The sequence below is a fragment of the Acuticoccus sp. I52.16.1 genome (genome assembly GCF_022865125.1).
In the GTDB taxonomy this organism is placed as follows: domain Bacteria; phylum Pseudomonadota; class Alphaproteobacteria; order Rhizobiales; family Amorphaceae; genus Acuticoccus.
Genome location: NZ_CP094828.1, coordinates 3243479 through 3701491, shown reverse-complemented (window position 1 = coordinate 3701491; position 458013 = coordinate 3243479). Strand labels below are relative to the sequence as shown.

At 70.0% G+C, this 458013-nt stretch carries 399 protein-coding genes, 3 tRNA genes and 2 pseudogenes (1 of these 404 running past the window's edge); 204 read left to right on the top strand and 200 right to left on the bottom strand.

Annotated features, from left to right (window positions below):
• Window positions 1-22: 22 nt before the first annotated feature.
• Genes aroQ through MRB58_RS16690 form a run of 5 tightly spaced genes read left to right on the top strand, consistent with a single transcriptional unit; the run spans window position 23 to window position 3866 of the window.
• The gene (gene aroQ, locus MRB58_RS16710) at window positions 23-475 is read left to right on the top strand and encodes a type II 3-dehydroquinate dehydratase (RefSeq protein WP_244778241.1); all 453 of its coding nucleotides are present in this window, start codon (window positions 23-25) and stop codon (window positions 473-475) included.
• Window positions 472-1518, top strand: a complete 1047-nt coding sequence (locus tag MRB58_RS16705; RefSeq protein ID WP_244778240.1) for a Gfo/Idh/MocA family protein — start codon at window positions 472-474, stop codon at window positions 1516-1518. The genes aroQ and MRB58_RS16705 overlap by 4 nt, the downstream gene beginning before the upstream one ends.
• A gap of 5 nt (window positions 1519-1523) precedes the next feature.
• Complete coding sequence (locus MRB58_RS16700; protein WP_244782021.1) at window positions 1524-2357, top strand: shikimate dehydrogenase; 834 nt, start codon at window positions 1524-1526, stop codon at window positions 2355-2357.
• 8 nt (window positions 2358-2365) lie between these two features.
• The gene (locus MRB58_RS16695; RefSeq protein WP_244778239.1) at window positions 2366-3133 is read left to right on the top strand and encodes an HpcH/HpaI aldolase/citrate lyase family protein; all 768 of its coding nucleotides are present in this window, start codon (window positions 2366-2368) and stop codon (window positions 3131-3133) included.
• Between the two features lie 25 nt (window positions 3134-3158).
• Window positions 3159-3866, top strand: coding sequence for a transporter substrate-binding domain-containing protein (locus MRB58_RS16690; RefSeq protein ID WP_244778238.1), 708 nt, complete (start codon window positions 3159-3161; stop codon window positions 3864-3866).
• On the opposite strand, the gene MRB58_RS16685 is transcribed toward MRB58_RS16690, so the two are convergent.
• A complete protein-coding gene (locus MRB58_RS16685; RefSeq protein WP_244778237.1) occupies window positions 3850-4740 on the bottom strand; it encodes a LysR family transcriptional regulator in 891 nt (296 codons plus the stop codon). The two genes, MRB58_RS16690 and MRB58_RS16685, sit on opposite strands and share 17 nt — an antisense overlap.
• Window positions 4741-4853: 113 nt before the next feature.
• Between MRB58_RS16685 and MRB58_RS16680 the strand changes: the two genes are divergently transcribed.
• Entirely contained in the window at window positions 4854-6353 is a 1500-nt protein-coding gene (locus tag MRB58_RS16680; RefSeq protein ID WP_244778236.1) for a CoA-acylating methylmalonate-semialdehyde dehydrogenase, read from the top strand.
• Window positions 6354-6427: 74 nt separating this feature from the next.
• Here MRB58_RS16680 and ubiB read toward each other — a convergent pair whose 3' ends face one another.
• Window positions 6428-7999 carry a 2-polyprenylphenol 6-hydroxylase gene (gene ubiB / locus MRB58_RS16675; protein WP_244778235.1) on the bottom strand — a complete coding sequence of 524 codons (1572 nt, stop codon included), beginning with the start codon at window positions 7997-7999 and terminating at the stop codon, window positions 6428-6430.
• A complete protein-coding gene (ubiE, locus tag MRB58_RS16670; protein WP_244778234.1) occupies window positions 7999-8811 on the bottom strand; it encodes a bifunctional demethylmenaquinone methyltransferase/2-methoxy-6-polyprenyl-1,4-benzoquinol methylase UbiE in 813 nt (270 codons plus the stop codon). Before ubiE ends, ubiB begins: the two co-directional genes overlap by 1 nt.
• Before the next feature lie 15 nt (window positions 8812-8826).
• Here ubiE and mutM point away from each other — a divergent pair, with 15 nt between their 5' ends.
• Window positions 8827-9696 carry a bifunctional DNA-formamidopyrimidine glycosylase/DNA-(apurinic or apyrimidinic site) lyase gene (mutM, locus tag MRB58_RS16665; RefSeq protein WP_244778233.1) on the top strand — a complete coding sequence of 290 codons (870 nt, stop codon included), beginning with the start codon at window positions 8827-8829 and terminating at the stop codon, window positions 9694-9696.
• Window positions 9697-9796: 100 nt separating this feature from the next.
• Complete coding sequence (locus tag MRB58_RS16660) at window positions 9797-11959, top strand: esterase-like activity of phytase family protein (protein ID WP_244778232.1); 2163 nt, start codon at window positions 9797-9799, stop codon at window positions 11957-11959.
• 49 nt (window positions 11960-12008) lie between these two features.
• Here MRB58_RS16660 and MRB58_RS16655 read toward each other — a convergent pair whose 3' ends face one another.
• Window positions 12009-14591: an ABC transporter permease gene (locus MRB58_RS16655; RefSeq protein WP_371747193.1), complete on the bottom strand. Its 2583-nt coding sequence runs from the start codon at window positions 14589-14591 to the stop codon at window positions 12009-12011.
• Window positions 14588-15289, bottom strand: a complete 702-nt coding sequence (locus MRB58_RS16650) for an ABC transporter ATP-binding protein (RefSeq protein WP_244778231.1) — start codon at window positions 15287-15289, stop codon at window positions 14588-14590. The genes MRB58_RS16655 and MRB58_RS16650 overlap by 4 nt, the downstream gene beginning before the upstream one ends.
• Before the next feature lie 338 nt (window positions 15290-15627).
• Here MRB58_RS16650 and MRB58_RS16645 point away from each other — a divergent pair, with 338 nt between their 5' ends.
• Complete coding sequence (locus MRB58_RS16645) at window positions 15628-16128, top strand: hypothetical protein (RefSeq protein ID WP_244778230.1); 501 nt, start codon at window positions 15628-15630, stop codon at window positions 16126-16128.
• Between the two features lie 108 nt (window positions 16129-16236).
• On the opposite strand, the gene MRB58_RS16640 is transcribed toward MRB58_RS16645, so the two are convergent.
• The 7 genes from MRB58_RS16640 to rpmH all read right to left on the bottom strand — a co-directional run bounded on the left by MRB58_RS16640 (window position 16237) and on the right by rpmH (window position 21582).
• Window positions 16237-17244, bottom strand: coding sequence for a dienelactone hydrolase family protein (locus MRB58_RS16640; protein ID WP_244778229.1), 1008 nt, complete (start codon window positions 17242-17244; stop codon window positions 16237-16239).
• A 59-nt stretch (window positions 17245-17303) separates the two neighbouring features.
• Window positions 17304-17756, bottom strand: a complete 453-nt coding sequence (locus tag MRB58_RS16635) for a hypothetical protein (protein WP_244778228.1) — start codon at window positions 17754-17756, stop codon at window positions 17304-17306.
• A gap of 201 nt (window positions 17757-17957) precedes the next feature.
• Window positions 17958-18371: a hypothetical protein gene (locus MRB58_RS16630; RefSeq protein WP_244778227.1), complete on the bottom strand. Its 414-nt coding sequence runs from the start codon at window positions 18369-18371 to the stop codon at window positions 17958-17960.
• Between the two features lie 70 nt (window positions 18372-18441).
• Window positions 18442-19140: a ribosome biogenesis GTP-binding protein YihA/YsxC gene (gene yihA / locus MRB58_RS16625; RefSeq protein WP_244778226.1), complete on the bottom strand. Its 699-nt coding sequence runs from the start codon at window positions 19138-19140 to the stop codon at window positions 18442-18444.
• An 86-nt stretch (window positions 19141-19226) separates the two neighbouring features.
• Window positions 19227-21074, bottom strand: coding sequence for a membrane protein insertase YidC (gene yidC, locus MRB58_RS16620; RefSeq protein ID WP_244778225.1), 1848 nt, complete (start codon window positions 21072-21074; stop codon window positions 19227-19229).
• Window positions 21074-21430, bottom strand: a complete 357-nt coding sequence (gene rnpA, locus MRB58_RS16615) for a ribonuclease P protein component (protein WP_244778224.1) — start codon at window positions 21428-21430, stop codon at window positions 21074-21076. The genes yidC and rnpA overlap by 1 nt, the downstream gene beginning before the upstream one ends.
• Window positions 21431-21444: 14 nt before the next feature.
• Window positions 21445-21582 (bottom strand): 50S ribosomal protein L34, encoded by a 138-nt coding sequence (rpmH, locus tag MRB58_RS16610; protein ID WP_244778223.1) that lies wholly within the window; start codon window positions 21580-21582, stop codon window positions 21445-21447.
• 267 nt (window positions 21583-21849) lie between these two features.
• Between rpmH and MRB58_RS16605 the strand changes: the two genes are divergently transcribed.
• The 6 genes from MRB58_RS16605 (at window position 21850) to ychF (ending at window position 28450) form a co-directional block, all read left to right on the top strand.
• Window positions 21850-22692, top strand: a complete 843-nt coding sequence (locus MRB58_RS16605) for a TVP38/TMEM64 family protein (protein ID WP_244778222.1) — start codon at window positions 21850-21852, stop codon at window positions 22690-22692.
• Window positions 22692-24095, top strand: a complete 1404-nt coding sequence (locus MRB58_RS16600; protein WP_244778221.1) for an NAD(P)/FAD-dependent oxidoreductase — start codon at window positions 22692-22694, stop codon at window positions 24093-24095. Before MRB58_RS16605 ends, MRB58_RS16600 begins: the two co-directional genes overlap by 1 nt.
• Before the next feature lie 115 nt (window positions 24096-24210).
• Window positions 24211-25653, top strand: coding sequence for a HAMP domain-containing sensor histidine kinase (locus MRB58_RS16595; RefSeq protein ID WP_244778220.1), 1443 nt, complete (start codon window positions 24211-24213; stop codon window positions 25651-25653).
• Window positions 25654-25861: 208 nt separating this feature from the next.
• Window positions 25862-26542 (top strand): 50S ribosomal protein L25/general stress protein Ctc, encoded by a 681-nt coding sequence (locus tag MRB58_RS16590; protein WP_244778219.1) that lies wholly within the window; start codon window positions 25862-25864, stop codon window positions 26540-26542.
• 18 nt (window positions 26543-26560) lie between these two features.
• Window positions 26561-27349, top strand: a complete 789-nt coding sequence (pth, locus tag MRB58_RS16585) for an aminoacyl-tRNA hydrolase (protein ID WP_244778218.1) — start codon at window positions 26561-26563, stop codon at window positions 27347-27349.
• Between the two features lie 3 nt (window positions 27350-27352).
• A complete protein-coding gene (gene ychF, locus MRB58_RS16580) occupies window positions 27353-28450 on the top strand; it encodes a redox-regulated ATPase YchF (RefSeq protein WP_244778217.1) in 1098 nt (365 codons plus the stop codon).
• Between the two features lie 43 nt (window positions 28451-28493).
• Here ychF and ruvX read toward each other — a convergent pair whose 3' ends face one another.
• Genes ruvX through MRB58_RS16550 form a run of 6 tightly spaced genes read right to left on the bottom strand, consistent with a single transcriptional unit; the run spans window position 28494 to window position 34329 of the window.
• On the bottom strand, window positions 28494-28973 hold the full coding sequence (ruvX, locus tag MRB58_RS16575) for a Holliday junction resolvase RuvX (protein ID WP_244778216.1): 480 nt from the start codon (window positions 28971-28973) through the stop codon (window positions 28494-28496).
• Entirely contained in the window at window positions 28970-29680 is a 711-nt protein-coding gene (locus tag MRB58_RS16570; protein ID WP_244778215.1) for a hypothetical protein, read from the bottom strand. Before MRB58_RS16570 ends, ruvX begins: the two co-directional genes overlap by 4 nt.
• On the bottom strand, window positions 29668-30804 hold the full coding sequence (locus MRB58_RS16565; protein ID WP_244778214.1) for a glycosyltransferase family protein: 1137 nt from the start codon (window positions 30802-30804) through the stop codon (window positions 29668-29670). The genes MRB58_RS16570 and MRB58_RS16565 overlap by 13 nt, the downstream gene beginning before the upstream one ends.
• Window positions 30801-31868, bottom strand: a complete 1068-nt coding sequence (locus MRB58_RS16560; protein WP_244778213.1) for a glycosyltransferase family 4 protein — start codon at window positions 31866-31868, stop codon at window positions 30801-30803. The genes MRB58_RS16565 and MRB58_RS16560 overlap by 4 nt, the downstream gene beginning before the upstream one ends.
• Entirely contained in the window at window positions 31868-33058 is a 1191-nt protein-coding gene (locus MRB58_RS16555; RefSeq protein WP_244778212.1) for a glycosyltransferase, read from the bottom strand. Before MRB58_RS16555 ends, MRB58_RS16560 begins: the two co-directional genes overlap by 1 nt.
• A gap of 50 nt (window positions 33059-33108) precedes the next feature.
• On the bottom strand, window positions 33109-34329 hold the full coding sequence (locus MRB58_RS16550; RefSeq protein WP_244778211.1) for a glycosyltransferase family protein: 1221 nt from the start codon (window positions 34327-34329) through the stop codon (window positions 33109-33111).
• Between the two features lie 207 nt (window positions 34330-34536).
• On the opposite strand from MRB58_RS16550, the gene MRB58_RS16545 reads away from it, so the two are divergent.
• The 6 genes from MRB58_RS16545 (at window position 34537) to MRB58_RS16520 (ending at window position 41435) form a co-directional block, all read left to right on the top strand.
• Window positions 34537-37158 (top strand): ABC transporter ATP-binding protein/permease, encoded by a 2622-nt coding sequence (locus MRB58_RS16545; protein WP_244778210.1) that lies wholly within the window; start codon window positions 34537-34539, stop codon window positions 37156-37158.
• Window positions 37155-37613, top strand: a complete 459-nt coding sequence (locus MRB58_RS16540) for a cyclic nucleotide-binding domain-containing protein (protein WP_244778209.1) — start codon at window positions 37155-37157, stop codon at window positions 37611-37613. The genes MRB58_RS16545 and MRB58_RS16540 overlap by 4 nt, the downstream gene beginning before the upstream one ends.
• Entirely contained in the window at window positions 37610-38485 is an 876-nt protein-coding gene (locus MRB58_RS16535; protein WP_244778208.1) for an MBL fold metallo-hydrolase, read from the top strand. The genes MRB58_RS16540 and MRB58_RS16535 overlap by 4 nt, the downstream gene beginning before the upstream one ends.
• A gap of 106 nt (window positions 38486-38591) precedes the next feature.
• The gene (locus tag MRB58_RS16530) at window positions 38592-39353 is read left to right on the top strand and encodes an SDR family NAD(P)-dependent oxidoreductase (protein ID WP_244778207.1); all 762 of its coding nucleotides are present in this window, start codon (window positions 38592-38594) and stop codon (window positions 39351-39353) included.
• 50 nt (window positions 39354-39403) lie between these two features.
• A complete protein-coding gene (locus tag MRB58_RS16525) occupies window positions 39404-40552 on the top strand; it encodes an acyl-CoA dehydrogenase family protein (RefSeq protein WP_244778206.1) in 1149 nt (382 codons plus the stop codon).
• A 223-nt stretch (window positions 40553-40775) separates the two neighbouring features.
• The gene (locus MRB58_RS16520) at window positions 40776-41435 is read left to right on the top strand and encodes a L,D-transpeptidase (RefSeq protein WP_371747299.1); all 660 of its coding nucleotides are present in this window, start codon (window positions 40776-40778) and stop codon (window positions 41433-41435) included.
• Between the two features lie 36 nt (window positions 41436-41471).
• Here the strand turns inward: MRB58_RS16520 and MRB58_RS16515 are convergent, their stop codons facing one another.
• Window positions 41472-41825 (bottom strand): hypothetical protein, encoded by a 354-nt coding sequence (locus MRB58_RS16515; RefSeq protein WP_244782089.1) that lies wholly within the window; start codon window positions 41823-41825, stop codon window positions 41472-41474.
• A 55-nt stretch (window positions 41826-41880) separates the two neighbouring features.
• On the opposite strand from MRB58_RS16515, the gene MRB58_RS16510 reads away from it, so the two are divergent.
• The 3 genes from MRB58_RS16510 (at window position 41881) to MRB58_RS16500 (ending at window position 45343) form a co-directional block, all read left to right on the top strand.
• Window positions 41881-42816 (top strand): RluA family pseudouridine synthase, encoded by a 936-nt coding sequence (locus MRB58_RS16510; protein WP_244782019.1) that lies wholly within the window; start codon window positions 41881-41883, stop codon window positions 42814-42816.
• Between the two features lie 86 nt (window positions 42817-42902).
• Window positions 42903-44405 (top strand): phytoene desaturase, encoded by a 1503-nt coding sequence (locus MRB58_RS16505; RefSeq protein WP_244778204.1) that lies wholly within the window; start codon window positions 42903-42905, stop codon window positions 44403-44405.
• Entirely contained in the window at window positions 44402-45343 is a 942-nt protein-coding gene (locus tag MRB58_RS16500; RefSeq protein WP_244778203.1) for a phytoene/squalene synthase family protein, read from the top strand. The genes MRB58_RS16505 and MRB58_RS16500 overlap by 4 nt, the downstream gene beginning before the upstream one ends.
• 37 nt (window positions 45344-45380) lie before the next feature.
• Here MRB58_RS16500 and recF read toward each other — a convergent pair whose 3' ends face one another.
• The 6 genes from recF to MRB58_RS16470 form a co-directional block, all read right to left on the bottom strand.
• Complete coding sequence (gene recF, locus MRB58_RS16495) at window positions 45381-46502, bottom strand: DNA replication/repair protein RecF (protein WP_244778202.1); 1122 nt, start codon at window positions 46500-46502, stop codon at window positions 45381-45383.
• 16 nt (window positions 46503-46518) lie between these two features.
• Entirely contained in the window at window positions 46519-47637 is a 1119-nt protein-coding gene (gene dnaN, locus MRB58_RS16490) for a DNA polymerase III subunit beta (RefSeq protein ID WP_244778201.1), read from the bottom strand.
• A 250-nt stretch (window positions 47638-47887) separates the two neighbouring features.
• On the bottom strand, window positions 47888-49345 hold the full coding sequence (gene dnaA / locus MRB58_RS16485; RefSeq protein ID WP_244778200.1) for a chromosomal replication initiator protein DnaA: 1458 nt from the start codon (window positions 49343-49345) through the stop codon (window positions 47888-47890).
• 136 nt (window positions 49346-49481) lie between these two features.
• Window positions 49482-49916, bottom strand: a complete 435-nt coding sequence (locus MRB58_RS16480) for a rhodanese-like domain-containing protein (protein WP_244782018.1) — start codon at window positions 49914-49916, stop codon at window positions 49482-49484.
• 1085 nt (window positions 49917-51001) lie between these two features.
• Window positions 51002-51265 carry a 30S ribosomal protein S20 gene (gene rpsT / locus MRB58_RS16475; RefSeq protein ID WP_244778199.1) on the bottom strand — a complete coding sequence of 88 codons (264 nt, stop codon included), beginning with the start codon at window positions 51263-51265 and terminating at the stop codon, window positions 51002-51004.
• 129 nt (window positions 51266-51394) lie between these two features.
• Entirely contained in the window at window positions 51395-52171 is a 777-nt protein-coding gene (locus tag MRB58_RS16470; protein ID WP_244778198.1) for an enoyl-CoA hydratase, read from the bottom strand.
• 138 nt (window positions 52172-52309) lie between these two features.
• Here MRB58_RS16470 and zapE point away from each other — a divergent pair, with 138 nt between their 5' ends.
• The 5 genes from zapE to sucC all read left to right on the top strand — a co-directional run bounded on the left by zapE (window position 52310) and on the right by sucC (window position 57275).
• The gene (zapE, locus tag MRB58_RS16465; RefSeq protein WP_244778197.1) at window positions 52310-53431 is read left to right on the top strand and encodes a cell division protein ZapE; all 1122 of its coding nucleotides are present in this window, start codon (window positions 52310-52312) and stop codon (window positions 53429-53431) included.
• Between the two features lie 151 nt (window positions 53432-53582).
• Entirely contained in the window at window positions 53583-54545 is a 963-nt protein-coding gene (gene mdh, locus MRB58_RS16460) for a malate dehydrogenase (protein ID WP_244778196.1), read from the top strand.
• Complete coding sequence (locus tag MRB58_RS16455) at window positions 54511-55005, top strand: hypothetical protein (RefSeq protein WP_244778195.1); 495 nt, start codon at window positions 54511-54513, stop codon at window positions 55003-55005. Before mdh ends, MRB58_RS16455 begins: the two co-directional genes overlap by 35 nt.
• 247 nt (window positions 55006-55252) lie before the next feature.
• Window positions 55253-55825, top strand: coding sequence for a hypothetical protein (locus MRB58_RS16450; protein ID WP_244778194.1), 573 nt, complete (start codon window positions 55253-55255; stop codon window positions 55823-55825).
• Window positions 55826-56081: 256 nt separating this feature from the next.
• Window positions 56082-57275: an ADP-forming succinate--CoA ligase subunit beta gene (gene sucC, locus MRB58_RS16445; protein WP_244778193.1), complete on the top strand. Its 1194-nt coding sequence runs from the start codon at window positions 56082-56084 to the stop codon at window positions 57273-57275.
• A gap of 318 nt (window positions 57276-57593) precedes the next feature.
• Here the strand turns inward: sucC and MRB58_RS16440 are convergent, their stop codons facing one another.
• Both MRB58_RS16440 and MRB58_RS16435 read right to left on the bottom strand, forming a co-directional pair.
• Window positions 57594-58472: a glutamine amidotransferase gene (locus MRB58_RS16440; RefSeq protein WP_244778192.1), complete on the bottom strand. Its 879-nt coding sequence runs from the start codon at window positions 58470-58472 to the stop codon at window positions 57594-57596.
• 32 nt (window positions 58473-58504) lie between these two features.
• Window positions 58505-58972 carry a TerB family tellurite resistance protein gene (locus tag MRB58_RS16435; protein ID WP_244778191.1) on the bottom strand — a complete coding sequence of 156 codons (468 nt, stop codon included), beginning with the start codon at window positions 58970-58972 and terminating at the stop codon, window positions 58505-58507.
• 212 nt (window positions 58973-59184) lie between these two features.
• On the opposite strand from MRB58_RS16435, the gene MRB58_RS16430 reads away from it, so the two are divergent.
• The gene (locus MRB58_RS16430) at window positions 59185-59697 is read left to right on the top strand and encodes a YHS domain-containing (seleno)protein (protein WP_244778190.1); all 513 of its coding nucleotides are present in this window, start codon (window positions 59185-59187) and stop codon (window positions 59695-59697) included.
• A gap of 16 nt (window positions 59698-59713) precedes the next feature.
• Here the strand turns inward: MRB58_RS16430 and MRB58_RS16425 are convergent, their stop codons facing one another.
• Window positions 59714-60373 carry a bifunctional 2-polyprenyl-6-hydroxyphenol methylase/3-demethylubiquinol 3-O-methyltransferase UbiG gene (locus MRB58_RS16425; protein WP_244778189.1) on the bottom strand — a complete coding sequence of 220 codons (660 nt, stop codon included), beginning with the start codon at window positions 60371-60373 and terminating at the stop codon, window positions 59714-59716.
• Window positions 60374-60472: 99 nt separating this feature from the next.
• Between MRB58_RS16425 and MRB58_RS16420 the strand changes: the two genes are divergently transcribed.
• Entirely contained in the window at window positions 60473-61273 is an 801-nt protein-coding gene (locus tag MRB58_RS16420; RefSeq protein ID WP_256461678.1) for a CoxG family protein, read from the top strand.
• 99 nt (window positions 61274-61372) lie between these two features.
• Window positions 61373-61864 (top strand): pyridoxamine 5'-phosphate oxidase family protein, encoded by a 492-nt coding sequence (locus MRB58_RS16415; protein ID WP_244778187.1) that lies wholly within the window; start codon window positions 61373-61375, stop codon window positions 61862-61864.
• Between the two features lie 74 nt (window positions 61865-61938).
• On the opposite strand, the gene MRB58_RS16410 is transcribed toward MRB58_RS16415, so the two are convergent.
• The gene (locus MRB58_RS16410; protein WP_371747192.1) at window positions 61939-62337 is read right to left on the bottom strand and encodes a cupin domain-containing protein; all 399 of its coding nucleotides are present in this window, start codon (window positions 62335-62337) and stop codon (window positions 61939-61941) included.
• A gap of 133 nt (window positions 62338-62470) precedes the next feature.
• Window positions 62471-65239: an aconitate hydratase AcnA gene (gene acnA, locus MRB58_RS16405; RefSeq protein ID WP_244778186.1), complete on the bottom strand. Its 2769-nt coding sequence runs from the start codon at window positions 65237-65239 to the stop codon at window positions 62471-62473.
• Window positions 65240-65341: 102 nt separating this feature from the next.
• Here acnA and ccmA point away from each other — a divergent pair, with 102 nt between their 5' ends.
• From ccmA to MRB58_RS16370, 7 genes are all read left to right on the top strand, one after another.
• Window positions 65342-65977 carry a heme ABC exporter ATP-binding protein CcmA gene (gene ccmA / locus MRB58_RS16400; protein ID WP_256461677.1) on the top strand — a complete coding sequence of 212 codons (636 nt, stop codon included), beginning with the start codon at window positions 65342-65344 and terminating at the stop codon, window positions 65975-65977.
• The gene (ccmB, locus tag MRB58_RS16395) at window positions 65977-66633 is read left to right on the top strand and encodes a heme exporter protein CcmB (protein ID WP_244782017.1); all 657 of its coding nucleotides are present in this window, start codon (window positions 65977-65979) and stop codon (window positions 66631-66633) included. Before ccmA ends, ccmB begins: the two co-directional genes overlap by 1 nt.
• Before the next feature lie 101 nt (window positions 66634-66734).
• Window positions 66735-67490, top strand: coding sequence for a heme ABC transporter permease CcmC (gene ccmC, locus MRB58_RS16390; protein ID WP_244778184.1), 756 nt, complete (start codon window positions 66735-66737; stop codon window positions 67488-67490).
• 12 nt (window positions 67491-67502) lie between these two features.
• Complete coding sequence (gene ccmD, locus MRB58_RS16385; RefSeq protein ID WP_244778183.1) at window positions 67503-67658, top strand: heme exporter protein CcmD; 156 nt, start codon at window positions 67503-67505, stop codon at window positions 67656-67658.
• Window positions 67648-68214, top strand: a complete 567-nt coding sequence (locus MRB58_RS16380) for a DsbE family thiol:disulfide interchange protein (RefSeq protein ID WP_244778182.1) — start codon at window positions 67648-67650, stop codon at window positions 68212-68214. Before ccmD ends, MRB58_RS16380 begins: the two co-directional genes overlap by 11 nt.
• Window positions 68211-68726 carry an NUDIX domain-containing protein gene (locus MRB58_RS16375; protein ID WP_244778181.1) on the top strand — a complete coding sequence of 172 codons (516 nt, stop codon included), beginning with the start codon at window positions 68211-68213 and terminating at the stop codon, window positions 68724-68726. The genes MRB58_RS16380 and MRB58_RS16375 overlap by 4 nt, the downstream gene beginning before the upstream one ends.
• 180 nt (window positions 68727-68906) lie before the next feature.
• Window positions 68907-69716, top strand: coding sequence for a thioredoxin family protein (locus tag MRB58_RS16370; protein ID WP_244778180.1), 810 nt, complete (start codon window positions 68907-68909; stop codon window positions 69714-69716).
• Window positions 69717-69732: 16 nt separating this feature from the next.
• Here MRB58_RS16370 and MRB58_RS16365 read toward each other — a convergent pair whose 3' ends face one another.
• Entirely contained in the window at window positions 69733-70176 is a 444-nt protein-coding gene (locus tag MRB58_RS16365; RefSeq protein ID WP_244778179.1) for a DUF6789 family protein, read from the bottom strand.
• 194 nt (window positions 70177-70370) lie between these two features.
• Between MRB58_RS16365 and MRB58_RS16360 the strand changes: the two genes are divergently transcribed.
• Window positions 70371-71087 (top strand): Crp/Fnr family transcriptional regulator, encoded by a 717-nt coding sequence (locus tag MRB58_RS16360; RefSeq protein ID WP_244778178.1) that lies wholly within the window; start codon window positions 70371-70373, stop codon window positions 71085-71087.
• Between the two features lie 46 nt (window positions 71088-71133).
• Window positions 71134-72366: a glycosyltransferase gene (locus MRB58_RS16355; protein WP_244778177.1), complete on the top strand. Its 1233-nt coding sequence runs from the start codon at window positions 71134-71136 to the stop codon at window positions 72364-72366.
• On the opposite strand, the gene crtY is transcribed toward MRB58_RS16355, so the two are convergent.
• Complete coding sequence (gene crtY / locus MRB58_RS16350) at window positions 72347-73525, bottom strand: lycopene beta-cyclase CrtY (protein WP_244778176.1); 1179 nt, start codon at window positions 73523-73525, stop codon at window positions 72347-72349. The two genes, MRB58_RS16355 and crtY, sit on opposite strands and share 20 nt — an antisense overlap.
• A gap of 41 nt (window positions 73526-73566) precedes the next feature.
• Between crtY and MRB58_RS16345 the strand changes: the two genes are divergently transcribed.
• The 8 genes from MRB58_RS16345 to lpdA (MRB58_RS16310) all read left to right on the top strand — a co-directional run bounded on the left by MRB58_RS16345 (window position 73567) and on the right by lpdA (MRB58_RS16310) (window position 83670).
• Window positions 73567-74361, top strand: coding sequence for a fatty acid desaturase (locus MRB58_RS16345; protein ID WP_244778175.1), 795 nt, complete (start codon window positions 73567-73569; stop codon window positions 74359-74361).
• Between the two features lie 7 nt (window positions 74362-74368).
• The gene (locus MRB58_RS16340) at window positions 74369-74881 is read left to right on the top strand and encodes a sterol desaturase family protein (RefSeq protein ID WP_244778174.1); all 513 of its coding nucleotides are present in this window, start codon (window positions 74369-74371) and stop codon (window positions 74879-74881) included.
• A 296-nt stretch (window positions 74882-75177) separates the two neighbouring features.
• The gene (gene sucD, locus MRB58_RS16335; RefSeq protein ID WP_244778173.1) at window positions 75178-76080 is read left to right on the top strand and encodes a succinate--CoA ligase subunit alpha; all 903 of its coding nucleotides are present in this window, start codon (window positions 75178-75180) and stop codon (window positions 76078-76080) included.
• 145 nt (window positions 76081-76225) lie between these two features.
• Entirely contained in the window at window positions 76226-76702 is a 477-nt protein-coding gene (locus tag MRB58_RS16330) for a DUF1810 domain-containing protein (RefSeq protein WP_244778172.1), read from the top strand.
• Between the two features lie 206 nt (window positions 76703-76908).
• Window positions 76909-79857, top strand: coding sequence for a 2-oxoglutarate dehydrogenase E1 component (locus MRB58_RS16325; protein ID WP_244778171.1), 2949 nt, complete (start codon window positions 76909-76911; stop codon window positions 79855-79857).
• 150 nt (window positions 79858-80007) lie between these two features.
• Window positions 80008-81582 carry a 2-oxoglutarate dehydrogenase complex dihydrolipoyllysine-residue succinyltransferase gene (odhB, locus tag MRB58_RS16320; protein ID WP_244778170.1) on the top strand — a complete coding sequence of 525 codons (1575 nt, stop codon included), beginning with the start codon at window positions 80008-80010 and terminating at the stop codon, window positions 81580-81582.
• A 211-nt stretch (window positions 81583-81793) separates the two neighbouring features.
• The gene (locus tag MRB58_RS16315; RefSeq protein ID WP_244778169.1) at window positions 81794-82198 is read left to right on the top strand and encodes an MAPEG family protein; all 405 of its coding nucleotides are present in this window, start codon (window positions 81794-81796) and stop codon (window positions 82196-82198) included.
• 71 nt (window positions 82199-82269) lie between these two features.
• A complete protein-coding gene (lpdA, locus tag MRB58_RS16310; protein WP_244778168.1) occupies window positions 82270-83670 on the top strand; it encodes a dihydrolipoyl dehydrogenase in 1401 nt (466 codons plus the stop codon).
• A 102-nt stretch (window positions 83671-83772) separates the two neighbouring features.
• Here the strand turns inward: lpdA (MRB58_RS16310) and MRB58_RS16305 are convergent, their stop codons facing one another.
• The 14 genes from MRB58_RS16305 to fabA form a co-directional block, all read right to left on the bottom strand.
• Window positions 83773-84084, bottom strand: a complete 312-nt coding sequence (locus tag MRB58_RS16305; RefSeq protein ID WP_244778167.1) for a DUF1049 domain-containing protein — start codon at window positions 84082-84084, stop codon at window positions 83773-83775.
• 6 nt (window positions 84085-84090) lie between these two features.
• On the bottom strand, window positions 84091-84438 hold the full coding sequence (locus MRB58_RS16300; protein ID WP_244778166.1) for an integration host factor subunit beta: 348 nt from the start codon (window positions 84436-84438) through the stop codon (window positions 84091-84093).
• Window positions 84431-85399: a signal peptide peptidase SppA gene (sppA, locus tag MRB58_RS16295; RefSeq protein WP_244778165.1), complete on the bottom strand. Its 969-nt coding sequence runs from the start codon at window positions 85397-85399 to the stop codon at window positions 84431-84433. The genes MRB58_RS16300 and sppA overlap by 8 nt, the downstream gene beginning before the upstream one ends.
• Before the next feature lie 42 nt (window positions 85400-85441).
• On the bottom strand, window positions 85442-86761 hold the full coding sequence (locus tag MRB58_RS16290) for a folylpolyglutamate synthase/dihydrofolate synthase family protein (protein ID WP_244778164.1): 1320 nt from the start codon (window positions 86759-86761) through the stop codon (window positions 85442-85444).
• 5 nt (window positions 86762-86766) lie between these two features.
• Window positions 86767-87777: an acetyl-CoA carboxylase, carboxyltransferase subunit beta gene (gene accD / locus MRB58_RS16285; RefSeq protein WP_244778163.1), complete on the bottom strand. Its 1011-nt coding sequence runs from the start codon at window positions 87775-87777 to the stop codon at window positions 86767-86769.
• Window positions 87774-88592, bottom strand: coding sequence for a tryptophan synthase subunit alpha (trpA, locus tag MRB58_RS16280; protein ID WP_244782016.1), 819 nt, complete (start codon window positions 88590-88592; stop codon window positions 87774-87776). The genes accD and trpA overlap by 4 nt, the downstream gene beginning before the upstream one ends.
• Window positions 88589-88903 carry a hypothetical protein gene (locus MRB58_RS16275; RefSeq protein ID WP_244778162.1) on the bottom strand — a complete coding sequence of 105 codons (315 nt, stop codon included), beginning with the start codon at window positions 88901-88903 and terminating at the stop codon, window positions 88589-88591. Before MRB58_RS16275 ends, trpA begins: the two co-directional genes overlap by 4 nt.
• The gene (gene trpB, locus MRB58_RS16270; RefSeq protein ID WP_244778161.1) at window positions 88904-90130 is read right to left on the bottom strand and encodes a tryptophan synthase subunit beta; all 1227 of its coding nucleotides are present in this window, start codon (window positions 90128-90130) and stop codon (window positions 88904-88906) included. It abuts the gene before it with no gap.
• Window positions 90131-90262: 132 nt separating this feature from the next.
• Entirely contained in the window at window positions 90263-91297 is a 1035-nt protein-coding gene (locus MRB58_RS16265) for a glycosyl transferase family 90 (RefSeq protein WP_244778160.1), read from the bottom strand.
• Window positions 91298-91319: 22 nt separating this feature from the next.
• Window positions 91320-92399, bottom strand: a complete 1080-nt coding sequence (locus MRB58_RS16260; RefSeq protein ID WP_244778159.1) for a glycosyl transferase family 90 — start codon at window positions 92397-92399, stop codon at window positions 91320-91322.
• Between the two features lie 75 nt (window positions 92400-92474).
• Window positions 92475-93194: a phosphoribosylanthranilate isomerase gene (locus tag MRB58_RS16255; RefSeq protein WP_244778158.1), complete on the bottom strand. Its 720-nt coding sequence runs from the start codon at window positions 93192-93194 to the stop codon at window positions 92475-92477.
• Window positions 93191-94063 (bottom strand): enoyl-ACP reductase FabI, encoded by an 873-nt coding sequence (gene fabI / locus MRB58_RS16250; RefSeq protein ID WP_244778157.1) that lies wholly within the window; start codon window positions 94061-94063, stop codon window positions 93191-93193. Before fabI ends, MRB58_RS16255 begins: the two co-directional genes overlap by 4 nt.
• Window positions 94056-95276 (bottom strand): beta-ketoacyl-ACP synthase I, encoded by a 1221-nt coding sequence (gene fabB, locus MRB58_RS16245; RefSeq protein WP_244778156.1) that lies wholly within the window; start codon window positions 95274-95276, stop codon window positions 94056-94058. Before fabB ends, fabI begins: the two co-directional genes overlap by 8 nt.
• A 41-nt stretch (window positions 95277-95317) precedes the next feature.
• Window positions 95318-95845, bottom strand: a complete 528-nt coding sequence (gene fabA / locus MRB58_RS16240; RefSeq protein ID WP_244778155.1) for a 3-hydroxyacyl-[acyl-carrier-protein] dehydratase FabA — start codon at window positions 95843-95845, stop codon at window positions 95318-95320.
• A gap of 271 nt (window positions 95846-96116) precedes the next feature.
• Here fabA and irrA point away from each other — a divergent pair, with 271 nt between their 5' ends.
• Window positions 96117-96548 carry an iron response transcriptional regulator IrrA gene (irrA, locus tag MRB58_RS16235; protein ID WP_244782015.1) on the top strand — a complete coding sequence of 144 codons (432 nt, stop codon included), beginning with the start codon at window positions 96117-96119 and terminating at the stop codon, window positions 96546-96548.
• Window positions 96549-96649: 101 nt separating this feature from the next.
• On the opposite strand, the gene thpR is transcribed toward irrA, so the two are convergent.
• Complete coding sequence (gene thpR / locus MRB58_RS16230) at window positions 96650-97201, bottom strand: RNA 2',3'-cyclic phosphodiesterase (RefSeq protein ID WP_244778154.1); 552 nt, start codon at window positions 97199-97201, stop codon at window positions 96650-96652.
• A gap of 229 nt (window positions 97202-97430) precedes the next feature.
• Between thpR and uraH the strand changes: the two genes are divergently transcribed.
• From uraH to MRB58_RS16215, 3 genes are all read left to right on the top strand, one after another.
• A complete protein-coding gene (uraH, locus tag MRB58_RS16225; protein WP_244778153.1) occupies window positions 97431-97778 on the top strand; it encodes a hydroxyisourate hydrolase in 348 nt (115 codons plus the stop codon).
• A 3-nt stretch (window positions 97779-97781) separates the two neighbouring features.
• A complete protein-coding gene (gene xdhA / locus MRB58_RS16220) occupies window positions 97782-99200 on the top strand; it encodes a xanthine dehydrogenase small subunit (RefSeq protein WP_244778152.1) in 1419 nt (472 codons plus the stop codon).
• A 243-nt stretch (window positions 99201-99443) separates the two neighbouring features.
• A complete protein-coding gene (locus tag MRB58_RS16215) occupies window positions 99444-99761 on the top strand; it encodes a transposase (RefSeq protein ID WP_371747298.1) in 318 nt (105 codons plus the stop codon).
• An 85-nt stretch (window positions 99762-99846) separates the two neighbouring features.
• Here MRB58_RS16215 and MRB58_RS16210 read toward each other — a convergent pair whose 3' ends face one another.
• The gene (locus MRB58_RS16210; protein ID WP_244778151.1) at window positions 99847-100863 is read right to left on the bottom strand and encodes an AraC family transcriptional regulator; all 1017 of its coding nucleotides are present in this window, start codon (window positions 100861-100863) and stop codon (window positions 99847-99849) included.
• A 362-nt stretch (window positions 100864-101225) separates the two neighbouring features.
• On the opposite strand from MRB58_RS16210, the gene MRB58_RS16205 reads away from it, so the two are divergent.
• Window positions 101226-107138, top strand: a complete 5913-nt coding sequence (locus MRB58_RS16205; RefSeq protein ID WP_244778150.1) for an autotransporter outer membrane beta-barrel domain-containing protein — start codon at window positions 101226-101228, stop codon at window positions 107136-107138.
• Between the two features lie 106 nt (window positions 107139-107244).
• Here MRB58_RS16205 and MRB58_RS16200 read toward each other — a convergent pair whose 3' ends face one another.
• Window positions 107245-107955 (bottom strand): DUF2927 domain-containing protein, encoded by a 711-nt coding sequence (locus MRB58_RS16200; RefSeq protein WP_244778149.1) that lies wholly within the window; start codon window positions 107953-107955, stop codon window positions 107245-107247.
• 104 nt (window positions 107956-108059) lie between these two features.
• On the opposite strand from MRB58_RS16200, the gene MRB58_RS16195 reads away from it, so the two are divergent.
• Window positions 108060-108737: a DNA-3-methyladenine glycosylase I gene (locus MRB58_RS16195; RefSeq protein WP_371747191.1), complete on the top strand. Its 678-nt coding sequence runs from the start codon at window positions 108060-108062 to the stop codon at window positions 108735-108737.
• 13 nt (window positions 108738-108750) lie between these two features.
• Here MRB58_RS16195 and ilvN read toward each other — a convergent pair whose 3' ends face one another.
• Complete coding sequence (gene ilvN, locus MRB58_RS16190) at window positions 108751-109296, bottom strand: acetolactate synthase small subunit (RefSeq protein WP_244778147.1); 546 nt, start codon at window positions 109294-109296, stop codon at window positions 108751-108753.
• A gap of 239 nt (window positions 109297-109535) precedes the next feature.
• Here ilvN and MRB58_RS16185 point away from each other — a divergent pair, with 239 nt between their 5' ends.
• On the top strand, window positions 109536-110108 hold the full coding sequence (locus MRB58_RS16185; RefSeq protein ID WP_244778146.1) for a hypothetical protein: 573 nt from the start codon (window positions 109536-109538) through the stop codon (window positions 110106-110108).
• A 104-nt stretch (window positions 110109-110212) separates the two neighbouring features.
• On the opposite strand, the gene MRB58_RS16180 is transcribed toward MRB58_RS16185, so the two are convergent.
• From MRB58_RS16180 to miaA, 3 genes are all read right to left on the bottom strand, one after another.
• Entirely contained in the window at window positions 110213-110527 is a 315-nt protein-coding gene (locus tag MRB58_RS16180; RefSeq protein WP_244778145.1) for a DUF167 family protein, read from the bottom strand.
• 25 nt (window positions 110528-110552) lie between these two features.
• Window positions 110553-112334 carry an acetolactate synthase 3 large subunit gene (locus MRB58_RS16175; RefSeq protein WP_244778144.1) on the bottom strand — a complete coding sequence of 594 codons (1782 nt, stop codon included), beginning with the start codon at window positions 112332-112334 and terminating at the stop codon, window positions 110553-110555.
• A gap of 351 nt (window positions 112335-112685) precedes the next feature.
• On the bottom strand, window positions 112686-113585 hold the full coding sequence (gene miaA / locus MRB58_RS16170) for a tRNA (adenosine(37)-N6)-dimethylallyltransferase MiaA (protein ID WP_371747190.1): 900 nt from the start codon (window positions 113583-113585) through the stop codon (window positions 112686-112688).
• Between miaA and serB the strand changes: the two genes are divergently transcribed.
• A complete protein-coding gene (serB, locus tag MRB58_RS16165) occupies window positions 113572-114456 on the top strand; it encodes a phosphoserine phosphatase SerB (RefSeq protein ID WP_244778143.1) in 885 nt (294 codons plus the stop codon). The genes miaA and serB overlap by 14 nt on opposite strands.
• Window positions 114457-114855: 399 nt before the next feature.
• Window positions 114856-116658, top strand: a complete 1803-nt coding sequence (locus MRB58_RS16160; protein ID WP_244778142.1) for an ABC transporter ATP-binding protein — start codon at window positions 114856-114858, stop codon at window positions 116656-116658.
• Between the two features lie 68 nt (window positions 116659-116726).
• On the opposite strand, the gene MRB58_RS16155 is transcribed toward MRB58_RS16160, so the two are convergent.
• Entirely contained in the window at window positions 116727-119432 is a 2706-nt protein-coding gene (locus MRB58_RS16155; RefSeq protein WP_244778141.1) for a hypothetical protein, read from the bottom strand.
• A gap of 244 nt (window positions 119433-119676) precedes the next feature.
• Window positions 119677-120432, bottom strand: a complete 756-nt coding sequence (locus tag MRB58_RS16150; protein ID WP_244778140.1) for a carboxylesterase — start codon at window positions 120430-120432, stop codon at window positions 119677-119679.
• 69 nt (window positions 120433-120501) lie between these two features.
• Between MRB58_RS16150 and MRB58_RS16145 the strand changes: the two genes are divergently transcribed.
• From MRB58_RS16145 to MRB58_RS16135, 3 genes are all read left to right on the top strand, one after another.
• A complete protein-coding gene (locus MRB58_RS16145; RefSeq protein WP_244778139.1) occupies window positions 120502-121683 on the top strand; it encodes a glycosyltransferase family 4 protein in 1182 nt (393 codons plus the stop codon).
• 75 nt (window positions 121684-121758) lie between these two features.
• A complete protein-coding gene (gene infC, locus MRB58_RS16140) occupies window positions 121759-122307 on the top strand; it encodes a translation initiation factor IF-3 (RefSeq protein WP_244782013.1) in 549 nt (182 codons plus the stop codon).
• Between the two features lie 233 nt (window positions 122308-122540).
• Window positions 122541-123029, top strand: a complete 489-nt coding sequence (locus tag MRB58_RS16135; RefSeq protein ID WP_244778138.1) for a hypothetical protein — start codon at window positions 122541-122543, stop codon at window positions 123027-123029.
• Window positions 123030-123043: 14 nt separating this feature from the next.
• Here MRB58_RS16135 and MRB58_RS16130 read toward each other — a convergent pair whose 3' ends face one another.
• The 7 genes from MRB58_RS16130 to MRB58_RS16100 form a co-directional block, all read right to left on the bottom strand.
• Window positions 123044-123331, bottom strand: a complete 288-nt coding sequence (locus tag MRB58_RS16130) for a DUF6460 domain-containing protein (RefSeq protein WP_244778137.1) — start codon at window positions 123329-123331, stop codon at window positions 123044-123046.
• Window positions 123332-123612: 281 nt separating this feature from the next.
• A complete protein-coding gene (locus MRB58_RS16125) occupies window positions 123613-125259 on the bottom strand; it encodes a thiamine pyrophosphate-binding protein (protein ID WP_244778136.1) in 1647 nt (548 codons plus the stop codon).
• Between the two features lie 3 nt (window positions 125260-125262).
• Window positions 125263-128100 carry an EAL domain-containing protein gene (locus MRB58_RS16120; protein ID WP_244778135.1) on the bottom strand — a complete coding sequence of 946 codons (2838 nt, stop codon included), beginning with the start codon at window positions 128098-128100 and terminating at the stop codon, window positions 125263-125265.
• Window positions 128097-128723, bottom strand: coding sequence for a GNAT family N-acetyltransferase (locus MRB58_RS16115; RefSeq protein WP_244778134.1), 627 nt, complete (start codon window positions 128721-128723; stop codon window positions 128097-128099). The genes MRB58_RS16120 and MRB58_RS16115 overlap by 4 nt, the downstream gene beginning before the upstream one ends.
• A complete protein-coding gene (locus MRB58_RS16110) occupies window positions 128720-129988 on the bottom strand; it encodes a pitrilysin family protein (protein ID WP_244778133.1) in 1269 nt (422 codons plus the stop codon). Before MRB58_RS16110 ends, MRB58_RS16115 begins: the two co-directional genes overlap by 4 nt.
• Complete coding sequence (gene thrC / locus MRB58_RS16105; RefSeq protein WP_244778132.1) at window positions 129985-131382, bottom strand: threonine synthase; 1398 nt, start codon at window positions 131380-131382, stop codon at window positions 129985-129987. The genes MRB58_RS16110 and thrC overlap by 4 nt, the downstream gene beginning before the upstream one ends.
• Window positions 131383-131471: 89 nt before the next feature.
• Complete coding sequence (locus MRB58_RS16100; protein ID WP_244778131.1) at window positions 131472-132062, bottom strand: YqgE/AlgH family protein; 591 nt, start codon at window positions 132060-132062, stop codon at window positions 131472-131474.
• A 138-nt stretch (window positions 132063-132200) separates the two neighbouring features.
• On the opposite strand from MRB58_RS16100, the gene MRB58_RS16095 reads away from it, so the two are divergent.
• The 12 genes from MRB58_RS16095 (at window position 132201) to MRB58_RS16040 (ending at window position 143876) form a co-directional block, all read left to right on the top strand.
• Window positions 132201-132686 (top strand): peroxiredoxin, encoded by a 486-nt coding sequence (locus tag MRB58_RS16095; protein ID WP_244778130.1) that lies wholly within the window; start codon window positions 132201-132203, stop codon window positions 132684-132686.
• Window positions 132683-133318: a class I SAM-dependent methyltransferase gene (locus tag MRB58_RS16090; RefSeq protein ID WP_244778129.1), complete on the top strand. Its 636-nt coding sequence runs from the start codon at window positions 132683-132685 to the stop codon at window positions 133316-133318. The genes MRB58_RS16095 and MRB58_RS16090 overlap by 4 nt, the downstream gene beginning before the upstream one ends.
• Window positions 133319-133504: 186 nt before the next feature.
• On the top strand, window positions 133505-136579 hold the full coding sequence (gene ileS / locus MRB58_RS16085) for an isoleucine--tRNA ligase (RefSeq protein WP_244778128.1): 3075 nt from the start codon (window positions 133505-133507) through the stop codon (window positions 136577-136579).
• Between the two features lie 11 nt (window positions 136580-136590).
• Window positions 136591-137094, top strand: coding sequence for a signal peptidase II (lspA, locus tag MRB58_RS16080; protein ID WP_244782012.1), 504 nt, complete (start codon window positions 136591-136593; stop codon window positions 137092-137094).
• Window positions 137095-137225: 131 nt separating this feature from the next.
• On the top strand, window positions 137226-137921 hold the full coding sequence (locus tag MRB58_RS16075) for a hypothetical protein (protein ID WP_244778127.1): 696 nt from the start codon (window positions 137226-137228) through the stop codon (window positions 137919-137921).
• Between the two features lie 81 nt (window positions 137922-138002).
• A complete protein-coding gene (locus tag MRB58_RS16070; RefSeq protein ID WP_244778126.1) occupies window positions 138003-139427 on the top strand; it encodes a pitrilysin family protein in 1425 nt (474 codons plus the stop codon).
• 12 nt (window positions 139428-139439) lie between these two features.
• Window positions 139440-140744 carry a pitrilysin family protein gene (locus tag MRB58_RS16065; protein ID WP_244778125.1) on the top strand — a complete coding sequence of 435 codons (1305 nt, stop codon included), beginning with the start codon at window positions 139440-139442 and terminating at the stop codon, window positions 140742-140744.
• Window positions 140745-140805: 61 nt separating this feature from the next.
• Entirely contained in the window at window positions 140806-141012 is a 207-nt protein-coding gene (locus MRB58_RS16060) for a YdcH family protein (RefSeq protein WP_244778124.1), read from the top strand.
• 44 nt (window positions 141013-141056) lie between these two features.
• Window positions 141057-141521: a 5-(carboxyamino)imidazole ribonucleotide mutase gene (gene purE, locus MRB58_RS16055; RefSeq protein ID WP_244782011.1), complete on the top strand. Its 465-nt coding sequence runs from the start codon at window positions 141057-141059 to the stop codon at window positions 141519-141521.
• Window positions 141518-142606 carry a 5-(carboxyamino)imidazole ribonucleotide synthase gene (locus tag MRB58_RS16050; protein WP_371747189.1) on the top strand — a complete coding sequence of 363 codons (1089 nt, stop codon included), beginning with the start codon at window positions 141518-141520 and terminating at the stop codon, window positions 142604-142606. Before purE ends, MRB58_RS16050 begins: the two co-directional genes overlap by 4 nt.
• 150 nt (window positions 142607-142756) lie before the next feature.
• Complete coding sequence (gene rpsU, locus MRB58_RS16045; protein ID WP_075219855.1) at window positions 142757-142981, top strand: 30S ribosomal protein S21; 225 nt, start codon at window positions 142757-142759, stop codon at window positions 142979-142981.
• A 70-nt stretch (window positions 142982-143051) separates the two neighbouring features.
• Window positions 143052-143876, top strand: a complete 825-nt coding sequence (locus MRB58_RS16040; RefSeq protein ID WP_244778123.1) for a tetratricopeptide repeat protein — start codon at window positions 143052-143054, stop codon at window positions 143874-143876.
• Window positions 143877-143943: 67 nt separating this feature from the next.
• Here the strand turns inward: MRB58_RS16040 and MRB58_RS16035 are convergent, their stop codons facing one another.
• Both MRB58_RS16035 and MRB58_RS16030 read right to left on the bottom strand, forming a co-directional pair.
• On the bottom strand, window positions 143944-144753 hold the full coding sequence (locus tag MRB58_RS16035; protein ID WP_244778122.1) for a DUF2189 domain-containing protein: 810 nt from the start codon (window positions 144751-144753) through the stop codon (window positions 143944-143946).
• A 116-nt stretch (window positions 144754-144869) separates the two neighbouring features.
• On the bottom strand, window positions 144870-145766 hold the full coding sequence (locus tag MRB58_RS16030) for a branched-chain amino acid aminotransferase (protein ID WP_244778121.1): 897 nt from the start codon (window positions 145764-145766) through the stop codon (window positions 144870-144872).
• A 136-nt stretch (window positions 145767-145902) separates the two neighbouring features.
• Between MRB58_RS16030 and MRB58_RS16025 the strand changes: the two genes are divergently transcribed.
• The 3 genes from MRB58_RS16025 to MRB58_RS16015 are packed head-to-tail and all read left to right on the top strand — an operon-like array spanning window position 145903 to window position 148500.
• Complete coding sequence (locus MRB58_RS16025; protein WP_244778120.1) at window positions 145903-146409, top strand: MarR family winged helix-turn-helix transcriptional regulator; 507 nt, start codon at window positions 145903-145905, stop codon at window positions 146407-146409.
• Between the two features lies 1 nt (window position 146410).
• Entirely contained in the window at window positions 146411-147133 is a 723-nt protein-coding gene (locus MRB58_RS16020) for a response regulator (protein WP_244778119.1), read from the top strand.
• The gene (locus MRB58_RS16015; protein ID WP_244778118.1) at window positions 147130-148500 is read left to right on the top strand and encodes an ATP-binding protein; all 1371 of its coding nucleotides are present in this window, start codon (window positions 147130-147132) and stop codon (window positions 148498-148500) included. The genes MRB58_RS16020 and MRB58_RS16015 overlap by 4 nt, the downstream gene beginning before the upstream one ends.
• Before the next feature lie 6 nt (window positions 148501-148506).
• Here MRB58_RS16015 and MRB58_RS16010 read toward each other — a convergent pair whose 3' ends face one another.
• Window positions 148507-150123 (bottom strand): peptidoglycan-binding protein, encoded by a 1617-nt coding sequence (locus MRB58_RS16010; RefSeq protein WP_244778117.1) that lies wholly within the window; start codon window positions 150121-150123, stop codon window positions 148507-148509.
• 316 nt (window positions 150124-150439) lie between these two features.
• Window positions 150440-150859 carry a L,D-transpeptidase gene (locus MRB58_RS16005; RefSeq protein WP_244778116.1) on the bottom strand — a complete coding sequence of 140 codons (420 nt, stop codon included), beginning with the start codon at window positions 150857-150859 and terminating at the stop codon, window positions 150440-150442.
• 135 nt (window positions 150860-150994) lie between these two features.
• On the opposite strand from MRB58_RS16005, the gene MRB58_RS16000 reads away from it, so the two are divergent.
• Genes MRB58_RS16000 through MRB58_RS15990 form a run of 3 tightly spaced genes read left to right on the top strand, consistent with a single transcriptional unit; the run spans window position 150995 to window position 153876 of the window.
• Entirely contained in the window at window positions 150995-151591 is a 597-nt protein-coding gene (locus MRB58_RS16000; protein WP_244778115.1) for an NnrU family protein, read from the top strand.
• Window positions 151592-151612: 21 nt separating this feature from the next.
• Complete coding sequence (locus tag MRB58_RS15995; RefSeq protein WP_244778114.1) at window positions 151613-152569, top strand: tetratricopeptide repeat protein; 957 nt, start codon at window positions 151613-151615, stop codon at window positions 152567-152569.
• A complete protein-coding gene (locus MRB58_RS15990; protein ID WP_244778113.1) occupies window positions 152569-153876 on the top strand; it encodes a PQQ-binding-like beta-propeller repeat protein in 1308 nt (435 codons plus the stop codon). The genes MRB58_RS15995 and MRB58_RS15990 overlap by 1 nt, the downstream gene beginning before the upstream one ends.
• 45 nt (window positions 153877-153921) lie before the next feature.
• Here the strand turns inward: MRB58_RS15990 and MRB58_RS15985 are convergent, their stop codons facing one another.
• Complete coding sequence (locus tag MRB58_RS15985) at window positions 153922-155493, bottom strand: methyl-accepting chemotaxis protein (protein ID WP_244778112.1); 1572 nt, start codon at window positions 155491-155493, stop codon at window positions 153922-153924.
• A 96-nt stretch (window positions 155494-155589) separates the two neighbouring features.
• On the opposite strand from MRB58_RS15985, the gene der reads away from it, so the two are divergent.
• On the top strand, window positions 155590-156924 hold the full coding sequence (der, locus tag MRB58_RS15980; protein ID WP_244778111.1) for a ribosome biogenesis GTPase Der: 1335 nt from the start codon (window positions 155590-155592) through the stop codon (window positions 156922-156924).
• 60 nt (window positions 156925-156984) lie between these two features.
• Here der and MRB58_RS15975 read toward each other — a convergent pair whose 3' ends face one another.
• From MRB58_RS15975 to MRB58_RS15960, 4 genes are read right to left on the bottom strand one after another with little or no spacing between them, the layout of a single operon-like run.
• Complete coding sequence (locus tag MRB58_RS15975) at window positions 156985-159630, bottom strand: ATP-binding protein (RefSeq protein ID WP_244778110.1); 2646 nt, start codon at window positions 159628-159630, stop codon at window positions 156985-156987.
• Window positions 159627-159917: a hypothetical protein gene (locus MRB58_RS15970; RefSeq protein WP_244778109.1), complete on the bottom strand. Its 291-nt coding sequence runs from the start codon at window positions 159915-159917 to the stop codon at window positions 159627-159629. The genes MRB58_RS15975 and MRB58_RS15970 overlap by 4 nt, the downstream gene beginning before the upstream one ends.
• A complete protein-coding gene (locus tag MRB58_RS15965; protein WP_244778108.1) occupies window positions 159914-160264 on the bottom strand; it encodes a response regulator transcription factor in 351 nt (116 codons plus the stop codon). The genes MRB58_RS15970 and MRB58_RS15965 overlap by 4 nt, the downstream gene beginning before the upstream one ends.
• Before the next feature lies 1 nt (window position 160265).
• Entirely contained in the window at window positions 160266-161663 is a 1398-nt protein-coding gene (locus tag MRB58_RS15960) for a helix-turn-helix domain-containing protein (RefSeq protein WP_244778107.1), read from the bottom strand.
• A gap of 378 nt (window positions 161664-162041) precedes the next feature.
• Here MRB58_RS15960 and MRB58_RS15955 point away from each other — a divergent pair, with 378 nt between their 5' ends.
• The 5 genes from MRB58_RS15955 to MRB58_RS15935 all read left to right on the top strand — a co-directional run bounded on the left by MRB58_RS15955 (window position 162042) and on the right by MRB58_RS15935 (window position 167491).
• Window positions 162042-163394, top strand: a complete 1353-nt coding sequence (locus MRB58_RS15955; protein WP_244778106.1) for a substrate-binding protein — start codon at window positions 162042-162044, stop codon at window positions 163392-163394.
• Window positions 163395-163726: 332 nt separating this feature from the next.
• A complete protein-coding gene (locus tag MRB58_RS15950; RefSeq protein ID WP_244778105.1) occupies window positions 163727-164743 on the top strand; it encodes a branched-chain amino acid ABC transporter permease in 1017 nt (338 codons plus the stop codon).
• Window positions 164744-164869: 126 nt separating this feature from the next.
• A complete protein-coding gene (locus MRB58_RS15945) occupies window positions 164870-165976 on the top strand; it encodes a branched-chain amino acid ABC transporter permease (RefSeq protein ID WP_371747296.1) in 1107 nt (368 codons plus the stop codon).
• A 1-nt stretch (window position 165977) separates the two neighbouring features.
• Window positions 165978-166739 (top strand): ABC transporter ATP-binding protein, encoded by a 762-nt coding sequence (locus MRB58_RS15940; protein WP_244778104.1) that lies wholly within the window; start codon window positions 165978-165980, stop codon window positions 166737-166739.
• Complete coding sequence (locus tag MRB58_RS15935; protein WP_244778103.1) at window positions 166739-167491, top strand: ABC transporter ATP-binding protein; 753 nt, start codon at window positions 166739-166741, stop codon at window positions 167489-167491. Before MRB58_RS15940 ends, MRB58_RS15935 begins: the two co-directional genes overlap by 1 nt.
• Before the next feature lie 42 nt (window positions 167492-167533).
• Here MRB58_RS15935 and MRB58_RS15930 read toward each other — a convergent pair whose 3' ends face one another.
• On the bottom strand, window positions 167534-168460 hold the full coding sequence (locus MRB58_RS15930; RefSeq protein ID WP_244778102.1) for a homocysteine S-methyltransferase family protein: 927 nt from the start codon (window positions 168458-168460) through the stop codon (window positions 167534-167536).
• Between the two features lie 156 nt (window positions 168461-168616).
• Here MRB58_RS15930 and MRB58_RS15925 point away from each other — a divergent pair, with 156 nt between their 5' ends.
• Window positions 168617-169090 carry a cupin domain-containing protein gene (locus tag MRB58_RS15925; RefSeq protein ID WP_244778101.1) on the top strand — a complete coding sequence of 158 codons (474 nt, stop codon included), beginning with the start codon at window positions 168617-168619 and terminating at the stop codon, window positions 169088-169090.
• Window positions 169091-169199: 109 nt separating this feature from the next.
• On the opposite strand, the gene MRB58_RS15920 is transcribed toward MRB58_RS15925, so the two are convergent.
• From MRB58_RS15920 to MRB58_RS15900, 5 genes are all read right to left on the bottom strand, one after another.
• The gene (locus MRB58_RS15920) at window positions 169200-170537 is read right to left on the bottom strand and encodes a S41 family peptidase (RefSeq protein ID WP_244778100.1); all 1338 of its coding nucleotides are present in this window, start codon (window positions 170535-170537) and stop codon (window positions 169200-169202) included.
• Window positions 170534-171742, bottom strand: coding sequence for a murein hydrolase activator EnvC (locus MRB58_RS15915; protein WP_244782008.1), 1209 nt, complete (start codon window positions 171740-171742; stop codon window positions 170534-170536). Before MRB58_RS15915 ends, MRB58_RS15920 begins: the two co-directional genes overlap by 4 nt.
• A gap of 32 nt (window positions 171743-171774) precedes the next feature.
• Window positions 171775-172284: a 23S rRNA (pseudouridine(1915)-N(3))-methyltransferase RlmH gene (locus MRB58_RS15910; RefSeq protein ID WP_244778099.1), complete on the bottom strand. Its 510-nt coding sequence runs from the start codon at window positions 172282-172284 to the stop codon at window positions 171775-171777.
• On the bottom strand, window positions 172242-172640 hold the full coding sequence (rsfS, locus tag MRB58_RS15905; RefSeq protein ID WP_244778098.1) for a ribosome silencing factor: 399 nt from the start codon (window positions 172638-172640) through the stop codon (window positions 172242-172244). The genes MRB58_RS15910 and rsfS overlap by 43 nt, the downstream gene beginning before the upstream one ends.
• A gap of 349 nt (window positions 172641-172989) precedes the next feature.
• Window positions 172990-174756 carry an acyl-CoA dehydrogenase gene (locus MRB58_RS15900; protein WP_244778097.1) on the bottom strand — a complete coding sequence of 589 codons (1767 nt, stop codon included), beginning with the start codon at window positions 174754-174756 and terminating at the stop codon, window positions 172990-172992.
• 88 nt (window positions 174757-174844) lie between these two features.
• On the opposite strand from MRB58_RS15900, the gene MRB58_RS15895 reads away from it, so the two are divergent.
• The 4 genes and pseudogenes from MRB58_RS15895 to MRB58_RS15880 all read left to right on the top strand — a co-directional run bounded on the left by MRB58_RS15895 (window position 174845) and on the right by MRB58_RS15880 (window position 178840).
• Complete coding sequence (locus tag MRB58_RS15895; RefSeq protein WP_244778096.1) at window positions 174845-175864, top strand: L-threonylcarbamoyladenylate synthase; 1020 nt, start codon at window positions 174845-174847, stop codon at window positions 175862-175864.
• Entirely contained in the window at window positions 175861-176784 is a 924-nt protein-coding gene (locus MRB58_RS15890; protein ID WP_244778095.1) for a histone deacetylase family protein, read from the top strand. The genes MRB58_RS15895 and MRB58_RS15890 overlap by 4 nt, the downstream gene beginning before the upstream one ends.
• A gap of 12 nt (window positions 176785-176796) precedes the next feature.
• Window positions 176797-177039 (top strand): annotated as a pseudogene (locus MRB58_RS15885) (exodeoxyribonuclease VII small subunit); the annotation flags it as partial.
• A 316-nt stretch (window positions 177040-177355) separates the two neighbouring features.
• The gene (locus tag MRB58_RS15880) at window positions 177356-178840 is read left to right on the top strand and encodes an MFS transporter (protein ID WP_244778094.1); all 1485 of its coding nucleotides are present in this window, start codon (window positions 177356-177358) and stop codon (window positions 178838-178840) included.
• A gap of 333 nt (window positions 178841-179173) precedes the next feature.
• Here MRB58_RS15880 and MRB58_RS15875 read toward each other — a convergent pair.
• Window positions 179174-179250: transfer RNA gene (locus MRB58_RS15875), tRNA-Pro, on the bottom strand.
• A gap of 159 nt (window positions 179251-179409) precedes the next feature.
• On the opposite strand from MRB58_RS15875, the gene MRB58_RS15870 reads away from it, so the two are divergent.
• Window positions 179410-179988, top strand: coding sequence for a hypothetical protein (locus MRB58_RS15870; RefSeq protein ID WP_244778093.1), 579 nt, complete (start codon window positions 179410-179412; stop codon window positions 179986-179988).
• On the opposite strand, the gene MRB58_RS15865 is transcribed toward MRB58_RS15870, so the two are convergent.
• Complete coding sequence (locus MRB58_RS15865) at window positions 179966-180166, bottom strand: DUF2842 domain-containing protein (protein WP_244778092.1); 201 nt, start codon at window positions 180164-180166, stop codon at window positions 179966-179968. The genes MRB58_RS15870 and MRB58_RS15865 overlap by 23 nt on opposite strands.
• A gap of 118 nt (window positions 180167-180284) precedes the next feature.
• Between MRB58_RS15865 and MRB58_RS15860 the strand changes: the two genes are divergently transcribed.
• Window positions 180285-181316, top strand: a complete 1032-nt coding sequence (locus MRB58_RS15860) for a COX15/CtaA family protein (protein WP_244778091.1) — start codon at window positions 180285-180287, stop codon at window positions 181314-181316.
• An 88-nt stretch (window positions 181317-181404) separates the two neighbouring features.
• Here the strand turns inward: MRB58_RS15860 and MRB58_RS15855 are convergent, their stop codons facing one another.
• From MRB58_RS15855 to MRB58_RS15785, 16 genes are all read right to left on the bottom strand, one after another.
• A complete protein-coding gene (locus tag MRB58_RS15855) occupies window positions 181405-182685 on the bottom strand; it encodes an O-acetylhomoserine aminocarboxypropyltransferase (RefSeq protein ID WP_244778090.1) in 1281 nt (426 codons plus the stop codon).
• A 76-nt stretch (window positions 182686-182761) separates the two neighbouring features.
• On the bottom strand, window positions 182762-183142 hold the full coding sequence (locus MRB58_RS15850) for a hypothetical protein (protein ID WP_244778089.1): 381 nt from the start codon (window positions 183140-183142) through the stop codon (window positions 182762-182764).
• 74 nt (window positions 183143-183216) lie between these two features.
• Entirely contained in the window at window positions 183217-184281 is a 1065-nt protein-coding gene (locus tag MRB58_RS15845; RefSeq protein ID WP_244778088.1) for a class I SAM-dependent methyltransferase, read from the bottom strand.
• A 4-nt stretch (window positions 184282-184285) separates the two neighbouring features.
• Window positions 184286-185371, bottom strand: coding sequence for a class I SAM-dependent RNA methyltransferase (locus MRB58_RS15840; RefSeq protein ID WP_244778087.1), 1086 nt, complete (start codon window positions 185369-185371; stop codon window positions 184286-184288).
• On the bottom strand, window positions 185368-186105 hold the full coding sequence (locus MRB58_RS15835) for a TlyA family RNA methyltransferase (protein WP_244778086.1): 738 nt from the start codon (window positions 186103-186105) through the stop codon (window positions 185368-185370). The genes MRB58_RS15840 and MRB58_RS15835 overlap by 4 nt, the downstream gene beginning before the upstream one ends.
• A 260-nt stretch (window positions 186106-186365) precedes the next feature.
• The gene (locus MRB58_RS24830) at window positions 186366-186497 is read right to left on the bottom strand and encodes a hypothetical protein (RefSeq protein WP_256461676.1); all 132 of its coding nucleotides are present in this window, start codon (window positions 186495-186497) and stop codon (window positions 186366-186368) included.
• Complete coding sequence (locus MRB58_RS15830; protein ID WP_244778085.1) at window positions 186494-187159, bottom strand: SCO family protein; 666 nt, start codon at window positions 187157-187159, stop codon at window positions 186494-186496. The genes MRB58_RS24830 and MRB58_RS15830 overlap by 4 nt, the downstream gene beginning before the upstream one ends.
• A 193-nt stretch (window positions 187160-187352) precedes the next feature.
• Window positions 187353-188249 carry a DUF1402 family protein gene (locus MRB58_RS15825; RefSeq protein WP_244778084.1) on the bottom strand — a complete coding sequence of 299 codons (897 nt, stop codon included), beginning with the start codon at window positions 188247-188249 and terminating at the stop codon, window positions 187353-187355.
• 172 nt (window positions 188250-188421) lie between these two features.
• Window positions 188422-189003 (bottom strand): HD family hydrolase, encoded by a 582-nt coding sequence (locus MRB58_RS15820; RefSeq protein WP_244778083.1) that lies wholly within the window; start codon window positions 189001-189003, stop codon window positions 188422-188424.
• Window positions 189004-189084: 81 nt separating this feature from the next.
• The gene (gene modA, locus MRB58_RS15815) at window positions 189085-189903 is read right to left on the bottom strand and encodes a molybdate ABC transporter substrate-binding protein (RefSeq protein WP_244778082.1); all 819 of its coding nucleotides are present in this window, start codon (window positions 189901-189903) and stop codon (window positions 189085-189087) included.
• 67 nt (window positions 189904-189970) lie between these two features.
• Window positions 189971-190339, bottom strand: coding sequence for a winged helix-turn-helix domain-containing protein (locus MRB58_RS15810; RefSeq protein ID WP_244778081.1), 369 nt, complete (start codon window positions 190337-190339; stop codon window positions 189971-189973).
• 61 nt (window positions 190340-190400) lie between these two features.
• Complete coding sequence (gene lpdA / locus MRB58_RS15805; RefSeq protein WP_244778080.1) at window positions 190401-191780, bottom strand: dihydrolipoyl dehydrogenase; 1380 nt, start codon at window positions 191778-191780, stop codon at window positions 190401-190403.
• A gap of 9 nt (window positions 191781-191789) precedes the next feature.
• Window positions 191790-193139: a dihydrolipoamide acetyltransferase family protein gene (locus MRB58_RS15800; protein WP_244778079.1), complete on the bottom strand. Its 1350-nt coding sequence runs from the start codon at window positions 193137-193139 to the stop codon at window positions 191790-191792.
• A gap of 3 nt (window positions 193140-193142) precedes the next feature.
• Window positions 193143-194156 (bottom strand): alpha-ketoacid dehydrogenase subunit beta, encoded by a 1014-nt coding sequence (locus tag MRB58_RS15795; protein ID WP_244778078.1) that lies wholly within the window; start codon window positions 194154-194156, stop codon window positions 193143-193145.
• Window position 194157: 1 nt separating this feature from the next.
• A complete protein-coding gene (locus MRB58_RS15790) occupies window positions 194158-195390 on the bottom strand; it encodes a thiamine pyrophosphate-dependent enzyme (protein WP_244778077.1) in 1233 nt (410 codons plus the stop codon).
• Window positions 195383-195604 (bottom strand): hypothetical protein, encoded by a 222-nt coding sequence (locus MRB58_RS15785; protein WP_244778076.1) that lies wholly within the window; start codon window positions 195602-195604, stop codon window positions 195383-195385. The genes MRB58_RS15790 and MRB58_RS15785 overlap by 8 nt, the downstream gene beginning before the upstream one ends.
• A gap of 129 nt (window positions 195605-195733) precedes the next feature.
• Between MRB58_RS15785 and MRB58_RS15780 the strand changes: the two genes are divergently transcribed.
• The 6 genes from MRB58_RS15780 (at window position 195734) to MRB58_RS15755 (ending at window position 202588) form a co-directional block, all read left to right on the top strand.
• The gene (locus MRB58_RS15780) at window positions 195734-196225 is read left to right on the top strand and encodes an Lrp/AsnC family transcriptional regulator (RefSeq protein WP_244778075.1); all 492 of its coding nucleotides are present in this window, start codon (window positions 195734-195736) and stop codon (window positions 196223-196225) included.
• Between the two features lie 74 nt (window positions 196226-196299).
• Window positions 196300-197457, top strand: coding sequence for an acyl-CoA dehydrogenase family protein (locus MRB58_RS15775; RefSeq protein WP_244778074.1), 1158 nt, complete (start codon window positions 196300-196302; stop codon window positions 197455-197457).
• A gap of 8 nt (window positions 197458-197465) precedes the next feature.
• On the top strand, window positions 197466-198659 hold the full coding sequence (locus MRB58_RS15770) for a CaiB/BaiF CoA-transferase family protein (protein WP_244778073.1): 1194 nt from the start codon (window positions 197466-197468) through the stop codon (window positions 198657-198659).
• Between the two features lie 23 nt (window positions 198660-198682).
• Window positions 198683-200101 (top strand): MmgE/PrpD family protein, encoded by a 1419-nt coding sequence (locus MRB58_RS15765; RefSeq protein WP_244778072.1) that lies wholly within the window; start codon window positions 198683-198685, stop codon window positions 200099-200101.
• Window positions 200098-200886 carry an enoyl-CoA hydratase/isomerase family protein gene (locus tag MRB58_RS15760; protein WP_244778071.1) on the top strand — a complete coding sequence of 263 codons (789 nt, stop codon included), beginning with the start codon at window positions 200098-200100 and terminating at the stop codon, window positions 200884-200886. The genes MRB58_RS15765 and MRB58_RS15760 overlap by 4 nt, the downstream gene beginning before the upstream one ends.
• Window positions 200887-200956: 70 nt before the next feature.
• Entirely contained in the window at window positions 200957-202588 is a 1632-nt protein-coding gene (locus MRB58_RS15755; protein WP_244778070.1) for a GMC family oxidoreductase, read from the top strand.
• On the opposite strand, the gene MRB58_RS15750 is transcribed toward MRB58_RS15755, so the two are convergent.
• Window positions 202589-203314 carry a GntR family transcriptional regulator gene (locus MRB58_RS15750; RefSeq protein WP_244778069.1) on the bottom strand — a complete coding sequence of 242 codons (726 nt, stop codon included), beginning with the start codon at window positions 203312-203314 and terminating at the stop codon, window positions 202589-202591.
• Between the two features lie 208 nt (window positions 203315-203522).
• On the opposite strand from MRB58_RS15750, the gene dctP (MRB58_RS15745) reads away from it, so the two are divergent.
• The 3 genes from dctP (MRB58_RS15745) to MRB58_RS15735 all read left to right on the top strand — a co-directional run bounded on the left by dctP (MRB58_RS15745) (window position 203523) and on the right by MRB58_RS15735 (window position 206509).
• Window positions 203523-204629: a TRAP transporter substrate-binding protein DctP gene (dctP, locus tag MRB58_RS15745; protein ID WP_244778068.1), complete on the top strand. Its 1107-nt coding sequence runs from the start codon at window positions 203523-203525 to the stop codon at window positions 204627-204629.
• 61 nt (window positions 204630-204690) lie between these two features.
• Entirely contained in the window at window positions 204691-205998 is a 1308-nt protein-coding gene (locus MRB58_RS15740) for a TRAP transporter large permease subunit (RefSeq protein WP_244778067.1), read from the top strand.
• Window positions 205999-206008: 10 nt separating this feature from the next.
• The gene (locus MRB58_RS15735; RefSeq protein ID WP_244778066.1) at window positions 206009-206509 is read left to right on the top strand and encodes a TRAP transporter small permease; all 501 of its coding nucleotides are present in this window, start codon (window positions 206009-206011) and stop codon (window positions 206507-206509) included.
• 37 nt (window positions 206510-206546) lie between these two features.
• Here the strand turns inward: MRB58_RS15735 and MRB58_RS15730 are convergent, their stop codons facing one another.
• Together MRB58_RS15730 and MRB58_RS15725 are read right to left on the bottom strand one after the other, a co-directional pair.
• Window positions 206547-207521, bottom strand: coding sequence for a quinone oxidoreductase (locus MRB58_RS15730; protein WP_244778065.1), 975 nt, complete (start codon window positions 207519-207521; stop codon window positions 206547-206549).
• A 76-nt stretch (window positions 207522-207597) separates the two neighbouring features.
• Window positions 207598-208182 carry an HAD-IA family hydrolase gene (locus tag MRB58_RS15725; RefSeq protein WP_244778064.1) on the bottom strand — a complete coding sequence of 195 codons (585 nt, stop codon included), beginning with the start codon at window positions 208180-208182 and terminating at the stop codon, window positions 207598-207600.
• Between the two features lie 233 nt (window positions 208183-208415).
• On the opposite strand from MRB58_RS15725, the gene MRB58_RS15720 reads away from it, so the two are divergent.
• Together MRB58_RS15720 and MRB58_RS15715 are read left to right on the top strand one after the other, a co-directional pair.
• Window positions 208416-210761 carry an EAL domain-containing protein gene (locus MRB58_RS15720; protein WP_244778063.1) on the top strand — a complete coding sequence of 782 codons (2346 nt, stop codon included), beginning with the start codon at window positions 208416-208418 and terminating at the stop codon, window positions 210759-210761.
• Between the two features lie 139 nt (window positions 210762-210900).
• A complete protein-coding gene (locus MRB58_RS15715; RefSeq protein ID WP_244778062.1) occupies window positions 210901-211662 on the top strand; it encodes an IclR family transcriptional regulator in 762 nt (253 codons plus the stop codon).
• A 1-nt stretch (window position 211663) separates the two neighbouring features.
• On the opposite strand, the gene MRB58_RS15710 is transcribed toward MRB58_RS15715, so the two are convergent.
• The 7 genes from MRB58_RS15710 to MRB58_RS15680 all read right to left on the bottom strand — a co-directional run bounded on the left by MRB58_RS15710 (window position 211664) and on the right by MRB58_RS15680 (window position 221527).
• Entirely contained in the window at window positions 211664-213247 is a 1584-nt protein-coding gene (locus MRB58_RS15710; RefSeq protein WP_244778061.1) for a hydantoinase B/oxoprolinase family protein, read from the bottom strand.
• A complete protein-coding gene (locus tag MRB58_RS15705) occupies window positions 213247-215253 on the bottom strand; it encodes a hydantoinase/oxoprolinase family protein (RefSeq protein ID WP_244778060.1) in 2007 nt (668 codons plus the stop codon). Before MRB58_RS15705 ends, MRB58_RS15710 begins: the two co-directional genes overlap by 1 nt.
• Window positions 215254-215329: 76 nt before the next feature.
• Window positions 215330-216643 (bottom strand): TRAP transporter large permease subunit, encoded by a 1314-nt coding sequence (locus MRB58_RS15700; RefSeq protein ID WP_244778059.1) that lies wholly within the window; start codon window positions 216641-216643, stop codon window positions 215330-215332.
• A complete protein-coding gene (locus MRB58_RS15695; protein ID WP_244778058.1) occupies window positions 216640-217167 on the bottom strand; it encodes a TRAP transporter small permease subunit in 528 nt (175 codons plus the stop codon). The genes MRB58_RS15700 and MRB58_RS15695 overlap by 4 nt, the downstream gene beginning before the upstream one ends.
• Window positions 217168-217240: 73 nt before the next feature.
• Window positions 217241-218260, bottom strand: coding sequence for a TRAP transporter substrate-binding protein DctP (gene dctP / locus MRB58_RS15690; RefSeq protein WP_244778057.1), 1020 nt, complete (start codon window positions 218258-218260; stop codon window positions 217241-217243).
• Window positions 218261-218517: 257 nt separating this feature from the next.
• The gene (locus MRB58_RS15685; RefSeq protein ID WP_244778056.1) at window positions 218518-220200 is read right to left on the bottom strand and encodes a gamma-glutamyltransferase family protein; all 1683 of its coding nucleotides are present in this window, start codon (window positions 220198-220200) and stop codon (window positions 218518-218520) included.
• 124 nt (window positions 220201-220324) lie between these two features.
• Window positions 220325-221527, bottom strand: coding sequence for a M20/M25/M40 family metallo-hydrolase (locus tag MRB58_RS15680; protein WP_244778055.1), 1203 nt, complete (start codon window positions 221525-221527; stop codon window positions 220325-220327).
• A 589-nt stretch (window positions 221528-222116) separates the two neighbouring features.
• Between MRB58_RS15680 and mprF the strand changes: the two genes are divergently transcribed.
• The gene (gene mprF / locus MRB58_RS15675) at window positions 222117-224723 is read left to right on the top strand and encodes a bifunctional lysylphosphatidylglycerol flippase/synthetase MprF (protein ID WP_244778054.1); all 2607 of its coding nucleotides are present in this window, start codon (window positions 222117-222119) and stop codon (window positions 224721-224723) included.
• Window positions 224724-225124: 401 nt separating this feature from the next.
• Here mprF and MRB58_RS15670 read toward each other — a convergent pair whose 3' ends face one another.
• From MRB58_RS15670 to MRB58_RS15615, 12 genes are all read right to left on the bottom strand, one after another.
• Window positions 225125-227146 (bottom strand): methyl-accepting chemotaxis protein, encoded by a 2022-nt coding sequence (locus tag MRB58_RS15670; RefSeq protein WP_244778053.1) that lies wholly within the window; start codon window positions 227144-227146, stop codon window positions 225125-225127.
• Window positions 227147-227302: 156 nt separating this feature from the next.
• The gene (gene speB, locus MRB58_RS15665) at window positions 227303-228280 is read right to left on the bottom strand and encodes an agmatinase (protein WP_244778052.1); all 978 of its coding nucleotides are present in this window, start codon (window positions 228278-228280) and stop codon (window positions 227303-227305) included.
• A 167-nt stretch (window positions 228281-228447) separates the two neighbouring features.
• Entirely contained in the window at window positions 228448-229887 is a 1440-nt protein-coding gene (locus MRB58_RS15660) for a CHAD domain-containing protein (protein ID WP_244778051.1), read from the bottom strand.
• Between the two features lie 113 nt (window positions 229888-230000).
• Window positions 230001-230840, bottom strand: coding sequence for a metal ABC transporter permease (locus MRB58_RS15655; RefSeq protein WP_244782007.1), 840 nt, complete (start codon window positions 230838-230840; stop codon window positions 230001-230003).
• 17 nt (window positions 230841-230857) lie between these two features.
• Entirely contained in the window at window positions 230858-231769 is a 912-nt protein-coding gene (locus tag MRB58_RS15650; protein WP_244778050.1) for a metal ABC transporter permease, read from the bottom strand.
• Window positions 231769-232656, bottom strand: a complete 888-nt coding sequence (locus MRB58_RS15645) for a manganese/iron ABC transporter ATP-binding protein (protein ID WP_244782006.1) — start codon at window positions 232654-232656, stop codon at window positions 231769-231771. The genes MRB58_RS15650 and MRB58_RS15645 overlap by 1 nt, the downstream gene beginning before the upstream one ends.
• A gap of 118 nt (window positions 232657-232774) precedes the next feature.
• Entirely contained in the window at window positions 232775-233674 is a 900-nt protein-coding gene (locus MRB58_RS15640; RefSeq protein ID WP_244782005.1) for a metal ABC transporter substrate-binding protein, read from the bottom strand.
• 190 nt (window positions 233675-233864) lie between these two features.
• The gene (locus MRB58_RS15635; RefSeq protein ID WP_244778049.1) at window positions 233865-234602 is read right to left on the bottom strand and encodes a sulfite exporter TauE/SafE family protein; all 738 of its coding nucleotides are present in this window, start codon (window positions 234600-234602) and stop codon (window positions 233865-233867) included.
• Between the two features lie 84 nt (window positions 234603-234686).
• On the bottom strand, window positions 234687-234995 hold the full coding sequence (locus tag MRB58_RS15630; RefSeq protein ID WP_244778048.1) for a hypothetical protein: 309 nt from the start codon (window positions 234993-234995) through the stop codon (window positions 234687-234689).
• 248 nt (window positions 234996-235243) lie between these two features.
• A complete protein-coding gene (locus MRB58_RS15625) occupies window positions 235244-237538 on the bottom strand; it encodes a xanthine dehydrogenase family protein molybdopterin-binding subunit (RefSeq protein WP_244778047.1) in 2295 nt (764 codons plus the stop codon).
• Window positions 237539-237593: 55 nt separating this feature from the next.
• Window positions 237594-238370 (bottom strand): SDR family oxidoreductase, encoded by a 777-nt coding sequence (locus MRB58_RS15620; RefSeq protein WP_244778046.1) that lies wholly within the window; start codon window positions 238368-238370, stop codon window positions 237594-237596.
• Window positions 238371-238394: 24 nt separating this feature from the next.
• A complete protein-coding gene (locus tag MRB58_RS15615; protein ID WP_244778045.1) occupies window positions 238395-239096 on the bottom strand; it encodes a GntR family transcriptional regulator in 702 nt (233 codons plus the stop codon).
• Window positions 239097-239216: 120 nt separating this feature from the next.
• Here MRB58_RS15615 and MRB58_RS15610 point away from each other — a divergent pair, with 120 nt between their 5' ends.
• On the top strand, window positions 239217-240140 hold the full coding sequence (locus tag MRB58_RS15610; RefSeq protein ID WP_244778044.1) for a 3-hydroxyacyl-CoA dehydrogenase: 924 nt from the start codon (window positions 239217-239219) through the stop codon (window positions 240138-240140).
• An 8-nt stretch (window positions 240141-240148) separates the two neighbouring features.
• On the top strand, window positions 240149-241075 hold the full coding sequence (locus tag MRB58_RS15605; RefSeq protein ID WP_244778043.1) for a 3-keto-5-aminohexanoate cleavage protein: 927 nt from the start codon (window positions 240149-240151) through the stop codon (window positions 241073-241075).
• A gap of 192 nt (window positions 241076-241267) precedes the next feature.
• On the opposite strand, the gene MRB58_RS15600 is transcribed toward MRB58_RS15605, so the two are convergent.
• The 5 genes from MRB58_RS15600 to MRB58_RS15580 form a co-directional block, all read right to left on the bottom strand.
• Window positions 241268-242788, bottom strand: a complete 1521-nt coding sequence (locus tag MRB58_RS15600; protein WP_244778042.1) for a tripartite tricarboxylate transporter permease — start codon at window positions 242786-242788, stop codon at window positions 241268-241270.
• A gap of 4 nt (window positions 242789-242792) precedes the next feature.
• On the bottom strand, window positions 242793-243239 hold the full coding sequence (locus MRB58_RS15595) for a tripartite tricarboxylate transporter TctB family protein (RefSeq protein WP_244778041.1): 447 nt from the start codon (window positions 243237-243239) through the stop codon (window positions 242793-242795).
• A gap of 49 nt (window positions 243240-243288) precedes the next feature.
• Complete coding sequence (locus tag MRB58_RS15590) at window positions 243289-244260, bottom strand: tripartite tricarboxylate transporter substrate binding protein (RefSeq protein WP_244778040.1); 972 nt, start codon at window positions 244258-244260, stop codon at window positions 243289-243291.
• A gap of 107 nt (window positions 244261-244367) precedes the next feature.
• The gene (locus MRB58_RS15585; protein ID WP_244778039.1) at window positions 244368-244730 is read right to left on the bottom strand and encodes a hypothetical protein; all 363 of its coding nucleotides are present in this window, start codon (window positions 244728-244730) and stop codon (window positions 244368-244370) included.
• A gap of 7 nt (window positions 244731-244737) precedes the next feature.
• Entirely contained in the window at window positions 244738-246081 is a 1344-nt protein-coding gene (locus tag MRB58_RS15580; RefSeq protein WP_244778038.1) for an acyclic terpene utilization AtuA family protein, read from the bottom strand.
• A gap of 149 nt (window positions 246082-246230) precedes the next feature.
• Between MRB58_RS15580 and MRB58_RS15575 the strand changes: the two genes are divergently transcribed.
• Window positions 246231-246926, top strand: a complete 696-nt coding sequence (locus MRB58_RS15575; RefSeq protein WP_244778037.1) for a GntR family transcriptional regulator — start codon at window positions 246231-246233, stop codon at window positions 246924-246926.
• Here the strand turns inward: MRB58_RS15575 and MRB58_RS15570 are convergent.
• The 3 genes and pseudogenes from MRB58_RS15570 to MRB58_RS15560 form a co-directional block, all read right to left on the bottom strand.
• Window positions 246923-247665, bottom strand: a pseudogene (locus tag MRB58_RS15570) (IS5 family transposase). The gene MRB58_RS15575 and the pseudogene MRB58_RS15570 sit on opposite strands and share 4 nt — an antisense overlap.
• Window positions 247666-247801: 136 nt before the next feature.
• On the bottom strand, window positions 247802-248962 hold the full coding sequence (locus tag MRB58_RS15565; RefSeq protein WP_244778036.1) for an HPP family protein: 1161 nt from the start codon (window positions 248960-248962) through the stop codon (window positions 247802-247804).
• 231 nt (window positions 248963-249193) lie between these two features.
• Window positions 249194-250750 (bottom strand): catalase, encoded by a 1557-nt coding sequence (locus MRB58_RS15560; protein WP_244778035.1) that lies wholly within the window; start codon window positions 250748-250750, stop codon window positions 249194-249196.
• 336 nt (window positions 250751-251086) lie between these two features.
• Here MRB58_RS15560 and MRB58_RS15555 point away from each other — a divergent pair, with 336 nt between their 5' ends.
• Window positions 251087-252427, top strand: coding sequence for a calcium-binding protein (locus tag MRB58_RS15555; protein WP_244778034.1), 1341 nt, complete (start codon window positions 251087-251089; stop codon window positions 252425-252427).
• Window positions 252428-252460: 33 nt separating this feature from the next.
• On the opposite strand, the gene ppc is transcribed toward MRB58_RS15555, so the two are convergent.
• Window positions 252461-255187: a phosphoenolpyruvate carboxylase gene (ppc, locus tag MRB58_RS15550; protein WP_244778033.1), complete on the bottom strand. Its 2727-nt coding sequence runs from the start codon at window positions 255185-255187 to the stop codon at window positions 252461-252463.
• A gap of 302 nt (window positions 255188-255489) precedes the next feature.
• Between ppc and MRB58_RS15545 the strand changes: the two genes are divergently transcribed.
• The 4 genes from MRB58_RS15545 (at window position 255490) to MRB58_RS15530 (ending at window position 258321) form a co-directional block, all read left to right on the top strand.
• On the top strand, window positions 255490-255981 hold the full coding sequence (locus tag MRB58_RS15545) for a MaoC family dehydratase (protein WP_244778032.1): 492 nt from the start codon (window positions 255490-255492) through the stop codon (window positions 255979-255981).
• 302 nt (window positions 255982-256283) lie between these two features.
• Entirely contained in the window at window positions 256284-256910 is a 627-nt protein-coding gene (locus MRB58_RS15540; RefSeq protein WP_244778031.1) for a glutathione S-transferase family protein, read from the top strand.
• Window positions 256907-257509, top strand: coding sequence for a GNAT family N-acetyltransferase (locus MRB58_RS15535; RefSeq protein WP_244778030.1), 603 nt, complete (start codon window positions 256907-256909; stop codon window positions 257507-257509). Before MRB58_RS15540 ends, MRB58_RS15535 begins: the two co-directional genes overlap by 4 nt.
• A gap of 92 nt (window positions 257510-257601) precedes the next feature.
• Window positions 257602-258321 (top strand): ceramidase domain-containing protein, encoded by a 720-nt coding sequence (locus MRB58_RS15530; RefSeq protein ID WP_244778029.1) that lies wholly within the window; start codon window positions 257602-257604, stop codon window positions 258319-258321.
• Here the strand turns inward: MRB58_RS15530 and tpiA are convergent.
• Window positions 258269-259009 (bottom strand): triose-phosphate isomerase, encoded by a 741-nt coding sequence (gene tpiA, locus MRB58_RS15525; RefSeq protein ID WP_244778028.1) that lies wholly within the window; start codon window positions 259007-259009, stop codon window positions 258269-258271. The genes MRB58_RS15530 and tpiA overlap by 53 nt on opposite strands.
• A 108-nt stretch (window positions 259010-259117) precedes the next feature.
• Here tpiA and MRB58_RS15520 point away from each other — a divergent pair, with 108 nt between their 5' ends.
• The 5 genes from MRB58_RS15520 to lexA all read left to right on the top strand — a co-directional run bounded on the left by MRB58_RS15520 (window position 259118) and on the right by lexA (window position 265367).
• Window positions 259118-260998, top strand: coding sequence for a peptidylprolyl isomerase (locus MRB58_RS15520; protein WP_244778027.1), 1881 nt, complete (start codon window positions 259118-259120; stop codon window positions 260996-260998).
• A 36-nt stretch (window positions 260999-261034) separates the two neighbouring features.
• A complete protein-coding gene (trpD, locus tag MRB58_RS15515) occupies window positions 261035-262075 on the top strand; it encodes an anthranilate phosphoribosyltransferase (protein ID WP_244778026.1) in 1041 nt (346 codons plus the stop codon).
• A gap of 5 nt (window positions 262076-262080) precedes the next feature.
• On the top strand, window positions 262081-263349 hold the full coding sequence (gene trpC, locus MRB58_RS24980) for an indole-3-glycerol phosphate synthase TrpC (RefSeq protein ID WP_371747188.1): 1269 nt from the start codon (window positions 262081-262083) through the stop codon (window positions 263347-263349).
• Window positions 263346-264512 carry a gephyrin-like molybdotransferase Glp gene (gene glp, locus MRB58_RS15500; RefSeq protein WP_244778025.1) on the top strand — a complete coding sequence of 389 codons (1167 nt, stop codon included), beginning with the start codon at window positions 263346-263348 and terminating at the stop codon, window positions 264510-264512. The genes trpC and glp overlap by 4 nt, the downstream gene beginning before the upstream one ends.
• Window positions 264513-264635: 123 nt before the next feature.
• Window positions 264636-265367 carry a transcriptional repressor LexA gene (gene lexA, locus MRB58_RS15495; protein WP_244778024.1) on the top strand — a complete coding sequence of 244 codons (732 nt, stop codon included), beginning with the start codon at window positions 264636-264638 and terminating at the stop codon, window positions 265365-265367.
• A gap of 255 nt (window positions 265368-265622) precedes the next feature.
• Here lexA and MRB58_RS15490 read toward each other — a convergent pair whose 3' ends face one another.
• The 4 genes from MRB58_RS15490 to MRB58_RS15475 form a co-directional block, all read right to left on the bottom strand.
• On the bottom strand, window positions 265623-266384 hold the full coding sequence (locus MRB58_RS15490) for an SDR family NAD(P)-dependent oxidoreductase (RefSeq protein ID WP_244778023.1): 762 nt from the start codon (window positions 266382-266384) through the stop codon (window positions 265623-265625).
• A 46-nt stretch (window positions 266385-266430) separates the two neighbouring features.
• Window positions 266431-266844, bottom strand: a complete 414-nt coding sequence (locus MRB58_RS15485; RefSeq protein ID WP_244778022.1) for a PaaI family thioesterase — start codon at window positions 266842-266844, stop codon at window positions 266431-266433.
• A 61-nt stretch (window positions 266845-266905) separates the two neighbouring features.
• Window positions 266906-267847: an alpha/beta fold hydrolase gene (locus MRB58_RS15480; protein WP_244778021.1), complete on the bottom strand. Its 942-nt coding sequence runs from the start codon at window positions 267845-267847 to the stop codon at window positions 266906-266908.
• Between the two features lie 135 nt (window positions 267848-267982).
• Entirely contained in the window at window positions 267983-268363 is a 381-nt protein-coding gene (locus tag MRB58_RS15475) for a gamma-butyrobetaine hydroxylase-like domain-containing protein (RefSeq protein ID WP_244778020.1), read from the bottom strand.
• A gap of 79 nt (window positions 268364-268442) precedes the next feature.
• Between MRB58_RS15475 and moaA the strand changes: the two genes are divergently transcribed.
• Both moaA and MRB58_RS15465 read left to right on the top strand, forming a co-directional pair.
• Entirely contained in the window at window positions 268443-269444 is a 1002-nt protein-coding gene (gene moaA, locus MRB58_RS15470; RefSeq protein WP_244778019.1) for a GTP 3',8-cyclase MoaA, read from the top strand.
• Between the two features lie 198 nt (window positions 269445-269642).
• Window positions 269643-270848 carry a multidrug effflux MFS transporter gene (locus tag MRB58_RS15465; RefSeq protein ID WP_244778018.1) on the top strand — a complete coding sequence of 402 codons (1206 nt, stop codon included), beginning with the start codon at window positions 269643-269645 and terminating at the stop codon, window positions 270846-270848.
• A gap of 2 nt (window positions 270849-270850) precedes the next feature.
• On the opposite strand, the gene MRB58_RS15460 is transcribed toward MRB58_RS15465, so the two are convergent.
• Window positions 270851-272047: an Mrp/NBP35 family ATP-binding protein gene (locus MRB58_RS15460; RefSeq protein ID WP_244778017.1), complete on the bottom strand. Its 1197-nt coding sequence runs from the start codon at window positions 272045-272047 to the stop codon at window positions 270851-270853.
• Between the two features lie 175 nt (window positions 272048-272222).
• Between MRB58_RS15460 and MRB58_RS15455 the strand changes: the two genes are divergently transcribed.
• Entirely contained in the window at window positions 272223-272996 is a 774-nt protein-coding gene (locus MRB58_RS15455) for an NAD kinase (protein WP_244778016.1), read from the top strand.
• Here the strand turns inward: MRB58_RS15455 and MRB58_RS15450 are convergent.
• On the bottom strand, window positions 272986-273972 hold the full coding sequence (locus MRB58_RS15450) for a LysR family transcriptional regulator (RefSeq protein ID WP_244778015.1): 987 nt from the start codon (window positions 273970-273972) through the stop codon (window positions 272986-272988). The two genes, MRB58_RS15455 and MRB58_RS15450, sit on opposite strands and share 11 nt — an antisense overlap.
• An 89-nt stretch (window positions 273973-274061) precedes the next feature.
• Between MRB58_RS15450 and rhmD the strand changes: the two genes are divergently transcribed.
• The 6 genes from rhmD (at window position 274062) to MRB58_RS15420 (ending at window position 279787) form a co-directional block, all read left to right on the top strand.
• Entirely contained in the window at window positions 274062-275246 is a 1185-nt protein-coding gene (rhmD, locus tag MRB58_RS15445; protein WP_244778014.1) for an L-rhamnonate dehydratase, read from the top strand.
• A 91-nt stretch (window positions 275247-275337) separates the two neighbouring features.
• On the top strand, window positions 275338-276330 hold the full coding sequence (locus tag MRB58_RS15440) for a TRAP transporter substrate-binding protein (RefSeq protein WP_244778013.1): 993 nt from the start codon (window positions 275338-275340) through the stop codon (window positions 276328-276330).
• Between the two features lie 44 nt (window positions 276331-276374).
• Complete coding sequence (locus MRB58_RS15435; protein WP_244778012.1) at window positions 276375-276863, top strand: TRAP transporter small permease; 489 nt, start codon at window positions 276375-276377, stop codon at window positions 276861-276863.
• Entirely contained in the window at window positions 276860-278146 is a 1287-nt protein-coding gene (locus MRB58_RS15430) for a TRAP transporter large permease (RefSeq protein WP_244778011.1), read from the top strand. Before MRB58_RS15435 ends, MRB58_RS15430 begins: the two co-directional genes overlap by 4 nt.
• 49 nt (window positions 278147-278195) lie before the next feature.
• Window positions 278196-278936: an SDR family NAD(P)-dependent oxidoreductase gene (locus MRB58_RS15425; protein ID WP_244778010.1), complete on the top strand. Its 741-nt coding sequence runs from the start codon at window positions 278196-278198 to the stop codon at window positions 278934-278936.
• A gap of 14 nt (window positions 278937-278950) precedes the next feature.
• Window positions 278951-279787: a fumarylacetoacetate hydrolase family protein gene (locus tag MRB58_RS15420; RefSeq protein WP_244778009.1), complete on the top strand. Its 837-nt coding sequence runs from the start codon at window positions 278951-278953 to the stop codon at window positions 279785-279787.
• 246 nt (window positions 279788-280033) lie between these two features.
• Here MRB58_RS15420 and cysG read toward each other — a convergent pair whose 3' ends face one another.
• The 10 genes from cysG to MRB58_RS15370 form a co-directional block, all read right to left on the bottom strand.
• Window positions 280034-281515, bottom strand: coding sequence for a siroheme synthase CysG (gene cysG / locus MRB58_RS15415; RefSeq protein WP_371747187.1), 1482 nt, complete (start codon window positions 281513-281515; stop codon window positions 280034-280036).
• Window positions 281469-284153, bottom strand: a complete 2685-nt coding sequence (locus tag MRB58_RS15410; protein WP_244778008.1) for a nitrate reductase — start codon at window positions 284151-284153, stop codon at window positions 281469-281471. The genes cysG and MRB58_RS15410 overlap by 47 nt, the downstream gene beginning before the upstream one ends.
• Window positions 284153-284479: a nitrite reductase small subunit NirD gene (nirD, locus tag MRB58_RS15405; protein WP_244778007.1), complete on the bottom strand. Its 327-nt coding sequence runs from the start codon at window positions 284477-284479 to the stop codon at window positions 284153-284155. Before nirD ends, MRB58_RS15410 begins: the two co-directional genes overlap by 1 nt.
• Window positions 284476-286959, bottom strand: coding sequence for a nitrite reductase large subunit NirB (gene nirB, locus MRB58_RS15400; RefSeq protein WP_244778006.1), 2484 nt, complete (start codon window positions 286957-286959; stop codon window positions 284476-284478). Before nirB ends, nirD begins: the two co-directional genes overlap by 4 nt.
• 52 nt (window positions 286960-287011) lie before the next feature.
• Window positions 287012-287983, bottom strand: a complete 972-nt coding sequence (locus MRB58_RS15395; RefSeq protein WP_244778005.1) for a GAF domain-containing protein — start codon at window positions 287981-287983, stop codon at window positions 287012-287014.
• Window positions 287984-287988: 5 nt separating this feature from the next.
• On the bottom strand, window positions 287989-289749 hold the full coding sequence (locus tag MRB58_RS15390) for an ABC transporter ATP-binding protein (protein WP_244778004.1): 1761 nt from the start codon (window positions 289747-289749) through the stop codon (window positions 287989-287991).
• 9 nt (window positions 289750-289758) lie between these two features.
• On the bottom strand, window positions 289759-290847 hold the full coding sequence (locus tag MRB58_RS15385) for an ABC transporter permease (protein WP_244778003.1): 1089 nt from the start codon (window positions 290845-290847) through the stop codon (window positions 289759-289761).
• A gap of 103 nt (window positions 290848-290950) precedes the next feature.
• Window positions 290951-292348 carry a CmpA/NrtA family ABC transporter substrate-binding protein gene (locus tag MRB58_RS15380; RefSeq protein ID WP_244778002.1) on the bottom strand — a complete coding sequence of 466 codons (1398 nt, stop codon included), beginning with the start codon at window positions 292346-292348 and terminating at the stop codon, window positions 290951-290953.
• 314 nt (window positions 292349-292662) lie between these two features.
• Entirely contained in the window at window positions 292663-293922 is a 1260-nt protein-coding gene (locus MRB58_RS15375) for a CmpA/NrtA family ABC transporter substrate-binding protein (RefSeq protein WP_244778001.1), read from the bottom strand.
• Window positions 293919-294515 carry an ANTAR domain-containing response regulator gene (locus tag MRB58_RS15370; RefSeq protein ID WP_244778000.1) on the bottom strand — a complete coding sequence of 199 codons (597 nt, stop codon included), beginning with the start codon at window positions 294513-294515 and terminating at the stop codon, window positions 293919-293921. The genes MRB58_RS15375 and MRB58_RS15370 overlap by 4 nt, the downstream gene beginning before the upstream one ends.
• Window positions 294516-294841: 326 nt before the next feature.
• On the opposite strand from MRB58_RS15370, the gene MRB58_RS15365 reads away from it, so the two are divergent.
• The 6 genes from MRB58_RS15365 to MRB58_RS15340 all read left to right on the top strand — a co-directional run bounded on the left by MRB58_RS15365 (window position 294842) and on the right by MRB58_RS15340 (window position 301447).
• Window positions 294842-295246 (top strand): Fur family transcriptional regulator, encoded by a 405-nt coding sequence (locus MRB58_RS15365; RefSeq protein WP_244777999.1) that lies wholly within the window; start codon window positions 294842-294844, stop codon window positions 295244-295246.
• Window positions 295247-295341: 95 nt separating this feature from the next.
• Window positions 295342-296088 carry a zinc ABC transporter ATP-binding protein AztA gene (gene aztA, locus MRB58_RS15360; protein WP_244777998.1) on the top strand — a complete coding sequence of 249 codons (747 nt, stop codon included), beginning with the start codon at window positions 295342-295344 and terminating at the stop codon, window positions 296086-296088.
• Window positions 296088-296951, top strand: a complete 864-nt coding sequence (locus MRB58_RS15355) for a metal ABC transporter permease (RefSeq protein WP_244777997.1) — start codon at window positions 296088-296090, stop codon at window positions 296949-296951. The genes aztA and MRB58_RS15355 overlap by 1 nt, the downstream gene beginning before the upstream one ends.
• Before the next feature lie 4 nt (window positions 296952-296955).
• On the top strand, window positions 296956-297921 hold the full coding sequence (locus MRB58_RS15350; RefSeq protein WP_244777996.1) for a metal ABC transporter solute-binding protein, Zn/Mn family: 966 nt from the start codon (window positions 296956-296958) through the stop codon (window positions 297919-297921).
• A gap of 112 nt (window positions 297922-298033) precedes the next feature.
• A complete protein-coding gene (locus MRB58_RS15345; protein ID WP_244777995.1) occupies window positions 298034-299026 on the top strand; it encodes a nickel/cobalt transporter in 993 nt (330 codons plus the stop codon).
• 72 nt (window positions 299027-299098) lie between these two features.
• Complete coding sequence (locus MRB58_RS15340) at window positions 299099-301447, top strand: transketolase (RefSeq protein ID WP_244777994.1); 2349 nt, start codon at window positions 299099-299101, stop codon at window positions 301445-301447.
• A gap of 115 nt (window positions 301448-301562) precedes the next feature.
• On the opposite strand, the gene MRB58_RS15335 is transcribed toward MRB58_RS15340, so the two are convergent.
• Entirely contained in the window at window positions 301563-302567 is a 1005-nt protein-coding gene (locus tag MRB58_RS15335) for a DUF6473 family protein (RefSeq protein ID WP_244777993.1), read from the bottom strand.
• A gap of 220 nt (window positions 302568-302787) precedes the next feature.
• Between MRB58_RS15335 and MRB58_RS15330 the strand changes: the two genes are divergently transcribed.
• The 4 genes from MRB58_RS15330 to MRB58_RS15315 all read left to right on the top strand — a co-directional run bounded on the left by MRB58_RS15330 (window position 302788) and on the right by MRB58_RS15315 (window position 308155).
• Complete coding sequence (locus MRB58_RS15330; protein WP_244777992.1) at window positions 302788-305049, top strand: penicillin acylase family protein; 2262 nt, start codon at window positions 302788-302790, stop codon at window positions 305047-305049.
• Window positions 305042-306550, top strand: coding sequence for a GH3 auxin-responsive promoter family protein (locus tag MRB58_RS15325; RefSeq protein WP_244777991.1), 1509 nt, complete (start codon window positions 305042-305044; stop codon window positions 306548-306550). Before MRB58_RS15330 ends, MRB58_RS15325 begins: the two co-directional genes overlap by 8 nt.
• Before the next feature lie 82 nt (window positions 306551-306632).
• Window positions 306633-307583, top strand: coding sequence for a dienelactone hydrolase family protein (locus MRB58_RS15320; protein ID WP_244777990.1), 951 nt, complete (start codon window positions 306633-306635; stop codon window positions 307581-307583).
• Window positions 307584-307687: 104 nt separating this feature from the next.
• Window positions 307688-308155 (top strand): thioesterase family protein, encoded by a 468-nt coding sequence (locus MRB58_RS15315; RefSeq protein ID WP_244777989.1) that lies wholly within the window; start codon window positions 307688-307690, stop codon window positions 308153-308155.
• A 3-nt stretch (window positions 308156-308158) separates the two neighbouring features.
• On the opposite strand, the gene MRB58_RS15310 is transcribed toward MRB58_RS15315, so the two are convergent.
• Window positions 308159-309313 (bottom strand): acyl-CoA dehydrogenase family protein, encoded by a 1155-nt coding sequence (locus tag MRB58_RS15310; protein ID WP_244777988.1) that lies wholly within the window; start codon window positions 309311-309313, stop codon window positions 308159-308161.
• Between the two features lie 3 nt (window positions 309314-309316).
• Window positions 309317-310375, bottom strand: a complete 1059-nt coding sequence (locus tag MRB58_RS15305; RefSeq protein WP_244777987.1) for an acyl-CoA dehydrogenase family protein — start codon at window positions 310373-310375, stop codon at window positions 309317-309319.
• Window positions 310376-310569: 194 nt separating this feature from the next.
• On the opposite strand from MRB58_RS15305, the gene MRB58_RS15300 reads away from it, so the two are divergent.
• Together MRB58_RS15300 and MRB58_RS15295 are read left to right on the top strand one after the other, a co-directional pair.
• Complete coding sequence (locus MRB58_RS15300; protein ID WP_244777986.1) at window positions 310570-311037, top strand: MarR family winged helix-turn-helix transcriptional regulator; 468 nt, start codon at window positions 310570-310572, stop codon at window positions 311035-311037.
• Window positions 311038-311049: 12 nt separating this feature from the next.
• Window positions 311050-312501 carry a hypothetical protein gene (locus MRB58_RS15295; protein ID WP_244777985.1) on the top strand — a complete coding sequence of 484 codons (1452 nt, stop codon included), beginning with the start codon at window positions 311050-311052 and terminating at the stop codon, window positions 312499-312501.
• Between the two features lie 373 nt (window positions 312502-312874).
• Here the strand turns inward: MRB58_RS15295 and MRB58_RS15290 are convergent, their stop codons facing one another.
• Genes MRB58_RS15290 through MRB58_RS15275 form a run of 4 tightly spaced genes read right to left on the bottom strand, consistent with a single transcriptional unit; the run spans window position 312875 to window position 315866 of the window.
• Window positions 312875-313657: an oxepin-CoA hydrolase, alternative type gene (locus MRB58_RS15290; RefSeq protein ID WP_244777984.1), complete on the bottom strand. Its 783-nt coding sequence runs from the start codon at window positions 313655-313657 to the stop codon at window positions 312875-312877.
• 34 nt (window positions 313658-313691) lie between these two features.
• Window positions 313692-314837, bottom strand: coding sequence for a thiolase (locus MRB58_RS15285; RefSeq protein ID WP_244777983.1), 1146 nt, complete (start codon window positions 314835-314837; stop codon window positions 313692-313694).
• Entirely contained in the window at window positions 314834-315247 is a 414-nt protein-coding gene (locus MRB58_RS15280) for a Zn-ribbon domain-containing OB-fold protein (protein WP_244777982.1), read from the bottom strand. The genes MRB58_RS15285 and MRB58_RS15280 overlap by 4 nt, the downstream gene beginning before the upstream one ends.
• A 10-nt stretch (window positions 315248-315257) precedes the next feature.
• Window positions 315258-315866 carry an SDR family oxidoreductase gene (locus MRB58_RS15275; RefSeq protein ID WP_244777981.1) on the bottom strand — a complete coding sequence of 203 codons (609 nt, stop codon included), beginning with the start codon at window positions 315864-315866 and terminating at the stop codon, window positions 315258-315260.
• A gap of 176 nt (window positions 315867-316042) precedes the next feature.
• Here MRB58_RS15275 and MRB58_RS15270 point away from each other — a divergent pair, with 176 nt between their 5' ends.
• Window positions 316043-316717: a nitroreductase gene (locus MRB58_RS15270; protein WP_244777980.1), complete on the top strand. Its 675-nt coding sequence runs from the start codon at window positions 316043-316045 to the stop codon at window positions 316715-316717.
• 30 nt (window positions 316718-316747) lie between these two features.
• On the opposite strand, the gene MRB58_RS15265 is transcribed toward MRB58_RS15270, so the two are convergent.
• The 3 genes from MRB58_RS15265 to secA all read right to left on the bottom strand — a co-directional run bounded on the left by MRB58_RS15265 (window position 316748) and on the right by secA (window position 322192).
• Window positions 316748-317965, bottom strand: coding sequence for an adenylate/guanylate cyclase domain-containing protein (locus MRB58_RS15265; protein ID WP_244777979.1), 1218 nt, complete (start codon window positions 317963-317965; stop codon window positions 316748-316750).
• On the bottom strand, window positions 317956-319173 hold the full coding sequence (locus tag MRB58_RS15260; RefSeq protein ID WP_244777978.1) for an adenylate/guanylate cyclase domain-containing protein: 1218 nt from the start codon (window positions 319171-319173) through the stop codon (window positions 317956-317958). Before MRB58_RS15260 ends, MRB58_RS15265 begins: the two co-directional genes overlap by 10 nt.
• A gap of 178 nt (window positions 319174-319351) precedes the next feature.
• On the bottom strand, window positions 319352-322192 hold the full coding sequence (secA, locus tag MRB58_RS15255; RefSeq protein WP_244777977.1) for a preprotein translocase subunit SecA: 2841 nt from the start codon (window positions 322190-322192) through the stop codon (window positions 319352-319354).
• Window positions 322193-322349: 157 nt separating this feature from the next.
• Between secA and MRB58_RS15250 the strand changes: the two genes are divergently transcribed.
• From MRB58_RS15250 to mdoH, 5 genes are all read left to right on the top strand, one after another.
• Window positions 322350-323249: a peptidylprolyl isomerase gene (locus MRB58_RS15250; protein WP_244777976.1), complete on the top strand. Its 900-nt coding sequence runs from the start codon at window positions 322350-322352 to the stop codon at window positions 323247-323249.
• A 174-nt stretch (window positions 323250-323423) separates the two neighbouring features.
• Window positions 323424-324638 (top strand): bifunctional glutamate N-acetyltransferase/amino-acid acetyltransferase ArgJ, encoded by a 1215-nt coding sequence (argJ, locus tag MRB58_RS15245; RefSeq protein WP_244777975.1) that lies wholly within the window; start codon window positions 323424-323426, stop codon window positions 324636-324638.
• Window positions 324638-325054, top strand: coding sequence for a (deoxy)nucleoside triphosphate pyrophosphohydrolase (locus tag MRB58_RS15240; RefSeq protein WP_244777974.1), 417 nt, complete (start codon window positions 324638-324640; stop codon window positions 325052-325054). Before argJ ends, MRB58_RS15240 begins: the two co-directional genes overlap by 1 nt.
• A gap of 104 nt (window positions 325055-325158) precedes the next feature.
• Window positions 325159-326727: a glucan biosynthesis protein gene (locus MRB58_RS15235; protein WP_244777973.1), complete on the top strand. Its 1569-nt coding sequence runs from the start codon at window positions 325159-325161 to the stop codon at window positions 326725-326727.
• Window positions 326703-328835 carry a glucans biosynthesis glucosyltransferase MdoH gene (gene mdoH, locus MRB58_RS15230; protein ID WP_371747186.1) on the top strand — a complete coding sequence of 711 codons (2133 nt, stop codon included), beginning with the start codon at window positions 326703-326705 and terminating at the stop codon, window positions 328833-328835. The genes MRB58_RS15235 and mdoH overlap by 25 nt, the downstream gene beginning before the upstream one ends.
• An 80-nt stretch (window positions 328836-328915) precedes the next feature.
• Here the strand turns inward: mdoH and MRB58_RS15225 are convergent, their stop codons facing one another.
• On the bottom strand, window positions 328916-329353 hold the full coding sequence (locus MRB58_RS15225) for a helix-turn-helix domain-containing protein (RefSeq protein ID WP_244777971.1): 438 nt from the start codon (window positions 329351-329353) through the stop codon (window positions 328916-328918).
• A gap of 82 nt (window positions 329354-329435) precedes the next feature.
• Here MRB58_RS15225 and MRB58_RS15220 point away from each other — a divergent pair, with 82 nt between their 5' ends.
• The 5 genes from MRB58_RS15220 (at window position 329436) to MRB58_RS15200 (ending at window position 337497) form a co-directional block, all read left to right on the top strand.
• The gene (locus MRB58_RS15220) at window positions 329436-330002 is read left to right on the top strand and encodes an NADPH-dependent FMN reductase (protein ID WP_244777970.1); all 567 of its coding nucleotides are present in this window, start codon (window positions 329436-329438) and stop codon (window positions 330000-330002) included.
• 168 nt (window positions 330003-330170) lie between these two features.
• Window positions 330171-333509, top strand: coding sequence for a DUF2126 domain-containing protein (locus tag MRB58_RS15215; protein ID WP_244777969.1), 3339 nt, complete (start codon window positions 330171-330173; stop codon window positions 333507-333509).
• Window positions 333510-333512: 3 nt separating this feature from the next.
• On the top strand, window positions 333513-335936 hold the full coding sequence (locus MRB58_RS15210; RefSeq protein ID WP_244777968.1) for a circularly permuted type 2 ATP-grasp protein: 2424 nt from the start codon (window positions 333513-333515) through the stop codon (window positions 335934-335936).
• A gap of 3 nt (window positions 335937-335939) precedes the next feature.
• Window positions 335940-336860: a transglutaminase family protein gene (locus MRB58_RS15205; RefSeq protein WP_244777967.1), complete on the top strand. Its 921-nt coding sequence runs from the start codon at window positions 335940-335942 to the stop codon at window positions 336858-336860.
• Window positions 336861-336936: 76 nt separating this feature from the next.
• A complete protein-coding gene (locus MRB58_RS15200; protein ID WP_244777966.1) occupies window positions 336937-337497 on the top strand; it encodes a type 1 glutamine amidotransferase domain-containing protein in 561 nt (186 codons plus the stop codon).
• A gap of 122 nt (window positions 337498-337619) precedes the next feature.
• Here the strand turns inward: MRB58_RS15200 and MRB58_RS15195 are convergent, their stop codons facing one another.
• The 3 genes from MRB58_RS15195 to MRB58_RS15185 form a co-directional block, all read right to left on the bottom strand.
• On the bottom strand, window positions 337620-338051 hold the full coding sequence (locus MRB58_RS15195) for an OsmC family protein (RefSeq protein ID WP_244777965.1): 432 nt from the start codon (window positions 338049-338051) through the stop codon (window positions 337620-337622).
• A gap of 27 nt (window positions 338052-338078) precedes the next feature.
• Window positions 338079-339170: an alkene reductase gene (locus tag MRB58_RS15190; RefSeq protein WP_244777964.1), complete on the bottom strand. Its 1092-nt coding sequence runs from the start codon at window positions 339168-339170 to the stop codon at window positions 338079-338081.
• Between the two features lie 131 nt (window positions 339171-339301).
• Window positions 339302-339994 carry a GntR family transcriptional regulator gene (locus MRB58_RS15185; RefSeq protein WP_256461736.1) on the bottom strand — a complete coding sequence of 231 codons (693 nt, stop codon included), beginning with the start codon at window positions 339992-339994 and terminating at the stop codon, window positions 339302-339304.
• A 435-nt stretch (window positions 339995-340429) separates the two neighbouring features.
• Here MRB58_RS15185 and araD point away from each other — a divergent pair, with 435 nt between their 5' ends.
• Complete coding sequence (gene araD / locus MRB58_RS15180; protein ID WP_244777962.1) at window positions 340430-342169, top strand: L-arabinonate dehydratase; 1740 nt, start codon at window positions 340430-340432, stop codon at window positions 342167-342169.
• Here the strand turns inward: araD and MRB58_RS15175 are convergent.
• Window positions 342166-342546, bottom strand: a complete 381-nt coding sequence (locus MRB58_RS15175) for a DUF1127 domain-containing protein (protein WP_244777961.1) — start codon at window positions 342544-342546, stop codon at window positions 342166-342168. The two genes, araD and MRB58_RS15175, sit on opposite strands and share 4 nt — an antisense overlap.
• Window positions 342547-342712: 166 nt before the next feature.
• Here MRB58_RS15175 and MRB58_RS15170 point away from each other — a divergent pair, with 166 nt between their 5' ends.
• Window positions 342713-343666: a LysR substrate-binding domain-containing protein gene (locus MRB58_RS15170; protein ID WP_244777960.1), complete on the top strand. Its 954-nt coding sequence runs from the start codon at window positions 342713-342715 to the stop codon at window positions 343664-343666.
• A gap of 17 nt (window positions 343667-343683) precedes the next feature.
• Here MRB58_RS15170 and MRB58_RS15165 read toward each other — a convergent pair whose 3' ends face one another.
• On the bottom strand, window positions 343684-344157 hold the full coding sequence (locus tag MRB58_RS15165; RefSeq protein WP_244777959.1) for a DUF817 family protein: 474 nt from the start codon (window positions 344155-344157) through the stop codon (window positions 343684-343686).
• A gap of 68 nt (window positions 344158-344225) precedes the next feature.
• Here MRB58_RS15165 and MRB58_RS15160 point away from each other — a divergent pair, with 68 nt between their 5' ends.
• The 3 genes from MRB58_RS15160 to MRB58_RS15150 all read left to right on the top strand — a co-directional run bounded on the left by MRB58_RS15160 (window position 344226) and on the right by MRB58_RS15150 (window position 346937).
• The gene (locus tag MRB58_RS15160) at window positions 344226-344957 is read left to right on the top strand and encodes a ribonuclease activity regulator RraA (protein WP_244777958.1); all 732 of its coding nucleotides are present in this window, start codon (window positions 344226-344228) and stop codon (window positions 344955-344957) included.
• A complete protein-coding gene (locus MRB58_RS15155) occupies window positions 344957-345262 on the top strand; it encodes a hypothetical protein (protein ID WP_244782088.1) in 306 nt (101 codons plus the stop codon). Before MRB58_RS15160 ends, MRB58_RS15155 begins: the two co-directional genes overlap by 1 nt.
• Before the next feature lie 121 nt (window positions 345263-345383).
• Window positions 345384-346937: a UxaA family hydrolase gene (locus tag MRB58_RS15150; protein ID WP_244777957.1), complete on the top strand. Its 1554-nt coding sequence runs from the start codon at window positions 345384-345386 to the stop codon at window positions 346935-346937.
• Between the two features lie 99 nt (window positions 346938-347036).
• Here MRB58_RS15150 and MRB58_RS15145 read toward each other — a convergent pair whose 3' ends face one another.
• Complete coding sequence (locus MRB58_RS15145) at window positions 347037-348074, bottom strand: hypothetical protein (protein WP_244777956.1); 1038 nt, start codon at window positions 348072-348074, stop codon at window positions 347037-347039.
• 150 nt (window positions 348075-348224) lie between these two features.
• Between MRB58_RS15145 and MRB58_RS15140 the strand changes: the two genes are divergently transcribed.
• The 9 genes from MRB58_RS15140 (at window position 348225) to MRB58_RS15100 (ending at window position 357805) form a co-directional block, all read left to right on the top strand.
• Window positions 348225-349721, top strand: coding sequence for an AMP-binding protein (locus MRB58_RS15140; protein WP_244777955.1), 1497 nt, complete (start codon window positions 348225-348227; stop codon window positions 349719-349721).
• Between the two features lie 138 nt (window positions 349722-349859).
• Window positions 349860-352181, top strand: a complete 2322-nt coding sequence (locus MRB58_RS15135) for a hypothetical protein (RefSeq protein ID WP_244777954.1) — start codon at window positions 349860-349862, stop codon at window positions 352179-352181.
• A gap of 161 nt (window positions 352182-352342) precedes the next feature.
• Complete coding sequence (locus tag MRB58_RS15130) at window positions 352343-352678, top strand: hypothetical protein (protein WP_244777953.1); 336 nt, start codon at window positions 352343-352345, stop codon at window positions 352676-352678.
• Between the two features lie 129 nt (window positions 352679-352807).
• Entirely contained in the window at window positions 352808-353713 is a 906-nt protein-coding gene (gene argB, locus MRB58_RS15125; protein ID WP_244777952.1) for an acetylglutamate kinase, read from the top strand.
• A 159-nt stretch (window positions 353714-353872) separates the two neighbouring features.
• Entirely contained in the window at window positions 353873-354628 is a 756-nt protein-coding gene (locus tag MRB58_RS15120) for a pyrimidine 5'-nucleotidase (RefSeq protein ID WP_244777951.1), read from the top strand.
• Between the two features lie 164 nt (window positions 354629-354792).
• The gene (dapD, locus tag MRB58_RS15115; protein ID WP_244777950.1) at window positions 354793-355644 is read left to right on the top strand and encodes a 2,3,4,5-tetrahydropyridine-2,6-dicarboxylate N-succinyltransferase; all 852 of its coding nucleotides are present in this window, start codon (window positions 354793-354795) and stop codon (window positions 355642-355644) included.
• A 3-nt stretch (window positions 355645-355647) separates the two neighbouring features.
• Entirely contained in the window at window positions 355648-356061 is a 414-nt protein-coding gene (locus MRB58_RS15110) for a DUF805 domain-containing protein (protein WP_244777949.1), read from the top strand.
• Window positions 356062-357216: a succinyl-diaminopimelate desuccinylase gene (gene dapE, locus MRB58_RS15105; protein ID WP_244777948.1), complete on the top strand. Its 1155-nt coding sequence runs from the start codon at window positions 356062-356064 to the stop codon at window positions 357214-357216.
• Window positions 357217-357244: 28 nt separating this feature from the next.
• Window positions 357245-357805 (top strand): hypothetical protein, encoded by a 561-nt coding sequence (locus tag MRB58_RS15100; RefSeq protein WP_244777947.1) that lies wholly within the window; start codon window positions 357245-357247, stop codon window positions 357803-357805.
• A gap of 10 nt (window positions 357806-357815) precedes the next feature.
• Here MRB58_RS15100 and phnN read toward each other — a convergent pair whose 3' ends face one another.
• The 4 genes from phnN to petA form a co-directional block, all read right to left on the bottom strand.
• Entirely contained in the window at window positions 357816-359891 is a 2076-nt protein-coding gene (gene phnN / locus MRB58_RS15095) for a phosphonate metabolism protein/1,5-bisphosphokinase (PRPP-forming) PhnN (RefSeq protein WP_244777946.1), read from the bottom strand.
• Window positions 359892-360572: 681 nt separating this feature from the next.
• Window positions 360573-361466: a cytochrome c1 gene (locus MRB58_RS15090; protein ID WP_371747185.1), complete on the bottom strand. Its 894-nt coding sequence runs from the start codon at window positions 361464-361466 to the stop codon at window positions 360573-360575.
• A 3-nt stretch (window positions 361467-361469) separates the two neighbouring features.
• Window positions 361470-362798 carry a cytochrome b/b6 gene (locus MRB58_RS15085; protein WP_244777945.1) on the bottom strand — a complete coding sequence of 443 codons (1329 nt, stop codon included), beginning with the start codon at window positions 362796-362798 and terminating at the stop codon, window positions 361470-361472.
• 16 nt (window positions 362799-362814) lie between these two features.
• Window positions 362815-363393 carry a ubiquinol-cytochrome c reductase iron-sulfur subunit gene (gene petA, locus MRB58_RS15080; protein WP_244777944.1) on the bottom strand — a complete coding sequence of 193 codons (579 nt, stop codon included), beginning with the start codon at window positions 363391-363393 and terminating at the stop codon, window positions 362815-362817.
• 185 nt (window positions 363394-363578) lie between these two features.
• Here petA and MRB58_RS15075 point away from each other — a divergent pair, with 185 nt between their 5' ends.
• Together MRB58_RS15075 and hemF are read left to right on the top strand one after the other, a co-directional pair.
• Entirely contained in the window at window positions 363579-364040 is a 462-nt protein-coding gene (locus tag MRB58_RS15075; protein ID WP_244777943.1) for a tRNA (cytidine(34)-2'-O)-methyltransferase, read from the top strand.
• Entirely contained in the window at window positions 364037-364939 is a 903-nt protein-coding gene (gene hemF / locus MRB58_RS15070) for an oxygen-dependent coproporphyrinogen oxidase (protein WP_244777942.1), read from the top strand. Before MRB58_RS15075 ends, hemF begins: the two co-directional genes overlap by 4 nt.
• A 15-nt stretch (window positions 364940-364954) precedes the next feature.
• Here the strand turns inward: hemF and MRB58_RS15065 are convergent, their stop codons facing one another.
• Window positions 364955-365410, bottom strand: coding sequence for a MarR family winged helix-turn-helix transcriptional regulator (locus MRB58_RS15065; RefSeq protein ID WP_244777941.1), 456 nt, complete (start codon window positions 365408-365410; stop codon window positions 364955-364957).
• A gap of 195 nt (window positions 365411-365605) precedes the next feature.
• Here MRB58_RS15065 and MRB58_RS15060 point away from each other — a divergent pair, with 195 nt between their 5' ends.
• Window positions 365606-366718 (top strand): S-(hydroxymethyl)glutathione dehydrogenase/class III alcohol dehydrogenase, encoded by a 1113-nt coding sequence (locus tag MRB58_RS15060; RefSeq protein ID WP_244777940.1) that lies wholly within the window; start codon window positions 365606-365608, stop codon window positions 366716-366718.
• A gap of 267 nt (window positions 366719-366985) precedes the next feature.
• Window positions 366986-367816 (top strand): S-formylglutathione hydrolase, encoded by an 831-nt coding sequence (gene fghA, locus MRB58_RS15055; protein WP_244777939.1) that lies wholly within the window; start codon window positions 366986-366988, stop codon window positions 367814-367816.
• Window positions 367817-367880: 64 nt separating this feature from the next.
• Here the strand turns inward: fghA and larB are convergent, their stop codons facing one another.
• The 12 genes from larB to MRB58_RS14995 all read right to left on the bottom strand — a co-directional run bounded on the left by larB (window position 367881) and on the right by MRB58_RS14995 (window position 382350).
• Entirely contained in the window at window positions 367881-368537 is a 657-nt protein-coding gene (gene larB, locus MRB58_RS15050; RefSeq protein ID WP_244782001.1) for a nickel pincer cofactor biosynthesis protein LarB, read from the bottom strand.
• Between the two features lie 20 nt (window positions 368538-368557).
• A complete protein-coding gene (locus tag MRB58_RS15045) occupies window positions 368558-369376 on the bottom strand; it encodes an adenine nucleotide alpha hydrolase (RefSeq protein ID WP_244777938.1) in 819 nt (272 codons plus the stop codon).
• Window positions 369373-370533, bottom strand: a complete 1161-nt coding sequence (locus MRB58_RS15040) for a LarC family nickel insertion protein (protein WP_244777937.1) — start codon at window positions 370531-370533, stop codon at window positions 369373-369375. Before MRB58_RS15040 ends, MRB58_RS15045 begins: the two co-directional genes overlap by 4 nt.
• A 1-nt stretch (window position 370534) precedes the next feature.
• Window positions 370535-371821 (bottom strand): lactate racemase domain-containing protein, encoded by a 1287-nt coding sequence (locus MRB58_RS15035; protein WP_244777936.1) that lies wholly within the window; start codon window positions 371819-371821, stop codon window positions 370535-370537.
• A gap of 64 nt (window positions 371822-371885) precedes the next feature.
• Window positions 371886-375368 carry a YhaN family protein gene (locus MRB58_RS15030; protein WP_244777935.1) on the bottom strand — a complete coding sequence of 1161 codons (3483 nt, stop codon included), beginning with the start codon at window positions 375366-375368 and terminating at the stop codon, window positions 371886-371888.
• Entirely contained in the window at window positions 375335-376561 is a 1227-nt protein-coding gene (locus MRB58_RS15025) for a DNA repair exonuclease (protein ID WP_244777934.1), read from the bottom strand. Before MRB58_RS15025 ends, MRB58_RS15030 begins: the two co-directional genes overlap by 34 nt.
• A 104-nt stretch (window positions 376562-376665) precedes the next feature.
• On the bottom strand, window positions 376666-377625 hold the full coding sequence (locus MRB58_RS15020) for an NAD-dependent epimerase/dehydratase family protein (RefSeq protein WP_244777933.1): 960 nt from the start codon (window positions 377623-377625) through the stop codon (window positions 376666-376668).
• Window positions 377626-377628: 3 nt separating this feature from the next.
• A complete protein-coding gene (locus tag MRB58_RS15015) occupies window positions 377629-378660 on the bottom strand; it encodes a branched-chain amino acid ABC transporter permease (RefSeq protein ID WP_244782000.1) in 1032 nt (343 codons plus the stop codon).
• On the bottom strand, window positions 378660-379583 hold the full coding sequence (locus tag MRB58_RS15010) for a branched-chain amino acid ABC transporter permease (protein WP_371747184.1): 924 nt from the start codon (window positions 379581-379583) through the stop codon (window positions 378660-378662). Before MRB58_RS15010 ends, MRB58_RS15015 begins: the two co-directional genes overlap by 1 nt.
• A 67-nt stretch (window positions 379584-379650) precedes the next feature.
• Window positions 379651-380862 carry an ABC transporter substrate-binding protein gene (locus MRB58_RS15005; RefSeq protein ID WP_244777932.1) on the bottom strand — a complete coding sequence of 404 codons (1212 nt, stop codon included), beginning with the start codon at window positions 380860-380862 and terminating at the stop codon, window positions 379651-379653.
• 37 nt (window positions 380863-380899) lie between these two features.
• Window positions 380900-381604 carry an ABC transporter ATP-binding protein gene (locus MRB58_RS15000; RefSeq protein ID WP_244777931.1) on the bottom strand — a complete coding sequence of 235 codons (705 nt, stop codon included), beginning with the start codon at window positions 381602-381604 and terminating at the stop codon, window positions 380900-380902.
• On the bottom strand, window positions 381601-382350 hold the full coding sequence (locus tag MRB58_RS14995; RefSeq protein WP_244777930.1) for an ABC transporter ATP-binding protein: 750 nt from the start codon (window positions 382348-382350) through the stop codon (window positions 381601-381603). Before MRB58_RS14995 ends, MRB58_RS15000 begins: the two co-directional genes overlap by 4 nt.
• 378 nt (window positions 382351-382728) lie before the next feature.
• Here MRB58_RS14995 and alaS point away from each other — a divergent pair, with 378 nt between their 5' ends.
• The 3 genes from alaS to MRB58_RS14980 all read left to right on the top strand — a co-directional run bounded on the left by alaS (window position 382729) and on the right by MRB58_RS14980 (window position 386549).
• Window positions 382729-385377 (top strand): alanine--tRNA ligase, encoded by a 2649-nt coding sequence (gene alaS / locus MRB58_RS14990; protein ID WP_244777929.1) that lies wholly within the window; start codon window positions 382729-382731, stop codon window positions 385375-385377.
• Between the two features lie 198 nt (window positions 385378-385575).
• Entirely contained in the window at window positions 385576-385851 is a 276-nt protein-coding gene (locus MRB58_RS14985) for a cysteine rich repeat-containing protein (RefSeq protein ID WP_244777928.1), read from the top strand.
• On the top strand, window positions 385848-386549 hold the full coding sequence (locus MRB58_RS14980) for an SH3 domain-containing protein (protein ID WP_244777927.1): 702 nt from the start codon (window positions 385848-385850) through the stop codon (window positions 386547-386549). The genes MRB58_RS14985 and MRB58_RS14980 overlap by 4 nt, the downstream gene beginning before the upstream one ends.
• Before the next feature lie 58 nt (window positions 386550-386607).
• Here MRB58_RS14980 and MRB58_RS14975 read toward each other — a convergent pair whose 3' ends face one another.
• Window positions 386608-387000 (bottom strand): DUF4112 domain-containing protein, encoded by a 393-nt coding sequence (locus MRB58_RS14975; RefSeq protein WP_244777926.1) that lies wholly within the window; start codon window positions 386998-387000, stop codon window positions 386608-386610.
• A gap of 150 nt (window positions 387001-387150) precedes the next feature.
• On the opposite strand from MRB58_RS14975, the gene MRB58_RS14970 reads away from it, so the two are divergent.
• On the top strand, window positions 387151-387966 hold the full coding sequence (locus tag MRB58_RS14970) for a CoA transferase subunit A (protein ID WP_244777925.1): 816 nt from the start codon (window positions 387151-387153) through the stop codon (window positions 387964-387966).
• A complete protein-coding gene (locus MRB58_RS14965) occupies window positions 387963-388718 on the top strand; it encodes a CoA transferase (RefSeq protein WP_244777924.1) in 756 nt (251 codons plus the stop codon). Before MRB58_RS14970 ends, MRB58_RS14965 begins: the two co-directional genes overlap by 4 nt.
• Before the next feature lie 134 nt (window positions 388719-388852).
• On the opposite strand, the gene recA is transcribed toward MRB58_RS14965, so the two are convergent.
• The 3 genes from recA to dksA all read right to left on the bottom strand — a co-directional run bounded on the left by recA (window position 388853) and on the right by dksA (window position 392660).
• Window positions 388853-389965, bottom strand: coding sequence for a recombinase RecA (gene recA, locus MRB58_RS14960; protein ID WP_244777923.1), 1113 nt, complete (start codon window positions 389963-389965; stop codon window positions 388853-388855).
• Window positions 389966-390188: 223 nt separating this feature from the next.
• A complete protein-coding gene (locus tag MRB58_RS14955; protein WP_244777922.1) occupies window positions 390189-392207 on the bottom strand; it encodes an ATP-binding protein in 2019 nt (672 codons plus the stop codon).
• Between the two features lie 87 nt (window positions 392208-392294).
• Window positions 392295-392660, bottom strand: coding sequence for an RNA polymerase-binding protein DksA (gene dksA / locus MRB58_RS14950; RefSeq protein ID WP_244781998.1), 366 nt, complete (start codon window positions 392658-392660; stop codon window positions 392295-392297).
• 368 nt (window positions 392661-393028) lie between these two features.
• Between dksA and MRB58_RS14945 the strand changes: the two genes are divergently transcribed.
• Both MRB58_RS14945 and MRB58_RS14940 read left to right on the top strand, forming a co-directional pair.
• Window positions 393029-393871, top strand: coding sequence for a MoxR family ATPase (locus MRB58_RS14945; RefSeq protein ID WP_244777921.1), 843 nt, complete (start codon window positions 393029-393031; stop codon window positions 393869-393871).
• Complete coding sequence (locus MRB58_RS14940; RefSeq protein ID WP_244777920.1) at window positions 393871-394335, top strand: histidine phosphatase family protein; 465 nt, start codon at window positions 393871-393873, stop codon at window positions 394333-394335. The genes MRB58_RS14945 and MRB58_RS14940 overlap by 1 nt, the downstream gene beginning before the upstream one ends.
• Before the next feature lie 6 nt (window positions 394336-394341).
• On the opposite strand, the gene MRB58_RS14935 is transcribed toward MRB58_RS14940, so the two are convergent.
• A complete protein-coding gene (locus MRB58_RS14935; RefSeq protein ID WP_244777919.1) occupies window positions 394342-395784 on the bottom strand; it encodes a DUF3754 domain-containing protein in 1443 nt (480 codons plus the stop codon).
• A gap of 10 nt (window positions 395785-395794) precedes the next feature.
• Complete coding sequence (locus MRB58_RS14930; RefSeq protein ID WP_244777918.1) at window positions 395795-396979, bottom strand: VWA domain-containing protein; 1185 nt, start codon at window positions 396977-396979, stop codon at window positions 395795-395797.
• Window positions 396980-397189: 210 nt separating this feature from the next.
• Here MRB58_RS14930 and MRB58_RS14925 point away from each other — a divergent pair, with 210 nt between their 5' ends.
• From MRB58_RS14925 to recQ, 3 genes are read left to right on the top strand one after another with little or no spacing between them, the layout of a single operon-like run.
• The gene (locus MRB58_RS14925) at window positions 397190-398263 is read left to right on the top strand and encodes a 2'-deoxycytidine 5'-triphosphate deaminase (RefSeq protein ID WP_244777917.1); all 1074 of its coding nucleotides are present in this window, start codon (window positions 397190-397192) and stop codon (window positions 398261-398263) included.
• Window positions 398260-398706, top strand: a complete 447-nt coding sequence (locus MRB58_RS14920) for a hypothetical protein (protein WP_244777916.1) — start codon at window positions 398260-398262, stop codon at window positions 398704-398706. The genes MRB58_RS14925 and MRB58_RS14920 overlap by 4 nt, the downstream gene beginning before the upstream one ends.
• A gap of 25 nt (window positions 398707-398731) precedes the next feature.
• On the top strand, window positions 398732-400597 hold the full coding sequence (gene recQ / locus MRB58_RS14915) for a DNA helicase RecQ (RefSeq protein WP_244777915.1): 1866 nt from the start codon (window positions 398732-398734) through the stop codon (window positions 400595-400597).
• Between the two features lie 67 nt (window positions 400598-400664).
• Here the strand turns inward: recQ and MRB58_RS14910 are convergent.
• A tRNA-Thr gene (locus tag MRB58_RS14910) sits at window positions 400665-400740 on the bottom strand.
• Between the two features lie 471 nt (window positions 400741-401211).
• Here MRB58_RS14910 and MRB58_RS14905 point away from each other — a divergent pair.
• From MRB58_RS14905 to MRB58_RS14895, 3 genes are read left to right on the top strand one after another with little or no spacing between them, the layout of a single operon-like run.
• Window positions 401212-402216: a DctP family TRAP transporter solute-binding subunit gene (locus MRB58_RS14905; RefSeq protein ID WP_244777914.1), complete on the top strand. Its 1005-nt coding sequence runs from the start codon at window positions 401212-401214 to the stop codon at window positions 402214-402216.
• A 60-nt stretch (window positions 402217-402276) separates the two neighbouring features.
• Entirely contained in the window at window positions 402277-402966 is a 690-nt protein-coding gene (locus tag MRB58_RS14900; RefSeq protein ID WP_371747183.1) for a TRAP transporter small permease, read from the top strand.
• Window positions 402966-404579, top strand: a complete 1614-nt coding sequence (locus tag MRB58_RS14895; protein WP_244777913.1) for a TRAP transporter large permease — start codon at window positions 402966-402968, stop codon at window positions 404577-404579. The genes MRB58_RS14900 and MRB58_RS14895 overlap by 1 nt, the downstream gene beginning before the upstream one ends.
• Window positions 404580-404651: 72 nt before the next feature.
• Here the strand turns inward: MRB58_RS14895 and MRB58_RS14890 are convergent, their stop codons facing one another.
• The 3 genes from MRB58_RS14890 to MRB58_RS14880 form a co-directional block, all read right to left on the bottom strand.
• Complete coding sequence (locus MRB58_RS14890) at window positions 404652-405833, bottom strand: PRC-barrel domain-containing protein (protein WP_244777912.1); 1182 nt, start codon at window positions 405831-405833, stop codon at window positions 404652-404654.
• A 211-nt stretch (window positions 405834-406044) separates the two neighbouring features.
• Entirely contained in the window at window positions 406045-407466 is a 1422-nt protein-coding gene (locus MRB58_RS14885) for a PRC-barrel domain-containing protein (protein ID WP_244777911.1), read from the bottom strand.
• Between the two features lie 127 nt (window positions 407467-407593).
• The gene (locus tag MRB58_RS14880; RefSeq protein ID WP_244777910.1) at window positions 407594-408826 is read right to left on the bottom strand and encodes a PRC-barrel domain-containing protein; all 1233 of its coding nucleotides are present in this window, start codon (window positions 408824-408826) and stop codon (window positions 407594-407596) included.
• A gap of 251 nt (window positions 408827-409077) precedes the next feature.
• Here MRB58_RS14880 and MRB58_RS14875 point away from each other — a divergent pair, with 251 nt between their 5' ends.
• Entirely contained in the window at window positions 409078-410046 is a 969-nt protein-coding gene (locus MRB58_RS14875; protein ID WP_244777909.1) for a TAXI family TRAP transporter solute-binding subunit, read from the top strand.
• A 93-nt stretch (window positions 410047-410139) separates the two neighbouring features.
• Here the strand turns inward: MRB58_RS14875 and MRB58_RS14870 are convergent, their stop codons facing one another.
• Complete coding sequence (locus MRB58_RS14870) at window positions 410140-410682, bottom strand: carboxymuconolactone decarboxylase family protein (protein WP_244777908.1); 543 nt, start codon at window positions 410680-410682, stop codon at window positions 410140-410142.
• Between the two features lie 182 nt (window positions 410683-410864).
• On the opposite strand from MRB58_RS14870, the gene MRB58_RS14865 reads away from it, so the two are divergent.
• From MRB58_RS14865 to MRB58_RS14855, 3 genes are read left to right on the top strand one after another with little or no spacing between them, the layout of a single operon-like run.
• Window positions 410865-412406 (top strand): ABC transporter ATP-binding protein, encoded by a 1542-nt coding sequence (locus MRB58_RS14865; RefSeq protein ID WP_244777907.1) that lies wholly within the window; start codon window positions 410865-410867, stop codon window positions 412404-412406.
• Window positions 412396-413487, top strand: coding sequence for an ABC transporter permease (locus MRB58_RS14860; protein WP_244777906.1), 1092 nt, complete (start codon window positions 412396-412398; stop codon window positions 413485-413487). The genes MRB58_RS14865 and MRB58_RS14860 overlap by 11 nt, the downstream gene beginning before the upstream one ends.
• Window positions 413484-414398, top strand: coding sequence for an ABC transporter permease (locus MRB58_RS14855; protein ID WP_244777905.1), 915 nt, complete (start codon window positions 413484-413486; stop codon window positions 414396-414398). The genes MRB58_RS14860 and MRB58_RS14855 overlap by 4 nt, the downstream gene beginning before the upstream one ends.
• Window positions 414399-414750: 352 nt before the next feature.
• Here the strand turns inward: MRB58_RS14855 and MRB58_RS14850 are convergent, their stop codons facing one another.
• The gene (locus MRB58_RS14850; RefSeq protein ID WP_244777904.1) at window positions 414751-421524 is read right to left on the bottom strand and encodes a hypothetical protein; all 6774 of its coding nucleotides are present in this window, start codon (window positions 421522-421524) and stop codon (window positions 414751-414753) included.
• 352 nt (window positions 421525-421876) lie between these two features.
• Between MRB58_RS14850 and MRB58_RS14845 the strand changes: the two genes are divergently transcribed.
• From MRB58_RS14845 to MRB58_RS14830, 4 genes are all read left to right on the top strand, one after another.
• On the top strand, window positions 421877-422197 hold the full coding sequence (locus MRB58_RS14845) for a 2Fe-2S iron-sulfur cluster-binding protein (RefSeq protein WP_244777903.1): 321 nt from the start codon (window positions 421877-421879) through the stop codon (window positions 422195-422197).
• A complete protein-coding gene (locus MRB58_RS14840; RefSeq protein WP_244777902.1) occupies window positions 422197-422952 on the top strand; it encodes an alpha/beta fold hydrolase in 756 nt (251 codons plus the stop codon). Before MRB58_RS14845 ends, MRB58_RS14840 begins: the two co-directional genes overlap by 1 nt.
• A 209-nt stretch (window positions 422953-423161) precedes the next feature.
• Window positions 423162-423983 (top strand): serine O-acetyltransferase, encoded by an 822-nt coding sequence (gene cysE, locus MRB58_RS14835; RefSeq protein WP_371747182.1) that lies wholly within the window; start codon window positions 423162-423164, stop codon window positions 423981-423983.
• Window positions 423984-424296: 313 nt separating this feature from the next.
• Window positions 424297-424902 carry a biotin transporter BioY gene (locus tag MRB58_RS14830; protein ID WP_244777900.1) on the top strand — a complete coding sequence of 202 codons (606 nt, stop codon included), beginning with the start codon at window positions 424297-424299 and terminating at the stop codon, window positions 424900-424902.
• Between the two features lie 320 nt (window positions 424903-425222).
• On the opposite strand, the gene MRB58_RS14825 is transcribed toward MRB58_RS14830, so the two are convergent.
• The gene (locus MRB58_RS14825) at window positions 425223-426497 is read right to left on the bottom strand and encodes an acyl-CoA dehydrogenase family protein (RefSeq protein WP_244777899.1); all 1275 of its coding nucleotides are present in this window, start codon (window positions 426495-426497) and stop codon (window positions 425223-425225) included.
• Window positions 426498-426642: 145 nt separating this feature from the next.
• On the opposite strand from MRB58_RS14825, the gene MRB58_RS14820 reads away from it, so the two are divergent.
• Both MRB58_RS14820 and MRB58_RS14815 read left to right on the top strand, forming a co-directional pair.
• Window positions 426643-427347 (top strand): GntR family transcriptional regulator, encoded by a 705-nt coding sequence (locus tag MRB58_RS14820; protein WP_244777898.1) that lies wholly within the window; start codon window positions 426643-426645, stop codon window positions 427345-427347.
• A 128-nt stretch (window positions 427348-427475) separates the two neighbouring features.
• Window positions 427476-428498 (top strand): MBL fold metallo-hydrolase, encoded by a 1023-nt coding sequence (locus MRB58_RS14815; RefSeq protein ID WP_244777897.1) that lies wholly within the window; start codon window positions 427476-427478, stop codon window positions 428496-428498.
• Between the two features lie 9 nt (window positions 428499-428507).
• Here MRB58_RS14815 and MRB58_RS14810 read toward each other — a convergent pair whose 3' ends face one another.
• Both MRB58_RS14810 and MRB58_RS14805 read right to left on the bottom strand, forming a co-directional pair.
• Window positions 428508-430328 (bottom strand): acyl-CoA dehydrogenase, encoded by a 1821-nt coding sequence (locus MRB58_RS14810; protein WP_244777896.1) that lies wholly within the window; start codon window positions 430326-430328, stop codon window positions 428508-428510.
• Between the two features lie 105 nt (window positions 430329-430433).
• Window positions 430434-431336, bottom strand: a complete 903-nt coding sequence (locus MRB58_RS14805) for a LysR family transcriptional regulator (RefSeq protein ID WP_244777895.1) — start codon at window positions 431334-431336, stop codon at window positions 430434-430436.
• A gap of 172 nt (window positions 431337-431508) precedes the next feature.
• Between MRB58_RS14805 and MRB58_RS14800 the strand changes: the two genes are divergently transcribed.
• The 4 genes from MRB58_RS14800 to MRB58_RS14785 are packed head-to-tail and all read left to right on the top strand — an operon-like array spanning window position 431509 to window position 435426.
• A complete protein-coding gene (locus tag MRB58_RS14800) occupies window positions 431509-432195 on the top strand; it encodes a cysteine hydrolase family protein (RefSeq protein ID WP_244777894.1) in 687 nt (228 codons plus the stop codon).
• Between the two features lie 14 nt (window positions 432196-432209).
• A complete protein-coding gene (locus MRB58_RS14795) occupies window positions 432210-433790 on the top strand; it encodes a regulator (protein ID WP_244777893.1) in 1581 nt (526 codons plus the stop codon).
• Window positions 433787-434026 carry an AtzG-like protein gene (locus MRB58_RS14790; protein ID WP_244777892.1) on the top strand — a complete coding sequence of 80 codons (240 nt, stop codon included), beginning with the start codon at window positions 433787-433789 and terminating at the stop codon, window positions 434024-434026. Before MRB58_RS14795 ends, MRB58_RS14790 begins: the two co-directional genes overlap by 4 nt.
• The gene (locus MRB58_RS14785) at window positions 434023-435426 is read left to right on the top strand and encodes an AtzE family amidohydrolase (RefSeq protein ID WP_244777891.1); all 1404 of its coding nucleotides are present in this window, start codon (window positions 434023-434025) and stop codon (window positions 435424-435426) included. The genes MRB58_RS14790 and MRB58_RS14785 overlap by 4 nt, the downstream gene beginning before the upstream one ends.
• 68 nt (window positions 435427-435494) lie before the next feature.
• Here MRB58_RS14785 and MRB58_RS14780 read toward each other — a convergent pair whose 3' ends face one another.
• A complete protein-coding gene (locus MRB58_RS14780) occupies window positions 435495-436427 on the bottom strand; it encodes a LysR family transcriptional regulator (protein WP_244777890.1) in 933 nt (310 codons plus the stop codon).
• Window positions 436428-436554: 127 nt separating this feature from the next.
• On the opposite strand from MRB58_RS14780, the gene MRB58_RS14775 reads away from it, so the two are divergent.
• The 5 genes from MRB58_RS14775 to atzF are packed head-to-tail and all read left to right on the top strand — an operon-like array spanning window position 436555 to window position 443515.
• Window positions 436555-438171, top strand: a complete 1617-nt coding sequence (locus tag MRB58_RS14775) for an ABC transporter substrate-binding protein (protein WP_244777889.1) — start codon at window positions 436555-436557, stop codon at window positions 438169-438171.
• A 10-nt stretch (window positions 438172-438181) separates the two neighbouring features.
• Window positions 438182-439204: an ABC transporter permease gene (locus tag MRB58_RS14770; RefSeq protein ID WP_244777888.1), complete on the top strand. Its 1023-nt coding sequence runs from the start codon at window positions 438182-438184 to the stop codon at window positions 439202-439204.
• Window positions 439201-440079 (top strand): ABC transporter permease, encoded by an 879-nt coding sequence (locus MRB58_RS14765; protein ID WP_244777887.1) that lies wholly within the window; start codon window positions 439201-439203, stop codon window positions 440077-440079. Before MRB58_RS14770 ends, MRB58_RS14765 begins: the two co-directional genes overlap by 4 nt.
• Window positions 440080-440083: 4 nt before the next feature.
• Complete coding sequence (locus tag MRB58_RS14760; RefSeq protein ID WP_244777886.1) at window positions 440084-441715, top strand: ABC transporter ATP-binding protein; 1632 nt, start codon at window positions 440084-440086, stop codon at window positions 441713-441715.
• Between the two features lie 3 nt (window positions 441716-441718).
• Window positions 441719-443515, top strand: a complete 1797-nt coding sequence (gene atzF, locus MRB58_RS14755) for an allophanate hydrolase (RefSeq protein WP_244777885.1) — start codon at window positions 441719-441721, stop codon at window positions 443513-443515.
• Window positions 443516-443531: 16 nt separating this feature from the next.
• Here the strand turns inward: atzF and MRB58_RS14750 are convergent, their stop codons facing one another.
• The gene (locus MRB58_RS14750) at window positions 443532-446507 is read right to left on the bottom strand and encodes an EAL domain-containing protein (RefSeq protein WP_244777884.1); all 2976 of its coding nucleotides are present in this window, start codon (window positions 446505-446507) and stop codon (window positions 443532-443534) included.
• A 46-nt stretch (window positions 446508-446553) separates the two neighbouring features.
• Window positions 446554-446802, bottom strand: a complete 249-nt coding sequence (locus MRB58_RS14745; RefSeq protein ID WP_244777883.1) for a hypothetical protein — start codon at window positions 446800-446802, stop codon at window positions 446554-446556.
• Between the two features lie 175 nt (window positions 446803-446977).
• On the opposite strand from MRB58_RS14745, the gene MRB58_RS14740 reads away from it, so the two are divergent.
• Window positions 446978-447053: transfer RNA gene (locus tag MRB58_RS14740), tRNA-Ile, on the top strand.
• Between the two features lie 241 nt (window positions 447054-447294).
• Window positions 447295-448911, top strand: a complete 1617-nt coding sequence (locus MRB58_RS14735) for a sensor domain-containing diguanylate cyclase (RefSeq protein ID WP_244777882.1) — start codon at window positions 447295-447297, stop codon at window positions 448909-448911.
• 12 nt (window positions 448912-448923) lie between these two features.
• Here MRB58_RS14735 and MRB58_RS14730 read toward each other — a convergent pair whose 3' ends face one another.
• Complete coding sequence (locus MRB58_RS14730) at window positions 448924-450276, bottom strand: formimidoylglutamate deiminase (RefSeq protein WP_244777881.1); 1353 nt, start codon at window positions 450274-450276, stop codon at window positions 448924-448926.
• Window positions 450277-450375: 99 nt separating this feature from the next.
• On the opposite strand from MRB58_RS14730, the gene hutI reads away from it, so the two are divergent.
• From hutI to hutU, 3 genes are all read left to right on the top strand, one after another.
• Complete coding sequence (gene hutI, locus MRB58_RS14725; RefSeq protein ID WP_244777880.1) at window positions 450376-451614, top strand: imidazolonepropionase; 1239 nt, start codon at window positions 450376-450378, stop codon at window positions 451612-451614.
• Window positions 451611-453149, top strand: a complete 1539-nt coding sequence (gene hutH, locus MRB58_RS14720) for a histidine ammonia-lyase (protein ID WP_244777879.1) — start codon at window positions 451611-451613, stop codon at window positions 453147-453149. Before hutI ends, hutH begins: the two co-directional genes overlap by 4 nt.
• Before the next feature lie 165 nt (window positions 453150-453314).
• Window positions 453315-454988, top strand: coding sequence for a urocanate hydratase (hutU, locus tag MRB58_RS14715; RefSeq protein WP_244777878.1), 1674 nt, complete (start codon window positions 453315-453317; stop codon window positions 454986-454988).
• A gap of 106 nt (window positions 454989-455094) precedes the next feature.
• Here hutU and MRB58_RS14710 read toward each other — a convergent pair whose 3' ends face one another.
• The 4 genes in view from MRB58_RS14710 to MRB58_RS14695 are tightly spaced (at most 12 nt apart) and all read right to left on the bottom strand, a layout consistent with a single transcriptional unit that may run on beyond the window.
• Window positions 455095-456117 carry a C-terminal binding protein gene (locus MRB58_RS14710; RefSeq protein ID WP_244777877.1) on the bottom strand — a complete coding sequence of 341 codons (1023 nt, stop codon included), beginning with the start codon at window positions 456115-456117 and terminating at the stop codon, window positions 455095-455097.
• A 12-nt stretch (window positions 456118-456129) separates the two neighbouring features.
• Complete coding sequence (locus tag MRB58_RS14705; protein WP_244777876.1) at window positions 456130-456909, bottom strand: amino acid ABC transporter ATP-binding protein; 780 nt, start codon at window positions 456907-456909, stop codon at window positions 456130-456132.
• On the bottom strand, window positions 456909-457580 hold the full coding sequence (locus MRB58_RS14700; protein WP_244777875.1) for an amino acid ABC transporter permease: 672 nt from the start codon (window positions 457578-457580) through the stop codon (window positions 456909-456911). The genes MRB58_RS14705 and MRB58_RS14700 overlap by 1 nt, the downstream gene beginning before the upstream one ends.
• A gap of 1 nt (window position 457581) precedes the next feature.
• On the bottom strand, window positions 457582-458013 hold the 3' portion of the coding sequence (locus MRB58_RS14695; RefSeq protein ID WP_244777874.1) for an amino acid ABC transporter permease. 222 nt of this gene lie beyond the right edge of the window; 432 of the gene's 654 nt are visible here — the last part of the coding sequence; the start codon falls outside the window, past its right edge; the stop codon is at window positions 457582-457584.

The window sequence follows — 458013 nt, the reverse complement described above, 5'->3', positions numbered from 1 at the left end:
CCTCACGCCACCCGAGCCTGCCATGAGCCGCCTGATCACCATCCTGAACGGCCCCAACCTCAACCTACTCGGCAAGCGCCAGCCGCACATCTACGGGCACGACACGCTCGAGACCGTGGAGGCCAACTGCCGCGCCGCCTGCCCCGCGGGGTTCGAGGTCCGCCTCCTGCAATCCAACCACGAGGGACAGCTCGTCGACTGGATCCACGAGGCGCGCGGCACCTCGTGCGGCATCGCCATCAACGCCGGCGCCTACACGCACACCTCCGTCGCGATCCTCGATGCGCTCAACACCTTCGAGGGCACCGTCATCGAGGTTCACATCTCCAACGTCCACAAGCGCGAGAGCTTCCGCCATCACTCCTACATCTCGCTGCGGGCCGACGGCGTGATCGTCGGCTTCGGGATCGAGGGCTACGAGGCCGCGGTGCGCCGCATCGCCAACCTCGCCGCCGCGGCAGAGGCGTCGGCGTGACGCCGGCTCGCCTCGGTGTCGCGGGGGCGGGCCTCATCGGCTCGCGCCATGCCGACGCGATCGCCATCGCCGAAGGCGTGGTGCTGACGGCGATCGCCGACCCGGCCGAGGCGATCGGCCGCCCGGTCGCCGACAAGCACGGCGTTCCCTGGACGGCATCGCTCGGCGAGCTGATCGCGCGCGACGACGTCGACGGGATCGTCCTCGCCACCCCCAACCAGGTCCATGTCGAGGGTGGGCTGGCGTGCATAGCGGCGGGCAAGCCGGTGCTGGTCGAGAAGCCGCTGGCGAGCGACCTTTCCGAGGCGCGGCGCCTGGTGGAGACGGCGGAGGCGGCGGGCGTGCCGCTCGCCGCCGGCCACCACCGCCGCCACAACCCGCTGATGGACAAGGCGAAAGAGCTGGTCGACGAGGGCCGCCTCGGCACCATCGCCAGCGTCCAGGCGACCACCTGGTTCATGAAGCCGGACGACTATTTCGAGACGCCCTGGCGCCGCATGAAGGGCGCCGGGCCGGTCTACCTCAACCTCGCCCACGACATCGACCTGTTGCACATGCTGGTCGGCCCGGTGGTCAGCGTCATGGCGATGGAATCCAACGCGGTGCGCGGCAACGAGGTGGAGGAGACCGCGGTCGTCCTCCTCAAGTTCGCCTCCGGCACCCTCGGCACCGTCAACATCTGCGACACCGCCGTCACCCCGTGGTCGTGGGAGCTGACCGCGAGCGAGAACCCGGTCTACCCGGCGACCTCCGAGGATTGCTACTGGCTCGCCGGCACCCACGCCTCCCTGGCGATCCCCAGCCTCTCGCTCTGGACCAACCCGGCGAAGCGCTCCTGGTGGGAGCCGATCGCCGCGACCCGCTTCCCCTACCCCTTCGCCGACCCGCTGGTGGTCCAGATGGAGCAGTTCGGCGCCGTGGTGCGCGGCGAGGCGCCGCCGAAGGTGACGGGGCGCGACGGCCTCGCGGCGCTCGAGGTCATCGAAGCCGTCAAGACATCGGCCGCGACCGGCGCGCCGGTCCACCTGGAGGGACGGGGATGACGCGGCTGATCTCGGGCCACACCAAGCTGATCGCGCACCTCGGCGTGCCGACCGAGAGCTTCAAGGCGCCGATGATCTACAACCCCTACTTCGCCGACCGCGACATCGACGTCTGCGTCATGCCGATGGGGTGCGAGGCGGCGGATTTCCCCGCCTTCCTGCCGCTCGTCTTCCGCCTCACCAACATCGCCGGCGCGCTGATCACCATGCCCCACAAGGTGAGCGTGGTGGACCTCCTCGACGAGGTGTCGACCACCGTCAAAGTCTGCGGTGCCTGCAACGCGGTGAAGCGGGACGCCGGGGGCCGCCTGATCGGCGACATGTTCGACGGCGAGGGCTTCGTGCGCGGGGTAGAGCACAAGGGCCGCTCGTTCGCCGGTGCGTCGGTGATCGTCGTCGGCGCCGGCGGGGTCGGCTCGGCGATCGCCGCCTCGGCCGCCAAGGCCGGAGCCACCCGCCTCGCCGTCACCGACGCGCGCGCCGCCTCCGCCGAGCGGCTGGCGACCAACCTCAAGGCGCACTACCCCACCCTCACCGTCGAGACCGAAACCCGCGACCCGGCCGGGTTCGACATCGCCGTCAACGCCACCCCGATGGGCATGACCCCCGGCGACCCGTTGCCGATGGATCTGACCCACGTCGATCGCTCCACATTCATCGGCGAAGTGGTTATGAAAGCGGAGGAGACGCCCTTCCTCGCCGCCGCGCGGGCGAAGGGCTGCTCCACGCAGATCGGCACGGATATGTTGTTCGAACAAATACCGGCCTATCTCGAATTCTTCGACCTCCCCTCGACGACGCCCGACGACCTGCGCCGGCTCGCCAAGATAAAATACTGAGGAACCCCATGGACCTGCGCAGAAACAAGTTCAAAGCCGCCATCCAACGCGGCGAGCGGCAGATCGGCCTGTGGTGCTCGATGTCCGACTCCAGCGTCGCCGAGATGCTGGCCGGCTGCGGCTACGACTGGCTCCTGTTCGACACCGAACACGCCGCGCTCGACCCGATCTCGGTGCTGCCGCTCCTCCAGGCGGTCGCCTCCTATCCGGTGACGCCGATCGTGCGGCCGACCTCGCTCAACGTCGCCGAGATCAAGAAGCTGCTCGACTGCGGGGCGCAGACCCTGCTGGTGCCGCAGATCCAGAACGCCGAAGAGGCCAAGCTCGCCGCCGCCTCCGTCGCCTACCCGCCGCACGGTATCCGCGGCGTCGCCGGTCTCACCCGCGCCACCGGCTTCGGCGCGATCGAGGGCTACGCGGCGGCCGCCCGTGACGACATCTGCCTCCTCCTCCAGGTCGAGACCAAGAGCGCCCTCGACGAGCTGGACGCGATCTGCGCGGTGGACGGTGTCGACGGCATCTTCATCGGCCCGGCCGACCTCGCCGCCAGCCTCGGACACCCCGAGAACCCGCAGCATCCCGAGGTGAAGGCCGCCGTGTTGGACGCGGTGAAGCGCATCAAGGCCGCCGGCAAGCCCGCCGGCTTCCTGTCGCTCAGCCAGGAATGGAACCGCGAGATCGACGAGGCCGGCAGCCTGTTCACCGCCGTCGACGTCGACATCGCGATCCTGCGCCAGGGGGCCCTCGCCCGCGCCAAGGAGTGGAAGGGCGCGTGAGCCGGTGCCGAACGGGCGCTCGCGCATGAGAGATCTTCGGGGCGTGCTCGCGCCGTCCGGCCGCCTGCGCGCGGCGATCAATACCGGCAACAAGGCGCTGGTGCAGGAGGACGGCGGGCGCCTCCGCGGCGTCGGCCCGGCGCTCGCCGGTCGGCTCGCGGAGGAGATCGGCGTGCCGCTGGAGCCGGTCCTCTACCCCGGCGCCGGCAAGGTGGTGGACGCCGCCGCCGGCGGCGCGTGGTCGGTCGCATTCCTCGCGGTCGACCCGGCGCGTGCCGACCGCGTCGCCTTCTCCCGCCCGTACGTGACGATCGACACCACCTACGCCGTGCGGCCCGGCGGCCCGGCGACGCCCGCCTTCGTCGACGCGCCAGGGATGACGATCCTGTCGGCCGCCGGGTCGGCCTACGACCTCCACCTCGACAAGACGATCCGCCATGCCACCGTGGTGCGGGCCGACAGCCCCGGCGCCTCGATGGACCGCTTCGCCGCCGGCGAGGGCGACGCGGTCGCGGGCGTGCGCGCAACGCTGACGGCCCGCTTCGGCGGCTCCGAGGACGCCGTCGTCCTCGCCGAGGCTCTGGCGAGTGCCCACCAGGCGATGGCCGTCCCCGCCGCCCTCGCCGAGATCGTCCCGGACCTCGACGGGTTCCTCACGCGCGCCCGCGTCGATGGCTTCATCCATCAGGCGATCGCGGCGAGCGGCGCCCGCGGCCTCACGATCCCGGACTGAAGAGCGCCCGCTCGCGCTTCATCTGCTCGGCGAGAAAGTCGACCACCGCCGACAGACGCCGCGAGCCGGCGAGGTTCTCGTGCCAGACGGCGACGTAGCTGCGCACCGGCTTGCGGTCCGCCAGCAGCGGCACGAAGCGCGGATCCGCCGCCACCATGAAGTCGTGCAACAGGCCGATGGCGGCGCCCGAGGCGACCACCTCGCGCTGGCCGATCGCGGTCGCCACCTCGAACGCCGAGGTCCAGCCGCGCCACACCTCCTCGGCATAATTCAGCTCGGCCGTCGGAATCAGGTCGTCGACATAGCCGACGAGGCGGTGGCGGGCGAGGTCCTCGACCCGCTGCGGCGTCCCGTGTGCGGCGAGGTAGTCGCGTGTCGCGTAGAGGCCCAGCGTGTAGTCCGCCAGGCGCCGCGCCCGCAGCCGGCCCTTCTGCGGCCGGCCGATCATGATGGCGACGTCCGCCTCGCGCTGCGACAGCGAGAAGCTGCGCGTCAGCGGCACGAGTTGCACCCTGAGCGCCGGATAGCGCGCCCCGAGGAGCCCCAGCCGCGGCGCCAGGTAGGCGCTACCCAGCCCGTCCGGCGCGCCGATCCGCACGGTCCCGCCCGGCGCCGCCTCGACCGCCTTCAGCCGCTCGGCGGCAGCCAGCATCTCCGCCTCGACCCGCTCGGCCGTCTCCAGGAAGAGACGGCCCGCGTCGGTCAGCGCGGCGCCGCGGGTGGACCGCGCGAAGAGGCGCGCGCCGACCGCCTCCTCGAGCGCGGCGATGCGGCGCGACAGCGTCGCCTGACTGATGCCGAGTCGGCCGGCCGCGGCGAGCACCTGCCCCTCGCGCGCCACGGCGAGGAAGTGCTTGGCATCGTTCCAGTCCATCGCGCGCCCTCCCCACTTATGGCAATCTACGTATAACGGAGCGCCAGATCTGGCCCTTTATATTCAGTTTTGAGCGTCCCAATAAGAGGCGGAAACACCCTCGGAGGATTCTGATGAGCGAGATCGCACACTATATCGGCGGCAGCCGCGTCGCCGGCACCTCGGGCCGCAGCCAGCCGGTCTGGAACCCCGCCACGGGCGAGAGCGAGAAGACGGTGGCGCTCGCCTCGACGGCCGAGGTGGGCGCCGTGATCGCCGACGCCAAGGCGGCGTGGCCGGCCTGGGCCGCGACGCCGCCGCTGCGCCGCGCGCGCATCCTCGACCGCTTCAAGTCCATCCTGTGGGACCGCGGCGACCAGCTCGCCGAGGCGATCTCCGCCGAGCACGGCAAGACGCACGAGGACGCGCTGGGCGAAGTCACCCGCGGCCTCGAGGTGGTCGAGTTCGCGGTCGGCATCCCGACCCACCTGCAGGGCGACTTCTCGGCCAACGTCGGCACGGGCGTCGACTCGTTCTCTGTGCGCCAGCCGCTCGGCGTCGTCGCCGGCATCACCCCGTTCAACTTCCCGGCGATGGTGCCGATGTGGATGTTCCCGGTGGCCCTCGCCTGCGGCAACTGCTTCATCCTGAAGCCGTCCGAACGCGACCCCTCCGCCTCGCTCCTGATCGCCGAATGGCTGACCGAGGCCGGCCTCCCCGCCGGCGTCTTCAACGTCGTGCAGGGTGACAAGGAGGCGGTGGACGCCATCCTAGAGAGCCCGGACGTGAAGGCCGTCTCGTTCGTCGGCTCGACGCCGATCGCCTCCTACATCCACAAGACCGCGACGGCGAACGGCAAGCGCTGCCAGGCGCTGGGCGGGGCGAAGAACCACATGGTGGTGATGCCCGACGCCGACCTCGACATGGCGGTCGGCGCGCTGATGGGCGCGGCCTACGGCTCCGCCGGCGAGCGCTGCATGGCGGTCTCGGTCGCGGTCCCGGTGACGGACCAGGTGGCCGACGCGCTGATCGAGAAGCTGGTGCCGAAGATCGAGGCGCTGAAGGTCGGCCCGGCGAGCGACAAGACGTCCGAGATGGGCCCGGTCGTCACCAAGGCCGCGCAGGAGAAGATCCTCGGCTACATCGAGAAGGGCGAGGCGGAAGGGGCCAAGATCGTCGTCGACGGCCGCACCTTCACCCCGCCGCAGGGCTACGAGAACGGCTACTATGTCGGCCCGACGCTGATCGACGGCGTCACCCCCGACATGACGATCTGGCAGGAGGAGATCTTCGGCCCGGTCCTCTCCGTGGTGCGGCGCAATTCGTATCAGGACGCGGTCGACCTCATCCACGGCCACCACTTCGCCAACGGGACGGCGGTGTTCACGCGCGACGGCGACGTGGCGCGGTCGTTCGCGCAGGACATCGAGGTCGGCATGGTGGGCATCAACGTGCCGATCCCGGTGCCGATGGCCTTCCACTCGTTCGGCGGCTGGAAGGACTCCATCTTCGGCGACCATGCGATGCACGGCATGGAGGGTGTGCGGTTCTACACCCGCATCAAGACGACGACGATGCGCTGGCCCACCGGCATGCGCGCCGACGCCCAGTTCTCGATGCCGACGCTGGGCTGACGCCTACCACACCCTCGAAGGCACGGGCGCGCGTCGCACCACGGCGCGCGCCCGGCCGACGCGGCGCGGCGCGGTCAGAACGAGTTCCAGGCCAGCACCGCGAGGCTGACGGCGCCGAGCCACAGGGCACCGACGCGCACGAAGGAGCGGGCGAAGGCGTAACGGCCCAGCTCTTCGATGGAGCGATCGGAGATCGGCAGGCCCTTCTCCAGCGCCACCTCGAAGTCCTTCGACAGACGCTCCATCCGCTCGGCGAGCTGGGGGGCGGCGAGCGCCGCGCGGGTGATCGCCGAGAACGAATCCTGCGCCTTGCGCACCGTGGCGCCCGGCCCCAGCTCGGCGACCATCCAGTCGCGCACGACGGGCTCGGCGGTGTGCCAGATGTTGAGTTGCGGGTCGAGCGAGCGGGCGACACCTTCGACCACCACCATCGTCTTCTGCAGCATGATGAGCTGCGGCTGGGTGGTCATCTGGAAGAGTTCGGTCGTCTCGAAGAGCTGGGCCAGCAGGCGGCTCATCGAAAGCTCGGCGGCGGTGGCGTCGCGGATCGGCTCGCCCACCGCGCGCAGGGCCTGGGCGAAGAGGTCGACGTCCTGCGTCATCGGCACGTAGCCGGCGCGGAAGTGAACCTCGGCGACGCGGTGATAGTCCCGCTCGATGAAGCCGTAGAGGATCTCGGCCAGGAAGCCCCGCTCCTCGCGTGTGAGGCGGCCGGTGATGCCGAGGTCGACCGCGACGAGCGTCCCGTCCGCCTCGGCGAAGAGGTTCCCCTGGTGCATGTCGGCGTGAAAGAAGCCGTCGCGCACGGCGTGGCGCAGGAAGGTCTGCAACACGTTGCGGCCGAGGTCCGGCAGGTCGTGTCCCGCCTCGCGCAACTCGCCGACGCGCGACAGCTTGATGCCGTCGATCCACTCCATCGTCAGCACGGTGCGGGCGGTGCGGGCCCACTCGACGCGCGGCACGCGGAAGAGCTCGTCCTCGACGATGTTCTCCGCCATCTCGGACATGGCGGCCGCTTCCAGGCGCAGGTCCATCTCGAACCGGACGGAGGCGGCCAGCGTGTCGACGACGGCGACGGGCCGCAGCCGCCGCGCGCTCGGCATGAAGCGCTCCACGAAGCGGGCGGCGGTATAGTAGGCCTCGAGGTCCTTCTCGAAGCGGCGCGCCACGCCCGGCCGCAGCACCTTCACCGCCACCTCGCGCTCGCCCCGCACGTCCGTCAGCTTGGCGCGGTAGACCTGGGCGATCGACGCCGCGGCGATGCACTCGCCGAACTCGGAGAAGATGGTGTCGATCGGCGCGCCGAGGCCGGACTCGATCGCGGCACGCGCCGCTTCGTCGGGCACCGGCGGCACCTGATCCTGCAGGAGCGCCAGCTCGCCGGCGACCTCCTCGCCGACGACGTCGGCGCGGGTGGCGAGGAACTGGCCCAGCTTGATGTAGGACGGCCCCAGCCGGTCGAACGCCTGGCTGAGGCGGGCGGCCATGTCGCGCCGGCGGGCGGACGGGCGCTCGATGATGCGGATCAGCCGGATGGCGAACTTCGCCGAGGCGGGCGCGTCGTCCAGCGGCACGATGGCGAACACGCCCTCGCGCGCCAGGACGAAGCCGGCCCTCAGGAAGCGCCAGTAGGGCAGCAGTGCCATCAGATCTTGAACGCCGAGTGGATCGCCGCGACGCCGCCGGTGAACTTGCGCACCTGCACCTGCGAGAAGCCCGCCTTCTCGATCTCCGCCGCGAAGCGCCCCGGATTGGGGAAGGTGCGGATCGATTCCACGAGATAGCGGTAGGGCTCGCCGTCGCCGGCGATGAGCTGGCCCATGCGGGGGATCATGGCGAAGGAGTAGCGATCGTAGATCTTGTCCATCACCGGAATGTCGACATGGCTGAACTCCAGGCACATGAAGCGCCCGCCACGCTTCAGAACCCGGAACGCCTCGTCCAGCGCCTTCTGCCGGCGCGTCACGTTCCGGATGCCGAAGGCGATGGTGTAGACGTCCTGCGAGCCGGTCGGCAGCGGCATCTCCTCGGCATTGGCGGTGACGAAGCGGCACGGCGTCGTCGGCCGGATGCGCTTGGCGTCGCGCTTGGTGCCCTCGATCAGCATCTCGGTGTTGATGTCGCACACGGTGATGGCGCCGTTCTGCTCGATCCCGCGGGCGATACGGAAGGCGATGTCGCCCGTACCGCCGGCGACGTCGACCACGTTGAACGGCCGGGCCGGACGGCGGGGCGCGCCGAGCCAGGAGACCATGGCGTCTTTCCACACCCTGTGGAGCCCGCCCGACATCGCGTCGTTCATCACGTCGTAGCGGCTTGCGACGGTGTCGAATACGCGGTTGACGAGTCCCTGCTTCTCCTCGACCGGGACGGTGCGGAAGCCGAAGGACGTTTCCATGTGGGTCGCCTTTCCAATCAGTCGGCGGAACACATAGCGGCCTCGGCCCCGCGGGGCCATGGAAAGGTGCAACGAATGCCTGAGCTTCCCGAGGTGGAGACGGTTCGCCGCGGTCTGGCGCCGGTGATGGAGGGCCGGCGGATCGAGGCGGTCCGCCTGGCGCGGGCGGATCTGCGCTTCCCCTTTCCGCCCGGCTTCGCGGCACGGCTCACCGGTCGGCGCGTCGAGCGGCTGGGCCGGCGGGCCAAGTACCTGCTCGCCGGGCTCGACGACGGGACGACCCTGATCGCCCATCTCGGCATGTCGGGCGCCTTCCGTGTGGAGGGGCTGCTGCCGCCGGGGCAATTCGTCTACCCCAAGGGCAAGATCGCCGCGCACGATCACGTGACGCTCGAACTCGACGGGGCGACGATCATCTACAACGACCCGCGCCGTTTCGGCTTCATGACGCTGGCCGACACCGCCCTCCTCGACCAGCACCCCTACTTCGCCCACCTCGGGGCCGAGCCGGTGGCGGGGGGCGTCACCGCCGGGAGCCTCGCCAAGGCGCTGGCGGGCAAGAAGACGCCGCTGAAGGCCGCGCTGCTGGACCAGCGGGTGATCGCCGGCCTCGGCAACATCTACGTCTGCGAGGCGCTGTGGCGCGCGAAGCTGTCGCCGCGCAGGCTGGCGGGAACGCTGGTCCGCCAGGACGGGCGGCCGGGCGCGGCGCTGGTGCGCCTGACGGCGGCGATCGTCACCGTCATCGAGGAGGCGATCGCCGCCGGCGGCTCGTCGCTGCGGGACTATGTGGCGGCGGACGGCTCGCTGGGGCGCTTCCAGCACACGTTCGCCGTCTACGGGCGCGAGGAGGACCCCTGCCCGCGCCCCGCCTGCGACGGCACGGTGGCGCGCATCGTCCAGGGCGGCCGCTCCACCTTCTTCTGCCCGCAATGCCAACGCTGAGCGGGCCGCGCCCGGTCGTTTCGCGTGACGACACAGGACCGTCATAAACGTATCACCAATCGGCCCTAACACGTCGCGCAGACGAAATAAGGGGATCGCGATGAAGACGACGTCTCTTGTGACTGCGGCGCTGTTGTGCGCCGTGGCGGGTCAGGCGCAGGCGGAGGCGTTCAATCGCATCGCCGCCTTCGAGGTGCCGCTGAACCTGCCCGAGGGCGCCGACCCGGCGACCGAGACCTCGGCCGAGATCATCGCCGCCACCGCCGACGGGATGACGGTGGTCTATTCCGACAGCCCCCTCGGCGCCCTCGGCATCGTCGACATCACCGACCCCGCGAACCCGGCGCCGGGCGGCTCGGTCGACCTCGGCGGCGAGCCGACGTCGGTCGCGGTCGTCGGCGGCAAGGCGATTGCCGCGGTCAACACGTCAGAGAGCTACACGGCCCCGTCCGGCCTCCTCAAGGTGATCGACCTCGCCACCAAGGAGGTCACCGCGTCCTGCGCTCTCGGCGGGCAGCCCGATTCCATCGCCGTCGCGCCGGACGGCCGCTTCCTCGCCGTCGCCATCGAGAACGAGCGCGACGAGGACCTCGATGACGGCGTCATCCCGCAGATGCCCGCCGGCAGTCTCGTCATCGTTCCGCTCGCCAACGCGGGGCCCGACTGTGCCGGACTGAAGACGGTCGACATGACCGGCCTCGCGGAGATCGCGCCGGAGGACCCGGAACCGGAGTTCGTCTCCATCAACGCCGCCGGCGACATCGCGGTGACGCTTCAGGAGAACAACCACATCGTCATCGTCGGCGCCGACGGGACGATCCTGTCGCACTTCTCCGCCGGGTCGGTCAGGCTCGACGGGGTGGACGTCGCCGAAGAGGGCGCGCTTTCCTTCACCGGGTCGATCAGCGCCAAGCGCGAGCCGGACGCGGTGGTGTGGATCGACGAGAACCACATCGCCGTCGCCAACGAGGGCGACTACGAGGGGGGCAGCCGCACGGTCTCCATCTTCGACCGCGAGGGCAACGTCGTCTGGGATTCGGGCACCGAGATCGAGTATGCGCTCGCCCGCACCGGCCACTACCCGGAGAAGCGCTCCGAGAACAAAGGCGGCGAGCCGGAGGGCCTCGCGTTCGCCGTGTTCGACGAGACGGCCTACCTCTTCGCCCTCTCCGAGCGCGGCTCGGCGGTCGCGGTGTTCGACCTTTCGGCCGACACGCCGACCCTCGTCGGCCTGCTCCCCTCGGGCATCGCGCCGGAGGGCGCGGTGGCGATCCCGGCCCGCGGCCTTCTCGTCACGGCCAACGAGGCGGACCTCGGCGAGGACGGCGGCGCGCGCTCGCACGTCATGATCTACCGCCTCGAGGACGCCGCGCCGACCTACCCGACGATCATGTCGGACGCCGAGGCGACGCCGCCGATCGGCTGGGGCGCCCTCTCCGGCCTCGCCACCGACCCGGACGCGCCGGGCACGCTCTACGCGGTGAACGATTCCTTCTACGCCACGCAGCCGACGATCTTCACCATCGACGCGACGCAGACCCCCGCGATCATCACCGACGCGCTCCCCGTCACCCGCGACGGCGCGCCGGCCGAGAAGCTCGACCTCGAGGGCATCACGCTCGACGGCGAGGGCGGCTTCTGGCTCGCCTCCGAGGGCAACACCGACAAGGACGTGCCGCACCAGCTCCTCCACGTGGACGCCGGCGGCGCCATCGTCGCGGCGGTGCCGTTCCCGCCGGTGCTCCTCGAAGGCGAGAAGCGCTTCGGCGCCGAGGGTGTCGCGATGGTCGACGGCACGCTGTGGGTGACGATCCAGCGCGAGTGGGGCGACGACCCGAAGGGCATGGTCAAGCTCGTCGCCTATACGCCGGCGACCGGCGCATGGGGCGGCGTCCACTACCCGCTCGACGACGCCGAGACCGGCTGGATGGGCCTCTCCGACATCGCCGTCCACGGCGACCTCGCCTACATCCTGGAGCGCGACAACCAGATCGGCTCGGCCGCCGAGGTGAAGCGCATCTACTCGGTGCCGCTCGCCGCGCTGAAGCCGGCGTCCCTGGAAGGCGAGCTGCCGGAGGTCGACAAGACCCTCGTGCGTGACCTCCTGCCCGACATGGCAGCCTTCCACGGCTACATCGTCGACAAGGTGGAGGGCCTCGCGATCGGTGCCGACGGCACCGGCTACCTCGTCACCGACAACGACGGCGTGGACGATTCCTCGGGCGAGACCTTCTTCTGGTCGGTCCCGCACCTCGCCGACTGAGCGCCGGGAGCGCAGCCCACGGCGCTCCCAACCTCCCCCGGCCGGCGCGCTACAGGGTGCGCAGCACGGTGGCGGGCCGCTCGCCCAGCGCCCGCCACGTGCCCAGGAGGCCGAGGCCGACCGTCACCACGATCGCCAGCAAGACGGCCGCCAGCGCCGCGCCGGGCATGAAGACGAAGTCGATCTCCATGAGGTCGGCCACGATGAACCAGCCCGCGAGCGAGCCGGCGACGACCGAGAACACCGCCGCCGCCGCGCCCAGAAGCACATATTCGAGCCCGTAGGCCAGCAGCAGCGTCCGCCGCCGTGCGCCCAGCGTCTTGAGGATCACGGCATCGTAGATCCGGCTTCGGTGGCTCGCAGCCAGCGTCCCCGCCAGCACCAGGATCGACGAGAACAAGGTGATCGACGCGGCGACGCGCACCGCCAGGACGAGGTCGGCGACGATCCCGTTCACCGCCGCCAACGCATCCTTCACGCGAATGCTGGTGACCGTCGGAAAGGCATCGGTGATCCGGCGCAGGATGTCGAGCTCGGTGGTCTCGTCTCCGCCGCCGGGCAATGCGAGGGTCGCGAGATGCGCGTGCGGCGCGCCGGCGAACACGTTCGGCGAGAAGATCATCACGAAGTTGATGGTCAGCGAATCCCAATCCACCGTGCGCAGGTTGGTGATCTCGGCGTCCATTTCCCGGCCGAGCACGTTGACCCGCAACGTATCGCCGACGCCCACACCCAGCTCCTCGGCAAGGTTCGCCGCGAAGGAGACCTCCTTGCGCGTGGTGTCGGCGTCCCACCACCGCCCGTCCACCAGTTCGCTGCCCTCGGGCAGTTGCGCGGCATAGGTGATCCCGCGGTCGCCCTTCAGCACCCAGGCCGCCTCCGTCTCCGGCCAGTCCTCGGATGAGACGCCGTCGATCGAGACGATCCGCCCCCGCAGCATCGGCTGCGCCCGGACCGTCGCCTCCGGCGCGATCGCGTCCAGCTCGGCCAGGAAGGCGTCGCGCTGGCCGCTCTGAATGTCGACGAAGAAGAAGCTCGGCGCCTGGTCCGGGAGGGTCGAGGTCAGGGTCTGGCGCAGGTTGCCGTCGATCTGCGACAGCGCCACCAGCAGCGTCAGGCTGAGGCCGAGCGAGAGCGTGACCGTCGGCGTCAGCGCCCCGCGCCGGTGCATGTTGGCGATCGCCATGCGAACGGTGGTGCGCCGGCTGCGCGGCACCCGTGCCGCGATCGCCATGATGACCACGGACACGCCGCGGAACATGCCGAAGACCGCGATCGCGCCGACCACGTAGTAGAGCGCGAGCCAGCGGTCGTAGGCGGTGAGGATGACGAGGGCCGCCAACAGCACGCCGGAGCCGAGCGCGGCCACCGCGAACCCCGCCGGGGTGCCGACGGCGTGGTCGGCATCGCCGCGCAAGAGCACGATCGGCCGGATGCGGTCGGCCCGCGCCAGCGGCAGCAGTGCGAAGGTCAGCGCCGTCAGCGCGCCGAACAGGGCCGCCAGCGCCAGCGCGCCCGGAAACACGGTGTTCAACGCCGACACGGGCAGGATGCCGGCGAGGAAAATCGCCGCGATCGGCGGCGCCGCGGCTCCCAGGAGGACGCCGATCGCGATCCCGATCGCCGCCAGGATGGCGATCTGCAGCAGATAGAGCGTCGTGACGAACCGCCGCGTGGCGCCCAGCGCGCGGAAGGTGGCGATCTGCATCCGCTTGCGGCCCAGATAGGCGCGCACCGAATTCGCCACGCCGACCCCACCCACGGCCAGCGACGTGAGCCCGACGATCGTCAGGAATTGCGCGAACCGCTCGATCGATTCGCGCAGGCGCGGCGCCGCGTCGAGACGGGTCTCGACCCGCCACCCGGCAAGGGGGAAGTCCGCCCGCGCGCTCTCGACGAGGCGGTCGAGGGTCTTGTCGGAGAACGGCGCGTCCTCGCCACGGATCCGATAGTGCCAGCGGACCAGGCTGCCGGTGGTCACCAGCCCGGTCGTCTCCAGCCCCGCGAGCGGCATGATCACGCGAGGGCCGAACGCCAACCCGCCCGACAGGCGGTCCGGCTCGCGCTCGATCACGCCCACGATGCGCGCCGTCGCCCGCCCGATCTCGACGTCTTCGCCGACGGCGACGTCGGCCGTGGTCAGCAGCGTCGCGTCGACGAGGATCGGCACCCGGCCCGGCGGCGCCGCCGCGAACGCCTCGGCGGCGGTGCGGCCGTCATCGAGCCGCAGGTCGCCGTAGAGCGGATAGGCGCCGTCGACCGCCTTCAACTCGACCAGCATCTGCCGGCCGCTCGCCGGACGGGCCATCGCGCGCAGCGTCGCCACGGTCGACAGCCGGCCGTTCTCGGCGAAGAAGGCCGCCTCCTCCGGTCGCGCCTGGCGATGCATCAGCGAAAAGCTGACGTCGCCGCCCAGCAGCGACTGCCCCTCCGCCGTGATACCCTGGACCAGCCCGTGCGACAGCGAATTGACGGCCGCGATCGTCGCCGTGCCGAGCGCGATGCAGGCGAGGAAGACGTAGAACCCCCGCAGGCCGCCCCGCATTTCCCGCAGCGCGTAACGCCAGGCGAGGTGAACCGGCAACCGCCCGCCCGCACGTCGCGCCGGGAGCGACAAGGCGGCCTCGCTCACGCGCCGACCTCGAGCGCCGGCGCGGCGGGTTCGAGCCGGCCGAGGTGTACGCGGACCGTCCGGTCGCAGCGCTGCGCGAGGCGGGCGTCGTGGGTGACGAGGATCAGCGTCTGCCCGCGGTCGGCCTGGGCGGCGAACATGAGGTCGATGATGCCCTGCCCGGTGGCCTCGTCGAGGTTGCCGGTGGGCTCGTCGGCGAGGAGGACGGCAGGCGACGGCGCCAGCGCCCGCGCGACCGCCACACGCTGCTGCTCGCCGCCGGAAAGCTCCGCCGGGTAGTGCTGCGCCCGCTCCGCCAGCCCGACGCGACGCAGCTCGGCCAGCGCCCGGTCCCGCGCATCCACCACCCCACTCAGCTCCAGCGGCACGGCGACGTTCTCCCACGCGGTCATGGTCGGTATCAGGTGGAAGGACTGGAACACGATGCCGATCTCGCGGCCCCGGAACACCGTCAGCTCATCCTCCGACAGGGCCGTCAGCTCGCGGCCGCTCACGCTCACGGTGCCACGGTCCGGGCGCTCCAGCCCGGCGAGGATCATCAACAGGGTCGACTTGCCCGAGCCGGACGGGCCGACGATGGCGAGCGACTGGCCCGTCGCCACCGTCAGTTCGACGCCGCGCAGGACCTCGACCGCGGACGTGCCGCGGCCCAGCGTCAACGCGACGTCTCGCGCCTCGATCACGGCATGGGAAGACATGGAGCATCCTTTCGCGATCGTGGCGGCAGCGGTCTCGGACTTAGGTATGATGCAGATGGCGCAAGGCAAATGCCGACGGCAGCACTCCGCGGCGACAAAAGCGACGCAGTCCGGCCCCGCGCGGCGCCCGCCCCTGTGCGCGCCTGTCCGCGGGTGCCCTCACGGCGGGCGCCCGACGCCGGGATCGAGCCGGGATATGGGGCAGGCGGGGCGATGCTGTGGCGCACCAGACACGCCTCCCGCCCGAGCGCGCGTCTGGCCCCCGTGATTCTTTCGCGCGTGTTGAAAAACGGCGTGCGCTCGGTCAGACACATCGAAGTGTGTGAAGGGGAATGGCCATGGTTCGATTCGCCGCGGCGCTTATAGCCGCCGTCCTGGTGTGCCAGGCGCCGGTGGTCCAGGCCGCCGATCTCGCCGCCGAGCCGGTGCAAAAGGCCAAGCGTTGCAACATCTTCAACAACTACTTCATTTGGGGCGACCCGACTGATTGCCCGAATGACGAAGACGTTCCGGCCTGCACGTCGAAGACGGTCGTGAGCGCGGCGCTGCGCTTCAGCAACCGCGCCAGCCCCGCCTACCGCGTCCCGCGCGTGAAGACGTTCACCGCCATCGGCGAGCTTCCCCAGAGCGTCTACAATCCCAGCCCGCTGGTGCGGCGCTACTGCGAGGGCTCAGTCCAGCTCGACAACGGCGACCATGCCCGCGCCTACTATTTCGTCGAGGAAGACTCCGGTTTCGTCGGCATCTCCTGGAACGTCTACGTCTGCATCGACGGGTACGACCGCTGGCGCGTCTACGACGGGCGCTGCCGCGTGGCGATCCCCGCCCCGCCGCGCTGACCGGCGGCACCCGGCACCCATCGATGACGCCGGACTCCCCGCCTCGCTCCCCCCACCGACATCACGCCCGCGGGAAGACCCTCGCGGGCGTTTTTCGTCGGGGTGCCGTCAGTCCGGCGCGTGCGGGAACAGGACCGGGTTGAGGAAGGCCGCGAGGTCGGCGTTGGAGCGCCGGCGCACCGCCTCGTCGCCGCCGATCAGGTAGCCGTCGCGGCTGGCGCACAGCGAGAGGATCGTCGCGCGGGTCGCAGCGTCGGTCATCGTCAGCGTCGAGTATGTGTCGCGCACGGTGTTGTCGGCGTCGACGGTGAAGCGGCAGCCGGCGATGTGCACCGGCGCCTTCCATTGCCGCTGCGACCCGTCCCAGCGATGACGCGCATCGTAGTGGCGCACGGTCACCGCGGAACCGCCGCGCCGCAGGTCGTCCGCCAGGAGGCGACACTGGGCGGGGTCGACGATGGCGTCGCGGTCGCCCCACAGCATGAGGACCGGGGCGCCCGTGGTGGTGACGTCCTCGAACCGGGCGATGCAGGGGCCGTAGAAGGCGACATGCGCGGCGAAGGCCAGCGGCGGATCGTAGGTTTCGGCCACCTGGCGATAGGACGCGTAGACCGACGACATCGCCCCGTAGGAGAAGCCGATCAGCGCCGTGCGTGCGGCATCGACCTCGGGCCGGGCGTCGAGCCAGGCGAGGGTCGCGAAGGCGTCGGCGAGGGCCATCGCCTCCGTCGTCGTCATCAGGCGCTCGATGAAATCGCCGGTGTCGCGCGGGCCGAACACGTCGACCACGGCGACGGCGACCCCCTGCCCGGCCAGCTCGCGCGCGTAGCGGCCCTCCCGGCTGCGGCTCACCCCGCCGGCGCCGTGCAGCAGGATCACAGCGGGCGCGGGCATCGCGGCGCTGGCACCGATGGCGGGGAAATACCGCACCGAGGCGGCCTGCGCCGGGGCATCGCCGCGCGCGGCGTCGGCGAGGCCGAACGGACTGGTGCTCATCACCGGCGCGTCGACCGGGGCGACGGCCGCCTCGTGCCAGTCGCCGTCGGCGGCGAGGTCGGCGGCGACGGGTGTGCTCAGCACGAGGAGAGCGGCGGCGAAGAGGAAACATTGGCGCATGCGCGCAATGTCGGGCGAAGGGGGCCGCGGGATCAAGCGAGCGCCTTGCCGCAGCCGGCTCAGAGCCGAGACAGCGCTTCCAGCTCGGGAAACGGCTGATAAACGGCGCCTTTGCCGTGCATCTCGGTGCATTGCGGGTGGGCCTCGGACGCCGATCGGACGCTGCGGCCTCCGAGATCGAACTGCACGATGCGCCGGCCGACATATCCGCCGAATCCGTTCCGCGCGTTGAGCTGGACGCAGACGATGGTGCGCGCCGGCGACGCGCCGTCCGCCTGGACCGCGGAGGAGGAGATTTCCGCGTCCCGGATCGAGTAGGGGTCGCGAAACGCGCCGCGGACGTAGCCGACGATGGCGTCCTTCTGCCAAGCCGCCGGCGGCCCCTCCACGATGACCGGCACCTCGACGTCGACGATCTCGGGCGCCTTCGTCTTGAAGACGTCGAGGTTGGCGCTGCATGCCGCGGCCGAAAGGGCCGCGGCCGCCGAGACGAAGACGCGAAGACTCAGCATGGCTTCTCACCGAGCGCTCATTCGTCGTTAGATTGAAATGAAGCGCCAGCAAACACAACCGAAGACTGCGGCGCACTTCCCCCTAGGCCACCGCCGGAACGCGGGTTGTGACGGTTCGGTCACGACTTCGGCGTCATATGCCCTGCCCACCGCCGGGCGGTGGGGCGGTCCTGCGCGCCGCTCGCCTCGCCGCTGCGGCCGTCAGGGACACTCGCTGTGGTCGACCCAGCGGCGTTTCAGCCAGCCGGCGATCGTCTGGTCGCCACCGTAGAGGCGCACGGGGCACCAGCGCGCTCCGAGCGGCACGTCGCCGGGAGTGCAGGTCGCCAGTTCCTCGCGGTGCACCTCGAAGAGGTCGGCCTGGGCGAGGCCCTGCGCGTCGATCGCGATGATGTAGGGGCTGTCCCAATCGATCGTGGCGACGACGGGGGCGGCGGACGAGGGCTCGGCCCGCACGTTGAGCGGATCGCCGGGACCGGCGTTGGCGCGGTAGCAGCCCCAGCCGGACGTCGCGGCGGCCGGAGATACGCCGATCAGCGCCACGGCGATCGAGGTCAACGTCACGAGGGCCGGGGCAATTAGGGCCGAGGGGCGGGCGGCGATGGCGATGCGCATGGCGGGGTCCTCCGCGAGGGCGGCAGGCCGACGCCATCGCCGCCCAGCGTCAACCGCGGCCCGGCCGGGCTCAGCCGCGTTGGGCTGCGAGGGTGGCGATGGCGGCGCGCAGCTCGGCGATGCCCTCGCCCTTGGCCGCGGAGGTCATGAGCACCTGCGGGTGCGCGGCCGGGCGCCGGCGCAGCGCCTCTTCGGTGGCGGCGATCGCGGCGGCTTGGGCCGAGCCGGCCTTGTCGCACTTCGTCAATACGGCCTGGTAGGAGATGGCCGCCTCGTCCATCACCCCCATCGCCTCGACGTCGACCGGCTTGGGGCCGTGTCGCGCGTCGATCAGGAGATAGACGCGGGCGAGGTTCGGGCGACCTCGCAGGTAGTCGAACACCAGGGCCGTCCATGCCGCGACCTCGACCTTGGGGGCCTTGGCGTAGCCGTAGCCGGGCATGTCCACCACGACGGGGCCGACCCCGTCGGACCGGGCGAAGAGGTTGAGCGCGCGCGTCCGGCCGGGAGTGTTGGACGACCGGGCGAGCTGCTTCTGCCCCACCAGCGCGTTGAGGAGCGACGACTTGCCGACATTCGAGCGGCCGGCGAACGCGACCTCCACCGGCCCCGAATCGGGCAGCTGGTTGATGGCGTGGCAGGCGCGGGTGAATACCCATTCGCCGGCGAACAGCATGCGGCCGGCCTCGAGCGCGGCGTCGGCCTCGGCCTCGCCCGCTGCGTCGTGAGACGGCCCGCCGGACGGAACGGCCGCAGCGTCCGCGGTCATGGCGCCGGACGCGCCGGAACCCGGCGCGGAGGCACCGGGCTCCGACGGGGCGGTCGGCCCGCCCCGCTTGGGATTGGATGCGCCGGTCAGGTGGCGCTCTTTTTCTTGTCGCCGCGTTTGAACAGGCCCGAAATGTTGCCCCACAGCTCCACCTTCACGCCGTGCCGGCGCATGATGACGTACTGCTGCAACACCGACAGCGAGTTGTTCCACGCCCAGTAGATCACCAGACCCGCCGGGAAGGAGGCGAGGAGGAAGGTGAAGAAGATGGGCATGATGTTGAAGATCATGGCCTGCGTCGGATCGGGCGGCGACGGGTTCATCTTCATCTGCAGCCACATGGTCACGCCCATGATGAGCGGCCACACGCCGATGTGCAGGAAGCTGCCGATCATCGGCACCGCCATCGGGTCGAACGGCAGCAGGCCGAACAGGTTGAAGACCGTGGTCGGATCCGGTGCGGAGAGGTCGTGGATCCAGCCGAAGAACGGCGCGTGCCGCATCTCGATGGAGACGAACAGCGTCTTGTACAGCGAGAAGAAGACCGGGATCTGGATGACGATCGGGATACAACCGGCGAGCGGGTTCACCTTCTCCTTCTTGTACAGCTCCATCATCGCCTGTTGCTGCTTCACGCGGTCGTCTTTGTACCGCTCCTGCATCTGCTTGATCTTGGGTTGCAGAGCCTTCATCTTCGCCATCGACGTGTAGGCACGCTGGGCGAGCGGGAAGAACAGGAGCTTGACGAGGACCGTCGCGATCAGAATGGCGACGCCGAAGTTGCCGACGATGCCCTGGATGAAGTCCAGGAGATAGAACATCGGCTTGGTGATGAAGTAGAACCAACCCCAGTCGATCAGCAGGTTGAAGCGATCGATGCTGAGGGAGTCCTCGTAGGACTGGATCAGCTTGGTCTTCTTCGCCCCGGCGAACACACGGTTGTTGACGGCGGTCGACTCGCCCGGCGCGATGGTCAGCGCGTCGGCCAGATAGTCGGCCTGGTAGGCGGGGACGCCGTTGGGCGTGCGGTAGAGGAAGCGCGGCGTGAAGGTCGTGCCCGGGTCCGGGATGACCGTCGTCGCCCAGTACTTGTCCGTGATGCCGAGCCAGCCGGATCCGGAGTGGGCGAGCGCCTGCGTGCCGTCCTCGGCGACGTTCTTGTAGCTCTCCTGGACGAGGCCTTCTTCACCCAGGACGCCGATGAAACCCTCGTGCAGGATGAAGTAGCCGAGCGTCTCGATCTGCCCCTCGCGGCGCACGCGGCTGTAGGGGTGCAGCGCGATCGGCTCTTCGGTGTTGTTGGTGACCGTCTGCTCGACGGTGAACATGTAGTGGTCGTCGACCGAGATGGTCCGGTTGAAGACGACGCCGGCGCCGTTGTCCCACGACAGGGTGATCGGCGTGTCGGGCGTGAGCCGCTCGCCGGTGGTCAGCTCCCACACGGTCGCGGACGTCGGCACGGCGATGTCCTGGCCGGTGGCGGGGACCCAGCCGGTCTCGACGAAATAGGGCTCGGCGGTGCCGGCGGGGGCCAGCAGCACGACCTCGTCGGACGATTTGTCGGGCGTGACGTGGTAATTCTTGAGCTTCAGATCGTCGAGCCGGCCGCCGGCGAGGTTGATCGACCCGTCCACGCTGGGGGTCTCGATCGGGACGCGCGGGGCGGTGGTGGCGGCGGTCAGGTCGCCACCGGGGGTCTGTGCCTGCGGAGTGTCGCTGCCCTCGGCGCGGGGGGCGGACGGAATGTCGCTCCCCGGCGCGGCGGCGTTGGGGCTCGCCGCGTCGACCGCATCGGTCTGCTGATTGAGGACCTGCTGTTGCTGCTCCACCTGCCGCTGCGCATCCAGCTGCGGCTCGATGAAGAAGAACTGCCATAGGACAATCACCGCCAGCGACAGGCCGATGGCGAGGAACATGTTGCGATTGTCGCCCATTACGCTCTCTTTCGGACCACTGGTCGGTCGAGTTTCGCGCCCGCTGCGCCGAGCGCCTGTCGTAGCTCGTCGCCGAGACGGGCATACGGCGCGCCGAGCGTCTCCCGGCGGGCCACGATCACATAATCCGTGGCGCCGTCGAATTCACGCTGAAATTCGGACGCAATTGCACGCAGGCGCCGTTTGATACGGTTGCGCACCACCGCATTGCCGACCTTCTTCGTCACCGTGAAGCCGACACGCGGACCGGGAATCACCGGCTCGCCCACCTCGCGGCGGCGCGCCTGGAGCGTGAATTCCGGCCTATGTACACGAATGCCTTTAGCGACGGCCTTGAACTCGGACCGCCGCTTCAATCTCGCTGGACCGGTCAGGCCGACAGCTTCTTGCGGCCCTTGGCGCGGCGGGCGTTGATCACCAGGCGGCCACCCTTGGTGGCCATGCGGGAGCGGAACCCGTGGCGACGCTTGCGCACGAGCTTGGAGGGTTGATAGGTGCGTTTCGTCATGACCGCCTCGCCTGAACGACGGTGGCCCGCGCATCGCGCGCTCTGAAGCGCGGCCGCATCCCTCCCGTCGGAACAATGAAAAAGGGAGCGCTCGGCCCCCTGACTCCCGTTTCTATATGAATGCGCACCGCCAGTGTCAACGCGCCGCCGTTCGAGAACGGGGACCAAAGCGCGGTCACGCAACCTTGAGGACCGCGCGATCTCGCAACGGAGGAGCGCGATTGCTACGTCTTCCTATCTTCCAGGCGTGAAAGGATCGGAACGCTGATGGCGCGCACCGAGCAGCGAGACCGGCATGTTCCCCTCGGGGCCTCGCCCCCAAGCCGGAACCCCGCCCCCCTCGCCGCGGACGACGGGGCGCCGCGGCGCCGGCTGTCGCTGCGGCGGCTGTGGCCGTTGGCGGTGATCGCGGCGGCGATGGTGCTGTTCTATGCGCTCGGCCTCCAGGACCGCCTGTCGTTGGAGAGCATCATCCGCCACAACGAGCGGCTGCGCGACGTCGTCGACGCCCACTTCGTCGCGACCATGGGGGCCTATCTCGCCCTCTATGCGTTCGCGGTGGCGGTATCCTTTCCGGGGGCGAGCCTGATCACCATCGTCGGCGGCTTTCTCTTCGGCGCGGTGCTCGGCACGTCGCTCACCGTCGTCGCGGCGACGGCGGGGGCGGTGGCGATCTTCATCGCCGCGCGCTCCTCGCTGGGCGGCGTGCTGCGCGAGAAGGCCGGCCCGCTCGCCAAGCGCTTCGCCGACGGCTTCACCGAGAACGCGTTTCACTACCTGTTATTCCTGCGCCTCGTGCCGCTCTTCCCGTTCTGGCTCGTCAACGTCGCGCCGGCGCTGTTCGAGGTGCCGGTGCGGACCTACGTGCTGGCGACCGCGATCGGCATCATCCCCGGCACCCTGGCCTACACGCTGGTCGGCAACGGCCTGGGCGGGTTGATCGCGGCGCAGGAGCGCGCCAACCCCGGCTGCGTCGAGGCCGGCACCTGCCGGATCGAGCTGAGCGCCCTCCTCACCCCCGGCCTGCTGGCGGCGATCGTCGCGCTGTCGGCCGCGGCGCTGATCCCGGTGGCGGTGAAGCGCTGGCGCCGAGCGAAGGCGGCCGCCTGATGTCCGACACACTCTATGATATCTGCGTCGTCGGCGCCGGCTCGGCGGGGCTCACCGTCGCGGCCGCGGCGGCGACCTTCGGCCAGCGCGTGGTCCTGGTGGAGCGCGGCAAGATGGGGGGCGACTGCCTCAACTACGGCTGCGTCCCCTCCAAGGCGCTGATCGCGGCGGCCGCGCACGCGCACGCCGCCCGCGCCGGCGCCCCGTTCGGCGTCCACGCCACGCCGCAGGTCGACTATGCGGCCGTCCATGCCCACGTGCACGGCGTCATCGCCGGCATCGCGCCGCACGATTCGGTGGAGCGGTTCGAGGGGCTGGGCGTCACCGTGATCCAGGCGGACGCGCGCTTTACCGGGCCTGACGTGTTGGAGGCGGGCGGACGCACCATCCGTGCGCGTCGCTTCGTCATCGCGACCGGGTCGAGCCCCGTGGTGCCGCCGATCGAGGGGCTCGCCGCCTGCGACCCGCTCACCAACGAGACCCTGTTCGATCTCACCGCCCTGCCGGCGCGTCTGGCGATCATCGGCGGCGGGCCGATCGGCTGCGAGATGGCGCAGGCGCTGCAGCGGCTGGGCGCGGCGGTGACGGTGGTGGAAGGCGCCGCCCTGCTCGGCCGCGAGGATCCGGACGCCGCCGCCGTCGTGCGCGAGGCGCTGAGCGCGGAGGGCGTCCGCCTCATCGAGGGCACCGGGGTCGCGCGTGCCAGTCGCGAGGGCGAGGAGAAGACCCTCCACCTCGCCGACGGGCGAACCGTGACGGCGGATGCCGTCCTCGTCGCCGTCGGCCGCCGGCCGAACCTCGATCTCGGCCTCGAGGCGGCGGGCGTCGCGGCGACGGCGAAGGGCATCACGGTCGACAAGCGCCTCACCACAAGCAACCGGCGCATCTTCGCCATCGGCGACGTCACCGGCGGGTTGCAGTTCACCCACGTCGCGGGTCACCAGGCGAGCCTCGCGGTGAAGGCGATCGTCTTCCGCCTCCCCGTCACCTACGACCCGGCGCTGATGCCGCGCTGCACCTACACCAGCCCCGAGGTCGCCCAGGTCGGCCTCACCGAGGCGGAGGCGCGGGCCGCGGACCCGAAGGCGAGCGTCTGGACCGCCCCCCTGTCCGGCAACGACCGCGCGCGGGCCGAGGGCGCGACGGCCGGCTTCGTCAAACTCGTCCTGTCGGGCCGCGGCAAGTTGATGGGCGCGACGGTGGTGGCGCCGACGGCGGGCGACATCATCGCCACCTACGCGCTGGCGCTGGCGGCCAAGGTGAAGCCGGCGACCATCGCCTCCTTCACGCCCGCCTATCCGACGCTCTCCGAGGCGGGCAAGCGCGCCGCGACCAGCTACTTCGGCGAGAAGCTGGACAAACCCTGGGTGCGCAAGGTGCTGGGCGTCCTCAAACGCCTCTGAACGGGGCCGCCTTCCCGCCATGGTGCGACCTCCCCGCCACGCTCGGGGGCGGCGTTTACGAATCGCCAACTCTCTTGTGCCGCCTTCGCCCGTCGTGGGCTAAGGTGCGAACATCATGGCGATCGTGACGCAAACGGAGCGTGTGTCGGCACGCGCATCGCTCGGGACGAAGCTGCTCGTCCTGACGATCGTGTTCGTCATGGTGTCGGAAATTTTCATCTTCGTGCCGTCGATCGCCAACTACCGCGACAATTGGCTGAACGATGCGCATCGCAACGCCTCCGTCGCCGCGGCGATCATCGCCGAAACTCCGAACGTGCCCGAAGGTCTGAAGCTGCGCCTGCTGACGGCGACGAACACCATCGCCATCTCGCACCGCGAGGGCAACCGGCGGCGCCTGCTGGCGATGGCGATGCCGCCCACCAGCGTCGATCGGCACATCGAGCTCGGCAACGAGACGATCCTGCAATCCATCGTCTCCGCGTTCGACACGCTGTTCGCGCCCAATGGACGGATCATCCGCGTCACCGCGATGCCGGAGGGCCTCGACGAAGAGGTCGACATCATCCTCTCCGAAACGCCGCTGCGTCAGGCCATGCTCGCCTATTCGTGGAACATCCTGGCGTTGTCGCTGATGATCTCGATCGTGACGGCGATCCTCGTCTACATGTCGCTGCGGTGGCTCTTCGTGCGCCCGGTGCGGCGGCTGGCGGACGCGATGATTGACTTCGCGCAGGATCCCGAGGACGCCAGCCGCACGATCATACCCTCCGGCCGGACCGACGAACTGGGCGAGGCCGAGCGCAGCCTGGCCGCCATGCAGCACCAACTCGCCGACACGATGACCGAGCGGCGACGGCTCGCCGAGCTCGGCCTCGCGGTCTCCAAGATCAACCACGACCTCAGAAACCTCCTCGCCTCGGCGCAGCTCTTCTCGGATCGCCTCGCCATGGTGCAGGATCCGACCGTGCAGCGCTTCGTGCCGAAGCTGGTGCGCGCGCTCGACCGGGCGGTCGGCTACACGTCGGGCGTGCTCGCCTACGGCCGCGCCGGCGAGGCCCCGCCCAGCCGCCGCCTGGTGGACCTTCACCACCTCGCCGCGGACGTGGGCGAGATCCTCGGCCTCGACACGCACCCCCACATCGATTTCCGCATCATCATCGAGGACGAGATCGAGATCGACGCGGACCCGGACCAGCTCTATCGCGTGCTGATGAACCTGTGCCGCAACGCCCTGGAGGCGTTGGAATCCAACACGCACGACAGCGTGGTGCGGCGTCTCGCCATCGCGGCGGAGCGCACCGGCTCGGTGGTGCGGATCGTCGTGTCCGACACCGGCCCCGGCATCCCGGCGAAAGTGCGGCAGAACCTCTTCCAGCCGTTCAAGGGCAACGGCCGGCGCGGCGGCACGGGCCTCGGCCTCGCCATCTCGGCCGAGCTGGTGCGCGCGCACGGCGGCAGCCTCGTCCTGATCGACGCGCCGGCCGGCGCCAGCTTCGAAATCACGATCCCCGACCGGCCGATCGACCTCTCGGTCCGTCGTGCCGCCATCGCCTGACGCCTCGCCTCCTCGCCGGGCCGCGCACGCCGACCCGCCCGCATCGGCGCGCGGACGCCGGGCGGGCCCGCCCGTCACCCCTTGCGCTCGTTCCCTCGGACCCTTATAGCACCCTCGCCCGCACCCCTGGAGGCGGGACGCGCCGCTGTGCGCGGATGCCGGCGCCCACGAGGCCTCCGGCATCAGTTTTACACCGAAGGAGAGTACGATGGCTGAAGGCTTCGAGCTGAAGGCCGACGTGCGCGAACGGACGGGCAAGGGGGCCGCGCGCGCACTGAGGCGAACCGAAATGATTCCCGCCGTGATCTACGGCAACAACGAGCCCCCGCTCGCGATCGCGATCCCGTGGAAGCAGACCACGCTGGCGCTCTACGCCGGTGGCTTCAAGACCCACGTCTGGAGCATCGACGTCGGCGGCAAGACGATTCAGGCCCTGGCCCGCGACTACCAGCGCGACCCGGTCAAGGAGCGCCTGCTCCACGTCGACTTCCTGCGCGTCACCGCCCGCTCGCGCGTCACCGTGGACGTCCCCGTGTCGTTCGTCAGCGAGGACGAGTGCCCCGGCATCTCGCAGCAGGACGGCGTCCTCAACGTCGTCGCGCACTCGGTCTCCGTTGAGGCCGGCGCCACCACGATCCCCGAGCACATCGAGGTCTCCCTCGCCGGGCTCGAGATCGGCGCGACCATCATGTCCGACCAGGTCACCCTCCCCTCCGGCGTGACCTTCACGCACGAGGAGGCGTTCACGATCGCCACGATCACCGCCCCGGTGGAAGAGGTCGTCGAGGACGAGGCCGAGGAGCACACCGAGGTTCCGACCACCGGTGACGACGCCGAGGCCGGCGAAGACGGCGCGGACACCACCGAGTCCGACGGCGAGAACCAGTAACCGACCCGGGGTCCCCCCATGCTGAAGCTCATCGTCGGCCTCGGGAACCCCGGCAAGGAGTACGCCATGAACCGCCACAATGTGGGGTTCATGGCGCTCGACCGCCTGCACGACCGCTGGAGCGGCACGCCCTGGCGGACCAAGTTCCAGAGCGAGATCGCGGAGGCCACCATCGACGGCACCCGCGTCCTCCTCGTGAAGCCGATGACGTTCATGAACGTCTCCGGCCACGCCGTCGCCGAGGCGGCGCGCTTCTATAAAGTCGACCTCGACGACATTATCGTCGTCCACGACGAGATCGACCTGCCCCCCGGCAAGTTCAAGATGAAGACCGGTGGCGGCACCGGCGGCCACAACGGCCTCAAGTCCATCTCCGGCCTCATGAAGGACGGCTATCGGCGGCTGCGCGTCGGTGTCGGCCATCCGGGCCGTAAGGAGCTGGTCCCCGGCTACGTCCTGAAGGACTTCCCCAAGGCCGACGGCGAGTGGCTGGACCCGCTACTGACCGCGATCGCCGAGGAGGCGGGGCTGCTCGCCAAGGGCGACGACGCCAAGTTCGCCTCGAAGGTGCACCTGCGCCTGGGCGACGGGGCCAAGTCGACCGGGGCGGCCCGCCGCGCGGCGCGCTCCGCCGCCCGCGCCGAGGCCGAGGCCAACCCCGAGGCCAACTCCGGTGCCGGTGCCTCCGATCCGACGCCGCGACCGGCGGAACCGAAGACCATCAAGCTCGCGCCCCTCGCGCCCGAGCGGAAAGACACATCCGCGTCCGGCCCCTTCGCCGCGCTCGCAAACCTCCTCAGGAAGTAAGCCATGGGTTTCAAATGCGGCATCGTCGGCCTGCCGAACGTCGGCAAGTCGACGCTGTTCAACGCGTTGACGAAGACCGCGGCGGCGCAGGCGGCCAACTATCCGTTCTGCACCATCGAGCCGAACACCGGTGACGTCGCCGTCCCCGATCCGCGCCTGACCAAGCTCGCCGCCATCGCCAAGTCCGCCAGCATCGTGCCGACGCGGCTGACCTTCGTCGACATCGCCGGCCTCGTGCGCGGTGCCTCCAAAGGCGAGGGCCTCGGCAACCAGTTCCTCGCCAACATCCGCGAGGTGGACGCCATTGCCCACGTTCTGCGCTGCTTCGAGGACGACGACATCACCCACGTCGCCGGCGCCATCGACCCCGTCGCCGACGCGGAGACGGTCGAGACCGAGCTGATGCTGGCCGACCTCGAGAGCCTGGAGCGCCGCGCCACCAACCTGCGCAAGCGCGCGACCGGCGGCGACAAGGACGCCAAGGCCGAGGTGGAGCTGATGGACCGCGCCATCGCGCTGCTGCAGGACGGCCGTCCGGCGCGCGAGCTGGAGCTGACGCCCGAAGAGCGCCGCCCGTTCAAGATGCTGAACCTCCTGACCGGCAAGCCGCTCCTCTACGTCCTCAACGTGGAGGAGGCGTCCGCGGCGAGCGGCAACGCCATCTCGGCCCGCGCCGAGGCGATGGCGAAGTCCCAGGGTGCCGCCTCCGTCGTCATCTCGGCGGCGATCGAGGCCGAGGTGGCCCAGCTCGCCCCGGAGGAGCAGGCCGAGTTCCTGGAGACGCTCGGGCTCGAGGAGCCGGGGCTCGACCGGCTGATCCGCGCCGGCTACGGCCTCCTCGACCTCATCACCTACTTCACCGCCGGCCCCAAGGAGGCCCGCGCCTGGACGATCCGCGACGGCACCCTCGCCCCGCAGGCCGCCGGTGTGATCCACACCGACTTCGAGAAGGGCTTCATCCGCGCCCAGACGATCGGGTTCGACGACTACGTCACTCTCGGCGGCGAGAACGCGGCCAAGGACGCCGGCAAGGCCCGCGACGAAGGCAAGGACTACCGCGTCCACGACGGCGACGTGATCCTCTTCAAGTTCAACCGCTGAGCGGCCCCCGCCGTGGCGGCGCCGTCACCCTCGCCGGACCGGCTCAGCCCTTGAGCGGGTAGTCCAGCGCTCGCAGGCGGTCCAGGGCGCCTTGCAGGATGATCGTCGCGGCCATCTTGTCGATGCTCTCGCGGCGCTTGGCGCGCGAGGTGTCGGTCTCGATCAGGGCGCGCTCGGCGGCGACGGTGGACCAGCGCTCGTCCCAGGCGATCATCGGGCGTTCGGAGAGCTTGGCCATGTTGCGCGCGAAATCGCGCGTCGACTGCGCCCGCGGGCCGGACGTTCCGTCCATGTTGAGCGGCAGGCCGACCACGAAGGCGGCCACGTTGTAGCGCGTCGCCAGCGCCAGCAGCGCCTCCGAATCGGCCTTGAACTTGGTGCGACGGATCGTCTGCAGCGGCGTCGCGATGCGCCACCCTTCGTCCGACACCGCGATGCCGATGGTCTTGGTGCCGAAATCGAGGCCGAACAGCGCGCCCTCGAGGTGGCCCATCTCCTCGATCGGCAGGAACGGGCCGGTCATTGCGGAAAGAGCCGTGCGGCGTCGGTCCACGTCGCGCCGGGGTGGCGGGCCACCAGGACCGCGAACCGTCTCACGAACTCACTCACCGTATCCGTCTCCACCGCATGGTGCGTCAACAGGCCGATCGGCCCGCCCGCAGCAAGACCCCGCCGCACCATCCGCGTCAACGCCTCATCCGAGGCGAGGCCGCGATCGCCGCGCCAGGCGACCGGATCGATGTGCGTGTCGACCCGCCGGATCGGCGTATCCGCCGCGCCGGCGCCGAACTGCGAGACGCCGCGGTAGCCGGCATCCTCCAGCGCCGCGGCGAGGTCGGGCCGCATGCGGTTCCACGGCGGCACCATCACCGGCACGAACCCGGGCACCGCGAGACGGCCCCGCAGGAGGACCAGCTCGTCGATGATCTCGCCGACGCCGCGCGCGTCGCCCAGTTCGGCGCTCTTGCCGCTGGTCTGGTGGTTGTCGTGCGCGGCGCCGTGCTGGAGGACGTGGGTGCGCCCGTCGCACCAGGCGAGCAGGCGCACGTCGACCATCGCCGGGATCACCGCCAGCGCCACCGACGCGCCGCACCGCTCCGCCAGCCCCACCGTCCGCTCGAGACGCGGACCGATGGCGACGGCGTCGTCGTCGCGCCACCAGACCTCGACCCGCCGGCCCGCCTCGGCCGCGGCGTCGAAGGCCTGTTCGAGGAGCGTCAGCGCCTGCATCGGGCAACCTCCATGAGGATCGCGGCGGCATGGTCTGCACCGTCGAGGTCGATATCGGGGCGGTCGGGCGGCGGTGCGGCCTTGGCGGCGGCGACCATCGCGGCGAGGCGCCCCGGCGTCAGGTCCGCCTCGGCGATCACCGCGGCGAGGTCCCGCGCGGCGAGAGCGCGGGCGCGGTCGGTCTGCTCGGTCTCGTCATGCGCGGCGAAGGGCACGAAAATCGCCCGCACGCCGGCCGCCAGCACGTCGAGCGCCGTATTGTAGCCGGCCTGGCTGACCGAGAGCGCAGCCCGGCCCAGCAACACGCGAAAGTCGGGCCGGTTCGGCTCCAGCAATACGTTCCCCCCCGCCGCCGCCCGCCACGCGGGAAGGTGCGCCGCGAGGCCCTGGGGCACGAGGATGCGCCACGCCGTCGCCGTGTCGTACGCGGCGGCGCCGATCGCGGCCTCCACCAGAGCCTGCCCCACCGCGCCGCCACCGCAAGAGACGATCGTCTCGCCCGTCCCCTCACCCGGCCCCGCGTCCGCGCTCGGCGCCGCGGCGGCGCCGTGGACGAAGCCGGTGTAGCGGATCCGGTCCTCGATCAGGTTCGCCGCCGGGAAACTGTCCGCAAGGGTGACGAAGCGCGGGTCGGCGTGGACGAGCACCAGGTCGGCCGTCCTCCGCGCCAGCTCCGCCATCTCGGCGGCCTTCACCGGCGATTTGCGCACCAGCACGTCGCGAACCGAGGTGGCGACGACCGGGCGCGGCGCAGGGAGGGCTCGCAGCACGGGGTCGATCTCGGCGCGGAAGGCCCGGCGACCGAGGGGGAAGGTCTCCAGGAGCAGCACGTCAGGCGCCGCCCGCGCCACGGCGGCGGCGAAGGCCGCGGCGCGTTCGCCGGCAACGTCGGCGTAGCTGCGCCCGTCCGCGGTGCGCAGAGTGGTGAACGTCGCGTCGGTGGCGAGCACCGGTTCGAGCTGCACCGTCCGAAGGCCGTCGAGCGTCAGGGTCGGCGGTGGCACGGCCCCGAGGACCAGCGTCACCTCCGCACCGCGCGCGGCGAGGGCACGGCCGATGGCGGCGGCCCGCACCGTGTGTCCGGTCCCCAGGAGGTGCTGCACCCAGATGACGACGCGGGTCACGCCGGCGCACCCGCGTGGGCCAGCAGCGCGTCGAGGCGGGCGCGGCCGGCGATGAGGTCGTTGGCCGCCGCGAAAGCCGTGGCGTTGGCGGACATGGCGGCGAGGCGCTCCGGGTCGTCGAGGAGGGTGAGGACGGCGTGGGCGAAGGCGGCGGGGTCGCCCGGCGGGACGAGGAGCCCGGTCTCCCCGTCGCGCACCACGTCGATCACCCCGCGCGCGCGGCCGCCGACCACCGGCAGCCCCGCCGCCTGCGCTTCGAGGAAGGTAAAGCCGAACGGCTCGTCGATCGCCGGCCAGACGAAGAGCGCGGCGCGGGCGTAGAGTTCGGCGAGGGCGTCGTGCGTGAGGAGGCCGGCGAACGTGCCGGCGGGAAAGAGCGCGGCCAGCGCGTCCCGCTCGGGACCGTCGCCGGCGAGGGTCAGCGTCACGTCCGGCCGCGCGGCGCGCACGCGGCGGAACGCGTCGGCGAGGACGCGCACACTGTGCGCCTTGCGGCCCGGGCGCAGCATCGCCGCACACACCAGCGCCCGCGGGTCGCGGGCCGCCGTCCGGCAAAACGGCGCGACGTCGACGAAGGGCGCGAGCGGGACGACCTTGCCGGACGCGTGGTCGACGAGCGCGGCGCGGTCGTTCGCGGTGACGGCCCCGAGCGCGCCGGCGGCGTCGAGCGCCGCATCGGCCAGCGCGAAGCCGCGCGCCCATTCGCCCGTCGCCCGGCGCGGCGCCCGGCTGGGCTCGACGATCGCGTACGGCCGGGCGAAGCGGCGCGCCAGCGGCGGCCCCAGGAGATCAGGGGCCTTGTGGTAGTTGTGGTAGGTGAGGATCGCGCCGGGCGCACCGCCGGCCCGCCACGCGGTGGCGATCCGCTCGACCTCGAGCGCGGCCTCGGCCTCGACGGCGGGCAGATCGTGCGGGGTGCGGCACCACGTGCGCAGGGCGGAGGGGAGCGTCACCTCGTGTCCGCCCGAGACCAGCGCGGCGCGGATGAGGCGGGCGAAGGTGCGGTCCCCGGACGGCACCGGGTGGTCCGGCGGTTTCATCGGCGTCAGCAGAGCGATCCGCATCACGCCGCCTGGCGCGACGACATCGTCTCGGTGAGGCGGGCGGCGATGTGGTCGATCCCGGGGTCGGGCGAGAAGTGCGCCGCGACCCGTGCCGCCCCCGCACGGCCGAGGCGCACCCGGTCCCCCGGCGCCTCGGCGAGACGCGACAGTGCGGCGGCCAGAGCGGCGGGGTCGCGCGGCGGCACCAGGATGCCGGTCTCCTCGGTGACGATCTCCGGAACGGCCGACACCTCGGTCGAGACCACCGGCAGCCCCATCGCCATCGCCTCCATGATGACGTTGGGGAGACCGTCGCGGTCGCCGTTGCGGGCGATGCGGCTCGCCAAGACGAAGACGTCGGCACGGCGGTAGGCCTCGACCACCTCGCCCCGCGGCGCGGCGCCGAGGAAGGCGACGCGCTCGGCGATCCCCAGCCGCTCCGCCTGCGCCTTCAACTTCGGCACCAGGGCGCCGCCGCCGATGTGCTCGAACCGCCAGTCACCGGGGAGTTTGGCGAGCGCGCGCAGCACGTCGTCGAGGCCCTTCTTCTCCACCGCGCGGCAGACCGACAGGAGCCGCAACGGCCCCTCCCCCTTGCCGGCGACCGGTGCGAACGGCGACAGGTCCAGCCCGTGGTAGACGAGATCGACCGGACGGCGCCCCGGCACCAGCGCGTTGAGAACGTCGCGATTGGTGGCGGTGCAGGTGGTACCCCAGGCGGCCTCGGCGAGCTTTTGGGAGAGGTCCCACTCGGGCGTCGTGTAGATGTCCTTGGCGTGCGCCGAGAAGGCGAAGGGCAGCCCCGTCATGATCGAGGCGTAGCGCGCCACCGATGCGGGCGTGTGCAGGAAGTGCACGTAGATCATGCCGACGTCGGCCGGCATCTCGGCCGCCAGCACCGCGGCCTGGCCCCAACGGCGGCGCCGGCTGGCATTGGGCTCGCGCTTCAGGTCGGCGCGGTAGGCGGCCTCAGCGGCGGCGTATCCGGGCAGGTTCGCAGCCACGCCGCGGGCGGCGGCGACCCGCTTCGGGTCGTCCTTCAGGTACTCGGGAAGATAGAGCACCGGGGCGTCGATCTCGCGGTGGACGTCGTGAACGACGCGCTCGGTCGGATGGCGCAGCGAGACGATCGTCAGGTCGAGCCCGCGCCGTTGCAGGCCGAGGATCTCCTGCGCGACAAACGTCTCCGACAGGCGCGGATAGCCTTTCACCACGACCGCGACGCGACCGCCCGGCCGCCCGCTCCCTCCCCATCGCGGCATCAGCGCACGACGGTGAGACGGCCGTACGCCGGGCGCCGCACCCGCCCCGACAGGATCGTCTCGGTGCGCGCATTGATCGTCTCGAGGCCGCACAGCAGCTCCTCGAAGCCGGCGGCGGACGGCGGCGCACGCTCCGGCAACTCGGCCAGCGCGTCGACCATCATCTCGACGTTCGGATAGTCGTCGATCGGCAGGCAGGTGACGAGACCGGCGCTCTCGGCCTTGGCCGCACGGATCGCCTGCTCGCGGCGCGGCACGACGCGGGGGACCAGCAGCGTCGGTTTGTCGAACGACAGGATCTCGCAGAAGATGTTGTAGCCGCCCATGCCGACGATCGCGGTCGCCTCCATCATCAGCCGCTCGATCACCGGGGTGAAGCGGATGATGTGGACGTCGCGCAGGGTTTCGGAGCGGGCCTTGAACTCGGCCTGCTTCTCGGCCGGCATGAAGGGGCCGAGGACGATGAGCGCCGGGAACAACGGCCGCTCGCGCGCCTCGTAGGCCCGCAACACCCAGTCGACCAGTTCCATCCCATCGCCACCGCCGCCGGGGGTGACGAGGATGAAGGGCTCGTCGTCGAACGGGTTCAGCTCGGCGGTACCGTCGCCGTTGGGCACGTCCCGCTTCAGGTAGCCGGTATAGAGGATCTTCTCGTAGACGTTGGTGGAGACGCCGATGCCCTCCAGCGGGTCGTGCACCTCGGCTTTGCCGTACACCCAGATCTCGTCGTAGAGGTCCTCCAGCGCGCTGACGGCGTGCTTGCGCTCCCATTCGTCGGCGAGGCTGGCGGGGTCGTCCATCACGTCGCGCAGGCCCAGCACCAGGCGCGTGCCCCGCTCCTTCAGCATTTCCAGCGTCGGTTGCACCTCGCCCCTGAGGCCGAGCGGCTCCTTGTCGACGATCATCACGTCCGGATCGAAGACGTCGGCCGTGTGCTCGATGATCGAAGCGCGCAGCCGCAGCATCTCCTCGATGCCGATGGAGAGCGAGTGCGACGAGTAGGCCCCGTCGCGCAGCTTGATGACGCCCGGCACGCGCACGAAATCGACGCGCGGGCGAAAATCGAAGCTGCCGATAATCGGCGAGCCGGATAGGATGATGACGGAGAGTCGGTCCATGGCACCCACCATGGAGTGGGCGATCGCACGGCAGCGACGCAGGTGCCCCAACCCGAAGGAGTCGTGCGAGTAGATCAGAATGCGGGGATGATCGTTCGGCATGGGACCCTCGACCCGGACCGCGGCCGATGGTCGGCAACCGTCTGATTAAGGAAGCTATGCGTCAGCAGACGCAAGGACGCAATATCGCGGTACAAGGATGGTGCCACTCGCGCGCGGGCTCGCGCGCCGCGGGCGGTTGGATCGCTGTGCAATCGAGGCCTTTTTGCGATTGCGGCAGTTGGGGACAATGGTAATCTAAAGGGCATAATGGAACGAGATCTCTTCGGCTTTATTTGGCGCTACTCCAAGCGCCAGCAGATCGTCATCCTCGCGCTGACGGTATGCTCGTTCCCCATCCTCTACATGACGCTCGAGCTTCCCAAGTGGATCGTCAACGAGGCGATCTCGGGGACAGATTTCCCGAAGGATATCCTAGGGGTCGAGCTGAACCAGATCCAGTATCTGGTGGCGCTGTGTACCGGCTTTCTGGCGCTCGTCGTGGCCAACAACGGCGTCAAGTATGTCCTGAACATCTATAAGGGCGTCGCGGGCGAGCGCATGCTGCGCCGCCTGCGCTACATGCTCTACAACTCGATCCTGCGGTTCCGCCTGCCACGCTTTCGCCGCGTGTCGGGCGGCGAGCTGATCCCGATGATCACCGCCGAGGTCGAGGACGTCGGCGTCTTCATCGGCGAGGCGATCGCCACGCCCGCCTTCCAGGGGGGAACGCTGCTGGTCTACATCGTCTTCATCTTCGCGCAGGACCCGTTCCTCGGCGCGGCGGCGGTGTCGCTCTACCCGCTGCAGGCGTACATCATCCCGAAGCTGCAGAAGAAGGTCATCCGCCTCTCGCGCGAGCGGATCATCAACATCCGCTCCATCTCCGAGCGGATCAACGAGACCGTCAGCGCCGCGGCCGACATCCACGCCAACGATACCTCACGCTACCACATGGCGGATCTGTCAGATCGGCTGTTCCTGAACTACCGGATCCGCCTGGCGATCTTCCGGCGCAAGTTCATGATCAAGTTCCTCAATAACTTCATGAACCAATTGCCGCCCTTCTTCTTCTATTCGGTCGGCGGTTACCTCGTCATTCGCGGCAACCTCTCCTTCGGTGCGCTCGTCGCGGTGCTGGCCGCCTACAAGGACCTCGCCTCGCCCTGGAAGGAGCTGCTCGACTGGTACCAGACGCTGGCCGGCGTGAAGGTGAAGTACGAGACCGTCGTCGAGAACTTCGACGTCGACGACGCGATGCCGCCGGAGCGGATCGCCGGCGAGGCCAACGGCGAGATCGAGCTGCCGAACGCCTGCGTCGCGCTGCATTCGGTCACCGCGAGCGGCGGCGGCAGCGGCCAGGAGGTCCTGGACGTCACGCTGGAGATCAACGAGGGCGACCGCCTCGCCATCTACGGCGCCGACGGCTCGGGCCGGACCGAGCTGGTGATGACCGCGGCCGGTCTCCTCAGCCCCGTCGCCGGCCGCAGCACCATCGGCGGCCGCCGGTTCGACGAGCTGCCCCACCAGTCGATCGCGCGGCGCATCTCGTACGTCGGCTCCGATCCCTACCTCTTCAACGAGACGATCCGCGCCAACATCGTCTACGGCCTCAAGACCGACCCGGTGGACGAGGACAGCGACCACCTCTCGGACCTGCGCCACGTGGAGGCGAGCCTCACCGGCAACTCGCTGCACGACGTCACCGCCACGTGGGAGGACCACACCCGCGCCGGCGTCGACGCGGCCGAGAAGCTGGACGACATGCTGATCGACCTCGTCCAGCTCGTCGGCTTGGAGGGCGACCTCTACCGCCTCGGCCTCGCCTCCTACTCGTTCGAGCATCGCGACCCGGACTTCGACGAGAAGATCCTCAAGGCGCGCGCCGACGTCGTGCGCCAGGTGCACGAGGACAAGAGCTGGAAGGGCCTCGTCGCGCTGTGGGAGAACGAGCGCTTCAATCACTCGGCGACGATCGGCGAGAACGTCCTCTACGGCGTCCCCAGCACGGTCGGGACGCCGGTCTGGTCGGCCGCCTCGGACCCGGCGGTGATGGGCGCGCTCGTCACCGCGGGCGTCGCCGACCGGCTGGTCGCGATGGGCGCCGAAGTCGCCGAGACGATGATCGAGCTCTTCTCCGACACCGGCGCCGACGCCTCGCTGATCGGCGACTACTCGTTCCTGTCGACCGAGGAGATCCCGCAGTTCGCCGACCGGCTGCGCCAGCACAAGTCCGGCGCCGACCTCTCCAAGGCCGACCGCGCCGCCTTCGTCGGCCTCGCCTTCCGCCTGATCCCCGGCCGTCACCGCATCGTCACCCTTTCCGAGAAGGATGAGGCCGAGCTGGTCGCCGCGCGGCGCGTGGTCCACGACGCGTTGAAGGACGACCCGAGCTATGCCCTGTTCGAAGCCGACCGCGTGATCGCGCCGCTGTCCATCGAGGAGAATATCCTCTTCGGCAAGCCGCGAGTGGACCGGCGAGGCGCCTCGGACAAGATCGATGCGCTATTGCGCGATACGACGCGGGCACTGGGCCTGCGCGAGCCGATCGCCCGCGCGGGGCTGAACTTCAACGTCGGGATCGCCGGTGGCCGGCTGTCGGCGGGGCAACGGCGACGCGTGGGACTCATTCGCGCCCTGGTCAAGCAGCCGCAGGTCCTCGTCATCGACGGTATTTTCGATGGGGACCGGCAGCTTCTGGCACGCGTTATGGAGACGTGCAAATCAAGCACGATGGTGGTCGGAACCACCGATCCGAAGGTCGCCGAGGCGATGGAATCGGTCGCGGTCATGCGTGATGGCAGGTTGGTTGCACGGGGTGGATGGGATAGCGTGAAGAATATCGCTGTATATGGCGAGGATGACGAAGCTCGGGAGAAGGAGGCGTCATGAGCATCGACACGGACGCCGCCGCGCTCCGCAAGATCCCGCTGTTCCGCGGGATCGAAGACCAGAAGCTGCGCCTCCTGGCCTTCATGTCCGAGCGCGTCCGGTTCGAGGCGGGCGAGAACCTCGTCGAGGAAGGCGACTTCGGCGACGTCGCCTACATCATCCTCTCGGGCGAGGCCGACGTCCTGGTCGCCTCCCCCAGCGGTGAGCAGCTCGTCGCCACCGTCAAGGAAAACGACTTCGTCGGCGAGATCGCGCTGCTGATCGACGTGCCGCGGACCGCCACCGTCCGCGCCACGTCCGAGATCATGGCGCTGGCGGTCACCAAGGAGCACTTCTTCAAGCTCCTGGGCAACTTCCCCGACATGGCGCTCGAGGTCATGCGGGCCCTCGCCCACCGCCTCGAACGGACGACCCGTGAATTCGGCCGACTGCGGGCCGCGGTTGCCAACACGTGACGATCCGCCATCCCGACACACTGTCTCTCACCATTTGGGGCGCACGCGGCTCGATCCCGGCGCCCGGCCCCCACACGCTCCGCTACGGCGGAGAAACGACCTGCCTGGAGATCCGAGCCGGCCCGCACCTCCTCCTGATCGACTGCGGCTCGGGCGCCCGCCGCTGCGGCGCCGCCTTCGCCGAGGAGGGCATCGAACAGCTCGACGTCCTCTTCACCCACACGCACATGGATCACCTGTGCGGCCTGCCCTTCTTCTGCTCGGCCTACGATCCGAGGGTCGCGGTGAGCTTGTGGGCCGGCCACATCCCGCCCGGCGGCACCCTGGAAGAGATCGTCGAGCGGATGATGAGCCCGCCGATCTTCCCGGTGGCGACTTCCGCGCTGCGCAACACCGAATTCCGCTCCTTCAAGGCGCGCGACACCTTCAAGCTCGATTCGGGCCTCACCGTCTCCTCGACACGGCTCAACCACCCCGGCAACGGCTGCGGCTACCGGATCGAGTGGGCCGGATCCTCGATCGCCATCATCACCGACCATGAGCATGGCGACGACATGCTGGACGACGCCATCGCCGAGTTCGTCACCGGCGCCGACCTGATGATCTACGACGCGATGTACCTGGAGGACGAGTACCCCAAGTACGTCGGCTGGGGCCACTCGACACCGACCCAGGCGCTGGATCTCGCGGCCCGCTCCGGCGTCTCCATCCCGATGATCTTCCACCACGACCCCTCCCGCGGCGACGATGCGCTCGACACCCTCGCCCGCGAGGTGAACAGCCAGCTCCCCGGCGCGATGATCGCCAAGGAGGGGCAGACCATCCATCTCACCAACGGCGAGATCGAGATCGGCACCAGCCGCGCCGCCTGACGCTCCGTCAGCCTCCTCATCCGACAAGATCGTCAGACGAACGCTTGCGGCGGACCCGCGAGGTCGGGCACACACGGGCGCATGAGACAACGGGAAGGAGCGTTCCATGAAGCTCACTGAAGCCCCCGCGGCGATCGTCACCGGCGGCGCCTCCGGATTGGGCGCGGCGACCGCGCGCCGCCTCGCGGCCGAGGGCGCCAAGGTCGCGCTCTTCGACCTCGCCGACGGGACCGCCGTCGCCGAGGAGATCGGCGGGATCTGGGTCGAGGCCGACGTCACCTCCGAGGACAGCCTGCGCGCCGCCTTCGCCGCGGCCCGTGCCGCCCACGGGCAGGAGCGCATCCTCGTCAATTGCGCCGGGATCGCCCCCGCCGCGAAGACCATCTCGCGCGGCGAGCTGCACTCCTTCGCGCTCTATGCCAAGACGATCGACATCAACCTGATCGGCACCTTCCGCGCCTCGGCGATGGCCGCGCTCGGGATGAGCGAGTTGGACCCGATCACCGCCGACGGCGAGCGCGGGGTCATCATCATGACCGCCTCCGTCGCGGCCTATGACGGGCAGATCGGACAGGTCGCCTACGCCGCGTCCAAAGGCGGCGTCGCGGCGCTGACGCTGCCGCTGGCGCGCGAGATGAGCCAGTTCGGCATCCGCGTCGCGACCATCGCGCCCGGCATCTTCGAGACGCCGATGCTGGCGGGGCTGCCGGAGAAGGCGCAGGCCTCGCTCGGCGAGCAGGTCCCCTTCCCCAAGCGCCTCGGCAAGCCCGACGAGTACGCCGACCTCGCCAAATATATCGTCGAGAGCCCCATCCTGAACGGCGAGGTGATCCGCCTCGACGGCGCGATCCGCATGGCCCCACGATAGGACGACGGACGGGCGCGACGACGGATGGACGGATAGGGGGAGGACGCACGATGCTGCTCACCGAGGATCAGGAGTTGATCGCGGACGCCGCGCGGCGGATCGCGCAGGAGCACCTGGCGCCCAACGCCGCGGCGCTCGACCGTGGCGAGCCGGCCGCTCGCGAGGCCTTCCTCGCCAACCTCGAGCGGCTCGCCGCCAACGGCTTCATGGCGGTCGATGCACCGGCCGAATACGGCGGCACGGAGGCCGGAACGACCGCCTTCGCGCTCACCGTCGAGGCGGTCGGCAACGCCTGCGCGGCGACGGGCGTGACCGTCTCGGTCACCAACATGGTGGGCGAGGTGATCGCCTCGGTGGGAAGTGAGGAGCAGAAGCGCACCCACCTCCCCCGCCTCGCCGACGGCACCTACAAGGCCGGCGCCTTCTGCCTCACCGAGGCGTCCGCCGGCTCCGACCCCGCGGCACTGACGACGCGCGCGGTCATGTCCGGCAACGAGTGGGTGCTGAACGGCTCGAAGCTCTACATCACCTCCGCCGCCTACGCGGGCCTCTTCGTGGTGTGGGCGGTGACCGACCCGGACGCGCCCAAGGGCAAGGGCATCTCCGCCTTCCTCGTCGAGGCTGGGACGCCCGGGCTCGTCGTCGGGCGCGAGGAGGACAAGCTCGGCCAGCGCGGCTCGGCCACCAACGCGGTGCACTTCGAGGATTGCCGCATCCCGGCGGACGCGCTGCTGGGGCCGCTGCACGGCGGCTTCCGCATCGCCGCGGGCGAACTGGCGGGCGGGCGCATCGGCATCGCGGCACTGGCGCTGGGCATCGCGCGGGCGGCCGTGGACGCGGCGATCGCGCACATCAAGGAGCGCGAGCAGTTCGGCCGGCCGATCGCCGCGATGCAGGGCCCGCAGTGGATGATCGCCGACACCGAGACCGAACTCGAGGCCGCGCGGCTCCTCATCCTCCAGGCGGCGGCGCTGAAGGAGGCGGGGCGCCCCTTCGGCAAGGCGGCGTCGATGGCCAAGCTCTATGCGAGCGAGGCGGCGCAGCGGGCCACTTACACGGCGCTGCAGCTCTTCGGCGGGGCGGGCTATATCCGCGACCACCCGGTCGAACGGTATGCCCGCGACGTGCGAATCACCACGATCTACGAAGGCACCAGCGAGATCCAGCGGCTGATCATCGCCCGCGACACGCTCGCCTGACGCCGCCGCGGCTGCGACATGGTGTACGCGTGATTGCGTGCACCGTTGCAACCACACCACACAGCCGGACCGGAGTGCTCTCCGAGCGCTCACGAGAACTTGAGGTCCGGCGACCGAGCCTTGAGATCGGGCGTTAATTCCGCATCAACAGGATGTTGGCCGGCGTGCGATGCCGCGCATGCCGGCTCCCCGCAAAAGGAAACGGATGATGCCGAGTAACTTCATGAACCGCAGGACGTTCTGCATCCTGGGGGCGACCAGTGCGGCCGCGACGCTCTCGGGCTGCGTCAACGGTGGCACCTTCCAGAGTGCGACACTCGGCTATCGTCCGGTTCCGCAGCTCGGCACGCCCGAGCGCGAGGCCTTCCCGCTGCCGCGGGTCGACTACAACACGATCCCTGTCGAGTTCCGCCGGCAATATGTGTCCCACTCGGGTCGCTACAAGCCCGGAACGGTGGTGGTCGACACCTCCAGCCGCCACCTCTACCTGATCGAGGACGGAACGACCGCGATCCGCTACGGCATCGGCGTCGGCCGCGACGGCTTCTCGTGGGGGGGCAGCGCCAAAATCGGCCGCAAGGCGCAGTGGCCGACGTGGACGCCGCCGTCCAACATGATCAAGCGCCAGCCCGAGCTGCGCAAATGGGCCAGCGGCATGCCCGGCGGCCCGGCCAATCCGCTCGGCGCGCGCGCCATGTACCTCTACAAAGGCGGCCGCGACACGCTCTACCGCCTGCACGGCACCAACGATCCGTCCTCGATCGGCAAGGCGATGTCGTCGGGCTGCATCCGTATGCTGAACGTCGACTCGATCGACCTCTACGAGCGCGTCAAGATCGGCACCCCGGTGGTGGTCGTCCAGAACGCGACGGCCCAAGTCTGAGCCGTCCCACCGCCTGAGGGGTGCCGCGGGGCGCCCCTACTCGGGGGCCGCCGCCGGCGCCCCGGTGAGATCGAAGCGACGCATCAGCACGCCGTCGTCCATCCGGCGAACCTCGATCCGCGGTGTGGCGCCGCCGATGGTGATCACCAGCATCCCGTCGTCGGCCGTCACCGCACGCACTTCCTCTGCGGCGACGTCTAACGCGACAGGGGTGCCGTCCGGCCGCGCGCCGCTCTCGGAAATGCGATAGAACACCGCGATCGCCACCGCCGCGAAGCCCAGCAGCATCACGCTGGACGACACCAACAGGAGACGCACCAGCTTGCGACGAACCCGCTCCACCGCCGGATCGAGCGGTTCTTCCTCTTCCTGGACCTCTGATGAGGACACCGAGCCTCCTGCCACGTCGGGCGATTGCGAGATGGGGTCGGGCGAGACCTTCGTGATGACACGCGCCGGGCGCGCCGATGCGCTCCTCGCCGCCGCCTCCGGTCTCAGCCGCACCCGCGTCCAGGCGCTGATACGGTCCGGCGCCACAAAACTCAACGGTGAACCGCTGAGCGATCCCGCCGCACGCCTCACGGTGGACGACGCGGTGACCCTGGTGGTCCCCCCGCCCGAGCCCGCCGAGCCCGCCGCCGAAGCGATCCCCCTCGACGTCCTCTACGAGGACGACGCCGTGCTGGTGCTCGACAAACCGGCCGGCATGGTGGTCCACCCGGCGGCCGGCCATGCGTCCGGAACGCTCGTCAACGCGCTGCTGGCGCACTGCGCGGGGTCGTTGTCGGGCATCGGCGGAGTGCTGCGGCCGGGCATCGTCCACCGGCTCGACAAGGACACGTCCGGCGTGATGGTCGTCGCCAAGTCGGATGCGGCGCACCAGTCGCTGGCGGCGCAGTTCGCCGACCATGGCCGCACCGGGCCATTGCGCCGGCGCTATCACGCCTTCGCCTGGGGCGCGCCCGAGCCGCAGAAGGGCGTGATCGACAAGCCGCTCGGCCGCCACCCGACGGACCGCCAACGCTTCGCCGTGCGCGCCGACGGCAGGCAGGCCATCACGCATTACCGCCTGGTGCGGCGCGTCGGCCCCGTTTCCGAGATCGCGCTGGAGCTGGAGACTGGACGCACCCACCAGATCCGCGTGCACCTGACCGCCATCGGCACGCCGCTGGTGGGCGACCCGGTCTACGGCACGGGCTTCGCCACCAAGGCCAACCTGCTGCCGCCCGCCGCCAAGGATGCCGCCAAGACCCTCGGCCGCCAAGCACTGCACGCCGCACACCTCACGTTCGAGCACCCCATCACCGGCGAAGTGATGGCGTTCGACGCGCCCCTCCCCGCCGACCTCGCCGCCTTCGCCGCCGCGCTCGACGCCGGCTGAGCGGCGAAAGGCAGCACTTGCCCGCTCGGGCGGTGGCGGCGGCGCGGTCCTCCCCTAACTCCTTTGACCTCGAGGAGGACGGCACAATGCAGCGGGCGATCGTAATCGGAGCCGGATTCGGGGGAATCGCGCTCGCCATCCGGCTCCAGTCCGCCGGGATCGCGACCACGATCGTCGAGGGGCGCGACAAGCCCGGCGGGCGCGCCTACGTCTACGAGGACGACGGCTTCGTGTTCGATGCCGGCCCCACCGTCATCACCGATCCGACGTGCCTGGAGGAGCTGTTCACACTCGCCGGCCGCACGCTGGACGACTACGTGACGCTGCTGCCGGTCTCGCCCTTCTACCAATTGCGCTGGGACGACGGGACGGTGTTCGACTACGTCAACGACCAGGCCGAGCTCGACCGGCAGATCGACGCGATCAACCCCCGCGACGTCGACGGCTATGCCCGCTTCCTCGCCTACTCCAAGGCGCTGCTGGAGGAAGGTTACGTCAAGCTGGGCACCGCGCCGTTCCTGTCGGTCGGTTCGATGTTGCGCGTGGCGCCGCAGCTGGTGCGCCTGCAGAGCTACCGCACCCTCTACGCCAAGGTCGCGAGCTTCATCGAGGACGAGCATCTGCGCCAGGCGTTCTCGTTCCACACGCTGCTGGTCGGCGGCAACCCGTTCGCCACCAGCGCGATCTACGGGCTGATCCACGCGCTGGAACGCCGCTGGGGCGTGTGGTTCGCGCAGGGCGGCACCGGGGCGCTGGTGGCCGGCATGGTCCGCCTCTTCGAGGAGCTGGGCGGGCAGGTGCGCCTCGCCTCCCCCGTCGCGGCGATCGAGACGGACGGCGACCGTGCGACGGGCGTCCGCCTCGCCACGGGCGAGCGGCTGGCGGCCGACATCGTCGCCTCCAACGCGGACGTGATGCACACCTACGCCTCGCTCCTCGGCGGTACCGCGCGCGGCGAGGCGCAGGCGCGGCGACTGGCGAAGAAGCGCTATTCGAACTCCCTCTTCGTCGTCTACTTCGGCCTCGACCGGGACGTGCCGGGCGACCTGGAGCATCACACCGTGCTCTTCGGACCGCGGTACCGCGAGCTGATCGGCGAGATCTTCGCCGGGCCGGAGCTGCCGGAGGACTTCTCGCTCTACCTGCACGCACCGTCGAAGACGGACCCGTCGATGGCACCGGAGGGGCGGAGCGCCTACTACGTGCTCGCCCCGGTGCCGCACCTGGGTGCCGCGTCGATCGACTGGGATGCGGCCGGACCGGCCTACCGCGACCTCATCCTCGCCGAGCTGGAGCGCCGCGCGATCCCGCGGCTGCGCGAGACGCTGGTCACCTGCCGCACCTTCACCCCGGCCGACTTCTCGCGCGAGCTGAACGCGCACCTCGGCTCGGCGTTCTCGCTGGAGCCGATCCTGACGCAGTCGGCCTTCTTCCGCTGTCACAACCGGGACGACACCATCGCCAACCTCTACTTCGTCGGTGCGGGCACGCATCCGGGCGCGGGGGTGCCGGGGGTGGTCGGCTCGGCGAAGGCGACGGCGCAGCTCATCGTGGGCGAGCGGGTGGCCCCGTCGCCGACGGACCGATGAACGAGGCGGCGGCCGCCCGCGCCACGCTCGCCCGCGGTTCGAAGAGTTTCGCGGCCGCCTCGACGCTGCTGCCGCCGGCGCTGCGCGACGACGTCGCCCGCCTCTATGCCTGGTGCCGGCACGCGGACGACGTGATCGACGGGCAGGATCTCGGCCACGGGGAGCGCGTGGTGCCGGACCCGGCCGCCCGGCTCGCCGAGCTGCGCCGCCAGACCGACACGGCCCTCGCGGGGGCGTCAGTGGCGCCGGTGTTCGCCGGGTTCGCGGCGGTGGCGCGGCGACACGGGATCTCCCGGTCGCTGGCGCACGACCACCTGGACGGGTTCGCGATGGACGTCGACGGTCGCACCTACGCCACGATCGACGAGCTGGCGGCCTACTGCTACGGCGTCGCCGGCGCGGTGGGCGTGATGATGGCGCTCGTGATGGGTGTCGCGCCGGAGGAGGCGGACACGCTGGACCGCGCCTGCGACCTCGGCCTCGCCTTCCAGATGACCAACATCGCGCGCGACGTGGTGGCGGACGCGGCGGTCGGCCGCCTGTACCTCCCCACGACGTGGCTCGCCGAAGCCGGCGTCCCCCCATATCCCGACGCCGTCCGCGCCCCGGCGCACGCCCCTGCCGTGCACACGGTCGCGGTGCGCCTGGTGCATGAGGCCGAGCCCTACTACCGCTCGGCGCGTGTGGGTCTGGCGCGCTTGCCGCTGCGGGCGCGATGGGCGGTCGCCTCGGCGAGCGCGGTGTACCGGGAGATCGGCGTGCGTCGGCAGGCCGCGGGGCCGGCGGGCCTGGCCGAGCGGGTCGGCACCACCAAGGCGGAGAAGTTGCGCCTCATCGCCGGCGCCCTCGGCCCCACCCTCTCCCGCCCGCGCGCCACGCCCTCGCGCGGCGGCCTCTGGACGCGGCCGCGCCATGCCGGGGACGGGACGCGACCGTAGCGCGTCCCCACACGCCGCCACCACCGCGAGCGGGCGTCTATTGCGGGGTGATGGTCCCGGCCTCGACGCGGAAGCGGTCGGCACGCTCGCCCAACGCGGTGAAGAGGCTCTCGTCGGTTCCCGTCATGAAGGTCTGAGCGCCGAGGGCGTCGAGGGTGTCGTAGAGCGCGGCGCGGCGCGCCGGGTCGAGGTGGGCGGCGACCTCGTCGAGAAGGAGGATCGGCGTCTCGCCGGTGACACGGGCGACCAGCGCCGCGTGGCCGAGGACGATGCCGATGAGGAGGGCCTTCTGCTCGCCGGTGGAGGCGAGGCCGGCGGGCATGTCCTTCTCCACGTGCGTCACCTTGAGGTCGACGCGGTGCGGCCCGCCGAGCGCCCGCCCCGCCGCGCGGTCGCGCCCGCGCCCTTCGCGCAGGCGGCGGGCAAAACCGGGTCCGTCGGCGTCGCCCTCGTCGCCGGCGAGGGCGAGCACGGCTTGCGGGAAGTCCCCCCCGTCCAGCGCACGCACGGCCTGGGCGGCGTTCAGCTTCACGATCAGCTCGACGCGGGCAGCCGCCATCGCGGCGCCGTGCTCGGCCATCTCGCGCTCGACCGCCTCGTACCAGCGCGCGTCGGACACGCCGTCTTCGAACATCTTGTTGCGCTGGCGCATCGCACGCTCGTAGGCGTTGGCGCGGCGGCCGTGCTGCGGGAACAACGCCAGCGCCAGCCGGTCCAGAAAGCGGCGCCGGTCGGATGTGCCGCCGGTGAAGAGCCCGTCCATCGCCGGTGTGAGCCAGAGGACGCGAGCGACGCGGGTCAGGTCGTCGGGCCGCGCGTCGGCGCCGTCGACACGCACGATGCGGCTCCCCTCGCCTTGCAGGCCGGTGCCGACCGCGCTTTCCTCGCCCCCCTTGTCCACCCGCGCCGAGACCGCCCAGCCGGTTTCGGCCGGGGCCCCCTGCCGGATCATCTCGGCATAGGTCGCGCGCCGCAGGCCCCGACCGGGCGACAGCAGCGAGATCGCCTCCAGCACGTTGGTCTTGCCCGAGCCGTTGGGGCCGGCGAGCACGACGTGATCACGCGCCGCGCAGAGGCGCGCCTCGGTATAGTTGCGGAACTGGGAGAGGCCGAGACGCGTCAGGCGGACGCGCGTGGGCGCTGGCTCGGAGGGCGGCACGCGGGCATGCCCGCGGTCACACGCGCATCGGCATGAGGACGTAGAGCGTCTTCTCCGCGTCGCCGTCGTGGATGAGGGTGGGCGAGCCGGGGTCGGCGAGGGCGAATGTGGCGTTCTCGGAGCCGAGCTGGCTGGTGATGTCGAGCAGGTATTTTGAGTTGAAGCCGATGTCGAGCGGCTCGGAGTCGAAGTCGACGACCAGCTCGTCGGTGGCGGTGCCGGAGTCCGGGTTGATGACGGAGAGGGTCAGCGACCCGTCGGTCAGGGAGAGTTTCACCGCACGGCCGCGCTCGGACGAGACCGTGGAGACGCGGTCGACGGCGGCGGCGAAGTCGATCCGGTCGACGTGCATGATCTTGGTGTTGTTCTTCGGGATCACGCGGTCGTAGTCGGGGAAGGTGCCGTCGATCAGCTTGGACGTCAGCACCACGTTGGCGAAGGTGACGCGGATCTTCGTGTCGCTGAGCTCGATGGTGAGTTCGGCCTCGGGGTTCTCCATCAGACGCTGCAATTCGCCGACGGTCTTGCGCGGCACGATGATGCCGGGCATCCCGGCCGCGCCCTCCGGCGCCTCCACCTGCGCCTGGGCGAGGCGGTGGCCGTCGGTCGCCACGGCGCGGAACATGGCCCCGCCCGGCGCGTCGACGGCGTGGAAGTAGATGCCGTTGAGGTAGTAGCGGGTCTCCTCGGTGGAGATCGCGAACTGCGTCCGGTCGATCAGCCACTTGAAGTCGGCGGCCTTAAGCTTGAACGCGTGGGTGAACTCGCCGCCGGTGATGTCCGGATAGTCGCTCTCGGGCAGCATCTGCAGGGCGAAGCGCGACCGGCCGGCGGTCAGCGTCATGGTCGACCCGTCGGGGTTGGTCTCCAGCGCGATGCGGGCGCCCTCGGGAATCTTGCGGACGATGTCGTGCAGCATGTGGGCCGGCACCGTGATCGCGCCGGGCTGCTCGACACCGGCCTCGACGGTCTCGATCAGCTCGAGGTCGAGGTCGGTCGCCTTGAGGGTGAGGCTCGCCCCGTCGGCCCGGATCAGCACGTTCGACAGAATCGGGATCGTATTGCGGCGTTCAACGACCCGCTGGACGTGACTGAGGGGCTTCAGGAGATGGGCCCGTTCGAGGGTCGCACGCATACGGGAGTCCGTCCGAAAGGCGCGGGGGTACCGCTGGGAGGCTACGTTGAACAGATGGTAGCCGTGGATTCAAGATCTGGAAGCAAGCAACGCGCGTGCCGCGCCATACGTCCACATATTGCCGGCCGTTTCCGGCCATTTTTTGCCCGGACGGCGCAACGGCCGTCCGCGCCGGGCCCGTGCGCGGGGATGCGGGCACAAAAAAGGCCCGGGTCGCCCCGGGCCGATCGCGTCGTGTCGCAGGTGGCCGTTATTGGTCGAGGAGGCGCTTCAGCGTCTCGATGTCCTCTGCCATCTGCGTGTCCTTGGTGATCAGGTCCTCGACCTTTCGCACCGCGTGCAGGACGGTGGTGTGGTCGCGGTTGCCGAACCGGCGGCCGATCTCGGGGAGCGAGCGCGGCGTCAGCGTCTTGGACAGGTACATCGCGATCTGCCGCGGACGCACGATCACCTTGGTGCGGCGGGCGGAGACCAGGTCCTGGCGCGACACGTTGAAGTGCTGCGACGTGACCCGCTGGATGTCCTCGATCTTCGGCTTCTTGCTCTCGCGAGCGCGAAGCAGATCGCGCAGCGCGTTCTCGGCCATTTTCAGGTCGATCGGCGCGGAGGTCAGCTGGTTGTGGGCGACGAGGCGGTTGACCGCACCGTCGAGGTCGCGCCCGTTGGTGGTGATCGACCGGGCCACGAAGTCGACCACTTCCTCGGGGAAGACGAGATCCTCGAACATCTCGTGCTGGACCGAGATGCGCTGCTCGAGGATCGCCTTGCGCATGGCGTAGTCCGGCGGCGTCAGTTCCACGAGGAGACCGCCGCTGAGGCGCGAGCGGACCCGCGCATCGAGGCCTTCCAGATCGGCAGGAGCACGATCGGCGGCGATCACCACCTGGCGCTGGCTGTCGACGAGGGTCGTCAGGGTATGCCCGAACTCCTCCTGCACCTTGGCGCCATTCAGGAACTGGATGTCGTCGATGAGCAGGACGTCGATGTCACGCAGGATGTCTTTGAACGAGATCGTCGTGCGGTTCATCACCGCGGAGACGAACCGGTACATGAAGTGCTCCGCCGTCAGGTAGAGCGTGCGGCGGGCTGGGTTGGCGGCGCCGGCGATGGCCTGCAGCAGGTGCGTCTTGCCGAGGCCGACGGCCCCGGTGACGAACAGCGGGTTGTACGCCGCCCGCTCACCGGGTTGGGCGAAGGCCACCTTCTTGGCGACCGCGACCGCGAGCTGGTTCGACGGGCCTTCTACGAGGCTCGCGAACGAGTGGCGTGCATCCAATGCCGATCCCTCGAGGCCGCCGGCCGAATTCGGCGGAACGGGAGGGCCGTCGATCTGACGGCGCGGGGCGGCCGACCCGTTGGTCTGATCGACGGTGTTGGGGGCACCCGCGGCGGGACCGCTGCGGACGGGCCGGGTCTTGGGACGGAGCGAGGAACGCACCTTGAAGCGCACCTCGCCGATATCGGGGCGCACAGCGCGCCAGCGCTGGACGATGTCGGTCGCGTAGTGGGTCTGCACCCAGTGCCGGATAAACGACGTCGGCGTGGACAGGTCGACGACGGTATTCGAAACGGATTCGAACTCGATGCGCTCGAACCACGACGTATAGATATCCTCGCCGTGGGCAGAGCGAAGTTCTAACTTAATCTGAGACCAGGTTTCGCTATCTTTGCTTTCAGTCGTTCCGGCCGATGCTTGGGTTGGCTCCATCGTTCGCACTACTCCTGAAGGTCCCGTGTTTGAATTGTCATTGCCCGGATAGCGATGCACTTGGCACAAACCCTCCCGATCGGGCGCCCGGGTGCACCCGATGGGATTCGACGAAATACGCGTGGGTCTCGGTTCGCTAAGTCTGCCGCCAGGGGAGACCGGATGCTTTCCACCCGGCGACAGTGCCACGGTGCCCTGCGCCGTCCGGCGGCCCTTCGAAGCCGTCGGTGACGTTGAAGCACCTCTCGTAGCCGAGAGCGCCCATCAACCTTGCGGCGGCGAGGCTGCGGGCCCCGCTGCGGCAGATGAAATAGAGCGCTGTCGACGGATCCGGGCAGGCGCTCTGGAGCGACTGGCCAAAGTCGTCGGCGACGGCCATCGTCGGGAACACCTGCCACTCGAGGAGGACAGGCTCGCCGGACGGAGCCGCGGTGAGATCGGGCAGGCCTACGTAGGCCCACTCGGCTTTGGTGCGCACATCGACGAGGCGAGCGGACGGGTCGTTCATCAGCTCGTTGTAGGCCTCGTCGGGCGTGACCTCTGAAATGGGTGGATTGCCGGTTTGCATCATGGACAATATCCCTCCTCCGGGCGATCGATTGCCCGGCCTTGGTTTCCGGTAGCCTCTATTAACGGGGTCGCAGGGTTCTGCGAACCGTGACTAAGCCGGAGCGGTGACGCAAAAAGCAGATGCGATCGAGCAACCTGAAATTGCAATCACCGACATGCCATGACCCTCTTCGACGGAAACCGCCCGGCTTCGCGAACGAGCTGGGCTTGTCTATTGTGTGAACGGTTCGTTACCCCGATCAACGATTAACCCTTCGCACGCCGGGCTACCGAGGGCAAGCGCCAAGGCGAAGCAGATTCGGCCGATTTGTTTAGCAAATCCGCACATTCTGGCGCTTTTTCACAATCGGGTGCGAAAATCGTGTTGTCGGCGAGGGGGTTCGCACTCAGCCGTGAATTTCATCTCTATCGGAAATTTTTTTCTTGACCGACCAGGAGAATCGGCGGGTGCGGTCACAGCTTTCGCTGGCTAAGCATCGAACCGGCGTTCAACAAATGCACACCCGCCATACCCGGCGATTCAGTCTAAGGTTGCATTCTGTCCAGCCGGCTCGATCTGTCGCAGATGAGAATAATCCCATCCCGCCGGAACCGCAGGACACCCCTCCGCTCCGATGAAGCTGGAATTTACATGACGGACGCGTGACATGTTGTCAGGCCCCTCACGGCGCGCGGGGAAAGGTTGTCCCCAACTGCGGGCGGTGTGGGCTTTGCTCTTTAGCCGGCTCATGGATTGCCGGCTAACCAACCGAAGGCAGCAATGGCGGCCCTCGAGGTGGTTCATAAATTGATCGATCGCATCTCGCCCCAGCAATTTTTCGAATAGCCGGGGCATTGCACCGCGTCGACGCGATGAGAGCCCCCGTGTCGCTGGAGGGCCGGCGCGCGAGGCTCTCGGGCCGATTCGTCGATGCTCAGATTTGATGCAGGGCCGCGGGAGAGCGGGCGCAAAAAATTTCGCCGGCGAAGCGAAATCGCTTCATCCGGCGGAAAGGTCGTCCTGATCGGGCGGCGCGGGGCCGCAGTTCCGGCCGCTTCGGGCGACACCCGGATGGTGTCGCCGCGCGGCCGGCCGAACGGGTGGGCTCAGCCGAGCGCCTTCACGCGGCTCGCCAGGCGCGAGACTTTGCGCGAGGCGGTGTTCTTGTGAAGGATCCCCTTCTGGGCGGCGCGCATGATCTCGGGCTGGGCGTGGTTGAACGCCTCCTGCGCGGCGCTCTTGTCGCCGGAGCGGAGCGCATCTTCGAGCTTGCGCACGAAGGTGCGCATGCGCGAGCGGCGCGCACCGTTGATCGCAGTCCGCTTGTTCAGCTTGCGGACCATCTTCTGGGCGGACTTTGTATTGGCCATGTACTCTTCCGATGACGACGAGCGGGCACGGCGGGGCGCGATCCCGCACCACATCCGCTCACTCGCATGACAAGATTGAAGCGCGCGCCTATCGGTTCAAGAGGCGCTCGTCAAGTCTTTAGCCCTTTTTTAGCGGTTCTGGAACACCGGTTTGCGCTTCTCCAGGAAGGCCGCCATCCCCTCTTTCTGGTCCTCGGTGGCGAACAGGCTATGGAAGATTCGCCGCTCGAAACGGTTGCCTTCGGCGAGCGGTGCCTCGAACGCCCGGTTCACCGCCTCCTTGGCGGCGTGGACCGACGGGCGGCCCTTGGAGGCGATCGTCGCCGCCGCCTTGCGCGCCTCCGCCATCAGCTCCGCCGCCGGGACCACGCGCGACACCAGGCCCGAGCGCTCCGCCTCGGCGGCGTCCATCATCCGACCGGTCAGCACCAGGTCCATCGCCTTCGCCTTGCCGATCGCGTGCGTCAGCCGCTGGGTGCCGCCGACGCCGGGGATGACACCGAGGTTGATCTCCGGCTGGCCGAAGCGCGCGGTGTCGGCGGCGATGACGATGTCGCACATCATTGCCACCTCGCAGCCACCGCCGAGGGCGAAGCCGGCGACCGCCGCGATGACCGGCTTCCGCATCGTCGCGACGCGGTCCCAGCGTGACAGGAAGTCCTCGCCGTAGGCGTCGGCGAAGGACTTGCCGGCCATCTCGGTGATGTCGGCGCCGGCGGCGAACGCCTTCTCGGACCCGGTGATGATCATGCAGCCGATCGCGTCGTCGGCGTCGAAGGCGCGCAACGCGTCGACCAGCTCGTCGATGAGCTCGACGTTCAGCGCGTTGAGCGCCTTCGGCCGATTGAGCGTCACGATGCCGACGGCACCGTCCGTCTCGGTCAGGATGGTTTTGTAGTCGGCCACATCGTCCTCCCGGTTTGGCGTTTGCCGAGGCGTAGCATCCCCCGGCGCCGGGGCAAGACTTTTGGGCGCGGCCATTCTCTGGCAAGAGAGGCGACCCACCCACTCCGATCCTCAGACAATCACGGACGACGCAGCCTGATGAGCAACAGCGTGACCAAGCGCTACGAGGCGCTGGTGGCCGCGGGCGAAGTGCAGCACGACCCCGCACAGCTCGCCGTCGCCGCGGCGCTGGACGACGTGGCGAGCGACCTCACCGCCCAGGTCGCCGCCGACGAGCGCGGTGTCGGCGGCTTCTTTCGTCGCCGGCTCGGCCGCACGCCGCGGGCGGTGAAGGGGCTCTACGTCTGGGGCGAGGTGGGGCGCGGCAAGACCATGCTGATGGACCTCTTCTACGAGACCATCGACGTGGAGCGGAAACGCCGCCTCCACTTCAACGACTTCATGGCCGACGCCCACGCCAGGATCGCCGCGCTGCGCAAGAGCAAGGTCGACGATGCCGTGGTCCAGGCCGCCGACGACCTCGCCGAGGAGGCGCGCGTCCTGTGCTTCGACGAGTTCGCCGTGACCGACATCGCCGACGCGATGATCCTCGCGCGGCTCTTCCGCCAGCTCTTCGCCCGCGGCGTCACGCTGGTGGCGACTTCGAACGTGGCGCCGAACGATCTCTATAAAGAGGGTCTCAACCGCCAGCTCTTCGTCCCCTTCATCCACGCCCTTCGCGAATATGTCGACGTCGTCCGGCTCGATGCCGACGTCGACTACCGGCTCGACCGGCTGAAGGACTTCCGTGTCTGGTTCGCGCCCGGCGACGAGGGGTTCGAGCGGCTCTGGGCGACGCTGCTGGGCGAGCGGGCCGCCGCGCCGACCACCGTCAAGGTCGCCTCGCGCAGCCTCGACGTGCCGCGGGCGGCGGGGGGCCTGGCCCGCTTCGGGTTCTCCGAGCTGGTCGAACAGCCGCGCAGCGCCAACGACTTCATCGCCCTCGCCAAGCGGTTCCACACCATCTTCCTGGAGGACATCCCCGTCCTCACGCCGGACCGGCGCGAGACCACGCGCCGCTTCATCAACCTCGTCGACGTGCTCTACGATCAGAAGGTCCGCCTCGTCGCGACTGCGGCCGCCGAGCCCGACGCGCTCTTCGACCCCGGCGAGAACGGCGGCCGCTACGAGGGTTTCGCCTTCGCACGCACCGCCTCGCGCCTGCACGAGATGCGCTCGGCGAGCTACCTGTCGGACCTCGAATCCACGCCGATGACCTGAGGCTGGCGCGGCCTAGCCTGGGCGCAGCGGCGCCGGCATTCACCCCGCGGGGCAGGCCTCTGGCTTGCGACTGCTGCTTAAACTTGCTTGCGGGGGCGGGGTTATCGCGCTAGCCCGTCGCCGATACGTACACTTTCCCTCGGAAATGCACATGGCACGCTCGAAAATCGCGCTCATCGGCTCTGGCCAGATCGGCGGCACGCTGGCTCACCTCGCGGGCCTCAAGGAGCTGGGTGACGTCGTCCTGTTCGACATCGCGGAAGGCACGCCGCAGGGCAAGGCGCTCGACCTCTATCAGTCCTCGCCCATCGACGGCTTCGACTCCAAACTCGAAGGCGCCAACGACTACAGCGCCCTCGCCGGGGCCGACGTCGTCATCGTCACGGCGGGGGTGCCGCGCAAGCCCGGCATGAGCCGCGACGACCTCCTCGGCATCAATCTCAAGGTGATGAGCCAGGTCGGCGAGGGCATCAAGACCAACTGCCCCGACGCCTTCGTCATCTGCATCACCAACCCGCTCGACGCGATGGTGTGGGCGCTGCAGAAGTTCTCCGGCCTGCCGCAGAACAAGGTCGTCGGCATGGCCGGCGTGCTCGACTCGGCCCGCTTCCGCACCTTCCTCGCCATGGAATTCGACGTTTCGGTCGAGGACGTGACCGCGTTCGTGCTGGGCGGCCACGGCGACACGATGGTGCCGCTGACCCGCTACTCCACCGTCGCCGGCGTGCCCCTGCCGGACCTCGTCAAGATGGGCTGGACCAGCCAGGAGAAGCTCGACTCCATCGTCCAGCGCACCCGTGACGGCGGTGCCGAGATCGTCGGCCTCCTGAAGACCGGCTCGGCCTTCTACGCCCCGGCCGCGGCGGCCATCTCGATGGCCGAGTCCTACCTGAAGGACAAGAAGCGCGTCCTTCCCTGCGCGGCCTACCTCTCCGGCCAGTTCGGCGTCGACGACCTCTACGTGGGCGTGCCGGTCGTGCTGGGTGCCGGCGGTGTCGAGCGGGTCGTCGAGATCGAGCTGCAGGGCGACGAGAAGGCCCAGTTCGACAGCTCGGTGAACGCCGTCAAGGGTCTCCTCGATGCCTGCAAGAAGATCGATACGTCGCTGGCGTAGTCGATCGGGCCTCGTCACGGCCGTCAGCGCGGCGCTGGCCCTGCCCAGCGTCGCCGAAGAGCCGGTCTGGTTCCTGAAGGAGGATCCGGCCGGCTCCGTCGCGCTGTGGGGCGTGCCCGACACGGACGCGGTCGGGTTCGTCGTCACTTGCGGTGATCGCGAGATGGTGATCCTCAGCCCCGCCCTGTTCGCGATGACCGAGCCGCAGACCGAGCAGAAGCTCCGCTTCACCGTCGACGGAGACACCTTCGTGCGCGACGCCCGTCTCGTCTTCAGCGAGCGGGATGCCGCGTGGCAGGCGTCCGCCGCCGTCGCCACCGACGATGCGCTGCTCGCCGCGCTCAAGCGCGGCCATGCCATCACCTACGACTTCGCCCCGCCCCTGCGGCCCGGTGACGCCTTCACGGTGTCCCTGAAAGGCTCGGCCGATGCGCTGGGCGACGTGATCGAGGCCTGCTGAGCGGCGATATCCGCCGCTCCACGCCGCGCCGCCCGCCCCGCGCCATCGCAGCCCGTGGCGGCTATCACCATTTTGTTTGCCGCCGAATGTGCGTGCACTGTTGCAATCCTGCCGCACATTGGTCCACTAGAAGCTGTGCTCGGCTCACGGGAACGCGGGCCTGTAGCCCCGGGCCGCCCGCTCGCGAAGCAGGCCCCATCCCGACTGAGCGTTCAGAACCGAATGGATCGGATCCATGTGCCATGCGTTGCGTAAGGCAGCCGCGGTCCTCGTGATCGCTGCCGCGTCCGTCGCCCCCCCGGCCCTCGCGGCCGACACCTGGGACGTCACGCCCGAGACCGACAAAGAGCCGGCCGCCTTCATCCGCGTGCCCGGCCAGGAAGAGTGGCCCGAGCCCGGCGTGCACGCGGTGGACGACGGGCAGCGCCGCGCCGCCTTCCCCAAACCGACGCCCCCGCCCCCCGAAGAAATCAAACTGGTCGTGACCTGCAACGAGGGGCAGACGCTGACGATCCATGTCACCGGCATCGGCTATGCCGAGCCGCGCATCATCGGCGGCCTGCGTTTCGAGGTCGACGGGCGCGCCTTCACCCGCATCGCCGATCTGCGCTACTCCGAGCCGGACGAGGCCTGGTTCCCCACTACCGAGGTCACCCGCGAGGACGACCTGATCGAGCGGTTGCGCAAGGGCTTCAACCTCAAGGCCTCGGTAGTCGGCAACGCGGCGGACGGGCGCGTCGTCGCCGTGCCGCTGGCCGGCTCGCACGCCGCGATCGACAAGACCCTCGCCGAGTGTGATGCCGGCGACGCCGGGGCCTGACCGGGCGCCGCACCGCCTCGCTTCACTCGGGCTATCTCCTCGGCAACGACGCCTCGGGCCACGTGCTCGGCGAATTGGGCTTTCGCGCCGTCGCTCGGTCCCGAAAATTCAATGTCGCCCTCGCAAGCGAGTGTGAGCACATCGACCTGTGCCTCAATGCGCCAAACGCGCCTTGAGCGTGGACGAGGCCGGAAAGTCTGTTATCAGGGTGACCGGCACGCAGCGCCATCGTTGTCGACGCGACCCCGAGGATCCCATGAACATTCACGAATATCAGGCCAAACAGCTGTTGAAGACCTTCGGCGCGCCCGTCGCCGAAGGTGTCGCGATCACCAGCGCCGACGAAGCCGCCGCCGCTGCCGCGAAGCTGCCCGGCCCGCTCTACGTGGTGAAGAGCCAGATCCACGCCGGCGGCCGCGGCAAGGGCAAGTTCAAGGAGCTGGGCCCCGACGCCAAGGGCGGCGTCCGCCTCGCCAAGACGATCGACGAGGTCGTCGCCAACGCCCAGGACATGCTCGGCAACACCCTCGTGACCAAGCAGACCGGCCCGGCGGGCAAGCAGGTCAACCGCCTCTACATCGAGGACGGTGCCGACATCGCCCGCGAGCTCTACCTCTCCATCCTGGTCGACCGGACCGTCGGCCAGGTCGCCTTCGTCGTCTCCACCGAGGGCGGCATGGACATCGAGGCCGTCGCCGAAGAGACGCCGGACAAGATCGTCACCGTCCCGATCGACCCCGTCGCCGGCGTGACCGACACCGACATCATGAAGCTGTCCGACGCGCTGGCCCTCGAGGAGCCGGCCCGCGGCGAGATGGGCACCCTCGCGCGCCAGCTCTACCAGGCGTTCACCGAGAAGGACATGAGCCTCCTCGAAGTGAACCCGCTGATCGTCATGGAGAACGGGCACCTGCGCGTCCTCGACGCCAAGGTCGGCTTCGACGGCAACTCCCTCTTCCGCCACCCCGACATTCAGGAGCTGCGCGACCTCTCCGAAGAGGACGCCAAGGAGATCGAGGCGTCCAAGTACGACCTCGCCTATGTCGCCCTCGAGGGCACCATCGGCTGCATGGTCAACGGCGCCGGCCTCGCCATGGCGACGATGGACATCATCAAGCTCTACGGCGAGGAGCCGGCCAACTTCCTCGACGTCGGCGGCGGCGCCTCCAAGGAGAAAGTGACGGCAGCGTTCAAGATCATCACCGCCGATCCGAACGTGCAGGGCATCCTGGTCAACATCTTCGGCGGCATCATGCGCTGCGACGTCATTGCCGAAGGCGTCATCGCCGCGGTGAAGGAAGTCGGCCTCCAGGTCCCGCTGGTGGTCCGCCTCGAAGGCACGAACGTCGCCCAGGGCAAGGCCCTGCTCGACGGCTCGGGCCTCGCCATCACCTCCGCCGACGACCTCGACGACGCCGCGCAGAAGATCGTCGCCGCCGTCAAGAAGTAGGGCGCGACAGAGAATCCGGACGAGAACGGCGGCTCTTGGGCCGCCGTTTTCATTTGCGCACGGCGCCGATCCGCCGGAGCTGACGTGGTGCCGGGTGGAAAGGCCGAGCGAGGGGAGTTCCCCCCTCGCGCTCCCCCCGTCTCGGGGACGGCCAGCCGTTCATATCAGCTGGCTGAAGACGCCAGCTGGCATGAACGACTGCTGCGAGCCTGAGGAGGGCTCCGACGGCGTCAAGCCCCCGTCCTCGCCATGCTCGCTGCGCTGCGCGTGGCTGCGGGCGAGGGCTTGACCCCGCCGAAACCCTCCGCGAAACCGCGATCAGGCGACGGCGCGTGGGCGGGTGTCGAGGCCGGGGACCGCGTCGGACGGGGTCTTCGTCTCGTCGAGGTGGCGCGTCGAGGGCCGGCCGCAGGCGAGCCACAGGTCGAGGAAGTTCTGCAGCCATGCGCGGACCGGGCCGTCATAGACCGCACGGCCGGCGAAGTGGTCCCGCCGCTGGCGCGCGCCGGGGAGCTTCATCCGCTCGTGCGCCCGTGTCGTCCAACGGTGCATCATCGCCAGCGTCAGCTCCGGGTGGAACTGGATGCCGTAGGCCGTGGTGCCGACGCGGAAGGCCTGCTCCTCGTAGTGGTCGCCGGAGGCGAGGAGATCGGTCCCCGCCGGCGTGCGGAACCCCTCGCGGTGCCACTGGTAGACCTTGCGCGGCCACTCCATCAGCGCCTCGCCGGACGCGGTGGGGGCGATGTCGTAATAGCCGATCTCGACCTGCCCCTCGGGGTGGGGGGCGACGCTGCCGCCGATGGTCTTGGCGAGCATCTGCCCGCCCAGGCAGATGCCCAGGAACGGGGTCCCTTCGCGCAGCGGCACGTTGATGAAGTCGATCTCTTTCTTGATGAACGCGTCGGTGTCGTTCGCGCTCATCGGCCCGCCAAAGATGACCACGCCGTCGTGGCCCACGGTCGTCTCCGGCAGGGTGTCGCCCAGGGCGGGGCGCCGGATGTCGAGCGTGTAGCCGCGTGCCACCAGGGCCTGGCCCACCCGGCCGGGGGTCGACTGGGCCTGGTGCAGGATGGTGAGGACGGGCTTTCTGGCCGGCGACGAACTCTCGCTCGGCGCGGTGTCTTCATTCGACCCGGTGTCTTCGTTCGGCTCGATGTCCGGGGCGGACGCAGTGTCTTGCGAGTGTTCAGACGCCATGACTCGATGCTACCAGACCTAAACCGCGGGCGCTACTGGCCTTTCGCCTGCCGCTCCTCGATCTCCTTGCGCAGCGTGACCCGGTCGCGAGACGACACGCCGATCAATTCGGCCACGCGCCAGACGATGTTGTCCTCGAACTCGGAGACGACGCCGTCCGCATAGACCATCTCCCACATCATCAGCACCACCTGGCGCCGGCCCTCCTCGTCCAGCTCGCGCTTGAGGATCGAGGTGAAGCTGTAGAGGTCCACCGCCTCGTCGTCGCGCCGCTCGGCCTCGGCGATGAGGTCCTTCGTCTCGGCCTCGGACAGGCCGTAATGCTCGCGCAGGACGGTGTTGAGGCCGGCCTTCTCCTCCTCGGTGACGATCCCGTCGACGGCGATGATATGCACGAGGATCGCCGCGACCGACAGGCGCGGGTCGGCGACGGAAAAGCCCTCCTCCGGCTGCCCCGCCTCGGTCAGGCGCCCCAGCCAATCGGTCAATGTGCGAAGCATGCTGTCCTCATCCGTCTGTCGTGTCGCGCCGCGCTCGGTTCGCCGCAGCCTCGTCGGCGACGACAAACACTAACGCACGCGGTTTTCAAATGTTCGTTGGATTCGCGCGAGGAACGCCCGATCCGATTTTCGCACAACTATCTCGGAGATGCCGGCGCGTCACACAACAACGAAACCGCGCCCGGCGATGACATCAACGCGAGGAGACACCGATGAAGCGTTTCGCGCTGGCGGCCCTGGTGGCGGTCGCAACGGTCCCGGCTATGGCCGGCGAGCAATATGTGAACAGCACCGGCTACGCCAACTCCGGATACGACGTCGTCGCCTACTTCGAGCTGGAGCAGGCGCCCGTCGGTGGCGAGCAGCCGCCCGCGGTGCCCGGATCGTCCGAGTTCACCGCCACCTACAACGGCGCCACCTTCGCCTTCGCCGACGCGCAGAACCTCGCCCGCTTCGAGGCCGATCCGCAAAAGTATGCGCCGCAATATGACGGGCACTGCGCCTACGGCGTCACCAAGGGCGGCAAGGTGCCCGGCAACCCCAACCTGTGGCGGATCGTGGACGGCAAGCTCTACCTCAACATCACGCCCAACGTGGTGTCGTTCTGGGAGGAGGACGTGCCCGGCAACCTCGCCGTTTCCGAGGAAAAGTGGCCCGCAATCGAGAGCGGAGCCGCTTCGACGATGGCGATCCCGAAGTTCACCCCCGCCGCGCCCAACACCTGACGCGCCGGAAACGGCCTCAGAGCGCCGGCGTCTCGGCGAAGGCGTCGAACACGTCGAGGCCGGCGGCCTGCAGGGCGCTGCGCAGCGGGACGAGCCTGGCCGGGGCGCGCGAGAGGATCGTCGCGCGGTCCGGCTCGGCGGTGACCGGGTCGTGGGCGACGACGCCCAGGCCCTGCCAGTCCGGCACCGCGCGGCGCCAGCGCTCCACGATGTCGGGCCCGTAGAGGCGCCAGTGGCCGTATTTGTCGGCCCTCGGGTAGCCGTATTCCTTGGTGCGGCGCACCCGCAGGAGGTCCGGCACCGAGAGGAAGACCAGCCCCTCCGGCCCCGCCACCCGCGCCATCTCGGTCAGCGCCGCGATGTCGTCCTCGACATGCTCGAGGACGTGGTTGGCGATGACGAGGTCGTAGGCCGCGTCCGGTCGGTCGATGGCGGCCATGTCGAGGTGGTTCGGCCCGTCGTACTCGGACACCTCGAACGTGGCGAACGGCTCGCGCGGGGCGCAGGGGTCGGGACTGAACTGGAGCACGCCGAGGCCGCGCAGCACCGGGGCGACAGCGTCGAACACGGTGCGGAAGGCGCGGTGACGCTCCAGCGCGCCGCACGAGGCGCACCGCGGCGGCATCCCGTTGGGCGAGAGGCGGCCGTTGGGGCCCAGCGTTAACGACGTGCCCAAACAAATCGGACAGGGGGCCGGGACGGGACTTGCAGATTTTGACGCCATGGTGGCCAATCTCTACCTATTGGGCACGAGAGTGTCGACTGGGGTTTGGCTGTGGAATTCTCTGGAGAAAAGGTCATCAGCGCGTCGCAGGAGCGCGTGTACGACGCCTTGCACGATCCGGTCGTGCTGCGTCAGGCCCTGCCCGGGATCCAGAGCCTCAATAAGGTCGAGGACGACAAGTACGACCTGTCCGCGACGCTGAAGATCGGCGCCTTCCGCCCGACCTTCCACGGTGTGGTGGAACTCTACAACCAGGACCGCCCGTCCGGCTACTCGCTGCGCGGCCGGGCCGACAGCGCCAACGGCATCGCGCTCGGCAGCGCCCATGTCGCGCTGGCGGCGATCGACGCGGACACCACCAACCTCGCCTACCACATCTCGGTCGAGCTGGATGGCCAGCTCGGCAACGTCGAGGTGCTGCGCCTGGAGACCACCGCGCGCACGCTGACGGGCGAGTTCTTCTCGCGCCTGCAGATGATCCTGGACGGCGAGAGCGTGCCGCGGAAAGACGAGATCCCGGCCGATCCGGAGCCCGTCGCACCGCCCGAGCACCTCGCCGACGCGGTGAAGACCGTGACGCCCACCTACGCCTCGACCGATGCCACGGGCGGCTACGTGCTGGCCCCGCAACCGTCGGCGCCGGCGGGGTACGAGCACCTCTCCACCCCCTCGACCAGCATGGAGACGCACAGCGGCCCCACCGCTGCGGCGCTGGAGACCGACGGGTTCGCCGGCCTGCCGCGGCGCAACCGGCCGGTGGAGACGACCAACTCGGAAGGCGGCATCGGGCGTTGGATCGCGGTGATCATCGGCCTGGTGCTGATCGCGGCGCTGCTCAACAACAACTTCTAGCGCCGGCGGGCGTAAGGCCCCTCCCCCTGCGACGAAATTGCAGCCACGCAACTCTCGCTGCCGTGCCCGCGTTTCTCCACCCAAGCAGGAGAGACGACAATGAGCGACGCACAGGACCTGAAAGACAAATTCTGGGACACGCTGGACGACAGCCCGTTCGTCATGCTGGGCCTCGCGGGCGTCGACGAGGCGCACACGCAGCCGATGACGGCGCAGTTCGACGACGACCTGCCCGACCGCGTCTATTTCTACACCAACCGGCAGAACCGTCTGGTCAAGGCGCTGACGGCGACGCATGCGGGCGTCTTGAACTTTTCGGCTAAGGGACACGACCTCTTCGCCTGCATCCACGGCACCCTCGCCATCGACAACGACCGCGCGGTGATCGAGAAGTTCTGGTCGCCGGTGGTGTCCGCCTGGTTCGAGAAGGGCAAGGACGACCCCGACCTGACGCTGCTGCGCTTCGACCTCGGCAAGGCGCAGATCTGGAAAGCCGGCACGGGCGAGTTCCTGCACTACATGACCGCCGCCCTCCTCGGCCGCAATGCCGACGAAGCCGCCAAGGGCGACGTGGTCGAAACCACCTTCTGACGCCCCGCGCGGAGTGTCACACGCGCCGCAAAGGCCCGGCGATCCCAGGCGGATCGCCGGGCCTTTTCATGTGATCAGGCGAGCTCGGTGTCGAAATCGGCCGGCAGCACCACCTCGAGCAGCTCGCAATCGTCGGAGTAGTCGACCAGGCGGTGACGGATGTTCGGCGGCTGCATCCAGGCCGATCCGACGGTCATCTTCTCGGGGGCGTGGCCTTCCATCTCGGCGACGACCCAGCCTTTCAGCACGTAGACCATCTGAAACTCGATGTCGTGCGTGTGCCAGATGCGCACGTCGTCGGTGCAGGGCGGGTGGAAGCGGATGACGTGGGCCGTGGCGCGCCCGTTGGTGCCCTTGGCCATGCCGAGGTCACGATACGAGGCATAGGGGCGCAGCCCGGTCTTGAAGCTGGTCGTGCTCTCGTGACTGTAGGTGAAGGTCTGCTCGTCGCCAGGGGCGTCGGTCACGGCCATGGGTATCCTCCTTATAAGTATTTGGCGTGAACTATAAGGCGCCGGTCGGCGCGACGCACGCACGAAAAAAGGCGGCCGAAGCCGCCTTTCGGGAGGGCGGCGGACCGCCCTCCGGTCGGATGGGTGCCGGGCCTTACGCCGCGGCGCCCTCCTTGGCGAGGCCGCGCAGCACGTAGTGCAGGATGCCGCCGTTGTTGTAGTAGGCCAGCTCGTCCGCGGTATCGATGCGCACCAGCAGCTCGATCTCCTTCGTGGCGCCCCCCTCGTAGGTGATCGTCGCCATGAGGTTCTGGCGCGGCTTCAGGTCCGCCAGACCCGCGATCGAGACCTGCTCCTTGCCGGTGATCCCCAGCGTGTCCCACGTGTCGCCCCCGGTGAAGACCAGCGGCAGCACGCCCATCCCGACGAGGTTGGAGCGGTGGATGCGCTCGAAGCTCTCGGCGATGACGGCGCGCACGCCCAGCAGGCGCGTGCCCTTCGCGGCCCAGTCGCGCGAGGATCCGGTGCCGTATTCCTTGCCGGCGAAGACCACGAGGTCGACGCCCTCCTCCTGGTACTTCATCGCCGCGTCGTAGATCGGCATCTCGGCGCCGTCCGGCTGGTGATAGGTGACCCCGCCTTCCACGCCCGCGACCATCTGGTTCTTGATGCGGATGTTGGCGAAGGTGCCGCGCATCATCACCTCGTGGTTGCCGCGGCGGGCACCGTAGGAGTTGAAGTCCTTCACGCCGACCTGATGCTCGGAGAGGTAGGTGCCGGCAGGCGAGGACGGCTTGATCGAGCCGGCCGGGGAGATGTGATCGGTCGTGATCGAGTCCTGGAAGAGGGCCAGGATGCGCGCGTCGGCGATATCCTCGACCGGCTCCGGCTCCATGCCCATGCCCTCGAAGTAAGGCGGGTTGCGCACGTAGGTCGACGACAGCGGCCAGTCGTAGGTGAGGCCGCCGGAGACCTCGACCGCCTGCCAGTGCGCGTCACCCTTGAAGACGTCGGAATAGCGGGTGTCGAACATCTCGCGGGTGATGGCGGTCCGGACCATCTCGGCGACTTCCTGCGAGGTCGGCCACACGTCCTTCAGGAAGACGTCCTGCCCGTCCTTGCCCTGGCCGAGCGGCTCGGTGGTGATGTCCTTGGTCATCGTGCCGAGCAGCGCGTAGGCGACCACCAGCGGCGGCGAGGCGAGGTAGTTGGCCCGCACGTCCGGGTTCACGCGGCCCTCGAAGTTGCGGTTGCCGGAGAGCACCGAGCAGGCGACGAGGTCCTTCTCGTTGATGACCTTGGAGATCTTCTCCGGCAGCGGCCCCGAGTTGCCGATGCAGGTGGTGCAGCCGTAGCCGACGAGGTCGAAGCCCATGGCGTCGAGGTGTTCGGTCAGGCCGACCTTGGCGAGGTAGTCGGTCACCACCTGGGAGCCCGGCGCCAGCGAGGTCTTCACCCACGGCTTAACCTGGAGCCCCAGCTCGTGCGCCTTCTTGGCGACGAGGCCGGCGGCGATCAGCACCGACGGGTTGGAGGTGTTGGTGCAGGAGGTGATGGCGGCGATGACGACGTCACCGTCCGACAGGGTGTACTCCTCGCCCTCGACGACGTGGCCCGGATAGGCCGACTGGTCGCGCTGGGCGCCCTCGGCCATGTACTTGGCGTCGTCGCCCGCCGCGGCCGTCTCCGGCGCCTTGGACTTGGTCCCGCCCTTGATGGTCTTGACGGCCTCGGCGAACGCGGTCGCCGCGTCGATCAGCGCGACGCGATCCTGCGGACGCTTGGGGCCGGCGAGCGAGGGGACGACGGTGGAGAGGTCGAGCTCCAGCGTGTCGGTGAAGACGGGGTCCTCGGTCTCGTCGGTGCGGTACATGCCCTGGAGCTTGGAGTACGCCTTGACGAGGTTGATGCGGTGCTCCTCGCGCCCCGTGGAGGTGAGGTAGCGGATCGTGTCGTCGTCGACTGGGAAGAAGCCGCAGGTGGCGCCGTATTCGGGGGCCATGTTGGCGATGGTGGCGCAGTCTTCCAGCGACAGCGCGGAGAGGCCGGCGCCGTAGAACTCGACGAACTTGCCGACGACGCCCTTCTTGCGCAGCATCTGCGTCACGGTCAGGACGAGGTCGGTCGCGGTGGTGCCTTCGGGCAGCTTGCCGTGCAGCTTGAAGCCGATGACCTCGGGGATCAGCATCGAGATCGGCTGGCCGAGCATGGCCGCCTCCGCCTCGATCCCGCCAACGCCCCAGCCGAGCACCGCGAGGCCGTTGACCATCGTGGTGTGCGAATCGGTGCCGACCAGCGTGTCGGGGAAGGCCTGCAACTCGCCGTCGACCTCACGCGTCCAGACGGTCTGGGCGAGGTACTCGAGGTTCACCTGGTGGCAGATGCCGGTGCCGGGGGGCACGACGCGGAAGTTGTTGAAGGCGGACTGGCCCCAGCGCAGGAACTGATAGCGCTCACCGTTGCGCGCATACTCGAGGTCGACGTTCTGCTTGAACGCGGAGGGGGTGCCGAAGTGGTCCACCATCACCGAGTGGTCGATCACGAGGTCGACTTCGACGAGCGGGTTGATCTTCTGCGGGTCGGCGCCGAGCGAGGCGGTGGCGTCGCGCATCGCCGCGAGGTCCACCACGGCCGGAACGCCCGTGAAATCCTGCATCAGGACGCGGGCGGGGCGGTAGGCGATCTCGCGGTCGGAGCGCTTGTCCTCGACCCATTTTGCAATGGCTTTAATGTCATCCGCGGTGACGGTATTGCCGTCTTCATAGCGCAGGAGGTTCTCGAGCAGGACCTTCAGCGACATCGGCAGGCGGGAGACTCCGGGAAGTCCGTTGCGCTCGGCGGCCTTGAGGTCGAAGATAGTGTAGGTCTTGCCATCGACCTCGAGTTCGGTACGGCATTTGAAGCTGTCGAGCGAGCGGGTCACACGCGGCCCCCTTCATTGGAACGATTTGCAACTTGCCGCTACAAACGCCCAATCGACGCAAGGATCAAGCGGCAGCGGCCACGTCGATACAATTAGCGCGCCATGCTGTCTCTAGAAGTTGACTCGTTGAGCGTCGAACGCGGCGGCCGGCGGGTGTTCACCGATCTCGCGTTCCGCTTGGCCGAGGCTGGGGCGATGGCGGTCGTCGGTGCCAACGGGGCCGGCAAGTCGACCCTGCTGCGCACCGTCGCCGGACTGATTCGCCCCGCCTGCGGGACCGTGCGCCTCGACGGATACGACGCGCCGGCGGCGACCGCCATGCACCTCGTCGCGCACCAGAACGCCATCAAGCTGCCGCTCGGCGCCGAGGCGAACGTGCGCTACTGGATGCGCACCCTCGGCGCGGCGGACCGCGACGACGCAGCGGTGGAGGCCGCGCTCGATCGGGTCGGCCTGCTGGGGCTGATCGAGACGCCGGCGCAACTCTTCAGCCAGGGGCAGCGGCGGCGCCTGGCGTTGGCGCGGCTGATGGCGGTGCCGCGGCCGCTCTGGCTGCTCGACGAGCCGACCGCGGGGCTCGACGCCGCGTCGCGCGCCGCCTTCGCCGCGATGATGGGCGAGCACCTCGCCGGCGGCGGCATGATCCTCGCCGCCACCCACGAGCCGCTCGGGATCGACACCGCGACGCTCGACCTCTCCGCCGCCGCGGCGCGGGCACGGGCGCAGGAGGCCGCGTGATGCTCGCCGCGATCTACCTGCGCGACGTGCGGCTGGCGTGGTCGGCGGGGGGCGGCGGCGGCGTGGGGGTCATCTTCTTCCTCGCGGTGACGGCGGTGGCGCCGTTCGCGTTGGGGCCGGACCTGCCGCTGCTGGCCCGCATCGGTCCGGCACTCTTGTGGATCGCGATGCTGCTGGCCCTCCTCCTGGGCCTGGAGCGGCTCTTCCAGGCCGATCATGAGGACGGCACGCTCGACCAGCTGCGCCTCGCCGACACGCCGCTGGTGACGGTGGTGCTCGCCAAGGCCGCCGCGCACTGGACCGCCGCGGCGCTGCCTCTGATCGCCGCGACGCCGCTGGCGGGCATCCTCCTCAACCTCTCGCCGCGGCTCCTGCTGGTGACGCTGGCGAGCCTCGTCGTCGGCACGCCGGCGCTGGCGTTGATCGGGGCCGTGGGCGCGGCGCTGGCGGTGACCTTGCGCCGCGCCGGGGTGCTGATCGCGGTGCTGGTGCTGCCGCTGTCGATCCCCGTCGTCATCTTCGGCGTCGGCGCGGTGGAGGCGGCGAGCGCGGGGCGGGCGATCGGCCCCCCGTTCGCCCTGCTCGGCGCCACCACGCTCGTCTTCGCCGTCGTCGGCCCGCTCGCGGCCGCCGCGGCGCTGCGCGAGGCGGACTGACGCCCGGCACGGCGGACGCGGCCGTGTGGCGCGGCCTATGCTGTTGGTCGCACTTTGAAAGCCGAGTTGGAGCAATTACGATCGGCGCCACAGGAGTGGACATGTCCGTCACCAGCGACACGGCCGGCAAGCGGCCATCGATCATCAACCCCGGCCGCTTCGCCGGGATCGCCGACCGTGCGGTGCCGATCCTCGCGGCGCTGACGGCCGTCACGCTGTGCTTCGGCCTCTACCTGGCGCTATGGGCCTCGCCCGAGGACTACCAGCAGGGGTCCACCGTGCGGATCATGTATATCCATGCCCCTTCCGCCTACATCGCGCTGATGGCCTACGTGGTGATGACCTCGGCCGCCCTCGGCACGCTCGTCTGGCGCCACCCGCTGGCCGACGTCGCCGCCCGCGCCGCGGCACCGATCGGCGCCGCCTTCACCCTCGCGACGCTCGCCTCCGGCGCGATCTGGGGCAAGCCGATGTGGGGCGCCTGGTGGGTGTGGGACGCGCGGCTGACGTCGATGCTGATCCTCTTCTTCATGTATCTCGGCCTCATCGCGCTCTCCCGCGCGATCGAGGAGCCGGCCCGCGCGGCGCGCATCACCGCCATCGCCACGCTGATCGGCTTCATCAACATCCCGATCATCAAGTTCTCGGTGGACTGGTGGAATACGCTGCACCAGGGCGCCAGCGTCATGCGGCTCGACGGACCGTCGATGCCCGCCTCGATGTTGACGCCGCTCCTGGTGATGGCGCTCGCCTTCACCCTCCTCTTCATGACGCTGCACCTCGCCGAGATGCGCACCGAGCTGCTCCGCCGTCGCGCCCGCACGCTGCGGCTGCGCGCGGCCCGCAACGCCGGCTGACGGGAGAACGCGATGGGTGACTATGCAGCCTACGTGATATCGGCCTACGCGATCGTCTTCGGCGCCGTCGCCGGGCTGGTCGGCTGGGCGGTGGTGGGGCGGATCGCCGCGCGCCGCGACCTGGCGCGCGCCGAGCGGTCGGCCGAGAGGATCGGCCGTGCGCGCTAACCGCCTCCTCCTCGCCGTGCCGCTGGTGCTGTTCGCGGCGCTGGCGGGCGTGTTCGCGGTGCGCGTCGGCGACGGGCAGGATCGCGCCGTCATCCCTTCCGCGCTCATCGGCCGCGGTGCGCCGGCGACCGTGTTCGCCGCGCTGGAGCCCGCCCTCCCCGGCGTCGACCCCGCGGCGTTCGCCGGCAAGGTGACGCTCGTCAACATCTTCGCCTCGTGGTGCGGGCCGTGCCGGATCGAGCATCCGCTCCTGGTCGAGCTCGCCCGGACACCGGGGCTGACCGTCGTCGGCATCGACTACAAGGACAAGCCCGAGGACGCGGTGCGCTTCCTCTCCGAGCTGGGCAATCCCTACGCCGCCGTCGGCGTGGATCCGGACGGACGCGGCGCCATCGAATGGGGCCTGACGGGGGTGCCTGAGAGCTTCCTCGTCGGGCCGGAGGGGCGGGTGCGGGCCAAGCACGTCGGCCCGCTGAGCGAGGAGGCGCTGGCCGGCTCGTTCGGCACCATGATGACGCGCCTGCTGGCCGAACGCGGCGAGGCCGCCGGCTCGTGACGCCCACGTTCACGCGCCGGGTGCCGGACGGCGACACGCTCGCACGCGACATCTGCGACCAATGCGGCTTCATCGCCTACGACAATCCGAAGATCGTCGCCGGGGCGGTGGTGCGATACGGCTCGCGCATCCTCCTGTGCAAGCGCAACATCGAGCCGGGGCGCGGGCGCTGGACGTTGCCTGCAGGCTACCTCGAGAATGGCGAGGCTCCCCCCGAGGGGGCCATGCGCGAGGCCTTCGAGGAGGCGAGCGCGTCCATCGTCATCGACTCGCTGCTGGCGGTCTACACGATCCGCAGATTGTCGCAGGTGCAGCTCATCTACCGCGCCCACCTCGAAGCGCCGGTGTTCGCTCCGGGCCCGGAGAGCCTCGCCGTCGCGCTCTTCGAACCGCACGAAATTCCCTATCAGGACCTCGCCTTCACCACCGTACGCTGGGCCCTCGCCCACGCCGACACGCCGGGCGGCCCCTTCGCCAATCCCGATATCGTCGATCCGAAGGGCCCCGAATAAGTCGCAATTCACGCCTTCGTGCCCACGCTGTCACCTTGCGTTGATTGGAAAGACGCGGTCCCTCGTTCTAAAAAGACCGGACGGGTGTCAGACGGACGCTGCGCCCGGGATCAATGTCCGGACGAACTGCACGCATATGCTTGTAGTGGCATGCATGTCGGCGGACCATGGAGTGATCGGATGCAGCGCATGCCCTCTCGGATGCTGGCCGCCGCCGCGGCCATTCTGAGCCTTTCGACGCTCGCGTCGATCACGGCACGGGCCGACGAAACCCGCCCCAAGGCAGTGCTGGAGCTGTTCACGAGCCAGGGATGCTCGTCCTGCCCCTCGGCGGACCGGCTGATCTCCGGGTTCGACGGGCGCAAGGACGTGCTGGCGGTGACGCTGCCGGTGAAGCTGTGGGACTATCTGGGGTGGTCGGACACCCTCGCCACCGAGATCAACACCAAGCGGCAGATGGCCTATTCCGTCGCGCGCGGCGACCGGGACGTCTACACGCCGCAGCTCGTGGTCAACGGCGAAGAGGCGATGCTGGGGAGCGACGAGGCGGCGATCGAGCGGGCCATCAAGGGCGCCTCGCTTGACCTTCCGATCGACCTGTCCTTGCGTGCCGGCGTCCTGACCATCCGCCTCGGCGACGCCGACATCGACGTCGAGAACGCGACGGTGTGGCTGATGGTGGTGGACGACGAGGTCCACGTGCCCGTCGCAGAGGGCGAGAACCGCGGCCGCAAGCTGAACTATTACAACGTGGTGCGCGACATGCGCCCGGTCGGCATTTGGAAGGGCCGACCGGTGACGCTGGAGCTTCCCCTGTCGGATCTCGACAAGTCGGCCACGTCGGGCTGCGTGGTGATCGCCCAGGCGGACACCTTCAAGGGGCCGGGCCGTATCGTTGGCGCGGCGGCGCTGGACGAGATCTTCCCGGCGCGCACCGTCGGCGCGATGGAGGCGACGCTGCCTGCGAGCGCCGACACCGGCATCCGCTGAGGCGGCGGCGGGCGCCTCAGGCTTCGGCCGCGTCCCCGGCCCCGCCCGCGGCGGCGAAGGCGATGCCGAGCGCCGCGCCGTAGACGAGGTTGAAGACCAGCGACAGTGCGATCAAGACCGGGTCGAGGTCGCGCATGAAGAGTTCATGCCCGGTGAGCGGGGCGAAGACGACCATCATCGCCAGCCAGGTGATGAAGCCGAAGACCAACCCTTCGCCGAGCCCCCGGCCGGGCAGGATCGGCTGGATCAGCGCGAAGATCACGCCGTAGACGAGGATACCGAGGATCGCGTGCGCGGCCCAGGCGGCGAGGTCGGAGGCCGGCATGCCGATGCGCGCGTTGAAGGTCTGGATCTCGGCCAGCAGGGGGAACGGCGGCAGGGCGGCCATCTGCCCGTTCAGGTAGATCAAGCCGGCCGCGACCAGGGTCGCGATCACTGCTGCGAAAATTGCGCGTGCCATGGACGGTCCACCTCGACTGTTTCCGCTGTCCCTTATCGCTGATCGCGCACCGGACCATCAATGTCCAGCGGGGAGGCGGATTGCACCGTCGACGGTTGCATATGTTGCCCGACTGCCTCCATACACAGGGTACGCAAGTCGGCGCCGTTGCGGTCCGCGACAGAGGAAGATGATAAACAGTGGTCGATAGCTGTTTGGTCGCGAAGCTAGGCCGGTTCGCCGCCCTGGCCGAGTCCGACAAGACAATGCTCGCCGCATTGGAAAAAGACGAACGCGAGTATCGCAAGGACGAGGTCATCGTTCAGTGCGGCGAAACGGTCAAGGAACTCTTCGTCGTCAAGTCGGGGTGGCTGGCGTCTTATTCGTTGTTGGACGACGGCCGCCGCCAGCTTCTGCGCTTGTTTTATCCAGGCGATATCGTCGACCTGTCGGAGATCGCGCTGTTGCGCTGCCGGCACGATATCAAGTGCCTGACGGCGGCGGTGCTTTGCCCATTTCCAAAATCCGGCCTGGAGCCGTTGTTCACACATTCCCCGCGGCTGACGGCGCTCCTGTTCTCGATGACGGTGCGCGAGAACTCGACGTTGCTCGACCGCATCCGTGCCATCGGCCGGTTCAGCGCCTATGAGCGGGTGTGCTACCTCCTCCTGGAGATGGCGCTGCGGCTCCACGCGATCGACGGTCTGCAGGCGGACGGCGCCTTCCGCCTGCCGCTGACGCAGAGCGACATCGCCGACCTCCTGGGCCTTACCAACGTCTACGTGTCGAAGACGATGTCACGCATCGAGGCGGACGGGCTGATCGCGCGTGACGGCAATCGGGTGAAGATCCTGAAACCGCAGGCGATGGCGGAGCTGTGCAACTTCAACGGCGACCCGACGATCGATTCGAGCTGGTTCCCGGTCCACTGAGCCGGCCGGACGTGCGCGCGGAAACGCGGCGATCGGGGCGACAGGCGTGAAGGTCGTCTTCGCCAGCCACGGCTCGCTGGGCGACCTGGTGCCGTTCCTCGAGATCGGCAAGGTGCTCGCCGCGCGGGGCGTCACGGTGACGGTGGCGACCCATGCCGCGCATCGGCGCGCGGTCGCCGCGGCGGGGCTCGGTTTTGCGCCGATGCGTCCGGACCGGCCGGGAGACGCGGGCTTTCATGCGCGCTTCATGCACCCGCGCCGCGGCCCCGCCTTCACCTACACCCGCTACCTGGGACCGGCGATCGGCGACAGCGACGCCGACCTTTCCGCCGCCGCGTCGGGGGCGGACGTCCTCGTCAGCGTCACCCTGGCGCTGGCGGCGCCTCTGGTCGCGGCGCGGACCGGGGTGGCGTGGCTGTCGGCCGCGTTCCAGCCGGCGATGCTCTACAGCGCGCTGGATCCGCCGAAGCTGGCGATGCTGCCGCTGGTGCGCGGCTGGCCGGCGTGGAACCGGCGCGTGCTGCATTATGCCGAACAGGGCGTCGCATCATGGGCGGCGCCGCTGGCCGCCTACCGCGAGGCCGAGGGGCTCGGCGCCTATCCGGCCCACCCCGCCTTCCGCGGCCAGCATGCGCCGGGCGGCGTCCTGGCGCTCTATTCGCCGCTCTTCGGCCCGGTGCCGGGCGACGCGCCGGCCCGAACGCGGCAGACCGGCCAAGTGCTGCAGAGCGGCGGCGCGCCGCTGGATCCGGCGATCGCCGCCTTCCTCGCCGCCGGCGAGCGACCGGTGGTGTTCACGCTCGGGTCGGCCTCGGCACACGTGGCGCGACGCTTCTTCGTCGACAGTGCGCGCGCCGCGGCGCGGCTGGGCGTGCGTGCGCTCCTGCTGGTGGGACGCGAGGCGGGGCTCGCGGAGATCCCCGCGCGCCCGGGCCTGATGGTGGCGCAGAGCGCGCCCTATCACGCCGTCTTCCCCCACGCGGCCGCGGTGGTGCACCAGGGCGGCATCGGCACCATCGCGCTCGCCATGGCGGCGGGGGTGCCGATGGTGCTGGTGCCGTTCGCGCACGACCAGCCGGACAATGCCGCGCGGGCCGTGCGGGCGGGCGTGGCGCGCATCGTGCCGCGCTGGCGCTACCGGGTCTCGGCCGCGCCGATCCTCGCCCAGGTCCTCGGCGACGCGTCGATGCAAGCAACGGCCGCGGCGCTCGCCCCCCGGATCCTCGCCGAGCGCGGCGCGGAGCGGGCGGCGGACGCGATCATGGCCGCGGCACGCTGACGCCGGCCGCGGGGCGCGCCCGGATCGCCCGCAGCGCACCGCCGATCGGCACCGGGGGCCGGCCCATCAGGATGCGCGCCTGGTCGGCGCGGCGCAGGCGGCCGGCATAGAACCGCTCGATCAGCGGCTGCGGCAGGCGGTGGAAGCGCTCGAGGATGCGGTGCCGATCCTGCGGCGGCCCTGCGAGAAAGAGCATGCGGTTGAGGAGCCGCTCGAACGAGGTCGCCGCGAAGTGGCGCCGCACCAGCGCCTGCACCTCGCCGCGCAGCCGCTGCGTCGTCAGCGGCCCGGCGAGGCGCGACAGTGCGACCGCCGTGCGGGCCGCCAGCGGCAGCGAGTAGCTCGTCACCGGATGAAAGAGGCCGGCGCGCAGGCCGATCGGGACGGCCCCGCCGGCGGGTGCCGCGGCCGCCCACATCGCCGCCCCGTCGCCCGACAGCACCAGCGGCAGCGCCCCCCTCTCCTCGCCTCGCACCTCGGCGATCCGCCAGCCGCGCGTCTCGGCATAGGCGGCGATGCGCGCCGCGACGGTGTCGCGGTCGAGGACGGGGGTCTCGGTATAGTAGGTGTCCTCGACGAGGAGCGTCGTCGGCGAGTAGGGCAGCAGGTAGACGAAGCGGTAGCCGCCGAGCTGGTCGACGGTGGCGTCCATGATCGTCGGCTGTCGCAGGCCGTGCGGCGCGGCGAGGGCCACCTCCTGTCCCACGAACGACTGATAGGCGAGCGCCAGGCCGGCCAACCCGGTGGGACCGCGCGCGTCCAGCACGGCGTCGGCCGGGAGGCGGGTGCCGTCGGCGAGCGTGGCGCCGGCCGCGTCGAGCGCGGCGACGGGCGCCTCGAGGAGGACGCGCTCGCCGAGCCGCTCGCGCGCCGCGCGGTCGAGCGAGGCGGCGGTGATCGTGCGGTAGGGCGTCGTCAACGCGCGTGCGAGGCCGGCGAAGCGCACGTCGTACCCGGACCAGCGGTGTGCGACCAACGGGCCGACGAGGCGGGTGGCCGCGGCGTCGAGGTCGCTGGCATAGAAGCTCCAAGTGTGCGCGCCGCCGAGCCTGTCGGCCGCCTCCAGCAGCGTCACCGCGACGTCGCCCCGCTCGGCGAAGGCCATCGCGGCGAGGACACCCGACAGGCCGCCGCCTGCGATGATCAGTCGTTGCACCATGGCCTCGCTTCGCATCCCCGTCGCTGCTATGTCATCCCTTTATGACGATCAGCGCACTTTCGTCCGCAGCGTCGCCGCGCGCCCGCCGGGTCGACGCCGTGATCGGCATCGCACTGGCGGTGGCGATCGTCGGCGGCTGGGCGGCGGTCCACGTCCTCGCGGTCTTCGCCGTCGACTGGGCGGTGGCGCCGCCGTGGCTCGCAGCCGCGCTGATCGCGGTGCAGACGTGGCTGTGCGTCGGCCTCTTCATCGTCGCGCACGACTGCATGCACGGGTCGCTGGCGCCGGGGCGGCCGGCGGTGAACCGTACGTTCGGGCGCCTGGCGCTGGGGCTCTACGCGGCGTTCTCCTACGATCGGCTGCTCCCCAAGCACCACCTGCACCACCGCCGCTCCGGCACCGCCGAGGATCCCGACTTCTGCCCCGACGCGCCGGACGCCTTCGCGCCCTGGTTCCTGCGCTTCTTCCTGCAATATTACGGCTGGCGCGAGTTCGGCGTGATGGCCGCGGCGATGACGCTCTACATCCTCGTCACCGGCGCCGCGGTGGGGGCGATCCTCGCTTTCTACGCGCTGCCGGCGGTGCTCTCGGCCGTTCAGCTCTTCTACTTCGGCACCTACCGGCCGCACCGGATCGCGGACGCGGCCCCGTTCGCCGACCGTCACAATGCCCGCAGCGATGCGTTTCCCCCGCTGATCTCGCTCTTCACCTGTTTCCACTTCGGTTATCATCACGAGCACCACATCGCCCCCGCGACCCCGTGGTGGCGCCTGCCGGCCGCGCACCGCGCGCTGCGGCGCCAGAGCGCCGCCGCCCACCCCGCCGAAGCGACGTGAGCCGCCCATGATGCTCGCCCTCGACACCCTGATCGTCCTCGCCACCGTCGCCGCGATGGAGGCCGTCGCCTACCTCACCCACCGCTACGTGATGCACGGGCCGCTGGGCTGGGGGTGGCACCGGTCGCACCACGAGGACACCGACGGCCTGTTCGAGACGAACGACCTCTACGCCGTGGTCTTCACCGTTCTGTCGGGCGCCTTGATCACGTTCGGGATCGCCGGGGTGTGGCCGCTGCGCCAGCTCGGCATCGGGCTGATGGTCTACGGGATCCTCTACTTCCTCGTGCACGACGGGATGGTCCATCAGCGCTGGCCCTTCCGCTACGTGCCGCGGCGCGGCTACCTGAAGCGCCTCGTGCAGGCGCACCGCATGCACCACGCCGTCGACGGGCGGGACGGATGCGTCTCGTTCGGCTTCCTCTACGCCCCGCCGGTCGGCGAGCTGAAGCGGCGGCTGGGGCGCACGGGCGCACTCCCCCCCCGGCGCGACGGCAGCGAGGCCTCGCCGACGCGCTAACTCTGCCCTATCGTTGCGACAATCGCCGCGCGGCACAGCCGCGCACAGCCCCTCCGGGCCGCCGCAGCGAGGCTGGAGCGGGGCTCGAGCGGGGGTGGTTACGCCGCGCCTCAACTAAACCATCACGCAATCGAAAGTCGCCGGAGGGGATATACCGCACGTTTTGCGTGTTCGATGCGCTTTTCGATCGCTTCGCGCGTCGAAACGCGCGGCAAACGGTTGCGGTCCCCCCTCCGCTGGTCTAGCCAACAATCGCGTTTGAGACGCCCTGCCGGAAGCCGGAGACAACTGACCTTATGTCCATCCTCGTCGACAAGAATACCAAAGTCATCGTGCAGGGCCTGACCGGCAAGACCGGCTCGTTCCATACCGAGCAGGCGCTCGCCTACCACGACACGAAGATGGTCGCGGGCGTGCACCCCAAGAAGGGTGGCGAGACCTGGACGAGCGAGAGCGGCAAGAGCCTGCCGATCTACACCACCGCGGGCGAGGCCCGCGAGGCGACCGGCGCCGACGCGTCGGTGATCTACGTGCCGCCCGCGGGCGCCGGCGCCGCGATCCTGGAAGCGATCGAGGCCGAGATCCCGCTGATCATCTGCATCACCGAGGGCATCCCGGTGATGGACATGGTGAAGGTCAAGGCCGCGCTGGACCGTTCCTCCTCGCGCCTCATCGGCCCCAACTGCCCGGGCGTGCTGACCCCGAACGAGTGCAAGATCGGCATCATGCCGGGCTCGATCTTCCGTGACGGGTCGGTCGGCATCGTGTCGCGCTCCGGCACGCTGACCTACGAGGCGGTGTTCCAGACCTCCGCCGAGGGCCTCGGCCAGACGACCGCGGTCGGCATCGGCGGCGACCCGGTGAAGGGCACCGAGTTCATCGACATGCTGGAGATGTTCCTCGCCGACGACGAGACCGAGTCGATCATCATGATCGGCGAGATCGGCGGCTCGGCCGAAGAGGATGCCGCCCAGTTCATCGCCGACGAGGCGAAGAAGGGCCGCAAGAAGCCGATGGCGGGCTTCATCGCCGGCCGCACCGCGCCTCCGGGCCGCACCATGGGCCACGCCGGCGCGGTGATCTCCGGCGGCAAGGGCGGCGCCGAAGACAAGATCGCGGCGATGGAAGCGGCCGGCATCAAGGTGTCTCCCTCCCCGGCGCAGCTCGGCAAGACGCTGGTCGAGGTGCTCAAGGGCTGAGCCCCACGGCCGGTTTGCGGCCGAGGCGACCGCCGCGCGCCGTCGGCGGCGCCGGCGGCGACGGGCTCTCCCGCCGCCGCCCACGCCTGGCGATCGTGGCAGGACGACGAGGCACCGCGCCGCGAGACGCACACGAGGGGATCGGATGGCGCATCCACTGGCGACGAACAGCGATCCGTTCGCACTGCGACGCTTCGTCGACGCGCAGCGGCACGACTACGCGACCGCGCTGCGCGAATTGCAGAACGGCGCCAAACGAACGCACTGGATCTGGTACGTCTTCCCGCAGCACGCCGCACTCGGCGTCTCGCTCAACGCGCGCCGCTACGGCATCGTCTCACTGGGCGAGGCGCGCGCCTACCTCGCCCATCCCGTCCTCGGCCCCCGCCTGATCGAGGCGTGCGAGGCCGCCCTCGCATCCGGCGTCGGCGACGCGCACCGTCTGTTCGGCAGCCCGGACGACATGAAGGTGCGCTCCAGCCTCACCCTCTTCCTCGCCGCCGACCCGACCCTCGACGCGCCGCAGCGCGCACTGAGGACGTTCTACGGCGGCCAGTCCGACGAAAAGACGCTCGCCCTCCTCGCCGACGAGATGCCGCGCGCGCACGCCGGCCGGTCATGAGCCGGGTCGCCGCACGCGGCCATCGAGGCGGCGCCGGCGCACGGGGCAGCGACAGCCGGCCGCGCCCCATGCGCGCCTCATGACGGCCGTTTCCAAGCCCGGTGCAAGGAAGTGACTTGACTGTGGCTCACTCGCGGCGCCTAGACGGTTCAGATTCCGCCCGAAAGCCCCTATGTTGACGGGGCATCAAACTCACGGACCCTGCCATGGCTCGCCAAGACGCGAACGCCGCGTTCCTCAACTCCTCTTTTCTCTACGGCGGCAACGCTGAGTACCTCGAGCAGCTCTACGCCAGGTACCAGGTCGACCCCACCTCGGTCGACGCGGGCTGGCAGACCTTCTTCGCCGAGATGAAAGACGACGGCCACGCCGTCGAAGTCCAGGCCAACGGGCCGCGCTGGGCCCGGTCGGACTGGCCGGTGCCGCTCAACGGCGAGCTGGTCTCCGCGCTCGACGGCGACTGGGGCGAGATCGAGACGCGCGTCACCGAGAAGGTCGCGCAGAAGGCGCAGAAGACCGGCGCCGACGTCTCGCAGTCGGACCTGAGGCGCGCCGCGCGCGACTCGGTGCGCGCCATCATGATGATCCGCGCCTACCGCATGCGCGGGCACTACCACGCCAACCTCGACCCGCTCGGCATCACCGGCATGCGCGACGAGGAGCTGCGCGCCCAGGCCTACGGCTTCACCGAGGCCGACCTCGACCGCCCGATCTTCCTCGACAACGTGCTCGGCCTCGAGTTCGCGACCGTGCGCCAGATGATCGACATCCTGGAGCGCACTTACTGTCAGACGATGGGCGTGGAGTTCATGCACATCTCCGACGGTTACGAGAAGGGCTGGCTGCAGGAGCGCATCGAGGGGCCGGACAAGGGCATCGCCTTCACGCTGGAGGGCCGCAAGGCGATCCTCAACAAGCTGGTCGAGGCGGAAGGGTTCGAGAAGTTCCTCGGCGTCAAGTACACCGGTACCAAGCGCTTCGGCCTCGACGGCGGCGAGGCGGTGATCCCGGCGCTGGAGCAGATCATCAAGCGCGGCGGCAACCTCGGCGTGCGCGACATCGCCATCGGCATGGCCCACCGCGGCCGCCTCAACGTGCTCGCCCAGGTGATGGGCAAGCCGCTGCGCGCCATCTTCCACGAGTTCAAGGGCGGCTCGTTCAAGCCCGACGAGGTCGAGGGTTCGGGCGACGTGAAGTACCACCTCGGTGCCTCGTCCGACCGCGAGTTCGACGGCAACTCGGTCCACCTGTCGCTGACCGCCAACCCCTCGCACCTCGAAATCGTCGACCCCGTCGTGCTCGGCAAGGTCCGAGCGAAGCAGGACCAGTTCGACGATACCGAGCGGACGCAGGCGATGGCGCTCCTGCTGCACGGTGACGCGGCCTTCGCCGGCCAGGGCGTCGTCGCGGAGTGCTTCGGCCTGTCGGGCCTCAAGGGGCACCGTACCGGCGGCTCGATCCACGTCATCGTCAACAACCAGATCGGCTTCACGACGAACCCGCACTTCTCGCGCTCGTCGCCCTACCCGTCCGACGTCGCCAAGATGATCGAGGCGCCGATCTTCCATGTGAACGGCGACGATCCGGAAGCGGTCGTCTACGCCGCCAAGATCGCAACCGAGTTCCGGCAGAAGTTCCACAAGCCGGTCGTGATCGACATGTTCTGCTACCGCCGGTTCGGCCACAACGAGAGCGACGAGCCCTCGTTCACCCAGCCGATCATGTACAAGAAGATCCGCCAGCACCCCTCCACGCTGGAGATCTACGGCAAGCGTCTCGTCGACGAGGGCGTCGTCTCCGCCGACGAAGTCGACAAGATGAAGAACGATTGGCGCGAGCATCTCGACGCCGAGTTCGAGGCCGGCCAGTCGTTCCTGCCCAACAAGGCCGATTGGCTGGACGGGCGCTGGAAGGCGATCAAGCCGGGCGAGGACGCCGAGGACCCGCGCCGCGGCAACACCGGCGTCGACATGGACGAGTTGAAGTCGATCGGCGAGGCGCTGGCCGCCGTGCCGGAGGGCTTCCACATCCATCGCACCGTCGGCCGCTTCATGGACAACCGGCGCAAGATGATCGAGACCGGCGAGGGCGTCGACTGGGCGACCGCGGAGGCGCTGGCCTTCGGCACCCTCCTCAAGGAAGGCTACCCGGTCCGCCTGTCCGGCCAGGACTGCGAGCGCGGCACGTTCTCGCAGCGCCACTCGGTTCTCTACGACCAGGAGACCGAGGACCGGTACATCCCGCTCAACAACCTGGGCGGCGAGCAGAAGCGCTACGAGGTCATCAATTCGATGCTCTCCGAGGAGGCGGTGCTCGGCTTCGAGTACGGCTATTCGCTGGCCGAGCCGGATTGCCTGACCCTGTGGGAGGCCCAGTTCGGCGACTTCGCCAACGGTGCGCAGGTGGTGTTCGACCAGTTCATCTCGTCGGGCGAGCGCAAGTGGCTGCGCATGACGGGCCTCGTTTGCCTGCTGCCGCACGGCTACGAGGGCCAGGGGCCGGAGCACTCCTCCGCCCGCCTGGAGCGCTGGCTGCAGATGTGCGCCGAGGACAACATGCAGGTCGCCAACTGCTCGACCCCGGCGAACTACTTCCACATCCTGCGCCGGCAGCTGAAGCGCGACGTGCGCAAGCCGCTGATCCTGATGACGCCGAAGTCGCTGCTGCGCCACAAGCGCGCGGTCTCCAGCCTCGACGAGCTGGGCCCGGATTCGACCTTCCACCGCGTCCTGCCGGACGATGCGCAGGTGGGCCGCACCGGCGACTTCAAGCTCGCCAAGGACGAGGAGATCCGCCGCGTCGTGCTGTGCTCCGGCAAGGTCTACTACGACCTCCTGGAGGCCCGCGAGGAGCGTGAGCAGAACGACGTCTACCTGCTGCGGGTCGAGCAGCTCTACCCGTTCCCGGCCAAGTCGGTGATCACCGAGCTGCGGCGTTTCCCCAATGCGGAGCTGGTGTGGTGTCAGGAGGAGCCGGCCAACATGGGCTCCTGGTCCTTCGTGCAACCCTACCTCGACTGGTGCCTGGGGCAGACCAAGATGGCCAACGACCGTCCGCGCTATGCCGGCCGGCCCGCGGCGGCCTCCCCGGCGACGGGTCTCGCCCGGCGCCACCAGCAGCAGCTCGAAGCGTTCCTGGACCAGGTCTACGGTTAAACGTAGGCCTTTACGAAGACGGGCCGATAACTTGGCGTTGCGCTTGCTTCGCGAAGTCGATCGGTCCACAACGCCACGGCTCGGTGCGGGTTTTGCGGCCGCCGCACCGACCTGATGAATCGCCGCCGCGACAGATGCGACAAGAGCGCCATGACCGAAATTCGCGTCCCGACTCTGGGTGAGTCCGTCACCGAAGCCACGATCGCCAAGTGGTTCAAGGCCGAGGGGGACTCGGTCGCGGCGGATGAGCCGCTGCTCGAGCTCGAAACCGACAAGGTCTCGGTCGAGGTTCCCGCCCCAGCCGCCGGCACGCTGTCGGAAATCACCGCCAAGGACGGCGAGACGGTCGAGGTCGGCGCACTGCTCGGCCAGATCGCCGAGGGCGCCGGCGGGGCCAAGCCCGCCCCGAAGGCCGGCGCCAAAGCCGACGCCCCGGCAGCGAACGCCAAATCCGAAGCGCCCAAATCCGAGGCGCCGAAGTCCGAGGCGCCCGCCGGCAACGGCGCCGCGCCGTCCGGCGGCGGCACCGAAGTGCGCGTCCCCAGCCTCGGCGAAAGCGTGACCGAGGCGACGGTCGCCCGCATCATCAAGGGCGAAGGCGAGAGCGTCGGCGCCGACGAGCCGCTCGTCGAGCTCGAGACCGACAAGGTCAGCGTCGAAGTCCCCGCGCCGACCGGCGGCACGATCGTCAGCCTGGCGGTCAAGGAAGGCGACACGGTCGAGGTCGGCGGCCTGATCGGCACGATCAGCGGCTCGGGCGCCGCGGCGGGTGCCAAGCCCGCCCCGGCCAAGGCGGCCGAGGCTCCCAAGACCTCCGCGTCCTCCAGCGAAATGCCCCCCGCCCCCTCCGCCAAGAAGGCGATGGCCGAGGCGGGCCTGTCGCCCGACCAGGTGCAGGGCACCGGCAAGCGCGGCCAGATCCTGAAGGGCGACGTGCTCGGCGCCATCGAGGGCGGGGCCACCGCGCCCGCCGCCAAGGCCGCCCCGGCGCAACAGTCCCGCGCGCCCTCCCCGGCCGGGGATGCGGACCGCGAGGAGCGCGTGCCGATGACGCGCCTGCGCCGCACCATCGCCAAGCGGCTGAAGGACGCGCAGGACACCGCCGCGATGCTGACGACGTTCAACGACGTCGACATGTCCGCGGTGATGGATCTGAGGAAGCAGTACAAGGACGTCTTCGAGAAGAAGCACAGCGTCAAGCTCGGCTTCATGGCCTTCTTCGCCAAGGCCTGCGTGCACGCGCTGAAGGAAGTCCCGGCCGTCAACGCCGAGATCGACGGCAACGACCTCGTCTACAAGAACTATTACCACATGGGCATCGCCGTCGGCACGCCGAAGGGCCTCGTCGTCCCGGTGGTGAAGGACTGCGATCAGCTCGGTTTCGCCGACATCGAGAAGACCATCGCCGACTTCGGCAAGCGCGCCCGCGACGGCCAGCTCAAGCTGGACGAGATGCAGGGCGGCACCTTCACGATCACCAACGGCGGCATCTACGGCTCGCTGATGTCGACGCCGATCCTCAACGCGCCGCAGTCGGGCATCCTCGGCATGCACCGCATCGAGCAGCGCCCGGTCGCCGTCGGGAACGAGATCAAGCTGCGCCCGATGATGTATCTGGCCCTCTCCTACGACCACCGCATCGTCGACGGCAAAGAAGCCGTCACCTTCCTGGTGCGCGTCAAGGAAGCCATCGAGGACCCGCAGCGCCTGCTGCTGGACCTCTGACGCCCCCACACGGGCACTCGCGAGGAAGCGCACGGCCGGCGGTTGCGAGAGCAGCCGCCGGCCGTCGCGTTTTCGCCCCACGGACGAGGCCCCGCCAGCCTCGACCCGTCCGCCCATTGCCCCCGCCGCCGCGTGCGCCAGCTTCGCCGGGCGCCGCACAATCTCGGCCCGTGCCACCACGCACGCCAAGCCATCAGGAGCAGGAGCCCGCATGCAAGTCGAACTCACCGCCCTCGCACTGAGCGCGGTCCTCGTCGTCGCCTACATCCTGGCGCCCGCCTTCCGCCGCCTCACGCTGTCGCGCGAGTGGGCGGCCGGCAACCGCGACGGGACCCCGCCCGACACCGGAATCCGCGGCCAACGGGCCGACCGCGCGGTGAAGAACATCCTCGAGACCTACCCGGTCTTCGTCGCGGTCACGCTCGGCGTCGTCGTCGCCGGCGGTGCCGGCACGCTCTCGGCGATCGGCGCGGTCCTCTACGTGGCGGCGCGGGTCTTCTATTGGCCGGCCTACGTCTATGGCCTCGGCCCGGTGCGCTCGGTGTTCTACGGGCTGGCCATGCTCGGCATCGTTCTGGAGCTCATCGCCCTCTTCGGTGCCGCCATGTCAGCCTGAAGCGCGGTAGACCCTTGACCCGCCGCGCGGAAGCGGCGAGGTGATGGCCGGCAATTGGCAAGGAGCGGACAATGGCAGCCTATGACGTCACGGTGATCGGCTCGGGTCCGGGCGGGTACGTCGCAGCCATCCGCTGCGCGCAGCTCGGGCTGAAGACGGCGGTCGTGGAGAAGTGGTCCACCTTCGGCGGCACCTGCCTCAACGTCGGCTGCATCCCGTCCAAGGCACTGCTGCACGCGTCCGAGCTGTTCGAGGAGGCCAACCACGGCTTCGCCGACATGGGCATCGCGGTCGACCCCAAGCTCGACGTCGCCAAGATGCTGGCCTTCAAGGACGACGGCGTCGCCGGCAACGTGAAGGGCGTCGAGTACCTCTTCAAGAAGAACAAGATCGACACGTTCCAGGGCACCGGCGCCCTCGCCGGCCCCGGCAAGGTCAAGGTGACGGCCGAGGACGGTTCCACCCAGGAGATCGAGACCAAGAACACCATCATCGCCTCCGGTTCCGACATCGCCCGCCTGCCCGGCGTGGAGATCGACGAGACGCGCGTGGTCTCCTCCACCGGCGCGCTGACGCTGGACAAGGTGCCGGGCAAGATGGTCGTCATCGGCGGGGGTGTGATCGGCCTGGAGTTGGGGTCGGTCTGGCGCCGCCTCGGCTCCGAGGTGACGGTCGTCGAGTTCCTCGACAAGATCCTGCCGCCGGAGGATGGCGAGGTGTCCAAGCAGTTCCAGCGGATCCTGGGCAAGCAGGGCTTCAAGTTCAAGCTGTCCAGCAAGGTGACCGGGGTCGACGCCTCGGGCAAGACGCTGAAGGTCTCCGTCGAGCCCGCCAAGGGCGGCGACACGGAGACGATCGAGGCGGACGTCGTCCTCGTCGCCATCGGCCGCGTGCCCTACACCGAAGGGCTCGGCCTCAAGGAAGCCGGCGTCGAGATGGACGAGCGCGGGCGCATCAAGACGGACGCGCACTTCGCCACCAACGTGAAGGGCGTCTACGCCATCGGCGACGTCATCACCGGACCGATGCTGGCCCACAAGGCCGAGGACGAGGGCGTCGCCTGCGCCGAGATCATCGCCGGCCAGGCGGGCCACGTGAACTACGAGGCGATCCCGTCCGTGGTGTACACCTACCCCGAGGTCGCCTCCGTGGGCCGGACCGAGGAGCAGCTGAAGAAGGACGGCGTGGAGTACAATGTCGGCAAGTTCCCCTTCACCGCCAACGGTCGGGCCAAGGTGAACCGCACGACGGACGGCTTCGTGAAGATCCTGGCCGACAAGAAGACCGACCGGGTGCTGGGCGTCCATATGGTCGGCCCCGACGCCGGCACGATGATCGCCGAGGTGACGCTGGGCATGGAGTTCGGCGCCGCGGCGGAGGACATCGCCCGCACCTGCCACGCCCATCCGACCTTGTCCGAGGCCGTCAAGGAAGCCGCCCTCGCGGTCGACAAGCGCGCGATCCATATGTGATAGCATCGGCCGCTCGCAGCCGAGCGGCCACCGCCGCCGGGGCGCCCTGCCCCGGTCGGTCTCCCCATATGGGGCCGCGCCACCCGCCCGGACCGGTGGACCTCAAGCTTTCGTCAGCAGTCGCCGGTCCGCCTTGCGATGCCCCAGCCGCGGCGTCTCCGGGTGGCCAGGGAGCCCCGCACGGGCGCGCAGGCGCAATGCGCGGCGACGGCCCGCGAGCCCGGCCGCGACGCCTCCCAGAACGACGCCGAGCGCCATTGCGGCCAGAAGCGCCGCATAGACCGGCACTTCCACCGAACGCCCGCTGTCCCGCAGCGGGTCGAGATACAGCACCACCGTGTGCCGGTTCGCCACCGCCGCCCCGACCAAAACGGCCGAGACGATCAGCGTGACGACGCCGACGGCACGGCGCACGCGGGATTATTCCGCGGCGCGGCTGTAGCTGTCCTCCGCGTCGTCGTCCGGACCTGCCCCTGTCCGTTCCTGCGCCGCCGAATTGATCCGGTCGCGCATCTCCTTGCCGGTCCGAAAGAATGGTGCAGCCTTCTGCTCCACCTTCACGGGTTCCCCGGTGCGTGGGTTGCGTCCCGTCCGTGCCTCCCGAACACGGACGGAGAAGGCGCCGAAGCCCCTCAGCTCCACGCGGTTTCCGTCCTTCATCGCATTCGCGATCTCGTCGACGAATGCATTCATCACGCCTTCCACGTCGCGCTGGAGCAGATGTGGGTTCTGCAACTGAAGACGCGTGACTAGCTCGGACTTAATCATTGTTTTTCACCTTAGTGTCCGAAGAAATTGAAGCGTGCCAAAGGGACATTAGACCGTCAACCGAGCCGATCGGCACAATTGTCGGGAATTTGATCCCCACGGATGAAAAAACACGATCCACAACAAGATTCGCCATGTGAGCGGTCAAGGAAAAATCCCGCTCGGCCTTGGGCTTATACGTTCGTACGGGGGTACTGAGTGCAATGCCGCGCTCGCGGGCGAGCCAGTCCTTGGCCTGCTCCTCGCCGCCGATCTCGTCGATCAGGTTCGCCGCCAGCGCCTGGTTGCCGGTATAGATGCGACCGTCGGCCAGACGGCGCGCCTCCGGTTCGGGGATGCCGCGTCGGGCCACCACCAGCGAGAGGAACCACTCGTAGCTGTCGTCCACGACGCCCTGCAAAACGGCAACCGCGGCCGGATCCGCGGACTTGAAGGGGCTCGGCTCGGCCTTCAGCGGTGCCGAGGCCACCTTGTCGACGTTGACGCCAATGTGATCGAGCAGCCGTTCGATCTGCCCGTACTGGATGAGGACGCCGATGGAGCCGGTGAGGCTGGTGCGGTGGGCGACGATGTGGTCCGCCGCCATCGCGGTCATATAGGCGGCGGAGGCGCCCAGTGTGTTGATGTGGGCCACCACCGGCTTGTCGATCGAGGCCTTCCGCAACGCCTCGTAGAGCCGCTCACCGCCGACGGAGGTGCCGCCGGGCGAGTCGATCGACAACATGATCGCCGAGACGTTCTCATTCTCGCGCAGTTCCTCGATCAGCCGCATCAGCGGCCGGTCGGAGACGATGGCGCCATTGATCTCGAGCCGGGCGATGTGCGGTTCGCCGGGCTTGGCCCAGAGCGTGACCGCCACGCCGATCGCCCCGGCGACCAGGAGAAAGACGAGCCCGCGCCAGAACGCGATCCGCCGTGCCTGACGGCGGCGGTCGAGAAGGGCGTCGACTTCCAGTGTCATGGCGTCCATCCGCGTTGACGAACGCCTCTTTTAACACGCGATTCAGGTCGGTGGAGTGCCGTTCTGCGCCAAAACATCGCCGACAAGATAGAGTGACCCGCAGATCACGATGCGCGGCGGCGGCTCGTAGCGCCAGTTCTCGGCCAGAAGCCGCAACGCGGTGCGCACCGAGGTCACCGGTTCGGCCGAAAGCCCCGCCGCGACGGCCGCCTCGGCGAGCGCCGCCGGGGCGATCGAGGCGTCGCTCGTCGGCACGCCGACGGTGAAGACGTGGCGCGCCAGGCCCGCGAAGTGCTGGAAGTAGCCGGCGGGGTCCTTCGTCGTCAGCATACCGGCGATGAGGAACAGGGGCCGCGACACGCGATCCTCCAGGTCCGCCAGCGCCGCCGCGACCACCTCTCCGGCGTCGGCGTTGTGACCCCCGTCGAGCCAGATGTCGGCGTCCGCGGGCGCCCAGTCGACGATGCGGCCGCGCGTCAGACGGTGCATGCGGCCCGGCCAGTCGACCGTGGTCATGCCCGCTTCCAGCGAGGCGGGACGGTCGATGATGCCGGTCGTGCGCGCGGTGGCGATGGCGACGCCGGCGTTGACCGTCTGGTGCCGGCCCGGCAGGCGCGGCAGCGGCAGGTCCACCAGGCCGTTCTCGTCCTGATAGACGAGGCGGCCGTTCTCTTGTGCCACCGTCCAGTCCATGCCGCCGAGATGCAGCGGCGCACGCACGATGCCGGCCTGCCGCTCGACGACCGCCGTCACTTCGTCTTTCTGCGGGGCGCAGATCACCGGCACGCCCGGCTTGATGATGCCGGCCTTCTCCATGGTGATCTCGCCCAAAGTGGGGCCGAGGAAGCCCACATGGTCGATCCCGATGGTGGTCAGCACCGAGGCGATCGGCCGTTCGACCATGTTGGTCGCGTCCAGCCGGCCGCCGAGGCCGGTCTCCAGCACCAGCGCGTCGGCCGGCATCTCCGCGAAGAGCAGGAAGGCGGCGGCGGTGGTGATCTCGAAGAAGGTGATCGGCTCACCGCCGTTGGCGGCCTCGGCACGCTCCAGGGCGTCGGTCAGCACGTCGTCGCCGACGAGGCGGCCGCCCCCCTCCGCGCCGAGGCGGATGCGCTCATTGAAGCTGACGAGGTGCGGCGAGGTGTAGACGTGGACGCGCTTGCCGTCCGCCTCCAGCATGGCGCGCAGCATCGCCGAGACGGAGCCCTTGCCGTTGGTGCCGGCGATGTGGATCACCGGCGGCAGGCGCGCCTCGGGGTTGCCGAGACGCTCGAGCAGGCGCTCCAGGCGACCGAGCGAGAGGTCGATCCGCTTGGGGTGCAGCGCCGAGATCCGCTCCAGCAGTGGACTGGTGGCGTCCATCGTCGTCACGACGCGACCGGCGCCGTCTCCTCGTCCGGGGTCTCCGGCGGGGTGGAGACGGTCTCGGCAGGCGCGGCGCCGTTGGTGACGGCCACCGGTGCGCCGGCGCCGTTGGCGGCGGAGTCGGCCTCGTGGTCCGGCGCCGGCAGCGCGCCCATGGCGAGCGCGGGGCGGTGCAGCAGCACGCGCAGGAGGCGGCCCAGCGTCGCCTTCATCTCGTGGCGATGGACGACCATGTCGACCATCCCGTGGTCGAGCAGGTACTCGGCGCGCTGGAAGCCCTCGGGCAGCTTTTCGCGGATGGTCTGCTCGATCACGCGCGGCCCGGCGAAGCCGATCAGCGCGCCCGGCTCGGCGATGTGGACATCGCCCAGCATCGCGTAGGACGCCGTCACGCCGCCGGTCGTCGGATTGGTGAGGACGACGACGTATGGCAGCCCCGCCTCACGCAGCGCGATCAACGCGGCCGTGGTGCGCGGCATCTGCATGAGCGAGAGGATCCCCTCCTGCATGCGCGCGCCCCCGGACGCCGCGAACAGGATGTAGGGCGTCTTGTCGGCGAGCGCGGTCTGCGCGCCGAGCACGATCGCCTCGCCGGCGGCCATGCCGAGCGAGCCGCCCATGAAGGCGAAGTCCTGCACCGCGACGGTGACCGGGATCGTCTCCAGCGTGCCCTTGGCGAGCGTGACGGCGTCGTCGCGTCCGGTCTTGGCGCGGGCATCGCGCAGGCGGTCCTGGTAGCGGCGCTCGTCGCGGAACTTCAGCGGGTCGTGCGGAACCGCCGGCAGCGCCATCGTCTCGTAGGCACCGGCATCGAAGATCGAGGCCAGACGGTCGAGGAGCGGCATGCGCATGTGGAAGCCGGAGCCCGGCACGACCCAGCCGTTCTGCTCGAGATCCCGGTGGAACACCATCTCGCCCGTCTCCGGGCACTTGATCCACAGGTTCTTCGGCGTGTCCCGCTTCGTCCAGAACGACGAGATCTTCGGACGAACGACGGACGATATCCAGTTCATGCAGCAACCTTCCGGGCGTCCCTGACGCCCTTGGCAAGCGCGGCGACGAAAGTCTTGGCCGCGGTGGCCGCCTCTCCGGGCGCGGCCTTGGCGATGGTGTCGACGATGGCCGAGCCGACCACGACGGCATCGGCGACGCGCGCGATGGACGCGGCCTGCTGCGGCGTCTTCACACCGAAGCCGACGGCGACCGGCAGGTCCGTCGCCCCCTTCAGCCGCGTCACGGCGCGGGTGATGTCGGTCGCGGCGGCGCTCGCGGTGCCGGTGATCCCGGCGATGGCGACGTAATAGAGGAAGCCCGACGTGTTGGCGAGAACGGCCGGCAGGCGCGCATCGTCCGTCGTCGGCGTGGCGAGGCGGATGAAGTCGAGGCCCGCGCCGCGCGCCGGCAGGCACAGTTCGTCGTCTTCCTCCGGCGGCAGGTCGACGACGATGAGCCCGTCGACCCCGGCCTCCTTCGCCTCGGCGAGGAAGGTGTCGACGCCGCGATGGTAGATCGGGTTGTAATACCCCATCAGGACGATGGGCGTGTCGCTGTTTCCGGCGCGGAAGCGGCGGACCAGATCCAGCGTGACGGTCAGCGATCCGCCGGCCTTCAGCGCGCGCAGCGAGGCGGCCTGGATCGCCGGACCGTCGGCCATCGGGTCGGTGAACGGCATGCCGAGCTCGATCACGTCCGCGCCCGCCTCGGCGAGCGCGTCGAGGATGGCGGCGGAGGTCTCGATATCGGGGTCGGCCGCGGTCACGAACGTGACGAGGCCGGCGCGACCCTCGCGCGACAGGGCCTCGAAGCGGGCGGCGATGCGGCTCATCAGTGCCCCCTGTGCTTGGTCTGGATGCCGAACAGGGCGCCGATGTCGGAGTTGTGCGAGATGGCGAACACCTCGATGCTCTCCAGCGCGTTGACGAACCAGTCGATCGAGCGCAGCCGCTCGACGTTCTGGTAGATCGAGGCCAGCGCATCCTCGCCGGAGAAGACGAAGAAGCGGCCGTGCCACCAGTCGCCGCCATGGGTGAGCAGCACCTCGGCGACCTGCCGGTCGGCCCAGGTCTCGGGATCGACCTCGGACGCCGGCATCGCGCGCTGAACCGTGGTCATGTCGAGCATGTAAACGAGAGCGTACAACTAATTGGCCTTCTGTGCGCGGGCATCGAGAGCGGCGGCGACGGTGTGGACGTCCTTGTCCCCGCGCCCGCACAAATTCATCAGCACGATTTGGTCACGCCCCATCGTCGGCGCAACCTTCGCCACATGGGCGAGCGCGTGAGATGGCTCCAGCGCCGGCAGGATGCCCTCGGTCCGGGCCAGGAGCTGGAAGGCGCCGAGCGCCTCCTCGTCGCCGATCGGTACGTAGGAGACGCGCCCGCTCTCCTTCAGCCACGAGTGCTCGGGGCCGATGCCGGGATAGTCGAGCCCGGCGGAGATGGAGTGGCCCTCCAGGATCTGCCCGTCGTCGTCCTGCAGGAGGTAGGTGCGGTTGCCGTGCAGCACGCCCGGCGCGCCGGCGGTCAGCGAGGCGCAGTGCTTGTCGCCGTCGAGCCCCTCCCCGCCCGCTTCGACACCGGTGATGGCGACGGACGCATCGTCGAGGAACGGATGGAAGAGGCCGATGGCGTTGGAGCCGCCGCCGACGGCCGCCACGATCAGGTCCGGCAGCCGGCCGGCCATCTCCAGGATCTGCGTGCGCGCCTCGGTGCCGATGACGGACTGGAAGTCGCGCACCATCGCCGGGTACGGGTGCGGCCCCGCGGCGGTGCCGATGAGGTAGTAGGTGTTCTCGACGTTGGCGACCCAGTCGCGCAGCGCCTCGTTCATGGCGTCCTTCAGCGTGCCCGCGCCGCTCGTCACCGGCACCACCTCGGCGCCCAGGAGCCGCATGCGGAAGACGTTCGGCGCCTGCCGCTCGATGTCCTTGGCACCCATGTAGACCACGCACGGCAGGCCGAAGCGGGCGCAAACCGTGGCGGTCGCGACACCGTGCTGGCCGGCGCCCGTCTCGGCGATGATGCGCGTCTTGCCCATGCGCCGAGCCAGCAGAATCTGGCCGATGCAGTTGTTGATCTTGTGGCTGCCGGTGTGGTTCAGCTCGTCACGCTTGAGGTAGACGCGCGCGCCGCCCAGCTCCTCGGACAGCCGCTCGGCATAATAAAGCGGGGACGGGCGGCCGATATAATGCGTGCCGAGGGACGAGATCTCGGCCGCGAATGCCGGATCGTCGCGCGCCGCGTCCCAGGCCTTCTCCAGCTCCAGGATCAGCGGCATCAGCGTCTCGGCGACGAAGCGGCCGCCGAAGATCCCGAAGCGCCCGCGCTCGTCGGGTCCATTGCGGAAGGAATTGGGGCGTTCGCTCACCGTCGGGCCTCGCAGAATTGGCGGAGAGGCGGCGGACAAAAAGGTCGGCGCGCCGCCGGTCACACAGCATGACTGGTTCGGTGCGGTCAAGGACCGCGGCGGGTCAAGGCGCGCAGGCGCACGCTTCCCACGCTATCGTGCCACCTCGCCCGTCACCAGATTGTGCGGGTCGACGAGGCGGACACGGCGATGGTACTCGCGCACCACCTCGTCGAACAGGGTCGCTTCCTGCGCCTTGTCGCGGAAACCGCGCATGAACCGCTTCCCGTTCTCGGCCATCTCACGGCACGCCCGCGGGTTCGCCTCGCACCAGGCATAGGCCTCTTCGAGATCGGCAAGATCGTGCCGGATCTCGACGTAGTGGACGCCGGGGACGAGACGGCTCTCGCAGGCCCACGACTCGTTCGTCGGCCGAGGCATGATGACGAGCGAGTTGGACGCCAGCATCCACTTCAGCCCCGAGGCCACGTCGTTGCCCTCCAGCGCGAGGAGATACTTGGCCTGCAACTGCTGCGCGAGGGTGAGGCGCGGCCTGGCGCACCGCTCGATGTCCCCGTGCGCGGCCGCGAACCCCTTAGAGAGCTGCACGATCGGCGAAAAGCCGAGGTCGAGGCCGGCATTCGCCTCGAACCGGTCCCAATGGCGATAGAGGTGATAGCGGCTGCCGTGGGGCCGGGCGCGGAAGTAGCCCGTCGTCGCCCCCCGCCACACCACGCGCCCCTGCTTCTCGTCGAAGGGGACGTCGCTCGCCTCGACGGTATGGATCGGCTCGAAATGCCGGCGCTCGTTGAGGGGCAGCAGGACCGAGGCGCCGCCGTCCTCGATGCGCCGCGCCTTGTGGTAGGTCGGCGTGGTGTTCGCCGTCAGATCGTCGCCGATGACGAGTTGAAAGCGGCGGTCGAGGCCGAGGCGCCGATAGGCGGCGACCACCGGGTCGACGTAGAGTTCCTGGAGCCGCGCCAGCACGACCGGATCGTCGCGAAACGACTTGTCCGCCAGATAATCGCGCGACCGCTCCAGCGAGAACGCGAATGATTTTCGTGGGTTGACAAGGAGCGCGGCGTCCGCCGTGGTGGGGAAGCGCTGGCGCGCGTGCGCTGCGAGGGGCGCGAGGTAGAGCGCCAACCGCTCGTCGGCCGAGAGCGCGAGCCGGGGTTCGGGCACCACCGGCGCGGTGTCTGCGCGCGGCCTAATCCGTGGCCTCCGCGGCCTCGGCGTCATCGGCCTCGGCGTCGGGATTGTAGAGCCGGATCAGGCGGTGGTAGCGGCGCACGACGGTGTCGAACAGCTCGGTCTCGAGATCCTCGTCGTAGAACGGCTTCATGAAGCTCTTGCCGTTCTGCGCGATCTCCTCGCACTGCCGCGGATGCGCCTCGCACCAGGCGAACACCGCCTCCAGATCCGACAGGTCCGGCTTCACCTCGACGTAGTGGACACCGGGGCGCAGCAGGCTCTCGCAGGCCCACGAGACCATCGTCGGCCGCGGCATCAGCACCAGCGAGTTGGATGACAGCATCCACTTGAGCCCGCTCGCGACGTCGTTGCCCTCGAGGCAGAGCAGGTATTTGTAGTGGAGCTGCTCCTCCACGCCCATGCGCGGCCGCTCGCACGTGTCGATGTCGACCCCGCCTTTGTAGTTCGCCTTGTTGGGGGTGAGGTTGGTGAAACCGAAGTCGAAGTCCGGGTTCGCCTCCCAACGCTCCCAGCCCAGGTAGAGGTCGAACCGCGCGATCGGCTGACGCAGGGTGAAGTCGCCGGTGGTCGCGCCGCGCCACAGCACCTTGCCGGTCTTCTCGCCGAACGGCCGGTCGAACTTGGCCGAGTGGCGCAGCAGCGCGAAATGGCGCGGCCGGTTGAGCGGGGCCAACACGTCGAGCCCACTGCCCTCGATCTTGCGGGCCTTGTGGAAGGTGGGCGAGCGGGAGGGCGTGGTGTTGTCGCCCAGGACGAGCTGGAACCGGCGCTTCACACCCACCCGGCGGTGCGCCAGCACCATCGGTCGCCAATATCCCTCGACGAAGAGGTTGCGCATCGTCTCGTTGGTGGCGAGGCCGAAGCGGCGGATATATGGCTCGGAGCGCTTGCAGGCATGCTCGAACGAGCGGTTGCCGGCGGCGATCAGCGTCTTCTCCGGGTCGAGCGGGAAGCGCTTGTCCTCGAGGTCGAGCAGCGGCGCGAGATAGGTCTTCAACCGGTCCGCCTTGGACGGCGTGATGACCACATCGGACTGGTCCGGCGAACCCGTCTCCACCCTAGACACCTCGTTCATTGGGATACTCCGGCCCCGGAGGCGTACCGTGCCCGCTCCGGCGCCGGGCCTATAGGCATGCCGCGTCCGGCAGCGTCAAGCCGGATGCACCGCGTCAGCGCCGCGCCGCGCCGCGCCGCCGCCACGCGCGGCGGCGACGAAGGCGGCCATCTTGGCGGGGTCCTTGATCCGGTCGGTCTCGACGCCGGAGGAGACGTCGAGCGCGTAGGGGCCGACGGTGGCGAGCGCCGCGCCCACGGTCTCCGGCGAAAGGCCGCCGGAGAGCATGTACGGCGTATCGGCGGGCATGGCGGAGAGCAGCGACCAGTCGAACGCGGCGCCGTGGCCGCCGGGGCGGTCCGCCCCCTTCGGCGGCTTGGCGTCGAGCACGATCAGCGCGCCGGCATAGTCGCCCACCGCGGCGAGATCGGCGCGCGTCGCGACTCCCACCGCCTTGGCGACGGCGACATCGTGGCGGGCGCCGACCGCCGCCACATGCGCCGGCCGCTCCTTGCCGTGGAACTGGATCGCGTCGGGTCGAACGGTGCGGGCCAACGCGTCCAGCGTCGCATCGTCGGCATCGACGGTGAGGGCGACGAGCGTCACCCGGCCGCGCACGTGGTCGGCGATGGCGCGTGCCTCGTCGAGCGTCAGGTGGCGGGGGCTGGGGGCGAAGTGGACGAGGCCGATCATGTCGGCACCGGCGGCGATCGCGGCATCGGCGAGGTCCGGCCGGGTGATGCCGCAGATCTTGACCCGCGGCACCCGGGACGGCGCCGGCCAGCGGCGATCGATCCGCAGGCCGGCGTCGATCACGATTCTTCGGCGAGGATGCCGGGCGCTTCCGCCTCGACCTTCTCCTCGATGATTTCGCGGCGCTCTTCGGCGCGCAACTCGTCGAGCTTGGGCATCGACATGATGTTGTAGCCCGAATCCACATAATGGATCTCGCCCGTCACCCCGGTCGAATAATCCGACAGGAGGTAGGCGGAGGAGCGGCCGATCTCGTCGATCGTCACCGTCCGCGCCAACGGCGAGTGCTTGCGCTGGTAGTTGAACATCAGCCGCGCATCGGTGACGCCGGCGCCCGCCAGGGTGCGCACCGGACCCGCCGAGATGGCATTGACGCGGATACCCGCGCTGCCGAAGTCCGCCGCCAGGTAGCGCACCGACGATTCCAGCGCCGCCTTGGCCACGCCCATGACGTTGTAGTTCGGCATCACCTTGACCGAGCCGCCATAGGTCAGCGTCAGCATCGATCCGCCGCCCGTCATCAGGGCCGCGGCGCGCTTGGCCGCCTCGGTGAAGGAGAAGCACGAGATCACCATCGTGCGCATGAAGTTCTCGCGCGTGGTGTCGGCGTAGTGGCCCTTCAGCTCGTTCTTGTCGGAGAAGGCGACGGCGTGGACGAAGAAGTCGATCGACCCCCAGGTCTTGGCCGCCGTGTCGAACAGGCGGTCGACGGAGGCGAGATCCTCCACGTCGCACTGCTCGAGGAACGCGGCCTCCACCTTGTCGGCCAGGGGGCGCACGCGGCGGCCGAACTGGTCGTTCTGGTAGGTCAGGCCGATCTCGGCGCCCTCGGCCGCCAGCGACTGGGTGATGCCCCACGCGATCGAGTGATTGTTGGCAACGCCCATCACGACGCCGCGCTTGCCCGCCATCAGGCCCATGCGCTCACCCATCGTAGCGCGCCAGGACCAGCGAGGCGTTGGTGCCGCCGAAGCCGAAGCCGTTGGAGAGCACCGTGTTCAGCTCCACGTTGTCGCGCCGCTGGCGCACGATCGGCACGTCCTCGAACGCGGGGTCCAGCTCGTCGATGTTGGCGGAGGCGGCGATGAAGCCGGACCGCATCATCAGCAGCGAGTAGATCGCCTCGTGGACGCCGGCCGCGCCCTGGGCATGGCCCGACAGCGACTTGGTGCCGGAGATCGGCGGGATGTCCTTGCCGAAGACGGCGCGGATCGCCTCGACCTCGCTGGCGTCGCCGATCGGCGTCGCCGTGGCGTGCGGATTGATATAATCGATCTTGCGGTCCCCCGCTTCCTTCAGTGCCATCCGCATGGCCCGCGCACCGCCCTCGCCGGACGGGGCGACCATGTCATGGCCGTCGGAGGTCGCGGCATAGCCGACGATCTCGGCGATGATCGGCGCGCCGCGCGCCTTGGCGTGCTCCAGCTCCTCGAGCACGAGGACGCCGCCGCCCCCCGCGATGACGAAGCCGTCGCGGTTGACGTCGAACGGGCGCGAGGCGACCGCCGGCGTGTCGTTGTAATGGGTCGACATGGCGCCCATGGCGTCGAACAGGACCGAGAGAGTCCAGTCCAGCTCCTCGCAGCCGCCGGCGAAGACGATGTCCTGCTTGCCGAGGCGGATCTGCTCGGACGCGTGGCCGATGCAGATGTTGGTCGTCGCGCACGCCGCGGAGATCGAATAGTTGATCCCCTTGATCTTGAAGTGCGTCGACAGCGTCGCCGACGCGGTCGAGCTCATCGCCTTGGGCACAGCGAAGGGGCCGATCCGCTTGGGACCCTTGGTGCGCGCGATGTCCGCCGCCTCGACGATGGTGCGCGTCGACGGACCGCCCGAGCCCATCACGATGCCCGTGCGCTCGTTGGAGATCTCGGAGGGCTCGAGGCCCGCCTCGCGGATCGCCTGGTCCATCGCGACGTGATTCCACGCCGTGCCGCCGCCGTGAAAGCGCATGGCCCGCCGGTCCACGGACTCGGAGGGATCGAGGGTGGGGGCACCGTGCACCTGGCAACGGAACCCGTGTTCTGCATAGGCGTCGGCCCGGACGATGCCGGACCGGCCTTCCTGCAACGATGCGGTCACCTCCTGCGTCGACCCGCCCAATGGCGAGACGATGCCCATCCCGGTGACGACGACGCGTCTCATAGTGCTCCTCTTGCGGGGCCCCGTGCAGCGACCGACACCGGTCAGCTCCCTGCGGGTTCCGCCCCGTCCTTGAACAGGCCGACTTTCAGATCCTCGGCCTTGTAGATGGCCTCACCGTCCGCCTTCAACCAGCCGTCGCCGATGCCCAGCGTCAGCTTCGAACGCATGACCCGCTTCAGGTCGATGCCGTACTCGATCAGCTTGACCTTGGGCGTGACCATGCCCGTGAACTTCACACCGCCGACGGCGAGTGCGCGGCCGCGCCCCTGCCCGCCGACCCAGCCCAGAAAGAAGCCGAGCATCTGCCACAGCGCGTCGAGGCCGAGGCAGCCCGGCATCACCGGATCGCCTTTGAAGTGGCACGCGAAGAACCACAGATCCTCGCGCACTTCCAGCTCGGCGCGAATCTCGCCCTTGCCGTGGGCACCGCCGGTGTCGGAGATGTGGCTGATCCGGTCGAACATCAGCATGGGCGGCAGCGGCAGCTGCGGGTTCCCGGGGCCGAACATCTCCCCCCGGCCGCACGCCAGCAGATCTTCATATTCGAACCGCGACCTTGTCATCGTCATCGCCAAACGCTCGTTCTCCCGATCGGCCGCCCGTCCCTCACCTAAGACGCGCACGGCCGCGCTGCAAACCGTTGCCGGCCACGCATTCTCTTTCCTGCGTGCCCGATATCGCCCAATTGGTCGGCGTGGCAAGCGTTTCCAACGCCCGCACTACATTGATCTCGTACGAACGAACGGTTATATCGAGGCTGCGTGCTCAGATCGTACGCAGAAATTTTTTCCTCGTGGCTCTTGGGACGTGGTGATGGCAGTTTTCTTCTCGCGGGAAACAATGGATGGCGCCAAGGATGTGCGCTCGCCGACGATTGATGTCCGCGACATGCTGAAAACCTCCGGTCTGCGGCCGACTCGCCAGCGCGTCGCGCTGGGTGATCTCCTGTTTGCCCGCGGCCATCGTCACATCTCCGCCGAAGGACTGCACGAAGAGGCGATCACCGCCCGCGTCCCGGTGTCGCTGGCGACAGTGTACAACACGCTGCACCAGTTCACAGAGGTCGGCCTCCTGCGCGAGATCGCGGTCGACGGCACCAAGACCTACTTCGACACCAACACCGACGATCACCACCACTTCTTCGACGAGACCACCGGCGAAGTGAGCGATATTCCGGGCGATTCCCTCTCGCTCAGCCGCGTGCCGGAAGCGCCGGACGGAATGGAGATCCACCGGGTCGACGTCGTCGTGCGGATCCGTCCGCTCCCCTGAACGCCCCTTTCGCGGCCCGGCGCCGCTTTGGATCACGTCAAAAGCCCCGGTGCCGCAGCGCCGGGGCTTTTTTCTCGTCGCCTCCTCGCCGAGGACCGCGGTCAGGCGGCGCGCGCCAGGCCCAGCGGATAGACGTCTTCCGTCACATAGGGACCGCCGCCGACCGATGCGCGGGAGGACAGCAGCGCAAACGTCTCCGCCACGAAGGGCGGCGCGCTGAAGCCGCCGTGCAGCGTCAGCCAGTCGGCGACGTCGCGGGCGGTGGCGCCCTTGCAGCGCGCGATGGTGACGTGCGGGGTGAACCGGCGCGCCTCGGCCGACAGGCCGATGCGTTGCAGCGCCCGCTCCTGGTCGGCCTGCAGCTCCATCAGTTCCGACGTCGGCTCGACGCGGGCCCACACCGCATGCGGCTGCTTCTTGTTGCCGAACGAGCCCAGGCCGCAGAGCCGCACCGTCACCGGAGCGCGCCGGATCCGCGACAATGCGTCCACCACATCGTCGGCCGTCGGCTCGTCGATGTCGCCGATGAAACGCAGGGTGACGTGGTAGTTTTCCGCGTCGATAAAGCGCGCCCCGCGCAGACCGCCGCGAAGGCCGGTCATCCACATTCGGACATCCTCGGGGAGCGTGAGGGCGGTGAACAGGCGCGGCATGACGACCTCCGTTCATTCCTCGGCGCGCCACAGCCGGCTCGCCGTGCACTCGGTGAGCCGAGTGTCCGCGACTCGATCCGGAGTTGGCAAGGCCCGGCGCGCTCGCTCGCCCGCGCCGGTGCAGGATCCGGGCCGCGCTGAACGCGGTGCAGGCAGCGAACGCCCCAAGATCAGGCTGGTGAGCGCGCCGGGCTGCGTGTAGCGTTTCGCGAATTGGACTGAGGACAATATGGCAGGACGGCTCACCACGCACGTGCTCGACACCGTTCACGGCACCCCCGCCAGCGGCGTCGCCATCGCACTCTACGACGACGAGGGCGCGGCGATCGCCACCGGCACCACCAATGCCGACGGCCGGCTCGAGGCGCCGCTTTTGTCCGGCGAGGCCTTCCGCCCCGGCCGCTACACGCTGGAGTTCGAGGCCGGCAACTACTTCCGCCGCATCGGCCTGGAGCTGCCCGAGCCCGCCTTCCTCGACACGGTCGTCATCGCCTTCGGCATCGCCGAGCCGACCGCGCACTACCATGTGCCGCTCCTCATCTCCCCTTACGCCTACTCGACCTATCGCGGGTCCTGACCCTTGCCCGCGTCGACCGCCATCGCCTTCACGCTGAACGGTGCCGCACACACCGTCTGCGACCTCGCCCCGACCACGACGCTGCTCGAGTATCTGCGCGGGCGCGGGCTGACCGGCACCAAAGAGGGCTGCGCCGAGGGCGACTGCGGCAGTTGCACCGTCGCCGTGCGCGACTCGAGCGGGACGATGCGCGCCATCAACGCCTGCATCATGCTGCTCCCGATGGCGCACGGAACCGCGATCACGACCGTCGAAGGGGTCGAGAACCACCCGATCCAGCGCCAGATGGCCGACCGGCACGCCTCGCAATGCGGCTTCTGCACGCCGGGGTTCGTGATGTCGCTCTGGGCGCGGCAGCCGGGCGAGCCGGCGGACCGACAGGCGACGACCGACCGGCTCGCCGGCAACCTCTGCCGCTGCACCGGGTACGGTCCGATCCTGGACGCCGCCGAGGCCGCCGCCGCCGAGGTCGACGGTCGGCCGGTGCCGGCGTCCCCACCACCGCCCGCCCCCGGCGCGCTCGACTACACTGCCGGCGGGCGCCGCTACATCGCCCCTACCACCGAGGCCGCCCTCGCCGAGGCGATCGCCGCCCACCCGGACGCGACAGTGCTCTCCGGCGCCACCGACGTCGGTCTGTGGGTGACGAAGCAGCTCTTCGACCCGCCCACCATCGTCTCCACCCGCAACGTCGCCGATCTCTCCGGGATCGAGACCCGCGGCGACACGCTCGTCGTCGGCGCGGGAGTGCGGCTGGCAGCGTTCGCGCGGCATGTCGCAGAGACGAAGGGGATCGCCGAGCTGATGCGCCGCTTCGGCGGGCTGCAGGTGCGCAACGCCGGTACCGTCGGCGGCAACATCGCCAACGGCTCTCCGATCGGCGATCTGCCACCGGCGCTGATCGCCGCCGGCGCGACCCTGGAACTCGGCCACCCCGGCGGCCGCCGGACGCTGCCGCTGGAGGATTACTTCATCGCCTACGGCAAGCAGGACCGCCGGCCGGGCGAATATGTGCGCGCGGTCCACGTGCCGCTGCCGGGTCTCGCCCGCCTCGCCTGCCACAAGGTCAGCAAGCGCTTCGATTCCGACATCACCGCGGTCCTCGGCTGCTTCGCGCTGACGCTGGAGGGCGACACCGTGGTCGACGCCCGCCTCGCCTTTGGCGGCATGGCGGCCACCCCCAAGCGCGCCCGCGCGGCCGAGGCGGCGCTGACCGGCGCGCCTTACACGGCCGAGACGGTGGCTCGGGCCGCCGCCGCGCTGGGGGACGACTTCGCCCCCCTCTCCGATCAGCGCGCCTCGGCGGCCTACCGGCTCGCGGTCGCCCGCAATCTTCTCACACGTGATTTCCTGGAGCGTACGGCGCCGGGCGTCGCCACCCGCCTCGCCCGCGCCGCCGACGTCCTCGAAGGTGAACCATGACAACATGCCGGCACTTTGTTCTCGCGCCCCGCCGGCGCTGGAAGACCACGTAAGATCGTTCTTCGACGAAGGCGCTCGCCCGCTTCGCGCACGGTAGCGCCGATCGGGCGAAGTCGGGGAAATCTTGCAGGACCTGCCGATCACCGAGCACGAGGCCCGATCTCGTCGGCTACGCAGTGTCCCCATAAACGATCGGGCAAAATTTCTCCGCTTTGATTCTATTTCGTTGACGGAGGGCACGAGCTGGACCGGCACGATCTGACCGATGCGGAATGGGCAATCATCCAGCCGCTACTTCCGACGAAGGTGCGTGGCGTGCCTCGGGTCGACGACCGCCGGGTGATCAACGGCATCCTGTGGCGGTTCCGGACCCGCTCGCCATGGCGCAACATTCCGAGCGCTACGGTCCGCGCACGACGCTCTAACCGCTTCGTCCGATGGCGGGCGAAGGGGATTTGGGACAGCATTCTGGCTGCTGTGTTTGATGCTTACGACGGGGATATCGTGATGATCGACTCGTCGTGCGTGCGCGTCCACCAGCACGGTGTAGGCGATCGCTGAAATACGAGTACGTCGATCTCGGCGCATTCGAAACCGGCTCCAAGGCGGCGATGCGAGGCCATCACCACAATGGCTTTGCGCGAACTCAGCGTTGCATTCTCACAGCCTCTCGGTAGGTACGCGGCGGCACCCCGGCCATTCTGCGGAAGGCGCGGGTGAAGTGCGCCCCGTCGGCATAGCCGAGGCGGAAGGCGATCTCCGTGATCGGGACGCTCGAGGCAAGGAGCGCCTTCGCTTCGGTGACCCGCACCGCGTCGAGGCGCTCGCGAAACACCGTCCCCTCGACGCCGAGACGGCGCTGCAATGTGCGCGGCGACAGGCCGAAGCGGCGCGCCACCATCGTGAGGTCGGCGCCGCCGTGCGGCAGCATCGCGCCAACAATCGCCTCTACGGCGCCCGACACCGTGTCGGGCGGCTTCTGGCGCACGATGGCGCGCATCTCCCCGAAGCCGAGCGGCGAATCGACCACCGGCACGATGCGCCGCGCTTCGAGGGCGTCGACGGCGAACACGATGGCCGGTGAGGCGCCAGCTGCACGGATCGGCGCGCCGAGCGCCAACGATACCGATTCGAGGCGCGGCTCGTACGGGTAGTCGACTTCGATCGTATCGGGGGCCCATTCGGGGCCGAGATAAAGGCGGAACGTATCGAGGAGCGCCGGCAGGGTGTGCTCGGCATGCTGAGCGCGCGTCCGCGCTTCGCCGAGCGCCACGTGATAGGAGAGCCGCGCGCGGGGGCCGTCGCGGCGCAGCGCGAGCCGGCCGCCACTCTGGTGGTAGGCGAGCCCGCGCATCAGCCGTGCGAGGCATTCGCCGAGCGTCTCGGCGGCGCGCGCATAGACCGTCCACAAGCCGAAATCGGCACGCATCTCCTGGCCCGCCTCGATGCCGATCAACGCATCGCCGGTGACCTGGGCGGCGGCGTCATAGAGCGTCACCATATCGGCGAGCGGGATCATCAGATCGGTGCGGCCGAGCATTGCCGTCGACATGCCGACGCGGGCAAGCACCTTGTCGAGCGCCCGCTCACCCGCACGCTCCTCGATCAGCGCCGGCAGCGGTCCAAGACCGCGGATCGAGGTCATCGCGAAAGGTGCACTCACAATCGGCGCCATCCTCGGTCCTCGGGGTCGGCGCGCTTTCTCACGGCCGGCGGGCAAATAGCCCCTTCGAGTCGCGGCGTTCAGCGTAGCCGCCTCGTCCAATTCGATAGTTTAGCCAATTTCCAGGAGGCAGGAAGGCTCGATATGCGTTGAAACTGTTGTCGACCAGTCACACGCACCAACCTTTGCAGTGCCGCGCGACACTTGGCGCGGATTGGTAAGTCCCTTCCCAAATCACTCGCTAAACCAGCGCTCTCGGCGCGGTCGCTTCACCATATCGGGCGGCTGGCCGGACCGCGTCAGGGCGGTGTGACGTGGCGGCGGGACGAGACTCCTTGGCCGGCATTAGAGGAGTGGAGCGGATGACGAAGATTGCATTGCGCTGCGGCGGGTTCACCATCGGCGCCTGTGCGCTCAATGCGCTTTTCGCCGCCGTGCCTGCAGCCGCCGGCTGCCAGCTCGTCCCGATCAGCATCGACACCGTTCGGGTCGACTGCACCGGCAGCTTCGACAACTACACGCAGAACAGCCCCCCGGCGGATGTGACGAGCTATCAATTCGACAGCCTCACCAAGACGATCGAGGGCAAGCCATCCTCGACCCCGGTTTATGGCGTGTTCGAAAATCCGTCGGTCGCCATCATCAATCCGAAGTCCTCACTGGCCGCCTCGCTCTATCTCTACTTTGCCGGCGGCTCGTACGGCACCGACGCAATGGGCCATTCCCTCGGCCTCGTCAATCGCGGCAGGGACGGCGCGGACGGCGAACCGGGCAACAAGGGCGAAGCCGGCGGCGCGGGGGAGCGCAGCGGCGGCGTCACGGTCGGCGTCTCGAGCGGCCCGATCCGCTCTACATTCGCAATCGACGACGCGACAGAGGGCACGGCGATCCGCGCCGCGGTGATCGCCGAGAGCCGCGGCGGCGACGGCGGCGATGGTGGCGACGGCACATACTCCTCATTCAGTCAGTCGCACGGCGGCGCCGGCGGCGCCGGGGCGACCGGCAACGGCGTCAGCATGGAGCTCTCGAGCGGCGTCTCGGTGGCCTCGAAGAATGGCCTCGGCGTCTCGGTCCAGTCGATCGGCGGCGATGGTGGCGACGGCGGCGACGCGAGTTCCGGTCTCGCCGCGTCGACGGGCGGCAACGGAGGCAAGGGCGGTCATGGCGGCAGCATCAGCGTCAGGAGCGACGCGGCGATCACCGCCAGCGAGATCGGCATCTCGGCGCGCAGCCTCGGCGGCGCCGGCGGTCAGGGCGGCGAGGGCAGCGGCGTCGGTCGCGCCAACGGCGGCTCCGGTGCGGGGTCCGGCGACGGCGGCGGCATCAACGTCACGCTGGGCGGCAGCATCGCAACCGGCGAGGACGGCGGCATGGGTGTCGCCGCGCAGTCGATCGGCGGTTTCGCCGGCGCCGGCGGCAATGGCGGCGGCTTCGTCGGGTATGGTGCGAGCTCGGAAAGCGCCGGGCGGGGTGGGCGCGTGCGCTTCACCATGAAGGACGGCACCACCGTCACCACCGAGGGGACGGACGCTGGCGGCGTCGTGCTCGAGAGCACGGGGGGTGGCGGCGGCATCGGCGGAAAGGGCGCCGGCCTCGGCGGCCTCGGGGCGGAAGGGGCGGCCGGGGGCGATGGCGGCGAAGTCATCGCCACGCTGAACGGCGGCGCAATCACCACCAAGGGCGACAACGCCGCGGCGCTGATCGCCGCCAGCGCCGGCGACGGCGGCGGCATCGCCGGTGAGAGCCGCGGCGTCGTCGCGCTCGGCGGCAGCGGCGGCCTCGGTGGCGACGGCGGCAAGGTTACCGTAACTAACGAGGCCACCCTCACCACCTCGGGCCTCGAGTCGGACGCCATCAACGCCACCAGCGTCGGCGGTGGTGGCGGCCTCGCGCTGACGACGGGCGCCCTCGCCGCGTTCGGCGGCGACGGCGGCAAGGGCGGCAACGGCGACGCGGTGACGGTGGCAAATGCCGGCGCCATCGAGACCTCGGGCGACAACTCCACCGGCATCCTGATGCAGAGCATCGGCGGCGGCGGCGGCAACGGCTCGTCGAGCTTTTCGACCGCACCAGGCCTTTCGATCGCCTACGGCGGCAACGGCGGCGAGGGCGGCCACGGCGGCGACGTGACCTATGGCGACGTCGATGGCAAAGGCGGCGGCAGCATCCTGACGACGGGCGATCAGTCGGACGGCATCTTCGCTCAGAGCGCCGGCGAAGGCGGCGGTTCCGGCGGCGCGGCCGTCGCCGCCACCGGCGGGCTGCCGCTCTCCATGGCGATCGGTGCCAGCGGTGGCGGCTCGACCGGCGGCAATGGCGGCAAGGTGGTGCTCGAGACCAGCACCGACATCGAAACGCGCGGCGACCAGGCGGCCGGCATCGTGGCGCAATCGCAGGGCGGCGGCGGCGGCGATTCAGGCGCCATCATCGACCCGGCACTCTCCCCCTATTCGGTCTCGGTGTCGATCGGCGGCTCGGCCGGCCCCGGCGGTAACGGCGGCACGTCACGCGTCGATGCGACCGGCGACATCACCACCCTCGGCGACCTGTCCGACGGCATCTTCGCCCAGTCGGTGGGTGGGGGCGGCGGCAGCGCCCTCGCCTCCTCGGGCGGCAGCCTCGGCGCCGGCAAGTTCGCCGGTTTCGGCCTCAGCCTCGGCGTCAGCGGCGGCAAGGGTGGCACCGGCGGCGCCGTGTCGGTGATCTCGGCTGGGGACATCGCCACCAAAGGCGACGGCTCGCGCGCAATCTTTGCCCAGTCGATCGGCGGCGGCGGCGGCAATGGCAGCAACGCCGCCACCTTCTCTGTCGCGAGCGCCGCCTCCGTCAACATCGCCATCGGTGGCAACGGCGGCAAGGGCGGCACGTCGAGCGCCGTCACCGTCAACGCGTCCGGCAATCTTTCGACCGAAGGTCAGCTCGCGAACGCCCTCCTCGCGCAATCGGTGGGTGGTGGTGGCGGCGCCGGCGGCAACGCCACCCGCCGCGGCGCCTTCAATGTCCTCGACATCGATCTCGGCTTCGGCGGCACCGGCGGGAGCGGCAACAAGGGCGCGGCGGTGACGACCACCACCACCGGCTCGATCCTGACGAAGGGCGACCTTTCGAACGGCATCGTCGCGCAATCGGTGGGTGGCGGCGGCGGCATCGGCGGCAACGCTACCGCGGTCGGCGGCATCGAATTCTTCAACGCAGGCGTCTCGATGGGCGGCAAGGGCGGGACCGGCAGCCATGGCAGCACCGTGAACGTCGACCAGGACGGCAACGTCACGACCGAAGGCGTCGGCTCAGCCGCTATCATCGCCCAGTCGATCGGCGCGGGCGGTGGTGTCGGCGGCGTGGCTGGCAACCTGATCATCGCCCCGCAAATCAATCTCAGGCTCGGCGGCTCGGCGGGCGCAGCCGGCGACGGCGGTGCGATCGACGCCGATCTCGGCAAGGGCGGCAGCCTCACCACGTTCGGCGACGCCTCTCCCGGCCTCCTCGCCCAGTCTGTCGGCGGCGGCGGTGGCCTCGTCTCACTCGGCCTCGAGGATGGCTCCATCGAGGATCTCGACATCATCCTCGGCGGCAATGGCGCGGCCGGCAACGGCGGCGTCGTCGAGATCGACAACGCCAACACCATCCACACCGAGGGCGATGAGAGCCACGCCATCCTTGCCCAGTCGATCGGCGGCGGCGGCGGCGTCGTGTTTCTCGATCAGGGCGGCATCGACAGCAATATCGGCATCGGCGGCACCGGCAGCCGCTCCGGCAACGGCGCCAACGTGACCCTCGTCAACACCGCCAAGATCACCACGGCGGGCGACGAGGCGGCCGGCATCATCGCCCAGTCGATCGGTGGCGGCGGCGGGCTCGGCGCCAATGCGATGCTGGCCTTCGGCGGCACAGCGGACGCGCTCAATCTCGGCGCCGCCGTCGGTGGGCGGCAGAACGGCTTCGCGCCCATCGTCAACGGCGGCGCGTCGGAGAGCGGCTTCGTCAGGGTGACGTCGAAGGGGGACATCACCACCACCGGCAAAGCCGCGCACGGCATCATTGCCCAATCGGTGGCGGGTTCCGGCGGCATCGGCGTCGTCGTCGACGACAACGGCGAGACCATCGCGACGATGGCCGGCACCGCCGGCGGGGCGGCGGGCGATGCCGGCAATGTCAGCGTGCGCGTCTCCGGCAACGTCGATGTGTCGGGCGAAGAGGCGCATGGCATCATCGCCCAGTCGGCCGGCAGCAGCAAAGGCCGTAACACCCTCGTCAACGTCACCGGCTCGGTGACCGCCACCGGCAAGAACGGTCGCGGCATCCTCGCCCAGTCGGGTGGCGGCAGCCGCGACGGCAACCTGACCATCGAGGTCGGCGCCAACGGCCGCGTCACCGCAGGAGCCAAGGCGCGCGCGGCGATCCTGATGCTGCAAGACACCGGCGGGCGCGACGATGCGATGGTGATCGACAACGCCGGCATCATCGAAAAGCGCGGCAGCTTCGAGGACGGGAGCGACGAGAATTACGCGATCCAGGTCGGCAGCGGGAAGCTGACCGTCAACAATACGGGCCTCATCAGCGGCAACATTTATGGCGGCGTCACCGGCAGCATCCCCAACGGGGTGACGGTCAACAACAAGCTCGGCGCCGTGCTCGAACTCGGCCGCGAGACCTATCTCGGCGCCGGCAAGATTTCGGGCGGTGGCACCATCACCGCCGGCGAGCGCGGCGTGATTCGCGAATCGACGGTCTACGGCTCGGGCGGCATCTCACAGGGCCTCGACGGCACCCTCCATTTCGACCATCAGCTCGGCGATGGCATCGCAGCCGAGGCGACCGCCGACAAGATCGACATCAAGGGCGTCGCCCGCTTCAATGGGCGCGTGACCACCGAGATCGTCGGCACCAATCTCGTCGAAACCGGCGATACCGGCGAGGTCGAGGTGCTGCAGCTCAGCAAGAACGGCAGCAACAAGGTTGAGGTCCAGGTCGAGGACACTGCGACCGTCGATTATCGGCTGGTCGAGGAGGCCAACGATCTCGGCACGCTCTACAGCCTCGCCTACACGGTGGACTACACGCCGTGGCAGGATCACGGGATCGCCGGCACGCAGTCCGCGAGCACCGCGCGCAACGGCATCGACGAGGACGACAATCTCGGCAACGCGACGCGCTTCGGCTTCTATCTCGACAGCCTCGTCGACGAGCGCCTGAAAGAGCGCGCCGCGATCGCCACCGGAACGCTCGACCCTTCCGCCTCCAAATACGAGTGGGTCGAGGACATGATGGCCTATATTCTGGACATCCCAGACGTCGGCTCGCTGCTGACGAACTACGAATTGATGATCCCGAACGTCCACAGCGCACCGCTCGATGCGACGCTCTTGTCGGGGATCGACTTCGCCGATGCGCTCCTCTCCTGCTCGGGCGGCACGCTCGGTGAAGGCGTCGCGACGATGGCGGACGAGGTGTCGTGCGCCTGGGCTCGAATGCAGGCCAACGACCTCCACCGCGGCGCCACCTCGACGACGCTCGGCTATGACGAGACCTCGTTCGGCATCTCCGTCGGTTTGCAGGCCGAGATCGCCGAAGGCCTCTCGGCCGGCATGGGCCTCTCCTACGAGACGGCGAGCCTCGATGCCGACTATCTGCGCGACGGCAGCGGCGACCGCCTGCAAGCCGGTGTCCTCCTCGAAAAGCGCTGGGACGGGCTGACCATCGGCGCCGGGCTCACCGGCGGCTTCGGCGCCTACGCGGTCGACCGGCTGACGCGCACCCCGACCGGGCTCGCGAGCGCGAAGAGCGATTCCACCATCGGCTTCCTCTCGGCCCATTTGCGCATCGCCCGCGCGTTCGATTTCGATGCCTTCACGCTGACCCCGAAGTTCGACGCGGGTCTTCACCACCAGTGGCGCCCCGGCTTCACCGAGACCGGCGCCGGCGTCTATGGCGTGCGGATCGACGACTATGAGGAGACCGCCTTCACCTTGAGCCCCGAGATCGAGATCGGCAGTGAGATCGGCTTCGCCGGCATCGACGCGCACGTCTTCGCCCGCGCTGGCGTCCTCGGTTTGATCGCCGACGACCGGGTGATGCAGGCGACCTTCACCGGCGTTGCCGATGACGGCCCGACGCTGTCGGTGAAGGACGACCCAGACCGGATCTTCGGCAAACTCGCCGTCGGCATCGACGCGGCGATCAACCAGGATTGGAGCGTCAAGGTCGTCGGCAAATCGCTGATCGGCGCCGACCAGCAGGCCTATTCCGGCTCGGCGCGGCTGGAGTTCCGGTTTTAGCCGCCGCTCGCCGCGTCGACACGCTTCACAAGCGGTCCGGTTCGACGAGGCCGTTGCGGAACTTCGCGCTGACCATCCGCCGGATCGCCGAGCTGGCAGCCGCTGCTCAGTGCGAGAGGCCGAGGTCGGCGAAGACCTGGGGCAGCGTGCGGAACGCCTCCGAGTCGGTCATGCCGGGGCGGATCATCGGGTGGTAGAGAACGTTCATCAGCGCCTGATCGAACTTGGTGAACGTAGCGTGCTGCGACTGATCGTTGAAGACGCTCTCGGTCAGGCTGTCGTCGTCGTTCATCGGCCCCAGGCCCTGCAGCACTTCCTCCACCAGGCAGCGCGAGAACAGGAAGTCGTCGTCCGCCACGATCACCGCGGTCGACTGCTGGATGCGCCCGTTGAGCGTCGTGACGCCGACCAGGCAGCGGGCGTTCATGGCGATCGAGTCGGCCCGCAGTTCGGAGGCGACCACGGCGGCGAAATCCTTGTCGCGCACCAGGACGACGTTGAAGTTGGCACGCGAGCGCCGGTCCACGACCTCGGCCCGCAGGTGGCCGATGTGCCGCGGCAGGCGATTGAGAAAGCGCCGCGCCTCCAGCGCCCGGCCGACGCCGGAACGGTCGTCGACGAAGAAGCGCACCGGCCCCTCGAACCGCTTCACCCGGAAGGCGTCGGCGTGGCCGCCATATTCGAGGCCGAACACGGTCTTGAAGAACGCATCCTTCAGCGCCCGAGGGTCCACCACTTCCTCACCCGCCGAAGGGCCGGTGAGGGTCGTGAACGTCGCCACGACCGAGAGGCATAGAACCGTTAACAGTTTGTGCATGGATCCCATCCGCGCCGACGCCGTGATGGTGCTGCAACACCGGATAGGGCACAACCGTTTTGGTTAGCGAAAGAGTAATAAAGGTTAACGCTTCGCGGCATGGGATGGCCGAGGCGGAAGCGCGGCGGAAGCGGAGCGGACGTGGGGGCAAGGCTGTGGATTTAGCGCCCGGACTGATCGACCTGCCGGACGGGCAGCCGCGCTGTTTCTGGCACCAGGGGCTCGCCGACTACGTCGTCTATCACGACACCGAGTGGGGCATGCCGGTCGGCGACGACACGCGCCTCTTCGAGAAGCTGTGCCTGGAGGGCTTCCAGTCCGGCCTGTCCTGGCTGACGATCCTGCGCAAGCGGGAGAATTTCCGCGCCGCCTTCGAGGGGTTCGACATCCCCACCGTCGCCCGGTTCGGCGAGGCGGACGTCGCGCGGCTGCTGCAGGATGCGGGGATCGTGCGCCACCGCGGCAAGATCGAGGCGGCGATCAACAACGCCCGCTGCGCCGAGACGCTGCTGGAGCGCGAGGGCTCGCTGGCGGCCTACCTGTGGCGCCACGAGCCGGACGACGCCGACGCGCTGACCTACGAGGTCCTGCGCACGCGCACCATCCTGCCGGAGGCGGCCGCCCTCTCCAAGGCGATGCGCAAGGCCGGCTGGCGCTTCGTCGGCCCGACGACGGTGACGGCGACCTTCCAGGCGGCCGGCCTGGTGAACGACCACCTCGAAGGTTGCATCTGCCGCGAGGCGGTGAGCGCCGCGCGCGCCGCCTTCCGCCGGCCGACCTAAGGTCCCGCGCGGATCAGGTCGCGTCGGGGCCGCGGGTGATGGCGGCGATGCCGGTGCGCGACACCTCGACGAGCCCCACCGAGGCCATCAGCTTCACGAAGCGCTCGATCTCGGCAGTGGCGCCGGTGATCTCGAACACGAACGAAGTCAGCGTCGCGTCGATGGTGCGGGCGTCGAACGCCTGTGCCAGGCGCAGCGCCTCCAGCCGCTGCTCGCCGCGGCCGGACACCTTCACCAGCGCCAGCTCGCGCTCCACCGCGTCGCGCATGTCGGCCGTCAGGTCGGCCACGCGATGCACCGGCACCAGGCGGGCGAGCTGGTTCTTGATCTGCTCGATCACCATCGGCGTGCCGGTGGTGACGATGGTGATGCGCGACAGCCCCCGCTCGTGCTCGGTCTCCGAGACGGTGAGCGAGTCGATGTTGTAGCCGCGGCCGGAGAAGAGGCCGATGACGCGGGCGAGCACGCCCGGCTCGTTGTCGACGAGGACGGTGATGGTGTGCGTTTCCTTCGCCTCCTCCGGTCGCAGCGCCGGCGCGATTCCGATCGGTTGGTTCATGGTCCCTTCCCTCAGCTCATCATTCTGGCGAGCCCAGCGGCTCGTATGACACATCTGGCGTTTCGCACCACCACGACCGATCCGCCGCGGCAGACCCGGCCCTGCGGCGGGGGGTGCGACACCTCATCCCGGCAATTTTCATCATTCGACCGCAACACATCCGCGGCCGACACGTTTGTCTTCGTGAAATCACTCACCGGCGTGGGTCGCCGGATGAGTAATCGAGTGAGGAGTCCCCAATGATCCGCACAGCTACTTTGACCGCTGCCACCGTTTTTCTCGCGATCACCGGCGCGAATGCGCAAACACCTGTGGTGCAGAGCGACATCAACACCGCGACGCCCATGAACGGTGACCGCGTTGCCCCCAACGCCGCGGCCCCCGCCGGCACGATGATCGATCCGACCACCGGCATGCCGATGAACGGCGACCGCGTCGCCCCGAACGCCGCCGCCGCGGATACCGGCATGGCCGAGCCGGCGATGGCCGCCAACAGCGAAGAGCCCATCAACGAGGGCGACGCCATCACCCGCGTCAACGACGAGCGCGTCTCGCCGGACGAGGCGGTCGCGGGCCGCCGCATCGTCGACCCGGCGACCGGGATGCCGATGAACGGCGACCGCGTCGCCCCGAACGCTGCCGCCGAGGTCACCGTCCCCGGTACCACCGTCGTCAGCGACGGCATGCAGCCGCGCATGAACGACGACCGTGTCGCGCCCAATGCCGCCGCCGACATCACGGCGCCGGGCGGCACCGTCGCCAGCGACGAGGCCACGACCCGCATGAACGGCAACCGCGTCGTGCCGAACTAAGCGGTCCGTCCCCCGCATCCCTCGCCCCCTCCCGGCGAGGGCCGAGTTCCACGAAAGGCCGGGTGCTTCGCGCCCGGCCTTTTGCCTTGCGCGGGCCTCCATCGTCAGGCCTCGCCCCCCAGTGCCGCCAGCACGTCGCGCGGCGCGCGATCGACCCTGAACCGCTTCAGCCGCGCGGTGCCGCCGGAGACCAGCGCGACGCCGCTCTTGCGCACACCGAGCGCCCTGGCGATCGTCGCCGCCACCGCCGCGTTGGCCGCCCCCTTGTCGGGCGCGGCCCGCACGCGAACCGCCAGCCACGTCGCCCCGTCGGCCATCGTCACCGGCCCGTCGACCGCGTCGGCCGCCGCCTTGGGCGTCACGCGCACGGCGAGGATCGCGCCCTCGCCATCCGCCCGCAGCCAGCCCGGCAGCGTCACGCCGGCGTGTCCCGGACCCGCGGCCTCAGACCAGCGCGCGGCCGACGTCCTCCAGCGCCTCCTCGACCTCCTCGGCCTCCACGTCGTCGCGGGAGGCGAGCAGGATCTCGTTGTGCGCCTTGCCCGACGGGATCATCGGGAAGCAGTTGGTGAGGTTGGCGACGCGGCAGTCCATCAGCACCGGCCCCGGATGGGCGATCATCTCCTCGATCGCCCCGTCCAGCTCGCGCGGATCCTGCACCGCCATCCCCTTCCAGCCGTAGGCCTTGGCCAGCATCTCGAAGTCGGGCAGCGCATCGGAGTAGGAGTGCGACAGGCGGTTGCCGTGGTTGAGCTGCTGCCACTGGCGCACCATGCCCATGTGCTGGTTGTTCAGGATGAACACCTTCACCGGCAGGTCGTACTGCGTCGCCGTCCCCAGTTCCTGGATGTTCATCTGGATCGACGCGTCGCCGACGATCGCCATCACCAGCGAATCCGGGTGCGCGATCTGCGCGCCGATCGCCGCCGGCAGTCCGTAGCCCATCGTGCCGAGGCCGCCGGACGTCATCCAGCGGTTCGGCTGCTCGAAGCCGTAGAACTGCGCCGCCCACATCTGGTGCTGGCCGACGTCGGTGGTGACGTAGGAGTCGCGGTCCTTGGTCAGCTCGTAGAGGCGCTCGATCGCCTCCTGCGGCATGATCACCTCGGAGCGCGTCTGGTAGGCGAGCGACTTCTTGGCCCGCCAACCGGCGATATCGTCCCACCAGGGCTTCAGCCGCGACTTGTCGTGGGTGCCGGTCTCGGACCACACGCGGACCATGTCCTCCAGCGCGTGCGCCGCGTCGCCGATGATCGGCAGATCCACCTTGATGTTCTTGTTGATCGACGAGGGGTCGATGTCGATGTGGATCTTGCGGCTGCCGGGCGAGAACGCGTCGATCCGGCCGGTGATCCGGTCGTCGAAGCGCGCGCCGATGCAGATCATCAGGTCGCACCCGTGCATGGCGAGGTTCGCCTCGTAGGTGCCGTGCATGCCCAGCATGCCGAGCCACTGCGGGTGGCTCGCCGGCATCGCCCCGAGGCCCATCAGCGTCGACGTGACAGGGAAGCCGGTCGTGTCGGCCAGCTCGCGCAGGAGGTGCGAGGCGGCGGGGCCGGCGTTGATGAGGCCGCCGCCGGTATAGAAGATCGGCCGGCTGGCCGCCTTCATCAGCGCGATCGCCTGGCGGATGCCGACCATCTCCGGCCGCAGCTTGGGCTGGTAGGTCTTGTGCGAGGCGGCGCGCGGCGGATTGTAGGCACCGGTCGCGATCTGCACGTCCTTCGGGATGTCGATCACGACGGGGCCGGGGCGGCCGGAGGTCGCGACGTAGAACGCCTCGGACAGGATCCGCGGCAGATCCTCGACCCGGCGCACGAGGTAGTTGTGCTTGGTGCACGGCCGCGTGATGCCGACCGTGTCGCACTCCTGGAAGGCGTCCGAGCCGATGAGGTGCGTCGGCACCTGGCCGGTGATGCAGACCATCGGGATGGAATCCAGCATCGCGTCGGTCAGCGCGGTGACGACGTTGGTGGCGCCCGGCCCGGACGTCACGAGCACGACGCCGGGACGACCGGTCGAGCGGGCATAGCCCTCGGCCATGTGGCCGGCGCCCTGCTCGTGACGCACGAGGATGTGGCGGACGTCCTCCTGCTGGAAGATCTCGTCGTAGATCGGCAGGACCGCCCCGCCCGGGTAGCCGAAGATGGTATCGACGCCGTGATCCTTCAGCGCCTCGATGACCATTTGCGCGCCGCTCATGCGGCCTTGATTGCGCTCGTCCATTTCAGTCTCCGCTCCGCCGTGCCGGCGCTCGTCGGGCCCGCTCGGTCTGGTGGTGGAGAGCGGGCAATAAAAAAAGGCCCCTGGAGGGACCTTGAACCGCGCACCACCGTTCCCGAGCCTTGGTCAGACTCTGGTGGTGCGCCCCGCTACGATAAGGATGAGGGTGGTGGCCATGCCGTTCCCCGTTGATCGTGGCCGTTGCCCTATCACGCGTCACGCTGCCGCGCAATGCTGCTTTGGCGTGTTTCGATCGGGCGCCAAGCCAAGGGCAAGGCCGGCACCTGCCGCTGCCCGCGGTCGCGCCATGCCGCCTTTTGCGGCAGGGAACCGAAAATTGCCCCCCCGGCAATGCTAAAACGTAGGGACGTCGCCCGGTGCGAGGCGCTCCCAGTCGGCGAAGCGGTTGCGGAACCAGGTGTCCTGGCGCTTGGCGTATTGGCGCGTCCGGGTGACCGCATCGGCCACCGCCTCCCCCCGGCCGACGAGGCCCATGGCGTAGGCGGAGAGCTGGGCGACGCCGATCGCCTTCATCGCCGGCAGCGCGGGATCGAGCCGGCGCGCGGTGAGGCCGACGGCCTCTTCCACCGCGCCGGCCTCCATCATCGCCTCGAACCGCTGCGCGATGCGCTCCCGCAGGAGATCGCGCGGCGGAGCGAGGACGTAGGCCGCGACGCCCGGCCCTCGCGGCAGCACCGGCGGGGTTCGCTCGGCCTGCCAGGCGGAGAGAGAGCGGCCGGTCGCCTCGACCACCTCCAGCGCGCGCACGATGCGCTGCGGGTCGGTCGGGCGCAGCCGGGCGGCGGCGGCCGGGTCGCGCTCGGCCAGGATCGCGTGCAGCACCTGCGGCGGCTCGTGCGCCTGGGCCTGGCGCCAATGCCGGCGCACGGCGTCGGGGATCCGGGGCATCGGCGAGAGGCCCTCGGTCAGCGCCGCCAGGTAGAGCCCCGTGCCGCCGACGACGATCGGCACCCGCCCCGCGTGCCGCGCCGCCTCGATCGCCGTTGCCGCGTCGCCGAGCCAGCGCGCCACGGAGGCGGGCTCGGCAGCGTCGAGCGTGCCGTAGACGTGATGGGGCGCCCGTGCCTCGTCGGCGACGCCCGGGCGCGCGGTGAGGACGCGCAGGTCGCGGTAGACCTGCATCGAATCGGCATTCACCACCGCGCCGCCGAGCCGTTCGGCGAGCGTGAGCGCCAGTTGAGACTTGCCCGAGGCCGTCGGACCGGCGATGAGGACGGCCATGATAGTCGTCACGCTCGTCGCCCCCGGCCCTCTCTCACCCCAATTCGCGGCATCGCTGGTGCACGCCCTCGGCGCCCACCGCGCCGACCGGCTCGACGCCCACGCCACCGACATCTACGTCGACGGGGAGCGCGGCGCCGTCCGCGCGCGCACCTTCGCCCACCTCGCCGCCGCGGGCGAGGCGGTGGACGCGATCGTGCAGCCGGTCGAGGAGCGTAGCAAGCGCCTTCTGATCTGCGACATGGACTCCACCCTGATCGGCCAGGAGTGCATCGACGAGCTGGCCGCCGTGCACGGCCTGAAGGACCGCGTCGGCGCGATCACCGAGCGGGCGATGCGCGGCGAACTCGATTTCGCCGCGGCGCTGACGGAGCGCGTGGCCCTGCTGAAAGGCATCCCCGAAGCCTCGATCGACGACCTTCTCACGCGGGTCATCACCCCCAATCCGGGCGCTGCGGAGCTGATCGCGGTGTCGCGGGCCAACGGGATCCGCACCGTTCTGGTGTCCGGCGGGTTCACACACTTCGCCGAGCCGGTGGCTGCCCGGCTGGGGATCGACGCCGCCTTCGCCAACCGGCTGATCGCGGTGGACGGCGTGCTGTCGGGCACGGTGGCGGACCCCATTCTCGGCTCGGACGAGAAGCGGCTCAGGCTGCTGGCGGAGTGCGAGGCGCTGTCGATCGCGCCGTCGGCCGCGGTCGCGCTGGGCGACGGCGCGAACGATCTGGCGATGGTGGAGACGGCCGGCTTGGGGATCGCCTACCGGCCGAAACCCGTTCTCGCGAAGGCAGCGGACGGGTGCCTCGCCCACTGCGATCTGACGGCGGCGCTGTATGCGATGGGAATTGCGCCGAATACCGACGCCGCCGCGTCCGGTGTTTAAAGTAGTCCGAAAACGACTGCGATGACGAACGCCATCGCCGCGGTCATAGACAAGATGCTAGTGCTGCGGCTCGAAAGAGCCAGGGCGCGCAACTTCGACATGTCCACTCCCCAGATGTTCTTCGTGACATTCTTTTGACGTGGGCCGTGAAGATAGGCAGGGGTGCCTAAGCTTGCAACAGGAAAGTGACATGGCCGGCTCAGGCGCCGATCTTTCCAGGGAAATTCCGGCCGCACCGTCCATGGCGCCTCCTCCCGCGCGGCGCCCGCGGCGCCTCTCCCGCCCGCGTCCGCGATTCCCCGCCCGCCCCGCGCGAGCCGCCGCGCCGGCGCGGCGGGCACCTCTGCGCCCCCGCATGCGCCGGAAACCCACCCGAACCGCTGACGGATTGCCTCGACCATGACCCTACTCCACCGTCTCGGCACGCGGCTCGGCACCGGCGGCAAGGCCTCAAGCGCGGCGATCACCGCGCCCAACTGGCCGCTCGCGGAGCGGCTGTGGCGCGAGCACATCCGGGAGCACCGGGCCAAGCTGCTGCTGGCGCTGGTGGCCGTCGCGTTCGTCGCGGCGAGCACCAGCCTCTACCCCGTGCTTATCAATTGGGCATTCCAGGCGCTCGATCAGCGCAGTTCGTGGGCCATCTCCACCCTGCCCTGGCTGGTGCTCGTCGCCTCGGCGGTGCGCGGCGCGTCGACCTACTCGCAGGTCGCGCTGACCCAGCAGGCCGTGACCCAGGTCGAGGCCGACATGCAGGCCCGCCTCTACCGCCATCTCGTCGACGCCGACCTCACCACCATCACCGAGCACAGCCCCGCGGCCTGGACGCAGCGCTTCACCACCGACCTCGTCTTCGTGCGCAACGCCTTGACGCGGCTGGCCAACATCCTGATCCGCGAGGGGATCACCATCATCGCCCTGTTCGCGACGATGATCTATCTCGACTGGGTCCTGTCGCTGGTGGTGTTCGTCATCCTGCCCTTCGCGCTGGTGCCGATCAGCCAGATCGGCAAGCGCCTGCGCCGCGTCTCGCGCCGCACACAGGAGCGCACCGGCGACATGGCCAGCCTGACGGTGGAAACCTTCGGCGCCGCCCGCGTCGTCAAGACCTACCGCCTGGAGGCCTACCTCGGCGCGCGCGCCGACGAATCGTTCGGCCTCCTGAAGAAGCTGCGCTACAAGTCGATGGTGCAGAAGGCGCGCATCGAACCGCTGATGGAGTGCCTGGGCGGAATCGCGGTGGCGCTGGTGCTGACCTTCGTGGGCTGGCGGATCATGTCCGGCCAATCGTCGGTCGGCGAGTTCTCGGGCTTCCTGGGCGCGCTGCTGATCGCCTCGCAGCCGCTGCGTGCGCTCGGCAACCTGAGCACGATCGTGCAGGAGGGCATGGCGGCGCTGCAGCGCTATTATGCCGTGATCGACGAGCCGGTCACCGTGCGCGACCGTCCGGCCGCCACCCCGGCGCACTTCGGCGCCGACGCCGTGCGGCTCGAACGGGTCAGCTTCTCCTACGGCGACAGCGCCCCCGCCCTCTTCGACGTCTCGTTCGAGGCCGCGGCCGGCGAGACGACGGCGATCGTCGGCCGCAGCGGCGCCGGCAAGTCGACCGTCTTCAACCTCATCCCGCGGCTCTACGACCCGTCCGCCGGCCGCGTCGTCATCGGCGGCGAGGACATCGCCGGGCTCACGCTGGCCTCGCTGCGGGATCGGATCGCGATCGTGTCGCAGGACGTCGTCGTCTTCAACGACACGGTCGGCGCCAACATCGCGCTGGGGCGACCGGGTGCGCCGGCGAGCGCCATCGAGGAGGCCGCGCGGCTGGCGGGCGCCCACGATTTCATCATGCGCGATCCACTCGGCTACGACGCACCGGCCGGTGAGCGGGGCGCCAACTTCTCCGGTGGCGAGCGGCAACGCATCGCGCTGGCGCGGGCGTTCCTGAAGAACGCGCCGATCCTCCTCCTGGACGAGGCGACGTCGGCGCTGGACGCCGAATCCGAGCAGATCGTGCGCGACGCCCTCGCCCGGTTGACCGAGGGGCGCACCACGCTCGTCATCGCCCACCGCCTGGCGACGGTGCGCGCGGCGGAAAAGATCGTCGTGATGGACGCCGGGCGCGTCGCCGAGGTCGGCACGCACGACGCGCTCGTCGCCGCGGGCGGCCTCTACGCCAAGTTCCACAAGCTCCAGCTCGCGGCCGACTGAGGCGCCGCAAACGAAAACGGCCGGCGCTCTTCAGCGCCGGCCGTCGATTCGAGCCTCGGTTCAGGACGTCAGAAGATGTCCACGCCGATGATGAGGTCGATGGTTTCGATCCCCTCGACCACGAGGAAGAGCTCGCCGTCGACATAGAGCGAATCGCCGCCGTACTCGATGTCGTCGGGCGAGATGTCGGTCAGGAAGATCGCGTCGGCGCCGAAGGTGAAGTCGGTGATGACATCGTAGCCGTTGTCGAACGCGCCGACCTCGAAGTCGTCGAAGCCCGAGCCGCCGGTCAGCGTGTCGAACCCGTTTCCACCGGACAGGATGTCGTTGCCGGCACCGCCGAAGAGGTTGTCCCAGCCGTTCTCGCCGTGGATGTCGTCGTCGCCCTGGCCGCCGCGGATCAGGTCGTCGCCGTTCCAGCCGAGCAGCGTGTCGTCGCCGCCCGCGCCGACCACGGAGTCCGCCCCGTTGCCGCCGTCGACGATGTCGTCGCCCTGCCCGCCGATCAGCGTGTCCTCGCCGGCCGCACCGGCGATCTCGTCGTCGCCGCCACCACCGTCGGCGAGGTCGTCGCCCTGGGAGACGTTGATCGTGTCGTCGCCGCCGCCGCCGAGCGCGGTGTCGTTGCCGGCCGCGCCGAGGATCTCGTCGTCGCCCGAGCCGCCGAGCATGCTGTCGTCGCCCGCCGCGCCGAGGAGCTGATCGTCACCGGAGCCGCCCAGCAGCGTGTCGGCACCCGCACGGCCGACCACCTTGTCGTCGCCGGAACCACCGTCGACGTAGTCGTCGCCCCGGCCACCGTCGACGACGTCGTTGTCGAGCCGGCCTTCGATCGTGTCGTTGCCGTCGCCGCCGTACAGCGAGTCGTTGCCGGTGAAGCCCAGCAGGCTGTCGTCGCCGTCGTTGCCCAGGATCTGGTTGGGCGAGCTGTCACCCTGGAGGGTATCGTCGCCCGAGCCACCGGGGACATCGGCCTCGCCGATGGTGTTGGTGACGAAGGTGACCGATCCCGGATCGGTCGGCGTGTCGCCGCTAATACCGAGGGCGTCGCCGTCCGGCGAGTCGTTCTCGGCGAAGACGGTGTTGGCGATCGTGGCCATCCCGCCGTCGACGATGTGGTAGGCGCCGCCCGACACACCGGCGTCGTTGCGCACGAAGGTGCTGTCGGAGACGTCGGCCTCGACGTCGGCGGAGGTCCACAGGGCACCGCCCTCGGCCGCGGCGAAGTTGGCCTCGAAGAGCGCACCGGAGACGGTCAGCAGCGTGCCCATGCCGGCCGCATGGATGCCGCCGCCGTTCCCCGGAGCGGCCGATGCGAAGTTACCGGTGAAGGTCGTGCTCCCGCCGACCGTGTTGGTGCCGCCGGTCAGCTCGGCGCCGCCGCCGGCCCGGCTCGCCGTGTTGCCGGAGAAGCTGGATTGGGTCACGTCGACACTGCCGCCGGTCGAGTGGAGACCGCCGCCCGAGCCGGACGCGCCGTCCGCCGTGTTGCCGTTGATGGTGGTGTTCGCGATGCCGAGGGCGCCGCCGTTGTTGAAGATGCCGCCGCCGCCGTTGTCGGCCGCGTCACCGGAGGCGACGTTGTCGCGGATGGTCGAGTCGGTGACCGTCATGGTCGACCCGGCCTGGTTCCACAGGCCGCCACCCTCGGAGGCGGCGGTGTTCCCCTCCACGAGCGTGCTCGTCACCTCGAAGTCGCTGGCGCCGGAGATGTGAAGGCCGCCGCCGTTGCCGGGAGCCGCGTTCGGGCTGCCGGCGCTGTTGTTGCTGAGCTGGCTGAAGCTGAGCGTATAGGTCCCGTCGACGACCTCAATGCCGCCGCCGGCGCGGTTGGCGGTGTTGCCGCCGAGGATCGAACCGGTGATCGTCACGTTGCCGTCGGTGGAGAAGACGGCGCCGCCGGAGCCCGCGTCGCCCGTCGCCGCGTTGCCGAACAGGTTGGCCCCGCGCACGAACATGTCGCCGCCGTTGTTGAAGATGGCGCCGCCGCCGTTGTCGGCCGCGTCGCCCTCGGCGGTGTTGGAGCCGAAGAGGCCGCCGAACACGTTCATCGTCGACCCGGCGTCGTTCCAGACCGCGCCGCCCTCGCTCGAGGCCGTGTTGCCGGTGAAGCTCGTGCTGCCGATCGTGGTGGTGGTTCCGGCGCCGGTGACATGGATCGCGCCGCCGTTGCCGGGCGCGGCGTCGGCGCCGCCCGCCTCGTTGAGTGACAGGTTGGAGGACGCGATGTCGAGCGAGGCGAGGCCGTTGGTCTCGATGGCGCCGCCGGCGCGCTGGGCGGAGTTGTCGACCATGGTCGTCGACGCGACGACGAGGCTTTCGCCGGAGGAGAACACCGCGCCGCCCGAGCCTTCGCCCGCGCCGCCGTCGCCGGTCGCGGTGTTGCCGCTCAGCGTCATGCCGTCGAGGACGAGGTTGCCCATCGTGTGGCTGATGGCGCCGCCGTTGCCGTCGACCGCGGTGCCGCCCTCGAGCGTGAAGGACGACAGGGTGACGTCGTCCGCGGCGACGCTGAAGAGCCGGTCCATCGTCGATGTCGTGACCGTGATGCGGTCGTCCGCGTCGACCCCGCCGAAGATGCCGACCGAATCGGTGACGGCGATCTCGCCCAGCGTCAGCGTGATGGTGTCGCCGGAGATGCCGTCGGCGAAGGTGATGTTGTCCGCACCGGCGTTGGCGTTGGCGAGCTCGACCGCTTCACGCAGCGACAGGTCGCCCGCCATGAAGTCGCCGTCGGATTCGTCTGTGGTTGTCGAGACGACGAATGTAGCCATCGATAGTCCTCCCAGTTCCGTACCGTTGTTGCGCCTAATTTTTACGCAACCTCATACGCTATACGGTTGCCGACGCCATTTGGTTTTAGACAAAGTCGATCAATTTTTGGAGGCCGCCCTTAAATGACTGAGTGATCGAGCCCTTCGCCATAGAGCGCGCGGGCTATTCGTCCAGACATCGCGCAGTATCGTGCCGTCGCATTTCATAAAGCAACGAAATCAGGACGGTGGGAGTGCTTCGCGATTAGGCCATAATGCCTTCGACTGCGGCAATCAAACGCACCAGATCCTCGTCCCGCGACAGGCGGTGGTCCCCGTCCTTGACGAGGGTCACGACGACGTCGTCGTGGGCCAGGCGGTCGACCAGCTCGAGGGCGTGGCCGTAGGGCACGTCCGGGTCGGCGACACCTTGGAGGATGTGGACCGGACAGCCGGTCTCGATCGGCGCATCGGTGTAGAGGAGATGCTGCCGGCCGTCCTGGAACAGCCGGCGGGTGATCGGCGTCGGCTCGCCGTAGGGCGACGGGAGATGGGCGACGCCGTCCCGCTCCACCGCCTCCTTCAGCGTGTCCGGCAGCGAGGGCCACATCAGCCGCTCGGTGAAGTCCGCGGCGGGCGCCAGCAGGACGAGACCGGTGAGCGGCCGGCCCGCGGCCCGGCGGATCCGCGCCAGCAGGAGCGCGATCCAGCCCCCCATCGACGAGCCGACCGCGATGGTGGGTCCGGGGCAGAACTCGTCCGCGACGCGCTGCGCATCGGCGAGCCAGTCGGACAGGACGAAATTCTCGAACCTGCCGGAGGAGGCGCCGTGGCCGCGATAGTCGAACCGCACGACGCGCTGGCCGGTGCGCCGGCCCCACTGGGCGAGGTGCACCGCCTTGCTCCCGGTCATGTCGGAGCGGAAGCCGCTCAGCCACAGGACGGTCGGGTCCTTGCCCTCGGTGATGTCCACAGCCAGCTCGTCCGTGCCGGTGGAGATCCGTGTCGCCTTGTCAATCATTAGGTGGGGCTTCTTTGTTAATAGGGGACATGGCGGCCGGCTGACGGCCGCCGCGACGAGAGTGAGTTCATGACTGCGCGGCCAATGACGATCCTGCAAGTGGTGCCACAGCTGGAGACGGGGGGCGCGGAACGCACGACGCTCGACGTCGCCGCGGCGCTGGTGGCCGACGGGGATCGGGCCATCGTCGTCTCCGAAGGCGGGCGGATGCTGCCCGAGCTGGAGGCGATGGGGGCCGAGCACGTCACGATGCCGGTGGCGTCCAAGAACCCGCTGACGATGCGGCGCAACGCAGCCCGGCTCGCGGCGATCATGGAGGCCGAGGCCGTCGACATCATCCATGCCCGCTCGCGCGCGCCGGCCTGGTCGGCGCTCTGGGCCGCGTCGTGGACCTATCGGCCGCTGGTGACGACCTATCACGGCGCCTACAACGAGGCCTCGTTCCTCAAGAACTACTACAATTCGGTGATGGCGCGGGGCGACGTGGTGATCGCCAACTCGGCCTTTACGGCGGGGCTGGTGGCGGCGCGCCACCCCTTCGCGCGCGACCGGATCGTGACGATCCACCGGGGGATCGACCTGTCGGCCTTCGATGCCCCGGCTTCGGAGCGCGCCGAGGCGCTGCGGCGGTCGTGGAACGTCGACCGGCGCGACCGGGTGATCCTCAACCTCGCCCGCCTCACGCCCTGGAAGGGCCAGCTCGTCCTGATCGATGCGTTGGCGCAGGTGCGCGAGAAGCTGCCGACGGGCTGGGTGTGCGTGCTGGCGGGGGACGACCAGGGGCGGACCGACTACCACCGCGAGCTGGAGGATCGCATCCGCTTCCTGGGTCTCGAGAAGCGGGTGCGCCTGGTGGGCCACGTCAGCGACGTGCCGGCGGCGCTGGCGGGCGCGTCGATCGCGGTGCAGCCGTCGATCGAGCCGGAGGCGTTCGGCCGGGCCGCGGTGGAGGCGCAGGCCGCGGGGGTGCCGGTGATCGTCTCCGACCTCGGCGCGGTGCGCGAGACGGTGCTGTCGCCGCCGGACGTGGCGCGGGACGTGCGGACGGGCTGGCGCGTGGCGGCGGGCGAGGTGGCGCCGCTGGCGGACGCCCTCTTCCAGGCGCTCCTGTCCTCCGGAGAGACGCTGCGGGAGATCGGCGAACGGGGCAAAGCGCACGCGTTCACCCACTTTTCATTGCTGTCGATGACCCAAAAGACGCTCGCGGTGTACGATGACCTTTTGGAGAATGCGAAAACCACGCTATATTAGGGGTCGACGTTCGCATCCGGGAACTTTATCGGCTCCTGAGACGTCACTCGAACAACGATTTTTGGAGACACCACCATTCGTCGACCGCACCGCGCCCCCGCTCCGGTACTGAAGCAAGGTCCGAGGACCAATCGTGACATTCGCGTGCCCCGCGTCCAGCTGGTGGACGATGAAGGTACGAACCGCGGCATACTGACAATCGACGATGCGATTAAGCTCGCCGAGGATGCCGGGCTCGACCTCGTCGAGGTCGCGCCGAACGCCGACCCGCCGGTCTGCAAAATTCTCGACTACGGCCGCTTCAAGTTCCAGACCCAGAAGAAAGCGGCCGAGGCGCGCAAAAAGCAAAAGACCTTCGAGGTCAAAGAGATCAAGATGCGCCCCAACATCGACACGCACGACTACGACGTGAAGATGAAAGCCATCAAGAAGTTCTTTGACGAAGGCGACAAGGTGAAGGTCACCCTGCGCTTCCGGGGCCGCGAAATGGCGCACCAGAACCTTGGCATGGAGCTTCTCAACAAGGTGAAGGTCGATACGTCCGACATCGCCAAGGTGGAAGCCGAGCCGAAGCTCGAGGGCCGTCAGATGGTGATGGTCCTGGCGCCCACCGCCCCGCGCTGACGCCGCCCCGCGCGCTGCGCCCGCCCCCTGGGGCGTGACGCGGCGCCGCACGGTCGTCGACCGTGCCTCATGAAACGGCCGCATGCCCCGCATGCGGCCGTTTTCCGTGCGGCTGCCGCCGCCTTTCGGGCCGGAATGCGGCACCGCAATGTCGTGCATACCTGATTTCTATACTTCAGGTTGTGTCATTCGGCGAGTTCGCGTACATTTCCTCAACCAGAGGAGGCATCTTAATGTCCGCAGCCGTTCCCATCACGCTTCATCTCGACCCGACCCTGATCGTCGGCATGACCAACAGCGCTGGCGACCTGGGCCTCGGGCTCGACCTCTACCTCACTGAATTGATTGCGCAGCACGAACGCCCCGTGCGCGGCATCGAGGCCGACCATACCGACCTGATCGCCTCGTTCGTCCTCCTGGCCCTGCGGGTGCGTGACGAAGGCCGGTTCGACGAAGACTTTACGTTGAGCGTCTTCCGCACCGCCGTGTCCGCCCCGCGCATGCGCGCCGCATACGAACGCGCCATCGGCGGCGACGCCTACGCGCCCCACCTGCCGGGCAAGTTTCTTCTGAACATGTCGCTGAGCTGGCACATCCGCAATGCCGTCGGCGCGGCCCCCAAGCGCGACGCCAACGGCAACGAGATCCGCCGCCACGTCACCGGCGAGGTGATCGAGGCCTATACCCTGCTGGAAACGGCCCGCCTGCAGATCGCAGCCTGAGGCGGGCCGCCGTCCTATTTGGACAGGATCTTGATCACCCGGGCGAACAGCCAGATCGGGACGACGATCACCGCGCCGACGACCATCACGTTGAAGAACTGCGCGATGGATTCGAAGCCGAGATTCGTCAGCGCGCGGAACCGCTGGTCGAACCAGTTGATGATATCGTTGGGATTGATGTCGAGCATCGTCAGGATGAGCCCGACGACGAACGACATCACGACGAGCCGGATCAACACGCCCATCGGCGAGCCGCCCAACACCCGCTCCGTGGCACCATAGCGCCGCTCAAGTGAACTCATTCAACCCTCCGTTTGTCCCGATATAGGCGTGAACACCCCGGCCGCCACCGCCTTGAAAATCACCGGACAGGACATGTTCGTCCAACAGAGGAAAGAATCCGCTCCGACTTAACCCAGGTTCATCGACCGCTGCCGCACTCGCCGCGCTCGGGACGGCCGCACCCGTCCGGGCGACCGCCCCGGCGCCGCTGCGGACGGATCGGCGGCGCCATGCGCAGATCGGCAGCGCTTCGTCACAGCGCCACCGCCGGTGTGCGGGACTGGCGCTGTGGCTCCGGAGGTCAGGCCGTCGCGAAGGAGGACAGGCGCAGGCCGGTGGAGAGGGCCTCGGGGTCGGTGTGGAGGTGGATGATCGAGGGGAGGCCCGAGGCGACGGCGGCGGCGAAGGCGTCGGGGAACTCGGAGGTCTCGCGCACCGTGGCACCGAAGCCGCCGTAACTCTCGGCGAGCTTGGCGAAGTCGGGGTTGACCAGCCTCGTTCCCGACGGGCGGCCGGGATAGTGCCGCTCCTGGTGCATGCGGATCGTGCCGTACATGCCGTTGTCGGAGACGATGGTGACGAGCCCGGCACCATACTGCGCCGCGGTGCCGAACTCCTGGCACGTCATCTGGAAGCATCCGTCGCCGGCGAAGCAGACCACCGTCTCGTCGGGATGGCGCAGCTTCGCCGCCACCGCGGCCGGCAGGCCGTAGCCCATCGACCCGGAGGTCGGCGCCAGCTGCGTGCGCCAGCCGCGGAAGCGGTAGTAACGGTGCACCCAGCCGGAATAATTGCCGGCGCCGTTGGTGATGATCGCGTTGTCGCCCAGCGTCTTGGAGAGGTGCGACACGACCTCCTCCATCTTCACCGCGCCGGGGGTCTCCTTCGGCGTCGTCCATGCCTCGAACGCGGCGCGCGCGTCCTGGCGCCATGTCGCCCACGGCTCGGGGCCGCCTTTCGGCCAGCCCGCGGCCAGCGCCTCGAAGAACGGCGTCGGCGTGGAGACGATGCCGAGATCGGGGCGATAGACGCGGCCGATCTCGTCCCCCGTCGGGTAGACGTGGATGAGCGTCTGGCTGGGCTCGGGCACCTCGAACAGGGTGTAACCCTGGGTCGTCATCTCGCCGAGGCGCGCGCCGACGACGAGGACGACGTCCGCCTCGGTAACGACCTTCTTGAGGCCCGGCGCGATGGCGACGCCCATATCCCCCACCGCCTGCGGGCAGCGGGTATCGAGATAGTCCTGGCAGCGCAGCGAGACGGCGACCGGGATGTCGGACGCTTCGGCGAAGGCGCGCAGCGCGTCGCATGTCTGGGACGACCAGCCCGGCCCGCCGACGATGACGAGCGGCCGCTCGGCGCCCTTCAGCATCTCGATCGTGCGGGCGACCATGCCGGGGCTCGCCTCGGGAAAGGCGGGGTTGGACGCGGGCACCGAGGGGGCCGACGTCTCGGCGGAGATCATCGTCTCGGGGAGCGCCAGCACCACCGGGCCGGGGCGGCCGGACATCGCGGTGTGGAAGGCGTGGGAGACGTATTCGGGGATGCGGTCGGGCGTGTCGATCTGCGCGGCCCACTTGGCGAGGGGGCCGAACATCTGCCGGTAGTCGACCTCCTGGAAGGCCTCGCGGTCGACCATGTCGGCGCCGACCTGGCCGATGAAGAGGATCATCGGCGTCGAATCCTGCATGGCGACGTGGACGCCCGAGGAGCCGTTGGTGGCGCCGGGACCGCGGGTCACGAAGGCGATGCCGGGGCGGCCGGTGAGCTTGCCGTCGGCCTCGGCCATCATCGTGGCGCCACCCTCCTGGCGGCAGCCGATGACGTCGACGCCCGACTCGTGCAGGCCGTCCAGCGCGGCGAGGAAGCTTTCTCCCGGAACCTGGAAGACGCGGTCGACGCCCTCGGTCTTGAGCTGTTCGACCAGAACCTGTCCGCCGTGCCGCATAGTTTATTCCGCTGCTTGTTGTGTCTGGAGTTTCTTGGATTTGCCGAGCGACGTGACCGGCCGCCCGAACACCGGGCCGACGCCGTAGTCCGCGCCCAGGCTCTTCAGCTTAGCCGCCTGCGCCTCGGTCTCCACCCCCGCGACCATGACTTTGGCATCGAGCGCCCCTGCGACCTGGAACATCGCCTCGATCAGCTTCTCCGAACGGGGTTGGTCGCCGACGCGGGTGAGCCCCTCGTCGAAGCGCACACCGTCGATGGCGAGGCGCGAGAGAATGGTGGGCGCGCTGGTGCGGCGCGCGAAGTCGACCAGCCAGACCGAGACGCCGACGTCCCTGAGGCGGGAGATCAGCTGGACGCAGAACTCCGGATTGTCGGAGACGATGCGCTCGGGGATGCCGATCTGCAGCGTGCCGGGCTCGACGCGGGCGCGGGCGATGATGGTCTTCATGTCGCCGACGAGCTCGGAGCGGAAGGCCTCGGCGATGGGGAGCGTGACCATCAGGTTCAGCGGGTTGCCGCCCGAGCGCCACTCGCCGAGCGTCTGGCCGCAGCGGTCGAGCGTCGCCAGCGCCATCTGCAGCGCCATGTTCTCGTGCGAGGCGACGTCGAGCAGTTCGCCCCAGGAGAGCGGCCCCTGCAACGGGTGCTGCCAGGAGGGGACGGCCTCGTAGCCGGTGATCTTGCCGGTCTCGAAGTCCATCACCGGGCGGAACTGCAGCTTGACCTTGTCCTCGGCGATGGCGCGCTTCAGGTCGCGGGCGAGGGAGCGGCCGGACATGTTGAGGCGGCGCATCAGCGGATCGAACACCTCGGCCCGGTCGCCGCCCTGGCGCTTGGCCCGCCGCAGCGCCAGCTCGGCGTTGTCGAGGATCTCCGAGGCGTTCTCGGCCTTGAGGTCGATCCCGGCGATGCCGAGCGAGCAGATGACGACGATCTCCTCCTCCGCGAACGGGATCGGCGTCCCCATCGCGCCGCGCACCCGCTCGGCGAGATCGTCCAGCTTGTTGGGGTCGGAGTAGACCAAGAGTCCGAAGGAATCGCCGGAGAGGCGGGCGACACTGTCGTGCCGGCGCAGGATACGGCCGAGGCGGCGGGCCATCGTCAGAAGCACCGAATCGCCGACCGACTGGCCGTACTGGTCGTTGATCTCCGAGAAGTTGTCCGGATTGACGACGACCACGAAGAGACGCTGCGCGGTCTGCTCATTGGACCAGGCGCGCGCCATCTCGATCCGATCGAGGAACAGCGCCTGATTGGGCAGGCCCGTCAGATTGTCGTAGACGCTGTCGTGCAGCAGCCGCTCCTCGACGGTCTTGGCCTCCGTCACGTCGGTCAGCGTGCCGACGCAACGGATGATCTCGCCGTCGGTGCCGATGACCGGGCGGGCGCGCAGGCGGAACCAGCGGAAGTGCCCGTCGACGCCACGGAAGCGGAAGATGTCGTTGATGCGGCCGCGGCGGCGCTCGGTGGTGGCGTCGAGCACGGCGCGGAAGCGGTCGCGGTCCTGCGGGTGGAGCGCGGGGAACCAGTCCTGCGGCGGCCCTTGCAGGGCGCCCTTGTCCATGCCGAGCCGGCTCTCGACCTCGGCGCCGCAGGTGATGTGGTCGCGCTGCAGGTCCCAGTCCCAGACGATGTCGCCGGCCCCGGCCAGCGCCAGCACGTCCCGCTCGACGTTCTTGGCGAGCGCGGGGGCGATGGTGGTGCCCGCGAAGGCGTGCTGCATCACCGTGAATCCGATCAACAGGACGAGCAGCACCAGCCCGCCATTGAGCGCGGGCTGGACGAAGTCGTTTTCGACCCCGCCGGTGACGGTCATGCCCGCGGCGACGATCCAGGCGATCAGCAGCACCCACGTCGGCAGGATCATCACCGCACGCTCGTTGCCGCGGATCGCCGAGACGATGATCGAGACGAGGCCGAGCAAGGCCACCACCGGCAGCGCCTGGCGCGACAGCTGGGCGACGAGGGTCGGCGTCTGGAAGGCGAGCCAGCCGGCGACGGCGGCCAGGGGCAGGAAGGCGATCAGGAGGCTGGTGTTGCGCAGCCGCCAGCGGGTGATCTGCAGGTAGGACAGGACGAACGCCGCCAGCGCGATGACGAGCACCGCCTCGCTGAAGGCGCGCAGCGCCGTCTCCGACGCGAGGCGCGTGGCGATGATGTCGGCGAGGAACGAGAAGTCGATCAGCACGTAGCCGAAGGCGACCCAGGCGAGCACCGCCGAGGCGGCGAACATCATCGTGCCCTTGATGACGAACATCGCCAGGAAGAACAGCGCCATCAGCCCGGCGATGCCGACGATGATGCCCTTGAAGAGGGTGTAGGCGTTCTGGCTGTCGCGGTAGGCGTTGGGGTCCCACAGACGCAGCATCGGCAGGTTCTCGTCGCCCAGTTCGAGCACGAAGGTCACCGTCGCACCGGGATCCAGCGTGATGAGGAAGACGTCGGCGTCGGTCGAGGGGACGCGCTGCGGCGGGAACCCTTCCGACGGTGTGATGCCGACGATGCGAACCGAGCCGAGGTCCGGGTTGACGATGCCCGAGCCGCCGAGGCGATGGTGCTGCGCCACCAGCAGGCGGTCGAGCTGCTCGTCACCGGGGTTCTGCAGGCCGATGACCGCCCAGTGCCGCGTCCCCTCGTGGGTCGGCGTCACCTCGATCCGCTGCACCACGCCGTTGATGTCCGGCGCGGTGGAAACCTGCAAGCGCTCCGGCTCGTCCAGGTAGATCTCGGCGAGCGGACGCAGGTCGACCACCGGCGTGTTGCCGACGGGCACGGCCTCGACGGCCATCGCGTTCACGCTCGTCAGGGCCATCAGTGCGGCCAGAAGCCAGCGCATCATGAGGGGGTATCTCGCGTGGGGTCGATGGTGTCCCCGTTGACCAGGCCGAACAGGATGTGATCGCGCCAGGCGCCGTTGATGCACAGGAAGCGCCGCGCGTACCCCTCCTCGGTGAAGCCGACGCGCTTCAGAAGACGGATCGAGCGCTCGTTGTGCGGCAGGGTGGCGGCCTCGATACGGTTGAGGCCGAGGGTCTCGAAGCAGAAGGGGACGATGGCACGCACGGCGTCGCCCATGAGCCCCTGCCCGGCGAACCGCTCGCCCATCCAATAGCCGAGCGAGCAGGACTGTGTCACGCCGCGCTTGACGTGCGCCAGGGTGATCCCGCCGGCGAGCGCCCCGCTGTCGGCCTCGTAGACGAAGACGGCGTAGCCCTCGTCGGCACGGATCTCGCGGTGGTAGCGGCGCAGGCGGCGGCGGAAGGCCATCCGGGTCAGGTCGTCGCGGGGCCAGGTCGGCTCCCAGGGCTTGAGGAAGTGCCGGCTCTCGGCCCGCAGCTTGCTCCAGTCGGTATAGTCGTTGGCGACCGGCATCTTCAGCCGGGTGCGGATGCCGCTGATCACCGTGCTCTCGTTCAGGGCGGCAGTGCCGCGCACGGGACCAGAACGCGGCAGCGCACTCATAGGGCGGCGACCTTCGCCCCGAACCGGGCGCTGATGGCGGCGGCGTCCATGGCGTCGGTCGCACCGATGGTGACGACGGTCGGCACCGAGCGTGAGACCTCGCCCAGGATGCGGCGCACGTCCGCGTCGCTCACCTGCTCGATCTCGGCGACGCGCTCGTCCTTGGTGACCGGTCGGCCGAAGACGATCGCCTGCCGGGCGGCCTGACCCATGCGCGCATTGCAGCTCTCGCGGCTCATCAGGAGCCCCGCCTTGAGCTGCGCCTTGGCCCGGTTCAGCTCCTCGGCGGTGATGGTGGCGATGGCGCTCTCCAGCTCGTCGAGGACGACGGCGCGCGCCTCGGCGACATCGCCCGGAGAGGTGGCGAGGTGGATGGCGAAGACGCCCGAATCGGAGAACGCCCAGTGGAAGGCGGACGTGTCGTAGACGAGGCCGCGCTCTTCGCGCAGAGCCTGGAAGAGGCGCGAGGACAGCCCCCCGCCGAGCACCATCGCGGCGAGCTGCGCGGCGACGGCGTCGTCATGGAGTGCGGCGCGCCCCTCGAAGCCGAAGATGAGCTGACACTCGGACGCGTCGTCGCTCTCGGCCGCGGCGCCGCCGGTATAGTTGGCGGCGGGGGCGGCGCGGGCGGGACGCGTCGGCACCCGCTCGAAGGCGCGGGCGACCTCGTCGACGAAGCGGGCGTGCTCCACCTGTCCGGCGGCGACGACGGTCATCGCCGGGGCGGTGTAGTTGGCGGCGAAGAAGTCGCGCAGCGCATCCGGCGAGACGGCGCCGACCGAGGCTCTGGTCCCGAGGATGCGCCGGCCGAGCGGCTGGCCGACGAAGGCCGCCTCGGGGAGCGCGTCGAAGGCGCGGTCCTCGGGGATGTCCTCCGCGGCGCCGATCTCCTGCAGGATGACGTGGCGCTCGCGCTCGACGTCGGCCGGATCGAAGGCGGGGACGGTGAGGATGTCCGAGAAGATGCCGAGCGCGAGGGAGAGATCCTCGGTCAGCATCCGCGCGTGGTAGGCCGTGGTCTCGACGCTGGTGGCGGCGTTGATCTCGCCGCCGACGCTCTCGATCGCCTCGGAGATGGCACGGGCGGACCGGTTGGCCGTGCCCTTGAAGGCCATGTGCTCCATGAAGTGGGCGATGCCGTGCTCGCCCTCAAGCTCGGAGCGGGTGCCGGTCTCGACCCAAACGCCGACGGCGACACTGTCGACATGGGCCATCGTGTCGGAGACGACGGTGAGGCCGGACGGGAGTTTGGTCAGCTCGGTCATGCCGCCACCGCGCGCGAACGGTCGACGACGATATCGGCCACGGCCTTCACGTCGGCCGGGACGGTGGTGGAGCGCTCGGGGTCGCTCATCACCGCGGCGAGGCGCTCCGGCCGCTCGGGGCGGCGGCCGCAGCCGGCCTCCACCGCGTCGGGGAACTTGGCCGGGTGCGCCGTCGACAAGGTCACGACCGGGGTGCCGGCGGGCACCCTCGCCTCACGCGCGGCCTTGAGGCCCACGGCGGTGTGCGGGTCCACGACGAGGCCCGTCTCGGCGTAGACCTCGCCGATGATCCGGCGGGTGTCCTCGTCGTCGGCGCGGCCGGAGGTGAAGAGGGTCTTCATCCGGCCGAGTTCGGCGTCGCTCAGCGCGAAGCCGTCCGACAGGTCCGCCATGCGGCCCTTCACGGACGCGGCGTCGCGGCCGGACAGGTCGAACACCAGGCGCTCGAAGTTCGAGGATACCTGGATGTCCATCGACGGCGAGGTCGACGGGGCGACGCGGCCGGGCATGTAGCGGCCGGTCTTCAGCGTGCGGTCGAGAATGTCGTTCTGGTTGGTGGCGATGATCAGCTCGGCCACCGGCAGGCCCATCTCGTGGGCGACGTAGCCGGCGAGGATATCGCCGAAGTTGCCGGTCGGCACCGAGAAGGCGATCTTGCGGTGCGGCGCGCCCAACGCCAGCGCGGCGAACAGATAATAGGTGATCTGCGCCGCGACGCGGGCCCAGTTGATCGAGTTCACGCCCGACATGGCGACGCGCTCGTTGAACGCGCGGTCGACGAAGAGCGCTTTGACGATGCGCTGGCAGTCGTCGAAGTCGCCCTCGACGGCGAGGGTGTGGACGTTGTCGTCGGCGATCGTGGTCATCTGCCGGCGCTGCACCTCCGAGACCCGGCCGTGCGGATAGAGGATGAAGAGGTCGATCGCGGAGCGGCCGCGGAAGGCGTCGGCGGCGGCGGCGCCGGTGTCGCCGGACGTCGCGGTGACGATGGTCGCCCGGCGGCCGCGCTGCGACAAAATGCGGTCCATCAGCCGCGCCAGGGTCTGCATCGCGACGTCCTTGAACGCCAGCGTGGGGCCGTGGAACAGCTCGAGGATGAAGTGGCTGGGGCCGATCTGCACCAAGGGGGTGCGCGCGGTGTGGGCGAAGGTGCCCATCGCGGCATCGATGTCGGCCTTCAGGTCGGCGTCGGTCAGCTCACCGCCGGTGAAGCGGGAGAGCACGGTGTGGGCCATCGTCTCGAACGGGGCGCCGACGAGAGACGAGAGAGTCGCTGTGTCGAGAGTGGGGTAGCGCTCGGGCACGAACAGGCCGCCGTCCGGGGCGAGGCCCGTCAGCGTCGCATCGCAAAAGCCCAGCGGCTCGGCGCCGCCTCTCGTGGAGATGTACTGCACCCGGAACCAATCCTCCCGCCAAGGCCGTTTTCAGAAGCCCGTAAGGCGGCGCTCTGTCAACACAATCCCGTCATCGGGACGGCGCCGGGTCAGGCGTGACCGGCGGCCGAGGAGAGCACCTGCGGCGCGAAGCCGAGCTTCTTCACGGCCCGTTCGTACTTGCTCCCGACGTCCATGTCGAACAGGAGGTCGTGATCGGCGGCGCAGTGGAGCCATCCGTTGCCGGCGATCTCCGCCTCGAGCTGGCCGGGCGCCCACCCGGCATAGCCGAGCGCCAGGAGCGCCTGGCTGGGGCCCGACCCGTGCGCGATCGCGCGCAGGATCTCCACCGTCGCCGTGAGGCAGACGTCGTCGCCGGCGACCAGCGTCGCCTCCTTCAGCATGAAGTCGGAGGTGTGGAGGACGAAGCCGCGGCCGGTCTCCACCGGGCCGCCGTTGTGGACTGCGACGTTTCGCGCGGTGTCCGGCAGGCGGATGGCGCTGTCCTCCTCGACGACGCCCAGCTGGGTCAGGAGGTCGACGAACGAGACGTTCTTGGCCGGCTTGTTGACGATGATGCCCATGGCGCCCTCCTCCGAGTGGGCGCAGAGGAAGACGACCGCACGGTCGAACCGCTCGTCGCCCATCTGCGGCATCGCAATAAGGCACTGACCTTCCAGATACCCTTCCGTCCTATCCATGGGCCGCCTCCCAGAGCCACGCCACCACCAACGTAGCACACCAATTCGAGGCGTGTAGGCACGGTTCGTGCCGGGGGTGTCGTTTGCCGCAGCGGACACCTATACATCTGCGCAAACGCATCACGAGGAGACACCCTGATGACGATCGATGTCGGCTCCAACCTTCCCGAAGCGACTTTCAAGACGATGACCACGGACGGCCCGTCCGACGTGACGACCGAGGAGCTGACCAAAGGCCGGCGCGTGGTGATCTTCGGCGTGCCGGGTGCCTTCACGCCGACCTGCCACAACAACCACCTCCCCGGCTTCCTCACCGCCTACGACGACATCAAGGCCAAGGGGATCGACGAGATCGCCGTCGTCGCGGTCAACGACGTCTTCGTGATGAACGCCTGGTCGAAGTCGACCGAGGCGGGCACCAAGATCACCTTCCTCGCCGACGGTTCGGCCAACTTCACCCGCGCCGCCGGTCTCGACATCGACGCCTCGGGCTTCGGCATGGGCATTCGCTCCAAGCGCTACGCGATGCTCGTCGAGGACGGCGTGGTGAAGGTGCTCAACATCGAGGACGCGCCGGGCAAGGCCGTTGCCTCCAGCGCCGACGCGCTGCTGCCGAACCTTTGAGCCGGCGCCCCGCACCTCCCGGCACGTTGCAGGCGGTCTACGGCCCCGCCTCATCCGCCGAGACACGCGACTACTACGAGACCTGGGCGGCGGACTACGAGATCGACACCGTCGGCCAGGGCATTCGCATCCCGTACCTGGCGAGCGCTTTCCTCGCCCGGTACGCCGCGCCGGACGCGGGGCCAGTGCTCGACGCGGCGTGCGGCACCGGCGTCGTCGGCGATGCGTTGGCGCTCCTGGGCTACGGCCCGCTGACGGGGGTCGACCTGTCGCCTGCGATGCTGGCGCACGCCGAGGCGCGGGGGATCTACGCGGCGTTGACGGAGGGTGATCTCACCGCCCTCCCCTTCGCCGACGCCGACTTCGCCAACACCGCCTGCGTCGGCGCCTTCGGCCCCGGCCATGCGCCGCCCGAGAGCCTTGCCGAGCTGGTGCGGGTGACGGCGCCGGGCGGCTACGTCGTCTTCAACCTGCGGGCCGACACGTTCGAGGAGCAGGGCTTCCCCGCCGCGATCACGGCGCTGGCCGACGCCGGGCGCTGGCGGCAGGTGGCGCGGTCCGAGCCGTTCCGCGTCTATCTCCTCAACGACCTCGACCTGTCGGCGATCGTCTTCGTGTTCCAGGTCCTGTAGCGGCCCCACCTCACCGGTGGGGCGCGGCGGCGGCGGGCCGGGCGCCGACGCGGGCTTGACAGCGGCCGGCCTGGGCTTGACACGAGCGGGCAAATTCCCGTTCTGCCAACGATCCGGGTGCGATACGCCCCGCTCGTCCGCCAACCGTGGCGCGGATCTGCCGCGCCCGTCCAGAAAGCGCCCGAAATGTCCGATTCTGCCGCCGTGACCCGCGACTATTCCAAGACGCTGTTCCTGCCGCAGACCGACTTTCCCATGCGCGCGGGCCTTCCCAAGAAGGAGCCCGAGTGGCTGGCGAAGTGGAAGGAGATGGACCTCTACAAGCGCCTGCGCGAGGTGTCGGCCGGGCGCGAGAAGTTCATCCTGCACGACGGCCCGCCCTACGCCAACGGCAACATCCACATCGGCACGGCGCTCAACAAGATCCTCAAGGACTTCGTCGTCCGCTCGCACCAGATGCTGGGCTACGACGCCAACTACGTCCCCGGCTGGGACTGCCACGGCCTGCCGATCGAGTGGAAGGTCGAGGAGCAGTACCGCGCCAAGGGAAAGAACAAGGACGACGTGCCGATCGTCGACTTCCGGTCCGAGTGCCGCGACTATGCGCGCCACTGGGTCGGCGTGCAGCGCGAGGAGTTCGAGCGGCTGGGCGTGGTGGGCGACTTCCCGGTCGACTGGGACGACAACTTCTCCGCCGGGGTGCCGCTGTCGGGCCCGTACCTGACGATGAGCTACGCCGCCGAGGCGCAGATCGCCCGCGAGTTGATGACGTTCGCCTCCTCCGGCCAGCTCTACCGCGGCTCCAAGCCGGTGATGTGGTCGGTCGTGGAGCGCACCGCGCTCGCCGAGGCCGAGGTCGAGTATCACGACTACCAGTCCGACACGATCACCGTGGCGTTCCCGCTGACGCGGATCGAAACGGCCGACGTCAACGAGCCGTCGAGCCCGGTGTGCTTCGCGCCAGAGGTCGAAGGCGGCATGATCTCGCACGAGATGCCGATGGACGTCACCCACGCCGAGGCGCATTCCGCCGGCGGCCTGGAGGGGGCCTCGGTCGTCATCTGGACGACGACGCCCTGGACGATCCCCGGCAATCGCGCGGTCGCCTACGGCCCCGGCATCGCCTACGGGCTCTACACGGTGACCGAGGCGCCCGAGGAGAACTGGCTGAAGGCCGGAGCGCGGCTGGTGCTGGCCGACACGCTCGCCGACGAGGTGCTGACGTCCACCCGCGTCACCGCCTGGGAGCGGGTGCGCGACGTCACCGGCGCCGAGCTGTCCGGTTACCGCGCCGCCCACCCGCTCGCCGGGCACGAGAGCGGCGGCTATCGCTTCCCCGTCCCGATGCTGCCGGGCGACCATGTGACCGACGATGCCGGCACCGGCTTCGTCCACACCGCGCCGGGCCACGGCGTGGAGGACTTCGAGGTGTGGACCGCGCACAAGCGCGACCTCGACGCGGCGGGCATCCCGTCCGGCATCCCCTACACGGTGGGCGCCGACGGCCTCTACACCAAGGACGCGCCGGGGTTCGAGGGGCTCGCCGTGATCACCGACAAGGGTGACAAGGGCAAGGCCAACCAGGCGGTGATCGACGCGCTGGTCGCCGCCGGCGCCTTGATCGCCCGCGGGCGGCTGAAGCACCAGTACCCGCATTCCTGGCGCTCCAAGAAGCCGGTCATCTTCCGCAACACGCCGCAGTGGTTCATCGCCATGGACCAGGAGATCCCGGCGACCGAGCACGCGCCCGCCGGCGGCACCCTGCGCGAGCGCGCCGTGAGCGCGATCGACGCGACCCGCTTCGTGCCGCCCGCCGGCCGCAACCGCCTGCGCGGCATGATCGAGAACCGGCCCGACTGGGTGGTCTCGCGCCAGCGCGCCTGGGGCGTGCCGATCACCGTCTTCGTCCACGCCGAGACGGGCGAGATCCTGCGTGACGACGCGGTCGACGCCGCCATCGCGGAGGCCTTCGAGGCCGAGGGCGCCGACGCCTGGTTCGCCGAGGGCGCCAAGGAGCGCTTCCTCGCCGGCCACCGGGCGGACGAGTGGGAGATGGTGACCGACATCCTCGACGTCTGGTTCGATTCCGGCTCCACCCACGCCTTCTGCCTCGCCAAGCGCCCTGACCTGAAGTGGCCGGCCGACGTCTACCTCGAAGGCTCCGACCAGCACCGCGGCTGGTTCCACTCCTCGCTCCTGGAATCGTGCGGCACCCGCGGCCGCGCTCCCTACGAGACGGTCGTCACCCACGGCTTCACCATGGCCGAGGACGGGCGCAAGATGTCCAAGTCGCTGGGCAACACCATCGCCCCGCAGGACATCATCAAGCAGTACGGCGCCGACATCCTGCGCCTGTGGGTCGCCTCGCAGGACTATGCCGACGACCAGCGCATCGGCGCCGAGATCATGAAGGGCGTCGCCGACGCCTACCGCAAGCTGCGCAACTCCATCCGCTGGATGCTGGGAACGCTGGCGCACGACGACGGCGCCCCGGTCGACCTCACCACCGCGCCGGAGTTGGAGCGGCTGATGCTGCACCGCCTCGCCGTGCTCGACGGCGAAGTGAAGGACGCCTACCGCAACTTCGACTACGGCCACGTCGCCCACACGCTGATGACCTTCGCCAACGTCGAGCTGTCGGCCTTCTACTTCGACATCCGCAAGGACGCGCTCTACTGCGACGCGCCCTCCTCCGCCCGCCGGCGCGCCGCGCTCGCCGTCGTCGCCAAGCTGTTCGACGCGCTGGTGACGTGGCTGGCGCCGATCCTGCCGTTCACCATGGAGGAATCCTGGATGGCCCGCGGGCACAATGGCTCGGTGCACCTGGAAGGCTACTTCCAGGCCGACCCCGAGTGGCGCAACGACGCACTCGCCGCCCGCTGGGAGAAGGTGCGCCAGGTCCGCCGCGTCGTCACCGGCGCGCTGGAGGTGGAGCGGCGCGAGAAGCGGATCGGCTCCTCGCTGGAGGCCCACCCCGTCGTCACCATCGCGGACGACACGCTGCGCGCCGCGGTCGAGGCCGTGCACTTCGCGGACGTCGTCATCGCCTCCGCGGTGACGATCCGTGGCGGCGCACCGGAGGCGGACGCCTTCACGCTGCCCGAGGTTCCGGGCGTGTCGGTCAAGGTCGGGCTCGCCGAAGGGCGGCGCTGCGCCCGCTCGTGGAAGGTGCTGCCCGAGGTCGGCTCCGACCCTCGCTACCCGGACCTCTCGCCCCGCGACGCCGAGGCGATGGCCGAGATCGACGCCGCCGCCACGTGAGCGAGCCGCACATCGCGCCGCCGGCCGCCGGCGCCGCCTCGCCCGGTCCCGGCCGCGGCCGTCTCGCCGCGATCGTCCTCGCCCTCGCGGTGCTGATCGCCGACCAGGCGACCAAGCTCCTGGTCCTGGGGGTGGACTTCGCCGCCGGGCCGATCCGCGTCGCCCCCTTCGCCGACATCACCCTCGTGATGAACCGCGGCATCAGCTACGGTCTCTTCCAGCAGGACGGCATGGGGCGCTGGCTGCTGGTGGCGTTCACGATCGTCGCCAGCCTCGCGTTGGCGCTGTGGCTCTGGCGCGCCCGCCGGACCGTCACGCGGATCGCGATCGCGCTGATCCTGGGCGGCGCCGTCGGCAACCTGATCGACCGTGTGGTCTACGGCGCCGTGGTCGACTTCGTGCACCTGCACTGGGGCGACTGGTCGTGGTACATCTTCAACATCGCGGACGCCGCGATCGTCGTCGGCGTGGCGGTGCTCATCCTGGAAAGCCTCGTCCCCCGCGCTGACGGGTAGTTAACATTCACCTGACAGTGTTGCTGCAAAGCCTCAGACCGGGGCCGGCAGTGCGTGGGCGGTTGACTTGCGCGTATAGCTTCGCGATGGCTTTGGGTTGGTGGTGTATCCACCAGAATGTGGAGAGTCCCATGGTTCGTACCGCCCTCATCGCGGCAGCGCTCGCGGTCGGCCTGTCCGGCTGCAACACCGCCTACAACTACTTTGAGGAAGAGCCGGAGCAGAAGGGTCAGGTCCAGAACTCCACCGCGTTCGGCGCGCTCTTGACCATGGGCGGCATCACGCAGCAGACGGCCAGCGGGCGAGATTATACCCCCCGCGCCCCGTTGGCGATGCCGGGCACGAGCGACCTCCCCGCGCCGACCAAAGGCTCGGCCGCCGAGGACGCCGTCAATTTCCCCGAGGACCACGACGTCCGCAAATATCGCGAGGAGCAGGAGCTCTATGCCCGCGGCGCCGCGCTCGATGCCGCGGCCGAACAGCGCGGCGGCCGCTTCCTGCCCGGTGAGATCACCGACGGTCCGCAAGCCAAGCGCGCCTCCGGGACCGACGGTCTCTCTCTCGAGCGCGAGGCCGGCAACCGCCTCTCGCGCGAGGAGCTGAAGAACAGCCACAAGGGCCGCTCCAAGCCCCGCGGCATGTTGACCGAGGACGGCGCCGCCGCGCCGCGCATGTCGCTGGTGCATCCGCCGTCCGACTACCGCACCCCGGCCGAGACCGCGGCGCTGCCGGACAAGAAGGAAATCGAGAATTCCGAGTGGCTGACCGAGCAGCTCTACAAGACCCACGCGAAGGGACAGCCGTCGGACCGCATCGCGCCGCAGTGATCCGCCTTACCAAATCTTCAGTGGCGGTCGCGCCGCGGGGAGGATACCTCCCTGTCATGTTTGATGACAGGGTAGCCCCGCATGACGCTTCGTACGACCGTCGCCGCCCTCGCCGCCGCGACGCTGTTGTCGCTTCCAGCCAGGGCTGAACCGGTGGATCTCGGCAACGTCGCCATCGCGCCGGACACGTCGACCTTCACGCTCGACAACGGCCTCCAGGTCGTCGTGATCCCCGACCGCCGCGCCCCCATCGTGACGCACATGATCTGGTATCGGATCGGTTCGGCGGACGAGGCGCCCGGCAAGTCCGGCATCGCCCACTACCTCGAACACCTGATGTTCAAGGGGACCGAGGCGCACCCCGGCAACGCCTTCTCGTCCACGGTGTCGCGCCTGGGCGGGCGCGAGAACGCGTTTACCTCCAACGACTATACCGCCTACTTCCAGCAGGTCGCCAAGGAGCACCTGCCGCAGATGATGGCGTTCGAGGCCGACCGGATGCGCGGCCTGCAGCTGACCGAGGAGGTCTCCGCCCCCGAGCTTCAGGTGGTGCTGGAGGAGCGGCGCATGCGCGTCGACACGCAGCCCTCGGCAGAGCTGGGCGAGGCGGTCGATGCGGCGCTCTACGTGAACCACCCCTACGGCGATCCGGTGATCGGCTGGGCCGACGAGGTCGCGAACCTCACCTTCGAGGACGCGATCAACTTCTACCACGATTTCTACCGCCCCGGCGCCGCCGTCCTGGTGATCGCCGGTGACGTGACGGAGGACGAGATCCGCCGGCTCGCGGCCGACACCTACGGCGCGATCGCCGACGATGCCGGCCCGTTCGTGCGCTCGCGCCCCCCGGTGCAGAAGCTGCGCGCCGACCGTCTGGTCGAGCTGCGCGACCCGCGGGTCACGCAGGAGACGACGCAGGTCTCCTGGGTGGTCCCCAGCTACAACACCGCCGAACCCGGCGAGGCCGAGGCGCTCGACGTCCTGGCCGAAGTGCTGGGCGGCAACAACACCAGCCGCCTCTACACCGCACTGGTGCGCAACGAGGGGCTCGCGACCTCCGCCGGCTCCTGGTACCAGTCCAGCGCCTACGACGACACGCGCTTCGTCGTCTACGCGACGCCGACCGACGGGTCCGACCTCGCCGCCATCGAGGACCGCGCCAAGGCGATCGTCGCCGACATCGCGCGGGACGGCATCTCCGAGGAGGAGCTGTCGCGGGCGAAGACCAACCTGCTCTCCTCGGTGATCTTCGCGCAGGACAACCAGTCCTCGCTGGCCCGCATCTTCGGCGCCGCGATCACCACCGGGTCCACCGTGGACGACATCAAGGCCTGGCCCTCGCACATCTCCAAGGTGACCGCGGCCGACGTGCAGAAGGCCGCGCAGACCTACATCGACGGTAAGGCCGCCGTGACCGGCCGCCTCCTGGAGGCGCCGGACGAGGAGGCCTCGCAAAAGGCCGAAGCCACCACCGCCGTCCCCGCCGACGCCGCCGTCGTGCAGTAAGGAAACGATCCGATGCGTATCCTGACCAGCACCCTCGCGGCCATCGGCCTCCTGACAGCGACCATTGGGAGCGCGAGCGCCATCGATATTCAAGAAGTGACCAGCCCTGGTGGCATCAAAGCCTGGCTCGTCTCCGACGATACGGTGCCGCTCGTCGCCGTCGACTTCGCCTTCGCCGGCGCCGGCAGCGCGCAGGACCCGGAGGACAAGACCGGCCGCGCCAGCCTCCTGTCGTCGATGCTCGACGAAGGCGCCGCCGACTACGACAGCGTCGCCTTCCAGACCGCCCTGCGCGACAGCGCCGTGCGCATCTCGTTCGATCCCAGCCGCGACCACTTCTACGGCGACATGCAGGTGATCTCGGCCAACCTGGAGCGCGGCTTCGACCTCCTGTCGCTCGCCGTGACCCAGCCGCGGTTCGACGAGGAGGCGCTCGGCCGCATGAAGGCGGCGCTGATCGCCAACCTGCGCCGCGAGCTGAACGACCCCGACACCATCGCCGGCCGCCTCTGGGCCGAGACCGCCTTCCCCGGCCACCCCTACGGCCGCCCGGCCAACGGCACGCCCGAGAGCCTCGGCACCATGACGCGGGACGATCTCGTCGCCGCGCAGCAGACCTTCGGCAAGGACAACCTGATGGTCGCCGTCGTCGGCGACATCGACGCCGCGACGCTCGGCCCGCTGCTCGACCGCGCCTTCGGCGACCTGCCCGACACCGCCGCCATCACCCCGGTGGCCGACATCGAGGCCGCGACCGGCCAGACCGCCAACGTCGCGATCCCGACGCCGCAGACCTCGATCCGCTTCGGCGGCCCCGGCATTCCCCGGCACGACGACGACTTCGTCCCCGCCTACGTGATGAACCACATCCTCGGCGGCGGCGCGTTCTCGTCCTGGCTGTTCGAGGAGGTGCGCGAGAAGCGCGGTCTCGCCTACTCGGTCTATTCCTACGTGGTTCCGTTCGACCATGCCGCGGTCTTCGGCGGCGGCACGGCGACGCGCAACGAGAAGGCGATGGAGGCCGTCGAGGTCATCCTGCAGCAGCTCGAGCGCATGGCCGAGGACGGCCCCACCGAGGCCGAGCTCGACGACGCGAAGGCCTACCTCACCGGCTCCTACGCGCTGCGTTTCGGCTCCTCCAACTCCACCGCGCGCCAGCTCCTGGCGATCCAGCTCGAGTTCCTCGGCCTCGACTACATCGACACCCGCAACGCGATGATCGAGGCGGTGACACTGCAGGACGTGCGGCGGGCGGCCGGGCGGATCCTGGGCGAGGGCAAGCCCACGGTCGCCGTCGTCGGCGCCCCGGCCGGCTAAAGGTCTCGACAGCGTTCCGCGGGTTGACCTATTGAAAGATCGGCCCGCGGTGCGAACACCCATGGATGACGAAGACCAAACCGAACTCCTGGCAAGACTGCAGATGCTGAGAGAGCAGCATCGCGACCTCGACTCTGCGGTCGAGGCGTTGGAGGCTGCCGGCTCCACCGACCTCTTGCAGATCAAGCGCCTGAAGAAGCGCAAGCTCCAGTTGAAGGACGAGATCCGCCACGTGGCCGACAAGATCCTCCCGGACATCATCGCGTGACCGATCGGTCGGCCACCGCCCGCGCGGCGCCGGTCGCCGTCATCATGGGCTCCCAGTCGGACTGGGTGACCATGCGCGGCGCCGCCTCGACGCTGGGCGAACTGGGGATCGACCACGACGCGCTGATCGTCTCCGCCCACCGCACCCCCAAGCGCCTCTACGATTTCGCCGAGACGGCGGCGGCGCGCGGCGTGCGTGTCGTCATCGCCGGCGCGGGCGGGGCGGCGCATCTGCCGGGCATGGTCGCGGCGATCACACCGCTTCCGGTGTTCGGCGTGCCGGTTGAGAGCAAGGCGCTGTCGGGCTGGGACAGCCTGCTGTCGATCGTGCAGATGCCCGCCGGCATCCCGGTCGGCACCCTGGCGATCGGCCGCGCGGGGGCGATCAACGCCGCCCTCCTCGCCGCGTCCGTCCTCGCTCTCGACGACCCGGCGCTGGCCGAGCGGCTGACCGCCTGGCGCGCCGCCCGCACCGCCTCGGTCGCCGAGCATCCGGCGGACGACGCGTGATCCTCACCCCCGGCGCCACGATCGGCGTTCTCGGCGGCGGGCAGCTGGGGCGCATGCTCGCCACCGCCGCCGCCGAACTCGGCTTCACGGTCCATATCTTCTGCCCCGACGCGGACCCGCCCGCGGCCGCCGTCGCCGCCGCGACCACCATCGCCGCCTGGGAGGACGAGGCCGCGCTCGCCGCCTTCGCCGCCGCGGTCGACGTCGTCACCTACGAGTTCGAGAATGTCCCCGTCGCGGCCGTCCGCCCCCTCGGCGACAAGGTCCGCCCCGGTCCGCTCGCGCTCGAGGTCGCGCAGGACCGCCTCGCCGAAAAAGCCTTCCTGGCCGAATGCGGCCTGCCCGTCGCCCCCCACCGCGACGTGGCATCTCCCGGTGACATCGCCGCCGCGCTGGAGGCGCTCGGGGGGCACGCCATCCTGAAGACGCGGCGCATGGGCTACGACGGCAAGGGTCAGGTCCGCCTGACGCCCGGCGCGGACGTCGCGGCCGCGTTCACCGCCATCGGCGAGGTGCCCGCGATCGTCGAGGCGCTGGTGCCGTTCCAGGCCGAGACGTCGACCGTCTTGGCCCGCGGCGCCGATGGCGGCATCGCCGCGTACGCCGCCCCCGCCAACGAGCACGCCGAGGGGATCCTGCGCCGCTCCACCGTCCCCGGCCCGCTGGCGGCGGGGCTGGAGGCGGAGGCGCAGCGCCTGACCGCGGACGTCGCCGCCGCGCTCGGCTATGTCGGCGTGATGGCGATCGAGTGGTTCGTGACCGGCGAGACGGCCCGCCCGCTGATCGCCAACGAGATGGCCCCCCGCGTCCACAACACCGGCCACTGGACGCAGGACGCCGCGCTGACGAGCCAGTTCGAGAATCATATCCGCGCCATCGCCGGTTGGCCGCTGGGTGCGACCACGCGCACCGCCGACGCCACGATGGTCAATCTGATCGGCCATGATGCGGATGATTGGCGCGCCCATCTGGACATGGAGGGGGCCAAGCTCCACCTCTATGGCAAGCGAGACACACGGCCCGGTCGCAAGATGGGGCACGTGAACGTGGTGCGCCGCGGTGTAGACTTTCGCCTCGGCGGCTGATATCGGACAGCCTTCGCGCGTGATGCTGGGTTGGTGGCTCTCCTGGGGGAGCGACCCGGCTATCTGCGCGCTTTGGCGTTGGGAGAGGCCTCATCGCCCGGCACGACGGTGCAGCCGAAATGCGCCGTGCAACAGAAGGAAGACGGCCAAGTGCAGGTTCTGGTTCGGGACAACAACGTCGATCAGGCGCTGAAGGCGCTGAAGAAGAAGATGCAGCGTGAAGGCATCTTCCGTGAAATGAAGATGCGCAATCATTACGAGAAGCCCTCCGAGCGCAAGGCGCGCGAGAAGGCCGAGGCGGTCCGCCGCGCCCGTAAGCTTGCACGCAAGCGCGCACAGCGCGAAGGTCTCCTCCCGGGCAAGAAGCGCAGCTGAGTTCGGCCCAGCCGCGCGATTCGGCGTGTGGTGGAGTAGTATGGCGCGTATAGTTTCCCGAACGATCCCGTTGGCACCGGTCGCCTCCGTCATGGTGGCTGCCTTCCTGGGCGGCTGCGTCATCGACGACGCCATGACGACACCGGGCCGGCTGATCGACCCGGCCTCCGGCTCGCCGACGAACATCGCGTCGCTGACGGCCGTGGTCGAATCGAACCCGGGCGACGCCAGCGCCTACAACATGCGCGGGACGGCCTTCGGGCGCGGCAACAAGCTGCGCGAGGCCCTCGAGGATTTCGATCGCGCGATCGAGATCAATCCGCAGTATTACCAGGCCTACGCCAACCGGGCCCTGGTGTACCGCCGCATGGACAACCTGAACGCCGCGCTGAACGATTACAATTCCGCGCTGCGCATCAACCCGACCTACGACACGGCGCTCGTCGGTCGCGGCAACATCTATCGCCTGCAGAACCAGAGCGATCGCGCGTTGGAAGACTACAATGCCGCGATCCGGGCCAACTCGGGCGATCCGCGCGCGTACCACAACCGCGCGCTGGTCTATCAGTCGCAGGACCTGCACGCCTTCGCGGTCGAAGACTTCGGTATCGCCATCGGCCTCGATCCGCAGGCGCCCGAGCCGTACAACGGCCGCGGCGTGTCGTACCTGGCGACCGGCGACGTCGAGGCGGCGTTGCAGGACTTCAACCAGGCGCTCCAGATCGACAAGCAATACGCCGACGCTTGGAGCAACCGCGGCCTGGCGCTGGAGTACCAGGGCGACAGCAACAAGGCCCGCGCCGCGTACAATCGCGCGCTGCAGCTGCGCCCCAACTACGCGCCGGCCAAGGAAGGCATGGCCCGCATCGACGCCGGGCAGCCCCCCGTCCGCTGAGCGGCGCCGCACGCCCCAGCGCCGCCGACCACCTGTTTTCCCCCGGGAGCCTCGCGCTCTCGGCGCGTCAGCCCGGCACGAGGCGACGGTAGAGGTGCCATGTCGCATGCCCGAAGAGCGGCAGCGCGACGAGGAAGCCCAGGAAGGCCGGCGCCGCGGCGAGCGCCATCACGATGCCGATGAGTGCCGCCCAGGACAGCATCACCACCGGACGCCCCAGCACCGCCTTGAACGAGGTGATGATGGCGGTCGCGATGTCGGCGTCGTGGTCGAGCAGGAACGGGAACGACAGCGCCGAAAGGCAATAGGCGACGAGGCCGAACCCCGCCCCCACCACATGCCCCCAGAACAGGAAGAGAAGCCCGCGCTCGGTGGTGACGAGCTCGGGCAGCATTTCCAGGAACGGCGGCGCGTCGAAACCGTAGTAGATGGCGTAGATGAAGACCGCGGCGCGGCTCCAGACGCCGAGCCACAGGACCAGCACCAGGCCGAGGATCATGAGCGAGCGGCGCGCCGTGCCGGCGACGATGGCGGCCGCGTTGACGAGGTCGAACGGGAGCCCCAGGCTGCGGCGGCGGCTGATCTCGTAAAGGATGGTGGCGGCGAAGGGGGCGACCATGACGAAGCCGCCCAGCAGCGGAAAGGTCAGCCCGTCGAGCGTGGCGGAGTCGGCGACGGCGACCAGCGCCCAGCCGAACGCGGCATAGACGATCCCGACGCCGAGGCCGAAGAGTGGCGCCGCGAGGAAGTCGCCCCACCCAGCCGCGAGCGCGGCGCGCAGGTCGGCGAAGGTCGCGGCGCGGACGGCCGGCACCCCTCGCGCCTCACGCCACGGGCCGCTGTCCGCGCCCGGCCCCGCGCCGGTCGTCTCGTTCATCGTCGCAGCCCCCGCCTCGCCTCGCTCCGACCGATATTCCGTTCAGTCGGCACCGAGAGGCAAGCGGCGGGTGACGCCGAAGGGCGAGGGCCGCGACGCCGCGGCCCCCGCCGGTGTCAGGCGACGTCGCGCAGGGCGACGTGCGGCGGCTGCACAGCCTTGGCATAATCCTCGATCAGCGCCTTGGTGATCGCGCCGGGGACGAACCGGTAGGGCCCGATCTCGCCGACCGGCGTGACCTCGGCGGCCGTGCCGGTGAGGAAGCACTCCTCGAAGCCCTCCAGCTCCTCCGGCATGATCGTGCGCTGGTTCACCTCGATGCCGCGCTCGCGGGCGAGGCGGATCACGGTGCGGCGGGTGATACCGTCGAGGAAGCAGTCCGGCGTCGGCGTGTGGATCGCCCCGTCCTTGACGAAGAAGATGTTGGCGCCGGTCGCCTCGGCGACGTGGCCGCGCCAGTCGAACATCAGCGCGTCGGCATAGCCCTTCGACTCGGCCGCATGCTTGGACAGCGTGCAGATCATGTAGAGGCCGGCCGCCTTGGCGTGGCACGGGATGGTGCGCGGATCGGGCCGGCGCCAGTCCGAGATGTCGAGGCGGATGCCCTTCTCGCGGGCGGCGGGGTCGAAGTAGGACGGCCAGGCCCAGCAGGCGATCGCCATGTGGATGGTGTTCTTCTGCGCTGAGACGCCCATCATCTCCGAGCCGCGCCACGCGATCGGGCGCAGGTAGGCGTCGGTCAGGCCCATGCGGGCGAGCGTTTCACGTTTGGCCGCGTTAATGGCTTCCTTGCTAAATGGAAGGACCATGCCCATGGCGTCGGCGGACGTGAAGAGACGGTTGGTATGCGCCTCGCACTCGAAAATCTCGCCACCGTAGGCGCGTTCCCCCTCGAATACGGCGCTCGCGTAGTGCAGACCGTGCGAAAGGACATGCAGCTTTGCGTCTTGCCAGGGCACGAACGCGCCATCCAGCCAGATGTCACCTTCATGCTGATCGAAAGGAACTGCCATTTTTTTATCTCCGATGGCGCATGTTTCGCCTGTTGCAGCGCGGGCGCATGAAACAACCCGTCCGCGCAATATTATTTCTCAAACCCTTATCTCCACGACAGATTAGCGCGCTTGAGAGAGCCGCTAGGTATGCGAAGTGTCGCAAAACGTCAATATGGTTGACCTGAAAAAACTCGAGCAAACCGACCCCGACCTCGCGCTTGCCCTGATCGAAGGCATGTTCTTCGGCTATCGGGACTTCGTCGGGATCGCCGACGAGCGCCTCGCGCAGATGGGGTACGGCCGTGCCCACCACCGGGTGCTGCACTTCGTCGACCGGCATCCGGACCTCACCGTCGGCGAGCTCTTGGCGATCCTCAAGGTCACCAAGCAGGGGGTCTCGCGCGTGCTGAAGCAGCTCGTCGATGACGGGCTGATCGAGGTGCGCCCCGGTCGGCACGACCGCCGCGAGAAGCGCCTGACGACGACGGCGGCCGGTCACGCGCTCGCGCGCGAGGTGGTGGACATCCAGTCGGCCCGGATCCGCCATGCGATCGACGCGGCGGGGCCGGGCGCGACGAAGACGGTCTTTGCGTTTCTGGCCGCTCTCGTGGACGATGACGACCGGGCGGCGGTGATGCGCCGGATCGAAGGCGGACGGTAGGATGGCGATAGGGGCCCATTCGCTGGCGGGCGAGCCGCGGCAGGACGACGATGCACCGCACGTGCTGGTGGTCGACGACGACCAGCGCATCCGCACGCTCCTGGAGCGCTTCCTGCGCAAGGAAGGCTTCCGCGTGACGGCGACGGCGGATGCGACGGAGGCGCGACGCATCCTCTCGGGCCTCGTGTTCGACGCCGCGGTGGTGGACGTCATGATGCCCGGTGAGGACGGTCTGTCGCTGCTGGCGCACATGAAGGCGACCGGCGAGATGCCCGTCCTGATGCTCACCGCGCTGGCCGAGGCGGAGCACCGGGTGCAGGGCCTCACGCAGGGTGCGGACGACTATCTCGGCAAACCGTTCGAGCCGCAGGAGCTTTCGCTGCGGCTGAAGAACATGCTGCGGCGGCGGCCGGAGGTGGCCCGCGTGGTGCGCTTCGGCGCCTTCCGGTTCGACCTGAAGCGCGAGGAGCTGACCGACGACGGGACCCTCGTGCGGCTCACCGAGCGGGAGCGGCGGCTGTTGCGCATGCTCGCCTCGCGGCCCGGCGCCACGGTGCCGCGCCAGGACCTCGTCGCCGACGAGCAGCTCGGCGACCGGGCGATCGACGTGCAGATGAACCGCCTGCGCCGCAAGCTGGAGGACAACCCGGCCGACCCGCGCTACCTCCAGACGGTGCGCGGCCTCGGCTACCGCCTGGTCGCGGACATCGCGGACGGGCCGTGAGCCTCACCACGCCCTACCGGCGCCCGTTGTGGCGGCGGATCCTGCGGTGGGCCGGCCTGCCGCCGCCGATCGAGCGGTGGTTGCGGCGTCGCCTCCCCCGCCGTCTCTTCCCGCGCTCGATCCTCATCATCGTCCTGCCGATGATCCTGCTGCAATCGGTGGTCGCCTTCGTCTTCCTCGACCGGCACTGGGAGAACATGACCGTGCGCCTCTCGGAGGCGACGGCCGAGGCGGTCGCCGTGACGGTGCAGATGCTGGAGGCGGCGACGCCCGAGGAGCGCCCCAAGGTGCTGCGGATCGCCCGCAACACACTGTTCCAGCGCGTGCGGATGACGGACGAGACGAGCCTGCCGCAAAACCGCCCCGCCGGATTCTTCAACCTTCTCGAATATACCCTCTCGCGACATCTGCGGCGCGAGGTGGGGCGCCCCTTCGCGATCGACACGTTCGACAATGGCCGCTTCGTCGAAATCCGGGTGCTGACGAAGGTGGGGACGCTGGTCGTCGTCACGCGCCGGTCGAGCACCTACGCCTCCAACGCGCACATCACGCTGGTGTGGATGGCGGGCACGTCGCTGGTGCTGATCTTCGTCGCCGTGCTCTTCCTGCGCGGGCAGGTGCGGCCGATCCAGGAGCTGGCGGCGGCGGCGCAGAAGTTCGGTCGCGGGCGTCCGGTGGGCCGGCTTCGCCCGCACGGTGCGACCGAGGTGCGCCAGGCGACCGGCGCCTTCCTGGAGATGAAGCACCGCATCGAGTTGCAGATCGAGCAGCGCACGTCGATGCTGGCGGGCGTCAGCCACGACCTGCGCACCATGCTCACCCGCTTCCGCCTGGAGCTGGCGCTGCTGGAGCAGACCGAGGACGTCGCAGCCCTGGTGACCGACGTCGACCAGATGCAGGCGATGCTGGAGGACTACCTGCAGTTCGCCCGCACCGATACCGACGAGCCGACCGAGAACGTCTCCATCGCCGATCTGGTGGAGGACGCGGCGCGCGGGCTGGAGGTGGAGGCGACCATTCCCCCCGGCCTGACGGCGACGGTCCGCCCCACCGCCTCGCTGCGGATGATCGCCAACCTCCTCGCCAACGCGGCCGCCCATGCCGAGACGATCCGCCTGACGGCGCACCGCGAGGGCGGCTGGCTGATCATCCAGGTCGACGACGACGGGCCGGGGATCCCGCCGGACAAGCGCGCGGTCGTCTTCCAACCCTTCTTCCGGCTGGACACGGCGCGCAACCAGGACCGTTCCGGCACCGGGCTCGGCCTCACCATCGCGCGGGACGTCGCCCGGCGGCAGGGCGGCGACATCACGCTGGGTGACAGCCCGCTGGGGGGCCTGCGCGCCCGGATCCGCCTGCCGATCTGAGGCGCGTCAGTCGGCGGCCGGCGGCGTGGGCCCGTCCCCGCCTCGATCACCGGCACCGGAACCCGCATTGGCACTGGCATTGGCGCCGAGGCGGCACACACGCCGCGCGATCGGGTCGTCGCCCGGATCCTCGCACAGCGCGGTGAGCTCGGCCGGCGACACGTCGAGGAGCCGCGCGAGCTGCGGCAGGTCGCTCGGCGCCGCCTCCGCGCTGTTGTCGGGCGTAGGTGCGTCGGCGGGAGCGATCCCCGGGTCGGCCTCGAAGGGGGCCATCGTGTCGGCCTTGGCCGCCAAGACGCGCAGCAGGCGCGAGCGGAGGCGCGCATCGTCGCCGGTGACGGTGTCCGCGCCGTCGAGCAGGGCCTCGGCGGTCCAGTCGTACCACTGCGCGGCGGCGTCCGGATCCGGCGCGACGCCGGTGCCCAGGCCGTGCTGCGCGGCGATCAGCTCGCCGTACCCCGTGTCGCCCATCGCCACCGCATAGAGCGCGTAGAACCGGGCCGTGCCGGGGTCGTCGTGGCGGAACGCGAGGCCGATGCAGGTTTTGGCGACATCGCGGGCGGAGGCCAACTCGTCCCGCGCTTCGGGAATGCGGGAGGAAAAGGCCGGCGCCACGTCGTCCGGGCCGAGGGCTGCGGCCTGCGCGGCGCCCAGGCCGGTGCGATCCGCCCAGGCGGCGCACGTCGCGAGGTCGGCGCGCCCGTCGTCGGCGCCCAGCGTGTCGGGGTCGACGATGTCGACGACATAGGCGCGCACGCCGCAATAGGCGCTGCGCATCGCCGCGTCGGGCCGCAGCGTGGCGAGCTCGGCGGCGTCGACGTCGGTCTCGACGTCGCGGCAGACGGCCGCCTCGACGATCTCCCGTGATGCGGGTTCCGGCGCATCGGCCTGCGGCGAGGTGGCATCCTCGCCGGGTCCGTCCGCGGCGGCGGTCTCGCCGGGTCCGTCCTCGGCGGTGGCCGGCGGTGGCGGCGCATCGCCGGACGGCGCGGCGGCGTCGGCGACCTGCGCCGCCGCGGCGACCGTGGCAGGCGCGGCCGCCGCGGCGACGTTCCGCAGGAAGACCGGGTCGCCGCCGGCGGGCATGGCGATGTTCTGGGCGAGTGCCTCGTCCTCGGCGCGCATCAGCAACGTGCGCTCCGTGACCGACAAGGTGCCGGTCGCCTTGTGATCGATCGCCCGCTGGAAGTCGCGGATGCCGTCGCGCGTCTTGCGCCCCAGCAACCCGTCGGCGCGGCCGACCGCAAAGCCCAGCGTGTTCAACGCGGTCTGCACCGCCGGGTCGATGCGCGTCAGCTGCGCGCCGGACGATTTCAGCCGCGGCGAACTGCTGCGCCCCGGCCGCACGCGGCTCGGGCTCACCGGCGCCGGGGCGATTCGGCCGGTGTCGACCGCGGCGCTGCCCGCGGCCCGGCGGCGACGCTCGATCCGCCGGCGGATGATCGCGCCGCGCACGCACCCGGCGACGCCCGGCACCACGACGCAGTAGGCCTCGGCGCGGCCGCTGCCGAGGCCCGCACGCTGCGGGCCGGCCAGCAGGACACCGAGCGCGAGCAACCCGGCGCCAGCCCAGCGGACGGCGCGGCGGATGGATCGGCGGCGAGGACTGGCGCTGCGGCTCATGAGGACACCTCCTAGCGGCATGGATCGGCGAGCTGGCACCCGGTCCGCCGCGCCGAGGCACGGGCCACCGGCCCCAGCGCCCGCGTCCGGAGCCGCCCGCCGAGCCGTAATCGATCGACTGTCCGCGGTGCGCGCGGTGAAAGTCGTTCCGAGTGCACCGCAAGGGGGCCAATTAACCGAACCTCACCGGCCCCGCAATGCGTCGATCCCGCACCCGCCGGCCGGCGCCACCTGCGGTGTGACGCGCTGTCGCGCCTCGGCGCGGCGGCGGTCCGCGGCGGTCCGCGACGCGCGGCAGACTCTCAGCGGCGGAAGCTCAGCGGCGGACGGTGATCGCCGTATTCTCCGGCCCGACCGTCACCACCAGATCGAAGAGCTTCTGCGCGTCGGCCGGGTGCAGCCGCACGCAGCCGTGCGAGGCGGGGCGGCCGAGGCTGCGCGTCTCGTACGAGCCGTGGATGGCATAGCCGCGGTCGTAGAAGATCGCGTTGGGCATCGGCGCATCGTCGTACTGGCGGGAGAAGTACTCCCGGTGCATGCGCATCGGGCGGAAGGTCCCGGTCGGCGTACGGAACCCGGCGCGACCGGTCGACACCTTCCACTGCGCGAGCGGCTGCCCCTTATATATAACAGTTAAAATCTGGTCCGAGAGATCCACCTCCGCGACCAGCGTCTTCGCCGCGGCGGGGACCATGGTCATCAGGACGAGAGCGAAGGCAACGGCCGTGCGGATCATCGTAAGCTTCTCCCAACGAGACGGGCGCCGCACCCCGCCTCCCCGGCGTATGCGACGGCAACGCATTCGAACCGATCTAAGCACGACGTTAGCAAACAACCCCTCAACACGACGACACAGTAAAGCGAGACCGACATGACCTTGTTGTTCGTGGGCCTGGCCCTCTTCCTCGGCGCCCACTCCCTGAAGATCGTGCCCGGTCCGCGGGCCCGCCTCGTCGGCGCGTTGGGCGAGACCGGGTACAAGGGCGTCTACAGTGTGGTCTCGCTCGTCGGGCTGGTGCTGATGGTGCGCGGCTATGGCGCATGGCGGCTGGAGGGGCCGCCGCTCCTGTACGCGCCGCCGGCCGGCCTGTCGCACCTGGCGCTGCTGCTCATGGCGTTGGCCTTCGTCGCCCTGCCGGCCGCCTACCTCCCCGGCCACATCAAGAAAACACTGAAGCATCCGATGCTCGTGGCGGTGAAGACGTGGGCGGTGGCACACCTCCTGGTCAACGGCGATCTGGCCTCGGTGGTCCTCTTCGGCGCCATCCTGGCGTGGGCCGTCGTGGACCGGATCTCGGTCAAGAAGCGCGAGCGGGCCGGGCTGACGGCACCCGCCGCGTTCACCCCGCACTGGCAGGCGGACGTGGCGGCTGTGGCGATCGGCCTAGTCGTTTACGGATTGTTTGTTTGGAAGCTGCATTTGTGGCTGATAGGGGTGTCGCCGCTGGCCATGGCGTCAGCGGTGTGAGTGAACCCTGCCGGGACGACAATGACCGATATTTTCGACGAAGTTGAAGAGGACCTGCGACGCGAGCGGCTCGCCAAAGTATGGGACCGCTACGGCATCTATGTCATCACCGTCGCCGTCCTCGTCGTCGTCGTGACCGCGGGCTGGCGCGGCTACGAGTGGTGGCGCGTCAACTCCGAGCGGAGCGCGGGCGAGGAATACGCCGCCCTGCTCGCCGACGTGGACGCGCAGGGCCCGGCGGCCGACACCGCGGCGCTGGCCAAGTTCGCCGAGGACGCGCCCTCGGGCTTCTCCGTCCTCGCCCGGTTCCGCAAGGCGACCGCCGAGGTGGCCGCGGGCGAGCCGGCCGCCGCCACCGAGACGCTGCGTGCCATCTCCGGCGACAGCGGCGTGCCGAACCTCTACCGCGACCTGGCCCGCGTGCGCGAAGGCCAGATCCTGATCGACACCGGCGACACCGCCGGGGCGCAAGAGGTCCTCGTCGGCCTCGCGGAGAACATCTCCAACCCGTTCAACCGCTCCGCCACCGAGCTGATGGGCCTCGCAGCCTATGCCGAGGACGACCTCGAGGACGCCAAGCGCTGGTTCACGGAGCTGAGCACGAGCGCCACCGTCGGCCAGGGGATGCGCCAGCGGGCGACGACCATGCTGAGCCTCATCGAGCGCGTGAGCGCGCAGGAGGCCGCGGTCGCCGCGCGGGACGCCGCCGCCGATGCCGCGGACGCCGCCGCCCGGAGCGCCGCCTCCGAGGCGGGTGACGGCGCACCGGCCTTCCCGATGCCCGGCGCCGACGCCACGGGGACCACCTTCCCGAAACCTGGCACGCCGAGCGCCGGCGGGGCCGACACTTCGGCCGCGACCGGGGATTCCGGCGCGGGCGAGACTGCCGCGCAGGATGCCGCCGCGGGCGCCGCGCCGGGCGAGGCCGCGACGCCGGCCGCCCCTGCGATAGAGGATGCCACAGAGGAAACCGACTGATGCGCTGGATCGCCTTCGCCCTGGCCGCAGCCCTCGGTGGCTGCGGGTCCCTCGATTCCCTCAACGTCTTCGGACCGAAGGACGAGCATCTCCTCGGCGAACGCACCACCGTCTTCACCAGCGCGCCCGAGGTGGCGGAAGGTGAGTCCAAGCCGGCCTCCTTCGGCCCCGCCCGCTCCAATTCCGATTGGCCCCAGCCCGGCGGCAACGCGCAGAACGACCCCGGCCACGTCGCCTTCTCCGGCGGTGGCGCACGGGCCTGGCGGACATCGATCAGCGGTGTCGGCAAGTCCGCCATGCGCGGTACGCTGCGGCTGACCGCACGGCCGATCGTCTCCGGCGACCGGGTGTTCGTCTATTCGCCCGACGGCTCGGTCACCGCGCTGTCGGCGGCGGGCGGCGGGCGCGTATGGTCGACCTCGCTGCGGCCGGAAGGCGAGCGCGATTCCGCTGCCGGCGGCGGTGTGACGGCGGAAGGCGGCCGCGTCTACGCCGCCACCGGTTACGGCCAGGTGGTCGCCCTCAACGCCGCCGACGGCAGCGTCATCTGGACGTCCGAGTTCGACACCCCGCTGCGCGGTGCGCCGACGGCCGGCAGCGGCAAGGTGTTCGTCGTGTCGCAGAAGAACCAGGTGTTCGCCGTCAACCAGGAGGACGGCTCCCAGGCGTTCGAGTACGACGGAATTCCCGAGCAGTCGGGCCTGTTGGCGGCCGCGTCGCCGGCGGTGTCGGGCGACAAGGTCGTCATTCCGTACTCTTCCGGCGAGGTGATGGCCTTCTCCGTCGCCTCCGGCGAGCCTGTTTGGCAGAACTTCGTCACCCGCCCCAGCCGCTCGCTGGCGGTCGCCGGCCTGAACGACGTATCCGGCAGCCCGGTGATCGACGGCAGCGTCGTCTACGCCACCGGCGTGGCCGGCAAGACCATCGCGGTCGGCCTGTCGGACGGCAACGAGGTGTGGAGCGCCAACATCGGCTCGGCGCATACGCCGGTGGTGTCCGGCAGCTCGATCTTCCTGGTCGACATCGCCGGGCGCATGGTGGCGCTCGACAAGTCGAACGGGCAGCTCCTGTGGGCCCGGCCGCTGCCGCGCGAGAAGAAGCGCGATGCGGCTTATGCTGGCCCGGTGCTGGCCGGTGGCGCGCTGTGGGCCATCTCCAACGACGGGCGGATGATCACGGTGGACCCCAAGTCGGGCCAGATCACCGCCGACCGCAAGATCGGCGGCAAGGCCTACACCGCGCCCATCGTCGCCGGCGGGCAGATGATCTTCGTGTCCGATACCGGCGAGATCACCGCCCTGCGCTGATCGCCCGCCGCCTTCGGCGGCGTGGGGCGCGCCGGGTCAGCCGGGTCAGCCGGCGCGCATCATCTTCAGCAGATCGTCCGAATTCTTCGACAGGTTGTCGTTGGCGAGGGCGATCTCCTCCGCCCGGCCGTTCAGCACCTGCGTCGCGTCGAGGTTCTGCGCGGCGAGGCCCTCCACCTCGCTCAGCGTTTTCGCCGCGTTGCTGACGCCGTTGGCCGCGTCATGCGCGCTCGCCGAGATCGACTGTGTCGCCGCCTGCTGCTCGCGCACCGCCGAGGCCACCTGCTCGAACGCCTCGCGAATGTCGCCGATCACCTTGGTGACCTCGCCCACGCCCTTCGCCACCTCGATGATGAGCCGGCGCACCGCCTCGGTTTCCTCGGACACCTGATCGGTCGCCTTGGCGGTCTGGTCGGCCAGCATCTTCACCTCGTGCGCGACGACGGCGAAACCCTTGCCGGCGGGGCCGGCGCTCGCCGCCTCGATGGTGGCGTTGAGGGCGAGGAGGTTGGTCTTGTAGGCGATGCCGGAGATCGCCCCCATCACCTCGCCGATCCGGTCGCTGGCGGCCAGCAGATCCTCCGCCCGCTTGGCGACGGTCTTGGTCTCGCTCGCCGCGTTGGAGGCCCGCTGGGTCGAGAAGGAGATGCGGTCGTTGATCTCGGCGATCGTGGCGGTCAGCTCCTCGGCCGCGCTCGCCACCATCTGCACGTTGGCCGTCGCCTCGCTGACGGCCGTGGCCCCGCTCGACAGCATCGTCTGCGTCGACGCGGTGGCGCTGGCGATACCGCCGACACGCTGGCGCATGTCCACGAACGAACTCTTGATCTGCTCCACCGCGGACTTGACGTTCATCTCGAACGTATCGGCCGAGCGGACGTGGCCGGTGATGATCTTCCAGGTGAGGACGGCGGCGACGTAGTTGCCGTCCTCGTCGTAGGAGGCGCCGATGTGGAGGTCGAGGTTCTCCTTGCCGGCGAGCACGATCTTGGAGCGGAACGGCAGCCGCTTCGGATCGCTGAGAACCCGGCGGATCCGCGCCGGCCCGGCATGGAAGGCGTCGATCGACTGCCCCATGATCTCGCTGGCGCGCACCGGCAGGTGGTCCTCCAGCGCGCCGAGCTCCTTCTCGGTCTCGCGGTTCATGTAGGTGACGCGGAATTCGTCGTGCGGGTCGGCGATCATCACCGGCACCGGGATATCGTCGAGAACCGCCTTGTAGGCGCGTCCGTCGGCGACGTGACCGGCGATCAGAGCGAGGTCGGTCCAGATCGCCCCCAGCGTGTCCGAGGCGTTCTCGGGCCGGATGGCGACGGGCTTGCGCGCCGCGATCGCCGCCACTGCGGCCCGCAGCGCCCCCATGCCGCGCCGCTGGAACACCGCGAGCGCCCCGCCCAGCGCCGCGACGACGACGGCGAGGACCACCGCGGTCGCGAGGCGGGACGACTGCGCCGCGGCCAGGGCGTCTCGCACCGCGGCGTCGGTGGTTGCAGGAAGGCTCGGCGCACCCGACATGACGACCACAATCGGACCGAGAGCGGCGAACGCCGTGAAGCCGATCAGCTTTGCGGCGAAGCCGAGGTCATTGACGATCCCGGGCCGGCGTCCGTACTGCATGAAATTCTCCGTGGTCGTATGGACCGCAAGTTATGCTAAGTCCCGCGCCTTGCTCAGCGCTGGGCCGATCCAGCCGTTGAAAGAAGTGAGACTAGGATGAAGGTCGCCATTGCTGGCCGCGCGAACGTCGGGAAGTCGACGCTGTTCAATCGTCTCGTCGGCAAGCGCCTCGCCATCGTCGACGATACGCCCGGCGTCACGCGCGACCGCCGCGAGGCGGAGGCGCGGCTGCAGGACCTGACGTTCACGCTGGTCGATACCGCCGGCTTCGAGGGGGCCGATCCCGGCACGCTCGAAGACCGCATGTGGCAGCAGATGAACCGCGCGATGGACGAGGCGGACGTCTACCTCTTCGTCGTCGACGCGCGCGCCGGCGTCACCCCGCTGGACGAGCAGCTCGCCAACGACGTGCGCCGCCGCGGCAAGCCGGTGGTGCTGATCGCCAACAAGGCCGAGGGCCGCGCCGGCGACATGATGAGCCTCGAGGCCTACAGCCTGGGTCTGGGCGACCCCATCGCCTTTTCCGCCGAGCACGGCGAGGGGATGAGCGACCTGCGCCACGCCCTGGTGGACGCTTTCGCCGAGGTCGCGACCCCGCTCCCCGAGGCCGAGGAGGACGACCACGACCGGCCGATCAGCGTGGCCATCCTGGGCCGGCCGAACGTCGGCAAGTCGACGCTGCTCAACAAGATCATCGGCGAAGACCGGATGCTGACAGGCCCCGAGGCGGGGCTGACGCGCGATTCCATCACCGTCGAGTTCAGCCACGGCGACCGGCACTTCCGTCTGGTCGATACCGCGGGTCTGCGCCGCCGCGCCCGCGTCGTCGAGGCGCTGGAGCGCGCCTCCACCGGCGACACCATCCGCGCCATGAAGTACGCCGAGGCGGCGATCGTCGTCCTCGACGCGACGATGCCGTTCGAGAAGCAGGACCTGACCATCCTCGACCTCGTCGCCCGCGAGGGGCGGGCGCTGGTGATCGCGTTCAACAAATGGGACCTCGTGCCGACGCCGGACGAGTCGATCCGCGCCGCCCGCGAGGCGGCCTCCCGGCTCATCCCGCAGGCGGCGGGGATCCGCGTCGTGCCCGTCTCCGCCCTCTCCGGCCGTGGCATCGACCGGCTGATGGACACCGTCACCGAGGCGGTGGACCGCTGGTCGACCCGAATCTCCACCGGGCGCCTCAACCGCTGGCTGGAGATGGCCACCCAGCGTCACGCGCCGCCCGCCGTCTCCGGACGGCGCATCAAGATCCGCTACATGACGCAGGCCAAGAGCCGGCCGCCGACGTTCATCGCCTTCTGCTCCCGGCCCGACGCGCTGCCCGACGCCTACAAGCGCTATCTCATCAACAGCCTGCGCGAGCAGTTCGAGATGCCGGGCGTGCCGATCCGCCTTCTCCTGCGCAAGGGCGACAATCCGTACGCGTGAGGCGGTACCGCGAGGGAGCGGACTTCACGTGCGAGTCCGACGCGGCGGCGGCGCGTGCGCTCAACCGGCGAGGCGGGCGCGAGGCTCGACCGCGACCGGCAGGCGGGCGGCGAAGATCGAGCCGGTCGGCCCGGTGACCTCGAGAGTGAGCGAACCGCCCAGCCCCCGCATGATCTGACGCGAGATGGCGAGGCCCAGGCCCGCGCCGCGGATGCCGTGCGGCGCCGCCCCGCTGATGAACTTGCCGAAGAGGCGCGGCTGCACGTCCGCCGGGATCCCCGGCCCTTGGTCGCGCACCCGCATGACCACCGTGTTCTGCTCGGTGGTGACGCTGATCAGCACCGGACCGCCGCCGCAGAACTTGATCGCGTTGGAGAGGAGGTTCACCAGCACCTGCTTCAGCCGGTCCGCGTCCGCCCGCACGAAGATCGGACCGTTCGCCTCCACCCGGATCGAGGCGCCCTGACGCTGCGCGAACCCGTCCATCACCGCCGCGGCTTCGGCGATCGCGGCCGCGGCGTCGATGCGGTCCATCCGGATCGGCGCCACCCCCGCCTCCAGTCGCGACAGGTCGAGGATGTCGTCCAGCAGGCGGCTGAGGCGGCGGCTCTCCTCCAGGATGATGTCGACGAAGCGCGCGGCGCGGTCCGGGTCGAGGGCACCTTCCCGCAACAGTTCGGCGAACGAGCGCACCGCGGTCACGGGTGTGCGCATCTCGTGGCTGACGCGGCTGAGGAAGTCGTCCTTCTCGGCCAGGAGGGCCTTGAGGGAGGCGTTGGTGGTGGCGAGTTCCGCGGTCGAGCGTTCCAGCTCGACCGAGCGGATGTCCAGCGCGCGGGCGGCCTCGATCGCCTCCTGGGTTTCCTGCAGGAGCATGATCGCGGCGTCCACCGCCAGCGGCTCGCCGATCGCGATCTGCGTGACCAGCGTGTGCGCCGAGGAGGTGCCGACGGCGAAGGCCAGTTCGCGCTCGACTTGGGCGATCAGGGTGGAGTCGGCCTCCTCGGCGGTGGTGGTGCGCATCGCGGCGAAGACCTCGTCGGCACGCTGGGACCCGAGGATGCGGCGCGCGAGGCGCATCAGCTCGCGCCGGCTGGCCGAGCGGCGCAAGGTCGGCTCCGAGCCGCCGCGGCGCAACGCGTCGACGAAGACGGTGGCCTGCAGTTCGTCGACCACGCTGCCGGAGGTGGCGAGCGAGGTGAGAACGTAGACGATGACGTTGGTCGCGATCGAGACCACGACGCCGAACACCAGCGGGTCGACCGCTCCGGCGCCGAAGAGTTGCTCCGGCGGCAGGAGGATCGCGCGCACCTCGTAGACCAGGCCCTGGCCGACGCCGAAGCTCGGCAACAACAGGAGCGCCACCCACAGCGCCGCCCCGGTGGCGAGGCCCGCCGTGGCGCCGAACCGGTTGGCCCGGCGCCAGAACAGCCCGGCCAGCAGCGCGGGCGCGAACTGCGCCACCCCCGCGAAGGCGATGAGGCCGATGGAGGCGAGCCCCCCGCCCGCCCCATGCGCCTCGGCATAGAGGGTGCCGAGGCCGATGACGCCGGCGATGGCGAGGCGGCGCGTGACCATGACCGCCGCGCCGACGCCGCCCGGCGTGTGCACCCGCCCCAGGAGGAGCGGCGCGACGAGGTGGTTGGAGATCATCACCGCCAGCGCCAGCGAGGCGACGATCACCATCGACGTCGCCGCCGACAGGCCGCCGACGAACGCCGCCAGCGCCAGCAGCGCCGAGCCCTCCGAGAGGGGCAGCGTGAGAACGTAGAGGTCCGGCTCGGCGCCCGCCGGCAGCGCGACGAGCCCCGCCGCCGCGATCGGCACCGCCGCCAGCGTGAGAAGGAAGAGGTAGGCCGGGAACAGCCACGAGGCGACGGTGATGTGCCCCTCCGAGCGGTTCTCGACCACCGCCACCTGGAACTGACGCGGCAGGCAGATGATCGCCGCGGCCGACAGCAGCATCAGCGTCGTCCACCGCGCGCCGTCGCCGGCGTTGAAGGCGCTGATCGCGTCGAGCGCCGTGGCCCCGTTGGCGAAGAGCGAACCGGCGGCCGGGTCGCGCGTCAGCACCACCGCCGCCAGCGCCGCCACCGCCAGCAGCGCCGCCAGCTTGACGATCGATTCGAACGCGATCGCCGCGACGATACCGGGCTGACTCTCGTCCGCGTTCACCCGCCGCGTGCCGAAGACGATGACGAAGAACACCATCACCGCCGCGACCCAGAACGCCGTCCCCGTCCCGTCCGCCTCCCCGCCCGACAGGACGACGAACGAGCGGCGGATGGCGATGAGCTGCAACGCGATGTACGGCGTGATCGAGGCCAGCGCGATCACCGTCACCAGCACCGCCACCGCACGGCTCTTGCCGTAGCGGGACGACATGAAGTCGGCGATCGACGTGACGCGCTGCGCCTTGGCGATGCGCACCATCTTGGGCAGGAACAGCCACCCGGTCATCAGCGCCAGAGTGGGGCCGATGTAGATGGTGACGAACTCGATCCCCGAGCGCGACGCGGTGCCCACCGCGCCGAAGAAGGTCCACGACGTGCAGTAGACCGCCAGCGAGAGGGTGTAGACGATCGGCGAGGCGAGGAAGCGGGCGCGGCCCTGCTCGGCCAGGCGGTCGGTGAGGAAGGCCACCAGGAAGAGGAGCGCCAGGTAGAGCCCGCCCACCGTGATGACGAGCGGCGCGCTCAGGGTCATCGCGGCGGCCTCGACAGGAGCCAGGTGAGGCCGATGCCGACGAGCCAGACGCTGAAGACGTAGACGAGGATCGCCGGCACATCGAACACCCGCATCGGCCGGTCGGCCAGCAGCAGCGCGGCCGGCGTGAACAGCACCGGCCCCGCGAGCGCGACGACCGTGCGCGCGTCGGCGCGGGCGCCGGAGCGTGTGGCGCGCGGCGGCGGCAGCGCCTCGACCGGGGGCGGCTCGTGCGGCGTGCGGTCCGGCGACGGGGCGTCGGCCCCAGGAGGATGGCCAGCGCTCACGAGGCGGCGAGGCCGCGCACCGTCTCCATCAGCTCACTGTTGGAGAAGGGCTTCGACACGAACGCGTCCACGCCCATGCCGAGCATTCGCTCGCGGTCCTCCCGCTGGCCCTTGGCGGTCAACACGCAGATCTTGGGCCGCTCGCTGAGCGCCAGCGCGTCGCGCGCGATGTCGAACCCGGAGCGGCCCGGCAACATGATGTCGAGCACCAGGAGGTCGCAGCCGCGCAACCGCTCGCCGGCGTCGGCTCCGCTGGCGACGACCGTCACCTCGTGCCCCTCGCGCTGGAGCAGGAAGGTCAGCGCCTCGGCGATATGGGGCTCGTCCTCGACCACCAGGACCCGCATCTCAGACCACCTCGGCGCCATGGGCGCGCTGCTGGCAGCCGGCCCGTTTGCAGGATAGGCATTCGTAGCCCGCGTAGGTCACGACGCTGTCGCGGTGCGAGATGTAGGTGTCGCCGTAGATGACGTCGCCGGCGTGCTCGGCCGCGACCCCCAGCATGACCGAGAATCGCGTCGGTGGCTGGGCCTGGCGGCGCGGCGTCTTCTCCACTGCGCGCGCCACCAGCAGGAACCGCTCGCCGTCGAGGTCGACCATCTGGCTCAGCGTGCGGCCGGGCTGGGCGAACGTCTCGTACACCACCCATAGCGGGCAGGCGCCGAAGAGGGGCAGTCGCAGTGCCGCGGTCGACAGGCGCTTGGAGACGGTGCCGGCCGGGTCGACGCGCAGGAAGGCGAAGGGCACCCCGTCCTCGCCCGGCCGGCGCAGCGTCGCGAGGCGGTGGGCCACCTGCTCGAAGCTGGCGCGGAAGCGGGCGGCGAGCTCGTCGAGGTCGTAGCGGGCGTCGAGCGCGGCCTCCAGGAAGGGGCGGTAGGGCATCATCGCCGCGCCGGCCGCGTAGCGCCAGATGGCACCGCGCGCGCGCCGCTCCGCCCCCTCGGTGCGAAACTCGTGGCCGGCGACGACGTCGTCGACGATCGTCGGGAAGCGCTCCTCGACGGCGCGACGGGCGGCGGCGAAGCGCACGCTGGGCGATCCCTCCAGCGGCGGCAACGGGTGCGCCTCCAGGAGCGTCTCGATCATGCCGAAGTAGTTGTTGTTGTCGTGCAGGAAGGCGTCCACCTCGCGCACGTCCGCCCCCGCCGCGTCCACCGCCGTGCCCGACTGCAACGCGGCGATCATGTCGCGCGCGACGTCCGTCAGCCGGGCGCTCTCGGCGACCACGGTGTCGGTAAAGCGCTCGCGCTGGGCGTCGTCGAGGGGGGAATCGTCGGAGAGGATCTCGGCGGCGGAGCGGATCGAGGTGATGCGCGACAGGATGTCGTGCGCGAACGAGGTCCACTGCGGGTCACGGGCGAAGCGGTCGGCGAGGCGGAAGGCGCGGGCCTCGGCGGTCATGGCGCGGGTGTGCAGCTCCAGCACCACGCGCGCCCACTCGGGCGAGAAGGCGACCAGCGGCGCGGCCATGCCGGGCGGCGCGGCCTCGATGCGCTGGGCCACCTCGTGCAGATCGGAGGCGAGGCGGTCGTCGCTGACGACGGTGAAGGCGTCGGTCGGCACGCCGAGCCGCTCGGCGATGCGCTTCAGCAGCCGGCCGCCGATCTGACGCTTGTCGCTCTCGATCAGCGACAGGTAGGCCGGCGAAACGCCGATGGAGGACGCGAGGTCGCGCTGCGTCACCCCGCGTGTGCGCCGCTGCGACCGGATGCGGTCGCCGATCGGTACGCGCTGCACCGTCGCCATGCGCGTCTCCCCTGGTGCCGGGCCCGCCGCCCTTGTCGAGCGATCTGAGTGGTCGGCTTATGGTTCTTGCTTTGCGCCGTACGGCCGGCGCGACGGGCGCCGGAACGACGGCCCGAGCGCCAGATTCTCGCCCCGCTTGTCAACGCGCTGAAAGTTTACAGTGCAGATTTACAGCGAGTTTGCAACCTGAACGAGGTGGCCATGCGCCGTGGACCCGCCACCGTCCGGTCACAAATTTACAACCGGGCATCGCGCCGCAGCGCAACTTTACAGATGTTTGACAACCGCGACCCGTTCGGTTGTGGCGCGCCGGGAATGCCGCGATACAGGACGATGTGGACAAGGGGCGGCACAGCCCCGCCCCCAGGGAGGAAAGAAATGACAAAGATTATCCGGCCGTCCCGCCGTCGTTTTCTTCACGGCACAGCACTCGCGGGGGCGGCCCTCGCGGCGCCGACCTTCTTTACCCGCGGCGCGTGGGCCCAGGAGTTCTGTAACAACCCCAGCGGGTCCACCGTCACGCTCGGCTTCAACGTGCCCCAGACCGGCCCCTACGCCGAAGAGGGCAAGGATGAGCTGCGCGCCTTCGAGCTCGCCGTGAAGCACCTCAACGGCGAGGGCGACGGCGGGATGATGACCACCTTCAAGCCCTCCAACCTGAAGGGCAACGGTATCCTCGGCAAGAAGGTCGAGTTCGTCACCGGCGACACGCAGACCAAGTCCGACGCCGCCCGCGCCTCCGCCCGCCGCATGATCGAGAAGGATGGCGTCATCATGGTGTCCGGCGGCTCGTCGTCGGGCGTCGCCATCGCCGTGCAGTCGCTCTGCCAGGAGATGGGCGTGGTCTTCATGGCCGGCCTCACCCACTCCAACGACACCACCGGCAAGGACAAGCGCCGCTACGGCTTCCGCCACTTCTTCAACGCCTACCAGTCCGGCCAGGCGCTGGGCGCGGTCGTCGCCGAGGCGTACGGCAAGGACCGTCAGGCCTACCACCTCACCGCCGACTATACCTGGGGCTGGACGCAGGAAGAATCGATCAAGGACGCCACCGAGAAGCAGGGCTGGGGCACCACGCAGACGGTCCGCACCCCGCTCGGCGCGGGTGACTTCTCGCAGTACCTCACCCCGGTTCTCAATTCCGGCGCGGACGTCCTCATCCTCAACCACTACGGCGGCGACCTCGTGAACTCGCTGACGCAGGCGGTGCAGTTCGGCATGCGCGAGAAGCAGGTCAACGGCAAGACCTTCGAGATCGTCGTGCCGCTGTTCTCCGAGCTGATGGCCCAGGGCGCGGGCGAGAACGTCGCCGGCATCTTCGGCACCTCCAACTGGTCCTGGATGCTGGACAACCCGGGCAGCCAGGCGTTCGCCAAGTCGTTCGGCCAGGAATACGGGCGTCCGCCCTCGCAGGCGGCCCACACCTGCTACGTGCAGACCCTCCTCTACGCCAACGCGGTCGAGACCGCCGGCACCTTCGCCCCGCCGGAAGTCATCAAGGCCCTCGAAGGCTTCGAGTTCGACGGCATGGGCAACGGCCCGACCCTCTACCGCGACACCGACCACCAGTGCTTCAAGGACGTGCTCGTGGTGCGCGGCAACGAGAAGCCCTCCTCCGAGTTCGACCTGCTGCCGGTCTACAAGATCGTCCCGCGCGCCGACGTCACGTACGACGCGTCGATCTTCGGCGGCGAACTCGGCCCCTACGAGGTCGCCGGCTGCGCGGCCTGAGGCACGGCGCGGGCGCCCGGTGACGGGCACCCCGCTTCGACGACGCGGACGGCGGGCCCCGGCGCCCGCCTCCCACACCACGAGGCGGCGGCGCCGGCCCGCAGCGATCCCGATCGGGGCGCGGCGGCCGGCGTTCGCACCAGCGTGACGAGCGGGCGACGCACGGCGCCGCCCCTCATCGCCCGCAGGGACCGGCGGCCGCGCGGCCCGCCCCCCGCGAGCACGCGGCTCCGGACCGCTTCGACTTCGACAGCACCGACACGTCCGGCGACCGCAGCCCCAGGGGACTGCGGTCCGGTGCATTCATGCGGCTATCACGGTGGGAAGGCTCGATGGACGCCATACTGCTCCAGATCCTCAACGGGCTCGACAAAGGCGGCGCCTACGCGCTGATCGCGCTGGGCCTGACCTTGACGTTCGGCACGCTCGGCGTCGTCAACTTCGCGCATGGGGCGCTGTTCATGCTCGGCGCCTTCTGCGTCGTCGGCGTGCAGCAACTGCTCACCATCTCCGAGCGGGTCCGCGACGAATCGATCACCTTCTTCGAGGCCTATATCGAGCAGCCTCACCTGGTCTCCTGGTTCGGCGACACGGGCGCGGCGATCATCGACTGGGTGATCCCGATCTCGCTGCTGGTCTCGATCCCGATCATGCTCCTCGTCGGCATCCTGATGGAGCGCGGCCTCATCCGCTTCTTCTACAAGCGGCCCCACGCCGAGCAGATCCTCGTCACCTTCGGCCTCGCCATCGTGCTGGCGGAGATCATCAAGGCCTGGTTCGGTGCCAATCCGATCCCGGTGCAGCCGCCCGAGATCGTGCGCGGCTCGGCCGACATCGGCGCCATCCTGGGGCTCGACGCCAACCTCTCCTACCCGTGGTGGCGGCTGATCTACCTCGTCTCGTCGGTCCTCATCATCGGCGGCGTCTTCGCCTTCCTCAATCTCACCACCTACGGCATGGTCGTGCGCGCCGGCATGGCCGACCGCGAGACGGTGCAGCTCCTCGGCATCAACATCCAGCGCCGGTTCACCATCGTCTTCGGGCTCGCCGCGGTCGTCGCGGGGCTGGCGGGCGCGCTCTACACCGGCATCCAGCCGCCCAACTACAACATCGGCATGGAGTTCCTGGTGCTCTCCTTCGTCGTCGTCGTGGTCGGCGGCATGGGCTCCCTCCCCGGCGCGGTCGCCGCCGGGTTCCTCCTTGGCATGCTGCAGTCCTTCGCCTCCCTCAACGAGGTGAAGTCCCTGCTCCCCGGCATCGACCAAGTCATCATCTACCTCGTCGCCGTGGTCGTGCTGCTCACCAGACCGCGCGGTCTGCTTGGCCGCAAAGGCGTGATGGAGGCGTAAATGGATCAGGCACGCGACACCGAATCGCCCTTCGCCACCCCCGTCGTCGACAAGCCCAAGAGCCAGTCGGCCTTCTACCGGACCAGCGGTGCGGTGCCGACGCAGCTGCCGCCGCTCGGCCCGGACATGGCCCCGCTGTGGCCGCCCAAGCGCGACATCGTGATGACGGTCCTCTTCGGCATCGTCGTCTTCACGATGCCGATCTGGCTGCAACCGTTCGGCGCGGCCTACCCGGACCTGATGCAGCGGTTCGCGATCTACGGGATCTTCGCGATCGGCTTCAACATCCTGTTCGGGCTGACGGGCTACCTCTCGTTCGGGCACGCCGCCTTCCTCGGCGTCGGGTCCTACACCGCGGTGTGGTCGTTCAAGCTCTTGTCGCTGAACATCATCCCGGCGATCGTCTGCTCCACCTTGATGGCGGGCGTCTTCGCGGTCGTCATCGGCTACGTGTCGCTGCGGCGCTCGGGCATCTACTTCTCGATCCTGACGCTCGCCTTCGCGCAGATGTGCTACAACCTCGCCTACTCGGTGCTGACGCCGATCACCAACGGCGAGACCGGCCTGCGCGTCCTGCGCGACGACCCGCGCGTGATCGACGCCGCGTTCGGGGACGCCGCCGTCGCGGTGCCGCGGGCGGAGATCTTCGGCGTGCAGATCACCGGCATGGCCGGGTTCTGGACCTGCGCCATCTGCCTGATGATCGCCTTCTACATCGCGCTGCGGATCACCCGCTCGCCCTTCGGCATGATGCTGCGCGGCATCAAGTCGAACCAGGTGCGCATGTCCTATGTCGGCTTCAACACGCGGCCCTACACCCTCGTCGCCTTCATCATTTCGGGCATGTATGCCGGTCTCGCGGGGGGGCTCCTGGCGGTGGTCGACCCGCTCGCCGGCGCCGAGCGCATGCAGTGGACCGCCTCGGGCGAGGTCGTGCTGATGACCATCCTGGGCGGCGCCGGTACGCTGATCGGCCCGTTCATCGGCGCGGTGATCATCAAGTACTTCGAGAACATCTTCTCCTCGCTGGGCGATTCCACCCTGGTCGACGCCTTCTCCTTCCTGCCGCAGTGGCTCGACCATGCCGTCGTCTACGTTGTGGCCCCGTTCGTGGGCGAAGGCTGGCATCTGACGCTGGGCGTCATCTTCATGATCGTCGTCATCTTCCTGCCGGGCGGCCTGGTGGAAGGGTTCCGCCGCATCGGCCGCCTCTTCCGGTCCAAGGAGCGCTGACATGGTCGACAACAAGGTGCTCCACGTCGCCGACGTGCAGAAGAACTTCGCCGGGCTGAAGGCGCTGTCGGACATCGACCTCACCATTACCGAGGCGAAGACCCACGCCATCATCGGCCCCAACGGCGCGGGCAAATCGACCCTCCTCAACGTGGTGGTCGGACGCATCATCCCCGACGAGGGCGCGGTGGTGTTCGACGGAACGGTGATCACCGGCAAGAAGCCGCACGAGATCAACCAGCTCGGCATCGCCCGCGTCTTCCAGACGCCGGAGATCTTCAACGACCTGACGCTGCTGCAGAACGTGATGGTCCCGGCCTACGCCAAGCGCGACGGGCCGCTGCGGCTCAACATCATGAGCCCGCTCGACGGCGACACCGACATCCGCCTCGCCGCCGAGGAGATCCTCGAGGACCTCGGCCTCGCCGACAAGCGGCACGACGACGCCAGCTCCATGTCGCGCGGCGACAAGCGGCGGCTGGAGCTGGCGATGTGCCTCGTCCAGCGGCCCAAGCTCCTGCTGCTCGACGAGCCGACCGCCGGCATGAGCCGCCTCGACACCAATCGCACGATCGACCTTTTGCAGAAGATCAAGGCGAGCGGGATGACGAAGGTGATCATCGAGCACGACATGCACGTCGTCTTCTCGCTGGCCGACACCGTCTCTGTGCTGGCCGGCGGACGGATCATCGCCCAAGGCACCCCCGAAGAGGTCCGCCGCGACCCCAAGGTGCAGGAAGCCTACCTCGGAGGAGCCCACTGATGTCCGCCGCTGACACCCTCGCCGCCCCGGCGCCGGCCACGGTCGCCGAACCGTTCTTCTCCTGCCGCGACGTGCACGCCTACTACGGCGAGAGCTACATCGTGCAGGGCGTGTCGTTCGACGTCGCCGAGGGCGAGGTGATCGCGCTGCTGGGCCGCAACGGCGCCGGCAAGACGTCCACCTTGCGCACTATCGCCCGGACCGACACGCCGCAGATGCGCAAGGGCGAGATCTGGCTGGGCGGCAAGGCGCTGCACAAGACCAACGCGGTCGGCGCCGCACAGGCCGGCCTGCAGCTGGTGCCCGAGGATCGACGCATCATCGCCGGACTGACGGTGGAGGAGAACCTGAAGCTGGCGCAGATCGCCGAGCCGAAGGGCTGGGACATCGAGGAGGTGTACCAGCGCTTTCCCCGCCTCGCCGAGCGGCGCCGGCAGGAGGCCGTCACCATGTCGGGCGGCGAGCAACAGATGCTGGCCGTCGCCCGCGCGCTGTGCCGCGAGCTGAAGCTCCTGCTGCTCGACGAGCCCTACGAGGGGCTCGCCCCCGTGATCGTCCAGGAGATCGAGCGGATCGTCGCCGAGATCAAGGACGCCGGCATCACCACCATCATGGTCGAGCAGAACGCGATCGCCGCGCTGCACCTCGCCGACCGCGCCATCATCATGGACATGGGCGAGATCGTCTATACCGGCACCGCCAAGGAGGTGCTGGACGACAAGGCGCTGCGCGAAGAGTACCTCGCCGTCTGACAGCGGACGGGCGGGCGGCCCGGCGGCCGCCTCCTCCCTTGCTTACGCCGCGATCGGCAGTTGCCGCGCGATGGCGGCGATGTGGCGCAGGTCCGTCCCGCAGCAGCCGCCGAAGACGGTGAAGTGCGCGAACCGCCGGGCGAGCGCCGCCAGCTGGCCGCCCAGCTCCTCCGGGTCGCCGTCGTCGAGTTCGGTCGCGTTGTCGAGCTCGGCGTGGCTGCACCGCGACGCGTTGGCGACGAACCCTTTCACCCGCGCCATCCACGCCTCGTCCCGCCACGCGCCCTCGGCGTGTTCCGGGTGCGCGCAGTTGACGAGGTAGTAGGCGGGCGCCCCGTCGCTCGCCCGGTCCACCGTCTCGACCGCCTCGCGAAGCGTGCCGCCCGTCGGCAGGCGCCCGTCGGTCTCCACCGTGAACGAGATCGCCACCGGCAGCCCCACCGCCCGCGCCACCCGGACGATCCCGATCGCCTCCTCCGCGTAGCCGATGGTGAAGGCGTTGATCATCTCGGCCCCCGCCTCTGCCAGAGTGCGGATCTGGCGGCCATGGTACGCCTCGGCCTGCTCGGCCGACATCAGGCGCTCCGGCGCGTAGCCGTCCGCGCGCGGGCCGACCATCCCGGACACCACCGTCGGCACCGCGCCGGCGCGGGCCTGCGCCTCCGCGGCGAACGCGACGCAGCTGCGGTTCACCGCGTCGAGCCGCGCGCCGCCGTAGCCGATCCCCGCGCTGCGGTCGGCGTTGGCCGTCCAGGTCAGCGTGTCGAGGATGACGCCGGCGCCGACCTCCCGCGCCGTGGCGACGAGGCCGTCGTAGTAGGCGGCGAGAAGCTCCGCCCCGGACGGGCTCTCCAGCAACGGATAGGCGGCGAAGCCGGGCAGATCGATCCCCTTGTTGAAGATGATGTCGGTCTCGTTGCCGGTATATTGCAGGAACGGCTGTGACAATTGCGGCAGTGTTGCATTCATCGGTTTCATCCCTCTGCGGCGGCCGGCTGTCGCGGTCCGCATGCTGAAGCGATTTTCGCGCGCGCCCCGGCGAGGGTTCGACGCGGCGCCTCGTAAGTGCAAACATCGGGATCGAGCCGCCGCCGAACTGTGCTGCGGAACACTTGACGAAGGAACATGGACCTTAAGATGAGCGAGACCGACTGGCGCCTGAACGGCGTGCGGATCGTGAAGGCCGACGAGTTGGACCCGAACACCGCCAAGACTCCGGGCATGGACCGCGCCGCGGCGATCAACTTCGCGAAGGCGGGGGCGCAGAAGCTCTGGGCCGGCACCGTCTCCATCCATCCCGACGCCAAGACCGGCGCCCATCACCACGGGCACCTGGAGTCGGTGATCTACATCGTGCGGGGGCGCGCCCGCATGCGCTGGGGCGACAAGCTGCAATATGTCGCCGAGGCCGACCCCGGCGACTTCATCTTCGTGCCGCCCTACGTGCCGCACCAGGAGATCAATGCCATGACCGACGAGACGCTGGAGTGCGTCCTCGTGCGATCGGACCAGGAGCCGGTGGTGGTCAATCTCGACATCGACCCGGTGGAATCGCCCGAGCCGGTGCGCTGGACGGATCCCAACCACCCAGCCGAATGAGCCCGCGCCGAGGGGGCCGCCGCGGCGCCCTCGGCGGCTGATGCAGCAACAGAAAAGGCGGGCCGAGGCCCGCCTTTCGCGTTTTACGTTGCGCCTTTCGCGTCGCCGATCAGTTCGGCACGCCGTCCGACGGGTTCGGCGGGAAGGCGTCCGACACCTCCTCGCCGTGCAGGAGATCGAGGGCGAACTTCAGCTGCTCGTCGTCGTCCCGCTCGGTCGGAACGAAGGTGAGCGAGCCGGAGCGCTCCTCCTCCTCGCCGTCCTCGGCGACCAGGTGGCCGCGCAGGGAGGCCTCGCCGCGCGCCTGCAGCTTGCCCTGCAGCTCCTCCGGGAGCGGCTGCTTGACCTCGATGTCGGGGTCGATGCCGCGGGCCTGGATGGAACGGCCGGACGGGGTGTAATAGCGCGCCGTCGTCAGCCGCATGGCACCGTTGGCTCCCAGCGGCACAATGGTCTGCACCGAGCCCTTGCCGAAGGATTGCGTGCCGACGATCGTCGCCCGCTTGTGGTCCTGCAGCGCGCCGGCGACGATCTCGGACGCCGAGGCCGACCCGCCGTTGATCAGCACGATCAGCGGCTTGCCGTCGATCAGGTCGCCCATCTCGGCGGCATAGCGCTGGGCCTTGTCCTCGTCCCGCCCGCGGGTGGAGACGATCTCACCCTGGTTCAGGAACGCGTCGGAGACGTCGACCGCCTCGTTCAGCAGGCCGCCGGGGTTGTTGCGCAGGTCGATCACGAAGCCCTTCAGCTCCTTGTCGCCCGCCTCCTCGGTGAGCTTCTTGACGCCCTCGCGCACGCCCGTCGTCGTCCGCTCGTTGAACGAGGAGACGCGGATGTAGCCGATGTCGTCGCCCATGATCTCCCACTTGACCGACTGGATCTGGATCTTGGCGCGGGTGATCTCGATGTCGATCGGATCGTCGACGCCTTCGCGGCGGACGGTGATCTTGATCGCGGTGTCCACGGGGCCGCGCATCCGGTCGACCGCCTCGGCGAGGCTGAGGCCCATGACCTCCTCACCGTCGAGGTGGGTGATGAGGTCGCCGGCGAGCACGCCCGCCTTGAAGGCCGGGGTATCGTCGATCGGCGAGACGACCTTGATGAGGTCGCCTTCCATCGTGACCTCGATGCCGAGGCCGCCGAACTCCCCGGACGTCTGGACCTGCATGTCCTCGAAATCGTCGGGCGGCATGTAGCTGGAGTGCGGGTCGAGCGAAGTGAGCATGCCGTTGATGGCCGAGGCGATCAGCGCCTTCTCGTCCGGCGCTTCCACGTACTGGGCGCGCACACGCTCGAACACGTCGCCGAAGAGGTTGAGCTGGCGGTAGGTGTCGGCCGAGGCGGCGTTCGCATTGATGGCCAGGATCGCCCCGGGATCCGCGAGCGCTACGGCGCCCGCCGCGCCCATCGCCGCACCCGTCATCAACAAACCAATTCGACGGATCATCCACTTGTCCTTCCTGCATCGGCCGTGGCCTCACGCCACCAGCCCTGACTGTCGATCGCAATGCGATCCTTGCGGAGCTCTATGTAAAGGGCTGGCCTTGAGCCAAGAAGGTCGGACCCTTTGACGCTGGCGGAGACAGCAGCAGAGCGCCGGGTGGACTCACCCATCCGGCCCAATGGAGCGCCCGGTTCGACCCTGTCACCGATCACGACCGACGTCGATTCCAACCCTGCCAAGACCATATGGTATCCTTGGCCCGCGTCCAGGATCAAGACTTCGCCGTAGTCACTGAACGGCGCCGAAAACAACACCGTCGCCGCCATCGGTGCAAAGACCGTCGCCTGCGGCAAGGCCGCGATCGTGCGGCCGTTCGACACGTCGCCCGTCCCCGTCGTCTCGCCAAACGTCGAGATCACGCGCCCGGCCACCGGCAGAGTCAAGCTGCCGCGCCGCTGCTCGAAGGGTTGCGCCGGAGGGGCGGCGGTCACCGTGCCCTCGCGCTGAAGGCGCTCGATGAGCCCGGCGACGGTGCGCTCCTCCTCCGCGAGGCGCGCCGCGTCCGCCGAGGCCCGCTCGCGCTCGTAGAGCGAGAGGGCGCGCCGCCGCTGCAACTCGGCGCTCAACTCGTCGAGCCGCCGGCGCTCGCCGTTGAGCTCCTCGAGATCCTCGCGCAATTTGGCCCAGCTCGCCCGCTCGTCCGCCTCCAACCGCGCGGCGCGGGTCAGCGTCGCGGTCAAGGTGCGGGCGTTCTTGTCCAGCTCCGGCAGGACCGCGTTGAGGAGGATCGCGCCGCGTACGGTGTCGGTGGGGTCGCCGGTGTCGCCGAACAGGGCGGGCGGCGGACGCCGGCCGATGCGCTGCAGCGCCATCAACACCGAGGACAGCTCGCTGCGCTTGGCGGCGAGGTCCTGGCGGATCGCGGCCTGATCGTCCGTCAGGCGCTCCAGCTTGTCCTCCTCGGCGGAGATCTGCTGCTCCAGGCCGGCGACCTTGGCCGCGGTCTCCTCGGTGCGCTCGCGCAGCTTGGCCTCGTCGCCGGCGAGGTCGACCAGCTCGTCGCTCAGCTCGGTCGCGCGCGCTTCGGCCGCCGACGCACTTTCGCGCAGCCGCTCCAGGCGTTGCACCAGCTGCTGGCGTTCACGGTCCGCGCCCCCGTCGCCCGCGGCCGAAGGCGTCTCCTGGGCCGTCGCCGCCAGCGGCAGCACCAAGAGGAGCGCGAGGGCGACGGCGCGGGCGATCATGCGCGGTGATAGGGGTGGCCGAGGCGGATGGTCACGGCGCGGTAAAGCTGCTCCAGCAGCACCGCGCGGGCGAGGAGGTGCGGCAGCGTCATCGGCCCCAGCGACAAGGCCTGATCGGCGGCCTGCTTCACGCCGTCACCGTGCCCGTCGGCGCCACCGATGGCGAAGGTCACATTCGCGTGACCGGCGTCGAGCCAGCCCTGGATGCGCGCGGCGAACTCGGTGCTCGTCCAGGCCGCTCCGGTCTCGTCCAGCATGACGAGGGGGCCGGGTTTGCGTGCGGCCAGGATCTTGTCAGCCTCGATCGCAGCCTTCGTGGGACCGGTCGCTTCGTTGAACTCGCGAACGGTGACGGACGACAGGCCCATCGAGCGGCCGATGCGTTCGGCCCGCTCCATATAGCGGCCGCACAGCTCGGCCTCGGGGCTTTGCCCGGCCTTGCCGACGGCGAGGATCAGTAGATTCAGACGACGAGCTCCACCTGTGCCGCCGAATCCATCTGCCACATCTTTTCGAGGTTGTAGAAGGTTCGCACCTCCGGCCGAAAGACGTGGATAATGACGTCACCGGTGTCGATCAGGACCCAATCGCAGCTATTGAGGCCTTCCACCTTGACGGCTTTGGCGCCGTTGTCCTTCAGATCGCGAAGGAGACGGTCGGCCACGGCGCCGACGTGGCGGTGAGAGCGGCCGGACGCCACGATCATGTGATCTGCGATCGGGGTCTTGCCGGTCACATCGATGGCGACGATGTCCTCGGCCTTGGAATCTTCCAGGCTGTCGAGGACGACGGCGAGGGGCACGGCGATTTCGCCTGCATCCTCACTATGAGGCGAGATCGCCCCATTTGACGTCAATGCCATGTGTGCGCGGGTTCCTTTCCTAGAACGTCGCCTGAACAGGCCAGCGAATCTAGCGGCCATGTGGGAAAGATAGGTTTCGGTCCATGACGATTTCAAGACTACAAATCCGTCTCGACCGTCGAAAGTCCCCCATCTGTGGAGGGTTGCCATCCCGCGCCAAGAGGCGCTGACTGGTCGGCCCGCAAAAAACACGCTCTTTTGCCGGCTATGCGGCATTCGCGCCACGGTTGTCGTACTGTGTGCGCCGGCGGACAAAGGGCGCCGGGACGGCGTGCACCCTCCCGGCGACGAGGCCGGCGAGGCCGCCCGACGCGGCGGCCATCGCGTGGTCGCGGTCCGCCGCCGTCCGTCAAGCCGCCAGGATGTCCGGCGTCGCGGCGAGGATGTCGTCCGCCCCGCCGACGGCGTTGGCCGCGAGCGCCGGCACCGACGTCACGAACCCGTCGACGAAGAAGCGGGCGAGGCCGGCGCGGGAGGGTGCCGCCCCCTCCTGCGCCTTCAGCGCCGCCTTCACCAGATAGGCCCCGCCCGCGGTCAGGCCGATGGCCCGCAGGAACGGCGTCGCCCCGGCGAGCGCCTTGTCGACCTCGCCGGCGGCGAGCGCGGCCGCCAGCGCCGCCGCTGCGCTCGCCACGGCGTCGATCGCCCCCTCGAGCTGCTTGCCGGCCTCGCCGAGCGACAGGTCGTTGGCGCCGCGGGCGGCCTCGGCGATGCCGCGCAGCTCCTTCAGGTAGGCGGCGAGCACCGCGCCGTCCTGCATCACGATCTTGCGCCGGACCAGGTCGATCGCCTGGATGCCGTTGGTCCCTTCGTAGATGGTGAAGATCCGCGCGTCGCGGAAATGCTGCGCCGCGCCGGTCTCCTCCACGTACCCCATGCCGCCGTGCACCTGGATGCCGAGCGAGGAGACCTCGACGCCGATGTCCGACGCGAACGCCTTAGCGATCGGCGTCAGCAGGTCGGCGCGCGCCTTCCAGAAGGCGGCGTCGGGCTTGCCGGGCCGTCCACGGTCGATGGCGACGGCGCAGGCATAGCAGATCGCTCGCGCCGCCCGCGTCAGCCCGCGCATCGACAGAAGCATCCGCTTCACGTCCGGATGATAGGCGATCGGCGCCGGGCCGCCCGCGGTCCAGGACGGCGTCGCCCCCTGCTTGCGGTCCATCGCGAACGCCACGGCGCGCTGCGTCGCCCGCTCGGCGACCGCCGCGCCCTGCATGCCGACCGACACGCGCGCCTGGTTCATCATCGTGAACATCGCATTGAGCCCGCGCCCCGGTTGGCCGACGAGGTAGCCGATCGCGCCCTCGCCCTTGTCGCCATAGGCCATGGTGCAGGTCGGCGAGGCGTGGATGCCGAGCTTGTCCTCGACGCCGACGCACGCCACGTCGTTGCGCGCGCCCAGCGATCCGTCCTCCGCGACGAGGAACTTCGGCACCAGGAAGAGCGAGATGCCGCGCGTGCCCTCCGGCGCGTCCGGCAGGCGCGCGAGCACGAGGTGGATGATGTTCTCGGTGAGGTCGTGCTCGCCGTAGGAAATGAAGATCTTCTGCCCGAACAGGCGGTAGTGGTCGCCCTCCGGCTCGGCGCGCGTCTTCAGCGTGCCGAGGTCCGAGCCGGCCTGCGGCTCGGTGAGGTTCATCGTTCCGGCCCATTCGCCGGCGATCATCTTCGGCAGGTAGGTGGCCTTCAGCGCGTCCGAGGCGTGCGCCTGGAGGGCCTCCACCGCGCCCACCGTCAGCAGCGGGTTGAGCGAGAAGCCGGCGTTGGCCTGGTTGACGATGTCGGTCAGGACGATCTGCAAGGCCATCGGCAGGCCCTGGCCGCCGTACGCCTCCTCGCCGGTCAGCGAGCCCCAGCCAGCATCGACCCAGGCGCGGTAGGCCTCGGCCCAACCCTGCGGCGTGATCACATCGTGCCCGTCGCGCCGGGAATGCTCGCGGTCGCCGATCTCGTTGAGCGGCGCCAGCTCGTCCTCGGCGAAGCGGCCGGCCTCGGTCAGGATCGCACGGGCGTCGTCCTCGCCCAGGTCGATCGCCCCCGCCTCGCGCGCTTCGGCCAGACCGGCGACCTCTTCCAGCGCGAACAGCATCTCCTCGACAGCGGCGGTATACGTCATGTGCTCTCCCCCCTTATAACACGCTTCTATGACAATAGGCGCTCACACGGACGGTGGCACCCTCGGCGGCGCGGAACGGATCCCGGCCATGCCGCAGGACCGCGCGCACGCCCGTGCCGTCGCGGTCCTGTCCGCAGGCGGCCTCGCGGCGCTGCCGACCGAGACCGTCTACGGTCTCGCCGCCCTCGCCGCATCCGATGCCGCCGTGGCGCGTCTCTACGCCGCAAAGGGCCGCCCGTCGAGCAACCCCTTGATCGTGCACGTGGCGAACCTCGAACAGGCCGCCGCCTTTGCCGCCACCGGCCCGGCCCTTGCGCTGGCGGACCTGTGGCCCGGACCGCTGACGGTGGTGCTCGAACTCACCGACTCGGCCGCCGTCGCGCCCGCCGCGCTTGCCGGCGGAATGACCGTCGCGGTGCGCATCCCCGCCTCGCCCTTCTTCCGCGGCGTGGCGGCGGCGACGGGACCGCTGGTCGCGCCCAGCGCCAACCGCTCGGGTCGCGTCTCGCCGACGACCGCGGAGGCCGTCGCGGCGGAGCTGGCCGACCGGATCGACCTCATCGTCGATGCGGGCGGGTGCCCGGTCGGCGTCGAGTCCACCGTGGTGGACCTGACGGGGGCGCCACGCCTCCTGCGGCCCGGCGCGGTGCCGGTCGAGGCGCTGGAAGCGCGGCTCGGCCCGCTCGCCACCTCGCCCCCGGCGCACGCCCTGGGGCCGCTGCGCTCGCCCGGCCTCCTCGCCTCGCATTATGCACCGGCCGCGCGCGTGCGGCTCGACGTTGCGGCCGCGGACGTGCGCCCCGACGAAGCCTGGCTGGCACTGGGCACCGAGACATCGGCGGCCAGCACCGCCCGCACCGTGCGCCTGTCACCGACCGGCGACCTCGACGAGGCGGCCCGCGGCCTCTACGAAGGGCTGCGCCGGCTGGACGCCACCGGCGCGGCGACGATCGCCGTCTCGCCGATCCCGGCCTTCGGCATCGGCCTCGCCATCCGCGACCGCCTGAAGCGCGCCGCAGCGCCCCGGCCCCAGGACGCACCCGCCGCATGCCCCCCGGACGGACCCGGCGCGGACCACACTCAACGACAAGGCGACGGCTCTCGATGACCCTGATCTACACCGACCCCGTCTTCGGCCGGCACAAGACGCCGCCGGGCCACCCGGAGTGCGCGGAGCGCTTCGCCGTCGCCGAGCGCGCCCTCGCCCACCCCAAGTTCGAGCCGCTGCCCCGACGCACCGCCGCCCCCGCGCCCGACGCGGCGATCACCGCCGTCCATCCCGCCGGCTACCTCGCCAAGCTCGATGCGCTGGTGCCCGAACACGGCCTCGTCGCCGTCGACGCCGACACCTCGATGGGCCCCTCGACGATGCAGGCCGCCCGCGTCGCCAGCGGCGCTCTGATGGCGGCGACCGACGCGCTCTTCGCCGGGGAGGACAAGAACGCCTTCGTCATCGGCCGCCCGCCGGGCCACCATGCCGAGCACAACCGCGCGATGGGCTTCTGCTTCCTCAACCACGTGGCGATCGCCGCCCGGCACGCCCAGCGCGCCCACGGCGTCGGCCGCGTCGCCATCGTCGACTTCGACGTCCACCACGGCAACGGCACGCAGGACATCTTCTGGGACGACGCCAGCGTCCTCTATATCTCGACCCACCAGAGCCCGCTCTATCCCGGCACCGGCGAGGCCAACGAGCGCGGCGTCGGCAACATCCTCAACGTGCCGCTGCCGCCGGGAACGTCGAGCTCGCTCTATCGCACCCTGTTCGACGGCGCGGTGATGCCGGCCCTCAACGCCTTCGAGCCGGAATTCCTGATCCTGTCCGCCGGGTTCGACGCGCACGAGGACGACCCCCTCGGCGGCATCCGCCTCACCGACGACGATTTCGTGTGGATCACGCAGCGAATACTGGAGGTGGCGGACCGCTGTTGCGGGGGACGGGTCGTATCGTCGCTGGAGGGCGGATACGATCTCGCCGCGCTCGGACGCTGCGTCGCCGCCCACGTCTCCGAGCTGATGTCCGCGTAAGGAGAACACCCCATGAGCGAAGCCAACCGGCCCGACGTCGCAAGCATGACCTTCGAGGCCGCCATGGGCGAGCTGGAGGAGATCGTCGACAAGCTGGAGAAGGGCAACGTGCCGCTCGAGGAGTCGATCACCTACTACGAGCGCGGCGAGGCGCTGAAGACCCGCTGCGACGCGCTCCTGAAGAACGCCGAGATGCGCGTCGAGAAGGTGCGTCTCAAGGCCGGCGGCGAGCCCGCCGGCACCGAACCGCTCGACAAGGCCGAACCGCGCGCCGAGAGCAAGGCCGAGCCGCGACCGGCCTCCCGCCCGGCCGAGCCGACCCCGATCGACGACGACATCCCGTTCTGATCGCGCCGCGTTCGTGCCACCGTCGCGGCGCCTGAAGCGCCGCGGCAGCGCTGGGCGGACCTGCCCCGCGACACCACCGGACAAGCCCCGCCACCACCGGGGCTTGTGCGAAACCTTCGCCCACACCCTTCGATCACGCGAACGAGGAATTTTCCCCTCGACACGTGCTCACGCGGCACGATATCCGGCGTCCCAACTACCGCGGCTTACCCAGGCGGGCCCAATGTCGAGTGGAACGATCGAGGCGACTCCGGAGCGGGTCAGCGTACGCAGTGCCCTCGCGCCCGTGGCAGCGCTCCTCCTGGGGACGGCGCTGCTCTACCTGGGCTACGGGTTGCAGGCGACGCTCATCCCGCTGCGCGCCGACCTGGAAGGTTTCTCGCGCGTCGCCATCGGCCTCCTCAGCTCCACCTATTATGCCGGCTTCGTCGCCGGCTGCGTTTTCGCCCCCTATCTCATCCTGCGTGCCGGCCACATCCGCGCCTTCGCGGCGATGGTGTCGCTGGTCTCCGCCGCCGCCCTCTCCTTCCCGCTGGTGACGGACGAGGTGTCGTGGATGGTGTTCCGCTTCGGCACCGGCTTCTGCATCTCGGGCCTGCTCGTCATCATCGAGAGCTGGCTCAACGAAAAGGCGACCAACACCACCCGCGGCACGGTGATGAGCACGTACATCGTCATCACCTATGCCACGATCTCGATCGGCCAGCTCGGCGTCGCCGTGCAGCCGATCTCCTCGTTCGCCCTCTTCGCCATGTGCTCGATCATGCTGTCCATCGCGGCCGTTCCGGTGGCGCTGACGAAGGCGAGCCAGCCGGCGCCGATCCCGGTGGTGAAGTTCAATCCCGGCATCCTGTGGCAGACCGCGCCGGCGGCGTTCGTCGGCTCGTTCCTGTCGGGCGTGATGGCGGGCTCGTTCAACGGCCTGGGCTCGATCTTCGCCATCGATTCCGGCTTCCGGACGGACGAGGCGGCCATCTTCGTCTCCGCCTCGGTCATGGGCGGCGCCATCGGTCAGTACCCGCTCGGCCGCATCTCGGACTTCGTCGACCGCCGCCTGGTGCTGCTGGGAGCGGCCGCGGCGACGGCGGCCATCGGCCTGCTGATGGCCTTCGCCGACTTCCTGCCGGACATCATGATCCTCGCCTTCGGCTTCGTCGTCGGTCTGACGATGCTGCCGATCTACTCGCTGGCCGCCGCCCACGCCTACGACTGGACGCCGCCGGAGGAGATCGTGCCGACCTCGGCCGCGCTCCTCATCGTCTTCGGCGTCGGGTCGATCTTCGGCCCGCTGGTGGCTTCGACGATGATGGCCCTCATCGGCCCGGGCGGCCTGTTCCTGACGATCGCCTGTAGCGCGGTGACGCTGGTGCTCTTCGTCAGCGCGCGCATCACCATCCGCCGCCGCCCCAAGGAAGAGTTCCGCAGCGACTTCGACTACGCCTCGACCGCCGTCGTCGGCGGCGCGATCACGCCGGAGATCATCGAGGAGGACGACCCGTCGATGGAGATGCCGGTCGGGTTCACCCCCTTCGCCGCCGGCGTGGACGACGACGACGAGCCCAACGGCGACACCATCGAGGCGCCGCACGAGGACGACGACCTCATCACCGCGCCCGCCCCTGCCGCCGAGTCGCTCGACGTCGCCGCCGCCCAGGCAGGCGAGACGCCCGCCCCCGCGGACCACGACACCGCCTCGGGATCGACGTAGGCGCCGCCCCCGCGCCCGCGAGAACCCCGACGGCGTCGAAAAAGTGGAAGTCGGTGCGCAAAAGGTCCGCCGCGTCGTGCCTCGAAGGATCATGGGCGTGACGTCGTGCAACGCGACGGGCGCGTCGGGGCCGGTCGATGTCGCCGGATGTTCGCGGCCGATGCCGATTGGAGGGCGCCGTACAGCGGAAACCGAGCGGCCCGGCCGTGGATCGGCCGACCTTTGCCACCGCGCGCAAGGCGTTGCGCCGGCGATGGACGATCGACGACGACCGTTCACCATACGTGGCGGTTCATCGCCGGTCCGAGACCGCGGCTGAGGCTTTGAAAACAATGGTCGGAGCGGCGGGATTCGAACCCACGACCCCTTGACCCCCAGTCAAGTGCGCTACCAGGCTGCGCTACGCTCCGAGCTGTGCCTCGACGTATAGGGTTTGTTTCGCCGGCGCAAGCGGGGGATGGGGGCTTTTCCGCGCCCCGCGCGTCGCTGCGTGCCGTCCCGGCGGGCCGAGCCTGGGCACAGGCCTGGATGCGATCGTGACCCGAGGTTCACCGCTCGGGAGATGCAGGATGCGAAGGCTTGGCGCCCTGGCGATCGTCGCCGTGCTCGCCGCCGTCCTCGGTCCGCTGCCCGGACCGGCACTGTTCGAGTTCGAGCGGACCCGCCCGGCAGCCGTCTCGGCCGCGGGCCTCGCCCCACGCCCGCGCGCCGGCGCAGCCCTGGCCCAGCCGCGCGCGCCCGGCGACACGGGGGACGCCCCCATCGCGCCGAACCCGCGCCTCGACGCGGAGATCGCTACCATGGAGGTGCTGGACGACGCGGCCATCGCGCAGGCCGAGGCGGAACTGGTCACCGCCCAGGCCGAGGCGGAACTCGCCGAAGCCGAAGCTGGTGCGGCCGCACTGGCGGCCGAGCAGCCGGCCGCCCCGCTGGCGGTGCCGGTCGCCGGCGGACGCATGCTGGCCGGCCACGGTGGCGCCGAGATGCGGCGCCTGGCGGACGGCGCACCGTTCGGGGTCGAAGCGCGGGCGGACGGCCGCTGGGGCATCGCCATCGCCTACGCGACGTTGACGGCAAGCCTCGCCATCCTTCTCGCCAAGGCGATCGCGGCCGTCGGGCGGTGGGTCAGGCGCGCTGCATCCACTTGATCAGTGCGCCGACCGGGACGATCCAGATCAGCCCCGCGACCACGTAGTAGGCGAGCTGGGTCACGCCGCCGGTCCCCGGCAGCAGCCGCACGGCCAGCACCATCGCCATCAGCACGTAGACGATCAGGAAGACCATCGTCGCCACCGTCCCGATCAGCTTCTTCACCCGCACGTTCACGTCGTCTCTCCCATCTGCGTCCGGCGCCGCCCTCGCCTCACACCGGCGGCGCTCCCTGTCGTCGCACCGCATGACAAAGGCTTTGGCACGGCGCGCCGTCAGGGCTAGACCAGATCCCATGCAATCGCACGCTTCAATCGTCTGGTGGCTGCGGATCGTCGCGGCCTTCGTCATCGCAACATTGGTGGTCGGCGGCGGCACGCGCCTCACCGATTCCGGCCTCTCGATCACCCAGTGGCAACCCCTCGTCGGGGTGATTCCGCCGCTGACCGAGGCCGGCTGGCGCGAGGCCTTCGCACTCTACCAGCAGATCCCCGAATACGAACTCGTCAACCACGGCATGACCCTGGGCGAGTTCCAATCGATCTACTTCTGGGAATGGGCGCATCGGCTGGTGGCGCGCTCGATCGGCCTGGTGTTCGCGATCCCGCTGGCGTTCTTCTGGGCGCGCGGGATGCTGCCGGGGTGGTTCAAGCCGTGGGGGCTGGGGCTCCTGGCGCTGGGCGGCCTGCAAGGCGCGGTCGGCTGGTGGATGGTCACCTCCGGGCTCACCGAACGGGTCGACGTCAGCCAGTATCGCCTCGCCGTGCACATGACGCTGGCCTGCGTGATCCTGGCGCTGGCGGTGTGGCTCTCGGTCCGCCTCGCGGGCCGGGCGCGATGCTCACCGGTCGCGCCCGGCGTGGCGACCCTGTCGCGGCTGATGCCGTTCCTGATCCTGGGGCAGATCTCGCTGGGCGCGTTGGTCGCGGGGCTGGACGCGGGCCTCGCCTCGGACGAATGGCCGACGATGGCAGGCGCGCTCATCCCAGAGGGGCTGGGGCTCATGGATCCCTGGTGGATCAACATGTTCGAGAACCCGCTGACCGTTCAGTTCGACCATCGCCTGATGGGCTATCTGGTGCTGGTCGTTGCGCTCGCGCTGGCGTTCGTGGCGCGTGGGGGCGGCGCGGCCGGGCGCACGAGCCGGCTGGCGGGGCTCGTGCTGGTGCAGGTGGCCATCGGCATCGCCACCGTGGTGTGGCACGTCCCGCTGCCGTTGGCGCTGACGCATCAGTTCGTCGCCGCGGTGCTGCTGTGGCTCAGTGTCGACAATGCGACGCGGGTCGTCGCGGCGAGGCGCGCCCCGCTCGCGGCCGCCACCGCCTGAGGCAGGGCGAGCGCGGGGCGGAGCGACCGGGCACGGCTCGGCCGCCGGGGCCGCGCCGGGGAACCATCGAGGCGCCCCGGCACGCCGCCTACTTGTTCAGCGCCTGGTCGAGGTCGGCGATGATGTCCTCGGCATTCTCGATACCGACCGACAGGCGGACCACGTCCGGGCCCGCGCCCGCCTTCACCTTCGCCTCGTCCGACAGCTGGCGGTGCGTGGTGGACGCGGGGTGGATCACCAGCGAGCGCGTGTCGCCGATGTTGGCCAGATGCGAGAACAGCTCGAGGTTGGACACCAGCGACACGCCCGCGTCGTAGCCGCCCGCAAGGCCGAAGGTGAACACGGCACCGGCACCGTCGGGGCAGTACTTCTTGGCGAGCGCATTGTACTTGTCACCCGGCAGGCCCGGATAGCTCACCCACGACACCTTCGGGTGACCGGCGAGGAATTCGGCCACCTTCTGCGCGTTCTCGCAGTGACGCTGCATGCGCAGCGCGAGCGTCTCGATGCCGGTGAGCACCAGGAAGGCGTTCATCGGCGACAGCGCCGCGCCCAGGTCGCGCAGACCCAGCACGCGGCAGGCGATGGCGAAGGCGAAGTTGCCGAACGTCTCGGCGAGCACCATCCCGTCGTACTCGGGGCGCGGCTCGGAGAGCATCGGGTAGCGCTTGTCGCCGCTCCAGTTGAAGGTGCCCCCGTCGACGATCACGCCGGCGATGGAATTGCCGTGACCACCCAGGAACTTGGTCGCCGAGTGGCAGACGATGTCGGCACCGTGCTCGAACGGGCGGATGAGGTAGGGGGTCGCCATCGTGTTGTCGACGATGAGCGGCACGCCGGCGTCCTTGGCCACCTTGGCGATCGCCTCGATGTCCATCACCACGCCGCCGGGATTGGCGATCGATTCGATGAAGATCGCCCGCGTCTTGTCGGTGACCTGGGCCGCGAAGGAGGCCGGGTCGTCCGCGTCGGCCCACTTCACATTCCACCCGAAGTTCTTGAACGAGTGGGTGAACTGGTTGATCGAGCCGCCGTAGAGCTTGTTGGAGGCGACCAGCTCGGCCCCCGGATGCATCAGCGTGTGCAGGATGTTGAGCTGGGCGGCGTGGCCGGAGGCGACGGCGAGCGCGGCCGTGCCACCTTCCAGCGCCGCGACCCGCGCCTCCAGGACCGCGTTCGTCGGGTTGGTGATGCGGGTGTAGATGTTGCCGAACGCCTGCAGGCCGAACAGCGACGCGGCGTGGTCGACGTCGTCGAACACGAACGACGTCGTCTGGTAGATCGGCGTGGCGCGGGCGCCGGTGGTCGGGTCGGGCTGCGCGCCGGCGTGAATGGACAGGGTGTTGAAGCCGGGGTCTCGCTCGGCCATGACGGTTCCTCCAGAGGTTTGCCACCCTTCTGGGTCAACGCCGCGAAGCCGTCAAACGGTCTTGTTAATGGGCCGCTCAGTCGGGCTGGCCGGCCGTGGACGGGCGGTCCTTGCGGTGGCGCACCGACTGCAGCGCCGCGGTGGCCGCCTTCATCGCCGCCTTCGCCTCGATCTTGCGTGCCAGCGGGCGCGTGCGCTTCAGCACGATGGACATCGGCCGCGCCGTGCGCGTCTCCACGAAGGCGAAGCCGCGGTCCACCGGAGCCGACGCCGCGCGTAGACGGCGCACGTAGAGGCGCGCGGTGGCCGATATGGTGACGAGGAGGACGATGCCGATGGCCAGCAGCGGCACGCCGGTCGGCAGTGGGGTCGGCGCGGTGATCGCCCCGACCACGAGGCACACGATACCCAAGACCACGAGAGCGGTCTTGCGAAACCCATTCGGCAAACGCTTCATTTCAGCCTCGCCGCCACAACGGGGCGTCCCAGGTGAAAACTCTGATCCGGCCAACGTACGCGACGGACCACTCCTCAGCGTTGCACCTTTTGGAAGAGCTGCACCTTAGAGAGGAACGCGGGCCAACTGGCCATAAGCTCGAGCCCAGCAGCAGCGAATAGTGCACTTACGTCCTCAGTCAAGTAGGAGCGATAGTACGGCTCATGAAAGAGCTGGGGGAACAACTCGAGCAAGCCATCCAATTCAGCGGTATCACCGGTTTGCAAACTATCGATGACAACGATGCGGCCGCCCGGTGCGACAACGCGCGCCATCTCCGCCGCCACCAGCGGCCGCACTTTCGGCGGCAGCTCGTGGAAGAGGTAGATGGTGGAGACGATGTCGAACGCGTCGGAGCGGAAGGGCAGCCCCTCCGCCGCGCCGACCACCGCGCCCGCTCCGGGCCGCGGCGCCAGCTTGCCCCGCGCCAGCCGCACATAGGGCTCGGACAGGTCGCTCGCGATCACCGGCAGCCGCGGGAAGGCGAGGCGCACGTCGCGCAGGAAGGCCCCGGATCCGCTGGCGACGTCGAGCATGCGCAGGCTGCGCTGGTCGCGGGTGCGGACCATGTCGGCGATCGGCACCAGGCCCTGGCGGCGCATCGCCGCGGCGGCGCCGAAGAACAGCGTCTCGACCTGCGTGTCGTAGAGCCTGGCGGAGTCCTCGGTCATCCAGCCGTCGGTCTGGAAGTGGAAGTTCTGCATGTAGTAGCGCGGGCGCTTGCCCTCGGACCGGTCGACCTCCTGGTGCGATCCGGTGGCCCGGCGGCGCACGATGCTCGGGATGTCCCTCAGGTACATGTCGCGCCGGGCCAGCAGGCCGCGCAGGCCGTCCGGCTCGTCGGTCGGCATCGGGTAGAGCCCCGCCTCGACGTTGGCGAGGTCGCGCACCAGGAGCTTGCGCACGTGGCGCAGCAGCGTGGCACGGTCGGGGATGCCGGCGGGCGCCTCGATCACCGGCTTGGGCGGGGGTGGCAGGTCTCGCCCCGCCTCGCGGCCGACCCGCACGCCCGCGGCGTTCTGGGAGGCGTACCACCCCACCCGGGCGGCCTGGGCGAGCCCGAAGCGGGCGCGCAAGGCGAAGCGCTCCACCGGTGTCATCGCGTCACTCCAACGTTGCGATCACCTCGATATGGTCCGTGCCGACGAACTGGTCGACCGGCACCACCTGCGTGATTTTATACCCACCGGCGACGAGGATGGCGAGGTCGCGCGCCAAGGTGCGCGGCTCGCACGACACGGCGACGACGCGTGGCACGCGGGTCTGGGCGAGCGCGACGGCCTGCGCCTCCGCCCCGGCGCGCGGCGGGTCGAAGACGACCGCCTCCATGGTGAGCTCCTTGGCGCCGAGCGGGTGGTGCATCAGGTTGCGCCGCTCCGCGGTCAGGCCGCGGCGCCCGGCGGTCCGGCCCATGCCGGCCTCCAGCGCATCGAGGGCCGGGCCGTCCAGCTCGGCCGCCAGCACCTTGGCCTGGCGCGTGAGCGGCACGGCGAAGGTGCCGAGGCCGCAGAAGAGGTCCGCCACCGTGCCCGCCGCACCGACGCCGGCGAGCACCAGCTCGGTCATCCGCGCCTCGCTGGCGCGGCTGGCCTGCAGGAAGGCGGCGGGCGGAAACGGGACGTCCACTCCGTCGAAGCGCACCAGCGGCGGCTCGCGCATGATGGCGAGTTCCCCGTCGACGGTGACGCGCAGCAGGCTCTGCGCCTCCACCAGCAGCGGGCGCGCCTTGTCGGCCTTGCTCCGGCGCCTCCCCTTCGGCCCCTTCGCGGGCTTGGCGCGCTCGCGGGTGATGGCGAGGTCGATCCCATTGTCGCACAGCGTCGCGGTGAGGCGCGCGCGCCCGCCGCTCGCCGCCGCGGTGCCCAGCGAGCGGATCTCGGGGAGCGCGGCGGCGAGGGCCGGGTCGAGCGCCGGGCAGGCGGCGACGTCGATCACCTCGTGCGAGCGGGCGGCCTGGTAGCCGACCCGTGTGCCGTCCCGGTCGGAGACGGCGGTGAAGGTGGCGCGCCGGCGGCTGGCGAAGGGCATCCGCTCCAGCGGGGCGACCTCGGCCTCGATCCCGCGGGCGGCGAGCGCGGCCACCACGGCGTCCCGTTTGCCGGCCGCGTAGACGTCGGCCGGACGATCCAGCGCGCTGCATCCGCCGCAGCGGCCGAAGAGCGCGCAGGTGCCGACGGGGGCGCAGCTCACGGCCGCGCCCCGGCGTCGCGTTCCGCCGCGATCAGCCACTCGCGGTTGCCGTCGCCGCCTTCGATGGGCGACGGGATCGGCGGGGCGACCCGCCAGCCGCAGGCGGTGACGGCGGCGACGACCTCGTCCAGCGCCAGCCGTGCCGCCGCCTCGTCCTTCACGAGGCCGCCTTTGCCGATGTGCGCCGGCCCGACCTCGAACTGCGGCTTCACCAGCGCGGCGAGGCGCGCCCCCGGCGCCGCGAGCCGCAGCGCCGGCGGCAGCGCCAGCCGCAGCGAGATGAAGCTCACGTCCGACACGACGAGGTCGGGCGCGTACGCAAGGTCCGCCGCGGTCAGCGCCCGCGCGTTGAAGCCCTCCATCACGGTGACGCGGGCGTCCCGCCGCAGCGCGGCGACGAGCTGGTCGCGCCCCACGTCGAGCGCCACCACGTGCGCCGCACCGCGCGCCAGCAGCACCTCGGTGAAGCCGCCGGTCGAGGCGCCGATGTCGAGCGCGTGCGCGCCCGCCGGGTCGATCGCGAAGTGATCCAGCGCCGCGACGAGCTTGTGTGCGGCGCGGCTGACATAGGTCTCGCCCTCGGTCTCCAGCCGCGCCTGCGGGGCGACGCGATGCCCCGCACGCGTGACGACTGCCCCGTCGACCCGGACCACCCCGCGCAGGATCGCCTCGCGCGCCTGACTGCGCGTGCGGCTGAGGCCGCGCTCCACCAGCGCCACGTCGAGCCGTGTCATCGGCGCCGACCCGCGGTGCGGCAGGGGATCAGGTGAGGAAGAAGGCGTGACATGGAGCGGTTCTAGCCTGCCGCCGCCCCGGCGAAAACCACGGAGGGGCCGTGCGGAAGCGGCCGGACACGGCCGCGGTGCCGCCGCACGCCGCCCCGTCCCCGAACACGGCCCCCGCCGCCACACGGCGCGCGATACGTGACGAGGCCGCGGCGTTTCGCACGCGCTGGACCATGGGATGCGATGGCGGGGTGGCGTGGCTGGGGAGGTCAGCCGCAGATGAGCTGGCCGAACTGGGCGATCACGCCGAAGATCGTGGCGCCCATCGTCACCCACATCGTCACGGCCAGGGCGAGCAGGAAGATCGCCGCCGTGATGGAGATGGTCGCCGCCGTGTTCACCCGCCCACCAGGTCCTTCAACTGCTCGACCGCCTTGTTCGTCGCCTGTGCGGTCAGCTCCTCGCTCTGCCGCGCCGAGAACGGCGTGAAGGGGATGAACCCGGCATAGGTGCCGTCCGCGTCGAACAGCAGCGTGTCGGCCGTGTGGTTCATCGTGTAGTCGCCCTCGCCCAGCGGCACCTTGTTGTAGACGATCCCGTAGCCTTCGGCCATCGCAGCGAGCGCCTGCTCGCTGGTCGGCACAAGCCCGATGATCCGCTCGTCGAAGGCGCCGATATACTGATCCAGGATCTCCGGCGTGTCGCGCTCGGGGTCGACGGTGACGAAAACGATGTTGATGTCGCCGGCTTTCGGGCCCAGCGCGTCCAGCCACTGCTGGGCCTCCAGCATCGCGGTGGGGCACACGTCCGGACAGTGGGTGAAGCCGAAGAACATCGCCCGCGGCTTGCCCTCGAGGTCGGCGGCGCTCACCGGCTCGCCCTTGGTGTCGACCGCGTCGAAGGGGCCGCCGGCGTTCTCGTACTTCGCACGCTGTTGCGCGGCGCCCAGCGAACCACTCGCGACGACGGGCTCGTCGGTCAGGAGGCGGCCCACGGTCACTCCCGCGACCACCGCGCCGACGACCAGGACGAGACCCCACAGAACGAGACGAATGGTTCTCACGCTACATTATCCACGAAACAGCCGATCATGCCTTGTCATCACCGGGACACGTGCGATCGCCGCCGCCCCCGGTCAAGGATGCTTTTCGCCCGGATGGCCCCGAAAGCCAATCGCCCATGAGGCCGCAGCGGACGCCCCCTTCGCCGAACGCCGGCGTCGGCCGCGGACGGCCGCGCGCCGCCCGGCCGGGGGGTCAGTTCAGGAAGTCTTCCAGGACGGCGATGTGGTCTTCGATGTAGGCGCCGTAGTAGTTCACCTTGGGACGCCCGCGCGACTTGCGGGCCCGCGCCCAGGGATTGCCGACGTTGTAGAGCGTCGCCGTGATGCCCGGACGATCGGAGATGTCCACCCCGACGGCGCGGTAGGCGGCGATCGAATCGACGATGACGGCGGCGATCACGTTGATGGACTCGTCCGGGTCGAGGATCCGCTCGTAGAGCGCGTCGGCATCCTTGTAGGTGATCTTGGGAAGCTTGGTCGTGTCCATCATCTTCAGGGCCGTCACCGGCGACAGCTGGCCGAGGCCGTAGGTCTGGCCGGTCGCGAACGGGTTGAAGCAGGACTCGGTCAGGTTGCGGCGCGGCAGGCGTTCGCGGCCGACCGTGCGCCCCCGCACGCTGGCGTACCAGGTCGATTCGACGCAGGTCCAGTAGCTGTTGGAGCTGCCCTTGCAGCCGCGGAACTGCGGCAGCTCGAGCACCGTCTCCAGCGGCACGCCGCCGCACGAGAAGGTGGTCGTGCGCAGCCGCCGCGCATAATGCAGGGCGACCTCCTGCAAGTTGTCGCGAATGTCGTAGTTGAAGACGTGCTCGCCGACGACGGCGGCGAGAATGTGTATCGGGTCGATCCCGTAGCGCGCGGCCGTCCGCTTCATCGCCGGCACCAGGCGCTGCGCCTTCAACTCGTCCAGAGTCCGGCGCAGTTTGGCGGGGATGCTGGCCTTCGTCGCCTTCATCCGCCGCTTCGTCGCCTCCGGGAGGGCGTGCCCGTTGTAGGTGCCGGCTTGCGTCGACGTCTGCGCATGCGCCGCCTGAGGCACGGCGCACGCTGCGACGATCGCGACCACGATGGCGGAAATGACGCCTCTCATTCTCGTAACCTGCCGACTTGCGAAGGGGGATGGGTTATTCAAGTCCTATTCCGTAGGTCTTGCAATATCACACCCTTCGTTCACCGTCCTTCACGAGATCGCGCGCGGGCCGAAGAGCGCGCGCCGCTGTGACCTCCGCGCCGAGCCGGACGCCGTGGCCGCCCGCGCCCGCCTACGCCGTCTGGAAGAACTTCTGCACGAGGTCTCTCGTCTTCTGCCACAAGCTCGGCGAGCCGCCGGAGATCGACGGGCCGCAACGGTCGAGGATCTGGCGCTCGTCGACCGCATAGGTCGTCCACGTGCCGCCGCCGGTGGCGATGTTCTGCATCATCGGCTGCAACCGGTCGAGCGACTTGGCGAAGCGCGCGTCGAGCGTCTCCGCCGCCTCGAACTCGTGCCACAAGGCATGGAAGGTCGCCGCCTGCTCGGGCGGCAGCAGGCCGAAGATCCGCTCGGCCGCCGCCCGCTCCAGCTCCGCCTGCCGGGCGAAGTCGTGCGCGCCGTGGATCGGCAGATCGCCGGCGTCGATCTCGACGATGTCGTGGATCAGGAGCATGCGCACGACGCGGCCGATGTCGACCCCCTCGGGCGCATGGTCCTCCAGCACCAGAGCGTACATGGCGATGTGCCAGGAGTGCTCGGCCGAATTCTCGCGCCGGCTGCGATCGATGATCGGCGAAGCCCGGTCGATCCCCTTCAGGGCGTCGATCGTGTTGAGGAAGTCGAGTTGGCGGGTGAACGGGTCGGTCGTCATGCGCCGGTGATAGCACGAGGCGCCGTGTCGATCATGCCGCGACGCGACACGCCGGCCGAAAACGCGCGCCGGCCGCCCGCGTCATCGCGGCAGCACCACGAAGCCCTGCTGCTCGAACGCCTCGCGCGCCTCGGGACCGCGCAGGTAGTCGAGGAAGGCGGCCTCGGCGGGAGTGTCGCGGTTGGCGAGGTCCGCCGCGGGGTAGACGATCGGCGGATGCGAGTCGGCCGGGAAGGTGCCCACCACCGTCACGTCGTCCTCGGCGACGGCGTCGGTGGCGTAGACGATGCCGTAGGGCGCCTCGCCGGTCGCCACCAGTGCCAGCGCCGCCCGCACATTGTCCGACTGCGCGACGTGCGCCGCCACCGCCGGCCACAGGCCGAGGCTCTCCAGCGAGGCCTTGCCGTAGATTCCGGCCGGCACCGCGTCGACCAGCGCCATCGCCAGGCGCCCGTCGCCCAGCAGGCCGACGAGGTCAAGTTCGGCATCGATCGTCACCGGATCGGCGTCGGCGCCGTGTTCGATGAGCACGATCGCGTTGTTCAGGAGGTCGAAGCGGCTCCCCTCCTCCAGCAGGCCGTCCGCCTCCAGCGCATCCATCCAGCCGGGGTTGGCGGAAATGAAGACGTCCGCCGGCGCCCCCTGCTGGATCTGCCGCGCCAGCGCCGAGGAGCCGGCGAGCGACACCACGAGGTCATGCCCGCTCGCCGCCTCGAATCCCGTCTCGATCTCGGCCATGGCGTTGGTGAGGCTCGCCGCCGCGAAGACCGTCACCGCATCCGTGTCCGCCGTGGCCGCGCCCGGATGCGCCGCGACGCCGGCGACGAAGGTCGCCAGCGCAGCCGCACCAAAGGCGAGGCGCGGGTGGCGGTCGCGTCGAGAGTTCGCCGATCTCGTCATGGAAGGGATCCTCGAGTCGATATGTTCACGCGGGAATATCGCAGACCCTCCCACCGGCGAGCAAGCGTTATGTTCGGCCGGGAATATCCCTCAGGAGCCCCCGCAGCCGTGCCGCATGCGGCGCGCCGGCGTTCCGGGCCTGCGCCTCCAGCGCGCGATACTCGGCGATGACGGCTTCGCCGGTGGCTGTGATCGCCGCGCCGCCGCCCTTGGCGCCGCCGCGCGTGCGCTCCACCAGCGGCTCGCGGAACATCCCGTTCAGCGTCTCCACGAGCTGCCAGGCGCGTTTGTAGCTCATGCCCATCTCGCGCCCCGCCGCGGCGATCGACCCGGTGGCCCGGATCCGTTCCAGGAGCTCCGCCTTGCCCGGCCCGATCATCGCGTCGGGGCCGAACACCAGCCGCAGTCGGAACTCGGGTGCATCTCGGTCGCTCATCGGCCCATGATGCGGGCTCTTCGCCCCTGCCGGCAAGGCTTCCGACGCCGGCCGGACCGCCTCAGCCGTGGTTCGCCATCGACACTTCCGCGAGCGCGGCTTCCTGGAAGGCCTCGCTCAATGTCGGGTGCGGGTGGATCGTCGCCGCGACGTCCTCCAGCCGCAGCCCCGCCTCCACCGCCTGGGTAAACCCGGCGAGCAGCTCCGAGACGCCCGGCCCCACCGCCTGCACGCCGAGGATCACATGGTCCGCCGCCCGCGCCACGATCCGCACGAAGCCTTCCGTGTCGTCCAAGGTCAGCGCGCGGCCGCTGGCGCGGAACGAGAATTCCGGCGTCACCACCGCCTCGGCCGCCGCCGCCTCCTCCGGCAGCAGGCCGACGACGGCGATCTCCGGGTCGGTGAAGCAGACCGCCGGCACCGCCACCTTGTCCCATTCGGCGCGGTGGCCGGCGACGACGTCGGCGACGACCTCGGCCTGCGCCATCGCGCGGTGCGCCAGCATCGGCCCGGCGGTGACATCGCCGATGGCGTACACCCCGCGCATCGAGGTGCGGCAGCGGTCGTCGACCTGGATCGCCGCTCCGTCCGTCCGCAGCCGCAATTCGTCGAGCCCGAGTCCGTCGAAATTGGGCGTGCGGCCGACCGTGACGAGCACGCGGTCCGCCTCCAACGCCGGCCCGCCCTCCAGCGACAGGCGCCCGGCGGCCTCGTCCCACCCGGTCACCTTCGTCTCCAGGCGCAGGTCGATGCCGAGTTGGGCGAGGCGGCGGCGCACCGGGCGCGTCAGCTTCTCGTCGTACTGCGGCAGGATCGCGGGCGCGGCCTCCACCACCGTCACCCGGCTGCCGAGCTTGGCGAACGCCGTGCCCAGCTCCAGGCCGATATAGCCGGCGCCGACCACCGCGAGGCGCCCCGGCACCGCGTCAAGCGCCAGCGCGCCGGCCGAGTCGATCACCCGCCCCCCGATCGGCAGGCCCGGCAACTCGACCGGGCGCGAGCCGGTGGCGATCACCACGTTGTCGGCCCGGACGATGGTCGTGCCGGTGTCGCCGCGCACCTCCAACGTCTTGCCGTCGACGAAGCGCGCGCGCCCGTTCAGCGTCTTCACGCCGCTCTTTGCCAGGAGGCCGACGACGCCGGAGCGTAGCCGCCCCGTCACCCCGTGAATCCACTCGCGCGTGCCGGCGAAGTCGAGCGTCGGCGCGGCGACGGTGATGCCGTGCATCCCCTCCCCCGCCTGCCGGTTCGCCCGCGCGAAAAGCTCGCCGGCATGGATCAGCGCCTTGGACGGGATGCAGCCGATGTTGAGGCACGTGCCGCCGACGCGCCCCGCCTCGACGAGCACCGTGTCGACCCCCAGCCGCGCGGCGCGCGAGGCGCAGACATAGCCGCCCGGCCCGCCGCCGATCACCACCAGGGCGCAGCGCAGCTCGTTCATCGCCCCGCCTCACGCATCGCGCCACTCCATGAACAGCATCGCCGGCTCCTCGACGAGCCCTTTGACGGTCGCGACGAACTCTGCCGCGTTGTAACCGTCGACCACGCGGTGGTCGAAGCTGCACGACAGGTTCATCATCCGCCGCGGCACGAACTCCGACCCGTTCCACACCGGCCGCACCATGATCTTGTTGACGCCGACGATCGCGACTTCCGGGTGGTTGATGATCGGCGTCGTCGCCACCGCCCCCAGCGGACCGAGCGAGGTCACCGTCAGCGTCGACCCGGCCAGCTCCTTGGGCGAGGCGCGCCGCTCGCGCACCGCGTCGGACAGCCGGCGGATCTCGCGCGCGGTCTCCCACAGGGTCAGCGCCTCGGCGTGGCGCACGACCGGGACCATCAGCCCGGCGGGCGTCTGCGTGGCGATGCCGGCGTGCAGCGCACCGTGGCGGGTGACGACACCGGCCTCGTCGTCGTAGCGGGCGTTCACCTCCGGATGGTCGACGATCGCCTCGGCGAGCGCGCGGATGAGGAAGGGGAGCAGCGTCAACCGGCCGCGCGCCTCGCCGAAGCGGGCGTTGAGGCGGGCGCGCAGGGTCTCCAGCGCCTCCACCTCCACCTCCTCGACGATGGCGAAGTGGGGGATGCGCTGCTTGGAGAGCGACATCTTCTCCGCGATGGTGCGGCGGATGCCGGTGACGCGCACGTCCTCGGTACCGGGCCGCTCCATCCGTCCCGCGCCGCCGCCGCCCGGCCCGCTGCCGTGGGCGAGGTAATCCTCCAGGTCCTCGTGCAGGACGCGCCCGGCCGGTCCCGTGCCGCGCACCCGGCGCAGGTCGATGCCGAGGTCGCGCGCCCGTCCCCGGACCGAGGGCGCCGCCAACGGCCGCCCCGACGCTCCGACCGCCATCGCCGCCGCCCGCGGCCCGCCCGTTCGGCGGCGCGGCGGCGCTTCGGGCACGGCGGATTTCGCCGGCGACGCTTCGGGGGCGGCGGGCCGGGCTGGCGCCTCGACGGGCGGCGCCGTGTCGGTCGACGTCTCGGCGGCGGCAGCGGGTTCGGCCGGCGCCGGCGTCTCGGAGGGCGTTTCGGCGCGTGTCTCGGTGGGCGCCGCGGCGCTGTCGGTCTCGATGCGGATGAGGTCGCCGCCGATGGCGACCACGTCGCCCGCCTTGCCGGCGATCCACGTCACGCGGCCACTCGCCGAGGCGGGGATCTCCACCGTCGCCTTGTCGGTCGTCACCTCGCAGATGACGTCGTCCTCGGCGATCAGGTCGCCGACCGCGACCATCCAGTCGGCGATCTCGGCCTCGGCGATGCCTTCGCCGATATCGGGCAGGCGGAAGGTCCGTTCGGCCATCGCTCAGCCCTCCATCACCCGGTCGATCGCGCGGCGCACGCGATCCGGGCCGGGAAAGTAGTCCCACTCCTGGGCGTGCGGATAGGGCGTATCCCAGCCCGCCACGCGCAGGACCGGCGCCTCCAGCGCGTAGAAGCATTCCGCCTGCACCAGTGCCGCCACCTCCGCGCCGAAGCCCGAGGTCAGCGTCGCCTCGTGCAGGACGATGCACCGGCCCGTCTTCGCCACCGACGCGGTCACCGCCTCGAGGTCGAGCGGCAGAAGGGTGCGCAGGTCGATCACCTCGACGTCGACGCCGCTCTCCTCGACGGCCGCCAGCGCCACATGCACCATCGTCCCGTAGGCGATCAACGTCGCGTCGGCCCCCTCACGCACCACCGCCGCCTTGCCGAGCGGCACTTCGTAGTACCCCTCCTCCACCTCGCCGGCGGGATGCTTGGACCAGGGCACCGACGGGCGGTCGAAATGCCCGTCGAACGGGCCGTTGTACAGCCGCTTCGGCTCCAGGAAGATCACCGGGTCCGGGTCGGCGATCGCCGCCAGCAGCAGCCCCTTGGCGTCGCGCGGGTTGGAGGCGACCACCGTCTTCAGCCCCGCGACGTGGGTGAACAGCGCCTCCGGGCTCTGGCTGTGCGTCTGCCCGCCGAAGATGCCGCCGCCGGTCGGCATGCGCACCACCATCGGGCAGGTGAACTCCCCCGCCGAGCGGTAGCGCAGCCGCGCCGCCTCGCTGACGATCTGGTCGTAGGCCGGGTACATGTAGTCGGCGAACTGGATCTCGACGATCGGCTTCAGCCCGTACGCCGCCATGCCGATCGCGGTGCCGACGATGCCGAGCTCGCTGATCGGCGTGTCGAAGCAGCGCGACACCCCGAAGCGCGCCTGCAGGCCCGCCGTGCAGCGGAACACGCCGCCGAAATAGCCGACGTCCTCGCCCATCACGACGACGTCCTCGTCGCGCTCCATCGCCAGCGTGTGCGCGTCGCGGATGGCCTCGATCATCGTCATCCGCGCCATGTCAGTAGCCGACCTCGTGACGTTGCCGGACGAGGTGCGGCGGCATCTCGGCGAAGACGTCCTCGAACATGTCGCGCGGGCTGGGGCGGCGGCCGGTGTGCAGCGTGCCGATCGCCTCGGCTTCCTTCTGCGCGGCGACGATCTCGGCCTGTATCTCGGCCTCCGCCTGCACGTGGCGCTCCTCCGACCAGTGGCCGGCGGCGATGAGGTGCGCCTTCAGGCGCAGGATCGGGTCGCCCAGCGGCCAGGCGGTCCCCTCCTCCTTGGGGCGGTAGGCGGACGGGTCGTCGGAGGTGGAGTGCCCGCCCATCCGGTAGGTGACGAACTCGATCAGCGTCGGCCCCAGGTCGCGCCGGGCCCGCTCCACCGCCCATTGCGCCGCGGCGTGGACGGCGAGGAAGTCGTTGCCGTCGACCCGAAGCGCCGGCAGGCCGAAGCCGTGCGCGCGCGCCGCGAAGGTGCCGGCGCCGCCCCGCGCGATCCCCTGAAAGGTCGAGATCGCCCATTGATTGTTGACGATGTTGAGGATCACCGGCGGCTTGTAGGTCGAGGCGAAGACGAGCGCGCCGTGAAAGTCGCTCTCGGCGGTCGACCCGTCGCCGATCCAGGCGGCGGCAAGCTTGGCATCGCCCTTGATCGCCGCCGCCATCGCCCACCCCACCGCCTGCACGTACTGCGTGGCGAGGTTGCCGGAGATCGAGAAGAAGCCGTGCTCCTTGGAGCTGTACATCACCGGCAATTGACGCCCGCGCAGCCGGTCCCCGTCGTTGGAGTAGACCTGGTTCATCATCTCGACGAGCGGGTAGCCGGCGGCGATCAGCAGGCCCGCCTGGCGATAGGTGGGGAAGTTCATGTCCCCCTTGCGCAGCGCCCGCTGGAAGGCGCAGGCGATCGCCTCCTCGCCCAAATGCTGCATGTAGAACGAGGTCTTGCCCTGACGCTGCGCCGTCAGCATGCGCGCGTCGTAGGTGCGCAGCCGCATCATGTCGCGCAGGCCCGCCAGCAGCGCGTCCGGCTCCAGCGTGCCCGCCCACGGGCCCACCGCCTCGCCGTTGCGGTTGAGCACGCGGATGATCGAGAAGGCGAGGCCGCGCATGTCCTCGGGGCTGGTGTCGGGCGGCGGGCGGTCCACCGCACCGGCGCGCGGGATCGCGACGTGGGAGAAATCCGGATCGTCGCCGGGACGGATTGCCGGCGCCGGTACGTGAAGCCTCGGCGAGACCTCGTCAGCCATCCACCCCCTCCGGGATTTGGTCGAGCAGCACGGCGACGCGGGCCTCGAAGAGCCGGGCCTGGTCCGCACCCGGATCGAGGATAGCACAGTCGAATATGCTCGTGCCGTCCTCGCGTCGCGTCAGCGACAGGCTGTCGATCTCGATCCCGGCCCGGCGCGCCATGTCCATGACGCGGCAGGCGACGTTCAACGGGTCGTGGCAGATGAACCGCATCGGCGCGTCCTCCTCACCGTGGAGGGTAGTGGGCCGCCGCAGAAAGATCCTTTTGAAGTTGGACAAAACGGCCGAATATATCGAAGATCATTCTTCCGATTTCCCATCCGGCAGCCATTTCTTTCGCCCATGCCCCCATCGACCCTCGATCGTATCGACCAGCAGATCCTGCGCGAGCTGACGCGTGACGGCCGCATCTCCAACGCCGAGCTCGCCCAGAAGGTCGGCCTCTCGGCCAGCCCCTGCTGGCAGCGGGTCAAGCGGTTGCAGGAGCAGGGCATCATCCGCGGCTATACCGTGGTGCTCGACCAGGCGCTGCTCGGCGCGCCGGAGATCGTCATGATCGAGGTCATCCTCGAGCGACACGACGACGAGATCCTCGACGCGTTCGGCCGCACGATGCGCGACATTCCGGAGGTGCTGGAGGTCCACCTCACCACCGGCGAGTACGACTACCTCATCAAGGTCGCCGTCGCCGGCACCAAAGGCTACGAGGCGTTCCTGCGTGAAAAGCTGTACCGGGTGCGCGGCATCCGCCACACCCGGTCGAGCTTCGTGCTGCGCTCGCTGAAGGACGTGCAGGCCTATGTCCCCGACGCCTCACCCGCTACATTCGAATAAATGCACGTCGCACGGCTCGACAGCCTCGCGTCGATATGTTCGAATAAAACGTCCGACAATAACCGGAGGTCCGGATGGACCCTCAAGAAAGCTTCCCGGATATCCGGGAGGGCGTGCGGAAGGTCTGCGCCGCCTTCCCCGGTGAGTACTGGCGCAAGCTCGACGCCGCATCCCTCTACCCGACCGCCTTCGTCGAGGCGCTGACCGAGGCGGGGTACCTCGCCGCCCTCATCCCGGAGGAGTATGGCGGCACCGGCCTGCCGCTCTCCGCCGCCGCCGCGATCCTGGAGGAGATCCAGCGCAGCGGTTGCAACGGCTCGGCCTGCCACGCGCAGATGTACATCATGGGCGCCCTCCTGCGGCACGGCAACGAGGCGCAGCGCGCCGCCTACCTCCCCGGCATCGCGTCCGGCGAGACGCGCCTCCAGGCGTTCGGCGTCACCGAGCCGACCAGCGGCACCGACACCGGCGCGCTGCGCACCGTCGCGGTGCGGGACGGCGATGACTACGTCGTCAACGGGCAGAAGATCTGGACCTCGCGCGCCGAGCATTCGGACCTGATGCTGCTGCTCGCCCGCACCACCCCGCTCGGCGACGTCGCCCGCAAGACCGACGGCCTCTCGGTCTTCCTCGTCGACATGCGCGAGGCGCTCGGCAACGGCCTCACCATCCGCCCGATCCGCACCATGGTGAACCACTCCACCACCGAGATCTTCATCGACAACGTGCGCGTGCCGGCCGAGAACCTCATCGGCGAAGAGGGCAAGGGCTTCCGCTACATCCTCTCCGGCATGAACGCCGAGCGCATCCTGGTGGCGGCCGAGTGCATCGGCGACGCCAAGTGGTTCATCGACACCGTCGTCGCCTACGCCAAGGAGCGCACCGTGTTCGGCCGGCCGATCGGCCAGAACCAGGGCGTTCAGTTCCCCATCGCCAAGGCCTACGCGCAAATGCGCGCCGCCGAGCTGATGGTCCACCGCGCCGCCGCCCTGTTCGAGGCGGACGAGCCCTGCGGCGCCGAGGCCAACATGGCCAAGATGCTCGCCGCCGACGCCTCGTGGGCCGCCGCCGAGGCGTGCCTGCAGTTCCACGGCGGCTTCGGCTTCGCCGAGGAGTACGACGTGGAGCGCAAGTTCCGCGAGACGCGCCTCTACCAGATCGCGCCGATCTCCACGAACCTCATCCTTTCCTACCTCGCCGAGCACGTCCTCGGCCTGCCCCGCTCCTACTGAGACGCATCATGCTCGCCACCGTCCTCGCCGGCCTCAAGGTCCTCGACCTCACGCAGAATGTCGCCGGCCCCTACGCCACGCAGATCCTGGGCGACCTCGGCGCCGAGGTGATCAAGGTCGAGCGCGTCGGCCCCGGCGACGATACGCGCGCCTGGAGCCCGGTCGACCCCGAAGGCCGCTCGGCCACCTTCATGGCGCTCAACCGCAACAAGAAGAGCATCTGCGTCGACACCACGCGCCCCGAGGGCCAGGAAATCCTGCGCCGCCTGGCGGGCGAGGCGGACATCCTCGTCCATTCCCTCAAGCCCGGCAGCGCGGAGAAGGTCGGCCTCGGCGCCGACGCCCTGCGCGCGGCCGACCCGCGGCTGATCTACTGCGCCATCAGCGCGTTCGGCCAGGTCGGCCCGATGCGCGGCCTCCCCGGCTACGACCCGCTGATCCAGGCGTTCGGGGGCATCATGAGCGTCACCGGCCACGACGGCGACGAGCCGGTGCGCGCGGGCGTCTCCATCGTCGACCTCGGCACCGGGGTCTGGGCGGCGCTCGGCTGCCTCGCGGCGGTTCTCAACCGCGAGCGCACCGGCGAAGGCGCCACCGTCGAGGCGAGCCTGCTCGACACGGGGCTCGGCTGGATGTCCATCGTCATCGCGAGCTACCTCGCCTCCGGCCGGGTCCCCAAGCGCCTCGGCTCCGGCGTCGGGATGACCGCCCCCTACGAGGTGTTCGCGTGCGGCGACGGCTACGTCTTCATCGCCGCCGGCAACGACCGCCTGTTCGCCAGCGTCTGCCGCGGCCTCGGCTGCGAGGCGCTGACCGCCGACCCGCGCTTTGCCGACAACGCCGCGCGCGTCGCCAATCGCGCCGAGCTGAAGGCCGCCATCGAGGCGCACACCGCCTCTCTCGCCGGTGCCGAGATCGTCGCGCGGCTGCGGGCGGAGGGCGCCCCCTGCTCGCTGCTGAACGACGTCGCACAGGTGGTCGCCGACGAGCAGGTCGCAGCCGTCGGCATGCTGGAGGAGCTGCCGCTGGCGGGGGGCGGCGACCACCGCGCCGTGGCGCTTCCCGTGCGGGGCGACGGTGCGCGGCCCGCCGCCCGCGAGGCACCGCCCGCCCTCGGCGCCGACACCGCCGCGGTGCTCGCCGCCCTCGGCTACGACACCGAAGCGCTCGACACGCTGCGCACCGCGCGCGTCATCGGCTAACCCGCGGGGGACAGGAGAAGCGTATGAACGTCATGGAGCGCACGACCGCAGGCGAGGCCACCCAGCGGGCCGCGACCGCCCGCCTCGCCCACTTCGTCGCCACCGCGGCGCCGACCGGCCGCGCGCGCGAACTCGCCACCGCCTCGATCGTCGACACCATGGCGGTGATGCTCGCCGGCGGCACCGAGCCGGAAGTGCAGCGCCTCGGCGCCGCGCTCCCGCGCGCGCCGGACGGCTGGCCGGGCGCGGTGCCGGCGATCTGGTCCCCCGGCCGCCTGATGGCCGACGACGCGGCCAAGCTCTACGGCATGGCCTCCCACATCCTCGACTATGACGACGTCAGCATGCAGGCGGTCTGCCATCCGACGGTGCCGGTGCTGACGGCCTGTCTCGCCGCCCGCCCCGACGGCATGACCGGCGCCGCCCTGATCGACGCGGTGTGCGTCGGCACCGAGGTGATGATCCGCCTGGGCGAAGCGCTCGGCTTCCGGCACTACGAGCTGGGCTTCCACGCCACCGGCACCCTCGGCACGCTGGGGGCGGCCGCCGGCGTCGCCCGGCTCCTCGGCCTCGCGGAGGCGACCACGGTGGCGGCGCTGTCGATCGCCGCCAGCAGCGCATCCGGGATTCGCCGCAACTTCGGCACGCCGATCAAGTCGCTGCACGTCGGCCTCGCGGCGGAGGCGGGGCTGCGCGCGGTGCGGTGGGCGGACGCCGGGCTCGCAGGCGCGGCCGAACCGCTGGAGGCGAGCGGCTTCCTCTTCGCCTACTCGGGCGGCGAGACGGACGCCTGGCCGGCCGAGATCACCCTGGGCGATCCCTACGTCATCGCCTCCCCCGGCTTCGAGCTGAAGCGCTACCCGTGCTGCTACATGCTGCACAAGATGATCCACGCGACGCTGGAGCTGCAAGCCCGCGGCATCGGCCTCGACGATGTCGCTTCGGCCCGGATCGAGACCGCGCCCGGCGGCACGCGCGCGCTCGTCCACCCCAACCCGACGACCGCGCTGGAGGCACTCTTCAGCGGCCCCTACGCCATCGCCGCCTGTCTCGCCGACGGGCGCATCGACCTCGCCAGCTTCACCCAGGAGGCGGTCGACCGGCCGCGCCTGCGCGCCCGCTTCGGGGATATCGTGCTGGCGGAGCGCGAGGGGCGGCTCGGCCAGGGCGGCGAGGTCGGCAAGGCGCCGGTGACGGTGACGCTGCGGCTGCGCGACGGCACCGAGGTCAGCGCCACCTGCACCGCCAATCCCGGCTCGCCCGACGACCCGATCCCCCCCGCCGCGCACCTCGAGAAGTGGCGCGACTGCCTGACGCGGTTCGCCCCAGGCGCCGACGCCGCGGCGATCGCCGCGACCTTCGAGGCCGGCATGGCGCTCGACACCATGGGCCCCGTCGCCCCATGGCTCGACCGCCTCGCCACCATCGGACACCCGAAATGACCTACCAGACCCTCACCCACACCCGTCACGGCGATCATGTCGACGTCGTCACCCTCACCCGGCCGGAGGCGCGCAACGCGCTCGACACGCAGATGGGGCACGACCTCATCGCCGTCTTCGAGGCCTACCAGCTCGACACCGGCGGCGCGCGCTGCATCGTCCTCACCGGCGACGGGGACAAGGCGTTCTGCGCCGGCGGCGACCTGAAGCAGCGCCTCGGCATGACGGACGCGGCGTGGAACGCGCAGCACCGCGTGTTCGAGCGGATGGCCCGCGCCATCGTCGCCTGCCCGGTGCCGGTGATCGCCGCGGTCAACGGCGCGGCGTTCGGCGGCGGCTGCGAGATCGCGGCCGCGTGCGACTTCATCTACGCCGCCGATACCGCCCGTTTCGCGCAGACCGAGGTGAAACTCGGCATCATCCCCGGCGCCGGCGGTACGCAGAACCTGCCGCGCGCGATGGGGCAGCGCCGGGCGATGGAGGTGATCCTCACCGGCGCCCCGTTCACCGCAGCCGAGGGCCACGCGTGGGGTTTCGTCAACCGCGTGCTGGCGCCGGACGAGCTGATGGCCGCCGCGCTCGCCACCGCCGCGACGATCGCCGCCAACGCGCCGCTCGCGGTGAACCGGGCCAAGCAGGCCGTGCGGCGCGGGCTCGACATGTCCCTCGGCGACGGCATGGCGTTCGAGATCGAGGCCTACGCCCCCCTCGTCGCCACCGACGACCGGCGCGAAGGCACCGCCGCCTTCAACGAGAAGCGCTCACCCCGATTCACGGGCAGCTGACCCCAACGACGCCATAAAAATCACGACCCTGGGAGGGGACCATGACACCACGCGACGCGACGGGCGCGGCATGAGTGCGCCGGCGGGGACGTTCGACTACGTCATCGTCGGCGCCGGCACGGCGGGTTGCCTGCTGGCCGACCGGCTGACCGAGGACGGGCGGCACTCCGTGTGCGTGCTGGAGGCGGGGCCGCGGGATCGCTACCCGTTCATCCACATGCCGGCCGGCTACATCAAGACTCTGGTGAACCCGAAATACACCTGGACCTTCACCTCCGAGCCCAGCGAAGGGACCGCCGACCGGCGCATCCCGGCGACGCAGGGGCGCACCCTGGGCGGGTCCAGCTCCATCAACGGCATGTGCTACAACCGCGGCCAGCGGGCGGACTACGACAGCTGGGCCCAGCGCGGCAATCCGGGCTGGAGCTACGACGACCTCCTCCCCCTCTTCCGCCGCACCGAGCGCCGCGTCGGCCTCGCCGACGACACCTATCGCGGCCGCGGCGGCGCCCTGCCGGTGACCGACCTCGACTGGCCGCACCCGCTCTGCGACGCCTTCATCGCCGGCGCGCAGGAGCTCGGCATCCCCCGCAACGACGACTACAACGGCGCCACCCAGGCGGGCACCGGCATCTACCAGCGCGTCATCGAGGGGGGGCGTCGCAAGAGCTCGGCGCGCAACTTCCTCGGCCCGGCATCGAAACGGCCGAATCTGACGGTGATGACCGAGGCGACCGCGCAGCGCATCCTGTTCGACGGCAAGCGCGCGGTGGGTGTCGCGGTGCTGCGGCCGGACGGCACGGTGCAGGAGATCCGCGCCCGGTGCGAGGTCGTCCTGAGTTGCGGCTCGCTCAACTCGCCCCGCCTGCTGCAGATTTCCGGCGTCGGTCCCGCGGCGCTGCTGGGCGTGCTGGGCGCCCCGGTGGTGCACGCGCTGCCCGGCGTCGGCGAAGGATTGCAGGACCACTGGGCGATCCGCGCCACCGCGCGGGTGAAGGGGGTGCGGACCATCAACCGCATGGTGCGCGGCCTGCCGCTGGCGGCGGAACTCGCCAAGTATGCGATGCGCCGGCCGAGCGTCCTGTCGCTCAGCCCGTCGCTGGCGTTCGTGTTCTGGAAGTCGGACCCGGCGCTGGAGCTGCCGGACCTTCAGTTCACCTTCGCGCCGGCGAGCTTCTCCGGCGGCATCGCGGGCCTGCTGGCCGACTACGACGGCATGACCTGCGGCGCCTGGCAGCAGAGGCCCGAAAGCCGGGGCTACGTGCGGGCCGAGAGCCTCGACCCGCGCGAGGCGCCGGTGGTACAACCCAACTACCTCTCGAACGAGACCGACCGGCGCGTCATCATCGCCGGCGTGCGCTGGACGCGGCGGCTGATGGAGACGAAGGCGATGGCGCCCTACCTCGTCGGCCTCGAAAGCCCCGGCCCCGAGGTCACCAGCGACGACGAGATCCTCGCCTACGCCAAGCGCCTAGGGTCGACCGTCTTCCACTTCATCAGCTCGTGCCGGATGGGGCCGGCGAGCGACCCCAATGCCGTCGTCGGCGCCGACCTCAAGGTGCATGGCCTGGACGGGCTGCGCGTGGTCGACGCCTCGATCATGCCCTCCATGCCCTCCGCCAACACCATGGCGGCGACCTACGTCATCGCCGAGAAGGGCGCGGAGATGATCCGCGCCGAGACCCGGCGCGCGGCCGCGTGACTAGCGTTCGCGGAACATGTTGGTCATGACGTAGCGGCTGCCGGGGTAGATGTTGTGCGATCGCTCGAACACCGTGCCGCCGGTCTCGACGTAACGGCGTGAGACGAGGAGCGCGGCGGTCTCGCCGTCCGCCTCCAGCAGCGACGCCATCCCCGCCTTCAGCGGGATGGCCGACACGCTCTGCTCCACGTAGTCGAGCTTGAGGCCGAAGCGCGCCAGGATCCGCTCGTAGATCGGCGATTCCCCGCGCAGCGCCTCCTCGCGCACGTCGGCATAGGCTTCGGCGACGAGAATGTCGGACCAGCACAGCGGCATGCCGTCGGCGCTGCGGCGGCGCAGGCCGGCGATGCGGTAATAGCGCCCCGCCGAGCGGGCCGCCCCGCCGTCGTCCTCGAGCGCGACGAAGCCTTGCTGGGCGACCTTGAGCTCGGTGGTGCGGCCGAACTCGGTGAGCCCGCGAATGTCACGCAGGCTGTGCACGTATTGCGACAGCGGCTTGGTGGAGGTGACGACCGAGCCACGCTTGCGCCGCCGCTCGATGAGGCCGCGCTCGGAGAGGATCTTCAGCGCCTTGCGGACCGTGTAGCGGCCGGCGCCGAAGCGCTCCTGTAACGCCGCCTCGGTGGGGTAGAGGTCGCCGACCTGGAAGGATCCGCCGACGATCTCGCGCTGCAATTCGTCAGCCAGGACCGCGTGATGAATGGCCGCGGGTCGCCCGTCCGGCATTCGTCACTCCTCTGCTCGGGCGGGCGCCCGGTCGTCGTCGATCAGAAGATATGTCATTCGAATAAATAAGCCAACTTCACTTGCTCGGGTTTTCACGTTCGAATATATTCGGAGAATAACATCGACGCATAACTGGACCGGTTCGCCCAGAACGATCCGGCGGACCCATAGCCTCCATAAGACGAGGCAAACTGGGAGGAAAGCCACCATGACAATGAACATCGCGCGCCGTCTCGGCGCGTGCTCGGCCGCACTCGCCCTCTTCGCCGCCGCGTCGGCCTCCAGCGCCACGGCGCAGGACCTGACCATCGCCTCCTCGCTGCCGCCGGCTCACCTGTGGGTCGCGGCCCACAAGAAGCCGTTCATCGAGGCGCTCGAGGCCAAGTCCAACGGCGATATCAGCTTCACCGCCTTCTATGCCGGCGAACTGACCGGCCTCGGGCGCGAGCTGGACGCGCTGCAGAACGGCGTCGTCGACATCGTCGACCCGCTCGTCGCGCCCTATCACGAGGGCGCCTTCCCACTCAGCGAGATCACCCAGCTGCCGACCTACGAGACCGACGCGGTGATGGTCACGCGCGCCTTCCAGAACCTCCTCGACAGCGACACCGAAATCGCGCCGGGCAAGACCTTCTACGACTATGAAGTCGGCGACAAAGGCCTGAAGGCCTGGGGCATCGGCGCCACCGCGGCCTACTCCATCTCCACCACCGGCAAGGAGCTGAAGGCACCGGCGGACTTCGAGGGCGTCCCCATGCGCGCCGGCTCCGCGCTACAGACCATCGTCCTCGACAAGCTGGGCTCGACCCCCGTCACCATGCCCGCCTCGCAGGCCTACGAGGCCCTGTCGCGCGGCACGATCGACGGCATCGTCCTCGCCGTGGTCGACTGGAAGAGCTACTCGATGGAGCAGCTCTTGAAGTACACCATCGAGGGCGTGTCGATCGGCCAGTGGGAGAGCTACCTGGCGATGACCCCGCAGACCTGGGAGCGGTTCAGCCCCGAGCAGCAGGCCATGATCGACGAGACGGCGCGCCAAGTGTCGCTCGACGCCGCCGCGCAGTGGGAAGAGGGCATGGACGCGGTGCGCGACGCGGCGCTGGAAGCCGGCGCCACCTTCGTCTCCGTCACCGACCTCGACCCCGCGATGCAGGAGCACATCGCCAAGGCCGCGCAGGACACCTGGGTGGAATGGATCGAGAAGCTGGAGGGCGAGGGCCATCCGGCGAAGGCGGCGGCCAAGCTCTATGCCGAGCTGATCGTCGCCGAGGGCGGCGTGCTGCCGGACGGCATCGGCGAATATCTGGGAATGTGACCGCCGAGGGGCGCTTCGGCGCCCCAGCCGACTGACCGCGTCCACGGAGTACCCGGCCCCCATGTCACATGAAGCAACGCTCTGGTTCGTCGGGGCCTGGTTCGTCCTGGCGCTGTTCCTCGGCCAAGCGGTCGCGACGTGCCTGTTCGGCGCCGGGCTCGTCGGCGTCTACCTCTGGGCGGGGCCGCGGGTGCTGCACGGCCTCGTCGGGCAGGACATCTTCTACACCGCGTCGACCTTCTCGCTGTCGATCGTCCCACTCTACCTCCTGATGGCGCAGATCCTGCTGAAGGGGGACGTCATCGTCGACCTCTTCAAGGTCGGGCGCCGGCTGGCGGGACGGCGGCGCCTGCCGCTGGGGGTCGCGACGATCCTCACCGGCGGCATGCTGGGCGCCGTCTCCGGCTCCGGCAGCGCCAGCGCGGCCTCCCTCGCCGCGCTCGCCGGACCGGAGTTGGAGCGCTCCGGCTACACCCGCGTCTTCTCGGTGGGGCTGGCGGCGATCGGCGGGTCGCTGTCGGCCATCATCCCGCCCAGCATCATCGTCATCGTCTACGGCTCGATGACGCTGGTGCCGATCGGCGCGCTCTTCATCGCCTCCATCGGCCCGGCGATGCTGTGCATGCTGGTCTTCATCGGCTGCCTGTGGGCCTTCCCGGACGTCAAGCCGGAGGCCCGGCTCGTCGACGATCAGCCGATCGAGAAGGAGCCGATCACCGCCGGAACCGTCGCCTCCTTCATATTCGTCCTTTTCCTGATGACGGTGGTCTTCGGCTCGATCTACGGCGGCATCGTCACGGTCGGCGAGGCGGGGGCGATGGGAGCCTTCGCCGCGCTCGTGGGCATGATCGTGATGCGCCGGGTGGGCCTGCGCGACATCCTGGAGGCGCTGACCACCTCCGCCAAGATCACCGCGATGCTGGTGCTTCTCGTCATCGCCGCGCAGGTGTTCTCGCGCTTCCTGTCGTTTTCGCAGATCCCGCGGCAGGTGCTGTCGCTCGCCGAGCCGCTGATCGACCAGCCGCTGCTGCTGGTCGGCGTGCTGATGCTGGTGATCTTCCTCGCCGGGATGATCCTTGAATCGATCGCGGTCATCATCCTGCTCATCCCGATCGTGCAGCCGATGCTGGAAGCGGCGCAGATCGACATGCTGTGGTTCGGCATCCTGGCGTCGTTCATGATCAGCCTCGGCCTGCTCACCCCGCCGGTCGGCCTCTCCACCTACGCGGCGGCGAGCGTCGCCAAGCTACCGGTGACCCAGGTCTTCCGGCCAACGTCGCTGTTCGCCTTCGTCGCGGCGGTGTGCGTCACCTCGGCGATGCTCTTCTGGCCGCCGCTGGTGACGTGGCTGCCGGCCAACATCCGATAAGGGGGCCGCGATGCGCGTCTGGAACATGCTGTGGGCGGTGGAGCGCAACCTCGCCGGGGTCGCGGCGGGATTGTGCATCCTGGCGATGGTCTTCATCACCGTGGGCGGCATCTTCGGCCGCTATGTCCTGCACACCGACCTGATCCCCGGCGGATACAACCTGATCGAGCGGGTGCTCTTCCCGCTGATCGTCTTCTGGGCGCTGCCGATCGCCCACAAGGAGGGCCTCTTTCCCCGGTTCGAGCTGCTGGCCGACCTGCTGCCCCGGCGTGGGGCGATGGCCGTCGGCGCGGCGGTGCTGGCGGTGGAGATCGCCGTCTACGCCGCGATCCTCTATTTCAGCGGCACGTTCGTCGCCAAGGCCACCGCCAGCGGGCGGACGATGCAGATCGGCACCGACACCTGGCCGCTGTGGCCCGTGGCGGTGATGATGCCGATCGCCTTCCTGCTGATGTTGGTGGAGATGCTGCGGCTCCTGTGGAGCGACCTTACGGCGCTCCGCCGGGCCTGAGCGCCGCAGGTCTTCAGGTTTTCAGGGCTTCAGGGCTTCAGGGCTTCAGGATGACCGAGCCGGCGAGGCCCCGGCCCTCCAGCGCGCGGTGCGCGGCCGCCGCCTCGCCCAGCGGCAGCGTCAGATCGATGCGCGGGACGACGACGCCGGCGCTCATCGCCGCGAACAGCTCGCGCGCCATGGCCGTACGCCGCGCCGGGTCGGCGACGTAGTGGAAGATGATCGGCCGCGCCAGCGTGTTCGACTTCGCGGCCAGCGACGACACGTCGAGCGGCGGCACCGGCCCTGACGCCTGGCCGTAGTTCACCAGATGGCCGAGCATTCCGAGGCAGGCGAGCGAGCCCGCGAAGGTATCCTTGCCGACTGCGTCGTAGGCGACATCGACGCCGCGGCCATCGGTGAGGGACTTCACGCGGGCGACGAAGTCCTCCTCGCGGTAGAGGATCACGTGGTCGGCGCCGCAGTCGCGGGCGATCTGCGCCTTCGCCTCGGAGCCGACGGTGGCGATCACCGTGGCGCCCTTCGCCTTGGCCCAGCGGGTGAGGATCTGACCGACGCCGCCGGCCGCGGCGTGGACCAGGGCGGTCGTGCCGGCCGCGACGGGGTAGCAAGCGCTCAACAGCATGCAGGCGGTGAGGCCCTTCAAGGTGGCGGCGGCGGCGGTCTCGTCGCTCACGTCGTCCGGCAGCGGCAGGGCGAGCGCCGCCGGCACGATCGCCGCCTGCGAGTAGCCGCCGTATTTGCCGGTGACGCAGGCGACGCGGGTGCCGAGCGCGGGCGCGGTGACGCCCTCGCCGTGCGCCTCGACGACGCCGACCACCTCGATCCCCGGGATCCCCGGCAGGGCCAGGGTGCGGTAGAGCCCGGAGCGGACATACACATCGTGGAAGTTGATGCCGGCGGCCGTGACCCGGAGGCGCAGCTCGCCCGCTCCCGGCTCGGGGGTGGAGATGTCCTCCAGCTTCAGCTCCTCGGGACCGCCGTAGTTGCGGAGGATGATGGCCTTGGGCATGACAGCTCCTTCTTCGCAGCGCCGCTTTTTTATTCGAATATATCCGCCCGACCCGGCCTGCAAGGCGACGCGGCAGTCATCGGCCCAGCAGCGCCGGAAGGCTCGCACCCGGCGTCCAGTGGTGTGCCGCCCAGCCCGCGGCACGGGCGGCGGTGATATTGGCCATGGTGTCGTCCACCAGCGCGATCTCGCTCGGGGAGACGCGGCTGCGGGCGGCGGCCGCGGCGAAGAAGGCGGGATGCGGCTTGGCGACGCCGACGTCCGCGGAGTAGATCATCCCGTCGACATGGTCGGCGAGACCCAGCGTCTCCATGAGGTAGCGGGCGCGCAGATGCTCCTGGTTGGTCGCCAGGAGGACGCGCACGCCGGCGCGGCGCAATGCCGCGCACTCGGCGAGCACCGCCGGTTCCAGCCGGGCGTCGTGCGCGAACCAGTAGGCGATGAACCGCGCCGCGTCCACGCCGGGGGCCAGCGCGGGGAGCACCTGCGCCAGCACCGCGGCGAGATCGCGGCGGCCGGTGACGATGTCTCTCCAGTGGGGCGCGAAGAATTTCGCCTGCAAAGCCTGGGATGTGATACCGAGGTCGCGCTCGATACTGGTCGCCCAGCCGGCTCCGTCGGCCGGCCGGCCGGTGACGACGACTCCGTCGACGTCGAGCATGAGACAGTGCGCCGCATTTCGGTCTAACTGCAAGAGCACACACCCCTTTCAGAGTTTACGAACACCTGCTATATCCCCGCGCTCGCCCCATTTTCGCCATTTTCCCTCGTTCTGTATGATATATCCGTGTGACGCTCGATCGAGGGCGAGGCGGCGAGCAGTTTCATGGCCCAAGATCTCAAGCATGAGCCAAGCGCTCATGGCTATCTTGAGGTCTCGGTCTGGGAGTCCTCATGTACCGCTTGGCATCTTGCATCCTGTTGGAGCACGATCTGACCTTGCTCGTGGTCGCGATCGTGATCTGTGCAGCCGGATCGCTGATCACGGTGCGCCTGCTCCAACGCACCTTCTCCAGCTCGTCGACCGCCCGCATCGGGTGGATCGTCGTGGGCGCGATCGTCGCCGGGTCGACCGTGTGGTGCACGCACTTTGTCGCGATGCTCGCCTACATGCCCGGCGTCCCCGTCACCTACGACCCCGAGCTGACCATCGCCTCGCTGCTGCTGGCGACCATCGGCTGTAGCATCGCCTTCGGCCTCGCCTGCGAGACGATCCCCTTCCCGCGCATCATGGGCGGTCTCGCCTTCGCCGCCGCGGTGGCGGTGATGCACTATGTCGGCATGGCCGCCCTGACAGTGAACGCGGTCGTGACGTGGAACATCCCGTCGGTCGTCGCCTCGGTGGTGGCAGCGGTCGGGCTCGGCGTCTTCGCCTTCTCGCATGCCCACGTGGGGTCCGTGCGCGGCATCATGCTCAGCGCCGGCCTCCTGGCGTTGACGGTCGCGAGCCTGCACTTCATCGGCATGAGCGCGATGGGGATCGCCCCCCTTCCCTACGACGGCGGCGCCACGGTCGACGAGAGCGCGCGCGGCTTCATGGCGATCGCGGTGGTGGTCGTCGGCATCCTGATCACCAGCGTCGGCTTCGGCACCTTCATCCTCGACCGCGAGGCCCGGCTCCTGTCCGCCTCGCGCCTGCGCCATTTCACCGAGAGCGCGGTCGACGGCATGGTCGTCGCCTCCGAAGGCCGCCTCGTCGAGGTCAACGCCGCGTTCGAGGGGATGACTCAACGCTCGCGCGAGGCCCTCCTCGGCATGGCGATGGGCGACCTCGTCCCCGGTGCGGCCGAGCTACCGGAGGACAAGCTGATCGTCTCGGAGATCCTGCGCGTGGACGGTAGCGCGGTGCCGGTGGAGCTGGCCATCCGCAGCGAGCGGATGCGCGCCTCGGCGACGCCGCTGACCGTGTTCGCCTTCCGCGACATCAGCCGGCGCCTCGAGCAGGAGCGCACGATCGACTATCTGGAGCGCTTCGATTCGCTCACCGGCCTCCTCAACCGCGACGGGTTCCGCAACGCCGCGGCCGACCGGCTGCGCCGCAGCCCCGCCGCGGCCGAGTTCGCCCTCCTCACCCTCGACCTCGACGATTTCCGCGTCGTCAACGAGGTGCACGGCCAGCGCGTGGGCGACATCGTCCTCGGCAACCTCGCCGAGCGGCTGCGCGAGCAGTGCGGCGCGGAGTGCCTCATCGGCCGGCTCGGCGGCGACGAGTTCGTCATCCTGACCCAAAGCCGCGACCGGTACGAGACGCTCGCCCTAGCCGAGGAACTGGCGGGCGCCTTCATCGCCGGCGTCGGTCGCGACGGCAGCACGCTGACGTGCGCCATCAGCGTGGGTGTCGCCTTCACGTCCGAAAGCGGGACGAAGCTCGGCACCCTCCTCAACAACGCGGCGCTGGCACAGCAGCAGGCCCGGTCCTGCGAGCAGGCGATCCTCGTCTACGACCGCAGCATGGACGAGATCGCATGGCGCCGCCGCACCTTCGTCAAGGAGTTTGCGGAGGCCATCGCCGGCGACCAGCTGGAGCTGCACTACCAGCTCCAGGTCAGCCTCGAGGATGATTCACCGGTCGGCTACGAGGCGCTGGTGCGGTGGAACCACCCCGAACGCGGCTTCGTCATGCCGGGCGACTTCATCGCCCAGGCGGAGGAGACGGGGCTCATCGTCGACCTCGGCAACTGGGTGCTGCGCACCGCCTGCCGCGAGGCCGCGCGGTGGACCCGGCCGCTCAGCGTCGCCGTCAACGTCTCGCCGCTGCAACTCACCGACCCCGGCCTGATCCCGGCGCTGGTCGCCGCACTCGACGAATCCGGCCTCTCGCCGCAGCGCCTGGAGCTGGAGGTGACCGAGACCTGCTTCGCCAAGGACCACGCCGCCTCGCAGGCGACGCTGGAGGCGATCCGCGCGATCGGCGTCTCGGTCTCGATGGACGACTTCGGCGTGGGCTACTCGTCGATCGGCCTGCTGCGGACCTTCCCGTTCGACAAGATCAAGCTCGACAAGGCGTTGGTGGACAACATCGGCAACGACCTGCGCGCGGACGGCGTGTTGCGGGCGGTCCTCTCGCTGGGCAACGCGCTGGAGGTGCCGATCCTGGCCGAGGGGGTGGAAATGCCGTTGCAGCTCGAGCACCTTCGCCGCCACGGCTGCCATCTGGTGCAGGGCTACATCTTCGGCCGCCCGGAGCGGATCCCCACCGCGGCCATGCCGGAGATGGACTGCGACCTGCGCATCGCCTGAGCGGGCCGCTTGATTCTCCACCCGCCACAGATATTCTGATTTTCGAAATCCGCGGAACCGGCAAGGCGCAGGGGCAACCATGCGCCGGCGACGATCGACGCGGACATTTTCCGAAAATCGATAATTTTGAAGGGCGACCATGTCGAAGACCGAGAGCCGGCCGCTCGAACGATATTTCCAGGCGCTCGAACGGCTCGCCGAGGCGCCCGACGGCATGGTCCTGGTCGAGCTCGCCACCGAGCTGGATCTGCCGGGCGCCACCACCCACCGCCTCGTCAACACGCTGGTGGAGGCCGGCCTCGTCGCCCGCGCGCGCACCGAGAAGCACTATGTGCTGGGCCCGCGGGCGCGCCGCTTCGGCCTCTCCACCCTGTCGACACAGACGCTGGAGGAACGCGTCGGCGACATCCTCGACGCCCTGAGCCACGAGCTGGAGCAGACGATCTTCATCGTGCGCCTCGTCAAGCATCAGGTGCATACGGTGGCCGTGCGCGAACCGGCGGCGCCGACGCAGGCAATCGTCAACCCCGGCCGCACGATGCCGCTGCATGCCGCCGCCACCGGCAAGGCGGTGCTGGCCTTCCAGAGCGCCCGGTTCATCGAAGACGTGCTCGCCCGGCCGATGACGCCCTACACCGGCGACACCAAGACCACCGCCGACGCGGTCCGCGCCGAACTCGCCACCGTGCGCGCCGAGCATTTCGCCGTGTGCGACAACGAGTTCGACGCAGGCGTGCTGAGCTACGCGGTGCCGCTCCTGTCGCCGGACGGCACAGTGCTCTTCGCGCTCGGCACGTGCGGGCTGAAGTCGCGCTTCGCCGAGCCCGGCCCGGCGGCGGTGCGCGAGCTGCTCGCCGCCAAGGCGGCCGACCTCTCCAAGCGCCTCGGCGCGTTCGGCTGAGCTATTCCGGCGCGCCGTAGCCGCCGCCGCCACACGAGCGCACGGTGACGACATCGCCCTTGTGGATGCGCAGGTTGCTCTTGCCCGGCAGCGGGGTCTCCTCCGCGGCGCCGGCCTTCGTCAGCGTCATCGCGAACAGTGCGCCCGGCTCGCCGCCCTGGAGGCCGTAGGGGGGCACGTCGCGCCGGTCGAACATCGTCGTCAGCGAGACGTCGTCGACCCGCATGCGGTAGGCCCGCTCCATGCCGAGGCCGCCGCTGTGGCGCCCGCGCCCGCCCGACGCCGGCCGCAGGCGCTGGAAGGGAACGTCGACCGGGTACTCGGTCTCCACCACCTCGGCGGAGGTGTTCATCACGTTGGCCATGTGCGCGCGCACGACGTCGACGCCGTCGCGGTCGATCCGCGCGCCCTCGCCGCCGCCGTGCGTCTCGTAGAGCGTCACCCACTGGCCGTCCTCGCGGGTGGCGCCGAAGATGGCGAGGCCGGAGGTGGTGGGGCCGCCCGCGGTGAGCCGCTCCGGCACGCAGGCTTCGAGCGCGCGGAAGGCGGCGTCGGCGATGCGCTGGCAGGTCTCGTGGTTGCCGCCGACGACCGGCTTGTCGGCCCCCGCCTCGCAGATCGAGCCGGGCCGGGTGATCACCTCGATCGGCCGGTAGCAGCCGCCGCTCGCCTGGATCTCCGGTCCGCAGACCGCCTTGGCGACGTAGTAGGCGGAGGCGGCGGTGATGTACTTGGTGGTGTTGATCGGCCCCGGAACGTGGTCGTCCGAGGCGGTGTAGTCGAAGACGAGGCTGTCGTCCTTCACCGTCAGGCGCACGCGGATGACGGCGCCGGGGCCGCCGTGCCCGTCGTCGTCCATCGCATCCGCGCCCTCGTAGACGCCGTTCGGCAGGGCGGCGATGGCGGCGCGCATCTGCCGCTCGGCCCCGTCGTGCAGCGCGGCGAACGCCTCCTTCAGGGTGCCCGCGCCCCACTTGCGGAACATCTCGGTCAGCCGGCCTTCGGCGGCGCGCGTCGCGGAGATCTGGGCGAAGAGGTCGCCGCGGCAGGTCTCCGGCGCGCGCACGTTGGCGAGAACGAAGCCGAGCTTCTCCTCGTCGAGCACGCCTTCGGCGACGATCCGGAGCGGCGGGATCCGCAGCCCCTCCTGCCAGCAGTCGTAGGCGTCGGCGAAGTAGCTGCCGGGCGCGCCGCCGCCGGTGTCGCCCCAGTGGGCGAGGCTGATGGCGAAGGCCCGGATCTCACCGTCGATGAAGATGGGGCGGATCACCTTCACGTCCGGCAGGTGATTGCCGCCGATGGCGGGAAGGTTCAGCATCCACACGTCGCCGGGCTGGAGCCGCGCTTTGGGGACGAGCTTCAGGAACTCGCGGATGGTGAAGCTCATCACACCCATGTGCATGGGAATGTCCTGCCCCTGCGCGATCTGGAAGCCGTCGGCGTCGGAAAGGCTGGAGGAGAGGTCCCCCGCCTCGCGCAGCACCGGCGAGCGGGCGGCGCGCATGACGACGAGCGACATCTCCTCGGCGATCGACGAGAGGCCGTTGCGGATCACCTCGACCATGAACGGATCGACACGGGCCATCACGCTTCTCCGACCGCGATGTGGACATGACCGGCGGCGTCCGCGCGGGCGGTGTCGCCGGGGGGGACGATGATGGTGGACCACGCGTCTTCCAGGATGACCGGCCCCGCGAAGGTCTCCTCCGCGGGGACCTTGGCGCGGTCGAGGACGGCTGTCTCGGTCCAGCCGGTGCCGGCGAAGTAGGCCGGGCGGGCGCCGCGCCGGTAGGCCTCGCCGCTCGGCTGCGGGGCGGGGGCGACGGTCTTGGGGCGCGTGTCCTCGACCGTGGTGCGGATCGCGGTCAGCTCCCACGGTTCGTCGGTGTCGAACCCGAAGAGCGTGTGGTGCATGGCGCGGAACTGCGCGGTGAGGCGGCCGAGGTCGCCGAGCGCCGCATCGGGGACCGGCACGTCGTAGCTCTGGCCGCTGTAGCGGATGAGGGCGACCTCGGCGAGGGCGCAGTGCGCCGCGTCGTGGCCGGCGGCGCGCATCGGCGCCATCAGCGTCTCGGCGAGCTCGGCGCGGATGGCGGCGATCTCGTCCGCCTTCCAGGCCGCGCTCGGCATGTTGATGGTGCGCTGCTGCGACAGGCTCATGCGCGAGGCGACGCACCCCAGCGCCGAATAGCTCGACGAGAAGGCCGGGCACACCACGGCGCGGATGCCGAAATGGCGGGCGACCTCGGCGGCATGCATCGGCCCGCCGCCGCCGAACGCGATCAGCGTGCACTCGCGCCCGTCGATGCCGCGCTCCACGGTCACGTTGTTGAGGGCGCGCACCATGTTGGAATTGGCGACCTGGAGCATGCCGAGCGCCGCCTCTTCCACCGAGACGCCGATCGCCTCGGCGATGGGGGCGACGACCGCCACCGCCGCGTCGCGGTTCAGCGTGATGGCGTTGCCGAGCGTCTTGTCCGGCGCGAGGTAGCCGAGCACCATGTTGGCGTCGCTGATCGTCGCCTCGGTGCCGCCGAGCTGGTAGCAGGCGGGGCCGGGCTGCGAACCGGCGCTACGCGGGCCGACCTGCATCACGCCCTGTGCCAGCCGGGCGATGGAGCCGCCGCCGGCGCCGATGGAGTGGACCGAGACCATCGGCATGCGGATGCGCCGGCTCCCCAGCTCGCGGTCGCTTGAGACCTCAGCCTTGCCGTCCAGCACGAGGCAGCAATCGGTCGTGGTGCCGCCCATGTCGAAGGTGAGCGCCTTGTCGATCCCGAGCGCGGCCATGGTGGTGACCGACGCGCCGACGCCCGCGGCGGGTCCGGACATCGCCAGCAGGAGCGGCTGCTCGGCGATGACCGACGTCGCCGCCATGCCGCCCGACGAGTGAAAGAAGGTGAGGCTGGAGCCGTCCGGCTTCTGCGCGTCGATCTTGGCGAGGTAGCGGCGCACGCGGTCGATCACCGAGGCGCTGAGGATCGTCGTGTTGCTGCGCTCGTACTCGCGGATCGAGGGGCTGATCTCGTGGCTGAGGCAGACGTGCTCGACGACGCCCCGCAGCGCCGCGCCGAGCTGGCGCTCGTGCACCGGGTTGCGGTAGCCGTGGATGAGGCAGACGGCGACCGCCCGCACCCCGCTCCCCTTCACCGCCGCGACCACGCGCGCAACCTCCGCCTCGCTGAGCGGCTCCACGACGGCGCCGGTGTGGTCGACCCGCTCGCCGACCTCGAAGCGGCGCGCGGCCGGGACCAGCGGCGGTTCCTTGGGCAGGCGGTCGAGGTGGTAGATGTAGCGTCGGCGCACGCGGCCGATGGCGATCGTGTCGCCGAAGCCGGCGGTGGTCACGAGGGCGACCTCGTCGATTCGGTTCTCGACGATGGCGTTGGTGACCATCGTCGTGCCGTGGGTCAGCTCGGCGACCTCGTCCCATTCGAGGCCGACGGCGCCGATGGCGGAGATCAGCGCCTCGATCGGGTCGTCGGCGCGGCTCGGCACCTTGCCGGTGCGCGTTTCGCCGGTCCCCGGGTGCGAGGCGACGACGTCGGTGAAGGTGCCACCGATGTCGATCCCGAGTTGCCATCCGCTCATGTTGCGTCCTTGGAAGGAAGGCGCCCGCCCGCGCTCCCGGCGCGGCCGACGCTTCGGGTCGTGTGGGTCGAGGGTGTCAGAACATCAGCCCCGGCAGGAAGGTGATCACCTGCGGGAAGGCCATGCAGATGGCGAGCGCGACGATCATCAGCCCCAGGAAGGGGAGCACCGACTTGTAGATGTCCACCATGCCGACCGACGGCGGGGCGACGGCACGGATATAGAAGAGGTTGTAGCCGAAGGGCGGGCTCAGGAAGCCCATTTCCATGTTGATGATGTAGAGCACGCCGAACCACACCGGGTCGAACCCGAGCGCGGTGACGATCGGCAGGAAGATCGGCGCGGTGATGAGGATGATGCCGGTGGAATCGAGCACCATCCCCATGAGGAGCAGCACGACCTGGATAGAGACGAGGACGACCCACGGGTTCGCGTCGAGCCCCAGGACCGCGGCCTCGATGATACGGGCGGCGCCGGTGGCGGTGTAGAAGTTGGCGAGCGCCGACGCGCCGATGATGATCCAGAAGATCATGCAGCTCAGGAGCAGCGTCTCCAGCAGCGCGGCGTGGATGAGGCGCGGCGTGAGCTGCCGGCGGACGGCGGCGAGGATCATCGCCCCGAGCGCGCCGACGGCGGCCGACTCGGAGATGCTGGCGAAGCCGCCGAGGATCGAGCCGAGCACGGTCGCGATCAGGACGAACGGCAGGACGATGCCCCGCAGCGCCTTGATCTTGCTGGGCCGCTCGCCCTCCGGGTGCGTGACGATACCGCCGACCTTGGCCGGATTGCGCCAGCCGACGAAGAGCACGTAGGCGCAGAAGAGCGCGGCGATGAGGAGCCCCGGCCCCACGCCGCCGGCGTAGAGCTGGCCGATGGAGGTGCCCGTCACCAGGCCGTAGACGATCATGGTGACGCTGGGCGGGATGAGGATGCCGAGCGAGCCGCCCGCCGCCACGGAGCCGACCGCGAGGCCCTTGTGGTAGCCGTGGCCCAGCATCGCGGGAATGGCGATGACGCCCATCGCGATGGTCGCCGCGCCGCTGATGCCGGCCATGGCGGCGAAGATGGTGCAGATGACGATGGTGCCGACCGCGAGGCCGCCGCGCAGGTTGCCGAACAGCACCCGCATGGTGTCGTACATGTCCTCGGCGATCTTGGAGCGTTGCAGCACCGCCGCCATCAGGACGAAGAGCGGAATTGCCAGGTACTCGAAGCTGGAGGCGACGGCGAAGGAGCGCACCGGCAGAAGGTTCAGCGCCCGGTCCGACCAGAAGAAGTGAATGAAGACGACGCTGAGCCCGCCCAGTGCGATGGCGATCGGCACGCCGATCCCCAGCACCAGGAACATGGAGCCGAAGAGGAGGATGGTGACGAGCGCCTGCTCGCTCATGGCCCGACCTCGACGTGCGGGTCGGCGGGCGGCGCGTTGCGGTCGCGCCAGCTCTTGAGGATGTGGGAGACCCAGGCGAGCGCCAGCAGCGTGCAGCCGATGGGCACGAGCGACTTGGGCACCCATACGGGGCCGTTCCAGGCGCCCGTCGCCGAGACTTCGCCCTGCACGTAGGATTTGTGGGCGAAGTCGAACCCGAGCTTGATCATCGCGTAGAGGAAGACCGCCAGCAGGAGGGTCGAGACGACGGTGTCGACGAGGGCCTTCCAGAGCGGGCTGTAGTGCTCGAACGCGGCGTCGACACGAACGAACTTCGCCTGCTGCACCGCGTAGGGGCCGCCGAGGAAGACCACGGCCACCAGCAGCCACGAGGCGAGGTCTTCGGCAAAGCCGAGCGAGCGGCCGACGACGGCGCGGTAGACGATCTCGGCGACGATGGTGGCGAGGATCGCCAGCACCAGGTAGGCGGCGAACTTGCCCACCAGCGCGACGATCGCGTCGACGATGCGGATGAATGTGTTCACCTGACCTCCGGTCGCGACGCGGGACGAAACGTGGGACGAGGGCCGCGCCGAAGCCGGAGCGGCCCTTCGTCGGTCAGCGGCCGAGCTTGGCCATGTAGGCCTTGAGCAGCTCGACGCCCTTGGCGGTCAGCTCGTCCTCTTCGGCGTAGGCGGCCCACAGCGCCTCGGCCTTCTTCTGCATCTCGGCCCACTCTTCGGCCGGGATCGTCGTCACCTCGACGCCGGCTTCCTGCATCTTGGCGAGAGCGTCGGCATCGGTCAGGGCGGCGAGCGAGAGGTACTTCAGCGACGACGTCATCGCGGCGTTGTCGATGATGGCCTTGAGGTCGTCGGGGAGCGACTCCCAGAGTTCCAGGTTCATCGCATAGAAGTTGTTCGGCACCGGCATCGGCGAGTTGCTGAGGTAGTACTTGGCCACCTCATGGTAGGAGCTCTTGTAGAGGCCGGCCGGGCTCGACCAGCGCGCCGCGTCGAGGACGCCGGTGGAGAGCGCGGTGTAGATCTCGCTGCCGCCCATGAAGACGGGCGAGGCGCCGAGGGACTCGAACCACTTCGCCTCGAGCCCGAAGGTGCGGATCTTGAGGCCCTCGAAGTCGGCCGCGGAGCGCAGCGGCACCTTGGAGATCACGTCCCAGGACGAGGAGAGCTGCGGGCCGACGTAGTAGACGCCTTCCTTGGCGAACGCCTCGCGGGCGATGTCGATGAAGCCTTCCTCGTAGAAGAAGGTGTGGCGCTCCAGCGGGGTCTGCAACGAGCCGGGGACGCCGGTCTCGAGGTTGGCGATGGGGCCCATCTTGCCGGCGAAGTAGCCGCCGGTGAGCACCGCCATCTCGGCGATGCCGAAGCTGATCGACTCGAGGCCGTCCGGGATCGGGAAGAGCGCGCCGTTGGGGAACAGCTCGATCTCGATGCGCCCGCCGCTCATCTCCTCGACGGAGGCGATGAAGTCCTCGGCGGCGACGAAGCCCGGCTCGCCCGGATTGAGGTTGGACTGCATCTTCCAGCTATAGTCGGCCGCGAATGCCGCGCTCGACAGGCTGGTGGCGGCCACCGCTGCAATCGTGAACTTGAGGATACTACGCGCAATCGTCATGGGGCTTCTCCATTGTTCGGACAGCTGGTCTCACAGTCGACACGAAGCGCCTCCCGCCGATCCCTTGGCGAAGAGAAGACCCGGCGAAGAGAAATTTCGAAAATCGGAATAGATTTTCTTTTATCGGAATGGCATTCACACGCCGGCAAGTCAATGTCGGGCCTAGGTGTCAAGCTCAAAATGTTGCCGAAGTAGGCTGAACGCCGCAATTTTGAGCGTATTTCGCCCGATCTCGAATGAGGGGAGCGGGCGGCGCCTCATACGCCGGCGGTTCCGGTCGGGCGGCGCGGGTCGGCGGCCCCCTCCAGCGCCCCGTCCGGCCGCATCGCGACGGCGCAGACGGCGCCGGCGAGGTGGGTCCAATCGCCCCACATGTCGACCCGGTGGCCCAGCGCCTTGAGGGCCACCAGCTCGGCGGCGGGGATGCGCGACTCGGCCCGCACCAGTCCGGGGTGGCTCTCGTGCGGGGCAAAGCTGTTGGGGAAGCTGTAGGAGGCCACGCGCGGGGCGAGGACGGCCTCCTCGAGGTCCATGCCGTAGATGACGCGGTTCAGCAGCACTTGCGCCATCGCCTGGATCTGCACGTCGCCGCCGGGGGTACCGAGCGGCATCGACCGGCCCTCGGCGTCGACCCAGATGGCGGGGTTGGGGGTCAGCCGCGGGCGCTTTCCGGGGGCGACGGAGCTGGGATGCGCCGGGTCGGCCCAGCTCGCCGAACCGCGCGAGGACGGGACAAGCCCGGTGCCTGGGACCACCGGGCTCTCGTACGAAACGTCCGACGGGGTGGCGGAGATCGCAAGTCCGGACGCGTCGACCACGGCGATGTAGGAGGTGTCGCCCGGCGCGGGCACCGCCTCGGAAACGCGCACCGGCCCCACCGTACCGACGCCGGCGGCCGGCATGTCCGGTGCGGCGCGGCGCGGATCGAAGAGGGCGAGACGCTCGGCCGCGTACTCGGGCGAGAGCAGGCGCGCGACCGGGACGTCGACGAAGGCGGGATCACCGAGGACGGCCTCGCGGTCGGCGAAGGCGAGCTTCACGCACTCGACGACGCGGTGGAAGTAGGTGGCGCTGCCCTGGACGACATCGCTCCAGTCCATCCGGTCGAGGAGCTGCATGACGAGGCCGAGGAACGGCCCCTGGCAGAAGGCGCCGCAGCACAGCACCGTTCCCCCCGCGAACCGCGCCGGCAGCGGCCGCGCCACCTCCGAGCGGTGGCCGGCGAGGTCGGCCGCCGTCAACAGCCCCCCCTCGCGCGCATGGAAATCGACGATCTGGCGGGCGATGTCGCCCTGGTAGAAGGCGGCGCGGGCGGCGGCGAGGCCGGCGCGGCGGTCGCCCGGCGCGGCGCTTTCGCAGTCGGCCATGTTCTGCAATGTAGCGGCGAGGTCGCTCTGGACGAAGCGCTCACCGATCCGGGGCACCCGCCCGCCCGGCAGGTAGATCGCCGCATTGGACGGCCACTTGGCGTACTCCGCCTCGTGCGATGCGATCATGTTGTGCAGCAGCCAATGCACCGCGAACCCCTCGCGGGCGAGGCGGATGGCGGGGGCGGCGACCTCGGCGAAGGTCATGGTGCCGAACCGCGACAGGGCCTCGATCCAGGCGGAGGGCGCGGCCGGAACCACCGTGCGCAGGATACCGAGCGGGATCTCGCCACCATGCTCGCGCATGAAGAGATCGGGCGTCACCGCGGCCGGCCAGGCGCCGAGACCGTCGATCGTGACGGCCGTGCCGTCGGGCTGGCGGATCATGATCGGCGCGACGCCGGCGATGTTGACATAGTCGCTCTGCACCACGCCGAGGGCGAGGCCGCCGGCGACCCCGGCGTCGACCGCGTTGCCGCCGGCCTCCAGCACCTGGTCCGCGGCGCGGGCGGCGAGCGCGTTGCCGGCGGAGACCATGTGGCGGCGACCGATGGCACGATGACCGATGGGCATGTCGTCTCCTCGTCTGGCGGGCGCCGGCGGACCGGCGGACACCGCCGATTGCATGCCATTAGAGCGCGCACCCCGCCCCCGGTAAAGCCGCATGCGAGCGGCGGGCCACTCCGGCGCGCGGCAGCTACCCGGAGAGGCCGGCGACGGCGAGGATCGCGGCGAGGCCGGCCGAGAGGCCGCGCTGGGTCTCCTCCGGCTCCAGCTCGATCCACTCCTCCAGGGTGTGGATGCGCCCGCCACGTCCGCCGCTGCCGAGCTTCACCGCGGGTACGCCCAGGCTCATGGGGATGTTGGCATCCGTCGACGAGGCGCCGAGCCGGGCGGGAAATCCGAAGTGCGTCAGCGCGGCGCGCGAGGCGGCGACGATGGCGGCATCGGGCGCGGTCGCCCCTGCGGGGCGGTCGCCGATCTTGACGGCCTCGGCCGTGACGACGCCGTTCGCGGTCGAGCCGCGGGCGTTCTCCGCCGCGACGGACGCGGCGACGAGGTCGGCGAGCGTGGCGTCGAGCCGAGCCAGCTCGTCGGCCGAGGTGGAGCGCAGGTCGACGTCGAGCCAAACCTCCTCGGGGATCGCGTTGATGGACGTTCCGCCGCCCACCACGCTGGCGCAGAATGTGGTGCGCGGCTCCCGCGGCACCTCGATTGCCGCCATCTTTGCGATCACCGCGCCCAGCGCGTACATCGGGTTCACCGTGCCGAACGCCATCAGGCTGTGCCCGCCGGGCCCGCGGAAGACGATGTGGTAACGCTTGGAGCCGACCGCGGTGACGACGATCTCGTCCATCGACGGAGTGTCGAGCGTGAAGAAGGCGACGATGCGCGCCGCGTCCTCGCGGGCGAACAGGTGGCGGATGCCCCTCAGGTCGCCCCGCCCCTCCTCGCCGACGTCGGCGACGAACAGGATGTCGTGCTCGGTCTCGATCGCGGCGGCGTCCAGCGCGCGCACGAAGGCCAGCATCGCGGCGAGGCCGCTGGTGTCGTCGCCGATGCCGGGCGCCAGCAGCCGCGTCCCCTCGCGCCGCACCGTGACGTCGGTGCCCGCCGGGAACACCGTGTCGAGGTGCGCGGCCACCACCACGGCGGTGCCGTTGCCGCGCCCGCGCCGCAGCCCGGTGACGTTGCCGACCGCGTCGATCGCGACCTCGTCCAGCCCGGCGGCGGTCATCTTCGCCCGCATCGCCTCGGCGCGCCGCTCCTCCATGAAGGGCGGCGCGGGGATCTCGGTCAGCTCAATCAGCTCGGCGACGAGACGGTCGTGATTGCGGCGCAGGTCCGCCCGCGCGGCCTCGAAGGAGGGGTGGGAGAGGACGGTTCGGATTTCGGTCATGGCGGACGCTTCGCAGAGGGGACGCGGGGGGCACGGCCCACAGGGCCTGCCGCCTCTTCTAGCGCGATCGGCCGCACGGGGTGAAATCGTCGCCGGCACGGTGGACGGCGTGCTCGCTGCCCGGCACCGGCCAGGCGGCACGGCCGCGTCCGGCGCACGGACGGGGTCTGAGCGACATTGCGGATTGCAGAAAGTGCCCGCGGCGATGCTCGCCCGCCCGCACGGCCGCACTGGCCGGCGATGGCTGCGCGACGCGGGAGCGCCCGGCGTCGTCGATCGCGCTCCTGCGGGGGCGGGCCTCGGCGGCCGGGGCGACGGGGACCCGCGGCGGTCGCCGGCGAAACCGTTCCTCCAGCAATGTCCGTGCGTTCAACCCTTGCCTCACTGAACATGGGCCGGTGCCGGTGGGCGTCGAGCGAGCAATTCGGCGCAGCGCCCGAATGTTGTGCAGGGGGCGGCGCGGAGGTGGACGGCGGGACACGGCCACACCAGCCGCGTCAATTACCTTCGCGGCAATGCGAAATCCTGCCGCCTCCCAGGCCGACCGCCCCACCGGCCGCCCGGCCCATCGCCCCGTGCGGTGATGCGCATGCGCGCCCTCGTGCGGCGGCGCCGGCTCCTGCATCCGCGCCGGCTCGCCGCGGTGGCCGCGCTCCTGTTGGCGGGCGCGGTCGCGGTCCTCCTGGTCGACATGCTGGAAGGGGTCGCGGCCAAGGACGTCGCCAGTGCGGTACACGCGACCCGCGGGATCGACCTCCTCGCCGCCGGTTTCGCCACCGCCGGCTCCTATGCCGCGCTGATCGGGTTCGAGTGGCTGGCGCTGCGGCAGGCGGGGGCGGCGGTGTCTCCCCGGCTCGCGGTGTTCACCGGGTTCATCAGCTGGGCGTTCACCTTCGTCCTGGGCTTCGGGGTCGTCACCGGCGGGGCGGTGCGCCTGCGCCGCTATGGCCGCGCCGGGCTCACCGCACGCGCCACCATCGCCGTGACCCTCTTCGGCGCGGTGTTCTTCTGGCTGGGCATCGCCGGCCTGGCGGGGATCAGCCTCATCGCCGCGCCGGGGGTACTGACGCCGCTGGTGGGCCTGCCGGCGGAGGCGGGGCTGGCGCTGGGGCTGGGGGTCACGCTCGCGATCGGCGCGTGGATCGCCCGTGGCGGGCGCACGCTGCGGCTGGGCGGGCAGGCGCTCACCCTGCCCACGGCCCGCACCGGGGCTGCCGTCGTCGCCCTCGGCATCGCCGACACCGGGCTCGCCGCGCTGGGGCTGTGGTTCGTACTGCCCGCCGGCAGCGACATGACGTTCCTCGCCTTCCTGCCGATCTTCGCGATGGCGACCGTCGCCGGCGTCCTCAGTCACGCCCCCGGCGGCGTCGGCGCGTTCGAGGCGGTCATCCTGATCTCCGTGCCCGGCGCGCCCTCGGCGCTGCTGGCGGCGCTCCTCGTCTTCCGCCTCGTCTACTACGTCGCGCCGTTCGGTCTGGCGGCGATCGCCTTCGCGGTGGCGGAGCTGGCGCCGCAGCGCAATCGGCTCAGCGCGCTGCCGATGCTGCTCGTCCCGCTGCTGAGACCGCTGGCGCCGCTGGTCCTGTCGACGGCCGTCTTCGGCCTCGGCCTCCTGCTCCTGATCTCGGGCGCCGTCCCGAGCGCGGCTTGGCGCATGTCCGGGATCAGCGCCGTGCTTCCGCTCCCGTTCGTCGAGGCGTCGCACTTCGTCGCCAGCGTCGCGGGGGCGGCGCTGCTCATCGTCGCGTCGGGGCTGAAGCGGCAGATGCGGGCCTCCTGGGTGGCGGCGCTGGCGCTGCTGGCGGCCGAGGCGGTGGTCTCCCTCGCCAAGGGCTTCGACTTCGAGGAGGCCGCGGCCTGCGTCGTCCTCATGGTGGCGCTGATCGCGGCCCGCGGCGCGTTCGACCGGGGCGGCAGCGCGCTGCAAGCGGTGAGCGTGCGGCGCATCGCCGGCATCGCGGCGGCGATCGCGCTGTCCATCGCCGTCGGCCTCGTCGCCCGGGGCGATGTCGACTGGGAGGGCACCCACTGGTGGGAGTTCGCCGTCCAGTCCGACGCGCCGCGGTTCCTGCGGGCGAGCGTCGGCGCGTCGGTCGTGCTGGCGCTGCTGCTGCTGTGGCGCGCGACGCACATCGCGATCCCCAACGGGGCGGAGGCGCCCTGCGCGGGGCGCATCGCCGCTGCGGTCGCCGGCGCGCCGGACCCGAACGCCAACCTCGCCTTCCTCGGCGACAAGCGCTTCCTGTTCGACGAGGACGGCGGCTTCATCATGTACCAGGTGCAGCGCGGCACCTACCTGGCGATGGGTGACCCGGTGACCCGCTGCCGTGCCGCCACCGCGCGCCTCGTCTGGCGCTTCCGCGAGCTGGCGCACCGCAACGGCGGCGTTCCGGCCTTCTACCAGGTGAGCGCGGCCACGCTGCCGGTCTACATCGAGGCCGGCTTCGCCTTCGCCAAGCTGGGCGAGGAGGCGGTGGTCGACCTCGCCGCCTTCACCATGAGCGGCTCGCGCGCCACGCGCTTCCGCCAGATGACGGCGCGTGCCGAACGGGCGGACCTCACCTTCGAGATCGTCCCGGCGGGCGAGGTCGCCCCGCTCGCCGCGGCGCTGCGGCCGATCTCGGACGCGTGGCTGGAACGACAGGCGGGGCGCGAGAAGGGCTTCTCCGTCGGCTTCTGGTCCGAGGCCTATCTCGCCCGGTTCGACCATGCTCTGGTGCGCCACGCGGGCACGCCTGTCGCCTTCGCGACGCTGTGGCGCTGCGGGCGGGGTGAGGACGTCACCATCGACCTGATGCGCCACGGCCCGGACCTGCCGAACGGGACGATGGACTTCCTCTTCGTGGCACTGATCAACGCGTTGAAGGCGGAAGGGGTGGCGCGGCTCAGCCTCGGCATGGCGCCGCTGGCAGGCCTCGCCGAGCACCGCCTGGCACCGGCATGGAGCCGCGTCGGCGCCACCGTCTACCGCCGGGGCGGCGCCTTCTACAACTTCAGCGGCCTGCGCGACTACAAGGCGAAGTTCAAGCCCGAGTGGCGCCCGCGCTACCTCGCCCACACGGGGGCCCGCTCGGTCGCCCGCGTCATGATCGACGCGACGTGGATCGTCTCGCGCGGCCCCCGCGGCCTGGAGGGCGAGGACACCGCCGAAGACCGGACCGCCGAGGATCGTGCCGCCGAGGGTCGCGCCGCCTGACCCCGCCGGGGCCGGGCCGCTCGCGCCCCGCCGTCCGCCGTCCCCCTGCTCGAGGCCGCCGCGGTGTCACCTCTCCACCCGAGCCGCGCCTCTCCCTGCCCCCTGCGGGCGTGGCAGATAGCGCGCTCGTCGCCTTGCCGCCCGGGCCTGCGGAATTCGCGTTGCCGCGTGCATGCCGAGCCGCGCGAGCCGGCGGCGTCAGGCGGCCCCCTGCCCGGCCCAGCGTCCCCCTGCCCGGCCCAAAGATCGGCCCGACCGAGCCGCACCGACGACCCCGGCGCAAGCCGCCGTGCCGTTACGGGTCGATCCGCGACCGCGCCGGCCCGTGTGTGATGACGGGCGGCATAAAAAAAGCGGACCGCCGGGGGGCGGTCCGCTTGTGGCGCGGAGGGTGGGCCGCGTCAGGCGGCGTGGCGGATCACGGTGAGGAATTTGCTTGCGCGGGCGGAGAGTTCGCGGCCGGTCTCGTCGAGCTGGCTCGTCACCCGGCTCACTTCGGCGACCACTTCGCCGGTGCGCTCGGACTCCTTGTTGACCGCCTGCGACAGGGTCTTCACCCGGCCGGCGGAGCTGGCGACGTCGACCACCGTCCGGGCGATGTCCTGCGTCGTCGCCTGCTGCTGGTTCACCGCCGCGGCCACCGCCGTCGACACCTCGTCGACGTTGCGGATCGCCTCCTGGACATGATCCATCGCCGCGATCAGCGTGCGGCCGGCGGCGTTGAAGCGGTCCACCTCGCCGGAGATCTCGGACGTCGCCTTGGCCGAGCGGTCGGCGAGCGACTTCACCTCGCTCGCCACGACCGCGAAGCCGAGCCCCGCTTCGCCCGCCCGCGAGGCTTCGATCGTGGCGTTGAGGGCGAGCAGGTTGGTCTGCTCGGCGATCGCGGCGATCAGGCTGACCGCCTCGGTGATGCGCTTGCCGGCGACGTCGAGCGCGGCCGCCGTCTCCGCCGCGCCGCGTGTGGTGGACGCGGCGTCGCTCGCCAACTCCGCGTTCTTGGCGATGCGCACGGCCACCTCCGAGAAGGAGTTGTTCAGTTCCTCGACGGCGGCGGCGACGGTATGGATCGCGTCGGCGGCCTCCATGGCGACGGTCGCCGCCTCGCCGGAGTCCTTGGTGCCGGACGCGGCCGCGTTTTCCAGCGCGCCGGTGCGCTCCTTCAACACCTCCAGCGCGCTGCGCACGGTGTCCATCAGGCCGGCGACGTCGGTCTCGAACTGTGTCGCCGTGCGCTCGCGCTGCGTCACCACCTCGATCGACACGTACGCGCCCGCGAAGGCCGACTGGCGGTCGCGCACCGCACCGAGGCGGAAGACGATCACCTCGTCGCCGTAGCGTGCGGTCATCGGCTTGGGCGTGGCCCCCTTGGCGAGCGCGGCGACGTCGAGTTTGCGGCCGGCGGGGTGAATCTCGCCGAGCGTTCGGCCGACCGGATCGGCCGGCACCGCGGCATCCTTGGCGGCGAGCTGCTTGAGGAGCTCGCGCGCGGAGGCGTTGGCGTAGTTGATCGTCAACGCCTTGTCGGCCTCGGTGGTGATCACCGGCTCGTCGAGCTGCTCGATGATCTGCGCGCGCTGCGCCGCGGTCTCGGCGACCTCGGCCAGCACGATGAGCGCGCCCTGCATCTCGCCGATCTCGTCCTTGCGCGTCTGCTCGACGTCGACGTGGACGCCCTTGGCGATGGCGGCCATGTCGTCCGCCGCGCGGCGCAGCGGCCGCAGCTGATTCCAGCCGAAGAAGGCCGACAGAGCCAGCCCGGCGAGGGTGACGAATATGGCGATCGCGCCCAGCTCCCAGGCGAACGAGGAGATCTCGCTCAGCACCACCTCGTCGTTCACGCCCACATAGAGGATACCGGCGACGCCCTGCGCGGTCTGCGGGATGGCGGGATCGCTGGCGAAGATCGGCTGATAGAGCGTGCGGTAGGACTTGCCCAGGATGACGGCGCTGCCGAGGAAGGCGTTGCCGCTCATGATCGGCGGCGTGGCGGCGCTGCCCGCCCCCAGCACGGTGCCCACCGCCCGCTCGCCGTTGTCCTTGATGATGTTGGTGGTGCGGCGCACGAAGTCGTTCTGCGCGGGATCGTAGGCGAAGATCGTCGCCGTCTCGCCGGTGATGGTACCGACGCGATCGATGTAGGTGTGGTCGGCCGTCTCGGCGGTGGCGAAGTCGGGCCACTGGGCGATCGACAGGCGCGTGACGTTGCCGTCGCGGTCCATCTCGATGGCGACGCCCTCGGCGAAGAATTCCAGCTCGTGGGCGGCGAGGCGCAGGTTCTGGCTCTGGCTCTGGAGAAGGCGGTTGCCGACGTTGTGCTCCATCGTGAGCACGGCGAAGGCCATCAGGCCCATCGCCAGCGACAGCATCACGATGACGTTGAGGGTGCTCAGTTTCACCCAGACCGGTAAGCGCGAGATCAAGCGATCGACTCCTCTAGCCTTCAATCCAAACCCGCTCGCCCAGAGTGCTGGTGAGCCGCGAGGGTGGTGGCAGAGGACGCTGGGCCGGAGCTTGCCGCACGCACGCGCGCCGGCCGGAGGAGGCTGGGGTGTGGCTTTACCGCCCGGTTCCTGCGCTCAGAGCGCGCCGGTGGGCCGCGGGCCGAAGCCCGGCGCGCCCGCCATCACGGCGAAGAGGCCCATCATGTTGAGCGCCATCGTCGCCGCAGCCAGCGCCGTGATCTCCGACACGTCGTAGGCGGGCGAGACCTCCACCACGTCCATGCCGACGAACGGCACGCCGGCGAGGCCGGTCAGGATGCGCTCGGCGGTGTTGGGGGTCATGCCGCCGCACACCGGGGTGCCGGTGCCGGGGGCGAAGGCGGGGTCGAGAACGTCGATGTCGAAGGTCAGGTAGCTGGGGCCGGGGCCGGCGATCTGGCGGATACGCTCGGCGACGGCGGCGGGCGGATGGTCGGCGACGGCGTCGGCGTCGATGGTGGTGAGGCCGAAGGTCTCCTCGTTGCCGGAGCGGATGCCGACCTGGACCGAGCGCGCCGGGTCGATGATCCCCTCCTCGACGGCGCGGAAGAACATGGTGCCGTGATCGATGCGCGGGCCGGTGTCGCGCCAGGTGTCGCTATGGGAATCGAACTGCACGAGGCCGAGCGGGCCGTGCCGCGCGGCGTGCGCCCTGAGGATCGGGTAGGTGATGAAGTGATCGCCGCCGAGGGTGAAGAGCTTGGCGCCGGTGGCGATGATCTCGGCCGCGCGCGCCTCCAGGGTGGCGGCGAAGGCGGGGAGATCGCCGATGTCGTAGGTGAGGTCGCCGGTGTCGACCACGTCGAGGTGGGCGAAGGGGTCGTCGGTCCAGCGCCAGGGTCCGCCGGGCCAGGCGACGGCCGACGAGGCCGTGCGCACCGCGCGCGGACCGAAGCGGGTGCCAGGCCGGTTGGTCACGGCCTGGTCGAACGGGACGCCCAGCACCGCGACGTCGGCACCGGAAGGATCGCGCGCGTAGCGGCGGCGGAACAGGCTGGTGGCCCCGCCGAACCAGTTCTCGAGGCCCATGCCATAGGCGCCCCCGGTGAAGGCGCGGTCGGTGGTGTCGGTCACGGGAAGCTCCGGGCATTCTCGGTCGGTCGGCGACGTCCTTCTAACGCGAGGACGTCGCCCGCCGTGTCAAGCGTCCGGGTCCGTGCGACGGGCCGCGGCGGCATCGCCGGACGGGGATCGCGGCGTGGCCGGCGCCGCTGTCCTCGACCTTGCCGGGGGCGGCGGCCTCAGTCGGCGGGACGGACGGCGGCGGCCATGGTGGCACCGTAGTAGCGCGGGTTTCCCGTCACCTCGCGGCCGAGCCAGGCCGCGACCGGCAGCGGCGCGTCGGGCCGGGACAGCTCGACCTCGGCCATCACCAGGGCCGGATCGGGGGTGACGAACTCGTCGACCTCGACGTCGATCCCGCCGACGGGGACGACGTGGCGGCGCTTCTCGATGGTGAGGCCGGTGGCAAGGCTCATCAGCGCCTCGGCCTTTCCGAGCGGGATCTTGAACTCCACCTCGGTGCGCGCCAGCGTCATGGCGGCGCTCTTGACCGTGAGCGTCGCCTCACTGTCGTTCTTGATGCGCACGCGGATGCTGAGCGTCTCGGTGTTGGCGATATAGGCCTGGCGCAGTGCCATCGTCTCGCGCACCGCGTCGCGCCAGGTGTCCCCCACCACCATGAACTTGCGCTCGATCTCGGTGCCGGCGACCGGGGCGCCCGGATCCGCCGGCTCCTCCTCGGACGCGGCCCCGGCGTCACCCTCGCCGGAGATCTCGGCCGGAGCGGAGACGCCGCGGCGCCACACCCGCCACAGCATTTCGATCCGCTCGGCGACCGCCTTGGGCTCGTCCGCGAACGCGCGCTGGGCGAGGGCCAGCGCCTCGGCCTGCACGGCGGCGCGGTGCTGCACCGCCAGCGCGATCACGTCGGCGGTCAGCTCCGGCGCCAGCGGGCCGGCCCGCAGCGTCTCGACGAAGAGGGCGAGGTCGCGCTCGTCGCCCAGGAGGTCGCCGAGGTAGGAGAGTTCGTCGGCGACGGCCTTCATCGGTCCGGGCCACACCTCGCGCAGCAGGCGGATGTGGGTGGTGTGGTACTTCACCTGTTTGCGCAACTCGTGAAGACGGTCCGGCGTCGGCTTCTTCAGCGCCGCCTCGAGCGCCTTGGTGGCGTCCTTGGCGACGCGGCCGGCCCCCTCGGCCACCACGTCGGCGGCCTTGCCGTCGACCTTCCAGGTGGCGATCTCGTCGAGCAGCGCGGCGAGGGCGGAACGGAACTCGGCCATGGCGTCACCGAACGCGGCGTCGTCGACATGGGCGGCGCGGCGCGCGTCGACGAGGTGGGCGCGCACCGTAGCGCTCGCCGCGCGGTCGAGCCGGTCGGGGAAGGCCTTGGCGAGCTTGTCGTAGGTCTCGACCATGACGGCGGTGTCGCGCACGCCCGACAGCGGGCGCGCCGCATCGCGCAGCGCGGCGTTCTTGGCGCCGTAGCCCCGCAGACCCGGACGCACCAGGCGGATGAGGCCGCGCACCTTCTTGCACCGCTTGCGCACGCTGTGGACGGCCTCGGCTGGATCGGTGGTCGCGGCGGCCTCCTCCAGGGCGCGGCGGATCTGCGAACGCGCAACGCGGCGGACACCGTCCTGCAGCGAAGCGTCGGCGGACTTGAATTGGAACGACATGGTTGGACCTTTGCCCAGGCGTACTGATTGCGCCCAGCAGTGTCACAACTCATTGTCATTGACTAGGTGGCGAGGGCGGCGCCGGCGCGGTGGTGTGCGCCGATGTCGCCCGGTCAGCCGGCGACTTCTGGGGCGGCGATGGCGCGGCGCGAGCGGGCGCGGGTCACCAACTCGCGCTGCACCAGGGCGACGACGAAGACCGCGGTGAGCACCAGGATGATCGTCGGTGCGGGGGCGCTGTCGAGGAAGAAGCTGGCGTAGGTGCCGGCGACCATGGCGGCGATCGTGACCGCGACGGCGACCACCAGCATCCGGCCGAAGCTTCGCACCAGGAGGAAGGCGATCGCCCCGGGCGCGATCAGCAGCCCCACCGCGAGGATGATGCCCACCGAGGACAGCGTCGCGACGATGGTCAGCGAGAGGATCGCCAGGAGCCCGTAGTGCAGGAGGCCCGTGTCGAGGCCGCACGCCTGCGCTTGCGCTGGGTCGAACGCGTGCAGCAGCAGGTCCTTCCACTTCAGCAGCAGGGCGAGCGAGACGGCGAGCGAGATCGCGCCCGCCGTCAGGAGATCGGCCCGACCGACGCCCAGCATGTTGCCGAAGAGCACATGGTCGAGGTGCTCGTCGGAGGTGATCGAGGTGTAGAGGACGATGCCGGCGCCGAACATGCCCGAGAAGACCACGCCCATGACGGTGTCACGCTTCACGCGGCTGTTGTGGGAGAGGTAGCCGGTGGCGAGCGCGCACGTCATCCCCGCCGCGAAGGCGCCGATGATGAGGGGAATGTTGAGGATCCACGCCAGCACCACCCCCGGCAGGACGGCGTGGCTGACCGCGTCCCCCATCAGCGCCCAGCCCTTGAGGACGAGGAAACAGGACAGCAGCGCGCAGGGGATCGCAACGATGACCGCGATCAGAAAGGCGTTCTGCATGAACGGGAACTGGAACGGCATCGCGAGGTCGGCGAGGGTCACGGGCGGCTCTCCGCGACCACGGGCGCCGCGGGCGCCGGCGCGGGGCGCTCCGGCTCCAGTGCCGCGGCGGCCTTGCGGCGGGCGGCGAGCAGGCCGTGCTTGGGCGCGCCGAGGAAAACCGCGAGGAACACCAGCGTCTGAAGCGAGACGATGATGCCGCCGGTCGCCCCGTTCAGGAAGTAGCTGGCATAGGCGCCGACGAAACTCGTCACCGCGCCGATCGTGACCGACACCACGATGAGCCGCGGGAAGCGATCGCACAGGAGGTAGGCGGTGGCGCCCGGCGTCACCACCATGGCGATGACCAGGAAGGCACCCACCGTCTGCATGGCGGCGACGGTGGCAGCCGAGAGGAGGACGAAGAAGACCCCCTTGAGAAGGCCCGGCCGCAGGCCGATGGAGCGGGCGTGGTTCTCGTCGAAGAAGACGACCATGAGGTCCTTCCACTTCAATAGGAGAACCGCCAGCGAGACGGCGCCGATGACGACGAGTTGCAGGGTGTCCTCCGGCGTGATCGCCAGGATGTTGCCCATGGTGATGGTCTGGATCGAGACCGCCATCGGGTTGAGCGACACCATGAAGAGGCCGAGCCCGAAGAAGGCGGTGAAGATGAGGCCGATGATGGTGTCGACCTTGAGGCCGGAGCGGTTGGACAGGAAGAGCATCGCCGTCGCCGCCAGCCCACCCGCCAGGAAGGCGCCGATGGCGAACGGCAGGCCCAGGATGTACGCCCCGGCGACGCCCGGCACCACGGAGTGCGAGAGCGCGTCGCCGATGAGCGACCAGCCCTTGAGCATCAGGTAGGCCGACAGGAAGGCACAGACCCCGCCGACCATCGCCGAGACCCACATGGCGTTCGTCATGTAGCCGTAGGAGAAGGGCTCGGCGAGCGTGGCGAGGAAGGCCATCAGGCGCCCTCCTCCGGGTTGGCGCGCTGGGCGCAGTCGCCGTAGTGGACCACGGGGCGCTCGTCGTCGGTGATGATGGAGATCTCGCGCGGGTCGTCGTCGTCGTGCAGCATCTGGCCGGACAGGGTGAAGTGCCGCAGGACGCCGCCGAACGCGCGCTCCAGGTTCTCGCGGGTGAAGGTCGTCTCGGTCGGCCCGTAGGCGAGGACGGTGCCTTTGACGAAGACGGTCCGGTCGCAGAACTCGGGCACGGAGCCGAGGTTGTGGGTGGAGACCAGCATCACCCGGCCCTCGGCGCGCAGCTCGCGCAGGAGGGCGACGATCTGGTCCTCGGTCTTCACGTCGACGCCGGTGAACGGCTCGTCGAGCAGGATCACCTGGCCGTCCTGGGCGAGGGCGCGGGCGAGGAAGACGCGCTTGCGCTGCCCGCCGGACAGCTCGCCGATCTGCCGGTGGCGGAAGTCGGCCATGTTGACGCGGTCGAGCGCGGTGGCGACGGCCGCGTGGTCGGCCCGCGACGGGCGGCGCAGGAAGCCCATCTTGCCGTAGCGCCCCATCATGACGACGTCCTCGACCAGCACCGGGAACGACCAGTCGACCTCCTCGGACTGCGGGACGTAGGCGACGAGGTTGAGGCGCAGCGCGTCGCGCACGGTGCGGCCCAGGAGGCGGATCTCGCCTTGGGCGGCGGGGACGAACCCCATGATGGACTTGAAGAGGGTCGACTTGCCGGCGCCGTTCACCCCTACCAGCGCGGCGATGCTGCCGCGCGGCACCTCGAAGGTCGCGTGGGTCAGCGCGGTGTGGCCGTTGCGGTAGGTGACGGTGACGTCGCGCGCGACGATGCCGGCTTCGTCGGCCGTCGCCTCCGCCGGACCGCCGGCCATGCCGTGCCCGCCGGGCGCCGGCGCGTGACGTGTCACCTTCGGCTGGTCGAGCACGCTGGGTTTCCTCTCTGGCATCGGCCGCACCGGGGGACGGCGGCGGCGGTGCGCTCTCGGGGTGTCATGGCCTGGCCGCGGTGAGACCGTCGACGATGGTCTCGGACGTCACGCGCAGGAGGTCGAGGTAGGTGGGCACCGGTCCATCGGCCGTCGATAACGAGTCTACGTAGAGGACGCCGCCGTATCGGCTACCCGTCTCCCGCGCGACCTGCTCGGCAGGTGCAGTATTGACCGTGCTTTCGCAAAAGACCACGGGGATCTCGTGTTCGCGCACCCCGTCGATCACCGCGCGGACCTGCTGCGGGGTGCCGATCTGATCGGCGTTGATCGGCCAGAGGTAGAGCTCCTGGAGGCCGAAGTCACGCGCCAGGTAGCTAAACGCGCCCTCGCAGGTGACGAGCCAGCGTTTGTCCTCGGGCACCGCCGCCAGCGCGTCGCGCAGGGGGGTGAGGGTGGCGCTGATCTCGTCCTTGTAGGCGGCGGCGTTGGCTTCGTAGGTGGCGGCGTTGTCCGGGTCCTGAGCGACGAAGGCGTCGCGGATATTATCCACATAGTGGAGAGCGTTCGCGAGGCCCATCCAGGCGTGCGGATTGGCCCGCCCCTCGTAGGAACCCGCGGCGATGGGGATCGGCTCGATCCCGTCCGACAGCGTGACCGACGGCACGTCGCCGAGATTGGCGAGGAACTGCTCGAACCAGCGCTCGAGGTTGAGGCCGTTCCACAGGATCAGGTCGGCGTCCGAGGCGCCGACGATATCACGCGGGGTGGGCTGGTAGCCGTGGATCTCGGCGCCGGGCTTGGTGATGGAGACGACGTCGGCCGCATCCCCGGCGACGTTCCGGGCCATGTCGGCGAGGACGGTGAAGGTCGTGACGACCTTCATCCGGTCGGCCGCGGCGGCGGGTCCGGCCATCGCGACGATCACCCCGGCCGCAGCCAGCCACCGCGCACAATCGTGCATCATAGCACCCCTTGTTGCCCCGCCAATTGTTATTGAGAACCAGTCGCATCGGTCAAGTCGTTTGAATTGGACCAAGGTGCGGCTTTGTGCGCCGCACCGCGATCGCGGGCACGGGGGTGCGATGTGGGGCACGCGGGGCACGCCGTGGCGACGGGTCGCCGGGGCCGGCGGGCGAGCGGCGCGGATGGCGTCAGAGGGCGGCGACACCGCCGATGACGAGCATCGCCGACAGGAGGCCGAGCATCGCAAAGACGACGCGGCGGAAGAGCGTCGCCGTCATGCGGGAGGCGAACTTGTCGCCCAGCCACATCCCCGCCCCGGCCGCCAGCAGCGAGAGCGCGCCGAGGGCGGCATATTCGCGCGTCATCGTCCCCTCCACCACCAGCGCCGCGATCTGGATGGTCGAGAACATCAGGAACATCGAGGAGATGGAGCCGACGAAGGCCGCCCGTTCCAGCCGCAGCGCCTGCAGGAAGGTGATGCTGACCACGCTGGAGATGCCGACCGCCCCCTGCAACAACCCGGTGAGGAGGCCCACGGGGCCGCCCAGAACGCGGCTCTGCGCCGGTGTGATGACGAGCGGCGGCATGAGGAGCTGGATCGCGAGGTAGGCCAGCACCGCGCCGCCCAGCCCGATCTGCAGCAGCGCCACCGGCGCGCTGACGAGGACCGTGGTGCCGAGGACCACGCCGACACCCCCGGCGACGAGGAAGGCCGCGAGGTAGCGCTGACGAAACACGTCGGCCCGGAATTTCACCACCTGCCGGGCGTTGGTCGCGACGATCGGGATCGACACGATGGCCACCGCCGCCGGCACGCCGAGGTAGATCGACAGCACCGGCGTCGCCAGCAGCGGCAGACCGATGCCGATCGCCCCCTTCATGACCGAGCCGACGAAGATCGTGCTGAGGACGAGGAAGATCGTCATCGCCGCCGCGCCGGACGAAGCCCCACGGAGCGAGGGTGCGCGACGGGTGTCAGCGGGGCCCGAGCGGTCTGGCCGAGGCGGCGGTCAGCTGACCGGCTGTGAAGCGGGGCATTGATCGAACCCGCGGTCAATCTCGTCGACACGGAACTTGATGCGCGAGGTTTCCTCGACGAAGACGCGCTTGCCCTCCTCCATCTGCACGTGGAAGCAGGAGCGAGACGTCGTCTGCATGCGGGGATAGGTGAAGCAGGTGCGGCCCGATTCCTCGATCTCGACGAACCCGGTCGAGATGTGCCCCTCCAGGTTGTAGACCGTATCCCCGCTGGGCGCGACGCACTCATACCAGCGCTCGTTGGTCTCGACCAAAACGCCGGACATCTTGGCCCCAAGCATGAATTCCCGGATTTGCCGTGCGCTGAGCTGCTCTTCTGCGCCAGCCGACGACACCAACCCGACAGTTACCAAAACAACGCTGAAAAGTAATCGTGCTATCATTGGCGGACTCCACCAAATACTCGAGGGCACCCGGTACCATACAGCGGGCCCCCTCACAACGCGGCAGACGGCGGCAACGATCCCGCATGCCCGTCATCGTCCGACAAACAGTCATCGCGCCGGCCGTGCGCCGGAGGCGAGCGTCGTCATCGCACACCCTGTGCCTTGTGGAGCGCCTCCCACACCCGTGACGGGGTCGCCGGCATGTCGAACGAGGGGACGCCGCGCTGGGCGAGCGCGTCGTTGACGGCGTTGAGCCCGGCCGCGACGGCGCCGACCGAACCCGCCTCGCCGACGCCCTTGACCTTGAGCGGGTTGAGCGCCGTCTCGACCGCGCAGAAGGCGGTGCGCACGGTGGGCATGTCGTCGGCGCGGGGGACGGAATAGTCCATCAGGCTGGCCGACAGGAGCTGCCCGTCGCCGGGAGAATAGACCACGTCCTCCTGCAGGATCTGTCCGAGGCCCTGCACCACGCCGCCGTGGATCTGGCCCGAGGCGAGCTGCGGGTTCAGCACCCGGCCGATGTCCTCGACCGCGCTGTAGCCGACGATGCGGGTCTCGCCGGTGTCCGGGTCGACCTCCACCTCGCAGACGTGGAAGCCGTTGGGGAAGGTCGCCTCCTGCGGCTGGAAGGCGCCGTTGCCGGCAAGCCGCTCGCCCGCCGCCGCCGCGTCCGCACCCAGCTGGGCGAGGCTCACCGTGCGGTCGGTCCCGACGACGCGGAAGCTGCCGGCCTCGTACTCGACGTCGACCTCGGCGACCTCCAGCCTATCGGCGGCCTTCTTCGTGGCCTTCTCGATGAGGTCGCGCGCGGCCTCCAGGGCGGCCGAGCCGCACGAGATCATCGCCGAGGAGCCGCCCATGCCCTTGCCCTTGGGCACGTCGTCGGTATCCCCCTGGACGTAGCGGAAGTCGCCCGGCGACAGGCCGAGCGCGCCGGCGGCGAGGTCGATCATCGCCGTCTCCAGCCCCTGCCCGGCGCTGAAGGCTCCGCCGGTGAGGACGATGCGCCCGTCCTCCCCAACGATCACGTCCGAATAGTCGGGCGAGGTGCGCCCGTAGGGACCGCCGGCGGCCTCGATGCACATGGCGACGCCGAGACCGCGCAGCTTGCCGCGCGCCTCGGACTGGCGGCGCCGCTCGGGGAAGCCGGCGAGGTCGGCGAAGTCGGCGCCCTCGGCGAGCACGGTGGGGAAGTCGCCGCAGTCGTAGTTGAAGATGAAGGGCGACACCCAGGGCATCTCGCCCGGCTGGATGAGGTTGCGCCGGCGCAATTCCACCGGGTCGATGCCGAGCTCGCGCGCCGCCTTGTCGACCGCACGCTCGATGGCGAGCGTCGCCTCCGGCCGCCCCGCCCCCCGATAGGCCGAGACGGGCGCGGTGTGGGTCAGAACCCCGGTGACGGTCGCGGCGATGACCGGCGTGCGGTAGACGCCGGCGATGCCGCCGATGTTGAAGAGCGGCGGCTGCGAGCGGCCGGTGGCATAGGCGCCGAGGTTGGCCTCCATGTCGACCGCAAGGCCGGTGAAGACGCCGTCCGCGTCGAGCCCCAGGGTGATGTGCATGAGGATGTCGCGGCCGGCCTCGTCGGTGAGGAAGTCCTCGGTCCGGTCGGCGACCCAGCGCGCGGCGACGCCCAGCTTGCGCGCGGCGTAGAGGACGAGCATCTCCTCACGCATCGGCCCCATCTTCATGCCGAACGAGCCGCCGACGTCGGCGGCGACCACGCGGATATCCTCGGGCGCCAGGCCGAAGGCGCCCGCCAGCGTGCCGCGGAAGGCCTGCGGGGCCTGGTGGCTGACGTACATCGCCCAGCGCTCGCCCTCCGGCCGGGCCATGGCGTTGCGCGGCTCCATCGCCATCGGCGCGACGCGGGTGACGTGGGTGGTGAGCGTCACCCGGTGCGCGGCGGCGGCGATGGCGGCGTCGGCGGCCGCCCGGTCGCCGTGCGCCCACACGAAGCCGACGTTGCCGGGGCGCGTCTCGAACACCAGCGGGGCGCCGTCGGCGCGCGCGTCGGGGATCGTCGTCACCGCGGCCTCGTCGGCATAGGTGACGTCGACCGCTTCGGCCGCGTCCATCGCCGCCATGCGCGAGGCGGCGACCACCATCGCCACCGGCTCGCCGACGAAGCGCACCCGGTCGCCCACCAGGAGGGGCCGCTCGACCGCGCCCCACACCGTGCCGTCCGGACCGGTGACGTTGAGCGGTGCCTGCACGGGTTTCACCCCGTCCGCGGCGAGGTCCGCCGCCGTCAGCACCGCGGACACGCCCGGCATCGCCGCCGCGGCCGCGACGTCGACCGCCGCGATCCGCGCCGACGCCAGCGGAGCACGCACGAAGACGACGTGCAGCGCGGCGGGCTCGGCGATGTCTGCGGTGTAACGGCCGCGGCCGGTGATGAAGCGCACATCCTCGATGCGCCCGGTACGATCTGCCATGGATGATGCCTCGTCTGACGGACGGGGGGCCCCGCCCGGTATCGCTGGGGCGACCTTACATCAGCGACTGGGTGTCGCCATCGATCGAGATCGCCTGTCCCGAGATGGTACGCCCGCGCTCCGAAGCGAGGAAGAGCATCTGATCGGCCATCTGCCGCGCGGTGACGAAGGTACGCAGCGAGTTCATCGCCAGTGCCTGCGCCTCGATCTCCTTGGCGGCGACGTTCTTCGCCCGCGCCTTGCCCTCGAACACGCGCTGGATGCGCGGGCCGGCGACGAGGCCCGGCAGGATCGCGTTGCAGCGGATGCCGAACGGCCCCAGCTCCACCGCCAGCGACTTGGTGAAGCCGACGACGCCCCACTTGGCCGCCGCATAGGGCGTGCGCAGGCCGAAGCCGAACTTGCCCGCCGCCGACGACAGATTGACGATCAGCGCGTTGGACGACTGCTTGAGGTGCGGCACCGCGAGGCGCGTGCAGTTGAACTGCCCCGTGAGGCAGACCTCGACGGTGCGGTCCCAGTCCGTCGGCTCGATCTCGTCGACATAGGCCGTCGGCCCGGCGATGCCGGCGTTGTTGATGAGCACGTCGAGCCCGCCGAGCGCGCCCAGCGCATCGCGGAAGAGCGCATCGACGGCGTCGCGATTTGCGACGTCGCACACGCTCTGCGTCAACTCGGGGTCGCTCGCGGCGACCTCGGCGAGGGCGGCGGTGTCGACGTCGCAGATGTGGACCTTCGCCCCCTCCTCACGGAACGCCCGCGCGGTCTCGAGGCCGATGCCGGCCGCGCCCGCCGTCACCAGCACGCGCAAGTCCTTCAATCCAAGCTCCATGGTGTTCTCCCGTCTTGTTGTTGTTCAGGGGGCGAGCCGCCCGGTCGAGGCGATCAGCGCCGCCGTCGTCTCGATATCCTTGGCGATCGCGGCGCGGGCCGCAGCGCCGTCGCGCCGGCGCACCGCCTCGATACAGCGGGCGTGCTGCGCCTCCGCACCGCCGATGGCGAGCCGCTGCGTGGAAAGGCGCAGGTCGAGGTTGAGGACCGGGCCGATCTTCAGCCACAGCCCGGTGATGATCGGCAGCAAGGTCGGCAGGTCCGCCGCCGCGTAGAGCGCGAAGTGGAAGTCGCGGTTGGCGCTCAACGCGGCCACCCGGTCGGGATGGTCGACGCTGCATTCGTGGCGGAAGGCGGCGTCGTGCGCGCTCAGCGTGGCGAGGTCGCCGGCGCGGTGGTTGAAGGCCGCCTGCTCGGCGGCGAACCCCTCGATCGCGACGCGCACGGTGGTCAGCTCGCAGAACATGTCGCGCGTCATCACCGGGACCGAGACCGCCTTGTTGGGCGAGACCTCCAGCGCGCCGTCGGCGACGAGGCGCGAGACCGCCTCGCGCACCGGCATGACGGAGGTGCCGAGCCCGTCGGCGATGTGGCGCAGCGAGATCTTCTCGCCCGGCGCCAGCTCTCCGCCGACCAGCCGGTTCGACAGCGCCTCGTAGACCTGCGTGCCGAGGGTGACTTTGCGACAGGCCGGGGAGTTGCGATCGACGACGGCGACCTCGGTCATGGAACGCTCTCGACAAACGGGGGCATCTCGTCCAGCGTAAGTGTGATCACAGACCGCGGCAAGCGGCAGTTGCGCCGTGTCGACAACGTTGTCTACCGGGCGTTGAACGAGGGAGTTTCTATGAAGGTCGCGATCGTCGGCGCAGGGCTCATCGGACGGGCCTGGGCGATGGTGTTTGCGCGGGGCGGCTGGGACGTCGCCGTTTACGACCTGGTGGACGGCGCCGCCGACGCCTGCGTCGCCGAGTGTGCCCACGGCCTCGCCACCCTCGCCGAACACGGGCTGTGCGACGACCCGGAGGCCGCGCTCGGCCGCCTCGTCGCCGTCGCCACCCTGGGCGAGGCGCTGGAGGGCGCGGCCTACGTGCAGGAGAGCGGCCCGGAGCGGCTGGAGGTCAAGCTCGACCTCTTCGCCGAACTCGACCGGCTGGCCGGCGCCGACACCATCCTCGCCTCGTCCACCTCCGCGCTGCAATGCTCGCTCTTCACCGAGGCGCTGCCGGGCCGTGCGCGCTGCCTCGTCGCGCATCCGGTGAACCCACCCCACCTCGCCCCGGTGGTGGAGCTGTCGGGCGCGCCGTGGACGGACGAGGCGGTGGTCGCCAAGACACGCGCCATGTTCGAGGCGCTGGGGCAGAAGCCGATCACCGTGAAGAAGGAGGTGGACGGCTTCATCCTCAACCGCCTGCAGGCCGCCCTCGTGACCGAGGCCTTCAGGCTCGTCGGCGAGGGGTATGTCAGCCCCGAGGATCTCGACAAGACGATCACCGACGGGCTGGGCCTGCGGTGGTCCTTCATCGGCCCCTTCCAGGTCGGCGAGTTGAACGCCCCTGCGGGCCTCGCCGACTATATCGAGCGCTACAGCCCGTTCTTCCGCCGCGTCGCCGAGACGAGCGACCCGGACGCCGCGCTCGGCGTCGACAATCTCGCCCGCTGTGTCGAAGCGTGGGGGTCGGCGCCCTCGGTCGAGCGGGTCGCCGAGATGAGCCGCTGGCGCGACAAGCGCCTCGCCGCGCTGGCGGCCCACAAGAAATCGCAAGAGTAGGAGCTCTCATGGCCAACAAGGTCATCATCACCTGCGCCGTCACCGGGTCGATCCACACCCCGTCGATGTCGCCTCACCTGCCGATCACGCCCGAGGAGATCGCCGATGCGGCCGTCGGCGCGGCGGAGGCCGGCGCGGCGGTCGTGCACCTTCACGCGCGTCACCCCGAGACCGGCCTGCCGGACCAGTCGCCCGAGGCGTTCGGCAAGTTCCTGCCGGTGATCAAGCAGCGCTCCAACTGCGTCATCAACATCACCACCGGCGGCGCGCCGACGATGTCGGTCGAGGAGCGGATGCGCCCGGCGGAGGTCTTCAAGCCAGAGGTCGCCTCGCTGAACATGGGGTCGATGAACTTCGGCCTCTTCCCGATGCTGAACCGCTTCAAGGAGTTCAAGCACGACTGGGAGCAGCCTTACCTGGAAGGCTCCAGGGACCGGATTTTCAAGAATACCTTCGGCGACATCGAGCACATTCTCACCGCCTGCGCCGAAAACGGCACCCGGTTCGAGATCGAGTGCTACGACATCGGCCATCTCTACACCCTCGCCCACTTCGTCGAGCGCGGCCTCGTCAAGCCGCCGTTCTTCGTGCAGTCGGTGTTCGGCATCCTGGGCGGCATCGGCGGGCATCCGGAGGACGTGGCGCACATGAAGCGCACCGCCGACCGCCTGTTCGGCTCGGACTATCGCTGGTCGGTGCTGGGCGCGGGACGCAACCAGATGCGCATCGCGGCGATCGCGGCGGCGATGGGCGGCAACGTGCGGGTGGGCCTGGAAGACAACCTGTGGGCCGGAAAGGGCCGCCTCGCCACCTCCAACGCCGAGCAGGTGACGATCGCCCGCGGCATCCTGGAAGGCCTGGGGCTGGAGATCGCGACGCCCGACGAGGCGCGCGAGATCCTGCAGCTCAAGGGCGGCGACCGCGTCGAGTTCTAGAGGGTCCGTCGCACACGCACGGCCGTGGACGAACGGCTGTCGGCGCCTCGGAACGCCGACCGTGTGCGCCCGGCCGGGGCGGCGCCCTCCGCGCCTCCCTTCGGAGGAGGCGCCGCCTCCTCTGCGCCGCCCTCGGAGGATGCGCAGAGAGCGGGCCGACCCCGGCGCGACGATGGTCGCAACGGGCGGGTGTCAGCCGTTGGGACGCGTGAGCATCGCGCGCTTGGCGCTGTGCTTTCTGGCCTGTGAGACGGCCATCCAGACCAGGATCGCCAGCGTCAGTCCGATGAGCGCCGCACTGACCGGCCGCTCGAGGAAGACCAGGATGTCGCCGCGTGAGATCAGCAGCGTGCGGCGCAGGTGCTGTTCCATCAGCGGGCCGAGAATGTAGCCCAAGAGCAGCGGCGCGATCGGGAAATTGTACAGCATCAGCAGATAGCCGATCACCCCGAACCCCATGGCGACGTACACGTCGAACACGGAGTTGTTCACGCTGTAGACCCCGACGCAGATGAAGAAGAGCATCGCCGGATAGAGCACCCGGTACGGGATGGTGAGCACCCGCACCCAAAGGCCGATGAAGGGGATGTTGAGGACGAGCAGCAGCACGTTGCCGACCCAGAAGCTGGCGACCAGCCCCCAGAACATCTCCGGATGCTCCACGACGAGCAGCGGCCCCGGCGCAATGCCGTGGATCATCAGCGCGCCGATCAGCACGGCCATCACGGCGTCCCCCGGAATGCCGAGGCTGAGGGTGGGGATGAACGCGGCCTGCACCGAGGCGTTGTTGGCCGCTTCCGGCGCCACGACGCCCTCCACTGTGCCGGTGCCGAACTTCTCCGGGTGACGCGAGAGCTTGCGCTCCATCGCGTAGGCCATGAAGGCGGCGATGCTCGGCCCCGCCCCCGGCAGGATACCGACCGCCGACCCGAGGACGGAGGACCGCCCCATGGGCCCCCAGGACGCGCGCCAGTCCGCCCGTGTCGGGACGAGCGAGCGGAAGGTGATCGCCTTGCGCTCGATGCGCGGGGCGTCGTTGTGGGCGAGGTTCTTGATGATCTCGGAAATGCCGAAGATCCCCATGGCGACCGCGACGAGGCTGAAGCCGTCGGCGAACCGGTAGGAGCCGAACGCGAAGCGCAGCGTGCCGGTGTTGACGTCCATCCCCGCGAGACCGACGGCGATGCCGACGAACACCATCGCCAGCCCCTTGATCGGCGAGCCGACCGACAAAGTCGACGCGGCGACCAGCCCCAGCAGCATGATCGCGAAATACTCCGCCGAAGTGAACCGCACGGCGACGTTCGCCAGCATCGGCGCGAACAGGATGAGCAGGGCGATCGCGAACGAACCGCCGACGAAGGAGGCGATGGAGGTCATGAACAGCGCGACACCCGCGCGGCCGTTGCGCGCCATCGGATGCCCGTCGAGACAGGTCGCGGCGGCCGTCGCCGTCCCGGGGATGTTCAACAGGATGGCGGCCGTCGAACTGCCGTACTGCGCACCGTAGAAGATCCCGGCCAGCATGATGAGCGCGACGGTCGGGTCGAGATAGAACGTCAGCGGCAGGCACATCGAGATCGTCGCCAGGGCGCCGATCCCCGGCAGGACGCCGACGAGGGTGCCCAGCGTGACGCCCGCGAAACAGAAGAGCAGAGCCTCGGGCGTGAGGGCCGTCTGAAAGCCCAGGGACAGGTTGTCGACGAACGTCACGACGTCACCATTTGAAGGCGTCCAGAGGAAGACCAAGACCCTGGATGAAGATGAGCTGCCCGCCGACGCAGAGCACGAGCGCGATGGCCGACGCGGCGACCGGACCGAGGTCGCGCCCGCCGAGCGCCGAAAGGCCGACGAGCGCGAACGTGGCGGGGTAGAGGCCGTAACGGTCGACGAGATAGCTCCACGCGATGATGCCGGCCCCCACCGCGAGGACGGGACGCAGACGCGGGACGGCTTCGTCGTCCGCCGAGGTGGGCTCCAGAAGGACCCCGACGCCCAGCAGCATCAGGATCGCGCCGGTGCCCACCGGGAATGCGCCGGGCCCGAGCTGGAAGCCGGTGCCCAGGCTGTAGTGCAACCCCTCCCAGACGACGAAGGCGCCGAACAGCACGATGGCGAGCGCGCAGAGCCACTGCTGCCGCGGCCGATCCACAATGAGCGTCATGGCAGAGCCTTTCGGGCCGCGGCGGGCGCGGCCCTTCGGTTCGATCATTCTACTGGAGCGAGATGCCGGCGTCCTCGGCGATGGCGGACCAGCGCTCGACCTCGTCGCCGATGCGCGACTTGAACTCCGCGGACGTGCTGCCGACCGGCTCCGCGCCCAGCTTGGCGAGCCGCGCCTTCACGTCGTCCTGCTGCATGATCTCGCCGACCGCCGTTTCCAGAACCGCGACGACGTCGTCCGGAGTGCCGGCCGGGGCGAGAAGGCCGAACCACGCCGTCACGTCATAGTCGGGCATTCCCGCCTCCTTGAAGGTCGGGATGTCCGGGTGCTCCGGCCAGCGGGTCGTGGTGGTCACGGCAAGCGCCCGCACGTTGCCGGCGCGGATGTGCTCGGAGGCCGAGGGCATGTTGTCGAACGCGATGGGGACTTCGCCGCCGATGACCGCCGCCAGCATCGGACCGCCGCCCTGATAGGGGATGTGCACCATGTCGATCCCGCCCTGGGCCTTCATCAGCTCGCCGGACATGTGCGGGCTGCCGCCGATGGCCGTCGACCCGAAGCTGATCGAGCCGGGCTCGTTCTTGGCGGCGGCGACGACATCCTCGACGGTCTGGAACTCGGTCTGCGTATTGGCGAGGAGCACGTTCGGGGTGTTGGCCATGACCGAGATCGGCGTGAAGTCGGCGATCGGATCGTAGGGCAGATCGCTGCGCAGCGCCGGATTGATCCCGTGCGTGTTGATGTTGCCGCAGACCAGGGTGTAGCCGTCCGGCTCGGCCTGGGCGACGAGCGACATGGCGAGCGCGCCGCTGGCGCCGGGCTTGTTCTCGATGACGAACGGCTGGCCGAGCTTTTGCGTGAGCTGCTCGCCGACGATGCGGGCGAGAACGTCGGTCGTGCCCCCGGCGGGATAGGGAACGACGATGGTCACCGGCTTCTGCGGATAGTCGGCCCATGCCGGGGCGATGGCGGCGGTGGCCACCACGCCGGCCAGAAGCGCGGTCTTGATGATAGCGTGCATTGTTTCCTCCATGCGTATTTTCAGCCGGTCGCCCTTCGCGTGGCGGCCGGCGCGGAACACGGGTGTGCTCGGGATGGGCGCGCCGTTCTGTGCGGCGCTTCGCCCCGTCAGGCGGGTTCGGTGACGTGCCCGCGGCGGATCGAGTTGGCGAGCCGGTCCGGGATCTCGACCTCCATCGTCAAAATCGCAGCCGCCAGGGACTTGCCGTAGTTGTCGAGGCAGAGGCTGCGGGAGACCCCCCCTCCCAGCGCGCCCTCGCACACGAAGTTGAGGACCCCCAGCTTGTCGACGTCGTACCGCGTCACCGTACCGGTCACGACGCCATCGTAGTGCGAGCGCACGGCGGCATCGGTGATCTGCTCTTTGATGTGGGGGTAGAACTCGCTCTCGTAGGCGATGACGGTGATGTTCGACGTGTTGCCCTTGTCGCCCGAACGGGAATGGGCGAGCGCTCTCAACGGAACCTTCATCGGAACCTCAAAAATAGTGGATTTGCGGGGTGACGCGCGTGCGGTCGAGAAGCATCGACCAGACGCCGATGACTTCGCGCACACGGTCGCCGTGCGGGACGCTCTTGCCGGTGGAGCCGATGCCGGAGACGGCCATGCCGTCGACCTCGCGGCCGACCTTCTCGGCCTCCGCGCGGGTCCGCGTGCGCGCCGAAACGCGAACCGCGACCTCGTAAGGCTCGGCCTGCGGCCATTTCGACATCGGCCCGTGGATCGCGTTCACGCCGATGAAGTCGATCCGCACGTCCTCGGCGTCGAGTTCGACGATGCGGAAGCGCTCTTCCAGGATGCGCTTGGCGAGCTTGGCCTTGTCGAGGCAGCCCGGCCCGGCGAAGTAGAACATGTCCTGACCGATGTACCCCTCCATCATGCCGACGCTGACCTTCAGCGTGTCGGTCCGGGGCTTGCCGCGCAGGGACGTGACGCGCACGCGGTCGCCGCCCAGCTCCTCGATCTCGCTGTCGGTGAAGTCGACCACGCCGTCGGGCGTGATGTAGTTGGCCGGGTCGTGCACCTCGTAAAACATCTGCTCCAGCACGGTGCGGCGGTTCACGGCGCCCCCGGTACCGGCGAGTTTACCGATGACGACCGACCCGTCGGGCTCCACCTCGGCGATGGGGAAGGCGAGGTTCCAGGGCTCGGGCACGTCCTTGTAGCCGGGGTCGACGAAGTAGCCGCCCGTCACCTGGGCGCCGCACTCCATGAGATGTCCGATCGCCGATCCGCGCCCGATCAATTCGGCGTCGAGCGGATCCCAGCCGAACTCGTACATCATCGGCGCAAGGAACAGCGAGGGGTCGGCCACGCGCCCGGTCAGCACGATCTGCGCGCCGCCCTTCAGCGCTTCGACGATGGGCTCCGCCCCCAGGTAGGCCTCGGCGGCGACGACTTCTCCGTGGAGGTCCTTCAGCGCGGCGCCGTTCTCCAGGACCGGGCCGGTGAGCTCGTCGATCTGGTCGTCGAGGAGCGAGCCGGTGACGGCGGCGACCTTCACATCCGGATGGCCGAGTTCAGCGAGGATCTGCTTGGTCTTCTTCGCGGCGCCGATCGGATTGATCCAGCCCTGATTGGAGACGATCTTCGTCCCGCGCGCCAGGCAGTGGGGAAGGACGGCGCGATAGCGGTCCTCCAGATAGGTGTCGAACCCTTCGAACGACGGGTCGCGACGCTTACGGACCTGCGCGGCGGACACCGTCGCCTCCGCCATCGTCTCGAAGCACAGATAGTCGAGATCGCCCGACTTCGCGTTGGCGACAGCCGGCGATATCCGGTCTCCCCACCAAGAGGAGCCCGACCCGATACGAAGCGTCATGCGCTCCCTCCCTGACAGCACGCCGATACATCGTCGGCGATCAATATGATACATGATGTATCATGTGTGTTAGGTGTCAATCCACTTTCGGCTCGCTTGGCCGGATCATTTCGAGCGGATAGATTTCGGTCGATTTTCGAGGGGTGACCATGAGTGAGCCGGCGACCGTCATCGACCTGTCGCACCGCGATAATCTCTCACAGCTGATCTATGCCCAGTTGCGAAACGAGATTATCGGCGGTCAGTGGCACCCGGCCGCGAAGCTTTCCATCCGCCAGCAGGCGCAGCGTTTTCGCGTCAGCGTCACCCCGGTTCGCGAAGCGCTTCTGCAGCTTGCCAGCGAGAAGGCGCTGGTGCTGGAGCCCCGCAGCTTTCGCGTCCCGGTGCTGTCACGGGCGGAATTCATCGAAATTCGCAAAGCCCGAGTGGCGCTCGAAGGGCTGTTGGCCGGCGAGGCCGTCGTCCAGCCGGATGCGGCGTTCGCGGGCCGGCTCGCGGCCCTGCACGAGGAGCTGATCGGGGCGAAGCTGGCCGGCCGCTATGACGTCGTCATGCAACGCAATCGCGATTTTCACTTCTCTCTCTACGAGAAGGCGTCCATGCCGCAGGTGGTGTCCATCGTCGAAGGTCTCTGGGCGCAGACCGGGCCCTATCAGCACAGCCTCTACCGCCGCGAGACGGCCGTGCCCGCGGACACGCACGACCATCTGAGGGTCATCCAGGCCGTTCGCCGCGGAGATGCGGCCCTGGCCGCGCGCGCCGTCGTCGACGACATCACCCTGCGCGGCGTGCGGCTCGAAGAAATCGGCGCGGCCGAGCCGTCGGGCTTTTCCGACCGCGCCTAGGTCGTGGACTCATGGTGTCGTAGCCATAGGCGGGTCGATGCCAAGGCGACGGCGGCCATGAAGTTTCGGGCGAGTTTGTCGAATCGGGTGGCAATGCGGCGGAAGTGCTTCAGCTTGTTGAAGTACCGCTCGACGAGGTTGCGCAGCCGATAGAGCGGTGGTGCAACGGTGCGCATAACACGAACGTTGCGCTGGCTCGGGATGTGGGCGGTGGCGCCTCTGGCCGCACACCATTCGATCAGCGCCTTGGCGCTGTAGCCGCGGTCGGCCACGATGTCCGGTGCGAGTGGGAGCCCGTCGAGGAGGATCGGCGCTGTTGTCTTGTCGGAGGCCTGACCAGCCGTGATTACGAAGCGGATCGGCAGGCCCCGCTCGTTGACGACGGCGTGGAGTTTGGTCGTCAGTCCTCCACGAGAACGGCCAATGGCGTGATCCGGGCCCCCTTTTTTCCGCCGGCTGCGTGCTGGTGAGCCTTCACGATGGAGCTGTCGATGAGCTGGAGCGCGGCCGGCTCTTCTCGAGCAAGTGCCTCGAACACCACCAGCCATACGCCGCGCTTGGCCCATCTGTTGAAGCGATTGTAGACCGTCGTCGATGGGCCATAGCGCGCCGGCAAGTCGCGCCACGGTGACCCGGTCCGCAACACCCAGAAGATGCCGTTGAGGACACGCCGGTCGTCCACACGCTGCTTTCCGGCCGGCGCCGGCGGCAACAGCGGCTCGATGATCGACCATTCCACTTCGCTCAGATCGTAACGTGCCACGCCCCAACTCCTGACTGACAGGAGATTGAATCATGGGCGCGACCATTTGAGAATCCCGGACCATGAGTTCACGACCTAGCGGCCGGCCTCGGGCGCGGGGCCGCCCGCGCGGTCAGGAGGCCGAGGCGAGCGAGCGGTGGGAGGCGTCCTTCAACAGCAGCGCGATGATGTCCGATCGGGTGATGATGCCGACCAGGCGCTCCTCGTCGATCACGGGCACCACCTGGACCTGCTGCGTCGCCAGGCGGTTGAGCAGCGAGCCGACGGGGGTCCGGCTGGTGACCGGCACGGCCGGCTCGACCATCGCGTCCTCGGCCAGCAGGTCGCGGAACGGGCGCTTCAGGCGGCGCGCGCTGCGTGAGCGCTGCAGCGGCTGGCCCAGCGTCAGCGCCGAGATCAGGTTCGCCTGGAGCACGATGCCGAGCAGGCGGCCGGCACCGTCCACCACCGGCAGGCTCTTGATGGCGTGGCGCTGGAACAGCCAGGCGGCGCGGATCAGCGGCGTCTCCGGGCTCACGGTGATGAGCTCGCCCGACATGATGTCGACGCAGCGCGTCCCCTCGAACCGATGCGAGACCGCCTCGCGCTCGGCCGCGGCGAGCAGGCGCGCCAGATCGGCGACGCCGACGTTGGACGACTGATTGTAGCTCGTCAGAAGGTTCTGCAGCTCGGCGGTGGAGAGGCCCAGCCGCTGCTCGGCGACGGTCGGCCCGGCGGCTTGCCGGAACGGGTAGATCCGTCCGGTCCAGCGGTTGTAGACGACGGCCACCAGCACCAGCAGCGCCGTCGTCACCCCGACCGGCACGAGCGCGAAGAGCGGGCCGATCTCTCGGACGGTGTCGGCCTCGATGGTGGCGAGGAGGGCGACGGCCCCTCCGGGCGGATGCAGCGCGCGCGCCAGCATCATGCAGTAGATCGCGGCGCCCACGGCGACGGCCGGCGCCCAGGGCGAGGCGAGCGAGTAGACCACCGCCGTCGCCGCCAGCGCCGAGACGGCGTTGCCGACCACCGCCGACCATGGCTGCGCCAGAGGGCTGTTGGGGACGGCGAAGACCAGCACCGCCGTCGCCCCCAACGGGGCGATGAGGAACCAGTCGGCGCCGTACCTGTCGCGCAGCACCATCGTCACCAGCGCGCAGATCAGGAGGCCGACGCCGGCGCCGAATGCGGCACGCAGCCGCTCGTCGGCGTGGGTGCCGGGGATGGCGGGCAGGAAGGGACGGCCGAACTGAGCGACGCGGCCGGAGCGGCTTGGTGTGTGCGATTTGTTCATGGCGATGCGTCTTGTGCGCGACGGAGGCGGCACGCGTAAAGGCACGCGCGGCAGGAACAGGGCGCCGCCGCCCCGCCGGACCGGCACGTCGGCGGCTGGTGACCCGCCGTGCCGGCGACGCACGACCCACGACCGGCGACCCACTCCCGCCGACCGGCGAGGTCGGCACACGAGAAAGCCCGCGGTCGGAACCGCGGGCTCGTGGCGTTCAGCGTCGGCCGCGCGGCCGGTCTACTCCGCCGCGTGCGGCATGCCCGGCAGGCCGTGGGCGCTGTCGCCCTTGGTCGACTGCGGGGTGTTGCCGGTGATCGGCAGGCCGTTGGGGTCGTAGCCGGCATCGCGGCTCTTGGCTTCCCACTCGGCGCGCACGCCCGCCTCGTAGCGCGGGTCCACCTGGGCGAGATGGCCGAACCAGCGCTCGACGATCTCGGTCGGCACGCCGACCATGGCGCCGCCCATGTTGGCGTGCAGGCGGGCCCGCTCGTCGTCGTTCATGACCTTGGCGTAGAGGTCGCGAACCTGGAGGTAGTCGTCGTACTCGCGATGGTCGTAGCGCGCGGCGTCCCCGTGGATCCTGAGCGGCGGCTCCTGGGCGGTGCGATCCTCGACCGCGCCGTTGAACGAATTCGGCTCGTAGTAGGCATTCTCGTTGCCGGTCGCGACGCCGCCGTACATGTTCATCTCGCCGTCCTTGTGGTAATGGTGTACCGGACAGCGGGGACGGTTGACGGGGATCGTCTCGTAGTGCGTGCCGAGGCGGTAGCGGTGCGCGTCGGCGTAGGAGAAGATGCGCGCCTGGAGCATCTTGTCCGGCGACCAGGAGATACCCGGCACGATGTTCGAGGGCGAGAACGCCGCGTTCTCGATCTCCGCGAAGTAGTTGTCCGGATTGCGGTTCAGCTCCACGTAGCCGACGTCGATCGGCGGATACTCCGCGTGCGGCCACACCTTGGTGAGGTCGAACGGGTTGTAGGCCGTTTTCTCCGCATCGGCTTCGGGCATGATCTGCACCTGGAACTTCCAGCGCGGATACTCGCCGTTCTCGATCGTGTTGAAGAGCGCTTCCTGGTAGCCCTCGCGGGTGCGCCCGATGATCTTCTCGGACTCCTCGTTCGAGTACCACTTGTGGCCCTGCTCGGTCTTGAAGTGGAACTTCACCCAGTAGCGCTCGCCCGCGTCGTTCCAGAACGAGAAGGTGTGGCTGCCGTACCCGTTCATGTTCATCGGCGTCTGCGGCAGGCCGCGATCCGACATCAGTATCGTCACCTGGTGCAGCGCCTCCGGGGAGAGCGACCAGAAGTCCCACATCGCCGTCGGCGAGCGCATGTTGGTCTTCGGGTGGCGCTTCTGGGTGTGGATGAAATCGGGGAACTTGTACGGGTCGCGCACGAAGAAGACCGGCGTGTTGTTGCCGACCATGTCCCAGTTGCCCTCGTCGGTGTAGAATTTGAGGGCGAAGCCGCGCACGTCGCGCTCGTGGTCGGCGGCACCCTGCTCACCGGCGACGGTGGAGAAGCGCGCGATCATCGGCGTCTCGGCGCCCGGTTGCAGGCACTTGGCCTTGGTGTACTTCGAGATATCGCCGGTGATGACGAGCTTGCCGTGGGCGCCCCAGCCCTTGGCGTGGACGGTACGCTCGGGGATCCGCTCGCGGTTCTGGTGCGCCAGCTTCTCGATCAGCTGGTAGTCCTGCAGGAGGACGGGGCCCTTCTGACCCGCCGACAGCGAGTCCTGGTTGTTGGGCCAGGGAGCGCCGGCCGACGTAGTGAGTTTCGGTCGATCCGTCATCGTGGAACTCCTCGAATTGTTATCATTAAACCTATTAGACCGAGGCGACGCCTAACGTCCAATCGGTTATTTGGCACCCATTGATAGAAGATCCCTATCAGGGACAGGCCCGGCCGAGCGCGCCCGCCCTTTCGCGGCCGCTTCCCCTCCGGGCATGCTCGAAATATGGAGGCCTCGTTGCTCGTCTTCCAATGCGCCGGCGCGGATTTCGCATGACACTTTTTTGTCGGCACCGTCGCAACGATGGGGTCGGGAGGCCGGAGCGGGCCGCGACATTCTGTTGCTCGCGGTGTGTCCGGATGCTAAATACTTGGTAAACTTACATTAGGTTTATCCATGGCAGATCTGGTCGACGGCCTCGGCGGCATCGCCGGTTTTGGTGAAAATCATTTGGAGCCGAATGACGACGAAAGCAGCGTCGCCATTGATATTACCGGCATCTTCCCCGGCGGACTGAACTTTTTCGGCACCGTCTACGAGGCGCTCTACCTCAACAACAACGGGAACATTACGTTCGAGAGCCCGCTGTCGACGTTCACGCCGTTCGGGATCATCGAATCCACGCGGCCGATCATCGCCGCCTATTTCGCCGACGTCGACACCCGCGGGGACGAGGCCGAGCTGAGCCCGACGCCCGGCGGCACCAGCCAGGGGACCGACCTCGTCTGGTACGATTTCGACACGCAGAACGGCGTCTTCACCGTCACCTGGGACGACGTCGGCGTCTATTCCTCGGACCTGGCGACCCGCAACGCCTTCCAGTTGCAGCTCGTCGACCGCGGCGGCGGCGATTTCGACATCGTCTTCCGCTACGAGGAGGTCGAGTGGACGGTGGGCTCGGCTTCGGGCGACACCGACGCGCGTATCGGCTACTCCGCCGGCGACCAGCGGAATTATTCCGAGCTCGCCGCCTCCGGCAACCGTGCCGCCCTCCTCGGCCTGCCCGACGCGCCGGGCCTCGGCTCGCCCACGCGCGGCGTCGTCGTCTACGAGGTGCGCGGCGGCGTGGTGCAGAACCCGGACGAGGACGACACCCCCGCCGGCGGCCACGGAATCATCGACGATCCCGACGATCCCGACGACGACGGAGGGGTCCCGCCCGACGAGGACGTCGAGGGCGAGGTCGTCGCCGGCACGCGCGCGGACGACGTGCTGACCGGCACCTACGGCAACGACACGATCGGCGGCGGCGCAGGACGCGACGCGATCCACGGCGGCGCTGGCGACGACGTGATCAAAGGCGGACGCGACAGCGACGGGATCGACGCCGGCGCCGGCGACGACCTCGTCCGCGGCAACGCCGGCGACGACCGCATCGTCGGCGATACCGGCGACGACACGCTGCTGGGCGGCAACGGCGACGACACGCTGATCGGCCGCGGCGGCGACGATTTGATACGCGGCGGGCTGGGCGACGACGTCATCATCGGCGGGCGCGGGCGCGATGTGGTGACCGGCGAAGCGGGCGCCGACACCTTCGTCCTCTACGCGGCGGAGGGCCAGTCGCGCATCCTCGACTTCGAGGTCGACGTCGACCTCATCGGCCTCGACAACGGGCTGACCTTCGCCGACCTCTCGTTCGACGGCGACCGGATCCTCGCCGGCGAGGAAGTTCTCGCCGTCCTCGTCGGTGTCGACACCGCCGCGCTCTCCGCCAGCGACTTCACCGTCCTGTAGCCGGACCGCGGCCCCTCCCCCGGCCGCGTCGTCTCACCCGGAGTTGCGCAGGCCAGCGGCGATGCCGTTGATCGTCAGGTTGATGCCGTGCGGCACGCGGTCGTCCTCGTCCCCGGCGCGGTGGCGCTTCATCAGCTCGACCTGAAGGTGGTTCAGCGGGTCGAGGTAGGGGAAGCGGTTGCGGATCGAGCGGGCCAGCAGCGGGTTGGTGGCCAGCAGGTCGTTCTGCTGCGTGATCGTCAGCAGCATGCGCTTGGTCAGCTCGTGCTCGCCGCGGATGCGCGGGAAGACCCGCTCGCGCAGCGCCGCGTTCGGCACCAGCTCGGCATAGCGCGAGGCGATCGCGAGGTCGGTCTTGGACAGGACCATGTCCAGCGAGGAGAGCAGCGTCTCGAAGTAGGGCCACTCGGCCGCGAGGCGGCGCAGCACGTCGAGCCCGCCGTCATTGTCGGCGAGGTAGCCCTCGACGGCGGTGCCGAAGCCGTACCAGCCCGGCAGCATGACGCGGCACTGCGCCCAGCCGAACACCCACGGGATGGCGCGCAGGTCCTCGATGGCGCGGGAATTCTTGCGTGACGACGGGCGCGAGCCGATGTTGAGGTTGGCGATCTCGCCGATGACGGTCGAGGTCCAGAAATATTCCTCGAACCCCTCCGTCTCGTAGACCAAGGCTCGGTAGGACCTGAAGGCGCGCTCGGAGAGATCGTCCATCACCGCCATGAACTCGGGCGGCGAGGAGCCGGCGGCCTCGGGCAGCATGGTCGCCTCCAGCGTGGCGGCGATGATGGCCTCCAGATTGCGCCGCCCCAGCTCCGGGTTGGAGTACTTGCCGGTGATGACCTCGCCCTGCTCGGTGATGCGGATCGCGCCCGTGACCGCCCCCGCCGGCTGGGCGACGATCGCCTCGTAGCTCGGGCCGCCGCCACGGCCGACCGAGCCGCCGCGCCCGTGGAACAGGCGGATCGTCACGCCGTACTCGCCGAACACGTCGACCAGCTGGTGCTCGGCCTTGAACACCTCCCAGCGCGAGGTGAGGAAGCCGCCGTCCTTGTTGCTGTCGGAATAGCCGAGCATGACCTCCTGCATCTTGCCGCGGCTCTCCAGCAGCGGCACGTAGGCCGGAAGTCCGAAGAGCTGGCGCATGATACCGGGCGCGGCGCGCAGGTCGCCGATGGTCTCGAACAGCGGGACGATGTTGAGCGCCAGCGTCTGGTCGGTCGGCGTCATAAGGCCGACCTCCTTGAGGAGGACCGCCACCTCCAGCACGTCGCTCGCCGAGTCCGCCTTGGAGATGATGGCGTTCTCGATCACCCGGTCGCCGTAGCGGCGGCGCGCGATCGCGGCTTCGCGCAGGATGCCGAGCTCCTTCTCGGTCTCCTCCGAATAGTCCAGGAAGGGCGAGACCAGGATGCGCGGGGTGCCGAGCTCCCGCGACAGGATCGCGATCTTCTCGTCCTCGCCGAGACCGGCGTAGTTCTCGACCACGCTCGCCTTGGCGAACAGCTCTTCCAGCACGCGCTCGTGCACGTCCGAGTTCTGGCGCAGGTCGATGGTGGCGAGGTGGAAGCCGAAGATGTCGGCCGCGCGGCGCAGGTGCCGCAGCCGCCCGCGCGCCAGCCGCTCCGACCCGTTGGCCGACAGCGAGCGATGGATCGCGGCGAGGTCCTGGCGAAACTCGTCCGGCCCGGCATAGGGGTCGGGCAGGTCGTGGCCGTTGGGCGCGTGCAGCGCGGCGCGCGTGGCGGCGAGGCGGCGGCGGATACCGGTCAGCGCGCGGCGGTAGGGCTCGGAGGCCTGATGCGGGCTGTCGTCGGACATCTGGGCCAGTTCGGCGACCTCCGCGCTCACCTTCACGAGGCGCTCGTCGAGGGACAGCTCGCCCGCGAGCTGGAACAGCTCCCGCTCATAGTGGTCGAAGATCTTCTCGCTGTTGAGGCGCGTGGCCGTGCGCAGGATCTCGGCGTTGACGAAGGGGTGGCCGTCGCGGTCGCCGCCGATCCAGGAGCCCATGCGGAAGAAGGCCGGCAGCGGGTTGGCCGCGGGGTCGAGCCCGAGCGCGTCCTCCAACTCGTTGTAGAGGTTGGGGAGTTCCTCCAGGAACGTATAGTCGTAGTAGGCGAGCGCGTTGGCGACCTCGTCCGGCACGCCGAGGCGATTGCGGCGCAGGATGCTCGTCTGCCACAATGTCAGGATCGCGCGCTCGAGAGCGGCCTCGGTGGAGGCGTCCTCCTGCGGGGTGAGGCGACCGCCGTCGCGCCGGGTCAACAGCGCCGCGATCTCGCGCTCGCGGTCGAGGGCGGACTTGCGCCGTACCTCGGTCGGATGCGCGGTGAGGACGGGGCTGATCAGCGCATCGTCGAGCGCGGCGCGGATGTCGGCCGGGGAGAAGCCGCCGTCGGCGAGACGCGCGAGGGTGAGCGCCAGGCTGCCGTCGCGCGGGTCCGACCGCGCGATCTGGTGTGCGCGGTTACGGCGGATATGGTGCTGGTCCTCGCAGATGTTGGCGAGGTGCGAGAAATAGCTGAAGGCGCGGATCGTCTGTATCGCGCCGCCGCGGGAGAGGTGGGACAGCGTATCCTCCAGCTCGTCGCGGGCGGAGGTGTCCTCGTCGCGGTGGAAGCGCAGGCCGAGCTGGCGGACCTGCTCGATGAGTGCGAAGATCTCGCCGCCTTCCTGCGTGCGGACGACCTCGCCGAGCAGGCGGCCGACCAGGCGAATGTCCTCGCGCAGCGGGGCGTCCTTGTCGTCGTCGATGGGCATGGCTGTCTCCCTCGGTCCTGCCGGCGGCGTGGCGCACCATGCCCCAAACAGTGGCGTCCGGCACGCGGTGTTGCCGGTCGCGCCGGACGATGCAACAACGCGGCCAGAGCGGGGCGCCCAATTGCGCATCAGCGTCCCAGCTTCTCGCAGTGCACAGTTGTGCAGGATGCTTGGACGGGATGCATAGCAAGCAGTCCCCCTATCCCGCGAATGCATAACTAAAAGTCACAACACGGGCAGAAGATGCCTCATACTTGGGACCGTTCGAGAATGTATTCGTCACGAACGTACGGGGAGGTTTGATGGACCCGCAAGCGCTTGAAAAAGACGCACAAACTCTAGGGGACCTGCGCAAGTCCGTTGGTCGGGACATGTGGGTTTCCCGCTGGTTCACGGTCGACCAGGCGCTGATCGATCGGCACGCCGAATCGAGCGGCGATCGCCAGTTCATCCACGTGGACCCCGTCCGGGCGAAGGCCGAATCGCCCTTCGGCGGGACGATTGCCCACGGGTTTCTGACGCTGTCGCTGTTGCCGGCGATGTCGAACGACGCGCTGCCGCAGCGGACCGGGGTCCGGATGAACCTCGACTACGGGTTCGACCGGGTGCGCTTTCTGGCACCGGTGCGGTGTGGCTCGCGGGTGCGCGGCCGCTTCTCGCTGACACACCTCGACGACCAGACGCCGGCCGAGCTGACGCTCACCTGGTCGGTCACCGTCGAGATCGAAGGCGGGCTGAAGCCCGTCCTCGCCGCCACGTGGATCACGCGGCAATATCTGGAGCACGAAGCCTGAGCATCCCCGCTCGCGCTTAGCGGCGACGCGCGCGCCGCCCTTCGCTCCGGCCCCTCGTCGCGGCCGGCGTCTTCCCCTTCCGTCCTTCCGTCCCGCCCGGCGGTCGCCGGTGACGCTCGGCCTGACGCCGGCGTCGCCCCGGCCCGCGGTCGTGCGCGCCCGCACAGGCCGCATGGTTCACACAGCGGGCGGTTCGTGGTCACGAATCCAGCAAAATCACGGCCTCGGCGGCAGAGCGCACGGCGCCGGTTGCAGTCGCCCGGGCGGAGGGATACGACCGGCCGGTTCACCGGGAGGCCCCCATGGCCGACGTCACGCTCTACACCAATCCGATGTCGCGCGGGCGGATGGCCCGCTGGATGCTGGAGGAGATCGGCGCCCCCTACGAACGCGTCGTCGTCCCCTACGGCGAAGGCGGCACGGCGGCGGCGCAGTACCGGGCGCTCAACCCCATGGGCAAGGTGCCGGCGATCCGCCACGGCGACGCCGTCGTCACCGAGACCGCCGCCATCTGCGCCTATCTCGCCGACGCTTTTCCCGCCGCCGGCCTCGCGCCCGAGCCGGCGCACCGGGCAGCCTACTATCGCTGGCTCTTCTTCGCCGCGGGCTGTCTGGAACCGGCGGTCACGATGCACGCGCTCCAGGTGGAGATCTCCGCCGAGCGCAGCCGGATGGTCGGCTTCGGCACATACGCGCGCACGCTCGACGCGCTCGAGGCCGCGGTCTCGGCCGGGCCCTACATCGCCGGTGACCGCTTCACCGCGGCCGACGTCTACGTCGGCGCGCAGGTGACCTGGGGGCTGGCGTTCGGCAGCATCGAGCCGCGCGCCGCCTTCACCGCCTATTCCGAACGCATGGCGGCCCGCGAAGCCTACCGCCGCGCGACCGCGCTGGACGATGCCGACGCCAAGGAGATGACCGCAGAATGACGACGAAGCCGACGATCGCGCCCGTGACGCTGCGCGACAGCCACGTCACCCTCGCCCCGCTGGCGCATGCCCACCACGACGGCCTGGTGGAGGCGGCGGAGGACGGCGACGTGTGGCGTCTGTGGTACACGGCGGTGCCCAGCCGAGACGGGATGACGGCCGAGATCGACCGCCGCCTCGGCCTGCAGGAGGCGGGCACCATGGTGCCGTTCACCGTGTTCGACGGCGAGGGCCGGATCGCCGGCATGACGACCTACATGAACGTCGACCGGGCCAACCAGCGGGTCGAGATCGGCTCCACCTGGTACGCCCAGCGCGTGCAGCGCACGCGGCTGAACACGCAGGCCAAGCGGCTGCTGCTGGGGCACGCGTTCGAGGCGCTCGACTGCATCGCGGTGGAATTCCGCACGCACTTCATGAACCGCGCCAGCCGCAAGGCGATCGAGCGGCTGGGCGCCAAGCTCGACGGCGTCCTTCGCAACCACCAGATCGCGCCCGACGGCTCCCTGCGCGACACGGTCGTCTATTCGATCCTGCCGCACGAGTGGCCGGCGGTGCGCAACTCGCTGACCGGCATGCTGGAGCGGATGCCCGCCTGAACGGCGACTGCGGCGCGCCGCCACGCGACGGGCACGCTGCCGCGCCGTAAGATGCCACGGCACCGGGGCGCCGCCCCATCAGCGGGGCACGCATGGACTGGCACCGACCGATCGACAATTATTGCGAGCGGCTCGGCCCGGAGTTCTGGGCCGAGCCGCTCAACGCCTGGTCAAACGCCGCCTTTCTGGTGGCGGCGGCGGTTGCCGCCATCGTGGCACGGCGGCGCGGCGGACCGGACGTCGGCGTCGCGCTCCTCATCGCCGTCATGGTGGCGATCGGCGTCGGCTCGTTCCTCTTCCACACGGTCGCGACACCGCTGGCGGCGCTGGCCGACGTCGTCCCCATCCAGCTCTTCATCGTCGGCTACATGGCGTTGGCGATGCGGCGCTTCGCCGGGATGGCGTGGTGGGGCGCGGCGGCCGTCACGGCAGGCTTCGTCGCCGTTTCGGCAGTCGGCGGCCAGCTACTGGGCCGCGCGGTCGACCTCAACGGCTCGCAGGGCTACATCCCGCCGCTCCTCGCGCTCGGCGTCGTCGGCGCGGCGCTGTGGGCGTCCGGGCGCGGCGCGGCGGGCCGGGCGCTCATCCTCGGGGCCGCGATCTTCGCTCTCTCGCTGACGTTTCGCACCGTCGACGCGGCCATGTGCGAGAGGTTACCCACCGGCACGCACATCCTGTGGCACCTCCTCAACGGGCTTCTCCTCGGCCACCTCACCGTGGCGCTGATCCGCCACGGCGAGGGACCGCCACGCCGAAACGTCAGGCCGGTTTCGGCGCCGCCAGAGCGATCCCCAGGAAATCCTCGGCCTTGAGGCTGGCGCCGCCCACGAGCGCACCGTCGACGTTCTCCACCGCCAGCAGCTCGGCCGCGTTGGACGGCTTGACCGAGCCGCCGTAGAGGATGGCGACGTGCGCGGGGAACCGCTCGGCGAGCTTGGCGCGAATCGCCGCATGCACGGCCGCGACGTCCTCCACCGAGGGCGTGCGCCCGGTTCCGATCGCCCAGACCGGCTCGTAGGCGACGACCAGCTTGGCCGGATCCAGCGTCGCCGGGACCGATCCGTCGAGCTGGGTGCCGACCACGGCCTCGGTCTCGCCGGCGTCGCGCTGGGCCTCGGTCTCGCCGACGCACACGATGGCGGTCAGCCCCGCCCGCTGCGCCGCCGCGGCCTTGGCGGCGACGAGCGCGTCGGTCTCGCCGTGGTCGGCGCGGCGCTCGGAATGGCCGACGATCACGGCCGATGCACCGCATGCGGCCAGCATCTCGGCGGAAATGTCGCCGGTGTGGGCGCCCTTCTCCTCGGGGTGACAGTCCTGCCCGCCGATGGCGATCTTGGACACCGTGGCGCGGTCGGCGAACTTGGAGATCAGCACCGCCGGCGGACACACCAGGAGGTCGATCCCGCGGGTGGTGACCTCCGGCGCACGGGCGATCATCCGGCCGAACTCCTCCATCGACTCGGGCGTGCCGTTCATTTTCCAGTTGCCTGCGATGAGCATTCCGTGTCCCTTTCTCGTGCGGTCGGCGGTGGGGCGCACCGTATTCGGCACTTGCCGCTGTGTTCCATCGTGCGTATGCCGCGCACGGCGTAAACAAACGGCTCTTACATGTTGAATGCACTGCGACGAGGGGCGAAGGGTCCCTTCGCCAAGATACTCATCGCTGTCCTCGTCCTTTCGTTCGCCGTCTGGGGCGTATCCGGCGTCGTCAATACCACCAACGTGTCCGAAGTGGCGCGGGTGGGCGACACCCCGGTCACCGCCCGTGAATTTGAACGTGCCTGGCGACTTCAGTCCATCCGCATCTCGCAACAGCTCGGCCGCGCGCTGACGCCGGAGGAGATCCAGAACTTCGGCCTCGCCAACTCGGTGCTGCAGTCGCTGGTGACCGAGGCGCTCCAGGTGGACGCGGCGCGCACCATCGGCATCGACGTCGGCGACGAGACGCTGGCCGAGCAGCTGCGCACCGACCCGCGCTTCGCCGCCGGCGGCCGGTTCGACCGCAACGCGTTCAACCGCTACCTCGCCAACTTCGGCTACAGCGAGAACGAGTTCATCGAGATCGAGCGCGATGCGACCGTGCAGGAGATGTGGACCAATAGTCTCCTCGGCGGCATGCAGGCGCCGACGCCCTACCTCGAGGCGGTCAACCGTTTCACCAACCAGACGCGCGAAGTGGCGACCTTCCGCCTCACCGACGCCAACCTCGCGACGATCGCCGATCCCACCGAGGAGCAGCTGCAAGCCTACTACGACGAGCACAAGGACGAGTTCCGCGCGCCCGAGCGTCGCAGCTTCACCACCGTCACCCTGTCGCCGCAGCTTCTGGCCGAGCCCGACGTCGTCGACGCGGACGCCGTGCGCCGCGCCTACGAGACGGACGGCGCCTACGGCGAGCCCGAGATGCGCCGCGTGCAGCAGGTTGTTCTCGACGACGCGGAGCTGGCGCAGAAGGCCGCCGACGCCATCAACGAGGGCTACGCCTTCGCCGCGATCCTGCGTCAGCTCGACAAGAAGCGCGCCGACGTCGACCTCGGCCTGGTGACCAAATCGGCCATCTTCAACAAGGCCGTCGCCGACGCCGCGTTCCAGCTCGAGGCGCGCAAGGCGACCGTCGTCGACGGCCGCTTCGGCCCGACGCTGGTGCGCGTGGAAGAGATCCAGGAGGCCGCCAAGCAGCCGTTCGAGGAGGTCGAGGCCGACATCCGCGAGCAGCTCGCCCTCGACGAGGCGATGGATCAGGCGCGCGCGCTCCAGACCGACGTGACCGACGCGGTCGCCGGCGGTGCCCCGGTCAGCGAGATCGCCGAGCGGTTCGACCTGCCGCTGCAGACGGTCGAAGCCGTCACCGCGGGAGGTGTCGGGCTCGACGGGCAGACCGTCGACGTGACGGGTGGCGATACGGTGCTGGGCGCCGCCTTCCGCGCCGAGGCCGGCGACGACGCCGCCCCGGTGGAGGACGGCGACGCCACCATCTGGGTCCAGGTCGACACCATCATCGAGGCGGACGTGCGCCCCTTCGGCGAGGCGCAGACCGACGTTCTCTTCGCCTGGACGGAGGCCGAGCGGGCCCGCCAGCTCGACGAGCTGGCGAGCGCGGCGGTCGACGCCGTGAACGAGGGCACGCCGATCGAGGACGTCGCCGCCGAGTACGACGCCCAGGTCGCGCGGTCCGACCCGTTCACCTTCAACGAGGCGCCCGGCGAGTTGCCGCAGGCCGTGGCCACCGCCGCGTTCGAGGGTCCGGTCGGCCACGCCGCGTCGGTCGCCGACGGCGACTCGCGCATCGTGCTGGAGGTCGCCGCGGTCTCCGAGCCGGCCTTCTTCGCCGAGGATCAGGCCCTCTCCCAGGTGCGCCAGCGCCTCGACGAGGACCTCGCCAACGCCGTCCTGCTCGACTTCCTGAACGCGTGGCAGACCGAGGTCGGGGCGACGGTGAACCAGCCGATCCTCGACCAGATCACCGGCGTCGCCCAGAGGCAGGGGTGATGAAGGCGCCGCGCGCGAGCGCCGGGGCAGGCTCCGGTGGCTAACCTCAAGACCTTCATCGCCAAGGCGGCGGCCGGCGAAGCGCTGTCGCGGGCGGAGGCGTCGGCCGCGTTCGACGTGCTGATGTCGGGCGAGGCGACGCCGGCGCAGATCGGCGGCCTGCTGATGGCGCTGCGCGTCCGCGGCGAGACGGTCGAGGAGATCGCCGGCGCGGTGGAGGTGATGCGGGCACGCATGCTCCCCGTCGCCGCACCGGCCGACGCGATCGACATCGTCGGCACCGGGGGCGACGCGTCCGGCACCTACAACGTCTCCACCTGCGCGGCCTTCATCGTCGCGGCGGCGGGGGTTCCGGTGGCCAAGCACGGCAACCGCGCGCTCTCCTCCAAGTCGGGGGCAGCGGACGTTCTCTCTTCGCTCGGCATCGTGCTGGACCTGACGCCGGAGGGGATCGCCGCCTGCATCCGCACCGCCGGCATCGGCTTCATGTTCGCCCCGGCGCACCACGCGGCGATGAAGCATGTCGGCCCGGCGCGCGTGGAGCTGGGCACCCGCACGATCTTCAACCTGCTCGGGCCGATGTCGAACCCGGCGGGGGTGAAGCGTCAGCTCCTGGGCGTCTTCGCCTCAGAGTGGGTGCGCCCGCTGGCCGAGGCGCTGGCGGCACTGGGGGCGGACCGCGTCTGGGTCGTCCACGGCACCGACGGGCTCGACGAGATGACGACCACGGCCGAGACAGAGGTCGCCGCGGTCGAGAACGGGGCCGTCACCACCTTCACCATCACGCCCGAGGACGCGGGCCTGCCGCGTGCCGCCTTGGCCGATCTCGTCGGCGGCGACGGTGCGCACAACGCCGCCGCGCTGAAGGCGGTGCTCGCCGGCGAGCCGAGCGCCTACCGCGACATCGCCTGCCTCAACGCCGCTGGCGCGCTGGTGGTGGCACAGAAGGCGGCGACCCTTGCCGAGGGGGTCGCACTGGCGCAGAAGCTGATCGACGACGGGTCCGCCGCGGCCCGGCTGGAGGCGCTCGTCTCCTTCTCGAATGCCGCCGCCCCCAAGCCGACAAGCGCGAAGTAGACGCCATGGACGCCGCTCCCGACATTCTCGCCCGCATCGAGGCGTACAAACGCGAGGAAATCGCGGCCGCGCGCCTGGTGGAGGACGGCGCGGCCTGGCGTGCCCGCGCCGAAGCCGCCGCCCCGCCGCGCGACTTCACCGGCGCCTTGCGCGCCGCCGCGGCCGCCGGCCGGCCGGGGCTCATCGCCGAGATCAAGAAGGCGAGCCCGTCCAAAGGTCTCATCCGTCCCGACTTCGACCCTCCGGCATTGGCCCGGGCCTACGCCGAAGGCGGCGCCGCCTGCCTCTCGGTGTTGACCGACAAGCCGTCCTTTCAAGGGGCGCCCGAGTTCCTCACCGCAGCGCGCGAGGCCGTCACGCTGCCGGTGCTGCGCAAGGACTTCATGTACGTGCCCGAGCAGGTGTTCGAGGCGCGAGTGTGGGGTGCGGACGCGATCCTCGTCATCATGACCGCCGTCGACGACGCGCTGGCCCGCGCCCTCGTCGACACCGCGGCCGCGCTCGGCATGGCCGCCCTCCTTGAGGTGCACGACGAGCGCGACATGGAGCGGGCGCTCGCCCTCCCCTCGCCGCTGATCGGCGTCAACAATCGCGATCTGCGCACCTTCGTCACCGATCTCGGCGTGACCGAGCGGCTGGCGGCCATGGTCCCCGGCGACCGCATCATGATCGCCGAGTCCGGCATCGCCACCCACGCCGACGTGACGCGGCTGCAGGCCGCCGGCGCCGGCGCCTTCCTCGTCGGCGAGAGCCTGATGCGCCACGCGGACGTCGCCGCGGCGACGCGCGCGCTGCTCGGCAACCCGCTCACCCACCTCGACGCGACCGGCGCCGCCCACATGGTCGACGTTGCCGGCAAGGCCGAGACCACCCGCGTCGCCGTGGCCGAGGGCACCGTGACCATGGCGCCGGAGACGCTGGAGGCGATCCTGGCGGGCAACGTGAAGAAGGGCGACGTCGTCGCCGTGGCGCGCATCGCCGGCATCATGGCGGCGAAGAAGACCTCCGAGCTGATCCCGCTCTGCCATCCGCTGCCGCTCTCCTCGGTCTCGGTGGACCTCGCGGCCGATCCCGCGCTTCCGGGCTACCGCGTCACCGCGCGGGCCAAGACCACGGGTCGCACCGGGGTCGAGATGGAGGCGCTCACCGCCGTCAGCGCGGCATGCCTGACCCTTTACGACATGGCCAAGGCGATGGACCGGGGCATGGTGATCGGCGGCGTGCGGCTCCTGGAGAAATCCGGCGGCCGCTCCGGCGAGTGGCGCGCCTCTTGATCGACGTCGACGAGGCCCAGGCCCGCCTGCTCGCCGCGGCGCCGCGCCTGCCGGCCGAGGCCGTCGCCCTGGCCGACGCCGCGGGGCGGGTCGCGGCCGAACCGATCGTCGCGCGCCGGACGCAGCCCCCCTTCCCCTCCTCGGCCATGGACGGATATGCGATCCGCACCGCGGACCTGCCGGGGCCGCTGCGTGTGGTGGGCGAGTCGGCGGCCGGACGGCGTTACGCGGCGGCACTCGGGCCGGGCGAGAGCGTGCGCATCTTCACCGGCGCGCCCGTGCCGGAGGGCGCCGACGCGGTCCTGATCCAGGAGGACGCGGCGCGCGAGGGCGACATGGTGCGCGCCACCGACGTCGCCGCGAAGGGCGACAATGTCCGCCGCATGGGCCTCGATTTCGCCCTGGGCGACACGCTGGTGGAGGCCGGGACCGTGCTCGCGCCGCGCCACGTCGCGCTGGCGGGCGCCGGCGGTCACGCCGAGCTCATGGTGGCGCGGCGACCGCGCGTCGCCTTCCTGGCGACCGGTGACGAGTTGGTGCTCCCCGGCGAACCGACCGGCCCCGACCAGATCGTCGCCTCGATCACGCCGGCCCTCGCCGCCACGGTCCAGGCGGCAGGGGCCGAGACGATCGACCTCGGCATCGCGCCGGACGACCGGGCCGAGATAGCCCGCCGCGCCCGCGCGGGGCTCGACGAGGCGGACGTCCTGGTGACGCTCGGCGGCGCTTCGGTGGGCGACCATGACCTCGTCAAGCCGGCGCTCGGCGACCTCGGCATCGAGCCGGATTTCTGGAAGGTGGCGGTGCGGCCCGGCAAGCCGCTGATGTTCTCGTCGCGCCCGCTGGTGCTCGGTCTGCCGGGCAACCCGGTGTCGGGCGCGGTGTGCGCGGTCCTTTTCCTCGTGCCGCTGGTGCGGGCGATGCAAGGTGCCGCCCGGCCGCTCCCCGAGGTGCACGAGGGCGTCCTCGGCCGTGACCTCTCCGGCAACGGTCCGCGGCGCGACCACATGCGCGCCGTCCGCACCGGCCGGACGATCACACCGGCGGCGCGGCAGGATTCCTCGATGCTCAACGTGCTGGCCCACTCGGACGTGCTGTTGGTGCGCGAGCCGCATGCGGGACCGGCGTCGGCGGGCGAAACATGTCGGTATATCGCGCTCTGAGTGCTTGACTCTCGGCACACTGCGGTTGTCCACGTTGCAGAACACACGACGAACGTGTATAGATGATGGCGGAATGATTCGGGTACCAATGCTGGTCATACAGCGTCAGGACGACGGCACACTATGCTGACGAAGAAGCAGTACGATCTCCTCATGTTCATTCATGAGCGTATGAGCTCCACCGGCGTCCCGCCATCTTTCGAAGAGATGAAGGACGCGCTGGACCTGAAGTCGAAGTCAGGCATCCACCGGCTCATCACCGCGCTGGAGGAGCGGGGCTTCATCCGCCGCCTTCCCAACCGCGCCCGCGCCCTCGAGGTTCTGCGCCTACCGGACGTCGCGATGGCGAAGAACGCCCCGCCTCTGCGGCCCCGCGGCTTCTCCCCCTCGGTGATCGAGGGGTCGGCCCCACGCGATCCGATGGCGAGCCCCAAGCGCGGCGCCTCGCTGCGCCCCGTGTCCGCCGCCTACGACGTGGTCGACGTGCCGATGATGGGCCGTATCGCCGCCGGTGTGCCGATCGAGGCGATCCAGCAGCAGAGTTCCGCCGTCCACCTCCCGTCCGACATGATCGGCCCGGGCGAGCACTTCGCCCTCGAGATCAACGGCGATTCGATGATCGACGCCGGCATCCACGACGGTGACACCGTGGTCGTGCGCCGGACCGACCATGCCGAGAACGGCGACATCGTCGTCGCCCTGATCGACGGCGAGGAGGCGACGTTGAAACGCCTGCGCAAGCGCGGCAACACGATCGCCTTGGAGGCCGCCAACCCGGCCTACGAGACCCGCATCTTCGGTGCCGATCGCGTCCAGATCCAAGGCAGGCTCGCCGCCCTCCTCCGCCACTACTGACGCGCGGCCGCCGCGGGGAGATCGGCGCGCCGGCGGACACAGGTCGCGATCACGGCCTCCCCCGCCCCACGCGTCACCGTCCTTTCGTGGCGCGCCCCCAGCCGATCTCCCGTGGTCCTCGTCTTCGGGTCTGCCAACGGCGCACTCCACGGTCCGCGGCCCCGCCGGCCTTGCGACGGCACAGGCCCAACTCCGCCGGTCGGGCCGCGGCCTGTGGGGCGTGTCCGCAGGAGCCGGAGCCGCGGCCGGGGCGGCCTACAGCGAGCTGCAGAGGTGACCGCCGTCGACCTCCAGGGTGCTGCCGGTCATGAAGCCGGAGGCGTCGCTGGCGAGCAGGCAGAGGGCACCGTTGAGGTCCTCGGGCTGGCCCAGGCGGCGCTGCGGGATGCGCTTGATCAGCGCCTTGCCGGCATCGGTGGTGAAGAAGTCCCGGTTGATGTCGGTCTCGATGTAGCCCGGCGCGATCGCGTTGACGCGGATGCCGTACCGCGCCCATTCCAGCGCCAGCGCCTTCGTCATGTGGATCAGCCCGGCCTTCGCCGAAGCGTAGTGCACCAGCGCGCCCGCCGGCCGCATCCCGGTGATCGAGGCGATGTTGACGATCGACCCGCCGGTCCCGGCCGCTTTCAGCCGCACGGCCGCCTCGCGGGCGACGGTGAAGCAGCCGGTCAAGTTCGTGTCGACCACGAAGCGCCAGTCCGCGTCGCCGATGTCCATCGCCGGGGCCGCGGTGGAGACGCCGGCGTTGTTCACCACGACGTCGATCGTGCCGAGCGCGGCCGCGCCGGCGTCGAGACCCGCGGTGATCGAGCCGGTGTCGGTGACGTCCATCGCGACGGCGGTGACGCGGGCGCCGGTGGCGGTGAGCGCGTCGCGCAGCGCCTCCAGCCGGTCGAGGCGGCGGGCGGCGAGGACCACCGCGGCGCCCGCCCCCGCCAGCGCCCTGGCGAAGTTCTCGCCCAACCCGCTCGACGCGCCCGTGACCAGCGCGACTTTCCCGTCCAGCGACAGTTCCATCCCAGTTCTCCTCGTCTCTCGTTGTCTCGTGCGCGGCGGCGGGGCGTCAGCGCGGGCGGCGGATCTTCCACACCCCGTCGGCGGTGGCGACCACCTTCTCCCCCACCCGGGCCGCCCCGCGCAGGAAAATGACCGACCGCGTGGTGCGCACCACCTCGACGTCCGCCTCTAGGAGCACGCCGGCGGGCACCCCGTCGACGAAAGCCACGGTGAGGGTGATCGTCGCCTGACCCGGCGCGTCGTGGGTGCGGGCACCGGTGATGCCGATGGCATGGTCGAGGAAGGTCATGATCGCGCCGCCGTGCATGATGCCGAACGGGTTGAGGTGCCGCTCCTCGACCCGCATCGCAAAGCGCGGACCGTCCGGCGTCTGGCGCGTCAGCATGGGGCCGATCTCGTCGACGAAGCCCTGGCCGGTCATCGCCACCCATCCATCGTCCGTCACGTCGCTCGCGTCCACGCCGGCCCCCTGATCTTGCTCGGTGCCCGGTAGCATGCGCCGCCCGCCGCGCCAACGCGCCTCAGGCGACGCCCGGCGGTTCGGCGATGGCGCGGGCGATGAGCGGCGCCACCGTGTCCGCCGCCTCGTACTGCGCCCAGTGGCCGACGCCGGGGAGGACGTGCTGGCGCGCGCCGGCGGGGTGGGCGGCGAGGATCTCCCACCGCTCGGCGTGCTGGAAGGCGACGCTGTCGCGCTCGCCGTAGATGGCGGTGACGGGGGCGGCGATCTCCGGCAACGCCTCCAGGAGAGCGGCGCTGCGCGAGGCGAGGCGGCTGGGCGCCCGGGCGCGCGGAACGTTGAGGCCCTGGATGTGGACGGCGAGCGCGTCGATCCGCGACGGGTCGGCGAACATCATCGCCGCGAGATTGGCGCGGTGCACCTCGGCGAGCGCGTCGGCCCCGACGTTGCGGACCTTGCGCAGCGGCGGCGGCGGCCCGAGCGGAAAGCCGAACCCCATCGAGCCGATGACGACGAACCCCGCCGCCCGCGCCCCCAGCATCCGCACCAGCCGCGCGCCGACGACGCCCCCGAAGGAGAAGCCGACCACCGTGACCGGTGCCTCGCCGCAGAGGGCGGCGAGACCGTCCGCGATGGGGCGGGCCATCGCGTCGGCGAAGGCGGTCCCCTCGTCGGGGATGACCGGCAGGTCGCCGGAGGCGCCGTAGCCGGGCATGTCGGCGACCAAGAGGCGGTGGCTGCGCGCGAGCGGGGCGATCACGCGCAGCCAGTGCAGCCAGGAGCCGTGGCCGCCGTGCAGCATCGCGACCGCCGGCCCGGCGCCGAAGGTGTGCCACACGATCTCGCCGTCGCCGCAGGGGGTCGTCAGGATATCGGCGGCGGCCTCGAAGGCGGCGAGAACGGCGGCCGGATCGGCGTCAGGGTCGGCGAGCAGCGCCTCCGCGCGGCCGAGCGCCGCCGACGCGCCCCGCGGCCGCCCTGTCTCGGACGCAGCGTCATCCATGATCGTCACTCCATTTCGCCCACGGGCGGCGTCCGCACCGGCGGTCTCGTCGTTGTAGGGTGGCCGGACGCGGGCGAGAGATAGAACTTTTTTCTGCCCGCCATCCGCGCGACCTATAGCGCCGGCCTATGGCCTTCAGCGTGGCGCGGGCGCCGATCCCGGCCGGTCGCGGGTCAGGGCGACGGCCGCCAGCTCCGCCTCGTACTCGGCAAAGAGGCTGTCGGCGCCGGCCCCCAGGCGGTGCAGCGTCTCGAAAGTGTAGAGGCCGCTGTCGTGTCCATCGTCGAAGCCGATCCGCACGGCGTAGCGCCCAACCGGCTCGATGCTGCGGATCGTCACGCCTTTCTTGCCGCCGATGACCTGACGTGCACCATGGCCGGTGCGCTCGGCCGACGGGGTCAGCACGCGCAAAAGCTCGGCGCCGACCGCGTGGCGGGTGCCGTCGTCGTAGGCCACTGTCAGCGTCGTGCGGGCGGGGTCGACGGTGAGGCGCGTCGGCCACGGGATATGTTGCATGACACGTAAACTTTCACATGGGCTTGGATGAACGGCCTTCGAGCCGATATAAACGGATCGTACACGCACGAGGCAATCAATGACGTCAGTCTTGGAGGACACGTTCGGGCGGCGGGTGACCTACCTGCGCATTTCGGTCACGGACCGGTGCGACTTCCGCTGTGTCTACTGCATGTCCGAGAACATGTCGTTCCTGCCGAAGCGCGACCTCCTCACGCTGGAGGAACTGGACCGCTTGTCCACCGCCTTCGTCGAGCGGGGCGTGACGAAGCTGCGCATCACCGGTGGCGAGCCGCTGGTGCGGCGCAACGTGATGAGCCTCTTCCGCGACCTGTCGCGCCACCTGAAGACGGGTGCGCTGAAGGAGCTGACCCTCACCACCAACGGCTCGCAGCTCGGCAAGTATGCGACTGAACTCGCCGACTGCGGGGTGAAGCGGGTCAACGTCTCGCTCGATACGCTGGACCCCGACAATTTCCGCACGATCACCCGCTGGGGCAACCTCGACAAGGTGCTCGAGGGGATGGAGGCGGCGACGGCTGCCGGGCTGAAGATCAAGATCAACATGGTCGCGCTGAAGGACGCCAACGAGCACGAGATCGTGCCGATGATGCGCTTCTGCCACGAGAACGGCCACGACCTGACGCTGATCGAGACGATGCCGCTGGGCGAGATCGAAGCGGACCGGACCGACCAGTATCTGCCGCTCTCCGAGGTGCGCGGCCGCCTGGCGCAGGAATTTACGATGACCGACCTGCCGGACAGCACCGGCGGCCCCGCGCGCTACATGCATGTGGAGGAGACCGGCGGTCGCATCGGCTTCATCACGCCGCTCACGCATAATTTCTGCGAGAGCTGCAACCGGGTCCGGCTCACGTGCACGGGGACGCTGTTCCTGTGCCTGGGACAGGACCACGCCGTCGACCTGCGCGCACCGATGCGCCAGTCCGAGGGCAACGAGGCTCTGCACCGAGCCATCGACCACGGCATGGGTATCAAGCCCCGTGGCCATGACTTCGTGATCGAGCGTCGCAACGAGCGTCCCGCCGTCGCGCGTCACATGTCCACGACGGGGGGCTGAGGCCTCCCACCCCTGGGGTGCCGAAGGTAACGGCCGCGGCGCTCCGAAAAAGGAAGAACCGTGCCTCCACAGGATGGACCGACGTCGGCGGATTTCGCGCCGACGCAAGAATCCGCCGCGTCCGCCGAGGACGCCATAAGCTCCGCCGCTGCGCCCCGCAGCCGCGCGGGCCCGGCCGCCGCGGCTCCGGCGAGCGGAGTGGCCGACAAGCTGCTGCGCTCGCCCGCCCCGCTGTGGCTCCTCATCGCCATGAGCATGGTGCAGCCGGTCGCGCTCAACATGTACGTGCCGGCCATGGCGCAGATGCAGGCCGACCTCGGCACCACGCGCGCCGCCATCTCGCTCAGTCTGTCGGCCTTCCTCATCGCCACCGCGCTGGCGACGCTCGTCGTCGGCGCGATCTCAGACATGCGCGGGCGCCGGCCGGTGCTGATCTTCGGCCTCGGCCTCTACGCGATCGGCTCGGTGCTGTGCGCGCTGGCGCCGTCGGTGGAGATGCTGATCGCCGGGCGCGTCGTCCAGGCGATCGGCAGCTGCGCGGGGCTGGCGCTGTCCCGCGCCATCGTGCGCGACCTGCACGGCGCGCGCACCGCCGCCTCGGCGCTGGCCTACGTGACGATGGGCATGGCGGTCGCGCCGATGATCGCGCCGAGCCTCGGCGGACTGATGTCGGAGCACCTCGGCTGGCGGCCGATCTTCGTCTTCATGGCGGTGATCGGCGTCGTCATCACCATCGCCACCTTCGTGCGGCTGGGGGAGACGCACCCGCCGAGCGGCGAGGCGGGCGGCGTCGCGCGCATGCGGCGCGAGGCGTTGGAGCTCTTCGGCGTGCGCACCTTCTGGATGTACGTCGCGACGGTGTCGTTCATTTCCACGAGCTTCTTCTCGTTCGTCGCCGGCAGCGCCTTCATCTCCGAGACGGTGCTGAACCTCGCGCCCTCGGTCTACGGGCTCTTCTTCATGTGCGTGGCGGCCGGCTACATCACCGGCAACTTCATCACCGGGCGCTTCGTGGAACGGATCGGCATCGTCATGATGATCCGTTTCGGCACCATGTCGGTGCTCAGCGGCATATCGCTGGCGGCGATCGCGCAGGCGAGCGGGGTGACCAGCTCGCTCACCTTCTTCGCGCCGATGGCGCTGGTGGGGCTCGGCAACGGGCTGACGCTGCCGAACGCGATCGCCGGCGCGGTCAGCGTGCGGCCGCACCTCGCCGGCACCGCCTCGGGCCTCACCGGGGCGATGCAGCTGGGCGCCGGCGCGGTGGCGGCGACGGTCACCGGCATCCTCGTCGACGTGAACCCGTGGCCCGGCACGGTGTGGCCGGTGCTGGGGCCGATGGCGTGCGGGACCGCGGTCGCCTTCCTCTTCGCGCTCAATCTCAAGCGCGGCGCGGTCCAGTAGGCTCAGCTCTCGAACACGATCTCGGGGAAGGGCTTGGCCTGGGCGCCCGCCAGGGTCGCGACCAGCTCGGCCGCGATCGCGGCGTAGGCCCCGCCCTCCGGCGTCGACGGGTCGCCGGCGAGCGGGTTCCCGGCGTCGGACGCGTCGCGGATCGCGCGGGTCAGCGGGATCGCGCCGAGGAAGGGGACGCCTTGCGCCTGCGCCTCGCGTGCGCCGCCGCCATGGCCGAAGATGTCCGTCTCGCCGCCGCAGTGCGGGCAGATGAAGGTGGACATGTTCTCCACCATGCCCAGGATCGGGACGTTGACCGCGGCGAACATGTTGGTCGCCTTGCGCACGTCGAGGAGGGCGAGGTCCTGCGGCGTCGTCACCACCACGGCGCCGGCCAGCGAGACGCGCTGCGCCAGCGAGAGCTGAATGTCGCCGGTGCCGGGCGGCAGGTCGATCAGCAGCGCATCGAGGTCGCCCCAGGTGGTCTCGCGCACGAGCTGCATCAGCGCGCCGGAGACCATCGGCCCGCGCCACACCACCGCTTTCGCCGGGTCGACCATGAAGCCGACCGACATGATCTTGATGCCGTGCGTGTCGAGCGGCACGAACCCGCCTTTGGGCCGGTAGTCCTGGGCGCCGAACAGGATCGGCACCGAGGGGCCGAAGATGTCCGCGTCGACCAGGCCGACCCGCCAGCCCAGCCCCGCGAGCGCCACCGCCAGGTTGGCGGACACGGTGGACTTGCCCACCCCGCCCTTGCCCGACCCCACCGCGATGATGCGCTTCACGCCGGCGAGATTGTCCGGCTTCTGGGGCTCGGCGGCGGCCTGCGGGGTCCCCGCCGGTGCGGCGCGCGGCGGGGCGGCCGGCGCGGCGCGGGAGGCGGTCGGCTTGGCCCCCCCCACCAGGCGCTTGGCCTTGGCGAGGAAGCCGGGGCGCTCGGCCGTCACTTCCTCCGAGGCGTTGCCGTCGCGCTCGTCCACGACGGCGGCGAGAACGTCGCTCACCCCGTCGAGCGCCTTGACGGCGGCCTCGGCGGCGGCGCGCGCCCCCTCCATCGCGTGCGGGTCGTGGGCCGCCAGCGCGAAGCCCACACGCCCATCGTCCCGCACCACCAGCGAGCGAACCCGGCGGCGCGAGACGAGGTCGCCGCCCTCCGGATCGGCTACGGTGCCCAGAACGTGCAGCACCTGTTCGCGTGTGACCATGGGACTTGTCCTTTCCGCCGCTCTCGTCGGGCGGGTCCCGCCACCGGGCCGCCCGCCTTGCGTGTGGTCTTGTTTCCTGCCGGACGCAACGTCAACGCGGTTGACGCGCCGCTCCCAGGCGTGATGATGACGCCACCGGACCACATGCCCTGATGTCTTACAGTATCCCCCGCCCGTGACCCGCCGCCTCGAGCGCTTTGCCTTCGTCGCCGCGGAGACGGCCGAAGCACGGGCCGCCGCCCAGTCCCTCGCCGACCGTTACGGCGCGCACGAGCCGGACGATGCCGACGTGATCGTCGCGCTGGGGGGCGACGGGCTGATGCTGTCGTGCCTGCATCGCTTCATGTCCACAGGCAAGCCGACGTTCGGCATGAACCGCGGCTCGGTCGGCTTCCTGATGAACGACTTCGCGGTCGAACGGCTGCAGGAGCGCATCGCCTCGGCCGAGATCACCACGATCCGCCCGCTGCACATGCGCGCGACCAACACGCGCGACGAGGTGTTCGAGGCGCGGGCGATCAACGAGGTGTCGATCCTGCGGCAGACCTACCAGGCGGCCAAGCTGGCGATCCACATCGACGGCCGGCCCCGCCTGCGCGAGTTGATCTGCGACGGCATCCTCGTCGCCACCCCGGCGGGGTCGACCGCCTACAACCTCTCCGCCCACGGGCCGATTTTGCCGATCAACGCGCAGCTCCTCGCGCTGACGCCGATCTCCGCCTTCCGCCCCCGGCGCTGGCGCGGCGCGCTGCTGCCGAGCCACGTGAGGGTGACGATCGAGGCGCTGGAGCAGATCAAGCGGCCCATCGCCGCCGCGGCCGACCATGTCGAGATCCGCCAGGTCGCGCGGGTCGAGATCAGCGAAGACCAGGAGGCGAGCTGCCAGATCATGTTCGACCCGGATCATTCCTGGGACGAGCGGATCCTCGCCGAGCAGTTCATGTACTGAGGGCCTCTGACGCCTCTTCAGACACGTGGGCGTTGCGGCGGAGCGCCGCCGCGAACATCGCCGCCGCCTCGCTCAACGGCGCGTCACGCCGCGTGATGAGGCCGAATCCGGCGATCGACATCATCTCGGTCATCTGCAACTGCGCCAAGAGGCCGGCGCGGATATGGTCGCGCACCACCGCCAACGGCAGCAGCGCCACCGCGTCCGATTGCTGGACGAGGTGCAGGATGCCGAAAATCGACACCGCTTCGACGACGTCGGTCGGCTGCCGTCCGGCCTCGGCGAACGCGGCGTCCAACACCCGGCGCGCCGGGGTGGACGTCGGTTGCAGGACCCAGGGGTGGGCGATCAGGGCCGTCAACGACAGCGGCCGGCCCGGCGAGTCCAGCGTGTGGCCCGCGCGCACGACCACGGCCAACGGCTCGTCCGCCAGCGGCTCGAACCGGAAGGCCTCGCGGGCGCGGGGGTCACTGACGCGGCCGACGGCGAGGTCGAGGTCGCCGCGCTCCAGCAGGCTGATGATCTGGTCGCTCGTCTCCCCGACCAGGCGCACGGTCATATGCGGGCGGGCGCGCTTCACCTCGGCCACCGTGCGGGCGACGAGATCCGGCGCGGAGCCCATGATGGCGCCCACCACCAGCGTGCCGTAGCCGCCCTGGCGCATCGCCGAAAATCCCTCCTCGAACCGCCTCAGCCGGCCGAGTTGCTCACGCGCGTGGGCGACGAACAGCTCCCCCATTTCGGTGACGCGCATGCCCCGCGGCTCGCGCACGAAGAGCGGGCAGCCGACCATCGCCTCGACGTCCATCAGCATCTTGGAGCCGGTGGACTGGGTCATGTTCAGCGCCTCGGTGGCGCGGTGCATCGTCCCATGCGTCGCGAGCGACTCCACCAGGGCGAGATGCCGAAACCGCAACGTTTGGATGAAGTTACTCATCAGATCCCGCGGATCGATCGCGATTTGCGATCGCAGCATGGCACAATCTCATTGGATTGGCACCACCCCTTTCGATCAATTGCGGCATCGATCCAGCAGAGATCAGGCAGCGAGAGGGAGACCCCTGAATGGCGGTACCAGTGATCAAGCACGTCCGTGCCAGCGTCGTGCGCGGCGGCGGCGCGGACTACCACGATCAGGGCGCCGATCACTGGATCGACGACAACATCTCGACGCCGATGTCGAAGTATCCGGCCTATCGCGCCAGCCGCCAGTCCTTCGGTATCAACGTCCTCGGCACGCTGCTGGTCGAGATCGAGACCGACACCGGGCACCGCGGCTTCGCCGTCACCACGGCGGGCGAGCCGGGCGCCTACATCGTCGAGAAGCACCTCGCCCGCTTCCTGGAAGGCCGCAAGGTCACCGACATCGAGCTGATGTGGGATCAGATGTACAACGCGACCATCTACTACGGTCGCCGCGGTCTGGTGCTCAATGTCATCTCCGGCGTCGACCTGGCGCTGTGGGATCTCCTCGGTCAGGTGCGCCAGGAGCCGGTGCACGCCATGATCGGCGGCGCGGTGCGCGACGAGATCACCTTCTACGCCACCGGCGCCCGGCCGGACCTTGCCAAGGAGATGGGCTTCATCGGCGGCAAGATGCCGCTGCGCTTCGGCCCGGCCCAGGGCGAGGACGGCCTCAACGAGGCGGTCGAGCACGTCGCCAAGATGCGCGACAAGGTCGGCCCGGACTTCTGGCTGATGTACGACTGCTGGATGAGCCTCACGGTCGAGTACGCGACGCGCCTCGCCAACCGCCTGGCGCCGATCGGCTTCAAGTGGATCGAAGAGTGCCTCTCGCCGGACGACTATTGGGGTTATGCGGAGCTGCGCCGCAACGTGCCGCGCGGCATGCTCGTCACCACCGGCGAGCACGAGGCGACCCGCTGGGGCTTCCGCATGCTCCTCGAGATGGACTGCTGCGACATCATCCAGCCGGACGTGAACTGGTGCGGCGGCCTGACCGAGCTGAAGAAGATCTCGGCGCTGGCGGACGCGCACGGCAAGCTCGTCGTCCCGCACGGGTCGAGCGTCTATTCTTACCACTTCGTCTGCACCCAGCAGAACAGCCCGTTCGCCGAGTTCCTGATGATGGCCCCCAAGGCCGACAAGGTGGTGCCGATGTTCTCGCCGATGCTGGAGGGCGAGCCGGTGCCGGTGAACGGCAAGATCAAGATGTCCGAGCTCGACAAGCCGGGCTTCGGCGTGACGCTCGCCGACGACCTGACGCTCGAGCGGCCGTACACGCACTGATGACGCGCCGCTTCGGCGGCGCTCCGGAGCCGCGCGGCGGCCACCCCCGCCCGCGGAATGCTGACAAGAATCTCCCAAGGAGGACGACCCGATGACATTCATGACTTCCGCGCGGCTGACGGTGGCGGCGCTTCTGGGCACGGCGATGCTCGCCGGCCCGGCCGCCGCGCAGACGACGATCCGCCTCGCCCACCATCTGCAGGAGAACTCCGAGCAGCACCTCGCCGCCACGCGGCTGAAGGAGCTGGTGGAAGAGCGCTCCAACGGCGAGCTGAAGATGGAGATCCTCCCCGCCGGCCAGCTCGGCGGTCAGCGCGAAATCATCGAGGGCGTGCAGTTCGGCACCATCGAGATGGGCTTCGGCGAGAGCGGGCTCTACGCCAACTACGTGCCGGGCTTCGGCATCCTCACCCTCCCCTACCTCTACACCGGGCCGGAGCACTGGGAAGCGGTCGTCACCGGCGAGATTGGCCAGACGATGGTCGACCAGCTCGAGGAGGCCACCGGTCTCGTTCTCACCAACTGGATGCTGTCGGGTTACCGCGACACCTACACCACCGACCGCGTGATCGAGACCCCGGCAGACTTCGAGGGCCTCAAGATCCGCGTGCCCGAGAGCCCGGTCTTCATCGAGACGTTCGCCGCGCTGGGCGCCGAGCCGACGCCGATCCCGTTCACCGAGCTCTACACCGCGCTGCAGTCCGGCGTGGTCGCGGCGATGGAAGGGACCCCCGAGTCCGGCATGACGCAGCGCATGTACGAGGTGACGAAGCACCTCAACAAGACGCGGCACATCCTGTTCGACGGCTCGTTCGTCACCTCGCGCATGTTCCTCGACAGCCTGTCGGAGGAGAACCAGAAGATCCTGATGGACGCCGCCGCCGAGGTCGCCCGCATGCAGATCGACGAGCAGGCCGCCCGTGAGGCCGACTGGTTCGAGAAGCTCGCCGAGACCGGCATCGAGATCCACGACGTCGACCCGGCGCCGTTCCGCGAGGTGCTGACCCCGGTGCAGGACGCGTTCGCCGAGGACGCCGGCGCCACCGACGCGCTTGCGCAGATTCGCGAACTCGGCGCTCAGTGACACCGACGCCGGGCGATGACCACCGGCGGGGTACGCTCCGCCGCGTGGCTGATGGGATCGCTGCCGTTCTGGCGGCGGTCCTCACAGTCGTTTTCGCGGTGATGATCGCCCTGGTGTTTCTCCAGGTGGTCGATCGCTTCGCCCCCTGGTTCTCCTACTTCTGGACCGAAGAGGTGGTCCGCATCCTCCTGGTCTGGACCGTGATGCTCGGCCTGCCGGTCGTGCTCTACATCCACGGCGAGATCATCGTCGACCTGCTGCCGCTGCCGCCCGCCGCCACCATCTGGCGCCTGCGGCTGGCGACGCTGCTGGGCGCCGTCTTCCTCGGCTTCCTCGCCTGGTACGGGTACAAGTTCGCCGCCCAGTCGGCCAACTTCCGCCTTCCCACGCTCGGCATCTCGCGCGGCTGGATCTACGCTCCGATCCCCATCGGCGCGGCGCTCGGCATCCTCGCCCTCCTCGTTCGCCGGGAGAGCGGCGCGCACGCCTACCCGCTCGCCGAAGGCGACGACACTCCGGTGAACTTCTCATGACCGTCGCCGTTCTCTTCGGCCTCTTCACGGTGCTCCTCGTGGTGGGCGTGCCGATCGCCTTCGCGATGGGCCTCTCCGCCGTCACGGTGGTGCTGTTCTTCATGAACGTGCCGCTGGTGCTGCTGCCGCAGCGCTTCTTCTCCTCGCTCGATTCCTTCCCGCTGATGGCGATTCCGCTCTTCATCCTGGCGGGCAACCTGATGAACGTGTCGGGCATCACCGAGGCGATCGTGCGCTTCGCCTCGGCGCTCATCGGCCACATCCGCGGCGGCCTGGCGCAGGTCAACATCGCCACCTCGCTGATGTTCTCCGGCATCTCCGGCTCGGCCGCGGCGGACGTCGCGGCGGTCGGCTCCATGCTGCTGCCGGCGATGAAGAAGGAGGGCTACAAGCCCGAGTGGTCGGCCGTGATCACCGCCGCGTCGGCCATCCTGGGGCCGATCCTGCCCCCTTCCCTCCTCATGGTGCTCTACGGCGCGATGACGGGGCTCTCCATCGGCACGCTCTTCCTCGCCGGGATCCTGCCGGGCATCGTCATCGCGCTGTTCCTGATGGCGCTGACCTGGGTGAAGGCCGATTCCATCGGCGGCAAGCGCTACCCGCGCGCGTCGAAATCCGAGGTCGGCGGGGCATTCCTCGCCGCGCTGCCGGCGATGGTGCTGCCGCTCCTCATCATCGGCGGCATCCAGTCCGGGTTCTTCACCGCCACCGAGGCGGGCGTGCTGGCGGTCGTGTACGCGCTGCTCTACGGCTTCGTCACCGGCAAGCTCGGCCCCGGCCGTGCCTGGAACCACCTGCGCGACGCCGCCGTCGCTACATCGTCGATCCTCATCATCCTGGGCGGCGCGGCGCTGTTCTCCTGGATCATCGCGCGCGAGGGCTTCCCGGCACAGATCGCCGACGCTCTGACCACCCTGACCCAGAACCCCTATTTGGCGCTCGGCCTGATCGTCGCCGCGCTCCTGGTGCTGGGGATGTTCGTCGAGACCATCTCGGCGCTTATCCTGGTGACGCCGATGCTGGCACCGATCGGCGCCGCCTACGGCATCGACCCGATCCACTTCGCCATCGTCACCATCATCTCGGTGCTGCTGGGCTCGATCACGCCGCCGGTGGCGATCATCCTCATCCTCGCCTGCCGCATCGGCGGGGTGGACTACGCCAAGGTGATGAAGCCCTTCATCCCCTACTTCCTCATCATCCTCGCCGGCCTGATCGTCATCACCTACGTGCCGGCCGTCACGCTCTCGGTGCCGCGCCTGTTCGGCGGCTACGGCGGCTGACCCGCCGCCCGCCGACGCGCATCGAGCCCCCAAGGAGACCATTCCACCCATGAACAAGATCGACCTCGAAGGCCGCGTCGCCGCCGTCACGGGCGGGGCGCAAGGGATCGGGCTGGCCGTCGCCAAGCGCCTCGCCGCCGGCGGCGCCAAGGTTTCCATCTGGGACCGCGACGAGAAGCTCGGCAAGGCCGCCGCCGCCGAGCTCGGCTGCGACTTCCGCTCGCTGGAGCAGACCGACGAGCTCGCCGTCTCCTCGGTGGTCAAGTCCGTCGAGAGCGATCTCGGCGCGGTGGACGTGCTGATCGCCTGTGCGGGGATCGCCGGCGCCAACGCCCCGGTGAAGGACTACGACCCGGCCGAGTGGCGCCGCATCATCGACATCAACCTCAACGGCGTCTTCTACCTCAACCGCGCCGTGGTGCCGGGGATGATCGCGCGCAACTACGGCCGCATCGTCAACGTGGCGTCCATCGCGGGCAAGGAGGGCAACCCCAACGCGTCGGCCTACTCGGCCTCCAAGGCGGGCGTCGTCGCGCTGACGAAGTCGCTCGGCAAGGAACTCGCGGGGCACGACATCGGCGTCAACTGCGTGACGCCGGCGGCCGCCCGCACCCGCATCTTCGACCAGATGAAGCAGGAGCACATCGACTACATGCTGTCGAAGATCCCGCGCAATCGCTTCCTGGAAGTCGACGAAGCGGCCGCGATGATCGCCTGGCTGGCCTCGGCCGACAATTCCTTCACCACCGGCGCCGTGTTCGACCTCTCCGGCGGCCGCGCCACCTACTGAGACGAGACCCACCCATGAAGCTCCTGCGCATCGGCGAGCCGGGCCACGAAAAGCCCGCCATCCTCGACTCCGAAGGCACCGCCCGCGACCTCTCCGGCATCGTCGACGACATCGCCGGCGACGTCCTGACGCCGGAGGGCCTCGAGCGCCTCCGCGGCGTCGACCCCGCGACACTTCCCGCCCTCCCCGCGGGCCGCATCGGCCCCTGCGTCGGCGCGATCGGCAAGTTCATCTGCATCGGCCTCAACTACGCCGACCATGCAGCCGAGAGCGGCATGGCCGTGCCGACCGAGCCTGTCATGTTCATGAAGGCGACCTCCGCCGTGTGCGGCCCCAACGACGACGTGCTGGTCCCGCGCGGGTCCGACAAGTGCGACTGGGAGGTCGAGCTGGGCGTCGTGATCGGCAAGGGCGGGGTCTACATCTCGCCCGAGGACGCGATGAGCCACGTCGCCGGCTACTGCGTCGTCAACGACGTGTCGGAACGCGCGTTCCAGATCGAGCGCGGCGGGCAGTGGGTGAAGGGCAAGTCCGCGGACACCTTCGGCCCGATCGGCCCCTGGCTCGTCACCGCCGACGAGGTCGATCCGCAGAACCTCTCGATGTGGCTGGAGGTCGACGGGCACCGCTACCAGGACGGCTCGACCCAGACCATGGTGTTCGGCGTCGCCCACCTCGTCCACTACCTGTCGCAGTTCATGTCGCTGCAGCCGGGCGACGTGATCTCCACCGGGACGCCCCCCGGCGTCGGCATGGGGCAGAAGCCGCCGGTCTACCTGAAGGGCGGCGAGACGATGAAGCTCGGCATCGAAGGGCTGGGGACGCAGACGCAGAAGGTCGGCAACGCCTGAGACGCCGCCCGTCCCCCGGCGCCCTGCCGTGGGGAGGCGCCGATGCGAGGGGGGTTCCCCCCTCGCGCTCCCTCCGTCTCGCCGACGGGCAGGCCTGCAGGATGGGATCCTGCAGGCGGCCTCCAGCGTGAAGCGGGATGCGAGCGCGTCAAGCGCCCGTCCTCGCCATGCTCACCCTTACGGGCTGCGCGTGGCTCCGGGTGGGCGCCTGACCCGCCCGCCTCCCGCAAGGCCGGCGTTCGATGTTCAGCCCGCGGCGATCGCCTGGCGGACGGGCTCGGGAAGGTCCGCGAGGTCCGCCGCCTCGGCACCGAAGACGCCGCCGATCGCGATCAGCAGCGGGCCGTCGTCGTCCGCCGCCTGCACCGCCGCCGGGAGGCCTTCGAGCACGCCGCGCCAGATTCGCTGGTCGGCCCGCGCGACGTTCCACATCGCCACCGCCGGGGTATCGCCCGCCACGCCCGCCTCGCGGGCCCGGTCGACGAACGCTTGGGACGTGCGGCCGCCCATGTAGACCACCGCCGTGCGGCCCTCGCCGACGATCGCGGCGACGTCCAGCCCCTCGGGAAGCTTGCCGTGCCGCGAGTGGCCGGTGGTGAAGCTGACCGTCTGGGCATGGTCGCGGTGGGTGAGCGACGTGCCGAGGATCGACGCCATCGCCGAGGCCGCCGTCACGCCCGGCACCACCGAGATCTCGATGCCCGCGGCGCGCACCGCGGCGATCTCCTCGCCCGCGCGGCCGAAGATCATCGGGTCGCCCGACTTCAGCCGCACCACGCTGCGGCCCTGCTTGGCGAGGCGGATCATCAGCGCGGTGATGTCCTCCTGCTTGCACGAGACGCGGCCGCCGCGCTTGCCGACGCAGATCCGCTTCGCCTCGCGCCGGGCGAGCTCCAGCACCTCGTCGGCGACGAGATCGTCGAACAGGATCACGTCGCACGCCTGGAGCGCCCGCAGCGCCTGCAGCGTCATCAGCTCGGCATCGCCCGGCCCCGCGCCGACGAGGGTCACACGGCCGGCCTGACGCTCCCGCCCCGCGGTCTCGATCAGAGCGTCGACGTCCTCGGGCGGCGCGGTGTTGCCGAACGCGAGGTCGGCGAAGCGCTCCCAGAAGACGCGGCGCGGACGCCCCATCTCCAGCCGGTCCATCACCTTGGCGCGCACCTTGGCGGCGAGCTTGCCCCAATCGGCGAGGCCCGGCGGCAGCAGCGTCTCCACCCGGCGGCGCACCGCCTGGCCGACGATCGGCGCCGCCCCGTCGGTCGAGATTCCGACCACCACCGGCGAGCGGTTGACGATGGAGCCGAACTGGAACTGGCAGAACGCCGGCTTGTCGATCACGTTGACCGGGGCGCCGGCCTCGCGCGCGGCGTCATGGAAGGCCTGCGCCTCCGCCTCGGTCTCCGCGTCGCACACGGCGACGGCGGCGCCCGCGAGGTCGGCCGGGGTCCAGCCGCGGGTGTGCAGCGTCAGGCTGCCGTCCGCGGCGCCGCGGGCGATCAGCGCCAGCATCTCCTCGGTCGGTTCGGCGGCATAGACGTCGACGTCGGCGCCGGCCGCGGCCAGCACCTCGGCCTTCCAGGTCGCCGCTTCGCTGCCGCCCGCCAGGACCCCCCGGCGCCCCTTCAGGCCCAGGAAGACCGGAAGAACCGCAAGCTCCCCCAGGCGCTGCGGCGCAGCCTCAGCCGGTCGACGCGAGCTGTCGTTCGGAATCATCGGTCTCGTCACCCACTCTCGTCAGGATTCGTGCGATCTCGGTTCGGCACGATCCACAATTCGTGCCGGCTTGCAACGCGTCTCCAATTGCGGCGACCGTCCGCGCGCCGTCAACGGCCGCCGCGGCGATCTGGTTCGCGCCCACCTTGAAGCAGGAGCAGATGATCGGCCCCGGATCGGGCTGATCCGCGCCCGGACGCCCTGCCAGCACCGCCCCCGCGCTGGGAACGGCCTCGCCGAGCATTCCTGTCATATAGGCGCGCGAAACCGCGACGGGACCTGTCGCCATGAAGATCGCCCCCGCGAGGCACCCGTCCACGACCGCGGCGAAGCGCGCGGTGCCGGCCGCCGCGTCGATCACGCCGACGAGGTCGCCGGTGTCCAGCAAGCGCTCGGCGAGCGGGCGCGGGTCCAGCCCGTCGCCGGCGAATTCCAGGGCTGTCCCGGCGGCGACGCGCGCGCTCGCCCAGTAGGCCAGTCCAGCCGTCGGGATCGGGCGCGTCGACACCGCGTAGCCGTAGGTCTCGGCCGCGAAGCGCTCGACCCGCGCGAACGAGAACTTGAGCGCCGGCTGCCCGGAGATCGGGTCGACCGTGGGAGCGACCAGCCGGTCGACCCGCGCATCGGCGCTGGTCTGATCTGTCCAGTGCATCGGCACGAAGAGCGCCTCCGGCGCGACGCGGTCCGTCACCAATGCGCGCACCACGATGGCCCCGCGCGGGCTGGTGACACGCACGAGGTCCGCCGGGCCGATGCCGTGGGCCGCCGCCGCGTCCGGGTGGATCTCCACGAACGGCTCGCCGATGTGGCTCGACAGACGTTGCGAGCGGCCGGTTCGGGTCATCGTGTGCCAATGGTCGCGCACACGGCCGGTGTTGAGCGTGAAGGGGTAGCGGCGCGGCTTCTCGGCCGCCCGGCGCGGCTCGGGCGCGACGAACCGGGCACGGCGCGAGGGCGTGTAGAAGCGGCCGGCGGCGAAGAAGCGCGTCGCCGGCCGGCCCGCCATCGGCGCCCCCGCCGGCACCGGCCACTGCACCGGCGCCAATGCGTGGTAGCCGTGACGTGAGAGGCCGGCGAGGCCCGAAATGTCGAAGTCGCGGGTGTCGTCGTTCTGGCTGCCGGAGAGGCGGGCGTACTCGTCGAAGATGGCGGCGGGACCGGACCAGGCGAACGCGTCGCCGAAGCCCATGCGGGCCGCGACGTCGGCGATGGCGCGCCAGTCCGGACGCGCCTCGCCCGGCAGCGGCAGGAAGGCGCGTTGGCGCGAGATGCGGCGTTCGGAATTGGTCACCGTGCCGTCCTTCTCGCCCCACGCCGCGGCGGGGAGCTTCACGTGGGCGTGGCGCAGCGTATCGGTGGAGGCAACGACGTCGGAGACGGCGAGGAAGGGCACGCGCCGCAGCGCCTCCTCGACGCGGCCGGCGTCCGGCATCGAATCGGCCGGGTTGGTCGCCATCACCCACAGCGCCTTGATGCGCCCGTCGTGCACCGCCTCGAAGAGGTCGACCGCCTTGAGGCCGGGCCGGGCCGCGATAACCGGCGCGTTCCAGAAGCGCTGGACGATGCCGCGGTGGACCGGGTCCTCGATGTCCATGTGGCAGGCGAGCATGTTGGCGAGGCCGCCCACCTCGCGCCCGCCCATGGCGTTGGGCTGACCGGTGACGGAGAAGGGCCCCGTCCCCGGCCGGCCGATACGCCCGGTGGCGAGGTGCGTGTTGATGATCGCGCCCACCTTGTCGGTGCCGCAGGACGACTGGTTCACGCCCTGGCTGTAGACGGTGACGGTCCGATCCGTCGCCGCCACCAGGGCGTAGAAGCGGGCGACGTCCGCCGCCGCGAGACCCGTCGCCTCGGCCACCCGCGCGACCGACCAGCCGGCGGCGTTGGCGAGCGCGTCGTCGAAGCCCTCGGTATGAGCGCTCACGTAGGCGTGGTCCGTCCGGCCCCCTTCCGCGAGATGCGCCAGGAGGCCGGTGAACAGCGCGACGTCGGTGTCGGGCGTCAGCGCCAAGTGCAGGTCGGCGGCGACGGTGGTGGCCGTGGCGCGCGGGTCGACGACGACGATCGTCATCTCCGGCCGGGCGGCCTTGGCGGCTGCGACGCGCTGGAACAGCACCGGGTGGCACCAGGCGAGGTTGGACCCGACCAGCACCAGGAGGTCGGCCGCCTCGAGGTCCTCGTAGACGCCGGGCACCGTGTCGGTCCCGAAGGCGCGCCGGTGGCCGGCGACGGACGAGGCCATGCACAGGCGCGAGTTGGTGTCGATGTTGGCGGTGCCGATGAATCCCTTCATCAGCTTGTTGGCGGCGTAGTAGTCCTCGGTCAGGAGCTGGCCGGAGACGTAGAGCGCCACCGAATCCGGGCCGTGCTCCGCGATCGCGGCGCGGAAGGCGTCGGCGATGGTGCCGACGGCCGCGTCCCATGTGGCGCGGGCGCCGTGGATCTCGGGATGGAGCAGGCGGTCCTCCGGCCCCACCGTCTCGCCGAGCGCCGATCCCTTGGAGCAGAGGCGGCCGAAGTTGGACGGGTGGCTGCGGTCGCCGGCGATATCGACCCCGTTCGCCGTCGCGGTCGCGAGGACGCCGCATCCGACGCCGCAGTAAGGACACGTCGTCGCGACGGCGCTCGGGGCGGCGGGCGCGGCGTCCATCACGCCGCCTCGCGAACCGCGAGGCGCAGGAAGATCTCGCCGTCCACCACCTCCACCGGGATGGTCGCGACGCCGCCGCCGTCCGGCCCCTCCACCTGACCCGTGGCGAGCGAGATGACGGTGCTGTGCAGCGGGCAGGTGACGGACGTGCCGTGGACGATCCCCTCCGACAATGGGCCGCCTTTGTGCGGGCAGCGGTTGTCGATGGCGAAGATCTGATCGTCGGCGGTGCGGAAGACGCCGATGCGGCCGCCGGGCGTCGTCACGCAGCGCGCGCCGAGGACGGGGATGTCGGCGACGCGGCCGACCTTCACGAGCGAGGTCATTCGGCGGGCTCCATCACGGCGGCCGGCGGGAAGGCCGTGCCGATTTCGGCGAGGGGGCGGAACTCGGTCGCGTGGCCGGCGGTGGTGGCGACGCGGCCGGCCCACGGATCGTCCTGCGCGAACTGCTGCGCGTAGACGAAGCGGTCGTAGTATTCGCGCCGGCGCTCCGGATCGTTCATGATCTGGTCGCGCACCGCGTCGAGGCCGACGCGCTTGGCCCACTTGTAGATCCGTTCCAGGTAGTGCCCCTGCTCGCGGTACATCTGGATGAGGGCGGTGATGTACTCGATCGCTTCCGCCTCCGTCGGCACCAGGCCGAGCACTTCGGTGCCCTTGATGTCGAGACCGGCGGCGCCGGCGAAGTGGATCTCGTAGCCGGAGTCGACGCAGATCACGCCGACGTCCTTGCACGTCGCCTCGGCGCAGTTGCGCGGGCAGCCGGAGACGGCGAGCTTCACCTTGGCCGGCGTCCACGCGCCCCACAGGAACTTCTCCAGCTTGATGCCGAGGCCGGTGGAATCCTGCGTGCCGAAGCGGCACCAGTCGGACCCGACGCAGGTCTTCACGGTGCGCAGGCCCTTGGCGTAAGCGTGACCGGAGACGAAGCCCGCCTTGCCGAGATCGGCCCATACCGCGGGGAGGTCCTCCTTCTTGATGCCCAGCATGTCGATCCGCTGGCCGCCGGTGACCTTCACCGTGGGGACGTCGTACTTGTCCACCACGTCGGCGATGGCGCGCAGTTCGCCCGCCGAGGTGACGCCGCCCCACATCCGCGGGACCACCGAGTAGGTGCCGTCCTTCTGGATGTTGGCGTGGACGCGCTCGTTGATGAAGCGGGACTGCTCGTCGTCCTCGTACTCGCCCGGCCAGTCGGCGACGAGGTAGTAGTTGAGCGCCGGACGGCATTTGGCGCAGCCGTGCGCGGTGCCCCACTCCAGCTCCTGCATCACCGCCGGGATCGACTTCAGCGCCTTGGCCTTGATCAGCCGCCGCACGTCCGCGTGGCCGAGCCCGGTGCAGCCGCACATCGGCTGGACTGCGGCGGGGTTGAAGGCGTCGCCCAGCGTCAGCTTCAGGAGCTGCTCGACGAGGCCGGTGCAGGTCCCGCACGAGGCGGACGCCTTGGTGTGGGCGCGCACGTCGTCGACGCTGCTGAGGTTCTTCTCGGTGATGGCCGTCTCGATCCGCCCTTTGCACACGCCGTTGCAGCCGCAGATCTCTGCGTCAGCCGGCAAGGCTGCAACGGCCGCCGTAGGGTCCAGCGGGGAGGCCCCCGCGAACGCCTGCCCGAAGATCAGCGTGTCGCGCAGGTCCGACACGTCGGCCCCCTCGCGCATCATCTGGAAGTACCAGGCGCCGTCCGCGGTATCGCCGTAGAGGACGACGCCGAGGATCTTGTTCTGGCTCAGCACCAGGCGCTTGTAGACGCCGGACGCCGCGTCGCGCAGGACGATCTCCTCGCGCCCCTCCCCTTCGGCGAAGTCGCCGGCGGAGAAGAGGTCGATCCCCGTCACCTTCAGCTTGGTGGAGGTGACCGAGCCCTTGTAGGCGCGGCTCCCCTCGACGAGCTGGTCGGCGATGACGGCGGCCATCTCGTAGAGCGGCGCCACCAGGCCGTAGCACTGGCCGCGGTGCTCGACGCACTCGCCGACCGCGAAGACGTTCGGATCCGAGGTCTTGAGGTGGTCGTCGACCATGATGCCGCGGCCGACCTCCAGCCCCGCGTCCTTGGCGAGCTGGACCGAGGGGCGGATGCCCACCGCCATCACCACCATGTCGGCCGCGATCTCGCGCCCGTCCTTCAGCTTGATGCCGGTGACGTGCGTGTCGCCGAGGATCGCCTCGGTGTTGGCCTTGGTGATGACGTCGATCCCGCGCGAGGTGATCGCCTTCTCGAGGAGGTAGCCCGCCGACGGGTCGAGCTGGCGCTCCATCAGCGTCTCGGAGAGGTGGATGACCGAGACCTGCATGCCGCGCATCGCGAGGCCCGCCGCCGCCTCCAGTCCCAGGAGCCCGCCGCCGATCACCACCGCACGCCGCCCGCCCGGCTTGGCCGCGGCGATCATCTTCTCGACGTCCTCGAGGTCGCGGTAGGTGACAACGCCTTCGAGGTCGTGGCCCGGCACCGGGATGATGAACGGGTTGGAGCCGGTCGCGATCAGCAGCGTGTCGTATTCGGCGACCGTGCCGTCGGCGGCGGCGACGCGCTTGGCGTCGCGGTCGATCTCGGTGATCCGCTTGCCCTGGTGGAGCGTGATGCCGCGCTCGCCGTACCAGTCGTCGTCGTGGATGATGATGTCTTCGTACGTCTTCTCGCCCGACAGCACCGGGGAGAGCATGATGCGGTCGTAGTTGACCCGCGGCTCGGCGTTGAAGATCGTGACGTCGTAGGCGTCCGGCGCGGCCTCGAACAGGCGCTCCAGGACGCGGCCCGGCGCCATGCCGTTGCCGATGACGACGAGGCGTTTCTTGTCACTCATTGTCGAGACTCCGAAACGGGTGGCGGGGGAACGGGGCGCGCGCGAGCCGCCCTCAGAGGTACCAGACGGCCACGGCGACGAGGCCGCCGGCGCCGAACACCGGCAGCGCGACGAGCGTGTCGAGCTGGGCGAAACGGGCGGCCGAGGCGATCGCCGCCGGCTCGGCGGAGAGGTCCGCGGTCACTTGCGGGACGCCGGAGGTGGCGGCCATGCCGATGGCGCCTTCGCCGAAGGCGAGGTCGAGCGGGGCGGCACCGAGAAGCCCGGCCTGCTCGCAGAACCCGTCGGCGAGCTTCAGCCGGCCGTTCTCGGCGACCCAGACCTCGACCCGCCGCGCGATCGGCGTCGCCAGCGCGGAGAGGAAGGCGAGCACGTAGACGCCGGGCTGCGGGCTGTGGATCGGCAGGCTGAAGCCGCGCGTGATGCCGACCTTCGCCGCCTTCTCCCAGCGCAGGAAGCGGGGCGACGCGAGGTTGGCGAACACCACCGGAAAGCCGCGCTCCCAGGTCTGCCCCGGCAGCCCGGAGCCCTTGACGAAGTTGACGTGCCGCGCGGTCCACTCGAAGACGTCCGCGGTGCCGAAGTAGCCGTCGACCAGCGCCATCTCCGGGTCGCGCGGAGGGGCGTGCCACAGCTCGATCGCGCCGACGTGCTCGGCGTCGTCGCCGCAGAACATCACCAGCACCGCGTTGAGCGTGTCGCCCTGGAACACCGGGACGGCCACCGCGCAGGTGAGCCCGGCGAGCTCGGCCGCCGCGCCACGCTTGAAGTAGGAGCCGACGAGGTCCTTCAGGACGATCGGCACGCCCGTCTCCCACGCCATCCCCGGCAGCCCCTCGCCCTTGGCGAAGCGCGTCTCGCGGGCGACGCGCTCGAAGTCGTCGAGCGGGCCGTAGAGGCCGTCCTTCAGGGTGAGCGGGCCGTCTTCGGACGGGACCCACACCTCGGTCACACGGATGAAGGGCCGCTTCATCACCGGGGCGCTGCCGCTGGCAGCCTTCGCCTCACGCATGGTCAGGTTCATGACGGTTACGCCGCTTCCTGGTTGGCACGATCGGTGGGGGAGAGCGTGACCTCGGTGACGCTGTCACCGGCGGTCGCCTGGAGCTGGGCCAGCCGCTCGGGGTCGGGGGTCGCCCCGCCCTCGTAGGCCTCCAGGAAGTCGAGGAGGGTCTGGCGGTAGCGGTAGTAGTCGGGATGCTCCAGCAGCGCCTTGCGCGAGCGCGGCCGCGGCAGGTCGACGTGCATGACGTGGCCGATCTTGGCGTTCGGCCCGTTGGTCATCATGACCACCTTGTCGGCCAGCAGGATCGCCTCGTCGACGTCGTGCGTGACGCAGATCGCGGTCACCTTGGTGCGCTTCCAGACGTCCATCAGGACCTCCTGAAGCTCCCACCGGGTGAGCGAGTCGAGCATGCCGAAGGGCTCGTCGAGCAGGAGCAGCTTGGGCGACAGGGCGAAGGCTCTGGCGATGCCGACGCGCTGCTTCATACCGTTGGAGAGCTCGGCCGCCTTCTTGCCCGCCGCATCCGACAGGCCGACGCGGGCGAGGTAGTAGTCGACGATCTCGCGCCGCTCCTTGCGCGAGGCCTTGGGGTAGACCTCGTCGACCCCGATGGAGACGTTTTCGCGCGCCGTCATCCACGGCATCAGCGAGGGCGCCTGGAAGACCACCGCGCGGTCCGGCCCGGCGCCGGAGATCTCGCGATTGTCGAGCACGATGCCGCCGGCGGAGATGTCGTTGAGCCCCGCGGTCATGGACAGGACGGTCGACTTGCCGCAGCCGGAGTGGCCGATCAGAGTGATGAACTCGCCCCGATCCATCATCAGGTCGAACCCGTCGACGACGGTGAGCGGGCCCTTGGGCGTCGGGTAGATCTTCTTGACGCCCGAGAATTCGAGGTAGCGTCGCTCGAGCGGCGAGGCGGCCGCGTCGAGGTAGGCTTTCGGCGGGCGCGACTTGTCGATCGGCGTGATGTTGGGGAGCGTCAGCGAATCGGACGCGTCGGCGCCGCGCTCCATGCCGACCTGCATCAGGTAGTTCGTCACCTCGGCGCGCAGGCGGATGAATTCCGGGTCGGAGTTCATCGCCGTGCGGTCGCGCGGCCGCGGGATGTCGACCTTGAAGGCCGGACCCAGCGTGGCACGCGGCGCGGGGGTGAGCGGAATGATCCGGTCGGCGAGGAGGATCGCCTCGTCGACGTCGTTGGTGATGAGGATCACCGTCTTCTTGTCGCGCTCCCAGATCTCCTCGATCTCGTCCTGCAGCTTGGCGCGGGTCAGCGCGTCGAGCGCCGACAGCGGCTCGTCGAGGAGGAGCATGTCCGGGCTCATGGCGAGCGCACGGGCGACCGAGACGCGCTGGCGCATGCCGCCCGACAGCTCGGCCGGCTTGCGGTCCTTGGCGTGCGCCAGGCCGACCATCGCGACGGCATCGGCGACGCGCTGGCGGCGCTGCTTGCGGCTCTCTTTCGGGAAGACCTGGTCCACCGAGAGGGCGACGTTCTGCGCGACCGACAGCCACGGCATCAGCGAGTAGTTCTGGAACACCACGCCGCGGTCGGGGCCGGGGCCGGCGATGGCGGCGCCGCGCAGGATCGCCTTGCCCTCGTCCGGCGTCTGCAGCCCGGCGATCATGGAGATCAGCGTCGACTTGCCGGAGCCGGAGAAGCCGACGATGGCGATGAACTCGCCCTCGTCCACCGCGAGGTTGACGTCGGCGAGGACGTCGGTCCGCTCCGGACCTTCGCCGAAGCCCTTCGAGACGTGTTGCAGCTCAAGGTACGCCATGACGGGGCCTCAGCGCTGGCTGGTGAAGGTGAAGGCGGCCTGCAGGGCGTACATCAGCCGGTCGAGCAGGAAGCCGATGACGCCGATGGTCAGCACCGCGACGATGATCTTGGCGAGCGACGAGGAAGACCCGTTCTGGAACTCGTCCCACACGAACTTGCCGAGGCCGGGGTTCTGCGACAGCATTTCCGCCGCGATCAGCACCATCCAGCCCACCCCCAGCGACAGGCGCAGCCCCGTGAAGATCAGTGGCAGTGCCGAGGGCAGGATCACCTTGGCGACGAACTTCGCGGTCGGCAGCTGCAACACGCGGCCGACGTTGGTGAGGTCCTTGTCGACCGAGGCGACGCCGAGCGCGGTGTTGATGAGCGTCGGCCACAGCGAGCACAGCGTGACGACGATGGCCGAGACGAGCATCGACTTGGGAAGCGCGTCCGACGCGTCGACGTAGGTGGCGGAGACGACCATGGTGACGATCGGCAGCCACGCGAGCGGCGAGACCGGCTTGAAGATCTGGATCAGCGGGTTGAGCGCCCCGTTGACGGCCCGCGACAGGCCCGACGCGATGCCCAGCGGCACGGCGACGACGGTCGCGAAGATGAAGCCCAGCGCCACGGTCTTGAGCGAGGTGACGATCTGGTCGACGTAGGTCGGCGCGCCGGTGTAGGTGCGCCACTTGATGCGGTCGTCCTTTCCCATCTCGGCGAGCTTGGCGTTGCGCTCGTCCTGGCGGGTGTAGAAGTCGGCCGCCTTCTCGCGCTCGGCGGCGTGCGCGTCCCACAGGCCGCCCGCCTCACGCGCCACCTCGACCGGACCGGGAATGGCGCCGAGCGAGGTGTTCACCTGCGGCGCCAACACCGCCCACGCGGCGATGAAGATGACGATGCCGGCGAGCGGGATGACGAGGCTCTGCACCAGCTCGGGCATCTGCGCCTTGGCGCTGTCGCCCGCCGCCATCCGCATCAGCGGCACCAGGAAGCCGAGGCCGAACACGCCGAGCCAGCCGGCGGACTTGTTGATGAGGGTAAAGCGCTTCTCGCGCCGGGCCTCTTTCGCGCGGATCATCTCCGGATCCGGCCCCGTCGTGGTGACTGCCATGGGTCTCGCTCCAAAAACGCGGGAGATCTGGGTGCGGGCGCGCTCGGGCGCCCTGCCGGTCATGGGAGCCGCCGCGCGGGGCGAGCGGCTCCGCGACGCGCGGTCAGCCGCCGACGACCTCGGTGCCCTCGACCTTCTGCTCGCCCTTCAGGCCGATGGGGAACTGGTCGAGGTAGCCGTTCGGGTCGCGGCCGTCGTAGGTCACGTCGTCGATGAACTCGGTCTGCGGCGCCTTGTAGCCGTCGCTGCCGAAGGGCACCTCGTCCTCGCTCAGGAAGCCTTCCTCGACGAGGAGCCGCGCGGCCTCTTCGTAGATGTCCGGGCGATAGACCGATTTGGCGACGTCCGCGTACCAGTCGTTCGACTTCGGCTCGGCGATCTGCCCCCAACGGCGCATCTGCGTCAGATACCAGGTGGCGTCGGAGTAGAAGGGATAGGTCGCGTTGTAGCGGAAGAAGACGTTGAAATCGGGCACGTCGCGCACGTCGCCCTTCTCGTACTCGAACGTCCCGGTCATCGAATTGGCGATGACTTCGGCGTCCGCGCCCACATACTGCGGTTGCGACAGGATCTCCACCGCCGCCATGCGGTTGGCGTTGTCGTTCTCGTCGAGCCATTTGGCGGCGCGGATCAGCGCCTTGACGATGGCGAGCGTGGTGTTCGGGTTCTCGTCGACGAACTCTTTCGTCATCCCGAAGACCTTCTCCGGGTTGTTCTTCCAGATCTCGTAGTCGGTGATCACCGGCACGCCGATGTCGCGGAACACCGCCTGCTGGTTCCACGGCTCGCCGACGCAGTAGCCGTAGATGGTGCCGGCCTCGAGGGTCGCGGGCATCTGTGGCGGCGGGGTGACGGAGAGGAACGCCTGCGCCTGGATCTGGCCGGAGATGTCGTCCGGCGAATAGAAGCCCGGATGAATGCCGCCGGCCGCCAGCCAGTAGCGCAGCTCGTAGTTATGGGTCGAGACGGGGAAGACCATGCCCATGTTGAAGGGCTTGCCGGCGGAGTTGTACTTGTCGACCACCGGCTTCAGCGCGGCGGCGGAGATCGGATGCTGCGGCTTGCCGTCGGCATCGGTCGGGATGTTCGGCTTCATCTCGGCCCAGACGTCGTTCGACACGGTGATGCCGTTGCCGTTGAGGTCCATCGAGAACGGGGTGACGATGTGCGCCTCGGTGCCGAAGCCGATCGTGGCGGCGAGGGGCTGACCGGCGAGCATGTGCGCCCCGTCGAGCTGGCCGGTGATCACGCCGTCGAGCAGGACCTTCCAGTTCGCCTGCGCTTCCAGCGTGACGAACAGGCCCTCGTCCTCGAAGTAGCCGTTCTCGTAGGCGATCGCGAGCGGCGCCATGTCGGTCAGCTTGATGAAGCCGAAGGTCAGCTCGTCCTTTTCGACGTCGAGCCACACGGTCTCCTGGGCGAGGGCCGCCGAGGAGACGAGGCTGGTGGAGGCGAGAAGAAGCGCAGTCACAGTCCTGCGCGTGAACGCGGCAATGGTCATGTGGTGTCCCCGTAGCCGGCGGCCCTCGTTGGCGCGTCCGGAAAAACAAAAAACGCCGCCGGCTGGTCACGCTACTAAGCTTTTGCTTGAGCGAGAGAGCCGGCGACGTTGCCGTTTGCCCGTCAACCTTGAAGGCGGGGCGAATTTCGGTATCAGCGTAAGCCGATGTCTTTGTCTACCTGAGATTACGTAGAATGCGCCAGTCCAAATTTCGAACAAAACCAGAGTGCAGTTGCACATTGATGCAGCAAGAACGGTGATTTCTCGCAGGTTCTGCGTCGGTTGGCCCACCGCGACACCTCGCGGCGCCGGTCTCAGCGGTCGGTCCGCGCCCACTCCGCGTGCAGATCGCGCGAGTCGATGGCGAAATCGTCGACGTATGTCTTGATGTCGGTGGGGTCGAAGATACGGCCGTCGAAGAAGCCGTCGCGCGGCAGCACCAGGCGCCCCGTGGTCGAGCCGACCGGCTCGTCGGCCGTCAGGCTCCCCTCCACCTTGGCGTTGGCCGAGGGGAGCGCCACGCCCGTCCCCTTGAACGCGCGGCGGTAGATGTCCGGGCGGAAGGCGCCGCCGGCGAGGTCCAACCCCTCGGGCGACAGCGGCGCCTGCCCCCACCGCACCATCTGCGAGTAGAACCACAGCGCGTGCGAGCGCCACGGGAAGCTCGCCCCGCCGCGGTCGAACATGAGGTAGCCGGGGATCGGCTCCGGCGCGTCGTCTCCCAGCGGGACACGGCCGGTGAGCGCGGCGCGGATCGGCGCGGGGTCCATGTCGATCACGTCGTGGGCCGCCAGCAGCGCGGTCAGCTCCTCGACATTGGCGGGGTCCTCGGCCCACTCGGCCGCCCGCTTCAGCGCCCGCAGCAGCGCGTCCAGCGTCTCGGGCTGCGCGTCGGCCCACGCCTCGCGCACGCCCAGCACCTTCTCCGGCGCGCGGTGCCACAGGTCGACGATCGCGACGACCGCCTTGGCCACCCCCTCGTCGATGCCGACGCTGTTCCAGGGCGCGCCGACGCAGAACCCGTCGATGTGCCCCTCGCGCAGGTAGTCGACGACGAAGGGCGGCGGGATGACGACCAGCGTCATGTCGCGGTCGGGATGGATGCCGGCGGAGGCGAGCCAGTAGCGCAGCTCGTAATTGTGCGGCGAGAAGGGGTGCACGGTGCCGAAGGTCAGCCGTTCCTCGCCGCGCCGGGCGCGCCTGTCGACCACCGCCTTCAGTGCCCTCGCCTTCGCCGCTGCGTCGCGCGGGGCGCCCATCAGCCCGGTGGCCTCCATGTCGCCATGGAGCGCGTTGGAGACCGAGATCGCGTTGCCGTTCATCGACAGCGTGAACGGCGCGACCATCCGCGCCTTCGGATTGCCGATCTGCAGTTGCGAGGCGATCGGCACCGGCGCCAGCATGTGCGCGCAGTCGATGTGGCCGATGGTCAGCTTGTCGCGCACCGTCGCCCACGACGCCTCGCGCACCAGCTCCAGCGCGATGCCCGCCTCGGCCGCGAACCCGCGCCGCGCGGCCGCCACCAGCACCGCGCTGTCCACCAGGGGGATGAAGCCGACGCGCAAGGTGGTCACACGCTCCCCTCCAGCAGGTCCGCCGCCGTGATGATGGAACGCGCGACCTCGCCGATGGTGCGGTGCTCGTTCATCGCCGCCTTGCGCAGGAGGTGGTAGGCGTCCCGCTCCGTCAGCCCGCGGCGCTCCATCAGCAGCGCCTTGGCGCGGTCGACCGCCTTGCGGTCCTCCAGCGCCTTGCGCGTATCCTCCAGCTCGCGCTGCAGGCGATTGAAGGCGTTGAACCGCGACAGGGTCATGTCCAGGATCGGCTTCACCCGCTCCTTCTTCAACCCGTCGACGATGTAGGTGGAGACACCCGCCTCCACCGCGCGCTCGATCATCTCCGCCCCCGATTCGCCGACGAACATGGCCACCGGTCGCCGCACCGTCTGCGACACCTGGAACATCTGCTCCAGGACGTCCCGGTTGGGATTCTCGAGGTCGATGATGATGACGTCGGGATCGGCATCGACGATGGAGCGCAGAAGATTGGCCATGTTGCGCACTATAGTGACGTTTGCAAAGCCGGCTTCGCGCAGCCCCTCCTCCAGGATGGCCGCCCGGATGGCATTCTCGTCGATGACCAGAATCTTCAAGCCGGCGTCGCGCATGGGTTCTGGTGCCACGGATCGGCGAAAATCGGGACCCCAAATGGTGTGCATCGCCGTGACCAACATCCGGTCAATCGCCCTGCATTTCAGCAACCTTGGCTTGCCAGCGCCGGTGCGCGGCGGGTTCCCCGCAGTCCCGGCGGACGCGGCGCCCACCGCCACCCGAGCCGAGTAGCAGTATGTTGCACGAGCGATGCCGGGACGAGCGATGCCGAGAGAAGGGCCGAGGGCGACGAGCGTCGGGGCACGGTTGCCATCGGCGCAGAAACGGATAATGTACGCCGGGCTGTACATTGTACGCCACAGCCCTCGACGCAGGACACACCATGACCCACGCGGCCCCACCACCGACCATCGGCGAGCTGGAGCGCATCGCCCTGACGGTGCTGCGCAGCGCCACCGGCCCCGTCGGCGCCTACGACGTGCTGGGCGCGTTGCGGGCCGCGCGGCCCACCGCCGCCGCGCCCACCGCCTACCGCACCCTCGCCAAGCTGATCGACAAGGGCCTCGCCCACCGTCTCGAATCGCTGAACGCCTACGTCGCCTGCTGCGCCGAGCATGACGGGACCGCCCCGCTCTTCTCCATCTGCGACGACTGCGGCGTCGTCGGCGAGCTGGCCGACCCGACGGTCGCCACCCACCTCGCCGCCGCCGTCCAGCGCGAGGGCTTCGAGGCGGAGAAGCAGGTCATCGAGCTGCACGGCCGCTGCGCCGCCTGCCGGTCCGCCTGAATGGGCTCGCCGCTCCTCGCCGGCGCCGGGGTCCGCCTCGCCGTCGCCTCCGCCGCCGCCGCCATCCTGTGGGCGCTCCTCGCATGGGCCATCCTATGACCGCCGCCCCCGCCGACCTCGTCCTCGAGGACGTCACCCTCGGCTACGACCGCCACCCCGCTTTGCATCACATCTCGGCGACGATCCCCGCCGGGTCGCTGACCGCGATCGTCGGCCCCAACGGCGCCGGCAAGTCCACGCTGCTGAAGGCGATCGCCGGCGAGATGCGGCCGATCACCGGGCGCATCGTCAATCCCGCCGGGCGCTCCGGCACCGCCTACATGCCCCAGATCACGGAGATCGACCGCACCTTCCCGATCAGCGTCGCCGAGGTGGTGGCGCTCGGCCTGTGGCGGCGGATCGGCCCGTTCGGCCGGCTCGGCAAGGCGGGCCGCGCCGCGGTCGCCAAGGCGATCGCCCGCGTCGGCCTCACCGGGCTGGAGAAACGGCCCATCGCCACGCTCTCCGGCGGGCAGATGCAGCGCGTCCTGTTCGCGCGCCTCGCCCTCCAGGACGCGGCGCTGATCCTGCTCGACGAGCCGTTCACCGGTGTCGACCGCCGCACGATCGACGATCTGCTCGACGTGATCGACGGCTGGCACCAGGACGGGCGCACCGTGCTCGCCGTGCTGCACGACCTCGACGAGGTGCGCCGCCGCTTTCCCGAGGCGATGCTCCTGGCGCGCGACCTCATCGCCCACGGCCCCAGCGCCGCGGTGCTGACCTCCGCCCACCTCACCCGCGCCCGTGCCGTCGGCGAGGCACTCGACGAGGCCGCACCGATCTGCAAGCGCGCCGCCTGATGGATCATCTTCTCGGCCCCTTCGGCGAGTTCGCCTTCATGCAGCGCGCGCTCGTCGGCTGCATCGCGGTGTCGATGGGCGCGACGCCCGTCGGCGTGTTCCTCCTGTTGCGCCGCATGAGCCTCACCGGCGACGCGATGGCCCACGCGATCCTACCGGGCGCGGCGGTCGGCTTCCTGTTCGCCGGCCTGTCGCTGACGGCGATGACCCTGGGCGGCCTCGTCGCCGGCATGACGGTCGCGGTCGCCGCCGGCGCCGTGTCGCGCTCCACCATCCTGCGCGAGGACGCCAGCCTCGCCGCCTTTTACCTCGTGTCGCTGGCGGCCGGCGTCGCGGTCGTCTCGATGCACGGCAGCAACGTCGACCTGATGCACGTGCTCTTCGGCTCGGTGCTGGCGCTGGGCGACGACGCGCTGATCCTTTTGTGCGCCATCGCCACCGTCACCATGTTCGCGCTCGCGCTCCTCTACCGCCCGCTGGTGCTCGAATGCCTGGACCCGGCGTACCTGCGCGGCGTCAGTCGGCTGTCGCCGGTGGCGCACTTCGCCTTCCTGGCGCTGGCGGTGCTCAACCTCGTCGGCGGCTTCCACGCGCTCGGCACGCTGATGGCCGTCGGCATCATGATCCTGCCGGCGGCGGCGGCCCGTTTCTGGGCCCGCGGGGTCGGCGCCATGATCGGCATCGCCTTCGCCGTCGCCGCCACCGGCAGCGTCACGGGGCTCTGGCTCTCCTACCAGTACGGCCTGCCGTCCGGACCGGCGATCGTCCTCGCCCTCGGCGCGCTCTACGGGCTCTCGCTGATCGCCGGCACGGAGGGGAGCCTCCTCGCCCGCCATACGCCACGCTCTCACCGGGAAGCTTGAAGTGATGCGTACCCTCCTCCTGGCGCTCGGCCTCGCGGCCGCGGCGCAACCCGCCCACGCGGCCGAACCGCTGCAGGTCGTCGCCACATTCTCCATCCTCGGCGACATGACCGAGGTGATCGGCGGCGAGCGCGTCGCCGTGACGACCCTCGTCGGCGCCGGCGGCGACCTGCACGTCTTCAATCCGACCCCGCGTCAGGCCGCGACCGTCGCCAAGGCGGACGCCATCGTCATGAACGGCCTCAGCCTCGAGGGATGGATGGAGCGCCTCGTCGCCGCCTCCGGCTATCGCGGGCCGGTCATCGTCGCCTCGCGCGACGTCGCCCCGCTGCGCACCGGCGACACAGGCTCCGAGGCCGCCCACCGGCAAGCCGATGCGGATCACGTCGACGCGAACCACGCCGACACCGATCACACCGGGCACCATCACCACGGCGTCTACGACCCGCACGCCTGGCAGGATCTCTCCAACGCCGTCCTCTACGTGCACGCGATCGCCGACGGGCTCGCCGCCGCGGACCCGGATGGCGCCGAGACCTACGCCGCCAACGCCGCCGCCTACGCCGAGGCGATCGCCGCACTCGACGCCGAGGCGAAGGCCGAGATGGCGACGATCCCGCTCGACGCCCGCACCATCCTCACCAATCACGACGCCTTCGCCTACTTCGGCGAGGCCTACGGGGTGACGTTCGTGTCGCCGCAGGGCGTCTCCACCGAGGCCGAACCCTCCGCGCGCGACGTCGCAGCCCTGGTGACGCAGATCCGCGACGCGGGGATCGACGCGGTGTTCCTGGAAAACGTCGCCGACAACCGCCTGGTGGAGCAAATCGCCGTGGAGACCGGCGTCACCCTCGGCGGCGAACTCTACGCCGATGCCCTGTCGCCCGCGGGCGGCGACGGGGCGACCTACCTCGACATGATGCGCCACAACCTCGGGGTTCTGGTCAAGGCGCTGGGCAAGGGCGCCTAGAGTTCGATACATTGCCGCCGGCGCGGCCCCTGCCGCCCGCCGGCCCGGCCGTTCGCCCGCTGCGGACGGCCACCATGTTGCCTCGGTTCGATCGCTCGGCGAGAGGGTGTCAATGCGTACGGTTCCCATCATCGGCTCGCGCGTCGCCGCGCACCCGCGGCGCCATTGGCGCACCGCCGTCGCGGCGGTCCTGGCGCTGGCGTTCTTCGCGGCGACGGCGATCCTGCTCTCTTCCGGCCTCGGCCTCGTCGAGGCGGCCAAGTGGGCCACCACCCAGCAGCGCGCCTACTACGAGATGATGCGCCACATGATGGAGGCGCGCGGCAGCACATTCGCCTCGCTCGGCCTCGTCGGCGCCTCGCTCGCCTACGGGTTCGCCCACGCGGCGGTGCCGGGGCACGGCAAGTTCCTCATCGCCGGGGCGGGCGTCGCCAGCCGGGCGAGCGCGTCGAGGCTCGTCGCCCTGTCGCTGGCGGCGAGCCTGGCGCAGGCGCTGACCGCGATCATCCTCGTCTACGGCAGCTTCTCGCTGCTCTCGATCACCGCCGGCTGGGCGGTGGAGGCGACCGACACCATCCTCGCCCCGCTCAGCTACCTCGCGATCCTCTTCATCGCCGTGGTACTCATCCGCCGCGCCCTCACCGGCCTGCGCGCGGTGTGGGACCGGCAGGCCGACCGGCTGGACGCGATGCGCACCGGCCGCCACGTCCACCACCACGACGAGGACGGGATGTGCGGCTGCGGCCACCGCCACGCCCCCACGATCGAGGAGACCGACGCGCTGCGCTCTTGGCGCGACGCGGCGATGCTGATCGCCGGCATCGGCCTGCGCCCCTGCACCGGCGCGGTGTTCGTCCTCGCGGTGGCATGGCGGATGAACATCCTCGCCGTCGGCGCCGTCTCGGCGTTCGCGATGGCGCTGGGCACCGGCGCGTTCATCAGCCTGGTCGCCATCTCGGCGGCGACGGCGCGGGGTGCGACGATTTTCGCCGCCGGGGTGAAGCATGCCGGCATCGCGGTGCCGCTGCTGCAACTCTTCGCCGGCATCGCCATCGCGCTCGTCGCCTCGGCGTTCCTGGTCGCCCCATTCGTCGCGAAACTATAGCCTTTTCGTCCCTTCGCCGCTGGCGCACCCTCGGATCATGGCGGTACACTCCGGACCAGGGAGGACCCGCACATGGACCAGAGGCTGGCGGAGATCGAGCGCAAGGTGTTGTGGCTGTCGCAGTGGATGATCCACTCCGCCAACCACCTGCGCGAGGGTGATGCCATCAAGGTGGGCGGCCATCAGGCCTCGTCGGCCTCGATGGTGCAGATCATGTCCGCGCTGTACTTCCACGTGCTGCGTCCGCAGGACAAGGTCGCGGTCAAGCCGCACGCCTCCCCCGTGTTCCACGCCATCCAGTACCTCGCCGGGCGCGAGCCGCTGGAGCGGCTGCAGGCCTTCCGCGGCTACGGCGGCGCACAGTCCTACCCCTCACGCACCAAGGACCGCGGCGAAGGCGGCGCCCCGATCGTCGACTTCTCGACCGGCTCGGTCGGCCTCGGCGTCGCGGCGACGGCCTTTTCCTCGCTGATCCAGGACTATATCGCCGCGAAGGGCTGGTCCGGGGATCGCAAGATCGGCCGCATGATCGCCCTCGTGGGCGACGCGGAGATCGACGAAGGCAACGTCTACGAATGCCTGCAGGAGGGGTGGAAGCAGGGGCTGCGAAACACCTGGTGGGTGATCGACTACAACCGCCAGAGCCTCGACGGCGTCGTGCGAGAGGGGCTGTACGCCCGCATCGCCGAGGTGTTCAAGGCGTTCGGGTGGGACATCGTCACCATCAAATACGGCGCCCTGCAACGCGCCGCCTTCGCCGAGGCGGGCGGCGAGACGCTGCGCCGGTGGATCGACGCCTGCCCCAACCCGCTCTACTCCGCGCTCTCGTTCCAGGGCGGTGCGGCCTGGCGCAAGCGGCTGACGGCCGAGATCGGCGACGAACCCGGCATCGCGGCCCTGCTGGAGCGGCGGTCGGACGAGGAGCTGGGCCGGCTGATGGCCAACCTCGGCGGCCACTGCATGGAGACCGTGATCGACGCCTTCCAGTCGATCGACCATGATCGCCCGGTCGTCTTCATCGCCTATACCGTCAAAGGCTGGGGCACGCCGCTCGCGGGGCACAAGGACAACCACGCCGGGCTGATGACCCCGCCGCAGATGTCCGCCTTCCAGCTCGCGATGGGGGTGCCGAAGGGCGAGGAATGGGACGTCGCCGCCGGCCTCGCGCTCGACGAGGCGGCCGTGCGCGAGTTCATCGCGCAGACGCCCTATTTCGGCACCCGCCGCGATGCCCCCACGCCCGCCGCGGTGGAGCGTCCGGCGCTCATCCCGCCGGGGGACAAGACGATCTCCACGCAGGCCGCCTTCGGCAAGGTGCTGGACGAACTCGCCCGTGGCGGCGGCCCGTTCGCCGAACGCGTCGTCACCATGAGCCCGGACGTGACGGTGTCCACCAATCTCGGCCCCTGGGTGAACCGGCGCGGCCTCTTCGCGCGCGAGGCAATCGCCGACTCGTTCCGCCAGGAGCGCGTCCCCTCGGCGCAGAAGTGGCAGTTCTCGCCCGAGGGCCAGCACATCGAACTCGGCATCGCCGAGATGAACCACTTCCTGGCGATGGGCGCCGCCGGCCTCGCGTTCGAGCACTTCGGCGAGAAGCTCTACCCCGTCGGCACCCTCTACGACCCGTTCATCGCCCGCGGGCTCGATGCGATGAACTACGCCTGCTACCAGGACGCCGCCTTCCTGCTGGTCGCGACCCCCTCGGGCATCTCGCTGGCACCCGAAGGCGGGGCGCACCAGTCCATCGGCACCCCGCTGATCGGCCTGTCGCAGCCCGGCCTCGTCTCCTACGAGCCCGCCTTCGCCGACGAGCTGACGGTGATGATGGAGGATGCGTTCGACCGGATGGCCGGCAGCGGCGGGCCGGGCAACGAGCGCGCCACCTACCTGCGCCTCACCACCCGCCCGCTGGAGCAGCCGATCCGGCCGATGACCCCGGCACTGCGGGCGGACATCCTCGCCGGCGCCTACTGGCTGCGCGCGCCGGGGCCGAGCGCGGAGGTCGTCGTCTGCGTCCAGGGCGTCGTCACCGCCGAGGCGATCAACTCGGCCGTCCTCATCGCCGACGGGCGGCGCGACGTCGGCATCCTCGCCGTCACCTCCGCCGACCGGCTGCACACCGACTGGCAGCTCGCCCGTGCCGCCCGCCGTCGCGGCGAGCGCCGCCTCGCCCACGTCGAGGAGATCATGGAGGGCCTGCCGCGCCACTGCGGCCTCGTCACCGTGCTCGACGGGCATCCGGCGACGCTCGGTTGGCTGGGCGGGGTCGCCGGGCACCGCGTGGTGGCCCTCGGCGTCGAGGCGTTCGGCCAGACCGGCACCATCGCCGACCTCTACCACCACTACGGCATCGACGCGGAAGGGATCGCCGCGGCGGCCGACGAGCTGGCCCCACGCCGGCGCATCGGCCTCGCGGTGTAGCGCCGCGCGTCGGCCGCGCGGGGGAACGCCCCCCGCCCGGGCACGTTGCCGCCTCGAGATGGGCGGCACGTCATGGCGACCGCCCCGGCGCGCGCGTTCGACGTCGCCGGCCGCGTCAGTTCGAGCCGCCGACCTCGCGGCGCTGGCGGCGCGCCTCGGCGGCCTTGCGGCGGCGCTCGCGCACCTCCGCGCTCACCGGCGTCGGCGCCGACGCGGCGGCCGGGCTGGCGGCTTTGCGGGCACGACGCGGCGGCGCCTCGGCCAGCGGCTTGCGCGTCACCGCCACCGGCTTGGGCGGGGCATCCGCCACCGCCATGATCGCGTCCCGGTGCTTGGCGATCTCGTTCGCCGCCGTCCGGTGCATCGCCTCCGACGGGTAGAGATCCACCTTCACCGAGGTTTTCCCGTCGGTCACCGTGTACGGCATACCGTCGTCGCTGACGATCTCCAGGCTGTACTCGAAGATCGTCTTCAGCTCCTCCCACATGTCCCGATCGACACAATGCGGAAACTTGAAGAGATCGCGATAGGTGCGCTTGGTGAGTTTCCGCGCCGGCCGGTCGCTGAAGTACATGATGACGGCGGGGCGCCCCAGTGCCGCCTTCAGCTCCCTGTAATCGTCGAGGATGAACTGCTGGCCCTTGCGGATCTGCTCCACCACCTCGGCGAACGGCAGCTGCTTGAACGCCGTGCGATAGCCGACGCCGCCGCGCACGTTCGTGCCCACCTGGAGCCCCAGCCCGTCCTTCTTCACCCGCATGGTGCGCCCGGTGATGCGGGTGAACCAGTCGTTCGAGTGACCGTCCGCGCCGCAGACCTGGAAGATCGGCACCGCCTTGGAGGTGGCGAGATAGTTCAGGAAGTCCGGCCGTTTCATGTACATGAAGGGGTTGCCGCCGGCGGTCCCCAGGTTGTGGGCGCGGATGCCATGCTCGTCCTGGAGCAGCGTCGTCAACGGCTTGTCGACGAAGCGGCCGAATACACGCGCCGATCCGACGAGGTTGAAGTCCGCCGGCTCGTCGATCGGCCACTCCGGACCCCGGAGGGAGAAGTCGAAGCGCTCGAAGAGCTTGTAATCGAAGAACGCCGCATCCCGCTCTTGGTACGCCTCGTTGCCCATCAAGACCTGTCCTGTTTCCGTCGAGCGGCATCATAGTGAGCCGAGGGCGGGCTGCGAAGGGGCGGCGGCGCCGTGGATGGTTGTTATTCCTCAGGCGCGTGGCCACGTTTGCCCGGCGTGGCCGCTTTGCATCGCCGCAGGGGCCGCATCGCCCTTGCGCTGCGCCTCGTCACGGGCGATGGGGCGGAACCTTCCTTCCCGGGCGACGGTTTTCCCGCCAATGATGTCATCGACAATCAAGCAATTCGGCCGCCGCACCCGTCAGGCCTTCAGCCTCGCGGGGCTCGCCTCCTCGGTGCTGCGCCGCTCGGCCGTGCGCCGCTTTCCCGCGCTCTCGGTGGAGGAGCGGCTGGCGATGCTGCCCGCGACCGCACCGGTCGACACCAGCCTCGCGATCCGCTGGAACGACAATCACATCCCCTTCGTCGAGGCGGGGTCGGATCGGGACGCGGCCGTGGGCCTCGGCATCGTCCACGGGCACCTGAGATTGGCGCAGATGGAGCTGATGCGGCGCATCGCGCTCGGCCGCGTCGCCGAGGTCGCGGGCAGCGCCGCGATCGAACTCGACCGTCTGGTGCGGCTGATCGACTTTCCGCGCGCGACGGAGGCCTCGCTGGCGCTGATGCCGGCGGCCACCCGCGCCTGGGTGGACGGTTTCGCCGACGGCATCAACGCCGCCGCCGAGGCCCGCCTGCCGCCCGAGTTCGAGACCCTTTCGATCCCCTACGAGCCGTGGACGGCCGAGCAGCTCTTCGCCGTCTCGCGCCTGTGCTCGGCGGACTATGCGTGGAAGGTCTGGCGCACGCTGAACCCGCTGCGCGAGGACCCGGAGTGGGCGCGCATGTGGTCCGAGCTGATCGGCATCGCCGCCGTCGCCGACGAGGACATCCCCATCGGCGCCGACAACCTGGAGGACGCCCTCCCCAACGCGTTCGACCGCGCCGGCTCCAACGCGCTCGCCGTCGCCGGGTCGCGCACCCGCTCGGGGGTGCCGATGCTGGCGTGCGACCCGCACCACATCATCACAGCGCCGAACCTGTGGCTGATCGCCGGCGTCCGCACGCCGGAGATCGACGTGTGGGGTTTCATGATCCCGGCGCTGCCGATCTTCGGCGTCGGCCGCAACCAGCATGGCGCCTGGGGCGGCACCAACCTGCACGCGACCTCGTCGGAACTGGTCGACGTGTCGGCCGAGCCGCTTCAGGACCGGACCATCGCCATCAAGGCCGGCAAGGCGACGCACGAGCTGGCGGCGCGCGAGAGCGCGTTCGGCCCCGTGGTGAGCGACGCGCACGCCTTCAACATGACCTCCGGCACCGTCGCGCTGCACTGGATGGGGCACCGGCCGAGCGACGAATTCACCCCCTTCCGCAACCTCATGCGCGCCTCTTCGTGGGAGACGTTCGCGGACGCGGTCGACGGCTGTGCCCTTCCCGGCCTCAACATGATCTGGGCCGATCCGGCGGGGCACATCGGCAAGATGGTCGCCGCGCACATCCCCTCCCGGCCGCTGGCGACGCCGGGCGACCTCGTCGTCGGCCCGGCCGAGGCGCACCGCCAGTGGGCCCGCCTGCTGACGGGGCGCGAGCTGCCGATGAGCCTCGACCCGGCCGACGGCTACGTCGTCTCCTCCAACGAGGCGCCGGTCGACCCGCCGGTGACGATCAGCCTCTTCTTCGCCGCCGACCACCGCTTCCGCCGGATCGGCGCGCTCCTGGCCGAGCGGGACGATCTCACCGCCGCCGACCTCAAGGCGCTGCAACAGGACGTGATGCACGCCCCCGCACTCGCCGTCGCCGAAAAGCTGAAGCTGACCGCGTCCGACATCGGCCTCGCCGGCCCGGTGATGGACGCCATCGCCGCCTGGGACGGGCGCTACGGCGTCGACTCGGCCGGCGCGCTGGCGTTCGAGCTGGTGAGCGAGCCGCTCGTCGAAACGCTGGAGGAGCGCTCGCCGCAGCGCTTCGTCAGCCCCTACTGGCGCCCCTTCTCGCGGCTGGAACGGCTGGTCGACGCCGCGACCAAGGCCGACCTCGTCGACGCGCTCAAAGCCGCCGTCGAGAGCGCCGCCGCGCCGTTCGAGACGCACCGCACCTGGGGCGGGCTCCACAAGGTGCGCCTGTCGCACCCGTTCACCAAGCTGCCGTGGCTGGCGGCGCGGCTGCCGACGATCGAGTTCCCCTCCGGCGGCTCCAACGACACGGTGATGAAGTCGATGCACCCGTTCACGCAGAAGGTGCACCACACCAACTTCGGCGCCAACGCCCGCTTCGTCGCCGACCTCGCCGACGAGGACGGCACATGGGCCGTGCTCCTCGGCGGGCAGGACGGCTGGCCGGGATCGCGCACCATGTTCGACATGCTGGGCGCCTGGCGCCGCGGCGAGCAGATCCGCCTGCCCTTCTCAGAGGCCGGCCTCGCCGAGGACTTCCGCCACCCGACGCCGATCGCCCCACCCGCCCCGGCAGGCCCCGATGCTTGACGCGACGCCGCTGCTGCGCGGCTACGGCAAACTGCGCGAGAAGCGCCGCACCCGCCACTCGGCCGCCGTCACCCAGGAGCGCCAGCTCCTGCGGCTGGTGCGCCGCGCCGCCCGCACCCGCTTCGGCCGCGACCACGATTTCGCGTCGATCCGCTCCGTCGCCGACTTCCAGGCCCGCGTGCCGCTGCGCTCGTTCGAGGACTTCAAGCGTGACTACTTCGACGCCGCCTTCCCCGTGCTCGACGACGTCACCTGGCCGGGGCGGATCCCCTACTTCGCGGTCTCTTCCGGGACCTCCAGCGGGCGCACCAAGCACATCCCGGTGACACGCGAGATGATCCGCTCCAACGCGCGCGCCGGGACCGATCTCCTCGCCCACCACGTCGCCCGCTATCCGAGGAGCGACGTCCTGGGCGGAAAGTCGTTCATGCTGTCGGGCTCGGTGGCGATGACGGAGCTGGGCGAGGGCATCAAGGCGGGCGACCTCTCCGGCATCGCGCGGCTCGAGAACCCGCGCTGGTCGAACCCGTTCGTGTTCCCGTCCATCAAGGAAGCGCTGGAGGCGGACTGGGAGACCAAGATCGACCGGCTCGCCCGCCTGTCGCTCTGCGAGCCGATCCACTGCCTGGCCGGCACGCCCTCCTGGCTGATCCTCTTCTTCGAGCGGCTGGCCGCGGTCTCCGGCCGGGCGCGCGACGTGCGCGCCTTCTATCCTGGCCTCAACCTCCTGGTTTACGGCGGCATGAGCTTCGCGCCCTACCGCGACACCTTCGCCGACTGGTGTCCGAGCCCCGAGGTGGACTGGCGCGAGGTCTACTCGGCGTCCGAAGGCTTCGTCGCCTCCGCCGACCGGGGGATCGACGACGGGATGCGCCTCAACACCGACATCGGCCTCTTCTTCGAGTTCGTGCCGATCGACGAGTGGGAGGCGGAGACCCCCACGCGCCTCACCCTCGCCGACGCGCCGGCGGGCGAGTACGGCATCGTCCTCTCCACCTGCGCGGGGCTGTGGGCCTACAAGATCGGCGACGTGGTGGAGCTGATCCCCGGCGAGGTGCCGCGGGTGAAGGTCACAGGGCGCACCTCCTACTACCTCTCGGCCTTCGGCGAGCACCTGTCGGGCCGCGAGATCGAGGCCGCCGTCCTCGCCGCAGCGCAGGACGCCGGCCGGCACGTCGCCGAATACACCGTCGCCCCGCTCTACCCGGACGCGGGCACCAGCGCCGGCCGACACCTCTTCGTGGTCGAGCTCGACGCGCCGGCCGACGCGGCCCGCTTCGCCGACATCCTCGACCGTACGCTGCAAGAGGGCAACGAGGATTACGAGGTCCACCGCCGCGGCGACTATCAGCTCGAGGCTCCGCGCGTGGTGTTCGTCGCCCCCGGCGCGTTTACCGACTGGATGCGCGCCCGCGGCAAGCTCGGCGGACAGAACAAAGTCCCGCGCGTGGCGACGTCGGAAGACGTTCGTCAAGATGTTATGAAACTCGCCGCCGGTTAGACCGTTCATTCTTCATTCGGGCAACCGGTAGATCCCGGCGACCCGCAGCCGACATTTCGCGCCAAAAGGAGAGGCCGCCCGCATGGACGACGTCAGCTACGAGCGCGTTCAAGTTCCCACCGCCAACCCGTTCGTCCTCACCGACTACGGGCAGACCCACACCACCACTCCGATGGCGGCCGAGTTCTACACTCCCGCCACCCTCCCCCCGCCCTACCCGGCCGTGGTCGTCTCCGAGGGCCTCGGAGGGGTGAAGAATGCACGCGAGCGGCGCTATGGCCGCTTCCTGGCGCAGCACGGTTACGCCGCGCTGGTGGTCGATTCCTTCAAGACGCGGGGGTTCGAGAATGCCGCCCACCCGATCCGCGCCATCAACGTCACCGAATCGATGATGCTGGCGGACGCCTTCGCCGGCCTGCGCTGGCTGGCCGAGCGGCCCGACATCGACGCCGGCCGCATCAGCAATATCGGCTTCTCCTACGGCGGGATGATCTGCGTGCTGACGGCCTACGAGCAGCTGCGCCGCCTCTTCGTGCCGACGCACGACAAGTTCGCCGCCCACGTCTCCTACTACGGTCCCACCGTGCCGCGGTTGGAGGACTACGCGACCACAGGCGCGCCGGTGGCGATCCTCAACGGCGAGCTGGACAACAACTTCCACCCCAAGCGGCTCGACATGATCGCCCAGGATCTGAAGAACGGCGGGTCGGAGGTGGAGAACATCGTCTTCCCCGACACCTACCACCAGTGGGACAGCGACGACGTCGTGCGCCGGTTCGACCGCTTCAACATCCGCGACCTGGGCACCTGGATCGACCCCGAACAGACGATCATCGACGAGAAGAGCGGACGCAAGATCACCAACTTCGCCACGCGGCTGATGATGATCGCCGGGTCGGTGAGCCTCAAGGGCTTTCACCTGCTGCGTGACGAGGCGGTGATGCGGAAGACCGACGAGATCCTGCTGCGAACCATCGCGGCCGGCGGCGCGCAGGACAGCGGCACGCTCGACCCGCCGGCCCGTTGCGCCTGACACCGGCCTTCCGGAACACCAAAGTCCTGGTGAAATCGGCCAACGGCTTGGGACGAGGCGACGATTTCGGCTACACTCGTCGGGGCATGACGGAAGGAGCCCCGATGCGACCACCGCCCTCCCGGCTGTCGGACTACGTCCTCAGCGAGACGTTCACCACGCGCTGGGCGGACAACGACATCTACGGCCACATCAACAATGCGGCCTACTACGGCTTTATCGACACGGCGGTGAACCGCTTCATGATCGCCAAGGCCGGGATCGACATCCACTCCGGCCCGGTGATCGCGCTCGTGGTGGAGACGGGCTGCCGCTATCACGCACCGATCGCCTTCCCCCAGGACGTGGTGGTGGCGCTGAAGGTGGTGCGGCTCGGCAATTCCAGCGTCACGTGGCACGCGGGCCTGTTCGAATCGCCGGCCTCTCCGGGGGACACCGCCGCCGCCGAGGCGCACTTCACACACGTCCTCGTCGACCGCGAGCAGCGCCGGCCGATCGCCTGGCCCGATCAGCTGCGCAACGCCCTCACCAGCGCGATGGGCCAGGCCCGTACCGACGAGCCCACCGCCTGAGGCTCAGCGCAGCCCCAACCCGCGGGCGATGATGCCGCGCAGGATCTCCCGCGTCCCGCCCCGCAGCGAAAACGACGGGGCGTGCAGGACCGCATAGTCGAGCACGGCTTGGTAGTCGCCCTGGCCCTGCCCATCGCCGCGGCCGCCCCGTGGCACGAGAAGCCGGGCGATCTCCGGCAGATCCTGCTCGAAGACGGCGCCGAGGTCCTTCACGATCGTCGCCTGAAGCGATGGGTTCTCCCCCGCCTGCAACAGCCCCGCCACCGAGCGCGACATGCGCCGGAGCGTCACCAGGTGGGCCGTCAGCCGGCCGATGGCGACCTTTGCCTCGCGCGACGGATCGGCCGCGGCGGCGTGGATCAGCTCGGTCAGCACCGCGAAGGTCGACAGGAAGCGCTCCGGGCCGCTGCGCTCGAACGCCAGTTCGCCCATCACCTGCGCCCAGCCGCCGCCGCGGGTGCCGATCAGCGCCCCGGCCGGCACATGGACGTCGCGGAAGGACACCTCGTTGAATTCGTGCGCGCCGGCCATGTTGTGGATCGGGCTGATGGTGATGCCGGGGGTGGCGAGGTCGATCAGGAGCTGGCTGGCGCCGCCGTGACGGTCGTCCGACGCCGCCTCCGTCTTGCAGAAGAGGATCATGTAGTGCGCGAGATGCGCGTTGGTGGTCCACACCTTGGTGCCGTTGATGACGAAGCCGCCCTCCACCGGCTCGGCCCGCGTGCGCGCCGCGGCGAGGTCCGACCCCGAGTCCGGCTCGGACATGCCGATGCAGAAGTAGCACTCCCCGGCGGCGACCTTCGGCAGGATCTCCTGGCGCTGCGCCTCGGTGCCGTATTGCAGGAGCAACGGGCCCGACTGACGGTCGGCGATCCAGTGCAGCCCCACCGGCGCGCCCGCGGCGAGCATCTCCTCGCTCACCACGTAGCGCTCCATCGCGGTGCGGCCGTGCCCGCCGTAGCGTGCCGGAAAGGTCATGCCGAGGTAGCCGGCCGCCCCGCAGGCGCGCGAGAACGCGGCGTCGTTGCCCATCCAGGAGCGGATGCGCTGACCCGGCCGGTGGCTGCCGATGGTCTCGGCCAGGAAGGCGCGCACCTCGCGGCGCAGCTCGCTGAGGGCGGGGTCGTCGGCCGGCGGCGCGAATGCGATCTGGTCCATGGCTCAGGCCTCCGCGGCGCCGGACGCGGCGTCGTCGAGCGCCGTCACCATGGGCCAATAGCCGGAAGCGCCGGCCGCCAGCGCCGCCTCCCCCAGCACCAGCGCCCATTGCGCCTCGGTGCCGAACTCGTCTCGCCACGCCCACAGGCGCTGGGTGTAAAGGTGCAGCGCGTGTTCCTCGGTGAAGCCGATGGCGCCGTGCACCTGATGGGCGAGGCCGGCGGCCTTGGTCGCCGCCTCGCCGGCGCGCACCTTGGCGACGGCGGCCAGCGTCCCGGCATCCGGTCCGGTCAGCCGCTCGGCGGCCATATCGGCCGCGGCGCGGGCGGCGGCGGTCTCGCTGGCGATCTGGGCGAGGCTGTGCTGAACCGCCTGGAACTTGGCGATCGGCCGGCCGAACTGCACCCGCTCGCCGGCATAGGCGAGCGTGCGGGCGAGCAGCGTCTCCAACGCGCCGGCCATCGCGACGCTGCGCAACGTGGCGCCGATCGCGAAGAGGCCGGCAAGGCCCACCGGCGCGGGGCCGAACCGGTCGGGCGGCACCGCGGTCCGCACCACCACGTCGTCGCGCGGTTCGCGGGCGAGGTTCATGCCGCGCTCGGTCGCGTAGTCGGCGGCGCGCAGGTGCACCACCAGCGGGCGCGCCTTCACCATGACCACCACCGCGAGCCCGGCCGCCTCCGTCGCATAGGGGACCGCCGCGAGCCGGCCTTCGACGTAGAGCGCGCCGTCCCCCTCGGTGGCGGCGAGCGTGTCGCCGGCGGCGAAGCTGAGCGGCCCCTCCGGAACCGCGAGCCCCGCCTCGGCCAGGAGCCAGTGCGCCACCATCGTCTCGCCGATCGGCACCGGGGCGGCGTGCGCGGCGGCGGTTCGCACGATCCCCAGCGCGTCGGCACTGGTGATGCCCTCCTCGCCGTAGGTCAGCGCGGCGGCGAAGCCGGCCTCCTCGACCCGCGCCCACAGGGAGGCCGACCAGGCGGGGGCGGAGCGCGCCCCCCGCGCCGCCGCCTCGGCATCCGCGAAGACCTGGGCCGCGGAATCGGTCAAGAGCGTGTCGGACATATCCTCGCCATCGGCCTGCGCCGGTTTGCCCGGCGACGTCGTTCTCGTCTCGACAATCCCACACGCCTGCGCCCAAGGAAAGCCGGCGGACAGCCGGTTTGCCCAATGTTACGCCAGCGTACTATTGTCGCCTCGCCCACCCCGAACGCACGAGCCCCGCCCGGCCCGCCCGACAGACCGACCCGGAGACCCGAGTGACCCCGCCGCGTGGCGTCCCGACCAGCCGGCTCCTCTTCCGCGACATCGCTCGCCTGCGCGCCAGACTGTTCGATCGGATGCTGGAGCCGCACGGCATCACGTCGAGCCAATCCTCGGTCATCGCCCACCTCGTCGCCGAGGACGGCCTCACCCAGTCCGAGCTCGCCGCCCGGCTGGAGATCGGTGCCGTCGCCGCCGGCGGCCTGGTCGAGCGGTTGGAGACCCGCGGGCTCGTCACCCGCCGGACCGACCCGAAGGACCGGCGCGCCAACCGCGTCCACCTCACCGACGGCGCCCACTCGCTGCTGACGGCGACGGCGGACGCCATCGCCGCCATCGACGCGATCGCCTACGCCGGCTTCTCCGCCGAAGAGGTCGCTGTGATGGAAGCGCGCCTCGACACCATCCGCGGCAACCTCCACGCCGCCCTCGCCGCCTCGTCCCCACGCGATGCGGCGGACTGACCCCAGGACCCCATGGATACCGAAGCCCCCCTCGGCCCGTTCAAGCGCCTCACCGCCGTCACGCTGACCCTGCTGGCGGTCTTCGGCCTGGCGGCACGCATCACGGGGCACCGCGAAACGGCGGCGATCGCGGCCGTCCTGCTCATCGCCTTCCTCCTGGTGGGGCAGACGCTGATCTCGCGGCGCGAGCGGATCCTGGCGAGCGTCGCGGTGGGGCTGGCGATCCTCGGCGCCGTCGCCCTGCCCAACCCCGGCGCGGTGATGTGGGCGGGGATTCAGCAATCCTTCTTCCTCGCCGCCTTCATGGTGCTGATCGGCATCATGCGCGAGCCCGCCTCGACCTCCATCGCCGTAGACCAGCTCGGCCGCTACCTCACCCGCCAGCCGCCGACGCGGCGCTACGGGGCGATCGCCATCGGCTCGGCGGTGATGGCGGCGCTCGCCAATGTCGGCGCGCTGGCGCTGCTGGCACCGCTCATCCAGGCCGGCGTCAACGCCGCCCGCGAAGCCGGCGACACGCCGGAGATCTCCGCGATCAAGGAGCGGCGGCAATACACCGCGACCCTGCGCGGCTTCGCCATCGTGGTCCTCTTCTCGCCGACGACGGTGACGCAGGCGCTGCTGGGCAACCTCTTCCCCGGCGCGGCACACGCCTCGATCATGCTCGTCGGCTTCGTGCTGGCGATGATCTGGCTCAGCGCCGGGTGGGCCGAGGACCAGCTCGAAGGGCGCCTCATCCGGCGCGGCCTCGTCGGCACCGGAACGCTGCCGCAGCGCCGGCCGCCGCTGCCGCTGCCGCGCACGGCCCTGCGCGATCTTTCGCTCGTCGTCGCCGCCCTCGTCGCCGCCGCCGGCCTCCTCGCGCCTCTCCTGCACATCGAGGTGGTGCCGGCGCTGATGCTCACCTCCCCGCTCCTGACCCTCGTCTGGATCACCACGCAGAACGCCCACCTTCCCCCGCGCGAGCGCTCCGCCGTCGTCCGCGCCCGGATGGGGCGCATCGTCACCCGCGCCATCCCCCGCTCCGCCCCCGAAGCGGTGACGCTGGCCGCCGCCGGCTTCATCGGCACCATGCTCGGCGCGCTGATGCCGACCGACGCGCTGGCCTGGTCCCTCGGCCTCGGCCCCCTCGGCAAGATCTTCATCATCGCCGCGATCCCGGCCCTGGTGATCCTCGCCGCACAGATCGCGCTGACGCCCATCGTCGTCGCCGTCTGCCTCGCCGCGTCCTACCAGGCGCTCGGCGCGCTGCCGATCTCGCCGCTGGCGATGGTCCTGTCCCTGTCGGTCGGGTGGGCGATGTCCCTCACGGCCTCGCAGTACACCGCCGCGCCGCTCATCCTGAGCCGCCTCACCGGCATCTCCACCTTCCGCCTCTCCTGGGAATGGAACTGGATCTACAACCTGATGATCTACACCGCCTCGGTCCTCGTCATCGGCCTTGTCGAGACGGTCCTGACTTAGGTTCGACGGTTCGACGGTCTGACCGCGGCGCCGTGGCGAGCGGAACCGCCGAAGCGAGGGGTTTCCCCCCTCGCGCTCCCTCCGTCTCGCCGACGGGCAGCCGTTCAGTTCAGATGTCCGAAGACGACATCTGCCCTGACCGGCAGCTTCGAGCCTGAGGAGAAGGACGACGGCGTCAAGCGCCCGTCCTCGCCATGCTCGCCCTGCGGGCTGCGCGTGTCTGCGGGCGCGCGCTTGACCCCGCCGCCCTCCTCCGGGGAAACGCCCTCGTCTAGAGCGCGTTCAGGAAAAGTGGAGCCGGTTTTCCGCCCGGAACGCGCGCATACCAAACGTCTGGAGCGCGGACGGTGAACGCAAGTTCATTGAACGTGCTCTACGTCTTGGTGAAGTCCGTGGGGCGCTTGTCCAGGAAGGCGGCGAGCCCCTCGCGCGCCTCGGGGCCGCCCAGCGCCTCGGCGATCCCGTCGGCCTCGAGGTCGAGCTGCTCGTCCACCGACGCGGTCGCCGCGCTGTTCACAAGGGCCTTGCCGCGGGCGATCGCCATCGCCGGTCCGCGCGCCAGCTCCGCCGCCCACGCCTGCGCCGCCGCCAGCACCGTGCCGGGCTCGGCGAGGCGGTTGATCAGGCCGAGGGCGGCCAGCCGCTCGGCCGGGATGCGATCGCCCGTCCACACCATCTCCTGCACCAGATGGCGCGGCAAAGCGCGGCCGAAGAACACGGTCGACCCGCCGTCCGGCGTCAGCCCGATCTTCACGTAGGCGATGGACATGTAGGCCGTGCGCGAGGCGACGATGAGGTCGCAGGCCGCCGCCAGCGACGCCCCCGCCCCCGCGGCCCCGCCCTCGACCGCCGCGATGATCGGCAGGCGGCTTGCGCGGATGGTGCGGATCAACGTGTGCAGCTTTTCCACGCTCTGCCGCCGGGTCGCGGTGTCGGCGCCGACACGGTCGCGCAGGCTGGTGATGTTGCCGCCCGAGCAGAAGAAGTCGCCCGCCCCGGTCAGCACCACCGCCCGCACCGAAGCGTCCGCCTCCGCCGCCTTCAGCGCGTCTGTGGTGCCGAGATAGACCTCCGGCACCAGCGAGTTGCGCGTCGCCGGGTCGTTGTTGACGATCGTCAGGACGGCGCCGTCCCGTTCGACTTCGACACGTGCCATCGCCCGTCCTCCCATCAATCCGTCTGGTGGGCGCTCACAATTGCGCCTCGTTGGTGAGCACCACGGTGCCGGCCGCGTGAAACATGCCGCCGACCCCGTGCGCCACGGAGATCTTCGCCCCCGGCACCTGCGCCGGCGAGACGCCGCGCATCTGCCGCACGCTCTCCTGCAGCGCGAACATGCCGTACATCCCGGAGTGCTGATAGGAGAGCCCGCCGCCGTTGGTGTTGAGCGGCAGCCTGCCGCCCGGCCGGGTGTGCCCCTCGGCGATGAACGGCCCCCCTTCGCCCCGGCCGACGAAGCCGAGATCCTCGAGGCCGTAGATCGGCAGGTGCGCGAAGGCGTCGTAGATCATCAGGTGGTCGACGTCGGCATGGGTGATCCCGGCCGACTCGAAGGCGAGCTTGCCCGACACGCGGAACGCGCGCGAGGAGGTGAAGTCCTCCATCTGGCTCACCATGGCCGTCTCCGCGCTCTCGCCTGCGCCGCGCACGTAGACCGGCCTGGTGGGAAAGTCCCGGGCGCGGTCGGCCTTGGTGAGCACCAGCGCGCCGCCGGCATCCGTCACCAGGCAGCACATCAGGAGACGGAACGGATCGGCGATCATCTTGGAGCTCAGGACGTCGTCGACGGTGATCGGGTCGCGGAACGAGGCGCGGGGGTGGAAGGCCGCCCACTCGCGCTGCACCACGGCGACCGTCGCCAGCTGCTCCAAGGTCAGGCCGGTCTCCTTCATCATCCGCAGCACCGGCAGCGTGAAGCGGGAGGGCGGCAGGGTGACGCCGTAGGGCGCCTCGAAGTTCATCTGGTTGGCGGAGGGGAAGATCGCCCGCATCAGCCGGCCCACCTGGCTGCGCCCGCTCTCGCCGTGGGTGATCAGCGCGGTGGTGCACAGCCCCGCCTCCAGCGCCGCCACCGCATGGCGCACGTGGACCATGAACGAGCAGCCGCCGACGGACGTGCCGTCCACCCAGGTCGGGTGGAGACCGAGGTGCTGGACGACGTCGGCCGCGTCCTGCCCGGCGGTGGCGAGACCGTCGACGTCGGCGAGCGTGAGGCCGCAGTCGTCGAGCGCGTTGAGCGCGGCGTCGGCATGCAGCGACAGCTGGGAGAGGTGGGGGACCTTGCCCATCTCGGTCGACTCGGCCGCGCCGACGATGGCGACGGAGCCGGGGGTCATTCGCCCGCTCCCTGCGCCGGGCGCCACTGCGGCAGCGAGATCTCGTCGGACAGCGCCTCGAACGTGACCTCGAGCGGCATGTCGAGCTCCAGGGCATCGTGAGACGGTTCGACGCCGAGGATGTTGGCCATCATCTTCACGCCCTCCTCCAGCTCCACCACGGCAACGACGAAGGGCGGCGTAAAGCCGGGCGCCTTCATGTGGTTGATGATGTAGGAGTGCAGCTTCGCCCGCCCCGACGCCTTGATCACGGCGATGTCGCGCGAACCGCAACGGGGGCAGAAGAAGCGCGGCGGGAAGTAGACGTGCCCGTGCGGGGTGCAGCGCTGCAGGCGCAGTTCGCCCGCCTTGGCGCCGTCCCAGAAGTGTGTCGTCTCCGGCGTGATCGTCGGCAGTGCGCGGTCGGCCATCGGCGGCTCCCTAAATCGGGTCCCAGCAGAAGACGTCGCCGGACCTCTCGTTGGGTATGAATTGCGGCGCCATGGCCGCGAAGGCCGTCGTCAGGACCGACTGCGGCGTCCACCCTTGGGCGGTGTGCACCGTGCGGATCGGGCGCGGCTGGCTGAAGAGGTAGATTTCGTTGGCGCGCACGCCGAAGATCTGCGCGGTGATGTCCTGCGCCGCGTCGGCTGCCAGCGCCGTCACCACCGCGGCGATCTTCTCCGGCTTCATCGCCTTCAGCCGCTCGACGCGCTGGGCGTCCGCGTCGCTCTTGACCGGGATGGAGCTGGTCATCCGGCCCCAGGCGAAGGGGGCGATGCAGTTGGACGTGACGCCGAAGCGCTGCATGTCGAGCGCGATCGACTTCGACAGGCCGGCGATGCCGAGCTTGGCGGCGGCCCGGATGGTGGCGGCCACCTCCTCCGCCGGCGTCTCGCCGGTGGTCTCGCCCGACATCGAGGCCCCGATGTCGTTGACGATCACCGCGGCGCCGTGGGCGGCCATCATCAGCGCGATCTCGCGGCCGATACCGCGGCCCGCGCCGGTGACCAGCGCGACCTTGCCGCCGAGCAGCTGGCTGGCGTCCATGCTCGCTTGCGTCCTCCCTCGTTCGCGGGACCCGCGAACCACGTGGCGGTTCGACCCCGCCAACTTGTTTAATAGCAAGCATGCGTAATATCGTGCGGCGAGCCGCGCAAGTCTGCATGTCGAAAGGACGTTTCGCAAATGGCCATCACCTCCACCCGTCGCCGGGGCCACTGAATATGGACGTTGCAGAGGCGGTCGCTCAGCGCACCTCCGTGCGCGCCTTCCTGCCGACGCCGGTGCCGGGCGAGCTGATCCGCCGCGTGCTGACCACGGCCGCGCGCGCCCCGTCCGGCGGCAACCTGCAGCCCTGGCACGTCGACATCGTCGCCGGCGAGGCGATGGCGCGGTTTCGCACGATGATGCAGGGCGTCCTCGCCGAGCATCCGCGGGGCGAGCCGACGCGCGAATACGACGTCTACCCGCCGGGGCTGACGCCGCCTTACAGCAACCGGCGCTTCGACGTCGGCGAGACGATGTACGCCAACCTGGGCATCGTCCGGGAGGACAAGAAGGCGCGCGGCGCATGGTTCAAGCGCAACGCGGACTTCTTCGGCGCGCCGATGGCTCTCTTCTGCACCGTGGACCGGCAGATGGGACCGCCGCAGTGGGCCGACTGCGGGATGTTCCTGCAAACGGTGATGCTGCTGCTGCAGGGCGAGGGCGTCGCCACCTGTGCGCAGGAATACTGGGCCGCCTATCCCGCCGCGGTCGGCGCATTCCTGGAGACGCCGCCCGAGCGCATGCTCTTCACCGGCGTCGCGATCGGCTACGCCGACACGGCGCATCGCGCCTTCACCCACCGCGCCAACCGCGTCCCGATCGACGATTTCGCCACCTTCCACGGCGTCTGAGCGGCTCGCGGTGCCGGAGCGCCGCCTAGACTAGCTGCGCTTGGCGAGGCCGTAGAGGGCGCGGCGGTCCCGCACGCCCTCCAGGTTGAAGGCACCGCGCAACACGAAGCGGCCTGGCGCGAGGTCGGCCACGGGCGCCGAGACCAGGACCGGCTCGCGCAGCATCTTGGTGAGCGCCTCGATGCGGGCGACCATGTTCACCGTCGGCCCGATGACCGAAAACGACAGGCGCCGCGGCGTCCCGATATTGCCGAAGCGCACGTCCCCCACCGCGAGCGCGATGCCGACGATGCCCGCGCGGGCGGAGGCGGCCATCGCCAGCGGCCCCCCGCGGGAGAGGATCCGCGCGCGCATCTCGGCGAGGCGGGCGAGGCTGTCGTCCAGGGCGGCGAGCGAGCGGCGCACGCCGTCGTCCTCGATGGGGAAGATCGCCAGTACCGCGTCGCCGATGAAGTCGAGCACGTGGCCGCCCGCGTCGCCGACCGCGCCGGCGGTCGCCTCGAACACCTCGTTGAGGAAGGCGATGGTCTCGTCCAGCGACAGCTCCTCGGCCAGCGGCGTGAAGGCGCGCATGTCGCTGTACCAGATGGCGGCCGGGATCACCTCGGCGTCACCGCGGCGGATGGCCCCGTCGAGCACGCGCTCGGCGGCGAGGCGGCCGAGGTAGGTGGTCGCCAGCGCCTTGCTCGCCTCCATCTCGATCAGCGCGCGGACGGCGAGCGCCAAGGTCGGCCGCAGCGCCATCATGGTGTCGACCGTGCGATCGTCGAACCCGGTCGGGGCGCGGGTACAGAAGCTGAAGAACACCCCCCGCATGACGCCGTGGTCGACGTGTGCGGCGCCGAACTTGGTGGTCGTGCCGATGTACCCGCTGTGCCCCTCGTCGCGCAGCTCGCGCAAGAGGTCGTAGGGTTGGGCCGGCGCCGTCAGGTCCACCCGATAGAGCGCGATCTCATTCTCGACGATGTGGCGCAGGACGCTGTTGCTGCCGTCACGCCGCGCCGCGTCCACATGGCTGAGCGCGCCCGCCTCCAGCGGCGCATCGTCCGCCCATGTGACGAAGTTGGCATAGGTCAGCGGATGCAGGGCGCGCCATCCGAGCGACAGACGCGAGATCGCCAGCCCCGCCGCGTTGAGCCGTTCGCCCAACTCGCTCAGCAGCGTGCCGATCTCGCGCGCTTCGAGCGCGACCTCGGTCAGCCAGACTTGGAGGTCGGCGACCTCCACCCGGCATTCGGTCAGCGACACGCAAAGAGTTCCGGCGGGTTCGCGATCCCCGCCAGCTCCGGCCGTCCCACGCTCATCCATCCCTCGCCCGCCTGACGCGCCACCGCGTCCGTCACCAGTATCGGCACGCCGTACGATTTCGTCAGCCGCTCGATCCGCACCACGCGGTTCACCGTGCCGCCGATCGCCGAGAACGTCATCCGCTCGTTGATGCCGATATTGCCATAGACGACACGGCCGATGTCGATGGCAACGCCAATCAGTTCTGCGAGGTCGTGCCGGTCGCCGATTGCGTCGCTGTGGCGCGCGCGGAGCGCACCGAGCCGCTCGCGCACGCAGTTCGTGGCCCTCAGGGCACGGGCGACGCCGTCCGCGCCGGGAAAGATCGCCAGCACCGCGTCGCCGATATAGTCCAGCACGTCGCCGCCGTGTTCGACCACCGGCTTGGCCGTGGCGGCGAAGAAGTCGTTCAGGAAGGGCAGGTAGCGCTCGGTGCCGAGCCGGTCGCACAGCGCCGTCGAGCCGCGCAGGTCGCAGTACCACACCACCGCGTCGATCGTGTCGCCGTGGCCGAGCAGGATCTCGCCGTCGAGCACGCGGTCGCCGGCGGTGCGCGGCAGGTAGGTGTGGGCGAGGCTGCGGCCGATGTCGGCCTGGAGGGTGGAGCGGATCGTCAGCGCCAGCATGTACTTGATGCGGTTGAGCGCATCCATCTCGTCGTCGCTGAAGCCGCCGGGGGCGTCGGACGCGAAGGAGAGCATCACCCCACCGCCGGGCCGCTTCATCTGCGTGTCCGCGCCGAAGCCGACGCGCACGATGACGTAGTCCGTCAGCCCGTCGGCGGCGAAGGCGGCGAGGCTGGGGAAGCGGTACGGCTCGTTGGCCCCCGCGAGGCGGCAGCGGTAGAAATCGACGTCGGCGGTCAAGAGATAGTGGATCGGCGAGGCGAGGAACTCGGGGCTGTTGGGGCCGTCCTCGTGCGTCCAGTGCTCCTCGAGGGCGCCCTCGTCGCGGGTCCACACGATGCTGGAGCTGGCGATGACCGGGTCGAGCCGGCGCCAGGCGGCATAGACGCGCGCCAACGTGAAGCCCGAGGCGCGGGCACGCTCGGCGAAGCCGGGCAGGATCTCGCGGGCGGAGACGTCACCCAGCGCGGCGAAGGCGAGGTAGATCTCGAGCGCCTCGATCGCGGCGCCGAGCGGGGACATCGGGGCGGAGCGTGTCCCCACCAGGCTCATCGATCCGTGCTCATCGGTCCGTGCTCATCGCCCCAGGCCGTGCTCATCGCCCCAGGCGCCTCGGGGCGGTCTCGTCGCGGCAGGCTCGGCGGGACGGGCGCGCGGCGCGCCGGCGGGCGGCAGCTCGCCCGCCGTGCCGCGCGGCGCGGCACACGGGTCGCGCGGGGTGTCAGACCGCGCGGCCGTGGCAATGCTTGTACTTCTTGCCGGAGCCGCACGGGCACGGCTCGTTGCGGGCGACCTTGCCCCAGGTCGTCGGGTCCGCGGCCGTGCGCTCGACGCCGGCGCGCTTCAGCGTGCGCGGCTCCCGCGCCTCGGCGATCTCCCCGTCGGTCGGGGCGCCGGCATATTCGTAGTCACCGTCCCCGTCGTCGTCACCGGTCAGCGGGTCGATGTGATGAGTCTCGAGCTCGTCGATCTCCTCCTCGGTGGGCATCGGCGGCGGACCGTCGCGCATCTGGATCTCGATGTGCATGAGCTGGCCGGTGACGGCGGTGCGCAGCTCGACGAGCATCGCCTCGAACAGGGCGAACGCCTCGGTCTTGTACTCGTTCAGCGGGTCGCGCTGGGCGTAGCCGCGGAAGCCGATCACCGAGCGCAGGTGGTCGAGCTGGGCGATGTGCTCGCGCCACAGGTGGTCGAGCGTCTGCAGCAACACCGACTTTTCGACCTGGCGCCACATGTCGGGGCCGTACTTGGCGACCTTCTTGGCCGCGGCCTCGCCCGTGGCGGTCTTGAGGCGCTCGCGGATCTCTTCGTCGGCGATGCCCTCTTCGTTCGCCCAGTCCATCACCGGCGCCTCGATGCCGAAGACGGATTGCACCTCGTCGTGGAGACCCTTGGTGTCCCACTGCTCGGGGTAGGCCTTTTCGGGGATGTGCTTGGCGACGATCGCCTCGACGACCTCCACGCGCATCTCCTCGATGGTCTCACGGACCTCGTCGTCCTGCATCAGCTCGCGGCGCTGCTCGAAGATGACCTTGCGCTGGTCGTTCATCACGTCGTCGTACTTGAGGACGTTCTTGCGGGCGTCGAAGTTGCGCGCCTCGACCTTCTGCTGCGCCTTCTCCAGCGCGCGGTTGATCCAGGGGTGGACGATCGCCTCGCCCTCCTCCAGCCCGAGGCGCTTCAGCATGCCGTCCATGCGCTCGGAGCCGAAGATGCGCATCAAGTCGTCCTGCAAGGACAGATAGAATCGCGAGCGGCCGGGGTCGCCCTGACGGCCGGAGCGGCCGCGAAGCTGGTTGTCGATCCGGCGCGATTCGTGCCGCTCGGTGGCCAGAACGAAGAGGCCGCCCGCGGTGAGCGCCTTCTGCTTGCCCTCGGCGACACGGGCGCGGATCGCCTCTTCCTTCGACTTGCGCTCGGCGCCGGCCTCTTCGCCTTCGGGCAGGACGCCGAGCTCCTCCTCGATCAGCATATCGGCGTTGCCGCCGAGCTGAATGTCGGTGCCGCGGCCGGCCATGTTGGTGGCGATGGTGATGGCGCCCGGCACACCCGCCTGGGAGATGATCTTCGCCTCCTGCTCGTGGAAGCGGGCGTTGAGCACCTGGAAGGCCGGCTTGCCGCCCTTCATCGTCTCGCCGATCTTGATGGCGGCCTGCGGGTCGGAGAGGTCGCGCTGGCGGAAGCCCTCCTTCGTCAGCCGGTCGGCGAGGTACTCGGACTTCTCGATCGAGGTGGTGCCGACGAGGATCGGCTGGCCCTTCTCGTGGGCGGCGCGGATCTCCTCGACGACGGCGTTATATTTCTCTTCCTGCGTGCGGTAGACCTGATCGTCCTCGTCGAGGCGCAGGATCGGCAGGTTGGTCGGGATCGTGACGACGTCGAGCTTGTAGATGTCCATGAACTCTTCCGCCTCGGTGTCGGCGGTGCCGGTCATGCCCGCCAGCTTGGCGTACATGCGGAAATAGTTCTGGAAGGTGATCGACGCGACGGTCTGGTTCTCCGGCTGGATCGGCTGCTTTTCCTTCGCCTCCAGCGCCTGATGGAGCCCCTCGCCGTAACGGCGGCCGGGCATCATGCGGCCGGTGAACTCGTCGATGATGATGACCTCGCCGGACTTCACGATGTAGTCCCGGTCGCGCTGGAAGAGGCGGTGCGCGCGCAGCGCCTGCTGCAGGTGGTGGACGACGGAGACATTCTCGACGTCGTAAAGCGTCTCGCCCTTCAACAGGCCGGCCTCGGAGAGGAGCTGCTCCAGCTTCTCGTTGCCGGCTTCGGTGAAGTGCGCGGTCTTCTGCTTCTCGTCGACCTCGTAGTCCTCTGCCACGAGGCGGGGAATGAACGTGTCGATCGTGTTGTAGAAGTCCGAGCGATCCTCGAGCGGGCCGGAGATGATGAGCGGCGTGCGCGCCTCGTCGATCAGGATGGAGTCCACCTCGTCGACGATGGCGAAGTTGTGCTTCCGCTGCGCCATCTGGCGAATATCGTATTTCAGATTGTCGCGCAGATAGTCGAAGCCGAACTCGTTGTTGGTGCCGTAGGTGATGTCGGCATCGTAGGCGGCCTTGCGCTCGACGTCGGACTTGCCGTGGACGATGACACCGGTCGACATGCCGAGGAAGCGGTAGATGCGCCCCATCCACTCGGCGTCGCGCACGGCGAGATAGTCGTTCACGGTGACGACGTGGACGCCGTTGCCCGAGAGCGCGTTGAGGTAGACGGCGAGCGTGGCGACGAGGGTCTTGCCCTCGCCGGTCTTCATTTCGGCGATCGAGCCTTCGTGGAGGACCATGCCGCCGATCAGCTGCACGTCATAATGTCGCTGGCCGAGGACGCGTTTGGCGGCCTCGCGAACGGTGGCGAATGCGGGGACGAGAACGTCGTCGAGGGATTTCCCGGCGGCGATCTGGGCCTTCAGCTCATCGGTCTTGGCCTTGAGCTCTGTGTCCGTCAGCCGCTCGAACTCGGGCTCGGCGGCATTGATCGCATCCACCCGGCTGCGGTAGCCCTTGACGCGGCGGTCGTTCGCCGAGCCGAAGATGCGTTTGGTCAGGGTGCCGAGCATCCGAGATGTCCTTACCTTATGCGGAGCGGCGCACGGCCATGATACGAACCGGCGCGATGGGCGGCAATCGAACGTCTGCCGCGCGCGATCCGACATATGTTTGGGGCTGGGCCATGTCAAACGAGACGCCCGCCCCCAGTCCGAAGGACAACCCACAATGATCAAGCGCACGCTCAGTGCGATGGCCCTGTCGGCCCTCCTCGTTTCCTCCGCGTTCGCGCAGGACAATGCCGCCGATGCCCCCGCCCCCGATCAGGTGCTCGCCACCGTCAACGGCCAGGACATCACCGTGGGCGACGTGACCTACGCCCGCGCCGCGCTCGGCGAGGCGGTCCAGCAGCTGCCCGAGTCGCAGCAGGGCGAGATGGTCCTCTCCCTCCTCATCGACATGGCGCTGATGGCCGACGCCGCCGAAGCCGAAGGCATGGCCGACACGCCCGAGTTCAAGCAGCGGATGGCCTTCCAGCGCCTGCAGGCCCTGCAGGAGAGTTACATGACCTCCATCGTGCAGGACAACGTCTCCGAAGAGGCGTTGCAGGCCCGCTACGAGGAGGAAGTCGCCAAGCTGCCCAAGGAGCAGCTCACCGCCAGCCACATCCTGGTCGAGACCGAGGAAGAGGCAAAGGACCTCATCAAGCAGCTCGACGAGGGGGCCGACTTCGCCGCGCTCGCCGAGGCGCACTCCAAGGACCCCGGGTCGGCCAAGCGCGGCGGCTCGCTGGGCAACTTCACCCGCGGCCGCATGGTCAAGCCGTTCGAGGACGCCGCCTTCGCGCTCGACGTCGGAGAGATCACCGAGGAGCCGGTGCAGTCGCAGTTCGGCTGGCACGTCATCAAGCTCGACGAGCGGGGCGAGGTACCGGTGCCGCCGCTGACCCAGGTGGCCGGGCAGATCCAGCAGCTCATCGTGCGCGACGCCTACGTCGCCGCCGTCGCCAAGCTGAAGGAGGACGCCACCATCGAGACCGCCTCGGGCGAGACGCCGACGTCGGCGATCGGTTCGGTCAAGGCCCCGCCGGTCGACGCCGACGCGCCGATTCCGACCCCGACGAAGTAAGTCCGCGGGCGGGGCCCGGCGCCCCGCCTCCTCTCTCCGCGCCCCCCCGCATCCGCCGGTCGCCGCGCCTGCGCCCGGCGGCGCGACGATGCCGCTCCGGTCGATGCGGTTGCCGCTTTTCGCGGCGGCGTGAATGGCGTATGCGCGGGACCGTTGCCGTCCGAGACGAGACCTATGACCCCATCGCCCTTCGCGCCCGCCCACCTCCCCGAGCCGCCCGCCGTGGCAGGGGTGCGCCTCGCCACCGCCGAGGCCGGCATCAAGTACCGCGGCCGCACCGACGTCCTGCTGATGGCGTTCGACGAAGGCACCACCGTGGCCGGCGTGTTCACCACCTCGCGCTGCCCGTCCGCCCCGGTGGAGTGGTGCCGCGCGCAGCTTGCGCGGGGTACCGCGCGGGCGCTTTTGGTCAACTCCGGCAACGCCAACGCCTTCACCGGCAAGAAGGGCCGCGCGGCGACGTCCCTCTCGGCCGATCTCGCCGCCCAGGCGCTGGGGATCGCGGCCGAGGACGTCTTCCTCGCCTCCACCGGCGTCATCGGCGAGCCGCTGCCGGCCGAACGGTTCGGCGCCGTCATGGAGGGCGCCGCCGCCAGGTTGACGCCGGGCGGCTGGGCCGATGCGGCCCGCGCCATCATGACGACCGACACCTTCCCCAAGGCCGAGAGCCGCACCGTGGCGCTGTCGGGCGGGTCCGTCACCATCACCGGCATCGCCAAGGGCGCGGGCATGATCGCGCCGGACATGGCGACGATGCTGTCCTTCGTGGCCACCGATGCGGCGATCCCGGCGCCCGACTTGCAGGCGATGCTGTCCGCCGGCGTCGGCAAGAGCTTCAACAAGGTGACGATCGACAGCGACACGTCGACGTCCGACACCGTGCTCCTCTTCGCGACCGGCGCCTCGGGCGTCGCGGTCGCGGGGGAGGATGCGTTGCGCTTCGCCGCCGCGCTCGACGACCTGCTCCTGGCGCTGGCCCACTGGGTCACCAAGGACGGCGAGGGCTGCACGAAGTTCGTCTCGATCACGGTGGAGGGCGCCGAGAGCGACGCGTCCGCCAACAAGATCGCCAAGTCGATCGCCGATTCGCCGCTGGTAAAGACCGCCATCGCCGGCGAGGACGCCAACTGGGGCCGCATCGTCATGGCGGTGGGCAAGGCGGGCGAGCCGGCCGACCGCGACCGCCTGGCCATCTGGTTCGACGACGTGCGCGTCGCCGTCGAAGGCGAGCGCGACCCGGCCTACTCGGAGGCCGCCGCGTCGGCCGTGATGCAGAAGCCGGAGATCGCCATCCGCGTCGACCTCGGGCTCGGCAGCGGGCGCGACACGGTGTGGACCTGCGATCTCACCAAGGAATATGTCGCCATCAACGGGGACTACCGCTCCTGATGCGCCTCGTCCTGGTGGCGGCCGCCGCGCTGATCGACGAGGCGGGCCACATCCTCGTCACGCAGCGCCCACCGGGGAAGGCGATGGCCGGCCTGTGGGAGTTCCCCGGCGGCAAGATCGAGGCCGGGGAGACCCCCGAGGTCGCCCTCTGCCGCGAGCTCTTCGAGGAGATCGGCGTCACCGTGGACCCGGCGACGCCCGAGCCCCTCACCTTCGCCAGCCACACCTACGACGACTTCCACCTGATGATGCCGCTCTTCGCCGTACGCCGCTGGACCGGCACGCCGCGCACGAAAGAGGTGGCGGATTTGAAATTTGTCGCGCCGCTGGCTTTATCCTTGCTTGAGATGCCTGCGGCGGACGCCCCGCTGGTCCAATTCATTCAGAGCATATTCACCGACATTTCCGCTACTTAGTTCGAACGGATTGCTGCGCTGAACCGTTAGGTGATTATCGGTGCACGTCGTCACATCGGCGACGCATTCCCTGTTCAATAACGAACCGGGTAAGGAGAGCGTGGATGAAAATTGCCCGGCGACATCTGGTCTCCGGCGCCGCCGCTGCCTGGGCCCTGGCCGGTGCTGCCGGGGGGTGGCCGCGATTCGTCACCGATGCCCTCGCCGAGGGTAGCGACCATCTGACCCGTCTCCCCGAGCTGTACGGCGAGACCGCCCCCTTTTCGCCGCAGCGGTTGCGCGAGTTGGCCCAAGCCCTCGCCCAGCAGGACTACGACGACCGCCGCGGCGACATCCCCGCCTCGTTGAGCGACATGGACTACGCCACCTACCGGCAGATCCAGCCGTGGAAGAAGTGGCCGCAGCCGCTGGGGCCGGACAAGCGCTTCTCGTTCGACGCGCTGCCGCCGGGCTTCGTCTACAATCAGCCGGTCGAGATCTGGGTCGTCGAGGGGGAGACGGCGCAGAAGGTGGTCTACGACCCCGAGAGCTACTGGGTCGGCGAACTGGCCGAGGGCAAGTTGCCCAAAGAGAACGTCCCCTTTTCCGGCTTCCGCCTGCACGCCAACGTCGCCGACAGCGAGTCGCTGTCCGAGTTCGCGGTGTTCCAGGGGGCGAGCTATTTCCGGGCGGTCGGCCGGCACGAGACCTACGGTCTTTCGGCCCGAGGCCTCGCCATCGACACCGGCGTTCCGACCGGCGAAGAGTTCCCCGTCTTCCGCGCCTTCTGGCTGGAGACGACGGCGGACGACGCCAACGGTGTGGTCGTCCACGCGTTGCTGGATTCTCCATCGACGACGGGGGTCTACCGCTTTACAATCGCCCCGGGCGACGCCACCTTCGTGGACGTGGAGCTGACGCTTTTCCCGCGGCGCTCCATCAAGACGATCGGGTTCGCCCCATTTTCGTCAATGTTTCTGTTCTCAGGCGTAAATCGCTGGGATTTCGTCGACTACCGCGATGCGGTGCACGACTCCGACGGCCTCTCGATCTTCACGGGGGGCGGGGAATGGCTGTGGCGTCCGATCAACAATCCGGACCGCCTGCAGATCTCCGCTTTCGTGGACGAGAATCCGCGCGGGTTCGGCCTCGTCCAGCGGAGCCGCGAGTTCTCCGACTACGAGGACGCCGAGGCTCGCTACGAGCTTCGCACCTCGGCGTGGGTGGAGCCGCGCGGCGACTGGGGCAAAGGCTCGGTTGTCCTCTTCGAAATCCCTACAACCAAAGAGTGGAACGACAACATCGTCGCCTACTGGCAACCCGCCACCGAGCTACCTGCCGGACAACCTTTTGATTTGGCTTACCGAATCCATTGGGAGGACGTCCCCCAGGTCGCTTCACCCGGACCGCAAGTCATAAAGACGCGCATCGGGCGGAACCTTTCGGACGATCGATACCTTTTTGTCGTGGACTACCTCATGCGCGGGACGTCGACGCAGAACCTCGAGATGCGGATCTCCGCCTCGACCGGGACCGTGTCGAACCTTGTGACCTACCCCGTGCCCGAGCGAGATGTCCAACGCGTAACATTTGAGTTGGATCCCAAAGACTCGGATCTCGTCGAGATCCGGCTGGCCCTCGAACCGGAAGATGGACCTCCAGGCGAGCGATGGCTTTACCGATGGACACGCTAGGCTCAATGCAGCAACTGACTGCGACTCCGGCGCCAGCTCCGCTGGCAATGCCCGAACAATCCTTCCAGACGCGCGGATTCCGCGCTCATTCCTTTGGCCGCCCCAGTCCTCGCACCATCGCCGCACGGGCCACGCTCGTGCTGGTGACCCTGTCGCTCACGATCTTCGGCATCAGCGAGATGTACGCGGTCGCCAAGGTCGGATCGATCGCGGCGCTCGAGTGGGTCCTGCTCGCCGCGTTCTCCGTCGCCTTCGGCTGGATCGCCTTCAGCGCCGCCAACGCGCTCGCCGGCATCTTCGCCCCCCGCGGCAAGAACGAGGACATCTACGCCCCCGGCGGCCTCACCGCGATCGTCATGCCGATCTACAACGAGGACCCGCGCGAGGTGTTCTCGGCGCTGGCGGCGATGGTCAACGACCTGCCGGAGCGGCTGCGCACATCGTTCGAAGTCTTCATCATTTCCGACACGACGAGCCCCGAGGTGTGGATCGCCGAGGAGCGCGCGCTCGCCATCCTGCGCGCCAAGTGCGGTCCGACGCGCGTGTGGTACCGCCGCCGCCGCGACAACGCGCACCGCAAGGCCGGCAATGTGGCCGACTTCGTGCGCCGCTGGGGCGGTCGATACGAGCACATGATCATGCTCGACGCCGACAGCCTGATGACCGGCGACTGCATGGCTCGCCTGCGTGCGGCGATGATCGCCGACCCGAAGGCCGGGATCATCCAGTCCAACCCGCAGCTGATCGGCGGGCAGACCCCGTTCGCCCGCGCCCAGCAGTTCGCCAACACCGTCACCGGCAAGGTGGTCGGCGGCGGCATCGCGGCCTGGCAGGGCGAGGACGGCAACTACTGGGGCCACAACGCGATCATCCGCATGTCCGCCTTCGCGGGCGCCGCGGGCCTGCCGAGCCTCGCCGGCAGGCCGCCGTTCGGCGGGTCGATCCTCAGCCACGACTTCGTCGAGGCGGCGCTCATCCGCCGCGCCGGCTGGACCGTGACCATGCGTCCGGACATCACCGGCTCCTACGAGGGTGCGCCGACGGACCTCTTCGGCGTTATCAAGCGTGACCGTCGCTGGGCGCAGGGCAACCTGCAGCACGCCCGCCTCGTCGGCGCGCCGGGCCTCGCCTTCTGCTCGCGGCTGCACTTCACCATCGGCATCCTCGCCTACGTGATGAGCCCGGTGTGGCTGTTCCTGCTGCTCACCGGCGTGGCGCTCTCGGTGCAGGCGACCCTGATCCGGCCGGAGTACTTCCCCTCCAGCTTCGCCCTCTTCCCGACGTGGCCGGCCTTCGACTCGGCCCGCATGGTGACGCTCTTCATCATCTCGCTGGTGGTGCTGCTGCTGCCCAAGATCATGGCGATGGTGAACGCCCTCTTCGACCGGGAGCTGCGGCGCGGCTGCGGCGGTCCGCTGGGCGTCGTCGGGTCCACCTTCCTGGAGCTGGTGATCACCACGCTGATCGCGCCGATCATGATGATCGCGCAGACCGGGATCGTGATGTCGATCCTGCTCGGCCGCGCGGTGGGCTGGCTGCCGCAGGCGCGCAGCGGGTCGAGCGTGAGCTGGCTGGCGGCGACGCAGTTCCACATGGTCCACATGGCGTGCGGCCTGGTGCTGGGCATCATCGCCCTCATCCACTCGCCGACCCTGGCGGCCTGGATGTCGCCGACGTTGTTCGCCCTGATCCTGGCGGTGCCGATCTCCAAGGGCTGCGGCTCGTTCTGGCTCGGCCGCAAGCTGCGCCGCAACCACGCGCTGATGACCCCGCAGGAGGCCGCCCCGCCGGAGGTCCTGCGCATGGCCCGGCGCGAGGCGCACGCCTTCCCCGCCAGCCTGCCGCGCGACGCTCTCATCACGCTCGCCGAGGACCAGACGCTGTGCGACGCCCACCTCGGCGCCCTGGAGCCCGAGCAGCGCGGGCGCGGCTCGTTCGACACCACCCGCGCCCTCGCCGCCGCCAAGCTGGGCGAGGCGCAGAGCATCGAGGAGCTGGCGAGCTGGCTCGCACCGGCCGAACGGCTCACGCTGCTGTCCGACACCGGCCTCCTCGCCAACGCGCTGGAGCTGGCCAAGCGCCGCGCGATGGGCGCCAAGGCGGCCTGACCGGCCCCACCCGACACGACAAAAAAAAGGGCGGCTCCCCTGCGGGAGCCGCCCTTTCGCGTTGTCCGATCGGTCGACCGTCAGAGCGAGAGGCGGGCGCTGTCCGCGTCTCCGGCGGGGCGATGCGGCTTCACCTCCGCGGCGTCGCCCTTGCCGAAGCGGGCCCGCGCGGCGTCGACGCGGAACTGGTTGCGCACGGCCCAGGCGCCGAGCGCCTCAAGCGGGTTCAACAGGTCGAACCCGAGGTCGGTCAGCTCGTAGTCGACCCGCGGCGGGATCGAGGGGGTGACGGTGCGTTTCACGAAACCGTCGCGCTCCAGCTCGCGCAGCGTGGAGGTCAGCATCTTCTGGCTGATATCCTCGATCTCGCGCTTCAGGTCGGAGAACCGGCGCGGCCCGTCCGCGAGGCGCGTGACGATCAGGACGGTCCATTTGCCGCCGATCCGCGACAACAGCTCCTTCACCGGCCGGCAGCAGGTGCCTCTGAACTCATACTCGGGTTCCTTCGGTGCGCCCATGGTTACCTCAAAGTGCCGTCTTGCGACTGTGACTGGGTCATATAGGTGGTACGGCGGTCACTTTACGATACCGGAGTATCCGATGAAAACCGTCACCGTCATCGTCGGCAGCGCCCGCGAGGGATCGATCAACCTGAAGCTGGCACGCGCGATCGAGAAGCTGGCCGCCGGCCGCCTCGCCTTCAAGTTCGTCGCGATCGACGATCTGCCGATGTACAACGACGACCTGTGGCGCGACACGCCCGCCGCCGTCACCGCGTTCAAGGCGGAGATCGCCGCGGCCGAAGCGGTCCTGTTCGTCACGCCGGAGTACAATCGCACCATCCCGCCGCTGCTCAACAACGCCCTCGCCTGGGCGTCCAAGCCGTATGGGCAGAACGCCTGGGTGGGCAAGCCGGCGGCCGTGATCGGCACGACGCCGGGCGCGATCGGCACCGCCATCGCCCAGTCGCACCTGCGCTACATCGCGACGGTGCTCGACATGGTGGTGCTCGGCCAGCCGGAGGTCTACTTCCAGACCAAGCCCGGCCTGATCGACGATACGTTCGACGTCACCGACGACACGACCCGCTCCTTCCTCGAGGCGTTCGTGGCCAAGTTCGCCACCTTCCTCGACCGGGTCGAGGTGCGCGAGACGCAAGCGGCCTGACACGCCGGGACGGCGGCCCAGCAGGCGACGGCGACGGTGGCGGTGGCGGTGGCGCGATAAACATCACGCACACCGCCGCCGAAGCGCCGCGCGGCAAGACATGGTTTGTGCGTCACAGCGAAGTGTGAAAAACCAGAGGTTTGCTGCACGAGTGAAGACGCGAGACCCATGTCGATCAAGGCCGCAATCTACCACCTGACGCACTACAAGTACGACCGTCCCGTCACGCTTGGGCCCCAGGTCGTCCGGCTGCGCCCCGCGCCGCATTCGCGCACGCGGGTGATTTCGCATTCGCTGAAGATCTCGCCCGCGAACCACTTCATCAACCATCAGCAGGACCCGTACGGGAACTGGATGGCCCGGCTCGTCTTCCCCGAGCCCGTGCGTGAATTCAAGATCGAGGTCGACGTCGTCGCCGACATGTCGGTCTACAACCCGTTCGACTTTTTCGTCGAGGAGAGCGCGGAGAATTATCCCTTCGCCTACGATCCCGACATCGCGGAAGATCTCTCGATCTACCTGAAGGCCGAGCCGGCCGGCCCGCATCTTTCGGCCTTCCTCGCCGACGTCGACCGGACGCCGCGGCGCATCGTCGACTTCCTGGTCGCCATGAACCAGAAGGTCGCGAACGGCATCGGCTACGTGATCCGCATGGAGCCGGGCGTGCAGACGCCGGAGGAGACGTTCGAGACCGGCAAGGGCTCGTGCCGCGACTCCTCGTGGCTGCTGGTGCAGGCGCTGCGCCATCTCGGGATCGCGGCGCGCTTCTGCTCGGGCTACCTCATCCAGCTCAAGCCCGACCTCGAGGCGCTGGACGGCCCCTCCGGCACCGACGTCGACTTCACGGACCTGCATGCCTGGTGCGAGGCCTACATCCCCGGCGCCGGCTGGGTCGGCCTCGACCCCACGTCGGGGCTCCTGACGGGCGAGAGCCACATCCCCCTCGCCGCCACGCCCCACTACAAGAACGCCGCGCCGATCTCGGGCCTCGCGAGCTTCGCCGAGGTCGACTTCTCGTTCGACATGAAGGTCTACCGGGTCGCCGAGCACCCGCGCATCACCAAGCCGTTCAGCGACGAGTCCTGGGCCGCACTCAACACGCTGGGCCACAAGGTCGACGCCGCGCTCACCGCCGGCGACGTGCGCCTGACGATGGGCGGCGAGCCGACGTTCGTGTCGATCGACGACTTCGAGGCGGACGAGTGGAACTCGGCCGCCGTCGGCCCCACCAAGCGCGAGCGCGCCGACGACCTGATCCGCCGCCTGCGCGACGAGTTCGCCCCAGACGGCTTCCTCCACTACGGCCAGGGCAAGTGGTATCCGGGCGAGACGCTGCCGCGGTGGACGTTCTCGCTCTACTGGCGGCGCGACGACGTGCCCCTGTGGGACGACCCCAACTTGATCGCCCGCGAAGGGGCCGACACCGGCGTCACCTCCGAGGACGCGGGGGCGCTGCTGACCACCGTCGCCGAGACGCTGGGGGTGGAGCCGGACTACGTCGTCCCCGCGTTCGAGGATCCGGCGGAATGGGTGCTGCGGGAGGCCAACCTCCCCGCCAACGTGACGCCCACCAACGCCGAGCTGGAAGACGCCGAGGCGCGCGCGCGCATCGCCAAGGTGTTCGACCGCGGGCTGACCACGCCGGCCGGCTACGTCCTGCCGGTGCAGCGCTGGCAGAGCCGCTCCAACGCGGGGCGCTGGATGTCGGAGCGCTGGCGCACGCGGCGTGGCTACGTCTACCTCGCGCCCGGCGATTCCTCGATCGGTTATCGTCTTCCCCTCGCCTCCCTGCCTTTCCTGACCCCGGCCCAATACCCCTACGTCAACACCGCCGACCCTACGGTGCCGCGCGACCCGCTGCCGAACTTCCGCGACCCGGACGCCGTCGCCGCGCACGACCGCGGCCAGTCCATCGGCCGTTTCACCGCGTCGCGCCCGTCGCAGGAGCTGGTCGCCCAGCACCTCGGCCCGGAGATCGACGGCTATGTGCGCACCGCGATGGCGGTGGAGGTGCGCGACGGGCGGCTGTGCGTCTTCGTCCCGCCGGTCGAGCGGATCGAGGACTACCTGGAGCTGCTGGCGGCGATCGAGTCGGCGGCCAAGCGGCTCGGCACCCCGGTGCACATCGAGGGTTACGCGCCACCGCCTGACCCGCGGCTCAACGTGGTGCGCGTCGCGCCGGACCCCGGCGTCATCGAGGTCAACATCCAGCCGGCCCACTCCTGGGACGACTGCGTGGCGATCACCGAGGCGGTCTACGACGCGGCGCGCCACTCGCGGCTCGGGGCGGACAAGTTCATGGTGGACGGGCGCCACACCGGCACCGGCGGCGGCAACCACGTGGTGGTCGGCGGCTCGACGCCGATGGATTCGCCCTTCCTGCGCCGGCCGGACCTCTTGAAGAGCCTCATCCTGCACTGGCAGCGGCACCCGGCGCTCTCCTACCTCTTCTCCGGCCTCTTCATCGGCCCGACCTCGCAGGCCCCGCGCGTCGACGAGAACCGCGCCGATCACCTCTACGAGCTGGAGATCGCGCTGGCGCAGATGCCGGCGCCCTCCGACGGCGCGCTGCCGCCGCTGCCGTGGCTGACCGACCGGCTGCTGCGCAATCTCCTGGTGGACGTCACCGGCAACACCCACCGCTCCGAGATCTGCATCGACAAGCTGTACTCGCCCGACGGCCCCACCGGCCGCCTCGGCCTCGTCGAGTTCCGCGGCTTCGAGATGCCGCCCGACGCGCGCATGTCGCTCGCCCAGCAGGTGCTGCTGCGGGCGATCATCGCGCGCATGTGGCAGGCGCCGCTCTCGGGCCGGTTCACGCGCTGGGGCACCACCCTGCACGACCGGTTCATGCTGCCGCACTTCATCTGGGAAGACTTCCTCGAGGTGCTGCGCGACCTCGCGGACCACGGCTTCGAGCTGCGCCCCGAGTGGTACGAGGCGCAGGCCGAGTTCCGCTTCCCCTTCTGCGGCGAGGTGGAGATCGACAACGTCCACCTGGAGGTGCGTCAGTCGCTGGAGCCGTGGCACGTCCTTGGCGAAGTGGGCGCCATCGGCGGGACGGTGCGCTACACCGACTCGTCCTCCGAGCGCGTCCAGGTGAAGCTGACCACCACCGATCCGGACCGCTACGCCGTCGCCTGCAACCAGCGCCCCGTGCCGATGACGGCAACGCGGACCAACGGCGTCGCCGTCGCGGGGGTGCGCTACAAGGCCTGGCAGCCGCCGATGGCGCTGCATCCGGTGACGCCCGTCAACGCCCCCCTGACGTTCGACATCTTCGACCGCTGGACGGGCAAGGCGCTGGGCGGCTGCGTCTACCATGTCGCCCACCCCGGCGGGCGCGCACACGAGACGTTCCCGATCAACGGCTACGAGGCCGAGTCCCGCCGCCTTGCGCGATTCGAGGAGCGCGGACATACTCCGGGGGTCTATGCTCCGGCCCCGGAGGTGCCGCATCCGGAGTTTCCGTTGACCCTCGATCTGCGGCGCTCCGCCGGCTACTAGCCCATGGCCTTGCCCGACGACGCCCCGCAGGACGCCGGCGCACCGGAAGAGGAGGACGCGGTCGAGCGCCTCCTCGCCGGCTACAAGATCTCCAAGGAGGTGCCGGACGAGCTGTTGGGCGCGGACGGTGCGATCCGCCCGGTGTGGCGGAGCTTCATCGAGGCCGTCGCGCGGATGGACGAGGACGAGCTGCGCGCCCGGCAGGCCCGCGGCGACCAGTACCTGCGCGACGCCGGCGTCTACTACCGCCAGTACGGGACGCCCGAAGCCGCCGAGCGCGACTGGCCGCTCTCCCACGTTCCCGTCCTGATCGACGAGGACGAGTGGACCGAGATCGGCGAGGGCCTCGTCCAGCGCGCCGAGCTGCTGGAGCGCATCCTGGCCGACATCTACGGTCCCGGCCGCCTAGTGAACCAGGGCCACCTGCCGCCGGCGTTGCTGGCGCAGAACCCGGAGTGGCTGCGTCCGCTGGTGGGCGTCACCCCGCGCGGCGGACACTTCCTGCACTTCGTGGCGTTCGACATCGGGCGCGGGCCGCAGGGACAATGGTGGGTGCTGGGCGACCGGACCCAGGCCCCCTCCGGCGCCGGCTTCGCGCTGGAGAACCGCATCGCCACCACCCGCGTCTATGCCGACCATTTCGCCCGCGCCAACGTCCACCGCCTCGCCGGCTTCTTCCGCGGCTTCCGCGACGCGCTGATCAACCTGCGCGACTCGGAGCTGTCGCGCGTCGGCATCCTGACGCCGGGGCCGATGAACGACACCTACTTCGAGCACGCCTACATCGCCCGCTATCTCGGCTTCATGCTGCTGGAGGGGGACGATCTCACCGTCGTCGACGGGCGGCTGATGGTGCGCACCGTGGCCGGACTGCAACCGGTGAGCGTCCTGTGGCGACGGCTCGATTCGGTGTGGGCCGACCCGCTGGAGCTGGAGGAGACGTCGGCCATCGGCACGCCCGGCATGCTCGGCGCGGCGCGCACCGGTGGGGTCACACTGGTCAACGCGTTGGGGTCCGGTGTCCTGGAGACGCGAGCGCTGCTCGCCTTCATGCCCCGCCTCGCCGAGGAGCTGCTGGACGAGCCGCTGCGCCTGCCGAACATCGCCACGTGGTGGTGCGGTCAGGACGAGGAGCGCGCTTACGTGAAGGCGAACGCGCATCGCATGACGATCGGCAACGCCTACGCGACGCGGCTGCTGTTCGACCTCGACGACGTCTCCGCCCCCGTCGCGACCGACCCCGCCTCGCGTCTGGCGCTCGGCCAGTGGATCGACCGCAACGCCGACCAGCTGGTGGCACAGGAGTCCGTCACCCTCTCCACGACGCCCGCGCTCGACGACGGGCGCCTCGTGCCGCGGCCGATGAGCCTGCGCGTCTTCCTGGCGCGCACCCGCGAAGGGTGGACGATCATGCCCGGCGGCTTCGCCCGCATCGGTCCCGCGTCCGATGCCGTCACGTTGACCATGCAGAACGGCGGCTCGGCGGCGGACGTGTGGGTGGTCTCCAAGTCGGACGTGCCGGCCGAGTCGATGCTGGCGGCGCAGACCGGACCCTATCTGCGCCAGCAGCAGTCGATGCTGCCGAGCCGGGCGGCGGACAGCCTCTATTGGCTCGGCCGCTATGTGGAGCGGGCGGAGTACCGGGTGCGGCTCCTTCGGGCGCACCATGTGCGCGTCGCGGAGTCGATCTCGGAAGACCTGCCGCTCGTGCGCCGCTCGGCGGAATATCTCACGTGGCTCGGCAGCGATCCGCGCGAACCGATGCCGGAGGGGGTCCGCGTCACGCTGGAGTCGGCCGCGCGGGCGGCGTCCAACGTGCGCGACCGTTTCTCGGTCGACGGCTGGGCGGCGCTCGACGAGCTGTCGAAGACGGTGCAGCGCCTCGCCGAGCATCCGACGCGCGGCGACGACACGGCGCGCGCGATGAGCCTCATCCTGCGCAGCCTGTCGGGCTTCACAGGGTTGGTGCACGACAACATGTACCGCTTCAACGGCTGGCGCTTCATGTCGATCGGCCGTTCGCTGGAGCGCGCCATCTCGCTGACCGGCCTCCTGTCGCAATTCGCCGACGAGGATGCGCCCGACGGCGCCCTCGACCTCGCGGTGGAGGTGGCCGACAGCGAGATGAGCCACCGCCGCCGCTATGCCGTCGCCACCAATCGCGCCACCGTGGTGGACCTCCTGGCGCTCGACCCGCTCAATCCGCGCTCGGTGATCTACCAGTTGAACGAGATCTGGTCGCACCTCGGCTTCCTGCCCGGCGGCGAGACGCACCGCCAGCTCTCACCGTTGCAGCGCGCCGCCCTCCAGACCCGCACCGACGTCGCCGTCCGCACGCCCGAGGGGCTCGACCAGAGCGCGCTCGCCGAACTGGAAAGCGCCCTCGCCACCATGTCCGACCTCCTCGCCGAGACCTACTTCAGGTAGATCATGCAATACGACGTCTCCCTGAGCGTGGCCTACCGGTTCGACAATGCGGCGAGTGCAAGCCGCAACATCGTGCGGCTGATGCCGGCCGACCTCGGCGGCGAGCAGCGTCTCGTCGCCGGCACGCTCACCGTGACGCCGAAGCCCGACGAGTGGGTGAACCGGATCGACTATTTCCGCAACGCCATGGTGGAGGTCGCCTTCCACGAGGCGCACCGGGAGATCACCTTCGCCGTCACCTCGCGGGTGCAGCGCCTCGAGCGTGGCCGCCGGCTCGACATGTCGCCCCCGGTCGACAAGATCGGCCCCGAGATCGCCGCCTATCGCCGGCTCGACGCCGGCTCGCCGTACCACTTCGTCGGCCCCTCGCGCCGCGTGCCGCTCACGGCGGAGATGACCGAGTACGGCCGCGAGACGGCGCGCGGCACTCAGAGCGTGCTGGAGGCGGTGGAGGCGATCGGCCAGGCGATCTACCGCGACTGGACCTACCGGCCGGGCGCGACCACCGTGGAGACCCCCACCGTGGAGGCCTTCGAGGCGCGCATCGGCGTGTGCCAAGATTTCTCGCACATCATGATCGCGGCGCTGCGGGGGCTCGGCATCCCCGCGGGGTACGTCTCGGGCTGCCTGCGCACGGATCCGCCGCCGGGCGAGCCGCGCCTCGCCGGTGCGGATGCGATGCACGCATGGGTCTGCGCCTGGTGCGGGCCGGAGCTGGGCTGGGTCGACTACGACCCGACGAACGCGGTGCCGGCCGGCCTCGACCACATCGTCATCGGCCGCGGGCGCGATTATTCGGACGTCGCCCCGGTGCGCGGAGCGATGCGTACATCCGGGCAACATTCGTCACGGCATTCGGTCGACGTCGTGCCGGTGGAGACCGAGCGGCACGCGGTCGCGGCTGGGACCGAAGAGGGAACCTGACCCCGGGGGCAATGAGTTGTGTGGTCAAACGCGGCGCCGGCCACGGTCGGCGCTCAGTGAGAAGGAGTACCGCACAATGCCTAGCATTCAGACTGCGCGCATCGCCATTCTGGCCACCGACGGGTTCGAGAAGTCCGAGCTGTTCGAGCCGCGGCGGCAGCTCGGCGAAGCTGGCGCCAAGGTGACGATCGTTTCCATCAAAGGCGGCGAAATCAAAAGCTGGGACAAGACCGACTGGGGCGAGAGCGTCAAGGTCGACGCCACGATCGACCAGGTCAGCCCGTCCGACTTCGACGCTCTGGTCCTGCCCGGCGGGCAGATCAACCCGGACGTCCTGCGCACCGACGCCGACGCCGTCGACTTCGTCCGCGCCTTCTACAACACCGGCAAGACGCTGGCCGCGATCTGCCACGGGCCGTGGATGCTCGTCGAGGCCGGCGTGATCAAGGGGCGGGACGTGACGTCCTACCACTCGATCAAGACCGACATCGTCAACGCCGGCGGCAACTGGCACGACAAGGAGGTGGTGGTCGACGAGGCGCTCGTGACCTCGCGCAATCCCGGCGATCTCGACGCGTTCTGCGCCAAGATCATCGAGGAGGTGCAGGAGGGTCGCCACGAGCGCGCGGCGGCCTGATCGGCGACCGGACGAACGACGAGCGGGGGCCCATGCGGGCTCCCGCTTTTTTTGGGGCGGCGCACGAGAACGCCCGCCGGCGTGACCCGGCGGGCGTGACGGCGCGGCGGTGCCGCCCGGCCTCAGCTCGACGCGAGCGTGGCCTCGAGGGTGATCTCCGCCTTCAGCACCTTGCTGAGCGGGCACACTTCCTTGGCGACGTTGGCGACCTCCAGGAAGCGCTCCTCGGAGATGCCCGGAACCTCGGCCACCAGCGTGAGCTTGACCGACGGGATCTCGAAGCCCTCCGGCACATGAACGAGCTCGACCGTCGCGGTCGTCTCGGCTTTGGTGACGGGGTAGCCCGCCTCCTGCAGCGCGTAGCTGACCGCCATGGTGAAGCAACCGGCGTGCGCCGCGCCGAGAAGCTCCTCGGGGTTCGTGCCGGCTTTATCACCCTCGAACCGCGTGTTGTAGGAGTAGGGCAGGCTGGAGAGCGCGCCGGACTCCGTGGAGATCGAGCCCGAGCCTTCGGTGAGCTTGCCCTGCCAGACGGCGGATGCCTTGCGTAGCATATAGTCTTCCTTCCGGTTGCTTGTCGGTCAGGCCGACACGGCGTTCAGGAACGGATAGTCCGTATAACCGTGGTCCTGTCCACCGTAGAACGTGTCTCGGTCCTGCTCGTTCAAGGGGGCGTTCAATTCAAGACGCTTCGGAAGGTCGGGGTTGGCGATGAAATCGCGTCCGAAGGCCACCGCGTCGACCGCGCCGCTCGCCACGGCGTCGATCGCCATCTGGCGGTCGTAGCCGTTGTTGCCGACATAGGCGCCCTTGAAGTGCTTGCGCAGCTCGGCGACTTCGGCCCGGCCGGCGGCCTCGGTGGAGCGGATCTGGCCCTCGACCATGTGGAGGTAGGCCAGCCCATAGGGGTTCAGCGCCTCGATCGCGCCGCTGAAGGTCGTCATCGGATCGCTGTCGGAGATCCCGTTGCCGGTCGAGAACGGAGCGAAGCGCACCCCCACGCGGTCCGCGTCGATCGACGCGACCAGGGCGTCCAGCACCTCGCGCAGGAAGCGCAGGCGGTTCTCCAACGGTCCGCCGTAGTCGTCCTCGCGCTGGTTCGACCCGTCGCGGATGAACTGATCGACGAGGTAGCCGTTGGCGGCATGCAGCTCGACCCCGTCGAACCCGGCCTCCTTGGCGTTCCGAGCGGCGCGGCCATAGTCCTCGACGATACGGGCGATCTCGTCGGTCTTGAGGGCACGCGGCTCGGAGGTCTCGGCGAAACCGCCGGCGATGAAGGTCTTCGCCTCGGCCCGGATGGCGGAGGGGCCGACGGGCTGCTGCCGATCCTGCTGCAGCGAGATGTGGCTGACGCGTCCGACGTGCCAGAGCTGGGCGACGATGCGCCCGCCGGCCTCATGCACCGCGTCGGTCACCTTGCGCCAGCCGGCGACCTGCTCGGCGGAGTAGATGCCGGGCGTGTCGATGTAGCCCTTGCCCTCGGGCGAGATCTGCGTCCCCTCCGAGATGATGAGCCCGGCGGAGGCGCGCTGCTCGTAGTAGCGCGCGTTCATCTCGCTCGGCACGTCCTGCGGCGGCATCGCGCGGTTGCGCGTCAACGGCGCCATCAGCACGCGGTTGGGCAGCTTCAGCGCGCCGAGCGTGACGGGGGTGAAGAGTTTCTCTGTCATCTTTCAGGCATTCCCGATTCCGGACCGGAGACGAATGTATGTCACAGCACGGAATTTGCGACCCGCCCCGTTCCGGCAATCCACCTCATCCTTTTGAATGAGGCGAGGCCGGCGCGCGGTCACGCCGCCGCTCAGAAGGTGCCGGCCTCGAACGCTTCGGGGTTGGCCTGGCGCAGCATGGCGATGCGTTTCAGCGTGCCGCTGAGGTGCTCGCGCATCGCCTCCTCGGCGGCGTCGGCATCGCCCGCGCGCACGGCGGTGACGATGGCGATGTGCCCGTCCACGATCTCGCGCATCTTCTCCTGGCGCGGCATGTCGAGCCGGCGGGCACGGTCGAGGTGGCCGGAGCGGGAGCGGATCATGTTGTGGAGGCCGACATAGCCGATGCCGGCGAAGAGGGCGCGGTGAAAGCTCTCGTCGAGGTCGTAGAACATCGTCACCTGGTCGATGTTCTGAATCAGCGTCTCCTGCATGGCGATGAACGCGTCGAGTTCGCTGAGGATCTCGGAGGTGTGGGACCGGGCGAGGTGGCGGACCACCTCGGTCTCCACCGCGCGGCGCAGGAAATGGGATTCGGTGAGCGCGTCCGGGTCGATCCGGGTGACGACGGTGCGGGACTGGGGAAAGGTCTCGACGAGGCCGTCCTGCTCGAGCCGCTGCAGGGCCTCGCGGACCGGGGTCTGGCTGACGCCGTATTCCTTGGCGAGGCTGGCGCGCGACAGGACGGTGTCGGGCGCGATCTCGACCGTGATGATCCTCAGTCTCAAATTTTCATAGATGCGGCCGGCCGCGGTTCCGTGCGGTCCGGAGGCGATCGAGCGCACGGCACCGAAACGTTGCTCGAGAACTGTCACTGTCGACCACCCTTCCCCCACCGCATCATAGTCGCGGATGGACCGCCCGTCGCGAGTTTTGTCACCATGACATACGACCGCAGAACCTTGCACGCCGCAACAGATTAATATATCACCCGAGCTGCGATCGCGAACATTGTCGTGGTCCAACAAAGACAACAAACCGGGAGGGGATCACGTCGCTTGGACTGCGAGCGAACACCCGTGCACATCTATCACCGCCCGGCCGTACGGCGCCCGATTCCCTGATCTTGCTGCCCGCAGCTCGGGCTGACCTTTGGGTTTCGGATCCCGCGCGGACGACGCCGTGCCGATCCTGCCCGCCCTCGCCGCCCCGTTCGCAACCGCCACGGCCCTGGCCGTGCCGCGCGTGGATCCGCCCGTCCAGGCGACAGCCCGAGTTCTATGACCGACGCCAAGAAGACCTACGACCAGCTCCGCTCCGCCCGCTGGATGGCACCGGACGACTTCCGCTCGTTCGGCCACCGTTCGCGCATCATGCAGATGGGTTATGCGCCGGAAGACTGGGTCGGTCGCCCGGTGATCGCGATCATCAACACCTGGTCGGACATCCAGCCCTGCCATGCGCACTTCAAGGAGCGGGTGGAGTGGGTCAAGCGCGGCATCCACCAGGAAGGCGGCTTCCCGATCGAGCTGCCGGCGCTGTCGCTGTCGGAGAACTTCGTCAAGCCGACGACCATGCTCTACCGCAACATGCTGGCGATGGAGACCGAGGAGCTGCTCCGCTCCCATCCGATCGACGGCGCGGTGCTGATGGGCGGCTGCGATAAGACGACGCCGGGCCTGGTGATGGGCGCGGTATCGATGGGGCTGCCGTTCATCTACCTCCCGGCCGGGCCGATGCTGCGCGGCAACTATGCCGGCCAGGTGCTCGGCTCGGGCACGGACTCGTTCAAATACTGGGACGAGCGGCGCGCCGGGACGATTACCCAGGAAGAGTGGCAGGGCGTGGAGGGCGGCATCGCGCGCTCCTACGGCCACTGCATGACGATGGGCACGGCCTCCACCATGACCGCGATCGCCGAGGCGCTGGGCCTGTGCCTGCCGGGCGCATCCTCGATCCCGGCGGCCGACTCCAATCACCAGCGCATGGCCGCCGCCTGCGGCCGCCGCGCGGTGGAGATGGTGTGGGAGGATCTGACGCCGGAGAAGATCATCACCCCCGCCGCCGTCAACAACGCCGTCACCGTGGCGATGGCGACCGGCTGCTCGACCAACGCGATCATCCACCTCATCGCCATGGCGCGCCGCGCGGGGGTGCCGCTGACGCTCGACGATCTCGACCGGGTCGGCCGCACCACCCCGGTGATCGCCAACGTGCGCCCGACCGGCAAGGGCTACCTGATGGAAGATTTCTTCTACGCCGGCGGCCTGCGCGCGCTGATGAAGAACCTCGCCGAGAAGCTGGACACCACGGCGCGGACCGTCACCGGCCGCACGCTGGGCGAAGGGTTCGAGACCGCGAAGGTGTTCAACGACGACGTCATCCGCCCGCTCTCGAACCCGGTCTACCACGAGGGCTCGCTGGCGGTGCTGCGCGGCAACCTGGCCCCGGACGGCGCGGTCATCAAGCCGGCCGCCTGCGCGCCGGAGTTCCGCGTCCACGCCGGCCCCGCGCTGGTCGCCGACAGCTACGACGCGCTGAAGGCGATCATCGACGACGAGAACCACCCGATGACGCCGGACACGGTGCTGGTCCTGCGCAATGCCGGCCCGCAGGGCGGCCCCGGCATGCCCGAGTGGGGCATGATCCCGATGCCCAAGGCGCTCCTGAAGAAGGGCCACCGCGACATGGTGCGCCTGTCCGACGCGCGCATGTCCGGCACGTCGTACGGCGCGTGCATCCTGCATGTGGCGCCGGAGGCCTACGTCGGCGGTCCGCTGGCGCTCCTGAAGGACGGCGACATCGTCGCGCTGAACGTGCCCGAGCGCACGCTCGACATGCGCGTCTCGGACGAGGAGCTGGCCGCCCGCCGCGCCGCCTGGCAGGCGCCCCCGCCCCGCTACGGGCGCGGCTACGGGGTAATGTTCTCCAAGCACATCATGCAGGCCGACGAAGGCTGCGACTTCGACTTCCTCCTGACCGAGGCCGGGCCGAAGGTGCCCGAGCCGGCGATCAACTAGGCCGCCCGGCGTGTCTCCCGCTGCGCCTCGTCCTCCCGCTGCACCGACGCCGACGCCGCCGCCTGTGGCGCCGGGCGCAATGCCGCCAGGAGCAGCGGATGGACGCGCGGCGTCTCCTCCCGCGGCCGCGCCGGGACCCGAGCCGGGCGCTGCGGCGCCCGCGGGCGCACCCGTTCCGCCTCCAGCCGGCGCGTCGCCACGGCGCACGCCCCGGCCACCCCGTTCATCCAGAGCGGCATGGCGAAGCTCCGCGCGACGTCGGCGCGCGTCAGGCCCAGGTCGTCGAGCTGCCAGTCCTCGGCCTGCCGCAGCGGCCGCAGGGCCTGGCGGCGCCGCCGCTCGGCCCGCATCGCCGCAACCACGGTCCGCGCATGCATCGCTGCCGTCCGCAGCGCTCTCGTTGCGTTCCCGATCATCGTCCTCACCCGCGAGTTTCCATTGCGATGGTGAGAGTGTGGGGGTGACGAACCCATCAGTCGAACGAATTGTTTTGACGCGACTGGTCAGTTATTTTGAGCGATCGGAAGCCGAAGGAACCGGTCGATGAGCACGAATATCCTGGAGAGCGATCTCATCCGCACCTTCGTGGCGGTGTGTGAGGAGGGCAGCTTCCGCGCTGCGGCGGAGCGGGTGAACCGCACGCCCTCGGCTGTCTCGATGCAGATGGCCAAGCTGGAGGAGCAGGTCCGCCACCCGATCTTTCGCAAGAACGGACGCAGCGTCGCGCTCACCCCCACGGGCGCCGAACTGCTGGGTTATGCGCGGCGCATCCTCCTTCTCAACGAGGAAGCGATGGCCCGCTTCCAGTGCGAGAGCCTCGCCGGCGTCGTCCGCATCGGCGTCACCGACGACTACGAGACGCGGCTGCTGCCGGCGGTCCTGTCCCGCTTCGCCCGGCTGCATCCGGACGCCAACATCGAGGTCGTCATGGCCACGACGCTGGTGCTGGTGGACAAGGCCGCCAACGGCGAGGTCGATCTCGCCTTTGTGGAGCACAACCGCACGCGCAGCCTGACGGCCGGAGAGGTGATCCACGCCGAACCCTTCCTGTGGATCGGCCGGCGCGGCGGCACGGCGGCGACGCGCCGGCCCTTGCCGATCGCGGTGCCCGGCGTCGGCTGCTTCTGGCGCCACACCGCGGAGGAGGCGCTGGAGCGGGCCGCGATCCCTCACCGCGTCGCCTTCAGCTGCGAGTACAGCCACGGCCAGATCGCGGCGGTGGAGGCGGACCTCGCCGTCGCCCCGCTTCCGGCGAGCTACCTCGGCCCCGCGCTCGAGCGTGTCCCGGTCGCGGCGGGCCTGCCGGACCTCGGCGTCATCACCACCAACATGTGCATCGCGCCGACGGCCAGCCCCGCCGCCCGCGCCCTCGCCGCCGTGGTGCGCGAGACGCTCGCCACCAAGGTCGACACCCGCGTTGGCGACACGTTCGCCGCCCGGCCCGGCACCAGGGCAGCGGCGATCGCGGCGGCCGACGACGCGAGCCTCGACGCATGAGCGCCGCCGCCCATCTCCTAGCGCGGCGGGTCCAGCGGCATGGGGCGGCGCACGACCGTCGTCAGCACGAAGCTGATGGTCATCAGCAGCAGCCACGCGCCGAGCTTGTGGATCGACACGATGCGCCAGCCGTCCGCCTGGTCCGGATACTGCCAGGCTCGCGCGAAGGTGCCGATGTTCTCCGCGAACCCGATGAACAGCGCGACCAGCACGAACCCCACCACCAGCGGCATCCACAGCCTGTAGCGGAACACGCGGTAATGGACCCGCGTGCGCCCGAAGAGCACGACCACCGCGGCAAAGAGCGCCGAGGCCAGGATCATCGCCAGCATCAGCCCGCCGAACAGGCACGCCCACGCCAGCTTCAGGCCGAAGACGATGAACTCGATGGCCGCGGCCGGCACCGCACGGCGCTCCAGCCGGTCCAGCGCCCAGTGGGCCGCCGCGTCGATGCTCGCCTCGACCGAGGTGAAGCGTCGCCGAGCGCGCATCCGTCACTCCTTCCCCGCGCCCACCCCCGGGCGCCCCTCCACCGCGAACCCGTGACACCGAGGCTCCCATGACCGATACCCCAACCCCCGTCGGCTCCGAGACGATCGAGGCGCTGCGCCATGTCTCGGTCGCGACGCTCGCCACCGCGCTCTACAAGCGCGGCCTGCGCAGCCAGGTGATCCAGGACGTGCGCCCGGTGAAGCCGAAGGGCCGCAATATGGTCGGTCCGGCGTTCACGCTGCGGTACATGCCCGCGCGCGAGGACCGCAATCAGCTCGTCGAGTTCCGCAACCCCGAGCACCCGCAGCGCAAGGCGGTCGAGACCTGCCCGCCGGGTCACATCATGGTGATGGATTCGCGCAAGGACGCCCGCGCCGCGTCCGCCGGCGACATCCTGGTGACGCGCATGATGGTGCGCGGGGTCGAAGGCGTGGTCACGGACGGCGGCTTCCGCGACGCGATGAACATCGGCGAGCTGGCGATCCACGCCTACCACTCGCGCCCCTCCTCGCCCACGAACCTCACCCTCAACGAGGCGATCGAGACGAACGTGCCGATCGGTTGCGGCGACGCGCCGGTCTTCCCGGGCGACATCCTGGTCGGCGACGACGACTCGGTGATCGTGATCCCGGCGCACCTCGCCGAGGAGATCGCCGCCGAGGCGACCGAGATGACCGCCTACGAGGACTTCGCCATCGAGCAGGTGCGCGCCGGCGCCACCATCGTCGGCCTCTACCCCGCGACCAAGCAGGAGAGCCTCGACGCCTTCGCCGCGTGGCGCGAGACGAACGGGCGCTGATGCCGGGCGAGCGCCGGGGGCGGCGCGGTGAGGACGCCGCGGTCGGTCGAAGGCTGGCGGAGCTGGGGCGCGTGCGGCTGTCGCACTCGTTCGCGCTCCGCGAGTTCCTGCACAGCGAAGTGACGAGCCTCCACGGCATCCACGACCACCTGCCCCGCTCGGAGCTGCAAATCTTCGCCAAGCTTGCGGCGTTCAACATCTCCTGGCACGAACAGCCACAACGTAAGATAACCAGCTATGTAGACCCCAGAGAAACGCTGACGAAGCCGGGGATGGACAACCAAGTCGGCTCGCATGCCCACTGATACGATGGATTTCCCGAGTGGGCCGCCGCCGGCGATCCGCTCGCAGTATGATGGAAGACGTGCGACCCGCCGCGGTGCCGACCGCGCCGCCGCTCGCACCGATCACGGAGGATGGCCCACCATGACCGACACGCTCGTCAACGCTCCCGTGCGTCCCAACGACCCGGTCATCCGTCTCGACCCGGACGACAACGTCGTCGTCGCGCGGGAGGATATCCCGGCCGGCACCGAGGTCGGCTCGGAGGGCGTGACGACGCTCGCCGACATCCCGCTCGGCCACAAGATCGCCACCCGCGCGATCCGCAAGGGCGAACCGATCCTGAAATATTCCACCGTGATCGGCTTCGCCGGCGAGGATCTGGCGCCGGGCGCCTACCTCCACGTCCACAACGTGCTGAACGGGGACGTGAAGAAGGACTACCGCTTCGCCGAGGAGTACCGGCCCGCCGACCTCCTGCCGGCCGACCAGCGCGCGACCTTCATGGGCATCCGCCGGCCGGACGGGGCGGTGGGGACGCGCAACTATATCGGCCTCTTCATCACGGTGAACTGCTCGGCGACGGTGGCGCGCAAGGTCGCCGCCTACTTCGACGAGGAGCGGCTGGCCGACTATCCGAACGTCGACGGGGTGGTCGCCTTCGTGCACGAGCAGGGCTGCGGCATGGAGCTGACCGGCGAGCCGATGGACCTTCTGCGCCGCACGCTCGCCGGCTACATCCGTCACCCGAACATCGCCGGTGCGGTGGTGTTCTCGCTGGGCTGCGAGCGCAACAACCTGCCGAAGTTCTTCGAGGAGCAGAGCCTCGCCTCCGGCAAGATGCTGCATGCGGTGACGATGCAGCAGGTCGGCGGCACGGCGGCGGCGATCGAGGCCGGCAAGCAGGCGGTGCGCGAGATGCTGCCCCTCGCCAACGACGTCGCGCGTGAGCCGTGCTCGGCCGAGCACATCTCGATCGGGCTGCAATGCGGCGGGTCGGACGGCTTCTCCGGCCTGTCGGCGAACCCGGCGCTGGGCAAGGCGGTCGACATCCTGGTGCGGCACGGCGGCACGGCGATGCTGTCGGAGACGCCGGAGCTCTACGGCGTCGAGCACACGCTGACGGCGCGGATGCGCTCGCGCGAGGTGGGGGAGAAGTTCATCGACCGTATCAACTGGTGGCTCGACTACACCAAGGGGCGCGATACGCAGATGAACGGCGTCGTCTCGCCGGGCAACCAGGCGGGCGGCCTCGCCAACATCATCGAGAAGGCGTTGGGCGGCTCCAAGAAGGGGGGCTCGGCCGGGATCGAGGACGTGTTCCGATACGCGGAGCCGGTCACCACGAAGGGCCTCGTCATCATGGACACGCCGGGCTTCGACCCGGTGTCGGCGACCGGGCAGATCGCGGGCGGGGCCAACCTCATCTGCTTCACCACCGGGCGCGGGTCGTGCTTCGGCTCGTTCCCGGCGCCGACGATCAAGCTCGCCACCAACACGCCGATGTTCTCCCGCATGGTGGGTGACATGGACATCAACTGCGGGGCGGTGATCGACGGGCAGCGCTCGCTCGACGAGATGGGGGAGGACATTTTCGCCACGATACTCGCCATCGCCTCGGGCCAGAAGTCCAAGAGCGAGGCGCTGGGTGTGGGCGAGGAAGAGTTCGCGCCCTGGCCGATCGGCGTGACTGGCTAGCGCAACCCGCGTTCCACCGAACCGCGGACGCGACGCTCACCTCTTCCGGAACCGCCAAGGCTTTCGCGCCTCATCGCTCTCGGTAGAGCGGGAGCGGTTCTAGCCGGCCTCCCCGATCCGGCCGCCGAGGTCCTCCCCGGCGCGGCCGGACGGTGGGGGCGCCGGATTGGCGCGCAGCGCGTCCTCCTCCTGCCGGACCAAGTGAAGCGAAGCGGCGGCGGGCGGCCGGGAATTCGGCACGCGGCCCAACGGCTGCGCCGCAAGCCCCCCGTCTGCGGGGGAACAGGCCGCGGCGGACGGGGCTGCTGAGAACGAGGCGGCTGGAGACTGGCCATCTGGAGACTGGCCATCGGGAGACCGGCCATCGGGAGACCGGCAACCAGGAGACGGGCCACCAGGAGACGGGCCACCAGACAAGCCGGCAGAGGGCGGGCCACCAGACAAGCCGGCAGAGGGCGGGCCACCGTGGGGCCAACCGGCAGGGGACGGGCCATCGGGGGGCGGAACGCCGGGGGGCCGCATGGGCTTGCGTCGCAGGCGGCCGGGGCCGGCGGCGAGCGCCGCGGTGTCGTTCGCCGGGGTCCAGCCGGCGGCGACGGGCTCGGACGCGCGCGCGATCGCGATCGCCAGTGCCCCGGTCATCGGCGCGCGGGACGAGACCGGGACCGGGCGCGCCTTGCCGACGAAGGAGACCGGGCGCGCCGTGCTGCCGCGGCGTGCCACCGGCAGCCAGTCCGACACGCCGATCTGCCCGGCGTGCCAGGCGCTCAGCCCGGCGATCAGGCGGTCGTAGTCGCGGCTGGGCATCTCGCCGATGAAGCTGCGGCCATCCTTGAAGGCGCACCAGAAGGTCGTCCACTCGCGCGTCCACAAAAGGGCCAACAGGCCGAGCAGCGCGAACGGGCCGAGCGGCAGGAGGCACACCGTCACCCCGAGCGCCCACCCGACGCGGCGGCGACACGACAGGCGGCCCCGCTTGATCGACTCGATGTCCCCCGGCCCGTAGCGGTGGCGCCGGGTGCCGCGCATGAGCCCCCGCGCCTCGACCATCCGCACCTCGACCGTGCGGCCCCGCGCACTCATCCGGTGGCGCGGCCCGATGGCGAAATCACCCGCGACGGCTCTGATCGTGTCCACCCGTACCCCCCGGCTCGAACCGGGCAAGCCAAACGCACGTGACGCCGAATTGCAATCTCAAATTTCAATGCGACACCACCCTTGGTCGTCGTGCATACCCCACCAAAACCGCTATGATTTTGAAAAACGACGCGATGTTGGGAGACGCCGATGAACCTGGCAAAGTGGCTGCAGCGCAGCGCCATGCTGACGCCCGACGCGCCCGCCCTCCTCCACGGCACCGAGGTCGTCGCCACCTACGCCGCGTTCGCCGACCGCGCCGCGCGCATCGCCGCGGGCCTGCGCCGGGCCGGCGTCGAACCGGGCGAGCGGATCGCCCTCTTCATGCCCAACCGACCCGACTACCTCGCCATCTGGTGGGGCGCGTGGTGGGCCGGCGCCGCGGTGGTGCCGATCAACGCCAAGCTCCACCCCAAGGAGGCCGGCTACATCGCCGACCACGCCGGCGCCCGCTTGGTCGCCGTCACAGACGCCTCGCTCGACCTCGGCGTCCCCCTCGCGACCCCCGCCACAATCGACGCGCTCGCCGCCGCCGAGCCGATGCCGGAGCCCGAGCCGCTCGCCGACGACGCCCTCGCCTGGCTCTTCTACACCTCCGGCACCACCGGCCGGCCGAAGGGCGTCATGCTCACGGTCGCCAATCTCGTCGCCATGAGCCTCACCTACCTCGCCGATGTCGACGAGGTTCACCCGACCGACGCGGCGCTCTATGCCGCGCCGATGTCGCACGGGGCGGGCTGCTACAACCTGATGCACGTCATGAAGGGCGCGCGGCACGTGGTTCCGGCGTCAGGCGGGTTCGATCCGGCGGAGATCCTCGCACTCGCCGGCACGTTGGGCGAGATCCACATGTTCGCCGCCCCCACCATGGTGCGCCGGCTGATCACCCACGCGCAGGCGGTCGGCCACGACGGGACCGGCATCCGCACCATCGTCTACGGCGGCGGACCGATGTACGTCGCCGACATCGAGGCCGCCGTCGCCCGGTTCGGCCCCCGCTTCGTCCAGATTTACGGCCAGGGCGAGACACCGATGACGATCACCGCGCTCCCCCGCCCCCTCGTCGCCGATCGCGCCCACCCGCGCTGGCGCGAGCGGCTCGGATCGGTCGGCATCGCCATGTCGTCCATGGAGGTGCGGACCGTCGACGCGGACGGCCGTGACGTCGGCGTCGACGCGATCGGCGAGGTGATCTGTCGCGGCCCGTCGGTGATGAGGGGTTATTGGGAGAACCCGGAGGCCACCGCCGCCACCCTGCGGGACGGCTGGCTGTGGACGGGCGACATGGGCGCGCTCGACGCCGAGGGCTTCCTCACCCTCAAGGATCGTTCCAAGGACATGATCGTATCGGGCGGGACCAACATCTATCCGCGTGAGGTCGAGGAGGTGCTGCTCACGCACCCGGACGTCGCCGAGGTGGCGGTGGTGGGCCGCCCCCACCCGGACTGGGGCGAGGAGGTGGTGGCGTTCGTGGTCGGCCGCACCGGGCCGGTGGACCCCGCCGCGCTCGACGCGCTGTGCCAGAGCCAGATCGCCCGGTTCAAGCGGCCGAAGGCCTACTTCGCGATCGAGGCGCTGCCGAAGAACAACTACGGCAAGGTGCTGAAGACGGCGCTGCGCGAGAACCTCGCCGCCATGCCGGTCTGATCGGGCACGGCGGAAGTCACCGTGCGTTCAGCCACCGGCGATCACTTTGCGCGCAACGCCCCGTGAGCACCTAGGCTCGCCGAAGGGCGCATGTTAGCACCCCGCCTCCAAAGGCGACGAACAGGGAGTTGCGCGCCGATGAGAGTTGCGAGTTTCGGCGGAGCGCTCGCCGCGGTGCTCCTCGCCTCCACCAGCGTGGTGGCGCAGAGCGCGGCGAACGATACGACCTCGGCCATCTGCGAACCCACCGCGGGCACGGCCTGCGAACCCGCGGCCCCGGCGACGGAACGCCCGGCCGCCACCCGCCCCACCGCCGACGACCCCGCCTATCGCGGCTTCGGCGAGCCCCGCTTCGACCCCTCCTCGGCCGACGGTGCCCCGCCGCTGGAGCCGATCCTGACCCGGGTCGAGACGCCGGCGTTCGCTCCGGCCCGTTCCGGCGCGATCGCCGGCGAGGCGCAGCTATCGAGCCAAGCGACCGACGGGCGCCCGAGCGAGGTCGAGAGCGTGGTGTCCGATGCACCCGAGGCTGAGGCCGAGACGGTCCCCGCGGCCGAGGTCGGCGTCACCCGAGTGACGCTCGCCACCGGCGGCCTCGCCCAGGTCGAGGGCCGCATGAACGGCGCGGCAGACACCATGCGCCTCGCCATCGAGCGCCCGCAGGTGGCGGACGTGCTGCGAACCCTCGTCATCACCGGCGCGGCGCCGGTCGTCTCGATCGACCTCGAGGCGGCAGAGCCGGTCGGCCAACGCTCCGCCACCGGGCGGCTGCTGGCGGGCGACCTGTCGAACCCGACGACCATCCTCGAGGCGCTGATCGGCGCAGAGGTGACCGTCTCCGGCGGCCCGCGCCAGCTCTCCGGTCGGCTGCTGGCGTTCACGCCGGTCGTCGTCCCCGGCAGCGAGTCAACTCCCGAGACACCGGGCCTTCGCGTCTCCGTCGCGACGCCGGACGGGCAGATCGCCTACGCCGTCTTTCCCTCGCTGGAGCAGCTCTCGGTGACCGGCAACGCGGTCGCCGAGCGGATGGCCGCCCTCGTCCCGGCGCTCGCCGAGAGTGTCGACGACGGCCGGCGCGACCTGACCGTGCGCCTCGCCGAGGCGGCCGAGGCCGGCTTCTCCTTCGTGGTGCCGACCACCGTGTGGCGCCCGTCCTACCGCGCCCTCGTCGGCGCCGGAGGCGAGGTGAGCCTGCAAGGCTGGGCGACGCTGGAGAACACCACCGGGCTCGACTGGAACGGGATCGACCTGCGCCTCGCCGTCGGCACCCCGGTCGCCTACGCGCAGGACGTCTACGCCCCGCTGCGCACCACGCGGCCGCGCGCGCCGTTCGAGGTGGGCCGCACCGCCGAGGTCGACCCGGTGCCGAGCGAGGAGGCCGCCGTGGACGCACCGCCGCGCTTCGCCTCCCTCGCCGCCCCGGCGCCGATGGTCTCGCGCGGCCGCTCCGGCGCCAAGCTGGCCGACGAGGTCGCCGCCGAGCTGGTGACCGGCGGCCCCGCGCTCGCCGGCAGCGCCTCGACCCTCTTCCCCGTCGCCGGGTCGATCGACCTCGCCGCCGGGCGCACCCTCACGGTGCCCTTCCTCAGCGCCGACCAGGACGTCGCCCGCATCGTCTTCTTCGACCTCGTCGCCGGCACCCAGCCGTTCGACGCGCTGGAGATGTCGTTCGACGCGGACGCGACCGTCCCCGGCGGCCTCGTCGCGGTCTACGACGCGGACGGCTTCGTCGGTGACGCACGGTTCGCGGGCGCCGACGGGGGCGAGGTGTCGATCCTGCCCTTCGCCGTCTCGGCCGACGTGAAGACGTCGACCCAGGAGCGCAACACGCAGAACCTCACCTCGGCGAGCCTGCGCGACGGCAGCCTCATCATCCGCCGCGAGCAGATCGGCGAGACCGTCCTTTCGGTGGCCGCGGGCGAGGACGTGACCCTGGTGACCGACATCGGCCGCCTGGGGGGCGACACCATCACCGCTGAGGCCGAGGGGCTCGACCCCGAGGTCGTCAACATCGACGCCGGCCGCGCGCGCCTGCGTGTCGACCTCACGCAAGGGCGCCACACGATCCGCATCGTCGCCCGCAAGCCGCTCACCGAGCGCTACGTGCTGGGCAACCTGCCGCCTTACGTGCTGGAGGAGGTCCTCTCCGCCGGCGGTTCGATCGACGCCGAGACGCGGGCGCGCCTGGAGGAAATCCGCGACGTCACCGCCCGGATCGCCGAGATCGACCGACGCGTCGCCGCGCTGGAGGAGGAGATCGAGACGATGCGCCGCGCGGTGGAGTTCGAGCGCGACAACCTCGAGGCCATCGACCCCTCGACGCCCGACGGCGCCCAGGTTCGCAGCCGCATCATCCAGCGCACCGCGGAGATCGACGGATGGATGCGGGAGATCAGCGACCTGCGCCGGCAGCGGCTCGACGAGTTCGCCGTCCTCCAGGGCACCGACGCGCCGCAGTGATCGACCGCGGCGCCGTCGAGGCGCCGCGGTCCCTCCCCCGCGACGTGCCGGTGCGCTCGCGGCGCTGTGCCGCCCGGCACAGCGCCCGCATCGCCCTTCGTCCATCTCCTTCCTGCCGCCGGGACGGCCCGGCCTCTTCATCGGCACGGCAGGAGACGATCATGACGCTGAAACCCGTGCTGTCGGCCGCCGCGATCGGCTGCTGCGCCGCCGTCTCCGGGGCCCTTTCGGCACCCTACGGCGCCACGCCGCTCGAGACCGCGCCCGGCATCGCGCCCGCCTCCGCCGTCCTCACCGAGGCGCAGGACGGCCTCGCCCACCAGGAGGAGACGCCGAGCCCGCACGACCGACTGGTGCGCGGCTACACCATCTTCACCACCAAAGGCGGGGCGCGGGTCACCACGGTCTGCCATCGCGCGAAGGTACGCGCCTGGAGCGCCCCGAGACGCCGGTGGTTCCATAAGTTCGAGGTGATCTGCCCCGGCCGGACGCAGTGAGACGGCACCGGACGAATGCGGGTGCGCGCCCGGGGCGACGGCGACCGGCGACGGCGACCGGCGTTCCCGTCTTGCAAGGGCCGGGCCGGCGAGCTAGGCACGCTTGCATAACGGAAAGATACGGTGCCCATGCCGACCGCCGACGACAATCTCCCCGCCGACGCCCCGCTGCGCGCCGAGATCATCGCAACCGCGCTGCCCTACATGCTACGCTACGACGACCGCACGATCGTCGTGAAATATGGCGGCCACGCCATGGGCGATCCCGAGCTGGCGCGTGATTTCGCCGAGGACATCACCCTCCTCACCCTCGCCGGCATCAACGCCGTGGTGGTGCACGGCGGCGGCCCGCAGATCGGCCAGATGCTCGACCGGCTGAACATCAAGTCCGAGTTCCGCGACGGCCTGCGCGTCACCACCCGCGAGACCGTGGCGATCGTCGAGATGGTCCTCGCCGGGTCGATCAACAAAGACATCGTCTCCACGATCAACGCCGCCGGTGGGCGCGCCGTCGGCCTGTGCGGCAAGGACGGGCGCATGGTCCTCGCCGAGCCGCTGAAGCGCACCCAGCGCGACCCCGATTCCAACATCGAGAAGGTGGTCGACCTCGGTTTCGTCGGCGAGCCGGTCGAAGTCCGCCGCGATGTGCTCGACGTCCTCGCCAAGCAGGAGATCATCCCGGTGATCGCCCCGGTCGCCCAAGGCGCCGACGGCGAGACCTACAACATCAACGCCGACACCTTCGCGGGCGCCATCGCCGGCGCGCTCGGTGCCACGCGCCTCCTCTTCCTGACCGACGTGGACGGCGTGCTCGGCGCCGACGGCGAGCTGATCCGCGAGCTGACCGTCGCCGAGGCCCGCCGCCTCATGGCCTCCGGCGTCATCTCCGGCGGCATGGTCCCGAAGGTCGAGACGTGCATCGCCGCACTCGAGCGCGGCGTCGACGGCGTGGTCATCCTCAACGGCAAAACGCCCCACGCCGTGCTCCTGGAGCTGTTCACCGACGGTGGCGCCGGCACCCTGATCACCCGCTGATCGGCTCGCACGACCCTCGCTCTCCCGCGCCCGGCGGGGCAGCCTCCATCTTGGCCCGGGCTGGCGTGCGACGCCGGCCTGGTTTTTGCGTCGGCGGGGAAGATGTGTAGTCTTCCCCTCCGGGCGGCCGTCGTCGCGCCGGGCCAGTAGCGAGACGTCATGCCCCACGCCACACCGCTTCCGTCCGAGAGCCCCGCCGCGAACCCGCGCGACCTCACCCCCTTCGCCCGCGTCGACACCTGGATCTTCGACCTCGACAATACGCTCTACCCGGCGCACACGAACCTCTTCGCGCAGGTGGACAGCAAGATGGGCGAGTTCGTCGCCGGCCTCCTGGGAATGGAGCGCGACGCGGCCCACGCTCTGCAGAAGGACTATTACAAGCGCTACGGCACCACGTTGCGCGGCCTGATGGTGGAGCACGGCATCAACCCCGACGGGTTCCTGGAGTTCGTGCACGACATCGACCACTCGACCATCGAGCCCGACCCGCGCCTCGCCGCCGCGATCGAGGCGCTGCCCGGCCGCCGCTTCATCATGACCAACGGCACGACCGCCCACGCCGAGGCGATCGCCGGCCGGCTCGGCCTGGCCAAGCATTTCGAGGACATCTTCGACATCGTCGCCGCCGACCTCGTCCCCAAACCGCACGAGGACACCTACAACCGGTTCTGGGACAAGCACCGGATCGACCCGGCCTGCGCGGCGATGTTCGAGGACCTGTCGCGCAACCTCGCCGTGCCGCACGCGCGCGGGATGCGCACCGTCCTGGTCGTGCCCGAGGGCACCCGCGAGGTGTTCCGCGAGGACTGGGAGTTGGAGGGCCGGACGGCCCCGCACGTCGAGTATGTGACCGACGATCTCGCCGCCTTCCTGGAGCGCGTCTGCCCGGTGGCGCTGGAGACCTCGGCCTGAGGCCTCGCCCCCGGCGCGGCCCGTGACGAGGCCGCGCGCACGCCCCGCCCCGCGGCGGCGCGACGAGCCGGCAGCGCGTGCGAAGCGGCCGCACCCGGCGGGTATCCTTCGGCGCGACGATCGCCTATGTCAGGTGGACTGACGCAGTCCGGAACCGTTAATCGATGCATCTTTCCCAGTCTGAGCGCGATCGCCTCGCCGCCACCATCGACGCCGCGTTCGAGGAGCGCGCCACCATCACCGTGCGCACCACCGGCATGGTCCGCGACGCCGTCGACAAGGCGCTGGGCCTGCTGGACCGCGGCGTCGTACGCGTCGCCGAACCGACCGCGACCGGCTGGCAGGTGAACGAGTGGCTGAAGAAGGCCGTCCTCCTGTCGTTCCGCCTCTATCCGATGGAAGCGATCGACGGCGGCCCCGGCAACGCGCGCTGGTGGGACAAGGTCCCCTCCAAGTTCGACGGCTGGCGCGACGCCGAGTTCGAGACTGCCGGCTTCCGCGCGGTCCCCGGCGCGATCGTCCGCCGCTCCGCCTTCGTCGCGCCCGGCGTCGTGTTGATGCCGTCCTTCGTCAACCTCGGCGCCTATGTCGACGAGGGGACCATGGTCGACACCTGGGCCACCGTCGGCTCGTGCGCGCAGATCGGCAAGAACTGCCACATCTCCGGCGGCGCGGGCATCGGCGGCGTGCTGGAGCCGCTCCAGGCCGCCCCGGTCGTCATCGAGGACGACTGCTTCATCGGCGCCCGCTCCGAGGTCGCCGAGGGCGTGCGCGTCGGCAAGGGCTCGGTCCTGTCCATGGGCGTCTTCCTGGGTGCGTCGACAAAGATCATCGACCGCGCCACCGGGCAGACCTACATGGGCGAGGTGCCGCCATATTCGGTGGTCGTCCCCGGCTCGGTCGAGACCACCGGCGCGGCCAACGTGAAGATGTCGCTCGCCGCCGCCATCATCGTGAAGCGTGTCGACGAGCGCACCCGCTCCAAGACGTCGATCAACGATCTCCTCAGGGACTGACGCTTGCCGACCGATACCCGCCCGCCGACCGTCCGCCCGCCGTCCATCGCCTGGGCCTTGTTCGGGTTCGACGGGCGGATCGACCGTGAGGTCTTCTGGCTGAGCAATCTGTTCTGCCTCGCGCTCACCGTTCCGATCGCCCTCGCCTTGCCGATCTTCGACTTCGAGGGCGAGACGATCCACGTGCGCTACGGCCAGCTCGGCGTCGTCATCATGGTTCTGGAACTCGCCGCGCTGATGTGGGTGCAGGTCGCCCTCGTGGTGAAGCGCCTGCACGACCGCGGCATCACCGGCTGGGCCTCTCTCCTCCTGGCGATCCCGGTGGTGAGCCTCGTCGGCTTCTTCATCATCGGCGTCGTCCCCGGCGAACGCGGCCCCAACATCTACGGTCCAGGCCCCAACCAGCGAGCACGATAGGTGGCTGATCACGTTTCCCTCGCCCTCGACCCGGTCGACCTGGCGCAGCGCCTGATCCGAGCCGAAAGCATCACCCCCGCGGCCCCCGCCGCGTTCGACATCGTCGAGGACGCGCTCACCGCCGCCGGCTTCGAAGTGACGCGCATGACGTTCGACGACGCCGGCACGCCGGTCGAGAACCTCTTCGCGACCAAGGGCTCCGGCCGGCATCTCGCCTTCGCCGGCCATGTCGACGTCGTGCCGCCGGGCAGCGAAGAGGCCTGGTCCCACCCGCCCTTCGGGGCCGAGATCGTCGGCGACACGCTGTACGGTCGCGGCGCACAGGACATGAAGGGCGCCGTGGCGGCGATGATCGTCGCCGCGGCCGACTGGGCCGCCTCCGACGCGCCGGGCCGGGTCTCGTTCGTCATCACCGGTGACGAGGAAGGCGCCGCGCAGGACGGCACCGCCCCGCTGATCGCCTGGGCGGCCACGCGCGGGCGGATCGACGCCTGCGTCGTCGGCGAGCCGACCTCGCGCGTCACGTTGGGCGACACCATCAAGATCGGCCGCCGCGGCTCGATGTCGGCCGAGGTGACGGTCACCGGCCGCCAGGGGCATGTCGCCTACCAGCACCTGGCGCAGAGCCCGGTGCCGGAGCTGCTGGCGATGGGTGGGCGCCTCCTGGAGCCTCTCGACGAGGGTACCGAGCAGTTCGCCCCCTCCAATCTCGAGATCGTCTCGATCGACGTCGGCAACCCGGCCTGGAACGTGATCCCCGAGACGGCGACGCTGCGCTTCAACGTGCGCTTCAACGACCTGTGGCAACCGGAGGCGCTGCGTGCCGAACTGCTCGAGCGCATCGGCACCGGCGGCAACAGCCTTCAGGTCGACGTCACCTGGCAACCGAGCCACGGCGGCGCCTTCCGTACCAAGGACGACGCGCTAATCGCCGCCCTCACCGGCGCGATCGAGGCGACCACCGGGGTCACGCCGGAGGCGACCACCGGCGGTGGCACCTCGGACGCGCGCTTCATCAAGGACTATTGCCCGGTGGTGGAATTCGGCGGTGTCGGCGACACGATGCACCAGGTGAACGAGCGCACCTCCGTCAGCGAGCTGCGCACGCTCGCCGCCGCCTACCGCGCCATCATCGACGCCGTCCTCGCGGCATGAGCACGACCGGCGGTCAGGCGGCTGGGGCGTGCGCGCTGTGAGCGGGCCGGAGATCGGCCGATCGCTGGAGGGGGCCTGGCGGCTCTTCCGCAACCGGCCGGACGGGATCGACCTGCTTGACCGCTCGATCGACGGCTTCTGGCGCTCCTTCTGGGCCATCCTCCTGGTATTGCCGATCGACGCGATTTCCCTGCTCGCCTTGTCGCGCATCGCCGTGCAGCCCCCGTTCGGCGAAGCGTTCGCGGAGCGGCTGCCCGTGCTGGCGCTCGACTGGGTCGCCTTCCCCATCCTCCTCGCCTGCATCGCCAAGCCGCTGGGGGTGACGAAGCGCTATGTGACCTACGTCGTGGCGCGGAACTGGGCGGCGCCGATCAGCTGGGTGATCGTCACCATCCCGCTCCTGCTGCAGGGGGCCGGTTTCATGGGCGACGAACTGGCCGTGATCGCGACCATCGCCGCCCTGATGGTGGCCGTGCGCTACCACTACCTCATCATGCGCATCGCGCTGGGGGTGACGTTGGAGATCGCCATCGCGCTGGTGGTGGTGGACCTCGTCATCTCGTTCCTGATCGTCGCCTCGGCGAGCTGAGCGGCGCCGGTCAGGCGAGCGTGAAAAGCTCGCCGCTGGCGTCGGCGCGGATGGCGTCGATCCCGTTCTGGCTGCTCGCCACCACGTCGGCCAGAACGTCTCCGGCGGCGACCTCGTCCCCGACCCGCACCGTGAGCCGCACGCCCGCGCCCTTGTCCAGCGGTGCGCCGACCGCGCGGGCCAGCCCCGCCACGGCGAAAACGTCGATGTCCGCCACCCGGCCGGCGCGCGGGGCGAGGAGCGGCCGCGTGAACGGCCCCGGCGCCAAACGCTCGACCGGCCCCTGCGCGGCGACGATCGCGCGGAAGGCGTCCAGCGCGGCCCCGCTGGCCAGGAGCCGCGCGGCGGTGGCGGGACCCTCGCCCTCGCGGACGGCCGGGTCCCACTCCAGGATGGTGCCGGCGACGTTCACCGCCTTGGCGCGCAGCGCGGCGCATGCCTCCGGCGCGCCGGAGAGGATCGCCAGCGCGTCCTCCAGCTCCAGCGCGGGGCCCACACCGCGGCCGAGCGGGTGGCGCCCGTCGCTGATCGCGGCACGGACGGTGAGGCCGACCGCGCGGCCCACCTCCTCGAAGAGCCGCGCCAGCTCGGCGCCCGCCTCGGCCGTCTTCACCTTGGCGGCAGGGCCGACCGGAATGTCGATCGCCACATGGGTCGCGCCGACGGCGAGCTTCTTGGACAAGATCGAGGACACGTCGAGCCCCGGCGAAGCGATCCCGAGCGGGCGGTTGATGGCGTTCATCACGTCGTCGAGCGGGCTGTGGCTGATGCGTCCGGCCCAGGCGACGGCGCCGCCCGCGGTGCTCACGACGCGCTTCAGGTCGGCAGCGTCGAGATCCACGCGCGCGGCGCACTCCATGATGTCGGCGGTGCCGGCGGCGGAGGTGATCGCACGCGAGGACGTCTTGGGGATCGGCAGCCCGTGCGCGGCCACCACCGGGACCACCACCAGCGAGATCGGGTTGCCCGGCACGCCGCCCAGCGAGTGCTTGTCGACCACCAACCGGCGATCCCAGGCGATCGGCACGACGAGGCCGGCACGCTCCTTCGTTAGCGCCGCAATCTCGGTCACGGTGAGCTGGCGCGAGGCGGCGACGAGGAAGCCGGCCACCTCCGCCTCGCTGTAGCGGCCGTCGACGATGTCGCGCACGATGGTGGCGATGGCGCCAGCCCCCAGCGTATCGCCGGCGATTTTGCGCCGGAGCGCGTCCCGGCTGACGGGCGGTGCGGCGCGGCGCAGAACCACCTCGCTGCCCTCGGCGGCACCGAGCCGGTCGAACACCGCGTCCGGCAGGCCGACGCTGGCCGGGTCGACGAGCGGCCCGTCGGTCACGGCGAGGCGCACGCGCACGGCGCTGTCGGCGACGACCTCGGTCCCCCCGCCTGCCGCGACCTGCTGGCTGGCGAGCGGCAACGCGGCGCGATGCACGAACGCGACGGGACCGCCCGGCAGCGTGACGGGGACACGGTGCACGGCGAGCGGCAGCCGGGCGGCGCCGAGGAGTGCGGCGACGAAATGGTCGACCCCCACTTCCAGCGCGCCGCCGTTGTCGATGACCGCGACGTTGCCGGCGCCGACCAGCGGCACCCGCCGCTCGAGCCGCGCGGCGACGTCGGCCGCGTCCTCGCGCCCGCGGGCTTCGAGACGGGCGCGCACGATCTCCGGCGGGGCGACGACGGAGATCACCACGACGCGCCGGGCGAGGGTCGCGAAGGCGCCGATCGAGCCGCGCGAGGCGTTGACGATGACGTTGGACCCCTGCGCCAGCGGGGCGATGGCACGGTGGCGGATGCCGTAGCGCAGGCCATGCGCGCCCCAGGCGACGGCGAAGGCGCCCGCGGCCTCCTCGGCACGAAAGGTGGTGAGGTCCATGGGTTCGTGGTCCTCGCCACCGGCCTCACGCGGGCGGGTGACGACACGCTGGGCGAGGCTGAAGTGCCGCTGCGGCAGGCGGGCACGAGCGCCGTCGATCAACGAGTCCTTGCCCACCCCGCTCGGCCCGACGACGAGGAACAGGACGCCCTCCCGAGACGACGCCCCGGCCGGCTCCGCCACCGCGTCCTCAGGGCCGTCGTGTGTCTGCATAGGCGCTCCATTGGGTGGGCGGACCGCGGCGCGACCGCGACGCGGGGCCCCGATGCGCGGCCGCCGCCGACGACATGCCACTAGGTACATCATACGTGGAGATGACAACCATGCGACGCGGCGGAGCACCCTTGCAAGGCTCCCCCCTCGCCGCACCCGAAGCACTGGCACGCCGCCGCACACCCGCCCGGAGCCGACGGTGCCGGGCGTCAGACCAGACACAGCCACGCACGGACGGGCGCAGTCCATCGCCTGCCGCCTCCGGCCAGCGAGGGACCGCGTCCCGGCCGGATGGAGCGGCGCAAGACGGGCGGGGATAGGGCCGCGGCACAGTGTGGCCAGAAGGCGGCCGACGAGGCGGAGCACTGCATGCCGCACAGCGGTGTACGGCGGTGCCGAAGGAGGCGGGTCGCCGCTTGCCGCCGCATGCCGGCTGGCGCGAGTCGGCGAAGCGCCGTGCCGGGTGCCGCGCCGTCAGGCCTGGAGCGCTGAGCCGTCAATTGGCGCGAGCGTTTGGTCTGGCGGCCGCCTGTCCCCTTTCCGCGCCCGGTGAGGCGGCGGGCGGGTTGCCGCGCCGTGTCCGACCGGGTGCCGGTCGGCGCAGCGCGCGGTGGGGCCGTGCGACCGGTGGGGTCGTGGGAACGAAAAAGGGCCGGACGATCGGTCCGGCCCTTTTTGCGGTCAGTGGTCGACGTTTCGCCAGAGTTTGCGCTTCGTCATGTAGAGAAGCACTGCGAAGACCAGGAGGAAGATCATCACGCGGAAGCCGATCTCCTTGCGCGACTCCAGGTGCGGCTCGGCGGCCCACATCAGGAAGGCGGAGACATCGGCCGCGTACTGCTCCACGGTCTGCGGCGAGCCGTCGGTGTACTCGACGCGCTCGTCGGTGAGCGGCGGCGGCATGGCGATCCACTTACCGTTCAGGAAGACCGGGTTGTAGTACTTGCCCGGCACCTCCTCGACGCCCTCCGGCACCTCCTCGTAGCCCTGCAGCAGGGCGTAGATGTAGTCCGGCCCGCTCTCCGAGTAGCCGGCGAACGCGTCGGTGATGAAGCCGGGGAAGCCGCGGTGGACGGCGCGCGCCTTGGCGATCAACGAGAAGTCCGGCGGGGCGGCGCCGCCGTTGGCCGCCGCGGCGGCGGCCGCGTTCGGGTACGGCGAGGGGATGTGATCGTTCGGCGTCGCGGGGCGCTCGAACGGCTGCCCGTCCTCGTTGGAGATGTCCTCGACCGTATATTCCGACGCGATCTGCTCGACCGCGGCTTCGGAGAAGTGCGGGCCGTGCTCGTCTTCCAGCGTGCGGAAGGCGACGAGGCGCATGGAGTGGCACGCCGCGCAGGCCTCGCGGTAGACCTTGAAGCCGCGTTGCAGCTGGGCCTGATCGTACTGCCCGAACACGCCGGAGAAGGTCCAATCCTGCTTCTCGACGTGGTGGCCGCCCTCCTCGGCCGCTTGTGCCGGGGTGGAGAGCGAGCCGGTCATGGCCCCGGTGCCGCACAGGAGGGCGACCGAGAGCCCGGCGGTGCCTGCGAGCCTGCCGAGTCTGGCGAGCGGCGCGGTCATCGTCTCAAGCATCGGTCAATCCTTCTTCGGCGCGGCGGTGGCACCCGTGGGCTGTCCTGCCCCGGAGCCGGCGGGTTGATCGGGCTGCGCGTGCCCGCCCTTCTTCTTGGACTTCGCCAGCACGTCGTCGGCGATCGAGGTCGGCAACGGCTTGGGGGTCTCGATGATGCCCAGCACCGGCATCAGGATGAGGAAGAAGGCGAAGTAGTAGAACGTGCAGATCCGCGCGAGGAGGACGTAGATACCCTCGGCCGGCATGGCGCCGAGGTAGCCGAGCGCGATCGCGTCGACCACGAAGAGCCAGAAGGCGATCTTGAACATCGGCCGGTAGCGCGCCGAGCGCACGCGCGACGTGTCGAGCCACGGGATCACCAGCAGGATCAACAGCGAGCCGAACATCACGATGACGCCGCCCAGCTTGTCCGGAATGGCGCGCAGCATGGCGTAGAACGGCAGGAGATACCATTCGGGCACGATGTGCGCCGGGGTCACCAGCGGGTCGAACTGAATGTAGTTGTCCGGGTGGCCGAGGTAGTTCGGGACGTAGAACACGAACCATGCGTAGAGCAGCATGAAGACGACGATCGCGAAGCCGTCCTTGATCGTCAGGTAGGGGCTGAACGGCACGGTGTCCTTGGAGGATTTCACCGCGACGCCGGTCGGATTGTTGTTGCCCGAGACGTGCAGCGCCCAGATGTGCAGGACGACGACGCCGGCGATCATGAACGGCAGCAGGTAGTGCAGCGCGAAAAAGCGGTTCAGCGTCGCGTTGTCGACCGCGAAGCCGCCCCACAGCCACTCGGTGATCGACGGGCCGACCAGCGGGATCGCCGAGAAGAGGTTGGTGATCACGGTGGCGCCCCAGCCGGACATCTGCCCCCAGGGGAGGACGTAGCCCATGAAGGCGGTGGCCATCATCAGGATGAGGATGATGACGCCGAGCATCCACAGGACCTCACGCGGCGCCTTGTAGGAGCCGTAATAGAGGCCGCGGGCGATGTGCATGTAGACGGCGAAGAAGAACATCGACGCGCCGACCGCGTGGATGTAGCGCAGCAGCCAACCGAAGTTGACGTTGCGCATGATGTTCTCGACCCGGTCGAACGCCAGCTCGGTATTGGCGGCGTAGTGCATCGCCAGGCAGATGCCTGTGATGATCATCGTCACGAGCATGAACGTGAGGATCGCACCGAAGGTCCACATGTAGTTGAGGTTCTTCGGCGTCGGGAAGACCACCGCCTGATCGTTCATCATCGAGACGATCGGCAGGCGGGAGTCGAACCACTTGACGACTTTGTTCTTTGGTTCGAAGGCGGGCGTATCGCCGTGTCCGTGTCCGGCCATGTCGGTCCTCTTCTTCTTAGCCGATGACGATCGACGATTCGTCGGGAAGGTTGTACGGCGGGATCGCCAGGTTCTCCGGCGCCGGGCCCTTCCGGATCCGGCCGGCCGTGTCGTAGTGGGAACCGTGGCAGGGGCAGAACCAGCCGCCATAGTCACCCGACTGGCCGAGCGGGATGCAGCCGAGGTGGGTACACACGCCGATCATGACGAGCAGATCTTCGCGGCCCTGCACGGCGCGGTTGACGTCCGTCGCCTCGGTGGCGTCCACGTTGGGGTTGCGCGCGTCGGTGTCCTTGAGGTCGGACATCGGGACTTCCTTGGCCGCCTCGACCTCCTCGGCGGTGCGGCGGCGGATGAAGACCGGCTTGCCGCGCCACATCACCGTCATCGACTCGCCTTCGCCGAGGTCGCCGATGTTGGCCTCGGTGGAGGCCATCGCCAGCGACGCGGCGTCGGGATTCATCTGGTCGATGAAGGGCCAGGCGACGGAGCCGATGCCGACCGCGGCCACGGCACCCGTCGCGATGTAGAGGAAGTCGCGCCGTGTCTCACCGTGCGCCTCTCCATGCTCGTTATTCGTTTCCGTGGTCGCCACGACCCTCGTCCCCCATCTTCTTGATCGCGCATTCGTCGCACTGCCATGCCTGCCTGCGCGGGCCCTGTCTAGATCCGACCCACTTCAGCACGGTCTCGCAAACGGTTCTAAACGGTTCGTCTTTCCAGAAACACCTGAAATTAGAACGCGATGGTGCGATCGTTCAACCAAACGGATTTCGGGACATGAATGTCGCACTGTTTCAACCGGAGATTCCCCAAAATACGGCCGCGATCCTGCGGACCCTCGCTTGCCTGGGCGCCCGGGGCCACATCATCGGCCCGGCCGCGTTCGACCTGTCCCCCCGCGCGATACGACGCGCCGGGCTCGATTATGCCGCGACCGTTCCCCTGACGCAGCATCCGACTTTCGACGCATTCAAAGCTGCCGCGCCGGGGCGGGTGGTCCTCTTCACGACCCGCGCCGACATGGCCCTCACCGACTTTGCGTTCGATCAAAGCGACACACTCCTCTTCGGCCGAGAAAGCGCCGGCGTGCCGGACGAGGTCCACGCCGCCGCCGACGTGCGATTGCGCATCCCTCTCGTACCGGGCGCCCGTTCGCTGAACCTTGCGGTCGCCGTCGGAATTGCGCTCATGACGGCCACCGTCTCTTCAGGCGCCCTCGTGGCGAAAGGATTGAAATGACCGACACCAAAGGCGGACCCAAGCCCGACCCGGCGACCCTCGCCGACTGGCAGGCCCGCGCCCGATCCTGGTTCGAGACGCTGCGGGACGACATCCACGCCCTGTTCGAGACGCTGGAGGACGAGGTCGGCGGCGACGACGCCGCCGGCCGCTTCGTGCGCGAGCCCTGGTCGCGCACCGACGCGGACGGATCCGACGGCGGCGGCGGTGTGATGGGGACGCTGGCCGGGCGCCTGTTCGAGAAGGCGGGCGTCCACACTTCCACCGTCCACGGGCGCTTCACCGGCGACTTCGGCGCCCAGATCCCCGGTGCGGCCGAGGATCCGACCTTCTGGGCCAGCGGCATCTCGCTAATCGCCCACCCCGTGAACCCGCACGTGCCGACCGTCCATATCAATACGCGCTACGTGGTGACGACGCGCCAGTGGTTCGGCGGCGGCGGCGATCTGACGCCGATGCTGGCCCGCCGCCGCAGCCAGGACCACCCCGACGCGGTGCGCTTCCACGCAGCCTACCGCGACGCCTACGCGCGCCACCCCGTCGGCGACTATGCCCGCGACAAAGCGTGGTGCGACGAATACTTCTACCTCCCCCACCGCAAGGAGCCGCGCGGCATCGGCGGCGTCTTCACCGACTATCTGGCGAGCGGCGACTGGGAGGCGGACTTCGCCCTCATCAAGGACATCGGCACCACGTTCATGGAGGTGTACGCCCAGATCGTGCGCGGCACGATGCACGAGCCGTGGACCGAGGCCGACCGCGAGGAGCAGCAGACCCAGCGCGGGCGCTATGTGGAGTTCAACCTGCTCTACGACCGCGGCACGCTGTTCGGGCTGAGGACCGGCGGCAACGTCGCCTCGATCCTCTCCTCCATGCCGCCGACGGTGCGCTGGCCCTGAGCCGGGCGCGCCGGGTCAGGCCGTCTCGGCGTCGATCGCGGTGAGGCGGCTCGTCAGGTCGGTCAGTTCGGCTCGCAGGCTGGCGATCTCGGCATCGTCGAGGCCGAGACGGCACGTCACCATCTCGCGCGCGGCGGCCACCTGGCGCTCGACCTCAGCGCCCTGCTCGGTCAGATCGATGTAGACCATGCGGCGGTCGTTATCGTCCTTGCGCCTCTGCACGAACCCGTTGCGCTGCAACTGGTCGACCAGCGGCACCACCGCGCTCGGCCCCAGCCGCAGCCGCTCGGCGATCTTGCCGATGGGCCGCGCGCCGTCCTGCCACAGCACCAGCATGACGAGATATTGCGGGTAGGTCATCCCCACCTTCGCCAGCAAAGGCCGGTACATCCGCGTGACGGCGTTGGTCGCCGCGTAGAGGGCGAAGCAGAGCTGATTGTCGAGCTCCAGCCCGAGACGATTGTCCGGCATTTTTCACTCTATTTTCCGATAATGTTTTGTATCGAACCATCGCGGATGTATCAAACGAAAGGTACGACAATTCGGCGGGACACAACTGCAATTCGTGACGGTTCTCATAACCATCACAGAGGGTTGCGGCGATGGGGCGAAGTTGCTTGTTTGCGCGCGGGCGCACAGGCGCTCGCCATATGCACGAGGCACCTCATGGACACCCGCGCCGCCATCGCATTCGAGGCCGACAAGCCGCTCGAAATCGCCACCGTTCAACTCGACGGCCCGCGGACGGGCGAGGTCCTGGTGGAAATCAAGGCCACCGGCCTGTGCCATACCGACGAGTTCACCCGCTCCGGCGCCGACCCGGAAGGCATCTTTCCGGCGATCCTCGGCCACGAGGGCGCGGGCGTCGTCGTCGACGTCGGGCCGGACGTGCGGCACCTGAAGAAGGGCGACCACGTCATCCCGCTCTACACGGCCGAGTGCCGCGAGTGCGAGTACTGCCTCAACCCGAAGACCAACCTGTGCCAGAAGGTCCGCGCCACCCAGGGCCAGGGCCTGATGCCGGACGGCACCAGCCGCTTCTCGCTCGACGGCAAGCCCATCTTTCACTACATGGGCTGCTCCACCTTCTCCAACTATACCGTGCTGCCGGAGATCAGCCTCGCCAAGATCCGCCCGGACGCCCCGTTCGACAAGGTCTGCTACATCGGCTGCGGCGTGACGACCGGGATCGGCGCGGTGATCTACACCGCCAAGGTCGAGCCGGGCTCGACGGTGGCCGTGTTCGGTCTCGGCGGCATCGGCCTCAACGTCATCCAGGGCGCCAAGATGGTGGGCGCCGACAGGATCATCGGCGTCGACCTCAACGAGGACAAGGTCGCGCTCGCCCGCAAATTCGGCATGACCGACTTCGTGAACCCCGACAAGGTGGGCCGCGACAAGGTCGTCCAGGCGATCACCGACCTCACCAACGGCGGCGTCGACTACTCGTTCGAGTGCATCGGCAACGTCCACACCATGCGCCAGGCGCTGGAGTGCGCGCACAAGGGTTGGGGAGAGAGCGTCATCATCGGCGTCGCGCCGGCGGGGGCGGAAATCGCGACGCGCCCGTTCCAGCTCGTCACCGGCCGGGTGTGGCGCGGCTCGGCCTTCGGCGGCGCGCGCGGCCGCACGGACGTTCCGAAGATCGTCGACTGGTACATGGACGGCAAGATCAACATCGACGATCTGATCACCCATACGATGCCCCTCGAGGACATCAACAAGGGCTTCGACCTGATGCACGCGGGCGAATCGATCCGCTCGGTGGTCCTCTATTGATCCGCGCGGCGGCCGGCTCCGGGCGGGCCGCCGCCTCGTTCGAAGGTCGCGCGGGGTCAGATCGGCTTTGACGCCGGGGCGGCAAAGGCGCTAGCAAGCGACACGCTATCAACTCGGGCGGCCGGCGCGGCTCGGGCTCGCCGGGCGAAGGTCGATCGACCCTCGCTCGCGGGTGGTTCCGCGCCGGCCGCGCCCTCATCCGCGAAGGTCCGACGGCATCGGCGCTTCGCATTCGCGTCGGACCCACAAACGAGCAGAAGAAGACCCATGGAGATCGTATCGCGCTGGACGGCATGCGGCGGCGAGCAGCTCGTGTGCCGGCACACCTCCTCGGCCACCGGCACGCCGATGACGCTGGCGGTGTTCGTCCCGCCGCAGGCGAAGGACGGCCCCTGCCCCGTCCTCACCTACCTCTCCGGGCTGACGTGCACGCACGCCAACGTGATGGAAAAAGGTGAGTACCGGCAGGCCGCGGCCGAGGCCGGCATCATCGTCGTGTGTCCCGACACCAGCCCCCGCGGCGAGGACGTCGCCGACGACGAGGCGTACGACCTCGGCCAGGGGGCCGGCTTCTACCTCGATGCCACGGAGGAGCCCTGGGCGCCGCATTTCAAGATGCGCACCTACGTGGAGGAAGAACTGCCGGCCTTGATCGCCGCCCATTTCCCCGTCGCGTCGGACCGGCAGTCGATCTTCGGCCACTCGATGGGCGGGCACGGCGCGTTGACCGTCGCGCTGCGCAACCCCGGCCGCTACCGCAGCGTCTCGGCCTTCGCGCCGATCGTCGCGCCGAGCCAGGTGCCCTGGGGCCGCAAGGCGCTCCCCGCCTACCTCGGCAACGACGAAGCGGCGTGGCGCCGGTACGACGCGGTCGCCCTCATCGAGGACGGCGCACGGGTGACGGACATCCTGGTCGACCAGGGCGAGTCGGACAGCTTCGTCATCACCGAGCTGCGCCCCGAGCTGCTGTCGCGCGCCTGCGCCGACGCGGGGATCGATCTGACCCTGCGCACGCAGCAGGGCTACGACCACTCCTACTACTTCATCTCCACTTTCATGGCCGACCATATCGCCTGGCACGCCGAGCGCCTCGCCTGAACCGCCCCGCGCGACCGCGACCGCCCCGCGCGCGCCCGGCCCACGCGGAGGCGGGCGCCGGCTGCTAGCTGGGGCCCGCGTTTTGCGCGGTGCCGCCGCGTGGCGACAGCATCCGGATCGCCGCCTGCGCCGCCCCGAACCCGTTGTCGATGTTGACCGCGACGAGGCCCGGCGCGCAGCTCCCGAGCGCCGCGTCCAGGGCCAGCCGCCCCCCGGCGCTGACACCGCTGCCGAACGACACCGGCAGCGCGATGATCGGCGCCGTCACGAGCCCGGCGAGCACCGAGAAGATCGCCCCCTCCATGCCCGCGACGGCGATCACGACGTCCACCTCGCGGATCGCGTCGATCCGCTCCAGCAGGCGCCACAGCCCGGCGACGCCGACGTCGGCGACCAGTTCGCCGGCAAAGCCGCAGAAGGCGAGTGTGCGCAGCGCCTCGGTCGCGGCGGGCAGATCGGCGAGGCCGCCGGTCACGATGGCAATGCGGCCGGGCCGCGCCGGCGCCGGGCCGCCCAGGATCGCCGTGGCGGAGGCGGCGTCGTAGTCGAGCCCCTCCTTCGCGGCGAGGGCGTCGCGGCGTGCCGGGTCGAGGCGCGTGAGCAGCACGCGGCGGCCGGCCGCGCGCGCCTCGGCGAGGATGGCGTCGATCTGGGCGGGGGTCTTGCCGGCGCAAAACACCGCTTCGGGCAGGCCGGTGCGGGCCTCGCGGTCCCAGTCCATGATCGCGGGTATCGGCTCGGTCAACGGGCGTCCTTCAGGAAGGCCGAGCCCATGCGGTAGGCCTCGACGCCGAGGAAAATCCGGCGCGCGGCGTCGCAGGCCGTGGCGGCGCGGGCGGCGAGACGGGGCCACAGCGCCGCGGCGCAATCGGTCTCGACGCAGACGCCGGCGGCGCGCAGCCGCACCCGCACGGCGCTCGTCGGCGCCAGGGTCCGCAGCTCTGTCTCCAGCGCGTCGATGAAGGCGAGGTCCGCCGGCTGGATGGCGAGCCCCGTCTCGACCCGGCTCGACAGGCACGGCTGCGCCGGGAGCGCGGCGAACTCCAGCCCATGGGCGCGGGCGAGCGCACGGATCTCGGCCTTGCCGATCCCGGCTTCGACGAAGGGGTGGCGCACGCCGTTCTCCGCCGCGGCCTTCAGACCGGGACGGAAGTCGCCCAGGTCGTCCCGGTTGGTGCCGGAGGCGACGAGGCCGCCGCCGGCCGCGCGGATCACCGCGTCGATCGACCCGTAGAGGCGTGACTTGCAGAAGTAGCAGCGGTTCACCGGATTGGCGCGGTAGTCGGCGTCGGCGAACTCGCCCGCGTCGATCACCTCCAGCCGCCATCCCTCGGCGCCCGCGTGCCGCTCCACCCGGCGGCGCGCCTCGGACGGCACCGCGGGGGACGTCGCGTGCACCATGCGCGGCGGGGTGGCGAGACGCCGGTGGGCGAGCGTCGCCAGCGTCATGGAATCGACGCCGCCGGACACGGCGATGGTCCACCGCCCCTCCCCCAGCGCCGCATCGAGCCGGGCGAGCGTGTCGACGACCGGATCCGCCGGCGCGTCCAGCAGCGTCATTGCTCGGCCTCTCGGGCGGCGCGGCGACGGGCGTCGAGCGTCGCCTCGGTCAGCGCGTCCTGCTCGACCTTGGTGGTGATCACGCCGCCGGGGCGGACCGCGTGCTTGACCGCGAGACCCATCTCCACGCCCTTGGTGCGGGGCAGGATGTCCCGCCGCATCTCGGCCCGGCGCACGCCCAGCGTGGTGGTCTCGGCGAACACCGCCTCGGCGATATGGTCGGCCTCGGCGGGGTCGGCCTGAAGCTCGATCCGCGTCACCGGTCGGCCCTTCTTGCCGAGCGCCGGGATCAGCACGAGATCGCGCACGCCCGCCACGGCGCGCAGCCGGTCGGTGGCGGTGGCGATCTCCTCGCCGGTCATGTCGTCGACCTCGAAGGTCAGCATCTCGGTGCGTTCGGCCGCGGCCGCGGCGACCTCGAAGACCATCGCGCGCAGGACGTTGGGCACGCCCTCCAGCGTGCGCGTCCCCAACCCGTTGCCGACACCGGCGAGGCGGCCGCCACGGTGCGTGCCGGATCCGGCGCCGCCGGTGACGTGGGCGAGGATCGCGGCCCCGGTCGGTGTGACGCGCTCACCGGAAACGCCGTCGTCGCGCCAAGAATAGCCGTCGAGGATGGCGGCGGTGGCGGGAGCGGGCACCGGCAGCAGGCCGTGGGCGGTGCGCACGAAGCCGCCGCCCAACGGCAGCGGCGCGACACTCCACGTGGCGTCGAGCGCAGCGGCGATCGACCCTGCGGCGACCACGTCCATCAACGTGTCCCAGTCGGCGATTTCGTGGAAATGCACGCGCGAGAGCGGCACCTGATGGATCGCCGCCTCCGCACGGCCGAGCCGCTCGAGGATGCCGAGCGCCGCCGTTGCCGTCCCCGGTGCCAGCACGGCGCCGGAGATGCGCTCGTGAAAGGCGGCGTAGGTGGTGGGGCACGCGACCGGCGGCCGGCCGTCGTCCCGCGGCGGCACCAGCGCCAGGCGTTGGCCCGCGAGGCCGCCGGAGCTGCCCTCGCTCAGCGTCGCGGCCGCTTCACGCGGGAGCACCGCCTCGACGTCGGCCATGACGCGGGTCTTCAGCTCGGGGCGGGCGGCCAGCATCGCGGCGACGAACATGTCCCCGGCAGCCCCGCCCACCGGGTCGAGATGGACGTGAAGCGGCGTCACCTCAGTGTGCGGCCTCGAGCTCGGCGAAGTCGCCCGCGGCGTCGAACACCATCGCTTCCGGCTCGGAGAGGATCTCGATGTCCGGGTTGGCGCGCGCGTCGGGCAGCAGCGCCTCGGAGATCTGGATCTCGCCGATGTGGAGGGTGTTCGGCACGCGCACCAGCCGCAGAGTGGAGAGGTCCATGACGTTGGCGGTGCGAATGCAGGCCATGATCGCCATGCGGTCGCTGTTCAGGATCATCGGGATCTTGCAGCCCGACATCACGGTCGACGTGATGTGGTTGGCGTAGGTCGCGACGAGGTCGATCTTCTCGTAGAGCTTGCGGGTCGTCGCGTCGGCGAGGCCGATCCCGGTGGCGTTGCCGCCGCCCTTGGCCGTCAGGTCGAGCACCACCATGCGCGTGACCGACAGGCGGCTCTGCACCAGCGACGTCGTCGCGCGGCCGGTGATGTTCGGATCCATCCCGGTGCCGGAGAACTCCTTGCCCATCTTGTCGACGACGAGGACGTCCAGCGGGTCGAACATGATGCGCGGCATGCGCGCCTTGGATTCCTTCAGGAGTTCCGGCTCACGCGTCAAAATCGCCTCGGCCGGCACCACTTCGACACGGCAGATCCGGTCGTAGCCGTTCTCGACGGTGGCGACGCCGAAGAGGATCTTGCACGTCTCGAGCTTGACGCGGGCCATGTCGACCACGTTGCCCGCCATGTGGGCGAAGCCCATCGCGTGGCAGCTCGCCGCCCCGTCCTGCTTGCCGAGGCCGATGGTGATCATCTTGGCGAGGCCGCTCTCGATCGGGGCCGAGAACGAGGTGTGCGCCTTGACGCGATTGATGACGACGATGCCGTCGGCCTCCATCGCGTGGCGGTCCATCAGCACCGGCAGGCCGTTCGGCAGGTTGCCGAGCGAGACGGTCTCCATCGAAGAGCGGATCGGCGCGCCGACGGCCCCCTCGGTGACGCCCATGCCGTTGAGAAGCAGCGCCTGGCCCTCCGCGGTGGCGCCGCCGTGGCTGCCCATGGCGGGCACGATGAAGGGCTCCGCGCCGGCGGCCTTCAGCGCCTTGACGGTGGCGGCGACGAGGGTCGGCAGGTCGGCGAGGCCACGGCTGCCGACGGCGATCGCGACCGACATGCCGGGGCGGATGCGCTCCGCGATCGCCGGCGCCTCGATCCCCTCGACGACGGCGGCGGCGACGTCGGCGACGTGATCGTCGGCGAACCTCTGGCGCACGCGGACCATCTTCGGCAGCGCAATGTCGCCGATCAGGCGCTCCAGAACCTCCATTTTGCCCCTCCCGCGAGCTGTTTGCCCGTTGCTATAGCACGCACGCCCCGGAGGCGCGAAGCCGTCAAAGCTCGATGACGTCGACGCGGGAGCCGAGCCGGTCGCGGGCGATCTCCACCACGCTGCGGTGGTGGGCGAAGAGGATCGGCTGCACCCCGGCGCCGATCTCCGCCAGCGCGGCGAGGCCGGCGGCGGTGCGGTCGTCGTCGAAGGTCTGGAAGATGTCGTCGCCGATGAAGGGCGCCGGCTCGTTGCGGCCGGCATAGTCTTCCACGATGGCGAGGCGCAGCGCCAGGAAGAGCTGGTCGCGCGTGCCGTCCGACAATGCCGCACGCTCGAGGATGTCCGTGCCGCGGGCGGCGTAGAGCTGCATGCGGTCGCTCTCGTCGAACCGCTGGGCGAGGCCGCTGTAGGCGCCGTTGGTGAGGGTCGCGAACAGGGCTCCGGCGCGCTCGATCAGCGGCGCGTGGTGGCGCTGGCGCTGCCGCTCGATGGCCGCGGTCAGGAGCTGCGAGGCGATGCGCAGGACCGCCCAGTCGCGCGCCACCCCCTCCATCTCGGCGCTGGCGGCGTTCTTCTCGAACGCGGCCGCCTCGGCGCCGACACTCGCCGACAGCGCCTCGCGCTCGCGTTGGCGTTCGCGCAAGGCCGCGTAGGCGACGTTCTCCTCGTCGGCGAGGCGGGCGGCCTCGCGCGCCAGCTCGTCGCGCCGGGCATCGGCCGTGGCGGGGTCCATCGCGTCGAGGGCGGCGCGGATGGCGCTCTCCTCCTCGCCGGGGGCGATCTCGGAAAAGCGGCGGCGGCACTGGGCGAGGTCGGCGGCGGCCGTGTCGCGCGCGGCGAGGCGCTGGACGAGGTGCCCGCGGTCGCCCTGCGGAAGGCCCGCGAAGGCGGCGTCCGCGGCCTCGGCGACGGCGGCCCGCTCGGCGCGGCGTTCGGCGAGCGCCTCCTCGGCGGCGGCGACGGCGGTGGCGGCGGCCTCGCGGCGCTCGCTCGCGGCGCGGGCGGCGGCGGCCCGCTCGGCCAGCTCGGCGCAGGCGGCGGCGGGCGGGAGCCCGGCGAGGCCCGGCGCCAGCGCGGCGACGAGCCGCTCCACCTCCGCCTCGAACCGGGACTTGTTGGCCAGCAGCGTGGCGTGGCGGCGCTCGGCGGTGTCGCGCCGCTCGATGAGGTCGGGGAGTTCGCGCCACAGGGCGATGGTCGGCGCGGTCTCTGCGGCGGTGGCGCCGGGGGCGAGGCCGAGGTCCGTCGCTGCGGCCGCGAGGCGCCCGGCGGCGGCGGCACGCTCGCTCTGAAGCGTGGCGAGCCGGGCGGTGTGACGGGCGATGGCCTCTTCGTGGTGGTGTCGCAGACGCGTCGTCTGCTGGCCGGTGAGCCACGCCTCTTCGAGGTCGCCGATCCGCGCGGCGAGGCGCGCCGCGAGCGCGTCGGTGGGAAGTGCCGGCAGGGTGAGGCCGATGCTCTCGGCAACGGCGGCGAGAGCTGCGGCGGCCGCCGCCTCGGCCACGTCCAGTGCGGCGATCTCCGCCGTCAGGTCGGCCGCCTCGGCGCGGTCCTCCAGCAGGGTGCCGAGCTGGCGGCGCCATTCGACCATGTCGTCGGGCCTTCCGGGCTCCAGCCCCGCGGCCGTGAAGGGCGCACGCCATGCCTCGCGCTGTGCGGTCAACGTGGCGCGCAGGTCCGCCAGGTCGGCCTCACGCCGGGTGATGTCGCCCGCGAGGTCCGCCGCCTCGGCCTTGAGCGCGGCGTAGGTGTTGACGCGGCTCACCTCGGCGAGAGCCTGGTCGGCGAGGCTGTCGGCCTCCGCGGTCAGCCGTGCCGCCTTGGCGACCGCGCCGGGGGCGTCGCCCAGCGGGGCCTCGCCGGTGGCGGCGCGGGCCACCGTGTCGAACGCGGCGTCGCGCGCCTGACGGGCATGGGCGACGGCCTCCGCGCTTGGGACGGGCCCGCCCGCCTCCGCCTCGGCGATGCGCCGTTCCACCGCCGCGCGGCGCTCCTCCTGCTCGCGCAGGCGCTTGCGGGCCTCCAGACCGTCGCGCTCGATCGCCCGCAGCTCGCCCGCCTGCTCGGCGAGGCGCGCCACGGGCGGCAACCCCGCGATCGCCGGTGCGTCGAGCCGGGGCGGCGGCGACAGCGCCGCGGCCCCTTCCGCCACGGCACGTTCCACCGTGGCGAGGCGCGCGGCGAGCTTGCCGCGGGCCTTCAGCGCATCCAGTCGAGGCTGCAGGGCGGCGAGGTTCGCCTTGGCGTCCTGCGGGTTCGCGGCTCCGGCCCCGTCGCCGGCAGCGTCCAGCGCTTCGAGCGCCTCTTCGGCGGCCTTCAGCGCTCTGACGGTGTCCTCGCGCGCCGCTTCGACCGCGGCCAGCTGCTCCACCGCGGCAGCGGCGCGGGCGAGCGCGGCGTCCGTCGGCTGGCGGGCGGCGATGGCATCGGCGGGGCGACCGAGGCGGCGTGCGCGGTCGGCGATGCGGCCCGCCTCGGCGTCCCGCTCGGCAGCGGCGGCCGGCAGCTCCTCGACGAGGGCGGCGTAGGCGCCGCTGTCCCTGAAGACGGCCTGCACCTCGGCCGCGTGCGCCACCAGCGCCTCGTCGACCGCGATACGCTCGTGCTGGCGGCGCGCGGCGTCGAGCTGCGCCGCCCCCTCGGCGAGGCGCCGCTCGGCGTCGGCGAGGGCGGCGCGGTGCTCGTCGAGCGCGGCGCTCAGCCCTTCCGGGACCGCGTCGAGGTCGCCGTAGGTAGCCAGTCTGGCCGCGCCGGCGTCGATCTCGGCGACGACGCCGCGCAGTGCCCGCAGCCGCTCGATGCGCTTCTCCTCGGTCAGCACCGTCTCGCGGCGCTCGCGGGTCTGGGCGAGGTCGGCCTCGGCCTGGTCGATCGCCTGGTTCAGCTCGCGCCATTCGCCGGGCTTCAGTTCCCCCGCCCGCTCCGCCTCGCGCGCGGCGTTGTAGCGGGCCTGCGCGGCGTTGAAGGCGCGGGTCGAGGCGCGCGGGGCGTAGAGCGCGTCGGCCTCGGCCTCCAGGCCGGTGCGCAGCTCGGTGAGGCCCACCAGGCCCGAGGCGGCCGCCATGACGATCGATCCGAGCTCGCCGCCGGGCTTGAGCATCTCCTCGGCGCCGGCGCGCAGCGTGTCGGAGTCGAGGCCGAAGGAGGCGCCGAAGATCTCGCGCGTCAGCCCGCCGATCCAGGGCGCCAGGGCGTCGTCGTTGAGGGGACTTTCGGCGTCGCTGTCCGCCAGGAGGGTCGCCTTGTTGCCGCGGCGGCGGCGGAAGGCGATGGCCTCCCCCGCCGCGCTCGTCAGCGTGGCGCCGAGGCGCAGGTCCTTCGCCGCATGCAGGAAGTCGGCCTCCTTGGCGTGCGGAAAGCCGAACAGAAGGTCCGAGATCGCCCGCAGCGCGGAGGATTTTCCCGCCTCGTTGGGGCCGTAGACCAGGTGCAGCGCCGCCTCCGGGGCGAACTGGAGCGCGCGGTCGGTATAGGCGGCGTAGCGGATGAGGGCGAGGCGGGAGAGGCGCATCAGCGGCGCGCCCGCGTCGCGACCAGCTCGCACGCCTCAGCGATCAGCGCGGCGGCGTCCTCGCCGAGCGGCGCCTCGCCCGCCGCGCGGCCGGCGGGGAGCCGGGTCGCAATCTCGGCGATCGTCGCCTCGGCGCGGGCGAGCGTCTCGGGATCGGCGGCGAGGTCGCGCAATGCGGCGGCGAGGTCGAAGCCGAAATCGACCGGAGCGGTGTCGGGGGCGGTGAGGTCGACCTTGACCGCCTCCAGCCAGATCTCGGCGTGGACGCGGTGGCAGGCGGCCTGGATGTCGTCGGTCACCTGCGACTTGGCCGCGAGGATCGCCGAGCGCAGCGCCGAGCGGCCGGTCAGCCGCACCCGCAGCGCCAGGACGCGGTCGCCGAGGTCCGCCACCGCCTCCTCGGCGGCCGCCTCCACCGCGGCGAGCACGGCAGGCATGTCGGCCGCGTCGGTGATGTCGACCTCGGCGAGCGCCCAGCGGGCATCGTCGACGATCACCCGCTCGACGCCGGCGACGCGTCCGTCCTCGACGGTGACGACGACGGCGCCCTTGGCCCCCGTCTCGCGCACGCTGCGGCCTTGCAGGTTGCCGGGGAAGACGACGCAAGGATCATCGGCGACGACCGCGAAGTCGTGGACGTGGCCGAGCGCCCAGTAGTCGTACCCGCGCGCGGCGAGGTCGGCGACGGTGCAAGGCGCGTAAGTGGCGTGGGCGGCGTGGCCGGTGAGCGAGGTGTGCAGGACGCCGATGTTGAAGTGCCCCGCGACGGCCGGCGGATAGGCGGCGACGAGGTTGGCGTCCTCCGCCCGCGAGGCGAAGCCCTGGCCGTGCAGCGCCACTTTCAGGTCCGGCAGGGTGAAGGTCGTCGGCCGGCGCGTCTCGAAGGCGTGGACGCTGTCCGGCAGGGCGATGGTCTGAGTGACCACGCTGTCGGCGTCGTGGTTGCCGCGCAGGACGTAGGTCGGGATCCCCGCCCGCGCCAGCCGCGAGACCTCACGGTTGAAGACGAGGCCGACGTGGTTGTCCCGCCACGCGCCGTCGTAGACGTCCCCGGCGATGACGGCGAAGGCGACCTCGGCGGCGAGCGCCTCGTCGACGAGGCGCGTCAGCGCGGTGCGCGTCGCCTGGGCGAAACGCGCGGCGACGGCCGGGTCGCGCACGGCGAGCCCCTTGAACGGGCTGCCGAGGTGCAGGTCGGCAGCATGCAAGAACCGAAAGGTCGTCACCCCATCCTCCGCGGCGCCCAGGGTTACGGCATCGAGCGGGGATTGCGGAAGGCGGCGCGCGCCGGCCGACGCGCGGTCCCCAGCTTTTCGCGCCGCCGGGGCGCCTACGCGAAGCGGGCCAGCGCCAGCCGCACGATGCTGTCGACGTCCGCGTCACCCACGAGCGGATCGTCGATGTCGGAGGCGAAGTCGCTCGGCCAGCCGGCGACGACGCGGGTCACCGCCGGATCCGGCGCGAAGGACACGCGCCCCTTTAACCGTTCCCCGGCGAGCCGCTCCAGGCTCTCGACCAATTGGCGCGGCGTCGTCGTCAGGCCCGGCTGGTGCACTGCGCGGCTGGCACCGAACCTGTCCGCCGGTCGCTCGGCAAGGTTGAGGACGTTCTCGGCCACCCGCTCCACCGAGACGATCGGGAACGAGGCGTCGGGGTCGAGCGGCGAGACCACCTTGCGCCCGACCAGCGGCCCGCGGATCACCTCTCCGACGATGTCCGACACCACCGGCGAGGGCAGTCCGGGCCGCGTCACCACGATGGGGATGCGGATGGCCCGCCCGTCGACGAAGCCGTGCCGGGCGTAGTCGGAGAGCATCAACTCCACCATCGCCTTGGCGGTGCCGTAGGACGTCTGCGGCGTGCAGACCGTGTTCTCCGAGACGCGGCCCGGCAACGTCCCGCCGAAGACCGCGATGGACGACGGGAACACCATCCGCGGCCGTCGCCCGGCGACGCGCGCCGCCTCCAGCGTCCGCAGCGGAACATGCAGGTTGAGATCGTAGCCGGCCGCCACGTCGCGCTCCGACTCGATGGTCAGGAACGCGGCGAGGTGGATGATGACGTCGATGTCCGCGATGAGAGTGGCGAGGTCGTGGTCGACGAGGCTGCCGACCACCACGCGCGTATCGACCGGGGCGGCCGGCGGCGTGGCGGGGACGCGGTCGACCAGGGTCAGCGCGGTGAGTGGCTGGACGCCGTCCGGCCCGTTCAGCCCGCCGCGCCGGATCAACGCCTCGACTACGGCCCTGCCGAGGAACCCGGCCGCGCCCGTGACGAGGACATTGAGCATGGTTCAGCTCACCGTTTCTTTGGCGTTCGCAGGATCTGCGGTCGGGGTGGGTGCGGCCGGCGTCAGATGCGGCTTCTCGCCCTTGCCGCCGCCCCGCAGCTTCGCCCAGCGGTGGCTGATCTCGCCGACGATGCCACGGCGGAACAGAAGCACGCAGAAGACGAACACCAGGCCCTGGATGATCAGCGTCAACTGGCCGATCTCGGCGAGGTAGTTCTGCATGGTGACGATCACCGAGGCGCCGACGATCGGCCCCAGCATGGTGCCCACGCCGCCGAGCATGGTCATCAGCACCACCTCGCCGGACATCTGCCAGGCGACGTCGGTCAGCGAGGCCAGCTTGAAGACCAGCACCTTGGTGGAGCCGGCCATGCCCGCCAACGCCGCCGACAGGATGAAGGCGAGGAGCTTGTAGCGGTCGGCGTCGTAGCCGAGCGAGATCGCCCGCGGCTCGTTCTCGCGGATCGACTTCAGCACCTGGCCGAACGGCGAGTGCACCGCGCGGTAGATGACGAGGACGCCGATCAGGAAGACGGCGAGCACGAAGTAGTAGATGGCGAAGTTCGACTCGAGGCTGATCAGGCCGAGGAAGTGCCCGCGCGGCACGCCCTGGATGCCGTCCTCGCCGTGCGTGAACGGGGCCTGGATGCAGATGAAGAAGACCATCTGCGCCAGCGCCAGCGTCACCATGGCGAAGTAGATGCCCTGGCGGCGGATCGCCAGCAGGCCCATCAGCGTGCCGAGCACGGTGGCGGTCAGCGTGCCGGCGATGATCGCCAGCTCCGGCGTGAAGCCCCATTCCTTGGCGGTGTGCGCCGAGACGTAGGCCGCGAAGCCGAAGAAGGCGGCGTGGCCGAACGAGAGCAGGCCCGCGAAGCCGAGCAGCAGGTTGAAGGCCGCCGCGAACAACGCGAAGCACAGCACCTTGGCGAGGAAGACCGGGTACAGGAAGAACGGCAGCGCGATCAGGGCCGCGACGGCGACCGCGAACTTGGCCCAGCCCAACCAGTTGATGGTGGAGGTGTTCGTGGCCATCACGATGCCTTTCCGAACAGGCCCGCCGGGCGCACGATGAGGACGATGGCCATCACCACGAAGATCACGACGTTGGACGCTTCGGGATAGAACACCTTGGTCAGCCCCTCGATGACGCCGAGCATGAAGCCGGAGATGATCGCACCGCCGATCGAGCCGAGTCCGCCGATGACGACGATGGCGAACACCACGATGATGATGTTGGAGCCCATGATCGGGTTCACCGAGTAGATCGGCGCGGCGAGGACACCGGCGAACGCGGCCAGCCCGACGCCGAGCCCGTAGGTCAGCGTGATGAGCATCGGCACGTTGACGCCGAAGGCGCGCACCAGGTCCGGATTCTCGGTGGCCGCGCGCATCATGGCGCCGAGCTTGGTCCGCTCGATCAGGATGTAGGTGGCGGTGCAGACGATCAGCGAGGCGACGATGACCCAGGCGCGGTAGTTGGGCAGCGCCATCATGAAGGCCGGATCGCCGCCGGTGATCCAGGACGGAATCATCAGCTTCTGCGCCCCGCCCAGCGAATCGGGGATCGAGTAGGGCAGGCCCGACACGCCGTAGAAGTGGCGGAAGGTGCCCTCCAGCACGAGCGCCACGCCGAAGGTCAGGAGCAGGCCGTAAAGGTGGTCGAGGTCATGCAGCGGGCGCAGCAGCAGTCGCTCCAGCACCATGCCGAACGCTCCGACGATGATGGGCGCCAGGATCAGCGCCGGCCAGTAGCCGATGCCGATGATCTGCAACAACAGATAGGCGACGAACGCGCCCACCATGTAGAGCGCACCGTGCGCGAAGTTGACGATATTCAGAAGGCCGAAGATCAGCGCCAGCCCCAGCGAAAGGACGGCATAGAACGACCCGTTGATGAGCCCGATGAGCAGTTGGCCCATGAAGAGCGGCAGCGGGACGCCAAGGAATTCGATCACGACGAAGCCTTTCGCGGGGACGCCGGCCCCAAGGCGGGGGGCCGGCTCTCATTGGCGGACAGGTGGCTTACTTCTCGAGCAGCGGGCAACGCACGTCGTCGAGCGCCTGATAGGCCTCGGCCGCCGGGATGGTCGCCAGGATATTGTAGTAGTCCCAGTCGCCCTTCGAATCCGACGGTGCCTTGATCTGCGCCAGGTACATGTCGTGGAAGTGCAGGCCATCCTCGCGGATCTTGCCGTTCTTGGCGAACATGTCGTTGATCGTCATCGTCTGCAGCTGGTCGACGACCTTCTTGCCGTCGTCCGTGCCGGCTTCTTCGGCCGCCTTCAGGTAGTTCATGACCGAGGAGTAGACGCCGGCGTGGACCATCGTCGGCTTGGAGCCGCCCATCTTCTCGGCATAACGATCCGCGAACTCGCGCGTTTCGTCGTTCAGGTCCCAGTACCAGCCGGTGGTGATCGTCAGACCTTCGGTGGTCTCGAGGCCCAGCGCGTGGATGTCGGTCAGGAAGATGAGGAGACCGGCGAGCTTCTGCCCGGCCGCCACGATGCCGAATTCCTGCGCCTGCTTGATGGAGTTGACCGTGTCGCCGCCCGCGTTGGCGAGGCCGATGACGTCGGCGCCGGAGGCCTGGGCCTGCAGCAGGAAGGAGGAGAAGTCCTGGTTCGACAGCGGCGCGCGGACCGAGCCGAGCACCTCACCGCCGGCGCCCTTCACGGCGTTCGACGTGTCGGTCTCCAGGGCGTGGCCGAAGGCGTAGTCGGCGACGATGAAGAACCAGCTCTTGCCGCCTTCCTTCACCATCGCGCCGCCGGTCCCGGTGGCGAGGGCGTAGGTGTCGTAGACGTAGTGGATGCCGTTGGGCGAGCACTGCTCGTTGGTGAGCGCGGTGGTCGCGGCGCCCGAGTTCAGCGAGACGATGTTCTTCTCGGTGGCGACCTGCTGCACCGCGAGGCCCACGGCGGAATTCAGGATGTCGAAGATCGCGTCGACGCCGTCGGTATCGGCCCACTGGCGGGCGATGTTGGCGCCGATGTCGGCCTTGTTCTGGTGGTCGGCCGAGACGAGCTTGATGGGCTTGCCGTTGAACTCTCCGCCATAGTCGTCGATCGCCATCTGCGCGGCGACGACGGAGCCCTGGCCGCCGACGTCGGCGTAGACGCCGGACATGTCGGTCAGCACGCCGAGAGCGATGCCGTCGTTGGAATACTGGGCTTGCGCGCTCACCGTCATGGCGAGACCCGCGGCGCCGGCCAGAAGGACCTTGTTGAGACCCATTGCTCTTCTCTCCCTCTAATTTTCGTTGGTCGAACCGTTAGACGCCCAGATATTGGGTCAATTTTTCGCGGTTCTCGTCGATCGCCTCATTGGCGATCTCGTCGATCACGTTGCCATGTTCGACGACGTAGTGCCGATCGGCCACCGAAGAGGCGAACCGGAAGTTCTGCTCCACCAGAAGAATGGTGAAGTGTCTTTTTCTGAGTTCTTGGATCGTACGACCGATCTGCTCGACGATGACGGGGGCCAGGCCCTCGGTCGGTTCGTCGAGCAGAAGAAGTTTGGCGCCCGTGCGCAGGATCCGCGCGATCGCCAGCATCTGCTGTTCGCCGCCGGACAGCTTGGTGCCCTGGCTCTTGCCCCGCTCCTTGAGGATCGGGAAGAGATCGTACACCTCCTCCAGCGACATGCCGCCTTCGGCGATCACCGGCGGCAGGGTGAGGTTCTCCGTCACGTTGAGCGAGGAGAAGATGCCGCGCTCTTCCGGGCACAGCGCCATACCGAGCCGGGCGACCTTCTCGGCCGGCATGCCGATCGTCTCGGTGCCGCTGAGACGCACCGACCCGGTGCGGTTCTTCACCATGCCCATGACGGAGCGCAGCGTGGTCGTCTTGCCGGCGCCGTTGCGGCCGATCAGCGTCACCACCTCGCCGGCGCGGACCTCGAAGTCCATGCCGTGGAGGATGTGGCTTTCCCCGTACCAGGCGTTGAGGCCCGCGACCTTCAGGAGCGGTTCGCTCACGCATGGCCTCCCATGTAGGCGGCGATCACCTCGGGGTTCTTCGAGACGTCCTCGTAGGACCCTTCGGCGAGCACCTGACCGCGCTGCAGCACGGTGATGGTATCGGACAGGTCCGCCACGACGCCCATGTTGTGCTCCACCATGAGCACGGTACGCCCCTCGGCGGCCTTGCGGATGAGGTCGACGACACGCTGGATGTCCCCGGTCGACATGCCGGCCATCGGCTCGTCGAACAAGAGCACCTCCGGCTTCAGCGCCAGCGTGGTGGCCAGCTCCAGCAAACGCTTACGACCATAGGACAGCTCGACAGCCAGCGCGTCCCGCAGGTCGTATAGGCCGACGGACTGCAGGATCTCGTCCACCTCGTCGTTGAGCTGGTTCAGCACCCCTTCCGGCGTCCAGAAGCGGTAGGAGTTCTTCATCTGCCGCTGCAACGCGACGCGCACGTTCTCCCGGCACGTCAGGTGCGGAAACACCGACGAGATCTGGAACGAGCGCACCATGCCGCGCCGCGCCAGCGCCGCCGGCTTGACGCTGGTGATGTCCTTGCCGTTGAGCCAGATCTGGCCCGAGGACGGCGTCAGGAACTTGGTGATGAGGTTGAAACAGGTGCTCTTGCCCGCGCCGTTCGGCCCGATCAGAGCATGGATGGAGTGACGCCGGACCTTGAGATCGACGCCTTGAACCGCAAAGAAACCGCCGAATTGCTTCGTCAGCCCTTTGGTCTCGATCGCGATGTCGCTCAACGTTCCGGGCCCCGCTCCGCGATGACCTCCGACAGTCCATCCGCGCGAGCGAGATCGCGCCTGCTCAACAGGCGTGCACCGTCCTCGCCGCGTGGACAATCGAGTTGCTCGAACGCCACCTAACCTCCCATTGGATCTTAGCGATCCTTTCTTTCACTTGCCGCTACAATGCATGCGGAAACGCCTTTCGCAAGTCCAAGTCTTAGGCAAATGGGGCAGATGGTGGGCGAGAAGGCCACACTAAGGCATTGACCCGTGTCGACATCCGGCGCCGCTGTCGCTACCTGAGGAACGCATGAAAACCGATGCGCGCCTCCCGATCCGCGATGGTCCAAGATCCTCGACGATTCCGGCGCGCCGACCGCTGGAGGGACATTCGTGAGCGGCGTCAACGAGATCCGCACGAAATTTCTGGATTATTTCGGTGAGGCCGGCCACCAGGTCGTCTCCTCGTCCCCGCTCGTGCCGCGCAACGACCCGACTTTGTTGTTCACCAACGCGGGCATGGTCCAGTTCAAGAACGTCTTCACCGGCGCCGAGCACCGTCCGTACAATCGCGCCGTGACCTCGCAGAAGTGCGTGCGCGCCGGCGGCAAGCACAACGACCTGGAGAACGTCGGCTATACCGCGCGGCATCACACCTTCTTCGAGATGCTGGGCAACTTCTCGTTCGGCGACTACTTCAAGGATCGCGCGATCGAGCTGGCCTGGACCCTCGTCACCAAGGAATTCGGCCTCCCCGCCGATCGTCTGCTGGCGACCGTCTATGCCGACGACGACGAGGCGTTCGACCTGTGGAAAAGAATCGCCGGGCTGCCCGATTCGAAGATCATCCGCATCCCGACGGACGACAACTTCTGGCGCATGGGCGACACCGGCCCCTGCGGTCCCTGCTCGGAGATCTTCTTCGACCATGGCGACCATATCTGGGGCGGCCCGCCGGGCTCTCCGGAGGAGGACGGCGACCGGTTCATCGAGATCTGGAACCTCGTCTTCATGCAGTACGAGCAGCTCCCCGGTGAACGGGTCGACCTGCCGCGCCCGTCGATCGACACCGGCATGGGCCTGGAGCGCATCGCGACGATCCTCCAGGGCGTGCACGACAACTACGAGATCGACCTCTTCCGCGGCCTGATCGGAGCGGCGGAGGACGCGATCGGCGTCAAGTCGCGCAATGCGGACGGAACGCTCAACCCGTCGTTCAAGGTGATCGCCGACCACCTGCGCGCGCTCGGCTTCCTGATGGCGGACGGGGTTCTCCCCTCCAACGAAGGCCGCGGCTACGTGCTGCGCCGCATCATGCGCCGCGCCATGCGCCACGCCAACATGCTGGGCGCCACCAAGCCGGTGCTGCACAAGCTGGTCCCCGCGCTCACCCGCGAGATGGGCCAGGCCTACCCCGAGCTGCAGCGGGCCGAGGCCCTCATCATCGAGACGACGGAGCAGGAGGAGATCCGCTTCGGCCGCACCCTGACGCGCGGCCTCTCGCTGCTGGAGGAGGCCACCGGGGGGCTCTCGCAGGGTGCCTCGCTCCCCGGCGAGACCGCCTTCACCCTCTACGACACCTACGGCTTCCCCTACGATCTGACCGAGGACGCCCTGCGCCCGCGCGGCATCAAGGTCGACCGCGCCGGGTTCGACAGCGCGATGGAGGAGCAGAAGAAGAAGGCGCGCGCCAACTGGTCCGGCTCGGGTGACGCGGCGGACGAGCGCGTCTGGTTCGCGGTGCGCGACCGCGTCGGCGCGACCGAGTTCCTCGGCTACGACACCACCCGCGCCGATGCCACCGTCGCCGCGATCGTGGTGGACGGGGCCGAGGTGCAGTCGGTCGACGCCGGCCAGGAGGCGCGGGTCGTCTTCAACCAGACGCCGTTCTACGCCGAGTCCGGCGGCCAGGTCGGCGACCAGGGGACCGCCTTCGCCGGCGCCACCCGGTTCGCGATCGGCGACACCGCCAAGCTCGCCGACGGGCTGTTCGTCCACCGCGGCACGGTCGAGGCCGGCACCCTCGGTGTGGGCGACGCGATGACCCTCCAGGTGGAGGACGAGCGGCGCGACATGATCCGCGCCAACCACTCGGCCACGCACATCCTGCACGAGTGCCTGCGTCAGGTGCTGGGCGACCATGTCGCGCAGAAAGGCTCGCTGGTCGCGCCGGAGCGCCTGCGCTTCGACTTCGCCCAGCCCCGGCCGATCACCGACGAGGAGATCGCCACCGTCGAGCGCGCCGCCAACAGCCGCGTCCGCGAGAACGACGTGGTGGACACCCGCATCATGGGTGTGGACGACGCGATCGAGTCCGGCGCGCGCGCCCTCTTCGGCGAGAAGTACGGCGAGGAGGTCCGCGTCGTCTCCATGGGGCGCGAGGGGAACCGGCGCTTCTCGGTGGAGCTGTGCGGCGGCACCCATGTCGCCCGCACCGGCGATATCGGCCTCATCACCATCGTCGAAGAGGCGGCGGTGTCGGCCGGCGTTCGCCGCATCGAGGCGCTGACGGGTGAAACCGCGCGGCGCCACCTCTCCGGCGCACGCGAAAAGCTGCGCGCCGTCGCCGGCGCCATGCGCGTCGCGCCGGACGAGGCGCCCGCCCGCGTCGAGGTGCTGGTCGAGGAGCGCCGCCGGCTCGAGCGCGAGCTGGAAGAGGCGAAGAAGAAGCTGGCGCTGGCCGGTCCGGCCCAGGCGGACGCCGCGCGCGAGATCGCCGGCGTCACATTCGTCGGCCGCGTGGTCGACGGGTTGCCCGGCAAGGCGCTGAAGGGTCTGGCCGACGAGGCGCGCACCGCCGCCGGTTCCGCCGTCGTCGCCATCGTCGGCCGCGAGGAGGGCCGCGCGTCCGTGGTGGTCACGGTCTCGCCGGATCTCGCCGAGCGGTTCGACGCCGTCGCCCTGGTGCGGGCCGGCTCGGCCGCGCTCGGCGGCAAAGGCGGCGGCGGCCGGCGCGACATGGCCCAGGCCGGCGGCCCCGACGCCGACAAGGCCGACGAGGCGATCGCCGCCATCGCCACCGCGATGGAAGGCGCCGCCTGACACCGACGGCCGCGCCGCATCCCGGCGCGGTCTCCCCTCGTCCCGCTCCAAACCGGTCGCTGTTACAAAGCGATATAGCTAGGCGACATTTTGGAACGCACTGATGCCGTCCGGTCGAAGTCCGGTGACATCGGCCGCGCAGTCTCCCCGCTTCGTCGCCGCCCGGACGGTCCCCCCTTCGCTGCATCGGAGACACGCATGACCTTATCGACCCGTTCGCCCTCCATCGCCGGAGCCGCCGCGATCGGCCTCCTCGCGCTCGCCGCCGCCGCGCCCGCATGGGCCCAGCAGCAGCCCCCGCAGCTAACGCGCGCCGAGGCCCGCACCGTCGCCGCCGCCTGCCAGGCCGACGTGAAACGCATCTGCCCCGACGTGCCGCGCGGCAAGGGCCGCATCGCGGCCTGCCTGCAAGAGAATGCCGCGGCGGTGACGCCGGGCTGCCGCTCCGCCATCGCCAAGGTCATGAACAAGTGAGCTGTTCCGAGAGCGTCGACCACACGCGCCGCCACTGCATCGCCGACTTGCGCGCCGGCGTGCTCGTCCTCCTCGCGCTGGCCGTGGCGAGCATGGCGCCGAGCACCGCCCGGGCGGCGACACCGTCGGTCGCGACCAGCAACGTCAACCTGCGCGCAGGACCGGCGACATCGTACCCCGTCGTCACCGTGGTTCCGGCGGGAGCGCAAATCGTCACCTACGGGTGCATCAGCTCCTATGCGTGGTGCGACATCGGCTACGGCACGGCGCGCGGGTGGGTATCCGCGTCCTACATCACCGCCACCGGGCCGAGCGGGGGCGTGGTCGTCTCCGCGGCCACGGCGGCGGCGGTGGGCATCACCGTCGTCGGCTTCTCCAAGGCCTATTGGAACAGCTACTATACCGCCTATCCCTGGTACGGCCGCTGGACCGCCTACGCCCCGCACGCCTCCGGCGGCGCGGTGGCCGGCTGCGTCGGCGCCGCATGCGGTGGGGCGCGGCGCGTCACCGGCGCCAACGGCGGGACGGTCACGTCCGCGGGCGGTTGCGGCCCCAACGGGTGCGGCGGCGCGCGGCGGGTGGTCGGCCCCAACGGCGGAACCGCCGGTGCGGCGGGCGGGTGCGCGCGTGGCCACGGCTGCGGCGTGGTGCGCCGCGGACCCAACGGCGGCACGACGGCGCGCGGCTTCCACCGGTGAGGCGGCACGCGCTCCGCTGAGCGGCGTCCGCGCGGCTTTTCTGCCGCGCGGGTGGTTCCTAGTTGCGACGCATCGCACCCGGCCGTGCCAGATCGCGCTTCAGCAGGCGCATGTTGGCGTTGTTGGCCTTCCACATCACGTCGGCCACGGTGCCGACGATGGGGATCGAGCCGATCAGCGAATCACCCGCGACGTTCGCGGCCATTCGCGCCAAGGTCCGCTTGCGCGCCCCCATCCGGTACCCCTGGCCGATGAGGTAGGCCGATATCGCCAGCCCGGCGAGGTCGCCCACGCCCGGCACGATACCGAGGACCGAGTCGAGCCCGAAGCGCACGCCCATGAACCTGAACTTCGAGTCCAAGAGGTGCGCCAGCTTGTCGAGTTCAGCCGTCGAGGGAGCCGCCGAGTAGGACCGGTCACGGCCACGGCTCATCGTAATGGTCGGTGCCATATTGCAATCTCCTTCGTTTGATCAATTCCTGGATGTGGCTGCAAGTTCCCTCCCCCCGTGGGGGCGGCGGCGGACCGCGTCCCCTTGCCGCCCGTGCGCAAACGCGAGACAACCGGCACAAATCCAAGATCCATCCGGAGGGCACGCATCATGACCGTCGAGACACCGCTCGACCGATTGGCCGAGGCGATCCCGGACGGGGCCAAGCTCGCCATCCCTGCCGACTATGCCGGCGTGTCGATGGCGATGGTGGGTCCGCTGCTGCGCCGTGGCGCGCGCGACCTGCACCTCGTCTGCGTCCCCACCAGCGGCATCCAGGCCGATCTGCTGATCGGGGCCGGCGCGGTGGCGACGGTGGAGACGAGCGCGGTGACGCTGGGCGAGGCGGGCGGCGCCCCGGCGTTCGGCCGCGCGGTCCGCTCCGGCGCCGTGCGCGTGCTGGACGCGACGTGCCCTGCGATCCACGCCGGCCTGATCGCGGCGCAGAAGGGCGCCCCGTTCCTGCCGATGCGCGGCTTGATCGGGTCCGACATCCTCGCCAACCGACCCGACTGGCGGGTCATCGACAACCCCTTCGCCGACGCCGGCGACCCGGTGGTGCTGATTCCGGCCATCGTGCCCGACGTCGCGCTCTTCCACGCGCCGGCGGCGGACCGCTTCGGCAACGTCGCCATCGGCCGGCGGCGCGAGTTGGCGACGATGGCCTACGCCGCGCGCCGCACCATCGTCACGGTGGAGCGTATCCTCGACACCGACCTGATGGCCGACGAGGCGAGCGCCGCCGGCACCCTCCCCGCTTTGTATGTCGACGGGATCGGCCTCGCCCCGGGCGGCGCCGCACCGCTGGCGCTGTGGGGCGAGTACGAGACCGACGTCGCCGCCGTGAAGGCCTACGCCGCCGCCGCCCGCTCGCCGGAGGCGCTGGCGGCCTATATCGACGCGCTGATGGGCCGGGTGCCGGCATGAGCGCCACCGATCGCACCGTGCTGATCGCCACCATCGCCGAGCTGCTGGCGGGGGTGCGGCATGTGGCGGTGGGCGCCTCCTCGCCGATCCCGGCGGCGGGGGCGATGCTGCGCCGGGCGCTGGACGAGGCGGCCGGGAAGCCGACGGTGCGCCTCTCGATCCTCGGCTCGGTCCGGCACAACTTCTTCACCAACGGCGGGGTCGAGCTGTTCGACTGCGCCGGACAGGGGCGGATCGATGCCTTCTTCCTCGGCGGCGGACAGATCGACGGAGAGGCCAACATCAACCTGGTCGGCGCCGGCACATATCCCGAGGTGGACGTGCGCTGGCCGGGCTCGTTCGGATCGGCCTACCTCTACTACGTGATCCCGCGGGTGATCCTCTTCCGCGAGGAGCACTCCCCGCGCGTCTTCGTGCCGAAGGTGGACTTCGTCTCCGCGCCGGGTGTGAGCGAGCCGGGCACCTTCCGCACCGGCGGCCCGTACGCGCTCCTGACCGGAAAGGGCCTGTTCGACTTCGACAAGGCCCGCCGGCGCTTCGCCCTGCGGTCCCTCCACCCCGGCCACACACTGGACGAGGTCGTGGCCGCGACGGGCTTCCGCTTCGACCACGCGCCGGCCCCCGTCACGACGCCGGCCTCATCGCCCGAGGTGACGCACCTCCTTCGGACACGCGTCCTCGACGAGCTGTCGGAGACCTACCCCGACTTCGCCGCGAGCCTGCGCCGGGACATGGCGGCCGCCGCGGCCTGAGGCCGCCGGCTCACCCCCGAGGCGCCCTGCCTGACGGACGGGCGCGCCGCGTCGCTCCTGCGACGAAAAAAGGCGCGCCATGGTTGCCAAGGCGCGCCCTCCGTCGTCAGTTCCGGGCGCGTGGCCCGCGCCGCCTATTCGCCGGCGTCGTAGCCGTCTTCGTCGGGTCTGTCGGCATCGGCGTCGCCGTCGGCGTCGTCTTCCGGGACGCCGGCGATCTTGTCGGCGATGATGCCGGCGGACTGCCGGACCGCGGCCTCGATGGCGTTGGCGATCTCGGGATTGTCGCGCAGGAACTGCTTGGAGTTCTCACGCCCCTGACCGAGACGCTGCGAGTCGTAGGAGAACCAGGCACCCGACTTCTCGACGATGCCGGCCTTCACGCCGAGGTCGAGCAGCTCACCCAGCTTGGAGACGCCCTCGCCGTACATGATATCGAACTCGACCTCGCGGAACGGCGGGGCGAGCTTGTTCTTCACCACCTTCACGCGGGTCTGGTTGCCGACGACCTCGTCCCGGTCCTTGATGGCGCCGATGCGGCGGATGTCGAGCCGGACGGAGGCGTAGAACTTCAGCGCGTTGCCGCCGGTGGTCGTTTCCGGCGAGCCGAACATCACGCCGATCTTCATGCGGATCTGGTTGATGAAGATGACCATGGTGTGCGAGCGCGAGATCGAGCCCGTCAGCTTGCGCAGCGCCTGGCTCATCAGCCGCGCCTGCAGGCCGGGGAGCTGGTCGCCCATCTCGCCTTCCAACTCGGCGCGCGGGGTGAGCGCGGCCACCGAATCGATCACCAGGACGTCCACCGCGCCGGAGCGGACGAGCGTGTCGGCGATCTCGAGCGCCTGCTCGCCGGCGTCCGGCTGGGAGATCAACAGATCGTCGACCTGGACGCCGAGCTTGCGGGCGTAGATCGGGTCGAGCGCGTGCTCGGCGTCGATGAACGCGGCGATGCCGCCCTTCTTCTGTGCCTCGGCGACGGTGTGAAGGGCGAGCGTCGTCTTGCCCGACGACTCCGGTCCGTAGATCTCGACGATGCGGCCCTTGGGCAGGCCGCCGATGCCGAGGGCGATGTCGAGCCCGAGCGAGCCGGTCGACACGGTCTCGACCTCGATCGTCTGCCCGGCGCCGAGCTTCATGATCGAGCCCTTGCCGAACGAGCGCTCGATCTGGCTGATCGCCGCCGTCAGCGCTTTCGTCTTGTCCACGGACGACCCCTCAACCAGGCGTAGATCCGACTGCGCCATCGCTGATCCTTTGCGCTTCATAGTTTAGGCCCACCTTGATTGGATTTCAGTGTTACACAAACCGGCGGCGTTCGCAATCTGTTCGGCACGTTAAGATTGCGTTAACCCATCGGGCGATCTGCTCTGGCAATCGCAACCTATCGCGTCGGGCGGGCGCCGAAGAGCCCTCGCCCAAAGATTCACACAGGAAGAAATCAAGACCCGCGGCGATCGCGCCGGGGCCTCAGCTGCGCCCCAGTTCGCGCTTCACGGCCTCCGCCAAAGCCTTGAGCGTGAAGGGTTTGGCGAGGAACTGGGCGTCGGGCAATTCGTCCAGCGAGGCGCCATCGGCGTAACCGGACATGAAGAGAACCTTGAGGTCGGGTCGCTCGGCGCGCACTTTCTTGACGAGGCTCGGCCCGTCCAGCTCCGGCATGATGACGTCGGTGACCACGAGGTCGATCGCGTCGCCTTCCTCGGCGAAGATCTCCGCCGCCTCGACACCCGATTCGGCCGACAGCACGCGGTAGCCCTTCGCGGTGAGGGCGCGGGCGGCGAAGGTGCGGATCGCCTCTTCGTCTTCCACCAGCAGCAGCGTGGCCGAGCCGGTGAGGTCGCCGCTGGGGGCGGGCGCGCGCTCGCTCTCCGCGCTGGCGGGCGAACGCTCGGCGACCTCCGTGCGCGGCAGGTAGATGCGGAAGATCGTCCCCGTCCCGACCTCGCTCTTGACCGACAGGGCGCCCCCCGTCTGCTTGACGATGCCGTAGACGGTGGACAGGCCGAGCCCGGTGCCCTCCCCGGTCGCCTTGGTGGTGAAGAAGGGCTCGAAGATCTTGTCCAGCATCTCCTGCGGCATGCCGGTGCCGACGTCCTCGATCTCGACCAGCACGGTGTCGCCGGGGACCTCGTCCGCGCCGTCGCTCTCCGCTTCCCCGGCGGGCACGTTGCGGGTGCGGATGGTGAGCGTGCCGCCTCCCTTCATCGCATCGCGCGCATTGACCGAGAGGTTGATGACCACCTGCTCGATCTGGGAGAGGTCGGCCAGAACCGGCCACAGGTCGCGCCCGTAGGCCAGCTCCAGTTTCACCGTCTCGCCCAGTAGGCGGTCGAGCATGATGGAGAGGTCGGCCACGACGTCGTTGAGGTTGAGGACGGTGGGCCGCAGCGTCTGCCGGCGCGAGAAGGCGAGGAGCTGCTTGACGAGTCCCGCCGCCCGCTGCGCCGACTGCTTGATGTTCATGATGTCGCGGAAGGCGGGGTCCGACGGGCGGTGGCTCTGCAACAGCAGGTCCGAGAAACCGATGATCGCCTGCAGCACGTTGTTGAAATCGTGCGCGATGCCCCCGGCGAGCTGGCCGATCGCCTGCATCTTCTGGCTCTGCGCGATCTGCGCTTCCAGCTCGGACTGGTCGGTGACGTCGGACAGGACGATCATCACCCGATCCTCGCGCCCCGGAAAGGGGTTGGCGGAGAGGCGCACGCGGCGGCCGGGCGTGTGGCGCAACGTCGCGTCGGTGCGGCTGGTGCCGTGCTGGTGGGCCTGGCGCACCAGGCGGCCGACCACGCCGTCCTCGGCGACGAGTCCGTCGGCGAGGTTGGCCCCCTCGCCGGCGAGGGTGTGGTAGCGCGAATTGGCGGCGTGGATGGTGCCTTCGAGGTCGGCGACGGCGGCGGCCGCGGGGACGATGTCGACCAGGGTCTGCCCCAGCGCGGTGCCGGCGGGAACGGCGCCGGGCGCCGCGGGCTCGAACTGGTGGACGATGCGCCCGTCGCGGCAGGTGAGGCGGGCGAAGAGATCCGGCGGCAAGAAGCCGTCCGCCTCGCCCTCGGCCATCGCCCGGCGGCGCAGCGCGAAGAGGGCCAGCGCGGCGTCCGGACCGGCGGCGAGCGCGTCCGGATGTGCCTCGCAGCCGCGCGCCTCCATCAAATCCGCGAACGCGGCGTTGGTGGCGACGAGGGCGCCCGTCACGGTCGTCACGGCCATCGGGCCGGCGGGTGTGGCGAGGACGCGCGAAGCGGGCGGGGCGGTGGCCGTCGCGGGGCGAAGATGGCGCAATGCGCCGTATCCTGCCGCACCGAGGGCAGCGAGCGCGAGTGTGCCGGAGAGCGCCGCGGGCCCGCCGAACGCCATCGACGCGGCGGCGCCGGACAGCGCCGCGAAGGCGCCGACGGTGACGAGGCTCGTCTCCGAGGCGGGCGCGGAACATCGACGCGCGGGCGCGTCGGACGGTGTGTCGACCAGACGGGGCGGAATGGCGTTCATCCCCGCATTATGCCTGATTCGTGTGGCCGAGGCGCCTGACGCGGCGCCTCGGCCGCTGCCGACCCGAGGATCGGATGTCCGCCGGGATCAGTCGTCCCGGTGGATGCGTTCGCGGCGTTCGTGGCGCTCCTGCGCCTCGATGGAGAGAGTGGCGATGGGGCGGGCGTCCAAGCGGCGCAGGCCGATCGGCTCCCCCGTCTCTTCGCAGTATCCGTAGGAGCCATCCTCGATCCGGGAGAGCGCGGAGTCGATCTTGGCGATCAACTTGCGCTGCCGGTCGCGGGCCCGAAGCTCGATCGCGTGGTCCGCTTCGGACGTCGCACGATCGGTCAGGTCCGGATGATTTCGCTCGCGCTCGGCGAGCTGCTCCAACGTGAACTTCGCTTCCCGCAAGATATCGGACCGCCAATCCAGCAGTTTCTTGCGAAAATACTCTCTCTGCCGCTCATTCATGAACGGTTCGTCCTCGCTCGGACGATAATCGCCGTTGACCCGTTCTTCGACCGTCTCAACCACGCGCGTATCACCCCCGCTACTGCGCCGTCGCTATACACTCTTATGGAACAATTGCAAGCTGGAAGGGGCAGAGATCACAAACCGTTACGCGGCTAACCGACACTGTTGCGCCGGTGCACCGGCGCATGTCGACCCCCTCGCGACAGGCTAAGCCTTGGCCCCGTTTTCCCCCGTCCCGCAACCGTTCACGGGCCGGGAAATTGACCGTCTTGCCTTGACACTGCAACCCGCTCCGAGGCTCATGAAACATGGCGCCTGGGACGAGGCCGTCCGGGCCGCGTCGCCGTGAAGTCCTGAGAGGTGCCATGCGATTTGAAGGTTCGGCCAGCTACGTCGCGACCAAGGACCTGTCGGTCGCCGTAAATGCGGCGATCGCCCTGGAACGGCCACTTTTGGTGAAGGGTGAGCCCGGCACCGGCAAGTCCGTGCTCGCCCACGAGGTCGCCGCCGCGCTCGGCGCACCGCTGATCGAGTGGCACATCAAATCCACAACAAAAGCACGCGAGGGCCTCTACGAGTACGACGCCGTGGCGCGCCTGCGCGACAGTCAGCTCGGCGACCCGCGCGTGTCGGACATCTCGAACTATATCCGCCGCGGCAAGCTGTGGGACTCGTTCGTGGCCGACGACCGGCCGGTGCTGCTGATCGACGAGATCGACAAAGCGGATATCGAGTTTCCCAACGACCTCCTCCTCGAGCTGGATCGGATGGAGTTCGACGTGCTGGAGACCGGCGAGCACATCAAGGCCGCGCGCCGCCCGGTCGTCATCATCACCTCCAACAACGAGAAGGAGCTGCCGGACGCCTTCCTGCGCCGCTGTTTCTTCCACTACATCAAGTTCCCCGACGCGCAGACGCTGGCCGCCATCGTCGAGGTCCACTTCCCCGACCTGAAGAAGGAGCTGCTGCGCGAGGCGCTGGAGACCTTCTTCGCGCTGCGCGACGTGCCGGGGCTGAAAAAGCGCCCCTCGACGTCGGAATTGCTGGACTGGATCAAGCTCCTGGTGGTGGAGGACCTCGATCCGTCGACCATCGCGGAGAAGAAGGCCGGCAACATCCTGCCGCCGCTGCACGGCGCGCTGATCAAGAACGAGCAGGACGTGCACCTCTTCGAGCGGCTGGCCTTCCTCGACCGGGCGCGCCGCTGATGCGCTATTTCATCATCATGCGTCATGCCAAGGCCGAGGCCGGCGAAGACAAGCTCGACTACGACCGCACGCTCGTCGAGCGCGGCTGGAGCGAGGCCGACTCCACCGCCCGCCAGCTCGCCGAGCACGGCCTCGTGCCCGACACCGTGCTCTGCTCCGCCGCCCGCCGCACGCGCGACACGCTGTGCGCGGTGTTGCCGCACGTCGGCAGCGACTGCGTGGTCCACCTGCGCCGCTCGCTCTACGAGGCGGACGCGCTGGACCTGCGCGACGCACTGCGCAAGACGAGCGGCCAGCGGGTGCTGGTGATCGGCCACAACCCCTCGGTCCACGAGCTGGCGCTCGACTTCGCGGGGGCCGACGGAGGCAACCTCGCCCACGGCTTCCCGACGTCGACCGCGGCGGTCTTCACCCTCGGCTTCGGCCTCGACACGATCCGCTTCGACGGTCTGATCACCCCGTAGCGCGGCTCAGGCCTCGAGCACGCCGGTCGCGTCGCAGTCGTCCGGCGACGGGTCCTCCTGGATATGGCGCGCGTCCTCGTCGTCGTGCGCAGCGAGGAGCCGGTCGTAGTGGGCGGCGGCCTCGGCGAAGGTGAGGAACTGCAACGCGCTGCCCACCTTCGTCACCACGCCGTCGGCGAGCAGCCGGCGCAGCGCGTCCTCGATCTCGAAGTCGACCGAGACGCCGTAGCGTTCGACGATCGCCTCGTCGATCCGGCGCTTCCTGGCCATCAGCTCCGCTTCCTCCACCGTCTCGCCGGCGAGGAAGTAGAGCGTGATGAGATCCTCCTTCACGTCCTCCTCTTCCGCCCGGTCCAACAGCAGCGTCAGTGCCGCACGATTGTTGGCGAGGTTGTGGAAGAAGAGCTTCTGCGACAGCTCCATCATGTAGCGATTGCGCTGGTTGAAGAAGCCGGTCACCTGCCGCGCCAGCAGGCCGCCGAAGGCCACCAGCGCCCCGACCGCGGCGATCGGGTTCGTCGCGGCGACGACCTTGCCCGTGGTGCTGAAGACGCCGAACGCGGTGCCGCCACCGGCGGTCGCGTAGAACTTGATTTTGTCGAACGGACGGAACTGGACGCGGCGCAGGGGGAAGAGGATCTGCAGGTCATGCTCGGGCATGTCCTTGAAGACCTTGATGTAGATATTGTCGGTCGACATCCCGGTGGGCAGGTTTTTGCGTCGCTTCTCCACCCGCTTGAGCGCGGCCTTTTCCGAGATCCCCTCCTTGGCCGCCACCTCGGCCGCGCGCTCCGCGTCGGACTTCAGCTTCAGGAGGATGAAGAGCCGGCGGTAGACGCGGATGTCGTAGCGGTAGGTCTTCAGGAACGCCGTCTCGGGCCGGCGCACCTCGTGGTGGGTGAGGTAGACGTCGCGCGCGTAGACGTGCAGCAGGTCGTACTCGTCGAGGTCGACCTCGATGCGCAGCGAATAACTCGACTGCTCGTTGAGGATGGCGTCGATCTCCTCGGTCTCGAGCGAGGTGTAGTTGGCGCGCGTCAGGAGGTGCTCGGTCAGGTCGGAGAGGCGCCGCTCCATGTCCAGCCGCTCGTCGTCGGCGAAGGTACAGACCTTGAGCGTGTCGGCGTCGGGACTGAACGGCAGGTAGATGCGCCGCATCTCGCGGGCGAGGGCGCGGTAGGCGTGGTTGCGGTGCCGCTCCAGCCGCAGCGCCGCGAGGGCGAACACCTGACCGTCCTTCTCGCCCGGAATGTCGCGGCACAGGTCCGCCGTCACCGCCTGGCGCGTCAGCGGGATGAAGCGCGAGGCGGGGATCGGCTTGTGCGCGATCTCGTGCTCGGGCGGCAGGGGAAACCCGGCGATCTCGCGCAGGAGCACGGTGAACGGCTTCGGGCGGGCGGGCGCCTTGGTGGGCGCGGGCGTCTTGGCGCGTTCGGGGGTGGCGTCCATGGGCTGACCTTCAGCGTCGCAAGGCGTCGATGGCAGCGTCCAGGCCGGAGAGCGTCAGCTCGAACATGCGCCCCTCCATGAGGTCCGACATGATCCCGGTCGACTGCGTGTACTGCCATAGATCACCTCGCACCGGGTTGATCCATGCAGCTTTGGTAAAATGACCGAGAAGTCGGTTCATCCAGACCGCCCCGGCCTCCGCGTTCCAATGCTCGACCGAGCCGCCGGGCGCGACGATCTCGTACGGGCTCATCGCCGCGTCGCCGACGAAGATGAGCCGGGTATCGGGCGGGAAGCGGCGCACCACGTCGATCGTCGGCGTGACCTCGGTGCGGCGGCGCGCGTTGGAGGTCCACAGGCCTTCGTAAACGCAATTGTGAAAGTAGAACTGCGTCAGCGAGTGGAATTCCGACTTCGCGGCCGAAAACAGCTCCTCGCAGACTTTGACGTGGTCATCCATGGACCCGCCGATATCGAGGAGAAGTAACACCTTGATGGCGTTCTGCCGCTCGCGGCGGGTGCGCACGTCGAGGAAGCCTTCGCGGGCCGTCGCCTCGATGGTCTCGGGAAGGTCCAACTCCTCGGTCGCGCCGGTGCGGGCGAGCTTGCGCAGCTTGCGCAGCGCGATCCGGATGGCGCGCGTGCCGATCTCGACGTTGCCGTCGAGGTCGCGGAACTCGCGCTTGTCCCACACCTTCACGGCGCGCCGGTGCCGCCCGGGCCCGCCGATGCGCACGCCCTCGGGGTTGTAGCCGCCGTGACCGAAGGGTGACGTGCCGCCGGTGCCGATCCACTTGTTGCCGCCCTGGTGGCGCCCCTGTTGCTCCTGGAGGCGCTCGCGCAGCGTCTCCATCAGCTTCTCGAAGCCGCCCAGCGCCTCGATCTGCGCCTTCTCCTCCTCGGTGAAGACACGGTCGGCGAGCGCGCGCAGCCACTCTTCCGGCAGCTGCGCCACGTCGACCGTGTCGCCCGCCTCGGAGAGGGATTGCAGGCCCTGGAAGACGCGCGCGAAGACGCGGTCGAACGCGTCGATCTTGGTCTCGTCCTTCACCAGAGCCGCGCGGGCGAGGTAGTAGAACGTCTCGATGTCGTCGTCGGCGAGGCCGCCGTGCATCGCCTGCAGCAGGGTCAGGTACTCCCGCAACGAGACGGGCACGCCTTCGGCGCGCAGGCCCTCGAAGAGCGGCGTAAACATGGAGACCTCCCCCTTGGCTCGGCGGGGAGCTTAATCGCCACGGCGCCGAATGTCAGCGAAGGCGCTGCCGTTCGCCGCCACCATGGGGCCCGGCGGCGCCCCGCGCATGACGAATCCGGTGAACCGGCGCGCGGGGGGCGGCAAAAATCGGCGTCGCGGCTGGTGCGCGGAGAGCGGGCCGCTGCTATGGCAGGGGGGCACGGAGGATGTATGGCCGAAGGGATCTTGCCGCGACAGGCGATCGCGCGGTTGATCGACGAAGGAGCGCTCGGGGCCACCGAGCCGATCGCGGCCGACCAGCTGCAACCGGCGAGCCTCGACCTCAGGCTCGGCACCAAGGCGCACCGGATCCGTGCCAGCTTCCTGCCCGCGTCCGGCGAGGCGATGGCCGACAAGGTCGCCCGCGTGGTCCTGCACACCATCGACCTGACCCAAGGGGCGGTGCTGGAGACAGGGTGCGTCTACCTCGTTCCGCTGATGGAGCGGCTCGACCTGCCGCCGCACCTCTCCGCGTCGACGAACCCGAAGAGCTCCACCGGCCGGCTCGACGTCTTCACGCGCGTCATCGCCGACGGTGCCGGGGGGTTCGACTTCGCGCCCGCCGGATACTCCGGCGCGCTGGCGCTGGAGATCTCGCCGCGGACCTTCCCGATCCTGGTGCGTGCCGGCTCGCGCCTCAGCCAGATCCGTTTCCGCGAGGGTGACGCGCGGCTGACCGACGGCGAACTCGGCGCGCTCGACCGCGAGAGCCCGATCGCCGCCCCGAAGGCCGCGATCAAGGACGGCCTCAACGTCACCATCGACCTGTCGGCCCGTGGCGGCCCGGTGGGCTACCGCGCCAAGCGGCACACCTCGGTGATCGACGTCGACAAGCGCGACGCCGAGGCGCTGCGCGACTTCTGGGACCCGATCGAGGCGACCGACGGCCGGCTGATCCTCGACCCCAACGAGTTCTATATCCTGATGAGCCGCGAGGCCGTCTCGATCCCGCCGACGTACGCGGCCGAGATGGTGCCCTTCGACCCGTTGGTCGGCGAGTTCCGCGTCCACTATGCAGGCTTCTTCGACCCCGGCTTCGGCCACGGCGCGGGGCATGCCTCACGCGCGGTGCTGGAGGTGCGATCGCGCGAGGTGCCGTTCATCCTGGAGCACGGCCAGGTCGTGGCCAGGCTCGCCTATGAACGTATGGTCGAGCTGCCCGACCGTTTGTATGGCGAGGACTTGAAGTCCAACTATCAGGCCCAGTCGCTCAAACTCTCGAAGCATTTTCGTGCCGTGCCATGACCGAGGGGAACCGCCCAGCCGCATGGGGGTTCCTCGCCATCGCCGCTTCGACGTACGTGCTGATGCAGCTCGTTCCCGTTCTCGTCACGGTCATCCTGTCCGACCCGCGCCAGACGGACGTGGCGGCGGCCATGTTGCTGCTGATGCCGCTCGTCAGCCTCGCCAACTTCGCGGTGCTGTGCGCGGTGCCGCTGTGGGTGGTCTACCGGCTGGGGCAGAACCAGGTGCGCTCGCTGGCGCTGGAGATCGTGGTGCTGGGGTCGGTCGGCCTCATCGTCGCCGCGGCGCTGGCCTTTTCGCGCGGGTCGATGGTGCGCAACGGCGTCGTCTACGCCGTGGACGGGGCGCCGACCTTGCGGTTCGCGGCGGAAAGCGCGCTCAACCTCGTGGTCCCATACCTCACCGGCGCGCTGGTGGACCGGCCGCGCCCCTGGCGCTGGTGAGGCTGCCGCAGGCGAGGACCCGCTCATGACCCATGGCGACATGACCGCCTCGTTGTTCGACACCGCGGACGCCAACGCCCCTCCCCGCTCGGCCGACGAGATCCTCCACGAGGTCTTCGGCTTTTCGGACTTCCGTCCCGGCCAGCGCGACATCGTCGAGGCGGTGCTGGCCGGCGGCGACGTCCTGGCGGTGATGCCGACGGGCGGTGGCAAGAGCCTGTGCTACCAGTTGCCGGCGCTGATCAAGCCGGGCGTCACGATCGTCGTCTCGCCGCTGATCGCGCTGATGCGCGACCAGGTGCTGGCGATGCAGTCGCAGGGGATCGCCGCCGCCTCGCTGAACTCGGCCAACGACCGCGAGGACAACTGGCGCACCCTCCAGCGGGCGATCGGCGGCGACCTCAAGCTGCTCTACATTTCGCCCGAACGGCTCGCCCACGTGGAGACGATCGAGCGGCTGCGCGAGGCGCCGATCGCGATGATCGCGGTGGACGAGGCGCACTGCGTCTCGCAATGGGGGCACGACTTCCGGCCCGAGTATCGGCAGATCGGCCAGATCCGCCGCGACCTCGGCATCCGCCAGACGGTGGCCTTCACCGCGACGGCCGACAAGGTGACGCGCGAGGACATCGCCGAGCGGCTGTTCGAGGCGGATTGCAGCGTGTTCGTGCGCTCGTTCGATCGGCCGAACATCTCGCTGGCGATGAGCCAGCGGGACGACGGCCGGGCGCAGCTCCTTTCCTTCCTGAAATCGCACGGCGGCGAGGCGGGCGTCGTCTACTGCCAGTCGCGCAAGAAGGTGGACGAGACGGCCGCCTTCCTGGCCGCCAAGGGTTACAACGCCGTCCCCTACCACGCCGGGCTGACGCGCGAGGAGCGCGACCACAATCAGGACGTCTTCGTGCGCGAGGACGGGGTGATCGTGGTGGCGACGGTGGCGTTCGGCATGGGGGTCGACAAGCCGGACGTGCGCTTCGTCTTCCACATGCAGCTGCCGAAGAACATCGAGTCCTACTACCAGGAGATCGGCCGGGCGGGGCGCGACGGGCTGCCGGCGACGGCGCATGCGCTCTACGGCTTCGGCGAGGTGCGCCAGTTCCGCCAGTGGATCGAGGAGTCGGACGCGCCCGAGGCCGTCATGGAGGTCGAGCGGCAGAAGCTCAACGCGCTGGTGCGGCTGTTCGAGGCCCCGGCCTGCCGGCGGGTGCAATTGCTGGCCTATTTCGGCGAGGCGACCGCGCCGTGCGGCAACTGCGACATGTGCCACGGCACGGTGGAGACCTTCGACGCGACCGTGCTGGCACAGAAGGCGCTGTCGGCGGTCGCGCGCACGCGCGAGCGGTTCGGCATGGAGCACCTGATCGACGTGCTTCGCGGCGAGCGCTCGGAGAAGGTGGAGAAGCACGGCCACGACACGATCAAGACCTTCGGCGTCGGCGCGGACCAATCGAAGAAGGTGTGGCGGTCGATCTTCCGGCAACTGGAGGGCATCGGCCTCGCGGTGCCGGACCCGAACGACTACCACGCCTGGAAGATCTCGAACGCCGGCTGGCGGGTGCTGAAGGGCGAGGACACGGTGCTCCTGCGCAAGGACACGATGTCGCTGAAGGACAAGGCGCCCAAGTCCTCCACCGCGGCCAAGGAGCTGCCGACGGACTACGACGAGGCGCTGCTCGCCGCACTCAAGGGTCTGCGGCGCGAGCTCGCCAACGAGCGGGACGTGCCGGCCTATGTCGTCTTCTCGGACCGCACGCTGATCGAGATGGCGGCGAAGGTGCCGCAGACGTCCGACCAGCTGCGCGGGGTCCACGGCGTCGGCGAGCGTAAGCTGCGCGACTACGGACCGGCGTTCCTGGACGTGATCCGCGACAAGGCGTCGGGCACCGCCTGACGCGCCGGCGGCGAGGCGCGGAGACGGACGGCTGCGTGACGGAAAAGGCGGGGCACCGAGGGAAGGATGGTGCCGCGGAAGGGACTCGAACCCCCGACCCCATCATTACGAATGACGTGCTCTACCAACTGAGCTACCGCGGCCCGCTTCGCGGCATTCTCTAGTGCGCTTTGGCCGCGCCTGCAACCGCCTTTGCGATTTTCACCGCCGCGGGTTTCAGCTCCAGGCAGGCCCTGCGCATTTTGCCGCATGCCGGCCGCTCTTCGGCCCGCCGCAAGGCTCCCGATGCGCCCGGCCGCCCGGCACGGGACCGTGACCCGTTCGGGATCGACGGCGCCGACCATCGCCGCACCGGCCGCCCCTCGACCGCAGCAATTCCGTCCCGCCGCGGCAGCCATACTTGAGATGTTAAGTCTTGTTTGCGGTGAAACGCCGGACGTTCGCGCGTTCACCCTCCGTCATCCGAATTGAAATGCCATTTGTCGCGCCAGCCATCGCGCGAGGCACGCTGTCGATCGTGTCTTTTGTCGTCGTTACTTCCGGCATATCGCGCTTTGCGGGAGCAGGCAATTATGGCAAACAGGGTGGCACAACAAAGACATGTGGGGAGCGTTATGAAGTCCTTCCTTTCCGCCGCCGTCGCACTCGGTCTCTGCGCGACGCCGGCTCTGGCGCAAGACGGCTGCGACAGCGGTGAAACCGTCATCAAGTTCAGCCACGTGGTCTCCGCTCAGGGCCACCCCAAGGGGGAGATGGCCGAAGCCCTCGCCCAGCGCATCAACGAAGAGATGAACGGCAAGGCCTGCATGCAGGTCTTCCCGAACTCGCAGCTCTACGACGACGACAAGGTGATGGAGGCTCTCCTCCTGGGCGACGTGCAACTCGCCGCGCCCTCGCTGTCGAAGTTCGGCGCCTACACCCGCAAGCTGGGCCTCTTCGACCTGCCCTTCCTCTTTCCCGACATCGCCTCGGTCGACCGCTTCGTGAAGTCCGAAGAGGGCCAGAGCCTGCTGACCTCGATGTCGGACTACGGCTACGTCGGCATGGGCTACATCAACAACGGCCTGAAGCAGTTCTCGGCCGACAAGCCGCTGATCGACCCGTCCGACGCCAAGGGCCTGAAGTTCCGCGTGCAGACCTCCGACGTCGCCCAGGCGATGATCGAGGCGCTCGGCGCGAACGCCCAGAAGCTCGCCTTCAACGAGGTGTACGGCGCGCTGCAGACCGGCGTCGTCGACGGCCAGGAAAACACCTACACCAACATCTATACGCAGAAGTTCTTCGAGGTGCAGGACGGCATCACCGAGACCAACCACCAGGTGCTGACCTACTTCGCGGTCACGACCCAGGAGTTCCTCGACAGCCTGGACGACGAGACGCGTGAGCAGTTCGTCACCCTCTTCAACGAGGTGGCGGACGAGTACAACGCCCGCTCGAACGACCTCAACGAAGAGGCCAAGCAGAAGATCGTCGACGCCGGCGGCGAGATCCGCACCCTGACTCCCGAGCAGCGGCAGAAGTGGGTGGACGTGATGAAGCCGGTGTGGGCCCAGTTCTCCGACGAGATCGGCCAGGACCTGATCGATGCGGCGGTCGCGGCGGGCAACTCCAACTCGTAACGCTCACCACCGGGGCCGGCGGCCGCCGCCGGCCCTTCCCTGCGAGGCGACGGGACGCGCATGTACGATTTCATCCTCAACTATCCGTTGGGCGCCCTGGCGATCTTCGTGGGGATCTACTTCCTCCTCGATCGCCTCGCCCCCCGCGTCATGAACACCTTCGAGGAATCGCTCATCGCGATCATCCTCGCGCTGATGGTGCTCGTCGCGTTCGTGCAGGTCGTGCTGCGCTACGGCTTCAACTCCGGCATCACCGGTGCGCTGGAGCTGAACCGCATCCTGTTCGCCTGGCTCATCCTCTTCGGCATGAGCTACGGGCTGAAGACGGCGGCTCACCTCGGCATCGACTCCCTGATCCGGGTCTTTCCGCGACCCGTCTTCCGCGCCTTCGCGATCTTCGGCGCCTTCGCCGCCCTCCTCTACGCGGTGATCCTCATCCACGGCACGTGGCTGACCTACCTCGGCGCCACCTCGCGCGGCGGCGGCGCGGTCGACTACTGGGTCCGCTTCTTCAAGCTGCCGCTGGGGCTCGACGACCTGATCTATCCCGGCTTCATGCAGGAGTGGGCCGGCCAGCAGCGGGTGCACCGCTGGGTCGCCTACCTGATCCTGCCCATCGGCCTCGGCCTCTTCGCCATGCGGGCCGTGCAGGCGCTGGTGGAGATCGCCACCGGCAAGCGCGAGCTGGTCATCGCCAGCCACGAAGCCGAAGACCTCGTCAATGAAAACAAAGATGTTCTGAGGGACTGATGGAAGCCGGGATCCTCTTTGCGCTGGTCTTCATCTTCCTGCTGATCGGCGTCCCCGTCGCGATCTCGCTGGGCCTCTCCTCGCTGCTCCTGATCGCCTTTTTCTCCAACGACTCGATCTCCTCGGTCGCACAGCAGCTCTACACCGCGTCGCAGAACTACACGCTGCTGGCGATCCCCTACTTCATCCTCGCCTCGGCCTTCATGTCGACCGGCGGCGTCGCGCAGCGCATCATCCGCTTCGCCATCGCCACCATCGGCTCGTTCCGCGGCGGCTTGGCGATGGCCTCGGTGCTCGCCTGCATGCTCTTCGCGGCGCTGTCCGGTTCCTCGCCGGCGACGGTCGTCGCCATCGGAACCATCGCCATCGCCGGCATGCGCCAGGTCGGCTACTCCAAGGAGTTCGCGTCCGGCATCATCGCCAATGCCGGCACCCTCGGCATCCTGATCCCGCCGTCGATCGTCATGGTGGTCTATGCGGCGGCGACGGACGTGTCGGTCGGGCGGATGTTCCTGGCGGGTGTCATCCCCGGCCTCGTCGCCGGCGCGATGCTGATGATCGCCATCTACATCATGGCCCGCGTGAAGGGCCTGCCCAAAGGCGAGTGGCAGGGCTGGGGCGAGTTCCTGCGCGCCGGCAAGGACGCCGCCTGGGGCCTCTTCCTCATCATCATCATCCTGGGCGGGATCTACGGCGGCGTCTTCACACCGACCGAGGCGGCCGCCGTCGCCGCGGTCTACTCGTTCGTCATCGCCCTCTTCGTCTACCGCGACATGGGGCCCCTCAAAGGGCGCCGCTTCCTCGCCGAGAGCGTCGGCGAGACCGCCCGCGTCGGCTTCTTCGCCTGGGTCTACGGGCTGGCGCTGTGGGTCGTGGTGCTGATCATCGGCTACTTCGCCGGCGGCGAGGGCGCGATCGCGGAGCGGGCCGTCGTCGGCCTCGTGCTCGGCATCGTGGCGGCGCTGGCCTACATCACGCTGAAGATCGGCGCGGCGAAGATCCCGGCCGCCCTCGTCATCGGCCTCGCCTACCTCGCCAAGAACATCGCCGAGGCGCTGGCGTTCACCCCGCTGACGATCGTCCACCCCGACACGCGCAAGGTCATGATCGACGCCTCACGCACGACGATCATGCTGATGTTCATCATCGTCAACGCGCTCCTCTTCGCCCATGTGCTGACGTCGGAGCGCATTCCGCAGGCGATCACCTCCTGGATGCTGGACGCCGGCTTCAACTGGTTCACCTTCCTGATCGCGGTGAACGTGCTCCTCCTGATCGGCGGACAATTCATGGAGCCGTCGGGCCTCTTGCTGATCGTGGCGCCGGTGGTGTTCCCGATCGCGCTGGAGCTGGGCGTCGACCCGATCCACCTCGGCATCATCATGGTGGTGAACATGGAGATCGGCATGATCACGCCGCCGATCGGCCTCAACCTCTTCGTCACGTCGGGCATCACCGGGATGAGTCTCGTCCAGGTGGTCAAGGCGGCGGCGCCGTTCGTCGCGATCCTGTTCCTCTTCCTCATCCTCGTGACCTACGTGCCGGCGATCTCCACCTGGCTGCCGACGGAGCTGATGGGCCCGGAGATCTCCGCCCGCGCACCCGGCAACTGACCGGGCCGCGAGCCGCGGACACAAAAAAGGCCGGGGCATGCCCCGGCCTTCGATGTTTGACGCGAACCGTCCTTACTTGACGATCATCGTCTCCGGCAGCTCCTCGTAGGCCGCCTCGTCGTACTCTTCCATGTTCTCGATCTCGTCGCCCGACATCTGCGTGTTGAGGACGACCTTGTCGGCGGTGATGGTGAGATCGCTGTAGGGGAAGGCGATTTCCTTGTCGCCGATGCCCAGCATGCCGCCCACCGAGATGATCACGACAGGCGCGTCGAGGGCCGGGTCCAGCAGCACGGCCTCAACCTCACCGACCTCGTCGCCGGCGGCGTTCATGACGTCGGCACCCTCGAGTTCGGAGACGTTGATCTGATAGGAGGCGGTCTTCATCGCCTCCGCATCGGCCTCGACCGACGACGCGGCGACCTCGGCTTCGCCGGTCTCGGCGGCGGCAGCGGTCTCGACGTCGACCTCACCGGTCTTCTCGACGGCGACGTCCGGGCTCTGCTGCTCGACCGCGACGGCCGGCTCCTCCTGCTCGACCGCGACGGCGAGCTCGGGCTGCTCGACCTTCACGTCGGGCTCGGGCGTATCGACCGCGACCTCGGGCGCCTGGGCCTCGACCGACACGGCCGGCTGTCCCTCCTGGACGGCGACCTCCGGCTCGGGCTGCGTCACCTCGACCCGGGCTTCGGGCTGCGAGACGGCGACCTGCGGCTCCGCCTGATCGACGGTCACGCTCGGCTCGGGCTGCGTCACGGCGACCTGGGGCTCCGAGGTCTCGACCGAGACCTGCGGCTGCTTCTGCTGCACGGCCACTTGGGGCTCGCCCTGGCTCACCTTCACCTGCGGCGCGGGCTGCGACACGGTCACCTCCGCGGCCGGTTGGGTCACCGTGATGGTGCCCTTCGGCGCGTCGGCGTCCTTATCGGCGGCGGCGACGTCGGTGCCGGTGGGCGCGGCGGCGAGGGTCTCGACCTCGACGAACATCAGCCGCCCGTCCGCGTCGGCGTCGGCCTCGGCGAAGCGGCTGTTGTAGGCGTCCATGTCAGCGTCCGACAGCGTGGTGCCGGAGTCCTCGAGGCACGCGACGTACTCGTCCATGGTCAGGCCGGAATCGCCGTTGGCGTCCAGCGCCAGGAATTCCTCGTTGGACATCTCATCGACGGCGCACGGGCCAAAATCGGACTGCGCGAGCGCGGGGCTTGCAGCCAGCATGGCGGCGCACGCGGTGCCCAGCATCCACTTGTGGGTCATCGAATGGCTCCTCGGTGTAAGATCTTTCGCGGCCCGGGGACGAGACCCACGGGCCTTCTGTGGAGTCAATTCGTTCACGCGACGACATGTTCCGCAAAAAGCGCGCCGACCTGCGTAGAAATTGGCGCAGGCAAAAGATCTTGCTCCAGAACAACGAACGCCGCCGCAGCATGTGCTGCGACGGCGCCCAAAGTTTTAATGTAGATTGCGACTACTCGATCATCGAATCGGGCAGCGGCTCGTAGTTTTCCTCCTCGTATTCCGGAAGCTCTTCGAGGATATCCTCGTTGGTCGAGGTGGTGAGCGTGGCGGTCTCCCCGTCGTAGTCGAGGTCGCCGTAGGGGAAGACGAGCTGGGTGGAGCCCAGGCCGAGCACGCCGCCGACCGAGACGACGACCATCGGCTCGCCGGTCGCGGGGTCGAGGACGATGTCCTCGATGTTGCCGATGGTGTCGCCCTCCACGTTGACGAGCTTCAGCTCCGTGATGGCGTCCTTCGGGATCGTCGTCGTGACGGTCGACGCCTCCGCTTCGCTGGTTGCCGGCGCCTCCGCGGCGGTTGCTTCGGCGGCGGGCTCCTCGGTGGCGGGCGCTTCGGCGGCGGGCGCTCCGGTCACCGCCTCTTCGGCGGCCGGCACCGCGGCAGCGGCCTCCTCGGCAGCGGGTTCCTCCGTGGCGGTCTCCTCAGCGGCAGCGTCAGCGGCTTCCTCGGCGGCGGGTTCCTCGGTCGCCGGCTCCTCGACGGCCGGAGTCTCGGCGGCGGGCGCCTCGGCAGCAGGCTCGTCGGTCGCGGGTTCCTCGGTGGTGGGCGCCTCGGCAGCCGGCTCGTCCGCCGCCGGCTCGTCCGCTGCCGGGGCCTCCGTTTCGGTCTCCGCCTCGGCCTCGGCCTGGGCGACCTCCGTCTCGGAGACTTCGATCTCTTCGGCGACGGCCTCGTCCGGCGTGTCGCTGATCGCCGCGACCGCCTCGTCCTGCGCGGCGCCGGGCGTATCGTCCTCGGCTGCCGGAACGGCCGCCGCCTCCGGCTCCACGCTCGACGTGCGCGCCACGTTCACGTTGGGCTCGGCCTGCTCGACCGTGACCTGCGGCTCTTCCTGCTGGATCTCCAGGTTGAACGTCGGCTGCGTGACCTGAACCTGCGGCTCGGGCGTCTCCACACGCACCTCCGGTGCCACCGGGCTCACGTCCACCTGCGGATCTGCCGCCGAGATCTCGACCTGCGGGTCCGGCTGGTCGACTTCGACCGTCGCCTGCGGCTGGTCGATCGAGACCGACGGCTTGGCCTGCTCGACGATCACCTCCGGATCGCGCAGCTCGACCTTCACGTCCGGTTCCACCGGCGTCACCGTCACCTTCGGCTTCTTCTGCGTCACGGTGACGATCGGATCGAACTGGCGCACGATGATGCGCGGGGCGGGCTGCGTCACCGTCACAGTCGGCGCCGGTTCGAACACGCGCACCGTCGCGGCCGGCTGGCGCACGACGATCACCGTTCGCTCGGTGGCCGGGGGGGACGCGGGTGTATCAGCGGCGGCCGCGGGGGCCCCCTCCTCGGCCGCAGGCGCGGTGTCTTGCGCAAGGGTCGGCGTGGCCGCAAGCAAAGCCACGATCGCCGTGCAGGTCCAAAGCTTCATGGGAGCTCCTCATCTTTTCCCGTAGACTTGTTGCCTGCGCGCGTGACGGCAAGTCCAGCGCGCTCAGTCGCGAAACGAAAAAAGCCGGGGCGCGATGCCCCGGCTCGGTTCCGGCTATCCGCCGCGATCAGTCGTCGACCTCGGTGTAGAGGCTCTCGTCGTACTCTTCCTGCTCGGCGAGCGTGTCCTCGGTGAGGCTCGTGTCGATGACGATGGTCTCACCGTCCTGCGACACGTCCGACATCGGGAAGACGATGTCCTTGTCGCCGATGCCGAGGAAGCCGCCGACCGACACCACGACGTAGCGGTCGCCGGAGGCGTTCTGCGTCACGACTTCGTCGATCTCGCCGATCTCCTCGCCGGCGTTGTTGACCGCGGTCCGGCCCTCGAGCTCCTCCGCCGCGATGTCGATCGTGGCGGTCTCCTTGGCCTCGACGACGTCGGCGGTCGCCGCCGCATCGGTCGGGGCAGCGGGCGCGGCGTCGTTGGCGGCGACGTTCATCTCGCCCTCAGCGGCCTCGGCCGCGGCGGTGTCCTCGGTCGTGGCGGCGTCTTCGACCGTGGCGTCGGCCTCAGAGATCTTCTCGATCACAACCTCCGGCTCGCCCTGATTGATGACGACCTTCGGCTCTTCGGACTGCACCTCGACATTCGGGTCGGCCGTCTCGACCGACACTTCCGGCTCGGGCTGCGAGACCGACACCTTCGGCTCATGCTGCTCGACGGTGACGTTCGGCTTGGCCTGCGTGACCTCGACCTCGGGGGCCGGCGCGTCGATCTGCACCTGCGGCTTGGGCTGCTGGATGGCGACCTGCGCCTCGTCCTGCTGAACCTCGACGGTCGGCTCCGGCTGCGTGACCGACACCTCGGGCTCGGGCTGCGAGACGGAGACTTTCGGCTCCTCCTGCGTCACCGCCACCTGCGGCTCGGCCTGCTGGACAGCCACCTTCGGATTGGCCTGATCGACCGAGACGGTGGGCGCCGCCTGATCGACCTTCACCTCGGCGTTCGGCTGCGTCACCGCGACCTTGGTGGGAACGGCGTCCTGTGCGGTCGCCGTCTCGGTGCCGCCGTCCGCCAGCTCCAGATCGGCGATCACGATCACTGCGTCGCCATCCTCGTCCAGTTCGTCGAACGCGTCGACGAAGGACTGGCGCTCGCCGTCCGCGACGTTGGCGTCGAGGCAGGTCATGTACTCTTCGCGGGAGATCTCGCCGTTCGCGTCGGTGTCGATCGCCGCGATGGTCTCGCTGGAGGCCATCGCGCCGCTGAGGTCGCAGCGCGGGTCGTCCTGCGCAAGGGCCGGGGTCGCGGCCAATACCGCCGCGAGAGCCGTGCCGGTCAACCAGGTCCGGTGCATATGCTCACTCCAATCTATAAGATGTTTGCAAAGGACAATGTCCCTTTGGTGAGACAACGGGGCCTGCCGCGTTGTGTTCCGAGATTAACCTAGTTCGTCGTGTCGCAAGATTGACAAAGCCGACAGCACTCGGTTTGCCTTCAACGACGCGGCCGGGCCGGTATCGGTCCGACGCCGGCGGTTCATGCGCCTGGTTTTCGGCGGGTGTGAGCGGCGGCGGTAGATCCGCACTCTGCAGAGGGAGATCAAACATGAGCATGCGCATTCTGGCTTTCGCAGCCGTGACGGCGCTGACGGTGTCCGCCCTGCCGGCTTCGGCCCAGGACGAGAAGTTCGTCACCATCGGCACCGGCGGCGTGACCGGCGTCTACTATCCCACCGGCGGTGCCATCTGCCGTCTCGTCAACCGTGGCCGCCGCGACCACGGCATCCGCTGCTCGGCGGAGTCGACCGGCGGTTCGGTCTACAACATCAACACCCTGCGTGCCGGTGAGCTGGACTTCGGCGTCGCCCAGTCCGACTGGCAGTACCACGCCTACAACGGCACCTCGCAGTTCGAAGAGGCCGGCCCGTTCGAGGGGCTGCGCGCCGTCTTCGCCGTCCACCCGGAGCCGTTCACCATCGTCGTTCGCGCCGATAGCGACATCGACTCCTTCGAGGACATCAAGGGCAAGCGCGTCAACGTCGGCAACCCCGGCTCCGGCCAGCGCGCCACGATGGAAATCGTCATGGACGCCTACGGCATCTCCATGGACGACCTCGCCCTTGCCACCGAGCTGAAGGGCGCAGAGATGGCCCAGGCGCTATGCGACGGCAACATCGACGTGATGATGTACGTCGTCGGCCACCCGGCCGCGGCGATCCAGGAAGCGGCCAACTCCTGCGACGTGAAGCTCGTCAGCGTCGCCGACGATCCGATCAAGACGCTGGTCGACGAGAACCCCTATTACCGCATGGCGACGATCCCGGGCGGCATGTACAAGGGCAACCCCGACGACACGACCACCTTCGGCGTCGGCGCCACCTTCGTCACCTCGACGGACGTGCCGGACGACGTCGTCTACAACGTCGTCAAGGCGGTGTTCGACAACTTCGCTCAGTTCAAGCAGCTGCACCCGGCCTTCGAGAACCTGAAGGAGGAGGAGATGATCTCCGACTCGCTGTCGGCCCCGCTGCATCCGGGCGCGGAGAAGTACTACAAGGAGCGCGGCTGGATGTAAGTCCACGCGCCGCACGAGACGAGAGCGCCGCCTTCGGGCGGCGCTTTTTTTGTGTCGGGCGTGCCTCGCCGCGCGAGGCGCCGCGGTGCTGGCTCAGCTCATCTCGGGCGGACCCTCGGCCAGCACCTCGAATACGTTGAGCGTCATCGAGACCAGCGTGTAGTAGCCGAGGATCGCCGTCAGATCGACGACGCCCGCCTCGCCCAGCGTCGCCACGGCCGCCTGATAGACCGCATCGCTCACCTTGCGCTCGGTGTGCAGCATATTGGCGAAGTCGTAGATCGCGCGCTGCACGTCGGTTTCGAACGGCGGCGGCCGATGGGTGCGAATCGCCTCGACGATCGCCGGATCGACACCCGCCTCCAGCGCGATCTTCTTGTGCGCCGACCACTCGAACTCCGAGGACCACACGCGCGCCGTCACCAGGATCGCCAGCTCGGACAAATGCGGCGGGAGCGACGAGTCGAACCGGCAATATTGCCCCAGCCGCTGCGCGTGCTGGCCAAGCTCCGGCCGGTGCAGCCAGATCCGCATCGGCCCGATGACCGCCTTTCGCGGCCCGGCGATGATCGCCCGGGCGACCTCTTCCTGCTCGGGCGTCAGATCGTCGAGATCGGGGGGTTGAAGGCGTTCCATCCCATCGTCCTTGTCGTTGCCGTGCGGCCGCGGCCGCTCGGACCGAGCCTAGCGCATCGCCCGGCGGTGGGGCGAAGCCAATTGCGGCCGGATCTGTTCGTATCCGGCTGCGACGACCGTGCTGACGGTCGACAACGCGGTCTGAAACTTGCACCGTTGCCGGTGTCAGCGCGAAGGCCGAGATGACTGTCCCTCTCCTCGAAATCCTCGACATCACGAAGTCCTTCGGCGCCCTCAAGGCCAATGACCACGTCTCGTTGAAGCTCGGCGAAGGCGAGATCGTGGCGCTGCTGGGCGAGAACGGCGCCGGCAAGTCGAGCCTGGTGAAGATGCTCTTCGGCGCGCTGCAGCCGGACTCGGGCACCATCCTGTGGCGCGACAAGGAGACCGCCATCCCCGACCCCGCCGCCGCCCGCGCGCTCGGCATCTCCATGGTCCACCAGCACTTCTCGCTGTTCGAGGCCTTCACCGTGGAGGAGAACATCGCGCTCGGCCTGCCCGACATGCCGCGCGCCGGCCTCGCCGACAAGGCGCGCGAGCTTTCCGCCGCCTACGGCCTGCCGCTCGACCCGACCGCCCTCGTCGCCGACCTCTCGGTGGGTGAGCGCCAGCGGATCGAGATCGTGCGCTGCCTGCTGCAGAACCCCACCCTCGTCATCATGGACGAGCCGACCTCCGTGCTGACCCCGCAGGAGGTGGAGCGGCTCTTCGGCACGCTGCGCCAGCTCAAAGCCGAGGGGCGCACGGTCGTCTACATCTCCCACAAGCTGGAGGAGGTGCGCGACCTGTGCGAGCGCGCCGTGATCCTGCGCCACGGCCGCGTGGTCGAGACCTGCGATCCGCGCGAGCGCAGCGCCGCCGAACTCGCCAGCGCCATGGTCGGCGGCGCGATCGCCGACGTGGCCCGCGGCGGCGGCACGCCGGGCGCCGCGATCCTGGCCGTCAGAGACCTCGACCAGGCGAGCGCCGGCACGTTCGGCACCGCGTTGCAGGGGATCGAACTCGAGGTGCGCGCCGGCGAGGTGGTCGGCATCGCCGGGATCGCCGGCAACGGCCAGGGCGAGCTTTTCGCCATCCTCTCGGGCGAGACGCTCGCCAACCGTGCCGACGCGATCACCATCGACGGCGAGCCGGTGGGCCGCCTCGGCATCGACGCGCGGCGACGCCGCGGCGCCGCCTTCGTGCCGGAGGAGCGGCTGGGCCACGGCGCCGTCCCCGCCTTCGACCTCGCCGACAACGCCCTCGTCTCGCGCCACCGCCCGGCCGACGGTACCGCCGGCCCTGCCGGCGTCTTGCGTCACGGCATGGCCCGCCGGTTGGCCGCCCGCGTGATCCGGGCGATGGATGTGCGCACGCCCGGCACCCACGCCACCGCCGGATCGCTCTCGGGCGGGAACCTGCAGAAATTCGTCGTCGGCCGCGAACTGGATGCGCGCCCCAAGCTCCTCGTCGTCGATCAGCCCACCTGGGGGGTCGATGCCGGGGCCAGCGCCAACATCCGCCAGGCGCTGATCGATCTCGCCGCCGCCGGTGCCGCCGTGCTGGTCGTCAGCCAGGATCTCGACGAGCTGTTCGAGATCGCGGACCGCATCGCCGTCATCTGCGCCGGGCGTCTGTCGCCCGCCCGGCCCGCCGGCGCCCTCACGCGGGAGGCGATCGGCCTGCTGATGGCCGGCGCCGCCCCCCGCAGCGACGCCGGCGCGGAGGTCTCCCATGCGCATTGACCTGCGCCGTCGCACTGCCGTCCCTTGGTGGGGCGAGGCGCTGGCCCCCCTCGTCGCCTTCGCCGTCACGCTGGTCATCGGCGCGGTGATGTTCGCCGCCTCCGGCAAGCCCCCGGTCGCCGCCCTCACCGCCTACTTCATCGAGCCGCTGTCCGAGATCTGGTCCCTGCACGAACTCGCCATCAAGGCCGCGCCGCTCATCATCATCGCGGTCGGCCTCTCGGTCGCCTACCGCTCCAACAACTGGAACATCGGCGCGGAGGGACAGTTCGTCGCCGGCGCCATCACCGGGGCGGCCCTGCCGGTGCTGTTCCCCGGCGCCACCGGCGTGTGGCTGCTGCCGGCGATGCTCTTCCTGGGCATCCTCGGCGGCGCCGCCTGGGCGGCCATCCCCGGTTTGCTGAAGACGCGCTTCGGCGCCAACGAGATCCTCGTCTCGCTGATGCTCGTCTATGTCGCCCAACTCCTGCTCGACTGGCTGGTGCGCGGACCCTGGCGCAACCCGGAGGGCTACAACTTCCCCGAGACGCGCTTCTTCGGCGACGACGCGCGGCTGCCGGAGATCGTCTCCCAGGGCGATTGGGGCGGGCGGGCCAACTGGGGCATCGTCATCGCCCTCGCGCTCGCGGTGGTCACCTGGATCATGCTGACGCGGACCCTCCGGGGTTTCCAGATCAAGATCACCGGGGCCAGCCCGCGTGCGGCCCGCTTCGCCGGGTTCGACCAGAACGCGACGACGATGTTCGCCTTCCTCTTCTCCGGCGCGCTCGCCGGCCTCGCCGGCACCATCGAGGTGGCGGGCGCCATCGGCCAGCTCACCCCGGTCATCAGCCCCGGCTACGGCTTCACCGCGATCATCGTCGCCTTCCTGGGGCGACTGCATCCGATCGGCATCGTCGTCGCCGGGACGCTGCTGGCGCTCACCTACCTGGGCGGCGAGGCGGCGCAGATCTCGCTCGGCGTCTCGGAGAAGATCGCGCAGGTGTTCCAGGGCGTCCTGCTGTTCGCCGTCCTCGCGAGCGACACGTTCGTGCGCTACCGCGTGACCATCGTCACCGCCCGCAAGGGGCACCCGGCATGATCGAGGCGATCCTCATCTCCGTCGTCATCGCCGCGACGCCGATCCTCATCGCCGCCCTGGGCGAGGTGGTGGCCGAGCGCTCCGGCGTCCTCAACCTCGGCGTCGAGGGGATGATGATCGTCGGCGCCGTCACCGCCTTCGCGACCGCGCAGACGACCGGCATGCCCTACCTCGCGGTCCTCACCGGAGGGCTGGCGGGCGTGGCGATGGCCGGTCTCTTTGCGCTGCTGGCGGTGTGGCTGGCCACCAACCAGGTCGCGACCGGGCTGGCGCTGACGCTCTTCGGCCTCGGCGTGGCGAGCCTTGCGGGCGAAGCCTATGTCGGCCGCCCGGGCGTCAAGCTCGACGACATCGCGATCCCCGGCCTGTCCGAGATTCCCTTCGTCGGCCCGCTGTTCTTCGCCCAGAGCCCGCTCTTCTACCTCTCGATCCTCCTGACCCTCGGCGTCGCGTGGTTCCTCTTCCGAACCCGCGCGGGGCTGCAACTGCGGGCGGTGGGCGACCAACCCGCCGCCGCACACGCCCTCGGCCTGAAGGTGAACCGCACGCGGACGCTGGCCGTTCTCTTCGGCGGCCTTTGCGCGGGCATCGCCGGGGCGCAGCTCACCCTCGTCTACACCCCGCAGTGGATCGACGGCCTTTCCGCCGGGCGAGGGTGGATCGCGCTGGCGCTCGTGGTCTTCGCCAGCTGGCGGCCGATGCGCGTCCTCGCCGGTGCCTACCTCTTCGGCGCCGTGACCATCGCCCAGTTCCACGCGCAGGCGCTGGGTGTGGAGGTGCCGTCGCAGTTCCTCTCCGCCCTTCCCTACCTCGCGACCATCCTCGTGCTGGTGATCTTCGCCGCCAACCGCCGCTTCACGATGGTCAACACGCCGGCCGCCCTCGGCCGCCCGTTCGTCCCGGACCGCTGACGCCGCGAGAGTGACGCCGTCGCCCCACGGCGCGACGCACCCCGCCACGCGGCGCCCTCCCCGTCTCGCGCTCTTCCCGTCTCGCCGGCGGCCCGCGGCCCCGGACCAGGCGGCCGAGCGTCCCCGGCGGACGCCCCCAGGCGCCCGGCCGCTCCCGTCACACCAAGCCACCCCCACCGGGGACTGCCGGGACGGGGGGCTTCGGCGTCCTGCCGCACGCCGTGGCGCCAGAACGATCCGGCAAGCAAGACCATGCAGGCCGATGGTTCGGCCATAAAAAAAGCCGCTCCCGAGGGAGCGGCTCTTGGATGAGGTGTGGCCGAGGCGGGGCGTCGGGGGTGCCCCGCGGGCGTCAGTTCAGGCGGCCCGAGGCGTGGGCGAGGACGGTGTAGAGCTTGCCGTCCTCGGCCAGGAGGGCGTCGCGGGTGCGCCGGCCGGACGGGTCCAGCTGGGCCGACTCGCTCAGCATCTCTTCGAAGTCGTCGACGAACTGATCCACCGCGCCGCGGAAGTCGCGGTCACGCTGGTAGCGGCGACGGACGTCCTCGAACGTCTGCTGGCCTTCTTCGGTGTAGGCCTGGCGGGAGAAGACCTGGCGGTCGCCGCGGTTGAACCGGCTCCAGAGGTCCCGGTAGAGCCCTTCTTCGATCGCACGGGCGGCCGGCTTGGCGAACCGCGCCAACGACGCGTCGAGCGGCAGGCCGCGGACCTCCGGCTCTTCCACCGGCGGCTCGCTGCGGCGCACCAGCCCGTTCATCCAGCCGCCGCCCTCGCGCTCCGGCGTGCCGCCGAAGCGTGACGGGCGCGGCTCGTCGCGCCGCACCTCGGCCACGCGGGTCGTGCGGCGATAGCCTTCGCGGCCGCCATTGTCGGCGAGCGCGCCGGCCGGCTGACGGCCCGACGCCTCGGCCACGACGGAGTGGCGGGCGACGATGTCGCCCAGCTCGCGCACCGCGTCGAGCTGATCGGTGACCGCGCGGCGCAGCGCCTCGGCGTTCTGCATCGTCTCCTCGGGAAGCTCGATGACACTGCGGGCGAGGGCAGAGCGGGTCGATTCGAACTCGTCCTGCACCACGCGGGCCGACTCGCGCATCTCGCTCGTCGCCGCCTGGAAGCGCTCGGCCACGGCCTGCAACGCCTCGACCATCTCCGCCGCCATCGCCTCCTGCGAGACCCTGAGGTTCTCGCGGATCCGCTCGGCGTCGGCCGACGCGCTCTCGTGCAGCGCCTCGAGTTGCGGGGCGACGGCCCGCGCCGCCTCGTCCAGCGTGCGCTCCAGCAGCATCCGCGCGGCGTGCACGCGCTCTTCGGTCTGGTTGAGCTGATCGTCGATCCGGGCGGTGAAGTTGCGCGTGAGCGTGTCCACCTGCTCGGTCTTCTCGGCGAGCTGCCGGGCGAGCTGCTCCAGCGCGCGGCTGCGCTCGTCCATGCGGGCGTCGAAGGAGCCGGCATCGTCGCCGAAGCGCTCCACGGTGGTCGCCAGGAACTGGCTGTCCCGCTCGATCCGCTCGGCGATCGACGACAGGTCGCCGAGGGCGGCGCCGGCGGAATCGCGCAGCGCGTTCGCCTGATGCGTCATCTCCTCACCGGTGCGCTGGGTGTCGTGCAGCGCCTGCTGCACCACGTCGCGCAGTGCCTCGCCGCGGGTCGACAGGTTGTTCTCCATGTCGGCCAGCGTCATGCCGACGGAGCCCAGCATGTCGTGCAGGGCGGTGTTGGTGGAGTGGACGCGGTCCAGCGTGCCGCCCAGCTCGTCGATCAGGGCGCGGTGGGTGTCACGCAGCTCGGCGATGGCCCCGGCGCCGCGATCGGCGAGCGCGGAGAGGAAGGCGTCGCCGTGCTCGTCGATCACCGAGCGGAGCTGGGCCAGCGACTCGGAGGCGTCGTTCGCCACCTGGCGCATCGCCGCGGAGGTGCGGTCGCCCTCCTCGGACAACGCGTCGTGCGCCACCGACATCGTCTCGGTGATCTTGCGGCGCGTCTCGTCGGAGTGCTCGGTGATCGTGTTGAGGAGCTGATCCATGGTCTCGATCATGGACTGGCGCATCTGGCTGCCGCCGGCGGCGACCTCGCCGGACATGTTGGCCATCGTCTCGGCCAGCATGCGATTGACCGAGCCGGTCTCCTCGGCGAGCTGGACGGAGATGTCCTGCATCGGCTCCAGGATGTCGCGGCGGGCCGATTCGACGACCGCCTTGAGCGCGTCCTGGGCGAGCGCACCGCCTTCGGAAAGGCCGTCGGCCACCGTCTGCGTCGCCTCGCGGGACATGATCGCGATCTCTTCGAGGCGCTGTGCGAACGCTTCGTTGATGGCCGCCTGCCCGTCGGACAGCGCCTCGGAGATGGTGCGGGCACGCTCGACCAGCGCGTCGGACACCTTCTCCACGCGCCCGTCGAGCGCGTCCTCCATCGCGTCCATCCGCTCGGTCAGCACGTGGCTGACCTCGGTGGCGTGGTTGGTGAGCGCGGCGACGATCTGCACCGAGCGCTCGTTCATCAGCTCCTCGTAGCGGCCGATGGCGACGGTCAGCTCCTCGGCGATCGGTGCGGCGCGCTCGTCGAGGATGCCGGACAGCCGCACGATGTCGCCGGAGATGGTGTCGCGCATCGTGTCCATGCGGGCCGCGAAAGCCTGCGTTTCGGTGTCGAACGCGGCGACCAGCGAGTCGATCCGGTCGCCGATGGTGCGCTCGGTCGAGTCGGCGGTCGACAGGACGACCTGCTCGAGGCGGCCGGACTGCTCGGTGATGACGCCGGTGTAGCGGTCGACCCCGGTCTCCATCGTCGAGCGGATCTCCTCGATCTGCGCGCCGAGGCGGGTGCGGGTGCCGTCCGACGTCTCGGCCAACAGCTGCTCCAGCCGGTCGGTGTGGCTGGTGATGATACCGGCGAAGTTCTCGATCCCGTCGGTCATGAAGACGCGGACCTCGTCGATCGGCGCCGAGAGGGACGAGTAGACGGTCTCGGACGTCGTCGTCATCAAGGCTTCCAGCCGCTCGGACTGGTCGCGGATGATGGAGGCGTAGTTGTCGACCCCGCTGTCGAGGGTGACGCGGATGGTGTCGATCCGGTCGTTGAAGATGCGGGTGGATTCGTCGGACGTGTCGGTGACGATCTGGTCGAGGCGGCGGGCGTTCTCGGCGAACACCTGCTCCAGGCGGCCGGAGCTGTCGCCGATCATCGATTCCATCTCGGTGGTGCTGCCCCCCAGCGTCGCGACCAGACGGCCGGCATTTTCCGACAGGGTCGACTCGAAGCGGCCGGCGCTCTCGGCGATCATCATGTTGAAGCGCTCCATCTCGCCGTCGAAGGAGATGCGGATGGCGTCGGAGCGGTCGGCGATGAGGTCGGCCACGCGGCTGGCGGACTCGTTGATCTGCTCGGCCGCCTCCTCGCCGCGCATGGCGACGGCGTGGGCGATCTCGCGGCCCGCCTCGGCGAGCGAGGTGGCGAGCACCCCGGTCTGCTCCCGCATGTCGGACGAGACGTTCTGCACGGCGGCGTCGAGGTCGCCCTTCACCGCGTCGGTGTGGAGGCGCAGGCTGCCCTGGAAGGCGTCGGTCGACTCGCGCAGCGTCGAGTCGAGGGCCGCGCCCTCCTCCAGGATCGCCTTTTCGATGCGCCCGGCGACACCCTCGATCCGGGTGGCGAGTTCGCCGCCGCTGTCGGTCAGGGTGCCGGTGAGCATGCCGTGCACTTCGTTGATGCGCTCGGCGAACGCCTCGGCGCGCAGGCCGAAGTCCTCCACCAGCGAGGTGCCGGAGCCGGCGATGATGTCGGCCACGCGGTCCACCTCGGAGGTGATGCGCTCGACGATCTGGTCGGTCCGCTCGGCGAGGGTGTTGCCGGCGGTGTCGGTGCCGTTGACGAAGGTCGCCTCCAGCGCTTCGCCGAACTGGGCGAGCGTCACCTGGAAGGACTCGGCGTGGCGCATGAAGCTCTGCTCCAGCTCCGCCTGGCGCTCCTTGAGGAGGGTCTCGGACCGGTCGGCCTGGGCCAGCAGCGTCTCCGACAGAGAGGCCGAGGTGGAGCCGACGGCCTCGGTCATCCGGTCGCCCAGTGCGCCGATCGAGGCTTCGATCTGGTCGATCTGCGTGAACACGGCGTCGTGCATCTGCGTCGAGGCGCCGTTGATCGTCTCGGTCATGCGGTCGCCGAGCTGGCCGAGGCGGCCCTCGACCTCCTCGATGCGGCCGCCGAACGTGTCGAGCATGGCGGTCGTCGTCACTTGGACGGTGCCGGTGAGGGCGTCCGACAGCGAGCGCAGGCGGCTCTCCATGTCGTCCACCTGCATCGAGATGGTCGACGTGAAGCCGTTCGACGCGGTGACGACGACGTCGGTCACGCGGTCGCCGAGGGTGCCGAGCGTGGCCTCCAGCTGGTCTGCGTGAGTGATCAGCGTGTCGCTCATGGTGTTGGAGGAGGTGCCGATCGCGTCGGTCAGGCGGTCGCCGAGGGCGGCCAGGGTCGCGGTGACCTGGTCCACCTGCGTGGCGAGCTGGTGGGTGAGATCCTCGGTCGCCGCGCCGATGGTGCCGGAGGTGATGGTCGAGGTCTGGGCGATGGTCGCGTCCAGCTCGCCGATCTTCAGCTCCAGCGTCTCGACGAGGCGGGCGGCGGTGTCGCCGAGGCGCTCGTCCACCGTGCGGGCGCTGAGCGAGACGCTCTCGACCGCACGCGACGCGGTCCCGCTGATCTCGCGCTCCATCACGCCGAGGCGCTCGGCCATCGTGTCGGTGATGTGGGTGGAGGCACCGTCGACGCGCTCGTCGATCTCGGCGAGGCGGCCTTCGATCATGCCGGCGATGCGCTGCGCGGCGTCGGTCAGCGTGGTGTCGAGGTGGCTGAGCGATCCGCCGACGACGCCCGACAGGCGCTCGCCGCTCTCGTTCATGCGGGTGACGACCACCTCGAGGCGCTCGCCGATCTCCGTCTCCAGCGTGTGCGAGGCGGTGACGAGGGTCGACTCGATGGTGGCGAGGCGCTGGTCGACGACGGTGATCACCTCGTTGGAGGCATTCGACAGCGTCTCGTCGATCGAGGCGAGCTGGGTGGAGAAGGTGGCGTTCAGCTCGGTGTTGATGCGCGTCATCTCGGAGGTGACGCTGCCGGCGCGCTCGCCGAGATTCAGCGTCAGTTCCTGCGCGGTGCGGCTCATCACCTCGCTGGTGTTGCCGAGACGGCCTTCGACGGTCTCGATCAGCTCGCGCGAGGCACGCTCCAGCGTCGAGTCGATGCCCTCCATCGAGGTCTCTACCAGGCTGGTGAAGGTGTCGGACGCGCCGGTGACGATGTTGTCGAGGGATTCCAGGCGCTCCTCGACCATGCCGGAGAAGCGCTCCGTGGCGTAGGAGACCGAGGTGTCGATCGCGTTGATCCGATCCTCGACCGTGCTCGACAGCCGCTCGGCCGACATCGTGACCGTGGTCTCGAGCGCGCCCATCTTGTCGGTGATCGTCGTGTCGAAGTTGCCGGAGGCCTCCGCCAGGGTGGCGTTGATCTCGGAGAGCTTCGAGTCGAGCGTGACCGACAGGGTGGTGTTGACCTCGCCGATGGCGCCGGAGACCTGCTCGCCGGCGCTCATGAGGATCTTGGAGACCTCCTCGGCCCGCTCCAGGACCGTGTCGGCCATGGTGGAGCCGGTGGAGGCGAAGGAGTCCGTCATCGCGACCGTGCGGTCGGCGAGACTGTCGACCAGCTCCTGGCCGACGCGGCCGAACTCGTCGGTGATCTCCTTCGACTGGCCGGCGATGGAATCGATCAGGATGTCGGCGGTGGAGCGGATCGTCTCGGTCGCCGAGCCGGCCTCGGCCTGCAACGAGCCGACGAGATATTCGGCGGTGCTGCGGATGGTCTCCACCGTCTGTCCGGCTTCGGAATGCAGCGATCCGACGAGACCCTCGGACGCGGACTTCACCGCGTCGATCGTGGCGTTCGACTGGCTGTTCAGCGCATCGATCAGCGCCGTGACGTAACCTTCGACGGCGGCGGCCTGGGTCTCGGACGCGGTGGCGAGCTGCTCGCCCACGAGGTCGCCGCGCTCCACCAGGGTGCGCGACAGCGTCTCGGAACGCTCCGACAGGCGGGTGACGTAGCTGTCGCCGGTGGTGGTCAGCGCGTTCAGCAGTTCGTTGCCGGAGGACTTGAGATCCTCGACGATGCGGGCGCTCTCGCCCTGGATCGACTGGCCGATCATCGCCGTCGTGTCGCTGAGCTTGGTGGACACGACGTCCTGCAGCTCGTTGACCAGCACCGCGAGGCCGGACTTGGCGGTCTCCAGCTCGTCGCGCATGCGGTCGGAATTGGCCATCAGCGTCTCGCGCTCGGCGACCAGTTCCTCGAAGAGGGCGCGGATTTTGGCCTCGTGGTCGCCGTAGGAGCGTTCCAGGGCCGACACTTCGCGGTGAACCAGCACCTCCAGCTCGGAGGCGCGTTCCAGCGCCTGCTCGATGCCGGCGGACATGCCCGCGACCTCACGGCGGATCGCCTGGCCGATGTTGGCGACACCCTCGGACGCGTTGATCTCCGGCTCTGTCAGGCGCTGGGCGATGCCGGTCATGGCCAGCGACGTGGCCCGCAGTTCCTCGGAGCGGCGGGCGAGGAAGGCGACCATCATGAAGAGGAGGACAGGGCCGACCACGGCGCCCAGGATCGCGTAGGCGACCGGCGACTGGAGGAACGGCATCAGCCCGGCGGCGGCGATCTGCCCGGCGGCGATCAGCCCCCCGACAGCCGCCCATGCGATAGATGCGACGACGGCGAAGGAGACCGCGGTGAAGCCGCGGCGGCGGCCCTGACGCTCGGCCTCCTCGAAGCGGCGGCGATCGTCGTTTGCGGCCGCCTGCTGCTTGGCGAGCGCCCGGTGACGGCGGCGGCGCGGCCGGCTCGGCTGCTCCTCCGGCGCGTCGTTGGCCGGGGCGAAGGCTTCCGCCTCCGCCGCGGGCGCGGCGTCCTCCGGCGCGTGGCCGGACAAGGAGGATTCGATCCCCGCGGCGAGGTCGCCCGGCGCGTCGTCCCCCTCGTCGGAAGGGCCAAGATCGAACTTCAGCGCTTCCTCGACTGCGGACAGCGCCGCATCGGCGGGGTCCGACTCCGAGGAAGCCTTGCGGTGCGGGTCTATCGCCATGATCGTCGCCTTGGGTCGTACGCTACGCGGAGGCGGGCAGGATCGCCGCAGCCTCGGAGTGGCCTTTTTGCCACGCTTCGACACAAACCGGCCAGTGCGGCCGAGTCAAAACGTTAATGGTTTGCTAATGCCACACTCGCCTAGCGGGTACAAGGAAGTGTGCCTTTTGTGCATCACGTTGGTTAATTCTGGTATTCGTTGAAAATTGCATCGAAAAGATCTTGAGCGGCACAAGTTTGCACCACGCCCGCCCGGCAACCCTGCCTCCCCCACCCGATTGCTTGACGGACCATCCGGAACCGTTATGTCCGCCGCAGCATCGGCCGTACTGTGGCGGCACTTGAGAGGGTTCATGGCCAAGATCACCTACATCACCCACGACGAGCAAACATTTGAAGTGAACGCCGAAAATGGCGCGACGGTGATGTCGGCGGCAGTGCGCAACATGGTCCCCGGCATCGAAGCGGAGTGTGGCGGCGCCTGTGCCTGCGCAACCTGCCACGTCTACGTCGACGATGCCTGGCAGGCCGCCGCCGGAAAGCCCAGCCCGATGGAAGAAGACATGCTCGACTTCGCGATCGACGTGCAGCCCGGCTCGCGCCTTTCCTGCCAGATCAAGGTGACCGACGCGCTCGACGGCCTCGTCGTGCGGATCCCCGAAGAGCAGGCCTGATGGCCACCTTCACGAGCGACGGCCTGACCCTCGACTACGCCGACGAAGGCGAGGGTGCGCCCGTCCTCATGATCCACGGCTTCGCCTCCAACAAGGCGGTGAACTGGGCCAACACGTCCTGGGTGCGCACCATCGTGCAGAGCGGCCGCCGCGCCATCCGGATCGACAATCGCGGCCACGGCGCCAGCGAAAAGGTCTACGACGCCGACCTCTACCGTACCGACTTGATGGGTGCCGACGCCATCCGCCTGCTCGACCATCTGGGCATCGAGAAAGCCACCCTGTTCGGCTACTCGATGGGCGCGCGCATCGCCGCGTTCGCCGCCCTCGGCGCGCCGGAGCGGGTCTCCACGTTGGTCCTCTCCGGCATGGCGAGCGCCCTCGTCGACGGTCACGCGGGGAGCGACATGATCGCCGGTGCGCTAAAGGCGCCCTCGCGCGACGCGATCACCGACCCGCAGGCCCTCACCTACCGCGTCTTCGCCGAGCAGACGGGCAGCGATCTCGCCGCCCTGTCGGCCTGCATCCAGGCCTCGCGCCAGGTGCTCGGCGCCGACGAAGTCGCCCGGATCGCCGTGCCGACGCTCGTCGTCGCCGGCTCGGCCGACACCGTCTCCGGTTCTCCGGAGGAGCTGGCGGCGCTCATCCCGGACGCGGAGGCGGTCACCCTCGAGGGCAAGGACCACATGACCGCCGTGGGCGACCGCGAGCACAAAGCCAAGGTACTCGACTTTCTGGAGCGCCACGGCGCCTGACGCCCGGCGCCCCCACGCCCGGCGGCGCCGATTGTCACACCACGGACTTTGCCGCCCCGACGCGCCTCTTCGGCACGGGGCACGGGCCAGCGGGAGCGGGCCGCGGGCGGCATGGTCCATTCGTCTGAGATCGATCGAACCATCACGCAATTGAATTTGCCACGCGCGTGTGCGTGTCTATGTCGGTGGGGCGAAACCTGCGCCAGGAGATGGCTATGAGTGAGGCAGCAGCCGCCAAGCTTGTCGAGCACGACCCCGTGTGGCGACGCATCCGCAGCGATGCCCATGCCATTGCCGACCGCGAGCCCGCGCTCGCCGGCTTCGTCAGCGCGACGGTGCTGGACCAGCCTTCCTTGGAAGACGCCCTCGCCGAGCGCATCTCCACGCGCATCGAGGACCGCGCCCTCGGCGCCGCGCACATCCGCCACGCGTTCCGCGATGCGCTCGACGACGATCCGACGCTGGCCGAGATCTTCCGGGTCGACCTCGTCGCCGTGCTCGACCGCGATGCCGCCTGCGAGCGGCTGATCGAGCCGCTGCTCTACTTCAAGGGTTTCCACGCCCTCACCGCCCACCGCATCGCCCACTCGATGTGGACCCGCGGGCGGCGCGATCTGGCGCTGATGATGCAGTCGGCCGTGTCCGCCGCGCTCCAGGTGGACATCCACCCGCAGGTGCCGATCGGCCGCGGCATCTTCATCGACCATGCCACCGCCGTCGTCATCGGGCAGACGGCGACGCTCGGCGACGACGTCTCGCTGTTGCAGGGCGTCACGCTGGGCGGCACCGGCAAGACCGGGGGCGACCGGCACCCCAAGATCGGCTCGGGCGTGCTCGTCGGCGCGGGCGCCAAGGTGCTGGGCAACTTCGAGATCGGCCGCTGCGCTCGGATCGCGGCCGGTTCGGTCGTGCTGTCGGCGGTCCCGCCGAACGCCACGGTCGCCGGCGTGCCGGCTCGGGTCGTCGGCACCGGCAACTGCCCCGACCCCTCGCGCTCGATGGACCAGATCCTGGCCGAGAGCGACAGCTGATCCGTCCCGCCGTGCGCCGCCGCCCTCTGTGCGCGGGCTCGATATGCCCGCACCCGGCCTCCCCGCGCCGCCGGCCCCTCCGTGCGGCGACGACGTCGCACAGCCGGCCGACCGGGATCCGCACGCGACTGCGCAAACGCCCCTCCACTTGGGCATGAACTTGCTTTAGGATTCGCGGTAACACGTTGCGGCGCCTCCGAGACGGCGCAGACGACGGCATCCCGCCCGGCCCGATCGCGGCACCAGGGCCGGGGCCTGCGCCTGCCTCGCCTCGCGCGCCGGCCGCCATCACATCCTCGCCTAGGAGACCTCAATGCGTTCCCCAACCCCCAACAGCGTGCTGACGGAGGCCTTCGGCCCCAATACCGGCGCGGCGCTCCGGCTGAAAGAGGTGCTGCTCGTCGTCGCCGGCGTCGCCGCGCTGGCGATCACCGCGAAGATGCGCGTGCCGATGTGGCCCGTCCCGATCACCATGCAGACGTTCGCCGTGTTCGTCATCGGCGCCGCCTACGGCACGCGGCTTGGCGTCGGCACCGTGCTCGCCTACCTCGCGCTCGGTGCACTGGGGGCGGACGTCTTCACCAGCTCCAGTGCCACCAGCAACGGCATCGCCTACATGGCCGGCCCGACGGGCGGCTACCTCGCCGGCTTCGCGGTGGCGGCCGGCATCATGGGCGCCTTCGCCCGCCGTGGCTGGGACCAGTCGATCGTGCGCATGGGCGTGGCGGTCTTCCTGTCCACCGCGGTGGTCTACACGCTGGGCCTGGCGTGGATGTCCTACCTCTTCGCCGCCGACAAGGGCATGGCGTGGGTGCTCCAGTACGGCATGGTGAACTTCCTGCCGGGCGACGTCCTGAAGCTGGCGCTCGCCGCGACGCTGGTGCCGGCCGTCCACCTCCTCACCGCCCGCAAGGGCTGACCCGGCGCACCGCCCTGGCGACGACGGCCGAGGCAATCCATGGCGGTCGCCCCGACGGCGGCCGCCTTTTTCTTGTCCGCCCGGCACGGCTCGAGGGATGCGGCCGGGTCAAGGGCGCGAAGCGGGCGCAGCCTTCACCCTTGACGCGGCCGCAGCCCGACAAAGGCTCGATGCTGGTGTTCGGCTCAGTCAGCCGCCCTTCGCGGCTGTCTGAACTGAACGCCTGCCCATCGGCGAGATGGAGGGAGCGCGAGGGGGGAACTCCCCTCGCTCGGCTTCGCCCCCCGCCGCGCCGCATGAGCGTGCGCGCGGCGCCCGCCTCACTCCGTCGGCGGCAGCGCCCGGTTCGAGAGCGCCGGCTCCCAGTTCCCCACGCCGCCGGTGTTGTTCGTCGCCGCCTGCTTCTTCAGCTCCAGGCGGGCGAGCTGGTCGCGGTGCACTTCGTCCGGTCCGTCGACCAGGCGCATGATCCGCGCCGTCGCGTAGGCCGTGGCGAGGCCGAAGTCGTTGCCGGTCCCGCCGCCGCCGAACGCCTGGATCGCCCAGTCGACGACCTGGCAGACCATCTTCGGCACCGCGACCTTGATCATCGCGATCTCGGCTTTGGCCTCCTTGTTGCCGACGGTGTCCATCTTGTGCGCCGCCATCAGCGTCAAGAGGCGCGCCTGCTCGATCATGATGCGGGCCTCGGCGATCCGCTCGCGCGTGACCGACTGGTCGGAGATCGGCTTGCCGAAGGCGACCCGCTCGGACGTGCGCTTGCACATCTTGGCGAGCGTGCGCTCCGCCAGACCGATCGAGCGCATGCAATGGTGGATACGGCCCGGGCCGAGGCGCCCCTGTGCGATCTCGAAGCCGCGCCCCTCGCCCAGCAGCATCGCCGAGGCCGGCACGCGCACGTTCTCGAACGTGATTTCCGAGGCGCGGTCCGGCACGGCGTAGAAGCCGAACACCGGCAGCGAGCGCTTCACCGTGACGCCCGGCGTATCCTTGGGCACCAGGATCATCGACTGCTGGCGGTAGGTCTCGGCGTCGGGGTCGGTCTTCCCCATGAAGATCAGCACCTTGCAGCGCGGATCGGTGGCGCCGGTGGTGTACCACTTGTGCCCGTTGATGACGTATTCGTCGCCCTCGCGGCGGATCTCGCTCTGGATGTTCTTGGCATCGGACGAGGCGACGTCCGGCTCGGTCATCGCGAAGGAGGATCGGATCTCGCCGGCCAAAAGCGGCTTCAGCCACCGCTCCTGCTGCTCGGGCGTGGCGTAGCGCACCAGCGTTTCCATGTTGCCGGTGTCGGGCGCGGAGCAGTTGAAGATCTCCGGAGCGAGGTGGGAGCGCCCCATGATCTCGCACAGCGGCGCATATTCGACGTTCTTCAGCCCCGCCCCCATCTCCGAATCGGGCAGGAAGAGGTTCCACAGTCCCGCCGCCTTGGCGATCGGCTTCAATTCCTCGACGATGGGCTGCACCGCGAACGGCCCCAGCTCCTCGGTCTCGCGGTAGTAGCGAGCCTCGTTGGGGTAGATATGCTCTTCCATGAACTCGAGGAGCCGGGCCTCCAGCTCGAGCACGCGGTCCGTCTTGTCGGGGATCATTCTGGGTCTCCTGGTGGCGCTGCTTCCATGCGGTCATACGCACCGGAAGATCGGCTGGCAATATCGTCTGACGATTTCGGTTGACATAAACCGCACGACGTTGAAACTCATGGCGCATCGTCGCCCGGCCGAAGGAGCCGCCTGCTTGCCCAGATCCGCCGCCGCGACCCCCACCGGGGTCGACCGTGCCCCATCCGCACCGTCCGCCGCCGATTCCCCCCCGGTCGCGGCCTGCAGCGCGTCGACCAAGCTCGTCCGCGCCGTGCTGCGCGGGCTCTACGAGGGGGTCTACGTCCCCGGCCAGCGCCTCGTCGAACCGGACCTCATGGCCCAGTACGGGGTGAGCCGCAGCACCGTGCGTGAGAGCATCAAGCGCCTCGAGGCCGACGGCGTCGTCGAGGTACTGCCCTACCGCGGCGCGCAGATCCGCCGCCTCTCCAGCCAGGAGGCGCGCGACGCGCTCGCGGTGGTCGAGCTGTGCGTCGGCCTCGCGGCCCGCCAGGCGGCCGAGCGCATCGCCGACGGCGCCGACCGCACCGCCTTCGAGGACGCCTGGGCGCACCTCCAGGGCTTCCAGTCGGCCGACGAGAGCTTCGAGTTCGTGCGGGCCCGCAACCGCTTCTACCAGGCGATTACCCGCCTGTCGCAGAACCGGGAGCTGATGCGCATCGTGCCGAGCCTGCAGGTCCATATGATCCGCCGCTCCTACAAGGTCGCCGGCCCGGCCCGCTTCGCCTCCTACAAGGCGATGACCGACGCGATCCTCGCCGGCCAGCCGGCCGCCGCCGAGGACGCCGCCCGCGCCCATATGCGCAACATCGCCGCCGCCATCGCCGCCGAAGACGGCTGAGCGCGCGGCGGCAGCGCCGCGGCCGGGCCGGCGCATGGCTGCCGTTCGGGCGCGGCGTGCGGCCGCCGTTCGCGTCATGCGAACGAAGCGTGCTACCGGCTGGGCAGCCCCGCCTGCGAAAGACCCCGATGGACCTGACGTTTCCCTTCGCCGAGCCGCCCGCCCCCGGCACCGTGACGACCGTCGCGCCGGGCCTCCTGTGGGCCCGTCTGGCGCTCCCCTTCCGGCTCGATCACGTCAACGTCTACTTCCTGGAGGGGGACGACGGCTGGACGATCGTCGACACCGGCATCTCCAACAAGGCGACCGTCGCGGCCTGGGAGGCGCTGCTGGCCGGTCCCTTCCGTGGGGCGCGGTTCGCCGGCCTGATCGTCACCCATCACCACCCGGACCACATCGGCATGGCCGGCTGGCTGTGCGAGCGGCTGGAGATCCCGCTGCTGATGAGCCGCACGGCGTACCTCGCGTGCCTGACGCTGTTCAACTCGCCCGAGCTGCTGGCGGCCAGCGCCTACACCCGCTTCTACGTGCGCCACGGCATGGCCGAGGACCTCGCCGCGCTCGTGTCCACCATGGGGCACGATTATATGCGCATGCTCTCCAAGCCGCCCTTCACCTTTGAGCGCTTGCGCGCCGGGGACAGGCTGACGCTCGGCGGGCGGTCCTACGCCGTGATGAGCGGCGAGGGCCACGGTCCGGAGCAGCTGATGTTCCACGCCGCGGCCGACGGGCTCTTCCTCGCCGCCGACCAGGTGATCGAGAAGATCTCCCCCAACGTCTCGGTCACCGCGCTGGAGCCCCACGGCGACCCGCTGGGCGACTTCATCGCCTCGCAGCGCGAGATCGCGGCGACGATCCCGGACGATACGCTGGTGCTGGCCGGCCACCGCCTGCCCTTCTACGGCGCCGCCGCCCGCGCGACCGCCCTCGCCGCGCACCATGAGGAGCGCTGCGCGCGCATCGCGGACGCGGCGGACGAACGGCCCGTCTCCGCCGCGGACCTCATCCCGGTGCTGTTCGATCGCGCGCTCAGCCCGCACGAGACCAGCTTCGCCTTCAGCGAGATCCTCGCCCACCTCAACTACATGGCCGGCCGCGGCGACATCGCCTGGGAGACCGAGGGCGACAGGATGCGCGTGCGCCGCGCCTGAGGCGCCCGCTCACGCCGGCTGGAACATCGCCTCCGGCACCTCACGCGTCAGGCCGCCGGCCTTCAGCGGGGCGAGCATACCGGCGATCCGCGGCATCTCGGCGGCGTAGTAGTGGCGGCAGGTCCAGGTCGTCGCCTCGGCCTGCGCCGGGTCCACGTCCTGGCCGCCGGCCGCGAGCGTCATGTCGAGCCACAGCCAGCCGACGACGAGGTGGCCCATCGCCTCCAGGAAGGCCGTCGCGTCCGCCAGCACGACCGCCCGGTCGTCCCGCGCGATCGCCGCATCGACCACCCCCGCCACTTCGCCGGCCGCGTCGCGCAGCGCCGCCGCCATCGCGCCCAGCGCGGGGGCGGCGGCCGCGCGCGCGGCCGTCGCCTCGATCTCGGCGCGGAGCCCGGCGAAACCGGCGCCGCCGTCGCCCAGCACCTTGCGGCCCAGGAGGTCGATGCCCTGGATGCCGGTGGTGCCCTCGTGGATCGGGTTGAGGCGGTTGTCGCGGTAGAGCTGCTCGACGTCGAAGTCGCGGGTGTAGCCGTAGCCGCCGTGGACCTGGATCGCGTGATGGTTGGCGAGGAGCCCCTGCTCGGACGGCCACGACTTGACGATCGGCGTCAGCAGATCGAGGAGCGCGTGGGCGCGAGACCGCTCGGCCGCGTCCGTCGCCCCCCGCGCGACGTCCGCGAGCCGGGCCGCATAGAGGCAGAGCGCCAGCGAACCGGCGCCGATCGCCCGCTGCGCCAACAGCATGCGCCGCACGTCCGGGTGGCGCAGCAGCGGCACCGGGCGCGGCGCCTTGCGGTCCTCCAGCGGCCGGCCCTGGACGCGCTCGGCCGCATACTCGCAGGACAGCACATAACCCCGCCACGCCAGCGACGCCGCTCCGAGGCCGACGTTGATCCGCGCCTCGTTCATCATCTGGAACATGATCGCCAGGCCCTGCCCCGGCTCGCCCAGGAGCCAGCCCACCGCTCCCGCCGTGCCCAGCGGCCGATGGTGTGTCCCCTCGCCGAAGTTGATGAGGCAGTTGGGAATCCCCCGGTAGCCCATCTTGTGGTTCAGCCCGGCGACGACGACGTCGTTGCGCGCGCCGTCGAGCGCCGCCGGCAGCACCCGCGGGACAATGAAGAGGGAGATGCCCTTGGTGCCGGTCGGCAAGCTCCCGTCCGGATCGGCGATCTTGGCCAGCACGAGGTGGACGTTCTGCGCGGTGACGTCCTGCCCGCCGCCGGAGATCCACATCTTGCGCCCCGCCAACCGGTAGCGCGCGCCGATCGCGTCGTCGGTCTCGAACGTGGCCCGGGTGGTGATGTCGCCCAGCGAGGATCCGACGTCGGGCTCGGACAGGCACATGGTGCCGAGCGAGGTGCCCTCATGCTGCGGGGCGGCGAAGTGGTCCACCTGCGCCGGGGTGCCGGAGTCCGAGATCACGCGGGCGTTGGCGATCGTCAGCATCATGAACGCCGAGGCGGAGACGTTGGCCGCCATCATCTTCGCCAGCGCCACGCTCGCGACCGCCACCGGCAGTTGCATTCCGCCCCGTTCCGCGTCGACCGTGGCGAGTTGCAGGCCGGACGCCAGCCAGGTGCGCATCGCGTCCCGCAGATCCGGCTGCACCCGCACTTCGCCGTCCTGGTCGAGGCTCGGCTCCTCGCGGTCGGCGATCTTGTTGCAGGGGAGGAAATCGCTCGCGGCCATCCGCTCGGCGAGGTCGAGCACGGCGTCCCAGTCTTCGCGCGTCTGGCCCTCGAACCGGGGCAGCGTGGCGAGACGGTCGACCTGCAGCCAGTCGTAGAGCCAGAACTCGATCTCCCGGCGCGCGATCATCTCCATCGGGCCCCACCCTCCCTCGTCTCGTCTCGTCTCGACTCGTCTCGTCGCGCCACGCGGCGCCATCCGGTTGTTGCGTAAGGGGCCGCGCCTGTCACGCCCCCGCGTTCAGGACGGCGCCATCGCCCGCAGCGCCTGGGTCAGCTCCTCGGCGAAACGGGATGCGGCCACCGGGAGGGTGCGCCCGAGAAGCTGGCCCAGCAGCAGATGCCCCGGCGCGACGTCGGCCGGGTCGAGCGGGCGCACCGCCAGCCCCTGCGCCACGGCTCCGGTGAGGCCGATGGGGATCTCGAAGCCGACCGCCCGCTCGTGGGTGACGTACCGACGCATGAACTCGAAGCTGTCCGCCTCCACCACCGGCCGCAGCCGGCGCGACGTGCGGCGCAGCGCGACGTCCAGCAGATGGCGCACGCCGAACCGCGGCGATGGGACGACGTGCGGCACGTCGAGACAGTCGCGCAGGCGCAGCCGGGGCGCGCTCGCCAACGGATGGTCCTGCGCCATCACCGCGCAGACCGGCTGCGGGATCGCGCTCAGGATCTCGAAGTCGGCCATGTTCACCGGCTCGAACACCAGCGCCAGGTCCGCGGTGTAGTTCGACAATTCCGCCTCCGCCGCCGCCCGGTCGCGCACGCTGACCGAGAAGGTCACGCCCGGGTGGCGCGTGCGGTAGGCGGCGATGCGGTCCGGCAGATAAAACGGCGTCAGCGCCTGGCTGCACGCGATCGCCACATGGCCGCGCCGCACGCCGACGAGGTCGTCCACCTGCGTCCTGACCATGTGGAGGTCCGCCCGCTGCGCGCGGATGTGTTTGAGGATCAATTCGCCCGCCGCGTTGGGGCGCACCCCCTGGGGCAGCCGTTCGAAGATCGGTGTGCCGAACTCCTCCTCGAAGGCCTGGAGGCGGCGGTTGAGCGCGGAGGAGGTGAGGTTCATCACCTCGGCCGCCTTGCGGATCGACCCCGCCTTGGCGACGGCCTCGATCAGATCCAGCGTCAGCATGTGGCGCATGGCCGGGCTCCCTGTGCGCGTCATGCAGCACGGGAAGCAAACCTGCTGCCGCCTCGGCATCACCCCGCACGAAACATAGCAACAGCCTGAAACGCCGGCCCGCGGCATCCTCGTCACGAGGCTTGCATGCCTCCCGCTTGCCCGACCCGCACCGCGCCCGAGGAGATCGACCATGGCCCGCATCGTCGCCGAACCCTCCCCTCTCGCTTTCGACACCCCCCGGTCCGCCCTCGTCGTCATCGACATGCAGCGCGACTTCCTGGAGCCCGGCGGCTTCGGCGAGACGCTCGGCAACGACGTCTCGCTGCTCGCCGCCGCCGTCGGTCCCTGCCGGACGGCGCTGACGGCCGCCCGCGCGGCGGGAATGCTGGTGATCCACACCCGCGAAGGCCACCGGCCGGACCTTTCCGACGCGCCGCCGGCCAAGGTGGAGCGCGGCGCACCGTCCAAGCGGATCGGCGATTCGGGGCCGATGGGGCGCATCCTCATCCGCGGCGAACCGGGGCACGACATCGTCGACGCGCTGGCGCCGGCGCCCGGCGAGGTCGTGCTCGACAAGCCCGGCAAGGGCGCCTTCCACCAGACCGACCTCGCGCAGATCCTCGTCAATCGCGGGATCGACACGCTGTTCGTCGCCGGCGTGACCACCGAGGTCTGCGTCCACACCACCATCCGCGAGGGCAACGACCGCGGCTACCGCTGCGTCGCGCTGGGCGACGCCTGCGCGTCCTACTTTCCCGAGTTCCACCGTGTCGGCCTCGAGATGATCAAGGCCCAGGGCGGCATCTTCGGCTGGGTCTCCGACTCGGCCGCCTTCGCCGCCGCGCTCTCCCCCTCCGCCCGATCCAACGCCGCCTGACAGGAGATACGGTCATGGCCTCATCGACCTCGCCCGCCGCGCCGCGTCTGTGGACGCCCGACGACTGGAACGCCCTCTTCGGCCTCGGCACCAACGTCCTCGTCAACCTCCTCGTCATGACGGGGCTCTTGAAGTTCGTCGTCGGCCTGCCCGACGCGCTGACCTTCGGCCGCATCCTGCCTGCCGTGGGGCTGATGCTCTTCGCCGGCAACATCTATTACGCGTGGATGGCCTACAAGCTCGCCCGCAAGGAGGGGCGGGACACGGTCTGTGCGCTGCCCTCCGGGCCGTCGGTGCCGCACATGTTCATCGTGGTGTTCGTCATCATGATGCCGATCCTGGGGCAGACCGGGGATCCGGTGAAGGCGTGGGAGGCGGGGCTCGCCTGGGTGTTCATCCAGGGGTTCATCCTCATCGGCGGCGGCTTCGTCGCCCCGCTGATCCGGCGCATCACGCCGCGCGCGGCGCTGCTCGGGACGCTGGCCGGCGTCTCCATCGCATTCATCTCGATGAAGCCGGCGACCGAGATCTTCATGACCTCGATCATCGGCCTCACCTGCCTCGGCATCATCCTCGTCTCGTGGTTCGGGGGCGTGCGCTACCCCAAGGGGCTGCCGGCGGGTCTCGTCGCCATCGTGGTGGGCATGGTGATCGCCTGGGGCGCGACGGCGCTCGGCTTCCCCGAGATCGGCGGCATGAGCGCGGCGGCGCTGGGCGACGCCTTCACGAACTTCGGCGTCTCGATCCCGCTGCCGGCGGTCGGCCATGTGTTCTCCGGGTTCGAGTTCCTTGGCTTCATCCTCGTCACCGCGATCCCGTTCGGCGTCTACGACCTCGTCGAGGCGATGGACAACGTGGAGAGTGCGGAGGCGGCGGGCGACGAGTACTCCACCACCGAGGCACTCGCCGCGGAGGGCACCATCTCGCTCGTCGGCACGCTGTTCGGCTCGCCGTTCGCCAACGCGGTCTACATCGGCCATCCGGGGTGGAAGTCGATGGGCGGGCGGATCGGTTATTCGGCCGCGACCGGGCTCTTCGTGCTGGGGATCACCTGGTTCGGCATCCTGGCGGTGTTCCTCAACCTGGTGCCGGTGGTCGCGATCGCGCCGATCCTCCTCTACATCGGCATGCTGATCGGCGCGCAGGCGTTCCAGACCACTCCGATGGCCCACGCCCCGGCCATCGTCCTGGGCCTCGTGCCGCACCTCGCCGCCTGGGCGAAGACGCTGATCGACGGTGCGCTGGGCGCGGCCGGGGCCGAGGTGACGCCCGAGCTGATCGCCGGCATGGCCCAGGGCGGCGTCCTCTACGAGGGGCTCGGCGTGCTGGGCAACGGTGCCATCCTCACCGGGCTGGTGCTGGCCGCCGTCGGCGTCTTCATCATCGAGAAGAAGCTCGACATCGCGGCGGCGTTCGCCGGGGCGGGCGCCGTGCTGACCTTCTTCGGCTTCATGCACGGCGCATCGGTCGGGATCGCCGTCTCGCCGATGATCGCGCTCGCCTACGCGATGCTCGCCGGCTTCCTCGTGGCGGTGGCACGGCTGGAGGCGGGGCGCGAGTCGCTCGGCATCACGGCGCCGGTGGCCGCCGAATGACGGCGTTCGACCCCGAGGCCTATCTCGACGCCGCCGGCGCCGCGGTGGGCCTCACCATCGCCGACGCGCACCGGCCAGGGGTCGTGCGCTTCCTGGCGCTCGCGGCGCAGATGGCCGCCGCGCTCGAGACCGCGCCGCTCGATCCGCGCGAGCAGGCGCACGCCCCAGTCTACACGCCGCCGCGCATGCCGGACCGCCCCTCCGGCGCCGCGCCGCGCCGGAGCGCCCGGCCATGAACCTCGCCCCATTCACCTCCGCCGCCGCCATCGCCCGCGCGGTGCGCAGCGGCGAGACGACCGCCCGCGCCGTCGTCGAGGCGATGCTGGCGCGGATCGCGGCGGTGGACCCGGTGGTGAACGCCTACTCCGTCGTGACCGCCGAGCGCGCCCTCGCCCGCGCCGACGCGGTGGACGCGGGGCCGCGCGACGGCCCTCTCGCCGGCGTTCCCTTCGCGGTGAAGAACCTCTTCGACCTCGCCGGCCACACCACCCTCGCCGGCGCCGCCGTCACGCGAAGCGACCCACCCGCCACCCGCGACGCCGACCTCGTCGAAGCGCTGGAGGCGGCCGGCGCGATCTGCGTCGGCGCGCTGCACATGGGCGAGTTCGCCTACGACTTCACCGGCGAGAACGCCCACTACGGCCCCTGCCGCAACCCGCACGACCCGGCGCGCATGTCGGGTGGGTCGTCCTCCGGATCCGGTGCGGCGACGGCGGCGGGCATCGCCCCCGTCTCGCTGGGGTCGGACACCAACGGCTCCTTGCGCGTCCCCGCCTCGCTGTGCGGCGTCTTCAGCCTCAAGCCGACCTACGGGCGCCTGCCGCGCGGCGGCACCTACCCCTTCGTCGACAGCCTGGATCACCTCGGCCCCCTCGCCCGCACCGCCGAGGATCTCGCCCTCGCCTACGACGCCCTCGCCGCCGCGAGCGGCGCCCGCGATCACGCATTCGTTCGCCGACCGGCCGCGGCGCCGGCGGCGGAGCGGCGGACCGAGCGGATCGGCATCATGCGGGGATGGTTCGAGGACAATGCCGCCGCCGAGGCGAACGAGCGGCGCGACCGTGCGCTCACCGCCTTCCCCGATCACGTCGACGTGGCATTGGACGGCGCGGAGGCGGGCCGCGCCGCCGCCTATCTCGTCACCAATGCGGAGAGCGCGGCCTTCCACCTGCCGCGCCTGCGCGCCGCACCGGACGCCTTCGACCCCGACACGCGCGACCGTTTCCTCGCCGGCGCGCTCCTGCCCGCCGCCTGGATCGACCGGGCCCAGCGCGTGCGCCGCTGGTGGCTGGAGGCTGTGCTGCGAGCCTTCGCCGCCAGCGACGTCGACGTGATGCTCGCCCCGGCGACCCCCTTCACAGCCCCGGCCATCGGCCAGAAGACGTTGACGCTCGCCGGGCGGGAGGTGCCGCTGCGGCCCAACCTCGGCCTCCTCGCCCAGCCGTTCTCGTGCATCGGCCTGCCGGTCGCGACGGTCCCCGTCTTCGGCGCCGGCGAGCTACCGCTCGGCATGCAGCTGATCGCACGGCCCTGGGACGAAGGCGCCGTCCTTAGCGCAGCGGCCCGGCTGGAAGCGGCGGGCTTCACGGCCCACCCGCCCCGGATCGCCGCGCCGCGGCTGAGTTCGGTCGCCTGACGCCTGCGCCGCAGCGCCGGACCGGGCGGCGGCTTGCCCCCGCCGCCGCCTCCGTGCGGTGACGCACGTCAGCTCGCGGGTGTTCCTTGCGTGAGGAGCATCGTCTCCATCTCGGCGAGGGCGGTCGTCAGCTGCACCGCGAAGCGGGCCGAGGCGACCGGAAGGACGCGGCGGCGCATCTGGCCCAGCAGCAGGTGGCCGGCCGCGACGTCCCGCTCGCTCACCGGCCGCATGGCGAGGTCCCCGGCGTCCTCCGGCTTCAGGCCGATCGGGATCTGGAACCCGATCGCTCCCTCCTCCAGCACATAATGCCGCGCCAGCTCGAAGCTGTCGCACTCCACCACCGGCTTCAGCCCTTCGGACATCCGCTGCGTCGCGAGGTCGAGCAAGTGGCGCACGCCGATCGGCGCCGTCGGCACCACGTGCGGGTGGGCGAGACAGTCGCGCAGGCGCACCACCGGCTTGGCGGCGAGCGGGTGGTCCTTCGCCATCATCGCGTAGACCGGCTGCGGCACACTCGCCAGCACCTCGAAATCGGCGAGATAAAGCGGCTCGAACACCAAGGCGAGATCGCTCGAGAAGGTCACCAGCTCGCGCTCCGCCGCCATCCGGTCGCGCACATAGACCGAGAAGGTCACGCCGGGGTGATCCGCCCGGTAGCGCGCGATCTGCCGCGGTAGAAAGTAGGGCTGTAGCGCCTGGCTGCACGCGATCGACACATGCCCCCGCCGCACGCCCGACAGATCCGACACCTGGCGCTGCACACGGTCGAAGTCGGATCGCTGCATCCGATAGTGCTGCACCAGGAGCTCGCCCGCCGCATTCAGCCGCACACCGCGCGGCAGCCGCTCGAACACCTGGGCGCCGAACTCGTCCTCGAACCGCTGGATGCGGCGGTTCAGCGCCGACGATGTGATGTTGAGATCGTCCGCCGCCTTACGGATCGAGCCCGCCCGCGCGACGTCCTCGATCAGGCGGAAGGTCTCCAGATGCCGTGCCATTCCGAGCCTCTCCGAGAGTGCTGCATTTAATGAAGCGGAACAGTGAAAAACTAGCAATAGATGGCAGCGGTATTTCGGTGCACGCTCCTCACCGGGACGACATCACACCCCTGGTGAGGAGCCGCCGATGACCACGATTTCGAGACGATCCATCCTGAAGGGCGCGGGCGCGGGCATCGCCGCTTCCTCGCTGCCTTTCTCCGCCCTCTTCCCCGCGCACGCCGCGCCCGGCGGTGTCCTCGTCGCGGTGCATGGCGAGACCATCAACAGCCTCGACCTGCACCGCACCGGCACCAACCGGCCGAGCTACCAGATCGCGGTGAACTGCTACGACCGCCTCGTCGCCTTCGGCATCAAGACGCTGGAGGATGGGAGCCTCTCGTACGACTACGCCACCATCAAGCCGGACATCGCCGAGAGCTGGGAGGTGTCAGAGGACGGCACCGTCTACACGTTCAAGCTGCGCGACGACGTGACGTTCCAGGACGGCAAGCCGGTCACCGCGCACGACGTGAAGTGGTCGTTCGACCGTGCGGTGACGGTCGGCGGCTTCCCCACCGTGCAGATGAAGGCCGGCGGCCTGGACCGTCCGGACCAGTTCGAGGCGTTGGACGACCACACCTTCGTCATCACCCTCGACCGCGCATCCAAGCTCACCCTGCCGGACCTTGCCGTGCCGGTGCCGTTCATCCTCAACTCCGAGGTCGCCAAGGCCAACGCCACCGCGGACGACCCGTGGGCGCTGGAATACGTCCACAATCACACCATCGGCTCGGGCGCGTTCTCGGTGGTCCGGTGGGATCCGGGCCAGCAGCTCGTCTATGAGCGCAACGACAATTGGCACGGCGACCTGCCGGGCGTGACGCGGCTGATCCTGCGCGAGGTGCCGAGCCAGGCCACCCGGCGCGCGCTCATCGAGCGGGGCGACGTGCAGCTCTCCTTCAATATCCCCAACAAGGATGCCAAGGAGCTGGAGGACAAGGGCCTCGCCGTCTACTCGACGCCGATCGAGAACTCGATCCACGTCGTCGGCCTCAACACCGACTTCGAGCCGTTCACCGACCCGAACGTGCGCAAGGCGATCGCCTACGCGATCCCCTACGACGAGATCTTCCAGACCGCCGCCTATGGCCGCGGCATCCCCATGTGGGGCGGCCCGCAGGAGGTCACCAGCACCGAGTGGCCGCAGCCCTCGCCCTATGTCCACGACCTCGACAAGGCGCGCGAGTTCCTGGCGCAGTCGGGCTATGCGGACGGGTTCGAGGTGCCGTTCTCGATCGACCTCAACCAGGCCGACTGGATGGAGCCCACCGCGCTCCTCATCATCGAGAACCTCGCCAAGATCGGCATCACTTCCACGCTGGAGAAGATCCCCGGAGCCAATTGGCGCACCGCGTCGCTGGTCGAGAAGCGCCTCGCGTTGCACCTCGAAGGGTTCGGCGGCTGGCTGAACTACCCGGACTACTACTTCTTCTGGGCCTACCAGGACGGGCACCTCTTCAACTCGTCGAACTACAAGAACGACGAGATCGAGGCGCTGGTCGAGGAGACCTTGTTCCTCCCGACCAGCGACCCGGCGTGGGCGCCGAAGATCATGCGCATGTTCGAGATCGCCTTCGAGGACATCCCGCGCATCCCGCTGTGGCAGCCGGCACTCAACGTCGCCTCGAACGGTGCCGACGGCTATGCCTTCTGGTTCCACCGCCAGCTCGACGCGCGCACCCTGTCTCCGGCGAGCTCGTAAGGGGCGCGTGATGGAGCGGCTGAGACCGATACTGGTTCGGGTCGCCCAGGCGATCCCGGTCGTCATCGGCGTGGTGGTGATCAGCTTCGTGCTGACCCGCGCGCTGCCGGGCGACCCCGCGGTCTACTTCGCCGGCGCCGCCGCCGACGAAGCGTCGATTGCCGAGGTCCGCGCCGAGCTGGGCCTCGACCAGCCGCTCCCCGTTCAGTTCCTGTACTACGTGCAGGACCTCGCGACCGGCGATCTCGGTCGCTCCTTGTCCACCGGGCAGCCGGTTGCCGCCGATCTGGCGCGGCGGCTGCCCGCCTCGCTGGAGTTGACGCTCGTGGCGCTGCTGGTGTCGTGCCTCGTCGCGGTGCCGCTCGGCGTGCTGGCGGCGACCCGGCCGGGGTCGTGGGTCGACCACCTCTGCCGCGTGCTCGTCACCACCGGCGTCTCGATGCCGACCTTCTTCACCGGCATCCTGCTGATCTACGTCTTCTATTATCTCCTCGGCTGGGCACCCTCGCCGCTCGGCCGGCTCGACTTCATGTATCTCGAGCCCGACAAGGTGACCGGCTTCTTCCTGTTCGACGCGGCGCTCGCCCGCGACGGCGAAACCTTCATGGCCGCGCTGAAGCAGCTGGCATTGCCGGCGCTCACACTGGCGCTCTTCACCATGGCGCCGATCGCCCGGATGACCCGCGCGGCGATGCTCTCGGCACTTTCGTCCGACTTCATCCGCACCGCGCGCGCCGCCGGGCTGACGCGCACCAAGGTGCTCTACGGCTATGCGCTGCGCAACGCGCTGCTGCCGGTGGTGACGACGCTCGGCATGGTCTTCTCCTTCACGCTCGGCGCCAACGTGCTGGTGGAGAAGGTGTTCGCCTGGCCCGGCATCGGCTCCTACGCGGTCGAGGCGCTGGTCGCGTCCGACTACGCGGCCGTGCAGGGCTTCGTCCTCGCCATGGCGCTCCTTTTCGTCGCCCTCAACCTCGTGATCGACATCGTCTATGCGGCGATCGATCCGCGCATCGGGTTCGAAAGCAGATGAGTACCGTCGCCGCCGCCGCCGCCCCCGCCCGTCAATCGACGCTCGGTCACGTCGCCTACGTCCTGAAGGACAACCCGGTGACGATGCTCGCCTTCGCGATGTTCGCGCTGATCATCTTCGTCGCCGTCTTCGGTCCGGCGATCGCGCCCTACGACCCGCTCGCCTCCCACGCGGCCCGCGCGCTGGAGCCCCCCTCCTGGGACCACTGGTTCGGGACCGACAATCTGGGACGCGACGTCTTCAGCCGCGTCCTCGTCGCCACCCGGCTCGACCTCACGATCTCGGTCGCGGCGGTCGCCCTGTCGTTCGTCGCAGGCTCCGTCCTGGGGTCGGCGGCGGGCTACTGGGGCGGGTGGCTGGACGCGGGCCTGTCGCGCTTCCTCGACATCATCATGGCCTTCCCGCTCTTCGTGCTGGCGATGGGCATCGTCGCGGCGATGGGCAACACGGTCGAGAACATCATCTACGCGACCGCGGTCATCAACCTGCCCTTCTATGCCCGCGTGGTGCGCGCGGAGGTCAACATCCGCCGCAACGCCGGTTTCGCGCAGGCCGCCAAGCTCTCCGGCAACTCGGACGTGCGGGTGCTGGCCTTGCACATCTTCCCCAACGCGCTGCCGCCGATGATGGTGCAGATCTCGCTGAACCTCGGCTGGGCGATCCTCAACGCGGCGGGCCTCTCGTTCATCGGCCTCGGCGTGCGGCCGCCGACGCCCGAGTGGGGCATCATGGTCGCCGAGGGCGCCAACTTCATCGTCTCCGGCGAATGGTGGCTGGCCTTCTTCCCCGGCCTCGCCCTCGTCGTCGCCGTCTTCACCTTCAACCTCCTGGGCGACGGTCTTCGCGACATGGTCGACCCCCGGCGAAGGACGTGACGCCATGTTGACCATCAAGGATCTCAACGTCGCCTTCCGCACCCGTCGCGGCATCGTCGACGCCGTCAAGGGCATCGACCTCGACGTCGGCTCGGGCGAAACGCTCGGCATCGTCGGCGAATCGGGGTCGGGCAAATCCGTCACCTCCTACGCGCTGATGCGCATCCTCGACGGCGGCGGCACCATCAAGGCCGCCGACATGACCTACCAGGGCGTCGACCTCGCCAAGGCGAGCGAGCGGCAGATGGCCGACATCCGCGGCCGCGAGATCTCGATGATCTTCCAGAACCCGCGGGCGGCGCTGAACCCGATCCGCAAGGTCGGCCACCAGATCGAGGACGTGCTGCGCCGCCACAATCGGGCCACCCGCTCGGACGCCAAGGCGAAGGCGATCGAGGCGATGGAGGCGGTGAAGATCAAGAACGCCGCCCAGCGCTACGAAGCCTACCCCTTCGAGCTGTCGGGCGGGATGTGCCAGCGCATCGTCATCGCCATCGCGCTCGCCTGCGACCCGCGGCTTCTCATCGCCGACGAGCCCACCACCGGGCTCGACATCACCACCCAGAAGGCGGTGATGGACCTCGTCGCCGAGCTGATCCGCGAGCGCAACATGAGCGCGGTCGTCATCACCCACGACCTCGGCCTCGCGGCGCAATATTGTGACCGGATCGCGGTGATGAAGGACGGCGTCGTCGTCGAGACCGGAAGCGCGGCGGAGGTTTTCTCCGCGCCCAAGCACGCCTACACGCAGCGCCTCGTCGACGCGACGCCGCGCCGGGGCGCCACCATCCGCAGCCTGCTGCCGGCCGAGGCGCGCACGCCGGAGCTGCCGCACACCCACGGCGACACGCCGCTCCTCGAGGTGAAGAACCTCGTCAAGACGTTCGACGGCAAGTCCGGCCCGGTGCACGCGGTGAAGGGCGTCTCCTTCACGGTGCGCGAGGGGGAGACGGTGGGCCTCGTCGGCGAATCCGGCTGCGGCAAGTCGACCACCTCGTCGATGGTGGTGCGGCTGCTCGACCCGACGTCCGGCCAGATCCTGTTCGCCGGCGAGGATCTGGCACAGGCGCCCGCCAAGTCCTTCGCCGAGGACCCGCGCCGGGCCAAGATCCAGATGGTCTTCCAGGACGCGACCGACAGCCTCAACCCGCGCCACAGCGCCGCCCGCGCCATCGAGGAGCCGCTGCGGCGGATGTCCGACCTCGGCCGCAAGGCGCGGGGCGAGCGGGTGCGCGACCTCGCCCACCTGGTGGGCCTGCCGGGCCACCTCCTCGACCGTTTCCCGCACCAGTTGTCGGGCGGTCAGAAGGCGCGGGTCGGCATCGCCCGCGCCATCGCGGTCGACCCGCGCTTCCTCATCCTCGACGAGCCGACCGCCGCGCTGGACGTGTCCATCCAGGCGGTCGTCCTCAACCTCCTCGCCGACCTACGAGCCCGCCTCAACATGAGCTACCTCTTCGTCAGCCACGACCTCAACGTCGTGCGCCTCCTGTGCGACCACGTCGTCGTCATGCGTGACGGCAGCGTGGTGGAAGCCGGCCCCATCGCCAAGGTGATGGACGCGCCGAGCGACCCCTACACCGCGTCGCTGATCGACGCCGCGCCGCAGCCGCCGGTGCGCGACCTGGCGGCCTGAGCGATGCTGAGCACCACGCCTTTCACCATCGCCGACATCGCCGCCGCCTACGACGCCGGCGCCACCCCTGCCGACGTCGTCGCCGAGGTCTACCGCCGGATCGACGCGGTGGGCGACCCCGGCATCTTCATCCACCTGGCGCCCGAGGCCGAGGTGCGCGCCGCCGCCGAGGCGCTGGGACCGCGCGACGACCGCCCGCTGTGGGGCATCCCCTTCGCCGTGAAGGACAATATCGACGTCGCCGGCATGCCGACCACCTCCGCCTGCCCGGCGGTGGCGCGAGTGGCCGAGGCCGACGCCTTCGTGGTCGCCCGCTTGAAGGCGGCCGGGGCGCTCGTCGTCGGCAAGACCAACCTCGACCAGTTCGCGACCGGTCTCGTCGGCGTGCGTTCGCCCTACAAGCCGCCCAAGAACGCCGTCGACCCGGCGATCGTGCCGGGCGGCTCGTCGTCGGGCTCGGCGGTGGTCGTCGGCCACGGCATCGTGCCGTTCTCGCTGGGGACCGATACGGCGGGCTCGGGGCGCGTGCCGGCCGCGCTCAACAACATCGTCGGCCTCAAGCCGTCGCTGGGCGCCCTCTCGGCGACGGGCGTGATGCCGGCCTGCCGGACGATCGACACGATCTCGATCTTCGCCCTCACGGTCGCCGAGGCGCACGCGGTCTTCCGCCTCGCCACGGCCTATGACCCGGCCGACGCGTGGTCCCGCCGTGTCGCCGCGCCGCCGGCGAGCGCGCCGCCGCGGCCGCGGATCGCGGTCCCGGATGCCGCCAGCATCGAGTTCTTCGGCGACGAGGTGCAGCGGGCGAGCTTCGCGGCCGCCGTGGCCGCGCTCGCCGAAGCGGGGGCCGAGATCCGCGAGATCGACCTGACGCCGTTCACCAAGGTCGCCGAGATGCTCTACTTCGGCGCCTTCGTCGCCGAGCGTCACACGGTGATCGAGGCGCTCCTCGCCGACGACCCCGAGGCCGTCCACCCGGTGACGCGCGCGGTGGTGGAGAAGGCCGTGGGCTTCACCGCGACGGACGCCTTCCGCGATATCTACCGCCTCGCCGAGCTGCGGCGGGAGGTGGAGCCGGTGATCGCCTCGGTCGACCTCGTCGCGGTGCCGACGATCCCGACCTTCTACTCGGTCGCCGACCTGGAAGCCGACCCGATCGGCCCCAACTCGCGCCTCGGCACCTACACCAACTTCGTCAACCTCCTCGACATGTGCGGCCTCGCGGTGCCGACGACGCCGCGCAGCGACGGGCGGCCCGGCAGCCTCACCCTGCTCGCCGCGCACGGGCGCGACGGGCTTTTGGCCGCCGTCGCCATGGGTGTGGAGCGGCGCGGCGCCCGCACGCTGGGCGCGACCGGAGCCCCCGTGCCGGCGGCCGTGCCCCCCGCCGACCGCGCCGCGGCGGGCGAAATCGAACTTGCGGTGTGTGGGGCGCATATGTCCGGCATGGCGCTCAACGGGGAGCTGACGTCGCGCGGCGGGCGGTACCTGCGCACCGTCGACACCGTGCCGCAATACGGGCTCTACGCACTGCCGGGCGGCCCGCCGTTCCGTCCGGGACTGGTGCGCGTCGGCGACGCGGGGGCCGCCGTCACCGTCGAGGTGTGGGCGCTGCCGCTCGCCGAGGTCGGCGGGTTCCTGGCCGGTATTCCGGCCCCGCTCGGCCTCGGCACGACACTCCTTGCCGACGGCACCGCCCCCAAGGGGTTCGTCTGCGAGCAGATCGCCACGCGCGACGCGCAGGACGTCACCGCCTACGGGAGCTGGCGCGACTTCACCGCCGCCCGCCTCGCCAGCTGACCGGCGCGCGGGCCCCTCAGGCCACGGCCCTCGACCGTGGCGGCGTCGTCCGGTCGAGGAGCGCGCCGACCTCCGAGAGCGAGATCGGCTCGCTGAAGAGGAAGCCCTGCACCTCGCCGTAGCCGTCGTTCTGGGCGCGCACGAGCTGGTCCTCGGTCTCGATCCCTTCGGCCACCGTCGCGATGCCCAGCGTGTTGGCGAGCGCGGCGACGGCGCGCACGATGGCGGCCGACTCGGTCGACTCGAAGTCGCGCATGAACGAGCGGTCGATCTTGATCTTGTCGAACGGGAACATCCGCAGGTAGCCCAGGCTCGAATAGCCGGTGCCGAACCCGTCCATCGCCACACGCACGTCGAGCTCACGCAAGCGCTGCAACGTGCTGATGGTGGCGCCCGCGTCGCTCAGCAGGATTGCCTCGGAGATGTCGAGTTCCAGCCGGTGGGGGGCTATGTCGGAATCGGCCAGGACCTCGCGCACATCGTCGACGAGCTGCTCCGACTTGAACTGCGTGGGCGACAGGTTGACCGCGACCGTCACGTCGTCCGGCCATGCCCGCGCGGCGCGGCACGCCTCGGCGAGCACCCATCGGCCGAGCGGCTGGATCACGCCGATATCCTCGGCGGTGCGGATGAAGTCGATCGCCGAGATCAGCCCCCGGTCGGGATGATGCCAGCGCAGGAGCGCCTCGAAGCCGCCCACCTCGCCGGTCTCGGCGCGCACCAACGGCTGATAGAAGACCTCGAACTGCCCGGCGGGCAGGGCCTGGCGCAGCTCCATCTCGAGCCGCCGCCGCGCCTGCATGTTCTCGTTCATCGACGGCTCGAAGAAGGCGTAGGTGCCCCGGCCCAGGTCCTTCGCGCGGTAGAGGGCGAGGTCGGCGTGGCGCAGCAGCTCGTCCGGATCGGTGCCGTCCTGCGGCGCGACGGCGATGCCCACGCTGGCGCCGATGACGATCTTGTGCCCCTCCAGCTCGTAGGGGCGGCTCACCTCGGCGATCAGCCGCTCGGACAGAGCCGCCGCGTCGCCCGGCCCGTCGACGTCGACCTGGACGATGGCGAACTCGTCGCCGCCCAGCCGCGCCAGCGTGTCCACCGGGCGCACACACGCGCGCACGCGCACCGCGACCTGCTGCAACAGCGCATCGCCGATGGGGTGTCCCAGCGTGTCGTTGACGCGCTTGAAGAGGTCGAGATCGAAGGTCAGCACCGCCAGCTCGTGGCCCCGCACGACGCGCGACAGCGCCTTCACCAGCTGCTCGCGGAAGGAGGCGCGGTTGGGCAGCTCGGTCAATGTGTCGTGCAGCGCCAGGAAGGCGATCCGCGCGTCGATCTCGCGGCGCTCGGTGATGTCCTCGTGCATCGACACCCAGCCGCCGTCGGGCGTCGGGTTCTGGGAGATGGCGATGGTCCGCCCGTCCGGGAGGTCGATGGTATAGTTGGTGAGTTCGAGCGCCCGCGCGTTATGATACCGCTCCATCGTCATGTCGTCGGGCGCGACGACGCCTTGGCGGACCCCTTCCTGGATCATCTCGTTGATCGGCGTGCCGGGGACGGCGAATTCGAGATCCATGCGGTAGATCTCCGCGAGCCGATCGTTGCGGATGACCAGCCGCCGCTCCTGATCGTACATGATGAGCCCGTGCGGCATGTTGCCGATCGCCACGCGCAGGCGCTCGTAGTGCGCCTGAATTTCGGCCTGAGACTGGTCAAGCAGGCGCTGCCGGGCGAATATCAGCTCTCCCATCATCGCGTTGAACGCACGGGCCAGTTCGCCGATCTCGTCGAGCCGGCCGATGATCCTGATGTCCGACAGCGGCGTCAGCTCGGCGTTGTGGCTGATCCGCACGGCGTGGTCGGTCAACCGGTCGATCGGCGAGATGATGCGGTTCGAGACGACGATGCCGAAGATGACCGCGAGCACGAAGTAGATGACGAGCGCGGCCGCCACGCTGGCGAGCACGCGGTCGACGACGCTTCGGGTATTGTGCCGGGCGCTGTAATTGCGGGTCAGCACCGCGCGCTGCACCTGGTCGAGCACCTCGCGGTAGTCGTGGTCGATTTTGAGCACCGCGGCGCGGGCGACCTCGAGCCGCGCCCGTGCCGCGCGCCATCGTCGCACCTCCGAGATCAGCCCGAACCGACCCAGCGCCAGGGTCCCGATTGCGGCGAGGTCCCGCTCCAGGTCGGCGAGGTGGGTGTGCTCCGGGCCGGCCTCGGTCCCGGCGGAGATGCGGGCCACCGCCCGGCGCGCCGCGTGCAGCGCGGTCCGCAGCGCACGTTCCTGCTCGGACAGGTCGAATGCGTCGTCGCCGGTGGCGTAGATCGCGTTGTTGATGGTGAGGAAGCGGCTGATGATGTCCTGGGTGTGGGAGACGACGTCGAACCGCTCCTGGGTGAGGCGTGCCAGCTGTTTCGCGACGCTCTCCAACCCGGCCGCCTCGTCGACCCGCTCGACATCGCCTCGCGCGTCGAGCACGTCGGTGTTCACCTCGGCGTCGCGCCGGATGCGGCTGGCGGTGGCGTTGGCGCGCTCAAGGAGTTCCAACAGGCGCAGCCGCAGGCGTTGCAGCCCGGCGGACGCCTCAGCCTCGCGTTGCCCGTCGCGGACCAATGTCTCCAGCGCGGCCGTGAAGCGGTGCTCCTTGGCCTCGGTCCGGTCGAGGCTCAGCTGCGCGTCGGCCTCGGTCAGGAGGTGGCGGATCTCGGTGATGCGCCGATGCACGTCGGCATGCAGCTCGTCGATCCGGTCGATGGCGGACTCGTAGGGCATGTCCGGGTCGCCCGCGCGCGCGGCGGTGGCCTTGAGCTGGTGGGTGACCTCCACCAGCGTCAACGTCTCGTTCATCATCGAGGCCGTCACCTCGGAGAAGTCCGACACCATGCCACCGATCCGGTTGACGCCGAAATAGCCGACCACACCCACGGCGAACGTCCCGAGCGCCAGGACCAGGAAGGCGGCCGTCAGCTTTTGCTGCAAGGTGTGGGGCGTCATGGTCGTGGCTACGGCTCATGTCGGGGCGGATCGGGCGCGGGTGGTCCTAACGACGGCCGTGGGCGCGCCGGGCCGCGAGGGCCAGTCGATGTTCGGTGCGCCGCGCCAGGACGAGGGCCTCGGCCCTGCGCCGCACGGCGCGGCTCGTGAGGTGAGCGCACAGCGCCACGCCGACGAGGCCGTAGACGACCGCAATCGCCAGCGAAGCTGAGTTCGAGTCGACCACGGCGACGCCCGCGGGAAGGACGAGAACCACGGTCAAAGCCAGGCATTGGCCAATCGACGACGGAAGCATGCGACCTCGCAGTCAGTGGGCACAGGACCCGGAGGGTATCCCCGACAACTGGGCTCAAGCTGCCACCGTCCGGCGCGGCCGGCGCCGCGATTCCGGAAATTCGGCATAGCGGTGCACACGGCCTGCACCCGCGCAGACATTTTGCTATAGGAGGCGTTCGGCGCCGCCGCGCCGCGGGGGTGTAGCTTAACGGTTAAAGCCACCGGCTCATAACCGGCCAGATGGGGGTTCGAATCCCTCCGCCCCTACCACCCAGCCCGCCCTTCCAGAGCCTCGATCGTCATCGCCCGATCAGAGAATCGTGGACCCGCCGGCCGCCGAGGCCGCCCCCGGCGGCGCATCGCTGGAAACGCGGATCCCATCTCACGTATGATCTATGTTGCAGGTGCGCGCCGCGCGTACCGACCGCGACATATCGATGAGCGGGAGAGCCGGGGGGAATGCTCGATCGAGCACTGCGGCCCGGCGGCTCTCCAAGAACAGGGTAGTTCGTTGGATATCAATTCAGACGCCGGCGTGCCTCGCCTCAAGGTCCAGTCCTGGAGATCCTTCTGGCTGGTGTTCCCGGTCCTCGCGGCGGCGATCGTCGTGGCGTCCTGGTTCGTCGCGCAGTGGCGGCTCGAACGCGCCCTCGACGTCATGATGATGGACGAGCGGTCCGCCGTCCAAAACTATGTCGACCTCGTGTCGGACAATCTCGGCCAGGTGTCGATCGACGTCTGTGCGTTCTCCGAGCAGAACGAGCTTCACCAATACCTCGAGAACTTCGACCGGACCTTCCTCGACCGCGGCTCGCGCGAGTTCGAGACCCGCATGCGCCTGAGCCGGGCCTATGACCACATCCGCTTCATCGACGGGGACGGCACCGAGCGTGTGCGCGTCAATTTCGTCGACGGTCGCCCCATGCCGGTGGCGGAGGAGGATCTTCAGGTCAAGAATCGGCGATACTATTTCGACGACCTGGCCCTCACCGAGCGAGGGCACATTTATATTTCGCCCATCGACCTGAATATCGAGAATGGCAACATCGAGGTGCCGCACAAGCCGGTGATGCGCTTCGGCACACCGGTCTTCGACGACGCCGGCGAACAACGCGGGTTCTTCATCGTCAACGTCCTGGCCAAGCCCATGCTGGACGCGATCATCGCGCAGGGCGACCTGCACGACGGCAACCCGATGCTGCTCAACGAAGACGGATACTGGCTCGTCGACCCGACGATGCCCGCCAGCTGGGGGTTCCTCTATCCCGCCTTCGTGGACGAGCGGATGCCGGTCGTCTACCCGCAGGAATGGGCGCGGATGCAGGAGGCGCCGGCCGGCAGCTTCCGCACCGAGGAAGGGCTCTTCACCTACGTCACCTATCACCCGCTCGACGAGGTCAGGCAGTGCGCGACCGACGACACCGCCGTGTCCGCCGGGCCGGAGACCTACTACTGGGTCCTCGCCTCGCACGTCCCGGCCGACGTGCTCGGCGACGCCGCCTGGCGCATCCGCCGGCAGGTCGTCATCGCGGCCCTTCTCGCCGCCGCGCTGGCGGGGATGACGACCCGATGGGCCACGGTCACGATGGCCAAGCGCCGCCACCACCGCCGTCTGCTCGAACAGCGCGCGGTCATCGACGTGCTCACCGGCCTCGCCAATCGCGCCGCGTTCGAGGACAGGCTGCACCAGGAGGTGGCGCGGGCCGATCGCCAGCAGACCAAGTTCGCCGTCATCATGGCCGACCTCGACGGCTTCAAGGCGGTCAACGACACCCTGGGCCACCGGGCCGGCGACCGCGTCCTGCGGCGCGTCGCGGAGGTCCTCGAGGGCGAGTGCCGCAGCACCGACGTCGCCGCGCGCCTCGGCGGCGACGAGTTCGCGGTCGTGTTGTCCGGCATCGCCGACACGCGCGGCGCGGAGCGGGTCGCGGCCTCGGCGCTGGAGCGCATCCAGCGCATCCAGGAGGGGACCCTGCGGATCGGCGCCAGCTTCGGGATCGCGATCTATCCGGACGATGCGGCCGACGGGCAGGAGATCGTGTCGCTGGCCGATCGCGCCATGTACGCGGCGAAGAACAGCGGCAAGAACTGCGTCAGGACCGCGTCGGAGGTCCCGTCCGACGCGTGACGCCGGCCCGCCTCAGAGCGGGTCGTGGCGCATCAGGTCGTGCCTGGCCGCCGCGAACCGGGCTTCGATCGCGTCGCGCTGGACGTGCCGCCCGCCCTCGACCCGCCGGACGCCGCCGCACCAGACGGTGTCGACGCCGATGCCGCCGGCGAAGACGAAGTGGTCCAGCGCCTTGTCCGCCGGCAACCAGGGCACGGACGCCATGTCCAGCGCGGCGAGGTCTGCCGGCGCGCCGGGGGCGATGCCGGCCATGCCGCCGATGGCCGCGGCGCCGCCGCACGACGCTTCGTGCAACAGGCGCTGCCCGGTCGATCCGCCGGGGTGGGCGATCACGTTGCGCGCGCGCTGCGACAGGCGCTGCGAATATTCGAGCGTCCGAAGCTCGCGCCGCAACGAGATGTCGACGTTGGAGTCGGAGCCGATCGCGATACGGCCGCCGGCCTCGAGGAAGGCGCCGGCGGGGAAAATGCCGTCACCGAGGTTGGACTCGGTGATCGGGCACAGACCGGCGACGACCCCGCGCGCCGCGATTCCACGCACCTCGTCCGCGTCGATGTGCGTGGCGTGGATGAAGCACCAGCGCCCGTCCGCGGGGGTATTGTCGAGCAGCCATTGGACCGGTGGCGCCCCCGTCTGCGCCAGGCACCTCTCGACCTCCGCCACCTGCTCGGCGGCATGGATATGGACCGGGCCGGCACTGAGCGCGACCACCGCCGCCAGCTCGTCCGCCGTCACCGCGCGCAGGCTGTGCGGGGCGACGCCGCAGACGCCCCCCGGCAACTCCGCCACGATCGCCTCGCACCGCGCGACCAGCGACGCGAACCCGTCGACGTCGTGGATGTAGCGGCGCTGGCCGGCGAGGGGCGGCGCGCCGCCGAAGTCGGCATGGGCGTAGAATACCGGCAGCAGCGTCAGGCCGATCCCGACCGTCCGGCTGGCTTCGGCGATCCGCAGCGCCATTTCGGCCGGATCGGCGTAAGGGACGCCGCTCGGGTCGTGGTGGAGGTAGTGGAACTCGCCGACGCGGCCGAACCCGGCCTCCAGCATCTCCATGTAGAGCTGCGCGGCCACGGCCTCGACGTGCTCGGGGCTCATGTTGAGACCGATGCGGTACATCTCGCGCCGCCAGCTCCAGAAGTTGTCGGCACTGGGGCCGCGTAGCTCGGTCAGGCCGGCCATGGCCCGCTGAAAGGCGTGGCTGTGAACGTTGCCGACCGCCGGGAGCACCATCTCGTGGCGCTCGTCGCCGGGGAGCGGCGCCGCCCCGGTTTCGACCGTCGCGATCGTGCCCGCGGACAGCGTCAGCCGCACATTGCAGGCCAGTCCGGACGGCAGAAGCGCGTGCCGGGCGTGGATGACGGCCATTTGGTCTCCCCTTCGCGAAACGGGACGAAACGGGCAGCATGACGCTTGCTCGATCTGCCAATAAGTATATACATAACCTCAAAACGCGAGGCAACCTGCATGGCACAAGGCGATCGGATCTGGCGCAACGCGCGCCTCGCCACTCTCGACCCGGACCGTGACGGCCTCGGCGAGGTCGCGGACGGGGCGATCGCGGTGCGGGGCGGCAGGATCCGCTATGCCGGCGCCGCGGCGGACCTGCCGCCGGATCTCGCGGCCGATGCGCGGGAGGTGGACTGCGCCGGCCGCCTGGCGACGCCCGGCTTCATCGACTGCCACACCCATCTGGTCCACGCCGGCCACCGTGCGCGCGAGTTCCAGATGCGTCTGGCGGGCGCCTCCTACGAGGAGATCGCGCGGGCGGGCGGCGGCATCGTCTCCACCGTCACCGACGTGCGGGCCGCCGGCGAGGACCAGCTCGTCGCCGAGAGCCTCCCCCGCCTCGCGGCGCTGAAGGCCGAGGGCGTGACCACCGTGGAGGTGAAGTCGGGCTATGGCCTCACTGTGGCGGACGAGCTGAAGATGCTGCGTGCGGCGCGGCGGCTCGGCGACGAAGGCGTCACCGTCGTCACATCCTACCTCGGCGCCCACGCGGTGCCGGCGGACTATCGCGGCCGCGCCGGCGCCTTCGTCGACGATGTGGTGATCCCGGGCCTCGAGGCCGCCCACGCCGAGGGGCTCGCCGACGCCGTCGACGGGTTCTGCGAGGGGATCGCCTTTTCGCCGGGCGAGATCGCCCGCGTGTTCGACGCCGCGGCGCGCCTGGGCCTCCCCGTCAAACTGCACGCCGACCAGCTCTCCGACCTGGAGGGCGGTGCGCTGGCGGCCCGCTACGGTGCCCTGTCGGCGGATCACCTCGAATATCTGAACGCCGCGGGCGCCGCCGCGATGGCGCAGGCCGGCACCGTCGCCGTCCTGCTGCCGGGCGCCTTCTACGTCCTGCGCGAGACGCGCAAGCCTCCGGTCGCGACCCTGCGCGAGGCCGGCACAGCCATCGCCATCGCCACCGACAACAACCCCGGCTCCTCGCCGCTGACCTCCCCGCTGCTCACCATGAACATGGCGGCGACCTTCTTCGGCCTGACAGTGGACGAGTGCATCGCCGGCCTCACCCGCGAGGCGGCCCGTGCGCTCGGCCTCCAAGACAGCGTCGGCACGCTGACGGCCGGAAAGGCGGCCGACTTCTGCCTCTGGGACGTGACCGAGCCCGCCGAGCTGGTCTACCGCATCGGATACAACCCGCTCGCGGCCCGCGTCGTGCGTGGCGTCGCGGACAACACCCTGGAGCCGCGCCCATGAGTCTCGTCCTGCGCCCCGGCGACGTCACCCTCCGCGACCTCGCCACCCTGTACTGGGACGGCGTGCCCGCCCGCCTGGACCCGGCCTTCGACGCCGGCATCGAGCGGGCCGCCGCGCGGATCGCCGCGATCGCCGCCGGAAACGCGCCCGTCTACGGGGTGAACACCGGGTTCGGCAAGCTCGCCTCCATCACCATCGACGCCGCGGACACCGCCACGCTGCAGCGCAATCTCATTCTCTCCCACTGCTGCGGCGTCGGCGCGCCGCTGGGCGAGGACGTCGTGCGGCTCGTCATGGCGCTGAAGCTCATCTCGCTCGGCCGTGGCGCGTCGGGCGTGCGGCTGGAACTCGTCCGCCTCGTCGAGGCCATGCTGGCGCGCGGCGTGATCCCCGTCATCCCGGAGAAGGGCTCGGTCGGCGCGTCGGGCGATCTGGCACCTCTCGCCCACCTCGCGGCCGTGATGATGGGCGAGGGCGAGGCGGTGGTGAACGCCGAGCGCCTCCCCGGCCGCGTGGCGCTGGAGCGCGCCGGCCTCGAACCGGTGGTCCTCGCCGCCAAGGAGGGCCTCGCCCTGATCAACGGCACGCAGGTCTCCACCGCGCTGGCGCTGGCAGGGCTGTTGCGCGCCCACCGCGCGGCACAGGCCGCCCTCGTCACCGGCGCGATGTCGACCGATGCGGCGATGGGCTCCTCCGCCCCCTTCGTCGCCGAGATCCACACCCTGCGCGGCCATCAGGGGCAGATCGACACCGCCGCCGCGTTGCGGGCCCTGCTCGCCGGCTCCGCCATCCGCGAAAGCCACATCGAGGGAGACGAGCGCGTGCAGGATCCCTACTGCATCCGCTGCCAGCCCCAGGTGGACGGAGCCTGCCTCGACCTCCTGCGCAACGCGGCGCGCACCCTCGTCGTCGAGGCGAATGCCGTGACCGACAACCCGCTCGTCCTGTCCGACGACAGCGTCGTCTCGGGCGGCAACTTCCACGCCGAGCCGGTCGCCTTCGCGGCCGACCAGATCGCCCTGGCGGTCTGCGAGATCGGCGCCATCGCGCAGCGGCGCATCGCGCTGCTGGTCGACCCGGCCCTCTCCTACGGGCTGCCGGCCTTCCTGGCCAAGGCGCCGGGGCTGAACTCCGGCCTGATGATCGCCGAGGTCACGTCGGCGGCGCTGATGAGCGAGAACAAGCAGATGGCGCACCCGGCCTCGGTGGATTCCACGCCGACGTCGGCCAACCAGGAGGACCACGTATCCATGGCCTGCCACGGCGCGCGGCGGTTGTTGGCGATGACGGCGAACCTCTTCGCCATCATCGGGATCGAGGCCGTCACCGCGGCGCAGGGGGTCGAGTTCCGCGCCCCGCTCGCCACCAGCCCGGAGCTGACCAAGGCGATCGCAGTGCTGCGCGCCAGCGTTCCCACGCTCGACGTCGACCGCTACCTGGCCCCGGACCTCGAGGCCGCCGGCGCGCTCGTCGCCGACGGGCGCCTCGTGGCTAGCGTCGGCGCCGAGTGCCGTGTCACGCTGGACGGCGCGTGACCACGGCCGCGAGCCGCGTGGCGCCGCCCCGCTCCGGATGCGGCGGCGCGCCGGCCGGGGCCGGGCGACGACGCGCCCCTGTGACATTCATCCCGGAGCGGCCGGCGCTGCTCGCTCCCACCACGACGACGGCGACAGACACCATGACAGCGAGAGACAGGGCCGATGGCTGACCCCCGCCACAACACACGCGACGTCACCGCCCCCCGCGGCACGACCCTCAACGCCAAGAGCTGGCTGACCGAGGCGCCGCTGCGGATGCTCATGAACAACCTCGACGCGGAGGTCGCCGAGCGACCGCACGAGCTGGTCGTCTACGGCGGCATCGGCCGGGCCGCCCGCACCTGGGACGACTTCGACCGCATCGTCGCCAGCCTGAAGACGCTGGAGGACGACGAAACGTTGCTGGTGCAGTCCGGCAAGCCGGTCGGCGTGTTCAGGACCCATGCCGACGCGCCGCGCGTCCTCATCGCCAACTCCAACCTGGTGCCGCATTGGGCGACGTGGGAGCACTTCAACGAACTCGATCGGCGCGGCCTCGCCATGTACGGGCAGATGACCGCCGGCTCGTGGATCTACATCGGCACCCAGGGCATCGTGCAGGGCACCTACGAGACCTTCGTGGAGGCCGGGCGGCAGCATTATGACGGCGACCTCACCGGCCGCTGGATCCTGACCGGCGGGCTCGGCGGCATGGGCGGCGCGCAACCGCTGGCGGCGGTGATGGCCGGAGCCTGCTGCCTCGCCGTCGAGTGCGACGAGACCCGCGTCGATTTCCGCCTGCGCACCCGCTACCTCGACGCCAAGGCACACACGCTGGACGAGGCGCTGGAGATGATCGCCGCCTGGACCGCGGCCGGCGAAGCGAAGTCCGTCGGCCTCATCGGCAACGCCGCCGAGATCTTCCCCGCGCTCGTCGCCCGCGGCGTCGAGCCGGACATCGTCACCGACCAGACGTCGGCCCACGACCCCATCCACGGCTACCTGCCGGCCGGCTGGACGGTCGGCGAGTGGCGCGCCCGTCAGGAGACGGACCCCAAGGCGGTCGAGGCCGCGGCCCGCGCGTCGATGAAGGTGCACGTCAAAGCGATGGTGGACTTCTGGAACGCCGGCGTGCCGACGCTGGACTACGGCAACAACATCCGCCAGGTCGCCAAGGAGGAAGGGCTCGACAACGCCTTCGCCTTCCCCGGCTTCGTGCCGGCCTACATCCGCCCCCTATTCTGCCGTGGCGTCGGGCCGTTCCGCTGGGCCGCGCTGTCGGGCGACCCGGAGGACATCTACAAGACCGACGCCAAGGTGAAGGAGCTGCTGCCGCACGACGAGCACCTTCACAACTGGCTCGACATGGCGCGCGAGCGCATCGCCTTCCAGGGGCTGCCGGCGCGCATCTGTTGGGTCGGGCTCGGCGAGCGCCACCGTCTCGGCCTGGCCTTCAACGAGATGGTGCGCACGGGCGAGCTGAAGGCGCCCATCGTGATCGGCCGCGACCACCTCGATTCGGGCTCCGTCGCCTCCCCCAACCGCGAGACGGAGGCGATGAAGGACGGCTCGGACGCGGTGAGCGACTGGCCGCTGCTGAACGCCCTCCTCAACACCGCGTCCGGCGCGACGTGGGTGTCGCTGCACCACGGCGGCGGCGTGGGCATGGGCTTCTCGCAGCACTCCGGCATGGTGATCTGCTGCGACGGCACCGCGGACGCCGACCGCCGCCTCGCCCGCGTCCTGTGGAACGACCCGGCGACGGGCGTCATGCGCCACGCCGACGCCGGATACCAGATCGCCATCGACTGCGCGCGCGAGAAGGGCCTCAAGCTGCCCGCGATCCTGGGCGAATGAGGCGGCGTGTGCGGGCGTGACCCCTGCCTGACGTGAGCTGTGCGCGACCCGGCCGCCCCGGAGTGGGGCCGCCGGTCGCCGCGGGGCGAGCGCGGCCGGTGCTCGGTCAGGCCCTGCGGTACGCCTCCCAGCCGGGGTTCACCACGTCGCGGAACTCGCCGTGCAGCAGGCCGGCGCGCAGCGTCTCGACCGAGAAGGTGCGCATGTCCCGGTAGCTGGCGGCGGAGAAGTAGGCCGCATCCGGCGTCACGGCGAGGCGGCCGTCGAGCCACGGCTCGCGGTTCTGCCACGCCGTCAGCAGCGGGTGGCCGCCGGTGGGCGGCTCCTCCGGAAGCACGTCGAGCCCCGCCGCCGCGAGGTGGCCGGACCGCAGCGCCCCCTCCAGCGCATCGAGGTCGACGAGCGGGCCGCGGGCGATGTTGACGAGGGTCGCCCCCGGCTTCATCGCCGCGAAGCGGGCGGCGTTCATGAGCCCGCGCGTCGCCTCGGTCAGCGGCGCATGCAGGCTGACCACGTCCGCCTCCGCCAGCAGCGAGTCGAGGTCTCGTGCACGCCGGAGGCCGGCGCCCAGCTCGTGCCCGGACGGCAGCGCCGGATCGAAGTAGACGACGTCCATGTCGAACCCGCGGGCCCGGCGCGCCATGGCACTGCCGATACGCCCCAGCCCGACGCAACCGAAAACCGCCCCCCGCAAGCGCCGCACCGTCGGCACCCCGGTGGAGACGGACCCGTTCACCAGGTCGGCCCGCAATCGCGTCTGATACGGCTCGATGCCGCGCGCCAGCGACAGGAGCAGCGCCATGCCGTGGTCCGCCACCTCGGTTGTGCCGTAGTTGGGCACGTTGGCCACCGGGATGCCGCACGCGCGGGCCGCGTCGATATCGATATTGTCGGTCCCGACGCCGACGCGCACGATGAAGCGGCACCGCTCCAGCTTGGCGATCACCTCCGCCGTCAGCTGCATCGACTTCCACTTGAGGACGGCGTCGCAGCCGCGCCACGCCTCGTCCGGGATGCCGGCCGGGTCGGTCTCGTTGAAGTGGCGGAAAGCGAGCGCACCGGCGGCGGCCGCACGCTCCAGGTCGAGGTCGGCGGGCGTGGCGTCCGGCGCCAGGACGATCGGGGTCACGGCGCGGGCGTCCTAGAAGTCGTTGCGGGCATGGTAGGTCTTCAGGAACTGCCGCACCCGCGGCTCCGTGCTGTCCTTCAACACCGCCTGCGGGGTGCCGCACTGGACGATGCGCCCCCCGTCGAGGAAGGCCACCCGGTCGGCCGCGTTGGCGGCGAAGCCCATCTCGTGGGTGACGACCACCATCGTCATGCCCTCGCGCGCCAGGTCGCGCATGACTTCGAGCACCTCGCCGACCAGCTCGGGGTCGAGCGCGGAGGTCGGCTCGTCGAACAGCATCAGCTCGGGATCCATCGACAGCGCGCGAGCGATCGCCACGCGCTGCTGCTGGCCGCCGGACAGGTTGCTCGGAAAGGCGGCGGCCCGCTCGGCGAGGCCGACGCGGGCGAGCAGCGCCCCCGCCTTCTCCATCGCCGCCGCCTTCGCCACGCCTTTGACGCGGATGAGCGGCTCGGCGACGTTCTCGGTCGCGGTCATGTGCGGCCACAGGTTGAACTGCTGGAACACCATTCCGATGTTGCGCCGCTCGCCCCGCAGCTGGCGCGCGGACATCGGCTTGCGCCGCCCGCCGCGGTCGACATAGCCGATGGTCCGGCCGTTGATCTTCACCGTGCCGCGATTGTACGGCTCGAGGAAGTTGATGCAGCGCAGCAGCGTGCTCTTGCCCGAGCCGCTCGGGCCGATCAGGCACACCACCTCCGAACGGTTCACCGTGAGATCGATGTCCCGCAGAACCTCGGTCTGCCCGAAGCTCTTGGCCAGGCCGGAGATTTCGACGACGCAGGCGCTCATCACGCTTCCTTCAGGGTCAAGTGTCGGTTGATGCGGACCTCGACGGCGCGGCCGACGACCGAGAACAGCTCGACCAGCACCCAGTAGCCGACCGCGAGCATGAAGATGGCCTCGAATGCCGCGAACGTCTCGATCGACATCTTCTGAACCTCGAAGGTCAGCTCCGGGACGGTGATGATCGACAGGACCGCCGTCTCCTTGCACACGTTGATGATCATGTTGATCATCCCCGGCAGGGCCGCCGTGAGGGCGATCGGCAGCGTCACCCGCCGCAGGATCGCCAGCGGATGCATGCCCAGGCTGTGCGCCGCCTCGACCTGCCCCGCCGGCACGGCCGCGAAGCCGCCACGGAAGATCTCCGCGAAGTAGGCCGCGCCGTGGGCGGTGAGCACCAGGATCCCGGCCTCCATCGGCTCCAGGAACAGCCCGATGGACGGGCCGCCGCCGTAGACGAGGAGGAGCTGCACCAGGATCGGCGTGCAGCGCATGAGTTCGATATAGCCGCGGACGGTCCAGCGCAGCGGCGCGAGGCGTGAGCCGCCCGCCAGCGCCAGCCCCAACCCCAGGGCGATCCCCAGGACCGAGGAGACGATCCACGCGAAGAGGGTCAGCAGCAGCCCGTGGCCGATTGCCGGCAGGTAGGCGACGACGACGCCGGGGTCGAGGTTCATCTCAGGCGGCCCCGCGGGAGAATTTGCGCTCGATCGCGCGCCCACCGGCGGCGACGAGGAGATTGGTGACGAGGTAGAGCGCCGCGGCGGCGAGGTAGAACTCCATCGGCCGGAAGGTCGACGCCGCGAACCCCTGGGCCACGCGCGTCAGCTCCGCCAGCCCCACCACGGAGATCAGCGAGGACGCCTTCACCAGCAGGATGAACTCGCTGGTGATGGCCGGCATCGCGATGCGCACCATCTGCGGCAGCAGGATCGTTCGCCAGATCGTGACCGGCGCATAGCCGAAGGCCCGCGCCGCCTCGACCTGCCCGCCGGGGATCGCCGCCCGCGCGCCGCGCAGGATCTCGGCGATATAGGCACCGCCGACGAGCCCCAGCGCGCCGATGGCCGAGGCCGGGGCCGACAGGTCGATGCCGACGAAGGGCAGGAA

Bases quoted from the DNA above. Each gene is read 5' to 3' on its own strand.
- MRB58_RS15045 (WP_244777938.1), bottom strand. From the start codon at position 369,376: ATGACGCTGCTGGACGCGCCGGCGGATCCGGTCGTCGACACGCTCGCC.
- MRB58_RS15345 (WP_244777995.1), top strand. From the start codon at position 298,034: ATGCGTACGGTTCCCATCATCGGCTCGCGCGTCGCCGCGCACCCGCGG.
- MRB58_RS14700 (WP_244777875.1), bottom strand. From the start codon at position 457,580: ATGAACCTCGACCCCGGCGTCGTCGTCGCCTACCTGCCGGCAATCGGC.
- MRB58_RS15335 (WP_244777993.1), bottom strand. From the start codon at position 302,567: ATGGGCAACGAGGCGTACCAAGAGCGGGATGCGGCGTTCTTCGATTAC.
- hemF (WP_244777942.1), top strand. From the start codon at position 364,037: ATGACCGACACCAAAGGCGGACCCAAGCCCGACCCGGCGACCCTCGCC.
- MRB58_RS14900 (WP_371747183.1), top strand. From the start codon at position 402,277: ATGTACGATTTCATCCTCAACTATCCGTTGGGCGCCCTGGCGATCTTC.
- MRB58_RS15295 (WP_244777985.1), top strand. From the start codon at position 311,050: ATGGATACCGAAGCCCCCCTCGGCCCGTTCAAGCGCCTCACCGCCGTC.
- MRB58_RS15755 (WP_244778070.1), top strand. From the start codon at position 200,957: ATGAGTGCGCCGGCGGGGACGTTCGACTACGTCATCGTCGGCGCCGGC.
- MRB58_RS15835 (WP_244778086.1), bottom strand. From the start codon at position 186,105: ATGACACGGCTCGACGTGGCGCTGGTGGAGCGCGGCCTCAGCCGCACG.
- MRB58_RS15585 (WP_244778039.1), bottom strand. From the start codon at position 244,730: ATGAAGGTTCCGTTGAGAGCGCTCGCCCATTCCCGTTCGGGCGACAAG.
- MRB58_RS16195 (WP_371747191.1), top strand. From the start codon at position 108,060: ATGGCCGAGGCGGAAGCGCGGCGGAAGCGGAGCGGACGTGGGGGCAAG.
- MRB58_RS15625 (WP_244778047.1), bottom strand. From the start codon at position 237,538: ATGGCAGATCGTACCGGGCGCATCGAGGATGTGCGCTTCATCACCGGC.
- secA (WP_244777977.1), bottom strand. From the start codon at position 322,192: ATGCTCGGCACCCTGACCAAACGCATCTTCGGCTCGGCGAACGACCGC.
- MRB58_RS15305 (WP_244777987.1), bottom strand. From the start codon at position 310,375: ATGTCCGACACGCTCTTGACCGATTCCGCGGCCCAGGTCTTCGCGGAT.
- MRB58_RS15850 (WP_244778089.1), bottom strand. From the start codon at position 183,142: ATGAAGCGTTTGCCGAATGGGTTTCGCAAGACCGCTCTCGTGGTCTTG.
- MRB58_RS14850 (WP_244777904.1), bottom strand. From the start codon at position 421,524: ATGGCGATAGACCCGCACCGCAAGGCTTCCTCGGAGTCGGACCCCGCC.
- mdh (WP_244778196.1), top strand. From the start codon at position 53,583: ATGGCACGCTCGAAAATCGCGCTCATCGGCTCTGGCCAGATCGGCGGC.
- MRB58_RS16435 (WP_244778191.1), bottom strand. From the start codon at position 58,972: ATGCTTCGCACATTGACCGATTGGCTGGGGCGCCTGACCGAGGCGGGG.
- recA (WP_244777923.1), bottom strand. From the start codon at position 389,965: ATGGCGCAGTCGGATCTACGCCTGGTTGAGGGGTCGTCCGTGGACAAG.
- MRB58_RS15075 (WP_244777943.1), top strand. From the start codon at position 363,579: ATGAATGTCGCACTGTTTCAACCGGAGATTCCCCAAAATACGGCCGCG.
- atzF (WP_244777885.1), top strand. From the start codon at position 441,719: ATGCTGAGCACCACGCCTTTCACCATCGCCGACATCGCCGCCGCCTAC.
- MRB58_RS16480 (WP_244782018.1), bottom strand. From the start codon at position 49,916: ATGATGCAAACCGGCAATCCACCCATTTCAGAGGTCACGCCCGACGAG.
- MRB58_RS15085 (WP_244777945.1), bottom strand. From the start codon at position 362,798: ATGGCCGGACACGGACACGGCGATACGCCCGCCTTCGAACCAAAGAAC.
- yihA (WP_244778226.1), bottom strand. From the start codon at position 19,140: ATGACCGCGGACGCTGCGGCCGTTCCGTCCGGCGGGCCGTCTCACGAC.
- MRB58_RS15825 (WP_244778084.1), bottom strand. From the start codon at position 188,249: ATGAGAGGCGTCATTTCCGCCATCGTGGTCGCGATCGTCGCAGCGTGC.
- aroQ (WP_244778241.1), top strand. From the start codon at position 23: ATGAGCCGCCTGATCACCATCCTGAACGGCCCCAACCTCAACCTACTC.
- MRB58_RS14975 (WP_244777926.1), bottom strand. From the start codon at position 387,000: ATGGCACCGACCATTACGATGAGCCGTGGCCGTGACCGGTCCTACTCG.
- MRB58_RS15610 (WP_244778044.1), top strand. From the start codon at position 239,217: ATGAAGGTCGCGATCGTCGGCGCAGGGCTCATCGGACGGGCCTGGGCG.
- MRB58_RS15450 (WP_244778015.1), bottom strand. From the start codon at position 273,972: ATGCTGCGATCGCAAATCGCGATCGATCCGCGGGATCTGATGAGTAAC.
- MRB58_RS16430 (WP_244778190.1), top strand. From the start codon at position 59,185: ATGAAGCGTTTCGCGCTGGCGGCCCTGGTGGCGGTCGCAACGGTCCCG.
- sppA (WP_244778165.1), bottom strand. From the start codon at position 85,399: ATGACACTGGAAGTCGACGCCCTTCTCGACCGCCGCCGTCAGGCACGG.
- MRB58_RS15560 (WP_244778035.1), bottom strand. From the start codon at position 250,750: ATGACGGATCGACCGAAACTCACTACGTCGGCCGGCGCTCCCTGGCCC.
- MRB58_RS15020 (WP_244777933.1), bottom strand. From the start codon at position 377,625: ATGCTCAATGTCCTCGTCACGGGCGCGGCCGGGTTCCTCGGCAGGGCC.
- MRB58_RS14705 (WP_244777876.1), bottom strand. From the start codon at position 456,909: ATGAGCGCCTGCGTCGTCGAAATCTCCGGCCTGGCCAAGAGCTTCGGG.
- MRB58_RS15645 (WP_244782006.1), bottom strand. From the start codon at position 232,656: ATGGCCGGCGGTCCGGCGGAGGCGACGGCCGACGAAGCCGGCATCGTC.
- MRB58_RS14750 (WP_244777884.1), bottom strand. From the start codon at position 446,507: ATGACGCCCCACACCTTGCAGCAAAAGCTGACGGCCGCCTTCCTGGTC.
- MRB58_RS15895 (WP_244778096.1), top strand. From the start codon at position 174,845: ATGCCGCAGGACCGCGCGCACGCCCGTGCCGTCGCGGTCCTGTCCGCA.
- MRB58_RS15705 (WP_244778060.1), bottom strand. From the start codon at position 215,253: ATGAGCGGATGGCAACTCGGGATCGACATCGGTGGCACCTTCACCGAC.
- MRB58_RS14790 (WP_244777892.1), top strand. From the start codon at position 433,787: ATGACGGCGTTCGACCCCGAGGCCTATCTCGACGCCGCCGGCGCCGCG.
- MRB58_RS15940 (WP_244778104.1), top strand. From the start codon at position 165,978: ATGGTCGACAACAAGGTGCTCCACGTCGCCGACGTGCAGAAGAACTTC.
- thpR (WP_244778154.1), bottom strand. From the start codon at position 97,201: ATGCCGCGCCTGTTCACCGCCCTCACGCTCCCCGAGGATGTCCGAATG.
- MRB58_RS14780 (WP_244777890.1), bottom strand. From the start codon at position 436,427: ATGGCACGGCATCTGGAGACCTTCCGCCTGATCGAGGACGTCGCGCGG.
- MRB58_RS15640 (WP_244782005.1), bottom strand. From the start codon at position 233,674: ATGCACGATTGTGCGCGGTGGCTGGCTGCGGCCGGGGTGATCGTCGCG.
- MRB58_RS15725 (WP_244778064.1), bottom strand. From the start codon at position 208,182: ATGCTCGACGTCGACGGAGTCGTCGTCACCGGCCGGCCGGCCGACGGA.
- der (WP_244778111.1), top strand. From the start codon at position 155,590: ATGAAGGTCGCCATTGCTGGCCGCGCGAACGTCGGGAAGTCGACGCTG.
- MRB58_RS16500 (WP_244778203.1), top strand. From the start codon at position 44,402: ATGAACGAGGCGGCGGCCGCCCGCGCCACGCTCGCCCGCGGTTCGAAG.
- ruvX (WP_244778216.1), bottom strand. From the start codon at position 28,973: ATGACCGGCCCGTTCCTGCCGATCGAGGAGATGGGCCACCTCGAGGGC.
- MRB58_RS15955 (WP_244778106.1), top strand. From the start codon at position 162,042: ATGACAAAGATTATCCGGCCGTCCCGCCGTCGTTTTCTTCACGGCACA.
- MRB58_RS14795 (WP_244777893.1), top strand. From the start codon at position 432,210: ATGGCCTCATCGACCTCGCCCGCCGCGCCGCGTCTGTGGACGCCCGAC.
- MRB58_RS16125 (WP_244778136.1), bottom strand. From the start codon at position 125,259: ATGCGGCACGGCGGACAGGTTCTGGTCGAACAGCTCAAGACCGAGGGC.
- MRB58_RS14765 (WP_244777887.1), top strand. From the start codon at position 439,201: ATGAGTACCGTCGCCGCCGCCGCCGCCCCCGCCCGTCAATCGACGCTC.
- MRB58_RS15720 (WP_244778063.1), top strand. From the start codon at position 208,416: ATGTACCGCTTGGCATCTTGCATCCTGTTGGAGCACGATCTGACCTTG.
- MRB58_RS15210 (WP_244777968.1), top strand. From the start codon at position 333,513: ATGGCCTTGCCCGACGACGCCCCGCAGGACGCCGGCGCACCGGAAGAG.
- MRB58_RS16595 (WP_244778220.1), top strand. From the start codon at position 24,211: ATGGCGATCGTGACGCAAACGGAGCGTGTGTCGGCACGCGCATCGCTC.
- MRB58_RS15280 (WP_244777982.1), bottom strand. From the start codon at position 315,247: ATGGCCGACCGCGCACTGCCGACGATCACGCCGGAGACGACACACTTC.
- hutI (WP_244777880.1), top strand. From the start codon at position 450,376: ATGGCACAAGGCGATCGGATCTGGCGCAACGCGCGCCTCGCCACTCTC.
- ubiE (WP_244778234.1), bottom strand. From the start codon at position 8,811: ATGGCCCCGCGGGGCCGAGGCCGCTATGTGTTCCGCCGACTGATTGGA.
- MRB58_RS16110 (WP_244778133.1), bottom strand. From the start codon at position 129,988: ATGACCGAGCTGACCAAACTCCCGTCCGGCCTCACCGTCGTCTCCGAC.
- MRB58_RS15120 (WP_244777951.1), top strand. From the start codon at position 353,873: ATGCCCCACGCCACACCGCTTCCGTCCGAGAGCCCCGCCGCGAACCCG.
- MRB58_RS16440 (WP_244778192.1), bottom strand. From the start codon at position 58,472: ATGGCGTCTGAACACTCGCAAGACACTGCGTCCGCCCCGGACATCGAG.
- MRB58_RS15330 (WP_244777992.1), top strand. From the start codon at position 302,788: ATGATGTCATCGACAATCAAGCAATTCGGCCGCCGCACCCGTCAGGCC.
- MRB58_RS16200 (WP_244778149.1), bottom strand. From the start codon at position 107,955: ATGCACAAACTGTTAACGGTTCTATGCCTCTCGGTCGTGGCGACGTTC.
- MRB58_RS16130 (WP_244778137.1), bottom strand. From the start codon at position 123,331: ATGAGTTCACTTGAGCGGCGCTATGGTGCCACGGAGCGGGTGTTGGGC.
- MRB58_RS16020 (WP_244778119.1), top strand. From the start codon at position 146,411: ATGGCGATAGGGGCCCATTCGCTGGCGGGCGAGCCGCGGCAGGACGAC.
- MRB58_RS16030 (WP_244778121.1), bottom strand. From the start codon at position 145,766: ATGGCAGTTCCTTTCGATCAGCATGAAGGTGACATCTGGCTGGATGGC.
- MRB58_RS14775 (WP_244777889.1), top strand. From the start codon at position 436,555: ATGACCACGATTTCGAGACGATCCATCCTGAAGGGCGCGGGCGCGGGC.
- MRB58_RS15205 (WP_244777967.1), top strand. From the start codon at position 335,940: ATGCAATACGACGTCTCCCTGAGCGTGGCCTACCGGTTCGACAATGCG.
- MRB58_RS14965 (WP_244777924.1), top strand. From the start codon at position 387,963: ATGAGCGCCACCGATCGCACCGTGCTGATCGCCACCATCGCCGAGCTG.
- MRB58_RS15290 (WP_244777984.1), bottom strand. From the start codon at position 313,657: ATGGCACGTGTCGAAGTCGAACGGGACGGCGCCGTCCTGACGATCGTC.
- MRB58_RS15990 (WP_244778113.1), top strand. From the start codon at position 152,569: ATGCGCTGGATCGCCTTCGCCCTGGCCGCAGCCCTCGGTGGCTGCGGG.
- MRB58_RS15170 (WP_244777960.1), top strand. From the start codon at position 342,713: ATGAGCACGAATATCCTGGAGAGCGATCTCATCCGCACCTTCGTGGCG.
- ppc (WP_244778033.1), bottom strand. From the start codon at position 255,187: ATGCCCATCGACGACGACAAGGACGCCCCGCTGCGCGAGGACATTCGC.
- MRB58_RS15685 (WP_244778056.1), bottom strand. From the start codon at position 220,200: ATGCCCATCGGTCATCGTGCCATCGGTCGCCGCCACATGGTCTCCGCC.
- MRB58_RS15635 (WP_244778049.1), bottom strand. From the start codon at position 234,602: ATGACGATCTTCCTCGTCCTCAGCACGATCTTCGTCGGCTCGGTCATG.
- MRB58_RS15065 (WP_244777941.1), bottom strand. From the start codon at position 365,410: ATGCCGGACAATCGTCTCGGGCTGGAGCTCGACAATCAGCTCTGCTTC.
- rpsT (WP_244778199.1), bottom strand. From the start codon at position 51,265: ATGGCCAATACAAAGTCCGCCCAGAAGATGGTCCGCAAGCTGAACAAG.
- MRB58_RS15985 (WP_244778112.1), bottom strand. From the start codon at position 155,493: ATGCAGTACGGACGCCGGCCCGGGATCGTCAATGACCTCGGCTTCGCC.
- tpiA (WP_244778028.1), bottom strand. From the start codon at position 259,009: ATGCTCATCGCAGGCAACTGGAAAATGAACGGCACGCCCGAGTCGATG.
- MRB58_RS15800 (WP_244778079.1), bottom strand. From the start codon at position 193,139: ATGGCCGAACGGACCTTCCGCCTGCCCGATATCGGCGAAGGCATCGCC.
- MRB58_RS15545 (WP_244778032.1), top strand. From the start codon at position 255,490: ATGGACCCGCAAGCGCTTGAAAAAGACGCACAAACTCTAGGGGACCTG.
- MRB58_RS15355 (WP_244777997.1), top strand. From the start codon at position 296,088: ATGGATCATCTTCTCGGCCCCTTCGGCGAGTTCGCCTTCATGCAGCGC.
- MRB58_RS14810 (WP_244777896.1), bottom strand. From the start codon at position 430,328: ATGGAGATGATCGCGCGCCGGGAGATCGAGTTCTGGCTCTACGACTGG.
- MRB58_RS15880 (WP_244778094.1), top strand. From the start codon at position 177,356: ATGTCGAGTGGAACGATCGAGGCGACTCCGGAGCGGGTCAGCGTACGC.
- MRB58_RS16160 (WP_244778142.1), top strand. From the start codon at position 114,856: ATGACCCTACTCCACCGTCTCGGCACGCGGCTCGGCACCGGCGGCAAG.
- fghA (WP_244777939.1), top strand. From the start codon at position 366,986: ATGGAGATCGTATCGCGCTGGACGGCATGCGGCGGCGAGCAGCTCGTG.
- MRB58_RS15965 (WP_244778108.1), bottom strand. From the start codon at position 160,264: ATGCGGGTCCTGGTGGTCGAGGACGAGCCCCATATCGCCGAGGCGCTG.
- larB (WP_244782001.1), bottom strand. From the start codon at position 368,537: ATGGACTGGGACCGCGAGGCCCGCACCGGCCTGCCCGAAGCGGTGTTT.
- MRB58_RS15770 (WP_244778073.1), top strand. From the start codon at position 197,466: ATGCTCGCCACCGTCCTCGCCGGCCTCAAGGTCCTCGACCTCACGCAG.
- MRB58_RS15275 (WP_244777981.1), bottom strand. From the start codon at position 315,866: ATGGACGCCAGCCAGCTGCTCGGCGGCAAGGTCGCGCTGGTCACCGGC.
- MRB58_RS15945 (WP_371747296.1), top strand. From the start codon at position 164,870: ATGGCCCCGCTGTGGCCGCCCAAGCGCGACATCGTGATGACGGTCCTC.
- MRB58_RS16075 (WP_244778127.1), top strand. From the start codon at position 137,226: ATGGTTCGTACCGCCCTCATCGCGGCAGCGCTCGCGGTCGGCCTGTCC.
- MRB58_RS15155 (WP_244782088.1), top strand. From the start codon at position 344,957: ATGCCGGGCGAGCGCCGGGGGCGGCGCGGTGAGGACGCCGCGGTCGGT.
- MRB58_RS14890 (WP_244777912.1), bottom strand. From the start codon at position 405,833: ATGACCCACAAGTGGATGCTGGGCACCGCGTGCGCCGCCATGCTGGCT.
- MRB58_RS15615 (WP_244778045.1), bottom strand. From the start codon at position 239,096: ATGACCGAGGTCGCCGTCGTCGATCGCAACTCCCCGGCCTGTCGCAAA.
- odhB (WP_244778170.1), top strand. From the start codon at position 80,008: ATGACCGAAATTCGCGTCCCGACTCTGGGTGAGTCCGTCACCGAAGCC.
- MRB58_RS16600 (WP_244778221.1), top strand. From the start codon at position 22,692: ATGTCCGACACACTCTATGATATCTGCGTCGTCGGCGCCGGCTCGGCG.
- MRB58_RS15135 (WP_244777954.1), top strand. From the start codon at position 349,860: ATGAGAGTTGCGAGTTTCGGCGGAGCGCTCGCCGCGGTGCTCCTCGCC.
- MRB58_RS15460 (WP_244778017.1), bottom strand. From the start codon at position 272,047: ATGGTCACACGCGAACAGGTGCTGCACGTTCTGGGCACCGTAGCCGAT.
- MRB58_RS16645 (WP_244778230.1), top strand. From the start codon at position 15,628: ATGGTTCGATTCGCCGCGGCGCTTATAGCCGCCGTCCTGGTGTGCCAG.
- argJ (WP_244777975.1), top strand. From the start codon at position 323,424: ATGACCCCATCGCCCTTCGCGCCCGCCCACCTCCCCGAGCCGCCCGCC.
- MRB58_RS15540 (WP_244778031.1), top strand. From the start codon at position 256,284: ATGGCCGACGTCACGCTCTACACCAATCCGATGTCGCGCGGGCGGATG.
- MRB58_RS15765 (WP_244778072.1), top strand. From the start codon at position 198,683: ATGAACGTCATGGAGCGCACGACCGCAGGCGAGGCCACCCAGCGGGCC.
- MRB58_RS15420 (WP_244778009.1), top strand. From the start codon at position 278,951: ATGAAGCTCCTGCGCATCGGCGAGCCGGGCCACGAAAAGCCCGCCATC.
- MRB58_RS14985 (WP_244777928.1), top strand. From the start codon at position 385,576: ATGACCTTATCGACCCGTTCGCCCTCCATCGCCGGAGCCGCCGCGATC.
- MRB58_RS14825 (WP_244777899.1), bottom strand. From the start codon at position 426,497: ATGATCCCCGACAAGACGGACCGCGTGCTCGAGCTGGAGGCCCGGCTC.
- argB (WP_244777952.1), top strand. From the start codon at position 352,808: ATGCCGACCGCCGACGACAATCTCCCCGCCGACGCCCCGCTGCGCGCC.
- MRB58_RS15520 (WP_244778027.1), top strand. From the start codon at position 259,118: ATGTTGAATGCACTGCGACGAGGGGCGAAGGGTCCCTTCGCCAAGATA.
- MRB58_RS16520 (WP_371747299.1), top strand. From the start codon at position 40,776: ATGAACCGCAGGACGTTCTGCATCCTGGGGGCGACCAGTGCGGCCGCG.
- cysE (WP_371747182.1), top strand. From the start codon at position 423,162: ATGGCTATGAGTGAGGCAGCAGCCGCCAAGCTTGTCGAGCACGACCCC.
- nirD (WP_244778007.1), bottom strand. From the start codon at position 284,479: ATGACCTCGCTCGTGAAGGTCGGCCGCGTCGCCGACATCCCCGTCCTC.
- mutM (WP_244778233.1), top strand. From the start codon at position 8,827: ATGCCTGAGCTTCCCGAGGTGGAGACGGTTCGCCGCGGTCTGGCGCCG.
- MRB58_RS15775 (WP_244778074.1), top strand. From the start codon at position 196,300: ATGGACCCTCAAGAAAGCTTCCCGGATATCCGGGAGGGCGTGCGGAAG.
- MRB58_RS15650 (WP_244778050.1), bottom strand. From the start codon at position 231,769: ATGGCCTTCCTCGCCACGCTCGCCGAGCCCTTCTCCTACGGCTACATG.
- MRB58_RS16660 (WP_244778232.1), top strand. From the start codon at position 9,797: ATGAAGACGACGTCTCTTGTGACTGCGGCGCTGTTGTGCGCCGTGGCG.
- MRB58_RS15390 (WP_244778004.1), bottom strand. From the start codon at position 289,749: ATGGCGTACCTTGAGCTGCAACACGTCTCGAAGGGCTTCGGCGAAGGT.
- sucD (WP_244778173.1), top strand. From the start codon at position 75,178: ATGTCCATCCTCGTCGACAAGAATACCAAAGTCATCGTGCAGGGCCTG.
- MRB58_RS15660 (WP_244778051.1), bottom strand. From the start codon at position 229,887: ATGTCGTTCCAATTCAAGTCCGCCGACGCTTCGCTGCAGGACGGTGTC.
- MRB58_RS15285 (WP_244777983.1), bottom strand. From the start codon at position 314,837: ATGACCCCCGGCTCCGTCGCCATCGTCGGCGCGGCCGAGTCGACCGAG.
- MRB58_RS14785 (WP_244777891.1), top strand. From the start codon at position 434,023: ATGAACCTCGCCCCATTCACCTCCGCCGCCGCCATCGCCCGCGCGGTG.
- MRB58_RS16605 (WP_244778222.1), top strand. From the start codon at position 21,850: ATGGCGCGCACCGAGCAGCGAGACCGGCATGTTCCCCTCGGGGCCTCG.
- MRB58_RS15250 (WP_244777976.1), top strand. From the start codon at position 322,350: ATGATCAAGCGCACGCTCAGTGCGATGGCCCTGTCGGCCCTCCTCGTT.
- MRB58_RS14925 (WP_244777917.1), top strand. From the start codon at position 397,190: ATGGCCGAAGGGATCTTGCCGCGACAGGCGATCGCGCGGTTGATCGAC.
- MRB58_RS16560 (WP_244778213.1), bottom strand. From the start codon at position 31,868: ATGCGGATCGCTCTGCTGACGCCGATGAAACCGCCGGACCACCCGGTG.
- MRB58_RS14860 (WP_244777906.1), top strand. From the start codon at position 412,396: ATGCGCATTGACCTGCGCCGTCGCACTGCCGTCCCTTGGTGGGGCGAG.
- MRB58_RS15350 (WP_244777996.1), top strand. From the start codon at position 296,956: ATGCGTACCCTCCTCCTGGCGCTCGGCCTCGCGGCCGCGGCGCAACCC.
- MRB58_RS16155 (WP_244778141.1), bottom strand. From the start codon at position 119,432: ATGGCTACATTCGTCGTCTCGACAACCACAGACGAATCCGACGGCGAC.
- phnN (WP_244777946.1), bottom strand. From the start codon at position 359,891: ATGCAGACACACGACGGCCCTGAGGACGCGGTGGCGGAGCCGGCCGGG.
- MRB58_RS15900 (WP_244778097.1), bottom strand. From the start codon at position 174,756: ATGACGTATACCGCCGCTGTCGAGGAGATGCTGTTCGCGCTGGAAGAG.
- MRB58_RS14905 (WP_244777914.1), top strand. From the start codon at position 401,212: ATGAAGTCCTTCCTTTCCGCCGCCGTCGCACTCGGTCTCTGCGCGACG.
- ccmA (WP_256461677.1), top strand. From the start codon at position 65,342: ATGCTGTCTCTAGAAGTTGACTCGTTGAGCGTCGAACGCGGCGGCCGG.
- MRB58_RS15530 (WP_244778029.1), top strand. From the start codon at position 257,602: ATGGACTGGCACCGACCGATCGACAATTATTGCGAGCGGCTCGGCCCG.
- MRB58_RS15855 (WP_244778090.1), bottom strand. From the start codon at position 182,685: ATGGCCGAGCGAGACCCCGGCTTCAACACCCTGTCCATTCACGCCGGC.
- MRB58_RS15930 (WP_244778102.1), bottom strand. From the start codon at position 168,460: ATGAATGCAACACTGCCGCAATTGTCACAGCCGTTCCTGCAATATACC.
- MRB58_RS15430 (WP_244778011.1), top strand. From the start codon at position 276,860: ATGACCGTCGCCGTTCTCTTCGGCCTCTTCACGGTGCTCCTCGTGGTG.
- MRB58_RS14815 (WP_244777897.1), top strand. From the start codon at position 427,476: ATGGACCTGACGTTTCCCTTCGCCGAGCCGCCCGCCCCCGGCACCGTG.
- hutH (WP_244777879.1), top strand. From the start codon at position 451,611: ATGAGTCTCGTCCTGCGCCCCGGCGACGTCACCCTCCGCGACCTCGCC.
- MRB58_RS15380 (WP_244778002.1), bottom strand. From the start codon at position 292,348: ATGACCATTGCCGCGTTCACGCGCAGGACTGTGACTGCGCTTCTTCTC.
- purE (WP_244782011.1), top strand. From the start codon at position 141,057: ATGGGCTCCCAGTCGGACTGGGTGACCATGCGCGGCGCCGCCTCGACG.
- MRB58_RS16070 (WP_244778126.1), top strand. From the start codon at position 138,003: ATGACGCTTCGTACGACCGTCGCCGCCCTCGCCGCCGCGACGCTGTTG.
- MRB58_RS14935 (WP_244777919.1), bottom strand. From the start codon at position 395,784: ATGGACGCCACCCCCGAACGCGCCAAGACGCCCGCGCCCACCAAGGCG.
- MRB58_RS16680 (WP_244778236.1), top strand. From the start codon at position 4,854: ATGAGCGAGATCGCACACTATATCGGCGGCAGCCGCGTCGCCGGCACC.
- MRB58_RS16505 (WP_244778204.1), top strand. From the start codon at position 42,903: ATGCAGCGGGCGATCGTAATCGGAGCCGGATTCGGGGGAATCGCGCTC.
- fabA (WP_244778155.1), bottom strand. From the start codon at position 95,845: ATGACGATGACAAGGTCGCGGTTCGAATATGAAGATCTGCTGGCGTGC.
- MRB58_RS14865 (WP_244777907.1), top strand. From the start codon at position 410,865: ATGACTGTCCCTCTCCTCGAAATCCTCGACATCACGAAGTCCTTCGGC.
- moaA (WP_244778019.1), top strand. From the start codon at position 268,443: ATGACGTCAGTCTTGGAGGACACGTTCGGGCGGCGGGTGACCTACCTG.
- MRB58_RS16120 (WP_244778135.1), bottom strand. From the start codon at position 128,100: ATGATGCGCTGGCTTCTGGCCGCACTGATGGCCCTGACGAGCGTGAAC.
- MRB58_RS14930 (WP_244777918.1), bottom strand. From the start codon at position 396,979: ATGTTTACGCCGCTCTTCGAGGGCCTGCGCGCCGAAGGCGTGCCCGTC.
- MRB58_RS16455 (WP_244778195.1), top strand. From the start codon at position 54,511: ATGCCTGCAAGAAGATCGATACGTCGCTGGCGTAGTCGATCGGGCCTC.
- MRB58_RS16540 (WP_244778209.1), top strand. From the start codon at position 37,155: ATGAGCATCGACACGGACGCCGCCGCGCTCCGCAAGATCCCGCTGTTC.
- MRB58_RS15240 (WP_244777974.1), top strand. From the start codon at position 324,638: ATGCGCCTCGTCCTGGTGGCGGCCGCCGCGCTGATCGACGAGGCGGGC.
- MRB58_RS15785 (WP_244778076.1), bottom strand. From the start codon at position 195,604: ATGCGGTTCATCTGCCACGACCCGTTGAACGTCGCCTGCCGCGTCATG.
- lpdA (WP_244778168.1), top strand. From the start codon at position 82,270: ATGGCAGCCTATGACGTCACGGTGATCGGCTCGGGTCCGGGCGGGTAC.
- MRB58_RS16525 (WP_244778206.1), top strand. From the start codon at position 39,404: ATGCTGCTCACCGAGGATCAGGAGTTGATCGCGGACGCCGCGCGGCGG.
- MRB58_RS15750 (WP_244778069.1), bottom strand. From the start codon at position 203,314: ATGCCGGACGGGCGACCCGCGGCCATTCATCACGCGGTCCTGGCTGAC.
- MRB58_RS15150 (WP_244777957.1), top strand. From the start codon at position 345,384: ATGACCGACACGCTCGTCAACGCTCCCGTGCGTCCCAACGACCCGGTC.
- MRB58_RS14770 (WP_244777888.1), top strand. From the start codon at position 438,182: ATGGAGCGGCTGAGACCGATACTGGTTCGGGTCGCCCAGGCGATCCCG.
- MRB58_RS16175 (WP_244778144.1), bottom strand. From the start codon at position 112,334: ATGGACGAGCGCAATCAAGGCCGCATGAGCGGCGCGCAAATGGTCATC.
- MRB58_RS15130 (WP_244777953.1), top strand. From the start codon at position 352,343: ATGACGCTGAAACCCGTGCTGTCGGCCGCCGCGATCGGCTGCTGCGCC.
- MRB58_RS15015 (WP_244782000.1), bottom strand. From the start codon at position 378,660: ATGGCCACGAACACCTCCACCATCAACTGGTTGGGCTGGGCCAAGTTC.
- accD (WP_244778163.1), bottom strand. From the start codon at position 87,777: ATGAACTGGATATCGTCCGTCGTTCGTCCGAAGATCTCGTCGTTCTGG.
- MRB58_RS15270 (WP_244777980.1), top strand. From the start codon at position 316,043: ATGGACGTTGCAGAGGCGGTCGCTCAGCGCACCTCCGTGCGCGCCTTC.
- MRB58_RS15760 (WP_244778071.1), top strand. From the start codon at position 200,098: ATGACCTACCAGACCCTCACCCACACCCGTCACGGCGATCATGTCGAC.
- MRB58_RS14840 (WP_244777902.1), top strand. From the start codon at position 422,197: ATGGCCACCTTCACGAGCGACGGCCTGACCCTCGACTACGCCGACGAA.
- MRB58_RS15475 (WP_244778020.1), bottom strand. From the start codon at position 268,363: ATGCAACATATCCCGTGGCCGACGCGCCTCACCGTCGACCCCGCCCGC.
- MRB58_RS15005 (WP_244777932.1), bottom strand. From the start codon at position 380,862: ATGGGTCTCAACAAGGTCCTTCTGGCCGGCGCCGCGGGTCTCGCCATG.
- MRB58_RS14855 (WP_244777905.1), top strand. From the start codon at position 413,484: ATGATCGAGGCGATCCTCATCTCCGTCGTCATCGCCGCGACGCCGATC.
- MRB58_RS15535 (WP_244778030.1), top strand. From the start codon at position 256,907: ATGACGACGAAGCCGACGATCGCGCCCGTGACGCTGCGCGACAGCCAC.
- MRB58_RS16570 (WP_244778215.1), bottom strand. From the start codon at position 29,680: ATGCAGGCGCTGACGCTCCTCGAACAGGCCTTCGACGCCGCGGCCGAG.
- MRB58_RS15920 (WP_244778100.1), bottom strand. From the start codon at position 170,537: ATGATCCGTCGAATTGGTTTGTTGATGACGGGTGCGGCGATGGGCGCG.
- aztA (WP_244777998.1), top strand. From the start codon at position 295,342: ATGACCGCCGCCCCCGCCGACCTCGTCCTCGAGGACGTCACCCTCGGC.
- MRB58_RS16185 (WP_244778146.1), top strand. From the start codon at position 109,536: ATGATCCGCACAGCTACTTTGACCGCTGCCACCGTTTTTCTCGCGATC.
- lpdA (WP_244778080.1), bottom strand. From the start codon at position 191,780: ATGAACGAGCTGCGCTGCGCCCTGGTGGTGATCGGCGGCGGGCCGGGC.
- MRB58_RS16000 (WP_244778115.1), top strand. From the start codon at position 150,995: ATGACCTTGTTGTTCGTGGGCCTGGCCCTCTTCCTCGGCGCCCACTCC.
- MRB58_RS16630 (WP_244778227.1), bottom strand. From the start codon at position 18,371: ATGCGCATCGCCATCGCCGCCCGCCCCTCGGCCCTAATTGCCCCGGCC.
- MRB58_RS16410 (WP_371747192.1), bottom strand. From the start codon at position 62,337: ATGGCCGTGACCGACGCCCCTGGCGACGAGCAGACCTTCACCTACAGT.
- recQ (WP_244777915.1), top strand. From the start codon at position 398,732: ATGACCCATGGCGACATGACCGCCTCGTTGTTCGACACCGCGGACGCC.
- MRB58_RS16690 (WP_244778238.1), top strand. From the start codon at position 3,159: ATGAGAGATCTTCGGGGCGTGCTCGCGCCGTCCGGCCGCCTGCGCGCG.
- MRB58_RS15810 (WP_244778081.1), bottom strand. From the start codon at position 190,339: ATGAGCGACCGAGATGCACCCGAGTTCCGACTGCGGCTGGTGTTCGGC.
- MRB58_RS14870 (WP_244777908.1), bottom strand. From the start codon at position 410,682: ATGGAACGCCTTCAACCCCCCGATCTCGACGATCTGACGCCCGAGCAG.
- MRB58_RS15730 (WP_244778065.1), bottom strand. From the start codon at position 207,521: ATGCCCAAGGCCATCATCCTCCGCAACTACGGCGGTCCCGAGGAGCTG.
- MRB58_RS15370 (WP_244778000.1), bottom strand. From the start codon at position 294,515: ATGCGCGACGCCGGCTTGAAGATTCTGGTCATCGACGAGAATGCCATC.
- MRB58_RS15950 (WP_244778105.1), top strand. From the start codon at position 163,727: ATGGACGCCATACTGCTCCAGATCCTCAACGGGCTCGACAAAGGCGGC.
- ccmB (WP_244782017.1), top strand. From the start codon at position 65,977: ATGCTCGCCGCGATCTACCTGCGCGACGTGCGGCTGGCGTGGTCGGCG.
- MRB58_RS14940 (WP_244777920.1), top strand. From the start codon at position 393,871: ATGCGCTATTTCATCATCATGCGTCATGCCAAGGCCGAGGCCGGCGAA.
- MRB58_RS16010 (WP_244778117.1), bottom strand. From the start codon at position 150,123: ATGAGCCGCAGCGCCAGTCCTCGCCGCCGATCCATCCGCCGCGCCGTC.
- MRB58_RS15935 (WP_244778103.1), top strand. From the start codon at position 166,739: ATGTCCGCCGCTGACACCCTCGCCGCCCCGGCGCCGGCCACGGTCGCC.
- MRB58_RS14805 (WP_244777895.1), bottom strand. From the start codon at position 431,336: ATGCGCCACATGCTGACGCTGGATCTGATCGAGGCCGTCGCCAAGGCG.
- MRB58_RS16260 (WP_244778159.1), bottom strand. From the start codon at position 92,399: ATGAACGAGGTGTCTAGGGTGGAGACGGGTTCGCCGGACCAGTCCGAT.
- MRB58_RS15490 (WP_244778023.1), bottom strand. From the start codon at position 266,384: ATGGAACTGTCGCTGGACGGGAAAGTCGCGCTGGTCACGGGCGCGTCG.
- MRB58_RS16300 (WP_244778166.1), bottom strand. From the start codon at position 84,438: ATGATTAAGTCCGAGCTAGTCACGCGTCTTCAGTTGCAGAACCCACAT.
- MRB58_RS15975 (WP_244778110.1), bottom strand. From the start codon at position 159,630: ATGACCCTGAGCGCGCCGCTCGTCATCACGGTGGGCGGGCTCTACCTG.
- MRB58_RS15790 (WP_244778077.1), bottom strand. From the start codon at position 195,390: ATGGCTGACGAGGTCTCGCCGAGGCTTCACGTACCGGCGCCGGCAATC.
- MRB58_RS14730 (WP_244777881.1), bottom strand. From the start codon at position 450,276: ATGGCCGTCATCCACGCCCGGCACGCGCTTCTGCCGTCCGGACTGGCC.
- MRB58_RS16005 (WP_244778116.1), bottom strand. From the start codon at position 150,859: ATGATCCGCACGGCCGTTGCCTTCGCTCTCGTCCTGATGACCATGGTC.
- MRB58_RS16205 (WP_244778150.1), top strand. From the start codon at position 101,226: ATGACGAAGATTGCATTGCGCTGCGGCGGGTTCACCATCGGCGCCTGT.
- MRB58_RS14920 (WP_244777916.1), top strand. From the start codon at position 398,260: ATGACCGAGGGGAACCGCCCAGCCGCATGGGGGTTCCTCGCCATCGCC.
- ileS (WP_244778128.1), top strand. From the start codon at position 133,505: ATGTCCGATTCTGCCGCCGTGACCCGCGACTATTCCAAGACGCTGTTC.
- MRB58_RS15190 (WP_244777964.1), bottom strand. From the start codon at position 339,170: ATGACAGAGAAACTCTTCACCCCCGTCACGCTCGGCGCGCTGAAGCTG.
- MRB58_RS16545 (WP_244778210.1), top strand. From the start codon at position 34,537: ATGGAACGAGATCTCTTCGGCTTTATTTGGCGCTACTCCAAGCGCCAG.
- MRB58_RS14745 (WP_244777883.1), bottom strand. From the start codon at position 446,802: ATGCTTCCGTCGTCGATTGGCCAATGCCTGGCTTTGACCGTGGTTCTC.
- MRB58_RS15605 (WP_244778043.1), top strand. From the start codon at position 240,149: ATGGCCAACAAGGTCATCATCACCTGCGCCGTCACCGGGTCGATCCAC.
- mdoH (WP_371747186.1), top strand. From the start codon at position 326,703: ATGGCTTTACCGATGGACACGCTAGGCTCAATGCAGCAACTGACTGCG.
- MRB58_RS15325 (WP_244777991.1), top strand. From the start codon at position 305,042: ATGCTTGACGCGACGCCGCTGCTGCGCGGCTACGGCAAACTGCGCGAG.
- MRB58_RS15655 (WP_244782007.1), bottom strand. From the start codon at position 230,840: ATGCCGTTCCAGTTCCCGTTCATGCAGAACGCCTTTCTGATCGCGGTC.
- MRB58_RS16145 (WP_244778139.1), top strand. From the start codon at position 120,502: ATGACTGCGCGGCCAATGACGATCCTGCAAGTGGTGCCACAGCTGGAG.
- MRB58_RS16065 (WP_244778125.1), top strand. From the start codon at position 139,440: ATGCGTATCCTGACCAGCACCCTCGCGGCCATCGGCCTCCTGACAGCG.
- MRB58_RS15060 (WP_244777940.1), top strand. From the start codon at position 365,606: ATGGACACCCGCGCCGCCATCGCATTCGAGGCCGACAAGCCGCTCGAA.
- trpC (WP_371747188.1), top strand. From the start codon at position 262,081: ATGGACGCCGCTCCCGACATTCTCGCCCGCATCGAGGCGTACAAACGC.
- MRB58_RS15860 (WP_244778091.1), top strand. From the start codon at position 180,285: ATGCAATCGCACGCTTCAATCGTCTGGTGGCTGCGGATCGTCGCGGCC.
- MRB58_RS15595 (WP_244778041.1), bottom strand. From the start codon at position 243,239: ATGACGCTCATTGTGGATCGGCCGCGGCAGCAGTGGCTCTGCGCGCTC.
- MRB58_RS14845 (WP_244777903.1), top strand. From the start codon at position 421,877: ATGGCCAAGATCACCTACATCACCCACGACGAGCAAACATTTGAAGTG.
- MRB58_RS16550 (WP_244778211.1), bottom strand. From the start codon at position 34,329: ATGCCGAACGATCATCCCCGCATTCTGATCTACTCGCACGACTCCTTC.
- hutU (WP_244777878.1), top strand. From the start codon at position 453,315: ATGGCTGACCCCCGCCACAACACACGCGACGTCACCGCCCCCCGCGGC.
- mprF (WP_244778054.1), top strand. From the start codon at position 222,117: ATGCGCGCCCTCGTGCGGCGGCGCCGGCTCCTGCATCCGCGCCGGCTC.
- sucC (WP_244778193.1), top strand. From the start codon at position 56,082: ATGAACATTCACGAATATCAGGCCAAACAGCTGTTGAAGACCTTCGGC.
- MRB58_RS15620 (WP_244778046.1), bottom strand. From the start codon at position 238,370: ATGGAGCTTGGATTGAAGGACTTGCGCGTGCTGGTGACGGCGGGCGCG.
- MRB58_RS16695 (WP_244778239.1), top strand. From the start codon at position 2,366: ATGGACCTGCGCAGAAACAAGTTCAAAGCCGCCATCCAACGCGGCGAG.
- zapE (WP_244778197.1), top strand. From the start codon at position 52,310: ATGAGCAACAGCGTGACCAAGCGCTACGAGGCGCTGGTGGCCGCGGGC.
- MRB58_RS15410 (WP_244778008.1), bottom strand. From the start codon at position 284,153: ATGGACGCCGCGCCCGCCGCCCCGAGCGCCGTCGCGACGACGTGTCCT.
- fabB (WP_244778156.1), bottom strand. From the start codon at position 95,276: ATGAGACGCGTCGTCGTCACCGGGATGGGCATCGTCTCGCCATTGGGC.
- MRB58_RS15710 (WP_244778061.1), bottom strand. From the start codon at position 213,247: ATGGCCCGTGTCGATCCGTTCATGGTCGAGGTGATCCGCAACGGCCTC.
- ilvN (WP_244778147.1), bottom strand. From the start codon at position 109,296: ATGAACCAACCGATCGGAATCGCGCCGGCGCTGCGACCGGAGGAGGCG.
- MRB58_RS15740 (WP_244778067.1), top strand. From the start codon at position 204,691: ATGTCACATGAAGCAACGCTCTGGTTCGTCGGGGCCTGGTTCGTCCTG.
- MRB58_RS14885 (WP_244777911.1), bottom strand. From the start codon at position 407,466: ATGAAGCTTTGGACCTGCACGGCGATCGTGGCTTTGCTTGCGGCCACG.
- MRB58_RS15580 (WP_244778038.1), bottom strand. From the start codon at position 246,081: ATGACGCTTCGTATCGGGTCGGGCTCCTCTTGGTGGGGAGACCGGATA.
- uraH (WP_244778153.1), top strand. From the start codon at position 97,431: ATGGCAGGACGGCTCACCACGCACGTGCTCGACACCGTTCACGGCACC.
- MRB58_RS14830 (WP_244777900.1), top strand. From the start codon at position 424,297: ATGCGTTCCCCAACCCCCAACAGCGTGCTGACGGAGGCCTTCGGCCCC.
- MRB58_RS16095 (WP_244778130.1), top strand. From the start codon at position 132,201: ATGACGATCGATGTCGGCTCCAACCTTCCCGAAGCGACTTTCAAGACG.
- MRB58_RS15480 (WP_244778021.1), bottom strand. From the start codon at position 267,847: ATGGATGACGCTGCGTCCGAGACAGGGCGGCCGCGGGGCGCGTCGGCG.
- MRB58_RS16345 (WP_244778175.1), top strand. From the start codon at position 73,567: ATGACGATCAGCGCACTTTCGTCCGCAGCGTCGCCGCGCGCCCGCCGG.
- dctP (WP_244778057.1), bottom strand. From the start codon at position 218,260: ATGACGATTGCGCGTAGTATCCTCAAGTTCACGATTGCAGCGGTGGCC.
- MRB58_RS16650 (WP_244778231.1), bottom strand. From the start codon at position 15,289: ATGTCTTCCCATGCCGTGATCGAGGCGCGAGACGTCGCGTTGACGCTG.
- MRB58_RS15315 (WP_244777989.1), top strand. From the start codon at position 307,688: ATGCGACCACCGCCCTCCCGGCTGTCGGACTACGTCCTCAGCGAGACG.
- MRB58_RS15590 (WP_244778040.1), bottom strand. From the start codon at position 244,260: ATGCACGCTATCATCAAGACCGCGCTTCTGGCCGGCGTGGTGGCCACC.
- MRB58_RS16590 (WP_244778219.1), top strand. From the start codon at position 25,862: ATGGCTGAAGGCTTCGAGCTGAAGGCCGACGTGCGCGAACGGACGGGC.
- MRB58_RS15235 (WP_244777973.1), top strand. From the start codon at position 325,159: ATGAAAATTGCCCGGCGACATCTGGTCTCCGGCGCCGCCGCTGCCTGG.
- dctP (WP_244778068.1), top strand. From the start codon at position 203,523: ATGACAATGAACATCGCGCGCCGTCTCGGCGCGTGCTCGGCCGCACTC.
- dapD (WP_244777950.1), top strand. From the start codon at position 354,793: ATGCATCTTTCCCAGTCTGAGCGCGATCGCCTCGCCGCCACCATCGAC.
- MRB58_RS15320 (WP_244777990.1), top strand. From the start codon at position 306,633: ATGGACGACGTCAGCTACGAGCGCGTTCAAGTTCCCACCGCCAACCCG.
- MRB58_RS15565 (WP_244778036.1), bottom strand. From the start codon at position 248,962: ATGAACAAATCGCACACACCAAGCCGCTCCGGCCGCGTCGCTCAGTTC.
- MRB58_RS15440 (WP_244778013.1), top strand. From the start codon at position 275,338: ATGACATTCATGACTTCCGCGCGGCTGACGGTGGCGGCGCTTCTGGGC.
- dksA (WP_244781998.1), bottom strand. From the start codon at position 392,660: ATGAATGAGCGGCAGAGAGAGTATTTTCGCAAGAAACTGCTGGATTGG.
- MRB58_RS15225 (WP_244777971.1), bottom strand. From the start codon at position 329,353: ATGGGCGCACCGAAGGAACCCGAGTATGAGTTCAGAGGCACCTGCTGC.
- MRB58_RS15340 (WP_244777994.1), top strand. From the start codon at position 299,099: ATGGACCAGAGGCTGGCGGAGATCGAGCGCAAGGTGTTGTGGCTGTCG.
- MRB58_RS15680 (WP_244778055.1), bottom strand. From the start codon at position 221,527: ATGACCGAAATCCGAACCGTCCTCTCCCACCCCTCCTTCGAGGCCGCG.
- dnaN (WP_244778201.1), bottom strand. From the start codon at position 47,637: ATGCGTGCGACCCTCGAACGGGCCCATCTCCTGAAGCCCCTCAGTCAC.
- MRB58_RS15925 (WP_244778101.1), top strand. From the start codon at position 168,617: ATGGACCTTAAGATGAGCGAGACCGACTGGCGCCTGAACGGCGTGCGG.
- MRB58_RS16135 (WP_244778138.1), top strand. From the start codon at position 122,541: ATGTCCGCAGCCGTTCCCATCACGCTTCATCTCGACCCGACCCTGATC.
- MRB58_RS15795 (WP_244778078.1), bottom strand. From the start codon at position 194,156: ATGGCGCGGATGACGATGATCGAGGCCATCCGCGACGCGCACACGCTG.
- MRB58_RS15035 (WP_244777936.1), bottom strand. From the start codon at position 371,821: ATGGAGGTTCTGGAGCGCCTGATCGGCGACATTGCGCTGCCGAAGATG.
- MRB58_RS16330 (WP_244778172.1), top strand. From the start codon at position 76,226: ATGGCGCATCCACTGGCGACGAACAGCGATCCGTTCGCACTGCGACGC.
- MRB58_RS15995 (WP_244778114.1), top strand. From the start codon at position 151,613: ATGACCGATATTTTCGACGAAGTTGAAGAGGACCTGCGACGCGAGCGG.
- MRB58_RS15780 (WP_244778075.1), top strand. From the start codon at position 195,734: ATGCCCCCATCGACCCTCGATCGTATCGACCAGCAGATCCTGCGCGAG.
- MRB58_RS16150 (WP_244778140.1), bottom strand. From the start codon at position 120,432: ATGATTGACAAGGCGACACGGATCTCCACCGGCACGGACGAGCTGGCT.
- MRB58_RS15160 (WP_244777958.1), top strand. From the start codon at position 344,226: ATGACCGATACCCCAACCCCCGTCGGCTCCGAGACGATCGAGGCGCTG.
- lexA (WP_244778024.1), top strand. From the start codon at position 264,636: ATGCTGACGAAGAAGCAGTACGATCTCCTCATGTTCATTCATGAGCGT.
- MRB58_RS15870 (WP_244778093.1), top strand. From the start codon at position 179,410: ATGCGAAGGCTTGGCGCCCTGGCGATCGTCGCCGTGCTCGCCGCCGTC.
- MRB58_RS15555 (WP_244778034.1), top strand. From the start codon at position 251,087: ATGGCAGATCTGGTCGACGGCCTCGGCGGCATCGCCGGTTTTGGTGAA.
- MRB58_RS16340 (WP_244778174.1), top strand. From the start codon at position 74,369: ATGATGCTCGCCCTCGACACCCTGATCGTCCTCGCCACCGTCGCCGCG.
- MRB58_RS15165 (WP_244777959.1), bottom strand. From the start codon at position 344,157: ATGCGCGCTCGGCGACGCTTCACCTCGGTCGAGGCGAGCATCGACGCG.
- MRB58_RS16115 (WP_244778134.1), bottom strand. From the start codon at position 128,723: ATGAGTGCGCTGCCGCGTTCTGGTCCCGTGCGCGGCACTGCCGCCCTG.
- MRB58_RS15365 (WP_244777999.1), top strand. From the start codon at position 294,842: ATGACCCACGCGGCCCCACCACCGACCATCGGCGAGCTGGAGCGCATC.
- MRB58_RS15425 (WP_244778010.1), top strand. From the start codon at position 278,196: ATGAACAAGATCGACCTCGAAGGCCGCGTCGCCGCCGTCACGGGCGGG.
- MRB58_RS14800 (WP_244777894.1), top strand. From the start codon at position 431,509: ATGGCCCGCATCGTCGCCGAACCCTCCCCTCTCGCTTTCGACACCCCC.
- modA (WP_244778082.1), bottom strand. From the start codon at position 189,903: ATGACGAGATCGGCGAACTCTCGACGCGACCGCCACCCGCGCCTCGCC.
- MRB58_RS15200 (WP_244777966.1), top strand. From the start codon at position 336,937: ATGCCTAGCATTCAGACTGCGCGCATCGCCATTCTGGCCACCGACGGG.
- ychF (WP_244778217.1), top strand. From the start codon at position 27,353: ATGGGTTTCAAATGCGGCATCGTCGGCCTGCCGAACGTCGGCAAGTCG.
- MRB58_RS16290 (WP_244778164.1), bottom strand. From the start codon at position 86,761: ATGGACGCCACCAGTCCACTGCTGGAGCGGATCTCGGCGCTGCACCCC.
- MRB58_RS15630 (WP_244778048.1), bottom strand. From the start codon at position 234,995: ATGCTTGGGGCCAAGATGTCCGGCGTTTTGGTCGAGACCAACGAGCGC.
- dnaA (WP_244778200.1), bottom strand. From the start codon at position 49,345: ATGGAGCCAACCCAAGCATCGGCCGGAACGACTGAAAGCAAAGATAGC.
- MRB58_RS16640 (WP_244778229.1), bottom strand. From the start codon at position 17,244: ATGCGCCAATGTTTCCTCTTCGCCGCCGCTCTCCTCGTGCTGAGCACA.
- MRB58_RS14880 (WP_244777910.1), bottom strand. From the start codon at position 408,826: ATGCACCGGACCTGGTTGACCGGCACGGCTCTCGCGGCGGTATTGGCC.
- MRB58_RS16635 (WP_244778228.1), bottom strand. From the start codon at position 17,756: ATGCTGAGTCTTCGCGTCTTCGTCTCGGCGGCCGCGGCCCTTTCGGCC.
- MRB58_RS16325 (WP_244778171.1), top strand. From the start codon at position 76,909: ATGGCTCGCCAAGACGCGAACGCCGCGTTCCTCAACTCCTCTTTTCTC.
- serB (WP_244778143.1), top strand. From the start codon at position 113,572: ATGATAGTCGTCACGCTCGTCGCCCCCGGCCCTCTCTCACCCCAATTC.
- MRB58_RS15195 (WP_244777965.1), bottom strand. From the start codon at position 338,051: ATGCTACGCAAGGCATCCGCCGTCTGGCAGGGCAAGCTCACCGAAGGC.
- MRB58_RS15960 (WP_244778107.1), bottom strand. From the start codon at position 161,663: ATGGCGACGGTGCAGCGCGTACCGATCGGCGACCGCATCCGGTCGCAG.
- MRB58_RS15820 (WP_244778083.1), bottom strand. From the start codon at position 189,003: ATGACGACCGACCCGTTCACCCGCCAACTCGACTTCCTCAACACGATC.
- crtY (WP_244778176.1), bottom strand. From the start codon at position 73,525: ATGGTGCAACGACTGATCATCGCAGGCGGCGGCCTGTCGGGTGTCCTC.
- MRB58_RS15715 (WP_244778062.1), top strand. From the start codon at position 210,901: ATGTCGAAGACCGAGAGCCGGCCGCTCGAACGATATTTCCAGGCGCTC.
- MRB58_RS16365 (WP_244778179.1), bottom strand. From the start codon at position 70,176: ATGGCACGCGCAATTTTCGCAGCAGTGATCGCGACCCTGGTCGCGGCC.
- MRB58_RS14945 (WP_244777921.1), top strand. From the start codon at position 393,029: ATGCGATTTGAAGGTTCGGCCAGCTACGTCGCGACCAAGGACCTGTCG.
- MRB58_RS16370 (WP_244778180.1), top strand. From the start codon at position 68,907: ATGCAGCGCATGCCCTCTCGGATGCTGGCCGCCGCCGCGGCCATTCTG.
- yidC (WP_244778225.1), bottom strand. From the start codon at position 21,074: ATGGGCGACAATCGCAACATGTTCCTCGCCATCGGCCTGTCGCTGGCG.
- MRB58_RS15735 (WP_244778066.1), top strand. From the start codon at position 206,009: ATGCGCGTCTGGAACATGCTGTGGGCGGTGGAGCGCAACCTCGCCGGG.
- MRB58_RS15140 (WP_244777955.1), top strand. From the start codon at position 348,225: ATGAACCTGGCAAAGTGGCTGCAGCGCAGCGCCATGCTGACGCCCGAC.
- MRB58_RS16415 (WP_244778187.1), top strand. From the start codon at position 61,373: ATGAGCGACGCACAGGACCTGAAAGACAAATTCTGGGACACGCTGGAC.
- MRB58_RS15175 (WP_244777961.1), bottom strand. From the start codon at position 342,546: ATGCATGCGCGGACCGTGGTTGCGGCGATGCGGGCCGAGCGGCGGCGC.
- ccmC (WP_244778184.1), top strand. From the start codon at position 66,735: ATGTCCGTCACCAGCGACACGGCCGGCAAGCGGCCATCGATCATCAAC.
- MRB58_RS14895 (WP_244777913.1), top strand. From the start codon at position 402,966: ATGGAAGCCGGGATCCTCTTTGCGCTGGTCTTCATCTTCCTGCTGATC.
- MRB58_RS16530 (WP_244778207.1), top strand. From the start codon at position 38,592: ATGAAGCTCACTGAAGCCCCCGCGGCGATCGTCACCGGCGGCGCCTCC.
- fabI (WP_244778157.1), bottom strand. From the start codon at position 94,063: ATGGGTGAGCGCATGGGCCTGATGGCGGGCAAGCGCGGCGTCGTGATG.
- MRB58_RS14760 (WP_244777886.1), top strand. From the start codon at position 440,084: ATGTTGACCATCAAGGATCTCAACGTCGCCTTCCGCACCCGTCGCGGC.
- araD (WP_244777962.1), top strand. From the start codon at position 340,430: ATGACCGACGCCAAGAAGACCTACGACCAGCTCCGCTCCGCCCGCTGG.
- MRB58_RS15385 (WP_244778003.1), bottom strand. From the start codon at position 290,847: ATGGCAGTCACCACGACGGGGCCGGATCCGGAGATGATCCGCGCGAAA.
- ubiB (WP_244778235.1), bottom strand. From the start codon at position 7,999: ATGGCACTGCTGCCCTACTGGCGCTTCCTGAGGGCCGGCTTCGTCCTG.
- rsfS (WP_244778098.1), bottom strand. From the start codon at position 172,640: ATGGCATTGACGTCAAATGGGGCGATCTCGCCTCATAGTGAGGATGCA.
- MRB58_RS14955 (WP_244777922.1), bottom strand. From the start codon at position 392,207: ATGAACGCCATTCCGCCCCGTCTGGTCGACACACCGTCCGACGCGCCC.
- MRB58_RS15700 (WP_244778059.1), bottom strand. From the start codon at position 216,643: ATGAGCGAGCAGGCGCTCGTCACCATCCTCCTCTTCGGCTCCATGTTC.
- MRB58_RS15395 (WP_244778005.1), bottom strand. From the start codon at position 287,983: ATGAACCTGACCATGCGTGAGGCGAAGGCTGCCAGCGGCAGCGCCCCG.
- MRB58_RS15310 (WP_244777988.1), bottom strand. From the start codon at position 309,313: ATGGACCAGATCGCATTCGCGCCGCCGGCCGACGACCCCGCCCTCAGC.
- MRB58_RS16100 (WP_244778131.1), bottom strand. From the start codon at position 132,062: ATGGATAGGACGGAAGGGTATCTGGAAGGTCAGTGCCTTATTGCGATG.
- MRB58_RS16035 (WP_244778122.1), bottom strand. From the start codon at position 144,753: ATGAACGAGACGACCGGCGCGGGGCCGGGCGCGGACAGCGGCCCGTGG.
- nirB (WP_244778006.1), bottom strand. From the start codon at position 286,959: ATGAGTGACAAGAAACGCCTCGTCGTCATCGGCAACGGCATGGCGCCG.
- MRB58_RS15575 (WP_244778037.1), top strand. From the start codon at position 246,231: ATGAGTGAGCCGGCGACCGTCATCGACCTGTCGCACCGCGATAATCTC.
- rpmH (WP_244778223.1), bottom strand. From the start codon at position 21,582: ATGACGAAACGCACCTATCAACCCTCCAAGCTCGTGCGCAAGCGTCGC.
- MRB58_RS14970 (WP_244777925.1), top strand. From the start codon at position 387,151: ATGACCGTCGAGACACCGCTCGACCGATTGGCCGAGGCGATCCCGGAC.
- irrA (WP_244782015.1), top strand. From the start codon at position 96,117: ATGGATGGCGCCAAGGATGTGCGCTCGCCGACGATTGATGTCCGCGAC.
- MRB58_RS15890 (WP_244778095.1), top strand. From the start codon at position 175,861: ATGACCCTGATCTACACCGACCCCGTCTTCGGCCGGCACAAGACGCCG.
- ccmD (WP_244778183.1), top strand. From the start codon at position 67,503: ATGGGTGACTATGCAGCCTACGTGATATCGGCCTACGCGATCGTCTTC.
- MRB58_RS16060 (WP_244778124.1), top strand. From the start codon at position 140,806: ATGGATGACGAAGACCAAACCGAACTCCTGGCAAGACTGCAGATGCTG.
- MRB58_RS16685 (WP_244778237.1), bottom strand. From the start codon at position 4,740: ATGGACTGGAACGATGCCAAGCACTTCCTCGCCGTGGCGCGCGAGGGG.
- MRB58_RS15215 (WP_244777969.1), top strand. From the start codon at position 330,171: ATGTCGATCAAGGCCGCAATCTACCACCTGACGCACTACAAGTACGAC.
- MRB58_RS14875 (WP_244777909.1), top strand. From the start codon at position 409,078: ATGAGCATGCGCATTCTGGCTTTCGCAGCCGTGACGGCGCTGACGGTG.
- MRB58_RS15845 (WP_244778088.1), bottom strand. From the start codon at position 184,281: ATGACACCGGTGGAGCGCTTCGCCTTGCGCGCCCGCTTCGGGCTCGCC.
- MRB58_RS15220 (WP_244777970.1), top strand. From the start codon at position 329,436: ATGAAAACCGTCACCGTCATCGTCGGCAGCGCCCGCGAGGGATCGATC.
- rhmD (WP_244778014.1), top strand. From the start codon at position 274,062: ATGGCGGTACCAGTGATCAAGCACGTCCGTGCCAGCGTCGTGCGCGGC.
- pth (WP_244778218.1), top strand. From the start codon at position 26,561: ATGCTGAAGCTCATCGTCGGCCTCGGGAACCCCGGCAAGGAGTACGCC.
- MRB58_RS15090 (WP_371747185.1), bottom strand. From the start codon at position 361,466: ATGCTTGAGACGATGACCGCGCCGCTCGCCAGACTCGGCAGGCTCGCA.
- MRB58_RS16510 (WP_244782019.1), top strand. From the start codon at position 41,881: ATGACACGCGCCGGGCGCGCCGATGCGCTCCTCGCCGCCGCCTCCGGT.
- MRB58_RS16315 (WP_244778169.1), top strand. From the start codon at position 81,794: ATGCAAGTCGAACTCACCGCCCTCGCACTGAGCGCGGTCCTCGTCGTC.